The 461,373-nt window shown below is 64.0% G+C and carries 399 protein-coding genes, 7 tRNA genes, 3 rRNA genes, 6 pseudogenes and 4 riboswitches (2 of these 419 cut by a window edge); of the genes and pseudogenes, 228 read left to right on the plus strand and 187 right to left on the minus strand.

All coding sequences use genetic code 11. From position 1 onward, the window contains the following. Nucleotides 1-337 carry the final stretch of an alpha-amylase family glycosyl hydrolase gene (locus M1E17_RS03790; RefSeq protein ID WP_457965559.1) on the plus strand. Its footprint begins 2,483 nt before the window's first position, so 337 of the gene's 2,820 nt are visible here — the last part of the coding sequence; the start codon falls outside the window, past its left edge; it ends in the stop codon at nt 335-337. Between the two features lie 92 nt (nt 338-429). On the opposite strand, the gene tgt is transcribed toward M1E17_RS03790, so the two are convergent. The 5 genes from tgt to M1E17_RS03815 all read right to left on the minus strand — a co-directional run bounded on the left by tgt (nt 430) and on the right by M1E17_RS03815 (nt 5,151). Then, nucleotides 430-1,752: a tRNA guanosine(34) transglycosylase Tgt gene (gene tgt / locus M1E17_RS03795; protein ID WP_457965560.1), complete on the minus strand. Its 1,323-nt coding sequence runs from the start codon at nt 1,750-1,752 to the stop codon at nt 430-432. 32 nt (nt 1,753-1,784) lie between these two features. After that, nucleotides 1,785-2,510, minus strand: a complete 726-nt coding sequence (locus M1E17_RS03800; protein WP_457965562.1) for an SRPBCC family protein — start codon at nt 2,508-2,510, stop codon at nt 1,785-1,787. Nucleotides 2,511-2,591: 81 nt separating this feature from the next. After that, on the minus strand, nt 2,592-3,677 hold the full coding sequence (locus tag M1E17_RS03805) for a DUF6707 family protein (protein ID WP_457965563.1): 1,086 nt from the start codon (nt 3,675-3,677) through the stop codon (nt 2,592-2,594). Nucleotides 3,678-3,763: 86 nt separating this feature from the next. Continuing rightward, nucleotides 3,764-4,303 carry an NUDIX hydrolase family protein gene (locus M1E17_RS03810; protein ID WP_267277715.1) on the minus strand — a complete coding sequence of 180 codons (540 nt, stop codon included), beginning with the start codon at nt 4,301-4,303 and terminating at the stop codon, nt 3,764-3,766. A 107-nt stretch (nt 4,304-4,410) separates the two neighbouring features. After that, nucleotides 4,411-5,151, minus strand: a complete 741-nt coding sequence (locus M1E17_RS03815) for a VOC family protein (protein WP_457965564.1) — start codon at nt 5,149-5,151, stop codon at nt 4,411-4,413. Between the two features lie 83 nt (nt 5,152-5,234). Between M1E17_RS03815 and M1E17_RS03820 the strand changes: the two genes are divergently transcribed. Continuing rightward, nucleotides 5,235-5,843, plus strand: coding sequence for a YdeI/OmpD-associated family protein (locus M1E17_RS03820; protein ID WP_457965565.1), 609 nt, complete (start codon nt 5,235-5,237; stop codon nt 5,841-5,843). 24 nt (nt 5,844-5,867) lie between these two features. Here M1E17_RS03820 and M1E17_RS03825 read toward each other — a convergent pair whose 3' ends face one another. The 4 genes from M1E17_RS03825 to M1E17_RS03840 all read right to left on the minus strand — a co-directional run bounded on the left by M1E17_RS03825 (nt 5,868) and on the right by M1E17_RS03840 (nt 11,114). Next, complete coding sequence (locus M1E17_RS03825; protein WP_457965566.1) at nt 5,868-7,037, minus strand: ABC transporter ATP-binding protein; 1,170 nt, start codon at nt 7,035-7,037, stop codon at nt 5,868-5,870. Beyond that, nucleotides 7,034-8,626: an ABC transporter permease gene (locus tag M1E17_RS03830; protein ID WP_457965567.1), complete on the minus strand. Its 1,593-nt coding sequence runs from the start codon at nt 8,624-8,626 to the stop codon at nt 7,034-7,036. Before M1E17_RS03830 ends, M1E17_RS03825 begins: the two co-directional genes overlap by 4 nt. A gap of 3 nt (nt 8,627-8,629) precedes the next feature. Continuing rightward, the gene (locus tag M1E17_RS03835; protein ID WP_457965569.1) at nt 8,630-9,682 is read right to left on the minus strand and encodes an iron ABC transporter substrate-binding protein; all 1,053 of its coding nucleotides are present in this window, start codon (nt 9,680-9,682) and stop codon (nt 8,630-8,632) included. 163 nt (nt 9,683-9,845) lie between these two features. Beyond that, nucleotides 9,846-11,114, minus strand: a complete 1,269-nt coding sequence (locus M1E17_RS03840; RefSeq protein WP_457965571.1) for a glycoside hydrolase family 76 protein — start codon at nt 11,112-11,114, stop codon at nt 9,846-9,848. A gap of 133 nt (nt 11,115-11,247) precedes the next feature. Here M1E17_RS03840 and M1E17_RS03845 point away from each other — a divergent pair, with 133 nt between their 5' ends. Both M1E17_RS03845 and M1E17_RS03850 read left to right on the plus strand, forming a co-directional pair. Next, the gene (locus M1E17_RS03845; RefSeq protein ID WP_457965572.1) at nt 11,248-12,060 is read left to right on the plus strand and encodes an SDR family NAD(P)-dependent oxidoreductase; all 813 of its coding nucleotides are present in this window, start codon (nt 11,248-11,250) and stop codon (nt 12,058-12,060) included. After that, nucleotides 12,057-13,292 (plus strand): acyl-CoA dehydrogenase family protein, encoded by a 1,236-nt coding sequence (locus tag M1E17_RS03850; RefSeq protein WP_457965573.1) that lies wholly within the window; start codon nt 12,057-12,059, stop codon nt 13,290-13,292. Before M1E17_RS03845 ends, M1E17_RS03850 begins: the two co-directional genes overlap by 4 nt. 74 nt (nt 13,293-13,366) lie before the next feature. Here the strand turns inward: M1E17_RS03850 and M1E17_RS03855 are convergent, their stop codons facing one another. Beyond that, nucleotides 13,367-14,218 carry a DUF1684 domain-containing protein gene (locus tag M1E17_RS03855; RefSeq protein WP_457965575.1) on the minus strand — a complete coding sequence of 284 codons (852 nt, stop codon included), beginning with the start codon at nt 14,216-14,218 and terminating at the stop codon, nt 13,367-13,369. Nucleotides 14,219-14,378: 160 nt separating this feature from the next. Here M1E17_RS03855 and M1E17_RS03860 point away from each other — a divergent pair, with 160 nt between their 5' ends. Both M1E17_RS03860 and M1E17_RS03865 read left to right on the plus strand, forming a co-directional pair. Next, entirely contained in the window at nt 14,379-14,732 is a 354-nt protein-coding gene (locus M1E17_RS03860; protein ID WP_457965577.1) for an NAD(P)-binding domain-containing protein, read from the plus strand. A gap of 62 nt (nt 14,733-14,794) precedes the next feature. Continuing rightward, complete coding sequence (locus M1E17_RS03865; protein ID WP_457965579.1) at nt 14,795-15,058, plus strand: hypothetical protein; 264 nt, start codon at nt 14,795-14,797, stop codon at nt 15,056-15,058. A gap of 518 nt (nt 15,059-15,576) precedes the next feature. Here the strand turns inward: M1E17_RS03865 and M1E17_RS03870 are convergent. Further along, nucleotides 15,577-15,873, minus strand: coding sequence for a hypothetical protein (locus M1E17_RS03870; RefSeq protein ID WP_457965580.1), 297 nt, complete (start codon nt 15,871-15,873; stop codon nt 15,577-15,579). 245 nt (nt 15,874-16,118) lie between these two features. Between M1E17_RS03870 and ppc the strand changes: the two genes are divergently transcribed. Both ppc and M1E17_RS03880 read left to right on the plus strand, forming a co-directional pair. Then, nucleotides 16,119-18,938 carry a phosphoenolpyruvate carboxylase gene (gene ppc, locus M1E17_RS03875; RefSeq protein WP_457965581.1) on the plus strand — a complete coding sequence of 940 codons (2,820 nt, stop codon included), beginning with the start codon at nt 16,119-16,121 and terminating at the stop codon, nt 18,936-18,938. Nucleotides 18,939-19,040: 102 nt separating this feature from the next. Beyond that, nucleotides 19,041-19,346 (plus strand): hypothetical protein, encoded by a 306-nt coding sequence (locus M1E17_RS03880; RefSeq protein ID WP_457965583.1) that lies wholly within the window; start codon nt 19,041-19,043, stop codon nt 19,344-19,346. 20 nt (nt 19,347-19,366) lie between these two features. On the opposite strand, the gene M1E17_RS03885 is transcribed toward M1E17_RS03880, so the two are convergent. Further along, a complete protein-coding gene (locus M1E17_RS03885) occupies nt 19,367-20,011 on the minus strand; it encodes a DedA family protein (protein ID WP_457965584.1) in 645 nt (214 codons plus the stop codon). Between the two features lie 75 nt (nt 20,012-20,086). Between M1E17_RS03885 and M1E17_RS03890 the strand changes: the two genes are divergently transcribed. Continuing rightward, nucleotides 20,087-20,617 carry an O-acetyl-ADP-ribose deacetylase gene (locus tag M1E17_RS03890; RefSeq protein WP_457965585.1) on the plus strand — a complete coding sequence of 177 codons (531 nt, stop codon included), beginning with the start codon at nt 20,087-20,089 and terminating at the stop codon, nt 20,615-20,617. Here the strand turns inward: M1E17_RS03890 and M1E17_RS03895 are convergent. Both M1E17_RS03895 and yczR read right to left on the minus strand, forming a co-directional pair. Continuing rightward, nucleotides 20,589-21,557, minus strand: a complete 969-nt coding sequence (locus M1E17_RS03895; RefSeq protein WP_457967557.1) for an RluA family pseudouridine synthase — start codon at nt 21,555-21,557, stop codon at nt 20,589-20,591. The two genes, M1E17_RS03890 and M1E17_RS03895, sit on opposite strands and share 29 nt — an antisense overlap. A 252-nt stretch (nt 21,558-21,809) precedes the next feature. Further along, nucleotides 21,810-23,330, minus strand: a complete 1,521-nt coding sequence (gene yczR, locus M1E17_RS03900; protein ID WP_457965586.1) for a MocR-like transcription factor YczR — start codon at nt 23,328-23,330, stop codon at nt 21,810-21,812. Nucleotides 23,331-23,390: 60 nt separating this feature from the next. Between yczR and yczE the strand changes: the two genes are divergently transcribed. Both yczE and M1E17_RS03910 read left to right on the plus strand, forming a co-directional pair. Next, entirely contained in the window at nt 23,391-24,104 is a 714-nt protein-coding gene (yczE, locus tag M1E17_RS03905; protein ID WP_457965588.1) for a membrane protein YczE, read from the plus strand. Nucleotides 24,105-24,364: 260 nt separating this feature from the next. Then, nucleotides 24,365-25,921, plus strand: coding sequence for an alanine/glycine:cation symporter family protein (locus M1E17_RS03910; RefSeq protein WP_457965590.1), 1,557 nt, complete (start codon nt 24,365-24,367; stop codon nt 25,919-25,921). 133 nt (nt 25,922-26,054) lie between these two features. Here the strand turns inward: M1E17_RS03910 and M1E17_RS03915 are convergent, their stop codons facing one another. The 3 genes from M1E17_RS03915 to M1E17_RS03925 form a co-directional block, all read right to left on the minus strand. After that, nucleotides 26,055-26,885, minus strand: coding sequence for an Fpg/Nei family DNA glycosylase (locus M1E17_RS03915; RefSeq protein WP_457965591.1), 831 nt, complete (start codon nt 26,883-26,885; stop codon nt 26,055-26,057). Next, a complete protein-coding gene (locus M1E17_RS03920; protein ID WP_457965593.1) occupies nt 26,878-32,013 on the minus strand; it encodes an Lhr family ATP-dependent helicase in 5,136 nt (1,711 codons plus the stop codon). Before M1E17_RS03920 ends, M1E17_RS03915 begins: the two co-directional genes overlap by 8 nt. Nucleotides 32,014-32,109: 96 nt before the next feature. Further along, entirely contained in the window at nt 32,110-33,735 is a 1,626-nt protein-coding gene (locus tag M1E17_RS03925; RefSeq protein WP_457965594.1) for an FAD-dependent oxidoreductase, read from the minus strand. Between the two features lie 190 nt (nt 33,736-33,925). On the opposite strand from M1E17_RS03925, the gene M1E17_RS03930 reads away from it, so the two are divergent. Further along, the gene (locus tag M1E17_RS03930) at nt 33,926-34,396 is read left to right on the plus strand and encodes a DUF4383 domain-containing protein (protein WP_457965595.1); all 471 of its coding nucleotides are present in this window, start codon (nt 33,926-33,928) and stop codon (nt 34,394-34,396) included. 65 nt (nt 34,397-34,461) lie between these two features. Here the strand turns inward: M1E17_RS03930 and M1E17_RS03935 are convergent, their stop codons facing one another. From M1E17_RS03935 to M1E17_RS03950, 4 genes are all read right to left on the minus strand, one after another. Then, entirely contained in the window at nt 34,462-35,085 is a 624-nt protein-coding gene (locus tag M1E17_RS03935) for a DUF4232 domain-containing protein (protein ID WP_457965596.1), read from the minus strand. A gap of 154 nt (nt 35,086-35,239) precedes the next feature. After that, nucleotides 35,240-35,998, minus strand: coding sequence for a YcnI family copper-binding membrane protein (locus M1E17_RS03940; RefSeq protein WP_457965597.1), 759 nt, complete (start codon nt 35,996-35,998; stop codon nt 35,240-35,242). Between the two features lie 85 nt (nt 35,999-36,083). Next, nucleotides 36,084-36,713, minus strand: a complete 630-nt coding sequence (locus tag M1E17_RS03945; RefSeq protein WP_457965598.1) for a hypothetical protein — start codon at nt 36,711-36,713, stop codon at nt 36,084-36,086. A gap of 100 nt (nt 36,714-36,813) precedes the next feature. Then, on the minus strand, nt 36,814-37,890 hold the full coding sequence (locus M1E17_RS03950) for an NAD(P)H-dependent flavin oxidoreductase (RefSeq protein ID WP_457965599.1): 1,077 nt from the start codon (nt 37,888-37,890) through the stop codon (nt 36,814-36,816). Between the two features lie 209 nt (nt 37,891-38,099). On the opposite strand from M1E17_RS03950, the gene M1E17_RS03955 reads away from it, so the two are divergent. The 3 genes from M1E17_RS03955 (at nt 38,100) to M1E17_RS03965 (ending at nt 40,669) form a co-directional block, all read left to right on the plus strand. Next, complete coding sequence (locus M1E17_RS03955) at nt 38,100-38,444, plus strand: hypothetical protein (protein WP_457965601.1); 345 nt, start codon at nt 38,100-38,102, stop codon at nt 38,442-38,444. A gap of 258 nt (nt 38,445-38,702) precedes the next feature. Then, a complete protein-coding gene (locus M1E17_RS03960) occupies nt 38,703-38,918 on the plus strand; it encodes a hypothetical protein (RefSeq protein ID WP_457965602.1) in 216 nt (71 codons plus the stop codon). 221 nt (nt 38,919-39,139) lie between these two features. Then, a complete protein-coding gene (locus tag M1E17_RS03965) occupies nt 39,140-40,669 on the plus strand; it encodes a flotillin family protein (protein WP_457965603.1) in 1,530 nt (509 codons plus the stop codon). A 102-nt stretch (nt 40,670-40,771) separates the two neighbouring features. Here M1E17_RS03965 and M1E17_RS03970 read toward each other — a convergent pair whose 3' ends face one another. The 9 genes from M1E17_RS03970 to M1E17_RS04010 all read right to left on the minus strand — a co-directional run bounded on the left by M1E17_RS03970 (nt 40,772) and on the right by M1E17_RS04010 (nt 54,420). After that, a complete protein-coding gene (locus tag M1E17_RS03970; RefSeq protein ID WP_457965604.1) occupies nt 40,772-45,034 on the minus strand; it encodes a putative Ig domain-containing protein in 4,263 nt (1,420 codons plus the stop codon). Between the two features lie 275 nt (nt 45,035-45,309). After that, nucleotides 45,310-46,662 (minus strand): glycoside hydrolase family 32 protein, encoded by a 1,353-nt coding sequence (locus M1E17_RS03975; RefSeq protein ID WP_457965605.1) that lies wholly within the window; start codon nt 46,660-46,662, stop codon nt 45,310-45,312. A 43-nt stretch (nt 46,663-46,705) separates the two neighbouring features. Next, nucleotides 46,706-48,070, minus strand: a complete 1,365-nt coding sequence (locus M1E17_RS03980; RefSeq protein ID WP_457965606.1) for a glycoside hydrolase family 172 protein — start codon at nt 48,068-48,070, stop codon at nt 46,706-46,708. Between the two features lie 32 nt (nt 48,071-48,102). Further along, nucleotides 48,103-49,008 carry a carbohydrate ABC transporter permease gene (locus M1E17_RS03985; protein WP_457965607.1) on the minus strand — a complete coding sequence of 302 codons (906 nt, stop codon included), beginning with the start codon at nt 49,006-49,008 and terminating at the stop codon, nt 48,103-48,105. Further along, entirely contained in the window at nt 49,001-49,957 is a 957-nt protein-coding gene (locus M1E17_RS03990; protein WP_457965608.1) for a carbohydrate ABC transporter permease, read from the minus strand. Before M1E17_RS03990 ends, M1E17_RS03985 begins: the two co-directional genes overlap by 8 nt. Further along, nucleotides 49,954-51,258, minus strand: coding sequence for an ABC transporter substrate-binding protein (locus M1E17_RS03995; protein WP_457965609.1), 1,305 nt, complete (start codon nt 51,256-51,258; stop codon nt 49,954-49,956). The genes M1E17_RS03990 and M1E17_RS03995 overlap by 4 nt, the downstream gene beginning before the upstream one ends. 124 nt (nt 51,259-51,382) lie before the next feature. Beyond that, on the minus strand, nt 51,383-52,399 hold the full coding sequence (locus tag M1E17_RS04000) for a LacI family DNA-binding transcriptional regulator (protein ID WP_457965610.1): 1,017 nt from the start codon (nt 52,397-52,399) through the stop codon (nt 51,383-51,385). Nucleotides 52,400-52,591: 192 nt separating this feature from the next. Next, nucleotides 52,592-53,590, minus strand: coding sequence for a LacI family DNA-binding transcriptional regulator (locus tag M1E17_RS04005; RefSeq protein ID WP_457965611.1), 999 nt, complete (start codon nt 53,588-53,590; stop codon nt 52,592-52,594). 320 nt (nt 53,591-53,910) lie between these two features. Beyond that, entirely contained in the window at nt 53,911-54,420 is a 510-nt protein-coding gene (locus M1E17_RS04010; protein ID WP_457965613.1) for a MarR family winged helix-turn-helix transcriptional regulator, read from the minus strand. A gap of 118 nt (nt 54,421-54,538) precedes the next feature. Here M1E17_RS04010 and M1E17_RS04015 point away from each other — a divergent pair, with 118 nt between their 5' ends. Both M1E17_RS04015 and M1E17_RS04020 read left to right on the plus strand, forming a co-directional pair. Further along, nucleotides 54,539-55,249, plus strand: a complete 711-nt coding sequence (locus M1E17_RS04015) for a cysteine hydrolase (RefSeq protein ID WP_457965615.1) — start codon at nt 54,539-54,541, stop codon at nt 55,247-55,249. 354 nt (nt 55,250-55,603) lie between these two features. After that, nucleotides 55,604-55,836 (plus strand): annotated as a pseudogene (locus tag M1E17_RS04020) (IS5/IS1182 family transposase); the annotation flags it as partial. Between the two features lie 50 nt (nt 55,837-55,886). Here M1E17_RS04020 and M1E17_RS04025 read toward each other — a convergent pair. From M1E17_RS04025 to M1E17_RS04035, 3 genes are all read right to left on the minus strand, one after another. Beyond that, nucleotides 55,887-56,213 (minus strand): hypothetical protein, encoded by a 327-nt coding sequence (locus M1E17_RS04025; protein ID WP_457965616.1) that lies wholly within the window; start codon nt 56,211-56,213, stop codon nt 55,887-55,889. Between the two features lie 130 nt (nt 56,214-56,343). Beyond that, complete coding sequence (locus tag M1E17_RS04030) at nt 56,344-57,225, minus strand: hypothetical protein (protein WP_457965618.1); 882 nt, start codon at nt 57,223-57,225, stop codon at nt 56,344-56,346. 163 nt (nt 57,226-57,388) lie between these two features. Next, nucleotides 57,389-57,697, minus strand: coding sequence for a hypothetical protein (locus M1E17_RS04035; RefSeq protein ID WP_457965619.1), 309 nt, complete (start codon nt 57,695-57,697; stop codon nt 57,389-57,391). Nucleotides 57,698-57,771: 74 nt separating this feature from the next. Here M1E17_RS04035 and M1E17_RS04040 point away from each other — a divergent pair, with 74 nt between their 5' ends. Beyond that, complete coding sequence (locus M1E17_RS04040; protein ID WP_457965621.1) at nt 57,772-57,987, plus strand: hypothetical protein; 216 nt, start codon at nt 57,772-57,774, stop codon at nt 57,985-57,987. A 33-nt stretch (nt 57,988-58,020) separates the two neighbouring features. After that, nucleotides 58,021-58,287 carry a hypothetical protein gene (locus M1E17_RS04045; RefSeq protein ID WP_457965623.1) on the plus strand — a complete coding sequence of 89 codons (267 nt, stop codon included), beginning with the start codon at nt 58,021-58,023 and terminating at the stop codon, nt 58,285-58,287. 695 nt (nt 58,288-58,982) lie between these two features. On the opposite strand, the gene M1E17_RS04050 is transcribed toward M1E17_RS04045, so the two are convergent. Beyond that, nucleotides 58,983-59,072: transfer RNA gene (locus M1E17_RS04050), tRNA-Ser, on the minus strand. Between the two features lie 160 nt (nt 59,073-59,232). Here M1E17_RS04050 and M1E17_RS04055 point away from each other — a divergent pair. Genes M1E17_RS04055 through M1E17_RS04065 form a run of 3 tightly spaced genes read left to right on the plus strand, consistent with a single transcriptional unit; the run spans nt 59,233 to nt 61,825 of the window. Then, nucleotides 59,233-60,285, plus strand: a complete 1,053-nt coding sequence (locus tag M1E17_RS04055; RefSeq protein ID WP_457965625.1) for a dehydrogenase — start codon at nt 59,233-59,235, stop codon at nt 60,283-60,285. Between the two features lie 3 nt (nt 60,286-60,288). After that, on the plus strand, nt 60,289-60,684 hold the full coding sequence (locus M1E17_RS04060) for a 6-pyruvoyl trahydropterin synthase family protein (RefSeq protein WP_457965626.1): 396 nt from the start codon (nt 60,289-60,291) through the stop codon (nt 60,682-60,684). Nucleotides 60,685-60,688: 4 nt separating this feature from the next. Beyond that, entirely contained in the window at nt 60,689-61,825 is a 1,137-nt protein-coding gene (locus M1E17_RS04065) for a glycosyltransferase family 4 protein (protein ID WP_457965627.1), read from the plus strand. A 6-nt stretch (nt 61,826-61,831) separates the two neighbouring features. Here M1E17_RS04065 and tadA read toward each other — a convergent pair whose 3' ends face one another. Continuing rightward, complete coding sequence (gene tadA / locus M1E17_RS04070) at nt 61,832-62,338, minus strand: tRNA adenosine(34) deaminase TadA (protein WP_457965629.1); 507 nt, start codon at nt 62,336-62,338, stop codon at nt 61,832-61,834. Nucleotides 62,339-62,370: 32 nt separating this feature from the next. Here tadA and M1E17_RS04075 point away from each other — a divergent pair, with 32 nt between their 5' ends. Genes M1E17_RS04075 through M1E17_RS04085 form a run of 3 tightly spaced genes read left to right on the plus strand, consistent with a single transcriptional unit; the run spans nt 62,371 to nt 64,611 of the window. After that, the gene (locus M1E17_RS04075; protein WP_457965631.1) at nt 62,371-63,240 is read left to right on the plus strand and encodes a phosphatase PAP2 family protein; all 870 of its coding nucleotides are present in this window, start codon (nt 62,371-62,373) and stop codon (nt 63,238-63,240) included. A 12-nt stretch (nt 63,241-63,252) separates the two neighbouring features. Further along, complete coding sequence (upp, locus tag M1E17_RS04080) at nt 63,253-63,888, plus strand: uracil phosphoribosyltransferase (RefSeq protein ID WP_457965633.1); 636 nt, start codon at nt 63,253-63,255, stop codon at nt 63,886-63,888. A gap of 42 nt (nt 63,889-63,930) precedes the next feature. After that, nucleotides 63,931-64,611 (plus strand): HAD-IA family hydrolase, encoded by a 681-nt coding sequence (locus M1E17_RS04085; RefSeq protein WP_457965634.1) that lies wholly within the window; start codon nt 63,931-63,933, stop codon nt 64,609-64,611. Here the strand turns inward: M1E17_RS04085 and M1E17_RS04090 are convergent. The 3 genes from M1E17_RS04090 to M1E17_RS04100 all read right to left on the minus strand — a co-directional run bounded on the left by M1E17_RS04090 (nt 64,592) and on the right by M1E17_RS04100 (nt 67,562). After that, nucleotides 64,592-65,035, minus strand: a complete 444-nt coding sequence (locus M1E17_RS04090; RefSeq protein WP_457965636.1) for a YdeI/OmpD-associated family protein — start codon at nt 65,033-65,035, stop codon at nt 64,592-64,594. The genes M1E17_RS04085 and M1E17_RS04090 overlap by 20 nt on opposite strands. An 80-nt stretch (nt 65,036-65,115) precedes the next feature. Then, nucleotides 65,116-65,862 carry an aggregation-promoting factor C-terminal-like domain-containing protein gene (locus M1E17_RS04095; protein WP_457965638.1) on the minus strand — a complete coding sequence of 249 codons (747 nt, stop codon included), beginning with the start codon at nt 65,860-65,862 and terminating at the stop codon, nt 65,116-65,118. 5 nt (nt 65,863-65,867) lie between these two features. Next, nucleotides 65,868-66,025, minus strand: a riboswitch (cyclic di-AMP (ydaO/yuaA leader). A 121-nt stretch (nt 66,026-66,146) separates the two neighbouring features. Then, complete coding sequence (locus M1E17_RS04100) at nt 66,147-67,562, minus strand: sensor histidine kinase (protein ID WP_457965639.1); 1,416 nt, start codon at nt 67,560-67,562, stop codon at nt 66,147-66,149. On the opposite strand from M1E17_RS04100, the gene M1E17_RS04105 reads away from it, so the two are divergent. Beyond that, nucleotides 67,543-67,710: a hypothetical protein gene (locus M1E17_RS04105; RefSeq protein WP_457965640.1), complete on the plus strand. Its 168-nt coding sequence runs from the start codon at nt 67,543-67,545 to the stop codon at nt 67,708-67,710. The genes M1E17_RS04100 and M1E17_RS04105 overlap by 20 nt on opposite strands. Here the strand turns inward: M1E17_RS04105 and M1E17_RS04110 are convergent. Further along, a complete protein-coding gene (locus M1E17_RS04110; RefSeq protein WP_457965641.1) occupies nt 67,707-68,447 on the minus strand; it encodes a response regulator transcription factor in 741 nt (246 codons plus the stop codon). The two genes, M1E17_RS04105 and M1E17_RS04110, sit on opposite strands and share 4 nt — an antisense overlap. 719 nt (nt 68,448-69,166) lie before the next feature. Here M1E17_RS04110 and M1E17_RS04115 point away from each other — a divergent pair. After that, on the plus strand, nt 69,167-70,030 hold the full coding sequence (locus M1E17_RS04115; RefSeq protein ID WP_457965642.1) for a winged helix-turn-helix domain-containing protein: 864 nt from the start codon (nt 69,167-69,169) through the stop codon (nt 70,028-70,030). Between the two features lie 163 nt (nt 70,031-70,193). After that, nucleotides 70,194-70,721 carry a SixA phosphatase family protein gene (locus tag M1E17_RS04120; RefSeq protein WP_457965643.1) on the plus strand — a complete coding sequence of 176 codons (528 nt, stop codon included), beginning with the start codon at nt 70,194-70,196 and terminating at the stop codon, nt 70,719-70,721. A gap of 22 nt (nt 70,722-70,743) precedes the next feature. Here M1E17_RS04120 and M1E17_RS04125 read toward each other — a convergent pair whose 3' ends face one another. Then, complete coding sequence (locus M1E17_RS04125) at nt 70,744-71,652, minus strand: LysR family transcriptional regulator (protein ID WP_457965645.1); 909 nt, start codon at nt 71,650-71,652, stop codon at nt 70,744-70,746. Between the two features lie 73 nt (nt 71,653-71,725). Here M1E17_RS04125 and M1E17_RS04130 point away from each other — a divergent pair, with 73 nt between their 5' ends. Both M1E17_RS04130 and M1E17_RS04135 read left to right on the plus strand, forming a co-directional pair. Continuing rightward, nucleotides 71,726-72,763, plus strand: coding sequence for an EamA family transporter (locus M1E17_RS04130; protein WP_457965646.1), 1,038 nt, complete (start codon nt 71,726-71,728; stop codon nt 72,761-72,763). 266 nt (nt 72,764-73,029) lie between these two features. Next, nucleotides 73,030-73,338, plus strand: coding sequence for a hypothetical protein (locus tag M1E17_RS04135; RefSeq protein ID WP_457965647.1), 309 nt, complete (start codon nt 73,030-73,032; stop codon nt 73,336-73,338). Here the strand turns inward: M1E17_RS04135 and M1E17_RS04140 are convergent. The 5 genes from M1E17_RS04140 to M1E17_RS04160 all read right to left on the minus strand — a co-directional run bounded on the left by M1E17_RS04140 (nt 73,323) and on the right by M1E17_RS04160 (nt 78,808). Continuing rightward, on the minus strand, nt 73,323-74,027 hold the full coding sequence (locus M1E17_RS04140; protein WP_457965648.1) for a TetR/AcrR family transcriptional regulator: 705 nt from the start codon (nt 74,025-74,027) through the stop codon (nt 73,323-73,325). The two genes, M1E17_RS04135 and M1E17_RS04140, sit on opposite strands and share 16 nt — an antisense overlap. Further along, entirely contained in the window at nt 74,024-76,060 is a 2,037-nt protein-coding gene (locus M1E17_RS04145; protein WP_457965649.1) for a YhgE/Pip family protein, read from the minus strand. The genes M1E17_RS04140 and M1E17_RS04145 overlap by 4 nt, the downstream gene beginning before the upstream one ends. Next, nucleotides 76,057-76,749: an ABC transporter ATP-binding protein gene (locus M1E17_RS04150; RefSeq protein WP_457965651.1), complete on the minus strand. Its 693-nt coding sequence runs from the start codon at nt 76,747-76,749 to the stop codon at nt 76,057-76,059. Before M1E17_RS04150 ends, M1E17_RS04145 begins: the two co-directional genes overlap by 4 nt. A gap of 187 nt (nt 76,750-76,936) precedes the next feature. Then, nucleotides 76,937-78,382 carry a dihydrolipoyl dehydrogenase family protein gene (locus M1E17_RS04155; RefSeq protein WP_457965653.1) on the minus strand — a complete coding sequence of 482 codons (1,446 nt, stop codon included), beginning with the start codon at nt 78,380-78,382 and terminating at the stop codon, nt 76,937-76,939. A 352-nt stretch (nt 78,383-78,734) separates the two neighbouring features. Beyond that, nucleotides 78,735-78,808 (minus strand) — tRNA-Arg (locus M1E17_RS04160). Nucleotides 78,809-79,083: 275 nt separating this feature from the next. Here M1E17_RS04160 and M1E17_RS04165 point away from each other — a divergent pair. Then, nucleotides 79,084-80,910 carry a phosphoenolpyruvate carboxykinase (GTP) gene (locus M1E17_RS04165; protein WP_457967559.1) on the plus strand — a complete coding sequence of 609 codons (1,827 nt, stop codon included), beginning with the start codon at nt 79,084-79,086 and terminating at the stop codon, nt 80,908-80,910. Nucleotides 80,911-81,080: 170 nt separating this feature from the next. Here the strand turns inward: M1E17_RS04165 and M1E17_RS04170 are convergent, their stop codons facing one another. Genes M1E17_RS04170 through M1E17_RS04180 form a run of 3 tightly spaced genes read right to left on the minus strand, consistent with a single transcriptional unit; the run spans nt 81,081 to nt 83,456 of the window. Further along, complete coding sequence (locus M1E17_RS04170) at nt 81,081-81,530, minus strand: RrF2 family transcriptional regulator (RefSeq protein ID WP_457965654.1); 450 nt, start codon at nt 81,528-81,530, stop codon at nt 81,081-81,083. 14 nt (nt 81,531-81,544) lie between these two features. Continuing rightward, nucleotides 81,545-82,033 (minus strand): hypothetical protein, encoded by a 489-nt coding sequence (locus M1E17_RS04175; RefSeq protein ID WP_457965656.1) that lies wholly within the window; start codon nt 82,031-82,033, stop codon nt 81,545-81,547. A 4-nt stretch (nt 82,034-82,037) separates the two neighbouring features. Then, nucleotides 82,038-83,456, minus strand: coding sequence for a phosphomannomutase/phosphoglucomutase (locus M1E17_RS04180; RefSeq protein ID WP_457965658.1), 1,419 nt, complete (start codon nt 83,454-83,456; stop codon nt 82,038-82,040). 160 nt (nt 83,457-83,616) lie between these two features. Between M1E17_RS04180 and M1E17_RS04185 the strand changes: the two genes are divergently transcribed. Then, entirely contained in the window at nt 83,617-85,815 is a 2,199-nt protein-coding gene (locus M1E17_RS04185) for a RecQ family ATP-dependent DNA helicase (RefSeq protein ID WP_457965660.1), read from the plus strand. Here the strand turns inward: M1E17_RS04185 and M1E17_RS04190 are convergent. The 3 genes from M1E17_RS04190 to M1E17_RS04200 all read right to left on the minus strand — a co-directional run bounded on the left by M1E17_RS04190 (nt 85,739) and on the right by M1E17_RS04200 (nt 89,874). Next, a complete protein-coding gene (locus M1E17_RS04190; RefSeq protein ID WP_457965662.1) occupies nt 85,739-87,220 on the minus strand; it encodes an MFS transporter in 1,482 nt (493 codons plus the stop codon). The genes M1E17_RS04185 and M1E17_RS04190 overlap by 77 nt on opposite strands. Before the next feature lie 192 nt (nt 87,221-87,412). After that, nucleotides 87,413-87,500: transfer RNA gene (locus M1E17_RS04195), tRNA-Ser, on the minus strand. A 115-nt stretch (nt 87,501-87,615) separates the two neighbouring features. After that, nucleotides 87,616-89,874: a prolyl oligopeptidase family serine peptidase gene (locus M1E17_RS04200; protein ID WP_457965664.1), complete on the minus strand. Its 2,259-nt coding sequence runs from the start codon at nt 89,872-89,874 to the stop codon at nt 87,616-87,618. A 74-nt stretch (nt 89,875-89,948) separates the two neighbouring features. On the opposite strand from M1E17_RS04200, the gene M1E17_RS04205 reads away from it, so the two are divergent. The 5 genes from M1E17_RS04205 (at nt 89,949) to M1E17_RS04225 (ending at nt 96,215) form a co-directional block, all read left to right on the plus strand. After that, entirely contained in the window at nt 89,949-91,877 is a 1,929-nt protein-coding gene (locus M1E17_RS04205; RefSeq protein ID WP_457965666.1) for an FAD/NAD(P)-binding protein, read from the plus strand. A 475-nt stretch (nt 91,878-92,352) separates the two neighbouring features. Further along, nucleotides 92,353-93,429, plus strand: coding sequence for an ABC transporter substrate-binding protein (locus M1E17_RS04210; protein ID WP_457965668.1), 1,077 nt, complete (start codon nt 92,353-92,355; stop codon nt 93,427-93,429). A 2-nt stretch (nt 93,430-93,431) separates the two neighbouring features. Then, nucleotides 93,432-94,310: an ABC transporter ATP-binding protein gene (locus M1E17_RS04215; protein ID WP_457965670.1), complete on the plus strand. Its 879-nt coding sequence runs from the start codon at nt 93,432-93,434 to the stop codon at nt 94,308-94,310. After that, nucleotides 94,310-95,233, plus strand: a complete 924-nt coding sequence (locus M1E17_RS04220) for an ABC transporter permease (protein WP_457965672.1) — start codon at nt 94,310-94,312, stop codon at nt 95,231-95,233. Before M1E17_RS04215 ends, M1E17_RS04220 begins: the two co-directional genes overlap by 1 nt. A gap of 34 nt (nt 95,234-95,267) precedes the next feature. Then, nucleotides 95,268-96,215 carry a TauD/TfdA dioxygenase family protein gene (locus tag M1E17_RS04225; RefSeq protein ID WP_457965674.1) on the plus strand — a complete coding sequence of 316 codons (948 nt, stop codon included), beginning with the start codon at nt 95,268-95,270 and terminating at the stop codon, nt 96,213-96,215. Nucleotides 96,216-96,282: 67 nt separating this feature from the next. Here the strand turns inward: M1E17_RS04225 and M1E17_RS04230 are convergent, their stop codons facing one another. Then, nucleotides 96,283-97,011 carry a VOC family protein gene (locus tag M1E17_RS04230; protein ID WP_457965675.1) on the minus strand — a complete coding sequence of 243 codons (729 nt, stop codon included), beginning with the start codon at nt 97,009-97,011 and terminating at the stop codon, nt 96,283-96,285. Between the two features lie 314 nt (nt 97,012-97,325). Further along, nucleotides 97,326-97,413: transfer RNA gene (locus tag M1E17_RS04235), tRNA-Ser, on the minus strand. Nucleotides 97,414-97,519: 106 nt separating this feature from the next. Here M1E17_RS04235 and M1E17_RS04240 point away from each other — a divergent pair. The 9 genes from M1E17_RS04240 (at nt 97,520) to M1E17_RS04280 (ending at nt 107,564) form a co-directional block, all read left to right on the plus strand. Further along, nucleotides 97,520-98,503, plus strand: coding sequence for an NAD(P)H-quinone oxidoreductase (locus M1E17_RS04240; RefSeq protein WP_457965677.1), 984 nt, complete (start codon nt 97,520-97,522; stop codon nt 98,501-98,503). 116 nt (nt 98,504-98,619) lie between these two features. Continuing rightward, nucleotides 98,620-99,228: a PadR family transcriptional regulator gene (locus tag M1E17_RS04245; protein ID WP_457965679.1), complete on the plus strand. Its 609-nt coding sequence runs from the start codon at nt 98,620-98,622 to the stop codon at nt 99,226-99,228. After that, nucleotides 99,225-99,962, plus strand: a complete 738-nt coding sequence (locus tag M1E17_RS04250; protein ID WP_457965680.1) for an ABC transporter ATP-binding protein — start codon at nt 99,225-99,227, stop codon at nt 99,960-99,962. Before M1E17_RS04245 ends, M1E17_RS04250 begins: the two co-directional genes overlap by 4 nt. Nucleotides 99,963-99,964: 2 nt before the next feature. Further along, complete coding sequence (locus tag M1E17_RS04255; protein WP_457965681.1) at nt 99,965-102,841, plus strand: hypothetical protein; 2,877 nt, start codon at nt 99,965-99,967, stop codon at nt 102,839-102,841. A gap of 148 nt (nt 102,842-102,989) precedes the next feature. Then, the gene (locus M1E17_RS04260; protein WP_457967561.1) at nt 102,990-105,281 is read left to right on the plus strand and encodes a carbon starvation CstA family protein; all 2,292 of its coding nucleotides are present in this window, start codon (nt 102,990-102,992) and stop codon (nt 105,279-105,281) included. Then, on the plus strand, nt 105,281-105,484 hold the full coding sequence (locus tag M1E17_RS04265) for a YbdD/YjiX family protein (protein ID WP_457965683.1): 204 nt from the start codon (nt 105,281-105,283) through the stop codon (nt 105,482-105,484). Before M1E17_RS04260 ends, M1E17_RS04265 begins: the two co-directional genes overlap by 1 nt. A 64-nt stretch (nt 105,485-105,548) precedes the next feature. Beyond that, nucleotides 105,549-106,172 carry a bacterial proteasome activator family protein gene (locus tag M1E17_RS04270; RefSeq protein ID WP_457965685.1) on the plus strand — a complete coding sequence of 208 codons (624 nt, stop codon included), beginning with the start codon at nt 105,549-105,551 and terminating at the stop codon, nt 106,170-106,172. A 6-nt stretch (nt 106,173-106,178) separates the two neighbouring features. Beyond that, nucleotides 106,179-106,655: a hypothetical protein gene (locus tag M1E17_RS04275; protein WP_457965687.1), complete on the plus strand. Its 477-nt coding sequence runs from the start codon at nt 106,179-106,181 to the stop codon at nt 106,653-106,655. Nucleotides 106,656-106,718: 63 nt separating this feature from the next. Continuing rightward, a complete protein-coding gene (locus tag M1E17_RS04280; RefSeq protein WP_457965689.1) occupies nt 106,719-107,564 on the plus strand; it encodes an aldo/keto reductase in 846 nt (281 codons plus the stop codon). A 68-nt stretch (nt 107,565-107,632) separates the two neighbouring features. Here M1E17_RS04280 and M1E17_RS04285 read toward each other — a convergent pair whose 3' ends face one another. From M1E17_RS04285 to tmk, 6 genes are all read right to left on the minus strand, one after another. After that, the gene (locus tag M1E17_RS04285; protein ID WP_457965691.1) at nt 107,633-107,818 is read right to left on the minus strand and encodes a hypothetical protein; all 186 of its coding nucleotides are present in this window, start codon (nt 107,816-107,818) and stop codon (nt 107,633-107,635) included. Nucleotides 107,819-107,957: 139 nt separating this feature from the next. After that, nucleotides 107,958-108,923, minus strand: a complete 966-nt coding sequence (locus M1E17_RS04290) for a hypothetical protein (RefSeq protein ID WP_457965692.1) — start codon at nt 108,921-108,923, stop codon at nt 107,958-107,960. A gap of 104 nt (nt 108,924-109,027) precedes the next feature. Beyond that, nucleotides 109,028-109,100: transfer RNA gene (locus M1E17_RS04295), tRNA-Thr, on the minus strand. 94 nt (nt 109,101-109,194) lie between these two features. Further along, nucleotides 109,195-110,760 (minus strand): alpha/beta hydrolase, encoded by a 1,566-nt coding sequence (locus tag M1E17_RS04300; RefSeq protein WP_457965694.1) that lies wholly within the window; start codon nt 110,758-110,760, stop codon nt 109,195-109,197. 22 nt (nt 110,761-110,782) lie between these two features. Next, on the minus strand, nt 110,783-111,925 hold the full coding sequence (locus tag M1E17_RS04305) for a DNA polymerase III subunit delta' (RefSeq protein WP_457965695.1): 1,143 nt from the start codon (nt 111,923-111,925) through the stop codon (nt 110,783-110,785). Next, nucleotides 111,922-112,578 (minus strand): dTMP kinase, encoded by a 657-nt coding sequence (tmk, locus tag M1E17_RS04310; RefSeq protein ID WP_457965697.1) that lies wholly within the window; start codon nt 112,576-112,578, stop codon nt 111,922-111,924. The genes M1E17_RS04305 and tmk overlap by 4 nt, the downstream gene beginning before the upstream one ends. A 125-nt stretch (nt 112,579-112,703) precedes the next feature. Between tmk and M1E17_RS04315 the strand changes: the two genes are divergently transcribed. Further along, nucleotides 112,704-113,894: a trans-sulfuration enzyme family protein gene (locus tag M1E17_RS04315; RefSeq protein WP_457965698.1), complete on the plus strand. Its 1,191-nt coding sequence runs from the start codon at nt 112,704-112,706 to the stop codon at nt 113,892-113,894. Nucleotides 113,895-113,903: 9 nt separating this feature from the next. Further along, on the plus strand, nt 113,904-114,254 hold the full coding sequence (locus M1E17_RS04320) for a DUF2516 family protein (RefSeq protein WP_457965699.1): 351 nt from the start codon (nt 113,904-113,906) through the stop codon (nt 114,252-114,254). Nucleotides 114,255-114,260: 6 nt separating this feature from the next. Here the strand turns inward: M1E17_RS04320 and M1E17_RS04325 are convergent, their stop codons facing one another. Beyond that, the gene (locus tag M1E17_RS04325; protein WP_457965700.1) at nt 114,261-115,106 is read right to left on the minus strand and encodes a class I SAM-dependent methyltransferase; all 846 of its coding nucleotides are present in this window, start codon (nt 115,104-115,106) and stop codon (nt 114,261-114,263) included. Between the two features lie 156 nt (nt 115,107-115,262). Between M1E17_RS04325 and M1E17_RS04330 the strand changes: the two genes are divergently transcribed. Continuing rightward, the gene (locus tag M1E17_RS04330) at nt 115,263-116,009 is read left to right on the plus strand and encodes a phosphoglyceromutase (protein ID WP_457965701.1); all 747 of its coding nucleotides are present in this window, start codon (nt 115,263-115,265) and stop codon (nt 116,007-116,009) included. A 164-nt stretch (nt 116,010-116,173) separates the two neighbouring features. On the opposite strand, the gene phoU is transcribed toward M1E17_RS04330, so the two are convergent. Then, a complete protein-coding gene (gene phoU / locus M1E17_RS04335) occupies nt 116,174-116,836 on the minus strand; it encodes a phosphate signaling complex protein PhoU (RefSeq protein WP_457965702.1) in 663 nt (220 codons plus the stop codon). 200 nt (nt 116,837-117,036) lie between these two features. On the opposite strand from phoU, the gene M1E17_RS04340 reads away from it, so the two are divergent. Further along, a complete protein-coding gene (locus tag M1E17_RS04340) occupies nt 117,037-118,332 on the plus strand; it encodes a sensor histidine kinase (protein WP_457967563.1) in 1,296 nt (431 codons plus the stop codon). Continuing rightward, nucleotides 118,329-119,009, plus strand: coding sequence for a response regulator transcription factor (locus M1E17_RS04345; protein WP_267277794.1), 681 nt, complete (start codon nt 118,329-118,331; stop codon nt 119,007-119,009). Before M1E17_RS04340 ends, M1E17_RS04345 begins: the two co-directional genes overlap by 4 nt. A 117-nt stretch (nt 119,010-119,126) precedes the next feature. Here the strand turns inward: M1E17_RS04345 and M1E17_RS04350 are convergent, their stop codons facing one another. Then, nucleotides 119,127-119,687 carry a hypothetical protein gene (locus tag M1E17_RS04350; RefSeq protein ID WP_457965704.1) on the minus strand — a complete coding sequence of 187 codons (561 nt, stop codon included), beginning with the start codon at nt 119,685-119,687 and terminating at the stop codon, nt 119,127-119,129. Nucleotides 119,688-119,943: 256 nt separating this feature from the next. Between M1E17_RS04350 and M1E17_RS04355 the strand changes: the two genes are divergently transcribed. The 5 genes from M1E17_RS04355 to rlmB all read left to right on the plus strand — a co-directional run bounded on the left by M1E17_RS04355 (nt 119,944) and on the right by rlmB (nt 124,423). Further along, nucleotides 119,944-120,426, plus strand: coding sequence for a CarD family transcriptional regulator (locus M1E17_RS04355; RefSeq protein ID WP_026266570.1), 483 nt, complete (start codon nt 119,944-119,946; stop codon nt 120,424-120,426). Between the two features lie 112 nt (nt 120,427-120,538). Further along, the gene (ispD, locus tag M1E17_RS04360; protein WP_457965706.1) at nt 120,539-121,321 is read left to right on the plus strand and encodes a 2-C-methyl-D-erythritol 4-phosphate cytidylyltransferase; all 783 of its coding nucleotides are present in this window, start codon (nt 120,539-120,541) and stop codon (nt 121,319-121,321) included. A gap of 17 nt (nt 121,322-121,338) precedes the next feature. Beyond that, on the plus strand, nt 121,339-121,821 hold the full coding sequence (ispF, locus tag M1E17_RS04365; RefSeq protein WP_457967564.1) for a 2-C-methyl-D-erythritol 2,4-cyclodiphosphate synthase: 483 nt from the start codon (nt 121,339-121,341) through the stop codon (nt 121,819-121,821). A gap of 76 nt (nt 121,822-121,897) precedes the next feature. Beyond that, on the plus strand, nt 121,898-123,364 hold the full coding sequence (cysS, locus tag M1E17_RS04370) for a cysteine--tRNA ligase (RefSeq protein WP_457965708.1): 1,467 nt from the start codon (nt 121,898-121,900) through the stop codon (nt 123,362-123,364). A 69-nt stretch (nt 123,365-123,433) separates the two neighbouring features. Beyond that, nucleotides 123,434-124,423, plus strand: a complete 990-nt coding sequence (rlmB, locus tag M1E17_RS04375; RefSeq protein ID WP_267277798.1) for a 23S rRNA (guanosine(2251)-2'-O)-methyltransferase RlmB — start codon at nt 123,434-123,436, stop codon at nt 124,421-124,423. 29 nt (nt 124,424-124,452) lie between these two features. Here the strand turns inward: rlmB and M1E17_RS04380 are convergent, their stop codons facing one another. Continuing rightward, nucleotides 124,453-125,262: a carbon-nitrogen hydrolase family protein gene (locus M1E17_RS04380; protein WP_457965709.1), complete on the minus strand. Its 810-nt coding sequence runs from the start codon at nt 125,260-125,262 to the stop codon at nt 124,453-124,455. A gap of 129 nt (nt 125,263-125,391) precedes the next feature. Here M1E17_RS04380 and glgX point away from each other — a divergent pair, with 129 nt between their 5' ends. After that, nucleotides 125,392-127,506, plus strand: a complete 2,115-nt coding sequence (glgX, locus tag M1E17_RS04385; protein ID WP_457965710.1) for a glycogen debranching protein GlgX — start codon at nt 125,392-125,394, stop codon at nt 127,504-127,506. Nucleotides 127,507-127,530: 24 nt separating this feature from the next. Then, nucleotides 127,531-127,887: a barstar family protein gene (locus M1E17_RS04390; protein ID WP_457965711.1), complete on the plus strand. Its 357-nt coding sequence runs from the start codon at nt 127,531-127,533 to the stop codon at nt 127,885-127,887. 96 nt (nt 127,888-127,983) lie between these two features. Here M1E17_RS04390 and glgP read toward each other — a convergent pair whose 3' ends face one another. Continuing rightward, nucleotides 127,984-130,602, minus strand: a complete 2,619-nt coding sequence (gene glgP, locus M1E17_RS04395; RefSeq protein WP_457965712.1) for an alpha-glucan family phosphorylase — start codon at nt 130,600-130,602, stop codon at nt 127,984-127,986. Nucleotides 130,603-130,754: 152 nt separating this feature from the next. Here glgP and M1E17_RS04400 point away from each other — a divergent pair, with 152 nt between their 5' ends. From M1E17_RS04400 to M1E17_RS04430, 7 genes are all read left to right on the plus strand, one after another. Then, nucleotides 130,755-132,836 carry an alpha-1,4-glucan--maltose-1-phosphate maltosyltransferase gene (locus M1E17_RS04400; RefSeq protein ID WP_457965713.1) on the plus strand — a complete coding sequence of 694 codons (2,082 nt, stop codon included), beginning with the start codon at nt 130,755-130,757 and terminating at the stop codon, nt 132,834-132,836. Continuing rightward, nucleotides 132,833-134,629, plus strand: a complete 1,797-nt coding sequence (treS, locus tag M1E17_RS04405; protein WP_457965714.1) for a maltose alpha-D-glucosyltransferase — start codon at nt 132,833-132,835, stop codon at nt 134,627-134,629. The genes M1E17_RS04400 and treS overlap by 4 nt, the downstream gene beginning before the upstream one ends. A 1-nt stretch (nt 134,630) precedes the next feature. Beyond that, nucleotides 134,631-138,305 (plus strand): 1,4-alpha-glucan branching enzyme, encoded by a 3,675-nt coding sequence (locus M1E17_RS04410; protein ID WP_457965716.1) that lies wholly within the window; start codon nt 134,631-134,633, stop codon nt 138,303-138,305. 480 nt (nt 138,306-138,785) lie between these two features. Beyond that, nucleotides 138,786-140,309, plus strand: a 16S ribosomal RNA gene (locus M1E17_RS04415). A 539-nt stretch (nt 140,310-140,848) separates the two neighbouring features. Next, a 23S ribosomal RNA gene (locus M1E17_RS04420) occupies nt 140,849-143,973 on the plus strand. Between the two features lie 219 nt (nt 143,974-144,192). Further along, a 5S ribosomal RNA gene (rrf, locus tag M1E17_RS04425) occupies nt 144,193-144,309 on the plus strand. The 16S, 23S and 5S rRNA genes sit together here, the layout of an rRNA operon. Before the next feature lie 249 nt (nt 144,310-144,558). After that, a complete protein-coding gene (locus tag M1E17_RS04430) occupies nt 144,559-145,077 on the plus strand; it encodes an SRPBCC domain-containing protein (RefSeq protein WP_457965718.1) in 519 nt (172 codons plus the stop codon). Here M1E17_RS04430 and M1E17_RS04435 read toward each other — a convergent pair. Both M1E17_RS04435 and M1E17_RS04440 read right to left on the minus strand, forming a co-directional pair. Further along, nucleotides 145,074-146,159 (minus strand): LacI family DNA-binding transcriptional regulator, encoded by a 1,086-nt coding sequence (locus M1E17_RS04435; RefSeq protein ID WP_457965719.1) that lies wholly within the window; start codon nt 146,157-146,159, stop codon nt 145,074-145,076. The two genes, M1E17_RS04430 and M1E17_RS04435, sit on opposite strands and share 4 nt — an antisense overlap. Next, nucleotides 146,159-147,889, minus strand: coding sequence for a glycoside hydrolase family 13 protein (locus M1E17_RS04440; protein WP_457965720.1), 1,731 nt, complete (start codon nt 147,887-147,889; stop codon nt 146,159-146,161). The genes M1E17_RS04435 and M1E17_RS04440 overlap by 1 nt, the downstream gene beginning before the upstream one ends. Nucleotides 147,890-148,091: 202 nt before the next feature. Between M1E17_RS04440 and M1E17_RS04445 the strand changes: the two genes are divergently transcribed. Beyond that, entirely contained in the window at nt 148,092-149,462 is a 1,371-nt protein-coding gene (locus M1E17_RS04445; protein WP_457965721.1) for an FAD-binding oxidoreductase, read from the plus strand. Between the two features lie 111 nt (nt 149,463-149,573). On the opposite strand, the gene M1E17_RS04450 is transcribed toward M1E17_RS04445, so the two are convergent. The 4 genes from M1E17_RS04450 to otsA form a co-directional block, all read right to left on the minus strand. Next, nucleotides 149,574-150,992 carry a DUF4032 domain-containing protein gene (locus M1E17_RS04450; RefSeq protein ID WP_457965722.1) on the minus strand — a complete coding sequence of 473 codons (1,419 nt, stop codon included), beginning with the start codon at nt 150,990-150,992 and terminating at the stop codon, nt 149,574-149,576. Between the two features lie 110 nt (nt 150,993-151,102). After that, on the minus strand, nt 151,103-152,185 hold the full coding sequence (locus tag M1E17_RS04455) for an ABC transporter ATP-binding protein (protein ID WP_457965724.1): 1,083 nt from the start codon (nt 152,183-152,185) through the stop codon (nt 151,103-151,105). A 237-nt stretch (nt 152,186-152,422) separates the two neighbouring features. After that, the gene (gene otsB, locus M1E17_RS04460) at nt 152,423-153,259 is read right to left on the minus strand and encodes a trehalose-phosphatase (RefSeq protein ID WP_457965725.1); all 837 of its coding nucleotides are present in this window, start codon (nt 153,257-153,259) and stop codon (nt 152,423-152,425) included. Next, nucleotides 153,249-154,751, minus strand: coding sequence for an alpha,alpha-trehalose-phosphate synthase (UDP-forming) (gene otsA, locus M1E17_RS04465; protein WP_457965727.1), 1,503 nt, complete (start codon nt 154,749-154,751; stop codon nt 153,249-153,251). The genes otsB and otsA overlap by 11 nt, the downstream gene beginning before the upstream one ends. Nucleotides 154,752-154,932: 181 nt before the next feature. Between otsA and M1E17_RS04470 the strand changes: the two genes are divergently transcribed. Together M1E17_RS04470 and M1E17_RS04475 are read left to right on the plus strand one after the other, a co-directional pair. Then, nucleotides 154,933-155,823: a DsbA family protein gene (locus tag M1E17_RS04470; RefSeq protein ID WP_457965728.1), complete on the plus strand. Its 891-nt coding sequence runs from the start codon at nt 154,933-154,935 to the stop codon at nt 155,821-155,823. A 173-nt stretch (nt 155,824-155,996) separates the two neighbouring features. Beyond that, nucleotides 155,997-156,073 (plus strand) — tRNA-Thr (locus M1E17_RS04475). 54 nt (nt 156,074-156,127) lie between these two features. Here the strand turns inward: M1E17_RS04475 and M1E17_RS04480 are convergent. Then, nucleotides 156,128-156,475, minus strand: a complete 348-nt coding sequence (locus M1E17_RS04480; protein ID WP_457965730.1) for a hypothetical protein — start codon at nt 156,473-156,475, stop codon at nt 156,128-156,130. A 194-nt stretch (nt 156,476-156,669) separates the two neighbouring features. Here M1E17_RS04480 and M1E17_RS04485 point away from each other — a divergent pair, with 194 nt between their 5' ends. The 3 genes from M1E17_RS04485 to M1E17_RS04495 all read left to right on the plus strand — a co-directional run bounded on the left by M1E17_RS04485 (nt 156,670) and on the right by M1E17_RS04495 (nt 158,207). Continuing rightward, the gene (locus M1E17_RS04485) at nt 156,670-156,882 is read left to right on the plus strand and encodes a hypothetical protein (RefSeq protein WP_457965731.1); all 213 of its coding nucleotides are present in this window, start codon (nt 156,670-156,672) and stop codon (nt 156,880-156,882) included. A gap of 198 nt (nt 156,883-157,080) precedes the next feature. Then, nucleotides 157,081-157,386, plus strand: coding sequence for a DUF4193 domain-containing protein (locus M1E17_RS04490; RefSeq protein WP_457965733.1), 306 nt, complete (start codon nt 157,081-157,083; stop codon nt 157,384-157,386). 269 nt (nt 157,387-157,655) lie between these two features. Then, the gene (locus tag M1E17_RS04495; RefSeq protein WP_457965734.1) at nt 157,656-158,207 is read left to right on the plus strand and encodes an AMIN-like domain-containing (lipo)protein; all 552 of its coding nucleotides are present in this window, start codon (nt 157,656-157,658) and stop codon (nt 158,205-158,207) included. A gap of 128 nt (nt 158,208-158,335) precedes the next feature. Here M1E17_RS04495 and M1E17_RS04500 read toward each other — a convergent pair whose 3' ends face one another. The 3 genes from M1E17_RS04500 to M1E17_RS04510 are packed head-to-tail and all read right to left on the minus strand — an operon-like array spanning nt 158,336 to nt 161,972. Continuing rightward, nucleotides 158,336-159,904 (minus strand): APC family permease, encoded by a 1,569-nt coding sequence (locus tag M1E17_RS04500; protein WP_457965735.1) that lies wholly within the window; start codon nt 159,902-159,904, stop codon nt 158,336-158,338. Continuing rightward, nucleotides 159,901-160,941, minus strand: a complete 1,041-nt coding sequence (locus M1E17_RS04505; RefSeq protein WP_457965736.1) for an agmatine deiminase family protein — start codon at nt 160,939-160,941, stop codon at nt 159,901-159,903. The genes M1E17_RS04500 and M1E17_RS04505 overlap by 4 nt, the downstream gene beginning before the upstream one ends. Continuing rightward, nucleotides 160,938-161,972, minus strand: coding sequence for a nitrilase-related carbon-nitrogen hydrolase (locus M1E17_RS04510; RefSeq protein WP_457965737.1), 1,035 nt, complete (start codon nt 161,970-161,972; stop codon nt 160,938-160,940). Before M1E17_RS04510 ends, M1E17_RS04505 begins: the two co-directional genes overlap by 4 nt. Nucleotides 161,973-162,186: 214 nt before the next feature. On the opposite strand from M1E17_RS04510, the gene M1E17_RS04515 reads away from it, so the two are divergent. After that, entirely contained in the window at nt 162,187-162,666 is a 480-nt protein-coding gene (locus M1E17_RS04515) for a Dps family protein (protein ID WP_457965738.1), read from the plus strand. Nucleotides 162,667-162,789: 123 nt separating this feature from the next. Here the strand turns inward: M1E17_RS04515 and M1E17_RS04520 are convergent, their stop codons facing one another. Next, on the minus strand, nt 162,790-164,388 hold the full coding sequence (locus M1E17_RS04520) for an MFS transporter (RefSeq protein WP_457965739.1): 1,599 nt from the start codon (nt 164,386-164,388) through the stop codon (nt 162,790-162,792). Between the two features lie 68 nt (nt 164,389-164,456). On the opposite strand from M1E17_RS04520, the gene M1E17_RS04525 reads away from it, so the two are divergent. The 5 genes from M1E17_RS04525 to M1E17_RS04545 all read left to right on the plus strand — a co-directional run bounded on the left by M1E17_RS04525 (nt 164,457) and on the right by M1E17_RS04545 (nt 171,573). Further along, nucleotides 164,457-164,993 (plus strand): TetR/AcrR family transcriptional regulator, encoded by a 537-nt coding sequence (locus M1E17_RS04525; RefSeq protein ID WP_457965740.1) that lies wholly within the window; start codon nt 164,457-164,459, stop codon nt 164,991-164,993. Nucleotides 164,994-165,109: 116 nt separating this feature from the next. Then, a riboswitch (glycine riboswitch) is annotated at nt 165,110-165,206 on the plus strand. Between the two features lie 184 nt (nt 165,207-165,390). Then, a complete protein-coding gene (gene gcvP, locus M1E17_RS04530) occupies nt 165,391-168,318 on the plus strand; it encodes an aminomethyl-transferring glycine dehydrogenase (RefSeq protein ID WP_457965741.1) in 2,928 nt (975 codons plus the stop codon). Nucleotides 168,319-168,328: 10 nt separating this feature from the next. Continuing rightward, nucleotides 168,329-169,477 (plus strand): glycine cleavage system aminomethyltransferase GcvT, encoded by a 1,149-nt coding sequence (gene gcvT, locus M1E17_RS04535; protein ID WP_457965743.1) that lies wholly within the window; start codon nt 168,329-168,331, stop codon nt 169,475-169,477. A gap of 146 nt (nt 169,478-169,623) precedes the next feature. Next, nucleotides 169,624-170,007, plus strand: a complete 384-nt coding sequence (gene gcvH / locus M1E17_RS04540; protein WP_457965745.1) for a glycine cleavage system protein GcvH — start codon at nt 169,624-169,626, stop codon at nt 170,005-170,007. Nucleotides 170,008-170,163: 156 nt separating this feature from the next. Beyond that, on the plus strand, nt 170,164-171,573 hold the full coding sequence (locus M1E17_RS04545) for an L-serine ammonia-lyase (protein WP_457965746.1): 1,410 nt from the start codon (nt 170,164-170,166) through the stop codon (nt 171,571-171,573). A gap of 50 nt (nt 171,574-171,623) precedes the next feature. Here the strand turns inward: M1E17_RS04545 and M1E17_RS04550 are convergent, their stop codons facing one another. Then, nucleotides 171,624-172,184, minus strand: a complete 561-nt coding sequence (locus M1E17_RS04550) for a TspO/MBR family protein (protein ID WP_457965748.1) — start codon at nt 172,182-172,184, stop codon at nt 171,624-171,626. A gap of 151 nt (nt 172,185-172,335) precedes the next feature. Here M1E17_RS04550 and M1E17_RS04555 point away from each other — a divergent pair, with 151 nt between their 5' ends. The 3 genes from M1E17_RS04555 (at nt 172,336) to M1E17_RS04565 (ending at nt 176,363) form a co-directional block, all read left to right on the plus strand. Then, nucleotides 172,336-173,409, plus strand: a complete 1,074-nt coding sequence (locus M1E17_RS04555; RefSeq protein WP_457965750.1) for a lipid II:glycine glycyltransferase FemX — start codon at nt 172,336-172,338, stop codon at nt 173,407-173,409. 80 nt (nt 173,410-173,489) lie between these two features. After that, nucleotides 173,490-174,806 (plus strand): peptidoglycan bridge formation glycyltransferase FemA/FemB family protein, encoded by a 1,317-nt coding sequence (locus tag M1E17_RS04560; protein ID WP_457965752.1) that lies wholly within the window; start codon nt 173,490-173,492, stop codon nt 174,804-174,806. A 69-nt stretch (nt 174,807-174,875) separates the two neighbouring features. After that, nucleotides 174,876-176,363: a threonine/serine ThrE exporter family protein gene (locus M1E17_RS04565; protein ID WP_457965754.1), complete on the plus strand. Its 1,488-nt coding sequence runs from the start codon at nt 174,876-174,878 to the stop codon at nt 176,361-176,363. 122 nt (nt 176,364-176,485) lie between these two features. Here M1E17_RS04565 and M1E17_RS04570 read toward each other — a convergent pair whose 3' ends face one another. Together M1E17_RS04570 and M1E17_RS04575 are read right to left on the minus strand one after the other, a co-directional pair. Next, entirely contained in the window at nt 176,486-177,325 is an 840-nt protein-coding gene (locus M1E17_RS04570) for a siderophore-interacting protein (RefSeq protein ID WP_457965755.1), read from the minus strand. A gap of 14 nt (nt 177,326-177,339) precedes the next feature. Next, nucleotides 177,340-178,110, minus strand: coding sequence for a uracil-DNA glycosylase (locus M1E17_RS04575; RefSeq protein ID WP_457965756.1), 771 nt, complete (start codon nt 178,108-178,110; stop codon nt 177,340-177,342). A 117-nt stretch (nt 178,111-178,227) separates the two neighbouring features. On the opposite strand from M1E17_RS04575, the gene M1E17_RS04580 reads away from it, so the two are divergent. The 5 genes from M1E17_RS04580 (at nt 178,228) to groL (ending at nt 182,791) form a co-directional block, all read left to right on the plus strand. Further along, complete coding sequence (locus tag M1E17_RS04580; RefSeq protein ID WP_457965757.1) at nt 178,228-178,557, plus strand: DUF3263 domain-containing protein; 330 nt, start codon at nt 178,228-178,230, stop codon at nt 178,555-178,557. A 50-nt stretch (nt 178,558-178,607) separates the two neighbouring features. Then, complete coding sequence (locus M1E17_RS04585) at nt 178,608-179,237, plus strand: LytR C-terminal domain-containing protein (RefSeq protein WP_457965759.1); 630 nt, start codon at nt 178,608-178,610, stop codon at nt 179,235-179,237. Nucleotides 179,238-179,395: 158 nt separating this feature from the next. Continuing rightward, nucleotides 179,396-179,602: a cold-shock protein gene (locus M1E17_RS04590; protein WP_108600346.1), complete on the plus strand. Its 207-nt coding sequence runs from the start codon at nt 179,396-179,398 to the stop codon at nt 179,600-179,602. Then, nucleotides 179,599-180,870, plus strand: a complete 1,272-nt coding sequence (locus M1E17_RS04595) for an ABC transporter substrate-binding protein (RefSeq protein WP_457965761.1) — start codon at nt 179,599-179,601, stop codon at nt 180,868-180,870. The genes M1E17_RS04590 and M1E17_RS04595 overlap by 4 nt, the downstream gene beginning before the upstream one ends. A 292-nt stretch (nt 180,871-181,162) precedes the next feature. Beyond that, nucleotides 181,163-182,791: a chaperonin GroEL gene (groL, locus tag M1E17_RS04600; protein ID WP_457965763.1), complete on the plus strand. Its 1,629-nt coding sequence runs from the start codon at nt 181,163-181,165 to the stop codon at nt 182,789-182,791. Between the two features lie 117 nt (nt 182,792-182,908). Here groL and M1E17_RS04605 read toward each other — a convergent pair whose 3' ends face one another. Then, nucleotides 182,909-183,913 (minus strand): hypothetical protein, encoded by a 1,005-nt coding sequence (locus tag M1E17_RS04605; protein ID WP_457965764.1) that lies wholly within the window; start codon nt 183,911-183,913, stop codon nt 182,909-182,911. A gap of 5 nt (nt 183,914-183,918) precedes the next feature. Continuing rightward, nucleotides 183,919-184,428, minus strand: coding sequence for an RNA polymerase sigma factor (locus M1E17_RS04610; RefSeq protein WP_457965765.1), 510 nt, complete (start codon nt 184,426-184,428; stop codon nt 183,919-183,921). A gap of 245 nt (nt 184,429-184,673) precedes the next feature. On the opposite strand from M1E17_RS04610, the gene M1E17_RS04615 reads away from it, so the two are divergent. After that, the gene (locus tag M1E17_RS04615; protein WP_457965766.1) at nt 184,674-185,747 is read left to right on the plus strand and encodes an RNase H family protein; all 1,074 of its coding nucleotides are present in this window, start codon (nt 184,674-184,676) and stop codon (nt 185,745-185,747) included. A 61-nt stretch (nt 185,748-185,808) separates the two neighbouring features. Here M1E17_RS04615 and M1E17_RS04620 read toward each other — a convergent pair whose 3' ends face one another. The 6 genes and pseudogenes from M1E17_RS04620 to M1E17_RS04645 form a co-directional block, all read right to left on the minus strand. Continuing rightward, nucleotides 185,809-186,096: a WXG100 family type VII secretion target gene (locus M1E17_RS04620; RefSeq protein ID WP_457965767.1), complete on the minus strand. Its 288-nt coding sequence runs from the start codon at nt 186,094-186,096 to the stop codon at nt 185,809-185,811. Nucleotides 186,097-186,497: 401 nt separating this feature from the next. Then, nucleotides 186,498-187,925: pseudogene (locus M1E17_RS04625) on the minus strand (sensor histidine kinase); the annotation flags it as partial. 2 nt (nt 187,926-187,927) lie between these two features. Further along, a complete protein-coding gene (locus M1E17_RS04630) occupies nt 187,928-188,638 on the minus strand; it encodes a response regulator transcription factor (RefSeq protein WP_457965768.1) in 711 nt (236 codons plus the stop codon). 112 nt (nt 188,639-188,750) lie between these two features. Then, nucleotides 188,751-190,397 carry a DNA repair helicase XPB gene (locus tag M1E17_RS04635; RefSeq protein ID WP_457965769.1) on the minus strand — a complete coding sequence of 549 codons (1,647 nt, stop codon included), beginning with the start codon at nt 190,395-190,397 and terminating at the stop codon, nt 188,751-188,753. Nucleotides 190,398-190,410: 13 nt separating this feature from the next. Next, nucleotides 190,411-192,930 carry a helicase-associated domain-containing protein gene (locus tag M1E17_RS04640; protein WP_457965771.1) on the minus strand — a complete coding sequence of 840 codons (2,520 nt, stop codon included), beginning with the start codon at nt 192,928-192,930 and terminating at the stop codon, nt 190,411-190,413. A gap of 10 nt (nt 192,931-192,940) precedes the next feature. Further along, entirely contained in the window at nt 192,941-193,174 is a 234-nt protein-coding gene (locus M1E17_RS04645; protein WP_267277847.1) for a hypothetical protein, read from the minus strand. A gap of 189 nt (nt 193,175-193,363) precedes the next feature. Between M1E17_RS04645 and M1E17_RS04650 the strand changes: the two genes are divergently transcribed. Both M1E17_RS04650 and M1E17_RS04655 read left to right on the plus strand, forming a co-directional pair. Beyond that, complete coding sequence (locus M1E17_RS04650; protein WP_457965772.1) at nt 193,364-193,747, plus strand: cold-shock protein; 384 nt, start codon at nt 193,364-193,366, stop codon at nt 193,745-193,747. Between the two features lie 8 nt (nt 193,748-193,755). Further along, nucleotides 193,756-194,523 (plus strand): DUF3027 domain-containing protein, encoded by a 768-nt coding sequence (locus tag M1E17_RS04655; protein ID WP_457965773.1) that lies wholly within the window; start codon nt 193,756-193,758, stop codon nt 194,521-194,523. A gap of 195 nt (nt 194,524-194,718) precedes the next feature. On the opposite strand, the gene serC is transcribed toward M1E17_RS04655, so the two are convergent. After that, the gene (serC, locus tag M1E17_RS04660; protein ID WP_457965775.1) at nt 194,719-195,849 is read right to left on the minus strand and encodes a phosphoserine transaminase; all 1,131 of its coding nucleotides are present in this window, start codon (nt 195,847-195,849) and stop codon (nt 194,719-194,721) included. A 402-nt stretch (nt 195,850-196,251) separates the two neighbouring features. Between serC and M1E17_RS04665 the strand changes: the two genes are divergently transcribed. From M1E17_RS04665 to M1E17_RS04710, 10 genes are all read left to right on the plus strand, one after another. Then, nucleotides 196,252-196,947, plus strand: coding sequence for a metal-dependent transcriptional regulator (locus tag M1E17_RS04665; RefSeq protein ID WP_457965776.1), 696 nt, complete (start codon nt 196,252-196,254; stop codon nt 196,945-196,947). Between the two features lie 177 nt (nt 196,948-197,124). Beyond that, nucleotides 197,125-197,334: riboswitch (cyclic di-AMP (ydaO/yuaA leader) on the plus strand. 10 nt (nt 197,335-197,344) lie between these two features. Continuing rightward, nucleotides 197,345-198,166 carry a M23 family metallopeptidase gene (locus M1E17_RS04670; protein ID WP_457967566.1) on the plus strand — a complete coding sequence of 274 codons (822 nt, stop codon included), beginning with the start codon at nt 197,345-197,347 and terminating at the stop codon, nt 198,164-198,166. A gap of 143 nt (nt 198,167-198,309) precedes the next feature. Then, nucleotides 198,310-198,471: riboswitch (cyclic di-AMP (ydaO/yuaA leader) on the plus strand. Between the two features lie 70 nt (nt 198,472-198,541). After that, on the plus strand, nt 198,542-199,207 hold the full coding sequence (locus tag M1E17_RS04675) for a C40 family peptidase (protein WP_457965778.1): 666 nt from the start codon (nt 198,542-198,544) through the stop codon (nt 199,205-199,207). A 166-nt stretch (nt 199,208-199,373) separates the two neighbouring features. Beyond that, nucleotides 199,374-200,120: an NlpC/P60 family protein gene (locus M1E17_RS04680; protein ID WP_267277852.1), complete on the plus strand. Its 747-nt coding sequence runs from the start codon at nt 199,374-199,376 to the stop codon at nt 200,118-200,120. 235 nt (nt 200,121-200,355) lie between these two features. Continuing rightward, the gene (locus M1E17_RS04685; RefSeq protein ID WP_457965779.1) at nt 200,356-200,856 is read left to right on the plus strand and encodes an HNH endonuclease; all 501 of its coding nucleotides are present in this window, start codon (nt 200,356-200,358) and stop codon (nt 200,854-200,856) included. Nucleotides 200,857-200,901: 45 nt separating this feature from the next. Further along, on the plus strand, nt 200,902-201,507 hold the full coding sequence (gene mobA / locus M1E17_RS04690; protein ID WP_457965780.1) for a molybdenum cofactor guanylyltransferase: 606 nt from the start codon (nt 200,902-200,904) through the stop codon (nt 201,505-201,507). A gap of 45 nt (nt 201,508-201,552) precedes the next feature. After that, the gene (locus tag M1E17_RS04695) at nt 201,553-201,846 is read left to right on the plus strand and encodes a DUF6457 domain-containing protein (protein WP_457965781.1); all 294 of its coding nucleotides are present in this window, start codon (nt 201,553-201,555) and stop codon (nt 201,844-201,846) included. Beyond that, on the plus strand, nt 201,843-203,351 hold the full coding sequence (locus M1E17_RS04700; RefSeq protein WP_457965782.1) for a molybdopterin molybdotransferase MoeA: 1,509 nt from the start codon (nt 201,843-201,845) through the stop codon (nt 203,349-203,351). The genes M1E17_RS04695 and M1E17_RS04700 overlap by 4 nt, the downstream gene beginning before the upstream one ends. Before the next feature lie 152 nt (nt 203,352-203,503). After that, nucleotides 203,504-204,394, plus strand: a complete 891-nt coding sequence (fdhD, locus tag M1E17_RS04705) for a formate dehydrogenase accessory sulfurtransferase FdhD (RefSeq protein ID WP_457965783.1) — start codon at nt 203,504-203,506, stop codon at nt 204,392-204,394. A gap of 132 nt (nt 204,395-204,526) precedes the next feature. Continuing rightward, entirely contained in the window at nt 204,527-207,559 is a 3,033-nt protein-coding gene (locus tag M1E17_RS04710) for an alpha-mannosidase (protein ID WP_457965785.1), read from the plus strand. A 244-nt stretch (nt 207,560-207,803) separates the two neighbouring features. Here M1E17_RS04710 and M1E17_RS04715 read toward each other — a convergent pair whose 3' ends face one another. Next, nucleotides 207,804-208,529 carry a hypothetical protein gene (locus M1E17_RS04715; RefSeq protein ID WP_457965787.1) on the minus strand — a complete coding sequence of 242 codons (726 nt, stop codon included), beginning with the start codon at nt 208,527-208,529 and terminating at the stop codon, nt 207,804-207,806. Further along, the gene (locus M1E17_RS04720) at nt 208,526-209,263 is read right to left on the minus strand and encodes a hypothetical protein (RefSeq protein WP_457965789.1); all 738 of its coding nucleotides are present in this window, start codon (nt 209,261-209,263) and stop codon (nt 208,526-208,528) included. Before M1E17_RS04720 ends, M1E17_RS04715 begins: the two co-directional genes overlap by 4 nt. A gap of 165 nt (nt 209,264-209,428) precedes the next feature. Between M1E17_RS04720 and M1E17_RS04725 the strand changes: the two genes are divergently transcribed. Both M1E17_RS04725 and M1E17_RS04730 read left to right on the plus strand, forming a co-directional pair. Continuing rightward, nucleotides 209,429-211,066: an ABC-F family ATP-binding cassette domain-containing protein gene (locus M1E17_RS04725; protein WP_457965790.1), complete on the plus strand. Its 1,638-nt coding sequence runs from the start codon at nt 209,429-209,431 to the stop codon at nt 211,064-211,066. Between the two features lie 22 nt (nt 211,067-211,088). Further along, nucleotides 211,089-213,002 carry an ABC transporter ATP-binding protein gene (locus tag M1E17_RS04730; protein WP_457965792.1) on the plus strand — a complete coding sequence of 638 codons (1,914 nt, stop codon included), beginning with the start codon at nt 211,089-211,091 and terminating at the stop codon, nt 213,000-213,002. A gap of 78 nt (nt 213,003-213,080) precedes the next feature. Here the strand turns inward: M1E17_RS04730 and M1E17_RS04735 are convergent, their stop codons facing one another. The 3 genes from M1E17_RS04735 to M1E17_RS04745 form a co-directional block, all read right to left on the minus strand. Beyond that, nucleotides 213,081-213,485 carry an NUDIX hydrolase gene (locus M1E17_RS04735; protein WP_457965793.1) on the minus strand — a complete coding sequence of 135 codons (405 nt, stop codon included), beginning with the start codon at nt 213,483-213,485 and terminating at the stop codon, nt 213,081-213,083. Beyond that, a complete protein-coding gene (locus M1E17_RS04740) occupies nt 213,482-213,994 on the minus strand; it encodes a DUF6314 family protein (RefSeq protein ID WP_457965795.1) in 513 nt (170 codons plus the stop codon). The genes M1E17_RS04735 and M1E17_RS04740 overlap by 4 nt, the downstream gene beginning before the upstream one ends. A gap of 1 nt (nt 213,995) precedes the next feature. Further along, nucleotides 213,996-214,068 (minus strand) — tRNA-Arg (locus tag M1E17_RS04745). A gap of 83 nt (nt 214,069-214,151) precedes the next feature. On the opposite strand from M1E17_RS04745, the gene M1E17_RS04750 reads away from it, so the two are divergent. Further along, nucleotides 214,152-214,925 carry a DUF998 domain-containing protein gene (locus M1E17_RS04750; RefSeq protein ID WP_457965796.1) on the plus strand — a complete coding sequence of 258 codons (774 nt, stop codon included), beginning with the start codon at nt 214,152-214,154 and terminating at the stop codon, nt 214,923-214,925. Between the two features lie 30 nt (nt 214,926-214,955). Here the strand turns inward: M1E17_RS04750 and M1E17_RS04755 are convergent, their stop codons facing one another. Beyond that, nucleotides 214,956-215,582 (minus strand): hypothetical protein, encoded by a 627-nt coding sequence (locus M1E17_RS04755; protein ID WP_457965798.1) that lies wholly within the window; start codon nt 215,580-215,582, stop codon nt 214,956-214,958. Between the two features lie 32 nt (nt 215,583-215,614). Here M1E17_RS04755 and M1E17_RS04760 point away from each other — a divergent pair, with 32 nt between their 5' ends. From M1E17_RS04760 to sucD, 6 genes are all read left to right on the plus strand, one after another. Continuing rightward, nucleotides 215,615-216,445: an inositol monophosphatase family protein gene (locus M1E17_RS04760; protein ID WP_457965799.1), complete on the plus strand. Its 831-nt coding sequence runs from the start codon at nt 215,615-215,617 to the stop codon at nt 216,443-216,445. A gap of 167 nt (nt 216,446-216,612) precedes the next feature. Then, complete coding sequence (pcrA, locus tag M1E17_RS04765) at nt 216,613-219,165, plus strand: DNA helicase PcrA (RefSeq protein WP_457965801.1); 2,553 nt, start codon at nt 216,613-216,615, stop codon at nt 219,163-219,165. 234 nt (nt 219,166-219,399) lie between these two features. After that, nucleotides 219,400-220,695, plus strand: a complete 1,296-nt coding sequence (locus M1E17_RS04770; RefSeq protein ID WP_457965803.1) for a glycosyltransferase — start codon at nt 219,400-219,402, stop codon at nt 220,693-220,695. 20 nt (nt 220,696-220,715) lie between these two features. Beyond that, the gene (locus tag M1E17_RS04775) at nt 220,716-221,423 is read left to right on the plus strand and encodes a hypothetical protein (RefSeq protein WP_457965805.1); all 708 of its coding nucleotides are present in this window, start codon (nt 220,716-220,718) and stop codon (nt 221,421-221,423) included. A 220-nt stretch (nt 221,424-221,643) separates the two neighbouring features. After that, the gene (sucC, locus tag M1E17_RS04780) at nt 221,644-222,813 is read left to right on the plus strand and encodes an ADP-forming succinate--CoA ligase subunit beta (RefSeq protein WP_457965806.1); all 1,170 of its coding nucleotides are present in this window, start codon (nt 221,644-221,646) and stop codon (nt 222,811-222,813) included. Between the two features lie 11 nt (nt 222,814-222,824). Further along, nucleotides 222,825-223,727, plus strand: coding sequence for a succinate--CoA ligase subunit alpha (gene sucD / locus M1E17_RS04785; RefSeq protein WP_457965807.1), 903 nt, complete (start codon nt 222,825-222,827; stop codon nt 223,725-223,727). A gap of 226 nt (nt 223,728-223,953) precedes the next feature. On the opposite strand, the gene M1E17_RS04790 is transcribed toward sucD, so the two are convergent. After that, nucleotides 223,954-224,436 carry an SRPBCC family protein gene (locus M1E17_RS04790; RefSeq protein ID WP_457965808.1) on the minus strand — a complete coding sequence of 161 codons (483 nt, stop codon included), beginning with the start codon at nt 224,434-224,436 and terminating at the stop codon, nt 223,954-223,956. Beyond that, nucleotides 224,433-224,792, minus strand: a complete 360-nt coding sequence (locus tag M1E17_RS04795) for an ArsR/SmtB family transcription factor (RefSeq protein ID WP_457967568.1) — start codon at nt 224,790-224,792, stop codon at nt 224,433-224,435. Before M1E17_RS04795 ends, M1E17_RS04790 begins: the two co-directional genes overlap by 4 nt. A 307-nt stretch (nt 224,793-225,099) precedes the next feature. Between M1E17_RS04795 and iolC the strand changes: the two genes are divergently transcribed. The 6 genes from iolC to M1E17_RS04825 are packed head-to-tail and all read left to right on the plus strand — an operon-like array spanning nt 225,100 to nt 232,628. Then, nucleotides 225,100-226,101, plus strand: a complete 1,002-nt coding sequence (gene iolC, locus M1E17_RS04800; protein ID WP_457965809.1) for a 5-dehydro-2-deoxygluconokinase — start codon at nt 225,100-225,102, stop codon at nt 226,099-226,101. Further along, on the plus strand, nt 226,098-227,081 hold the full coding sequence (locus tag M1E17_RS04805) for a Cgl0159 family (beta/alpha)8-fold protein (RefSeq protein WP_457965811.1): 984 nt from the start codon (nt 226,098-226,100) through the stop codon (nt 227,079-227,081). The genes iolC and M1E17_RS04805 overlap by 4 nt, the downstream gene beginning before the upstream one ends. Nucleotides 227,082-227,084: 3 nt before the next feature. Then, complete coding sequence (gene iolD, locus M1E17_RS04810) at nt 227,085-229,034, plus strand: 3D-(3,5/4)-trihydroxycyclohexane-1,2-dione acylhydrolase (decyclizing) (protein ID WP_457965812.1); 1,950 nt, start codon at nt 227,085-227,087, stop codon at nt 229,032-229,034. 53 nt (nt 229,035-229,087) lie between these two features. Continuing rightward, entirely contained in the window at nt 229,088-230,605 is a 1,518-nt protein-coding gene (locus M1E17_RS04815; RefSeq protein WP_457965814.1) for a CoA-acylating methylmalonate-semialdehyde dehydrogenase, read from the plus strand. Nucleotides 230,606-230,642: 37 nt separating this feature from the next. After that, nucleotides 230,643-231,554: a sugar phosphate isomerase/epimerase family protein gene (locus M1E17_RS04820; RefSeq protein WP_457965816.1), complete on the plus strand. Its 912-nt coding sequence runs from the start codon at nt 230,643-230,645 to the stop codon at nt 231,552-231,554. 60 nt (nt 231,555-231,614) lie between these two features. Beyond that, nucleotides 231,615-232,628, plus strand: a complete 1,014-nt coding sequence (locus tag M1E17_RS04825) for a Gfo/Idh/MocA family protein (protein WP_457965818.1) — start codon at nt 231,615-231,617, stop codon at nt 232,626-232,628. Between the two features lie 82 nt (nt 232,629-232,710). Here M1E17_RS04825 and M1E17_RS04830 read toward each other — a convergent pair whose 3' ends face one another. Further along, on the minus strand, nt 232,711-233,166 hold the full coding sequence (locus M1E17_RS04830) for a MarR family winged helix-turn-helix transcriptional regulator (RefSeq protein WP_457965819.1): 456 nt from the start codon (nt 233,164-233,166) through the stop codon (nt 232,711-232,713). A gap of 129 nt (nt 233,167-233,295) precedes the next feature. Between M1E17_RS04830 and M1E17_RS04835 the strand changes: the two genes are divergently transcribed. Further along, nucleotides 233,296-234,516 carry an MFS transporter gene (locus tag M1E17_RS04835; protein WP_457965821.1) on the plus strand — a complete coding sequence of 407 codons (1,221 nt, stop codon included), beginning with the start codon at nt 233,296-233,298 and terminating at the stop codon, nt 234,514-234,516. Between the two features lie 183 nt (nt 234,517-234,699). On the opposite strand, the gene iolB is transcribed toward M1E17_RS04835, so the two are convergent. Both iolB and M1E17_RS04845 read right to left on the minus strand, forming a co-directional pair. Beyond that, nucleotides 234,700-235,596, minus strand: coding sequence for a 5-deoxy-glucuronate isomerase (iolB, locus tag M1E17_RS04840; protein ID WP_457965822.1), 897 nt, complete (start codon nt 235,594-235,596; stop codon nt 234,700-234,702). A gap of 65 nt (nt 235,597-235,661) precedes the next feature. After that, on the minus strand, nt 235,662-236,402 hold the full coding sequence (locus M1E17_RS04845) for a GntR family transcriptional regulator (RefSeq protein ID WP_457965823.1): 741 nt from the start codon (nt 236,400-236,402) through the stop codon (nt 235,662-235,664). Nucleotides 236,403-236,676: 274 nt separating this feature from the next. Here M1E17_RS04845 and M1E17_RS04850 point away from each other — a divergent pair, with 274 nt between their 5' ends. After that, nucleotides 236,677-237,810 (plus strand): LOG family protein, encoded by a 1,134-nt coding sequence (locus M1E17_RS04850; protein WP_457965825.1) that lies wholly within the window; start codon nt 236,677-236,679, stop codon nt 237,808-237,810. Between the two features lie 53 nt (nt 237,811-237,863). On the opposite strand, the gene M1E17_RS04855 is transcribed toward M1E17_RS04850, so the two are convergent. Together M1E17_RS04855 and M1E17_RS04860 are read right to left on the minus strand one after the other, a co-directional pair. After that, a complete protein-coding gene (locus tag M1E17_RS04855) occupies nt 237,864-238,763 on the minus strand; it encodes a matrixin family metalloprotease (RefSeq protein ID WP_457965827.1) in 900 nt (299 codons plus the stop codon). Between the two features lie 16 nt (nt 238,764-238,779). Further along, a complete protein-coding gene (locus M1E17_RS04860; protein ID WP_457965828.1) occupies nt 238,780-240,000 on the minus strand; it encodes a VIT1/CCC1 transporter family protein in 1,221 nt (406 codons plus the stop codon). Nucleotides 240,001-240,251: 251 nt separating this feature from the next. Here M1E17_RS04860 and M1E17_RS04865 point away from each other — a divergent pair, with 251 nt between their 5' ends. After that, on the plus strand, nt 240,252-240,494 hold the full coding sequence (locus M1E17_RS04865; RefSeq protein WP_457965829.1) for a hypothetical protein: 243 nt from the start codon (nt 240,252-240,254) through the stop codon (nt 240,492-240,494). A gap of 99 nt (nt 240,495-240,593) precedes the next feature. On the opposite strand, the gene M1E17_RS04870 is transcribed toward M1E17_RS04865, so the two are convergent. Next, the gene (locus M1E17_RS04870) at nt 240,594-242,117 is read right to left on the minus strand and encodes a sodium:solute symporter (RefSeq protein ID WP_457965831.1); all 1,524 of its coding nucleotides are present in this window, start codon (nt 242,115-242,117) and stop codon (nt 240,594-240,596) included. A 295-nt stretch (nt 242,118-242,412) separates the two neighbouring features. On the opposite strand from M1E17_RS04870, the gene M1E17_RS04875 reads away from it, so the two are divergent. The 11 genes from M1E17_RS04875 to M1E17_RS04925 all read left to right on the plus strand — a co-directional run bounded on the left by M1E17_RS04875 (nt 242,413) and on the right by M1E17_RS04925 (nt 257,074). Continuing rightward, complete coding sequence (locus M1E17_RS04875) at nt 242,413-242,988, plus strand: helix-turn-helix domain-containing protein (RefSeq protein ID WP_267277902.1); 576 nt, start codon at nt 242,413-242,415, stop codon at nt 242,986-242,988. 415 nt (nt 242,989-243,403) lie between these two features. Beyond that, nucleotides 243,404-244,468 carry an agmatinase gene (gene speB / locus M1E17_RS04880; RefSeq protein ID WP_457965832.1) on the plus strand — a complete coding sequence of 355 codons (1,065 nt, stop codon included), beginning with the start codon at nt 243,404-243,406 and terminating at the stop codon, nt 244,466-244,468. Nucleotides 244,469-244,472: 4 nt separating this feature from the next. Further along, entirely contained in the window at nt 244,473-246,227 is a 1,755-nt protein-coding gene (locus tag M1E17_RS04885) for a thiamine pyrophosphate-binding protein (RefSeq protein WP_457965833.1), read from the plus strand. A gap of 174 nt (nt 246,228-246,401) precedes the next feature. Next, complete coding sequence (locus M1E17_RS04890) at nt 246,402-246,878, plus strand: MarR family winged helix-turn-helix transcriptional regulator (protein ID WP_457965834.1); 477 nt, start codon at nt 246,402-246,404, stop codon at nt 246,876-246,878. A gap of 10 nt (nt 246,879-246,888) precedes the next feature. Beyond that, complete coding sequence (locus M1E17_RS04895) at nt 246,889-248,553, plus strand: MFS transporter (protein WP_457965836.1); 1,665 nt, start codon at nt 246,889-246,891, stop codon at nt 248,551-248,553. A 278-nt stretch (nt 248,554-248,831) separates the two neighbouring features. Continuing rightward, nucleotides 248,832-250,565 (plus strand): ABC transporter ATP-binding protein, encoded by a 1,734-nt coding sequence (locus M1E17_RS04900; protein ID WP_457965837.1) that lies wholly within the window; start codon nt 248,832-248,834, stop codon nt 250,563-250,565. Then, on the plus strand, nt 250,562-252,631 hold the full coding sequence (locus M1E17_RS04905; RefSeq protein ID WP_457965838.1) for an ABC transporter ATP-binding protein: 2,070 nt from the start codon (nt 250,562-250,564) through the stop codon (nt 252,629-252,631). The genes M1E17_RS04900 and M1E17_RS04905 overlap by 4 nt, the downstream gene beginning before the upstream one ends. Nucleotides 252,632-252,780: 149 nt before the next feature. After that, nucleotides 252,781-253,197: an acyl-CoA thioesterase gene (locus M1E17_RS04910; RefSeq protein ID WP_457965839.1), complete on the plus strand. Its 417-nt coding sequence runs from the start codon at nt 252,781-252,783 to the stop codon at nt 253,195-253,197. Between the two features lie 79 nt (nt 253,198-253,276). Beyond that, nucleotides 253,277-253,516 (plus strand): PLDc N-terminal domain-containing protein, encoded by a 240-nt coding sequence (locus tag M1E17_RS04915; protein WP_457965840.1) that lies wholly within the window; start codon nt 253,277-253,279, stop codon nt 253,514-253,516. 89 nt (nt 253,517-253,605) lie between these two features. Then, nucleotides 253,606-255,837, plus strand: coding sequence for an McrB family protein (locus M1E17_RS04920; RefSeq protein ID WP_457965841.1), 2,232 nt, complete (start codon nt 253,606-253,608; stop codon nt 255,835-255,837). Nucleotides 255,838-255,880: 43 nt separating this feature from the next. Continuing rightward, complete coding sequence (locus M1E17_RS04925; RefSeq protein WP_457967569.1) at nt 255,881-257,074, plus strand: 5-methylcytosine restriction system specificity protein McrC; 1,194 nt, start codon at nt 255,881-255,883, stop codon at nt 257,072-257,074. A 33-nt stretch (nt 257,075-257,107) separates the two neighbouring features. Here M1E17_RS04925 and M1E17_RS04930 read toward each other — a convergent pair whose 3' ends face one another. After that, nucleotides 257,108-258,763, minus strand: a complete 1,656-nt coding sequence (locus tag M1E17_RS04930) for a sensor histidine kinase (protein ID WP_457965843.1) — start codon at nt 258,761-258,763, stop codon at nt 257,108-257,110. Nucleotides 258,764-258,864: 101 nt separating this feature from the next. On the opposite strand from M1E17_RS04930, the gene M1E17_RS04935 reads away from it, so the two are divergent. Continuing rightward, nucleotides 258,865-259,638 (plus strand): response regulator transcription factor, encoded by a 774-nt coding sequence (locus M1E17_RS04935; protein ID WP_457965844.1) that lies wholly within the window; start codon nt 258,865-258,867, stop codon nt 259,636-259,638. Here M1E17_RS04935 and M1E17_RS04940 read toward each other — a convergent pair. The 3 genes from M1E17_RS04940 to M1E17_RS04950 form a co-directional block, all read right to left on the minus strand. Further along, nucleotides 259,611-260,021, minus strand: a complete 411-nt coding sequence (locus M1E17_RS04940) for an Hpt domain-containing protein (RefSeq protein WP_457965845.1) — start codon at nt 260,019-260,021, stop codon at nt 259,611-259,613. The two genes, M1E17_RS04935 and M1E17_RS04940, sit on opposite strands and share 28 nt — an antisense overlap. A 395-nt stretch (nt 260,022-260,416) precedes the next feature. Continuing rightward, entirely contained in the window at nt 260,417-260,863 is a 447-nt protein-coding gene (locus tag M1E17_RS04945) for a very short patch repair endonuclease (RefSeq protein WP_457965846.1), read from the minus strand. Between the two features lie 35 nt (nt 260,864-260,898). After that, a complete protein-coding gene (locus M1E17_RS04950) occupies nt 260,899-261,333 on the minus strand; it encodes a pyridoxamine 5'-phosphate oxidase family protein (protein ID WP_457965847.1) in 435 nt (144 codons plus the stop codon). 223 nt (nt 261,334-261,556) lie between these two features. On the opposite strand from M1E17_RS04950, the gene M1E17_RS04955 reads away from it, so the two are divergent. The 3 genes from M1E17_RS04955 (at nt 261,557) to M1E17_RS04965 (ending at nt 265,173) form a co-directional block, all read left to right on the plus strand. Then, complete coding sequence (locus tag M1E17_RS04955) at nt 261,557-263,368, plus strand: purine-cytosine permease family protein (RefSeq protein WP_457965848.1); 1,812 nt, start codon at nt 261,557-261,559, stop codon at nt 263,366-263,368. A gap of 459 nt (nt 263,369-263,827) precedes the next feature. Beyond that, nucleotides 263,828-264,244, plus strand: coding sequence for a DUF6318 family protein (locus M1E17_RS04960; protein WP_457965849.1), 417 nt, complete (start codon nt 263,828-263,830; stop codon nt 264,242-264,244). 188 nt (nt 264,245-264,432) lie between these two features. After that, a complete protein-coding gene (locus tag M1E17_RS04965; protein WP_457965850.1) occupies nt 264,433-265,173 on the plus strand; it encodes a hypothetical protein in 741 nt (246 codons plus the stop codon). A 130-nt stretch (nt 265,174-265,303) separates the two neighbouring features. Here the strand turns inward: M1E17_RS04965 and M1E17_RS04970 are convergent, their stop codons facing one another. Beyond that, nucleotides 265,304-266,617, minus strand: coding sequence for an aminotransferase class III-fold pyridoxal phosphate-dependent enzyme (locus tag M1E17_RS04970; protein WP_457965851.1), 1,314 nt, complete (start codon nt 266,615-266,617; stop codon nt 265,304-265,306). A gap of 195 nt (nt 266,618-266,812) precedes the next feature. Between M1E17_RS04970 and M1E17_RS04975 the strand changes: the two genes are divergently transcribed. Further along, a complete protein-coding gene (locus M1E17_RS04975) occupies nt 266,813-267,883 on the plus strand; it encodes an alkene reductase (RefSeq protein WP_457965852.1) in 1,071 nt (356 codons plus the stop codon). 240 nt (nt 267,884-268,123) lie between these two features. On the opposite strand, the gene M1E17_RS04980 is transcribed toward M1E17_RS04975, so the two are convergent. Next, nucleotides 268,124-268,420 carry a hypothetical protein gene (locus M1E17_RS04980; RefSeq protein WP_457965853.1) on the minus strand — a complete coding sequence of 99 codons (297 nt, stop codon included), beginning with the start codon at nt 268,418-268,420 and terminating at the stop codon, nt 268,124-268,126. A 142-nt stretch (nt 268,421-268,562) separates the two neighbouring features. Between M1E17_RS04980 and M1E17_RS04985 the strand changes: the two genes are divergently transcribed. Continuing rightward, nucleotides 268,563-271,088, plus strand: a complete 2,526-nt coding sequence (locus tag M1E17_RS04985; protein ID WP_457965854.1) for a Tex-like N-terminal domain-containing protein — start codon at nt 268,563-268,565, stop codon at nt 271,086-271,088. A 29-nt stretch (nt 271,089-271,117) separates the two neighbouring features. Here the strand turns inward: M1E17_RS04985 and M1E17_RS04990 are convergent, their stop codons facing one another. Then, a complete protein-coding gene (locus tag M1E17_RS04990; RefSeq protein WP_457965855.1) occupies nt 271,118-271,915 on the minus strand; it encodes a ZIP family metal transporter in 798 nt (265 codons plus the stop codon). Between the two features lie 101 nt (nt 271,916-272,016). On the opposite strand from M1E17_RS04990, the gene M1E17_RS04995 reads away from it, so the two are divergent. Further along, nucleotides 272,017-272,337 (plus strand): hypothetical protein, encoded by a 321-nt coding sequence (locus M1E17_RS04995; RefSeq protein ID WP_267277923.1) that lies wholly within the window; start codon nt 272,017-272,019, stop codon nt 272,335-272,337. Nucleotides 272,338-272,410: 73 nt separating this feature from the next. On the opposite strand, the gene M1E17_RS05000 is transcribed toward M1E17_RS04995, so the two are convergent. After that, entirely contained in the window at nt 272,411-273,190 is a 780-nt protein-coding gene (locus M1E17_RS05000) for an isocitrate lyase/PEP mutase family protein (RefSeq protein WP_457965857.1), read from the minus strand. A gap of 429 nt (nt 273,191-273,619) precedes the next feature. Further along, nucleotides 273,620-275,143, minus strand: a complete 1,524-nt coding sequence (locus M1E17_RS05005) for a DUF222 domain-containing protein (RefSeq protein ID WP_457967571.1) — start codon at nt 275,141-275,143, stop codon at nt 273,620-273,622. On the opposite strand from M1E17_RS05005, the gene M1E17_RS05010 reads away from it, so the two are divergent. After that, nucleotides 275,045-276,352, plus strand: a complete 1,308-nt coding sequence (locus tag M1E17_RS05010) for an IS256 family transposase (RefSeq protein ID WP_457965858.1) — start codon at nt 275,045-275,047, stop codon at nt 276,350-276,352. The two genes, M1E17_RS05005 and M1E17_RS05010, sit on opposite strands and share 99 nt — an antisense overlap. A 638-nt stretch (nt 276,353-276,990) precedes the next feature. Here M1E17_RS05010 and M1E17_RS05015 read toward each other — a convergent pair. The 5 genes from M1E17_RS05015 to M1E17_RS05035 form a co-directional block, all read right to left on the minus strand. Next, a complete protein-coding gene (locus M1E17_RS05015; RefSeq protein ID WP_457965859.1) occupies nt 276,991-277,398 on the minus strand; it encodes a DUF1622 domain-containing protein in 408 nt (135 codons plus the stop codon). Between the two features lie 98 nt (nt 277,399-277,496). Continuing rightward, on the minus strand, nt 277,497-278,879 hold the full coding sequence (locus tag M1E17_RS05020) for an NtaA/DmoA family FMN-dependent monooxygenase (RefSeq protein WP_457965860.1): 1,383 nt from the start codon (nt 278,877-278,879) through the stop codon (nt 277,497-277,499). After that, nucleotides 278,876-280,408 (minus strand): amino acid permease, encoded by a 1,533-nt coding sequence (locus tag M1E17_RS05025; RefSeq protein ID WP_457965861.1) that lies wholly within the window; start codon nt 280,406-280,408, stop codon nt 278,876-278,878. The genes M1E17_RS05020 and M1E17_RS05025 overlap by 4 nt, the downstream gene beginning before the upstream one ends. 82 nt (nt 280,409-280,490) lie before the next feature. Then, nucleotides 280,491-281,351, minus strand: a complete 861-nt coding sequence (locus tag M1E17_RS05030; protein WP_457965862.1) for an SDR family oxidoreductase — start codon at nt 281,349-281,351, stop codon at nt 280,491-280,493. A 4-nt stretch (nt 281,352-281,355) separates the two neighbouring features. Further along, nucleotides 281,356-282,276 carry an MSMEG_6728 family protein gene (locus M1E17_RS05035; RefSeq protein WP_457965864.1) on the minus strand — a complete coding sequence of 307 codons (921 nt, stop codon included), beginning with the start codon at nt 282,274-282,276 and terminating at the stop codon, nt 281,356-281,358. Between the two features lie 157 nt (nt 282,277-282,433). Here M1E17_RS05035 and M1E17_RS05040 point away from each other — a divergent pair, with 157 nt between their 5' ends. Then, a complete protein-coding gene (locus M1E17_RS05040) occupies nt 282,434-283,024 on the plus strand; it encodes a hypothetical protein (protein WP_457965865.1) in 591 nt (196 codons plus the stop codon). Between the two features lie 186 nt (nt 283,025-283,210). Here the strand turns inward: M1E17_RS05040 and M1E17_RS05045 are convergent, their stop codons facing one another. After that, nucleotides 283,211-283,846: a transglycosylase family protein gene (locus tag M1E17_RS05045; protein ID WP_457965866.1), complete on the minus strand. Its 636-nt coding sequence runs from the start codon at nt 283,844-283,846 to the stop codon at nt 283,211-283,213. A 317-nt stretch (nt 283,847-284,163) separates the two neighbouring features. Here M1E17_RS05045 and M1E17_RS05050 point away from each other — a divergent pair, with 317 nt between their 5' ends. The 4 genes from M1E17_RS05050 (at nt 284,164) to M1E17_RS05065 (ending at nt 287,624) form a co-directional block, all read left to right on the plus strand. After that, complete coding sequence (locus tag M1E17_RS05050; RefSeq protein WP_457965868.1) at nt 284,164-285,213, plus strand: adenosine deaminase; 1,050 nt, start codon at nt 284,164-284,166, stop codon at nt 285,211-285,213. Between the two features lie 323 nt (nt 285,214-285,536). Then, nucleotides 285,537-286,520 (plus strand): pullulanase X25 domain-containing protein, encoded by a 984-nt coding sequence (locus M1E17_RS05055; RefSeq protein WP_457965869.1) that lies wholly within the window; start codon nt 285,537-285,539, stop codon nt 286,518-286,520. A gap of 239 nt (nt 286,521-286,759) precedes the next feature. After that, nucleotides 286,760-287,305, plus strand: a complete 546-nt coding sequence (locus tag M1E17_RS05060; protein WP_457965870.1) for a YceI family protein — start codon at nt 286,760-286,762, stop codon at nt 287,303-287,305. A 4-nt stretch (nt 287,306-287,309) separates the two neighbouring features. After that, a complete protein-coding gene (locus M1E17_RS05065) occupies nt 287,310-287,624 on the plus strand; it encodes an acylphosphatase (protein ID WP_457965871.1) in 315 nt (104 codons plus the stop codon). A gap of 110 nt (nt 287,625-287,734) precedes the next feature. On the opposite strand, the gene M1E17_RS05070 is transcribed toward M1E17_RS05065, so the two are convergent. Beyond that, the gene (locus M1E17_RS05070) at nt 287,735-291,556 is read right to left on the minus strand and encodes a TM0106 family RecB-like putative nuclease (RefSeq protein WP_457965872.1); all 3,822 of its coding nucleotides are present in this window, start codon (nt 291,554-291,556) and stop codon (nt 287,735-287,737) included. A 143-nt stretch (nt 291,557-291,699) separates the two neighbouring features. Beyond that, entirely contained in the window at nt 291,700-292,896 is a 1,197-nt protein-coding gene (locus M1E17_RS05075) for a TerC family protein (protein ID WP_457965873.1), read from the minus strand. A gap of 163 nt (nt 292,897-293,059) precedes the next feature. Between M1E17_RS05075 and M1E17_RS05080 the strand changes: the two genes are divergently transcribed. The 3 genes from M1E17_RS05080 to M1E17_RS05090 are packed head-to-tail and all read left to right on the plus strand — an operon-like array spanning nt 293,060 to nt 294,887. Next, nucleotides 293,060-293,386, plus strand: a complete 327-nt coding sequence (locus M1E17_RS05080) for an ArsR/SmtB family transcription factor (RefSeq protein WP_457965874.1) — start codon at nt 293,060-293,062, stop codon at nt 293,384-293,386. Further along, the gene (locus M1E17_RS05085) at nt 293,383-294,219 is read left to right on the plus strand and encodes a cation diffusion facilitator family transporter (protein ID WP_457965876.1); all 837 of its coding nucleotides are present in this window, start codon (nt 293,383-293,385) and stop codon (nt 294,217-294,219) included. Before M1E17_RS05080 ends, M1E17_RS05085 begins: the two co-directional genes overlap by 4 nt. Beyond that, nucleotides 294,216-294,887 carry a DsbA family protein gene (locus M1E17_RS05090; RefSeq protein ID WP_457965878.1) on the plus strand — a complete coding sequence of 224 codons (672 nt, stop codon included), beginning with the start codon at nt 294,216-294,218 and terminating at the stop codon, nt 294,885-294,887. The genes M1E17_RS05085 and M1E17_RS05090 overlap by 4 nt, the downstream gene beginning before the upstream one ends. Nucleotides 294,888-294,988: 101 nt before the next feature. Here M1E17_RS05090 and M1E17_RS05095 read toward each other — a convergent pair whose 3' ends face one another. Continuing rightward, on the minus strand, nt 294,989-296,776 hold the full coding sequence (locus tag M1E17_RS05095) for a RecQ family ATP-dependent DNA helicase (RefSeq protein WP_457965880.1): 1,788 nt from the start codon (nt 296,774-296,776) through the stop codon (nt 294,989-294,991). A 209-nt stretch (nt 296,777-296,985) separates the two neighbouring features. Between M1E17_RS05095 and M1E17_RS05100 the strand changes: the two genes are divergently transcribed. The 3 genes from M1E17_RS05100 (at nt 296,986) to M1E17_RS05110 (ending at nt 302,119) form a co-directional block, all read left to right on the plus strand. Beyond that, nucleotides 296,986-299,313, plus strand: a complete 2,328-nt coding sequence (locus M1E17_RS05100) for an FdhF/YdeP family oxidoreductase (RefSeq protein ID WP_457965881.1) — start codon at nt 296,986-296,988, stop codon at nt 299,311-299,313. Between the two features lie 154 nt (nt 299,314-299,467). Then, complete coding sequence (locus M1E17_RS05105; RefSeq protein WP_457965883.1) at nt 299,468-301,666, plus strand: amylo-alpha-1,6-glucosidase; 2,199 nt, start codon at nt 299,468-299,470, stop codon at nt 301,664-301,666. Nucleotides 301,667-301,675: 9 nt separating this feature from the next. After that, on the plus strand, nt 301,676-302,119 hold the full coding sequence (locus M1E17_RS05110) for a GNAT family N-acetyltransferase (protein ID WP_457965884.1): 444 nt from the start codon (nt 301,676-301,678) through the stop codon (nt 302,117-302,119). A 70-nt stretch (nt 302,120-302,189) separates the two neighbouring features. Here M1E17_RS05110 and M1E17_RS05115 read toward each other — a convergent pair whose 3' ends face one another. Continuing rightward, entirely contained in the window at nt 302,190-302,519 is a 330-nt protein-coding gene (locus M1E17_RS05115) for a DUF6457 domain-containing protein (RefSeq protein ID WP_267277942.1), read from the minus strand. 170 nt (nt 302,520-302,689) lie between these two features. Between M1E17_RS05115 and M1E17_RS05120 the strand changes: the two genes are divergently transcribed. The 5 genes from M1E17_RS05120 (at nt 302,690) to M1E17_RS05140 (ending at nt 315,000) form a co-directional block, all read left to right on the plus strand. Beyond that, nucleotides 302,690-303,040, plus strand: coding sequence for a GNAT family N-acetyltransferase (locus M1E17_RS05120; RefSeq protein ID WP_457965886.1), 351 nt, complete (start codon nt 302,690-302,692; stop codon nt 303,038-303,040). 848 nt (nt 303,041-303,888) lie between these two features. Then, nucleotides 303,889-304,974, plus strand: a complete 1,086-nt coding sequence (locus tag M1E17_RS05125) for an AAA family ATPase (protein ID WP_457965888.1) — start codon at nt 303,889-303,891, stop codon at nt 304,972-304,974. A gap of 3 nt (nt 304,975-304,977) precedes the next feature. Then, nucleotides 304,978-305,580, plus strand: a complete 603-nt coding sequence (locus tag M1E17_RS05130; RefSeq protein ID WP_457965889.1) for a hypothetical protein — start codon at nt 304,978-304,980, stop codon at nt 305,578-305,580. A 141-nt stretch (nt 305,581-305,721) separates the two neighbouring features. Continuing rightward, complete coding sequence (locus M1E17_RS05135; RefSeq protein ID WP_457965890.1) at nt 305,722-307,083, plus strand: MFS transporter; 1,362 nt, start codon at nt 305,722-305,724, stop codon at nt 307,081-307,083. 222 nt (nt 307,084-307,305) lie between these two features. Then, nucleotides 307,306-315,000, plus strand: coding sequence for an immunoglobulin-like domain-containing protein (locus tag M1E17_RS05140; RefSeq protein ID WP_457965892.1), 7,695 nt, complete (start codon nt 307,306-307,308; stop codon nt 314,998-315,000). A 143-nt stretch (nt 315,001-315,143) separates the two neighbouring features. Here M1E17_RS05140 and M1E17_RS05145 read toward each other — a convergent pair whose 3' ends face one another. After that, nucleotides 315,144-316,298, minus strand: a complete 1,155-nt coding sequence (locus M1E17_RS05145; protein ID WP_457965893.1) for an epoxide hydrolase family protein — start codon at nt 316,296-316,298, stop codon at nt 315,144-315,146. Between the two features lie 63 nt (nt 316,299-316,361). Here M1E17_RS05145 and M1E17_RS05150 point away from each other — a divergent pair, with 63 nt between their 5' ends. The 9 genes from M1E17_RS05150 to M1E17_RS05190 all read left to right on the plus strand — a co-directional run bounded on the left by M1E17_RS05150 (nt 316,362) and on the right by M1E17_RS05190 (nt 326,052). After that, on the plus strand, nt 316,362-317,315 hold the full coding sequence (locus M1E17_RS05150) for a helix-turn-helix transcriptional regulator (protein WP_457965894.1): 954 nt from the start codon (nt 316,362-316,364) through the stop codon (nt 317,313-317,315). A gap of 373 nt (nt 317,316-317,688) precedes the next feature. After that, the gene (locus M1E17_RS05155) at nt 317,689-319,794 is read left to right on the plus strand and encodes a beta-galactosidase (protein WP_457965896.1); all 2,106 of its coding nucleotides are present in this window, start codon (nt 317,689-317,691) and stop codon (nt 319,792-319,794) included. Nucleotides 319,795-319,806: 12 nt separating this feature from the next. Beyond that, nucleotides 319,807-320,787 (plus strand): ABC transporter permease, encoded by a 981-nt coding sequence (locus M1E17_RS05160; protein ID WP_457965897.1) that lies wholly within the window; start codon nt 319,807-319,809, stop codon nt 320,785-320,787. Then, the gene (locus M1E17_RS05165) at nt 320,784-321,695 is read left to right on the plus strand and encodes a carbohydrate ABC transporter permease (protein WP_457967573.1); all 912 of its coding nucleotides are present in this window, start codon (nt 320,784-320,786) and stop codon (nt 321,693-321,695) included. Before M1E17_RS05160 ends, M1E17_RS05165 begins: the two co-directional genes overlap by 4 nt. Nucleotides 321,696-321,700: 5 nt before the next feature. Then, nucleotides 321,701-323,344 carry an ABC transporter substrate-binding protein gene (locus M1E17_RS05170; protein WP_457965899.1) on the plus strand — a complete coding sequence of 548 codons (1,644 nt, stop codon included), beginning with the start codon at nt 321,701-321,703 and terminating at the stop codon, nt 323,342-323,344. 21 nt (nt 323,345-323,365) lie between these two features. Next, nucleotides 323,366-324,088, plus strand: coding sequence for a DUF624 domain-containing protein (locus tag M1E17_RS05175; RefSeq protein ID WP_457965901.1), 723 nt, complete (start codon nt 323,366-323,368; stop codon nt 324,086-324,088). Nucleotides 324,089-324,145: 57 nt separating this feature from the next. Next, on the plus strand, nt 324,146-324,658 hold the full coding sequence (locus M1E17_RS05180; protein WP_457965902.1) for a DUF3592 domain-containing protein: 513 nt from the start codon (nt 324,146-324,148) through the stop codon (nt 324,656-324,658). Nucleotides 324,659-324,692: 34 nt separating this feature from the next. Further along, nucleotides 324,693-325,190, plus strand: a complete 498-nt coding sequence (locus M1E17_RS05185) for a DUF3592 domain-containing protein (protein ID WP_457967575.1) — start codon at nt 324,693-324,695, stop codon at nt 325,188-325,190. Beyond that, entirely contained in the window at nt 325,183-326,052 is an 870-nt protein-coding gene (locus M1E17_RS05190; RefSeq protein WP_457965904.1) for an alpha/beta hydrolase, read from the plus strand. Before M1E17_RS05185 ends, M1E17_RS05190 begins: the two co-directional genes overlap by 8 nt. A gap of 151 nt (nt 326,053-326,203) precedes the next feature. On the opposite strand, the gene M1E17_RS05195 is transcribed toward M1E17_RS05190, so the two are convergent. Both M1E17_RS05195 and M1E17_RS05200 read right to left on the minus strand, forming a co-directional pair. After that, on the minus strand, nt 326,204-326,527 hold the full coding sequence (locus tag M1E17_RS05195) for a hypothetical protein (protein WP_457965906.1): 324 nt from the start codon (nt 326,525-326,527) through the stop codon (nt 326,204-326,206). A gap of 41 nt (nt 326,528-326,568) precedes the next feature. Further along, nucleotides 326,569-327,087: a DinB family protein gene (locus M1E17_RS05200; RefSeq protein WP_457965908.1), complete on the minus strand. Its 519-nt coding sequence runs from the start codon at nt 327,085-327,087 to the stop codon at nt 326,569-326,571. Nucleotides 327,088-327,205: 118 nt separating this feature from the next. Between M1E17_RS05200 and M1E17_RS05205 the strand changes: the two genes are divergently transcribed. Beyond that, nucleotides 327,206-327,529, plus strand: a complete 324-nt coding sequence (locus M1E17_RS05205) for a hypothetical protein (protein WP_457965909.1) — start codon at nt 327,206-327,208, stop codon at nt 327,527-327,529. Nucleotides 327,530-327,602: 73 nt separating this feature from the next. Then, nucleotides 327,603-327,977, plus strand: a complete 375-nt coding sequence (locus M1E17_RS05210; RefSeq protein ID WP_457965910.1) for a VOC family protein — start codon at nt 327,603-327,605, stop codon at nt 327,975-327,977. Here M1E17_RS05210 and M1E17_RS05215 read toward each other — a convergent pair. Beyond that, entirely contained in the window at nt 327,974-328,933 is a 960-nt protein-coding gene (locus M1E17_RS05215) for an alpha/beta fold hydrolase (protein WP_457965911.1), read from the minus strand. The genes M1E17_RS05210 and M1E17_RS05215 overlap by 4 nt on opposite strands. Before the next feature lie 113 nt (nt 328,934-329,046). Between M1E17_RS05215 and M1E17_RS05220 the strand changes: the two genes are divergently transcribed. The 4 genes from M1E17_RS05220 to M1E17_RS05235 all read left to right on the plus strand — a co-directional run bounded on the left by M1E17_RS05220 (nt 329,047) and on the right by M1E17_RS05235 (nt 332,590). After that, complete coding sequence (locus M1E17_RS05220) at nt 329,047-329,865, plus strand: hypothetical protein (RefSeq protein WP_457965913.1); 819 nt, start codon at nt 329,047-329,049, stop codon at nt 329,863-329,865. After that, entirely contained in the window at nt 329,849-330,532 is a 684-nt protein-coding gene (locus tag M1E17_RS05225) for a DUF4166 domain-containing protein (RefSeq protein WP_457965914.1), read from the plus strand. The genes M1E17_RS05220 and M1E17_RS05225 overlap by 17 nt, the downstream gene beginning before the upstream one ends. A 189-nt stretch (nt 330,533-330,721) precedes the next feature. Continuing rightward, the gene (locus tag M1E17_RS05230; protein ID WP_457965916.1) at nt 330,722-332,215 is read left to right on the plus strand and encodes an APC family permease; all 1,494 of its coding nucleotides are present in this window, start codon (nt 330,722-330,724) and stop codon (nt 332,213-332,215) included. A 78-nt stretch (nt 332,216-332,293) separates the two neighbouring features. After that, nucleotides 332,294-332,590, plus strand: a complete 297-nt coding sequence (locus M1E17_RS05235; RefSeq protein ID WP_457965918.1) for a hypothetical protein — start codon at nt 332,294-332,296, stop codon at nt 332,588-332,590. A gap of 169 nt (nt 332,591-332,759) precedes the next feature. Here M1E17_RS05235 and M1E17_RS05240 read toward each other — a convergent pair whose 3' ends face one another. Continuing rightward, the gene (locus tag M1E17_RS05240) at nt 332,760-335,111 is read right to left on the minus strand and encodes a glycoside hydrolase family 3 N-terminal domain-containing protein (protein WP_457965920.1); all 2,352 of its coding nucleotides are present in this window, start codon (nt 335,109-335,111) and stop codon (nt 332,760-332,762) included. A 227-nt stretch (nt 335,112-335,338) separates the two neighbouring features. On the opposite strand from M1E17_RS05240, the gene M1E17_RS05245 reads away from it, so the two are divergent. The 6 genes from M1E17_RS05245 to M1E17_RS05270 all read left to right on the plus strand — a co-directional run bounded on the left by M1E17_RS05245 (nt 335,339) and on the right by M1E17_RS05270 (nt 340,290). Next, complete coding sequence (locus tag M1E17_RS05245) at nt 335,339-336,463, plus strand: Gfo/Idh/MocA family protein (protein WP_457965922.1); 1,125 nt, start codon at nt 335,339-335,341, stop codon at nt 336,461-336,463. A gap of 37 nt (nt 336,464-336,500) precedes the next feature. Beyond that, nucleotides 336,501-337,475: a DUF6807 domain-containing protein gene (locus M1E17_RS05250; RefSeq protein WP_457965924.1), complete on the plus strand. Its 975-nt coding sequence runs from the start codon at nt 336,501-336,503 to the stop codon at nt 337,473-337,475. 5 nt (nt 337,476-337,480) lie between these two features. Continuing rightward, nucleotides 337,481-338,224 (plus strand): cupin domain-containing protein, encoded by a 744-nt coding sequence (locus M1E17_RS05255; RefSeq protein WP_457965925.1) that lies wholly within the window; start codon nt 337,481-337,483, stop codon nt 338,222-338,224. A gap of 35 nt (nt 338,225-338,259) precedes the next feature. Beyond that, on the plus strand, nt 338,260-339,291 hold the full coding sequence (locus M1E17_RS05260; RefSeq protein ID WP_457965927.1) for a LacI family DNA-binding transcriptional regulator: 1,032 nt from the start codon (nt 338,260-338,262) through the stop codon (nt 339,289-339,291). Between the two features lie 56 nt (nt 339,292-339,347). Continuing rightward, nucleotides 339,348-339,692, plus strand: coding sequence for an iron chaperone (locus tag M1E17_RS05265; RefSeq protein WP_457965928.1), 345 nt, complete (start codon nt 339,348-339,350; stop codon nt 339,690-339,692). An 85-nt stretch (nt 339,693-339,777) separates the two neighbouring features. Further along, the gene (locus tag M1E17_RS05270) at nt 339,778-340,290 is read left to right on the plus strand and encodes a GNAT family N-acetyltransferase (protein WP_457965930.1); all 513 of its coding nucleotides are present in this window, start codon (nt 339,778-339,780) and stop codon (nt 340,288-340,290) included. Nucleotides 340,291-340,323: 33 nt separating this feature from the next. On the opposite strand, the gene M1E17_RS05275 is transcribed toward M1E17_RS05270, so the two are convergent. Beyond that, nucleotides 340,324-340,761 (minus strand): VOC family protein, encoded by a 438-nt coding sequence (locus M1E17_RS05275; protein ID WP_457965931.1) that lies wholly within the window; start codon nt 340,759-340,761, stop codon nt 340,324-340,326. Between the two features lie 180 nt (nt 340,762-340,941). On the opposite strand from M1E17_RS05275, the gene M1E17_RS05280 reads away from it, so the two are divergent. From M1E17_RS05280 to M1E17_RS05305, 6 genes and pseudogenes are all read left to right on the plus strand, one after another. Beyond that, nucleotides 340,942-341,205, plus strand: coding sequence for a putative quinol monooxygenase (locus M1E17_RS05280; protein WP_457965932.1), 264 nt, complete (start codon nt 340,942-340,944; stop codon nt 341,203-341,205). Between the two features lie 91 nt (nt 341,206-341,296). After that, a pseudogene (locus tag M1E17_RS05285) lies at nt 341,297-341,976 on the plus strand (VOC family protein). Between the two features lie 403 nt (nt 341,977-342,379). Further along, nucleotides 342,380-342,568, plus strand: a complete 189-nt coding sequence (locus tag M1E17_RS05290; RefSeq protein ID WP_457965934.1) for a hypothetical protein — start codon at nt 342,380-342,382, stop codon at nt 342,566-342,568. Nucleotides 342,569-342,578: 10 nt separating this feature from the next. After that, nucleotides 342,579-343,553: an ATP-binding cassette domain-containing protein gene (locus tag M1E17_RS05295; RefSeq protein ID WP_457965935.1), complete on the plus strand. Its 975-nt coding sequence runs from the start codon at nt 342,579-342,581 to the stop codon at nt 343,551-343,553. Further along, nucleotides 343,550-344,383 carry an ABC transporter permease gene (locus M1E17_RS05300; RefSeq protein WP_457965936.1) on the plus strand — a complete coding sequence of 278 codons (834 nt, stop codon included), beginning with the start codon at nt 343,550-343,552 and terminating at the stop codon, nt 344,381-344,383. The genes M1E17_RS05295 and M1E17_RS05300 overlap by 4 nt, the downstream gene beginning before the upstream one ends. Before the next feature lie 175 nt (nt 344,384-344,558). Further along, nucleotides 344,559-345,263, plus strand: coding sequence for an SOS response-associated peptidase (locus M1E17_RS05305; protein ID WP_457965938.1), 705 nt, complete (start codon nt 344,559-344,561; stop codon nt 345,261-345,263). Nucleotides 345,264-345,289: 26 nt separating this feature from the next. On the opposite strand, the gene M1E17_RS05310 is transcribed toward M1E17_RS05305, so the two are convergent. Continuing rightward, nucleotides 345,290-345,583: a hypothetical protein gene (locus tag M1E17_RS05310; RefSeq protein WP_457965940.1), complete on the minus strand. Its 294-nt coding sequence runs from the start codon at nt 345,581-345,583 to the stop codon at nt 345,290-345,292. A 77-nt stretch (nt 345,584-345,660) separates the two neighbouring features. Here M1E17_RS05310 and M1E17_RS05315 point away from each other — a divergent pair, with 77 nt between their 5' ends. Next, entirely contained in the window at nt 345,661-346,371 is a 711-nt protein-coding gene (locus M1E17_RS05315; RefSeq protein WP_457965942.1) for a TetR/AcrR family transcriptional regulator, read from the plus strand. A gap of 27 nt (nt 346,372-346,398) precedes the next feature. Here the strand turns inward: M1E17_RS05315 and M1E17_RS05320 are convergent, their stop codons facing one another. From M1E17_RS05320 to M1E17_RS05330, 3 genes are all read right to left on the minus strand, one after another. Then, nucleotides 346,399-349,968 carry a beta strand repeat-containing protein gene (locus M1E17_RS05320; RefSeq protein WP_457965943.1) on the minus strand — a complete coding sequence of 1,190 codons (3,570 nt, stop codon included), beginning with the start codon at nt 349,966-349,968 and terminating at the stop codon, nt 346,399-346,401. Nucleotides 349,969-350,052: 84 nt separating this feature from the next. Further along, nucleotides 350,053-350,514 (minus strand): hypothetical protein, encoded by a 462-nt coding sequence (locus M1E17_RS05325; protein ID WP_457965944.1) that lies wholly within the window; start codon nt 350,512-350,514, stop codon nt 350,053-350,055. 343 nt (nt 350,515-350,857) lie between these two features. After that, the gene (locus tag M1E17_RS05330) at nt 350,858-351,163 is read right to left on the minus strand and encodes a hypothetical protein (protein WP_457965945.1); all 306 of its coding nucleotides are present in this window, start codon (nt 351,161-351,163) and stop codon (nt 350,858-350,860) included. A gap of 157 nt (nt 351,164-351,320) precedes the next feature. Here M1E17_RS05330 and M1E17_RS05335 point away from each other — a divergent pair, with 157 nt between their 5' ends. Then, entirely contained in the window at nt 351,321-351,509 is a 189-nt protein-coding gene (locus M1E17_RS05335; protein WP_457965947.1) for a hypothetical protein, read from the plus strand. Between the two features lie 12 nt (nt 351,510-351,521). Here M1E17_RS05335 and M1E17_RS05340 read toward each other — a convergent pair whose 3' ends face one another. Continuing rightward, entirely contained in the window at nt 351,522-352,463 is a 942-nt protein-coding gene (locus M1E17_RS05340) for an alpha/beta fold hydrolase (protein ID WP_457965948.1), read from the minus strand. A gap of 47 nt (nt 352,464-352,510) precedes the next feature. On the opposite strand from M1E17_RS05340, the gene M1E17_RS05345 reads away from it, so the two are divergent. Next, entirely contained in the window at nt 352,511-353,191 is a 681-nt protein-coding gene (locus M1E17_RS05345) for a TetR/AcrR family transcriptional regulator (RefSeq protein ID WP_457965950.1), read from the plus strand. Between the two features lie 58 nt (nt 353,192-353,249). On the opposite strand, the gene M1E17_RS05350 is transcribed toward M1E17_RS05345, so the two are convergent. From M1E17_RS05350 to M1E17_RS05365, 4 genes are all read right to left on the minus strand, one after another. Then, on the minus strand, nt 353,250-354,800 hold the full coding sequence (locus M1E17_RS05350) for an MFS transporter (protein ID WP_457965951.1): 1,551 nt from the start codon (nt 354,798-354,800) through the stop codon (nt 353,250-353,252). After that, nucleotides 354,797-355,513 carry an LppX_LprAFG lipoprotein gene (locus M1E17_RS05355; protein WP_457965952.1) on the minus strand — a complete coding sequence of 239 codons (717 nt, stop codon included), beginning with the start codon at nt 355,511-355,513 and terminating at the stop codon, nt 354,797-354,799. The genes M1E17_RS05350 and M1E17_RS05355 overlap by 4 nt, the downstream gene beginning before the upstream one ends. 114 nt (nt 355,514-355,627) lie before the next feature. After that, a complete protein-coding gene (locus tag M1E17_RS05360; protein ID WP_457965953.1) occupies nt 355,628-356,281 on the minus strand; it encodes a response regulator in 654 nt (217 codons plus the stop codon). A gap of 5 nt (nt 356,282-356,286) precedes the next feature. Beyond that, entirely contained in the window at nt 356,287-357,315 is a 1,029-nt protein-coding gene (locus M1E17_RS05365) for a sensor histidine kinase (protein ID WP_457965954.1), read from the minus strand. Between the two features lie 170 nt (nt 357,316-357,485). Between M1E17_RS05365 and M1E17_RS05370 the strand changes: the two genes are divergently transcribed. From M1E17_RS05370 to M1E17_RS05400, 7 genes are all read left to right on the plus strand, one after another. Next, complete coding sequence (locus M1E17_RS05370; RefSeq protein WP_457965955.1) at nt 357,486-357,608, plus strand: hypothetical protein; 123 nt, start codon at nt 357,486-357,488, stop codon at nt 357,606-357,608. Nucleotides 357,609-357,677: 69 nt separating this feature from the next. Further along, complete coding sequence (locus M1E17_RS05375) at nt 357,678-359,162, plus strand: DUF1538 domain-containing protein (protein WP_457965956.1); 1,485 nt, start codon at nt 357,678-357,680, stop codon at nt 359,160-359,162. Continuing rightward, nucleotides 359,159-359,509, plus strand: coding sequence for a P-II family nitrogen regulator (locus M1E17_RS05380; protein ID WP_457965957.1), 351 nt, complete (start codon nt 359,159-359,161; stop codon nt 359,507-359,509). The genes M1E17_RS05375 and M1E17_RS05380 overlap by 4 nt, the downstream gene beginning before the upstream one ends. A 31-nt stretch (nt 359,510-359,540) precedes the next feature. Continuing rightward, nucleotides 359,541-359,930: a CBS domain-containing protein gene (locus M1E17_RS05385; protein ID WP_457965959.1), complete on the plus strand. Its 390-nt coding sequence runs from the start codon at nt 359,541-359,543 to the stop codon at nt 359,928-359,930. A 70-nt stretch (nt 359,931-360,000) separates the two neighbouring features. Continuing rightward, entirely contained in the window at nt 360,001-360,780 is a 780-nt protein-coding gene (locus M1E17_RS05390) for a hypothetical protein (RefSeq protein ID WP_457965960.1), read from the plus strand. A gap of 160 nt (nt 360,781-360,940) precedes the next feature. Next, a complete protein-coding gene (locus M1E17_RS05395) occupies nt 360,941-362,302 on the plus strand; it encodes a hemolysin family protein (protein WP_457965961.1) in 1,362 nt (453 codons plus the stop codon). Then, the gene (locus M1E17_RS05400; protein ID WP_457965962.1) at nt 362,295-363,335 is read left to right on the plus strand and encodes a hemolysin family protein; all 1,041 of its coding nucleotides are present in this window, start codon (nt 362,295-362,297) and stop codon (nt 363,333-363,335) included. Before M1E17_RS05395 ends, M1E17_RS05400 begins: the two co-directional genes overlap by 8 nt. A 17-nt stretch (nt 363,336-363,352) precedes the next feature. Here the strand turns inward: M1E17_RS05400 and M1E17_RS05405 are convergent, their stop codons facing one another. The 3 genes from M1E17_RS05405 to M1E17_RS05415 form a co-directional block, all read right to left on the minus strand. Beyond that, nucleotides 363,353-364,309: a phosphotransferase enzyme family protein gene (locus M1E17_RS05405; protein ID WP_457965964.1), complete on the minus strand. Its 957-nt coding sequence runs from the start codon at nt 364,307-364,309 to the stop codon at nt 363,353-363,355. A gap of 26 nt (nt 364,310-364,335) precedes the next feature. Then, nucleotides 364,336-364,590, minus strand: coding sequence for a PLDc N-terminal domain-containing protein (locus tag M1E17_RS05410; protein WP_457965965.1), 255 nt, complete (start codon nt 364,588-364,590; stop codon nt 364,336-364,338). A 66-nt stretch (nt 364,591-364,656) separates the two neighbouring features. Further along, a complete protein-coding gene (locus M1E17_RS05415) occupies nt 364,657-365,556 on the minus strand; it encodes a helix-turn-helix transcriptional regulator (RefSeq protein WP_457965966.1) in 900 nt (299 codons plus the stop codon). A 127-nt stretch (nt 365,557-365,683) separates the two neighbouring features. Here M1E17_RS05415 and M1E17_RS05420 point away from each other — a divergent pair, with 127 nt between their 5' ends. Further along, nucleotides 365,684-365,950, plus strand: coding sequence for a hypothetical protein (locus M1E17_RS05420; protein ID WP_457965967.1), 267 nt, complete (start codon nt 365,684-365,686; stop codon nt 365,948-365,950). After that, entirely contained in the window at nt 365,944-366,912 is a 969-nt protein-coding gene (locus M1E17_RS05425; protein ID WP_457965969.1) for a Bcr/CflA family efflux MFS transporter, read from the plus strand. The genes M1E17_RS05420 and M1E17_RS05425 overlap by 7 nt, the downstream gene beginning before the upstream one ends. Before the next feature lie 32 nt (nt 366,913-366,944). On the opposite strand, the gene M1E17_RS05430 is transcribed toward M1E17_RS05425, so the two are convergent. From M1E17_RS05430 to M1E17_RS05450, 5 genes are all read right to left on the minus strand, one after another. Next, entirely contained in the window at nt 366,945-367,229 is a 285-nt protein-coding gene (locus tag M1E17_RS05430) for a DUF3040 domain-containing protein (protein ID WP_457965971.1), read from the minus strand. A gap of 70 nt (nt 367,230-367,299) precedes the next feature. Continuing rightward, nucleotides 367,300-368,019, minus strand: coding sequence for an SDR family NAD(P)-dependent oxidoreductase (locus M1E17_RS05435; protein WP_457965972.1), 720 nt, complete (start codon nt 368,017-368,019; stop codon nt 367,300-367,302). Between the two features lie 319 nt (nt 368,020-368,338). Further along, nucleotides 368,339-369,238, minus strand: coding sequence for a serine hydrolase domain-containing protein (locus M1E17_RS05440; protein WP_457967577.1), 900 nt, complete (start codon nt 369,236-369,238; stop codon nt 368,339-368,341). Between the two features lie 151 nt (nt 369,239-369,389). Continuing rightward, nucleotides 369,390-370,331, minus strand: a complete 942-nt coding sequence (locus M1E17_RS05445; protein ID WP_457965973.1) for a VOC family protein — start codon at nt 370,329-370,331, stop codon at nt 369,390-369,392. A gap of 204 nt (nt 370,332-370,535) precedes the next feature. Then, nucleotides 370,536-370,928 carry an Hpt domain-containing protein gene (locus M1E17_RS05450; RefSeq protein WP_457965974.1) on the minus strand — a complete coding sequence of 131 codons (393 nt, stop codon included), beginning with the start codon at nt 370,926-370,928 and terminating at the stop codon, nt 370,536-370,538. A gap of 682 nt (nt 370,929-371,610) precedes the next feature. Between M1E17_RS05450 and M1E17_RS05455 the strand changes: the two genes are divergently transcribed. Further along, a complete protein-coding gene (locus M1E17_RS05455; protein ID WP_457967579.1) occupies nt 371,611-372,600 on the plus strand; it encodes a phosphotransferase enzyme family protein in 990 nt (329 codons plus the stop codon). 31 nt (nt 372,601-372,631) lie between these two features. Here the strand turns inward: M1E17_RS05455 and M1E17_RS05460 are convergent, their stop codons facing one another. Beyond that, nucleotides 372,632-373,183, minus strand: a complete 552-nt coding sequence (locus M1E17_RS05460; RefSeq protein WP_457965975.1) for a hypothetical protein — start codon at nt 373,181-373,183, stop codon at nt 372,632-372,634. Between the two features lie 352 nt (nt 373,184-373,535). Between M1E17_RS05460 and M1E17_RS05465 the strand changes: the two genes are divergently transcribed. Next, nucleotides 373,536-373,889: a cupin domain-containing protein gene (locus M1E17_RS05465; RefSeq protein WP_457965977.1), complete on the plus strand. Its 354-nt coding sequence runs from the start codon at nt 373,536-373,538 to the stop codon at nt 373,887-373,889. Between the two features lie 71 nt (nt 373,890-373,960). Here the strand turns inward: M1E17_RS05465 and M1E17_RS05470 are convergent, their stop codons facing one another. Together M1E17_RS05470 and M1E17_RS05475 are read right to left on the minus strand one after the other, a co-directional pair. Further along, nucleotides 373,961-374,764: an alpha/beta fold hydrolase gene (locus M1E17_RS05470; protein WP_457965978.1), complete on the minus strand. Its 804-nt coding sequence runs from the start codon at nt 374,762-374,764 to the stop codon at nt 373,961-373,963. A 4-nt stretch (nt 374,765-374,768) separates the two neighbouring features. Then, a complete protein-coding gene (locus M1E17_RS05475) occupies nt 374,769-376,376 on the minus strand; it encodes a serine hydrolase domain-containing protein (protein ID WP_457965980.1) in 1,608 nt (535 codons plus the stop codon). A 280-nt stretch (nt 376,377-376,656) separates the two neighbouring features. On the opposite strand from M1E17_RS05475, the gene M1E17_RS05480 reads away from it, so the two are divergent. The 3 genes from M1E17_RS05480 (at nt 376,657) to M1E17_RS05490 (ending at nt 379,060) form a co-directional block, all read left to right on the plus strand. Continuing rightward, entirely contained in the window at nt 376,657-376,932 is a 276-nt protein-coding gene (locus M1E17_RS05480) for a BatC protein (protein ID WP_457965982.1), read from the plus strand. A gap of 3 nt (nt 376,933-376,935) precedes the next feature. Then, complete coding sequence (locus M1E17_RS05485) at nt 376,936-378,141, plus strand: cupin domain-containing protein (RefSeq protein ID WP_457965984.1); 1,206 nt, start codon at nt 376,936-376,938, stop codon at nt 378,139-378,141. A 79-nt stretch (nt 378,142-378,220) separates the two neighbouring features. Then, complete coding sequence (locus tag M1E17_RS05490; protein ID WP_457967581.1) at nt 378,221-379,060, plus strand: sucrase ferredoxin; 840 nt, start codon at nt 378,221-378,223, stop codon at nt 379,058-379,060. Between the two features lie 54 nt (nt 379,061-379,114). Here the strand turns inward: M1E17_RS05490 and M1E17_RS05495 are convergent, their stop codons facing one another. The 5 genes from M1E17_RS05495 to M1E17_RS05515 all read right to left on the minus strand — a co-directional run bounded on the left by M1E17_RS05495 (nt 379,115) and on the right by M1E17_RS05515 (nt 382,420). Further along, nucleotides 379,115-380,374: an MFS transporter gene (locus tag M1E17_RS05495; protein ID WP_457965986.1), complete on the minus strand. Its 1,260-nt coding sequence runs from the start codon at nt 380,372-380,374 to the stop codon at nt 379,115-379,117. Next, complete coding sequence (locus tag M1E17_RS05500; protein ID WP_457965987.1) at nt 380,371-380,832, minus strand: MarR family winged helix-turn-helix transcriptional regulator; 462 nt, start codon at nt 380,830-380,832, stop codon at nt 380,371-380,373. Before M1E17_RS05500 ends, M1E17_RS05495 begins: the two co-directional genes overlap by 4 nt. A 133-nt stretch (nt 380,833-380,965) precedes the next feature. Next, nucleotides 380,966-381,580, minus strand: a complete 615-nt coding sequence (locus M1E17_RS05505; protein WP_457965989.1) for a TMEM175 family protein — start codon at nt 381,578-381,580, stop codon at nt 380,966-380,968. Nucleotides 381,581-381,621: 41 nt separating this feature from the next. Then, nucleotides 381,622-382,047: an NAD(+)--rifampin ADP-ribosyltransferase gene (arr, locus tag M1E17_RS05510; RefSeq protein ID WP_457965990.1), complete on the minus strand. Its 426-nt coding sequence runs from the start codon at nt 382,045-382,047 to the stop codon at nt 381,622-381,624. Nucleotides 382,048-382,153: 106 nt separating this feature from the next. Continuing rightward, the gene (locus M1E17_RS05515; protein WP_457965991.1) at nt 382,154-382,420 is read right to left on the minus strand and encodes a VOC family protein; all 267 of its coding nucleotides are present in this window, start codon (nt 382,418-382,420) and stop codon (nt 382,154-382,156) included. Between the two features lie 190 nt (nt 382,421-382,610). Between M1E17_RS05515 and M1E17_RS05520 the strand changes: the two genes are divergently transcribed. Beyond that, a complete protein-coding gene (locus M1E17_RS05520) occupies nt 382,611-383,159 on the plus strand; it encodes a hypothetical protein (RefSeq protein ID WP_457965993.1) in 549 nt (182 codons plus the stop codon). A 102-nt stretch (nt 383,160-383,261) separates the two neighbouring features. Here the strand turns inward: M1E17_RS05520 and M1E17_RS05525 are convergent, their stop codons facing one another. Beyond that, complete coding sequence (locus tag M1E17_RS05525; RefSeq protein WP_457965994.1) at nt 383,262-383,615, minus strand: hypothetical protein; 354 nt, start codon at nt 383,613-383,615, stop codon at nt 383,262-383,264. A gap of 132 nt (nt 383,616-383,747) precedes the next feature. Between M1E17_RS05525 and M1E17_RS05530 the strand changes: the two genes are divergently transcribed. Together M1E17_RS05530 and M1E17_RS05535 are read left to right on the plus strand one after the other, a co-directional pair. After that, entirely contained in the window at nt 383,748-384,671 is a 924-nt protein-coding gene (locus tag M1E17_RS05530) for a 2-hydroxyacid dehydrogenase (protein ID WP_457965996.1), read from the plus strand. A gap of 142 nt (nt 384,672-384,813) precedes the next feature. Continuing rightward, on the plus strand, nt 384,814-386,001 hold the full coding sequence (locus M1E17_RS05535; RefSeq protein WP_457965997.1) for a serine hydrolase domain-containing protein: 1,188 nt from the start codon (nt 384,814-384,816) through the stop codon (nt 385,999-386,001). On the opposite strand, the gene M1E17_RS05540 is transcribed toward M1E17_RS05535, so the two are convergent. The 3 genes from M1E17_RS05540 to M1E17_RS05550 form a co-directional block, all read right to left on the minus strand. Next, nucleotides 385,989-386,441, minus strand: coding sequence for a hypothetical protein (locus M1E17_RS05540; protein WP_457965998.1), 453 nt, complete (start codon nt 386,439-386,441; stop codon nt 385,989-385,991). The genes M1E17_RS05535 and M1E17_RS05540 overlap by 13 nt on opposite strands. Continuing rightward, nucleotides 386,438-387,676 (minus strand): TerC family protein, encoded by a 1,239-nt coding sequence (locus M1E17_RS05545; RefSeq protein ID WP_457966000.1) that lies wholly within the window; start codon nt 387,674-387,676, stop codon nt 386,438-386,440. Before M1E17_RS05545 ends, M1E17_RS05540 begins: the two co-directional genes overlap by 4 nt. Nucleotides 387,677-387,982: 306 nt before the next feature. After that, nucleotides 387,983-389,221 (minus strand): MFS transporter, encoded by a 1,239-nt coding sequence (locus M1E17_RS05550; RefSeq protein WP_457966001.1) that lies wholly within the window; start codon nt 389,219-389,221, stop codon nt 387,983-387,985. A 260-nt stretch (nt 389,222-389,481) separates the two neighbouring features. Between M1E17_RS05550 and M1E17_RS05555 the strand changes: the two genes are divergently transcribed. Further along, nucleotides 389,482-390,156: a DUF6308 family protein gene (locus M1E17_RS05555; protein ID WP_457966002.1), complete on the plus strand. Its 675-nt coding sequence runs from the start codon at nt 389,482-389,484 to the stop codon at nt 390,154-390,156. 51 nt (nt 390,157-390,207) lie between these two features. On the opposite strand, the gene M1E17_RS05560 is transcribed toward M1E17_RS05555, so the two are convergent. Continuing rightward, complete coding sequence (locus M1E17_RS05560) at nt 390,208-390,531, minus strand: hypothetical protein (protein ID WP_457966003.1); 324 nt, start codon at nt 390,529-390,531, stop codon at nt 390,208-390,210. 149 nt (nt 390,532-390,680) lie between these two features. Between M1E17_RS05560 and M1E17_RS05565 the strand changes: the two genes are divergently transcribed. Further along, entirely contained in the window at nt 390,681-391,328 is a 648-nt protein-coding gene (locus M1E17_RS05565) for a hypothetical protein (RefSeq protein WP_457966005.1), read from the plus strand. Between the two features lie 20 nt (nt 391,329-391,348). Here M1E17_RS05565 and M1E17_RS05570 read toward each other — a convergent pair whose 3' ends face one another. Next, nucleotides 391,349-391,882: a methyltransferase family protein gene (locus tag M1E17_RS05570; RefSeq protein ID WP_457966006.1), complete on the minus strand. Its 534-nt coding sequence runs from the start codon at nt 391,880-391,882 to the stop codon at nt 391,349-391,351. Between the two features lie 77 nt (nt 391,883-391,959). Further along, complete coding sequence (locus M1E17_RS05575; RefSeq protein ID WP_457966008.1) at nt 391,960-393,033, minus strand: glycerophosphodiester phosphodiesterase family protein; 1,074 nt, start codon at nt 393,031-393,033, stop codon at nt 391,960-391,962. Nucleotides 393,034-393,224: 191 nt separating this feature from the next. Here M1E17_RS05575 and M1E17_RS05580 point away from each other — a divergent pair, with 191 nt between their 5' ends. Then, on the plus strand, nt 393,225-393,752 hold the full coding sequence (locus M1E17_RS05580; protein ID WP_457966009.1) for a DinB family protein: 528 nt from the start codon (nt 393,225-393,227) through the stop codon (nt 393,750-393,752). A gap of 42 nt (nt 393,753-393,794) precedes the next feature. Here M1E17_RS05580 and M1E17_RS05585 read toward each other — a convergent pair whose 3' ends face one another. Beyond that, the gene (locus M1E17_RS05585) at nt 393,795-395,093 is read right to left on the minus strand and encodes a hemolysin family protein (RefSeq protein ID WP_457966011.1); all 1,299 of its coding nucleotides are present in this window, start codon (nt 395,091-395,093) and stop codon (nt 393,795-393,797) included. Between the two features lie 282 nt (nt 395,094-395,375). Between M1E17_RS05585 and M1E17_RS05590 the strand changes: the two genes are divergently transcribed. Then, a complete protein-coding gene (locus tag M1E17_RS05590) occupies nt 395,376-396,416 on the plus strand; it encodes a serine hydrolase domain-containing protein (RefSeq protein WP_457966012.1) in 1,041 nt (346 codons plus the stop codon). A gap of 70 nt (nt 396,417-396,486) precedes the next feature. On the opposite strand, the gene M1E17_RS05595 is transcribed toward M1E17_RS05590, so the two are convergent. Continuing rightward, a complete protein-coding gene (locus M1E17_RS05595; protein ID WP_457966014.1) occupies nt 396,487-397,491 on the minus strand; it encodes a bile acid:sodium symporter family protein in 1,005 nt (334 codons plus the stop codon). Between the two features lie 216 nt (nt 397,492-397,707). Here M1E17_RS05595 and M1E17_RS05600 point away from each other — a divergent pair, with 216 nt between their 5' ends. Both M1E17_RS05600 and M1E17_RS05605 read left to right on the plus strand, forming a co-directional pair. Then, nucleotides 397,708-399,249, plus strand: a complete 1,542-nt coding sequence (locus tag M1E17_RS05600) for an alanine/glycine:cation symporter family protein (protein WP_457966016.1) — start codon at nt 397,708-397,710, stop codon at nt 399,247-399,249. Nucleotides 399,250-399,647: 398 nt separating this feature from the next. After that, nucleotides 399,648-401,024, plus strand: a complete 1,377-nt coding sequence (locus tag M1E17_RS05605; RefSeq protein ID WP_457966017.1) for an FAD-binding oxidoreductase — start codon at nt 399,648-399,650, stop codon at nt 401,022-401,024. Between the two features lie 54 nt (nt 401,025-401,078). Here the strand turns inward: M1E17_RS05605 and M1E17_RS05610 are convergent, their stop codons facing one another. The 5 genes from M1E17_RS05610 to M1E17_RS05630 form a co-directional block, all read right to left on the minus strand. Next, nucleotides 401,079-402,104 (minus strand): DUF808 domain-containing protein, encoded by a 1,026-nt coding sequence (locus M1E17_RS05610; RefSeq protein ID WP_457966018.1) that lies wholly within the window; start codon nt 402,102-402,104, stop codon nt 401,079-401,081. Nucleotides 402,105-402,476: 372 nt separating this feature from the next. Continuing rightward, complete coding sequence (locus M1E17_RS05615) at nt 402,477-403,220, minus strand: alpha/beta hydrolase (RefSeq protein WP_457967583.1); 744 nt, start codon at nt 403,218-403,220, stop codon at nt 402,477-402,479. Nucleotides 403,221-403,299: 79 nt separating this feature from the next. Next, nucleotides 403,300-404,196, minus strand: coding sequence for a ketopantoate reductase family protein (locus M1E17_RS05620; RefSeq protein ID WP_457966019.1), 897 nt, complete (start codon nt 404,194-404,196; stop codon nt 403,300-403,302). 183 nt (nt 404,197-404,379) lie between these two features. Beyond that, nucleotides 404,380-405,120, minus strand: a complete 741-nt coding sequence (locus tag M1E17_RS05625; protein WP_457966020.1) for a hypothetical protein — start codon at nt 405,118-405,120, stop codon at nt 404,380-404,382. A gap of 907 nt (nt 405,121-406,027) precedes the next feature. After that, a complete protein-coding gene (locus tag M1E17_RS05630) occupies nt 406,028-406,621 on the minus strand; it encodes a hypothetical protein (RefSeq protein ID WP_457966022.1) in 594 nt (197 codons plus the stop codon). A 948-nt stretch (nt 406,622-407,569) separates the two neighbouring features. Here M1E17_RS05630 and M1E17_RS05635 point away from each other — a divergent pair. The 3 genes from M1E17_RS05635 to M1E17_RS05645 all read left to right on the plus strand — a co-directional run bounded on the left by M1E17_RS05635 (nt 407,570) and on the right by M1E17_RS05645 (nt 410,690). After that, nucleotides 407,570-408,442 (plus strand): NAD-dependent epimerase/dehydratase family protein, encoded by an 873-nt coding sequence (locus M1E17_RS05635; protein ID WP_457966023.1) that lies wholly within the window; start codon nt 407,570-407,572, stop codon nt 408,440-408,442. A 1,313-nt stretch (nt 408,443-409,755) separates the two neighbouring features. Next, nucleotides 409,756-409,887, plus strand: a complete 132-nt coding sequence (locus tag M1E17_RS05640) for a hypothetical protein (RefSeq protein ID WP_457966024.1) — start codon at nt 409,756-409,758, stop codon at nt 409,885-409,887. Continuing rightward, nucleotides 409,887-410,690 (plus strand): hypothetical protein, encoded by an 804-nt coding sequence (locus M1E17_RS05645; RefSeq protein WP_457966026.1) that lies wholly within the window; start codon nt 409,887-409,889, stop codon nt 410,688-410,690. The genes M1E17_RS05640 and M1E17_RS05645 overlap by 1 nt, the downstream gene beginning before the upstream one ends. Before the next feature lie 424 nt (nt 410,691-411,114). Here the strand turns inward: M1E17_RS05645 and M1E17_RS05650 are convergent, their stop codons facing one another. Further along, on the minus strand, nt 411,115-411,492 hold the full coding sequence (locus M1E17_RS05650; protein WP_457966027.1) for a hypothetical protein: 378 nt from the start codon (nt 411,490-411,492) through the stop codon (nt 411,115-411,117). 116 nt (nt 411,493-411,608) lie between these two features. After that, on the minus strand, nt 411,609-412,205 hold the full coding sequence (locus tag M1E17_RS05655) for a MarR family winged helix-turn-helix transcriptional regulator (RefSeq protein ID WP_457966029.1): 597 nt from the start codon (nt 412,203-412,205) through the stop codon (nt 411,609-411,611). Here M1E17_RS05655 and M1E17_RS05660 point away from each other — a divergent pair. Together M1E17_RS05660 and M1E17_RS05665 are read left to right on the plus strand one after the other, a co-directional pair. Then, nucleotides 412,204-413,136 (plus strand): NADP-dependent oxidoreductase, encoded by a 933-nt coding sequence (locus M1E17_RS05660; protein WP_457966030.1) that lies wholly within the window; start codon nt 412,204-412,206, stop codon nt 413,134-413,136. The genes M1E17_RS05655 and M1E17_RS05660 overlap by 2 nt on opposite strands. Nucleotides 413,137-413,633: 497 nt before the next feature. Then, nucleotides 413,634-414,197 carry a dihydrofolate reductase family protein gene (locus M1E17_RS05665; protein ID WP_457966031.1) on the plus strand — a complete coding sequence of 188 codons (564 nt, stop codon included), beginning with the start codon at nt 413,634-413,636 and terminating at the stop codon, nt 414,195-414,197. A gap of 521 nt (nt 414,198-414,718) precedes the next feature. On the opposite strand, the gene M1E17_RS05670 is transcribed toward M1E17_RS05665, so the two are convergent. Beyond that, a complete protein-coding gene (locus M1E17_RS05670) occupies nt 414,719-414,871 on the minus strand; it encodes a hypothetical protein (protein WP_457966032.1) in 153 nt (50 codons plus the stop codon). A 461-nt stretch (nt 414,872-415,332) separates the two neighbouring features. Between M1E17_RS05670 and M1E17_RS05675 the strand changes: the two genes are divergently transcribed. After that, the gene (locus M1E17_RS05675; RefSeq protein ID WP_457967585.1) at nt 415,333-415,752 is read left to right on the plus strand and encodes a hypothetical protein; all 420 of its coding nucleotides are present in this window, start codon (nt 415,333-415,335) and stop codon (nt 415,750-415,752) included. 486 nt (nt 415,753-416,238) lie between these two features. Here M1E17_RS05675 and M1E17_RS05680 read toward each other — a convergent pair whose 3' ends face one another. After that, complete coding sequence (locus M1E17_RS05680; protein WP_457966033.1) at nt 416,239-416,817, minus strand: GNAT family N-acetyltransferase; 579 nt, start codon at nt 416,815-416,817, stop codon at nt 416,239-416,241. Between the two features lie 299 nt (nt 416,818-417,116). Continuing rightward, a complete protein-coding gene (locus M1E17_RS05685) occupies nt 417,117-417,668 on the minus strand; it encodes a helix-turn-helix domain-containing protein (protein ID WP_457966034.1) in 552 nt (183 codons plus the stop codon). 65 nt (nt 417,669-417,733) lie between these two features. Between M1E17_RS05685 and M1E17_RS05690 the strand changes: the two genes are divergently transcribed. The 5 genes from M1E17_RS05690 (at nt 417,734) to M1E17_RS05710 (ending at nt 422,281) form a co-directional block, all read left to right on the plus strand. Continuing rightward, nucleotides 417,734-418,405 (plus strand): AzlC family ABC transporter permease, encoded by a 672-nt coding sequence (locus M1E17_RS05690; RefSeq protein ID WP_457966035.1) that lies wholly within the window; start codon nt 417,734-417,736, stop codon nt 418,403-418,405. Beyond that, nucleotides 418,398-418,715: an AzlD domain-containing protein gene (locus tag M1E17_RS05695; RefSeq protein WP_457966036.1), complete on the plus strand. Its 318-nt coding sequence runs from the start codon at nt 418,398-418,400 to the stop codon at nt 418,713-418,715. Before M1E17_RS05690 ends, M1E17_RS05695 begins: the two co-directional genes overlap by 8 nt. Nucleotides 418,716-419,196: 481 nt before the next feature. Continuing rightward, entirely contained in the window at nt 419,197-419,517 is a 321-nt protein-coding gene (locus M1E17_RS05700; protein WP_457966038.1) for a GYD domain-containing protein, read from the plus strand. A gap of 347 nt (nt 419,518-419,864) precedes the next feature. Beyond that, complete coding sequence (locus tag M1E17_RS05705) at nt 419,865-420,941, plus strand: methyltransferase (RefSeq protein WP_457967586.1); 1,077 nt, start codon at nt 419,865-419,867, stop codon at nt 420,939-420,941. Nucleotides 420,942-421,147: 206 nt separating this feature from the next. Continuing rightward, a complete protein-coding gene (locus M1E17_RS05710; protein WP_457966039.1) occupies nt 421,148-422,281 on the plus strand; it encodes a glycosyltransferase family 4 protein in 1,134 nt (377 codons plus the stop codon). A gap of 4 nt (nt 422,282-422,285) precedes the next feature. Here M1E17_RS05710 and M1E17_RS05715 read toward each other — a convergent pair whose 3' ends face one another. Further along, the gene (locus M1E17_RS05715) at nt 422,286-422,438 is read right to left on the minus strand and encodes a hypothetical protein (protein ID WP_457966041.1); all 153 of its coding nucleotides are present in this window, start codon (nt 422,436-422,438) and stop codon (nt 422,286-422,288) included. Nucleotides 422,439-422,644: 206 nt separating this feature from the next. Between M1E17_RS05715 and M1E17_RS05720 the strand changes: the two genes are divergently transcribed. Beyond that, nucleotides 422,645-423,253: a hypothetical protein gene (locus M1E17_RS05720; RefSeq protein ID WP_457966043.1), complete on the plus strand. Its 609-nt coding sequence runs from the start codon at nt 422,645-422,647 to the stop codon at nt 423,251-423,253. A gap of 242 nt (nt 423,254-423,495) precedes the next feature. On the opposite strand, the gene M1E17_RS05725 is transcribed toward M1E17_RS05720, so the two are convergent. The 5 genes and pseudogenes from M1E17_RS05725 to M1E17_RS05745 all read right to left on the minus strand — a co-directional run bounded on the left by M1E17_RS05725 (nt 423,496) and on the right by M1E17_RS05745 (nt 427,340). Continuing rightward, a complete protein-coding gene (locus tag M1E17_RS05725) occupies nt 423,496-424,218 on the minus strand; it encodes a hypothetical protein (protein WP_457966045.1) in 723 nt (240 codons plus the stop codon). Next, nucleotides 424,208-424,645 carry a hypothetical protein gene (locus M1E17_RS05730; protein ID WP_457967975.1) on the minus strand — a complete coding sequence of 146 codons (438 nt, stop codon included), beginning with the start codon at nt 424,643-424,645 and terminating at the stop codon, nt 424,208-424,210. The genes M1E17_RS05725 and M1E17_RS05730 overlap by 11 nt, the downstream gene beginning before the upstream one ends. Nucleotides 424,646-424,816: 171 nt before the next feature. After that, a pseudogene (locus M1E17_RS05735) lies at nt 424,817-424,894 on the minus strand (hypothetical protein); the annotation flags it as partial. Nucleotides 424,895-425,045: 151 nt separating this feature from the next. Then, a complete protein-coding gene (locus M1E17_RS05740) occupies nt 425,046-426,716 on the minus strand; it encodes a thiamine pyrophosphate-binding protein (protein ID WP_457966046.1) in 1,671 nt (556 codons plus the stop codon). A 120-nt stretch (nt 426,717-426,836) separates the two neighbouring features. Then, on the minus strand, nt 426,837-427,340 hold the full coding sequence (locus tag M1E17_RS05745; RefSeq protein WP_457966048.1) for an Lrp/AsnC family transcriptional regulator: 504 nt from the start codon (nt 427,338-427,340) through the stop codon (nt 426,837-426,839). Between the two features lie 93 nt (nt 427,341-427,433). Between M1E17_RS05745 and hisC the strand changes: the two genes are divergently transcribed. Together hisC and M1E17_RS05755 are read left to right on the plus strand one after the other, a co-directional pair. Next, nucleotides 427,434-428,531, plus strand: coding sequence for a histidinol-phosphate transaminase (gene hisC, locus M1E17_RS05750; RefSeq protein ID WP_457966050.1), 1,098 nt, complete (start codon nt 427,434-427,436; stop codon nt 428,529-428,531). Between the two features lie 53 nt (nt 428,532-428,584). Next, nucleotides 428,585-429,997 (plus strand): amino acid permease, encoded by a 1,413-nt coding sequence (locus M1E17_RS05755; protein ID WP_457966052.1) that lies wholly within the window; start codon nt 428,585-428,587, stop codon nt 429,995-429,997. Nucleotides 429,998-430,464: 467 nt separating this feature from the next. Here M1E17_RS05755 and M1E17_RS05760 read toward each other — a convergent pair whose 3' ends face one another. Beyond that, nucleotides 430,465-430,923: a GNAT family N-acetyltransferase gene (locus M1E17_RS05760; RefSeq protein ID WP_457966053.1), complete on the minus strand. Its 459-nt coding sequence runs from the start codon at nt 430,921-430,923 to the stop codon at nt 430,465-430,467. A gap of 259 nt (nt 430,924-431,182) precedes the next feature. Between M1E17_RS05760 and M1E17_RS05765 the strand changes: the two genes are divergently transcribed. Genes M1E17_RS05765 through M1E17_RS05775 form a run of 3 tightly spaced genes read left to right on the plus strand, consistent with a single transcriptional unit; the run spans nt 431,183 to nt 434,003 of the window. Beyond that, entirely contained in the window at nt 431,183-431,386 is a 204-nt protein-coding gene (locus tag M1E17_RS05765) for a helix-turn-helix domain-containing protein (RefSeq protein ID WP_457966054.1), read from the plus strand. Next, nucleotides 431,379-432,566 carry a type II toxin-antitoxin system HipA family toxin gene (locus tag M1E17_RS05770; RefSeq protein WP_457966056.1) on the plus strand — a complete coding sequence of 396 codons (1,188 nt, stop codon included), beginning with the start codon at nt 431,379-431,381 and terminating at the stop codon, nt 432,564-432,566. Before M1E17_RS05765 ends, M1E17_RS05770 begins: the two co-directional genes overlap by 8 nt. A gap of 24 nt (nt 432,567-432,590) precedes the next feature. Then, a complete protein-coding gene (locus M1E17_RS05775) occupies nt 432,591-434,003 on the plus strand; it encodes an amino acid permease (protein ID WP_457966058.1) in 1,413 nt (470 codons plus the stop codon). Between the two features lie 161 nt (nt 434,004-434,164). Here M1E17_RS05775 and M1E17_RS05780 read toward each other — a convergent pair whose 3' ends face one another. The 4 genes from M1E17_RS05780 to M1E17_RS05795 all read right to left on the minus strand — a co-directional run bounded on the left by M1E17_RS05780 (nt 434,165) and on the right by M1E17_RS05795 (nt 437,240). Next, nucleotides 434,165-434,593, minus strand: coding sequence for a hypothetical protein (locus M1E17_RS05780; RefSeq protein WP_457966060.1), 429 nt, complete (start codon nt 434,591-434,593; stop codon nt 434,165-434,167). A 55-nt stretch (nt 434,594-434,648) separates the two neighbouring features. Continuing rightward, nucleotides 434,649-435,215 (minus strand): DUF7255 family protein, encoded by a 567-nt coding sequence (locus M1E17_RS05785; protein ID WP_457966062.1) that lies wholly within the window; start codon nt 435,213-435,215, stop codon nt 434,649-434,651. Nucleotides 435,216-435,647: 432 nt separating this feature from the next. Next, nucleotides 435,648-436,430 carry a hypothetical protein gene (locus M1E17_RS05790; RefSeq protein WP_457966063.1) on the minus strand — a complete coding sequence of 261 codons (783 nt, stop codon included), beginning with the start codon at nt 436,428-436,430 and terminating at the stop codon, nt 435,648-435,650. A gap of 60 nt (nt 436,431-436,490) precedes the next feature. Next, nucleotides 436,491-437,240, minus strand: a complete 750-nt coding sequence (locus M1E17_RS05795) for a FadR/GntR family transcriptional regulator (RefSeq protein WP_457966064.1) — start codon at nt 437,238-437,240, stop codon at nt 436,491-436,493. Nucleotides 437,241-437,336: 96 nt separating this feature from the next. On the opposite strand from M1E17_RS05795, the gene M1E17_RS05800 reads away from it, so the two are divergent. The 7 genes and pseudogenes from M1E17_RS05800 (at nt 437,337) to M1E17_RS05830 (ending at nt 445,149) form a co-directional block, all read left to right on the plus strand. Beyond that, on the plus strand, nt 437,337-438,215 hold the full coding sequence (locus tag M1E17_RS05800; RefSeq protein WP_457966065.1) for a carbon-nitrogen hydrolase family protein: 879 nt from the start codon (nt 437,337-437,339) through the stop codon (nt 438,213-438,215). A 9-nt stretch (nt 438,216-438,224) separates the two neighbouring features. Next, nucleotides 438,225-439,574 carry an APC family permease gene (locus M1E17_RS05805; RefSeq protein ID WP_457966067.1) on the plus strand — a complete coding sequence of 450 codons (1,350 nt, stop codon included), beginning with the start codon at nt 438,225-438,227 and terminating at the stop codon, nt 439,572-439,574. A gap of 47 nt (nt 439,575-439,621) precedes the next feature. Next, nucleotides 439,622-440,404 carry a carbon-nitrogen hydrolase family protein gene (locus tag M1E17_RS05810; protein WP_457966068.1) on the plus strand — a complete coding sequence of 261 codons (783 nt, stop codon included), beginning with the start codon at nt 439,622-439,624 and terminating at the stop codon, nt 440,402-440,404. A 261-nt stretch (nt 440,405-440,665) separates the two neighbouring features. Beyond that, nucleotides 440,666-442,177 (plus strand): RNA-directed DNA polymerase, encoded by a 1,512-nt coding sequence (locus tag M1E17_RS05815; protein WP_457966069.1) that lies wholly within the window; start codon nt 440,666-440,668, stop codon nt 442,175-442,177. 157 nt (nt 442,178-442,334) lie between these two features. Continuing rightward, nucleotides 442,335-442,721 (plus strand): hypothetical protein, encoded by a 387-nt coding sequence (locus M1E17_RS05820; protein ID WP_236821480.1) that lies wholly within the window; start codon nt 442,335-442,337, stop codon nt 442,719-442,721. Between the two features lie 115 nt (nt 442,722-442,836). Beyond that, nucleotides 442,837-443,685, plus strand: a pseudogene (locus tag M1E17_RS05825) (aminotransferase class I/II-fold pyridoxal phosphate-dependent enzyme); the annotation flags it as partial. Nucleotides 443,686-443,738: 53 nt separating this feature from the next. Continuing rightward, nucleotides 443,739-445,149, plus strand: a pseudogene (locus M1E17_RS05830) (amino acid permease). Nucleotides 445,150-445,251: 102 nt separating this feature from the next. On the opposite strand, the gene M1E17_RS05835 reads toward M1E17_RS05830, so the two are convergent. The 6 genes from M1E17_RS05835 to M1E17_RS05860 all read right to left on the minus strand — a co-directional run. Next, the gene (locus tag M1E17_RS05835) at nt 445,252-446,694 is read right to left on the minus strand and encodes an endonuclease VII domain-containing protein (protein WP_457966071.1); all 1,443 of its coding nucleotides are present in this window, start codon (nt 446,692-446,694) and stop codon (nt 445,252-445,254) included. Between the two features lie 2,451 nt (nt 446,695-449,145). After that, a complete protein-coding gene (locus tag M1E17_RS05840; protein WP_457966073.1) occupies nt 449,146-450,258 on the minus strand; it encodes a NaeI family type II restriction endonuclease in 1,113 nt (370 codons plus the stop codon). A gap of 149 nt (nt 450,259-450,407) precedes the next feature. After that, complete coding sequence (gene drmB, locus M1E17_RS05845; protein WP_457966074.1) at nt 450,408-452,240, minus strand: DrmB family protein; 1,833 nt, start codon at nt 452,238-452,240, stop codon at nt 450,408-450,410. Continuing rightward, complete coding sequence (locus M1E17_RS05850; protein ID WP_457967588.1) at nt 452,237-455,386, minus strand: helicase-related protein; 3,150 nt, start codon at nt 455,384-455,386, stop codon at nt 452,237-452,239. The genes drmB and M1E17_RS05850 overlap by 4 nt, the downstream gene beginning before the upstream one ends. After that, nucleotides 455,379-456,989 carry an NERD domain-containing protein gene (locus tag M1E17_RS05855; RefSeq protein WP_457966076.1) on the minus strand — a complete coding sequence of 537 codons (1,611 nt, stop codon included), beginning with the start codon at nt 456,987-456,989 and terminating at the stop codon, nt 455,379-455,381. The genes M1E17_RS05850 and M1E17_RS05855 overlap by 8 nt, the downstream gene beginning before the upstream one ends. Next, nucleotides 456,986-461,373: the 3' portion of a sacsin N-terminal ATP-binding-like domain-containing protein gene (locus M1E17_RS05860; protein ID WP_457966077.1), read on the minus strand. Its footprint extends 298 nt past the window's final position; the window shows 4,388 of its 4,686 coding nt (coding positions 299-4,686); the start codon falls outside the window, past its right edge; its stop codon occupies nt 456,986-456,988. The genes M1E17_RS05855 and M1E17_RS05860 overlap by 4 nt, the downstream gene beginning before the upstream one ends.

The following is a 461,373-nucleotide window of genomic DNA, read 5'->3' on the forward strand; positions in this document are numbered from 1 at the left end:
CGCCACTAACGTGATAAGCGCTGTCACGGCGGTCCAGCAGCCAGGTGCCGTGTCAGTGGCGGGCAGCCTGAACTCCGAGCTCGGCTGCCCGGGCGACTGGATGCCCGATTGCAGCCAGGCCCAGCTAACGCTGGACCCCTCGGACGGCATCTGGAAACTGCCCATACCGGACCTGCCCGCTGGCAGCTACGAATTCAAGGCCGCCATTGATGGTTCATGGAGCGAGAACTACGGCTTGGGCGGCGCCGCCAACGGCAGCAACATCGCGCTGAACCACGACGGCGGGCCGGTCTCCTTCCAGTATGATCACGCCAGCCACCTCATGACGGTGCGCTAACTACAAAAGTGGACCCGCATTCGTGGTCGTTCCGCGCATGGAACGGCCACGAATGCTTTAGCGCAGTACGTTTCCCCGGTGATCCTGCATGCTCAGGAGTAGTACTGACCCAGGGTCTCGGCCTTGAACTCGAAGAAGCTGCCGGATTCGATGGCCAGCCGGGCGTCGTCCACCATCTTCACCACAAAGCGCTCGTTGTGGATGGAAATCAGCGTTGCCGACAGCATTTCCTTGGCCTTGTACAGGTGGTGGATGTAGGCCCGCGAATAATTGGCGCAGGCGTAACAGTCGCAGCCTTCCTGCAGTGGGCCAAAGTCGCGCTTGTACTTCGCTCCGGACAAGTTGTAGCGGCCCGTTGGCGTGTAAAAAGCGGAATTTCGGGCCACACGGGTGGGGGAAACGCAGTCGAAGGTGTCGGCCCCGTTCTCGATGGCGGTGAAGATATCGTCGGGCTCGGAGATGCCCAGGAGGTGCCGCGGCCGGTCCTCCGGGAGTTCCTCGTTGCACCAGCGCACGATGGTGCCCAGGTTCTCCTTTTCCAGGGCGCCGCCGATGCCGTAGCCGTCGAAATCCATGGCGCCCAGGTCGCGGCAGGCCTTCCGGCGCAGGTCCTCGTACTGCGCGCCCTGGATGACGCCGAACAGCGCCTGATAGGGCTTTCCCGCCCGGGACGACGTCAGCCGTACGTGCTCCTCGATGCAACGAAGCGCCCATCGCCGGGTCCGTTCCAGCGACTCCTCCTGGTAGCCGCGCGAGTTTTGCAGCGTGGTCAGCTCATCAAAGGCAAACATGATGTCCGCGCCGATTTGGTGCTGGACCTGCATGGAAATCTCGGGGGAGAAGCGGTGGCGGTCCCCGTTCAGGTGCGACTTGAACCAGACCCCGTCATCATCAACGTGGGCCAGGCGTTCCTTGCCTGGCGCGACGGCGTCATCCGGACCCGAATTATCAACGGACTTCATATCGATGACCTTCTTGAAACCCGAGCCCAGGCTCATCACCTGGAAACCGCCTGAATCCGTGAACGTCGGGCCCGGCCAGTTCATGAAGGCGCCCAGCCCGCCGGCCTCGTCCAGGATCTCCGGGCCGGGCTGAAGGTAGAGATGGTAGGCATTGGCCAGGAGCGCCTGCGCCCCGAGCTCTGCCATGGACTCCGGCAAGACGGATTTCACCGTGGCTTTGGTTCCGACGGCGATGAAGGCCGGCGTCCGGATCTCACCGTGCGGGGTGCTGATGATGCCGGTCCGGCCGAGGAACTCGCCCCCGTTGGCAGAGACCTGGGCAGCTGACGGCTCGCAGGTCTCCCTGAGCCGCGTGCCCACCCGGTATGAGAACCCCGGCCGGGTTACAGACGAGGCAGCGGCGGGGGAGGAAGCGGAAGGACCGGCAGAAGCGGGGGCGGAGTTGGCTGGCACGGTTCAAGTGTGCCAGCTATCGGTCCGATCCCTCAGTGCAGCGGAGCGGATGTGGGGTAGTTCTCAGCCAGCCAGCCTTCCCACAGCGCACGGATGGACTCCAGCCTGGACGCGCCCAGATCATACGTGGAGATGATCACCATGGAGCCGCCCTCAGGCCTGACATCGTCATTAACAGGCTGGTCGGCAACGACCAGCAGACCGTCACCGTGCTCGGCATAGTCATGGACGGTCAGGCCCACCTGGTGGTTGCTGCGGTACCAGACCTTGCCCGCAATCTCCTCACCGGTGCGGAGGGTCTTCTCATAGTTCTCCCCGGGCTTGGGCACATCCGAGAGGCCAAGTTTTTCAATGGCCGAACCGGGTCCGCCGGGAACCTGGAAGAACAGCGTGTGCCGCCTGCCGTGCGGATGGCGTTCCAGGGCGAATCTCAGCTGCTGCAGGAAGGTGAGCCACCCTTGGGTAATGTCCTCGTCCCAGGCCGCCCATTCGGAATTGTGGTCCAAAGCCGCACGCGTCACACTGACCTGGGTCCCGCCGGGTACGGGTTTGAGGTCAAAGACGTCGCCGCCATGGGTTGTCAGGCTCGTGTGGTCCGGTGCTTCCACCACATCGCTTGAGAAGTAGATTTCCTTAATTTCGGCGTCCAGGTCGTCCGCTTCCCAGCCGTGCCACTGGGCTACCTTGGACGGTTCGCGCAGCATGGTCCACACCTGCGGCGCGTCGGCATTAATCACCACGCTCAGATTGTTCGTCATTCCCCGAATGTACAACTCAGCGAGAACGCCCGGTAGGGGTAAGTTCTTCGCCGCAGCAACTTGCCAGTAAGACTGCAGAAATCAGGCGCGGACAGCCTCAAGCTCGTTGCTGATCCGGCGCTGGAGTTCGCCCAGGCCGATGGTCTCGGAGCCGCCGTGCGCCCGCAAAAAGAGCAGGGATTCCAGCCGCAGCAGCCGCCACTCACGCTCGGCCTCGTGGTTGGAGTTGTCGATGGAGCGGAAGATTTCTTTGTCATAGAGGTTCGGCTCGTTCAGGGAACGCTGGCGGACCTTGGCATTCATCCGGGCTTTGAACGGGTCAGTCTCCTGCGTCTCGGGCACGCGCAGCAGCTTTTCGTAGACTTCAGCCCGGGCCTCCTGCCCGTCCTGCCGGCAGATGTAGCTCGACAGCGCCAACGACGCTTCCACTGACGCCCACCTGCCCGGGTTTCCGTCGAACGGCAGGACGTTGAGCAGATCCGCCACAGCCAGCGACCCGTCAGGATCCTTCAGCGTAATGAACAGCTCGTGGGCCAGGTCGCTGAGGTCCTTCAGGCAGCTTCCGGATTTGAAGTTAATCCCCTTGGCAAGTTTGTCGGCCAGCAGCAGGACGCCAACGGCGTCAGGGTGGGCGTCGGCCACGGCGGCAACCACCGCCTCCGGTGTCCCCTGCGGGACGGGGATCAGTTCGAGCTCTTCCGCCGTGGGGCCGCTCAGCGCCGGCGGAATGGCGGGCGGGGGAGGAACGACGACGGCGGGAGCCGGCATTGCAGGTGCCTCACCCGGGGCGTGATCGCCCGCGCCCTGATCACCGAGATTCTGGTCACCCACGTTCCGGTCAACCGGGTTCTGGTCACCCACGTTCGGTTCGCCAGTGCCCTTCGGACCAAGGTCCTGTCCGCGCAGGTGTGCTCCCAGCGGAAGCCGCGAAACGGCGTCGGGCGCTGTGTCCAGAACCCTCACGGAGGAGCCGGCTGCCATGCGCAATGTCCCGCCGCGGGTCAGGCTGGCCAGGACCAGCGCCGGGACCCCATAATCGTCCCGTTCAACGTCCACCTGGTGGATCTCGGCGGTGCGTTCACCGTCTGGAAGGAGGAGCTGATCGCCGGCCTTCAGGGCTCCAGCCTGCTGTTCGCTGTAGTGCCGGGCGGCTGGGGTTTCGGTCATGGGAGTCCTTAAGTTCTCTTGCGGTCCGCCCTACAGTCTACAAAGGCGGGCGCCGGAAGTCGGGGACCCCGGGTCAACCGAGGGCGTCAGAAGCCCACACCGGCAAAGGCCAGTGCTTGCCGGATCAGGGAACCGCGTCCGCCACTGAATTCGAGCTGGACGTCCGGGCTGAGGACTTCCTCAGGCGTCATCCACGTCAGTTCCAGGGCATCCTGGCGGGGCTCGCATTCGCCGGTCACCGGAATGACATACGCCAGCGACACGGCGTGTTGGCGATCATCGGTGAACCCGGTCTGCGACGGCGCCGGAAAGTACTCGGCCACGGTAAACGGCACCGGGCTGATGGGCAGCTGTGGGAAGGCCAGGGGGCCCAGGTCCTTTTCCATGTGGCGCAGGAGCGCGGCACGGATGGTCTCGCGATAGATGACCCGGCCCGACACCAGCGAACGGATCATGGTCCCGTCTTCATCGGCCTGCAGGAGTGTGCCCACCTCGTTCACGAACCCCAGCGGATCCAGCCTGACCGGCACCGCTTCCACGTAAACCATGGGAAGCCTCCCACGCGCCTCAAAGAGGTCTTCTTCGGAAAGCCAGCCGGGATTGGGGTCAGGTGTGCGAACGTTCATGGGTTAAGTTCTACCCCATCGGAGGGCTCCGGGCCTGTTGAGGGGTGAGATACCGGCCCTTAGCGTCGCCCAAAGCACCGGGATCTCACCCCTCGGCGTCAGAAGGGTCAACGCTTCGAAATCCACAGCGTGGCCGGCACATGGGCGGCAGGTGACCCGCCAGCATCGGGGTTGGGGAGGTGAAGCGTGCGGCCGAACGCCTCCTCGGTGATCCGCACCTCATGCCCAGCTGCCGTGAGGCGGTCCGCCAAGGTGTCCAGGTCGCCGTCGTATTCGAAGCCCAGGCCGGCCCGGGACGGTCCGGAAGCGGGACGCACCATCAGCACACCGCCGTTCTTGGCGGTGAAGTCGGCGGTTTCGTCGGCATCGGGGGAGGGCCGGAAGCTCCCGCCGATGTCCCGAAGCATCTGCGCGGCGGCGGCAGCGTCCTCGGTGAACAGGACGGCGACGACGGCGAGGGCCGGGTCAGCGCCGCGGGAAGTGGCCCAGGTGCCGTCCTCCCCCCGGGCGGCGGGGTCGGCCAGGAAGCTGAAGCCGTCCCGCGCTGTCACCCGGCAGGACTCGCCGTGGTCAGCCTGGACGATTTCGGCGGAGCTGGTGCCCGTGTCCTCGGCGGCCAGGTTGGTCCGCCGGGCGAACTCGGCAAGGTCGCCCACCTCCACCCCGAAAACGGTGGTTCCGTCGTCGGCCGTGCCTGCCTCGGCCTGGTGCAGGGCCAGGCGCCCCACGCCGGCGTCGAACTCGCGCCACATGCCATGATCCGCCGTTTTCGCCAGGCCCAGGGCAGTGAGCAGTTGCTCCCACTGGTCCAGCCGGGACGTGAAATGGACAGGGCGGACACGCAGCATGGTTTCTCCTCGACTCCGGGGACGGCGCAGGTAGGGCCATCATGCCACGACTTCCAGCAGCGGGCACGGGGCAGAATAGGCCCATGGCCATTGAACTTGAGGAACTGCTGGTGCCTGACGCCGCCGCTTGGCGGTCCTGGCTGGAAGCCAACCATAAAGACAGTCCCGGGGTGTGGCTGGTGCTGCACAAGAAGGGCGGCGACGTCACCGAACTGGACTACGACGCCGCACTGGATGAAGCCCTCTGTTTTGGCTGGATCGACGGACAGGTCAAGAAGCGCGACGCCGGGAGCTACGTCCAGCGGATGACGCGCCGCGGCCCCAAAAGCCGCTGGTCGCTACGGAACGTCGGGCACGTGGCCCGGCTCGAGGCCGCAGGGAAGATGACCGACGCCGGACGGGTCGCCGTCGAAAGCGCGAAAGCCGACGGGCGCTGGGACGCGGCCTATCCGGGACAGGCTGCGGCGGAAGTCCCGGCCGACCTGGCTGCCGCGATCGCTGCGGTCCCGGAGGCGCAGGCGATGTTCGACGTCCTCACGTCCGTGAACCGTTATGCCCTGATCTACCGGACCACCTCGGTGAAGAACCAGGCGCTCCGGGAGCGGAAGATTGCCGCTTTTGTGGAAATGTTGGCCCGTGGCGAGTCGCCCTTCCCGCAGCAAAAGAAGCCTGCCCACTTTGGCGACCCGTGACAACCGGCCTGGCGGCCGGAAGCGTCAGCCGTCCAGGGGAAAGGCCACCGCTTCGCCCACCACGCGGAGGCACAATTCCATCCCGGGCCGCGCGATGGACGCGTTCCAGTGCCGGATGGTGATGATCTCCCCGCCGCCCGGGTAACGGTGGTCCGCCTTAGCGAGTTCCGGCGGCACCGCAAGCTTGAGCCGAACGGTGGTTTCCGGGCCAAAGTAGTCCGTGTCCACCACCACTCCGCGGATGGGGCCGTCCTCCGCGATGCGGATCTGCTCGGGGCGCAGCATCAGCTGCACGCGGCCCTGTGCGGGCGGCCGGCGGACCGGGATGCCGCCCAGGGAGCAGGTGGCCAGGGACCCTTCCATCCAGGCATCCAGGATGACGGCGTCGCCCAGGAACTCGGCGGTAACTCGGTCTGCAGGGCGGGTGTACACCACAAACGGGTTGCCGATCTGGGCCAGTCTGCCGCCGCGCATGACAGCCACCTGGTCGGCGAAGGACAGCGCCTCGGACTGGTCGTGGGTCACCAGGATGGTGGTGACACCTGCCTTGTTCAGGACCGTGGCCACGGCGCGGCGGGTGGCTACGCGGAGGCCGGCGTCCAGGGCTGAGAATGGTTCATCCAGCAGCATCAGTTCCGGTTCCCGGGCCAGCGCCCGGGCCAGGGCGACCCGCTGCTGCTGGCCGCCTGAAAGCTGGTGCGGACGCCGCTTGGCCATTGCAGGGTCAAGGGACACCATCTCCAGCAGCTCAGTGATCCGGCCGGGAACACCGCGGCGGCCACCCGGAAGCTTGGCTGGGTCCAGGCCGAAGGCAACATTCTGGCCAACCGAGAGGTGCGGGAACAACGCGCCGTCCTGCGCGACATACCCGACCTGGCGTTTGTGCGCAGGCAGCCAGACGCCGTCGCCCGCCACCTTGATGCCGTTGAGGGAGATGCTGCCGGTGGCTGGGTGCTCAAAGCCCGCAATCAGCCGGAGCAGAGTTGTCTTGCCGGAACCGGACGGACCCACGATAGCCGTTGTGCCGCCCTTCGCCACGGACAGGTTGACGCCCTTCAGCACCGCCTGGGACCCGAAGTTCTTGGTGGCGTCCGTAATCTGCAGGTGGCTGTTGGTGCTGGCTTCCACCGAAGCGGCGATCCGTGGTTCCGGAAGCCTGGAGGGGGCACCACGCGAAGTGTAGGAATGGGTCACTGTCCGGCCACTTTCTTGGACTGCTGGAAGAGGAGGTAGGTCATGGGCGCAGAGAGCAGGATCATCAGCAGCGCATAGGGGGCGGCGCCGGAGTAGTCAATCTCGCTGCTCTTGCTCCAGAACTCGGTGGCCAGCGTGCGGGTGCCGTTGGGGGACAGCAGCAGCGTGGCCGTGAGCTCATTGGCGATGGCCAGGAAAACCAGGGCGGCACCACCGGCGGCTGCGGGGGCCGTGAGCCGCAGGGTCACACGGATGAAGGCCAGCAGCGGCGGCTTGCCCAGCGCCTGGGCAGCCTCGTCAAGTTCCTTGGGTGCCTGGGCCAGGCCGGCGCGAAGGTTCACCAGGGCCCGCGGCAGGAACAGCAGGACGTACGCCGCCACCAGCACCCCGGCAGTCTGGTACAGGCCAGGGACCAGCCGGATGCTGACCGTGACAAATGCCAGGCCAACCACAATGCCGGGCAGGGAGCTGGTGACGTAGTTGGAGAGCTCAAGGGACTTGCTGAACCAGCTGGGGTATCGGACGGCAAGGTAGGCCATGGGGAACGCGACGATGGTGGTCACGAGAGCTCCTGCCAGGCCGTATCCGAGGGTCTGCAGGAGGGCCGGGATGAATTCGTCCGCAACCCAGACGGCCGGGCCGCCGGCCAGGGTCCAGCGGAGGACAAGGAACAGCGGGAGCCCGAAGGCCAGCGCGGTCAGCGCAGCCAGCGAGAGCTGGGCCGGAACCTGGTAGGCGTGCAGGGGAAGGCGGATCGCCTTGGCCTGAGCGCCGGAGCCGATCCGGGCGTAGCGGGCAGAGCCTCGGCCCCGGGCTTCCAGCACCAGCAGGATCAGGCAGAAAAAGACGAGCACACTGGCCAGCATGTTGCCGGCGGTGCCGTTGAAGGTGGACTGGAACTGGACCATGATGGCGGTGGTGAACGTGTCAAAGCGGATCATGGCAAAAGCGCCGTATTCGGCCAGCAGGTGAAGGCCCACCAGCAGGGCGCCGCCGGTCATGGCAAGCCGGAGCTGGGGGAGCACCACACGGAAGAAGACCCGCCACGCGCCAAGCCCCAGGGAAGCGGCAGACTGTTCGATGGCCGGATCCAGCCGGCTGAGGGTGGCCGCCGCGGGAATGTAGACGAGCGGAAAATAGGACAGGGTGGCTATCAGTACGCCCGAGCCAAGCCCTTCCAGGGACGGCACGGCCGAGACCCAGGCGTAGCTGTTCACAAAAGCGGGAATGGCCAGGGGGGCCGCAAGGAGCACGGCCCAGATCCTGTGGCCCCGCAGCCTGGTCCGCTCCACCAGCCACGCCCCGCCCACACCCAGGATCAGGCACAGCGGAACGGTGACCACCGTGAGCAGCACGGTGTTGAGCAGCAGTTCGCCGACGCGTGGCCGGAAGATCAGTTCGACGGCGGTGTCCCACCCGGTTGCGACGGTCATGTAGACCACGTAGCCGAGCGGAACCAGGGAAAACAGTGCGATCAGCACTGCCAGGATGGACACCACGGAAACGCCGAAAGGCGGGCGAGGGCTGTTGCCCCGGCCCGCCGTCGTCGTGCTCTCCCTGGTGGGGGGAGCCGATAGATCAGTGGTCACGAATTACAGGAGTCCTGCCTTGGTCATCAGCTCGGTGACCTTTGCGGAGTTCAGCTTGGCCGCATCCACGGTGGGGGCCTGCAGTTCCACCAACGGAACCAGCTTGTCGTTGGCCGGAACGCCAGACGCGACGGAGTACTCGAACGAGGTGCCGTTCTTCAGCACTTCCTGGCCCTTCTTTCCCGTGACGAACTTCAGGAACGCCTGGGCATCCTCTGCCTTCTTGGAAGTCTTCAGGACCCCGCCTCCGGATACCGAGACAAACGCTCCCGGGTCCTGGTTCTTGAAGTAGTACGGCGTGACGTTCTTGGAGTTCTCGCCGGTCTTGGCCTGGTCGCCGTAGTAGTAGTAGTGGTAGATCAGCGCGGCATCAACTTCGCCGGCGTTGACTGCCTTCATGGCAGTGCCGTTGCCCTTGTAGGCCTTGAAGTTTTCCTTCATGCCCTTGAGCCATTCCTCGGTGGCAGCCTCGCCCTTGAGCTCAAGCAGTGCCGAGATGATGGCCTGGAAGTCGGCTCCGGTGGGGGAAGCAGCCCACTTGCCCTTCCACTCCGGGTTGGCCAGGTCCAGCATGGACTTGGGGAGCTTGTCCTCGGTCAGCTTGGCCTTGTCGTAGACCAGGACCGTGGAGCGGGCTGCAATGCCCGTCCATTTTCCGGTGGAGGGGCGATATTCCGCCGGAACTTGGTCGATGGTTGCCTTGTCCACGTCAGCGAACAGCCCGGCGTTCTCCACCTGCGTCATCGCGGGGGAGTTCTCCGTGAGGAAAACGTCGGCCGGCGATGCCGCGCCTTCCTGGATGATCTGGTTGGACAGCTCGCTGTCCGAACCCTGGCGCATGGTCACCTTGATGCCGGTCTCGGCCGTGAAGGCTTCGATCCATTCCTTGGTGAGGCTTTCGTGCTGGGCGTTGTACACGGTGATCCCGCCGGCTTCACTGTCCGACGAGGAGGTGCCGGTGGCTGCCGGAGTGGCACTGCCGCCGCAGGCGGTCAGTCCGAGGGCTGCAGTTGCGGCGAGGGCAATGCCGGCCAGCGCGTTGGTGCGGATCTTCATGGGGGCTACTTTCTGGGGGAAAAGTCAGGTGGACCGTGGTCCTGGTGAGCTGGGATCAGGGGAGGCTCACTCGACAAAACTGTAGGTTAGCCAATCCTAAGCAACCAGCCCTGAAGGCGGTTAAGTGATGAGGATCACATCAATTACGGTAGTGTGGCGTGACTTAATTAGTTTTCCCGCGCTGCTGCACCACTGCCGCCGCCTCCAGCGCCATCCACGCCTGCAGCTGGGTGGACAGCTCGACGGCGGCTCCCGCGGGATAGGTGGCAGTCGCCGGCTCCTGCGGGAGGGATGAAAAGAGCAGCTTCCCGCCGTGCCTGGACAGGGGTTCGGCCGGTGAAACCTCCCGCCTGCCTGACCAGAACGCGTCCGCGGTGCCTATGACGAGTCCTGCCGCAGTGCCCCGGACGCTGTCCGGAAGCCTGGCATCCGCTGCGGCGAGAGCGAGGTAGCGGCAGAGAATCCCGGTGAACAGGCCGCCGTCGCCCGTTCCGTGGCAGTGAAGGATTTGGTTCGCGGCCTTGACCGTCAGGTTGCGCGCGATCGCCTCCACCAGGGTGCCGGCCCGCGCCAGGTTGGCCTCGCCGCCGAGCTCCAGGAGAGCCCCGAGGACAGGGCCCTGGTTGTAGGTGTAGATGGCGTTTTCCAGGAGGAATTCGCCCGTCCCGGTCAGGCGCAGGCCGTCCAGGTAGAGGCCCTGTGAGGGATCAAAGAGCCTGGCACCCAGCCAGTCCAGCAGGGCCCGGGCTTTGGCCGGCTCGCCGGTGCGGGCGTAAAAAAGGGCTACGGGGGCCGTGGCCGGGGTGTTCTTGAAATCCCGCTTCTTGCTCCAAAAGGTGCCGCCGCCCAAGTGGTCCGTGGACGCTGAATCGAACTGCCGGGCCAGGATGGTGCGGAGCCGGGCGTTGCGGCGTCGCCCGGGTTTGCGGGTTTCTTCTGCCAGCCTTTCCAGCCGGAGAGTGGCCAGGGCCAGCCAGGCCATGTCGTCGTAGTAGCTGTTGACGAAAGTGAGGAAATTCCGGAGCCTGATCCCCGTGACCAGGTGTGAGGCGAGGCGTCCGGCGCTGGGGCGGCCGGGGCCCGCGAATCGTGCGGCCGGCGTGGCCCCCCTGCTGAGTTCCCGGTTTCCCGCGTCGACCAGGCAGTCCACGTAATGCGCCTGCCACCAGTAGTGCCACGGGCGGAAGAGGCTCTTCAGTCCGCCGGAGGGCTGTACGACGGCGCCCAGATGCGTGCCCGGCAGGAACAGGAGCCGCTGGCCGAAGAGCGATGTGACAGCACGGGCCGCCTCATCGGCACGGCCAGGCCAATCAACGGGCGGCGTGACGGCAGGGGAATCGTCCGCGTGGGATTCGTCTGTGCGGGATTCGTCGGTGCTGGATTCGTCTGCGTGCGATTCGTCTGTGGGGGGCGGTTCGGCCGGCGGGCTCATGCTTTCCACCCTAGTAGCACCGCCTCGCGGCTCGACGGCGGACTGGGCGGGAGCCGGCATTTCAGTTAACATTCACTAACTAGCGTTCAGCGCCGGAGGTTCCCGGCAGCAGCGCTCACATCAAGGAGGATGTATGGACATCGACGGTACCGTCGCACTGATCACGGGTGGGGCGTCGGGGTTGGGGGCCGCTACAGCAAGGCGCCTGTTCGGCGCCGGAGCCTCAGTGGTACTGATCGATCTGCCATCCTCCGCGGGCGCGGCCTTTGCCGATGAGCTCAATGGACAGGCGCTGAGTGGTGAGCCGTCAGGCTCCCGACGGACGGCCGTTTTTGTCCCCGCGGATGTGACCAGCGAAGCGGAGGTGCAGGCCGCCGTGGACACCGCCGTTGCCTTGGGCCCGCTGCGGATCGTGGTGAACTGCGCAGGCATCGCCACTCCGGGCAAGGTTCTGGGGCGGGACGGCGTACTGCCGCTGGATGCCTTCAGCCGGGTTGTCCAGGTGAATCTCATCGGGACGTTCAATGTGCTGCGCCTCGCGGCGGCGGCCATGGTGGCCACCGAACCTGTTGGCACGGACCTCGGTGGCCAGGAGCGCGGGGTGATCATCAATACGGCCTCCGTGGCCGCGTTTGACGGGCAGATCGGCCAGCCTGCCTATGCCGCCTCCAAGGGGGCCGTGGCGGCAATGACTTTGCCGCTGGCCCGGGAGTTGGCGCGCTCCCTGGTGCGGGTGGTCACCATCGCGCCGGGAATTTTTGAGACACCCATGATGGCCGGGCTCGCGCAGGAAGCCCAGGAATCCCTGGCCAGGCAGGTTCCGCACCCCTCCCGGCTTGGCCGCCCTGCCGAGTATGCCAACCTCCTGGCCCACATCGTGGAGAATGCCATGCTGAACGGGGAGACCATCAGGTTGGACGGCGCCATCCGAATGGGCCCCAAATGAATCCGGCGCAGCCGCCCTCCGCAGAGTTGGCCGCGGCGCATGGTGAGGAGCTGCCCACAGCAGACTTTTTCGCCTTCGAATCGCTCCTGAGTGACGGCGAGCGCAACAAGCTGGCCGAACTGCGGGACTTTCTCGCCACGGAGATCGCACCCTACGCCGGGGAATGGTGGAACAAGGCCGAATTTCCGGCGCACATTCTCCCCAAGCTCGCGGCGCTGGAGCTCAGCACACCTGCCCAGCGCGGCTACAGCCACCTGTTCGCCGGCCTGGTCATCGCCGAAATGACCCGCGTGGACACCTCCATTGCTACGTTCTTCCTGGTCCACCATGACCTGTTTGTGGAATCCCTCTACGCGTTCGGTTCCCCGGGCCAGAGGGAACGGCTTCTCGGTGACGCGTCCAACCTGCGCATCACCGGTGCCTTTGCCCTCACCGAACCAGGGCACGGCTCCGACGTTGCCGGCGGCATGGAAACCAGGGCACGGCGGATCTCATCCCGGACAGGAGAGCCCGACGCCGAAGGCGATAGCTGGGTGCTGAACGGCGCCAAGCGCTGGATCGGGAACGGGACGTTCTGCGACTACCTGCTCGTCTGGGCCCGCGACGAGGCGGACGGGGCCGTCCGGGGATTCATCGTGGACGCTTCCCTGCCCGGGGTGAGCCGGAGCCGGATCGAGAACAAGATGGCACTGCGGACCGTCCAGAACGCGGACATTGTCTTTGCGGACGTGCGCGTGGCCGAGGCAGACAGGTTTTCCGGCATCGCGAGTTTTGACGACACCAATCGGCTCCTGCGCGGCTCTCGGATCATGGTGGCCTGGCAGGGGGTGGGCCAGCAGCTGGCCGCGTTCGACGTGGCCCGGCAGTACGCCGTCGAACGCCACCAGTTCGGCCGCCCGCTGGCGAAGTTCCAACTCATCCAGCAGCAACTGGTGACCATGCTGGGCAATACCGTGGCGAGCATGGGGATGATGGTGCGGCTCGCCCAGCTGCAGGAGGACGGCGCGGCCGACATGCCGCAGGTGGCGCTGGCCAAGTCCTACATCAGCGCCCGTATGCGGGAAACCGTGGCGATGGGCCGGTCCATCCTGGGTGGCAACGGCATTGTGACGGAGTATCGGATGGCCAAGATCTTCGCCGATGCCGAGGCCATTTTTACTTATGAGGGCTCGTTTGAGATCAACTCGCTGATCGTGGGGCGGGCGGTGACAGGGGTTTCCGCCATCGTCTGACCCGCCCTACAGCGCGAACTGGCAGCTGATGACCTCAAAACGCGAGTTTGCGGGGATTAGCTGCCAGTTCGCGCTCAGTCCGCGGGCCCGGGCATCTTCTCGCCGGCCTCGATCCTGGCGTCAAGGCTGTTGTTCTTCACCGGCATGGGGCAGGTTCCATAGGGCGTAAAGGCGCTGGGGTAGTTGATGGCCCGGTTGAAGTCCAGAACCACATACGCGTTTCCGGAGGGATCGACGCGGGGCCGGGGCGTGGATACCTTGCGCCATTCGGCCGTTGCTTGTTCGGGCGGACCGGATCCGTTGGTTTCGTCGTGGAACGTGACCGTCAGGGCGCCGAGTTTTTCCTCCTCGGCCTGCAGATGGAATTCGTGGTCTTTGCCGGGCAGCCGGAACACCAGTTCGCCCACAGACCGGTGGACGCCATCCACCAGCGGGTTTGCGGTACCGATCGGGACGTCCACGGGTTCAGGATAGGGGCGGAAGCTGGCCTCGATCACCAGGTCCGGGTTGTAGTCGAAGGTGGGGACGCCGTCGAACTCCGTCAGCACCGGTGAGCCGGAATCCCGGGTGCGGATGGCGTACCGGCCGGCCCGCATAGCCAGTTCCACCACCACCGGCTGTCCGTCCGCGCCGTCAAACTGCACCCACATCAGGGACTCCTCGTCGGCCAGCCGTGCCGTGACCGTGCCGTCCACCGGTTCGCCGGTTTCCACGAACGTCAGCCCGTCCTGCGGCACGGCGGTGAGTGCCGCCGTCGAGCCGTCCGTTGACCAGAGGCCGGGGGCGGCTTCGGCGGCGGATGGCTCGCTGTCCAGCCACTGGAACGACGTGAGGGTGAGCCAGCCGTGCGGGGTGGCCAGTGCCTTGTCCCGGTTGCTGCGGAAGCGTTGCCATCGCTCCAGCTGGGCTGCTGCGGGTGTGCTCATGGTTCCTCCAGGACTGTTCGGCTGCCCCGGCTACAACCCCGCGGGCGTGCCGTTCATTCCAACTGTGACAGCCACCGGTTACCTTGCCACGCCGCCCCCGCGGAGTAAGGTCGGAACCGACTGGGCCAGCTGAGCCCGACCCGCTGAAAACGGAGGAGCCATGAAGATCGCCATCCTTGGCACGGGAACGGTAGGGCGGACATTGGCCCCTGCATTCTCGGCACTGGGCCACACCGTTGTCCTGGGGACCCGCGACCCGCAGGCGACCTTTGCCCGGACCCGCCCTAACGCCGTCGGTACCCCGCCGTTTAGCGAATGGCACAGCAGGAACCAGCACATCCCGCTGGAGACGTTTGCGGATGCTGCGGCCCAGGCGGAACTGGTGGTTAACGCGACCGACGGCGCGAGGTCACTCAGCGCGCTTGGCTCGGCCCGCTCAGCTAACCTGTCCGGCAAAGTCCTGATGGACGTTTCCAACCCACTGGACTTTCCCAGGGCACGCCGCCGGTCCTGAACCCGGTCAACACGGAGAGCCTCGCCGAACGCATCCAGGGGGCATTCCCGGACGCCCGGGTGGTGAAAACCCTCAACACCATGAACGCGGGGCTCATGGCTGATCCCGGGCGGCTGGCGGGCGGGGACCATTCGGTGTTCGTGTCCGGAGACGACCCCGGGGCCAAACAGACGGTGGCTGAGCTGCTTGCGGCATTGGGGCACCGGGACATCATCGACCTCGGCGATGTCACTAGTGCCCGCGGTGCCGAGATGATGCTGCCCGTCTGGCTGCGGCTGTGGTCAACGCTGGGGACGGCTGATTTCAACTTCAAGATCGTCCGCTGAGGTCCGTTCCTGGTTCCGGGTGGCAGTTCAGGCTGCCTGCCGTTGTGTTAAGGCCTTACGTTGGGAAACGCCCGCTGCTAATTTTGAAAGCAGCGCCTGCTGCCACTGCCCGCCCGCTGGCGGGGTTTGGACCTAAGGAGGCTGGATACGGTGAACGACGTCCCTCAGCATGATGAACTTCCCTTGCCCGACTACGATCACCTTCCGACGGGGACGCTGGCCTCGCGGATCACAGGACTGAACGAAGCGGACCTGACGAAAGTGCTGGCCTACGAACGGGCACACGGGAACAGGCTTCCTGTTGTGCAGATTCTGGAGCACCGGCTTGATGCTGTGCAAAACGGTGCTGAGCCCAGCGGTCCAACCGTCCCACCTACCCCTGAGATGACTCAAAGCCAGCACGGGTCACCGGTATCACCTGCAACGTCAGGGCCGCCCGTCAATCCCCCGTCCCAAGGCGACCCAACAAATCCCTCCCAACCACGCTAGGAGCGCGCTTCAACGGAGCTGTTTGAACGCTAGTCGCTGGGGCTGGTGTCAGTGGTCAGGGAACGGCTGTCCGCCGCCTGGTCGTTGGATTCCTGTGCCGGTCCCGCGGCCTTGTTGAGGCCTTCGACGTCGTCGGGGCTGCCGCTGCTGTTTTCCGTCTCGGCCCGGGAATCGTTCGCGCTGCCGGGTTCGGCACCCGCTTCCGGCCCGACGGCGTCAACGGCTTCACGGGCGAGTGGCTCCACCCTCCCACTGAGACCGTCTTTGACCGGTGCGGTGCCGTCGCCGTCGTTGGTGTCGATGCTCTCCGTCGGTTCTGTAGTCATGCCGTTCCTCCTCGTGTCACTCGTTGTCCTGGTGTTACCCAAGCTATGCCCTGGCGTCGGAGCAGTAAACGCGGCATGGACCGTCTGCCGTGATTGCTACGTTTTAGAAAGCCACATCTCCGACATTATCTGAGACGGATTCCGCTGCGGCGGCCCCCTGCGGGTAGCATCTTTAGCTAGTAACGTGGCTCACAGTATCCAGCGCAGTGTACGAGCCAAGTCCAAACCCTCGAAAGATAGTTTCCATGGCTGACACTGCAATCAATTCCGGAACTGACCTCGCCTCCGAGTTGAGGGCCGATGTCCGGCGCGTCTCCACGCTGCTTGGCGAATCTCTGGTCCGCCAGCACGGGCCCGAGCTCCTGGACCTGGTGGAGCAGGTTCGCCTCCTCACCAAGGAATCCAAGGAAGCCGCCCGTGGTGGTGCGCACGCCACCGGCCCGTGGAGCGCGCACGACGTCGTTGCCCAGGTTCGCGAGCTCCTGGGGTCCCTGCCCATTGAGCAGGCCACCGACCTGGTCCGCGCCTTCGCCTTCTACTTCCACCTCGCCAACGCCGCCGAGCAGGTCCACCGGGTCCGCGGCCTGAGGACCAGGCAGGAGAAGGACGGCTGGCTGGCCAAGGCTGTCACGGACATCGCCGGGCAGGCCGGGCCCGCTGTGCTGCAGGAAGTGGTAAACGGGCTGGATGTCCGCCCCATTTTCACCGCGCACCCCACGGAGGCTTCCCGGCGTTCGGTGCTGGACAAAATCCGCAAGCTCTCCGACGTGCTGGCACAGCCCACACAGGAAGGCACCACCGCCCGCCGCCGGCAGGACCGCCAGCTCTCGGAAATCATCGACCAGATGTGGCAGACCGACGAACTCCGTCAGGTCCGCCCCACGCCTGTGGACGAGGCCCGCAACGCCATTTACTACCTGGGCAGCATCCTCACCGATGCCATGCCGGAGATGCTGACGGAGCTGTCTGAGCTGCTGGGCGAGCACGGCGTAAGCCTGGCGTCAAAGAACGCGCCCATCCGCTTTGGTTCCTGGATTGGCGGGGACCGGGACGGCAACCCCAACGTCACTGCCGCGGTCACCCGGGAAATCCTGCAGATCCAGAACCAGCACGCGGTACGGATCAGCATCGGCATGATCGATGAACTCATCTCCGTCCTGTCCAACTCCACTGCGCTGGCCGGCGCTGACCAGGAACTGCTGGACTCCATCGACGCCGACCTCAAAAAGCTGCCGGGCCTGGACCGCCGCGTGCTGGAGCTCAATGCGCAGGAGCCCTACCGGCTGAAGCTGACGTGCGTCAAGGCCAAGCTGATCAACACCGGCAAGCGCGTGGCAACAGGTTCCTCCCACGAGCACGGCAGGGACTACAGCGGCACCGACGAACTCCTGGCCGACCTGGAACTGGTGGAACTTTCCCTTCGAAACCACTCGGCGTCGCTGGTTGCGGACGGAGCCCTGGCACGCGTCCGCCGGGCGGTAGCCTCGTTCGGCCTGCACCTGGCCACGCTGGACATCCGCGAGCATGCAGACCACCACCATGACGCCGTCGGCCAGCTGATGGACAGGCTGGGCGGCCCCGGCCTCCGCTATGCGGAACTGAGCCGCGGGGAGCGCCTGGAGGTGCTGGGGTCCGAGCTTGCCTCACGCCGGCCGCTGTCCGGGCACCCGATCAAGCTCGACGGCGTTGCTGACGGCACGTACGACGTCTTCCGTGAGATCCGGCGCGCCCTGCGCACCTACGGCCCGGATGTCATCGAGACCTACATCATTTCCATGACGCGCGGAGCGGACGATGTCCTGGCGGCCGCTGTCCTGGCCCGCGAGGCCGGGCTGGTGAACCTCTTCGGGGAAGCTCCTTACGCCAAGATCGGGTTTGCGCCGCTGCTGGAGACGGTGGAGGAGCTCCGGGCGTCAGCCGAGATCGTGGACCAGCTGCTGTCCGATCCTTCCTACCGGGAGCTGGTGCGTCTGCGCGGTGACATCCAGGAAGTCATGCTGGGCTACTCGGACTCCAACAAGGAATCCGGTGTCATGACCAGCCAGTGGGAAATCCACAAGACCCAGCGGAAGCTGCGTGATGTCGCGGCCAAGCACGGCGTCCGGGTGCGCCTCTTCCACGGCCGCGGCGGTTCCGTGGGCCGCGGCGGCGGACCCACCTACGACGCGATCATGGCCCAGCCCAACGGCGTGCTCGAAGGTGAAATCAAATTCACCGAACAGGGCGAAGTCATCTCGGACAAGTATTCGCTGCCGGAGCTTGCCCGCGAGAACCTGGAGCTTTCCCTCGCGGCCGTCCTCCAGGGCTCGGCCCTGCACCGCAGCCCGCGTACCTCCGAGGACCAGCGCGAACGCTACGGCCACGTGATGGAGACCATTTCGGACGGAGCCTTTGACCGGTACCGGAAGCTGATTGACCATCCGGACCTGCCGGCCTATTTCCTGGCATCCACCCCGGTGGAGCAGCTGGGGTCCCTGAACATCGGTTCCCGGCCGTCCAAGCGCCCGGACTCCGGGGCAGGCCTCGGTGGCCTGCGCGCCATACCCTGGGTGTTCGGCTGGACCCAGTCCCGGCAGATCGTCCCGGGTTGGTTCGGTGTGGGATCAGGGCTGAAGGCTGCCCGCGAGGCCGGGCACTCCGCCCAGCTGGTGGAAATGATGGAGAACTGGCACTTCTTCCGCTCGGTGCTCTCCAACGTGGAGATGACGCTGGCCAAGACAGACCTGGACATCGCCGGCTACTACGTTTCCACCCTGGTCCCCGAGGAGCTGCACCACATCTTCCGGACCATCCGCGCAGAGTATGAACTCACGGTGGCGGAAATCCAGAACCTCACCGGCGAGAACCTGCTCCTGGATGCCCAGCCAACGCTTAAGCGCTCGCTGGAGATCCGTGACCAGTATCTTGACCCCATCAGCTACCTGCAGGTGGAACTGCTCCGCCGCGTGCGGGCCGAGGGTGCAGGGGACAGCAGCATCAGCGGGGCGGAGATCAACGAACGGCTCCAGCGCGCCATGCTCATCACCGTCAACGGAGTGGCAGCAGGCCTGCGGAACACCGGGTAACCCCGGCACCCCACTACGGATGCGCTATCACTTTGAGTCCTTCTGAGCGCTGGGAACGACCATAAGTGATAGGGCATCCAGTGGTTTGGATAGGGTTGTTTCATGCCTTCGTTCCAGACCCGCCTGAAGATCACCGGTTTGAAGCCGGGCAACCCGCCGGAAGCGGTGATGGCCGCCGCCGTGGAGGCCCTGGAGACCCGGCACCACGTGGAGGCAAACCAGCTGGAGATCGCCGGCGGCGTTCCCCAGTTGAACCTGCGGTTCCTCGTGGAACCAAGCGAATACAGCGGTGAGAACCGGCAGGCGCAGGAATCGGCAGCGATGGTGCGCGACGCCGTCGAACGCGTTGCGCTGACCGGCTCGCTGACCGTCCTGCGGCGCAGCCGCGGCCGCTGGGCGCCGGTCTAGGCTAACCTGCCAGAAACCGGCTAACCTGTGCCCGGTTCCGGACTTCCCTGTTCAGCGGGGCCGGGTTCATCTACTGGCGAGCGGTTGCCGCGCCGGCGGGTGACAATAATGCCGACGATGATCCCGATCACCAGCCCCAGTGCCACCCCGATCAGAGAGCTTGCCCAGAAAGGCAGCTTTGTGGCGGACCCCGTGAAGTAGCCCAGGCCCACCAGCCAGCTGGCCCACAGCACGGCACCGAGCCCGGCGCACAGGCTGAACCCGCGGACCGAAACATCCGCGATCCCTGCCGCCGCTGACGTCGCCAGCCTCCCGCCCGGGATGAACCTTGCGCCGATGATGGTCCCGTAGGTGGAGGAACGTCCGGCCTTGGCGGTGGCCTGGTGGATCCCGCTGTGCACTTTCCGGCCCCAGCGCCAGCGGTCCAGCACGTGGCTGAGCCGGCGCTTGAACAGCTGGAACACCACCATGTCGCCCAGCCAGGAGGCAAACGCGGATATTGCTCCCACCAGGAACACGTTGGCGCGGCCGTCGGCGGACAGCGCCCCGCCCGTGATTACCGCCATTTCAGAGGGGATTGCCGGGAAGATGGCATCGCCGAGAACAAGGGGGATGATCCAGAAATAGATCGCCGCCCCCCAGCTGTGGGCGTTGCCAAAGTCCATGGCCACAAGGTACCGCACTTTCGGGTACGAGGCTTCTGCCTTTCATCCAGAGTCCGCCGGTGGAAGACTGGCCGCATGCGAATCCGCATTCTCCAGGACGACATCACCGTCCGCGCCGTGGATGCGGTGGTGAACGCTGCGAATTCGTCGCTGCTGGGCGGCGGCGGCGTCGACGGTGCCATCCACCGGGCGGCCGGGCCCGAGCTGCTGGAGGCCTGCCGCGAACTGCGCGCTACGAGCTTGCCGAACGGTCTGCCGGTGGGCGCCGCGGTGGCCACTCCCGGCTTCCTGCTCCCGGCGCGGTGGGTGATCCATACCGTCGGGCCCAACCGCCATGCCGGGCAGACGAACCCGGCGCTGCTAATTTCCTGCTTCAGTGAAAGCCTCCGGGTGGCGGATGCCCTGACAGCCGGTTCCATCGCTTTTCCGGCGGTGGGCGGCGGTGTCTACGGATGGCACGGCCGGCAGGTGGCGGAGGCAGCCTTCGACGCCGTCAACGGCTTTACTGCCTCCCATCCGGACAGCACAGTGGAGTTGGTGGAGTTTGTGTTGTTCGGCCCTGAGATGGAGGAGACGTTCAAGGCTGTGTTTGAGCAGCCTCGCTGAGCTCAAGCTGGCTGCGGTACTCCACCGGCTTGCCCGAGATGGGGTCCACAAAGCGGATGCCGCGGGCCAGGAGCTGTAAAGGCTTGCTGTAGTCGTCCGGAGCTTTGTCCAGCAGGTCTGGGTAGAACGAGTCGTTCACAATGCCCAGGCCGAGCGAGGCCATATGAACCCGAAGCTGATGGGTTTTCCCGGAGTGCGGCTCCAGCCGGTACAGCGCGTGGCGGGCTGCACCGCGGTGCGCCAGGGCAGCCGCGGAAGCGCCGCCGTCGAACGTCCTGATCAGATCGATGCGGGTTTCCGCGTTCGGTTCGCCCTCAATGACCTCGGCGAGCAGGTAGCTGCGGGACTTGGTCATCCGGTTCCGCACCACCACCGGAAAGTCGACGGCGGCGTGACCAGCAGCGGGCTCCGCGGCGGAGACGCACTCGTACTCCTTCTGCACCTGTCGCTTCTCGAAGAGCACCTGGTACTTTCCGCGCGTCTCGGGGTTGGTGGACAGGAGCAGGATGCCTGCGGTCATCCGGTCCAGCCGGTGCATGGGGATCAGGTCCGGCAGCTCCAGCTGGTTCCGCAGCCGCACCAGGGCCGATTCCTGGATGTAGGTGCCGCCCGGGGTGGTGGGCAGGAAATGCGGTTTGTCCACCACCAGGAGGTGCTCGTCCTGGTGGAGAATGGACAGCTCCACCGGAATCCGGGGTTCCGGCGGCAGGCTTCGGTAGTACCAAATGAAGGTGTGGTCCTGCAGCCTGGTGGCGCGGTCCAGCAGCACGCCGCCCTCACCCACGATCTCGCCGGCGTCGAACCTGTCCTCGATGCCCTGCGGATCGATGTGGCCCCAGCGGTGCATCATGTAGTCCATGGCGGTGCTCCACGGCCCCTCGTCCGGCAGGCGCAGGCGGGTGGCATTAACGCCGTCGCGCACGGGGAGGGGGGATTGCATCACCCGTCCATTCTACGTGGCGGCTCCCGAGGCTTCGGCGGGGAATTCGCGGGGAATTCGCGGGAACGCTGCGGGTTCGCTGGATCGTTACAGCGAACTCGGCATCCTTCCAGCGAAGTCAGTAGGCAAACACCCCATCGACACGCTAAACCTCCACCGACACGCTAAACCTACGTCGACGCGCAAGTTACTTGGCGCAGCCCATACTTCGTGCGCGCCAGGGATTTTGCGCGTCGCAGGAGAATCAGCGTGTCATGCGATAGCCACGGCAGGGGCAGTCTTGAGGGTGCGACGGAGCTGCGGGGCGGCGTCGAGCCTGTCCTGGGCCTGCCGCAGGGCCAGGACCGCCGTTTCGAGCTGGTCAGGAGGCAACGTGAAGGGCACGCGGAGGTAGCGTTCGAAGGCCCCTCCGATGCCGAAGCGCGGCCCGGCAGCCAGCCTGATGCCAAAGTCGGGAGCAATTACGGTCAATGCCGTGCTGATGGGGCCAGGCAACTTGCACCAGACGGACAGGCCACCGGCGGGCCGCGCAGTTACCCATTCCGGCAGGTGCCTGCCCAGCAGCTCCCGCAATGCCGAGCGGCCGTCGCGGAGGGAATCAAGCCTGGCCGGCAGCGGCTCGTCCAAGGCGCGGACCAGGTGTGCCGCCGCCAGCTGCTCCATGACGGGACCGCCAAGGTCCAGGGTTGTCCGGGCAGCTGCAAAGCGATGGATGAGGGACTCCGAGGCCCGGATCCAGCCTGTGCGAAGGCCGCCCCAATGGGATTTGCTGAGCGAGCCGATGGTTACCACGGCGGGACTGAAGGCTGCCACCGGAGTGGTGGCGGCGCCGTCGAGATTCAACTCCCGGAGTGTTTCATCCACCACCAGCACCGTTCCGGCAGCTGTTGCCGCTCGGACCAGTTCACGCCGTTGGCTATCAGGCATGAACTGGCCGGTGGGATTGTGGAAATCCGGCACTACATAGGCGATCCTGGGCCGCTGCTGCATCAGGGCCGCCTGGAGTGCCGGCATATCCCAGGCCGGCACCTGGCTTCCCCCGGCGGCCTGGCCCACGAACGCCACAGGGACGGGACGGCAACCGGCCGCGCGGATGGCGTCCAGCGCGTTGGGGTAGCTCGGATGCTCCACCAGGATTTTGTCCTGCCGTTCCGTCAAAGCCCGGATGACGATGTTCAAAGCATGCTGGGCTCCTGATGTCACCATGATTTGTGTTGTATCCGTTGCAACTCCTGCAGCGGTGTAGCGCTCCGCGATGGCCTCCCTGAGCGGCAGCAGGCCCATGGCGTCGTACCCAAATCCCGGCAGCAGGGCCGGCAGTTCGGTCAGGGCCGCTGCGAAGGCGCGGTGAACCACCTCGCCGCTAGCGGGAAGCGCCGCATACGCCAGGTCGATCAGTCCGTCCGGCGCCGTGAGACCAGGCGCTGCCAGACCGGGTCCTGCGTTTCCAAGGCCCGGAAGCTCCCCATACGCCGGCGAGGTGGGCCGCAGGGGCGTCAGCCGGGGGATCCGGGTGCGTCCCCGGCTGCCCTGGCCGCTGCTGAGGAAGCCCTGTTCGCGGAGATGGGCATACGCGGCCGTAACAGTAGTCCGGCTGACGCCGAGCGTGTCGGACAATGACCGTTCGCTGGGGAGGGCGGTGTCCAGTGCAACTCTTCCGTCCAGGATCAGGAGGCGTACGACGTCGGCCAGTTCGCGGTAGGCGGGAGCGGCGCCGAGGTGCCACTTACCCAGGAGACGGGCCAAGGCTGGGGAGTTTAGGGTGCCGGGCATAGAGCCAGTATCTCAAACTGGCTATGTAAATCAATGCCAGTTACCTGCGAGAGTGTTTCCATGATCCCTCGCAGACTCGTCCAGCTCTTTATCGGCCTCGCCATGTACGGCATCTCCCTTGCCATTTTCATTCGAGCGGGCCTCGGACTGGATCCCTGGGACGTATTTCATCAGGGCCTGGCGGAAAAGACAGGGCTCAGCATCGGCGTGGTAGTGATCATCGTGAGCTTCCTGGTGCTGCTGCTTTGGATCCCGCTGCGGCAATGGCCCGGGTTTGGCACGCTCTGCAACGCGGTACTGGTCGGGGTGTTCGCCGACATTGCCCTGGCCCTGATCCCGGAGGTGTCCCACCTGGGCGGCCAGATCGGAATGCTGGCCGGTGCCGTGCTGCTCAACGGAATCGCCTCGGCCTGCTACATCGGCGCCCGCTTCGGTCCCGGCGCCCGCGATGGGCTCATGACAGGCCTGGCCCGCCGCACCGGCTGGTCGGTTCGGATATCACGCACGCTGATCGAAGTGGTGGTGCTGGGTGCAGGATGGCTCCTCGGCGGTTCGGTGGGCGTTGGCACAGTCGTATACGCGCTCGCCATTGGTCCCTTGGTGCAGCTGCTGCTGCCGTACTTTATGGTTCCGGCTGCTGCTCCCGTTGACGTACCTGAGGCTGACGCTCTAGGGGACGGATCCTCTGACACCGAGCCCGGCAGCGAGGCCCTCTCCGCCAGCCGTGCCACCTCTTCAGGTTCTCCCCGCGGCGCAGGCGGATCACCCTCATGAGGGTTGTAAATCGAGGCTGTTCCGGTACAGCAACCGATTGCTGGCGACCCGGCAAAACTGGTGACAACGTGCAGGCGCTGCCCTCTGTCCGGAACGATCACGGGGACCATTCAATAGATCTGATGATTACTGGTCGGAATATTTCACTCAAACTAATGGGATTGATCTTGCATACTAGTCAGACCGAGTTGGCCCCGTCACAGGGTGGAGTGATGGACATCGCATAAACCTAGGAGCACCTGTTGAGCACAGTGAGAACGATGCAAGCGATACCCATGACTGTCACCGACGACGTCGGCTGGCTGGCCTCAGTCGAAGAATCGATTGATGCAGTCTTCCGCCCCATCGCCGACGTTTTTTCGTCCATTGTCTTTTTCCCGATCACGATCGGTGAGGTGAGCTTTCCGGCAGTGGTCGCCTGGCTGATAGCCGCGGGCGTGATCATCAGCATCTATTTCGGCCTCCCCCAGTTCCGTGGGCTCAAAGTCTCCTATGAGGTAATCCGGGGCCGTTACTCGGCAAAGGACGATCCGGGTGAGGTGCCGCATTTCCAGGCCCTCACCTCCGCCCTCTCCGGAACCGTTGGCCTTGGCAACATCGCCGGCGTGGGCGCGGCCATGGCCCTTGGCGGGCCGGGTGCCACTTTCTGGATGATCCTTGCCGGCTTGCTCGGCATGGCAACCAAGTTCGCCGAATGTACTCTCGGGGTCAAGTACCGCCAGATCCACGAAGACGGCACAGTCACCGGCGGACCGTTCAAGTACCTGCCGATCGCCTTTAAGAAATTGGGCAAATGGCCGGCGAAGATCCTCACGGGCATTTTTGCCGTCTCGATTTTGATCTTTGGTATTGCCGGTGGAAATATGTTCCAGGCCAACCAGACCTTCGCGCAGATGCGGAACGTGACGGGCGGCGACGAAGGCTTCCTCGGAAGCGCGGGAGCCGCACTGATCTTCGGCCTCATCCTCGCGGGCCTGGTCGCCGCGGTCATCCTTGGCGGCATGAAGTCCATCGGTGCCACCACCAGCAAGCTGGTCCCCTCTATGGCATTCATCTACGTCCTGGCGTGCCTCTTCGTCATTTTCGTCAATATTGGCCACGTTCCCGCCGCATTCGGGGCCATCATCGGCGGAGCCTTCAACCCCTCAGGCATGGCAGGCGGCCTGGTGGGCGTGATGATCGTGGGCTTCCAGCGAGCAGCGTTTTCCAATGAAGCGGGCCTGGGCTCAGCGGCCATCGCCCACTCGGCCGTCAAGACCCGCCGCCCCGTGAGCGAAGGCTTCGTCGCGATGTTCGAACCGCTTGTGGACACCGTCATCATCTGCACCATGACCGCCCTGGCCATCATCATCGCTGGAGCACCCAGCCTTCAGGCCGGCATCGACCAGGTTCAGGCCGGTGAAGGCGCTCCCGACGGCGTCATCCTCACCTCAGACGCGTTCGCCACCGTGATGCCCTGGTTCCCACTGGTCCTCGCCGTCGCTGTGGCCCTGTTTGCCTTCTCCACGCTCATCACCTGGTCCTACTACGGCCTCAAGTCCTGGGAATACCTTTTCGGACGCGGTAAGGCATCCGAAATCACCTACAAATGCGTTTTCCTGTTCGCCACGGTAGTCGGAACGGTGTTGACGTTCACCCAGGTGCTGAACTTTGCTGATGCCGCGCTGTTCGTCTGTGCGTTCGTGAACCTGCTGGGTGTTTACCTTCTGCTGCCGGTCATCAAGCGCGAGATGAAGGCCTACCTTGCCGACCGTAAGAGCGGAAAACTCCTGGAACTCGGAATCGAACCGGAGGAAGCACGCATCCCCACCGTCTGATCGGCGCTTCCTCCTCCAAGAGGCCCTTCCCGGGCCGGGGCGAATGACCGGAGCAGAAAGAAGGACCGCCCGCTGCTGAACGGGCGGTCCTTCCTTTGCTCAGGTTCCGTCTGCCGAAAGGGGTGGTGTACCGCTAGGGCAGGAGCGGTTGGCACTGCGGGCAGAAATAGATGTTCCGTTCTTCCTCGCCGTCGGGTCTGCCCAGGACGCCGTGGTGAACAGGCGTGCCGCATTTCAGGCAGGGCCGATGCTCGCGGCCGTAGACCCAGTAGCCGGGCCTGCCCGCCTGCCTTCCCACCGGCAACCCGCGCGGATTCAGGATGGTCACCCGGCGGCCGGGCCCCAGGTTCACTTCCAACAGCTGCTTGGCGTCCGTCATCAGGGTCTGGAGATCCTCAACGGCTGAAACGGGGGATGCAGGATGGACGCCGGACAGGAAGCAGGCCTCGCAACGGTAAATGTTGCCGATGCCCGCCAGATTGCGCTGGTCCAGCAGGGCAACACCAATGGGGACATCAGGGGCCGAGCGGATGCGGCGTTCAGCCTCGGCCGGGTCCCAGTCAGGTCCCAGCAGATCGGGGCCGAGGTGGCCCACCACCGAATCTTCGGCGTCTGTGCGGACAACCTCAAGCACGCCCAGGGAAAATCCGACGGCGTCTGCCGCTGCCGTGCGGAGCACGCACCGTGCGGTGAAGCCGGGTTTGCGCCACCGTCCGCCCGGCGGGTACACCTGCCACGAGCCTTCCATCTTGAGGTGCGAGTGGATGGTCAGTTTTTGCCCGTCCGGCCCCTGCACCCTCATGAGCAGGTGCTTTCCGCGGGGGACCACCTCGCTGACAGTCCAGCCGGCAAGGTTGAGGGTAGCGAAGCGGGGCACCCGGAAGTCGGAGGCTGTCAGCTTCTGCCGCGCCAGGGCCTGGTGCAATTGGTTGGCGGCGCGCCAGACTGAATCCCCCTCAGGCACGGATTCTCAGGCCCTTGGGTGTGGAATAGGCCCCGGCTGCAGCCAAGGCACGGGCCACCGCAGTCTCCAGAATATCGTGGCCGTTGACCTTTTCCATCACCAGTTTGTCCACGGCTCCGCGGGTGACAACACCCACCAGCGCTGCTCCGGAGGCCGCCAGAACTGATTCGTCGTCGCTGAAAGCCAGGAGGGTTTTACCGCCCCGCTCCACATACAGCACCAGTGCGCCGTCCACCAGCACAACAAGGGCCCCGGCTTTCCTGCCTGGACGGTGACCGGTGCCTGCGTCCTCTTTGAGGGCCGGCCACGGAAGCGCCGCGCCGTAGGGGTTGGCGGGGTCGGTGGCGGCCAGCGCCAAGGCCACTGGTTCCTTCTTCGCGAGCTGTGCGTCTTCGGAATAGGTGCGGAGCCTGTCCACGGTTGCCGGAACCGCGAACTGGGCCGCCCCGAGGTGTTCAATGAAGTAGCCGCGGCGGCACCGGCCTGCCTCTTCCAGCCGGGCCAGCACCTTGTACATCAAACCGAAACCGCCCAGGATCTGTTCGGCCATGACCGAGCCCCGGGTCACCACTCCGTACCTGTCCAGCAGCAGCTCGGCCGTGGCCCGCGCGTGGATGGTGGGGTCCAGTTCCGGCGATGGCAGGGCCGACCAACGGCCCGCCGCCATGGGGGGAGTGGCTCCGGCCCCGGACGCCGAACCGTACCGCCCAACGCCCGAAGGCCCCAGCCCGGGTGAGCCGAGCAGGCCAGTGCCATGGGAGCGGCCCAAACGGCTCATCCGGGGGGCCCTGGCCCGCGGCGGACGGGCAACCTGACGGTGAGCCGTGTGCCCGCCGGCGATCAGCGCGCGGACCGGTGCGAAAGTGTCCCCGGTAATCCGTCCCGCCCACGCGAGGTCCCACAGCACGGACACCACCTCCTGATCGCTCAACACCCTGTCCATACCGCCTGCAACGTCAGTCAACTGGCGGAAGAAATATCCGCCGCCATTGTTCCGAAGGTGCTCGAGCAGCCGCTGCTGCGCATCGCCGGGTTCATACTCAAGGGCTGGATTCAGCGTCAGCTCGGCGGATTCAGCCAGATGGAGGCTGATCCAGCCGTCGTTCCCGGGCAGGGAACCCGCTCCGGACCACAAGACCTCACCGGCCGCCATCAGCTCATCCAGCATGGCTGGCTGGTAATTGGAGACCCTGCTGGCCAGGACCAGCGGTTCCCACGCAGACGCAGGGACCGGCACACCGGAGAGCTGGTCTATGGCGGTGACGATGCCGTCCAGCCCGCGCAACGCCGGTTGGCCGCGTCCGGAACCGGGCGTCTGGACGTGTTGCCATGCGGGAAGGAACCGGCCGTACGCGGCGCCGTCCACCGGCTCCACTTCAGCCCGGAGCGCGGCCAATGAGCGGCGCCGGAGCTTCCTGAGGACCTCGGCGTCGCACCACTCGCTAGTGGTGGGCTGCGGCAGCCGGACGGCAGGCATGGCCCCTGGCATTTCATCCCGCGTTTCTTCGCGCCCATCGCCCGGGGCAGATTCCGGTCCATCTCCCGGCGCAGGTACCGGCGCAGGTTCCGCGGGCGCGGCGTGCGGGCGGAATTCGCCTTCCACCACACGGCCGTCCGCCGCAAGCCGTTTCAGGGCGGTGGCGACGACGGCGACGCCGAGTCCCAGCCTGGCGGCAGCTTCGTCCGCGGTGAAGGGTCCGTGAGTGCGGGCAAAACGTGAAACCAGGTCGCCGAGCGGATCTTCCACCGGCTCAAGGAAGGCGAGCGGAACCCCCATGGGCAGCGGTACGCCAATGGCATCCCGCAGCCGGGCGGCATCCTCCACGGCGGCGAAGCGCTCCACGCCTGCCAGATTCACCCGGATGGCGCGGTGTGTCCGCTGCAAGGCAGCCAGGTGCCCGGCGGCTACGCCGGTGCCTGCATGGGGGCTGTCCGGCTCGGTCCCGTCATCAGTTCCAGCCGCGCCGGCAAGTTCCGGGACTGGGCCAGGTTTCGTCGCCGCCCCGGCATCCGCCGCGCTGACACCTGCCGCCCCGGCCTCCGTTGCCCCGACGTCGGCCGGCCCGGTTTTCGGGTCATGCTCGAGCCGAGCGGCGACCTCCTCCGGAGCCAACGGCCCCAGAAGCCGAAGGAGGTCCGCCACGCCTTCGATGCCACGGGCCCGCCGGCCGGGGGCAAGGCGCTGGAGTTCGCGCTCGGTGGCTTCGATGACTCTGGCGTCCAGCAGTTCCCGCAGCTCGACGCGGCCAAGGAGTTCGTTCAGGAGGGTTGAGTCCAAGGCAAGTGCCGCTGCCCGGCGCTCTGCCAGCGGTGAGTCGCCCTCATACAGGAACTGTGCAACGTACCCAAACAGCAAGGATTTGGCGAAGGGGGAGGGCTGCTGGGTGGTGGTCTGCACAATCCGCAGCTCGCGGCGCTCCACGGAGGCGGCAATGTCCTTCAGCGCCGGAAGATCGTAAACGTCCTGCAGGCATTCCCGGACGGTTTCCAGGACGATGGGGAACGTGGGGTACTTCCGTGCGACGTCCAGCAGCTGGGCCGACCGCTGCCGCTGTTGCCAGAGGGGCTGGCGCTTGCCCGGCGTCTGGCGGGGGAGCAGCAGGGCGCGGGCGGCGCACTCACGGAAGCGCGAGGCGAACAGGGCACTCCCGCCCACCTCCGCTGTGACGATCTGCTCCAGCTCTTCCGGATCAAAGAGGAACAGCTCTGCCCCGGGCGGCTCGTCCTCCATCATGGGGACGCGAAGCACTATGCCGTCGTCGGCAGCCATCGCGGAGCCGTCCAGGCCGTAGCGCTGGTGCAGGCGTTGTCCGACGGCGAGTGCCCAGGGCGCGTGCACGGGCATGCCGAACGGGCTGTGCAGGATAACGCGCCAGTCGCCCAGTTCGTCATGGAACCGCTCCACCACCAGGGTGGTGTCGCTGGGGACAACCTCGGTGGCGAGCTTCTGTTCCTCCAGGTACTGGATGAGGTTGTTCGCGGCGAACTGGTCCAGGCCGCTCGCCGTGCACCGCTCCGCGGCGGGGCCCGGGTCTGCCGCGGACAGTTCCCGCACAAAGGCGCCCAGCGCCCGGCCCAGGTCTATGGGACGCCCCAGCGAATCGCCCTTCCAGAAGGGAAGCTTGCCCGGCTGCCCAAAGGCCGGAGACACCAGGACCCGGTCATGGGTGATGTCCTCGATCTTCCAGCTGGTGGCGCCGAGGGCGAAGATGTCGCCCACCCTGGACTCGTAGACCATTTCCTCGTCCAGTTCGCCAACCCGCCTGCCGCCTTTCGCGGGGGACGCCGGGGCGGGGGCCTTCCCGTCCTTGCCGTAACCGTTCCTATCGGCCGGGGAGGCGCTGCCCTCAACCTCTGTGCCGATGATGTAGACACCGAAGAGGCCGCGGTCCGGGATGGTTCCGCCGGAGGTCACGGCCAGCCTTTGGGCTCCCGGCCTGCCTTCAATGGTGCCGGCGTTGCGGTCCCAGATAATCCGGGGCCGCAGCTCGGCGAATTCGTCAGACGGGTAGCGGCCAGCCAGCAGGTCCAGTGTTGCTTCATAGGCCGAACGGGGGAGGGACGCGAAGGGGGCGGACCTCCGGACCGTGGAGAACCATTCCTCGACGTCGATGCTGCCCAGAGCCGTAGCGGCCACTGTCTGCTGCGCCAGGATGTCCAGCGGATTGGCGGGGACGCTGAGCCGTTCAATCTTGCCTTCGAGCATCCTTTCCACTGTGATGGCGGTGTGCACGAGGTCCGCCCGGTGCTTGGGGAACAGCACGCCCTGCGATATTTCTCCCACCTGGTGCCCGGCGCGGCCCACACGCTGAAGCCCGCTGGCCACGGACGGCGGGGATTCCACCTGTACCACCAGGTCCACGGCGCCCATGTCGATGCCGAGTTCCAGCGACGACGTTGCCACCACACAGCGCAGCCGGCCGGACTTAAGATCATCCTCAATCAGTGCCCGCTGGTCCTTGGACACTGAGCCATGATGCGCGCGGGCAAGCACAGGATCTGCTCCGGCGGTGCTGCCGGCCTGGGCCATCATATGAGCCGGGGTGGCCGTCGAAGCAGGCACTCCTGGAGCAGCCGGGGCAGGATCGTCCCAGCCTCCACCCACGGCCACCAGCTGCCGTTCAGCGTAAATCTCGTTCAGCCTGGCCGTCAGCCGCTCCGCCAGACGCCTTGAATTGGCAAAGACAATGGTGGATTGGTTGTCCAGCACCAGGTCAACGATTTTTTCCTCGACGTGGGGCCAGATGGAGGCCTGCGGCTGCAGCCCGGAGGCAGGGCCGGAGTCATGGGCGGCGGCAGCGCCCTGGAGATCGGACATGTCCTCCACAGGAACGGAGACTGTCAGGTCCCAGTTCTTACGGGAAGGCGGCGCCACGATCTGCACAGGGGCGGAACCCGCGAGGAACTGAGCCACCAGCTCCCGGGGCTCCACGGTGGCTGACAGCCCGATCCTCTGCGCAGGTTGAGGCAGCAGCGCGTCGAGCCGCTCGAGGGAGACCGCCAGGTGCGCGCCGCGTTTGGTCCCGGCGACGGCGTGGACCTCGTCAACAATGATGGTGTCCACCTCGGAGAGGGTCTCCCGGGCCCGGGACGTGAGCATCAGGAACAGTGATTCAGGCGTGGTGATGAGGATGTCCGGCGGGTTGCTGAGCAATGACCGGCGGTCCGCAGCTGTAGTGTCACCGGACCTGACTCCGACGGTGATCAGCGGAGCCGGAAGCCCCAGCCTTTTGGCGGTCTGGGTGATCCCGATCAAGGGCGAGCGGAGGTTCCGCTCCACGTCCACGCCCAGTGCCTTCAGGGGCGAGATGTACAGCACCCGAGTCTTGCGCTTCGGCGCCCGCGGACGCCTGCCCTTCCCTTGCGCGGCGTCCACTTGCACGGCGTCAAGCCCGGGAAGTTCCTGCACAGGGGCGGGGGCTGATACGAGCAGGCGGTCCAGGGCCCAGAGGAATGCCGCGAGCGTCTTTCCGGAGCCGGTTGGAGCCACCACTAAAGCATGCGAACCGGAAGAGATGGCATCCCACGCGCCGTTCTGGGCAGGGGTGGGCTCGGAGAAGGCACCCAGGAACCACTCACGGGTGGGCTGGCTGAAGCGGCCCATGGGTGCTCCGGAATGCTCCTGCATGTCTCCATCATGCCCTACCCCACCGACAGGATTACCTGCCCCTCGACGGCGGCATGGAGCCGTCAGCTTCCCGGTTCCCTGTTCAAAAACGGCTGCTCAAACGTGCTCGATGGGCGGCAGATCCTTGGTGGCCGGGCCTTCCAGTTGGGTCCCGTCGCTGTTGAACCGGGACCCGTGGAGAGGGCAGTCCCAGGTCATTTCGTTGTCGTTCCAGTGGACGATCCCGCCCAAATGGGTACAGACGGCGGAAAGCCGGCATGTTGTTCCGTTGACCGTGGACGCTGCCACCGGCCGGACACCCTCGCGGTAAACCAGCCCTTCCCCCTCTGCCGGTTGGATAGCCGCCTGCGGGCCGGCGTCACCGGACTCAACGCCAGCGGACTCAACACCCGCACCCGGCACCATGCCGGTGTCCGGCGTCAAGGTGGCGTCCGGCTGGGTGCCTGCTGCCGCCGTCGTCCGCTCCTGATGGCCGTCACCGCCGCCGGCTGCCACGTGTCCCCAATCGGTGGCCAGCTTGGCTGCAACCCCGGCATTGAGTGCCACGGTGGACCAGGCGCCGGAAGCGGTGGGGCCGTGGTGGCGGATCGTGTCAGCCCAGGGGAGCTGGCCGCCCAACATGTCGCCGGAGATGCCCAGGGCCGCTGCCACTGCGTTGGTCATGCCCCACTTGTTGTAGCCCGTACCCACGTAAACATGTCCCCGGCCTCGTGGCAGTTTGCCAAAGAACGGCATGAGGCTGGTGGGCTGGTAATCCTGTGCTGACCACGTATGGGTGGTAACGGCGCCAGGGAACTGCTCCCCGGCCCACTGCAGCAGCCCGGACAGGTGTTCCCGCTCCGACTTTGCCCGCCCCACCGGATGCCCGTGCCCTCCAACGAGCAGGAGCCTGCGGCCGTCAGCCTCGTAGTCGCGCAGGGAATGCGTGGGCTGTTCCACCGATATATACATTCCCGGCGGCGGAACCTGGTCCGCGGGCAGCTGCAGGGCAGCGGCGTAAGAGCGGCCGGGCTTGAGCTTGGCGAAGTACAGGCCGCGGTCAAGAATCGGAGTGCCGGTTGCCAGGACCACCTCTTTGGCGGTCACCGTGCCCAGATCAGTGTGCACGGTTGCCGGGCTGCTGGCGGTAACGTCGCGCACGCGCACCCCTGAAACAATGGTGCCGCCGCGCGCCCGGATATCGGCCAGCAGGGTGTCCAGGACCTGCATCGGGTTGATCTGGGCCTGGGCGGCAAGCCGAACGGCGCCATGCACCGGGAACGGCAGCCCGGCGTCGCGTACGTATTCCACTTCGAGGCCGCCGGCGGTGGCGGCATCCCGTTCGGCACGTACGGAATCCGCGCCGCTGGCCGTGATGGCGTAGGTGTAGGCATCCCGCCGCTGGTACGGCACGTTGTTTTCGTCCAGATAGCGAAGCAGCCAGGCCTGTCCCTCCTTGTTGGCCTCCACGTAGGCGCTGAGCTGCTTCTTGGAGTAGTGCTTGGACAGGCCGGACAGCACGGTGCCCTGAAGCAGGGTCACCTTCGCCGTGGTATTTCCCGTGGTGACAGCGCCGGGGAACCGGGCCTCCAGAACCAGGACTTTCTGCCCGGACCGGGCAAGGAGCAGTGCCGTGACCAGCCCGGTCAGGCCCGCTCCGGCCACTACGGTGTCGTAACTGTCTCCGGCTGGAAATGTGTCAGAAGTAAATGATTCCCCGCGGTCCAACCAAAGTGACGTCATGCAAGCTCAACCTGCCTCCGGTCTACGGCCCTGCAAAGTGGCCATTTGTGATGGGTCCGTTACATCGGCCTAAAGACTCATCGTGGATTTGATAAGTATACTTACGATGTCGGAGTTTAAGTCCATGATGTTGACTCAACCCGGCGACGCATCATGAGCAGTTCAACGACAAATAGATCCAGGAGTGATCATGACATCCATGAGTTCCGGTCGGACCGTCGGCCGAACCAACATTCAAAAGGCCTCCCTGGCCGTGGGCGCTGTTTTCCTCTTGGTGGGCATCCTGGGATTCATTCCCGGCATCACCACCAACTACGAGGCCCTTGGCATGGCAGGCCCCGGCTCTGAAGCGCTGTTGATGGGAATTTTCCAGGTCTCCATTCTCCACAACATCGTTCACCTGCTCTTTGGGGCGGCAGGAATCGCCATGGCCCGCACCGCCACGCAGTCAAGGAATTTCCTGTTGGTGGGTGGCGCAATCTACCTGGTTCTGTGGCTCTACGGCCTGCTGATCGGCCACGAGACGCCTGCGAACTTTATTCCCGTCAACACGGCTGACAACTGGCTGCACCTGGTTCTGGGCCTGGCCATGATTGCGCTGGGCGTGGCGCTCTCCCGCGGTCCGTCAAGGGCCGGGCGGACCACCACCACAGCCCACTAGCGGCTGTCCATTCCAGCCGGCACTTCCAGCCGGCCCGTCCACGCGGCCCTTCCAGCCGGCAGGAATCATGCCGGCTGGAAGGGGCCGATGGTCAGGAGTTCAATGGCCGCGTTGGTGCAGGCCTGGGTGGGCTGCGCAAGGAATAGTGAGGCAGTGTCTTCCGGAGGATAGATCCGGTAGCCTGCCGCATCCGTCCTGGTGCAGTCCGTGTAGTTGCCGGCATTGGTGTAGCGGAGCACCGCAGAACCAGCCTTGCCCGGCGCCAGCAGTACGTCGGCAACAGGTGCCGTTTCATCACGTTTCGCGGGGGCTCCGATAGGGCCACCCTCGGCGTCTGCTGCGAGGGACACCCCAGGGAACCCCCTAAGCAAGCACGGCTCGCTGCCGGTGTTGGTGAGGATGAGGTTCATATAGACGCTTCCCGCCGCTCCGCCGCCGGAGGCATCCGTGGCGGCGGTGAGGCTGCCGGCCTTGCAGAGCGCCGGTCCGGTTGCGGCGGACGTGGTGGCCGACGGCGTCCCTGGGGCGGCGGGCGATGCGGACGTTGTGGCGGGACTGGCACCGCCGGTGCCGGGCTCCGTTGTCCCCTGCGTCTGCGGCTGGTTAGGACCGCAGGCGGTGAGCATCAGTGCCGCTGCGGCGATCGCCGTAGTGAAAACAAACCCGTGTAACCCTCGCTGAGACATCATGCCTAAACCATTGCGGCCAGTGTGGCAGGAGTCAACGATGCCACGGGCAAGAACGATGATTTGATGCCCGGATCGTGATGATCCGGGCATCAAATCTGTTTGCGTGGCTGGCTAATACCAGCCGCCTACTAACAGCTGCGTACTGGGCAGCCGGCTATTCGGCGGCAGGCTGGCTGGGCGCGGCCGGATCATTGTCCCGGGCCGGGCGCCTGAAGCCGCGTGCCGCCGCCACACCGCCCAGTGCCAGTCCGCCAAGACCAGCGGCGAGGCCGGCCCAGCTCCGGGCTTCCACTCCGCTGTCCGTCACCACAGAGGCCTGTTCGGTATGGGACGCATCAGCCGCGCTGCCTCCGTGCCCTGCCGCGGCGGCTTCCGTGATGGTGATGAACGGTGCCGGTGCCTTCAGCGAATGCGGGTCCTGGCCGTCTTTGGCGATCTCGGACCAGTCCGTCTGCCCGGTTTCACATGTCTGCAGGGTAGGGAAGTAGAGGGTAGTCCCGGCAGCGTCGGGCAGCTTCAGGGACAACACCAGCGCGTCCCTGAGCTCGTCGGGAAGGGGAGCCTTGGCCGTATACACGATCTGGCTTGTGCGCTTGGTAATGGAGGTGCCGTCGGCCAGCTTCCGCGGTTCGGCAAGCTGCTCGGTGACTTTCTCCACCGTCCAGTTGGGGTTCACCGTGGGTTGGGCGTCGTTGAGCTCAGCCGGCAGCGTGATTGCCACCTTGGTGGTTCCCGATTCGTCGCAGCCGTGAGGGACGCCGAAGGTGAGGAGGGCGTACGAGTTGGCAGTGGTCTTGTCGGGTGTTACGCCCACGTGCGCGGAGGCGCCGGCCGCTGCGGTGAGCAGAAGTGCTGCGGTGCCGCCTGTGGCTGCAGCGGCGGTGAGGGTACGGCGAAGGAAGGGGGTGGTCATGGAATTGCCTTTCGGTCGCATGCGCCGGTATCAGGACATGCGGAATTACGGTAAAACCCGTCACGCCGTTGCGGTGCGGGCTCGGTCAGGAGAGGGCGACGGCGAAAGGCGGGCCGCGCCGGCTGTCTTGCCTGAGATTCCGCCAGCGGGGTGCGGATGGAACCGCCCCCGGACGGGGCACCGCCGGTGGGGGACCGGCGTCGGGAATTACCGCTTGGGGGAGCTGGATCAGGGGGCCGAGCCAGGCCGCCAGGGCCCAGAGGGCGGTTTCGCCCTTGGCGAGCAGCAGAGCGCAGCCGGCGGTGGCAACGGCGTGGGCCAGCAGCATCGCCAGTCCGGCCGCTGAATCCAGCTGATGGGGATGGCCGTTCATACCCTCGAGGGCAGGTGGGGCGAGACCCGGAGAGTGGCTGCCGTGCAGGCCGGACACTGTGCTGCCGTCCGCCACCGCCGGCCCGCTGAAGGCAGTGAAAACTTCATGCAGTATGACCTGTCCCATTCCCAGGACAGTGATCATGGCCGGAAGGTTCAGGCGGAGCCGTGTTGCGCTGGTTGCGGCCAGCCCGGTCAGGGCAAGCACGGCCAGCAGGATGCCAAGGCCCGGGAGCTGACCGCCGGCTGCCACGTGGGCACCGGCCGCCAGTGTCAGGATTCCAGTGGAAAGGGCGGCTGCGCGAAGGAAATGAAAGGGAGCACGGGCACGGTGGGTGCGCACAGATCCTCCCTTGATTGCTGCTTGTTTTCTGGTGCCACCGGGCTGGGCGACCTTCAGATTCTACCGGTGGTTCGGCGCCCCTGCGCGTCCGGACGGGTCATCAGGCAGAGGGACGGCCCGCGAGCAGTTCTGCCAGTACGGCCTCGGCCGAGTCGTGCCGGATCAGTGCCGCGGACTGTCCGGCCCAGAGCGACATGAGTTCGGTGTTGCCCTGGGCGGCTGCCTCCGGGCGGAACCTGCCGGTCAGCCAGTTCTGGGCCGGGAATGGTGCGATGCGCGCCGGGTCAAGGTCAGTGATGATGCGGTTGGGGATGCCGCGGGCCAGCCGGCCGCTGAGGACGCGCGTGAGCACAGTTTCCCGGGCGGCGGGGCTGTGCAGGATTTCACGGTATGCGGGAACGGCGGCCGATTCCCTGGTGGCCAGGAAGGCTGAACCCACCTGGACAGCGTCCGCGCCAAGGGCCATTGCGGCCGCGTATCCGCGCCTGTCGGCGATGCCGCCGGCAGCGATGACGGGGATTCGGACGGCGTCCGCCACCTGCGGGACCAGCGCGAAGGTCCCCACCAGGGAGTCCTCCGCCGGCTTCAGGAACGAGACCCGGTGGCCGCCGGATTCCATCCCGCTAGCCACCACTGCGTCCACACCGCCGGATTCCAGGGCCACCGCTTCGGCCACAGTGGTGGCGGTGCCCACCACAACGATTCCGCGCCGGTGGGCTGCCTCGATGATCTCGGGGGCGGGGACACCAAAGACAAAACTCACGACGGCGGGTTCCGCTTCCAGCGTGGCCTCCACCTGCTCGCCGTAGTCAGGAAGGTACCGGTCAGGCATTTCCGGCAGCGGGAGGTTAAGTTCGTCGAAGTAGGGGCGGAGGATGCTGACGTACCGGTCAAAGGCAGCGGCGGTGAGTGGTGTGTCCTCCGTGCCGTCCGGTACCCAGAGGTTCAGAGCGAACGGCTTGGCCGTGGCCTCCTTGAGCTGCGCCGCAGTTTTGTGGATGGCTTGGGCGTCGTATCCGTAGAGGCCATATGACCCAAGCCCGCCGCCCTCGCTGACGGCAGCGGTGAGCTGCACGGAGGAGACGCCGCCGAACGGGCCCAGCACCACTGGAACCTCTGTTCGGAACAGTTCCGTGGCCCGGTTGGGGCGGGAGGAGAGGTTCTGTCCTGGCGTCATGGTGTCACTCCGGATCCTTGGGCTGGATATCCGTTCCAGTCTTGCAGGGCTGAGGCCCCCACCCAACTCAGTCCCGCTTAATGGAGGAAGTGACCAGCCGTGGCGGGAGCCTTTGTGCAGCCCTCGAACGAACTCCAACAGGCTTATAGGCGGGGCCGGGGAGCGGCGCTAGACTGCTGGCGTAAGCCGCCACCTACCTCAGGGAGAACATGATGAACTACTCAGGGATGGGCAACGAGAAAGCCACGCCGGCCAGCGAGCTCAACAGGACCCATGTAGGGCACACCATCAGTTTTGAGCCCGACGAATTTACGCTGGTATTCGGAAAAATCGCGGCAATAGCCCGTAAGGAGGGCAGCGTCACCATTGCACTGCAGGGCGTGGACGGCAGCGGAGGCCTGCAGTCCAGCTACAGCCTCTCCGGCAGCCAGCTGGTCTACCTCCAGCCCGACATGCTGACCAACACCGAGTCAACCATCAAGGACATCTTCGGCAAAGTCCAGGAGAACCTCCGTGGCGGCCTGAAGGGTGACGACAAGACAGACAAGCTCTGACCACAGCAATCTTGAGCAAATCCACTGCCATCCATGGGCTAAGGCTGAGCTTGGATGGCTACCGTGAGTGCACCAGCGAGACGAAAGGTGCACTCATATGACAATCATTGAATACTTTTCAGGCCTAGGCATCATGCTCGGAAGCCTGGCTGGGATCTTGGGACTGCTGGCGGGAGTGGTCCGCTACCGGTCTGGCCATCAGGGCTCCTGAGCCCGCTGCAGTTTTGTCTGGGGTTATCTGAAGGAGGCTGAATAGCGATGGCTGAAGACGAGTTCAGGACGCGGCTGGATCGAGTGGAAGAGCTGTACCGCCATCTGGTCGCCTTGCGGGAGGACGCCAAGAGCCGCCACGGGGCCGGCAGCGAGGAGCTTGTCCTGGCTGAACTGCGGCTGGATAACGCCTGGCATGAACTGTACGAATTTATGGACCTTCCCCTTTCACGTGATGTTGGAGCCGCACCGAAGCCGGAGTAGTGGCCCGGACCGTTCTGAATTGCAGGGCCCGGTCATACCTGAAGGACAAAAGCACCCGCCCCACGTCCACGGGCCGTAAGGTTTGATGGACAATGCCTGGCGGGAAATGTGAATCGACACTGTGTTCCCATCAACGGTGCCCCTTTCCATACGGCCGCCGGCGTTCACGGATCGGACCGGCGGCTGTTCTTGGCGGTCTGACACATCACATAGGGGGAACAATGACAGTATTGCTGATCGGCGGGGCCGTACTTGCCGCCCTGCTCATCGCAGGATTCATCTTTTACACTTCGAGCATCCGGTTCGCCAAGCCGAATGAGGCCATGCTCATCACCGGCAAGAGTGACCCGAACACCACCGATGAAACGTCCGATGACCAGTCCCGCGTCATCATCAACAACCGGGCATTCGTTAACCCGATCACAGAACGCGTCAGCCATATCTCGCTGTCCTCGCGCCAGGTCGAAGTCACCATTGAAGCCATCTCCAACAACGGCATCCAGCTCAAACTGGCCGGCGTTGCACAGGTGAAGGTGGGCGGTGACAAGATCTCCGTCCGCAAGGCAGCCCAGCGATTCCTTGACCAGCAGGACGCGATCGATCACTACACGCAGGAAACCCTCTCGGGTTCACTGCGTTCCATCGTGGGCACCCTGAGCGTAGATGCGATCATCAAGGACCGCGCCCAGTTCGCAGCTTCAGTGAAGGAAGAAGCCGAGCACTCCATGACCAACCAGGGTCTGGTCATCGACACGTTCCAGATCAAGTCTGTTGACGATGCAGGCGGCTACCTGAAGAACCTGGGCCGTCCTGAGGCTGCCCTGGTTGCACGGAACGCAAGCATTGCCGAAGCCAACTCCCAGCGTGAAGCTGCGGAAGCGAAAGCCCTCGCGGATCAGAAAACGGCTGAAGCTGAGCAGAAGCTGGCCCTTCGCCGCGCCGAACTGAAGCAGGAAACGGATGCCCGCCAGGCCGAAGCTGACGCCGCCGGTCCGCTTGCCCATGCCGACCAGCAGCAGGCGATCATCCTCAAGAACCAGCAGGTAGTGGCACGCCAGGCGGAACTTCGTGAAAAGGAACTCGACATCGAGGTCCGCAAACCCGCAGACGCTGCCAAGTACAAGGTCGAAACTGAGGCGGCCGCTGACCTTTCCCGCCGTACCCGCATCTCGGAAGCCACCAAGGTTGAAGCTGCTGCGGAACTGGAAACCCGTAAGCTCAAGGCTGCCGGCAACGAGGTGGAAGCTCAGGCCCTGGCTGCAGCCAACACTGCCAAGGGCAACGCCGAGACGGAGATCAACAAGATCCGCGGCCTTGCCGAGGCTGAGGTCACCAAATCCAAGGGCATAGCGGAAGCTGACGTCATTGGGCTTCGTGGCAGGGCCGAAGCTGAAGCCATCGAGGCTCAGGCCAAGGCCTACAGCGAGTTCAATGAGGCGGCCATCCTGAACAAGCTCCTGGAGGTGCTGCCGTCCATCGCCAAGGAAATCGCCGCCCCGATGAGCGCCATCAGCAACATGACGGTCATCTCCAACGATGGCGCAGGGCAGATGAGCAAGAACGTTGCCTCCGGCGTCCAGCAAACCGCCCAGATGCTCAAGGACACCACCGGATTCGATGTGATCGAGATGCTCAAGGGCTTCGGCGCTTCAACCCCGGCAAACACTCCTGTCCCCGGAAACGGTGCCATCAAGGAACCGGCCCGGACCGGTGTGGTCAATGCTGCGTTGAAGGACGAATCCGCGGAGTAGTTCTCAAAACTGACGGACCCCCGGTCTGGCTTCTGTCCGGGGACAAGGCAAGGCCCCCAAGCGCACACATGCGTTTGGGGGCCTTGATTTTTCTGGCCGTCGTTAGGCTGCAGTCAGGCCTTTGATCGCTTGGGCGAGTTTGTCTGCCGCCTGGTCCACCTCCTCTTGGCTGGCTCCCTTGTTCCCGTTGACGGCGGTGGCCGCGTCTCGGGCGGCGGCGAAGGCCGCCCAGGAGTCGGCCGTCCAGCCGCCTTCTGTCAGCGCCTTCGCGTCAACCAGGTAGACAGCCAGTCCCGACTTGTCGATCGTCTCGACGATGAACTGAAGCTCGGCTACGTTGCAGAAACCGTTGCCGCCGTTGATGCGCAAGGCCCCATAGTGAACGGGCTCGGTCAGGGTGATGGTGTTCCAGCCGCGGACCGGGGTCCCCGTGCTCGCGAACTGGGTCCAGGTGGCGCCGCCGTCGTTGGAACCCTGGATGCCCATGCCGGTTGCCCGCAACACCGCGTTGTCCCTTGGGAAGTACTTCACGCCGACCACCTTGAACGCGGAGCCGTCGGCCGGGAGCACGGTGTTGGTGCAGGACTTCGTGGTCGTGTCGGTGTACGTCCCGGTGTTCCCGTCGAACATGCGCCAGCCGTTCGCTGCCGCGCTCGTCGCGCCGTCAGCGGTCGCGGTGCTCGCCGCAACCCAGGACTGTTCGAACGTCGCGGGAGCCACGGCTGCCGAAGGGTCCAGGAGGTCCCAGGCGTCCAGGAGACGGCGTGCAAGTGCCTGCTCGTCGGCGCCCTGCTTGGCGAGTGCCTCGCGGACCGCCGCGACCTCGCGGGGGAAGAGGAGCTTCGAACCGCGAGTGTAGGTGCTGAGGTCAACGGCATCGGCGCGCTGAAGGAGCGGACCGATGTCGTACTTGGCCGCACCGAAGAGCCGGAGCTCCGCGACGTAGATGGGCGCCTTGTTCGCGACCCGCAGGTAGCGGTAGCTGCCGGCGTCGGTCGCGTCGAGGTTCTGCCACGAGAGCGTCTTGTAAGACGCGTCGGCGATGGTTGTCCAGGTGTTGAGGTCGTTCGAGCCCTGGAGCACCTGGTCGTTCATGCGGCGGACGCCTTCGGAGTCCTGGCGTGCAAGGTAGTCGAAGCGATCCACGCTGACCTGCATGCCTGCGCCAAAGTCCCAGATGAGGTAGTACTGGCCGTCGATGGCGGGCACGTCGCTGAACGTAGCGGGTTTGCTGTCGAGCATGTTCGCCGAGTGCGTGGCCTTGGACGAATCTGCCGAACCGTCCGCCTTGACCACTTGGGCGTCGGTGAGATCAATCAGGTTTCGCTCGTCCGAGCCGTACAGGGCGGTGCCGTCAGTCGAACCGTGAATCGTTGCGGCTGCTTGTCCGTTCTGAGTCGTGTTATCTATCACGACGTCGAGGCGGCCGCCGCCCGTCAGGTCGCCGAGCTTGCCGGTGGCAGTCCACGACAGCGAGTCCGCGCTCGCGGCCGTGAGCTTTTGGCCGCCGACGCTCACCGCCACATTGCTGACCGGCTTCGCGCTGGTGAACGTCACGTTGATGTCGCCACCCGCTGTCACCCTGCCTGCCACGGCACCCGGTGAAGCCACGGAGACGTCGGTGATGTCCCCGGGGACTTCCGAGCGGTCGCCGAAGACGTGGAACTCGCCGACGGACCAGATGCCCGGGTACGCCGGGTCGATCGGAGGGGCCGGCTCGTCGATTTGGAGCTTCAGGTAGCGGAACTCCTTGCCGCGGTGCTCGGCTTTGACGGCGATGGTCTCCATGTCGTTGGTGTCACCGGTCGGACGCTCGGTGAGGAGGGTCCAGGTGATGCCGTCGTTCGAGCCGTAAACGTTGGTGCCCTGCGAGCGCATCGGGAAGGAGAAGCGGGCCTGGAGGCCGAACTTCTCGGCTTTGACACGGTACTTGGTCCCGAAGTCGAAGGTGAAGAACCCAACGCGCAGGTCGCCGGAGTGGCTGTGATTGTTCCCATCGGCAAGTGCCCGTGCCGCGTCCGCGCTGATGCCGCCGGGAGTGACCGCGCCGGGATAGTCGATCGATCCGTCCGACAGGCGGGAGTTGAGCAGTTCGAGCGCCTCGATCGCGTCGAGCAGCCCCTGGAACGCGGTCCGGAACTCCGAGTCGGAGCCGTTCTCGGACGCGTACCTCGTGGCGGCCAACGCAGCCTGGTACGGCTCCTTTGAAGCCGTGGTGTAGACCGCGCCCTCGTCGGTGCCGTCGGCGACGGCGGCGTCGATCATCTTGGGCCGGTTCTTGGCCACGACGAGTTCGAAGGTCCGTGCGGTGACGGCAGCGCCGTCGTCGGCCACGATCTGGACTTTGTGTACACCCGGGTCACGGTCGGTTGGCTTCCAAGTGACGGTCCCGGTGGCGGCATCGAGCGTTGCCCCTGCCGGAAGGCCGCCGGCAGCGTATGCAGGGGCCCCGCCGGCATCGGTAGCGCTGAACTGGAAGGTGGAGGTCGCATCCGGCCACAGATAGTACCGGTCGCGGGCCTGCTCGAAGGCGGGCGGGGTGAGCTGGGCCTGGGCGTTGAACATGAGGGTGTCCATGTCCACCTTGGTGCCGCCGCCGGTCACCCGGTAGAACTGGGTGTGCGGGCCGCCCGCGGGATAGGTGATGTACCGCCATTGGCCTTTGGTGTCAGGCAGTTCGATCCTCGCCATGATGCCCGGCTCGGGTTCGATCCCGTTGCGGGGGTCGCGCCGCTCCTTGTCGAGCACCTCGATGACGGCGGGGCCGTCGGTGCGCACGAGGACGCCCATCTTGCTGTTGCCGGGGTACATCACGCGGCTGACAACGCTCATGGTTCCGTCCGCGTCCGCGGTGGCGCGGGCAAAGGTGCGGTCACTTTCGGTGATGATCTCGGTGCCCTCATCGAGCGGGATGCCGTAGTGGCCGAAGGTGAGTGTGGTGTCCTCCACCGGGGTCGGCTTGGTTCCCGCGATTTCCGGCGGGAAGGCCACCCAGTACTCGATGCTCTTGTCACCTGCGCTCCAGAAGTTGTTGACACCGGTGCCGTAGTTGTACAGGGGGCCGTCCATGCGCTCGTTAAGCAGGGCGACGTTCGGGGCCTCGGCCTCCACGTCGACGCCCTCGACGTACTTGTACTGGTAGTACAACTCGTTGAGGGCGTTGAACATCCGGCCGCGGTAAGCCGCGGAGATGGTGCCGCCGGTGCCCCTGTCGTCGATGTATTTCGTGGGCTGGCCCATCATGTAGCCGTCGAAGGCGTCAGCGCCCGCCAGGAGGCGATTGTCGAGGAACTTGTACGCGGTGACGGCGTCGTCGGCGGTGGAGACGGTACCGTCCTCCGGGTCAACTTTGGTGCCCTGGACGTGCAGGAAGCGCGCCATAGCGGCGAAGTTGTCGATGTTGCACTCGGCGTGGGCCTGGTCGCGGCCCATCTCGCGGAGCTGCACGAAGTCCTCGCCGTAGGGGTTGGCGGGGTCGTCCGCGTCGATGAGCGGGATCTGCTGAGCGAGTCCGCCGCTGGTGTAGTTCGTGAACTCCGAGTTCACGGTAAACCATTCGACGCCCTTGGCGTAGGCGGCGGCGTCGTCAGCGTAGATCGCGGTGGCGATGCGGCCGTAGAGCCCGAAGTTGTGCTGGTTCATCCATCGCTCGGGCGAGTAAAGGAAGGTGTTCACGAGCGGGTTGGCGAAGTTGCCGAGCAGACGCTCGTCATCCTGCGCGCTCCACACGACGTTGTAGCCGTCCTGGGTGCCGGGGGTGTCGTCGGCGACCGGTTCGGTGGCGCGGATGATCTCCGCGGCCATGAGGAACTGCGAGAGCGGCTTGCCGGTGTGGATGTGCGAGTCGGCGAAGTACTTGAAGCCGTCGGGGTTCATGCTCGCCCAGGTCCGGAGGGCCTGGATCGCGTTCTTGCGGTGGACCTCGTTGCCGGTCATGACCCACATAAGGGATTGGGTGAGTGCGCCGAAGGAGTCGTTGGTCTCCCTGCCGCGCAATCCGCCGTGGTTAAAGTTCGGGTCGAGCGCGACGTCGGGTTGGGCGGCGGACTTCGAGTTCGACGCCCGGTAGGTCTTGGACGCTGCACCGGTGGCCGTCATCGCCTTAAAGTAGGAGGCCCAGGGCTCCTGCCCGGAGCGGACCATCGCCTGCGCGTTGCGCAGGTCCTCGGCCGACAGTCCCACGCCTGGGTGGACGAATCCGGCGTCGCTGACCGTCTCGTTGATCGTGACCACGTGGTTGGTGAGCAGGGCATCGTACTCGGCGGCCCTCGCTGGGGCCGCCATCACGAACATGCCTGCCACGATCGCCAGTACGGCGGTCAAGGCAGGCAACTGTGATCGTCTGCGTTTGCGGGCTTGCATCATTGCATTTTCCTTCCCGGAACTTGGCGCGGTGGTGACCTTAGGGGAAGTCGCATCTCACGCCGGAAACATCGGGATAACGTTATCCTGATGTTGAAGGTAGCGGTCTATGCGTCGAGAATCAAGGTTTCGGGTGATATCCCTCAAACGTGCACCGGGATAAACTGCGGTACCGGCGCCCAAAGCTCTCCCATCATCGCCTTGAAACTCTTCGGGTGGAATTTCTCCAGTCAGCGAGGCTACTGGGAGGACACGACAGAGCACATGTGCCAGCCCTGTCAGTAGGCCGGTGTCCGTTCCGAGCCCGCCAAGGCCGTAGGCCACGTTACGGCCTGACCCTCGACCGTGTTGAGCAGGGGCGTGGACGCGGTGTTGGCCACTGTCAGCGTCACGGGAGTGTCCATGATGGGCAGGGGCACGGCCATGATGCCCTGGCGGCCGGAGATTTCCAACACCCCGGCATCAATGATGGCCCGCAGTTCGCAGCCCTCGTCAACCGGCAGGAAAGCGTCCGTGAAGTCCGCGTTGCCGGGTACCGTGACTTCGATGCCGTCGCCATCATGCCGGACGGTGGCCAGTGGCCCGTCCACGGTGGCGAGCCTGATGACTGTCCCGGCGGTGACGGTGCACCGAAGGTCGGCACCGCCGTCGAGCACTGTCTCGAAAACCCCGGCGCTGACCGGATTCAGGGATCCCGGCCGGGAGTACGTCGCGAGGTCGGCGTGCGGGGTCGCCACCAGGGTGTCGCCGTCGAGGGTCAGCGTGTGGGGGATGCTCAGGGCGCTGGCCCATTGTGCCTTAGGGCTGATCACGCCGCGGACCCAGAAGATCAGCGATGGTGCGCCGTCTTTGTCTCTGAAGAAGGAGGGGGCGTAATAGCTTTTGCCGTAGCTGAGCTGGCCCCAGGATCGGGCGGTGAACTTACCGCCGGCGTAGGTTCCGACGCCGTAGGCGACGTAGTGCAGCACGTCGTCTTCCCAGATGGAGGTGACCAGGACGTGGGAGCCGTCGATTTCGAACAACTGCGGGCACTCCCACATGGTGCCGGTCCAGACGGGGTCTGATTCGATTCCGCTCCGCTGGGCGGCAATGCCGTCCAGGGTCCACTCGGAAAGGTCGGGTGAGCTGTAGGACACCGCGGCGGCGGTGCCGCCCTCCAGTCCGGCGCCCACAAACATGCGCCACTGTTCGCCATCGCGGAAGACGAATGGGTCCCGGTAGGCCACCACGCCCAGGTCCGGTGCGGTCATCAGTTTTTGACCTTTTGTCCAGGAGTTCCAGGAGGCGTCGTCCGGGGTGGCTGCCCTGACGGTGCCGATGCCGATGTCAGGCTCGGTGACAGAGGTGTAGTACATGGTGGCGGCACCGTCGGCGGCGGTGACGATGGAACCGGACCAGACGCCGTCGTCCCCGTCGCCGGGGGCGACCGCGATGCCCTGCTCGGTCCAGGCGATCATGTCCGGGGAGGTCGCATGGCCCCAGTGGCAGTTAGAGGCCCACGTAGTGCTGCCCGGGACGTACTGGTAGAAGAGGTGGTACTGGCCGTCCTTCCAGGTCACACCGAGGGGATCGTTGATCCATCCTTCGCCGGCGGTGAAGTGGAAGGCGGGCCGTAGTTCTTGCGCGTTCATGTTGGTCCTTTTGTGCTGGCTTGGGCTTTGTGGCTCGGGTGGGTTAACTGACGGGGACGCTGTTGGCGGCCAGGAACCGCTGACGGACCTCCCGGGCCTGCTCGGCGTTGGCCTTCTCCCACTGGTCGATCTCGGCCCTGCGTTCGTTCCGGACCGCATCCCGCGTCTCGGTGAACTGCCGCATCCGTTCGGCGGAGGCGTCGCGGGCGGCCTGTTGGGCAGGCGTCAGCTCCGGCAGCGGGCGCTCCTCCACCTGGTCGCGGGGGCGAAGCGGCAGGCGGTCTTCCACGGCGTCGATGTCCAGGATGGGGGAGGGGAGCGTCTGGTACCAGTAGGCGGTGGAGGACCAGTCGTCGGAGAGGTGGTTGGCGTGGCCGTGCTCGAAGGTGACCTTGATGCGCTTCTGGAATCGGATGGGATCGGTCATGTGGAAGCGGTAGCTGTGGTGGAAGCCGGGCACGTTCTCCTCATGGACCATGGTGCCGTTCATGAGGAAGGCGTTGTGCTGCATGCCCCAGGCGTGCCCGAAGTAGTCCTCCATGCCGGTGCCGTGCAGGCTGGGCGGCCAGGTGTCGTCGTCGATGAAGATCATGTCATCGCCCTCGCCCCACCAGGAGCCCTGGAAGTGCCGGACGGCGAGGTTGCAGCCCACGTAGTGGCCCTGCCCCTCGGTCTCGAGCACCACGTAGTTGTCCTGGCCCGAGAGGTTGGGGATGGCCACCTCGATGCTGTTGGTCTGCAGGTCAGGGCCCCAGCCGGCATTGGGCTTCTGCCGGCGCCAGTGCGCGTGGAAGTACGCGGTGTCTTCCGGGAGGGGCTCGGTGTAGAGCTCGTAGTCGATGTAGAAGTACTGCAGGTAGGGAATGTCGTTCTGGTTTTCGACCGTGATCCGGGCCCGGGAGTTGAAAGGCATTTCGAAGTAGCTGTTGAATGCCGCGCTGCCGCCGAAGGTGTTCAGTTCCGGTTCCTTGGCGGAGACGGAGAGCGGCAGGGAGTCGTATGAGCCGGAGAGGGAGTTCATCAGGCCGAAGAAGTCGCCCAGTGGTGCGATGACGCTGGGGATTTCCTGATCATCCCAGTACATTTTGAGGACGATTTTGCGGTAGTAGTCCGGGTCCACGACCTCCCAGCTGACGCCCAACGCGTTGTGGATCTCGAGCATCGGCACGCCCACCAGTTCGGGAGAGATCTGCCCCGGGCCCGGCTGGATGCGGCAGGACTGGGTCATCCAGATGTGGGTGATGGCGCCGGGCCCTTCGAGGTCCGCCAGGACCCGTTCCTCGCCCGGCATGATGATCCAGTTGTCCCGGTTGCGGCCGGTCTGGTCCCAGCTGGAGGCGCGGGCGGTGCGGGCGGCGGAGAGCTTGGTCAGGCTTGAGAGCAGGCCGGAGCGCGGCGATGAAGACATGAGTGGTTGTACCTTTCGGGAAAGTTGGAGGTTTAGCCTTTGACGGCTGACTGGGTGAGGCTGGCGATGATCCAGCGCTGTGCCACAAGGAAGACGATCAGTGCCGGTGCGATGGCGATGGTGGTTGCTGCCATCACCTGGGCCACGTTGCCTGCGCCGTAGGGGCCGAGCATCAGGACCAGGCCCAGCGGAAGGGTGGCGGTGTCCGTGCTGTTGAGGAAGATGGACGGGGCGAAGTAGGCGTTCCAGCTGCCCAGGAACGTGATGACGCCGAGTGTGCTTACCGCGTTTTTGGCCAGTGGCAGCGCGATCAGCCGGTATGTCTGCCAAGCCGTGGCCCCGTCCATCCTCGCCGCGTCGATGATCTCCTGCGGCAGGCCCAGGAAGAACTGCCGCAGCAGGAACACTCCCAGGGCTCCAGTGATGCCGGGCAGGATCAGGCTGAGCGGGTTGTCCAGCAGGCCGAAGGTCCGCATCAGGAGGAACAACGGGATGATGGTCACCTGTGCCGGCACCATCAGCGAGGACAGCAGGCCCACGAAGATCGAGTTGCGGCCCGGGAAGTTCAACTTGGCGAAGGCGTACCCGGCCATGGGGGCGGTGATGATCATGCCGATGCTGACGGCGATCGCAATCACCGCGCTGTTGAACATGTTCCTCAGGATGGGGACCGGTCCGCTGACCGCGTCCGCGTAATTGGACCAGTCCCACTCGATGGGCAGCCACTGCGGCGGAAGGTCGTACGCCTGGCTGGCGTCCCGGAGCGAGGTGGTGAACATCCACAGGAACGGTGCGATCATCCCGATGGCGCCCAGGACCAGCAGCGCCACCGATACAGTCTTGCCGACGCCGGGGCGGGGCCGCCGCCGTCGTACATCTTTCCCGGAACCTTGGGTTCCGGCACCTGAACGGGACGACAGGATAGTGGCGTTACTCATTGGTCACCCACGACTTCCTAAGGCGGAACTGCACCATGGTCACCAGCATGATGATGACGAACAGCGTGACCGCGATGGCTGAGGCGTAGCCCATGTCGAACTTGTTGAACGCGACTTCGGCGATGTACATCACCACGCTGCGGCTGGCATCGCCCGGGCCGCCCCTGGTGAGCACGATGATCGATTCGTAGATCTGGAACGCGCCGATGATGGTGATGGTGATGTTAAAGAACGTCGCCTGGCTGATCATCGGCAGCACGATACGGCGGAAGACCTGCCACTCGTTCGCGCCGTCCATCCGGGCGGCCTCCACCATGTCCTTGGGGACTTCCTGCAGCGCCGCGACGAAGATCAGCATGGCGAATCCCACGTTCCGCCAGGTGTCCACGATGACCACCGACACCTTGGAGAACTCCGAACTGTTGAGCCAGTCGATCCGTTCCCCGCCCATGGCAGTGAGGTAGTAGTTCAGGATGCCCGTGTCCTTCTGGAACAGCGCCTGCCAGATGATGGACACGTACACCAGCGCCACGAGGTACGGGAAGAAGTACGCGGAGCGGAACACGTAGGTCAGGGCCCGGGGGAGCCGCTGGTTGATCAGCACCGCGAACAGGAGCGCGAACCCGTTGATCAGGACGACGGCGGCGCCCACGTAGAGGACAGTGTTGCCGTACGTCGTGGCCAGGCGCTCGTCCCGGAACATCCGTGCGTAGTTGTCCAACCCGATGAAATTTGGCGCGGTGAGGATGTTGTACTTCGTCAGGCTCAGGTAGAGGGCTGCGACCAGCGGGCCGAGGATAAAAACCAGGAAGCCGATGACCGTGGGGGCCGTGAACAGGTAGCCGGTGAGAGCTTCCCGACGCCGGGCGGTGCTTTGGTGCCCGGGGCGCCCCCCGCGCCCTGAAGGGGGCGCGGGCGGCAACGCGGTTTTGGGGGCAGTCAAGGTCACTGCTGCAACGCCTCCTCAACATCCTTCTGGGCCTTCTCCAGGGAGGAGCCGATGTCCTGGCCGGACATGATCTCGTCCATGGCCCGCATGAACGCCGGATCCAGCACGTTGTAGACGCCCGGGGCCGCTACCGGCTTGGCGTAGGACAGCGAGTTGTAGAACTCTTCGGCGTGCTCGGGCGAGGCCAGGAACTCCGGCGACGAAGCGGCGGTCTTGGTTGACGGAACGGCGGCGCCGGCGTCGGCCCACTTCTTCTGGGTCTGCTGGTCGGTGAGCATCTTGATGAACTCCCAGGACAGCTCCTGGTTCTTGGAGGCCTTGGAGACGGCGAACGCGCCGGCGCCGAAGACGGTGGACTTGGTGGTTCCCTTCGGCCAGGGCAGGATGTCGTAGTCTTCGAATCCGGCCTTTTCGAAGCCGCCGGTGACGAAGTGCCCGGCGCCGGTCATGGCTGCCTTTCCGGCCGGGAACAGCTGGTACGGGTCAGATCCCTTCGGTTGCGGCGAAACCCCGTGCTTGGTGACCAGGTCCCGGACCCAGCCCACTGTTTCCTTGACCTTCCCGTCCCTGAGCTGCGCGGTTTTAAGGTCCTCGCTCATCATCGACGTGCCGTTGGAGTACAGCCACGGGGTGATACCGAAGGAGTAGTACGGCATCACGAACCCGTACACCTTGTCCGCGCCTTCGCCGGTGGTCAGCTTCTTGGAGATCTCCAGGAACTCGTCCCAGGTCCAGTCATCGCCGGGCCGCTCGATGCCGGCAGCCTCGAACATCTTGGTGTTATAGAAGATCACCATGGTGTTGAAGGTGTTGGGCATCAGGTAGGTGGAGCCGTCCTTGCTGAATCCTGCCAGCAGCTTCGGATCGATGTCCTCGCGCAGGGACTTGGCTTCGGGGTCGTTCTTGAGGAAGCCGTCCAGGGGGCTGAAGAGTTCATTGGCGAGGCCTAGTTCCACACCCTCGGTGGCGATGTTTATGACATCCGGGGCCTGCCCGGCCGCAGCCTGGGTGACGAGCTTGTTCACGTACTCGGTCCAAGTGGTGATGGGGGTGAAGTTGTTGTTCACCGTGACGTTCGGATACTTCTCCTTGAACCGTTCGGCCACGCCGTCATACACCGCCTTGTCCCCAGGGTCACCCCAGTTGGAGACGGAGATGGTGGCCGTGACGTCCTTGGCCGGGGCGGTGTAGGGACCGTCTGCCGCTGGTGCTGCCGTTTCGGTGGCACTCCCGCACGCGGTGAGGGCCAGCAGCGCGACGGCTGCCGCCGTGGCGATGGAGGTGCGGACTGTTTTTCTCATGTGATGCTCCTTTGCATGCGGCGCCGGGGAAGGGTGCTCGATGGGATGCGGTGGATTGGTTCGATCTGTTCGGTGTGTCTTGTGGGGTGCGGTTATTCGGTGGGGCGGTCATTCGGTGGTGCGGTCATTCGGTGGAGCGGCGGAACTCGATCTGGGACTCAAGCCGGAGGATTTTGGGAGGAGCGTCAGGGGTTTCGAGGCGCCGCAGGAGCAGGCTCACGGCGCTCTCACCCAGTTGGAAAGCGGGTTGGCGGACGGTGGTGATCTGGGGTTGGAACAGGTCCGAGTAGGTGAAGCCGTCGAACGTGGCGAAGGCCATGGTTCCCGGCACGCGCAACCCTTCGTGCTGCACAGCCCGCAGCGCACCTGCTGCCAGCAGCGTGCTGCAGGCGAGGACCGCCGTCGGACGTTCACCCCGTTCCGCAGCGCGGAGGGCCGCCTGGACGCGGTTAAAAGTGGCAGCCGCGGTGACTGTGCCTTCGCACAGCAGGCCGGCCGGGACCTCCAGCCCCTTTTCGAGCATGGCGGTGTGGAATCCGTCATGGCGCTCGCGGAGGGATGAGACCCGCAGATCGCCGGAAACCAGCAGGATGCGCTGGTGGCCGCGGTCCGTGAGGTGGTCCACCAGGGCTGCCATGGCGGACTGGTTGTTGACGCCCACCTGGTCGATGTGCCCTGCTCCGGCGTCCAGGTCCGCGAGGCGGTCCAGGAGGACCAGGGGCTTCTTCTCCTCGCGGATCCGCTCCAGCAGCACGGGGCTTGAACCCGCTGCCCGCGCGATGATCAGGCCATCCACACGGCGGTCCAGGAGGGCCTCCACGGCTGCGCGTTCCCGGGCGGGATCTTCCGCCGAGTTAGCCAGCAGCAGGGACAGGGAATGCTGTGCCGCGGCTTCCTCCACACCGTGCACCATGTCCGCAAAAGCCGGCTCCCCGGCGTCGGACACCACCAGGCCGATGGAATCGGTCCTGGCCCGGCGCATGGAGCGGGCCAGGACGTCCCGCCGGTAACCGGTGGCCTTCACAGCGCTCATGACGCGCTCTTTGGTCTCCGGTTCAACATGCCTGGTGTCGTTGAGGACGTGGGACACAGTGGACGTCGAAACGCCTGCAAGTGATGCGACATCGACGATGGTTGCCACTGCGACTCCTTCTAGCGAAACGATTGCGCGAACGTTTCGATAGTAGAGACAAACGTTTCGATGTGCAATGGGTCACAAGAGGAAAGTTCTATGGAACCTGCTACTTCGGGGCTCGCGAACAGCGCGAACGTACACTTGGGGCCCCAAAAAGCGGGGTCCCAACTGTTCGTTCGCGCCTGGGGGCGGGGCGGTTTAAATGCGAGGGCCGGTGGAGGAGCGGTATTCGATGGTGGGCGCCAGGCGGACAATCGAGTGTTCGCCCGACTTGTCCGCGATCCTCTTGGTCAGCAGCTCAGCCGCGGTGGCACCCACCTGGAAGGCCGGCTGCCGGACAGTGGTGAGCTGCGGTTCGAACAGGTCCGAAAAGGCAAAGCCGTCAAATGTGGCGAAGGCAATGTCCTGCGGCATCCTCAGGCCCAGCCGCTGGATATGCCGGAGCGACGCGGCGGCCAGCACGGTGCTGCACGCGATGACGGCGGTAGGCGGTTTGGCTGCGGACAGCGCTGCTGCGATCCCGGCGTCGGTCTCTTCAGGTTCGCCCGCGGTGACTGTCAGCAGGTCCGCCTCCGCTATGCCCGCCGTCGTCATAGCCTCCCGGAACGCCTCGTGCCGTTCGTGGAGGGTGGCAACCCTGGTGTCCCCGGCGATGAGCAGGATCCGCCGGTGGCCTTGGGATGCGAGGTGTTCCACCAGTTCCTTGATGGGAGCACGGTTTTCAACACCCACCTGGTCGTATGGGTCATCGGACAGCCGGTCCATCAGCACCAGCGGCGTGTCCTGGTTGGCGAACTCCCTGAGGGCTTCCGGGCCTGAGCCGGCTGCGCGCGCCAGGATGAGTCCGTCCACCCTGCGCTCGAGGAGCGCCTGGACGGCCCGGGCCTCCCGCTGCGGGTCCTCTGCCGAATTGGCGAGCAGCAAGGTGATGCCCTGGCTGGCCGCTGTTTCTTCCACCCCACGGATCATCTCCGCGAAGGCCGGCTCCCCGCCGTCGGACACTATCAGGCCGATGCTGTCTGTGCGGGAGCGGCGCATTGCACGGGCCAGGGCGTCCTGCCGGTAGGAGGTTTCCTCGATGGCTTTCAGGACGCGTTGCCGGGTCTCATCATTTACGTGGCGTGTCCCGTTGAGGACGTGGGAAACGGTGGAAATGGACACGCCCGCAAGCTTGGCCACTTTTACCATCGTCGTCATCGTCGCCGCCCCGGAGAATCGTTTACGCGAACGTTTCGCGCAGCCTCCGCCAGTTTACAGACGCGAGGGGCGCAGAAGGCGCAAGTCCCCGTTCAAAGGCTCGTTGGGTGCCGTTCGGTAGTGTTTGGGGCGTGATGTTCTGTGCTAAAGGGCGCGCTGACAGCCCCAGCTGCAGACGGGCGCGTCGTTTCGCTGCCTGCGGGCCCAGGCAGAGTTTCGCGGGACATGCCGATGACGATGAGCGGGCGCCTTTGAGGATAGTTGGTCTAGGTTCGCGGGTTAGTCCGCATACTTGCGCTGATCACGGCCACCCGGCAAAATCAAACACGCTCAGCGGCCCGCCGCGGGGGGCGCCGGCCGAGGTCGTTGCCGAGCGAGCTCGCTAAAGCCTCGAGGGCCTCGCGCAGCAGCGCCATCCGCTCGTCGCCGATGCGCTCCTCCCACTCGCGTTCTATGTCTGCGATCAGCCGGCGAGCGACACGGATCTGCTCGCGGCCGCGATCCGTGATCACTACAAGCGATGCACGCCGATCGTCGGGGTCGGGCTTGCGCTCGAAGTACCCCCGGGCCTCCAACGCGTCGACCAGGTAGCCCATGGACTGGTTGGTCATGTGGGCGCGTTCGGCCAATACGCCGATGCGTGTGCCGCCGCGCTCGATGTGCTGGAAGACAGGCGAATGCGACGGCGTCAGGTCGTCGAAGCCCTCGTGGGCCAGTCGTTCAAACAGCTCGTCCAGGAACCCGTGCCAGCCGGTTCTCAGCAACACGCCAATGTGGACGCGTCCTTGGCCGGGCTCCATCTTCTGCACCTCGCCCTCGTCATTGTTCATGAGTTCGCTCTTGACGACTGGGAGAGATAGACATACATTCTTTATACCAGAATCTCTGGTATTCAAACTGTCTGGCAAATAGCCTGTCGGCTGGGGCGGCAGCGGAAAGGAACGCACGATGGTCACCATCGACGCCAGGCCTGAACCCACGACCATCGATCCGTCGCGGAGCGCGCTGATCGTCGTCGACATGCAAAACGACTTTGGCTCCGAGGGCGGCATGTTCGACCGTGCCGGCGTCCCCATCGATGGCATTAAAGCTGCCGTGGCGCCGACAGCGCGGGCGATCGCTGCGGCCCGCCGGGCCGGTATCCCGGTCGTCTACCTGAAGATGCAGTTCGAACCGGATCTGTCGGACGCCGGCGGCATCGATGCGCCGAACCTCGTCCTCCACCGTCGCCTCGGGGTAGGCGACACGGTTCCGACGCCGGCCGGCGGCGAGGGCCGTATTTTGGTACGGGACACGTGGGGCACGGACATCGTTGCGGAGCTCGCGCCGCAGGAGGGCGACATCATCGTGCCCAAGCACCGCTTCAGCGGCTTCTTCGAGACCGACCTCGATAAGACGTTGAGGAGCCTCGGGGTAACGTCCTTGGTATTCACGGGGTGCACCACGACGGTCTGCGTCGAGTCGACGCTGCGCGACGCCTTCTTCCGCGACTACCACTGCCTGCTGCTCGAGGACTGCACGGCCGAGCCCATCGGGAGTAACCTGCCGGGCACCAACCGCGACGCGAGCATCCGGGTCATCGAGATCATGTTCGGCTCCGTCTCGGACTCATGGGCGTTTGAGACCGCCCTCCTGCAGCCGGTCTCGGCGTCCGCCTGACCGGACCAAGGGTTCCCGTACGTGCGGACCCGACACGGGAGCTCCTGACGCCCGCACATGACTCCCTCCTTGAGCCTCTTTCCCTCGGGGCGGTGTCCGAGACCGCGCAGGCCATAGAGCCAGACGCGAGCCGTGGGCAGCCGCCAATGAGAGCGATAACTCGGACATCTCGACCGAGACTCGTCGTGACGCCAATGGAACAGGTAGCCGCAGGTCGGCGTGCGCTGAGGCCATCCGGAACTGCCGCAGACAGTGACCTCGAGTTAGCTAGAAAAGATCCTGGCCGAGCTGCCGACCTTGGCTGACTCCAGGGGCGGTGTGGATTGGTCTGTCTTGGTTGACTCGACGGTGAACCGGCCCACCAGCACGGCACCTGACAAGGCGTACTCATCCCGGGCGATCCGACCCACCTGCGGGAACGAGGCATCGCGGCCGTGATCCCGCAACCAGCCGATCAGTTCGGCCACCTGAAACGGCGTCGTTCCGCTGGCGGGAGACTTCCCGTCTTTGACAACTGGGACTAAAGGGCAGAAACGTCGTTTTCCGTTTAACGGAACGTCAACACCTTCAAGCAGTGGCGAGCACTGATCATCCTCACAATCATTGCGATATGCGTTAGGAATGAGGGGCCCATGGCTCAAAGCGCACGATCCTCACAGCCGAATGGAGCAAGATAAGAGAGGCCTGTGGCGCATCGGCCTCCAGGATCTACCTCTGCGGCGGTGAGCTCTTTGCCGGCGTTCCATCGCCGGTAGAAGCTGGGGCAGGGGTTGGTACTGATGCATAGGAACCGCTCGGGCCAGACAGTCTCGACGTCCAGCTGCCAGTCCGAGGGAATCGCGAAACGCTCCACCCGCGAGAGCATGTCGGCAGTGACCCTGTCCTCGGCTGACCGGACCAGAAAATACCCTGTGGCCCCAAGAACCAGGATGACAGCCAGGACCAGCCCGGTTCTGAGCTTCACTGGATCCCCAATCCGCCTCTGTTCGACCAGCCTAGCCCTGGGGCTGCCCCTGGAGTCGTGAGGCTGCGAGCCGCCGAACGGACGGTCAGTCCAGTCTTCCAACCACTGAACTGACCGTCCGCTCACTGGTCTATTTAATGTTGGCTGTCGCCGTAAGGATCGCGTGTCCGTTCGCTACCCGATCAACGTGAAAGGTCCCCCCGGACTTCAGCGGGGTGTGCTTAGCGTCGAAGAACACATAGTCGATCTTCCTATTTTCAACCGTGAAGGCCCCATCGCGAGCCGCTTCTCCGGTCTTGAGCTGGTGCCCCTCCACAAACTTTCCCTGACTGTCGACACCGTACTGGTACATGTTCGACATCGGATCTGTCCCGGGTTGACTATTGAAGTCACCCCCGACGACGACGGCAAAGTTATCGTTAATCCATTTTTTGGTGATCTTCTTGATTTTCTTCGTCTGCTCGGTGCGCACTGGCTCTGAACCAAGCTCCAGGTGCGTCGCGCAGGCCATTACCTTCTTGCCGGCCTTCCGGAAGTCCACGCAGGCCATCCCGAAAGTCTTGCCCTTTTCCTCGTTCACTTTGGCGCCGTAGAAATCAATGTCCTTGGTGTCGCCCTTGCCGGTGTGAACAGCGACAAGGCCCTTCCAGGTCTTCTGCTCTGTGCCGTCCGCCGACTTCGTGCCCTTCTCCGACTCCGGGCAGGTATCCGCTTTTTCATTAGCGGGGGTCAGTGTCTGCCGGTGGAAAGAGAACGTCCATCCGGGGTTGTCCTTCTTGGCTTTTTCGTACCAGGCCTCGCAGACCTCTTCAGCGAGCAGTACATCATTGTCGCCAGCAAGCTTCAGGACATTGTTCCAGCGCTCCTGAATTTGATCGGTGTTGTGCTGGATGACCCGAAGCTTCGTCTCTGCGGCGGCTGCCGGAAGCGCCGTGACGGTTGCTCCGGCACAGAGCACCGCTGTCAGGCCGGCCGCCAAGAGAGCACGCAGGGCCTTAGGTTGATAATTCATCGTTGTCGATCCCTTTCGTTGAATGTGTCCGGGGACGACGAAATTCCCCCAATGAGAGGTGGTAGACACCTCTGACTGAAGATACATCTAACGAATGGAATTATCACGCAGTCGTCGGTGAATCCTGATTGTCCAGAGCCCCGAGTTGTCGGAGCTTCTGCGTTTACTGCTTCGACTGCTTCTGCCTGGGCCGCCGTTTCCGCCGGCGTCGCCGCGAGCCAAGGCCATTGAACGGTGGACGGGGCTGGCCCCGCCGGGGACCAGTCCAGTACCGCCCGCCGATCAGGATGCCGGCGAGAACGCCGTACGCCCACGCATGTGGAAGGGCCATTTGGTTGGTGGCTCCCCCGATGAACGCCAAAGCGAACCAGATGACAGGTATAACGAGGAGGAGTCCGTTTCTGATTTGCAGCGGTGGCGGGAAGCGGAACAGAGCCCAGCCCGCGAAGACAGCACCGACGAGAACAGCCACAGCAGTTACTGTCGGTGACAGCAAAACGAGTTGGGCTGTACCGATTGCGACCAGCACGAGGGAACAGCAGGGGAGTGAGACGGAAGTATGGAGTTTCGACATACGCGTCGAAGGCGAAGGCTGACCGCTTGTGGCAGCTCTGCGGCGGAGTAGCCATTCTCAGTCTCGGCGTCTATCTCACCACCGGGCCGATAAATGACGGTATCGCCGGTTTCGTGGGTGTGCTGTGCTGTGTCTTCGGCCTGGCATCGCTGGCAGGCCTGATTCTCGGAAAACACCGACCAAGTTGAACCCATATCATTTGGTGTAACTAGAGTGGCGAAATGACAGCGCAGATCGAAAATCTACTGGCCTCTTTGAACGAGGAATTGCGATTTGCCAAGGAGGAGCGCGCCACAGGCGCGTCTGATGTGTCACTTCAGTCCGTGGCGAGTTTGCTTCAGCGAGCCGACAAGTTTACAGCTTCGGGTCAGTGGGCAAACGACCAAGAACTTTTGAACGCTGCCGCACATCACATATCGGACTCATGGGGCTTTAGGTCAACGCTGGGTGTGGAGATTCTTGAATTTGTACGAGCGAGCAAGCCGTGAACTGCGAGTCAGAGTCGCTGAAAACCAGTCCGAATGCTTCGTGGCGCAAACGCCAGCCAACTCCGTCGCAGTTCGAGATGCCACACTTTTGCTGTCTTTGAGACGCTGCGGGCGCTGCAGGCCCCCAGGCTGCACACTCTGAAGACAGGCGTGGGCATGAACCGGTCACATGTGACCACGACTTTTGCCGTCGCAGCTTTCCCAACACCCGGCGCAGCGGCGGCAGCGCCGAGGGCTGCGCCGGTGCTGGTGGCGGACGCAAGCAGCTGGTGGTCCAGTTTTTTCAGGATGCCTGCCGGTGTGAGGTTGGGATTTTTGTCGCGCAGCCTCCGGACGTAGGCTGCTGCCGGCGAGGCGTGGGACTTTAGGACAGCGTCCAAGTTTTGACAAGCACTTGGTCGGGCGGCTCGGAGGCGTGCTAGCCGTAATCGGACGCGCCGTTCAGTTCATGATCTTCCACGTGTCTCTCGTCAAACAGCCCAAAGGCTCCCAGCGCGGGCTGGCCCCTGCAAGAAGTATGCCCCACTGATTGGTCGTAGCTACCAGCTATTTTGGTAAAACCCGGAAGGCTCAAGCGGCGTCCTGCGCCGGATCGTGAGAATTGCGTTACCGCTGCGTTACTGCCTGGCGAATTTCGGGACAAAGCAAAGCCCCCACTTCCCTTTGTTTATAAGGGAAGCAGGGGTTTTGCTACTTGGCGGTGACGGTGGGATTTGAACCCACGTTGGCTTTGACACCAAACAACATTTCGAGTGTTGCACCTTCGGCCGCTCGGACACGTCACCAACCCATATAGGCTACCGGAGCATGGCTCGCATCCCCAAAACGGCAGCCTGCCCCGCTGGTGCCTGGCAAGGTTCACAACCGCAAGTACGGGCCACAAGTGTCCGTTCGCGCTGCCTGGCTTTGTCCGTAAAGCCGGGCGGGACTAGATTCATAAGCAAGATGACTAATTCAGGCGAACCAGCGCAGGCAACAGCATATTGGACCACCGGCCCGGAGCATGGCGAACTCCGCACAGAGGAGCTGCCCGCCCCGGGGCCAGGTCAGGCGCTGGTCCGCACCCTCTACTCCGGGATCAGCAAGGGCACCGAGATTGTGGTGCACAAGTGTTCGGTCCCGCCGCGGGTTGCCGAGGAGATGCGCGCCCCGCACCAGGAGGGCTCCTTTCCGTCCCCCGTGAAGTTCGGCTACCTGTCGGTGGGCGTGGTGGAGCAGGGGCCCGGGGACTGGGTGGGCCAGAAGGTGTTCTGCCTGAACCCGCACCAGGACCGGTACGTTATCGCCACCGATGCCCTGACCAGGATCCCCGACGGCGTTCCCGCCCGCCGCGCTGTCCTCACCGGCACTGTGGAAACTGCCGTGAATGCCCTCTGGGAGGCCGGCCCCCGGCTGGGGGACCGGATCGCCGTCGTCGGCGCCGGCCTGGTGGGCGGCATGGTGGCCACCCTCCTTCGCACCTTTCCGCTGTCCCGCCTCCAGCTGGTGGACCTGGATCCTGAGCGGAAACACCTTTCTGACCGGCTCGGGGTGGAGTTCGCCCACCCGGATGACGCCCTGGCCGACTGCGACATCGTGTTCCACTGCTCGGCATCCCAGGAGGGCCTGGAACGCAGCATGCAGCTGGCCGGCGACGAAGGCGACATCATCGAGATGTCCTGGTACGCCAACCGCGAGGTCACCGTGCCCCTCGGCGAGGACTTCCACGCCCGCCGGCTGTCCATCCGCGCCAGCCAGGTGGGGGTAGTGTCCCGCGCCCGGCGCCACCGGCGGACTACCGCCGACCGGCTGGACCTCGCCGTCGGGCTGCTCCAAGACCCGGTGTTCGACGCATTTATTACCGGCACTTCACCTTTCGCGGAACTGCCGGACGTGGTGCAGAGCCTGACCGACGGCAAGCTGGAAGCCCTGTGCCACGTGATCGAATACCCTGGCGCCGGAGACCCCCAGCAGAACACAGACTCCGCACAAGCCACTGACCCCGAAGACAAGAGGTAGCCCATGTTCAGCCTGACCGTCCGTCGCCACTTTATGATTGCCCACAGCCTCCCGCGTGAAGCTTTCGGCCCGGCCCAGGCCCTGCACGGGGCAACTTTCGTGGCCGAGGTGGCCTTCCGCCGTCGGGCCCTGAACCAGGACGCGATCGTGCTGGACATCGGGGCGGCCGGCACCATCATCGAGGGGGTGCTGGCAGGGCTGAACTACCGCAACCTGGACGAGCATCCTCATTTCGACGGCAAACTCACCACCACCGAGGCGCTCGCGGAGTACATCGCCCAGTCCGTCGCTGCACAGCTTAAAGGCGACGACGACGGCCGCGAGCTGGCCGGGATTGACGTCACCCTGCGCGAAAACCCGGATGCCTGGGCAACCTACACCCTGGACATGGCCGGCTGACACCATGCTCAGCCTCCGTCTCCTGGTGCCCGCCAACATCCGTCACCACTCCGGCGGCAACGCCTACAACGCCCGGCTCGTTCAAGGGCTAAGGACGCTGGGTGCCCGGGTTGAGGTGCTGGCGGTGGAGGGCTCCTGGCCGGCCGCCAGTGCAAAGGAACGACGGCGGCTGGGGAGCCTTTTGGGTACCTGGGAGACTTCCGCGGAAACCACTTCTGGAACGGTCACCATGGTGGACGGACTCATCGCCTTGGGCGCACCGGACGAACTCGAGTATGCAGCCGCGGCCCGAAGGCCGGCATGGGTTCTGCTCCACATGCCGTCCGCAGGCCATCCGGAGAGCGAGGCACGCGGCCTGCGTGCAGCGGCCGGGGTGATCAGCACCAGCAGTTCCACCGCTGCCGCCATCAGGTCTCTGCACGGATTGGCGGAAAGCTACGTTGCATTGCCCGGAACGGAACCGGCGCCCGTTGCTAAAGGCTCGGACCCGCCGCACATCATTGTGGTGGCGGCGCTCTTGGCCAACAAGGACCAGCTGTTGACTGTGGAGGCCCTGGCGAGGCTTCAGGATCTGGCCTGGACGGCGTCGTTTGTGGGTTCCGACAGCGCCGACCCGGAGTACGCGGAGCTGGTCCGCGCCGCCATCGCTGCCCGCGGGCTCCAAGACCGGGTACGGATCACAGGCCAGCTGACGGGAGAGGCGCTGGAGGACGAATGGAACCGGGCTGACCTGAGCCTGCTGGTGTCCCGGGCCGAAGCCTTCGGGATGGTGGTCACAGAATCACTTGCCCGCGGCATACCCGTCATTGTTCGGGAGGGAACAGGCGCCATGGAGGCGCTGACGCTCGCCGCCCGCGCTGTAGGGCACACCAATGGCGCGGGCGCCGCACTGCCCGACGGCGCACTGCCCGGTGCCGCCGTCGGCCCGCCCAGCTCCCCGGACCTCCAGACGCTGGAACCCGGTACGCTGACGGCCACGAATCCGGAGCCTCTGGCCGCGGGCCTCCGGGAGTGGCTGGAGGAACCGGGGCTCCGCGCCGCCTGGCGGGCAGCCGCGCTTGCCTCCCGTGAACGGTTGCCAGGGTGGGAAGCCACGGCCCGGACGGTGCTGGAAATCGTAGCGGCACCCCGGGAGGATTGACGCTGCCTACAGCCGGGTGCGGTGTCTGGCGAAGAATTCCCTGAGCAGCGCGCCGCATTCGTCTTCCCGGACACCCGCGTAAACCTCCACCCAATGGTTGAGGCGGCGCTCCCGGAGCACATCAAACACCGAGCCTGCCGCGCCCGCCTTCTCATCCCACGCGCCAAAAACCACCCGGGGGATCCGGGCCAACACCACAGCACCTGCGCACATGGCGCATGGCTCCAGGGTGACCACCAGAGTGCAGTCCGCCAGCCGCCAGCCGTCCCCGGTACCGCCGTCGTGCAGGGCAAGCTCCCGCAGCCGCTCAGCCGCCTGGCGAATAGCGACGATCTCGGCATGTGCGGTGGGGTCTCCCAGGGCCTCCCGCTGGTTCCGTCCCGAACCCAGCACCGCGCCGTCGGGACCTATCACCACCGCACCAATGGGCACATCGTTGGTGGCGAGTGCCCGCCTGGCCTCGGCCAGGGCAAGGCCCATCCACTCGCCGTGTTTCTTTTGTGCGGGGACCATGGCTCAATGATAGTTTCGAAGGATATCCAGCCTTGCAAGCACTTACGTCGGGAGGCACCGTGGACACCCTCAAAGACCGCTTTGCACTATGGGTTTTGCCGTACGCTGCCTTGTGGATCACGCTTCTGGTGGGTGGCGCCCTGGTGGTCACTTTGGCCTTGCTGGGTGCCGAGGTATACGCCAACGTGGTGGACGATGAGGGCCTGGCCTCCCTGGACCTGCCCGCCCTGGAACTGTCCCAGCAACTGCGCACTTCGGATCTGAACGCGGGCGTAACGGCCTTCACCAACGTTGGCGGCGGAATCGGGATGCCCATCGTGGCAAGCGTCCTGACGGCCTGGCTGACCTTCCTGAGCCGGACCTGGCGGCCCATCATCCTGGTGGGCGGCGCTGCAGCAGTGTCCACCCTGGCTACGACGGCGGGCAAGCGGCTGGTGGGGCGGACCCGCCCGGACCATTCGGAGGCTGTCCCACCCTACGAAACCTCACCGTCCTTCCCCAGCGGGCACACGCTGAACACCACAGTGGTCATCGGAGTCCTGGTGTACATCATGTGCCTGCAGTTTGAGGTCCTGTGGGTGCGCATCACGGCCATCACTGCCGGTGCACTGTTCATCATTGCCATGGGCCTCAGCCGGGTCTTCCTGGGCCATCACTGGATGACCGATGTCCTGGCCGCCTGGTTCCTCGGGCTTGCCTGGATGGCGCTGGTGATCCTGGCACACCGGCTGTTCCACCTGACACGGAAACGCGAGCATGCCGGCCCCGCACCCACGTTCGAACACCCCGCCCTCCGTGAGGACCACAGCGAGGACCACCGTGAGGATCAGCCCGCCGTGGAAGGGGCGGAGGAGCGCGGCGCAGGCACCGGTTCTCCCGGTAAAGGCTCTTCTGCCGGGTGATAGTTTTGACCAATGCGCACTCTCGTTGTGGACCACCCGCTGGTCGCCCATAAGCTCACTGTCCTGCGGGACAAGAACACACCGTCCCCTGTTTTCCGGCAGCTGACGGAAGAGCTGGTGACACTCCTCGCGTACGAGGCCACCCGTGAAGTCCGCACCCAGCCCGTGACCATTGAGACGCCGGTCAGCACCGCGGTGGGCACCGCGTTTACCAAGCCGACGCCGCTGGTGGTCCCCATCCTCCGCGCCGGCCTGGGCATGCTGGAGGGCATGACCAAACTGGTTCCCACGGCTGAAGTGGGATTCCTGGGCATGGCCAGGGACGAGGAAACCCTGGACATCATCACTTACGCCGAGCGGCTCCCGGAGAATCTCACGGACCGGCAGATCTTTGTGCTTGATCCCATGCTGGCCACAGGCGGAACCCTGCGCGAGGCCATCAAGTTCCTGTTCAAGCGCGGCGCCTCGGACGTCACCTGCATCTGCCTCCTCGCCGCCCCGGAAGGCCTGGCGAAGCTGGAAGAGGAACTTTCCGACGCCAACGTGACCATTGTCCTGGCTTCCATAGACGAAAAGCTGAACGAGAAGTCCTACATCGTCCCGGGCCTCGGAGACGCGGGGGACCGGCTGTACGGCATCGCCGGCTAGCTTTCGGCTGGCCGCCGCGCGCAGGTAGGGCAGGATTGAGGCATGAGCCTTCCCACGCCTGCCGATACCCGCACCCTCACCTGCCGCGCCGTGCTGTTTGATATGGACGGGACATTGGTGGATTCGACCGCCATTGTGGAACAGGTGTGGAGTGAGTTCGCCGCCCGCTACGGGCTGGACTTTGCCGAGATCCTGCGAACCTCCCACGGCGTCCAGGCAGGCGACACGGTGCGGCGCTTCGCCCCGGCAGGGGCGGACGTCGTGGCCCTCACCGCCGAACTCGGCGCTGCCGAACGTGTCCGCACCGCAGGCATTGTCGCTTTGCCCGGAGCCGCCGAGCTGCTGCGGACCCTCCCGGGCGACGCCGTTGCGCTGGTGACCTCTGCCGACCGTATCCTGGCGGACATCCGCATGGAGGCTGCCGGCCTGGCCATGCCCGCCACCGCCGTTACGGCCGAGCTGGTAACCAGGGGCAAGCCGCATCCTGAGGGCTACCTGCAGGCAGCGGGACTCCTGAGGGTGGAACCGGCGCACGCGCTGGTGTTCGAGGATGCGCCTGCCGGTATTGCTGCCGGGCTGGCTGCCGGTATCCGCACGGTGGCGGTGGGTCCGAATACCGGTTTGCTGCCGGACGGCGTGCTGCACATTTCCGACTACAGCGACGTTTCGGTTGCGGTGGAAACAGATTCAGCGGGCGCGAGGGTCATTTCTTTCCGGCTTTGAGGTCGGACACCACCTTGGCGATCCGGCGGGCCCTGGTTTCCGCGGTCTTCGCTTCGGCCAGCGGCTCAACGTACCGCCGCTGGGTGCTGTAGTTCAGCGTGGCATAGAACGCCTGTGCGTCAGGCTCGGCAGCGAGGGCGGCGGCAAGATCGTCCGGAACCTCAATGACGCGGGGCTGCGTATCCAGCTCAACGTCCACATCAACGGTGTCGCCTGCCGAAACGCCGGTGAGTTCCCGGTTGGCTGTGCTCACCCCAACCATGTTCTGCCCGCCCATGACGGCGATGCTGCTGCGGTAGCTTTGGCCGTTGATGGTCACCACCACCGGCGGCTTCCTGCCGGCTCCCAGCGCGGAGACAACTTCCTCCGGAACCTCAATGCCCGCCTTGTTGCCGCTGCCCAGGATGGTGGTGGTGAATTTCATGGTCCCAGTATCCCGCCCCGGCTTTGCCGGTCAACAGAGGCGCACTTGTCGTGAGCCGCGGGCCAAAACCCGCAGGTTGCCTAGTACCAGTTATTCGACAGGTGGAAGTTCAGGGCACCACACGGTGACTGGTAGCGCTCCTGGATGTAGTTCAGGCCCCAGTTGATCTGCGTGCGGTAGTTGGTGAGGTAGTCCGCACCGGCGGTGGCCATTTTCTCGGCGGGCAGTGACTGGACGATGCCGTACGCGCCGCTGCTCGGGTTCATCGCCGTGGTGGTCCAGTCGGACTCCTTGGTCCAGAGCGTCTTGAGGCACTGCATCTGGTCAGGGGCCCAGCCATAGGATCCCAGCTGGCTGGCAGCGTAGGCCTGGGCTCCCGCGGGATCATTGACGGCGACAACCGGAGCAGGCTCCGGGGCCGGGGCGGGTGCTGGTGCCGGGGCGGGTGCCGGTGCGGGCTCGGGAGCAGGCGCTGGTGCCGGCTCGGGTGCCGGCGGAGCAACCTCGGCCGGAGCGGGAGCGGGCGGCGCCTGGACCTCGGTCTTCTCGACGCTCAAATCGGAGTCGGCGGGGGCTGCGGGGGAGGACTGTGACTCGACGGCCGACACCCGGGTGATGGATTCGGACGCCTGGCCGGCGGCGCCGACTCCCACCAGCAATGCACCGGCGGTGACAAGAACGGCTGTGCGCTTGCCGAGGGAGGGTATTTTTGCCAGCCTGGACATGGTGGCGGCGGGCCAGGCTGCCACCGTCAGGCGGAGCTTGTGACGGCCGTGGGATTCGGACTGCCCGGTTTTAGGGCGTGGTTCTACCTTGAATTCAGACATGATGGATCGCCTCTCACACCTGCGGAGTTAGCTGTCGGGTTCGGATGAGGGCATCCGGCCACACGGAAAATCACGTGCTGGCTTAACCCCAAGGGCATTCACTGCCCGGGACTGTGGGTCCCCCGCCTCTGCCTGGTCAAGAAGAATCCGGGAAGCGGCAGAGCTTGGCGTCATCCGGAATATACGGCCCGAACGGGAACCGCACCCCATCGACGGTACAGGAGACTGCCGCTTAAGTCACATTTAGGTAACAGAGATCACGACGGCGGTGTGTTGGCTTGCGCTTAACGGGCAATGATGGGCAGTCGCAAAGCGAACTCGGTGAAGCCGGGCTGTGACCTTACCGTTACCGTGCCGCCGTGCGCCTCCACGATGGACTGGACTATCGCCAGGCCCAGGCCGCTGGTTCCTTCCGAGGCCCGGGGACCTGATCCAGGTGCCTTGCCCGCCCGGGAAGCGTCTGCGCGGGCGAAGCGGGAGAAAACCTGGTCCAGGAACTCCGGCGGGATGCCGCCGCCGTCGTCCGTTACGGTTACCACCGCGCTGCCCTCCGGCGACGTCGTGACCCCGGTGATAACAGTGGTGCCGGGGGCCGTGTGCTTGCGGGCATTGGAAAGCAGGTTCACCAGCACCTGGCGAAGCTTCGGCGCGTCGCCGTTGACCAGCACCGGCTCGTCGGGGAGTTCCAGGCGCCAGTTGTGGGTGGGGGCGATGACCTTCTCGTCGCTGACGGTCTCGATGACCAGCTGCGTGAGGTCAACTTCGGCGAGCTTCAGGGGCTGGCCTTCGTCCAGCCTGGCGAGCAGGAGCAGGTCCTCCACCAGGGTGGTCATCCGTTCCGACTGGCTCTGGACCCGGGCCAGCGACTTCTGGCCGTCCGGAGTGAAATCCTCGGTCATCCGCATCAGTTCGGTGTAGCCGCGGATGGCAGTCAGCGGGGTGCGGAGTTCATGTGAGGCATCGGCGACGAACTGCCGCACTTTGGTCTCGCTCTGCTGCCTGGCCTCCAGTGCCCGGGCTACGTTGTCCAGCATGAGGTTGAGGGCGTGCCCCACGCTGCCCACTTCAGTCCGGGGATTGGCGTTCGACGGCGGCACCCGCACCGCGAGGGCTACCTCGCCGGCGTCGAGGGGAAGCCGGGAAACGCGGGTGGCAACCTCGGACAGCTGTTCCAGCGGTTGCATCGTGCGCCGGATCAGCACGGTTCCCGCCAGTCCGATCAGGACCAGGCCGCCCAGGGAGACAAAGACAAAGGTCCACACCAGTGAGGACATGGTGCTTTCCTTACTGGCAAGGGGGAGTCCCGTGACCAGCACGTCCCCGTACGAGGTTTCCTCAGCCAACAGCCTGTAGTTGCCGTTGGACAACGTCCGGTCCACCGGATTGCCGTTGCGTGCCAGATCCAGCAGGATCTCTTTGTCTCGGGTGGTGAGTGGTGCGCGCGTGGTGTCTGAGGCGAGGAAGCCGGCACTGTTGACCTGCCCGCCGAGGATGCGGGCATTGAGAGTGCCAACGCTCTGTCCCCGGGCGTCAAGGGGATCACGCCCGCCATTGAACCCGCCCAGCGGCGGCCTGCCGGGAGCGTTGGAGCGTTCCGCCGCCTGGCTGAGCTGGTCATCGAGCTGGCGTGTGAGGAATGAATCCATGGACGCGTAGGTGAACAGCCCCACGGCGCCACAGATGGCAATCAGAAGCGCCATGGCCAGCGCAACCAGCCGCGTGCGCAGGTGCCACGTGCCGGGCCTCAGCCAGTTGCGCTCGTCCTTGGGCGCCGCGGCCGGCAAGGAGGAGGGGGACGAGGGGGAGGAGGGGGACAAGGGCGAGGACGAGGACAAGGCCACCGCCTAGTCCGCCGGCTTGATCACATAGCCGGCCCCGCGCACGGTGTGGATCATGGGCGGGTGCACGGCATCCACCTTCTTGCGGAGGTAGGAGATGTAGAGCTCCACGATGTTGGCCTGCCCGCCGAAGTCGTAGTCCCAAACCCTGTCAAGGATCTGGGCCTTGCTGATGACGCGCTTGGGGTTTTCCATGAGGTAACGCAGAAGCTCGAATTGTGTGGCCGTGAGGTGTAGTTCGTCCCCGGCCCGGGTCACCTCGCGGGTGTCCACGTTCAGGACGAGGTCGCCCACCACTAGTTCGGCAGTGTCCATCGCCGCAACCCCGGAGCGCTGCACCAGCCGGTGCAGCCTGAGCAGGACTTCTTCCATGCTGAAGGGTTTGGTGACGTAGTCATCCCCGCCTGCAGCCAGACCTAGGATCCGGTCCTGGACAGCATCCTTGGCTGTCAGGAAAAGCGCAGGCACCTCCGGCGCGAAGGCGCGGATCCTGCCGAGCAGCTCGACGCCGTCGAAACCCGGCAGCATCACGTCCAGCACCAGCACGTCCGGCCGGAACTCCTTGGCGAGCTTGATGGCCTCAGGGCCGTCCGCGGCGACGGCCACAGACCAGCCCGCCATGCGCAGCCCCATGCTCATGAGCTCGGAGAGGCTGGGTTCGTCGTCCACCACCAAGGCGCGGATGGGTGAGCCGTCCGGGTGGGTGAGCTGGGGAAGATTGTTGGTCATGGAGTGCGAAGTGGCCATGGGACAACTCTCCGGTCTCGGGGTTAGCCCGCGCTTTGGGGTTCCTGTGCGCTGGCTGTGAATCCCAGCCTAGCGAGCCGGATGGCAGGAGGGCCCGGAGCCATGTTTCCAGCGCCTGCCGGCTTCCTCAGGAGGGTGCTGGCCGGCGTTCCGCGGGGGCGGCCAGGGCCGGAAATCACGGCGCGGGCGGGAGGGCGATGGTGTTGGGGCAAACTTTTTTTGTCCAGATTTCGCCACGGCTGGACATGGTGGGGAAAGCGGGGTGGTAATTTCAGCAAATCCTCGGGCAATGAATCGTTTCTGATTTTTCCCGGTGTTTATCGAATAAAATTTCCCAAAGAGGGTTTTTTGACCGTCCGTTCGGGATAACATCTGTTATTTTATTCGCTCTTTAGAATCGTGATGTGGAACACATTGGTGCATTTTGTCTCAGTATGTGGAACATCCCGTCCATTGTTACTTGCAAGTTCGTATTGTTACGTTGCACACTTCTAAATGTGAACAAGTACTCAACAGCACCTGCAGACGCAGATTATTGGCCCGGCACACCCGCTGCTGTCAACATGCGCTGTTGTCGAATGCACGCCTGACCTTCATATCCCCAGAAGTTCTTAGGCATTCGCCCCCCAGCCCAGCGTCGGGCGCCCTCCCCTGATCTCATTGCGGGGATCCCAGCATTCGAGCCGCGATGACGGCCATTCACATTGAGGTAAGCATTCATGTCAGTTGCATCCGGATACGTCCACATCTCCGTCCGTAACGCCAGCAAGGCGGGCCAGCCCGCCGGCCTCCGGCAAGGCTTCGGCGCCCGTCCGGCGCTCGCCCCGGCCACCCCCGGCGCCAGCTTCCCGGCTCCCGGCTACGCACCCCAGGGCTACAACCCCAACTCCTACGGACAGCTCCGCGCAGTACAGCCCGACGCTTCACCCATGACCGCTCCCACGCCCGTGGTGGCAGGGCCCAACACGGTCCGGCCCGTAGCCAACGACAACGTGGCCAGGGGATTTGTCCTGTACATGGGCATCGATGAGGAAACTGCCGCGGCCGCCGGAACGTCCATCGCCAAGCTCGCCCAGGAAATCCGCGCCTACGCCCAGTCCCTGGTATCGGGTGCCGAAAGCTACGCCGCTGTGGCAGTGGCGCCGGCCAGCACACCCGGTTCCGCTCTCGACGTCGTCCGCTCCACCTTCGGTGACCCCACCGTGAACGCACGGCAGCGCACCGAAACGTCCAGGCTCCAGCAGGCCCAGGACCCGCGTCCGTCCGGCGTCCTGATTGACCTCGCCCGCCGCGAAGTCCACCTGGACGGCGAATCCCTGAACCTGACGTTCAAGGAGTTCGAACTCCTGAACTACCTCGTGGAGAACGGCACCCGCACCGTTGGCCGCGACGAGCTGCTCGAAGGCCTGTGGCGCAATGCCGAAGAGGTTCCCAACGAGCGCACCATTGACGTCCACATCCGCCGCCTCCGCTCCAAGCTGGGCCGCCTCGCCAACACGGTGCGCACGGTCCGCGGCCAGGGCTACCGGTTCTACGAGCACCCGGAAGTTGTGGTCTGGGCCGCTCCGGAATACTCGATCTAGCTCCCTAGCCACGCACGAAAGCGGCATTTCGCCGTGCCTTAGACACCTCCTTCGTTCCTCAGTCGGCGATGCGGCACTACGCGAAATGCCGCTTTCGTGCGTTCGGGCTCTCCAAGCATGTGCCTCCGCGGCTTAGTGTTTTTATGGCGGCTAGGCTTGGGGCATGAGCGACCACCACATCAGGCGACTGGTGATCATGCGGCATGCCAAGGCGGACTGGCCTGGCGGTGTGGCGGATCACGACCGGCCGCTGGAAGAGCGCGGCCACCGGGAAGCGCCCCTTGCCGGAAAATGGCTCGTCAAGCATGGGATTGTCCCGGATTTCATCCTCTGCTCCAGTGCACTCCGGACCCGCCAGACCTGCACCTGGGTGTGCTCGGAGCTGGGGGACAAGGCCCCGACGCCGAAACTGGAGGGCGGACTTTACGGAGCCTCCGCGCTGCGCATGCTCACGGTGGTCAACCACGTGCCCGATACCGTCACCACCCTGATGCTGATCTCCCATATGCCCGGGGTCCAGGACCTCGCCATGCACCTGGCTTCGCGTGACTCCAACCACGACGCCTACATGGACGCGGCCACCAGGTTTCCCACCAGCGCGCTCACTGTTCTGGAAACTGAAAAATCCTGGGCGGAACTGGACGGGCAGGACGCGCGGCTGACCAGGTTCAAGGTTCCGCGCGCGCACTAGCTGGTGCGCGGTGCCCAACCTGCTACCTGGTTGGGCCGGCCGCGATCTCCTTCAATAGTGCTGCCACGTGGCGGATGCCCGGGCTGGCTGTCATGGTCCTGCGGTGGACCAGCCCCACCTGGCGGACCTGGACGGGCTTGATGACGGGTACTGACACCACGCCGCCGGGAAGTGCCGGCCTGCCAAGCCGGGGGACCAGCGCCACCACGGCCGCCTGTTCCACCAGGGCAAGGTGGGTCGCAAAGTCCGGATCATAGACCCGGATGTCGGGCACCCGGCCCAGGTCCGCGAAGATCCTGAGCAGTGCCTCGTTGCAGATGGCGCCGTGCGGGGTGCTGATCCAGCGCTCGTCAACCAGGTCCGCCGGTTCCACCGCCTTCCGTCCGGCCAGTGGATGGCTTTGGTGCACCAGGAGATCCGCAATGTCCTCGCACAGCCACTCAAGGCTCATGTGTTCAGGAATGACCAGGGGGACGGAGTTCCAGTTGTGCACCACGCCCAGGTCCGCCTCTCCGTTGGCCACCCGGGCCACGGCCTCCCGCGGGTCCTCCGCCAACACGCTGACGTCCAGTTCACTTCCTGAGGCGGCCAGGTTCCCCAACATTGGTCCCACCAGGCCGCGGCAGGCGGTGGAAAAGGACACCACCCTCAGGTGGCCGGTTGGTTTCGCCGGATCCGCAAGCAGGGTGGACTGGAGTTCTTCCAGTTCCGCAAGGATCCTGCGCCCGTAGGCGGCGAGGGTGAGTCCGCGCTCGGTCAACAGCACACCCCGCCCGCGGCGCTCGAGGACCGCGAATCCTGTCTGTTTCTCCAGCTTCTTAACCTGCTGGGAGACAGCTGAAGGGCTAAAGCCCAGGACTTCTGAGGCGGCAATGACAGACCCATGCTGCTCAATAGCTGTCAGCGCCCGCAAAGTACCGATATCGATCATGAAGTAAAGGTACATGGTCAGCTGAAGAAATCAATGCTGGTGCTTCATCCGGCTTTCTGTGAAGGTAAGAAGCGTGAACCTCCGCCATTCCTTGCTTGCCGCCCTGGTCGCAGTCCTGTGGGGCCTGAATTTTGTCGCCATCGACTTCGGCCTGCACGCCAACGGCCGCGAGGTTCCGCCGCTGTTGTTCGTCGCCATGAGATTCGTGCTGGTGGTTTTCCCGTGGATCTTCTTCATCCGGAAGCCGGAGGTCAGCTGGAAGGCGATTGCCGGCGTCGGGCTCTTTATGAGTGCGGGGCAGTTCGGCCTCCTCTACCTGGCCATGGCGCTGGGCATGCCGGCGGGCCTCGCGTCGTTGGTATTGCAGGCGCAGGTGCTGCTGACGGTCCTCCTGGCCGCGGGGTTCCTCGGTGAACGACCCACCGCCCGCCAGATGGCCGGAGTTGTGCTTGGCGTGGCGGGCCTTGCCGTAGTGGCAGTAGGCCGCAGTGCGATGGCACCGGTGCTTCCGCTGATCATTGTGCTCGCCGCTGCGCTTTCCTGGGCTGCCGGCAACATCATCGCCCGGAAGGCACGGGCTGCGTCAGGGTTGGGGCTGGTGGTCTGGTCCGGGGCGGTAGTGCCGCTTCCCCTTGCGGGTCTTTCGCTGATCATCGACGGACCGGCCGCCGTTGCCGGAACCTTGTTGGACCTGCAGCCAGCCACCCTCCTGAGCGCCCTGTACACGGCAGTCTTCGCATCGCTGGTTGGCTACGGGATCTGGAACAGGCTGCTGGCCACCTACACGTCATCGGCCGTGGTGCCCTTCACCCTCCTGGTTCCGGTGGTGGGAATGAGCGCCGCATGGCTGGCCCTGGCTGAGGTTCCCTCTCCTGCCGAACTGGCCGGCGGCCTGCTCCTGCTGGGTGGCGTCGCGACGGCGGTGCTCACGGGAACGGCCGGCAGGACTCAGCGCCGCGGCGCTGCCCTGGTGCCGGGTTTGGGCGCGGGTTTGGGCTTTGATGCGCCCGCGGGGACCGCCTTGCGCACCGATGATGCTGACGACGACGGCCGCTTGGCCGCCGCCGCTGGAACCCGTGGTGTGGGGGTCCGGGAAGCAGACGCCCCCTGACTTGTGCGCTGTGCTGTGCTCTGACTGGTGCGTTGGCTTGCTGTGCGTTGGCCCGGTGCGCCCTGGGTGCGGGGCCGGGCAGCGGGGCGGCGTGCGGCGGTGGCGGGACGCCTCTGCGACGCAGGTGTCCTGGCTGCCGGCCGCCTTCGGGACGGCCAGGCGGCCCCGGCGAACAGGACCAAAAGGGTGGTCAACGACGAGGCGGCAGAGAGGAAGAAGTAGTTGTCCGGATCCCCGGTGGGAAGGGGGGTGCCAAAGAAAGATGGTTGGCCGGCGAAGGCCAGTTCCCACGTGCTGATGAAGGCCAGGGCAAACGCTATTGTCAGGCTGGTTCCTACGCCAGTGGCTACGGCAACAGCGTAACGACGCCGGGACAGCACCTCAGAAAGAGCGGCGACGTACGCCAGGGCCACCAGCGCGAGGAAGGTGAACATCACCGGCTCTTCCAGCGTGAGTGCTGTCAGGACCAGCATGAGAAGGGCCACCACGGCCGTGATGATGGCGAGCTTTCCACTGTTCCCCATGTGACGCATGTGCTCAATCATCCCCGAGGGGCCGGCTACTTCAGCACGTAGCCGCGCATGATCGCCATTATTGCTGCAACACTTTGGTCACGGGTCCGCTCCGGGTTGTAGGTCTGGCGGTCCAGCCCCACCACAAAACAGGCCCCAAAGATTGCCGTCGCCAGGCTGCCTTGGGAGATCCGCTCATCCACGGGATGGGCGGCGGCAACCTTCCCCACCGCTGCCCCAATGACCTCCAGCAGTTCGCCCCTGAGTACGGCAAAGGTGTCCTGCCATTCACTGGGGGTGCGCCAGTTTTCACTGACCCACAACCGCGCGAAGGAGGGGTAGTCGTCCATAAAATCCATGGCCTGGCCAATCATCGCCTCCATGGACAGCAACGGATCCACGTCTGCGGTGACGGGTTCGCTCACCGGCGTGCTGCCCGGGTCTGCGTTGCCCGCGCGCAGGAGGCGTTCCTTCAGAATATCGACGCCATGCCGCAGCAGCTGGGCGATGAGATGGGACTTGCTGCCGAAGTTGTAGTAGATCGTGCCCTTCGACACCCCGGCGGCGGCGGCGATCTCGTCCACTGTCACTTCCGCAGCACCCCGCTGGCCGATGAGTTCCATCGACGCGTCGAAGAGCCGCTGCCTGGTGGCGCTGGTCCGTTCGGGGCGCAGCTTCTTCGCGGCCGGTTCTGACGGTTCCGCATGCGGTTCCGCCGGTGGCTTCTGTAGTTCCGGTGGCCTGGCACTCATATGGCGATCTCGGGTTTAAGCGTTTTGAGGGTCCAGAACCTGTGTTTCCTGACCGCCAGCGTGGACAGTCCGGCGCCCAATATTGTGTAGCCCAGAAGTCCCAGGACTGTGGGCACGATCATGGACAGATCGGCCCCGTAGATCAGGTGCCGCATGCCCGTCACCACATAGCCCATGGGCAGGACCTCGTGCACCACGTGCAGCGGCTCAGGGGTGGTCTGCCACGGGAAAGTGCCGCCGGAGGAGACCAGCTGCAGGACCAGCAGGATGAGCACCACCAGTTTGCCGGGGGATCCCAGCAGGGCAACTATGCCCTGGATGATGGCACTGAACGCCATGGCCGCTGCCAGCATAAAGAGCCACATCAGGACGGGATGCGCGGGGTTGAGTCCCAGACCCAGGTTCACCACCAGCGTCAGCAGGCTGGCCTGGACCACTGATACGGCAAGGAAGGGCAGCCAGCCTCCGACGGCGATTTTCCACGCCCGTGCGTTTGATGCCAGAGCCCGCTGCGTCATGGGCCGCATGGCCTGGATCAGCATAAAGACTCCGATCCACAGCGCCAGGGTCAGGAAGAACGGGGCAAGCCCTGCGCCGTAGGAGTCGGCCTTCGCCTGCGAAACGTTGCTCACTGCGACGGGATCGGCGATCACTTCGGAGAGGCTGCTTTTCTGCGAATCGTCCGGGTTGGGTACCTGACCGGCGCCCTTGGCGATTTCCTCCGCCAGGGTGCGCGAGCCGTTTGCGGCCGTTCCGGCGCCGGTCTCCAACTGGCCGGCACCGGCGTCGAGCTTGGTTGCCCCGTCCGCCAGCTGGGCGGCGCCGTCCACCGCAGCCTGCTGTCCGGTGGCAAGCGTGGCGGACCCTGTATGGAGCTGGTCCGCGCCGCTGGAGGCCTGCGCTACCGCGTCTTTGAGCGCGGGCGTTGCCGCGGCGAGCTGCGCGGCCCCGACGCTGACTGCCTCGGAACCGTCAGCGAGTTGCTGGACCTGCGCGGCGTCGGCCTGGATTTTGGTTTTGGCGGCAGTCACGGGGCTGGAGGCAGCGGTGGCGTCAAAGTCGGCAAGGATCCTGTCAGCCTGTGCCTGCGTGATGACCTCAGAGGCGACCAGGCGGCTGTTGGATTCGATCACACGGGCGCGGAGGCCCAGATCGGCCGCGTCAAGCTGGGCCGCGATGTCCTGGACCTTGGTGTTCAGCTGGGCGTTGCCTGCAGCCAGTTGGGCCGCGCCGTTGGCCAGTGTCTGTGAGTCACTGGGCAGGGTGGCGGTCTTGTCCTTCAAGACGGACAGTCCGCTGCTTAGCTGCCCGGCGCCGTCGGTGAGCTGGTTGGCGCCGTCGCGCAGTTTGAGTTGCCCTGCGTACAGTTCGCCTGCTCCGCCGTTGAGCGCGGTGCTGCCTTGATGCAGGGTGACCGTCCCGTCGCGCAGGGTGGCCACGCCGTCGGCGAGCTGCCCGGCGCCGTCGGCGGCCTTGAGCATTTGGGCATGGATGGTGCCAAAGCCGGTGAGCAGCTGGTTGGCCGTCTCCTCGCCCACGTCTTTGGCCACCGTGTTGTGCACCGCAGTGGTGAGCTTGTCCACGATGGTGCTGAGGAGGTAGTTGTTGGCATCGTTGGTAGTGACATCCAGCATGGCCTGGCTCGCCGAATCGAAGCTGCCGGGAGACACCAGGTTGGTGGAAAAGTCCTCCGGGATCTTCAAGGCAAAGGCGTACTTGCCGCTGCTCACACCCAGATCGGCCTCGTCGGCGCTGGCAACGGATTTCCAGTTGAAGACGTTGCCTTCCACCAGGCTGTCGGCCACCTTGGCACCCGCCTGAAGTTCGGTGCCGTCACTGGTTAAAGCGCCCGTGTCCTCCACCACCAGGGCGGCATCAATCCGGTCCAGGTTGCCGTAAGGATCCCAGTTGGCGTAGAGGTAAACGGCCCCGTAGAGCAGCGGCACCATCACCAGCGCCAGGATGGTCAGCTTGGGCAGCAGCCCGCCGGTCATCCGCTTGAGTTCGGAGCGGGCCAGCCGCAGCACAGTCACTTTGCGTCCTCGGTTTCGAGTTGGAGTTCATTAACTTTTGCCAGGGCTGGTGTGCCCTGGGGGCGATGGATTGAATTGCCGATGACCGCCGCAGGTCCCCGCCACAACGGCGGCAGGGCAGTGACGGTGGCTACGACGGCGAGTGGGCGGCCGTCGTCGTCAGCCAACTGCTCAAGGCGCGGGAGCCAGTCCGCAGGATCAGCACTGTGCCGGTCCGGGGAGTCCACCACCAGGAGGTCGGTGTGCGGGTTGGCCAGGGCCAGGGCGGTAAGGAGTTCCATCCGGCGGCCGGGCGGCAGCTGCTCGGTCCACAGATCCGCGATATCCTCGAAGCTGTTTACCTTCAGCCAGGGCTTGCTGAGGAGTGCCCCGCGGTAGCGGCGGGGAATCAGCGCCAGGTCCTCCGTGACCAGGTCCCTGACGCTGAGGTGCTGCTCGGGTTCGTTCACACCGGGTGAGTCCACCAAGGCGCTGGCGAGCCGGAGCTGTTTGATGGGCCTGTGGCCGTCCCAGGCGATGCGTCCGCCGCTCGGTTTCATGCGACCACTGAGTGTCAGGGCCAAGGCTGTCCGCTGGTCCTGCCGGTCCCCGGCAACCAGGAGCAATTCACCCCGTTTCGCCTGCAGTGAGGTGGGCGGAAGCAGATCGTTCCGCCGTCCTTTCACGTGGAGCTGCTGTACGGAGAGCAAAAAGTGCCTTTCACAGGGGACGTCTCCTTCCACCCTAATAGAACTGACCGGTCAGTTCAAATAGCTCATGCGCGAACGGACAGTTGCGGCCCCTCGGAGCGCGCGAACGGACAGTTGCGGCCCCTCAGAGAGCGCGAACGGACAGTTGAGGCCCTCGCAGCGAGCGGGCCGGTGATCGTTCGGCGAGTCAGAGGCCGTACTTCTCGAGGAGCTGAAGCCAGACTTCGCTGACAGTGGGATAGGCCGGCACGGCGTGCCAGAGCCGGTCCAGCGGTACCTCGCCCGCCACGGCGATGGTGGCGGCGTGCAGCAGCTCGGCGACGTCCGGCCCCGCGAAGGTGGCCCCCACGAGCACGTTCCGGTCCTCATCCACCACCAGCTGCGCCCAGCCTTCATAGTGCTCCGAATGAAGGGAAGATCCGGCCACCCGGATGGGCAGTTCCACGGTGGAGGCGTTGTGGCCGTCGGTGGCGGCCTGCTCGAGGCTCTGGCCCACTGTGGCCACCTCGGGATCGGTGAAGAGGACCCTGGGTACTGCATTGAAGTTCAACGTCTGGGCCTGGTCCCGGGTCCCCGTGCCCGGGACGGCGCCCTTGGCTTTGGCCAGAATGGCATTACTGGTCACCCGTGCCGCGTACTTGCCTTGATGGGTGTACATGGTGGCGCCGGCGGCATCACCGACGGCGTATAGCCACGCGTCAGGTTCCTTGGTTCCCTGAACCACACCGGAGGCGTCCGTGGTGAGGCTCATCAGGCCCTCCGCCGCCCCAAGTCCCAGAGTTTCCAGGCCGAGTCCTTCGACGGCGGGGCGCCTGCCCATCGCCAGCAGGACCCGGTCCGCGGTGATGCTCGCTCCATCGCTGAGAGCCAAGGCGTAGCTTCCGTCCTTATTTTCCCGGACGTTTTTGGCAGTGGTGCCGAGGTGGATTTCGACGCCATCTGCGCGCAGGCCCGCCGTCACGAGTTTTGCGGCCTCCTCCGGAAAATTTCCCAGCAGCACGCTCCGGGCCACGAGGGTCACGGTGGAGCCCAGCCTGGCGAACGCCTGGGAGAGTTCCGTGCCGGACATCCCGCCACCAAGTACAGCCAGCCGCTCTGGAATCTCCTTTGTGGACGTGGCTTCGCGTGTGCCCCAGACGTTGAGCCCGTCCAGGCCGTCGATCCATGGAACGTTCGGGGTCGAGCCCGTTGCCAGGACGACGGCGTGGCGTGCCGTCAGCTGGTAGGAGTTACCGTCCAGGCCGGCTGCCTCCACCGTGCGAGGACCCGTTAGCCTTGCCTGGCCGCGGATCAGCTCGATCCCGGCGTCGGTTATCCACTTTGCGTGGGTGTGGTCCTGCCAGTTGGAGGTCAGGTGGTTCCGGCGCCTAAGTACTGCCTCCGCGTTGAGTGTACGGGTCACTGCCTCCTCCGCCCCGGGAACCGTCTGTGCACCATGCAGCGCGGTGCCGGAGCGGAGCAGGGCTTTGGACGGCAGGCATGCCCAGTAGGCGGATTCGCCCCCTGCCAGTTGTGCCTCCACCAAGACAGATCTCAGTCCGCCCAGGGCCACCCGCCGGGCGACGGTTTCGCCGGCTGCCCCCGCGCCGATCACCACGACATCACATTCCCTCTTCAGGGATTCAGGCGTCATGGGAATAGCCTACGCCGGGGCCTGCGGGCGATCTGTGTACGGCCACGGCCTTCTCTGCCAGGTGATGGAGAACCTGTCAGGTGATGCAGCCTCTGTCAGATCATGCAGGCGGCGCAGCCCTGCAAAGATTCGTAATCTCTTAGTGCCGTCAGACTCCATAGCGGGAGTAAACCACGGGAAATATTGGGGGATGCCTGCCGAAGTTGCGCCGTCCCTGCCTGCCCGAGCCTTCGGAGGGCAGGTCCGGGTACCTTGGAGAGGTCTTGGGCTTAACTCAAAAGGCCAAGCACTCAAGAGGCAGGAGCTTAAACTCAAAAGGTCCGCACCGGCGAACCGCTGCGGACCTTCTCTGTGCGCCCAGAGGGATTCGAACCCCCGGCCTTCTGTTCCGTAGACAGACGCTCTATCCAGCTGAGCTATGGGCGCATCTTGTGTTTCGCGGAGCATCTCTCTCCCCGAACCTCGAATTACTTTACGCGAGGGTGGCCCGGAGTGCCAAATCGAAAGGCATGTAATGTAGCCGACTAGACCGGTCTAGGTGACCTTCATCACTTAATCGAAGGCATTTGACCACGCTTTTATTGAATCTACGCGGAATTGAGTAGTAAAGGGCCCTGACCTGCACGTTCAGCGCCAAAAATCGCGGCGCCCCGGCCAATAACATTTAGGACACACCGATGACCCCGAGGAAGGGAACCGCAATGGGCGATCTGGCGCAGAAGCCGCTGCTTGAGAAAGCACCCACCACACATGCTGCTTTGCTGGCATGGGTCGAAGAGGTTGCTGAGCTTACGCAGCCGGACCGTATCCACTGGGTTGATGGATCCGAAGAGGAAAATACCCGCCTCACCGATGAGCTCGTTGAAGCGGGAACCCTGACCCGTTTGAACCAGGATCTCTTCCCCAATTCTTTTGCCGCGTTCTCCGATCCCGCAGACGTGGCACGCGTCGAAGAGCAGACCTTCATTTGCTCCGAAAACGAACGCGACGCCGGCTTCACCAACAACTGGATGGCCCCGGCCACCATGAAGGAAAAGCTGCGCTCGCTGTTCGCAGGTTCCATGCGCGGCCGCACCATGTACGTCATTCCTTTTGTCATGGGCCATCTTGATGCCGAGGATCCCAAGTTCGGCGTGGAGATTACGGACAGCGCCTATGTTGTTGCCTCCATGCGGATCATGGCCCGCATCGGCACCGATGTGCTCAACCGCATTACCGAAACGGATGCCTTCTTTGTGCCGGCGCTCCACTCCCTGGGTGCACCGCTCGAAGCCGGGCAGGCTGACGTGCCGTGGCCTTGCAACCCGGACAAGTGGATTGTGCACTTCCCCGAGGAGCGCTCCATCTGGTCCTTCGGCTCAGGCTACGGCGGCAACGCCCTGCTGGGGAAGAAGTGCTACGCCCTGCGGATCGCCTCCGTCATGGCCCGCGATGAGGGCTGGCTGGCTGAGCACATGCTCATCCTGAAGCTCACGTCCCCCGAGCAGAAGACCTACTACGTCTCCGCTGCCTTCCCCTCCGCCTGCGGCAAGACCAACCTGGCCCTGCTGGATCCCACCATCCAGGGCTGGAAGGTGGAGACACTCGGCGACGACATCACCTGGATGCGCTTCGGCAAGGAAGGCGAACTCCGGGCCGTCAACCCCGAAGCCGGCCTCTTCGGCGTGGCACCGGGCACCGGCTGGGGCACCAACCCCAACGCCATGCGCGCCATCGCCAAGGGCAACAGCATCTTCACCAACGTTGCACTGACCGACGACGGCGGCGTCTGGTGGGAGGGCATGACCGAGGAAGTGCCTGCGCACCTCACCGACTGGCAGGGTAACTCCTGGACCGCGGATTCGGACAAGCCGGCCGCACACCCGAACTCCCGCTTCTGCACCCCGATCGACCAGATCGACATGCTGGCCGAGGAATACAACAACCCGGACGGCGTTGAGCTCTCGGCCATCCTGTTCGGCGGCCGCCGGAAGACCACCATCCCGCTGGTTACCGAAGCGCGCAGCTGGTCCAACGGCATTTTCATGGGCTCCACGCTCTCCTCTGAGACCACTGCTGCGGCAGCGGGCGCGGTTGGTGTTGTCCGCCGCGACCCCATGGCGATGCTCCCCTTCATCGGCTACGACGCAGGGGATTACCTGAACCACTGGGTCAACCTGTCCGCCAAGGCCAACCCTGAGCGCCTGCCCAAGATCTTCCTGGTCAACTGGTTCCGCCGGAACTCAGAGGGCGGCTTCGCCTGGCCTGGCTTCGGCGACAACGCACGCGTCCTCAAGTGGGCCATCGAGCGGCTCGAGGGCAAGGCCGACGCCGTGGAGACCCCCATCGGGTTCGTCCCCACCGGCGACTCCATTGACCTCGAGGGCCTGGACATGACTCCCGCGCAGGTTGAGGAAGCTGTCCGCGTTGACCCAACGGAATGGGCAACGGAACTGGCGTCCATCGAGGAATGGTTCGCCAACTTCGGTGACTCGCTTCCCGAAGCGCTGCAGACCGAGCTCGCCGGCCTGAAGTCCCGCTTGGGCTAGTCCACTGGCCCTGTTAGTACGACGGCGGCCCCGCACCTTTTCAACAAAAGGTGCGGGGCCGCCGTCGTACTTCCTCTTCAAGGAGTTTTTGTCCAGATATGGCGACTAAAACGCTGATTTGGACGCCATATCTGGACAAAAACTCGACGACGTCCGTCATCTGCCTGGCGCTACAGCCCGGGGCGCAGCCCGATCATCTCGAATACAGGAGCCATCTGAGAGGAATTGGGGAGCGTCGAGACCACCACGTCATCAAGTTCGCGGTAAAACGCCTCGCCGGCCCGGGCCAGGGCCCTCCTCAGGTTGCATTCATGGATCAGCGGGCAGTCTCCGGATGGAGCTATGCAGTCCGCGGCGTCTGTCCGCGTATTGAGGGCCCGCAGGATCTGGCCTACGGTTGCCAGCCGTCCTGCAGGGCTGAGCCTGGCGCCGCCTGTCCTGCCCCGCTCCACCTCGATCAGTCCCAGGCCGCGGAGCTTGGCCATTGCCTTGCTGACGTGGTTGTAAGGCGTGGCCACAGCGTTGGCGATGTTTTGGGTTGTGAGGAGGCTGCCCTCAGGGGCGGCCGCCAGTACCATCAGCGCCCGGAGGCTCACATCTGCGAAGGCGTTAATTCTCATGGCGGGGCGGCGGTCTAGTCCACCCAGACGGTGGGCTCGTTGGTGTCAGCGGACAGCTGGCCGAATTCCCACTCGCGGGTTGCTGGGTTGGCGGCGTATGGGAGGACGGCCGCAAAGACGGACCCGTCGCGGTGTTCCGCGGCCACGTGGATGGCGTCCGATTCCTCTTCGACCAGGAGGATGTCGCAGACCACTGCCGTGGCCCGGAAATCCGCGCGGTTTTGGCGGAGCAGCTCCGTAATGTCGGCGATCATCGAGTCAGCATCGAAGTCGGCGCCGGAGCCCTCCGCGGCGTCGGCCGGCGAGACGGCCACCAGACGGACCTCGCCGTCGTTCTCCACCACCAGGGCAAACGGCAGAAAACCACCGTTGCGCTGGAGCTGCTCCTGGGCGGCACCTACCCCGGTGCCCAGCAGATTCTCCAGGTCGGAGGCAGTCGCCTCTGGAACGGAGTCCCGCCAGGAGGAACGTGGGGCGGCGCTGCCGCCGGTATGGTCGGCCACCGATCTAGCCCCGGACAAGTGACAGAACGCGATCCCGCACGCGTTCCATGGTTGCCCGGTCAGTTGCTTCGGCGTTCAGGCGCAGGAACGGCTCCGTGTTGGAAGGACGCAGGTTGAACCAGTAGCTGCCGTCGTTGGCAGTGAAGGTGCTGCCGTCCATGGTGTCGATGGTGATGTCTTCGCTGGAAAAATCTGCCCGCACGCGCTCAACTGCCGCGGCCTTGTCCTCGATTTCCGAGTTGATTTCCCCGGACGAGACGTAGGGCTCATACTCGCGGCCGAGCTCCGACAGCGGGCCGTCCTGCTCGCCGAGGGCGGCGAGGACGTGCATGGCCGCCAGCATTCCCGTGTCGGCGTTCCAGAAATCCCGGAAGTAGAAGTGCGCCGAGTGCTCGCCGCCGAAGACTGCCCCTTCCTCCGCCATGACTGCCTTGATGAAGGAGTGGCCAACCCGTGTGCGGACGGCTCGGCCGCCGTCGTGCTCCACCAGTTCCGGCACTGCACGGGAGGTGAGGAGATTGTGGATGATGGTGGGATTCGCCTCGCCCTGCGCCTGGGCGCGGGCGATTTCACGGCGGGCGACCATGCCGGTAATGGCCGACGGCGATACCGGCTCGCCCTTTTCGTCGATGACAAAGCAGCGGTCTGCATCGCCGTCGAACGCCAGGCCGATGTCAGCGCCGTGTTCAATGACAGCGGCCTGCAGGTCGCGGAGGTTCTCCGGTTCCAGCGGGTTGGCCGGGTGGTTGGGGAAGGACCCGTCCAACTCGAAGTACAGCGGGACGATCTCGAACGGCAGCTTGGGCAGCAGGGCGTCGCCAAGGACTGCGGGCGTGGTGAGGCCGGCCATGCCGTTGCCGGCGTCAACCACCACCTTCAGGGGGCGGGAGCCGGAGAGGTCCACCAACTGGCGGAGGTATTCTGCGTAGTCCTTCAGGACGTCGTGGACACCGATCAGTCCCCGGGTGGGAGCGGCAGGAATGGAGCCGGTGTTGAGGTACTGCTCGGCGAGGGCCTGGATCTCCTTGAGCCCGGATTCGGACGAGATGGGCTGGGCGCCGGGTTTGGACATCTTGATGCCGTTGTACTCAGCCGGGTTGTGACTTGCGGTGAACGTTGCCCCGGCCGCATTGAGGGACCCGCAGGCAAAGTAGAGCTCATCGGTGGAGATCAGGTCCAGGAGCTGGACGTTTGCGCCGCGGGTTGCGGCGCCGTCGGCGAATGCCTTGCTGAACTCAGGGGATGACGGGCGCATGTCCCCGCCCACCAGGACGGTCTGGCCCTCAAGCTGAAGGACGTCTACGAACGCGGCGCCAACTGCTTCGACGATTTCTGCCGTGATGGAATCGCCCACGATGCCCCGGACGTCGTACGCCTTAAAGGCAGCCGAGAGGTCAAAAGTCTTTGTCTGTTCGCTAGTCACGGGTCTTATCTTACGTTGAAGCGCGGTGCCGCCTGTTGAGGGATAGTGGTGTCCTTGATCGCGCCAGAGTCTGGCCTTTGGTCTGCTCCACCGGGGCCCGGCTTTCCACATAGCTGCACCGCTGCTTCTGCCTGTCGGTGGTGGCTGGGATACTGAATCAATGGTCGATAACCAGAACGCCGCCCTTCTTTCCGCCGTACCTGCTCCGCTTGCCCCTGCTTCCTCAGCTTCTCCAACCCGGCTCCAGGCCCTTGAGGTCCTGCGTGAACTCGTGGGCCACCCGTCGGCCGAATTCCATGACGGACAGTTTGAGGCGATTGAAGCACTGGTCGACGGCGGGCGGCGGGCATTGGTGGTCCAGCGCACCGGCTGGGGCAAGTCGGCCGTCTACTTTGTGGCGTCCCTGCTCCTCAGGCGCCGGGGTGCTGGCCCAACGCTGATTGTGTCGCCGCTGCTCGCACTGATGCGGGACCAGGTGGCCGCGGCGGCCCGGGCGGGGGTACGGGCAGTTGCCATCAACTCGGCGAACCAGCTGGAGTGGGACACCGTCCGGGAACAGCTCGCCGCCGATGAAGTGGACGTCCTCCTGGTGTCGCCGGAAAGGCTCACCAACCCCTCGTTCCGCGAGAACCAGTTGCCGGAGCTGATCCGGCGCACAGGCCTGCTGGTCATCGACGAAGCACACTGTATCTCCGACTGGGGCCATGATTTCCGGCCGGACTACCGCCGGATTGCAGACCTGATCACGCAGCTTCCGGAGACAGTCCCGGTGCTGGCAACCACTGCCACGGCGAACTCACGGGTCGTCCACGATATCGAGGACCAGCTGGGTGCGGGCGTCCTGACTATCCGCGGCGCCCTGGGCCGGGATTCGTTGAGGCTGGGCGTCCTCGCGCTTCCCAATTCGCGGGAGCGCCTTGCCTGGCTCCTGACCCACCTCGCTGACCTTCCCGGCAGCGGCATCATCTACACGCTGACGGTTTCGGCGGCGGAAGACACCGCCCGGCTGCTTGCGGAAGCGGGACACAAGGTTCTCTCATACACCGGCAGGACTGATCCTGCAGACCGTGAGCGGGCGGAACAGCTGCTCAAGGACAATCAGGTCAAGGCGCTCGTGGCCACCTCGGCCCTGGGGATGGGCTTTGACAAGCCTGACCTGGGCTTTGTGGTCCATCTGGGTGCGCCGTCTTCCCCGGTGGCCTACTACCAGCAGGTTGGCCGCGCAGGCCGTGGCGCGGCCAACGCGGATGTTCTGCTGCTGCCGGGTTCCGAGGACCGCGATATCTGGCAGTACTTCGCTACTGCTTCGATGCCTTCTGAGGAGAAGGCCACTGCTGTCCTGAACGCCCTCGCCGAGGCCGGGGCGGCGGTTTCCACCGTGGCGCTGGAGGCCCGCGTTGACCTTCGGCGCACGCCGCTGGAACTGCTGCTCAAGGTCCTGGCCGTCGATGGCGCCGTGGAACGCGTGGGCGGGGGATGGCGGTCAACTGGCCGGCCCTGGTTCTACGATGCCGAGCGTTACCGCCGGATCGCCGAGGCCCGGGTGGACGAGCAGGATTCGATGGTGATCTACCAGGACACTGCAGGGTGCCGGATGGAGTTCATCACGTCGGTCCTGGACGATGAGACAGCTCATCCCTGCGGCCGGTGCGACAACTGCGCGGGCCGCTGGTTTCAGGCTGAGATAGCCGCAGATGCGACAGCGGCGGCCGGCCAGACCCTCAGCCGTGCGGGCGGGGTCCTGGAGGCGCGGCTGCAGTGGCCCAGCGGCATGGACCGCCTGGGTGTCCTGGTCAAGGGCAAAATCAAGCCCCATGAAAGCCTGGCGGACGGCCGGATCCTTGCCCGGCTGACTGATCTCGGCTGGGGCGGGGCACTCCGCGAAGTGTTCGCGGCGGGAGCACCGGACCGGCCCATTGATCCCGGCATGCTGCAGGCCTGCGTTCAGGTGCTGCGTGAGTGGGGGAGCGGCGACGGGCGCAATCCGGGATGGAGCGGCGCGGGCAGGCCTGCGGCCATCGTCAGCCTTCCCTCACGCAGCAAGCCTGAGCTGGTCAGGACCCTGGCGCAGGGAATTTCGGAGATCGGCCGGATGCCTTACCTCGGTGAACTGCAGCTGGGCCATGGCGGGCCTACAGGAGCCCGCGGCGGCAACAGCGCGTACCGGCTGGCAGGAGTCTGGGACCGGCTGGTGGTGGGCCCGGAACTGGAGTCCGGCCTGGCTTCGCTTCAGGGCCAGAGCGTGATGCTGATCGACGACCTCGTGGACAGCCGCTGGACGGTTACCGTCGCCGGACGCGCTCTGCGGCAGGCGGGGGCGGGGGCTGTCCTTCCGCTGGTGCTTGGCCAGGCCGGCTGACCTCGGCGCCGGCGTGCCGCTGCAGCATAAGGCTGTCTGCCGTGCTGAAAAGCATCAGAACGGCCATGGTCAGGAAGGCGCCGCGGAATGGCCCGGCAGCGTCCTGCGGGAACGCCCCGGCACCTTCGAAAAGTCGGATCAGCAAGGCGGCAACGGCGATGCCTGCGCCTGTGGCCAGCTGCACCAAGGTAGCCGAGACTGCGTTGGCCGAGGTGAGCTGCGCAGGAACGATGTCCGCATATTGCACGGAGGCATACGCCGAGAAACCTATGGAACGGAAAGCGCCGCTGCAGACCAGAAGGGCAAACACCAGCGCTTCGGGAGTGTCCGGGGTGAGCAGGGCGCACAAGGCAAAGGTCACTGCTGAAGCAAAAGAAGCAAAGACCAGCATCACCTTGAAACCGAAGCGCCTGATCAGCGGTGTGGTGGCAGGTTTGATTCCGATGTTGCCCACAAAAACCGCCGCCACCATGATGCCCGCGTGCAACGGCGTCCAGCCGAAGCCTGCCTGGAACATCAGCGGCAGGAGGAAAGGCACCGAACCGATGGTCAGACGGTAAACAAACCCGCCGGTGGCCATGGCCCGGAACGTGCGGGTCCGAAACACGTTGAGGTCAAAAAGCGGGTTGCTGGTGCGCCTCATCCACAGGGCTGCGCCTGCGAGCGCTGCCACTCCGGCCGCTGCGCTGAGCGCAGCCCAGGGACCGTCAGGATGGCCTGCAGCCAACTCCAGGCCAACCACCAGGGCACCTACTCCGGAAGTCGTCAGCAGCAGGCCCAGCCAGTCAAGCCGCCGCCTGCCGTCGCTCGCCCCGGCGGGGACCAGCCTCAAAGCAGCGATAAAGGCCGCGAGCCCCAGCGGCAGGTTGATCAGGAAGATCCAATGCCACGAGAGGTAGGTCGTCAGGGCTCCGCCCACCAAGGGGGCCAGCACCGGCGCAAGGAGACCAGGCCAGACCAGGAAGGCTGTAGCCCGCAGGAGCTCGGACTTGGGGGTGCCGCGCAGCACCACCAGTGTGCCCACAGGAACCATCATCGCCCCGCCTGCCCCCTGCAGGACACGGCTGAGCGTCAGCATGGTCAGGTCCTGGCTCAGGGCACACAGGAGCGATGCAACGGTGAAGATGGCAATAGCCAGGCAAAACACCCGCCGGGCACCGAGCCGTTCCGCGAGCCAGCCACTCAGGGGAATTCCCATGGCAACCGTCATGAGATAGGCCGTCATGGTGATGTTGACGTCGGCGGCCGGCACCGAGAAGTCCCCGGCGATACTTGGAATGGCGGTGGTAAGGACTGTGCCGTCGAGGAACTCCATAAAGAACGTGGCAGCCACCAGCAGCGCCAAACGCGGATTCCACGCCTGGCTGCTGCCTTGAGTCGTCTCCATCGGGTTGCTTCCTGCCATCCATTTATCCTGCCACTGCGGGTACGGCGCGGGCCTGTCGTGTCCGCACCCCGGACGCGCCGTTCCCCCAACTGGGTAGCGCTAACTGCCCTGTTGAGCGCCCATAACGGCAGTTAGCGCGACCCAGTTGGGCGGGAGTATGCAAAGGTCCCGGATACGCAAAAGGCCCCGGTCCAGGACCGGGGCCAAACGCGGAGACGGGGGGATTTGAACCCCCGGTGGAGTTGTGCCCCACACTTCATTAGCAGTGAAGCCCATTCGGCCGCTCTGGCACGTCTCCAATTGCTATTCCTAGCCCACCAAGGATACGCAGAATGAGGCACCCAGTGCAAAACGGCTGGCAGCAAGCCGTTCGGCGTCAGCCGGTACGGAGCGCAGCAACGTAAGTCCCACCCTTATGCCGAACCGCCGGCAAGCGTCCGCCACAGGAAGTGCTGGCTGCGGGCCTGCAGCGCGGCCGCCTGCCGGTTGTCCGAGGCCCCCGCGTGGCCGCCCTCCAGCGCCTCGTGGTACCAGACATTCGGAATACCCATGGCCTGCATTCGGGCGGCCATTTTCCTGGCCTGGACCGGGCCCACCCTGTCGTCCGAGGTTGCCGTCCAGATGAACGTTTCCGGATATTCCACGCCGTCCTTGAGCAGATGGTACGGCGAGAAGGTCCTGATGAATTCCCACTGCTCGGGCACGTCCGGGTCACCGTATTCGGCGATCCACGAGTGCCCCGCCGAGAGCTTGGTGTAGCGGCGCATATCGAGCAGGGGGACGCCGCAGGACACGGCGCCGAACAGTTCCGGGTAGCTGGTGAGCATGTTTCCCACCAGCAAGCCGCCGTTGGACCCGCCCACGCAGCCAAGCCGTTCGCGCGAGGTCACCCCGCGGGAGATGAGGTGCCGCGCCACTGCCGCAAAGTCCTCGTAGGCGCGGTGCCGGTTTTCTTTCAAGGCAGCGCGATGCCAGCCTGGTCCATATTCGCCGCCGCCGCGGATATTTGCCACCACGTAGACGCCGCCACGGGAGTAGGACTGCGCACCATCGGGCCCGGGCGCGTTCGCTGTGCGCCGTTCCAGCCAGGCCCTGCCCACCGAGCCGCTGTAGGCGGGGGTGCGGGAGATCTCGAAGCCACCGTAGCCGGAAAGCTGTGTGGGGTTCTGGCCGTCCAGGACCAGGTCCCGGGACGCCACCTGGAAGTACGGCACCCTGGTGCCGTCGGCCGAGACGGCGAAGTGCTGTTGAACCTCGTACTTTTCGTCGTCAAAGAACGACGGCGACGCCTTCACCACTGCATGGCTGCTCACCACCGATGCGCTACCGGCAGCGCCTGCGGGTACGGCCCGCCGCTCAAGCGTGCCGCGCATCAGTGTGCTGGGGGTGGTGAACCCGGTGGCTACCAGCCAGAAATCGTCGCCGGCACCGCCGTCGGCGTGGCTTTCGTCCTCAGCATCCACCGCGTAGGCGTTCACGTCGTGCAGCGGAGGGCAGGCGTCCAACAGCGAGGAGGCCCAGGCGCCCTCGCCGGCGGTTCCTGGCTGGGACGGGTCAAGCACCCTGATTTCGGACGACACGTCCCGCAGGAGGTTCAGCAGCAGGAAGTCCCGGGTCCAGCTCCAGGACTGCAGGGACGTGTGCGCGTCGGGGGTGAAGAGCACGGACAGCTCCCGGGCTCCGGCGAGGTAGTCCTCAAACCTGGCGGCCAGCAGCGAACCTGCCGGGTAGGTAGTTACGCCAACGGACCAGTCACCTTGGGGCCTGAACAGCAGCCACTCCCGGTGGGCGCTCAGGTTCACGTCGGTCGGGGCGTCGATTTCAACCCAGGATCCGTCCTGCCGGAAGAACGTGCTGCGGTTGAAGAAGTCAATGTAGTCCACGGCGAACGTGCGCTCGAAGCCCGGGGTGGAGTCGTGTGCCACCGCCGCCATCATGTGGTTCTCGGCCACGTCAAAGAGCAGCGCTGCGGTACCGAGGGCTTCGCCCCGCCGCAGCGTCACCGCGGTCCGGGGGTAGGAGGACGCCGTCCGCGGCAGGTCCCCGGCTGTGGAGGCGACCAGCAGGGTATCGGCATCCAGCCACGAGACGTTGCCCTTCGCCGTCGGCAGGTCAAACCCGCCGTCGGCCGGGTCAACAAAGGTGCGCGTCTCGACGTCGAACTCGCGGTAGCGGTTTGCGTCGCCGCCGTCGGGGGAGAGAGCCACGAGCGCCAGCCGGTGCTGCTCCCCGGTGGCCGGGCGCAGGAAAGTGCCTCCGTGGAAGACCCACTCCTCACCCTCGGCGGCGGCCAGCGCATCCACATCCAACAGGACATCCCACTCGGGGGTGTCCGTCTGGTAGCTTTCCCAAGTGGTCCGGCGCCACAGGCCCTTGGGGTTCTGCTGGTCCTTCCAAAAGTTGTAGTACCAGTCGCCGCGCTTGCCCACCATGGCTATCCTGTCGGTGGAGTCCAGCACCTCCAGGATGCTGCCCTCCAGGGCGGCATAGTCGGCGTCTTCCAGCAGGTCCTCCGTGCGGGCGTTCTGCTCCCGGACCCAGTCCAGCTGCTGCTCACCGTAAATTTCCTCAAGCCAGACATTCTCGTCGGTGGGCTCAGGGGCTGTGCCGGAAGGTGCGGAAGGAACAGGGGCACCCGGTGCGGGCGGTGGAACAGCTGCGGTGGTGGTCATGCGCCCATCCAAACAACATCTGAGCGCCGCAGGCAAGTCAAGCCGGCAAGTCACATGCCGATACTCTGGATGCCGTGGGTAAATCGCAGAGCATCCGGACAGCCATCATCGGCGCCGGCCCCCGGGGTACCAGCGTGCTGGAACGCCTGCTCGCCCACCGTGCCGCCCACGGCGGAGCCGCGGCCCTCCACATCGAAATGATCGATCCCTATCCGGCAGGCCCCGGGCACGTCTGGCAGCCCGGCCAGTCACGCCTCTACCTGATGAACACGCAGTCTTTCTATCCCACCGTCATTCCCGAGGACCCCCAGCTGGCCCCCGCCATCAGCGGCACCACCTTTGACCAGTGGCGAAACCGCCAGCAGCACCGTCCGCTGCCCTCCCTCACAGCCGAGGAAAGGGCCGAACTGGCGGCGCTCACATCCCGGGACTTTCCGAGCCGCGCCCTGTATGGGCGCTACCTCCGCAGCACCCTGGAGGAACTGACAGGCCAGTTGCCTGACGGCGTCACCGTCACATTCCACGAAACGTCAGCTTCAACTGTGCGCCGGTCAGGCAAGGAAACGTTCGACGTCGGCCTCGCCAACGGCGCTTCCCTCACCGCGGACTCCGTGGTCCTGGCCCTGGGCCACATCCCCTCCCGGCTTAACGCCGAACAGCGGGAGCTGCTGTCCTCAGCTGGCCAGCTTGGCCTGCGGTACCTGCCGCCCGCCGTACCTGCGGACGTGGACTGGCAGGAGGTCCCGGCAGGCGAGCCCGTCCTGGTCCGCGGGATGGGCCTGAACTTTTTTGACGCCATGGTGCAGCTGACGGAGGCCAGGGGTGGAAAGTTCATCGACTCCGGACCGGTGCTGACCTATGAGCCGTCCGGCCAGGAGCCCCTGATCATCGCCGCGTCCCGCCGGGGCACACCCTACCGGACCAAAGCCGTCCTTCAGGGGTACTATCCGGAGTCCGTCAAGCTCCGGTACCTGACCGATGCGGCCCTGGCACGCTTTGCTGCGGCCGGGATCCGGCCAGGGTTTGATCACGACCTCTGGCCCCTGCTGCACCGGGACACCCTCTGGGCCTACTATTCCACCCTGGTGCGCTCGCAGCCCGGCGCGGTCGCGGATCCAGCCGGTTTCCTGGCCGACCTCGAGGAAGCGCTCCGGCCGCATTCCCACAGCGCGGCCAACTGGGAGGAAGCTGTGGACAGCGTACTGGCCGTCCATATCGGGCCACGGCACCGGCTGGACCTGCTGGGCCTTGCGTCCCCCTTGGCGGGCCAGCGGTTCGCATCCCGGGCCGAGCTTGATGCCGCCGTCGTGGAGTACCTGCTTGATGACGTCCGCCGCTCCGCGCTCGGTGAGCAGGACCCCGTCAAAATGGCGATCGGAGCCCTGCATCACGGCCGCGCCGTCCTAAAGACGGCAGTTGCCGACGGCGGGATCACCGACGAGTCGTGGGTGGGCGGGCTGAGGGGCTGGTTTGAGTCGTTTGTGGAAGGGCTCGCCAGCGGACCTCCCGCGTTGCGGGCCGAACAACTGGCGGCGCTGGCCCGCGCGGGCGTGGTCAGCTTTGTGGGTCCCGACCCCAAGTTCGGCATCGACCGGCGAAACGGGATGTTCACTGCTGCGTCACCTTGGGTGACGGGTCCGCCGGCGGCGGCGAAAACCATGATTGAAGCCCTGGCGCCGGCGAACCGGGTCTCAGCCAGCGCGTCCCCGCTGCTCGAGCAGCTCCTGGCGGACGGGCTGGTCCGGCCACGGCTGATGATGACAGCTGAGGGTGCTCCCGTGGAAGCCACGGGACTGGACGTCAGCCCGCATCCCTACCGCCCGCTGGCGGCAAACGGTTCCGTCACCGCCGGGCTCTACGTCCTGGGGCTGCAGCTCTCGGCTTCCCAGTGGGGCACCGCCATCGCCGCGGAGGCCTTCCAGCCGGGCGGCCCCGCTTACCCGAGCGGTCAGCGTACCCTCCGGGACGCCGACGAAATCGCCCGCGCCATCGTGGGTGCCTGACCGGTTCCACTCCGGACACGTCGCGCCCGCCTGGCGATAAAAAACACTGCCGTCATACCCTCGTGCCGGAAAGAAATTTTCGCCGGCCGGGCACGGCACCGCCGACGCCGGCTGTGTCACCTGCCGTAGCAGGGAGTCCCGTAGCCGTCATAACCGCTCCGGCTGCCGCCGCTGATCACCGCCGCCACGGTACTTTCTTTACCCCTCGTTCCGCCCCGTTGAGGCAGATGTCCCTGTGTTGATTAATGCGTCCTTATTGCCTTCTGCGACGCTGCATGCAGCCCGGTTAACTCCGGTTTCTTCGCATTGCCGGCCCGCTGCAGGCGCCGGTTGATCTCTGCTCTGATGGTGGACACAAGCCGGCCGGAAGGGCCGCGCAGGTCCGGACCCACCTCCTCAAGCGCAGAAAGAATCCGCCATGAAACACCCGCATTTGCCCGTAGGAACCGTTCCCTCCCGTGGAGTAAGGGCTGCCATGACCACAGGCGCAACGACGGCCAGGACGGCTGCCAGGATGGCAGGGGCGGCAGCAGCGATCGCCGTCGCGCTGGTGGTGTCCGGTTGTGGCGGTCCGGCGACAGCCCAGCAAGGCGCGGGTGCTGCCGCGGGAACGGAAGTGAAGACCGTCCGCTATCAGGGTTCGCCCAACACCGTCTCACTGCTGGAGGTGGCCGAGGACCTCGGATACCTGAAGGACGTGAAGCTGGAGTGGGTCAGCAATACCACCAGCGGCCCGCAAAGCATCCAATCGGTGGCAACTGACCAGACTGACATTGGGGGAGCCTTCACCGGCGCCGTGATCAAGCTCATTGAGGCAGGGGCGCCCGTGCAGGCTGTCATCAACTACTACGGGGAGGACAAGGACACCTTCACCGGGTACTACGTGGAAGAGGGAAGTCCCATCAAAACGGCCCGGGACCTGATCGGCAAGAAGGTCGCAGTGAACACCCTGGGCGCCCACCACGAAGCAGTCATCACCACGCAGCTGAAGAACAGCGGCCTGACACCGGAAGAAATCAAGCAGGTCCAGCTGGTGGTGGTCCCGCCGAACGAAACCGAAGTAGCCCTCCGCAAGAAGCAGGTGGACGTTGGGACCCTGGGCGGTGTGCTCCAGGACCGGGCCCTTGCCGAGGGCGGCGTCCGTGCTCTCTTCACTGACGTCGGCGTGATCGGCGGACCTTTCGACGCCGGCCAGTATGTCCTGCGGAAGGACTTCATCGCCAAGAATCCTGAAACCAGCCGCACCCTGGTGACGGGAGTAGCGAAAGCCATCGAGTGGGAGCGGACCACTCCGCGGGAGCAGGTGATCGCCAAGTTCGAGGAAATCATCACCAAGCGGGGCCGCAACGAGAGCACCGAAACACTGAAGTACTGGAAGAGCGTGGGCGTGGCTTCCACCGGCGGCCGCATTCAGGACAGCGACTTCACCCGCTGGAAGGACTACCTCCGTTCCGCCGGGATCGTCAACGGCCCACTGGACACCAACAAGCTCTACACCAACGAGTTCAACGGGCTGGAAACAACGCCGGCCGCGCCAACCTCGAAAGGATAGCCATGACACCCAAAATAAGCCTGCAGAATGTGACCAAGGAGTTTGCAGTCCGCCAGGGCAAAGGCGAAGGCAGGAGCAGCGGGCAGCGTGTCCTGACAGCGCTGGATGACTTGAGTTTGGACGTGGCCGACGGCGAATTCCTCACCCTCGTTGGCCCCAGCGGTTCGGGAAAAACAACCCTCCTGGACCTGCTGGCCGGCCTGTCCCGCCCTACCTCAGGCAAAGTACTGGTGGACGGAAACGAAGTGTCAGGGCCAGGCCAGGACAGGGCGGTGGTGTTCCAGCAGTACGCGCTGTTCCCTTGGCGCACAGCGTCAGCCAACGTCTCCATTGGCCTGGAGAACAAGGGCCTGTCCAGGAAACAGCGGGCCGGGATCGCCAGCGAATTCCTTGACCTTGTAGGCCTGGCCGGCTTTGAGGACCGGTATCCGCATGAACTCTCCGGCGGTATGAAGCAGCGCGTGGCAATTGCCAGAAGCCTCGCCTATGAGCCGGACGTTCTGCTGATGGATGAGCCGTTTGCAGCCTTGGATGCCCAGACCCGTGAACAACTCCAGGACGAGCTCCTGCGGATCTGGAAAGCAACGGGAAAGACGATCGTGTTCATCACCCACGGCATCGACGAGGCCGTCTACCTCGGCCAGCGCGTGGCGGTGCTCAGCGCCCGGCCCGGCAGGCTGAAGGAAATTGTGGACATCAACATTCCAGACCGCGACGGCGACGCGGACATCCGCTCCCATTCCGCGTTTGTGGAGCACCGGCACCAGGTCTGGTCCCTCCTGCATGACGAGGTCCGGCTGGCCCAGGATTCCGGTCACCGGAAAATCCTGCCGGACGGGACCGCCCCCGATGAACTGCCCCTCGAGAGGAGCGTGGCCTGATGAGTTCCGTCATTACCAAACCAGAAGTGCTGGCAGCAGCTGCTGCAGTGACGGCAGCCGGGGAACGTCCCGCCGTCGGACATTCCACCGCAAGCAGAACGCGTACGGCCGGCCGGGACAGAATCCAGGAGGGGCTTTCCGGACTGGCTGGCCGGGCCGCCCGGGCGGGATGGAAGTCCGTCGCAGTCCTGCTGTTCCTGGCGCTGTGGGAAATCGGGCCCCTGTACCTGGCCGGTCCCTCCACCCGGGTGTTCCTGCCTCCGCTGCACGAGGTGCTCGCGGCAGGAGCCAAACTGGTGCAGTCCGGCCAGTTGCAGAGCCACCTGCAGGCCAGCCTCACCCGCTCTGTGTCGGGATTTAGCATTGCCGTCGTGTCGGCCGTAGTGCTGGGGCTCCTCATCGCCTGGTACGGCTGGTTGAATTCATTCCTGAACCCGCTGCTGGAGCTCTTCCGGAACACCGCCACCCTGGCCCTGCTTCCGGTGTTCACGCTGCTGCTGGGCATCGGCGAGGAATCCAAGATCACCATCGTCGCCTACGCTGCGTTCTTCCCGGTGCTGCTGAACACCATCGCGGGCGTCCGGACCGTTGACCCGCTGCTGATCAGGGCCGCCAAGTCCCTGGGACTGAACAGCTTCCGGCTCTTCCAGAAGGTCATCCTGCCCTCGGCCGTCCCCACCATCTTCACCGGCATCAGGATGGCCGGCACCTCATCCATCCTGGTGCTGATCGCCGCCGAAATGGTAGGCGCCAAGGCCGGGCTGGGTTACCTGATCGTCAATTCGCAAATGAGCTTCCTCATCCCCGACATGTACGCAGGAATCCTCACCGTCTCGGTCCTGGGACTCCTGGTGAACGTGCTGCTGGTGGCACTGGAACGCCACTTCTCCCGCTGGCGCACCGCCGTCGGCTCCACATCCTGAACCCAATCCCGTCCGAACTGCAAAGGAAACAACAATGACCGTCATCACCGAAACCAAGCTTCAGTTCACCAAACTGGGTTCCCGGATTGGCGCCGAGATCCGCGGGCTGGATCTCAGCGCGGAGCTCAGCGAAGGCACCATCGGACAGATCCGCGAAGCCCTCAATACCCATAAGGCACTGGTCTTTCGCGAGGCAAACATCCACACCGATGAGGAACAGGTGCGGTTCGCCAGCCGCTTCGGCCCGCTCACCAAGGCGCACCCGACGGTGGCGTCCGTGGACGGCAAGCCCGCCGTACTGCCCGTAGACAGCGAAAACGGCAGCGCCAACAACTGGCACACGGACGTCACCTTTGTGGTGAACCCGCCGCAGGCCTCCACGTTGCGGAGCATCACGTTGCCGGCCTATGGCGGGGAAACCCTTATCGCCTCATCCGCCGGCGCCTACCAGGACCTGCCGGAGGAACTCCGGAACTTCGCTGACACGCTCTGGGCTGTCCATACGAACGACTACGACTATTCGGTGCCCAAGAACCTGGAGCACGCCAACGCAGCGGAACGGCGCAAGGAATTCACGCGTATCCATTTCGAATCCGCCCACCCGGTGGTCCGCGTCCACCCACTGACGGGGGAGCGCGCTCTGTTCATCGGCGGTTTTGCCCAGCGTCTGAGGATCGTGGGGCTCTCCAACACCGAGTCCAGGGACATCCTGCGCCTGCTGCAGGCCTACGTCACCCGCCCAGAAAACGTGGTCCGGGTCAACTGGGAGCCGGACCAGGTGGTGCTCTTTGACAACCGCATCACCCAGCATTACGCACCGGCCAACTACGACGGCCAGGCCCGCCAGCTGAACCGTGTCACCATCGCCGGTGACATTCCCAGGGGCGTGGACGGCCGGAGCAGCACCTCCATCCAGGGCGACTCCTCCGCCTACTCGGAGACGGTAATTGTTCCTGAGGTCCGTCATAAAGTTCCCGCATAAAAGGGAAGGTGCCCCTCCCGGCCTGGGATGCAGGCGGGAAGGGGCACCTCTTGTTTCCGGGGCTGGCTCAGGCCCCCGAGCCAGACGCGTCCGCGGTTCCCCGGGCACTGTCCGCAATAATCTTGAACACAGCACCTGTGGGATCTGCCAGCGTGGCGAGGCGCCCGAAAGGCGAATCGTCGGGCCCATCAATGACAGTGGCGCCCATGGCCACTGCCTTCCCGATCGAAGCATCGGCGTCGTCCACGGCGAAGTAAATCTGCCAGGAGGACGGAACATCGGCGGGGAGGTAGCCGGAGGCGTCCATGATGCCGGCCTTGGCTGAGTCACCGGCCCCCAGTGTGGTGTAGCGGAAGTCCGGCGCATCACTCATGACGGCGGTGTCCCAGCCGAAGACGTCCTGGTAGAACTTCACCGCGGCATCGTAGTCCCTGGCATGCAGTTCGTGCCAGGCGGCCGTCCCCGTTTCTGCCACCAGTTCGTAGCCCTGCATCTCCCGGGGCTGCCAGACGCCCACAGCGGCACCGGTGACATCACCGAAAAAGGCCATGAACCCCTGCTCCGGGACATCCATGGGCTCCATGTAGATCTGACCACCGTTGGCAGTGATTGCAGACGCTGTGGCGGCGGCGTCGTCGGAACGCAGATAGGTGGACCAGGCGTCCGGTACCTCCCCCTGGTCCGCTTCCTTCTGCATGATCCCGGCCACTGACTTGCCGTTCTTGCGGGCGGTGATATAGCCGCCATACTTTTCCTGGTCTCCCGCTTCGAACTCCCACCTAGACAGGAACGACATTATGGTCAGGCACCGACAGTTTCAACGGGCGGGCACACCACCGCGGCCGGGGCCCGGCTGGGACCGGGTTTGCGGCGGACAGCGAAAAACCCCGCAGCACGAGTCAGTTATGCGGGGTTTTTCTTGCAGTCACTACACACATTGGGGGACGTATGAAGGAACTCACACCAGAGTAATAGACAGCATGCTTACTTTCCAAATCGGGTGAGTTAGTGCCCCCAGCGAGCCAGGCCGGGCAAACGCTAAAGGCCGGCTGATCCCATCTTTCGATGTGGCTCAACCGGCCCCCTGACCGCTGAATAACGGCCCTAACGCGGAAGGTAAGAGATTCGAACTCTTGGTACGGGGTTACCGCACACTAGTTTTCAAGACTAGCTCCTTCGGCCGCTCGGACAACCTTCCCTAACGAGTAGTGTTTCATAGGCAGTTGGCTGCAACAAAACAGAGCCTGGAGCGCATCCGGTGCACACTGGTTCTGGAGCACGAATCAGCAAGAAACGGGAGTTCGATGAAAGCCGTCTACATATCAGAACCTGGCGGTCCGGAAGTGCTGGAGGTCCGCGACGTGGACGCCCCGGTTCCCGGGCACGGCGAGGTCCTCATCGACGTCGTTGCTGCGGGGCTGAACCGGGCGGATGTGCAGCAGCGCAGGGGATTCTATCCGCCGCCGCCGGGCGCCTCGGAAGTGCCGGGGCTGGAAGTCTCCGGTAGGATCGCTGGCTTCGGTCCAGGTGTCACCAAGCCGTTCTCCCTGGGTGACAAGGTGGTGGCGCTGCTTGCCGGCGGCGGGTATGCGCAGCAGGTTGCCGTTCCGGCCGAGCAGGTCCTGAGGATTCCTGACGGTGTTGACGTGGTGACTGCAGCTTCCCTGCCGGAGGTGGCCGCCACCGTATATTCGAACCTGATCATGACGGCCCAGCTGCAGGCGGGCGAGACCGTACTGATCCATGGCGCCACCGGCGGCATCGGCACCATGGCCATCCAGCTTGCCAAGGCGCTTGGGGCAACGGTGGCAACCACTGCCGGGACGGACGAGAAAGTCGGCACCGCCAAGGCTTTCCTGGGTGCCGACATTGCCATCAATTACAGGGAAGAAGACTTTCCGGACAGCCTGCGGCGGCAGAATGGCGGCAAGGGGGCTGACGTGATCCTGGATGTTGTGGGGGCCAAATACCTCCAGCAGAACGTGGACGCCCTGGCTGACTATGGGCGGCTGATCGTCATCGGCCTGCAGGGCGGCGCCAAAGGCGAACTGGACCTCGGGCAGTTGCTGAAGAAGCGGGCGGCGGTGGTGGCAACGGCGCTGCGGCCGCGCCCTGTCGCGGAAAAGGGAGCCATCATGAATGCCGTCCGGGAGTCGGTCTGGCCGCTCATTTCGGACGGGCGGATCCGGCCGCTGGTGGCGAAGACCTTCCCCCTGGAGCAGGTCCGAGCAGCCCACGAGTACTTTGACAGCGGGGACCACGTGGGCAAAATACTGTTGCTTCTGTAGCATAAATACTCAGTATTGCTTCCGGACCCAGAGTGGGCTAGTCTCGTTCCATACGCGGTATGCACAGGTTTTGGGGGTCTGTGCATACCGCGGCACACGCTACCGCTAGGAGCATTATGTCCATCCGTCACAGCCTCCTCGCCCTGCTGCAGGACCAGCCGCGTTATGGTTACCAGCTCAGGGTTGAGTTCGAGAACCGCACCGGCGCCACGTGGCCCCTGAACATCGGCCAGGTCTACACCACGCTGGACCGGCTGGAGCGCGACGGCCTGGTAAACAACGACGGCGGCGACGGCGAAGGCCACGTGGTGTACAGCATCACCGACGCGGGCAAGGCCGAGGTGCAGGGCTGGTTTGCCGCCCCCGTGGAGCGCAACAACCCCCCGCGGAACGAACTCGCCATCAAGCTGGCGCTCGCCGTCACGTTACCGGGCGTTGACGTGCAGGCCATTATCCAGGCCCAGAGGGTGGCATCCATCCGGGCGCTGCAGGACTACACCAAGGCCCGCCGGGACACCGCAGCAAACCAGCGTTCCGCCGATACTGCCTGGCTGCTGGTGCTGGACTCGCTGATCTTCCAGACTGAAGCGGAGGTCCGCTGGCTGGACCTGTGTGAGGCACGGATGGTGCAGCAGGCACAGTCCGCGCAGGGAACCTCACGGAAACTGTCCAACGGGGTACCTGCGGACGAGGCCGCCCCGCTCATCGCGACCAACCGCCGGTGAGCGTCCAGGGACCACAACAGGTCCTGGAACTGTCCAAAGTCAGCAGGACCTTCGGTGACGGAGCGACGGCGGTCGCCGCACTCCGCGACGTAGACCTCACCATCAACGCCGGCGAGTTTGTCGCGGTGATGGGGCCATCCGGCTCGGGTAAGTCCTCCCTGCTGGCGCTGGCAGGAGGATTGGACCAGCCGACGTCGGGCGCTGTCTTTGTGGAATCAACGCCACTGGCGCGGCTGGGCCTCAATGAACTCGCGCGGCTGCGCCGCCGCGCCGTCGGCTACGTTTTCCAGGACTTCAACCTGGTCCCCACGCTGACAGCGGCAGAGAACGTGGCGCTGCCCTTGGAGTTGGACGGAACGGCGGCCAGGAAGGCGCACCGGCAGGCGCTGGACGCCCTCCGCCAGGTGGGGATTACGGACCTGGCCGATCGCTTCATGGACGAGATGTCCGGCGGCCAGCAGCAGCGGGTGGCCATTGCGCGCGCCATCGTGGGCGAGCGCCGCCTGATCCTTGCCGACGAACCCACGGGGGCGCTGGACTCCACCACCGGCCAGGGTGTTATGGAGGTCCTGCGTCAAAGGGCGGATGCCGGTGCGGCTGTCATGCTGGTGACCCACGAGGCCAGGCATGCAGCCTGGGCGGACCGCGTGGTCTTCCTGAGGGACGGCCGGATCGTGGACCAGGCGGCCGCCATGCACGATCCCACCATGCTCCTGACCCAGGCCGGGCTCTAAGGGTGGCGCTTGACCTCTCACCGGTGCCTGGCGGGCGCCGGCACTCCTTCCGCGTCGCCCTGCGGATGGCTCGGCGCGATATCAGCCGCCACAAGGGCCGTTCGCTGCTGATTATCCTGCTGATCATGCTGCCCGTGGCGGGCATGACAGGTGCCGCCACGCTGGTCCAGAGCATGCAGGAAACTCCCGCCGAACGGGTCCAGTACCAGCTCGGGAAGACGCAGGCGCGGTTCCAATCGCTGAACTCCGTGAACAGCGCGATGGTCCAGGACCCCCTGATGGACCACATCGTGGCCTCCAGTCCCCGGGACATCGATCCAGACTTCGTCGCCGCGGATCCCCAGGACATCCTGCCCGCTGGATACAACGTCCTGACGGAATCGCAGCTGGACCTCACCACCAGGGTGGGAGACGCTGACGTGTCCCTGATGGGCAGGGCCGTGGATGCCCTGAACCCTGCCTTTGAAGGGAAATTCCAGCTACTGAACGGCAGGGCACCGCAAACCGCCACGGAGGCTCTCGTTTCACCGGGTCTGTTGGAGCGCTTCGGTATGGAGCTGGGGGAGAACCTGACGACGTCGGCGGGTACTTTTACCGCCGTCGGCACCTTGCGTGACTTTGGGATCTCGGACCGCAACGAAATTCTCTTCCTCAAGCCGGGCCAGGGGGAGGAAGCAATCGCGCCTCTGCCTTCCGGGCGCGGTGGCCAGACGAAGTACTACCTCGTGGGCCCGGAGCCTGTGACCTGGGCCCAGGTCAGGGAAGCGAACACCGTTGGAGTGTCAGTACTCTCTCGGTCCGTAGCCTTCAATTTGCCGCCTCTGAATCAGCGGAGTGTGGACGGCACGCCGCCGCAATATGAGCAGGCCACACCTTATTCCGCCTACCTCACGGGCGGCTTCATCGGAGCCCTTGCCCTGCTGGAGGTCGGATTGCTGGCCGGCGCGGCATTCTCCGTCGGAGCCAAACGGCAGATTCGCGAGCTGGCGCTTTTGGCTGCTTCGGGCGCTGAAGCCCCCACCGTCCAGGCGGTGGTCACGGCGGCAGGCGTGTGGCTGGGAACCATTGCCGTCAGTGCCGGGGCGGCGCTGGGCCTCGCGGGTGCTGCGGGTGCCGTGTTCTGGGTACGTTACCTCGGCTCCCAGCGGCTGGCAGGCTTCCACCCGGATATCCTTCTGACCGCCATCGCCATGATCATGGGCCTGGGCGCCTGTATTCTTGCTGCCCTTGCGCCGGCCCGCCAGGTGTCAAGGCAGGCGGTGCTGGGGGCACTGAAGTCCGGGCGGGCGCCGGTACCAACAGGAAAATGGCCGCAGCGTGCCGGTGCGGGGATGCTGCTGCTGTCCGCTGGCCTGCTGTTTTCCGGCAACGCCCTGGCCGATGTCCCGGCTGACCCCGACCTGCTCAACGACAGAATGCCCCTGATTACAGGCCTGGTGATCGCCGGTGCCGTGCTGGCGGTGACCGGGCTGGTGCTTGTCACCGGATTCACGGTGGCGCTGATGACCAGCAGGACCGGCAGGCTGCCGCTTCCGTTGCGGATGGCGGCCCGGGACTCCGCCCGCAACCGCAGCCGTACTGTGCCCGCCGTTGCCGCAGTGCTGGCGGCGGCCACGCTGGCCAGTGCCGCCATGGTTCTCGCAGCCAGCCAGGAGGCCCGGGAGCGGGAAACCCACCAGTGGAATGCTTTGCCAAACCAGGTGCTGTTGCCCTTGAATGAGTCTGGTCCGCCCCTGGCAGATGGCTCCCTCCCGGCACCGGTGGCCGTGGATCCAGCCAAGTTCACCAGCGCTTTGAAGAACGCCGTTAACACGGTGTCCTGGACGCAGGTCCTGGAGTCGCCAAGGGTCACAAACTGTCAAAGGGGCCCTGAGACGGATCTCACCGTTCCGCCCGTTACTCCCACTTCCAACTGCCTCCTCTACTCGCTGAAAGTGCCGGCAGGGAACGAGTGCGCCCTGACCGAGGGCCAAAGGGTCAAGGATCCGCGGGATTGGCGCTGCCAGGGCTCAATGCGCCCCATCGGCTTCACTTCCAGCGGCTCACTGGTAGTAGGCGGGGAGGCCGAGATCCGCGCCATGCTGGGAACGGCGCCTTCCGCAGAGGCACTGGAGGTGCTCAGCAACGGCGGCATGGTGGTGACCAATCCTGTCTTTGTGCAGGACGGACGTGCAGTCGTGGAGGGCGCCGATATGCGCAGTGACAAGGTGTCCACCACCCAGATGCACGCCGGCTATGAGGTGGTCACGTCAACGGAAGTGCCCGCTGTCGTGATGGTTCCCGAGGTTCCTGTTCCATACTTCGGTGTCATCTCACCTGCGGCCGCCAAATCCGCGGGCATCCAGCTCACGGAATCGTCACTGCTGGTCCAGTTCAGTGCCTATCCCAGCCCGGCGGAGCAGGACCTGTTGGCGTCAACCGCTGCCGGTTTCTTCGGAAGTACCCCCATTGGGATTTACGTTGAGCCGGGCGTGGACCGCGATTCTTCCTGGGTCATCTGGTCCATCGTGGGGATCAGTGCGCTGATCACGCTCAGTGCTGCCGGCATTACCACGGGGCTGTCGCTTGCCGACTCGCGCAGTGACCATATGACGCTTGCAGGAGTCGGCGCGGCGCCCCGGCTGCGGAAAGCACTGGCCGGAGCCCAGGCCCTGATGACGGGTGGTCTGGGCTCCTTCCTGGGCTGCCTGGCGGGAGTAGCCCCGGCGGTCATTATTGTCCATGCTTCGGGACGGGCCACAGGACTGGGTGCGGACGCTGTTGTCCCGTGGCTTCAGCTGCTGGCACTGGTGGTCATTGTGCCTCTCACCGGCTCGGCCTTGGCCTGGATTTTCACCCGGGCACGCCTGCCGATGTCGCGCCGCAGCCTGGGAACCTGACCCAACCTGCCGCTCGCCGCCGCCCGCCTGCCGCTCACCGCTGCGGGCGCGCCGCACCAGGTGAATCCGGACGTACAGCGCCTCTGCGTTGGTAGGGTGCCTTCTGAGCAACTGGAGCAGGAACTCTCAAGGAGGAGACATGGCCGGAATGCCTGGTGAAGCTGTAGATTCAACGCGTCGGGGCGGGTCTTTGACCGCCGATCCGGACCTTCCTTCCACCGCCGTGGACGAGGCCGTCCGCGAGGCGGAAGAGAAGAAGTGGACGCCCGCCAAAATCGCACTCTGGTCCGCAATCGCCCTCCTGGGCGGCGTGGCCTGGTTCATGCTGGCCATCATCCGCGGCGAAACAGTCAACGCCATCTGGTTTGTCTTCGCCTCGGTCTGCACCTACCTCATCGGCTACCGGTTCTACTCCAAGGTCATCGAGAAGTTCCTGCTCAAGCCCGATGACCGGCGCGCCACACCGGCGGAGTACAAGGCCGACGGCAAGGACTACGTCCGCACGGACCGCAACGTCCTGTTTGGCCATCACTTCGCAGCCATCGCCGGCGCCGGGCCCCTGGTGGGCCCGGTCATCGCAGCCCAGATGGGCTTCCTCCCGGGCACCATTTGGATCATCATCGGTGTGGTGTTCGCGGGCGCAGTGCAGGACTACCTGGTGATGTTCTTCTCCATGCGCCGAGGCGGCCGTTCCCTGGGCCAGATGGCCCGCGAGGAACTGGGTGTCATCGGCGGCACCGCAGCCCTGGTAGCCACGTTGCTCATCATGGTGATCATCGTCGCGATCCTTGCCCTCGTCGTGGTCAATGCCCTCGGTGAAAGCCCGTGGGGCGTCTTCTCCGTTGGCATGACCATCCCCATCGCCCTGTTCATGGGGGTCTACCTCAGGTTCCTCCGGCCCGGCAAGGTCATGGAGGTTTCCCTCATCGGCTTTGTGCTGCTGATGGCCGCGATCATCGGCGGCGGCGCCGTTGCCGGCACCGAATGGGGAGCGGCGTTCTTCCACTTGGACAAGGTCACCATCGCGTGGGGCCTGATCGTCTACGGCTTCATCGCGGCGATCCTTCCCGTCTGGCTGCTGCTGGCTCCCCGTGATTACCTCTCCACGTTCATGAAGATCGGCGTCATTGTGATGCTGGCACTGGCCATCGTGGTGGTCCGTCCCGAAATCACCGTCCCCGCCTTCAGCGAGTTCGCCGGCCGCGACAATGGGCCGGTTTTCTCCGGGGCACTGTTCCCGTTCCTGTTCGTGACCATCGCCTGCGGTGCGCTGTCCGGTTTCCATGCCCTCATTTCCTCCGGCACCACGCCCAAGCTCATTGAGAAGGAACGCCAGACCCGCTTCATCGGCTACGGCGGCATGCTGATGGAGTCCTTTGTGGCCATCATGGCGCTGGTGGCCGCCATCTCCATTGACCGCGGCCTGTACTTCGCCATGAACTCGCCTGCCGCCCTCACCGGCGGAACCGTGGAGACGGCTGCAGCCTGGGTCAACAGCCTCGGGCTCTCCGGGGTGAACCTCACACCGGATTTCCTGGCACAGACAGCCGCCAACGTGGGCGAAGAAAGCATTGTCTCCCGGACCGGCGGCGCTCCGACACTGGCTGTGGGACTGGCGCACATCATGCAGCAGTTCATCGGTGGCACCGCCATGATGGCTTTCTGGTACCACTTCGCCATCATGTTCGAGGCGCTGTTCATTCTCACAGCGGTCGACGCCGGCACCCGGGTTGCGCGGTTTATGCTTCAGGATTCCATCGGCAACTTTGTCCCCAAGTTCAAGGAAGCCTCCTGGCGGCCCGGGGCATGGCTCTGCACTGCCGTGATGGTGGGCGCCTGGGGTGCTGTACTGCTGATGGGGGTGACAGATCCGCTTGGCGGCATCAATACCCTGTTCCCGCTGTTCGGCATCGCCAACCAGCTGCTGGCCGCCATCGCCCTTGCGGTCTGCATGGCCATTGCGGCCAAACGCGGTGCGTACAAGTACCTCTGGATCGTTGCACTGCCGCTGGCCTTTGCGGCGGTGGTCACCATCACGGCCAGCTTCCACAAGATCTTCTCTCCGGTTCCGGCAGTGGGCTATTTCGCCAACAACGCCGCCTTCTCCAAGGCCCTTGCCGATGGCAAAACCGAGTTCGGCACAGCCAAGACCGTTGCAGCCATGGAGGCCGTGGTGCGCAACACCATGATCCAGGGCTGGCTTTCCGTCATCTTCGTCACGCTGAGCATCATCGTTATCGCCACGGCAGTTTTGGCCACTGTGAAGGCCTACCGCAAGACCGCCGCGGGGACCGCCAACAGCGACCACGAAGATGAGGCGCGTCCCTCCCGGGTCTTCGCGCCGGCGGGACTCATCGCTTCCCCGTCCGAGCGCGAGCTGATGGCCGAATGGAACAAACTGCCGGCTGAGCAGCGGTTCGACAAAGCGGGGCACCACTGATGCGTTCGGGGCTGGCTTCGGTCGCTGCGGCATTCCGCGGATGCGCCAGGTACCTCAGCGCTGTCCTGGGTGCGGACGCCTACGCAAAGTACGTCGAGCACCACCGGAGCGCTGGACACGAGGCGGGCCCAATGGGTGAGCGCGAATTCTGGCGCGACAGGACTGACAGGCAGGACAGCAATCCGCAAGGGAGATGCTGCTGATGGTTTGGTTACGGACTGTCACCGCACTGTCCAGTGAGCCGCCGGCACGTGAGAGTATGAACCCATGAGCGATCCCAAAGACACTCAGCAAGACGACGTCCCGGTGGAGGGCAGGACCCTCGACGGGCAGCAGCCAGCCCCTGTTGGGCCTATTCCGGCGGACGGAAACAGATCCAAAAGCAGTCTGCAGGACCTGGTGGACGAACCTGCCAAGGTTATGCGGATTGGCACCATGATCCGCCAGCTGTTGGAAGAGGTTAAGTCCGCTCCGCTGGACGATGCTGCGCGCGGACGCCTGGCCGAGATCCACGAGCGGTCCATCAAGGAGCTCGAGGACGGGCTGGCGCCGGAACTTGTGGAAGAACTGGACCGTATCAGCCTGCCTTTCCCGGACGATGCCACTCCGTCCGATGCTGAGCTCCGCATCGCGCAGGCGCAGCTGGTCGGTTGGCTGGAGGGACTCTTCCACGGCATTCAGACGGCTCTTGCAGCCCAGCACGCCGCCCGCGAGCATGCCGCCGCTCAGCTGCAGCTCCGCCAGCTCCCGCCGGGCACCATGATTGCTCCGGGTGTGGTCATCGGCGAAAACGGCGAGCCGCAGCGGGCGCCCGCGGGCCAGCCGCGCCCGGCGCCGTCGAAGCCGGGCAGGCCGGAGGATCCGGACCACGGTCCCGGCCAGTACCTGTAGTTCCGCTTGGGATTCTTTACCGCCGCCCGCCAGGGGCGCAAGGACGACGCCGAACTCGGCAAGGGTCTGTGGCGCCGCGCCCATGACCGCTTCCACCGTGGCCTGGACCGGTATCACCAGGTACTGGAAGGCGTCGAGGACGACCAGCTGTATGGCGAACTTGTTGAGGTGGCCAATGAACTGGCCGGGCTCCTGGACCGGGTCAGGGTTATCTGCGTGGAAGCACAGCGACGCTCTCCCAGCGATGGCCTGGACATCCCCGGCCCCCTGGCCGGAGTACACCGGTCCCTGTCCAAGGCAGGCAACTCCCTGGCCACCACTGCCGAGGCAGCGGCCATGCTGCGGCTGGCCGTAGGGCCTGTACCGGTAGGGGCCGCCTCCGTGCGGCGTCGCGCAGAATCTGTGTTTGAGCAGGTGGCGGACGCCGAAAGACGGCTGACCGAGGATGCCGCAGGCCAACCTGGCGGCAGTATTCCCGGTTAAGCGTCTGGCTGATCCGGGACTGTTTCACTTCAGGCTGCGCAGGTCCTTTGGCAGGATGACTGGATGACTCTTTCACCCACACTGACTTTCAATGACGGCAACACCATTCCCCAGCTCGGGTACGGCGTGTGGCAGGTCGAGGACGGCGTTGCGGAAAAGGTGGTCCGCCAGGCATTCGAAGCGGGCTTCCGCCACATCGACACCGCCAGGATCTACGGCAACGAGGCAGGCGTTGGCCGTGCCATCGCAGGTTCGGGCCTGACGCCGGACGAAATCTTCATCACCACCAAGCTCTGGAATTCCGATCAGGGCTACGAACCCACGCTGGCGGCCTTCGAGGAATCACTGGACAGGTTGGGCCTGGAAACACTGGACCTGTATCTGATCCACTGGATGCAGCCTCAGCAGGACAAGTACGTTGACACGTGGCGGGCGCTGATAGAGCTCCAAAAGCGTGGACGTGTTAAGTCCATTGGGGTGTCGAACTTCACGGCCGAGGGGATTCAGCGGCTCATCGATGAAAGCGGCGTGGTTCCGGCCATCCACCAGATCGAACTGCACCCGTACTTCAGCCAGCAGGAACTGCGGGACTTCGGCAGGGAGAAAGGCATCCTGACCCAGGCCTGGTCACCCCTCGGCCAGGGTGGAGCTCTTCTGGAGGACCCCGCCGTGGCTGCCGTTGCAGCAAAGCACCAGGCCACACCGGCCCAGGTGGTTATCGCCTGGCACCTGGCCATCGGCAATGTGGTGATCCCCAAGTCAGTCACAGAGTCCAGGATCCAGGAGAACTACGCGGCCCTGGACATCGTGCTGGACGAAGATGACGTCCAGGCGATTAACCGCCTGGACCGCACTGCAGCTGGCGAGGGCCGGATCGGCCCCGATCCCGCCGTTTCGGACTTCGCCTAGATCCGCTGACAGACCCGCACGTCCTGCAACCGGCAGGGCGTGCGGGTTTGCCTTGGGGCGGCGTCCGCCTAAGCGGCGAGCCGGATCTGCTCGACGGCGACGGCGTCAACAACAGCCCACGAATCTTCGCCTGTGCAGTTGCGGCCGGCGAATCGCTCCGCCTGTTTGAGGGTGTCAAAGGTTTCCGCCCGGATCCGGCCGCAGTCGGCGTCGAAGTACGTGACGTGAAATTCCTGTACGAGTTGTGTTTCCATAAATCCAGTGTGCAACCGGGGTCTGACATTATCGGGGGAAGCAGTTCCGCGTGTCGCTTTGAGGTGCCGGCCTGCCGGTGACCCGCGGTGAAGAAGTCCGGCATTACCGGGGCTTAGATTGCCCGAAGGGACCGCCGCTTCAGTCTCCGGCGAGGCGGAGCACCCGTTCCCGCGCCAGCACGGCCGAGCGCTGCACTTTGTCTGCCGCCCTGGCCAGCTGCTTCGCTTCGGCGGCGGTTGTGTCCAGCCGTTTCCGGGCCTTTTCCAGCTGATCCTCGGACTCCTTGAGTCTCGCGCGGAGCTCCTGTGTCTCCTCCGTCAGCCGGGAAACCTCCGCCCGGGCCTCCTCGGACTCGTTCTGGCGTTCCTGTGCCAGCCTCGCAGCCTCATCCGCAGCAGCGTTTGCCTCGGCAAGAGCTGCTTTGGCCTTTTCCAGGGCCGACGGCGACGCCGGCCGCGGGGTCTGCCGGACCGCCTGCAGCCTTGGCTTCTGTGCCTGGCGGCGGGGGGCGGCTTCCGCCGTCGTTCGTGGCTTTGTTGCCGGGGCTTTGCCCGGCGCAACTGGTGGTCGGGAAGAACGCTGAACGGACACGGCCCGGGGGACGGCCACCACACCGTCAAGCTCAACCGTGTCTACACCGTCGGCGGACAGTGCCTGCACCAGCCGTCCACTCCGGACAGCCGCCGCAGCACCTTCGTCTGCTGTCAGGGCCTGCAGGGTCCGCTCGACGTCGGACGCTATGGTGGCGCTGATGCTGCGCCCCTGCTGTTCAGCCACCGAGCAGGCGGTCTGGACGGCCGCGGCGAGCATTTTGCGTCGCTCCCTTCCCAGCTCCCGGAGGGCAGCCGCATCCAGGGATGACTGGGCTGCTCGCATCCGCTCGCCAAGTTCTGCAAGCTGATCGAGGACCTCGGGCTGGTGCACGGCCAGCATGTTGACGGCCCACGCCGCCACGGAAGGCTTGGGCAGGGCCCGGACGGCGGCCGGAGCTTCCTTCCCCGAATCCGAGGCATCCTTGGCCGCAGCCGTGCGAGCGGCGATGAATTCGTCGACGGGCAAGGCATACAACCTGTTCGCGATCTCCGCCAAGGCCTCGTCATCCATGCACGCCATCATAGGGGCAGAATGCAATTGGAGGAGACAGGCTGGGCGCAGGTTAACCAGCGAAAAACCCCCTAAAAACCTTGGTTTCCAGGGGGTTTATCCCGAGCTTCCTATCAGAATCGAACTGATGACCTTTTCATTACGAGTGAAACGCTCTACCGACTGAGCTAAGGAAGCACCGCGTGATCACCCGGAAGAACCGGGCGCTTCATGCAAGAGTCAACTGTAATAGAGTCCCCGCACCCGGGTCAAAATGAAGGCCGGTGTGTGCTTAGCAGACCGTGTTGTCCGCGGGTACCTTGCCCTCGACGAGGTAGCCATCAACGGCATCCCCAATGCAGCTGTTGGACCTGCCGTAAGCCGTGTGGCCTTCGCCCTCCCACGTCAGCAGCGACGCATTCTCCAGCTGCTTCCGCAGGGAAGCGGCCCATTCCACTGGCGTTGCGGGATCGCCGCTGGTGCCGATAACAACAATGGGGGAATCGCCTGTGTAATCCACCCGCGCGGGGGTCCGGACGCTCCGGTAGGGCCAGTCAACACACGAGGTCCCGCTATAAGCGAAGAAGTAACCAAACGTGGGCGACTCCTCGCGCAACTCCTGCTCGTCCGCGCGCATGCCTGCAGTATCGGTCACCATGGGGTAATCCAGGCAGTTGATCGCGTTGAAAGCGAACGCGGTGTTCGACGCGTAGGTCCCGTTGGGGGAGCGGTCGGCGCCAACGTCAGCCAGGCGGAGCATCAGGCTCAAATCACCCGTCATGGCGGCCTCCAGGGCCTGGGTCAGGGCAGGCCAGCTCTGGTCGTTGTACAGCGGGGTGATAAGTCCGCTGACAAAAATATTAGCCGTGACCAGGCGCCCATCCTTGGCCGTGCGTGGTGTTTGCTGGACAGAACCGATGAGATCGCGGATTTGCTGGACCCCGCTGTCAGGGCTCCCGCTGAAAGGACAGCCGTCTTCCTGCATACAGTCTTCAACGTAGGACCTAATGGCCTTTTCGAAGGCCCGGGCCTGGCCGAGCGTCACGTCCTCATAACTGATGGAGGGGTCAAGTGCTCCATCCAGGACCATGCGGCCCACGTTGTCCGGGAACAGCGAGGCATAGGTTGATCCCAGGAAGGTTCCGTAGGAGTAGCCCAGGTAGTTGAGCTTGCTGTCGTTCAGTACGGCACGAAGGATGTCCATGTCCTTGGCAGAGCTCACTGTGTCGATGTGCGCCATGGAGGAACCGGTCTGTTCCGCACACTCGGCCGCGATCGCCTTGTTCTCCGCGAGGGCTGCCCCCAGGCCGGCATCGGTATCCAGGGCGTAGATCTTCGCCCGTGCAGCATCCCGCTCGGCATCAGTCATGCATTTCACCGGGGCGGAGCGCTCAACACCCCGGGGATCGAAGCCCACCAGATCGTAATTGGCCCGCACGGATTCCGAAAAGCTGGTGGCAGCAGCGTCCTTGACGTAGTCGTAGCCGGAGGCGCCGGGTCCGCCGGGATTCACCAGCAGGCTCCCGGCCTTCTTGCCCGTGCTTGCAACCTTCAGGGCCGCGATCTGGATGGTGTCGCCGTCGGGGTTGTCATAGTCCATCGGCACGGTGACCTTGGCGCACTGGAAGTCGTTCTCGCACGGCTCCCACACCACTTCCTGCGAATAGAAATCAGCCAGCTCATTCGGAGCCGAGGCAACGATCGAGGGATCCGCCTTGGCGGTTGACGGTCCCTTGTCCTGGTTGCCCCCGCCGATCAGGCTGCAGGAGGAAAGCACCAAGGCCAAAACCAGGGCGCCGGCGGTCCGCACTCGCTTCCCCAGGGATCGGGAACGTGCGGGCAGGGGGCGAGCAGTCATCGTGAGGTCTCCTTGGTAAGGGCTAGATCAGGCTGGCTGCCATGGACTCAATAGTCAACAGCGGTGCGACGTTGGTGGTGGTGATGCGTTGGCGGGCCTTGTTGACGGCATCCATGCGGGCGAGGGTGGTTTCGGGCGTGGAGCGTCCGGCGAACTCCTCCAGTTCACCCCTCAGCTCAACGTTTACCAGCTCCACAGCATTCCCGAGCTGGATAATCAGCACATCCCGGTAGAAGGACAGCAGATCTGTCAGGGTCCTGTCCAGGGAATCGGTGATGGAGCGTTTGGCCCGCCGCTTCTGGTCCTCTTCGAGTTGCCTGACCTGGCTCCGCATGGACGGTGGCAGTGTCCCCGATTCCGGTGCACCCAGTGTGGCCAGGAGCGCGGCCTTCTCCGCAGCGTCGCGCTCTTCGTTGGAGCTGTTGGCCTCGGCGGTGGCGATTTTGACCAGCTTGTCCGCCATCATGACTGCCGCCGTGACGCCGCGCAGCCCCAGCGGGAACCGCACTGTTTCGAGCCGGCGCTCCCGTGCCTCGGGATCCCGCGCCAGGCGTCGGGCGATCCCCACGTGGCTCTGGGCAGCCCGGGCTGCCCGTTCGGCAAGGGCTGGGTCCACGCCGTCCCGTTTGACCAGCAAGGCGGCGACGTCGGCGGCCGGCGGCAGGCGAAGGGCCACGGCACGGCAGCGTGACCTGATGGTCACCAGGACATCCGCCGGCGACGGCGCACAAAGCATCCAGATGGTGCGCGGCGTGGGCTCCTCGATGGCCTTGAGCAGAACGTTGGTGGTGCGTTCAGCCATCCGATCCGCATCCTCCACCACGATGATCCGCCACCGTCCGGACGAGGGCCTGTTTCCGGCTGTTGACACCAGATCGCGGGCTTCGTCAATGGTGATGGTGACCTTCTCGGTGCGGACAAAGGTGACGTCCGAATGAGTCTCACCAAGGGTGGTGTGGCAGGCGGAGCACTCACCGCAGCCGCGGAGGCTGACATCGTCCTGGTCGCAGTTCAGGGCAGCCGCGAAGGCTTTGGCGGCGTTGGAACGTCCCGAACCCGGGGGGCCGGTGAACAGCCATGCGTGGGTGAGGCCCTCGCCAAGGGAGGCCTGGCGGAGCTGTTCGACGACGGCCGGCTGGCCTTGGAGATCGTCCCAGACACTCACGCTGCACCACGTCCGGTCGACGCCAGCAGCCCATCAACCCTGGCCAGGATCTGTGCTGCGAGGTCGGCAACAGGCAAATGTGCGGGCAGGACAAGGTAGGCGTCCGGGTGGATGGCCGCCAACTCGAGGAAGGCGTTGCGGATGCGCGTGTGGAATTCGTCGGCCTCGGATTCAAGGCGGTCTTCCGCGGCGTCCCCTGCCGTCCTGCGGCGCCGTCCAACACCAGGATCCACATCCAGCAGCACGGTCAGGTCAGGCTGCAGCCCGCTGGTGGCCCATTCGTTGATCGAGCGCACGGCGTCGGTGCCCAAGTCCCGGCCCGCACCCTGGTAGGCCACCGAAGAGTCGATATAACGGTCCGTGAGGACAATTTCACCGCGCTCCAAGGCAGGCCGGATGACCTGGCTGGCGTGGGCAGCGCGGGAGGCCGCGAAGATGAGGGCCTCTGTGTGGGCATCGATGTGCCCATTTCCATGGTCCAAAACAAGGGAGCGGAGCTTTTCGCCAACGGGTGTTCCCCCCGGCTCGCGCGTCCGCAAGACCTTCAGGCCCCGGGATTCCAGCGCCTCGGCCAGCCGGGCTGCCTGCGTGGACTTGCCGGCGCCGTCGCCGCCTTCAAACGCGATGAAAAGTCCGGGGGTCTGGTTAGTCACTGAACAAGCCTACCGACCCCTTCCGACAATCACTCATTGGGGGCCTTACCGGCGGCTACACGCCGCATGTCACCCGCCCGGTGACTCCTTTCGGATGGCAGCAGGCTCCAAAGTACGCTTTCTGCATGAGCCTTTCACAACAGCAAACAGCGTCCCTCTCGGCCGAGACGGTGGTTGTTGCAGCCGGCAGGCCGCCGCGGGAGCGGGATGAGCCGGTTAACCCTCCCATCGTGCTGTCCTCAACCTACTTCGGCAGCGGCCCCCTGTCTGACGGGGACCGCGGTTACGGCAGGTACTCCAACCCCACCTGGGACCCTTTTGAGGAAGCCTTGGGACAGCTGGAGGGTTCCCAACTGCCGGGGCTCCTGTATGCGTCAGGGCTGGCGGCGGTGAGCTCCGCCCTGTCTCTTATTCCAGCCGGGGGTGTCCTGGTCATGCCCTCGCACAGCTACTCCGGGTCCCTGGTGATGGCTACGGAGCTGGCACAGAAGGGCTTCCTGGAGCTCCGGACCGTGGACATCGCGGATACCGATGCTGTGAAGGAACTGCTGGCACCCCCAGGCCCTGAAGCGCGGCCGGCCAGCATGCTGTGGCTCGAAAGCCCCACCAATCCCATGCTGGGCATTGCCGACATCCGCGGACTCACCCAGGCAGCGCATCAGGCCGGGGCCATCGTTGTCACGGACAACACCTTTTCAACCCCGCTGGTGCAGCAGCCCCTGGGACTGGGTTCCGACGTCGTGCTCCACTCGGTGACCAAATACCTGGCGGGCCACTCCGACGTCGTCCTGGGCGCCCTGGTGACCTCGAATCCGGACATTCGCAATGCGTTGCTGCATCACAGGATCATCCACGGCGGCATTGCCGGGCCCTTCGAAGCATGGCTCGCGTTGCGGGGCCTGAGGACCCTGGCGCTCCGCATTGAACGGTCTCAGGCGTCGGCGGCTGTGCTGGCGGAACGGCTCAGCGCGCATCCGTGGATTGAAACCATCCGCTTCCCGGGGCTGTCCACCGACCCCGGCCATGAACGGGCCAAGACCCAAATGACCGGCTTTGGCTCAATAATCTGCGTCCAGATCGCCCCTGTGGGGAGCGTCAGTGGGCCAGATGCCGCAGACAAGCTGGTCCGCGCCCTGCAGCTGTGGCTGCCGGCCACCTCCCTCGGCGGAGTTGAATCCCTTATTGAACGGCGGCGCCGGCACACTGCCGAACCGCTCAGCGTGCCGGAGAACCTGGTAAGGCTCAGCGTCGGAATTGAGAATGTCGACGACCTCTGGGGTGATCTGAAACAGGCGCTGGACTCGCTGGACGGCTAGGCTTGGATGGTGGACGGTGAAATGATAATTCGGCCTGTTGAGCAGGCAGTGTTTTTTATCCTTGCCCTGGTGGCACTGGGACTTGAGCTGTGGGCTCTGTTTGACTGTGTCCGGCACAAAGCCGGCGCTTTTGAAGCCACCGGCAAAAGGACCAAGACTTTCTGGCTTGCACTCACCGGCGGAGCCACGGCTGTAGGGGCGCTGTCCCTCCTGGGCAGCGGCGGCATTTTTGGAAGCCTTGGCCTCTTTGGGCTGGCAGCGGTAGTTGCAGCGTGCGTGTACCTCGCCGATGTCAGGCCTGCCGTGAAGGATGCCGGGCGCGGCGGAAGCCGCAACACCGGACCCTACGGGCCCTGGTAAGAGACCTCAAACCTCCTGGGCCGGCGGGGCCACGGCTTCCCAGCCCACCGTCAGTTCCCCCAGCCGCCAACGCGCGGGACCGTCCTGAACCGGCCACCCGGCGTCGAGCAGTGCCTTGCACATCCCATGCCACCGCTGGCGGTTCCCGAACGAGGCCAGCGGCGCAGATTCCAGCCACGCCCGGTCCATGGCCTGCATCAGGGCGTGGATCCGCTCGCCCGGGACATTACGGTGGATCAGTGCCTTGGGGAGCCTTTCGGCAATCTCGGACGGCAGCACAAAGCTGCCGAACCGCATCGAGATGCTCAGCGACAGGGGCCCCTGCCCATCAAGGGCAATCCACGCCACCCGGCGCCCGATCTCGTCACAGGTGCCGTCAATGAACAGCCCGCCGGGGGAGAGCCTGCCCTGGACCAGGCGCCAGATAGCTCCAACATCCGCTTCCTCATACTGCCGCAACACGTTGAAGGCACGGACGAGGACGGGATTACCGGGCACCGGCAGTTCGAAGCCGCCCACCATAAAAGCGAGGCCGGGCCTCTCCAAAGTTTTCGCCACCCTGACACGTTCGGGTTCGATCTCGATCCCGCAGACGCGGACGTCCGGACGCACGGCCGCCAGTCGCTGGAAGAGTTCGACGGCGGTGGCCGGCGTGGCGCCGTAGCCCAGGTCCACCACCAGTGGGTCGTCAGCGGTCCTCAGCCGCCAGGCCTGCGGGCCAGTAAGCCAACGGTCCAGGCGCCTCATCCGGTTGGGGCTGGTGGTGCCACGGGTGACATTTCCGACCGGCTTCCCCGGCCTGCTTCTGCCGGAGACGTGCGGGCCTGCCACCCGTTCAGCTTTTTGAACCACCGCCCAACCTTATCCTTTGGGCGCTGCCGTACTTGGATCCCTCGGCCCTGGCGCACCTGGGTGCCCGCGGCGCTGCAGGCCCCTGGTACGGCGGCTACGTGACCCCGAGGTGTAACGCTGGGCGGGCTTCAGTGCGCCTCCGCTAGGATGAAAATCATGACTTACAAGCTGATTCTGCTGCGCCACGGCCACAGCGAATGGAACGCCAAGAACCTGTTCACCGGCTGGGTGGACGTTGACCTCAACGACCAGGGCCGCACCGAGGCCGTCCGCGGCGGTGAGCTTCTGGTGGAGCACGACGTACTCCCGGACATCCTCTACACGTCCCGCCTGAAGCGCGCCATCAACACGGCCAACCTGGCGCTGGACAGGGCTGACCGCGGCTGGATCGATGTAAAGCGCGACTGGCGCCTGAACGAACGCCACTATGGTGCGCTGCAGGGTAAGGACAAGGCCCAGACCCTGGCCGAGTACGGCGAGGATCAGTTTATGGAGTGGCGCCGTTCCTACGACACCCCGCCGCCGCCCCTGGCTGATGACTCCGAGTTTTCCCAGGTGGGCGACCCCCGCTATGCGGACATTGGCGACGCCCTGCCGCGCACCGAATGCCTCAAGGATGTCCTGGTCCGGCTGCTTCCTTACTGGGAGTCGGACATCAAGGAAGACCTCAAGGCCGGTAAGACAGTCCTGGTCACCGCCCACGGCAACTCGCTCCGGGCCCTGGTCAAGCACCTTGACGGCATCAGCGACGACGCCATTGCCAGCCTGAACATCCCCACGGGCATCCCGCTGGTCTACGATCTCGACGAGGACTTCCAGCCGATCAACCGCGGCGGCACCTACCTTGATCCGGAAGCAGCAGCGGACGCCATCCTCGCCGTGGCCAACCAGGGCAAGAGGTAGGGCTGCGCCTGACATCCCCTCATTAGAGGACGATTTAAAGAACGACGACGGACGGTCACCCGGGAATTCCGGGTGACCGTCCGTCGTCGTTCTGGAGTTTTTGTCCAGATCGGGCGACCTAACGGGCGTTTTGGTCGCCGTATCTGGACAAAAATTCCAAGGGGTTAGCTGTATTCGGTGCCGTTCGGCTGCCAAGTACCCGTCACCAGGTATGTGACTTTTTGGGCGACGGAAACACCGTGGTCGGCGAAGCGCTCGAAATAGCGGCTTGCCAGCGCCACGTCAACGGTGGTGGCCGGGGACTCCTGCCAGTCGCTGTGGGCGATCGCCTTGAAGACGCTCAAGTGGAGATCGTTGATGGCACTTTTCGCCTTCAGGATGTCGCGGGCCACTTCAAGGTCCCGGGTCTCCAGGAGAATCGTCAGTTTGTCCGCGATGAGCTGGTCCAGTTCCGCAAAGCTCTTAAAGGTCTCCGTCATGGACTCCGGGATCACATTGGACGGAAAGCGGAGGCGCGCCAGCTGGGCGATGTGCCGGGCGAGGTCACCCATGCGTTCCAGGGAGGCGCTCATGCGCAATGATCCAACGATCATGCGGAGGTCACTGGCAACCGGTCCCTGCAGGGCGAGGATGTCGATGGCGCGTTCATCCAGGCTGTTCTGCAGGAAATCAATCCGGGCGTCCGCGGCAATGACATCCTGGGCAAGGTCCACGTCAGCCACTTGGAAAGACGTTGAGGCCTTGCCGATCGCTTCGCTGACCAGCCGCGAAATCTCCACCAGCTGCTCACCCACCTGGGTCAGCTCTTCCTGAAAAACCTTACGCACGTAGGCGTCCTTTCTTTGGAACCCCTGCCGGCCTGGCAGCAGGACTTCATGTCGCCGTTCGGCACTCCAACGTACAACTCTGCCAGCGCCCGGTAAACGGTTAGGCATTAGAAGATGAACGTTAGCTGAACCGTCGGGACAATGGCGCCGGACGCACGGGACGGACATTTTCCAGAGCATAAGCTGGAGCTGTGGATCCTATGCTCATTGGTGTCATCGCCGGCCTCATCGGCCTGTCGTTCGGCACTTTCGGCGTGCTTGCGTTCAGGGTCAGCGAAAAACAGCGCCAGCTTGTGGACATCAACGTCGATGAACTCGCGTTGCCGGCGGGTGCTGCCGAGGTGCTCGCGGTTGTCGGCAGGGCTTTCGTTGTGGTGGATGCGGTGGACGGCGTGGTCCGTGCCAGTCCAGCAGCGTACGCCTACGGCCTGGTCCGCGGCCACACTGTGGTCCATGAACAGCTGCTGGAGATGACGGCAGGTGTGCGCCGCGACGGCGTCATCCTGGAAAAGAAACTGGAACTTCCCCGTGGGCCGCTCGGTCAGGGCACCATCATCGTGCAGGTGCGCGCTGCCATGCTCGGTGAGGAATACATCGTATTGCTGGCGGATGACCGCACGGAGATCACCCGGACGGAGGAGATCCGCAATGATTTCGTGGCGAACGTTTCCCATGAACTCAAGACACCCGTAGGCGCCATCTCCCTGCTCGCCGAGGCCCTGGAATCCTCCGCAGACGATGAGGAAGCGGTCCGCCGGTTCGCCAAGCGCATGCACAAGGAATCCGGCCGCTTGGCTGCGCTGGTCCAGGACATCATTGAGCTCTCCCGGCTGCAGGGTGCCAGTGTTTCCCAGCAGGGCAGGCCGGTGGACATCAACGCCGTGATCACCGAAGCCGTGGACCGCTCCCAGCTTCCCGCCGAGAGCAAGAATATTGAGATAGTGGTTGGCGGACGGGCCGAAGGCATGGTTTATGGTGACCAGGATTTGCTGGTTACGGCCCTGCGGAACCTCATAGACAATGCCATCCGGTACTCCCCGGAGAACACCCGGGTGGGCATCGGTGTCCGCGCCAAGGACGGGCTGATTGCCATCTCAGTCACCGATCAGGGACTTGGGCTCACGCAGGAGGACCAGGAGCGGGTGTTCGAACGTTTTTACCGTGTGGACGCCGCCCGGTCGCGGCACACCGGCGGTACGGGGCTGGGCCTGAGCATTGTCAAGCACGTTGCCTCAAACCACGGGGGCGAGGTGACGGTGTGGTCCAAGCCCGGCCAGGGCTCCACCTTCACCCTCCGGCTTCCGGAGATGGAGAGCGAAGAACCGCAGGCGCCCCTGCTGGATGACCGTGGTGCAACGGAGCGCGCCAAGGAATCCGCCGCCACGGAAACCGGTGCATTGGGCCGCGGTGCCCGGGAACAAAACGCCAACGAACGCCACGTCACCGAGCAGAACGCCGACGAACGCAATGTCAACGAACAAGGAGCCAGCGCTTGAGCAGGATTTTGATTGTCGAAGACGAGGAGTCCTTCAGCGACCCGTTGTCCTACTTGCTGGGCAAGGAAGGTTTCGAGGTGGAAGTCGTGGACAACGGCTTGGACGCCATCACCGAATTCGACCGCAACGGGGCAGACCTCGTGCTCCTGGACCTGCAGCTTCCGGGCCTGTCAGGCACAGAGGTATGCCGCCAGCTGAGGCAGCGCTCCAGCGTCCCGGTAATAATGCTGACCGCAAAGGACTCGGAGATCGACAAGGTGGTGGGCCTGGAGCTCGGCGCCGATGACTACGTCACCAAGCCGTATTCTTCCCGTGAACTGGTGGCAAGGGTCCGGGCCGTGCTGCGCCGGCAAGGCGAGCCCGAAGAACTGATCTCCTCCACGGTCCAGGCCGGACCAGTCCGGATGGACATCGAGCGGCACGTCGTCAGTGTTGGCGGGGAGCAGGTGCTCCTGCCGCTGAAGGAATTTGAGCTGCTGGAGATGCTTCTTCGCAATTCCGGCCGTGTACTCACGCGGGGCCAGCTGATCGACCGGGTCTGGGGCTCTGATTATGTGGGCGATACCAAGACCTTGGACGTCCATGTCAAAAGGCTGCGAAGCAAGATCGAGCCTGACCCATCCCTGCCCCGGTTCCTGGTGACGGTTCGGGGCCTCGGCTACAAGTTTGAGCCGTAAGCCTTCGCTATCTTGCGGCAATGTCAAAGGAGGGGCTCCATGGAGCCCCTCCTTTGACATTTAGCGGTGCGATACGGCCTGCCTGGCAACGGCTGCCGGGCCTTGCCGGCCTTGCGACTAGTGGGCTGCGGCTGCGGAAGAGGCCGACGGCGACGGTGTCGGCGACGCTGTTCCCGTAGGTTCGCTGCCGGCCGGCAGGTACTCTTTGTACTCCGCAAGCGTGGCGTCCAGGACGGGCACCTTTACCGTTTCATTGACGTTGGTTCCGTCTTCGCTGATTTGGACGTCCACGAGGGAGCCGGGAATGCCGCCGGTGGTGCTCAGGACGGCTTCGTCAGTGGAATTGTTCAGCAGGGTGTAGTCGTTGGCTTTCACGGACACCTGTGTCTGCGAGCCTTCCGCACCCTTGACGGTGAGTTTCACGTCCTTGGAGGAGGAGTTGTAAACGGCCCCGAGAAGACGTCCGGGCTTGTCTTCTCCCGCCGAGATAATCAGCATGTTGCGCAGTTGCAGAGGGCCGAGGTCCGCGGTGATGCCGTCGGAAGCGGCGTACTGCTGAGCGGTCTGCTGGGGGGTGATGTAGCCGCAGCCCGTCACAGTCAGCAGGCCGAGGCCAAGGGCAGCTGCCGCCAGTGCCAGTTTGCCGCGCTGGGCCCGGTTCGTCGCAGTGAAACGCACGTCACGTACTCCTCGAGAGTCTTGGATCATTATTCAGGCCATAGCCTATCGGCAAACGGGCCCAAACGAGGATTCGGGCGGGTCATATTGCCCTTGGCAGCACCCGGCCGATGCACTATTATCTGCATCCGTCAAGGGGTCCCAGGGGGTCGATTCTGCCCATTTTCCGCGTATTCATGCGGTTGCGGGCCCCTTTATGGGCCAGTCATATGCCTGAATCGTGATAAACTGGTCTGCGGGAAAGGGGAATGTCCACATGGTATTTGAGGTCGGCGAGACAGTAGTTTACCCTCACCACGGTGCAGCAAAAATTGAAGAAATCAAGATGCGCACTGTCAAGGGCGAAGAGAAAATGTATCTCAAGCTCAAGGTGGCTCAGGGTGATCTGACCATTGAAGTTCCAGCAGAGAACGTTGACCTTGTTGGGGTTCGTGACGTAGTGGGCAAGGAAGGCCTGGAGCACGTATTTGACGTGCTGCGGGCTGAGTTCACTGAAGAGCCCACCAACTGGTCACGCAGGTATAAGGCAAATCTGGAGAAACTTGCTTCCGGTGACGTCATCAAGGTAGCAGAGGTCGTTCGTGACCTTTGGCGCCGTGATCACGATCGGGGCCTTTCCGCAGGTGAGAAGCGAATGCTGGCCAAGGCCCGGCAGATTCTGATTTCAGAATTGGCGCTGGCTGAAAAGACCGACGAAGAGAAGGCTGCAAGCGTTCTCGACGAGGTCCTGGCTTCCTAAGAATTGATCCCCGGGGGTGCGAAAGCGCCTCCGGGGTTTCTTTTTGCCCAAAACCAGGCGCCGCCGGGCCGGTAGGGGTTCATGGCAGTTCCTGGGACGTAGGCTAGACCGCATGAGTAGCGATCCGCCCCGCCCCCTCACCGCCGTCATCGTCGTGGCCGCCGGTTCCGGCGAAAGGCTGGGTCACGGCATGCCCAAGGCCGCCGTCCCGCTCGGCGACGAACCCATCCTCCTCCACGCCCTGCGCGGTGTGGTGGCCTCTGGGGTGGCAAGCCAGGTGTGCATCGCGCTGCCCGCAGGCCATGACGCGCTGAAGCAGCTCGTGGACGATTTCAGGCTGGAGCTTGTCGACGGCGGCCCAGTCCTGACGGTGGTTGATGGCGGAGCCACCAGGTCAGACTCCGTCCGCTTCGCGCTTGCGGCGGTGGAAACGGGGACAGAGGCGGTACTTGTCCACGATGCAGCCCGGGCACTGACGCCTGAGTATGTATTTCACCGTGTGGTTGACTCATTGGCCGCCGGCGCCCTTGCCGTCATCCCCGCGGTCCCGGTGGTGGACACGGTCAAGACAGTGGCGCCCACCACGGGCGAGAATGGCAGAATCGCGCCGGAGATAGTCACCGGCACGGCTCCGCGGGAGAGTCTGCGGGCGGTCCAGACCCCCCAGGGATTCCACCTCCCCACGCTGGTCAAAGCCCACGAAGCGGCGTTGAATCTTAAGGACCAGCAGGCTGCAGCTGTCACGGATGATGCCATGCTGGTGGAACTTCTTGGCGTTCCCGTCCATGCCGTCCACGGCTCCACCCAGTCGCTCAAGATCACCACACCCCTGGACCTGATCATTGCTGAAGGGCTCCTGGAAGGCCCGCTCGGGGTCCGCTGGGTGGAAGGCTAGTCGTGGCTGCAGACAGAATGATCCTTCCGCGCACCGGCATCGGCCTGGATGTGCACGCGTACTCTTCCGCTGAGGAGCCGCGCCCGCTCTGGCTGGGTGGTCTCTTCTGGGAGGGCGAGCGCGGACTGGCGGGACACTCCGACGGCGATCCGGTGGCCCACGCTGCCGCGGACGCGCTGTTTTCCGCCGCAGGCATCGGAGACCTGGGAACCCACTTCGGCACAGACCGGCCTGAGTTTGCCGGCGCCTCAGGAGTAACGCTTCTCGCGGAGGCGGCGAGGATTGTCCGCGGCGCGGGCTTTGAGATCGGCAATGTTGCGGTTCAGTTCGTAGCCAACCGGCCAAAGTTCGGACCCCGCAGGCAGGAATCGCAGGGCGTACTCAGTGAGGCAGCAGGTGCGCCCGTCAGCGTTACGGCCACCACCAGCGACGGCCTGGGATTCGCAGGCCGGGGGGAGGGCATTTCCGCCGTCGCCACTGCCTTGGTGTACCCGAAGTAGCGGGGGATAGGGGCGTTGGCCCGGTGAATGCTCCCCGGAACGGAGCGCCCTGCTCCCTTTCGGCTAATCTGGAGCGGTGACCCTGCGATTTTACGACACAGCATCCGCCGAAGTCCGTGACTTCGTCCCCCTCGTCCCGGGCAAGGCGAGCCTGTATTACTGCGGAGCCACAGTGCAGGGCATGCCGCACGTGGGGCATATCCGGTCAGCCATTGCCTTTGACCAGCTGACCCGCTGGCTTCAGTTCCGTGGGTACCGTGTCACCGTGGTACGGAACGTCACGGACATTGATGACAAGATCCTTGCCAAGTCGGCTGAGTCCTTCGCCGCTGACTTCCGGCCTGAGCCGGGGGCGGTCCCTGAGGAAGAGTGGTGGGCGCTTGCCTACCGCTACGAGCAGGAATTCCTCAAGGCCTACGACACTCTGGGTGTTTCCCGGCCCACCTACGAGCCCCGCGCCACCGGCCACATCCCCGAGATGCATGCACTCATCCAGCAACTGATCGAAAGAGGCCATGCCTACCCGGCCCTGGATGGCTCGGGAGACGTCTATTTCGACGTGCGGTCCTGGAGCAAATACGGGGCCCTCACCCGGCAGAACATCGACGATATGCAGGGCGCGCCGGATGCTGACCCGCGGGGCAAGAAGGATCCCCGGGACTTCGCGTTATGGAAGGGCCACAAGGAGGGGGAACCGCTCACCGCGAGTTGGGCTTCACCTTGGGGCGCCGGACGCCCCGGCTGGCACCTGGAGTGCTCCGCCATGGTAACCAAGTACCTTGGTACTGAGTTTGATATCCATGGCGGCGGCCTGGACCTGCGCTTCCCGCACCACGAAAATGAGATGGCACAATCCCAGGCAGCGGGCCACGGTTTCGCCAACTTCTGGATGCACAACGGCATGGTCACGTACCAGGGCGAAAAGATGTCCAAGTCGATCGGCAACACCGTCAGCCCTGCTGAAATGCTGGAGCTCGCTCCCTCACGCGTTGTCCGGTACTACCTCGGCCAGGCACACTACCGGTCCGTGCTGGACTACAGGCCAACTTCGCTGCAGGAAGCGGCGGCAGCAGTGGACCGCATCGACGGATTCCTGAACAAGGCCAGGGAACGGTTCGGCCCGGGCTTCGGTTTTGTGGCCGGAGCCTTTGGCGCGTCCAAGGAGACAATGGATGCCTTTACGGCGGCGATGGATGATGACCTGAATGTTCCGCGGGCACTGGGTGCCCTCCATGACACAGTCCGTGCCGGAAACACAGCGCTTGCCGCCGGGGACGATGAGGGCGCACGGAATGCCAGGCACGTGGTCATTCTTATGACCCGGGTCCTGGGGCTGAATGCTGCCACCCAGCCGACCGCAGCGGGCGGAAAGGAACAGGCGGCGCTGCAGGTCCTGGTGGATAGTCAGCTCGCTGCCCGGGCCCAAGCGCGTGCCAACAAGGACTGGGCTGCTTCGGATGCCATCCGCGACGCGCTCAAGGCCGCCGGCGTCGTCGTCGAAGATGGCCCGGACGGTGCCACCTGGAGCCTGCAGCGGGACTGAACCGGCGATTTTACTTGATTCAGTAGACTGGTATGCAGACTCAGTCAAACAATCAAGGGTGGAACTCTCATGGCCAACAACGGTCGCCGGTCGGTCAAAGCAAAGAAGGGGCCTACCATCGGAACCGGTGGCCATGGCCGCAAGTCCCTGGAGGGCAAGGGCCCCACGCCCAAGGCGGAAGATCGCCCGTACCACAAAGCGCACAAGAGCAAGCAGCTGGCTGAGAGGTCAGCAGCCAAGCGCGGAACCGGCGCCCGAAGCGCCGGTGCAGCCCGCTCCGGACCCAAGGGGCGGGCCACCGAGGAAGTTGTCACCGGCCGTAACTCGGTGGTTGAAGCGCTGCGGGCGGGGATCCCGGCGAAGGCTCTGCACATTGCCATCCGGATCGAGATGGATGACCGCGTCAAGGAGTCCCTGAAGATAGCGGCAGAACGCGGCATCCCGCTTCTTGAAACGGGCAAGCCGGAGCTGGACAGGATGACCGACGACGCCGTTCACCAGGGCCTGGTGCTTCAGATTCCGCCGTACGAGTACCAGGATGCCTACGATCTTGCCGTGGAAACCGTGGAACGGTGGAAGAAGGGCCACGTGGCCAACGCCCCGCTGTTCGTTGCCCTGGACGGCATCACCGATCCACGCAACCTGGGTGCCATCATCCGCTCAGTCTCAGCTTTCAGCGGCCACGGCGTTATTGTCCCCGAGCGACGCTCAGTTGGTGTCACGGCTTCTGCCTGGAAGACCAGCGCCGGCGCTGCCGTGCGTGTTCCGGTGGCCCGTGCAGCAAACCTGAACAGCGCCCTGAAGCAGTTCAAGAACATGGGCATCTTTGTCCTGGGACTGGATGGTGACGGCGACGTCTCCCTGCCGGACCTGACCCTCGCCACTGAGCCTGTCTGCATTGTGGTCGGATCCGAGGGCAAGGGCCTGAGCCGTCTGGTCCGCGAAAACTGCGACCAGATCGTTTCGATCCCGATCGATTCGGCCATGGAATCCCTGAACGCATCCATGGCCGTGGGGATCTCGCTCTACGAAGTTTCCAGGCAGCGCGCCACCAAGTAGTCACGCCGCTAGGCACTCCTGCTGTCGCCTCAGAAGTCCCTGCGGTTGGCCAGGACGGGGAGCTTTTGCCGGGCGTCCTTGACCACGGCGGGGTCGAGGTCCGCGAAGAGCAGGTCCGGGGCGCCGTCGATTTCGGCCAGGACCTCTCCAAACGGGGAGATGACGGCAGAGTGTCCTACCCCGGTGGGCGCGGTGCCCTTAGTCTCGATGCCCTGCGCGGCGGGATCGCCCTGCCCGCACGCCAGGACGTAGGTGGTGGAATCCAGTGCACGCGCCCGGGAGAGCAGCCGCCACTGCTCCACCTTGCCTGGACCGGCGCCCCAGGAGGCGCAGAGGATGTTGACTTCGGCACCCCGCTCGGCGTTGGCGGTGAACAATGCCGGAAAGCGGATGTCGTAACAGGTGGCCAGGCCAAAGGTGAGGCCACCGGCATCGAAGGTTACGGGGCCTGTTCCGGGCTCCACGGTGTCCGATTCAAGAAAGCCAAACGCGTCAAAGAGGTGCACTTTGTCGTAGCTGGCGTCCACGCCGGGTCCGGTGGCCAGGAGGGTGTTGCGCACCTTCCCGCGGCCGCCGCCGGAGGCCGAGCCCGGCGTGAACATGCCGGCCACGATCACCAGGCCGAGCGATTGGGCGATGCCGCGCACGTGCGTCGCCCAGGGCCCGTCCACGGGTTCGGCGATATCCAGCAAGGAGTTCCCGAAGGCCCGCATGGTGGCCTCGGGGAACACCACCATTTCCGCTCCGCCGGCCTTGGCCTTGTGGGCGTACTCCTCCACAAGGGCCAGGTTTTTGCCAAGCTCCCGGCCGGTGATGATCTGGGCAAGTGCAACCCGCATAATTACCTCCCATAAGACGCGTCCTTCCAGTATGCAATGCCGCCGGGCGATGCCGTCGGCGGCGTCAGCACAGCTTCACAACCAGCGGGGAAAACTGGCGATTTGCGCGCGGCGGCTAATATTTAGGGGATGGTCATGCCGCTCTTTGATACTGCTTCCACCATGGACGCCTCCGCCGCGCTTCCTTTAGGTGTGACTGTTCCGCGCCCAGCTTCCTCCGGTGCGGAGCATCATTCGCAGTCCCGGGCGAACGTCGCTGTCTACGCCCCGGGTGTAGAAAACCTGGAGATCGCCTACAAGGCGCCCGGCGGCGAGTGGCAGCTGAAAACGCTTCCGAACGTCACCCACGGCGTGCACCATGGGATCGTTGAGGACTTTCCGTACGGATCCCGTTACGGTTTCCGGGCCACTGCCAAAGAGGCATCCCTGCCACTTTCCGTGCCCACCCTGGACCTGGATGACGACGGCGGCCAGCCGCTGCTGCTGGATCCCTATGGGCGCGCTGTGGACGAGCGCGAGGGATTCCTGACCAACGTCAGGATGGCCAACCACTTTGACTGGGGCAACGACCACCGGCCGCGCGTGCACTGGCGCAACACCATCATTTACGAGGCCCATGTCCGCGGCCAGAGCATGCTGCACCCTGACGTCCCCGAGGAACTGCGCGGAACATACGCCGGCATGGCTCATCCGGCGATCATCGAACACCTCACCAGCCTTGGAATCACGTCCGTCCAGCTGCTCCCCGTGCACTTCCACCTGGATGAGCCGCACCTGCAGAACCTCGGCATGACCAACTACTGGGGCTACAACACCGCCGCTTTTTTTGCACCCCATCCCGGCTACGCCACCCGGGCCGCGCAGGAAGCCGGACCACAGGCCATCCAGGATGAATTCAAGGGCATGGTCAAGCTGCTTCATGCGGCCGGCCTGGAAGTGATCCTTGACGTTGTCTACAACCACACCGCGGAGGGCGGCCCCGATGGGAAGACGCTCAGCTTCCGGGGGCTCGGCGAAGACAAGTATTACCGCACTGACGGCCACGGCAGGTACATCGACACCACCGGCTGCGGCAACAGCCTGAACTTCGGGGAACCGCGGGTCGTGCAGCTTGTCCTGGATTCCCTCAGGTACTGGGTGGATGAGTTCCATATTGACGGCTTCCGTTTCGATCTCGCCGTGACCCTGTGCCGTAACGCAGCCAACGAATTCGATCCGCGGCACCCCTTCCTGGTGGCCATCGCCGCCGACCCCGTCCTGTCCGATGTGAAGCTCATTGCCGAGCCCTGGGACGTTGGTTACGGGGGGTGGCAGACCGGACGCTTCCCCGGTGGCTGGGTGGACTGGAACGATCACTTCCGGGATGCTGTGCGCTCATTCTGGCTCGCGGACCGCGCTGCCATTGAGGCCGGAGGCCAGGGCGGGTCGGTGTCCAGGCTGGCGGACGCGCTATCCGGCTCGGCAGGACTCTTTGAAGGATCGGGCCGGTCGCGACTGGCTTCGGTCAACCTCGTCACAGCGCACGACGGTTTCACCCTCAGTGACCTTGTGTCCTATGACCGTAAGCACAATGAAGCAAACGGCGAGCAGAACCGGGACGGCCACGGCGACAACCGCAGCTACAACCATGGCTTCGAAGGCCGGACCGAGGACGAGGCAATCCTGGCGCAGCGCGCCCAGTCCCGCCGGAACCTGATGGTCTGCCTGATGATTTCCCTGGGCATCCCTATGATCACCGCGGGCGATGAACTGGCCCGTACCCAGCAGGGCAACAACAACGCCTACTGCCAGGACAACCCCATCACGTGGCTGGACTGGACCCGGACTCCGGAATCGCACGAAATGCTGCGCAGCACCAAAAGGTTCATCCGGCTCCGGAAGGACTTTATGGCCAACCAGCCACACGATTTCCCGGTCCGCGACGAGCAGTCCTACCTCTACTGGTTCGACGAGTCGGGCGCACCAATGTCCATGGAGCACTGGAACGATCCGCACCGCCGGGTCATGCAGCTCCTGCTCGGGTCCGACGACGGCACCCTCGCCGGTCTCGCGGTGGTTAACGGCGGAAACACCGACGTCAAGATCACCCTGCCGCAACTCACCAACGACGACGGATCACCGCGGCGCATGTTTGAGCTCAGGCTGACCACTTCACCGCTGCATGAGCTCCGCCAGGGCAGCCGGGTGGCCTCCGGGGAATCCGACCTGGTCCAGGCCAACTCCATCAACATCTACCGCACCTAGGATCACAGGCAGAAGGCAACACCGATGAAGATCTACTCCGCAGACACCTGGTCCATCGAAGAGCTGCAGGAGATGGTCGCAGACGCCGGGCGCCGCAGCCTCGTTGTCCCGCCGGCGGACCACAAGAAGGCAGTCCTGGAGGTGTTCGGCGAGGTCCTGGACTTCCCCGAACACTACGGCGTGGATCTGGACGCCCTCAACGATTCCCTGCACGACTTCGCCGACAGCATCAGTGAGAACGGACATGCATCGGTTACGGTCCTCTGGCAGGTCGCCGCACCGTTTCGTGGCGACAGGTCCTTCGGCATCATCTGCGAGATTCTCCAGGACGCCGAGAGCTACGCCGGCGGCCAGCTCGCCGTTACCGCTGTCCTGCTGTAGGCGCTGTCCTGTTTTGAGCGCTGTCGCGCCTTAAGCCCAGAACGCTGAAAGCCCGGTCCTGCTTGAGGCAGGACCGGGCTTCAGGCAGGCACGAAGTTAGGCGTTGACGATCAGCCCGAGCTCGGCCTTCGAGGCGAGGGCCTCGTGCCGGGGCAGCACCCGCACCGTGTAGCCGAAGGAACCCGAACGGTCTATCACCAGGGAACCGGTGAAAAGGTGGCGTCCGTTTCCGAGGTCTTCCTGCGGCTTCAGTTCCATCACGGTGATGTCAGTCAGGGTGTCGCTTTCCTCAGCGCGGCCGTAGGCAACTTCAACCGCGACGTCGTCCGGCGTCAGGCTGTGAAGTGCCACGTAGGCGTTGACCTGCAGCGTGTCACCGATCTGAGGATCCTCGGATACACCGACGGAGTCCACGTGCTCCACGTGGAGCAGGGGCCATGCGGACCGTACCTTCGCGATCCAGGCCGCCAAGGTGCGCGACTGGGCATACGAATCTGCCACCGCCGCGCGGCCTGCCTCCGCCGCCGGACGGTACAGGATGTTGACGTAGTCGTGCAGCATCCGCTCCGCTGAAACCGCCGGGCCCAGGTGCGAGAGGGTGTGCTTGATCATCGAAACCCAGTGCGTGGGAACCTTTTCCATCTCCGACGTGGAGGGCCCAGCGGCCCCCGCCTCTTCGGAAACTGTGCTGCCGTAGAAGCGCGGGGCAACCTCGGATTCCAGCAGCTCGTAGAGGGCTGCTGCCTCGATGTCGTCCCGTTCCTCAGGGGACGCGTCATTGTTGGCCGTAGGGATCGCCCAGCCGTTCTCGCCGTCGTACATCTCGTCCCACCAGCCGTCCAGGACGGACAGGTTCAGCGAACCGTTGATGGCGGCCTTCATCCCTGACGTTCCGCAGGCTTCCAGCGGCCGCAGCGGGTTGTTCAGCCAGACGTCGCAGCCGGGGAACAGGGTCCTGGCCATCGCGATGTCGTAGTTGGGCAGGAAGGCGATCCGGTGCCGCACTTCGGGGTCATCGGCGAAGAGGACCAGGTCCTGGATCATTTTCTTGCCCGCATCATCGGCAGGGTGGGACTTGCCGGCAATCACCAGCTGGATGGGATGTTCCTTGTGCAGCAGGAGTGCCTTGAGCCGTGCGGGCTCGCGCAGCATCAGGGTGAGGCGCTTGTACGTCGGAACTCGGCGGGCAAAGCCGATGGTCAGGACATCCGGGTCCAGCACGCTGTCCGTCCAGCCCAGCTCGGCGTCTGCGGCGCCGCGTTTCTTCCAGGCGGCACGGAGACGGCGGCGTACATCCTCAACGAGGGCTGTCCGCATCTCACGCCGCAAAGCCCACACGTCGGCGTCGCTCACGTTATATGCAAGGTCCCAGCGGCCCATGGCTTCAGCTTCAGTGCCGAACTGCTCCCTGGCGAGCTTGGAAATACGTCCGTCCACCCAGGTGGGAACGTGCACGCCGTTGGTGACCGACGTGATGGGCACCTCGGAGTGGTCAAAGCCCGGCCAGAGGGCCGAGAACATGCCCCGGGATACTTCACCGTGAAGCTTGGCAACGCCGTTGGCCCGCTGGGCCAGCCGGAGCCCCATCACCGCCATGTTAAAGACGGATGGGTTTCCGTCCGCGTAGTTCTCCCGGCCCAGCTCCAGGATCCTGTCCACAGGCACCGCCGGCGCGAGCCCGGCCTGGAAGAAGTGCTGGATCTGGGAAACCTCGAACCGGTCAATGCCCGCCGGCACAGGTGTGTGGGTGGTGAAAACGGTGGAGGCCCTGCCCGCGGCAAGCGCCTCATCGAAGCTGAGCGCCTGCTCCCCGGACATCAGCTCCTGGATACGTTCGATCCCCAGGAAGCCGGCGTGGCCCTCGTTGGTGTGGAACACCTCCGGCGCAGCGCGTCCGGTGAGCCGCTGGTAGAGGCGGAGCGCCTTCACCCCGCCCATTCCCAGGAGCAGCTCCTGCTGCAGCCGGTGGTCCCCGCCGCCACCGTAGAGGCGGTCGGTGATGCCGCGGGCGGCGTCGTCGTTGCCCGGAACGTTGGAGTCCAAAAGCAGCAGCGGAACACGTCCGACGTCGGCACGCCAGATATGCGCCAGCAGCCGGCGCCCGTTGGGCAGCGGCAGCGAAATCTGGAGAGGGCGGCCGTTGCCGTCGGCTGACGGTTCGCGGAGCAGCGTCAGCGGCAGGCCGTCCGGATCCAGCACGGGGTAGGTCTCCTGCTGCCAGGCGTCCCGTGACAGTGACTGCTTGAAGTAACCGGCCTGGTACAGCAGGCCAACGCCCACCAACGGCACGCCGAGGTCGGAAGCAGCTTTCAGGTGGTCACCGGCGAGGATGCCCAGGCCGCCGGAGTACTGCGGAAGCACCTCGGTGATACCGAACTCCGGCGAGAAATATGCAATGGAAGACGGAGCGTCCTCACCCAGCGTCTGATACCAGCGGGGCTCCTCAAGGTACCTGTCAAGGTCCGCCTCGGCAGCCCGGATCCGCTCTACCACAGACTGGTTTGCTGCGAGGCTCTGGAACTCCTCGCGGCTCACCAGCCCGAGGAAGCTCACCGGATCCTGCCCGCTTTCCTCCCAGACCCGGGCGTTCAATCCGGCGAAAAGCTCGCGGGTTGGCCGGTGCCAGGACCAGCGGAGGTTGGTGGCCAACCGGGCCAGCGGCCTGATCGGTTCAGGGAGAACAGTTCGAACGGTAAATCTGCGGATTGCCTTCACCTGCGCCACACTAACCGACAACATGGGCGGCTGGAACCGGTTTGGCTTTCTTTTAGGTAAATGACAGATAACGCCGGGGAAAAGTCGAATCGCCGGTGGGAAAAAGAGACCAGGCTTAGCAATCCGGTTGATTTCTCGCTAACGTCGAGGCTGTGACGACTAACTTTGGAACCACTGCCGCATCAAAGCAAAAGCCGAAAGGCCGGATCGCTGACGGCCTGCGGTTTGGCCGTTTTCCCATCACGGACGTGCAGCCCGTGGTGGAAGGCGGAAAGTTTCCCGCCAAGGCCTTGCCGGGTGAAGGAATCGTGGTGGGCGCCACCGCTTTCCGCGAGGGACATGACCAGCTCGGCGTGAGCGCCGTCCTTCTAGATCCCCGGGGCAAGGAGCGCCAGCGCGTCCGCCTGGCCCCGCCCAGGGGCGGACGAGGGATGGGGACCGACCGCTGGGAAGGCATCCTCACGCCGTCGGGAACGGGAACCTGGTCATTCATCATCGAGGCCTGGCACGACCGCTACGGGACCTGGCACCACAACGCCGAGGTCAAGGTAGGGGCCGGGATCGACGTCGAGCTGATGCTCGCCGAGGGTTCGGCACTCCTCGCAGAAGCCGCCGACGACGCCTCCCGGAGTGCCGCCGACAGGCGCACCCTGCGGGCGGCAGCCGCCACCCTTGCCAACGGCTCACTGACTGATGAGGAACGGCTCGCTGCAGGATTCGGTCCGGACATCACGGACCTTGTTAACCGTCAGCCCATCAGGGAACTGGTCACCGTGTCGGAGCGCTTCCCACTCTTCGTGGAGCGCGACCTCGCCGGCCGCGGTGCCTGGTACGAATTCTTCCCCCGCTCTGAGGGCGCTGTCCGGGACCCTGCCACAGGCACCTGGACCTCAGGCAACTTCCGCACCGCGGCGAAGCGCCTGGAGGCGGTGGCGGCCATGGGCTTTGACGTGCTCTACATGCCTCCCATCCATCCCATCGGTGTTCAGCACCGCAAGGGACCCAACAACACGCTGATTGCAGGCCCCAACGATCCCGGTTCACCCTGGGCCATTGGCGCCAAGGAGGGCGGCCACGACGCCATCCACCCCGATCTGGGAAGCTTTGACGATTTTGACGCCTTTGTGGCCCACGCCAACGAACTCGGGCTCGAAGTTGCGCTGGACCTCGCGCTCCAGGCGGCCCCGGACCACCCCTGGGTGGAATCGCACCCTGAATGGTTTACCACCCGGGTGGATGGAAGCATTGCCTACGCGGAAAATCCGCCGAAGAAATACCAGGATATTTATCCGCTCAATTTCGACAACGACCCCGAAGGCCTGTCCAAGGAAATCCTGAGGGTGGTCCTGCTGTGGGTCAGCCACGGCGTGAAGATTTTCCGGGTGGATAATCCGCACACCAAGCCCGTGTGGTTCTGGGAATGGCTGATCGGGCAGGTCAACAAGAAGGCGCCCGGCGTAGTGTTCCTTGCCGAGGCCTTCACCCGCCCGGCCATGATGCACGCCCTGGGCAGGGCCGGATTCCAGCAGTCCTACACGTACTTCACCTGGCGGAACACCAAGAAGGAGCTGGAGGCGTACTTCACGGAGGTCAGCCACGAATCCGCGGCCTACTTCAGGCCCAACTTCTTTGTGAACACCCCGGACATCCTCACGGAATACCTGCAGTACGGCGGACCACCCGCGTTCAAGATCCGGGCAGCGCTGGCGGCGACGGCCAGCCCGCTGTGGGGTGTGTATGCAGGCTACGAGCTGTATGAGCACGTGGCCCGCCCGGGTGCCGAAGAGTACATCGACAACGAAAAGTTTGAGTACAAGGCCCGCGACTGGGACGCCGCCGAAGCGTCCGGACGCTCCCTGGCGCCCTACATCACCAGGCTCAACGAGATCCGGCACGCGCATCCGGCGCTGCAGGACCTCCAGAACCTCACGGTGCACCAGAGCACGGATGACGCCACCATCGTCTACTCCAAGCACAAGACCCTCGCGGATGGCACCAAGGACACCCTCATCGTGGTAGTCAATGTTGATCCGCACGGGACAAGGGAGAGCACCGTTTCGCTGGACCTTCCCGCGCTCGAACTGGACCCGGCGGACCTTTCGCACAACGGCGGCTTCTGGGTGGACGACCTGATCTCGGGTGAATCCTGGGAATGGGGCGAATACAACTATGTCCGCCTGGACGCACACGTTGAACCCGCACACATCCTGAGAGTGAGGAGAATTCATCAGTGAGTTTTAACCCGCAGGGCTCCAGTCAGCATTTCACCCCCAAGAGCACGTTTGAGCTAAACGCGCCCGGCCTCCAACATGACCCCTTGTGGTATCGGAAGGCAGTGTTCTACGAGGTGCTCGTGAGAGCCTTTGCGGACGCCAACGGTGACGGTTCAGGCGACTTCCACGGACTCATCGACAGGCTGGACTACCTGCAATGGCTGGGGGTGGACTGCCTGTGGCTGCCGCCGTTTTTCCAGTCACCTCTGCGCGACGGCGGATATGACATCTCCGACTACAACTCCGTGCTTGATGAGTTCGGCACCATCACGGACTTCAAGCGCCTCGTGGCCGAAGCCCATGCGCGCGGCGTCCGGGTCATCATCGACCTCCCGCTGAACCACACGTCGGACCAGCACCCCTGGTTCCAGGAATCCCGCAAGGATCCCGATGGCCCGTTCGGTGACTTCTACGTGTGGAGCGACACGGACGAGAAGTACCAGGATGCCCGCATCATCTTTGTGGACACGGAGGAATCAAACTGGAGTTTCGATCCCATCCGTCGCCAGTTCTTCTGGCACCGCTTCTTCAGCCACCAGCCTGATTTGAACTTTGAGAACCCCAAGGTCATTGATGCGCTCTTTGACGTTGTCAGGTTCTGGCTGGACCAGGGCATCGACGGCTTCCGCGCTGATGCCATCCCTTACCTCTTCGAGGAGGAAGGGACCAACTGCGAAAACCTTCCCGCCACCCATGACTTCCTGCGCAAGCTGCGGACCATGGTGGACGAGAGCTACCCGGGCCGCGTCATCATCGCCGAGGCCAACCAGCCTCCCAACGAGGTGGTGGAGTACTTCGGTACAGAGGCCGAGCCTGAATGCCACATGGCCTTCCATTTCCCCATCATGCCGCGCCTCTACTACGCGCTGCGTGACCAGAAGGCCGCCCCGATCATCGAGACGATGCATGACACCCCGGAAATTCCGGAGGGGGCGCAGTGGGGGACCTTCCTGCGGAACCATGATGAACTGACCCTGGAAATGGTAACGGCGGATGAACGTGCCGCGATGCTCGGCTGGTACGCACCGGACCCCCGGATGCGGGCCAACATCGGTATCCGCCGCCGGCTGGCGCCCCTGCTGGACAACTCCAGGGCCGAGATCGAGCTGATCCACGCCCTGCTGCTCTCGCTCCCGGGGAGCCCGTTCCTGTACTACGGGGACGAGATCGGCATGGGGGACAACATCTGGCTTGAAGACCGCGACGCCGTGCGTACTCCCATGCAGTGGAATCCGGACCGTAACGCCGGCTTCTCCGACGCGGATCCCGGCAAGCTGTACCTTCCGGTCATCCAGTCGCTTGTGTACAACTACAGCATGGCCAACGTCGAGGCAGAGGCGGCTCATTCGGGTTCCCTGCTCCGCTGGACCAGGCAAATCCTCAGCGTCCGCAAGAACCACCCGGCCTTCGGACTGGGGAGCTTCAAACACGTCGAGGCAGACCACGACGCCGTCCTGGCGTACATCCGCGAGCTGTCCGATGACAACACGGCGGGAGCGGACGGAGAGTCCATCCTGTGCGCGTTCAATCTTTCCCAGCACCCGGTGGCGGCCAGGCTGCGGGTTCCGCAATTTGCCGGCCGCGGGCTCCGTGACGTGTTCGGCGGGCAGCCTTTCCCCGGCATCGACGACGACGGCACGCTGACGCTGACCCTGGGAAGCCATGATTTCTTCTGGCTTCGCGTCCGGTCGGCGGCATCCAACCCGGCCTCGCCCTACACTCAGGCGATGCCTATCCTGTCCATCGAGAACTGATATGAATCAGCCAACCCTCACCCCTGAACTGGGGGCAGTCCTTCGGGAATGGTTGCCGCGGCAGCGCTGGTTCCCGGTCAAGTCAGCCGATTTTTCGCTGGAACTGGCGGGTGGCCTGAACCTGGAAGATCCCGCCAGGAAGGTCCACCTGGAGGTTTTCCTGCTGGCGGTGACGTCGCGGACGGCCGACGGCGGGAGCCGCACCGACGTTGTCCAGGTCCCTCTGAGCTACCGGAGTGCGCCGCTGGCCGGGAGCGAGCGGGCACTGGTCGGCCAAGCCGAATCCGGCGACGCCGGGCCGGCATGGATCTATGACGGCGTCCACGATCCGGCCTTCGTTTCCGCCTGGCTGGAGCTGATCCGCACCGAAACCGGCTCCGGCACGGTTAAGGGCCACCGCGTACCTTCGGACCATCGTCTGCCCACCGCCCATGGAATGGTCAAGGTCCTGTCCGGAGAACAATCGAACAGCTCCGTCATCGTTGATGACGGCGAGTCCGCCGCGATTGTGAAATTCTTCCGGGTGCTCTCGGAAGGGACGAACCCGGAAGTGGAAGTGGGGGCTGCCCTCACCGCCGCAGGCACGTCCGAAGTTCCGGCCACGCTTGGTTGGGTCAGCAGCGCATGGCAGGTGGCCAGCCTGACCGCGGGCGCCCGTCTGGCCGAGGGCGAACTGGCAGTCGCCCACGAATTTCTGGCCGGCGGCCGGGACGCGTGGCGCCTCGCCGTTGACGCGGCCCGGACCGGCACCGACTTCACGGCTGAAGCGCACGCCCTCGGGGCGGCCACAGCCACCGTCCATCGCAGGCTCGCCGACGCCCTGGGTACCTCCAAGGAATCCGAGCCGGGGGAGATCATCGCTCCCGCAGTAGCCCAGCGGGTGCGGCAGGCATGGGCGGAAGCCGGTGCCGCCGTCGGGCCCTACGACCAGGAGCTCACCGCACTGCTCACCGAGCTCGACGGCGTGCCGGCCGGTCCATTGCAGCGGATCCACGGCGATCTCCACCTTGGCCAGATCCTGCAGGTGCCCGGGCACGGCGACGATCCTGAACGGTGGGCCATCCTGGACTTTGAAGGTGAACCGCTGCGGCCCATCGCCGAACGCAACCTCCCCGACGTTCCGCTCCGCGACGTCGTGGGCATGCTGCGCTCGTTTGACTACGCGGCCGGGGCAGCAGAACGCGAGTACCAGGGTGCACACATCGTGGAGACGTGGGTGGACGATTGCGCCGACGCCTTCATAGCCGGCTATACAGAGGTCACACCCGGCACCATCGACCGCAGCTCGCCGCTCTTTGTGGCATTGTGGCTGGACAAGGCGCTCTACGAAGTTGTTTATGAGTTGCGGAACAGGCCTGACTGGCTGGCGATTCCAGTGAACTCCTCCAGACGGCTCCTCAGCGGTAAAGGCTCCGGCGATCAGGCCGGGGCGGCATCGGAAGGTAACGAAATGACAGGCTCAGCACGTACTGATCGGCCGCATGCGCCGCTTCACGTGAACCCAGATACCCTCGGCCAGGTGGCAAACGGTGAGCATCACGCGCCGCACTCAGTCCTGGGTGCACACCTGGACGACCACGGCCACGTGACCATCCGGACCGTGAAGCACCTCGCTGCGTCCGTGTCCGTCGTCACTGCCGCCGGTTCCGTGCCCATGACGCACGAGGCACACGGCGTCTGGGCTGCAGTGCTTGAACCACTTCAGCCGGGCCATGTTCCCGATTACCGGCTGGAAGTTGCCTACCCGGGTGCAGAGCCAGTGGTGGTGGACGAGCCCTACCGCTACCTTCCCACTGTGGGTGAAGTGGACCTGCACCTGATCGGAGAGGGCAGGCACGAGAAGCTGTGGGAGGTGCTGGGTGCGCATGTCCAGCACTACAAGTCCTCACTTGGCGACGTCGACGGCGTGTCCTTCGCCGTCTGGGCGCCCAACGCACAGGCCGTTCGTGTCAAGGGCGACTTCAACGCCTGGGACGGCCGCGAGCATTCGCTCCGTTCCCTGGGCTCGTCCGGGGTGTGGGAAGTCTTCCTGCCCGGCGTTTTAGCAGGGGCGTGCTACAAGTTCGAGATCAAAACCAAGGGCGGCTACTGGGTCGAAAAGGCCGATCCGCTTGCTTTTGGTACAGAGGTTCCGCCCCTGACTGCGTCCCGGGTGGTGGAACCGTCCTACGTCTTCAAGGACGACGAATGGATGGAGGCGCGGGCCCAGCGGGATCCGCACAACTCGCCCATGAGTGTTTACGAAGTCCACCTAGGCTCGTGGCGGCTGGGCCTCGGCTACCGTGAGCTGGCCAAAGAGCTGGTGGACTACGTCAAGTGGCTGGGATTCACCCACGTTGAGTTCATGCCCGTGGCCGAGCACCCGTTCGGTGGTTCCTGGGGTTACCAGGTCACCTCCTACTTCGCCCCGACGTCGAGGTTCGGCCACCCGGATGAGTTCCGCTTCCTGGTGGACGCGCTGCACCAGGCCGGAATCGGTGTGCTTCTGGACTGGGTTCCGGCGCACTTCCCGAAGGATGCCTGGGCGCTGGCAGAGTTCGACGGCGAGCCGCTGTACGAGCATGCCGATCCGAACTTGGGTGAGCACCCGGACTGGGGCACGCTGATCTTCGACTTCGGCCGGACCGAAGTCCGGAACTTCCTGGTCGCCAACGCGCTCTATTGGCTTGATGAATTCCACATCGACGGGCTCCGCGTGGACGCCGTGGCCTCTATGCTCTACCTGGACTACTCCCGTGAAGACGGCCAATGGTCACCCAACAGGTTTGGCGGCCGTGAAAACCTGGAAGCCATTTCCTTCCTCCAGGAAGTCAACGCCACGGTCTACAAGACCCACCCTGGCGCGGTCATGATCGCTGAGGAATCCACGGCGTTCCCCGGAGTGACGGCACCAACCAGCCACGGCGGCCTGGGCTTTGGCCTGAAGTGGAACATGGGCTGGATGCATGACTCCCTCAAGTACGCCTCCGAGGATCCGGTCAACCGCAAGTGGCACCACGGCACCATCACGTTTTCCATGGTCTACGCCTTCACCGAAAACTTCCTGCTGCCCATCAGCCATGATGAGGTAGTGCACGGCAAGGGCTCCATGCTCCGAAAGATGCCCGGTGACCGCTGGCAGCAGCTCGCCAACCTGCGGGCCTTCCTGGCGTACCAATGGGCACACCCGGGCAAGCAGCTCATCTTTATGGGCACCGAGTTCGGGCAGGAAGCCGAATGGTCAGAGCAGCATGGCCTGGACTGGTGGCTTGCGGACATCCCCGCACACCGCGGAATGCAGCTGCTCACCAAGGATCTGAACGAGCTATACAGCTCGACGCCGGCGCTCTATTCGCGCGACAACGAGCCCGGAGGCTTTCAGTGGATCAACGGCGGCGATGCTGACCGGAACGTCCTGACCTTCGTTCGCTGGGACACTGAAGGTAATCCGCTGGTCTGCGCCGTGAACTTCTCCGGGGGCCCGCACGTCGGTTACCCCTTGGGCGTGCCGGAGGATGGCGCCTGGACGGAAGTTCTGAACACCGATTCATCCGCGTACGGGGGATCTGGTGTGCTGAACGGGGGAAGCCTCACCGCACTCCCGAAGGGACTCGATGGCCAGCCGGCAACCCTGACTGTGACGTTGCCGCCACTGGGCGCAGCGTACTTCAAGCCGGCCGGCCCCGCGGTCAAGTAGGAAAAACCGCCGCTGACAGAAGAAGCCCGGAACCCTTGTGGTTCCGGGCTTTTTCGTGTCCTTCGGGGCTTGGCCAGAACCCTGTTCTGGGGCCGGTTAGCCATCGCAGCCAAGTGGTGGTAGAGTTTATTTCCGCGCTGCTCCCCGGAGTCAGTCGGTGAAGGTGACCCAGATGCCAATGGCAACACAGGGTCAGGAACGCCGATTTGACTAGGGTGAAGCTAGCGGGTAAGTTTGAAAAGTTGCTCCGGAGCGATCCGCGGCCCTTGTGGGGTTGTGGTGGTGCCGGGTGTGTCTGTTGTTTGAGAACTCAATAGTGTGCCAAGTTTGTTGATACCGGTTTATTTTATATGAATTGGTTGAATTTGCCGGACTGACCACCCCGTGGTTGGTTTGGTTTTTACAGCTGGTTTCAAATTTTGTGCAGCCGTTTTATCCCGTTTTCCCGGGGTTGGTGGTTGTGTCTGTTTTTGTTTTACTTCAACGGAGAGTTTGATCCTGGCTCAGGATGAACGCTGGCGGCGTGCTTAACACATGCAAGTCGAACGATGAAGCCCACTTGTGGGTGGATTAGTGGCGAACGGGTGAGTAACACGTGAGTAACCTGCCCTTAACTCTGGGATAAGCCTGGGAAACTGGGTCTAATACCGGATATGACTCCTCATCGCATGGTGGGGGGTGGAAAGCTTTTTGTGGTTTTGGATGGACTCGCGGCCTATCAGCTTGTTGGTGAGGTAATGGCTCACCAAGGCGACGACGGGTAGCCGGCCTGAGAGGGTGACCGGCCACACTGGGACTGAGACACGGCCCAGACTCCTACGGGAGGCAGCAGTGGGGAATATTGCACAATGGGCGAAAGCCTGATGCAGCGACGCCGCGTGAGGGATGACGGCCTTCGGGTTGTAAACCTCTTTCAGTAGGGAAGAAGCGAAAGTGACGGTACCTGCAGAAGAAGCGCCGGCTAACTACGTGCCAGCAGCCGCGGTAATACGTAGGGCGCAAGCGTTATCCGGAATTATTGGGCGTAAAGAGCTCGTAGGCGGTTTGTCGCGTCTGCCGTGAAAGTCCGGGGCTCAACTCCGGATCTGCGGTGGGTACGGGCAGACTAGAGTGATGTAGGGGAGACTGGAATTCCTGGTGTAGCGGTGAAATGCGCAGATATCAGGAGGAACACCGATGGCGAAGGCAGGTCTCTGGGCATTAACTGACGCTGAGGAGCGAAAGCATGGGGAGCGAACAGGATTAGATACCCTGGTAGTCCATGCCGTAAACGTTGGGCACTAGGTGTGGGGGACATTCCACGTTTTCCGCGCCGTAGCTAACGCATTAAGTGCCCCGCCTGGGGAGTACGGCCGCAAGGCTAAAACTCAAAGGAATTGACGGGGGCCCGCACAAGCGGCGGAGCATGCGGATTAATTCGATGCAACGCGAAGAACCTTACCAAGGCTTGACATGGACCGGATCGCCGCAGAAATGTGGTTTCCCCTTTGGGGCCGGTTCACAGGTGGTGCATGGTTGTCGTCAGCTCGTGTCGTGAGATGTTGGGTTAAGTCCCGCAACGAGCGCAACCCTCGTTCTATGTTGCCAGCGCGTGATGGCGGGGACTCATAGGAGACTGCCGGGGTCAACTCGGAGGAAGGTGGGGACGACGTCAAATCATCATGCCCCTTATGTCTTGGGCTTCACGCATGCTACAATGGCCGGTACAAAGGGTTGCGATACTGTGAGGTGGAGCTAATCCCAAAAAGCCGGTCTCAGTTCGGATTGGGGTCTGCAACTCGACCCCATGAAGTCGGAGTCGCTAGTAATCGCAGATCAGCAACGCTGCGGTGAATACGTTCCCGGGCCTTGTACACACCGCCCGTCAAGTCACGAAAGTTGGTAACACCCGAAGCCGGTGGCCTAACCCCTTGTGGGAGGGAGCTGTCGAAGGTGGGACTGGCGATTGGGACTAAGTCGTAACAAGGTAGCCGTACCGGAAGGTGCGGCTGGATCACCTCCTTTCTAAGGAGCACCTACAAACCATTGCCGCGTGTATGCGTGGTGGGGGTTTGTCAGGAGTATATGCCCGTTGCGCAGACGCAAGTTCTGCGGCGGGTGCTCATGGGTGGAATATCAACAAATAGCGGCTGCCTGGTTTATGCCTTATCTAGTACGGATGTCCTGTTCTTCTTTGAAGTGCGGGTGTCCTGGAACGGTGGGGTGTGGTTTGGGTGGTTTAGTGTTTGGCACACTGTTGGGTCCTGAGGCAACAGGGCCGGTGGGAAAAGATCATGGTTTTGGCTGTGGTGTGTTTTTTCCGGGTTTGTTTGTTTCTGGTTTCCTGGCTGCACCGATCACACGGTTGCCCTTTTGGGGGTGTGTGTGGGGTGTGTGGTTTGGGGTTGTTGTTTGAGAACTACATAGTGGACGCGAGCATCTTTTATAAGAAGCAATTTCCAAGAATATGAACCTGGATCTGGCTGCGCTGTTGATGCCCTTTGGGGTGTTGGGGTGTGGTTGGTTTTCATGGTTCTCTCGTAAATTACTGATTGATCTTTTGTGGTCAAGTTTTTAAGAGCACACGGTGGATGCCTTGGCATTAGGAGCCGAAGAAGGACGTAGGAATCTGCGATAAGCCTGGGGGAGTCGATAACCGGACTGTGATCCCAGGGTGTCCGAATGGGGAAACCCCGCCAGACGCGCGAGTGATCTGGTGACCCGCATCTGAACACATAGGGTGCGTGGAGGGAACGCGGGGAAGTGAAACATCTCAGTACCCGCAGGAAGAGAAAACAATAGTGATTCCGTGAGTAGTGGCGAGCGAAAGCGGATCAGGCTAAACCGTTCCATGTGTGATAGCCGGCGGGCGTTGCATGGTCGGGGTTGTGGGACTTTCCGTTCTGTCTCTGCCGGGACAGTGGGGTGTGATGTGCAGGCATAGGTGAACGGTCTTGAAAGGCCGGCCAGAGAGGGTGGGAGCCCCGTAACCGAAATGTTTTGTACCGCCTGGAGAGTATCCCAAGTAGCACGGGGCCCGAGAAATCCCGTGCGAATCTGTCAGGACCACCTGATAAGCCTAAATACTCCCTAATGACCGATAGCGGACCAGTACCGTGAGGGAAAGGTGAAAAGTACCCCGGGAGGGGAGTGAAACAGTACCTGAAACCGTGTGCTTACAATCCGTCGGAGCAGCCTTGTAGCTGTGACGGCGTGCCTTTTGAAGAATGAGCCTGCGAGTTAGTGTTACGTCGCGAGGTTAACCCGTGTGGGGAAGCCGTAGCGAAAGCGAGTCTGAATAGGGCGTTGCAGTGGCGTGATCTAGACCCGAAGCGAAGTGATCTACCCATGGCCAGGTTGAAGCGACGGTAAGACGTCGTGGAGGACCGAACCCACTTCAGTTGAAAATGGAGGGGATGAGCTGTGGGTAGGGGTGAAAGGCCAATCAAACTTCGTGATAGCTGGTTCTCCCCGAAATGCATTTAGGTGCAGCGTTGCGTGTTTCTTACCGGAGGTAGAGCTACTGGATGGCTAATGGGCCCTACAAGGTTACTGACGTCAGCCAAACTCCGAATGCCGGTAAGTGAGAGCGCAGCAGTGAGACTGTGGGGGATAAGCTTCATAGTCGAGAGGGAAACAGCCCAGACCACCAACTAAGGCCCCTAAGCGTGTGCTAAGTGGGAAAGGATGTGGAGTTGCGAAGACAACCAGGAGGTTGGCTTAGAAGCAGCCATCCTTAAAAGAGTGCGTAATAGCTCACTGGTCAAGTGATTCCGCGCCGACAATGTAGCGGGGCTCAAGTACACCGCCGAAGTTGTGGCATTCAGATATTAGCTAAGCCCTTGTGGTTCAGGCGTCTGGATGGGTAGGGGAGCGTCGTGTGGGCAGTGAAGTCGCGGTGTAAACCAGCGGTGGAGCCTACACGAGTGAGAATGCAGGCATGAGTAGCGAAAGACGGGTGAGAAACCCGTCCGCCGAATGATCAAGGGTTCCAGGGTCAAGCTAATCTGCCCTGGGTAAGTCGGGACCTAAGGCGAGGCCGACAGGCGTAGTCGATGGACAACGGGTTGATATTCCCGTACCGGCGAAAAACCGTCCATGCTGAACAGGGGATACTAACTGCCCGAGACCTGCCCGATCACCCTTGTGGTGTGAGGGTTTTGGTGGAGCGCGGGACCTGATCCTGGGAGGTAAGCGTATTAACAGGTGTGACGCAGGAAGGTAGCCAAGCCGGGCGATGGTTGTCCCGGTCTAAGGATGTAGGGCGAACGGTAGGCAAATCCGCTGTTCATGATGCCTGAGATCTGATGGGACCCCCTCACGGGGGGATTTGGTGATCCTATGCTGCCGAGAAAAGCATCGACGCGAGGTTTTAGCCGCCCGTACCCCAAACCGACACAGGTGATCAGGTAGAGAATACTAAGGCGATCGAGAGAATTATGGTTAAGGAACTCGGCAAAATGCCCCCGTAACTTCGGGAGAAGGGGGGCCCCAACCTTGATGGACACACGCTGTCCGGAGGGGATCGGGGCCGCAGAGACCAGGGGGAAGCGACTGTTTACTAAAAACACAGGTCCGTGCGAAGTCGCAAGACGATGTATACGGACTGACTCCTGCCCGGTGCTGGAAGGTTAAGAGGACCGGTTAGCCTCACGGCGAAGCTGAGAATTCAAGCCCCAGTAAACGGCGGTGGTAACTATAACCATCCTAAGGTAGCGAAATTCCTTGTCGGGTAAGTTCCGACCTGCACGAATGGAGTAACGACTTCCCCGCTGTCTCAACCATAAACTCGGCGAAATTGCAGTACGAGTAAAGATGCTCGTTACGCGCAGCAGGACGGAAAGACCCCGAGACCTTTACTATAGTTTGGTATTGGTGTTCGGAGTGGCTTGTGTAGGATAGGTGGGAGACGTTGAAGCCCGGACGCCAGTTCGGGTGGAGTCATCGTTGAAATACCACTCTGGTCACTTTGGACATCTAACTTCGGCCCGTAATCCGGGTCAGGGACAGTGCCTGATGGGTAGTTTAACTGGGGCGGTTGCCTCCTAAAAAGTAACGGAGGCGCCCAAAGGTTCCCTCAGCCTGGTTGGCAATCAGGTGTCGAGTGTAAGTGCACAAGGGAGCTTGACTGTGAGAGAGACATCTCGAGCAGGGACGAAAGTCGGGACTAGTGATCCGGCGGTACATTGTGGAATGGCCGTCGCTCAACGGATAAAAGGTACCTCGGGGATAACAGGCTGATCTTGCCCAAGAGTCCATATCGACGGCATGGTTTGGCACCTCGATGTCGGCTCGTCGCATCCTGGGGCTGGAGTAGGTCCCAAGGGTTGGGCTGTTCGCCCATTAAAGCGGTACGCGAGCTGGGTTTAGAACGTCGTGAGACAGTTCGGTCCCTATCCGCTGCGCGCGCAGGAAATTTGAGAAGGGCTGTCCTTAGTACGAGAGGACCGGGACGGACGAACCTCTGGTGTGTCAGTTGTACTGCCAAGTGCACCGCTGATTAGCTACGTTCGGATGGGATAACCGCTGAAAGCATCTAAGCGGGAAGCTCGCTTCGAGATGAGATTTCCATACACCTTGTGTGTGAGAGGCCCCCAGCCAGACCACTGGGTTGATAGGCCGGATGTGGAAGCGAGGACTAACGACTCGTGAAGCTGACCGGTACTAATAGGCCGATAACTTACACCACACACCAATGCGTGAACGGCATTCAAAAGACGTTCACACCAAGCATCGGTAAAAAGATAACAAGACTGCTTGCGTCCACTATGTGGTTCCCAAACAACAAACCAAACCGGTTACGTTGCTTGAGGAACAAAACTAAATAACAACACCACAACTGCCTTAACCGGCAGAGCATGTTGTAACCAGACTTCCCACCCCCACACAGGGGGACGGGTACAAGGGTTACGGCGGTCATAGCGTGGGGGAAACGCCCGGTCCCATTCCGAACCCGGAAGCTAAGACCCACAGCGCCGATGGTACTGCACCCGGGAGGGTGTGGGAGAGTAGGACACCGCCGGACAAACATTAGGCTCAGGCCCCGACACACACGTCGGGGCCTGACCCATTTAAAACACCCAAAACCCCCAGAACCCCTCAACCTTCCCCCAACTCCCGCAGCGCCGGCACCGCCACACCCCGCAGGACCTGCGAGAGCGTCCCGCCACAGCCCGCAGGACCTGAGAGAGCCTCCGGCCACGGCCCACAGGACCTGCGAGAAGGTTGGGCTTGATTGAACGGCCCGCTGAGCCCGCCGGTAGAGTTGACGTCCATGGACAACCTCTTCAGCCACGCGGATGACTCCCTCCCAGGCACTGCTGAATCCCGGGATTCCCTGGACCCGGTCATCTGTACTGTCACGGTTCCAGGTCCGGTTGCCCAGGCCTTTGCCGGCTTCACCGACCACACGCATCTGTGGTGGCCACTCGAGTCGCACGGCGTCTACGGCGCGGGTTCCTACGTCGAGTTCGAGGAAAACCTCATCCTGGAAACTGCCGATGACGGACGAACCACTATCTGGGGCACCATTGATGACTGGCAGCCGCCGCTGTCCTTCCACGCGTCCTGGCATCCGGGAACCACCGCACTGTGGTCCACAGAGTTGCGTGTGGCCTTCAGGGCCGTTTCGGACGGGACAGAGGTCCGCCTGGTGCACGACGGCTGGGAGGGCGCTGAGGATCCTTCTGCGACGCGTGCCTCGTATGAGGCCGATTGGCCAACGGTACTGGAACGCTTTGTGCGTTTTATGGGTGGAACGGGCCCGGACGGGGACGAAGCCGGGCCGGCCTAAACCGGCGGTACGGCGGTGCTCGTCCTGATCACAAACTCGGTGGGGTATTCATGGTCCACTGTGTCTGGACTTCCCGACGTGCGCTTGGAGCGTTGCTTGAGGCCTTGCCGGGACGCCGGCTGCCTTGTCCCGGTTTGCGCGCCGGCATCAAGGCTTGCCAACAGCATTTTGGCCGCCAGGGCTCCCTGTCCCCGGGCATCCTGGTTGATGGTGGTCAGCCCAAACACTTCGCCGAGTTCGTGGCCGTCCATGCCGATGACTGACAGGTCCTGGGGTACGCGAAGGCCGAAGTCCCGTGCCGCAAGAATCGTGCCGATGGCCATCTCGTCCGATGCCGCGAACACCGCGGTTGGCCGCTCCGACGCCGTACCAAGGAGCCTTCGGGCACTGGCGTAGGCGCCTTGGATGGTGAAGTCCGCATCCACCTGCCATTCGGGCCGCACGGGGAGCCCAGCAGTCTTCATGGCTGTCTCAAAGCCCGTCTGCCGGATCCCCGGCAGCTTGAAGTCCTGGTTGAGCTCGGCATAACCCGTCATGTGGGCGATCCGGGTGTGTCCCAGCCGGAGCAGGTGTTCCATGGCCATCAAGGAAAGGCCGGCATCGTTGATCCTGATGGTGGACGCCCCGGTCAGCGCCCCGCCAATTCCAACGATGGGCCGGTGGATGGCAAGCAGCTGCTGGATTTCGGCGTCGGTGAGCACCAAAGCGACAGCGATGACCGCGTCCAGCCTTTTACGGAGCAGGAAGTCGTTCAGGACGCTGTGGCGCCGCTCCGGCTGGTCTCCCACGTTGTAGAGCGTCAGGTCATACCCTGCGTCCAGCAGGGCCGCAGACACGCCCTCCACCACGGACGAAAAGTACCAGCGGTGGACCGAGGGAACCACCAGGCCGACATTATGGTTGCGCCCTGATGCAAGGCTGGAGGCATGGTAGGACGGAACAAAGCCAAGTTCTTCGGCAGCCGCCTGCGCAAGCTGGCGGCTTTTGGCTGAAACATTGGCCTTGCCGCTGAGCGCCCGCGAAACCGTTGCAATTGACAGCCCTGCCCGGTCGGCGACGTCCTTGATCCCCGCAAGTCCCACTACTCGGCGCCGCGCCCGTCAATGCGCAGCCAGGCGGTTTCGCCGGAAGCCAGGTAGTGACCCAGGTCAGGCTCGGCGCTGCGCAGCAGGACGTCCCCTGCAGGCATCTCCAGGGACTCGTGGTTCAGGTTCATAAGCACCAGCGTAGCGCCGTTCACGTATGCCAGTGATGAGCCCGTGCACCATTCCTCTGCCCAGGCCAAGGATCCGCGGCCCAAGTCGCGTTCGCGCCGGAGCGCCAAAGTCCGCCTGTACAGCGAAAGGTGCGACGACGGCGAGGCAGCCTGCACGTCCCTTGACAGTTCAGTGAAGCTTGCCGGCAAGGGCAGCCACGGGTCCTGCCCGGAACCGAAGCCGGCGTGCCGCTCCGCCGCGCGCCAGGGGAGTGGAACCCGGCAGCCGTCACGGCCCAGCCGTTCGCCACCGGTGCGGGCAAACGTGGGGTCCTGCCGCAGCCCCTCAGGGATGTCTATGCCGTCCGGGAGGCCCAGCTCCTCACCCTGGTAGAGGTAGGCGGCGCCGGGGAGCCCCAGCATAAACGTCGAGGCTGCTGCTGCCCGCCTGCGGCCCAGCGCCATATCGGGCTGCGGATCCGCCGGCCCGATTCCGTCGCCGTCCCGTGGTCCTGAGCCGTTGTAGCCAAACCGCGAGGCGTGCCGTACGACGTCGTGGTTGGACAGCACCCAGGTGCTGGGTGCTCCCACGGCGTCCAATGCCGTCAGTGAATCCGTGATGACGGACCTGAGCCTGTACACGTCCAGCCCGGCGTGCAGGAACGGGAAGTTAAAGGCCTGGTGCATTTGGTCTGGTTTGACCCAGTTCGCCAGGCGCGGCAGCGGATCCACATTGGCCTCGGCACACAGGATGCGGTCGGGCCCGTACTGGTCAAGGATGAGGCGCCAGGCACGGTAGATGTCGTGCAAAGCAGGTTGGCCGAACATTGGAGCCTCGTGGCCCGGGAAGCCGTACGAGCTCCCGCCGTCGGCGCGGCCGCCCCACCCGGGGAGTCCGGGAGCCTTGACCAGGGCATGGGCCACGTCCACCCGGAAGCCGGAAACGCCGCGGTCAAGCCAAAAGCGGAGCACCCGCTCAAATTCCGCGTGGACGGCTGGGTTGTCCCAGTTGAAATCCGGCTGGGACGAATCAAAGAGGTGCAGGTACCACTGGCCGGGCCGGCCGTCGGGCCCGGTGACCCGCGTCCACGCAGGGCCGCCAAAATGGGACTGCCAGTTGTTGGGCGGTTCGTTTCCGTCAGGCCCGGTGCCGTCACGGAAGATGAACATGTCCCGCTCAGGGCTGCCTGCAGGGGCTGAGAGCGCGGCCTGGAAGGCCACGTGCTGGTCAGAGCAGTGATTGGGTACAAGGTCCACAATGACCCGGAGGCCCAGCCGGTTTGCCTCGGCCATCATGACGTCGAAATCACCCAGCGTGCCGAAGATCGGATCAACGTCGCAGTAGTCGCTGACGTCGTAACCGGCGTCCCTCTGCGGGGAGCGGTAAAAGGGTGACAGCCAGACGGCGTCCACATTCAGCTCGGCGAGGTGAGCAAGCTCCTCCGTGATACCCGGGATGTCTCCGATGCCGTCGCCGTTAAGGTCGCGGAAGGACCTGGGGTAGACCTGGTAGATGACGGCGGACCGCCACCAGCCCGGGACTGTATCGGCGTCGTGGATGAGGGTCAGCGGACCTGTCAGGTGCGCTGTGGTGGAGATCACTGTATCTACGGACATGGAGAAGAGTTTAGGCCTGCGTATCTCAAAAATGAAAACGCTTCCAGTGATGTGACCACAAGCCTACTTAGGGTCAAATGACTGGATGAAATGCCGGTGTGGAAACGTTTGCAGGACGGCGGTCTGCCGGAGCCTGCGCCGCCCGGCTCCCATGCGGCGGTCCTAGACTTGGACGACGGACGCGACGAGGACTGGAGGCTGCGTGGGCAGCATTGTTGAGGAGCTTGAAGGCACCCTCGGTCAGGAAAAAGTGAGCACCGACGAGGTCACCTTGGCCCGGTACGCCCTGGATCAGGGGCCAGTCCTGGACTACCAGCTGCCGGCTGCGGTGGTCTTCGCGGAGTCAACAGCCGACGTGCAATCGACGGTCCGGAGTTGTGCGGCCATGGGTGTGGCGCTGATAGCCCGTGGAGCGGGAACAGGGGTTTCCGGCGGTGCGCACGCCAGCAGGAACTGCGTGATCCTGTCCCTTGAACGGATGGACCGCATCCTGGACCTGAACCCGGATGACGAGACCGCCGTCGTCGAACCCGGAGTGGTCAACGCAGTCCTGAATGACGCCGCGGCGGCGCACGGGCTGATGTATGCGCCGGATCCGGCCAGCTTCCGCACCTCCACCATCGGGGGAAATGTGGCCACCAACGCCGGCGGCCTCCGCTGCGCCAAGTATGGCGTCACCAGGGATTCCGTCCTGGCACTGGACGTGGTGCTGGCCGACGGGTCCCTCATCCATACCGGCCACCAGACCTTCAAGGGCGTTGCAGGGTATGACCTCACAGGGCTTTTCGTCGGTTCCGAGGGGACGCTGGGAATCGTGGTGGGCGTAACTGTCCGGCTCAAATACCTGCCCCGGGACATCCACACCATCGCCGCCTTCTACCCGGACTTCCGGCTCGCCGCCGCCGGCGTCCTCGCGGTGGGCAGGGCGCGCGTTCAGCCTGCCATCATGGAACTGCTCGACGGCGGCACGCTGGCCCAGCTGGACAGCATCCACGGCTCGGACCTGAGTTCCCGGGGCCGGTCATTGCTCCTGATCCAGACGGACGGGTTCGGCGCCGCCGCGGAGGCGGACGTTGTCCGAAGGGTCCTGGCCGAGGGAGGAGCCGTAGTCACCATGGAGGCCAGCGCGGAGGCCGAGCACCTCGTGGAGCTGCGCCGGCACAGCAGGGGCGTGGAAGTGGATGACGAGTACAGGGTGGGCGAGGATGTGGCCGTGCCCCGCTCGCGCCTGGTTGATTACGTTGCCGCCCTGGAGGGCATGGCGGCCGCCCACGGAGTGAACCTTAAAGTGGTGGCGCACGCAGGCGACGGCAACCTCCATCCAACGTTCTGGGTGGACCGGCTGGACAATGCGGTGGATGAAGCCGCGATGGAGCGCCTGAACCTGGCATTGGACGCTTCCATTGACGCCGCGCTGGAGATGGGCGGCACCATCACCGGTGAGCACGGCATCGGACAGTACAAACTGCGCTGGCTGGGTCTGGAACAGCCTGAACCGGTCAGGGAGTTGCAGCGCAGGATCAAGCAACTGTTTGATCCGGCCGGAATCCTCAATCCCGGCAAGGCCATCTAGCCAACGCGAGACCCAAGTAAGTAGCAGTAAGTGTCGTTATGACCGCTCAAAACGACACATACTGCTACGTAGTAGTAGTTGGGGACGGGCAATCTGGATCGAGGGCTGTGTTTAGTCGTCCACGTCCGGGTACTCGTCGATGGATTCCTCCGGACCGTACCTGGATTCTTCAGTTTCAACTTCGAGGATCTTGAGAAGCTCAGTGTCCGGGTTCAGCATGATCGCGGCCTCGTCCCGGCGGTGTCGCAGGATGGAATCGATGTAGGACTGGACGGCCTCGGCAAGCGGGATGTGCCGCTCCTGCTTTTCTGACATGTACCAGCGGTGCTCCAGCACCTCGTGGACGGCTTCCGCGGGTTCAAGCTTGCCGGAGAGGTCGCGCGGAATGGAACGCACGATGGGCTCGAAGACCTGGCTGACCCAAAGGTGGGCGCTGTATTCCTCGTCCATGTCCGGATTGTTGTCGGCGCGGAACGTGTCCATGTCGTTGAGCAGCCGGCGGGCCTGGTTTTCCTGGGCGTCCAGCCCGGTCAGCCGCAGGAGGCGCCGCTGGTGGTGCCCTGCATCCACCACCTTGGGCTGCAGTTGGATGGTGGTGCCGTTCTGGGTGGTCTTGATCGCGTATTCTTCGACGTCGAATCCCAGTTCGTTGAGCCGGCGGATGCGCGCGCCCACCCGCCACCGTTCTCCGAGTTCGAAGGATTCCTTTTCCGTCAGTTCTGCCCAGAGCCGCCGGTAGCTGTCCATGATGAGTTCGCTGGTGGCCACAGGGTCCACCTTTTCCTCGATCAGGCCGCCGTCGAGCAGATCCATGAGCTCGCCGGCAATATTCACCCGGGCGATCTCGAGATCGTACTCCCGTTGTCCGGTGGAAAGATCCGGATACAGCTCACCCGTCTCGGCGTCTACAAGATAGGCAGCGAAAGCGCCGGCGTCACGGCGGAACAGCGTGTTGGACAGCGAAACGTCGCCCCAGTAGAAGCCGATGAGGTGCAGCCGCACCATCAGCAGCGCCTGGGCGTCGATGAGGCGGGTCAGCGTGTCTTTGCGCAGCATCTGGGAGAAGAGGGCACGGTACGGCATGGAGAATTTCAGGTGGCGGGTGACCAGCACGGGGTTCAGCGGCCTGCCATCCAGGGTGGTGCGGCCGGTGATGACCGCGACCGGCTCCACGCAGGGGACGTCCAGCCGTGCCAGTTTCCGGAGCATGTGGTACTCGTGGCGGGCGACGTGCTCCGAGGTTTCCTTGATGGCAATGACGGATCCGCCCAGGTGGGCGAAACGCACGATGTGCCGGGAGATGCCGCGGGGGAGGGCAGCGAGGTTTTCTGCAGGCCAGTCCTCAAGGGCGATGTGCCAGGGCAGGTCCAGGAGCTCCGGATCGGCCGCAGCGGCCGTGATGTTCAGTGAACTGGAAACCGCCGAGAGCTTGGAATCATTGGCGCTCGCGGCCTCGAACCGCGGCAGTTTGCCGATCTGCGCGTAGTCGGTGGGTTCGTCGTGCCACTGGGCGCTGTATTCCTCGGTCATGGGTTCAATTCTTCCGTACATAGGGGCGGCCGGCCTAAACATGTGGGTTAACGCCGACGGCGGCCCGTCCAGGAAGGAGGGCCGCCGTCGGTTAGTTAGCGATTGGGGATTCAGTCGCCCAGGCGCAGGCCGGTCTTGGTGTCGAACAGGTGCACGTGGCCCGACTGCGGACGGACGTAGATGGCCTCGCCCTTCATCGGGGGACGGCGGCCGTCGACGCGTGCCACGATGTCGTGGTCCTTGCCGTCCAGCGTGGTGTGGCCGTATACGTAGGCGTCGGCACCCAGCTCTTCAACAACGTCAACTTCAACCTTGAGGCCTTCGCCAGCCGGTGCGGTCTCGAGGTCCTCGGGGCGTGAGCCCAGGGTGACGGTGCTGCCGTGTGCTTCTTCGAGGACGTTGCGCGGCACGGGGTAAACCGTTCCGCCGAACTGGACGCCGCCGTCGACGACGGGGAGTTCGAGCAGGTTCATGGCGGGGGAGCCGATGAAGCCGGCAACGAAGACGTTCTTGGGCTTGTCGTAGAGGTTGCGCGGGGTGTCGACCTGCATCAGCAGGCCGTCCTTCAGCACAGCCACGCGGTCACCCATGGTCATGGCCTCGACCTGGTCGTGCGTCACGTAAACAGTGGTGACACCGAGGCGGCGGGTCAGGGATGCGATCTGCGTACGCGTCTGGACTCGGAGCTTTGCATCCAGGTTGGAAAGCGGCTCATCCATGAGGAAGACCTGCGGGTTACGCACGATGGCACGGCCCATGGCAACACGCTGGCGCTGGCCGCCGGAGAGTGCCTTCGGCTTGCGGTCCAAGTACGGCTCAAGGTCAAGGAGCTTGGCTGCTTCGCGGACACGCTCGGCGCGCTCTTCCTTGCTGACGCCGGCGATCTTCAGTGCGAAGCCCATGTTGTCTGCAACCGTCATGTGCGGGTACAGCGCGTAGTTCTGGAACACCATGGCGATGTCGCGGTCCTTCGGCGGGACGTCGGTGACGTCGCGGTCGCCAATGAGGATACGGCCGGCGTTGACGTCCTCAAGGCCTGCGAGCATGCGCAGCGAGGTGGACTTACCGCAACCGGAGGGTCCAACGAGGACCAGGAATTCGCCATCGGCGATGTCGATGTTGAGCTTATCGACGGCGGGCTTTTCTGTGCCCGGGTACAGACGCGTAGCGTTATCAAAAGTAACTGTAGCCACAGTTATCAATCCCTTCACCGGCAGGTACGTGCCGGACGATCCGTTGTGAATGGTTCATGTAATTCAGTTATTTGTTGCTTAACCGCTCATATTGCTTGAAACTCCCCGGCCGAGGCCGAGGAGCTTCGCGTGACACCGCACGGTTCTTGTGCGCCACATCACAACCAAGAGTATGTCAGATGAATGGTGAAACGGTGCAAATGTTACGGAGGTCACATGTGACCTTGGATATGCCCGCTAACTTCCCAGCTGTCCAGGCGCTTCCTCCGCCACCGCCAGGCTTCGCTCATGCAGCAGCGTTTCCAGCAGTTCCGCGACGTGCACCGGGGCCTCCACCCGGAACTCGGCCTGGGTAAAGTCGAGCCCCACCTTGACGCCCACGTCGCCGGGTTCCAGCCTGGCCAGGGCGTCCTCATCCGTTGTGTCGTCACCGGCAAAAAGGACCGATGTTGCTCCGGTGATCTGGCGCAGGAACGTCACAGCTTCGCCCTTTGAAGCATTCACCACGGACGTCTCCAGGACGCGCTTGCCGGTCTTGAGGAAAACGCCCTTGCGCTCCTGCAGCAGCGACAGGGCTGCGGCCACGGCGTCCTCGGCAACGTCGTCGGCGGCAAGCCTGGTATGCAGGACCACTCCGGCGGGCTTCTCTTCCAGGAGAGTGCCCGGAGCCTCCGCCACGATGCCCTCAAGGATGCTGCGGACCTCGCCAAGCAGCTCCCGCTGGTGCTCATCCAGGGTCAGCTCCGTGGAGCCGGGGCCGAGCCAGGCTTCGGCGCCATGGCTGCCAATCAGCAGCGTGTCCACAGGGGGTGACGCGACGCCACGGAGGCTGCCGAGGGCACGCCCTGAGATGAGCGCCGTCGTCGTCCTGGGTAGGGCGGCAAGGCCCGCAAAAGCGATCGCCGATCGCGGAAGCGGCCGGGCGTCGTCGGCGCGGTTAACGATGGGGGAGATGGTGCCGTCAAAGTCCATGGCAACCAGCAGGTGTTCAGTCTGCGCGACCCTCCGGATCGCCTCACGGAGCTCAGGAGAAAGGGTCAGCGGGCCCTTGGCGGGGCGGGTATCAGGAGTCATCGCGGACCACTTTCTCGTTGAGGGCAGTCAGGAAGTCCGCGGACCAGTGGTCCACGTCGTGTTCAAGGATCTGCTTGCGCATGGCCCGCATGCGCCGTGCGGCGTCCTTGGGGGACATGTTGACGGCCCTCATGATGGTGTCCTTGAGGCCGTCAATGTCATGCGGGTTCATCAGCAGCGCCTGCTTGAGCTGGTCCGCCGCGCCGGCGAACTCGCTGAGTACCAGGGCGCCGTTGTTGTCCCTGCGGGCCGTCACATACTCCTTGGCCACAAGGTTCATGCCGTCACGGAGGGCGGTCACCAGCATGACGTCGGCGGCAAGGTACAGGGCCACCATCTCCTCCACCGGGTAGCTGTGGTGCAGGTAGCGGACGGCGGTGTTCTCGATGGTGTCGTACGTGCCGTTGATGTGGCCCACTGTTCCCTCCACCTCCTCACGCAGCAGCCGGTACTGCTCCACCCGCTCACGGCTGGGGCTGGCCACCTGGATCAGGGTGGCGTCGCCCACCGTGAGCTTGCCTTCGTTCAGGAGTTCCTCGTAGGCCTTGAGCCGGTGCCTGATGCCCTTGGTGTAGTCCAGCCTGTCAACACCGAGCAGGATGGTCTTGGGATTGCCGAGGTCCTGCCGGATCTGGCGGGCCCGTTCAATGATGTCCGGGTTGCTGGCCAGCTCACTGATATGGCCCACGTCGATGGAAATGGGGAAGGCCTGGGCCCGGGCAATGTGCGTAACCTGATCATCCTGGCCCTTGACGTGCACCTGCTGCTGCTTGACGCTGGCACCCAGGAAGCGCCGCGCTGAGCGCATGAAGTTGCCGGCGTCGCTGGCGCGCTGGAAGCCCACCAGGTCAGCGCCCAGCAGCCCGTCAATGATGGCCTGCCGCCAGGGAAGTTGGGCGAAGATCTCGGGAGGCGGGAACGGGATGTGGTTGAAGAACCCGATCCGTAGGTCCGGCCGCGCTTCGCGCAGCATCCTCGGCACCAGCTGCAGCTGGTAATCCTGGATCCACACCGTGGCGCCTTCGTCAGCATGGCGGACGACGGCGTCGGCGAACCTTCTGTTGACCCTGCGGTAGGCATCCCACCAGGTCCGGTGGAACTCCGGCGGGGCGATGACGTCGTGATACAGCGGCCACAGCGTGGCGTTAGAGAACCCTTCGTAATACAGCTCAACGTCCTCGGTGCTGAGCTGAACCGGGACGAGGTCCATCCCGCCGTGGCTGAAAGGCTTAACCGTCTCGTCGGGAGCTCCGTGCCACCCCACCCACGCGCCGTCGGTCTTGGTCATCATGGGAGCGAGCGCGGTCACCAGGCCGCCGGGCGAGCGGCGCCACCCGCTGCCGTCATCGCCGCCCTCTCCCGTGGCGCAGCGGTCCACAGGCAGCCTGTTGGACACCACCATGAAGTCGTACTTCGTCCCGGTGCTGTGGCCATTCGCGGCGGTGCCGGCATCAGGTACAGCTATGGGTTTTTCTTGGACAGGTGTTTGCATTGCGGACCCCTTGGGTTTGCTTGTGCCTCTCTGCCCACCATAACGGGACGGAATCTTCCGTGCTATTCGTCCGTTGGTCATTCTGGAGGAATGCTTGAAGGCGCAAGCTCTCAGCTTTCTCCCCTAAAATGATGGAGTTGCCACTGAGTGGTCCCCCCACGTCGATCGACCCAAGGAACACATGAGCCCCGCAAACGAAGTACGTAAGTCCAAGGCTGAGCGAACCGCGGAGGCACGCGAAAAAGCGCGCCTGATCCGCGAGGCCCAGCTGAAAAAGGACAAGCGCAACAAGCTGCTGATCGGCTGGGGCATCGTGGTGGCAGTGGTTGCAATCCTGGCGGTGGTAGCGCTGGTGGTAACCACCAGCATGCGGCAGAACGCAGAGATTGCCGAGCAGGGTCCCACCCCCGCAAACGGCAACATTTATGGCGGCGTCACATTACTCGCCAATACCGAAGTAGCCCCGACCGAGCCAGCCACCGTGAACGTGGCGGACCTGCCGGGTCCGCCGGAAACTGCCCCGGCCGAAGTGGTGGCCCCCGGGGCCGAAGCCGAAGAGGGCAAGCCCGTGAAGGTGGTTCTTTACATCGACTTCATCTGCCCCGCCTGCAAGAGCTTCGAGGCCCAGAACAACGCGCAGCTGACCACCCTTCGGAACGAGGGCAAGATTTCCGTGGAGTACCGCCCGCTGGGCTTCCTGGACACGCGGTCCACCACCAACTACTCCTCCCGCGCAGCCAACGCTGCCGCCTGTGTTGTCAACGAATCCCCGGAAAAGTACGCGGAGTTCGTGGACGAGCTGTTCGCTCAGCAGCCCAAAGAAGGTGGAGCGGGCCTGTCCGACAATGACCTGAAGAAGATGGCCACGGACATTGGCGCCAAGAATATCGATGCCTGCGTGGACAACAAGACCTACCGCCCCTACGTGGCGTACACCACCAAGCAGGCCGCGTCCATCGGCGTGACCGGCACGCCTACTGTGTTTGTGGACGGCAAGCAGTGGGGCAAGGGCGCCAGCGCCCAGACCCCGTTCCCCGAGTTCCTCCAGGCCGCGATCGACGCTAAGGGCTGATCAACACCAGCCCAAAGAATGGCCCGGCCTGGAATCAATTCCCGGGCCGGGCCGTTCTTTTGCGGAGTGGCTGCAGCTCCCTTTGTGGAACGTGGGGTCCACGCGTTTTTACCAGCGGCCGGAGTTGGGCTAACCTTATCTAGCGCCGTTTAGGCGTTCGCCCGCAGGGGCACGCCTCCTTAGCTCAGTTGGCCAGAGCACCGCTCTTGTAAAGCGGGGGTCGTCGGTTCGAATCCGACAGGAGGCTCCATTTCTCCAGCCGGTCCAGCGTGAACTGACCCAGGCCTGATCCTTATCGATCAGCTCAATCCTTGTCGATCAGCTCAAGCAGTTTTTTGGCGGCGTCCCGGATGTCATCGTGCCCGTACTGGCCGGCCCGGCTTTCCAATGAAATCACGGCGCACCGGTGCACCTTTTTGAAGTCTCCGAAAGGAAAGCTCACGCTGCCTTTGGTGCCATCTGATTCTTCGTCGTCCCGGCCCAGATGCCATTCCGCGAAATCGGCGAAACCGTGCTTGTCGATAAATTTGTTCTCAACTTCAGTCGAAGGCGCGTGTTCGCTCCAGTCATCACGGATATCGCGTTCAACCTTTCCGCTCTCAACAAGTTTCCGGGCGTACGCCAACGCCTTACGGTTAAGTTTGACGGCCATGCTGCCTCCTAAGCCACGGGTTCTGCCGGCGCTTTCAGCCTAGGACTTCCCGGCGGCAGCCACCACGGCCTGGAAGCGAAAATTCGGGGGCACATGTAGTTCCGGACTTCCCCTGGCTGCTAATAGCAGGACCGTTAATACCTGGGAGACGGTGCCGAAACGCGCCCACAACATTCGCCGCCTATTTTCAGTACATGACTTTCCGTCTCTTGGCCCGCCTCCGCTCCCGCCTGGCGGACGTCTTTCTGTGTGAATCCGTTGATCAGGCTGCTGGAGCCATGGCTGACGCCACCCGCTGGGGCTGGTTGCCCGCCCTGAGCGGGGTGGCGGCAGGGGCAGATGAGGCTATGGCGGCACATGCAGGGGCAAGTGTGCCACCGTCCCAAGGCTTCGCCGGCAGACTGTAAAAGGGCGGACCATAAAAGGGCTTGGGCGGTGGAAATGTCCGCCGTGCAATTGACCGGATGGCTCCTTGGAAATGGCGCCCAAATGAATGGGGAGTGTCTGCTGGGGCACACTTTTCTCCAAGGAACGGCATAATGACCTAAACTGCTTCACTGAGGTGCCTGAAATGGTGCTGCGCAGCAACGAAAGTGAACCCCGCTATGGCTACCGATTACGACGCTCCACGCAACAAGACAGACGAAGAGTCTTCCGCCGAATCGCTGGAGGCCCTGCAGGCCTCCCGCAGCGGTAATGCACAGACCGCGGTGATTGACGTTGACGAGAACGACACCGCCGAAGGCATCGACCTGCCCGGCGCTGACCTCTCCGGTGAAGAACTGACGGTCATCGTTGTTCCGGAGCAGTCCGACGAATTTACCTGTTCCTCCTGCTTCTTGGTCCGCCACAGGTCCCAGGTTGCCCGCGAAAAGAACGGCCTGAAGTACTGCCGGGAATGCGAAGGCTGACTCACTCCTGCATGATCGTCAAGCGCCGGCCACCGTGGGGTGGCCGGCGCTTTTGTGTCTCGGTTAGGCAACGTTATAAGGCATAACGGAAGGGTCCAGAAACGGCGTCGATCAGGTTTCTTTAGGCCCAAAAACCCCGCTGGGATTACACCGGCGTGATCGGAATAAGGCGTCATTAACGGTTCCGCGCCGAAGCGGCCACAAGCCTCGTTTGCCGCCCTGTGCGCTCCTACGCTTGAGCTATCCAATCACTCGAAAGGTGACCCACAATGAAAAAGATTCATACGTGGCTGGCAGTCATTCTGATGGCTGTCGGATTGGGTTTCGTGGCTCCGGGGCCCGCCTCGGCAACCACATCCTATTGCGGACTTGTTTGGGGGTCGCAGGCTGAATCAAAGTCAGCGATGAGCGCCGCATCAGTAACCAACGTTCGGACGGGGCAGCACTACTGCTTCGACCGGATGGTGGTTGATCTCAACGGCCCTGTGGCCGGCTACCATGTCCGCTACGTCGATGCCGTAAGACAGGACGGTTCCGGGCATACGGTTCCTCTGCGGGGGAGGGCGTTCCTCCAGGTCACTGTGACTGCGCCGTCCTACGACATCCAGACCGGTGGCGCTACGTACAGCCCGGCTAACCAAGCCGAACTGACCAACGTGGCGGGTTACCAGACCTTCCGTCAGGTAGCTTGGGCAGGCAGCTTTGAAGGCTCCACCGACATCGGCGTGGGTGTCCGCGCGCGGCTCCCGTTCCGGGTACTCACCCTGGACGGGCCGGGCTCCGGCTCCCGTTTGGTAGTGGACGTGGCGCACTTCTGGTGACCTTTGGTTCGACGGTGAACCGGCGTTGAGATAGGCACAGCAAACCCAAAAACGGCACCCTGTTCCGGAAAATCCGGGACAGGGTGCCGTTCTGTGCGCTCATGGCCGAGCGGCTGATGGGGTGGCGGCTACTCCGGCACTACCAGCGCGGGGGTATCGCGGCGGATGGTTTCGCCACGGAAGAATCCCGGCCGCAGGCGGGCCATGATGAGCATAAACACCGCTCCGAGGGCCAGGATTCCGATGCCCAGGACAAAGACCAGGCCAACACCGAACACCTCGGAACCGCTGCCGAACTCCGGGGCCAGGCTGTCTACGGCGGTCTGAATGAACACCACAAAGAGTCCGACTCCGCCCAGCAGCGGGCACAGCAGCCGAAGCGTGAAGTTGCGGACGCTGCTGAACACGCTGTTCCGGAAGTACCAGGCGCAGGCGATGGCGGTGAGTCCGTAGTAGAAGCAGATCATCAGGCCCAGCGCCAGGATGGTGTCATTCAGGACGTTCTCGCTGATGATGTGCATGGCAGCGTAGAACCCTGCGGACAGGACGCCGGCGGCAATGATGGCGGTGCGCGGCGTCGCGAAGCGTTTGCTCAGGCGGCTGAGCGGCTTGGGAAGTGCGCCGTAGTGGGACATGGCCAGCAGGCTGCGGGACGGCGACATGAACGTGGACTGCAGCGAAGCGGCAGAGCTGGACAACACCGCCAGCGACATCAGGATGGCGAACGGTCCCATGATGGGGGAAGCCAGTGCGGTGAAGATGTTTTCCTGGTTATCGGGGTTGCTGAGCCCGTTGCCGGTATCGCCGATGCCGGCGAACATCATGGTGGAGATGCTGATCAGCAGGTAGATGCCCAGGACGATGACCGCGGTCAGGGTCCCGGCCAGTCCAGCCGTCTTCTTGCCGTTGGTGGTTTCCTCGTTCACGGTGAGGCACACATCCCAGCCCCAGTAGACAAAAATGGAGAGCGAGATGCCGGCCGCGATCTGGCCGAACGTCTCGATCTTGGTGACGTCAAACCACTCCCAGCTGAACGGGATGGCCGTTTCGGACGTGGACCAGTTGGCGAAGGCCATGGCCACGAACAGGCCCAGGACCAGCAGCTGGAATCCCACCAGGCCGTACTGCACCAGTTTGGTGGTGTGCATGCCGCGGTAGCTGATCCACACCGCCAGGGCCACGAAGACAAAGCAGGTCAGCACGTTGAGCGGTTTGTTGGCGGCGAGCTCGGCCAGTTCTGGTGAACCGGTGAGCTGGGAGAGGAAAAGGTAGAAGAAGTCCACTGCCACGGCGGCCAGGTTGGACAGCACAATGATGTTGGCGGCAAGGAGCCCCCAGCCGCCCATCCAGCCAACCCACGGGCCGAAGGCCTTGGTGACCCAGGTGAAGGTGGTGCCGCTGTCCGGGGAATCGGCGTTGAGTTCCCGGTAGGCCAGCGAGACCAGGATCATGGGGATGAACCCGATCAGGAAGATGACCGGCAACTGGAGCCCGGCCTCATTGATGGTGGGGCCCAGCGCGCTGGTCAGTGTGTAGGCGGGAGCGATGGTGGAGATGCCAAGGACCACCACGGCCAGGAGGCCCAGCTGGCCGCCCTTCAGTCCTTTGGCGCTGATGCCGTGGGCGGAGCCCGGGGCGTCGGCCCCGGGGCCGGCGGCTACTCCGGTTGCGGTGCTGTTACGGATGGTGTGGGTCATGTCCGTACTTTCTTGAGGGCAGCAGGCTGCTGTTGGGTGATGCAGTGGATACCGCCGCCGCGGGCGAAGAGTTCCCGTGCGTCAATACTGACAATCCGGCGGCCGGGATAGGCCTCGGCCAGGATCTGGAGGGCCTTGTCGTCGTTGGGGTCGCTGAAGCTGCAGGCGATGACCCCTCCGTTGACCGCCACGTGATTGATGTAGCTGTAGTCCACAAAGCCTTCGTCGTCTGTGAGGGCCTCAGGCGCGGGAACCTCCACGATGTCCCATTCTCGGCCTGCAGCGTCGCGCGTGGTGCGCAGGTAGCTGATGATGTCCCGGCAGACGTCGAAGTCAGGGTGTGCCGGATTCTGCTGCGAATGGACCAGCAGTGTGCCGGGGGAGGGGATGGCTGCCACGATGTCCACGTGGCCGCGGGTGCCGAAACGTTCCGAGTCCCGGGTCAGGCCGCGGGGGAGCCAGATGACGTGGGTGGCGCCCAGCGTGCGGGCCAGTTCGGCTTCCACATCGGCCTTGCTGAGGCCAGGGTTGCGTCCGGGGTCCAGCTGAACAGTCTCGGTGACCAGCACCGTTCCCGCACCGTCCACCTGCAACCCGCCGCCCTCGTTCACCAGTGGGGAAACAACGTGGTGGGACCCAGAGCGGGCGGAAATTTCGGCGGCGATCAGGGCGTCCTTGTCCCAGCGCGCCCAATCCTGTGCACCCCAACCGTTGAAGACCCAGTCGACGGCGCCGCGGCACCCGTGCTGGTCAAGGACAAAAGTTGGGCCGATGTCCCGCATCCAGGCATCGTTGAGCGGAGCAACGAGCACCTCGATGTCCTGATGCAGATAGCGGGCGGCGATGTCGACGTCGTCGGGGTTTACCACCATGGTGACGGGTTCGAACTCGACGGCGGCATTCGCGACAGCAGCCCATGTGGACCGGGCGGCGTGGGCGGCTTCCTCGGAATCGCCCAGCGTGTAGCCGCCGGTTGGGAAGGCCATCCAGAGGCGTTCCTGCGGGGCTGTCTCAGCGGGCATGCGCCAGGTGCTCATGCTGTTGCCTCCAGATAGGCCTGCGCTTCTCCGCCCAGGGGCTGGCCGGGGCGGACGGGTTCGGTGAGTCGTCCATACGTGTCCGGACGCCGTGTGGCCAGGAACGGGAAGAGCGTCAGCCAATCCCGCCGCTGGTCAAGGTCAAGGTCTGCCACCAGCACCGCGGACTGGTCGCGCGGCGCCTGGACCAGGATCCGGCCGTACGGATCGGAGATGAAGGAGGAACCGTAAAAGCTCAGTGTTCCTTCATTGCCCCAGCGGTTGGGCGCCACCATAAACAGTCCGTTGGCGATGCCGTTGCCCACGATCACCTGCTGCCACAGCGGCTGCGTGTCCAGGTCCGGGTGGTCAGGTTCAGAGCCAATGGCAGTGGGGTAGACCAGGATTTCGGCCCCGCCGAGGGAGTAAAGGCGGGCCACTTCTGGGAACCATTCGTCCCAGCAGGTGGGCATGCCCAGCCGTGCGCCATTGAGTTCTGCGGGCGAGTGGACCTCATAGGCGTCAGCGGCTGCGGGACCTTTACGGAAGAACTTGTCCTCGTAATAGCCGGCCGTCACGGGAATGTGCAGCTTGTGTGTGCGGGCCAGCAGTTCGCCCTCAGGCGAGACCAGGATGGCCGTGTTGAGGCCCAGTCCGTCATCCGAGCCGTCCGGGTTGTCTGCGCGCTGATAGAGCGAGGCATGGACAGAGACGCCGTGACGGAGTGCTGCAGCGGCAGCGAACTGGAAGGTGGGTCCCGTGAGCAGATCCTCGGCAGCGTCTGAGGGCCTGGGCCGTACCACTCCCGGCCGGGAAGTGTCATTGACCGGCAGGGTGTCTGCCGGGTAGCGCGAGAGCGTCAGCTCAGGCAGGAACACCACTGTGGCTCCGAGCCTGGCGGCCCGTCCGATGCCTTCGTCGAGTTCGGCGCGCAGGACAGCGTCGTCTGCGTTCCAGCGGTGCTGTACCACTCCCACCCGGAGGGCGGGGCGATCGGACGGCGCTGTCCGTGCAGGGGAGGCTGGTGCATCAAGGCAGGAAATTTCAATCATGTGGCTACTCCAGTGAGACGATCGTCACTAAATGAATGACGTTCATTTAGTATGGAGGGTCGGCGGCTTTCGCGCAAGACCCGAAATGAATCACGTTCTTTTATGTCGCTGGGAGGCAAATTAGTAAGCTCACTGAGAAATTCCGTCCAGCCCTCCCGTTTGGCGCGCAGGGGGCTGATAGCGTCGGGACCACTGGACCAATCGAGGAGGATATATGAAGGCTTCACCGACCCTGACCAATAACCTGCAGGCCGTACTCGCTGACCTGATTGAGCTGCACATCCAGGGCAAACAGGCCCACTGGAACATTGTGGGAACCAACTTCCGGGACCTCCATCTGCAGCTGGACGAAATCGTCGAAGCTGGCCGCCAGTTTGCGGACGACCTGGCCGAGCGCATGCGCGCACTGCACGCCCTCCCGGACGGCCGCAGCTCCACTGTGGCCGCGTCCACCAACCTTCCGGCGTTCCCCGAAGGGCTGATCAACACCAAGGATGCGATCGAGCGGACCGTGGCCGCCCTTGAGGCTGCTGTGGGCACTATGCGAAAGGTTCATGACGAAGTGGATGAGGAAGATCCCACTACTGCCGATCTCCTCCATGAGTTCATTGCCAGGCTTGAGCAGTTCACCTGGATGGTTAACGCGGAAACCATGAAGGCCACGGCCAGCGTCACGGCCCCGGACGCCCCATAGGAGGCTTGTGCGCCTGGGTAAAGCGCCCGGCGCCGGAATGATTCCGGCGCCGGGCGCTTTCTTATGCGGGGGTTGACTTCCTGCCTTCGTTCCTCGTGAACCCGGCGTTCGAGGAGGAGGCTCCTAGCGCGCCGTCGGAACTTTTCGGAGCACGACGGCGGCAAGGACCGCCGCTGCTGCCATCAGTACCAGCGCGATGGCTGCCGTGATGTGGACGCCGGAATCGAAAGCCGCCCTGGACGCTTCCCGTACGGCTGTGGCAAGCGGTCCCGGGAGGCTGCCGGCCAGTTCCATGGCACCGGCCAAGGTTTCCCCGGCCCTGTCCGTGGCTGTGTGGGATGCGGCTTCGCTCAGTCCTGCCGGAAGCCTGAGGTTCTGCTGGTAGGACGCCGTCAGAATTGAGCCCAGGATTGCTGTTCCCAGCACTGACCCCACCTCATAGCCTGTTTCGGAGATGGCGGCGGCGGCCCCGGATTTTTCGGCCGGCGCGGAACCCAGGATGAGGTCGTTGGAGATGGTTTCGGCGGTCCCAACGCCCAATGCCAGGATGAACAGCGCGCCCAGCAGGAGGGCCGGTCCGGCACTATGATCGCCGACGGTGACCACAAGGTAGCCGCCGGCACTCAGGGAGAGGCCGCCCGCAACCACGAAGCCCGGCCGTATCCGGCGGACCAGCGGTACTGCCACCAGCCCGGCCGTCACGGTGGCGAGCAGCGCCGGAATCATGGCAATGCCCGCGGCAGACGGTGACATCCCTTCCAAAAGCTGGAGATGCTGGGCCAGGAACAGGATAAAGCCGTTGAAGGAAAACAGTGCCAGCACGTTCGCGGAGATGGCCGTGCTGAAGACCCTGTTGCTGAATAGGGACATGTCCAGCAGCGGGTTGGCCAGCCATTGCTGGCGGCGGACAAAAACGAATCCCATGGCCACACCGAAGGTGACGGCGGCCAGTGGCATGATGCCGAAGCCCTCGGTGGCCACCTCCTTGATGCCATAGACCACAGGGACCATGACCAGCAGGGACAGCAGCATGCTGGGGACGTCCACCCGGCCGGGCCGGGGATCCCGTGATTCGGGGATGAAGGCGGGGCCGAACGCCAGCAGCGGAAGCATGATGGGCACGGCAACCAGGAGCACCGCGCCCCACCAGAACTGTTCCACCAGCCAGCCGCCAAAGATGGGTCCCAGGGCTGCGCCACCGGAGAATCCTGCTGCCCAGATGGCGATCGCCAGCCGGCGGCGGTTGGGATCCGGAAAGATGTTGCGGATCAGCGACAAGGTGGACGGCATCAGCATGGCACCAAAGAATCCCAGCGCTGCCCGGCCGGCAATAAGCCACTCGGCGCTGGGGGCGAAGGCTGTTGCGGCTGACACCAAGGCGAACCCGATACTGCCGACCAGCAGCAGCCGGCGGCGTCCGACCCTGTCACCCAGGCTTCCCATGGCCACCAGCAGGCCGGCGAGCACCAGCGGATAGGCGTCAACGATCCACAGGAGCTGGACCCCCGTGGTTTCCAGGCTGCGCGCAATCGCCGGGAGGGCGAACGTAAGGGCCGTGTTGTCCACCGCGACCAGCAGCACGGGGAACATCAGCAGGCCCAGGGCAAGCCAGTCGCGCCATGGTGCTTTCGGTCCCGGCCGGCGGGGCGTACGGGAGGTCGCGGGGAGCTGGTTTGCCAACGATTCGGGGGCGTTCCGAAGGGAAGTTGCGGACGAGGTCATGGAATAACTGTACCGTCCAGACGGTACAGTTATCAATTTCGGCGGTGCCAGCGTGCATGATTGAAGCCATGGCCAGAAAACCCGTAGCCCGCGAGGCTGTTCTCGATGCTTTTGAATCCCTGCTGATTGAGGTGGGCGAGCGGGCCGCCACCCTTGATGCGGTAGCTAAGCGCGCGGGAGTCTCCAAGGGCGGGTTGCTGTATCACTTTCCGAACAAGGAAGCCCTGATTGAGGTGCTGCTGGACAGGCTGGATGAGCTGGCAGCCGCCGACGCCGACGCCATGGCCACCGCGGAGGAGGGAGCGGCCGCGTACTTCATCAGGTCTTCCGTCTGGGCAGATACACCCCTGGACCGTGCCATTGTTGCTGCCACCAGGCTCGCCGAGGTGGCCCATGAGGAAACTCGTGAGCGCTTCGCGGCAATCCAGCAGCGCTGGCTCCGGGAGATTGCTGCCGACGTTGGCACGGCCATGGCCAAACCGGTGCTGTATATGGGTGACGGCCTGTACTTCAACGCCATGCTTTCCGTGGGGCCGGTTCCTACCCAAGAGACGGCGGCCGACGTCGCCGGCCTGCTGGCAGCGCTGGACCGGCTCCGCAGTTGAGCCCGTATCGTCCATGTCCGCGGCATTTGCCCGAACGCGCACCGCATAGGACAATTGGACCGTGTGTGGGCCCGGTAACGGCCACCATGAACAACAAAATTCAACTGAATAGCCTTTGATCTGCGGCGGGAGAGTCCTGCAGTAGGTACAGCAGGCGCCGTAGGAGCAAATCCTCCCCAGGAATCTCACAGGCCCATGTACCGCCGCGGCGAGGCAACTCTGGAAAGTAGCAGGCAGTCCGCTTGGCGTGTCCCGGAACCATCCGGAATACCAGGACAGCTGTGCTCACCGACGGTGCAAGCGGGTCCTGCGGAAGCAGGCCAGGCGGAAACTCTCAGGTCCAATACAGAGCGGGGAGGAACCCAATCGATGTGGCGTACCCTCGCCGCCTTAGTACATGGAGTTCCTCGTGACTGTTTCTCCGGCCTCCGCCACTCCGGCCCCCACTGCCCAGGCCCCGGCTACCACCGCCCCCGCCCCGACCTTCCCGGCCGCTGCATCCTTTGTTGACCGGCACATCGGCTCACGCCGCCAGGACGACGTCGACGCCATGCTCAAGGCTGTTGGCTATGACTCCGTGGATGCACTCGTGGACACCGCAGTCCCCAAGGACATCCGCCAGGACTCTCCACTGGAGCTCACCCAGGCCCTGAGCGAGGTGGAAGCCCTCGCCGAATTGCGGAGGCTCGCGGCCAAGAACAAGACCGCCGTGCAGATGATCGGCCAGGGGTATTACGACACCGTGACGCCGCCGGTGATCCGCCGCAACATCCTCGAAGGCCCGGCCTGGTACACCGCGTACACGCCATACCAGCCGGAAATTTCCCAGGGCCGGCTCGAGGCGCTGCTGAACTTCCAGACCATGGTGCAGGACCTCGTGGGCCTGCCCATCGCCAACGCGTCCCTGCTGGATGAAGCCACCGCCGTGGCCGAAGCGGTGCTGATGATGCGCCGGGCAAACAAAAATAAGGACGCCCGTGATGGGAAAACCGTCCTGGATGCCGACTGCCTTCCACAGACCATCGCCATTGTGAAAGGCCGGGCCGAGGCGCTGGGATTCGAGGTCCAGGTGGCTGACCTCTCCAAGGGACTTCCCGACGGCGTGATCAACGGCGTGGTGCTCCAGCAGCCCGGCGTCTCCGGCCGGGTTTTCGACCACACCTCCGTCATTGCCGACGCCAAGGAACGCGGCGCGCTGGTAACAGTGGCTGCCGACCTCCTGGCCCTGACACTCATCACCCCTCCCGGTGAGCAGGGGGCCGACATCGCCGTCGGCTCCGCGCAGCGGTTCGGCGTCCCCCTCTTCTACGGCGGACCGCACGCCGCCTACATGGCCGTGCAGAAGGGCCTTGAGCGTTCCATGCCCGGCCGCCTGGTGGGCGTCTCGAAGGACAACGCCGGCGTCCCCGCGTACCGCCTTGCCCTTCAGACCCGCGAGCAGCACATCCGCCGCGAGAAGGCCACCTCCAACATCTGCACAGCCCAGGCGCTGCTGGCCATCGTGGCCTCCATGTACGCCGTTTACCATGGACCGGAAGGGCTCAAGGCGATCGCCCAGGCCGCGCACGCCCACGCCAGGACCCTTGCAGGATCGCTGAACGCAGCCGGGCTTGACGTCCTCCACACAAGCTTCTTCGACACCGTCACGGTTTCCGTGCCCGGCAAGGCAGCTGGAATTGTTGCCGCGGCAGAAGCCAAGGGCATCAACCTTCGCGGCATCGATGCCGACAGAGTGGGCTTCTCCACGGATGAAACCACGACGCCGGAAATCGTCGCCCAGGTGCTGGAGGCTTTCGGTGTTTTGGCCACCGCCGGCGGCAACGCAGCCTTCGCGCTGGACCCCGCCGTCGAACGTTCTTCCGGGTACCTGCAGCACCCGGTGTTCAGCACCCACCGCTCCGAGACGCAGCTGCTTCGCTACATCCGCAAGCTGTCCGACCGGGACCTGGCGCTGGACCGCACCATGATCCCGCTGGGTTCCTGCACCATGAAGCTGAACGCAACGGCCGAGATGGAGGCCATTTCCTGGCCGGAGTTCGCCTCCATCCACCCCTTCGCCCCCGACTCCCAGACCGAGGGCTGGCGCGAACTGATCGCGGACCTGGAAGCCCAGCTGACCGAGATCACCGGCTACGACCAGGTGTCCATCCAGCCGAATGCCGGTTCCCAGGGTGAGCTGGCCGGCCTCCTGGCCATACGCGGCTACCACCTGTCCCGGGGCGATGACCAGCGCAATGTGTGCCTGATTCCCGCGTCGGCGCACGGCACCAACGCAGCCTCAGCCGTTCTGGCGGGTATGAAGGTGGTAGTGGTGGCCACCGCAGCGGACGGCACCATCGACCACACCGATCTTTACGCGAAGATCGACGCCAACAAGGATGCGCTGTCCTGCATCATGATCACCTACCCGTCCACGCACGGTGTGTACGACGCCGACGTCCGCGAGGTGTGCGACGCTGTTCACGCTGCCGGCGGCCAGGTGTACATCGACGGTGCCAACCTGAACGCGCTGGTCGGACTGGCCCAGCCGGGCAAGTTCGGCGGCGACGTTTCGCACCTGAACCTGCACAAGACCTTCTGCATCCCGCATGGCGGCGGCGGACCCGGCGTGGGCCCGGTCGCAGCGAAGGCGCACCTGGCGCCCTTCATGCCGGGCAACGCGGCAACCTGGACCGAAGGCAACGACGTCCCCATTTCGGCGTCCAAGTACGGCTCCGCCGGCGTCCTTCCCATCTCCTGGGCGTACGTCAAGCTGATGGGTGGCCAGGGCCTGACCGAGGCCACGAAGTCGGCGCTCCTTGCTGCCAACTACATCGCTGCCCGCCTCAACGACTTCTTCCCCGTGCTCTACACAGGAGAAGGCGGTCTGGTGGCGCACGAATGCATCCTTGACCTGCGCGACCTGACTGCAAGGACGGGCGTGACAGCGGAGGACGTGGCCAAGCGCCTCATCGACTACGGCTTCCACGCCCCCACCCTGGCATTCCCCGTCGCCGGCACACTCATGGTGGAGCCCACGGAGTCCGAGGACCTCGGCGAGATGGACCGGTTCATCGACGCGATGATCTCGATCCGCGCGGAAATCGACCAGGTGGCCAACGGCGACTTCACCGTCGCGGACAGCCCGCTGCGCAATGCCCCGCACACCGCCGCCGCTGCCATCAGCAGCGACTGGGACCGTGCCTACCCGCGCGAACAGGCAGTCTTCCCGGTCCACACCCTCAAGCAGGACAAGTACTTCCCGCCCGTTGGCCGCATCGACGGCGCCGCCGGGGACCGGAACCTGATCTGCTCCTGCCCGCCGCTTTCCGAGTTTGAAAACTAAGGATTCTTTCGTGACTGAGAACTACACAGCGCTCTACGAAGAGCACAAGAAACTCGGCGCCTCCTTCACCGACTTCGGTGGCTGGCAGATGCCGCTCAAGTACAGCTCGGAGCTGGCGGAGCACCACGCGGTCCGCAAGGCAGCAGGGATCTTTGACCTGTCCCACATGGGCGAAGTCTGGGTCACCGGCCCCGACGCCGCCGCGTTCCTGGACTACGCGCTGGTGGGCAAGATCTCCGCAATGGCCGTGGGTAAAGCCAAGTATTCGCTGATCTGCAATGAAGCCGGCGGCATCATCGATGACCTCATCATCTACCGCCGCCCTGTCGCTGAAGACGGCACCGACGTATTCCTGGTTGTTCCCAACGCCGGCAACGCCAAAACGGTGGCGACAGAACTTGCTGACCGCACAGCGAACTTCAATGTTGTGGTGGAGGACGCCTCCGCGGACACCTCCCTGATCGCCGTCCAGGGCCCCAAAGCGGAGGAGCTCCTGCTCCGCCTCGTCCCCGCCGCCCAGCACAGCCTGGTCACCGGGCTCAAGTACTACGCCGCCGTCGAAGTTCCCTTCCTCGTGGCCGGAGCCGGCCAGGACCTCCTGCTGGCCCGCACCGGCTACACCGGTGAGGACGGATTCGAGATCTTCATCAATAACGACGACGCCGCCGCACTCTGGCAGGCCATCGTCGCCATTGCGGACGAAGGGGAACTGGTACCCGCCGGCCTTGCCTCCCGCGATTCCCTCCGCCTCGAAGCGGGCATGCCCCTCTACGGCAATGAACTGTCCCTCGACGGCGACCCCTTCGCCGCCGGGCTGGGACAGGTGGTCGCGCTCTCCAAGGAAGGCGACTTTGTGGGCAAGGCCGCCCTCGCAGCCATGAAGGAAGCCGGCGCCGGCAGCACCACCGGCCGCCGGCTGGTTGGACTCAAGGGCCTGGGACGCCGCGCCGGCCGGGGACACTACCCGGTCCTCAAAGACGGCGCCGTGGTGGGCGAAGTGACCTCCGGCCAGCCGTCACCCAGCCTTGGCTACCCCGTGGCCATGGCCTACGTGGACATCGAGCACAGCGAAATCGGCACCACCTTGGACATCGACCTCCGCGGCAAGGCAGAGCCGTTCGAAGTCGTGGGACTGCCGTTCTACAAGCGCCAAAAGTAGCTTTTCGGGTCCGGGCTCGGTCCGGCAGACCGGGGCTTTTCACGCGTGCTGCTCCTTCGTCGCTCTGACGCACGCTTTCGAAAAGTCCGGCTCTGCCGGCCCCCCGACACTCTCTCACTTTTCACACACTAATTAAGGAAAAACACATGGCAAAAGTTGCCGCTGAGCTGCAGTACTCCGACGAGCACGAGTGGGTGGCCCGTGAGGGTGGCAACCTTGTGGCGATCGGGATTTCCGCCGTCGCCACTGATGCCCTCGGTGACATCGTGTACGTGGACCTGCCGGAGGTCGGCTCGGCCGTGACGGCGGGGGAAACATGCGGTGAAGTTGAGTCCACCAAGTCCGTCTCGGACCTGTATGCCCCGGTGACCGGGGAAGTTACGGAAATCAATCCCGCCGTCGTCGATGACCCTGCGCTGATCAACAGCGACCCCTACGGCGCCGGCTGGCTCTTCAAAGTCGCCACAGAGTCTGAGGGCCCGCTCCTTTCCGCCCAGGACTACGCTTCCAAAAACGGCGGCGAACTGTGAATCAGTCAGCGGCCGCCGAACCCCTGAACGCCCACCCCGGCGTAGCGAACCTCAGCTGATATCCGGAGTTTTTGTCCAGATAAAGCGAGTTGGATGGCGTTTTAGTCGCCATATCTGGACAAAAACTCCGGACCTGCAACCCAGTAAGGAATCACCATGGCCGTTGGAGTCTTTGACCTTTTTTCCATCGGAATAGGACCCTCAAGTTCCCACACGGTGGGCCCGATGCGCGCCGCTGCGGTTTTCGCCGGCGAGCTCAAATCCTCCGGGGTACTGGACCGCGTGGCCGGCCTCCGCGTGGATCTATATGGTTCGCTGGCCGCCACCGGGCATGGCCACGGCACCATGACAGCCATCCTCCTGGGGCTGGAGGGATTCCATCCCGAGCTGATCCTGCCCGATGAGGTGGAGGAACGGCTGGCGACCATCGCCGAGACCGGGATACTGCAGTTGGCCGGCGCTGATGGACACGGTGTCCCCCTTCCTTATGGGGTGCAGGACATGGTGCTGCGGCCGCTGACCATCCTGCCGAGGCACACCAACGGACTGACATTCACCGTCTCCGAGGCCGGGGGCGACGTCCTGCACACGGCCACGTTCTACTCCGTGGGCGGCGGGTTCATCGTCCGTGAAGGCGAGGAGGACGCTGCACAGCAGGAACTCGAAGAGTCCAAGAAGGAGCTTCCGCTGCCGTTCAGGACAGCCGCTGAGCTGCTGGGGCACTGCCAGTCCAAGGGCCTGTCCATCGGCGAAGTCATGCTCGTCAACGAGCAGGCCTCCCGGTCCGAGGAGGAGATCCGCGAGGGCCTGCTCCATATCTACTCGGTGATGGAAAGCTGCGTCCAGGTCAGCCTTAGGCGCGAGGGCCTGCTGCCGGGCGGGCTAAAGGTCCGCCGCCGCGCGCCGGACTGGCATGAACGCCTTCTGAAGGAAGATAAGGACCGTGATCCCAAATACTGGCAGGAGTGGGTGAACCTGGTCGCCCTTGCGGTCAACGAGGAGAACGCCTCCGGCGGGAGGGTGGTCACCGCGCCAACCAACGGTGCGGCGGGCATCATTCCGGCCGTGCTGTATTACGCCCTGCATTTCGCGCCGGGGATGGAGAACGCCAGCCAGCAGGACCGCGATGACGTTGTGGTGAAGTTCCTGCTCACGGCCGGTGCCATCGGGGTCCTGTACAAGGAGCAGGCGTCCATCTCCGGCGCCGAGGTGGGCTGCCAGGGTGAGGTGGGCTCGGCGTCGTCCATGGCCGCTGCAGGCCTGGCCGAGGTGATGGGCGGGACCCCCGCCCAAGTGGAGAACGCCGCGGAAATCGCCATGGAGCACAACCTGGGCCTGACCTGCGATCCGATCGGTGGGCTGGTCCAGGTGCCCTGCATCGAACGCAACGCCATCGCAGCCGCCAAGGCGATCAACGCCGCCAAGATGGCACTCTGGGGCGACGGTTCGCACCGGGTATCGCTCGACGAGGTCATCATCACCATGCGCGAGACCGGCAAGGACATGAGCTCCAAATACAAGGAAACAGCCATGGGCGGCCTTGCCGTGAATGTTGTGGAGTGCTGACCCGGATCAATTGTGGTGGCTCAGTTGTGGGTGGCTCAGTTGTGGGCGGCTCAGTTATGTGCGGCGGCCCAGGCGTTAAGGGTCCCGGAAAAGATTACCCAGGACAGGTAAGGCAGCAGCAGGAGGCCGGCGGAGGTGCTGATGGGGCCAAAATTCAGAACCGCAAAGGTCAGCGCCACAATCAAGGCCACGATGACCGCCAGCCCAAGCCACAGAGCCAGCGGCCCCAGCACGGGGTAGAGGCCGAAGAAGATCGGTGTCCAGGCCAGGTTCAAGGCGAGCTGCAGCCAGTACAGTTTCAGCGGCCTGCTGGTGAGGCTTTTCCCGCTCCGCCAGACGAGCCACGCCGCCACTGCCATGGCGGCATAGAGGACCGTCCAGACGGTACCGAACATCCACCGCGGCGGAGTCCAGGGAGGCATATTGGCAGCGGCGAACCAGCCGTCGACGTTCGCCGTGACGGCCAGGCTGCCCAGGCCGGCCACGGCAGCTGAAGTGCCTAGGAAGAGCAGGAGCATCAGGAGTTGGGCCGCAGTTCCCCGTTCAGGCGTTTCCTGCTGTGCAGCCGGCGGCTGGCTTGGGGCCGGAGATTTACCGGAAGGGGACTGCATGCTTCAACCCTTGCCAAGGCTGAACCATGAGTCAAGGCGGGGCGACCCTGAAAAGCCTGGGCCAGATCAGGCTTTAGACTTGGGACTATATGTCCGCACGCAGCCACACCCGCAGAACCACGAACGAAACCCTGAGATTGGACACGGCCCCTTGCGAGAATTTACCGCCCGCTTTGCCACAGCCGAGGAAATTGAGAACTGGGACAAGCACGTCACGGCCAACCCGAACGGCGGCAACATGTTGCAGTCGGCGGCCTACGCGTCGGTGAAGAACGGCCAAGGCTGGAAGGTCCGTTTCCTGGTCCTGGAATCCGGGGGAACTGCCAGCTACAACTTGGTTCTGGAGAAGAAGTTTCCCGTCCTGGGCCGCCTCTGGTACCTCATCAAGGGGCCCGATCTGGCCGCGCTTGAGGACCTCAAGCCGGCACTGGACGCCTGCGCTTCGTTGGCCCGGAACCGGAAATTCAACGTCTTCGCGGTCAAGGTCGAGCCGGACATCACCGCCACTGCCGAAACCCAGGCACACTTTGCCGCCGCGGGCTTCATTAAGGCACCGAACATCCAGTCCAACGACTCCACAGCCCTGCTTGACATCGCTGCGCCGGAGAATGAGGTGCTCCGTGCCATCACCTCACGCGCACGCAACGCCATCCGCCGCGCCGAACGCGAAGGCTGCGAAGTGGTGCAGCGCGACCAGGGCGCCGAAACGTACCGCGCCCTCTACGACCTGATGGCGGACACCGTCAAGGCCAAGGGATCGATGCCCTTGCGCAGCTTCGAGTACTACTCCCGGTTCTGGGACGAATTCTGCAACCGCGGCCAGGGGAACTTCTTCTTTGTCTATGAGGACGGGAAGCCGAGCGTGGGCGCCTTTGTGATCAATTACGGCTCCAAGGCGACGTACAAGGACGGCGGGTCCACGCAGAACCGCAAGCAGTACGGTGATTCGCATCTGGTGCAGTGGGCAGCCATCCGCCGGATGAAGGAACTGGGCTGCACGGAGTACGACTTCTGTGGCACGCCGCCGGCAGCCAGGATCAAGGACAAGTCCCACCCGCTGTACGGCATGGGCATGTTCAAGACCAGCTTCACCAAGACAGTCACCGATTTTGTGGGCTGCTACGACTACATCCTTTCGCCCGTCAGGCACGCCATGTGGGTCAAGGGCGCCGAACGCATTTTCCGGCGGCTGGAAACCATGCGCACCGGCGGCCAGTTCTACTGACCGTGAGCCTGCCCGTCCATCCAGTCCACAATGATCCGCGCCCCGAAGCCGGCAGCACATCCATAGGTGAGGTAACTTCTGTGAATCCAATCAAGGCCGGAACGGACCTCGAATTTGCCGTCCTGAGCGACGCCGAATATGAGTCCTTTTCCGTGCAGCACCCGCAAAACAGCTTCATCCAGTCCGCAGGTTTCGCCCGTTTCCAGCGCGCCCGCGGACAAGTCGTGGAGCTCGTCGGCTTCAGGCGCAACGGGGAACTCGTGGCGGCCGGGAAACTGAATTACACCAGAAACCGCTGGGGTTACACGGTCTGCGAGTGCGCAAAAGGCCCCCTCCTGGACTACACGGACGCTGACCTGGTGAGCTCCGTCGTCGAACTCCTTAAAACACGGGCCGCAGACCGTAAGGCCGCGGAGCTGAGGATCTCGCCGAACCTGGTGTACGTTGCCCGGGACGAGGACGGCGCAGAGCACCCGGAAATCCTCGACAACCGCCCCCTGGTGGCGGAACTGGACAGGCTGGGCTTTGAGCACCAGGGCTCGGACATGAACTTCGCGAACGTCAACTGGATGTTCGTCAAAAAGCTCGAGGGCATCAAGGACGCCGAGGAGCTCATCATGAGCACCAGCTACCGGACGCGCAAAGCCATCCGGAAGGCGGAGAAGAACGGAGTCTTCCTGGAGCAGGCAACCCTGGAAACCCTGGATGAGTTCTACGACGCGTTGAGCACGGCGGGGGATGAAAAGGGCTTCATCTACCGTGAACGCGAATACTACGAGCACCTCCTGCGGACCACTTCGTCAGAGTTCACCAAGCTCATGATGGCCAAAATCGACATCCCCGGCTACCGCAAATCCATCACCGAACGGCTGGAAGCCGAGTCGGCAACCGCGGCCGAGCTGCGCCGCGAGGTTGAGGAAACCGGCAGCAAAAAGAAGGCCAACAGGCTCAAGGTGGTCCAGGACCTCGTGGACAGCTACGAGCGCAGCCTTAAGGACATCGAGCGTTTCCCCGACTCCGTTGGCGTGGTAACCGTGGCGGCCATCCATTTTGTCTGCTTTGGCGACGAGGTGGTCTGTGTCATCGGCGGCACCAAACAGGATTACATCTACTTCAACGGTGCCACGTCCCTGTACTGGGGCATGATGCTGCACGCGCTGGAGAAGGGGTACTCCCGTTACAACTTCTACGGAACCTTCGGTATCGAAGGCCAGGACGAGGAGGGCCACGGTGGCTACGCCTTCAAGAAGGGCTTCGGCGGAGAGGTGGTCCAGCTCCTGGGCGACTTTGTGATGCCGGTCCGGCCAGCCATGTTCCAGGCCAACCGCCTGGTCAGGGCCGCAACCTCCGCCGCCCGCCTGGTTCTCGGCAAGCTTCCCCTCAAACGGACTGCTTAGCATAGCCAGCACAGCCGGCAAGGCAGCACCGCCAGCAAAGACGATCCACCACAGGGGAGGAGGACCAGCATGACCCATCGACCTGAAAAGCCCGGGACCAGGCCACACACCGACGGCCTGCCCAAGACCGAGCCGCTTTCGCCTTCACAGCTCCGCCAGAATGCCGCAGCCAAGAGGATGCTGCGCCGCCTGGTCCAGGGGGAGAACCCGCCGACGGCGCCCCTGAGCATTGTGGACAGGCTCACCGGGAGCCCCTACGCCAACCCAATGATCCAGGTGGGAGGCGTGGATACGTCCGCGCGCAAGACCCTGGATTTCGCCCTCCACCTGGCCGAGACCATGTTCCGCTATGGGGCAGGTGCCTTGGAAGTGGAAACCAGCATCATCGCCGTCACCGCCGCGCTGGGGCTGAAGAACATCGAGGTGGACATCACCAACCAGTCGGTGGCCATCAACTACGCTCCCAAGGACCAGACGCCCATAGCGCTGTTGCGCGTGGTCCGGTCCTGGACCAACAACTACGCCGGGCTGGCCAAGGTGCACCAGCTGGTGACCGATATTGTGGCCGGGGGAGTGGGCCGGGACGAGGCGATCCGGCGGCTGGACGAGGCCATCACCAGCCCCAAACCGTTCCCGCGCTGGATGGTCACCATTGCCTTTGGAGTGTTCGCAGCGGTCTTTGTGGGTGTTCTTGGCGGTGGCCCTGTTTCCTCGCTCATCGCTTTCCTCTCCAACATCGGCGTGAGCCTCCTGGCCCGCAAGCTGGGGCGCCTTCGAATGCCTGATTTCTTTATCACCGCAACATGTTCTTTCGTGGTGACGTTCGTGGCGCTTCTGCTCTGGCGGTTCGGGCTGACCAACTCACCGGCGATCGTGGTGGTTGGCGGCATCCTTTTGCTCCTCCCCACCGGTCGACTGGTCTCTTCCGTCCAGGACGCCATCAACGGCTTCCCTGTGACAGCCGCGGGGCGGTTCCTGTCCACGATCCTGACGTTCGGGGCGCTGGTGGCAGGGATCGCCGTCGCGTTTGTGGTGGGGTCTAAGACCGGGATGAAGGAGATCGATGTCACCGAGACCTTCCCGCCGGCCTACGACCTGTGGGTCCTGGTCGTTTTCATCGCCTTGGCGGTGATGGCCATCGGCATCACCGAGCAGACCACGTGGAAGCTGTTGCTCCCAACAGCAGCCGTCGGCGTTGCAGGCTACCTGGTCCTGCTCGGCGGGGGCGCGCTGGGCCTGGGTGACAGGTTCTCGCCTGCGCTCTCCGCCGTGGTGATCGGTTTCCTGGCGCGGGTGGTGGCCTTGAAGATGGGCGCCCCTCAGCTGGTGGTGGCCGTTCCCGCGGCGCTGATCCTGCTGCCTGGCCTCACCATTTTCCGCTCCATGTACGTGCTGACCATCGAGGAATCCGAGATCCTGCTCGGCGCCGGAGGGATGCTGAACGCCGGAGCCATTGTCCTGGGCGCGGCCGGCGGGATTGTGCTGGGAGACACCCTGGCCAGGCCGCTGACCCGGAGCCTGGCCAGCAATGAACGCAGGCGCGCCCGGAGACGGTAACCCTTCCCAACTGAGTCGCGCCAACTGTCGTTATTCGCCCTCAAAAGGACAGTTAGCGCTACCTGGTTCGGGGTGCCTGTGAGCTTTGCCAGTTTAGATTTGCCCGTGTCAGATTTGGCAGTTTAGATTTGCCCTACGGGGAGCTTCTTCTCCGCCTGGAAATCGTCCTCCACCCGGCCGCTGGCCCAGTAACCCGACAGGGACACCTGCTTGCGCTCCAGCCCGCGCTGGGCAAAAAACACGTCCCGCAGCGCCTTCATGTACCCGCGTTCCCCGTGGGCGAAGACATCAACCCGGCCGGCAGGCCAATCGGCGCTGGCGACGGCTGAGGCCAGCAAGTCGCCGGTGCCGGCCGGTGCGCCGTGGCGGAAAACCCAAGTGATGTCCACTCCGGCCGGGGCGGAGATTGGCTGGATGTCGGCGTTGCCGTCGACCTCCAGGAAGGCCAGGCCGCGCGCCTCCGGGGGCAACGCCTCCAGCGAAGCGGCGATGGCAGGCAAGGCGGCCTCATCGCCGGCAAAGAGGTACCAGTCGGCGTCGCGAGCTGGGTTATAGGCGCCGCCCGGGCCGGTGAAGGTCAGGGTATCGCCCGGCTGGGCAGCTGCTGCCCAGGGGCCGGCGAGCCCTTCGTCGCCGTGGATGACAAAATCGATGGCGAGTTCCCTGGCCTCCAGGTCCACCCACCGGACGGTATATGTGCGCGTGAACGGCCACTGCTCACGGGGCATGGTTTCGCGGATGGCCCAAAGGTCCAGTGGCATGGCATAGTCCACGCCGGGCTGCGGGAAGACAATCTTTACGTACCGGTCCACAAAGCCGTTATTGATGTAGCTTGCAAAGCCCTCGCCGCCGGCAACGATCCTGACCATGTGCGGGCTGAGTTCCTCACGGCGGATTACGGTCAGGTCGGTCTGCGGGCGGGTCTGCTTCGAGGCGCTGGTGGCTGCCGGAACGGTGCTCATAAGGCAAGCCTAAGCTAAGGAACCTGGGGGAGTTCCCAGGTTACGCCGGCGCTGCCTTGTTCGCGCAGCAACTCATTTGCCCGGCTGAAAGGGCGGGAACCAAAAAACCCGCGCGATGCCGAAAGCGGACTGGGGTGCGGACTCGACACCACCATTGCCCCGTGGAGAAGCGGCCTGACCGCCTCTGCGTCCTTGCCCCACAGGATGGCTACCAGGGGAGCAACCGCGCCACCTGGGGTCCGCCGGTTGGCTACGGCCGCAACGGCCGCCGTCGTAATTTTCTCCCACCCTTTGCCGCGGTGCGAGCCAGCCTCCCCGGCCCTGACGCTCATCACCCGGTTCAGCAGCAGCACCCCCTGATCAGCCCAGCCGGACAGGTCGCCGTGTCCCCGGGGCGGGATCCCCAAATCGGCTTCCAGTTCACGGTAAATGTTGGCCAGGCTCCGGGGGATGGGCCGCGTCCGCGGATCAACAGAAAAGGACAGCCCGACGGCGTGCCCGGGAGTCGGATAGGGGTCCTGGCCAACAATCAGAACCTTCACGTCGGCCAGGGGCTGACGGAATGCACGCAGAACGTTCGACGGCGACGGCAGGACCTGGTAGCCCGCCGCCACTTCGGCGGCAAGGAAGCCCAGGACGGCCCGAAGTTCCGGTTCCACCCCGCTCAATGCTTCAGCCCAGTCACTAGCCATCAGTTCGGCGAGCGGGAGCCGCGCCATCTCGACGAAGTCAAGAGTATCCACGGGGACCGGGTCCCACTCGAACAGGGCGTCGGGCTCAAACACCCTCCCATTCTTGCAGGGATCCGTTTCCTCCCCTCGACGAGCCGCAAATGACAATGGTGTTATTCGTCCGTAGCATGGGGGCTGGGACTTTTACCGAAACCAGCGAAGGAGTGTGTCGTGGCAGAAGCAGCTCGGGAACACATGCCGGAGCCGGAAGGGCACAGCCCGCTGCTGGCTGATTTCAGTCTTCGTGACTCGCGGTTGAGCGAGCGGGACCAGCAGATGCTTGCCCTGGAGCGGCAGTGGTGGAAGTACGCCGGTGCAAAGGAACAGGCCATCAGGGAGCTCTTTGACCTGTCCGCCACCCACTACTACCAGTTGCTGAATTCGCTCATAGACACCGAGGATGCACTGGCCCACGATCCCATGCTGGTTAAGAGATTGCGTAGACTACGTACGTCACGTCAGCGGGCACGTACTGCACGCCGCCTGGGATCCGACGCGTAAGTAGGCCGCGCTGTCCGAACAGCAGCAATCAACAAGGATGTCTCCCCACCATGACCAAATACGCTCGGGATGAATTCGACAAGATACCGGAGACTGCCTCGCGGCAGGGAGTCCACCGTTCCGCATCTGCTCCTTCCCGGCGCAAGTTGTGGCCCATTCTGGCGGTCGGCATGGTCGCGTTGGCGATCGGGTTGGTCTCCTTCCTGATCCTCCCAAAGCTGGGCATCATGCCCGGGGGTACCCAGGCTTCCAGCAGCCTGGAGTCGGCAGCCCTGCCCCAGTCGGGGGCGGATCCTTCAGCCAGTGCGGACAGCTCCGCCAGCCCGCAGCCTTCCGCCGTGCAGACGTCCGAAAGTGCAAAACCAGAACCAAGCCCGACGCCGAGCGCCACCCCGTCGTCCGCGGTGGACAAGACCCAGGGCGTGGCGGTCTACAACGCTTCCGGAACGGCCGGGCTGGCTGGCCGGGTCAGTTCAACGATCCAGACCGATGGCTGGACGCTGGGACAGGTCGGCAACTGGGGCGGTGCCCCGCAGCAGACGTCCGTAATCTTCTACGCCGGCCCGGCCCAGAAGGCCAACGCAGAGGCCCTTTCCGCGCTTTTGAACATTCCCACCCTGGTGGACAGCGCCGAATTCCAGGTCCCGGTGGTTGTGGTGCTCGGTCCCGGCTTCCCGTAAGCAGGACCGGTTACGCCTGAATAACTATTGAGTGCCGACCCGGCCCTGCGCCTCGGCCAGCCCCGGCGCCATTGGCTAGAGTGATTTCAGCGCTTCGGTTCATCAAAAATGCGGAAATAGGGGCGTGGCCCACGGACGCTACTGAAAGAGTGGACAACATGGCACTGGGAACCGTTAAGTGGTTCAACGCTGAAAAGGGCTACGGCTTCATCACCGTTGACGGCTCAGGCGACGATGTTTTTGTGCACTGGTCGGCCATTGAGGGTGAGGGGTACCGTGCCCTGGACGAGGGGCAACGCGTGGAGCTGGAAATCGGCGAAGGCGAGAAGGGCCCGCAGGCCGAAAGCGTCCGGCCCGCCGAGTGAGGTCTGAGACGTTCAAGGCGGCCATTTTCCGGGGCGCAGCAGGTGCGGCCGTCCTCCTTGCCCTGGCGGGCTGTTCAACGGCCGCCGGGAATGCACGGCTGGATTCCGTTGAAGCGTCCGGTGACGGAACCCTGCGCATCGGCCTGATCCTGGATAACACCGGGGAACAGGCCTTCCTCAACGATTCACAGCGTGCCGCGGCCAAACTCGCCGTGCAGGAAGTAAACGCCGCCGGCGGTCACAAGGGAAAGCCGGTGGAGCTGCTTCCCGAGTCGGCCGGCGATGATACCGAGACCCAGGCCAGGAACCTGGTGGCAGCCAAGGCTGATGTGGTGATTGGGCCCACCGATTCGAGCCACGCGGCCGCTGCCATCGCCGTGCTGTCCCACGCGAAAGTGCCGCTCATTTCACCGGCCAACTCTGCCGCAGGGCTCAGTTCACACCAGAACGGCGGCTATTACTTCCGCACGGCGGCCGCCGACGTCGCCCAGGCATCCGTGCTGGTCAAGCTTGCCAAGGACAGCGGCGCCAAGAGCCTTGCCGTGGTCCATCAGGACAGCGCTTACGGCGGGGAGGTGTCCTCCGCTGTGGCCGCTGCCGCCAAGGACGCGGGCCTGGAAACAGTGTCCACCTCGGACTTCAAACCCGGAGACGCACGCCAGGCAGCCGCTGCTGCGCAAAAGGCTGCGCCGGATGCCGTGGTGCTGGTTGCCCGTGAGGGCGCCCAAGGCGCCATAGCCGAACTGATCAATGCCGGATTGTCCGGAAGCAGGATCATCCTCAGCGATGGCGCCTTTGCCAGGTACGGTTCGGGGCTGGGTTCCAAAGCGCTGGACGGAGCACGGGCCGTAGTTCCCGGTGTGTTCCCCTCGGCGGACTTCCAAGCCCGCCTGGTGGCGGTGGAGCCCCGGCTGAAGGATCTGTCGTTCGCTGCAGAGACCTTCGACGCCGTGAATCTCGCGGTCCTTGCCGCTGCGGAAGCCGATGACGACGCCGGGCGGACCATAGCTGCCAACCTCATCGCCGTCTCCGGCGGGTCCGTTGAAAATCCTGACCGGGGGCCGGGCGGGAAGAAGTGCACTTCCTTCAAGGATTGCCAGGCTCTGGTGAAGTCCGGTGCCGCCGTTGATTATGACGGTGAGTCAGGTCCTGTCGCCTTTGACGCCAACGGTGACATCACCACGGCCAACTTCATGGTCTTCACCTATGGGCCGGACAATAGCGCCCGCGTGACGGGCCGCGAGACGGCAGGCCGTGCCGCCGGCTGACCGGCAGCAACGAATCGGCTCCCCGCAGAGCGAAACCGGTACCCGTTCGCTTGCACTCTCACCTATGGAGTGCTAATTATTGACTTAGCACTCTTACGTGCCGACTGCTAAAGCAACGTCCGGTTCCGGCCGGTTGCGGAGCGAGGCGCCGGCCGTGGAGCGAAAGAAACACCTTGCTGGGGTGAGATCCGGAGCAGGCGGCATACAGAGGCCGGCGGCAAAGGATCGTCCGTCGCGGGCACCGCAGTGGAGGTTCATTCTTAACGACTGTCCCGAAAGGACTACTGCCGTTATGGCCAAGATCATTGCATTTGATGAAGAGGCACGCCGCGGCCTTGAGCGGGGATTGAACATCCTCGCCGACGCCGTTAAGGTCACCCTCGGCCCGCGTGGACGCAACGTTGTCCTCGAAAAGAAGTGGGGCGCCCCCACGATCACCAACGATGGTGTTTCCATCGCCAAGGAGATCGAACTGGACGATCCTTACGAGAAGATCGGCGCCGAGCTGGTCAAGGAAGTTGCCAAGAAGACGGACGACGTGGCCGGCGACGGAACCACCACGGCTACCGTACTGGCACAGGCGCTGGTCAAGGAAGGCCTGCGCAACGTTGCTGCCGGCGCTGACCCGCTGTCACTCAAGCGCGGAATCGAGAAGGCTGTAGAAGCCGTCACGGTGGAGCTGCTTGCATCGGCCAAGGAAATCGAAACCAAGGAAGAGATCGCGGCAACCGCGTCCATCTCCGCCGGTGACGATGAGATCGGCGCCCTCATTGCCGAAGCCCTGGACAAGGTGGGCAAGGAAGGTGTTATCACCGTTGAGGAGTCCAACACCTTCGGCCTGGAGCTTGAGCTCACCGAAGGCATGCGCTTCGACAAGGGCTACATCTCCGCGTACTTCGTCACGGACGCTGAGCGTCAGGAAACGGTCCTTGAGGACCCGTACATCCTGATCGTCAACTCCAAGATCTCCAACGTCAAGGAACTGGTTGCTGTCCTGGAAAAGGTCATGCAGTCCAACAAGCCGCTGCTGATCATTGCCGAGGACATCGAGGGCGAGGCCTTGGCCACGCTGATCGTGAACAAGATTCGTGGCACCTTCAAGTCGGTTGCCGTCAAGGCTCCCGGCTTCGGTGACCGCCGCAAGGCCCAGCTGGCTGACATTGCCGTCCTCACCGGCGGCCAGGTCATCGCCGAGGAAGTCGGGCTCAAGCTGGAGACGGCCGGCCTGGAACTCCTGGGCCGCGCCCGCAAGGTGGTTGTCACCAAGGACGAGACCACCATTGTTGAGGGTGCAGGCGACGCCGACCAGATTGCTGGCCGCGTTTCCCAGATCCGCGCCGAGATCGAAAACTCCGATTCCGACTACGACCGCGAGAAGCTGCAGGAACGACTGGCCAAGCTGGCCGGCGGCGTTGCAGTCATCAAGGCCGGTGCCGCTACCGAAGTTGAGCTCAAGGAACGCAAGCACCGCATTGAGGACGCTGTCCGCAACGCAAAGGCTGCTGTTGAAGAAGGCATCGTCGCCGGTGGTGGCGTTGCACTGATCCAGGCCGGCGCCAAGGCGTTCGCCAACCTGCAGCTCCAGGGCGACGAAGCAACGGGCGCCAACATCGTCCGCGTTGCCATCGACGCTCCGCTGAAGCAGATCGCCTTCAACGCCGGCCTCGAGCCGGGCGTTGTGGTGGACAAGGTCCGCGGCCTGCCTGCAGGCCACGGCCTGAACGCAGCAACCGGTGAATATGTTGACCTGCTGGCTGCCGGCATCAACGACCCGGTCAAGGTGACCCGCTCTGCACTGCAGAACGCGGCCTCCATTGCCGGCCTGTTCCTCACCACCGAGGCCGTAGTGGCCGACAAGCCGGAGAAGAACGCTCCGGCCATGGGTGGCGGCGAAGACATGGGCGGTATGGGCGGCTTCTAGCCCCCAGCCGGTAACCGGCCCAGCGGCCGGACCCGTACATAAGAAATGCGGCCCCCTCATGGAGGGGGCCGCATTTTCTATGCTCGCGTTTTTTCTTGCCCAGCTAAGCGGGTGCGATTACTGGTAGCGCAGGCTCAGCAGCAAAGCCTTCAGCTGGGCGTACTGCACGCTGTTCATCCAGGCCTTTGCCGCCTCGGGGCTGGCAAAGATCGGCTGCTTTTCAAAGTCGAACAGCACGCGGGCGGACATGGCTCCATTGGGCATCATGATCTGATTGGTCCCCGAACTCCTCTCCCCGGCGTCGAATTCCGAGGAAAGACGCACGTCCATGAAGTAGGACGGACGACTGTCCGCCAATTGGGCGGGTGAGGCCGTCCCTTCAGAGGGATCAGCCAAACCTTGATCCGCCGCGAAACCGAACTCCACGGGATTTCCCGACTTGTCCGTGACCCCGGGAACTGCCGCCCTGTCCAGTACGGTCCGCTTCACCCAGCCACCCGTGCCATCACCGTAGAACCCGCTGAACACGTGGGCTACTTCTCCGCCAGCAGCATCCGAGATGATGGCTCCCAGGGAACTGGCCTTCGTGTCCTCCGAAAGATAGGGCCCTTGCTCCGTTCTGACACTCCAGCCAGTGGGGTACTTAAAGGAGACATGGCCGTCCGGGAAAGTGAACGTCTGCAGCGCCGCGGGCTGCGCCGCCGGTTGCGGCGGAGCAGTTGTTGGTGCCGCGGCGGGGGCAGTTTGTGCCGGGGTGGGGGTTGCAGCCGGTACCGTTGCTGACACCGATGGGGTGGCCGACGGAGTCGCGGAGGGCGTGGGTGTTGCCTGGGCGGAGGTAACAGTGGCTGCCGGCGCAGGCTTGGAACTCACCGAACCGAAGTTAGCGCCAACGAGGACCGCTGCCGTCACAGCAGCAGCGGCGAGCAAAAACCCACCGGCGATCTGCGCCTTGCGATGCCTGTGGTTGTCCAGGGAGGTCACACCCGCACCCGGGGGGCTGTGGCGGAAGACTGTGGTCCCTGACAGGATCTTATGCAGGGCATCTTCCCCATTCGGCTCCGCCTCTGGATCGATAGCCAGTGGGTCAACCGCTGATATCTGGTTCTTGACCGGATCCATGTTCTTCAGACCCCCATCTTGTGTGTAGTGGCTTCGGCCCCTGCAGGCACCTGTTTCCGGAAGGCTGCGCGGGCCCGGTGCAGACGGACCCTGGCCGCCGATTCGCTGCATTGCAGCACCCTCGCAATGTCTGCGGTGCCCAAGCCGTCCCAGTAGGCCAGCTGCAAAACGTCGCGGTCCTGTTCGCGCAACCGCATCATGGCATCCTGTACCGCGACGTTTTCGGACGCGTCCCCGAACCGTTGAACCACCGCAGTCCGCAGTTTGTCCAGCAGCGCCTGCCGCCTGTCGCGGCTGCGGTAAGCGTTTCCCACCAAGTTCCGCGCAACCGTCAACAGGTAGGGGAGGTCCTTTTGTGAGCTGTCGGCCCATTTCTGCCACACCACGCGGAAGACGTCAGCTGCGATCTCCTCCGCCAGGTCCGCCGATTCCACGCGTCGGCGGACGAACTTATAGACGGATGGATAGTTGTCTTTATGAATGGCGATAAACGCCAATTCGCGCTCTGAAAGCACGATTGTCCCCCCAATAAATAGAACCCGGAACTGCAGGATAACTGTATAGTTTCCGGCCGGGCCTCTACTGTTACACGCGGTGCCAATTTTTGGTGACGCCCGCGAGGTTTACGAAGTTCCGGATGCATTTGATCCTGTGCGTGGTGACGAGCGCCGGCTGATGGTTGGTCCTTCCCCAGGTCACCCGCATGCTCTGCGGACGCCCGCGCGAACGCATTGTCAGGGTGGTCTGGCAGGATGGAGCAGTGACAATTACTGCAGCAGCCGACGGTTCGGCTTTAGGAAATCCCGGCCCTGCCGGATGGGCCTGGTATGTGAACGACGATTGCTGGCGGGCAGGGGGCTGGCCGCACGGGACCAACAACCAGGGTGAGCTGATGGCTGTCCTGGACCTTTTCCGGGCCACAGCGCACGTTCCTGCGGAAGACCTTCGAATCCTGTGTGACAGCCAGTACGTCATTAACTCCATCACCAAATGGATGCCCGGCTGGAAGCGGAAGGGGTGGCGGAAGGCCGACGGCAAACCGGTCCTGAACGTGGAACTGCTGAAAGAACTTGACCGGGAACTCCTGGGCCGCAAGTACACCTTCGAGTGGGTCAAAGGCCACGCCGGCCACCCTCTCAATGAGGCAGCAGACGAACGGGCCAGGGCCGCCGCCACGGCCTACCAGCAGGGAGTAGCTGCCCGCTCGGGTCCGGGCTTTCCCGGTGCCCATACTCCTGCCGGCACCACCGCAGCTCCCGCCGGTATCACCACAGCTCCTGCCACGTTGAACGGCACAGCTCCCGCCGCGAACGGCACAGCGGCCCGCGGCCGCACGGGAACCGCTGCCGCTTCCGCCGCCCCCGCCGCGGCCCTTGCTCCCCGGGCCACGTCCGGTCCCGCCACGCTCGGCCTCCCGGCCTACGATGAGCCCGACCTGTTCAGTGAGCTGGAGAGTGAATCCTTCCCCGCACCAGGGGCCGCAGGTGCCGAACGTGCCCCGGAAGCCATCGTCGAGGCCCTCGAGCGCGAGCTCTTGGGTCCGGACGTCCGCGGCGACATCGGCAGGACCGGGGTCCTCCTGCACCCGGACTTCATGGAGATTGGGAGCTCGGGGCGGATCTGGACCCGTGACGCCATGATGATGGCCCTGGAAGAAGACCCGGGCGAGCGGACGGAACTGGAGGTGCTCGGGGCCGACCGCATCGGAACCGATGCAGTGCTCTTGACATATCGAAGCTATTCGCGCTCAGGTACCACCCTGCGAAGCTCCCTGTGGGTCCTTGATGGCGGTCGATGGAGGCTCAGGTTCCACCAGGGCACTCCGGAAGCCTGAAGCCTGACGAAGCCTAGAGCAGCAGGCAGTCAGCCCTCCCGGCTGACAAGTGGGGCAGCCCTCAGCTGAACCGCTGGGTGTTGCCCTGCTCGGTCTGGGCATAGCTGGCAGCCGCCGAAGCCAGCGCCAGGTTGATGGATGCCAGCGACGCCTCCACCTTGCCTTGGGTGATGGTCCACTCGGCCACCAGCGCCTGGAAGTTGGTGGCCGCTGAACCACGCCACGTGGCCTGGAGTTCGTCGAGGCCCCGCTTCATGGTCTGAACGTCCGCGCCGATCCGGTCCACGGTTGCTTTCACATTGGCTGATTTGAGCTGGAGCTGTTCGGTATCGACGGAAATGATGCTCATGGCTGCTGCCTTTCGATATGGTGGACAGCCTCCGCTGCCCGGCCCGGCTTCCGGACCGCTGCATCGAGCCTACGAAGGGCACCTGGCGCGGTGCCACAGCCACGTTGCTATATGTGGATAACCCGGCCGTCGCTTTGGTTGCCGCCGTCACCGCTGTCAGGGCCGCCCCTGCCAGGCATGCCAGGCCTGCCGCCCTGGGGCCCATCCGCACCCTGATTGGCGGCCTGCCCGGAACGGGAGCCGGCAGTGACCTGCCCTGCGCCCGGGGCGACTTGTCCTTCAGCCTCTTGTCCGTCAGCGAGTTGTCCCTGAGCACTTGGTCCCTGGGCACCTGGTCCGTCAGCATCAAGAGCCTCAACATCATGTCTGTCAGCATCCAGGCCATCAGCATCCATACCTTCAGCGTCCTGCCTCATGGGCAGGCTGACCACCAAGGTGGCCCCGCCGCCGTCGGTGGCTTCCACCCTGACCGAGCCACCGTGCGACCCGACGATAGCCGCCACAATGGCAAGGCCCAGGCCGCTGCCGCCCGTTTCACGGGTCCGGGAAGTATCCGCGCGGTAGAAGCGCTCAAAGACCTTGGAAGCGTCCTCCTGGGAGATGCCAGGTCCATGATCGCGTACCTCGATCACGGAGTACTTCTGGCCGCCGTCGGAGGTGCGGACTCCAACGGCAACTTCGATCGGACTTCCTTCCGGTGTATAGCGCAGCGCGTTGCCCACCAGGTTGCCCACCACCTGCCGCAATTTCGCTTCGTCCCCCAGGACGGGTGCCGGTACCGCAGCGCCGCCGTCGAGCCCGGTGAGAGTGATCGCACGTGTGCGGTCGCTGGCCTGAGTGTCTACCACGGCGTCATGCGCGATGAGATACAGGTCCACCGGTTTCTGCTGCAGTGGGCGCTGTTCGTCAAGGCGGGCCAGCAGCAGGAGGTCCTCCACCATGGATCCCATCCGTTTGGCTTCGCTTTCGATCCTCCCCATGGCGGTGGCCACGTCCTCCTCAGTGGCGAGCGCGCCGTGGCGGTAGAGCTCGGAGAATCCCCTGATGGTTACAAGCGGGGTGCGCAGCTCGTGCGATGCGTCCGCAGCGAACCGGCGCATCCTGCCTTCAGAGGCTGTGCGGGCGGAAAAGGCTGTTTCGATATGCGCGAGCATGGCATTGAGCGAGCTGCCAAGCCGCCCCAGTTCGGTGCCGGGGTTGTCCACTTCCACTCGACGGGAGAGGTCGCCAGCAGCAATCGCGGCAGCTGTCTTCTCAACCCTGGCAAGCGGCCGGAAGGACCGGGAAACCGTCCAGCTGGCAATCAGGGAGGCCAGCAGAAGAGTCAGCAGACCCACGCCGCACACCACCAGGATGGCGTGCTCCAGGACGTCGTCCACGCTGGTCAGCGGCAGGCCGATGACAACCACGGCACTGGTGCCGTTGTTCAGGACTGTAACAGCCACCACGCGCCAGTTTTCGCCGTCGGTCCCCCGAACCTGATAGGGGCGCCCGCCCTGGTCCCGTGCTTCCTGGACAGAAATCGACTTGATGTCCGGCCGGTCGTCCGGATCACCGCCGAAGGGGATGGGATCCTGGCCCGGAGTGAACAGCGTCAGGGAATAGTCGGTGAGCACCATCGGGTTGGGCGTCTGCAGTTGGGTGAACGAGCGCTGCTGGCTGGCGAGCTTGACGGCGGCGTTGAGTTTGTCGTCAACCTGGCCCTGCAGATAGCTGTGTAGCAGGGTCAGCGTGCCGGCACCGGTCACCGTCAGGGCGACGATCAGCAGCGCCATGATCATGGCCACAAGCTGTGACCTCAGCGAGGCCGACTTCCACCGGTGCAACAATTTCAGCGCTTCTCTGCCGTTCGGAGAACATAGCCCACGCCGCGTTTGGTCTGGATCAGGGCCGGCGCGTCCGGATCCAGGTCCACCTTGCGCCGCAGGTAAGAGATGTAGGACTCGACGATCGAGGCGTCCCCGTTGAAGTTGTACTCCCACACGTGGTCCAGAATCTGTGATTTGGACAGCACCCGGTTCGGGTTCAGCATAAGGTACCGGAGCAGCTTGAACTCGGTGGGGGACAGCTCAATAACGGTGCCGCCGCGGCGCACCTCGTGCGCATCGTCGTCGAGCTCCAGGTCATCCACCCGGATCACGGCATCGTCATCGAGCATGGGCTGGGTTCGGCGGAGGACCGCACGGATCCGGGCCACCACTTCATCCAGGCTGAAGGGTTTGGTGACGTAGTCGTCGCCGCCCACGGTGAGGCCGGTGACCTTGTCCTCCGTGTCGTCTTTGGCCGTGAGGAAGAGGACGGGGAAGTGCTTGCCGGAAGCGCGGAGCTTGCGGGTCACAGTAAAGCCGTCCATGTCCGGGAGCATCACGTCCAGTACCGCCAGGTCCGGGGCATGGAGCTCAGCCGCGGCCAAAGCGTCCCTGCCGTTTGCGGCGGAGACTACCTCGAACCCCGCAAAGCGCAGGGAGGTGGACAGCAGCTCGCGGATGTTGGGTTCATCATCGACAACGAGGAGCTTGGCTTCGGGCCCGTTCTTATTCATTCTCCCATCATGCTCCCAGAGTCTGTGAGTTTTCTGGGTGGACGTTGTGCGTTTCATGGGGGCGCCCGGGCGGTGTCACATTTCCGGACACGCCAGGTGCTGCAAAGTCGCTTTAGCCGGGCAGGCCGACGTCCTTCGCGTCCATGATGCGGTAGGCGTACCCCTGCTCGGCCAGGAACCGCTGGCGTTTCGCGGCGAAGTCCTGATCCAGGGTGTCCCGTGCTACCAGGGAATAGAAGAGTGCGGCACGGCCGTCTTTTTTGGGCCGAAGCAGCCTGCCCAGCCGCTGAGCTTCTTCTTGCCGTGACCCGAAGGACCCGGAAACCTGGATGGCGACAGACGCCTCCGGCAGGTCGATGGAAAAGTTGGCCACCTTGGACACCACCAGGGTGTGCACGTCACCGGCCCGGAAGGCATCAAACAGCTTTTGGCGTTCCTTGACCGAGGTATCGCCCTTGATGACCGGAGCCTGGAGCCGCTCCCCGATCTCGTCCAGCTGGTCGATGTACTGACCGATCACCAGTAGCTGCTCGCCCTGGTGCCGGGCCACGAGCTGCTCCACAATCAGCGTCTTGGACTCCGACGTGGAGCACAGCCGGTACTTGTCCGCGTCCTCAGCCATGGCGTATGCCACCCGTTCATCCCGCGGCAGGTCAATCCTGACTTCAACGCAATCAGCCGGTGCGATGTAGCCCTGCGATTCGATGTCCTTCCACGGGGCGTCATACCTCTTGGGCCCGATGAGGCTGAACACCTCGCCCTCGCGGCCGTCCTCGCGGACCAGGGTGGCGGTGAGGCCCAGGCGGCGGCGGGCCTGAAGGTCGGCAGTCATCCGGAAGATCGGGGCAGGCAGGAGGTGCACTTCGTCGTAAATGATCAGGCCCCAGTCGTGGCCATCCACCAGCTCCAGGTGCGGGTAGAGGCCGCCCCGCTTAGTGGTCAGGACCTGGTAGGTGGCGATGGTTACGGGGCGGACTTCCTTGACCGCACCGGAATACTCGCCGATTTCGTCCTCGGTCAGGGAAGTCCGTTTGAGCAGCTCGTCCTTCCACTGCCGGGCGGCCACGGTGTTGGTTACCAGGATGAGCGTGGTGGTTGAGCTGGTGGCCATGGCGGCGGCACCCACAAGGGTCTTGCCCGCGCCGCAGGGCAGGACCACCACGCCGCTCCCGCCGGCCCAGAAGTTCTCGGTGGCGAGCCGCTGATAGGGCCGCAGTTTCCAGCCGTCCTCGTTCAGGGCGATCAGGTGCGGAGTGCCGTCAACGTAGCCGGCGAGGTCCTCGGCGGGCCAGCCGATCTTCAGCAGCAACTGTTTGAGCTGGCCCCGCTGAGAGGAATGCACCACGATGGTCTCGCCGTTAATCCGGGGGCCCAGCAGGGGCTGGATTTTCTTGGACCGGATGACTTCTTCGAGCACCGGGTAGTCGTCTGTGCGCATCACCAGGCCATGTTGCGGGTCCTTCTCCAGCCGGAGCCTTCCGTACCGGGACATGGTTTCCTCGACGTCGATCAGGAGCGAGTGCGGCACGGGGAACCGGGAGTATTTGAGCAGCGTATCCAGGACCTTCTCCGCGTCCAGCCCGGCGGCGCGGGCATTCCACAGCCCAAGGGGAGTGAGCCGGTAGCTGTGCATGTGTTCCGGTGCGCGTTCCAGCTCGGCAAACGGTGCGATGGCATGCCGGGCTTCGGTGGCCAGTTCGTGGTCCACTTCAAGCAGGATTGTTTTATCGCTCTGGACAATCAGCGGGCCGTCGTTCACTCGGGGGAGTCCTTCACTGGCGCAGTTCCTCTGCAGCCTCTATATCGATGATGCGGTGGATGGAGAGCACGCGTTCGGTGTCCTTCGCCGGATCAAAAACCCTGACCCGGCCGCCGCTTACAGATAGCGGAACAACCGTTTCCAGGTTGGCATTCCCCTGGCTGTCCACCACGTTCATGCTGACCCGCTGCTTGAGGCGGATGGCCCGCTGCAGTGTTTCCAGGCCAAGCTGCGTGGCCGCCTCACCGGATTCCGCCGAGGCTCCGGCGCCGGCGGAGCCGGCGCCGCCGGGCGCAGACGGGCTGCCGGCGCGGACTAACTTGTTATGGCGAAGCAGGGACAGCTGGGCCTCCACGTCCGCCTCGGCCGGGGCTGTCCGGGGAGCGGTATAAACAGGGCGGACGCTGCCAGCGGCACCGGTAGTGCGGCGCAGCCGGACCACCGACGGCTCGGATTCCTCCACCGAAGGCGAGAGACCCAGGCCGCGAAGTACATGCGCGGTCTCCCGGGGAGGCGCGGACGAGATCAGCACCGTAGGCGCGATCCGGGTGAGCCTCAGGCCCGCCGTCTTCGATTCCGCGGCGAGCTCCAGAACTGTCGTTTCGTCGTCGCTCTGGATGAAGCTCGCAGCGGCGCCGACGTGTAGCCGCCCGTGCCGGGCCGCGGTGTCCTCCACCAGGTATTCCAGTGGCTGGGGAACTGAAGTGGCGGAATGTTCACGCAGGAACTCGAGCAGGCTGGAGGCATCGTGCCCGGAGTCCAGTGCCCGCCTGACGGAAGATGCGGAGAAGCGGTAGATGGTGGCTGGACCCTGGCCTTCGGCGTCCGCCATGAGCAGCAGTTTCTCGCTCAGCTCCGGTGAAAGGTAACCGGGTGCCACCGCCGTGAGGTCTGCCTGCAGAAGCACATGGTTCAGCGCTGCGGGCAGGTGCTCGCCCAGGATGCCCAGTGCTTCGTCCGGGCTGTCTTCTGCCATGGCGCTTCCCAGCTGGCTGAGCGCGCCTGACCCAATCAGGCCAAGCATTTCAGCCTCCGCCAGGACGCCCCGGATGAGGGAACTGAAACGGCGGGCCATCCGGGGCTGGGCCCATTCGGCCCGCTGGAGCACGGCGGCGGCATCCAGGACCGGGGCTTTGCCATCCGAGGCTGCTGCCTCACGGGTGAGCTCATTAAGAATTTCCAGGATCCGTTTCCTCACCACCGGCGCGTCGGGCCGCTGTGCTTCGGCGGACAGTGCGTTGATGATGCTTCCGGCAGCTGTGCGGTGGGCGCCGGAACCGCCGGCCGGGCCTCCCACCGGCTGGCCTACAAGCGACGGGACACGTTCGCTCGCAAGCCAGGCGTTGACCAGCCACAGCCACTGTTCCTGCCGTGGAAGAACCAGCCATTCCAGCTGAGGCGGCTGAACCCAGGCCGAAGAATCCACATCCAGCCGGAGCAGCCCCGACAGTCCGCAAAGCTCCAGCAGCAGGCCCATCCGGGACTGGTCTATGCGCAGGGCCTCGGCAAGGCGCCTCATCTCGCGGACGCCCACCCCTCCGCTGCGCAGCGTTGCAAGGGGTTGTTCCCTGACCACATACAGCAGCTCGCCAACCAGCCGCAGCGTCTCGGCGATGGCCCCGAGGGCGGCATTCCTGCGCAGCAGGGCAGTGGTGTTTCCGAGCTCGGGAACAGGGGGCGACAGCGTGAAGTCGTTGATGACAGCACCGCCACGCAGGGAGAGTCCTACGCTGTGCGGCAGTTCCACATGGGCGGCGTCCAGCGGCACCAGCAAGCCCCGGGCAAGCAGCCAGTCAACGGGCCCGACGTCGGCGCCCTCGTTCGCCACGGACGCCTTGCGTTGCGCCTGGGGAACGGCACCCATGGCCCAGTTGCGGAACCGGGCGAGCAGCGCCGTCGTGCGTTCCGGGGCTCCGGCCAGAACCTTTTGCAGGGCCTCCGGCGATGATGTCCAGTGTTGGAGGGACAACGCTGCTTCCATGGGTGTGGTGGCCGGGTGGATGGCCACACCGCTGCGGTGCAGTTCGGAAACCAGCTGGACGGCACGCTGGGCGAAGGCGGGCTGCAGCCGGACCAGTTCTGTATAGCTGCGGCCCAGCCCCGCCGGATAGATGCCCACCACATCCTTGAGGCACCCCACGGGAAGGTAGAACCGCTGGCGGCGGGCAGTGGAAGGGGTTCCGTGTGGCGGCTCCGCCCGGTGGACCAGGGCCAGCTCCTGGAGTGAGGCCAGGATGCGTTCTACGGCGGTGACCGTGGATCCTGAGATCAGTTTCCTGACCACTGTTGCCGAGGCGCTGTGTTCGGTGTCTGTGTTGGTGCAGAGATGGAGGGTTTCCAGGACCTGCATCTGGGGTTTGTTGAGGCGCTCCAGTGCGCGCTGGACGCTGACCCGGGCACTGGCCCTGGCGGCGAGTGCGGAGAAATCGGGAACGGTGGGAGAGATAAGGTCCGGCCGCGCGGCGAACAGGGCACGCAACGATTCGTCGCTGCGTGCCTCCAGTTCCTTGCTGAGCGCGCGAATGAGGGACATCAGTCCAACGTTACCGCCCGCCGGGCTTTCCTGCCCGGCGCCTGCCGGCCACACTGTCCAGGACCAGGAAGAGCATCAGCAGGAAGGCCAGCGGCAGGCCGTACAGGGCTGTGGAGGTGACCCACACGGGCGCTACGGAACCCGCGAACGCGAATGCCATCACCGCGCCTACCGCCACCAGGGACAGGATGGCAACAAACGCTGCGCAGATCATCAGGGGCCGCCGGTAACGCGTGGGAGTCATGCCCGTAACGCTAACAGCCCGCGGCGCCGTGATGAGCCGTTGAAAGCGGGATTCCGCTGTCAGTCAGGATAACCTTGAACAATACAGACCAACACGGTCCGGGCCCTCATACCCTGAACCCGCATATCAGTGCGGATGCGGTGACGGCCGTCCGTGTCTCAAGACGTCAGAACGAAGAGGGTTGATTACGTGCCTACCGGCAAGGTCAAGTGGTATGACAAGGAAAAAGGTTTCGGATTCCTCGCGGGCGAGGACGGCCAGGAAGTCTTCCTGCCCAAATCATCGCTCCCGGAAGGCGTCACGGAGCTGAAGGCCGGGACGCGCGTTGAATTCGGTGTGGCAGACGGCCGGAAAGGCGCGCAGGCGTTGGGTCTGCGGGTCCTGGACAAGACACCTTCCATTGCCAAGGCCAAACGGCCGAGCGCCAAGGATCTGGCCCCCCTGGTTCAGGACCTGGTGACAGTGCTGGACAACCTCTCCGGCACCTTGTCCGCAGGTAAGTACCCGGAAGGCAACAAGGGCAAGGCCATCGCCGCTGCCCTGCGTAAGGTTGCCGACGAGCTGGACGTTTAGGTCTGCTGATGAACCTGGAAGGTGAACAGCAGGAGGCAACAACCAGCGGCCAGCCAGGCGAGACGGCCGGGCAGCCCGAACTGGCCCTGCCTCCAACAGACCCCGCCACAACAGACTCCGCCACAACTGACGCCGCCACGACTGACGCGGCCACAACTAACGCGGCCACAGCGGCAAAGCCGGGGGCCCCGCGGCGGGCCGCTGTGCCCGTATGGCGGACCGGCAAGCCCGACGCATTCCTCGCCGCTGCTGTGGACGTGGCGCGTACGGCCATCGAAGGCATCACTGCCGCCTCAGACATTGGTCAGCACGTTGCAGCCCGAAGTGAGGGCGACCGCCTTGTCACCCACCTGTTCGAATCCAAGCTGCCCGGCTACCTGGGTTGGCAGTGGTACGCGGTCCTGACCCGCAACTCCCGCTCCAAAGTAGTCACCATCAATGAGCTTGGCCTCCTGCCCTCCGAGGACTCCATCCTGGCCCCCGAATGGGTGCCGTGGGCAGAGCGTGTCCGCCCGGAGGATGCCCAGGAAGCGGAAACCGCCGGGCAGGCCGTGCCTGCGGCAGAAGCACCCGTGGATGATCTCGACGACGTCGACCAGGACGGCTCTGATCAGAACGACGTTGACCAGGACGGCGCTGAACAGGACTCTTCCAGTCCAAAGGACCTCGGCCAGGGCCAGGGCCTTGTGGATCAGGACGACGCCGACCAGGACGGCCCTGATCAGGACGACGACCACGACGACGCGGATGACGGCTCTGCCGGAGGGGCTCACTAGGCAGTTGGCACTGCTCCTGGATCTGGGAAACATCCAGTCGGATTCACTTCGTGAGCTTTCGCAGGGCGCCTGGCAACCGCCGCATGCCTGCGGGGCTGCCCTGCGTCACTGTGCCTGCCAACAGCAAACGGCGCCGGCCGGGAGGAAACCCGGGCGACGCCGTCGACCACTGACAGGAAATTCAGGCGGGAAACGCTACTTGCGGAGTTCGCCCACCACGTAGTCGATGCAGGCCAGCAGCGCCGAAACGTCGGCGGGCTCGATCGCGACAAAGGTGGCGATCCTGAGCTGGTTGCGTCCCAGTTTCCGGTACGGCTCCGTGTCCACGACACCGTTCGCGCGCAGCACCTTGGCAACCGCAGTTGCGTCCACGGACTCGTCAAAGTCAATGGTGGCAATAACGTTCGAGCGCTCCTCAGCCTTGGCCACATACGGGGAAGCGAAACCGGAGGCCTCTGCCCACGTGTAGATGCGGCCGGCCGAATCGGCGGTCCGCTTGGAGGCGAAGTCGAGCCCTCCGTTGTCGTTAAGCCAGCGGACCTGCGAGTCCAGGGTCACCAGGGTGGACAGCGACGGGGTGTTGTACGTCTGGTTGAGGCGCGAATTGTCGATAGCTGTCTGCAGGTCCAGGAAGTCCGGGATCCAGCGGCCGCTGGCTTTGATCCGGGCGGCACGTTCCAGCGCTGCGGGGGAGAAGAGCCCCAGCCACAGGCCGCCGTCGGAAGCGAAGTTCTTCTGCGGCGCGAAGTAGTACACGTCCGCCTGGGCGACGTCCACGTCCAGTCCGCCTGCGGCTGATGTTGCATCCACCAGGACCAGGGCGCCGTCATCCACGCCAGCCACCCGCTTCACAGGCGCCGAGACGCCCGTGGACGTCTCGTTCTGCGGCCAGGCGTAGACATCCACGCCGGCCTCGGCCCTAGCCTCCGGGCGCGTGCCGGGCTCTGACGTGATGATCGTGGAGGCCTCAAGGAACGGCGCCTTGTTGGTGGCGGACGCGAACTTGGAGCCGAACTCGCCAAATGAGAGGTGCTGGGCCTTGTTCTCCACCAGGCCAAAGCTGGCAACATCCCAGAAGGCTGTGGAGCCGCCCACGCCCAGGACTACCTCATACCCCTCTGGGGCGCGGAAGAATTGGTTCAGGCCTTCACGGACCGAGCCCACCAGGTTCTTGACCGGGGCCTGGCGGTGTGAGGTGCCAAGAATGGTTGTGGATGCCGCGGAAAGCGCCTCAATTTGTTCCGGCCTGACTTTTGAAGGTCCGGCGCCGAACCGTCCGTCCTTTGGCAGGAGGTCGGCGGGAATAGTGATGCTGGTTTCGCTCACAGGGGCTCCAATTTCGGCGTGGACGCACTTCGCGTCCGGACGGTGGGGTGGCGGGCAGTCAGCAGCGACTGCAAAAATATGGACCTCCCTTATTCTGCCTGACAGCCAGATGCGGCAGGAACCGGACCGTCATAGTGAGGTCATTGAAACCTGCTTTCCTCGGCCGGTCAGGACAGCAGGGGAGCGCAGGGGACATGATGCGGAAAGCTCCAGAGCAGAACTTTCCGGATGCGCCGGGAGAATACGGGCCGAAGAACAGAGGCGAAATTGACCCTGACCGGGGGTGACGAAATTATCCGGACAAACTCAAAATAGGCTAAGCTTTTCAACGGACTACGTCGCTGTGGGTGGGCGATACGGATGGGATTGCCCAAGGTACTGTGCTCGAGGGAGCTGAGCTGGATGACGGATCTGATCGATACTACGGAGATGTATCTTCGGACCATTTTGGAGCTTGAGGAAGAGAATATTGTCGCTCTTCGGGCCCGCATCGCTGAACGGCTGCGCCACTCCGGCCCCACGGTGTCCCAGACCATTGGGCGAATGGAGCGGGACGGCCTGGTAGTGGTCTCCGGAGACCGACACTTGGAACTAACGGCCATCGGCCGCAAACGCGCTATCGAAGTCATGCGCAAGCACCGGCTGGCGGAACGGCTCCTTGCTGACGTGATTGGCCTGGACTGGGCCTATGTCCATGACGAGGCCTGCCGCTGGGAACACGTGATGAGCGAACGGGTAGAGCGGCGCATCTATGAAATGCTGGACCACCCCACCGAATCCCCTTATGGCAACCCCATCCCTGGGCTGGCAGCCCTTGGTGGCGCCGAGCCTACCGGGATCACCGACGGTGTGATTAATCTCCTGGACGCGATGAAGGGCTATGGCCAGGGCTCCCAGGTGACGGTCAGCCGCCTGGCCGAGCCAATCCAGGTGGAGCCGGAGTTGCTGGTTCAACTCGACGAAGGCGGGATTCGCCCAGGTGCATCCGTCTCCCTTGAGCGTGTGGGGGAGTACATTTCAGTCCGTGTTCCTGGGATTGAGGGTGCGTTGGAGTTGCCGCCCGAAGTAGCGGCCCACGTCTTCGTTTCTGTCGACTGATTTAGCCCAATCGAGGGACAAAATCGGGGCCCGCGGCGGGGCCCCGTTGCCTTGTTGTGAGCGGGCACATAAAAGATAACGGAATTGTTACATGGGCTTTAATCGCCTATAGTTGATCCCCAAGCGTTGATACTAAAGCGTTACCTGATCTGGAGCCGAGCTCTGCCAGCGGATCAGGTGCACGAGTCACTTAACTGGCAGAGGCGGAGGAACCACAACCGGCAGTCGAAAGGCTGCCTTGGGGTGAAGTCCGTCAGCGGCAAGCCTCTTCCAGCGAAGGATCCCACGGGATATCTCTGTGCCGAAGCTTGCTTACGGCGGACCGGGTCTTTGAACTCTCTGACCCGAATCCGACAGCTAACTTCGCAGGCTACCCAGAGAGGAACCGTTCTTGACCATGCAAAATTCCAGGGGCCGCCGTCGCGCCGCCGGCCCGCCTTCGGCGCCCCGGGTTGCCGAGGTTCTTGCCGCGAACCGACCACGCGACCCCCAACGCGACGCGCGCCGCCGACGCGGTCCGTTCCAGCAAATCAGCGATTTTGCCGCCGCCAGCGGGGTAGGGCAGAAAGCCGGTATTGCCCTCGCCGCCACCGGCCTGGTCCTCACGGTCACGGTTCCCGCAACGGGTCCCGTCATGGCAACTCCTGCTGTCGGCCAGACTGCAACTTCAGCCGCGTCTGTCTCACCGCAGCCCGAAATTTCTGCAGAAGCCGGCGCGCAGATCGACTTCAGCCGCTCCTCCGTGGTGACGCAGGGCGATCCCGATGGCAAGCTCAAGCAGCTGCTGAGCGCCCAGTCTGCCGGCTCGATCACCCGCGCCGCATCCGCCGGCAGCCTGGGTGCACCGCTGGCTTCGCTGTCGACTGCCTCTCCGTTCGGTTACCGCGTCAGTCCCATCACCGGCGGTTCCGGTGACTTCCACCGCGGCCAGGATTACGTGGCCCAGTGTGGGACGTCCGTCCTGGCCGCCGCGAGCGGCACAGTGACCTTTGCCGGCTGGCATCCCTACGGCGGCGGCAACCGTGTTGTGGTGGACCATGGCAACGGCCTTGAGACCACGTACAACCACCTGTCATCCTTCAACGTCAAGGTTGGCCAAACGGTCAGCAGGGGCGAGGTGGTGGCGCTCAGCGGCACCACTGGGGCTTCCACTGGATGCCACCTTCACTTTGAGGTGCAGGTCAATGGAGAAGTCGTAGATCCCACAGGCTGGCTCTAAGTGATGGAAAACTCTCAAATCGCTGTGACATGCCGTGACCTGAATGTGACATTCGCTCTAAACTGTTGTAACGTCTAAAGCGCGTCAACTTTTCCGAAGTTGACGCTCTTGAGTGGATTGCCTAGCTCTGCCACCGCTCAAGGTCCGTTCGCATGACATCGTCTGGCAGGGGCGGGGGAACCAATTTTGGTCTTCGATTTATGAAGGCCTTGGGGTTAAGTCGCAAAGCTTCCCAGGAAGCAGCGCGGCCGGGTGACTCCCATCCGAATCCGACAGCTCACCTCGCAGGCATTGGGAGAGGCTACCTTCGTGTCTTCACGCCATAATTCTGCGCGCCACCGTGCGCAAACGGTTCGTACCAACCCATTGGACTCCGTGTCCAAGGCTGTTAGTGCAAATGCCGGGACCGTAGGTCGCCAGGCTGCTGTCATCGCAGCCGCTTCAGGCCTGATCCTGAGCATTGGACTTCCGGCCAACGCCGCGGACACCACCGCCGGCATCTCCGCCTCCACCGAGTCGGGTTCCGCACAAGCTGCACTTGCAGTTACGGCTGCACCCACCGCCACGGTGTCCTTCGAGCGTCCCGTGGTCAAGACCACGGCTGCTCCGAAGGTCGAAACCGTGCGGCCGCAGTCCACCGAGACTGCCACCCGGGCATCCGGAGCCACGGCGACCACCGCCTCAAAGCTGACGGACACCGTCTCCTCTGCTGCGGCGTCGGGTCTGGCGGCCATTGCCTACACCGGAATCGGCAGCCCCTACGTCTGGGGCGGCACAACTCCCAACGGCTGGGACTGCTCCGGCTTCACCCAGTGGGTTTACGCCCAGGCAGGCATCAGCATTCCGCGAGTCAACGCGTGGACCGCAATGAAGCCCACCTCCACACCGTCTCCCGGTGACCTTGTCATGCAGAATGGCGGCGCCCACGTAGGCATCTACGTTGGCAACGGCATGATGATCAGCGCCTTGAACCCCTCACAGGGAACGCTGCTGCACTCTGTCGCCTCCACGGGTGGCGGATCCTTCTACACCCTGAGCTAGTTCCGCCTCCGGAACCGTCCCATGGGTTCCGGAAGAACGCTTCCTCCCCGGAAACACTTTTCGCTAAATCCCCGTTCGGGGCGTGCCGGCGTACCCCCAAGATGCCGGCGCGTCCAAAGCCCTTCGGTTGCCCATGTGGTCCTGAGGAAAACGAAAGAGAGAAATAATGACTACACGTGCAACTGTTGCACGGCACCGCGCCGAGGTTGTCAAGACCAACTCGCTGGCTGTCATTGCCAAGGCTGTCGGCGACAACGCCGGCGGCGTGGGCCGACAGGCCGCAGTCATCGCTGCTGCCTCCGGCCTTGTCCTGACCAGTGGTATCGCGGCCAACGCTGCTGACACCAACGTTCAGCGTGAATCTGCTTCCACTTCCGCTCTCGGTGTAGAAGCTGCAGCTCCGGCAACTATTTCGGCTGCTTCCACCATCTCCATCTCCTACGAAAAGCCCGCGGTTACCACCACACCGGCTCCCGTCGTCGAGGCACCTGAGCCCGTGGTTGAGGTTCAGGAAGCTCCCGCCGCCAAGCCCGTGGCTTCTGTCAAGGTTGCCGCTGCCGTTCCGGCCGGTCCCGTAGCCGCAAGCAGCAAGGGCCAGGCCATCCTGTCTGCCGCTTATGCGCAGCTGGGCGTCAACCAGGACTGCACCATGCTGGTGACCAACTCGCTTGCAGCGGTAGGCATCAACTTCCACGACTGGCCCGCCGGTTACCTCTCCCTGGGCCGCACCGTCAGTGCTGCCGAGGCCCAGCCCGGCGACCTGATCTACTACGCCGACGGCGGCGCGGGCGTTGCCCACGTGGCTGTTTACGCCGGCAACGGCCAGGCCGTGCACGGTGGCTACAACGGCAACCAGACCGTTGTGTTCAGCGCCAACGTTGGTTCCGGCCCCGTCTTCATCCGCATCCCCTAAGACGGAGCCCCAGCTCTTCGAAGGACCCCTGCCTGGTGGCAGGGGTCCTTTGCGTTGTTGGCGCGGACGCTCCATTCAGGACCCGGGGCCACCCCGACACAAACCACGATCATCCCGGGATTAGCTGATCAGGGGGTTCTTTGTTTACTCTTGTGGTGTCGATCCATAGCCCGGATATGCCGGGGGCAGCCGGCCCTCGTGCCCCTGACGGGTGCGGCCGTGAAGAGGTAAGTGCATGCGCACTCTCGTTCTGAATGCTGGATATGAACCGCTGGCGGTGATCACCTTCCGCCGGGCACTGGTGCTTGTGCTCACGGGTAAGGCAAGCGTGGTAGCGGAAGGCGAGGATCCCGTGGTGGGGCCGCAGGAGATATTGGGCCGCCCGTCCGTGATCCTCCTGAACCGCTACATCCGCCCCCGATACAACCAGAACACCGCGGTCAGCCGCCGCGGTGTCTTGCGCCGTGACGGACACCGCTGCGCCTACTGCGGCAAGGCAGCCCACACCATTGACCATGTTCACCCCAAATCGCGCGGAGGCGCCGATTCTTGGGAAAACCTGGTAGCTGCCTGCCTTCGCTGCAACAACCTCAAAGGGGACCACACCCCGGCGGAAATGGGCTGGAAGCTGAGGTTTACGCCGGAGCCCCCACACGGCACCATCTGGCAGATCAAGGAGCTGGAGAAGCCTACCCCGGCCTGGGACCCTTTCCTGCTGCCGGAACGCGCGGCCTGATATCACGTTGCGTGATGCCTGTTGTTAGAGCGCTAGGCTTGCGTTGTGGATCCAGACTTGGAATTTGACGCCGTGATTCTTGCCGGCGGACGCTCCTCCCGGCTGGGCGGCCGGCCTAAACAATGGATGACGTACCACGGCACCACACTCCTTCAGCGGTCCCTTGACGCTGCCCGGGGCGCTGCCGGCGTAGTGGTGGTGGGTCCCCAGGACGGAGCCTTGCCGGGCGGAGTGCTGGCGTGCAGGGAGGACCCGCCGTTCGCGGGGCCCGCCGCTGCTGTGGCAGCCGGGCTGGCCGCGCTGGCCGACGTTCGGCCGCCTAAGCCTTTCACGCTCGTGCTGGCCTGCGACATGCCCAAGGCAGGGACCGCCGTGCAAGCCCTCCGAGGGGCTGTCCATGGCGGGTCCGAGGGAGTGATGGCAGTTGACCAGGATGGCCGCCGGCAGCCGCTGGTGGGGTTTTATAGCACAGCCGCGCTACAACGCTCGGTCCAGGACCTGACCTCCCGCGGTGCCTTAATCAACGCTTCAGTGGGGGCACTACTTGCTAGTCTGGACGTGCAGCTTGTCACCGTCCCGGCCGGGTCCACAGATGATGTGGACACCTGGGACGATGCCGCCGCACTTGGAGTGGCCGGCCAGGAACCGTGACCAGGTTCCGGACCAGCGCGGCCGCAATCGATTTGGAGGCAGACAGTGAAGAGCCAGGATGAAACGCTGGAGGAATGGTGCAGGTCACTGCTCCAGGCCTATGAGCTCGAGGACGTCCAGCTGGACATCAATGCGATCCTTTCGCTCGCCGGCGTGGCTGCCCACTCAGTAGTCCGGCCCGCCGCACCCCTGACAACGTTCATTGCCGGCTTCGCCGCCGGACTCGCCTCCGGCTCAGGGCAGGCCACCGATTCGGCCTCCATGGCGGCAGCGATGGATGTAGCACGTTCCCTGGCCAAGGACTACGACGCTGAAGCCGCCGGGACGCCGGCCGAATGACTGCCGGACCCGGCGAAGAACCAGGGGATCCGGAAAAGCCCCGGGTCCCCGAACCCCAGGAAACGCGGCAGTTCGCCGAAAACCACGAATCCCTGCAGGCCCCTGAAACGCCGCAGGAAGAAGCCGGCCATCTTGCCCACACCTGGCAGGAAGCCCGGACGGCTGCTTTTGAATGTGCCACACCCATTCCTGCCGGACGCGTGCCGCTGGAGCACGCGCTGGGCAGGGTCCTGGCAGGGGATATCACGGCCCTGCACGACATGCCGCACTATGCCTCCTCCGCCATGGATGGCTGGGCGGTTAATGGCAGCGGACCCTGGATAATTGCCGAACCCGGCCAGCGGCTGGCCCCGCACCAGGCTAGTCCGATCGTGACCGGCGGCCTGATCCCGGCTGGCGCCAAGGCGGTGCTGCGCAGCGAAAGTGCCGTCCTGGGGACGGACGACGACGGCCTGCCAATCCTCATGACCGGGGGCACGGCCCGGCCAGGTGAACCGCGGAACGGCCAGCACATCCGTAAGGCAGGCGAGGAAGCAGCGGCTGGGGAAGTACTGGTCCGCGCCGGCGAGGCCCTTAACCCCGCCCATCTGGCCCTTGCCGCACTGGCCGGCCACGATGCGCTGCTGGTCCAGGGAAAACCCGTGGTCAAACTCCTGCTGACAGGCTCCGAAGTGGTCTCGCATGGCGTACCTGAGCCCGGCAAGGTCCGGGACACTTTCGGTCCACAGCTCGCGGCCGTGGTGGGAATGCTCGGCGGGATCTTCGGCGGCCAGGAAAAGATCGGCGATACCTATGCCGAGTGGCTTGAAGGGCTGGAAGACGTCGCCTTGCCACCGGAACCTCCGTCGTCTCCGGAGGGCGGCCAGGACATGCCGGCCCCCGCTGTCCTGCCCGCCGACGTCGTGATCACCACCGGCGGAACGGGCCGCTCCGGGACGGACCATCTGCGCCAGGCGGTGGCCGAACTCGGCGGGCGGCTGATCATTGACGGCATTGCGATGCGCCCGGGTCATCCCGCCGTCCTGGCCGAGCTCCCGGACGGACGCTTTGTGCTGGGCCTGCCGGGCAATCCCTTGGCCGCGATGATGGCGTTATCCACGGTGGGCGAACCGCTGCTGGCGGCGCTTGGCCACGGAACGATGCCGCCGGTCCAGGAGGTCCCCTGCGGGACAACCATCGAGCCGGATTCGGACCGCACCCGGCTGATGCCCTTCCGCCTGCTCTACGGCATGGCGTCTCCGGCCCAGCACACGGGACCCGGCATGATGCGCGGCCTGGCGTCAGCCCACGGCGTGATGGTGGTGCCGCCGCACGGGGTGCAGTTGGGTGAACCTGTACCAGCATTCGCCCTCCCCTGGGGACCTCCGATTCCGGTCCCCGAGCCGGCCGGAGCGAAGTCCAAAGCCAAAACGGGCTCCAGGACAGCGGGACGGACGGCCGGCAAAGCTGCGGCAAAACCTGCTGCGCCGGCCGGACCTGTCGACTGGAGCGCGCTGCTGGGCTGATGCCTGGCTGGCCTGCATCTGTTCCTGATGGGACTGTATCGGCTGGCATCGCCGCGCAGGGCTTGCAATGATGGAACTATGAACAGCCATCACGGCCAATCCGGCGCGTCCCGGAGTCATCCAATCCTCACGGCCAGGACGGCGGCAGGCGCATGGGACGAGTGACCCAGCGCCGGAAGGTGCACAAATATGTCCTGGACGGCTCGCCCAACGCTCTCGAGTTTCCCGTCCGGCACCGCGAGGACGTGCTTGCCGTTGAAGAACCGCTGGAGATCCGAATCGGGACCCTTTCCTTCTCCGTAACCATGCGCACCCCCGGTGACGACTTTGACCTGGTGGCCGGATTCCTGGTGTCCGAAGGCGTTATCTGGGAACCAGAGCAGCTGGTGTCCCTCCGGTTCTGCGCCGGTGAGGACGAAAACGGCGTCCAGACCTTCAATGTGGTGGAGGCCCAGCTCCGGCCTGACGTCCGGATACCGGAAACCGGCCGGAACGTCTACACCTCCAGCTCCTGCGGCATCTGCGGCACGGATTCGATCGACGCTGTCCACAAGTCTTCCCACTACAGCCCTGCCACGGACATGATGACCCTTCCCGCGGAAACCCTGGCCTCCCTGCCCGGCCGGCTTCGGGAAGCCCAGGCAGTTTTCGACGTCACCGGCGGAGTCCATGCCGCCGGCCTGTTTAGCGTCAAGGACGACGGCGACGTGGAGCTTTTGTGCCTCAGGGAGGACGTGGGCCGCCACAACGCCGTGGACAAGGTGGTGGGCTGGGCCCTCCGGGAACGCCTCCTTCCGCTGTCCGGACTGGTTCTGCAGGTATCGGGACGCGCATCGTTCGAACTTGTCCAAAAGGCGGCCCTCGCCGGAATCCCCGTACTGGCGGCCGTCAGCGCGCCCTCCAGCCTTGCCGTGGAGTTGGCGGAAGCCAGCGGCATCACCCTGGCAGGATTCAGCCGCGGCACCAGCCTGAACGTGTATGCCGGACATCAGCGGATCACTCTCCCCGCGCCCGCACGGCTACCTGCTGAGCTGCAAGGATAAGGGCGGAATGTAGGCTGTTGCATGGGCAAGGGAGCTTGGTTATTGGGCGACGGCCCGGTAGATTTTGTCCATCGAATGGACAGCTCTGCCAGGTCCAAGTTCTCCCGTTTCAAGCATTAAAGAGGACAAACATTGCATGACGATCGCCGGATCACGGAAGTGCGCCTGGACCGCTTTGTGCGTGAGCGGGTCATCCCCGCTGTATACACGCGCATGGTTCCGCTGACGCTGACCAGCTGGGATGTACCGGACGAACCAGTGACTGTGATGGAGGCACTGCGGCAGGATTTCGTGCCGCAGGAGCACGGCGCTGCCTGGGGCAAGCCCTGGGGGACCAAATGGCTGAGATTGCAGGGTGATGTCCCTGAGTCCTGGGGTACGGAACCGGACACCACCGTCGAAATGGTGGTCGACCTGGGCTTCACCACAGAAATCCCGGGCTTCCAGTGTGAGGGGATAGCCTGGCGTCCTGACGGCACGATCATCAAGGCGATCTCGCCACGGAACCAGTACATTCCGCTCAAGCTTTTGGGCAGCGGCATGGCCGTGGATTTTTATGTTGAAGCCGCAGCCAATCCGGACGTCGCGCAGGGCTGGACTTTTGCGGCCATGCCCTACGGCGATAAGGCAACGGCCGGAACGGCGCCGCAGTACAGGCTCGGCACCATCGCCATTGCGGAACTGAGCCAGTCGGTGTGGGAGCTCCAGCAGGACATCTGGACGCTGGCGGGGCTGATGCACGAGCTCCCCATGGAGCAGCCTCGCCGCCATGAAATTCTCCGGGCACTGGAACGCATGATGGACCTGATGGACCCGGACGACATTGCCGGAACGGCAGCTGCGGGGCGCGAAGCCCTCGCCGAAGTGCTGTCCAGGCCTGCCTACGCCTCCGCCCACCAGCTCGTTGCCACGGGCCATGCCCACATCGATTCGGCCTGGCTGTGGCCGGTACGGGAAACCATCCGCAAGTGCGCCAGGACCTTCTCCAACGTGGTGTCGCTGATGGACGAAAACCCGGGCTTTGTCTTCTCCTGCTCCTCGGCCCAGCAGTTCGCCTGGATGAAGGAGTTTTATCCGGAACTTTTTGGCCGCATCCGGGAGAAGGTCAAGGCTGGCCAGTTTGTTCCGGTGGGCGGCATGTGGGTCGAGTCGGACACCAATATGCCCGGCAGCGAAGCGATGGCCCGCCAGTTTGTGGAGGGCAAGAGCTTCTTCCTGGAGGAGTTTGGCATCGATTGCCGCGAAGCCTGGCTCCCGGACTCGTTCGGCTACTCCGGCGCCCTGCCGCAGATCGTCAAGTCGGCCGGCAGCCGCTGGTTCCTTACGCAGAAGATCTCCTGGAACCAGCTGAACCGGATGCCCCACCACACTTTCAGCTGGGAAGGCATTGACGGCACCAGGCTGTTCACGCACTTCCCTCCCATTGACACCTATAACTCCGAGTTGAGCGGGCGCGAACTGGCGCACGCCGAGCGCAACTACCGGGACCACGGCCGCGGCAATACGTCGCTTGTCCCGTTCGGATACGGCGACGGCGGCGGCGGCCCCACCCGTGAAATGCTGGCAGCCGCAAGCCGGACGGCTGACCTGGAGGGTTCTCCCAAGGTGCGCATCGGTTCCGCTGAGAGTTTCTTTACCCAGGCAGAGGAGGAATACAAGGCGCTGCCGGTCTGGGTGGGGGAGATGTACCTCGAGCTGCACCGCGGCACCTATACCAGCCAGGCCCGGACCAAACGCGGCAACCGCCGCAGCGAACACCTGCTCAGGGAAGCTGAACTTTGGTGCGCCACCGCCGCTGTCCGGAGCGGGGGATCCTTCCCGTATCCCGCGGCCGAGCTCAAGCGGCTCTGGCGGCTGGTTCTGATGCACCAGTTCCATGACATCCTGCCGGGCAGCTCCATTGCCTGGGTGCACCAGGACGCCGAGCGGAATTACTCGGCCATCGCCTCCGGTTTGGAGGCTCTCATTGCCAGGGCCGCTGCGTCGATGCTCGGTTCCGGATCCCGGGAGTTCCTCCTGAACGCTGCGCCCCACCCCCGCCACGGGGTTCCGGCCCTGGGCGCCGCAGAACCAGTCGCCCCACGCCTGCCCGTGCGGGTGTCCCCGGCGGAGGGTGGCTATGTCCTGGACAACGGGATTGTCAGGGCAGTGCTGGATGCCAACGGACTGATCGTATCCCTGACGGACTACGCCTCGGGACGCGAAGCAATCGCACCCGGCCAGCGTGGCAACCTGTTGGAACTGCACCGCGATACGCCCAATGAATGGGATGCCTGGGACATCGACGAGTTCTACCGCCGCAACGTCACAGCCCTGGCTGACGCCACGGCTGTCAGGCTGGAACAGGACGGCCAGACTCCCGTCGTCGTTGTGGAGCGCCTGGCAGGATCTTCCCCGGTCAGGCAGCGGATCATGCTTGAGGCGGGCAGCGACTCCCTGGCCATCACCACCGCCGTCGATTGGCAGGAGCGTGAGAAGCTCCTCAAGCTGGGCTTTGCCCTGGATGTCCGGGCGGACCGTTCAGCTTCCGAGACGCAGTTTGGCCACGTGTTCCGTCCCACCCATGTCAACACCTCATGGGAGGCCGCGAAGTTCGAAATCTGCGCGCACCGCTGGATTCATGTTGCAGAGCCCGGCTACGGCGTCGCAATTTCGAACTCTTCCAGCTATGGGCACGACGTCACCAGGAGTATCAGGGAGGACGACGGCGGGACCACCACTGCCGTGCGGCTCTCACTGTTGCGTGCGCCCAAGTTCCCGGACCCTGCGGCGGACCGCGGACGGCACGAACTGACGGTAACGATCCGTCCCGGCGCCGGCATCGCGGAGGCAGTTGAGGAGGGATACCGCACCAACCTCACACCACGGGAGATACGTGGCGGCCAGGCAGTGGAACCTCTATTTAGTGTGGGCAATCCCGCCCTGGTCATTGAGGCTGTCAAGCTTGCCGAGGATGGCTCGGGTGATGTGATTGTCCGGCTCTACGAATCCCTGGGGCAGAGGTCTGCGGGGCTGCTCACAGCCAACTTCCCGGTCAGGAGTGTCCACCCCACGGATCTGCTGGAACGGCAGGTGGATGCACCCGGAATTTCGGTGACAGGGCCGGACTCCGTGGATCTGAGCCTGCGCCCCTTCCAGCTGGTGACCTTGAGGTTCGTCCGCTAGCCCCAGCACGCTGGCCCCAGCACCATCGTCCGTTATCCAGCCAAATTCCCGGTTAAACAGGCTGAGTGGGGGCGGTCCCCAACGGCCGCCACCACTCATCCCCCCAAGATGTGCAAAGGACCGTTGAGGCGCAAAACGTCCACGAATTTATCCCCGTTCGAAAACCCTGCGGCCCCGCCTTCACACATTCATGATTGTTTCACATTCTAATGATTTTGTGAACTGATGAAGCGTGCCGGGTGGTTTAAGTCTTTGAGCGCACCACATTGCGTCCGTACCGGATCCTCGCCGCCCAGATCAGCCCGAGCCCCACCACAAAGCACAGGACAGCTGTGTAATTGATGATGAACTCGGCGGTGCCCCACTGCGGCGGCACCAGAGGGAACAACAGCGTCAGGGCGATGGTCAGCGCTCCCGCTGCCAGCAGGAAGGCCGCGAACCGCACCATTGCCGGCAGTCTGCTCCGGACCGCCCTTACCATGGCAGGCAGCAAGGCGAGCGAGGCATAGGCGGGGTAGGCGCGGCCGGCGGCACCATAGAGCTCAGCCAACAGGCCGTTGCGGGCATCCTTGCCGGATACGGCCGCCATGCCTGCCGAGGAGCCGGCGGTATCCATCATCAGGAACAGCACCAGCACTGCGACGGAGATCAGCGCCAGGACACTGATTCCGATCCGCCCCGTAATGAAGCGGTGCCCTTCGACCGCCCCGAAACCCCTGGTCACGCGGATGCCCACGAAAAAGATGGCAGCAAAGATGACAAAACGGAGGATGAGGTTGGCAACGTTGATGCCGCCCAGAGCCTGATCGATGGCAACGTACGGTGCCTCGATGCTGAGCAGGATGGCTACTGTCAAGAGCGCGAAGATGTAGAAAACAGCCCGGTTCTGCCCGCGGAGGGCGCTGGGAATCCGGGCCGCGGCGGTGACGGCGCACAAGGCCAGTGTTGACCACTGAAGGATTTCGATCATCCCAGGTTCTCCCAGATCTTGTTGGTTTGTTCCTGATCGTGTTCCTGGCGGCGAAGCGTCCTGCCCAATGCCTGCAGGCGTTCTCCGGCGAGCGTCGTCAGCTCCCCGTCCGTCAGGGCGTCCAAGGCTGCCTGCCTGGCCCTCGCCGGCCACCCTGCCTCCTCCTCGGTGATCAGGCCGGTGGCCACGAGGCCGCCGGCAGGGCCAACGCCGGCAGCCAGGGACGTGGCCAGGGCCAGCTCCGGGGAAAGCCTGTTTGCGGTCAGCTGTGCCGAGTAATTCTGCGGCGCGATGCCCGTGGCAACCGACACACGGTGCCGCAGTTCGCCGTCGTCGATGGCTTCCACCCAGTTCTTGACGGAGGTGGAATGCGGCGCCGGGCTGAGGTCCGGCCTTTCGGTGGTGGGCTGCGCCGCCGGATCCACCGACTCGCGGGCGAGCACCGCCCGCAGGAGATCGGGAGTCGAAACCTGGCTAACCAGTTCGGACCTGGTGGGAGGAGGTTGTGGGTCGGCGAGTTCCCGGAACACATCGAAGCTGGCCAACGCCGTCACTGGATTGATGTTGAAGGCCCGGCTGATGCTCACCACGGTGGTTTCCGCGACCTTGCCGCGGACCAACTGCTGGGCCAGGGTTGTCCGTTTGATCCCGGAAATCCGGCAGACGTCAGCCGTGCTGGTGTCCGGCGCGATGCCTTGCAGCCAGCGCTGGAACGCCTTGGCGGGGAGGGGCATGGAATGCTCTCTGCAGAACGGATGTCTGCGCTAATTTTAGCCTGCCGGGTTGCCTGGGATTTTACCCCCGGCCGTGCTTCGACTATGCTTGATGGTCGAGCCCGTTGGTCCGTACACCCCCCAAGTCCGGACCGGCGGGTTCTTTCATGCGCCGAGGACGGACCAATGACTGCAACCCTTGTTGCCAAAGAACTTTCCGGTGGTCACGACCACCGCACGCTCTTCTCAAAGCTTTCCCTGACGGTGGCGCCCGGTGACGTGGTGGGGGTGGTTGGTGCCAACGGCGCCGGCAAGTCCACCCTGCTGCGACTGCTGGCCGGGGTTGACCAACCGCAGGATGGAACCGTCAGCCTTGCCCCAGCCGACGCCTTTGTAGGCTGGCTTCCGCAGGAGCATGAACGGGTAGCCGGCGAAACCGTTGCGGGCTATATTGCACGCCGGACCGGCTGCGCCCAGGCCACCGCCGAGATGGAGTCCACCGCGGAGGCCCTGGGATCTTGTGCTCCGGGTGCTGATGATGCCTATTCGCTGGCTTTTGACCGCTGGATGGCGTCGGGCGCGGCGGACCTGGATGAGCGGCTTCCGGCTGTTCTTGCGGACCTGGGCCTGGAAACCGGGCCGGATGCCCCCATGACCGGGCTCTCCGGCGGCCAGGCCGCCCGGGTGGCCCTGGCGGCCCTGCTGCTGAGCCGCTTCGACATTGTGCTGCTGGATGAACCAACCAATGATCTGGACCTGGCTGGACTGGCCAAACTGGAGGCCTTCGTCCAGGGGCTTCGCGGCGGGGTGGTCCTGGTGTCCCATGACCGGGAATTCCTGGCCCGCTGCGTCACCACCATTGTAGAACTGGACCTGGCCCAGAACTCCGTGGCTGTGTACGACGGCGGCTACGAGGCTTTCCTGGAGGAACGGGCCGTGGCACGCCGCCATGCAAGGGAAAGATTCGAGGAGTTTGCCTCCACCAAGGCGGATCTGGTCTCCCGCGCGCGTACCCAGCGTGAATGGAGCTCCCAGGGAGTTCGAAACGCCATGAAGAAGAGCCCGGACAACGACAAGATCAGGCGCGCGGCCAGTACTGAATCCTCGGAGAAGCAGGCGCAAAAAGTTCGGCAGATGGAATCGCGGATTGCACGGCTGGACGTGGTGGAAGAGCCCCGGAAGGAATGGCAACTGCAGTTCACCATTGGGCAGGCAGCGCGGTCCAGTGCCGTGGTGGCCACGTTGCGGGATGCTGTTGTGCACCAGGGAAGCTTCACCCTGGGCCCGGTCAACCTCCAGCTCAACGCCGGCGAGCGGATCGGTATTACGGGCCCGAACGGCGCAGGCAAGTCCACCCTTCTGCGGCTGCTGCTGGGCGTGCAGGCTCCGGACTCCGGGAACGCTGCCCTGGGTGCTTCGGTGGCCATCGGCGAGATCGATCAGGCGCGCGGCCTCCTGGCGGGGCACCTCAGCCTGGCGGACGCCGTCGAGGCCGTGCTCACGGACCAGACTCCTGCGGAAGTCAGGACGCTGCTGGCGAAGTTCGGGCTGAAAGCTGACCACACGGCACGCTCCGTGGATTCGCTCTCGCCGGGTGAACGGACCCGGGCAGCCCTGGCCCTGCTCCAGGCCCGCGGCGTGAACCTGTTGGTCCTCGATGAGCCCACCAACCACCTCGATCTGCCAGCCATTGAGCAACTGGAAGAGGCGCTGGGAAGTTATGAGGGCGCTTTGCTGTTAGTTACCCATGACCGCAGGCTGCTGGAAAACGTCCAGCTGGACGTGCGGTGGAATGTGGAAAACGGGACGGTAACTGAACTATGACAGACACCAAGGAGCGCCACCGATGAGCATGGAAGGGGTGGCCTGGAACTCCCTGTACAAGATCACCAGGGCCAAGAGCGGCTCCAAGCCGTTCTCCAAAGCCACCCTGAAGCGGGTCCTCGGCTTCGCCCGCCCGCACCGCGGGAAACTCATTGCCTTCGTGGCACTGTCCATCGTGATGGCGTTCCTCGCAGTGGCCACGCCGGTCCTGGCCGGCCAGGTGGTGGATGCCATTGTCGCCAAAGCAGGGGCTGACGAAGTGGTCCGGCTGGCGGTGCTTATTGCACTCGTGGCGCTTGCCGAGGCCGGCCTGGGACTGGTGAGCCGCTGGCTCTCGTCCACCATCGGCGAAGGCGTGATCGTGGGCCTTCGCACCAGGGTCTTTGACCACGTGCAGAAGATGCCGATCGCCTTTTTCACCCGCACGCGCACGGGCGCCCTGGTCAGCCGTCTGAACAATGACGTCATCGGTGCCCAGTCGGCCTTCGCCGGCACGCTATCCGGCGTGGTCAGCAACGTGGTGGCGCTGATCCTGACATTGATCGTGATGCTCGGTACCTCCTGGCAGGTAACCGTCCTGGCGATGATCCTGCTGCCGGTCTTCCTCATCCCCGCCCGCCGCATGGGTTCCAAGCTGGCAGACCTCCGGCGTGAGGCCGCAGAACACAACGCCGCCATGGGCACCCAAATGACCGAGCGGTTTTCCGCCCCGGGTGCCACGCTGGTCAAGCTCTTCGGCCGGCCGGAGGAGGAATCACGGGAATTCGCGGTGCGCGCCGGCCGGGTCCGGGACATCGGCATCCGCACGGCCATGCTGCAGTTCACCTTCGTCACCGCGCTGACCCTGGTGTCGGCGCTGGCCCTGGCGCTGGTCTATGGGCTGGGCGGCTGGATGGCCATCACCGGGCAACTCGCAGCGGGCGACGTCGTGGTGCTGGCCCTGCTGCTCACCCGCCTATACGCCCCGCTCACCGCGCTCTCCAACGCCCGGGTGGAAATCATGAGCGCCCTGGTCAGCTTTGAGCGCGTCTTTGAAATCCTGGACCTCAAGCCCCTGATCCAGCAAAAGCCGGACGCCGTGGCCGTGCCGCCGGGGCCCGTGTCCGTTGAGTTCGACGACGTCCGTTTCGCCTATCCGTCCGCTGACAAGGTGTCCCTTGCCTCGTTGGAGGAAGTGTCCACGCTGGACACCCGCGGCGGCGATGAAGTGCTGCACGGCATCAGCTTCCGGGTGGAGCCCGGCCAGACTGTTGCGCTGGTTGGCTCCTCCGGCGCGGGCAAGTCCACTATCGCGCAGCTGCTGTCCAGGCTCTACGACGTTGACTCCGGCGCCGTCCGCCTGGGCGGAACCGTGCCGGGGACTGGCCTGGACGTCCGCGACGTGACCTTTGACTCCCTGCGCGACACCCTGGGCATGGTCACCCAGGACGGCCACCTGTTCCACGAAACAATCGCCTCCAACCTGCGCCTGGCGCGGCCGGAAGCCACCGAGGACGACATGTGGGACGTCATCCGGCAGGCCCGGCTGGAAACAATGATCCGTTCCCTGCCCGACGGCCTGGAGACCGTCGTGGGGGAGCGTGGCTACCGGCTCTCCGGAGGCGAACGGCAACGGCTCACCATCGCCCGGCTCCTGATCGCGCAGCCCAGGGTAGTGATCCTGGACGAGGCAACAGCCGCTCTGGATTCCACCAACGAAGCCGCCGTGCAGGCTGCACTGGGCGCAGCGCTCGAGGGGCGCACCGCCGTCGTGATTGCCCACCGGCTGTCCACCATCCGGGCCGCGGACGTCATCCTGGTGGTGGAGGATGGAAGGATCGTGGAACGGGGCACGCACAATGAGCTCCTTGCGGCCGACGGCCGGTATGCCGAGCTGTACCGGACGCAGTTCGCCGAGGCCACGGCCGTGGCGGAGGAAGCCGTTCCGGAGTTCTAGCGCAGGCACAGGCCGCCGGTTCATCGAAGCGTGAGATCCCACCGCTTAGCCACGGCTGAAGCGGCGGGATCTCACCCCTCAGCGTCCGGAGGCGGCGAGCTCCGGGAGGATGTGGTCCGTGAGCAGGGGAGCGAGGTCCTGCGGCAGTTTAGCGGCCAGGTCCAGCCAGCGGATCTCCGCGATCTCGGCCGATGGATGTGCCGTCCAGGTTCCCGGGGCTTTGAACACGGTGGCTTCGATGTCGGTGCCGGCCTCATTGGCGGCGTCGGCGATCCAGATGCCCATCAGCTCCAGCTCGCGGGGATCCAGGACAATGCCCACCTCCTCTGCGAGCTCCCGGGCTGCCGCCTGCACTGCGGTTTCGCCGGGTTCGGGCTTTCCACCGGGGTGCATAAACATGCCGGTGCCGCGTTTGCGGACGGTCAGCAGGCGTCCGGCGTCGTCGAAAACACACACGGCGGAGACAACGATTCTGGGCTTCACGCTTCCGAGCCTAACGGTGCTTGGGCGCCGGGCGTCCCGGCCAGGCGTTTCAGGGTGGAGGCCAGCAGGAGGTCCTTGTTGGGGCCTTTGACGTCCCAGGTGTAGCTGAACCGGTCCGGACCCTCCATGGCATAGGCCACGCGGTAAGTGTCCGGATCGCACCAATGCCGGTCCAGGTTGGCTTCCGGGCTGAAACTCATCCGGTGGAAGGGACGTCCGTCGGCGAAGAGGACGTCCAGCGCGTCTGGCCCGCCGGCGGGTTTCAGGAGGTATTCGCGCGTGGCCGGTCCGGTGAAGGAGGGCCAGCGCATGGTGCCTTCCTCCTGGTAGGCCAGGCCGCCGTCGTCCGTCACGGAGAACCGGACGACGCCGGAAAAGGTTCCGTGGGTGCCTGTGGCGCGGTCCAGCAACTGCCGTTCAATGGTCCAGCGGCCGGCCATCAAAGGAGCGGACTCAGTGGCGCCGAGCAGGTAGGCGCGAAGGTCGAATTCCTTCTCGGAAACGTTCAAGTGCCCTCGATTGGAATCGAACCAACGACACCGGCTTTAGGAGAGCCGTGCTCTATCCACTGAGCTACGAGGGCGTATGTCCGCTGTCCCGGCAGGGCCGGTCCGTCCGGACACGGTTACAAGCATACAAGGTGGGAGGCCGTACTACGCTCTTGGCATGAGTTCAGCCCCGATGTCCGCTCCAGCCCTGGCCTACATTCCCGACACAGCTTCCACCAGGCAGTACATCGGGGCATGGTCAGTCCTAAGCGTGCTGCAGTATTTTGCCGCGGAAGCTGCGGTGATCGGCGGCTGGGCCGGACCGCAGCCCTACGACCGGCGGACGGGCTACATCAGCGATCTGGGGGCGGTCCACTGCGGCGTCTTCGACGGCCGGGACGTCTGTTCGCCGCTGAACTGGCTCATGAACGCCTCGTTTGTTGTTCAAGGCCTGGGAATGCTGCTCGGGGCGCTGCTCCTCAGTTCAGGGCTGCTCTGCATCGCGGCGAGGGCCGGTGCCCGTGTCCAGCCCGGACCCCGCAGGAAGCCCTGGCTGGCGGCGATCTGGGTTCGGATATTTGTCGGAACCGCCGGCGCGGGCACCGTCATCGTGGGTCTGGTTCCCGAGGATGTGGGTTCGGGCTGGCATTTTGCCGGTGCTGTTATGTACTTCATCGCAGGGGCCTTGGGACTGTTGGTTTTGGGGGTCCTCTGGCTGGACCAGTCGCCGCTGGGATGGTTCATCCTGGTGTGCGGAGTGGTGTCTGCTGCCGCTCTCGCTACTGGCGCACTCACGCGGATGGACGTTCCGGAGCCCGGGACGCTGGAACGCCTGATGGGCTATCCGGTCACGCTGGGAGTGGCAACTGCCGGCCTGGTGATAGCTCAGCGGGTGCACCGGCACCGGAAGGTCCGCAAAGCCACCCGGGCCCAGGCGGTTGCACCGCACTGAGGCATAAGACGAACTGATTTGCCGGCAATCTCAGTTGTTTTGACGGCGCGCGCGGCGCAAAAAGACCGCCGCCGCCCCGGCCAGGAGGCTGAGGACCAGCAGGACCCAACCGGCGACGGTGAGCGCGGACGCCAGGGCAACCTGCCCGGCGTCGGGCGCTTCAGAAGCCAGCACGGAATCAACTGCTACGTTTCCCCAGAGCCTGGCCACCACAAACAGCAGAGGGGCCGCCCACAGGGCCCAGCGCAGCCCCTTGCGTGCAACGTTGGTGCCGATCAGCAGCACCCAGGTAAAGCCGAAGATCAGCGGGAAAAGGGTTCCGGCCGTCTTGTGGATGTAGTTCAGCTGGCCGCGGGCGTCGTCGTCCATGGCACCGCGCAGCCGTTCGATGTAGCCGGCGTCGAAGCCGCCCAGCAGGGAATCTGGCATGGCCAGGCCGCCCGAGAGCTGCGTCAGCTGGTTCAGGGTCAGCAGGTGGACGTACCAGAACAGGAAGAGGCTGGCCACCACTCCCGCAACGACGATGAGGTTGCTGTTGCTTTGGGCCTTTTGCGGCGAGCGGGCTGTGGTGGGGTTGATCACCGGCGGAAGGTGGTGCTGCGGAACAGCAGCCTTGGTGCCGTGCTTTTTGATCCGCTGTGCAGGGGTTTTGGCCATGGCACCATTATCCCGCCCCATAAACTGAAGCCATGACCATTGGCCGGCACAGCGCTGTTGAACTTGACCCCTCTCTGGACGACTACCAGTTGGCATCCGCCCTGGTCCGGGAGGCCGGCCAACTGGCGCTCCTCATGCGCATGGCGGGCCTGCAGTCCCAACAGAAAACGTCCATCTCGGACGTGGTGACGGCGGCGGATCACGCCGCGGAGGCCTACGTGCTGGAGCAGCTGCAGCGCTGCCGGCCGGAGGATGGAATCCTGGGTGAGGAGGGTGCCTCTGTCCAGGGCCGCAGTGGCCGAACGTGGGTCATCGACCCCGTGGACGGCACCTACAACTTCCTGCACGGCTCCACCTACTGGTGCTCAGCCATCGCCCTGAAAGACTCCTCCGACGTGCTCCTGGGTGCCATCTTCCAGCCCGAGGAAGACAAACTCTGGCTGGGCGGCAGCGGGCGGCCGGCCACGCTGAATGGCGAGGCACTCACCGTCTTCCATGACAACAGCGGAGCACGCAATGGCACTGCTGTGGCGGAATTTGGTGCGGCCACCTACATCCACCCCAGCTGGCTTATGGACCCACTCTGCGCCATGCCATGGCATGCGGCCGCAACGTCCGCCGCGGCTTTACGAATGCTTGGCTCCGGATCCTGCGACCTTGGCAGGGTGGCGGACGGCCAGCTGGGCTGCTGGTTCCAGCACAGCTGCCCGGAGTGGGACTGGCTGCCAGGCAAGGCAATCGTCCGCGCCGCCGGCGGCGCCACGGACACCGTCCGGGTCAACGGGCTGGAATGGTTTATGGCCGGAGGCACGACGGCGGTGCGCGAGTTGCGTGCGGCCCTGCAGTCCGCCTCGGTGGGCTAAGCCGCGGCGCTGGAGTTTTTGTCCAGATACGGCGACTTTCACCCCCGGCAAGTCGCCACAAATGGACAAAAACTCTCTCGCGGGGAGGGGGTTGTGGGGGAGTGGTGCGGCAGTAATCCACAGGCTGCGAAGTGAGTGTCGGCCCCACCGCCTAGACTTGTAGCACCATGGATATGTTGTTTGACCCGTACTCTGACGGACCGTTCAAGGCCGCTTCCAAAGCTGCCACCTTCACCAAGTCGCGCCCGGAAGTCCTTGCGGCGGGGGCGGAAGTCAGCGGCGGCGGTGCCGACTCCCACCCCGCCCGCTGGAAGAAGCCGGCACCCCAGGAGCACGGAGACCAGCCTGAGGGCAGCCGCATGGCGCGCCACCGGCCGGACGCCGCCCAGCTGCTGCAGGGCCTGAACCCGCAGCAGGAGGAGGCCGTCAAACACTCCGGCAGTGCCCTGCTTATTGTCGCCGGTGCCGGGTCAGGCAAAACCAGGGTGCTCAGCAACCGGATCGCCTACCTCATCGCCACCGGGCGTGCCCATCACGGCGAAATCCTGGCCATCACCTTCACCAACAAGGCCGCCGCGGAAATGCGTGAGCGCATTGAAGCATTGGTGGGCGGCCGGGCGAAAATCATGTGGATCTCCACCTTCCACTCGTCCTGCGTACGGATCCTGCGCCAGGAAGCCGCCAACGTCGGCCTAAAATCCAACTTTTCGATCTACGATTCCGCCGACTCCCTGCGGCTCGTGACCCAGGTGTCCAAGAGCCTGGACCTGGACCCCAAGAAGTTCGCGCCCAAAGCCATCCAGCACAAGATCTCGGCGCTGAAGAACGAACTCATTGACGCTGACTCCTTCGCCTCAGCCGCCAATTTCAACGACCCCTTCGAAAGCGCCGTTGCGGACGTCTTCAAGGGCTACACCCAGCGGCTGCGGCAGGCCAACGCTATGGACTTTGATGACCTCATCGCCGAGACCGTCTACATGTTCCGGGCCTTTCCGGCGCTCGCCGACTCTTACCGCCGGCGTTTCCGCCACGTCCTGGTGGACGAGTACCAGGACACCAACCACGCGCAGTACGCGCTGGTTCGGGAAATTGTGGGCGAGGGGCCCGGAGCCTCCGAACTCACCGTGGTGGGCGACTCCGATCAGTCCATCTACGCCTTCCGCGGAGCCGACATCCGCAACATCGTCGAGTTTGAGAATGACTACCCCGAGGCGCGCACCATCAAGCTGGAGCAGAACTACCGCTCCACGCAGAACATCCTGACCGCAGCCAACTCGGTCATTTCCCGCAACCCCAACCGCCCCGAAAAAAGGCTGTGGACGGCTGAGGGCGAAGGCCACAAGATCGTCGGCTACGTGGGCGAAAACGAACACGACGAAGCCCAGTTCATCGCCAAGGAGATTGACCGGCTCCAGGATGAGGACAATCTTCGCCCCGGGGACGTGGCCATTTTCTACCGCACCAACGCCCAGTCCCGCTCCATCGAGGACGTCCTGGTCCGCGTGGGCCTGCCATACAAGGTGGTGGGCGGCACGCGCTTCTACGAGCGCAAGGAGATTAAGGACGCCCTCGCGTATCTGCGGGTCCTGGTCAACCCGGACGACGACGTCAACCTGCGCCGGGTGCTCAACGAACCGAAGCGAGGGATCGGTGACCGCGCCGAGGGCGCCGTGGCTGCCCTGGCGCAGCAGGAGCGGATGTCCTTTATGGCTGCGGCGCGGCGTGCCGAGGAAGCTCCCGGCATGGCCACGCGTTCGGTCAACGCAGTCCTGGGTTTTGTGAAACTCCTGGATGACCTCGCCGAAGTAGCTTCAGGGTCCGGCGCCGCCGCGGCACTGGAGGCCGTACTGGAACAGACCGGGTACCTGGCCGGGCTGCGTTCCAGTACGGATCCACAGGATGAGTCCCGCGTGGAAAACCTGGCAGAACTCGTCGCCGTCGTGCGCGAATACGAACAGGAAAACCCCGAAGGTTCACTGGGCGCTTTCCTGGAGCAGGTATCCCTGGTGGCGGATGCCGACCAAATCCCTGACGCCCCCGGCTCCAACCCCGAAGAGACCGCCGCTGCCGTCGCCGAAGCCAGGCGCCTCGGTGTGGTCACCCTGATGACGCTGCACACGGCCAAGGGGCTGGAATTCCCTGTGGTGTTCCTGACCGGAATGGAGCACGGGCTGTTCCCGCATCAGCGGTCCGCCACCGATCCCAAGGAACTGGCCGAGGAACGCCGGCTTGCCTACGTGGGCCTCACCCGGGCCCGGAAGCGGCTCTACGTGACCCGTTCGGAAGTCCGCAGCATGTGGGGGCAGAGCCAGTACAACCCCGCCAGCCAGTTCCTGGAGGAGATTCCCTCCGAGCTGGTGGAATGGAAACGCGAAGGTTCCAGCAGGCAGACCGGAGGCTGGGGGAGCGGGCCGTCCATCGGCTCCAGCCGCTACGGCGGGTCCTTCTGGGGTGCCGGCACGGCCCGCGGGGCTGCCGCGGATGCCAGCGCCGGCTTCAACTCCGATGTTCCGGCCGCCATCGCCAAGAGCCGTGTGCAGCCGCAGAAGGAAATTGTCGCCGTCACCGTGGGGGACAAAGTCAACCACACCAGCTTCGGCAACGGCACTGTCCTTGCTTTGGAGGGTGCCGGGGACAAGACCGTCGCCAAGGTGAAGTTCGACGTCGGCGAGAAGCGCCTTCTGCTGCGTTACGCTCCGCTGACCAAACTCGACGCCTAAGCCCGGGTGCCCGGGCCGGGCTGAAAGCGGGCCGGGGGTACGCGGGCCGGGGGTATGCGGGCCGGGGGTACGCGGCCCGGGGCCCGGGGCCCGCGGGTCCGGTCCCTTGCCGGTGCTTTCCTTGAGGACTACAGTTCAGGAATCCTTTCCAGGCAGCTGCGCGCATCATGCGCGGACAGCTTCGAAGGGAAAACCGAAGCAGGGCAGCGCGCAACGGACACATGGGGATGGACAATGAATATCCTTTTCGCCAGCCAGGCCGTTGACGGCCACTTCAATCCGATGACAGGCGTGGCCGTCCGCCTCAAGGAGCGGGGCCACAACGTTGCGTGGTACACCGGCCCCGTGTTCGCGGAGAAGCTCGGCCAGCTCGGCATTGCGCATTTCCCCTTCCGCCGCGCCATTGAGCACCGGGCGGACAACCTCAATGAGCTGTACCCGGAACGGGCCAAACTGAAGGGGCCCCGGGCGATCGGCTTCGACGGCGAAAAGATCTTCGCCAGCAACATCACCAATTTCTTCGAGGACATCAAGGAACTGCAGCAGGACTTCCCGTTTGACGTTGTGGTCGCGGACAGCTCCATGTTTATCCAGCGGCTTGCTTCACGTCTGCTGGGAAAGCCGGTGGTGAGCTTCGTGGCGGTTCCAAACATGGAAAGTGATCCGTTGGTGCCGCCGCTCTTTTTCGGGTTCAAACCGCCGCGGAACCCGGGAGAAAAGGTGCTGCAGACCGCAGCCGGGCTGCTCTCCGACAAGGTCATTCTCAGGCCTGCCAGTCTCAGCTACCGCCGCCAGCACGCCGCGTACGGGCAGGAAGTGCCCCGGCATGGCAGGTTGACTGATGAGCCGTACCGCTGCTCGGCGGCCATCATCCAGACTGGACCGGAGTCCCTGGATTTCCCCCGCCGGAACGTGAATGCCAAAGTCCATTACGTCGGAGCGCTGCCGCCCTACCGCGCCCCTGCCACTGACCGTTCCGAAGGCCGTGACAATGGCTGGGCGACTTACCCCAACACTTTCCTGGTTACCCAGGGAACCGTGGACAACCTGGACCACAACAAGCTCATCGTTCCGGCCCTGGAAGCCGTAAAGGACATGGACGCGCTGGTGATTGTTGCCACGGGGGGCCGCGGCACGGAGGCGCTCAAGGCACGGTACCCGCAACCCAACATCATCGTGCGGGACTACGTGGATTTTGCCCAGGTCTTCGAGTTCGCCGATGTCTTCATCAGCAACGGCGGGTTTGGTGGGGTACAGCTAAGCCTGTCAAAGGGCGTTCCACTGGTGGTCGCGGGCATTAACGAGGGCAAAAGCGACGTCAACGCCAGGGTGGAATACGCAGGGGTGGGCATTAGCCTCAGAACAGAGTCGCCAAAACCCGGCGACATTGCCAAGGCAGTCACCCAGGTCCTCACAGAACCAGGCTGGAAAAATAGGGCCCGGCACATGAGCGAACAGTTCAAGGCGCAGGATCCGGCCGAAGCCGCTGCCGACGTCGTGGAGGGCGTTGTGGGTCCCGCCGGGGGCTGAGCTTTGATCAATGCCGCATAATGGAGCCCATGCGACCGACTGTATGGGGGATTCTGGCCGCCCTCTTTTTGCTGACCGCCACGGCGTGCACCATCACCACGGAGGACCCCGGGTACGTTCCGCCCCCGCCGCTGCCCGCCCTGGAACAGCTGGAACAGGCACCCCTGGCAGACTCGGGCGATTTTTCCCAGGGACAGGACGTCATCTCCTTTATCACCGAGGACCGGAACGTTGTCTGCTCGCTGACATCGGCGCGCGGGGAGCACATCGACCTCCCGTATGAGCAGAACAGCTTCAGCGACAGCGCCAACAACAAGCTGGCCACCGTGCCAGTTGCCCACTGCGAGCTGGCCGTCTACGTGAAGCCTGCAGCAAAGGACGTGAAGGACGACTGCGCGGGCACCGGACTGGGCTACCTGGGCGGAACGGCGCTGCTGACGCCGGAGACCGCCAGTTATGGGGAATGCCGCTCCGGCGTCACACAAATGGAGGCTGCGTACGGACCGAAGGGGAGCCAGAGCGGACCATTGACTCAGCTTCCGGTGCTGGCAGAGGGGCAGAACATCGAACGGAACGGGCTCCGCTGTTCTGCCTACAACGGCGGCGTGGCATGCGGAAATGTGTCCGCGGGCGTGGCATTTTTTGTTTCCCGGGGAAGCTACGAACTTATTTCGAAGGCCCCGGAAACCGGGGTTGGGGCACCGGCAGGGCCCTCAAAATCCGCGTAATTCCGGGGTTTTTCTACGCTCCATAGAATAGTGTCGTTACTCACATAAGCGGTACTCTGGGACGGGCCCGTCCCCAGAAAGGACTAGAGTTCGAGAGGAGCATTGCGCCGCGTGGCTCGTTTCCAACCAGTCTCAGGCGCTTGCAATCCGCAGCCCGGTCATCGTCTTCGATGGTGTCCGACTGTACAGAAACTACTTCGACGTAGAAGGACACTAAACCGTGGACCTGTTTGAATACCAGGCGCGCGATATGTTCGAGGCGCACGGTGTACCCGTGCTTGCTGGCATCGTGGCGTACACCCCAGAAGAAGCAAAGGCAGCAGCCGAGAAGATCGGCGGCGTAACTGTCGTCAAGGCCCAGGTCAAGGCCGGTGGCCGCGGTAAGGCCGGCGGCGTCAAGGTTGCCAAGACCGCCGATGAGGCACTTGAGCACTCCACCAACATCCTGGGCATGGACATCAAGGGCCACACCGTCAACAAGGTGATGATTGCCCAGGGTGCCGACATCGCCGAGGAGTACTACTTCTCCGTCCTGCTGGACCGAGCCAACCGCAACTACCTGGCCATGTGCTCGGTTGAAGGCGGCATGGACATCGAGCAGCTCGCCGTCGAACGCCCGGAAGCGCTGGCCAAGATTGCCATCGATCCTGCCATTGGCATCGACCAGGCAAAGGCTGACGAAATCGTTGCGGCCGCAGGGTTCGCTGAGGAACTTCGCGGCAAGGTGGCCGCTGTGATCCTCAAGCTCTGGGACGTCTTCAAGAAGGAAGACGCCACCCTGGTTGAGGTCAACCCGCTGGTGAAGACCGGCGAAGGCGAGATCGTGGCACTGGACGGCAAGGTCTCGCTGGACGAGAACGCCGAATTCCGCCACGCCAAGCACGCCCTCCTTGAAGACAAGGAAGACACTGACCCCCTTGAGGCCAAGGCCAAGGCCCAGGACCTCAACTACGTCAAGCTGGACGGCGAAGTGGGCATCATCGGTAACGGTGCAGGCCTGGTCATGTCCACTCTGGACGTTGTTGCCTACGCCGGTGAGAACCACGGCAACGTCAAGCCCGCAAACTTCCTGGACATCGGCGGTGGAGCTTCCGCCGAGGTCATGGCTGCAGGCCTCGACGTGATCCTCGGCGACGAGCAGGTCAAGTCCGTGTTCGTGAACGTCTTCGGTGGCATCACCGCGTGTGACGCCGTCGCCAAGGGCATTGTTGGTGCGCTGGCTGAGCTGGGCCACTCCGCGAACAAGCCGCTGGTAGTCCGCCTCGACGGCAACAACGTCGAGGAAGGCCGCCGCATCCTGGCCGAGGCCAACCACCCGCTGGTTACCCTGGCCGCCACCATGGACGAGGGCGCCGACAAGGCCGCCGAGCTCGCCAACGCAGCTAAGTAAAGGGACGCACCATGTCTATCTATCTGAACAAGGACTCCAAGGTCATCGTCCAGGGCATCACCGGCGGCGAAGGCACCAAGCACACCGCCCTGATGCTGAAGGCCGGCACCAACATTGTTGGCGGCGTCAACGCCCGCAAGGCCGGCACCACCGTGCTGCATGGTGAGAACGAAATCACCGTTTTCGGCACCGTCAAGGAAGCCATGGCCGAGACCGGCGCTGACGTTTCCATCGTCTTCGTGCCGCCGGCGTTCACCAAGAACGCCGTTGTGGAAGCCATCGAGGCCGGCATCGGCCTGGTGGTTGTCATCACCGAAGGCGTTCCGGTCCAGGATTCCGCCGAGTTCTGGGCACTGGCCCAGTCCAAGGTTGACGCCGACGGCAACCAGGTCACCCGCATCATTGGCCCGAACTGCCCCGGCATCATCACCCCGGGTGAGGCCCTGGTGGGCATCACCCCGGCCAACATCACGGGCAAGGGCCCCATCGGCCTGGTTTCCAAGTCCGGAACCCTGACCTACCAGATGATGTACGAACTGCGTGACCTTGGCTTCTCCACCGCCATCGGCATCGGCGGCGACCCCATCATCGGCACCACGCACATCGACGCCCTGGCCGCGTTCGAGGCCGACCCCGAAACCAAGGCGATCGTCATGATCGGCGAAATCGGTGGCGACGCTGAAGAGCGTGCAGCCGACTTCATCAAGGCCAACGTCACCAAGCCGGTTGTTGGCTACGTGGCCGGCTTCACCGCACCCGAAGGCAAGACCATGGGCCACGCCGGCGCCATCGTTTCCGGTTCCGCCGGAACCGCCCAGGCCAAGAAGGAAGCCCTCGAGGCCGCTGGTGTGAAGGTCGGCAAGACGCCGTCCGAGACCGCCACGCTGCTGCGCGAAGTTTACGCAGCCCTCTAAGTTCCAAAAGTCGCACAGCACGAAAAGCGCGGGGTCACCTGCCGTCCGTCAGGACGGAGGTGGCCCCGCGCTTTTCCGTATGCCCGCGCTTTTCCGTATCCCCGCGCTTTTCTGTAAGCCCGCGCTTTCTGTAGAGCCTTTCGATAGAGTACGACGACGGCCGGTTCGGTTCGCCGGTAAGGTGAGCCACCGCCGTCGTACTCCATAGGTTCTGACTCTGTCGGTCCTAGACTTTCGCGCTGCTCAGGAGTTCGTCGAGCCGTTCGTAGCCTTCGGTCATGCCGCCCTCCATGCCGGACTGCGCCATGCCGTCGCGGGCCTCCATAGTGGGGTAGACGGAGTGGCCCCGGACCCGGCAGCGCCCTCCACCCAGATCCTCGAAAGTGAGGAATTCGATGCTGACCACGTCAGGGTAGCCGCCGAATTCGAAGGTCTGTATGGCGAATTCGTTCTCCCGGACGGTATGGAAGACGCCGCTGAATTCGTAGCCAACGCCGTCCGGCCCGGTGTGGAGATACCGGTAGCTGCCGCCGGTCCGGAAATCGTAGTGGTCAACGTCCATTTTGTAGCCGCGCGGACCCAGCCACTGAGCGATGAGCTCGGGCTCTTTGTGGGCGCGGAACACGTCATCCACCGGGTAATCGAACTCCCGCTCGAAGTCGATGAAGGGGAGGCCGTCCGGGATGTTGAGTTTCAGGGAATTGCTCATGATGAGTCCTTTGCCTGCTTGCCGCTCGCTGCGGCCTTTGATTGGAGCACGGCGTCGAGGCTGCGGAACTGCCCTTCACGAACCAACCTGTATTGGTCGATCCATGCTGTGAGCGCCTCCAACCGTGCGGGATTCAGGTGGACGGGCCGGCGCTGCGCATCCCGTGTACGGGTCACTAGCTGCGCCTGCTCGAGGACCTGGATGTGCTTTGAGACCGCCTGTTTGGTGATCGCAAAGGGTTCCGCCAGTTCATTCACAGTGGCCGGACCCCGGCTGAGCCGGGCGATGATGCTGCGGCGCACCGGATCGGCCAAGGCCATAAAGGCCGAGTCCAGGGATCCAGCGTCCGCGTTCATCGAGGTCAGGCCTTTCATGCTTATATCAACCGATTCATTTACCAATTAATACGTTGATCAACCTTTTGGTTGTTAACCACAATAGGACGCCTCCCGAAACCGGTCAAGAACCTTCCTGAAAATTCCCCTGGAGCCGATTCGCGGGCATGATGTCAGTATGTCAGTACAAACTTTGACAGGGCCGAGGTTCTAGGGCAGAGTGGTGATGTGGCCCGCTCACTGGGATGCCTGACACTCCGGCCAGGGCTGCAGGCGCTGCCGGGGCGCCCCGGAGGCACCGTTGACACCAGAAAGGTCCACCCTCACCGTGAACCACGAACTGCTCACCATCGGGCGAATCAGCGTTGATATCTACCCGAATGACATCGGCGTGGACCTGGAGGATGTCACGTCCTTCGGTAAGTACCTCGGTGGCTCCCCGTCCAATGTTGCGGTGGCGGCTGCCCGCCATGGCCGGCGGACCGGTGTGATCACCCGGACCGGCGACGACGCCTTCGGAAACTACCTTCGCCGGGAACTGCGGAAGTTCAACGTGGATAACACCTTCGTCTCCGCCGTGAAGGAGTGGCCCACGGCTGTGACGTTCTGCGCCATCAAGCCGCCGGAGGATTTTCCGCTGTACTTCTATGGGCGCCTTCCCACCGCGCCGGACCTCCAAATTGCCGCCGAAGAACTGGACCTGGACGCCATCAGGGACGCCGGAATCTTCTGGTCCACGGTGACCGGCCTGTGCCAGGAACCCAGCCGCACCGCCCATCTGAAGGCCCATGAGGCGCGGCCACGCACCGGGCTCAAGGATGGCCAGTTCACCATCCTGGACCTCGACTACCGACCCATGTTCTGGACCTCCCAAGAGGAAGCCCGGGCCGAAGTCGCCAAAATCCTGCCACACGTGACCGTCGCGATCGGTAACGACAGGGAATGCGCGGTGGCCGTGGGTGAGGGGACCCCCGATGAACAGGCTGACAGGCTGCTGGCGGCCGGCGTCGAAATCGCCGTGGTCAAGCTTGGAGCCGAGGGGGTGATGGCTAAAACCCGCAGCCAGCGTGTGGTGTCGGCTCCGGTTCCGGTGGAAACCGTCAACGGACTGGGGGCCGGAGACTCGTTCGGTGGGGCCTTCTGCCACGGGCTGCTGTCCGGCTGGCCACTGGGCCAGGTCCTGGACTACGCCAACGCGGCAGGTGCAATCGTCGCGTCCCGTTTGTCCTGCGCTGACGCCATGCCGACGCCGGCCGAGGTCACCTCGCTGCTGGCGGACCGTGGACGGCTCCCGCGGGGTCACGTTGCCACGGAAAGGGCAGTGCTGTGAGTCCGAACCCCGTTCCCTCCGTCGCCGAGATTAGTGACGATCCGCGCCGCTACCAGCACCTCAGCATCATCCGGCTGGAGGATCCCGAAGCTGTTGCCCGCGCAGCCCGCGACCGCCGTCGGCATCCGGGCCCCAAGTTCGGCAAACAGAACTTCATTGTTGCGGCCGATCATCCCGCCCGCGGAGCCCTGGGGGTTGGCGAGGATCCTGTGGCCATGGCTGACCGCCGCCAGCTCCTGGACCGCTTGAGGGTTGCTTTGGCCAACCCTGACGTGGACGGGGTGCTCGCCTCGCCCGACATCCTGGACGACCTGCTGTTGCTTGGCGCCCTTGAAGGCAAGCTGGTCTTCGGTTCGATGAACCGCGGCGGCCTGGCCGGTCTGGTCAACGAGTTTGATGACCGCTTCACCGGGCACACGGCCGAAGCGTTGGAAGCGCTCGGCGCCGACGGCGGCAAGATGCTCACCCGCATCTGCCTGGGCGATCCGGACACGGTATCCATGCTGGAGGCCACCGCCAAGGTCATCGATTCCCTCGCGGAGCGCAAGCTTATCGCGATGGTGGAACCGTTCCTCTCCGTGCGCGAAGAAGGCAAGGCCCGCAACGACCTTTCCCCTGACGCCGTGATCAAGTCGGTGGCCATCGCCCAGGGGCTCGGCTCCACCAGTGCCTACACCTGGCTTAAACTCCCGGTGGTGGCGGAGATGGAACGCGTGATGGCAGCCACCACGCTGCCAACCGTGCTCCTCGGTGGAGACCCGGAGGGAACCCAGGATGAGGTGTTTGCCAGCTGGCAGGCGGCACTGGCGCTGCCGAACGTGCAGGGGCTGACAGTAGGACGGACCCTGTTGTATCCGCAGGACGGCGATGTGGGCGGTGCCGTGGCTACCGCGGCCAGCCTGCTCCGGCACGCGAACCGGGTAGAGCAGCCAGAGCATCAGAACACTGCGGGCAGAGTCCCTGCACAAGTATCGGAGTAGCCCATGCAAACAGGAACCCGCAGGATGACGGTGGCGCAGGCCGTCGTCGAGTATCTCTCCAACCAGTACACCGTTGATTCAGTGGGCGGAGCCGAGTACCGTGAGCGCCTGATTCCGGGGATGTTCGGGATCTTTGGGCACGGCAATGTGGCCGGTGTGGGCCAGGCTTTGAAGCAGTACCAGCAGTTTGATCCTGCTGTGATGCCGTATTACCAGGGCCGGAATGAGCAGGCGCAGGTCCACCAAGCGGTGGGGTACGCCCGGCACACCCGCCGCCGGCAGACGTTCGCGGTCAGCAGCTCGATCGGGCCCGGCTCCTCGAACATGCTCACCGGCGCGGCTTTGGCCACCACCAACAGGCTTCCCGTGCTGCTGCTGCCGTCCGACACGTTCGCCACGCGCGTGGCAGATCCTGTGTTGCAGCAGCTTGAACGTCCGGAGGCCTACGACATCACTGTCAATGACGCGTTCCGGCCGCTGTCGAAATTCTTTGACCGGGTGTCCCGGCCGGAACAGCTGTTCTCAGCCTTCCATCACGGCCTGCGGGTCCTGACAGACCCGGCGGAAACCGGGGCGGTGACCATCTCGCTGCCCCAGGATGTCCAGGCCGAGGCCTTTGATGTGCCGGAGGATTTCCTGGCTGAGCGGGAGTGGCGGATCCGCCGCCCGGACGCCGACGACGACGACATCGCCCGTGCTGCAGCGGTGATCCGGGCGGCGAAGCGCCCGCTGATCATCGCCGGCGGCGGTGTCCTCTACGCCTACGCGAACGAGGAACTGGCGAAGCTTGCCGACCTGACCGGCATTCCGGTGGCCAACACCCAGGCCGGCGTCGGCGTCCTGCCCTGGGATCACCGGTTCTCCCTCGGCGCTGTTGGTTCCACGGGCACGACGGCGGCCAACGCCATCGCTGCCGAGGCGGACCTGATTATCGGAATCGGGACGCGGTATGAGGACTTCACCACCGCGTCCCGGACGGCGTTCCAGAACCCGGACGTTAGGTTCGTCAACATCAACGTCGCTCCGATTGATGCCTACAAGCACGGGACCTCCCTGCCCATCGTTGCCGATGCGCGCAAGGCACTGGTCAAGCTCAACCGGGCGCTGGGCGGCTACCGCGTGGGTGCGGACCTGGAGCAGGCCGTTGCCGCCGGAAAGCAGCGTTGGGATTCCACGGTCGACGAGGCGTCCGATACGCGGTTTACCCCTTTGCCGTCGCAGAACGAGATCATCGGCGCCACCCGCCGCGCCATGGACGATCCAGATGTGGTGGTCTGCGCTGCCGGTTCGCTGCCCGGGGACCTGCACAAGATGTGGCGGGTCCGGGATCCGTTCGGCTACCACGTCGAGTATGCCTACTCCTGCATGGGTTACGAAATCCCCGGCGGGCTGGGCGTCAAGCGCGCGGTGCTGGCTGAGGCCGCAGCCGGCGGAACCCAGCGCGACGTCGTGGTGATGGTCGGGGACGGCTCGTACCTGATGATGCACACCGAACTGGTCACCGCCGTCGCCGAACGGATCAAGCTGATCGTGGTCCTGATCCAGAACCACGGGTACGCCTCCATCGGCTCCCTGTCCGAGTCCCTTGGATCCCAACGGTTCGGCACCAAGTACCGGAAGCTTGACGCGGAACGGCACAGCTTCGACGACGGCGACAGGCTCCCCGTTGATCTGGCCCTCAACGCTCAAAGCCTGGGCGTGAAGGTCACCCGGATCGAGCCGGGCGAGAAGGTCATCGCCGAGCTCGAGCAGGCGATCCGCGATGCGAAGGCCGCGCCCGAGGGCGGAGGGCCAATCCTGATCCACGTTGAATCCGATCCGCTGCTGGACGCCCCGAGCTCCGAGTCCTGGTGGGACGTACCCGTTTCCCAGGCCGCCGAACTTGATTCCACCCGCCAGGCCTTCGAAACCTACACCCAACACAAGGCCCGTCAGCGCAAACTGCTGGGCTGAACCCCTCTGCAAACCCTGAACTGCACCGTTTAGCTGCCTCAAGGAAGAGTCCCATGACTGCCATCACTGATCAGAGCACCACCACCATCAACCACTTCATCAACGGCGCCGAGACCGCCGGCCAGGGCACCCGCACCCAGCCCGTGTTCAACCCGGCGACGGGTGCGGTGTCGGGGGAGCTGCGGCTGGCGAGCCGGGCGGATCTTGATGCCACGGTGGCCGCCGCCCGGGCCGCTGCTGATTCGTGGGGCGATATTTCGCTGGCCAAGCGCACCAATGTGCTGTTCAAGTTCCGTGAACTGGTTGCCTCCCATGTGGATGAGCTCGCGGCGCTGATCACGGCGGAACATGGGAAGGTCCTCTCCGACGCGAAGGGCGAGATCGGCAGGGGCCTGGAGGTGGTGGAGTTCGCCTGCGGCATCCCCACGCTGCTCAAGGGTGACTACTCGGACCAGGTCTCTACCGGCATCGATGTGTTCTCCTTCCGCGAGCCGCTCGGTGTGGTCGCCGGGATCACGCCGTTCAACTTCCCGGTGATGGTGCCGCTGTGGATGGCGCCGATGGCGATCGCCACCGGCAACGCGTTCATCCTCAAGCCCTCCGAACGCGATCCGTCCGCGTCCATGCTGCTGGCGAAGCTGTGGAAGGACGCAGGTCTGCCGGATGGGGTGTTCCAGGTCCTGCACGGCGGCAAGGAAACCGTCGACGGGCTCCTGACCCACCCGGACGTGGACGGGATCTCCTTCGTCGGGTCCACCCCGATCGCCCAGTACGTCCAGGAGACCGCCACCAAGCACGGCAAACGCGTCCAGGCCCTGGGTGGGGCGAAGAACCACGCCATCGTCATGCCCGACGCCGACCTGGACAACGCCGCCGACCACCTCGCCGCAGCGGCGTTCGGCTCGGCCGGGGAACGCTGCATGGCGATCTCGGTCGCCGTCGCTGTCGGGGACGCCGCCGACCTGATTGTGAAGAAGGTCGAAGAGCGTGCCCTGGGCGTGAAGGTGGACAACGGCACCGCGCCCGACGCCGAAATGGGCCCGGTCATCACGCCCGAGTCCCGGGACCGGATCGTGCGGATCGTCACCGAAGCCGAAGCCGCGGGCGCGGCGATGGTGGTGGACGGCCGGGACCTCGTCGTCGAAGGCCACGAGGAAGGCTTCTGGGTCGGACCCACCGTGATCGACCACGTCAAAACCGAAATGACCGCGTACACCGAGGAAATCTTCGGACCCGTGCTGGTTGTTGTCCGCGTTCAGGACCTGGAGGAGGGGATCAGGCTGATCAACGCCAACCCCTACGGCAACGGCACCGCGATCTTCACCTCCTCCGGCGCGCACGCCAGGAAGTTCCAGCGCTCAGTGGACGTCGGAATGATCGGCATCAACGTGCCGCTGCCCGTCCCCGTCGCGCACCACTCGTTCGGCGGCTGGAAAGCCTCGCTCTTTGGTGACAAGCACATCTACGGCCCCGAAGGCGTGTCCTTCTACACCCGCGGCAAAGTGGTCACCTCCCGCTGGCCCGAACCCACCCACGCCTCCGGCGCCTCCTACAACTTCCCCTCCAACTGACGCCCCAGCGCCCACCACTAAGAAAGACAACGCTGTTATGACTGAGAACAAGCTGATCATCGGCACTGCACCTGACTCGTGGGGCGTGTGGTTCGCTGACGATCCCCGGCAGACCCCGTGGGAACGCTTCCTGGACGAGGTGGCCGAATCCGGGTACAAGTGGATCGAGCTGGGCCCGTACGGCTATCTCCCCACCGACCCCACCCGCCTGGCAGAGGAACTGAAGCAGCGGGACCTGAAAGTCACCGCGGGCACGGTATTCACGGCCTTCCACCGTGGCCTGGACCAGTGGAAAACAGCGTGGGAGCCAGCCCGCAAGGTGGCAGAGCTGACAGCAGCCATGGGAGGCGAGCACATGGTGGTCATCCCGGCGATGTGGCGCGATGACGTCACCGGCGAGGCCGTGGAAAGCGGCAAGCTCACCGAGACGGCCTGGAACGATCTCTTCGAAGGCCACAACCGGCTGGGCAAGACCCTGTTGGAGGACTTCGGCCTGAAACAGCAGTTCCACTCCCATGCCGACTCCCATGTGGGCGCCCAGGAGGATATTGAGACCCTCCTGGCGTCAACCGACAGCAAGTACGTCAACCTGTGCCTGGACACCGGGCACGCGGAATATTGCGGCGCCTCCAGCCTGGAGCTGATCAAGAATTATCCGGACCGTATTGGTTACCTCCACCTGAAACAGATCAACCCGGAGATCCTCAGGAAGGTCAATGAGGAGAATATGACCTGGGCTGCGGCCAACCTGGCTGGTGTGATGACAGAGCCGCCGGGCGGGCTGCCAGACCTGCGCGCTGTGATTGAGGCAGTCGAAGCGCTGGAGAAGCCCATCTTCGGGATCGTGGAGCAGGACATGTACCCGGTGGACTTCGACGTGCCCATGCCCATCGCCAAGCGCACGCGCAATTATCTGCTCTCCTGCGGCTCGCGTACCGCCGTCAGCTAGCATCGCAAAGTCATAGTGAAACCAGAAGCTGTGCCCATTCCTGATCGTAAGGACAAAATCATGACCGATACCCTTCGCGTAGCTGTGATCGGCGCTGGCCGCATGGGCGCGGACCATATCCAGCGGCTCGACACCCGCATCAACGGCGCTGAAGTGGCCGCCGTCGTCGACGTTGACCTGGCACGCGCACAGTCCGCCATTGAGGGCATTCCCGGTGCAGTGGCTCTGACGGACGCCGATGAGGCGCTCAATAACGGCGACGTCAACGCTGTCCTGATCGCCACGCCGGGCTTCCTGCACGAGGAGATCCTGCTCAAGGCATTGGCTTTGGGACTGCCCATTCTGTGCGAGAAGCCGATGACTCCGGATGCTGCCTCGGCCTGGCGCGTGGTCCAGGCCGAGCAGGAACTGGGCCGCAAGTGCATCCAGGTGGGCTTTATGCGCCGCTTTGACGCCGAGTACGCAGCCTTGGGCAAGATCATTCGGGACCGGGACCTTGGCGAGCTGCTGATGCTCCACCACCAGCACCGGAATCCCGACACCCCGCCGGGTTTCACCAACGAGATGCTGATCAACGACTCGGTAGTGCATGAGTTTGACGCCATCCGCTTCTTCACCGGTGAGGAAATCACCAGCGTCCAGGTCCGGATGGGTAAGCCGACCCGGAACGCCCCAGCCGGCCAGCACGATCCGCAGCATGTCCTGATCGAGACTGAGTCCGGCGTGCTGGCGGACGTGGAAATTTTCGTCAACGCCCGGTTTGGGTACGAAGTTGCCGCGCAGGCCACATTCGAAGAGGGCATCGTCAACATCGGCGGCGACAGGGGACTCTACACCCGCACCGCCGGCCGCTGGGGCGGACAGGTCACGCCGGGCTTTGTGGAGCGTTTTGTGGAAGCATACGACGTCGAGATCCAGGCCTGGGTGGATGCAACCCGCCGCGGCGAACTCGGCGGTCCTTCCGCCTGGGACGGTTACGCCACAGCGGCCTGCTGCGAGGCAGGCGTGGAAGCCCAGAAGAACGGCGAGAAGGTGGCCGTCAGGCTGCACCCCAAACCGGCGCTCTATAAATAACCCACCCCCGGCCGGAGTTTTCGTCCAGATACGGCGGGTTGGAAGGGCTCAAAGTCGCCACAAATGGACAAAAACTCCGGGGTTAGGGGTGCGCGTTTGCGTGCAGCCGGGGGAGCGCATCGACCAGGGGCGCCAGTTCCGGGATGCCCATCGCTTCGGCCAGGGCCCTTTCCAGGGTGGCGTCGTGGACCGGCCGTGCTTGCTCCAGCAACGTGATGCCGCTGGGGGTGAGTTCGGTATAGATCCCGCGGCGGTCGTCGGCGCAGAGGATCCGGGTCAGCAGTCCCCGGTCCTCAAGCCGGTTAACCAGCCGGGTGGTGGCGCTGGGGCTGAGCGCCGTGGCGCGGGCCAGCTGTTGCATCCTCATATGCCAGCCGTCCTGCCGGCTGAGCGCGTCCAGCACGGTGTATTCCACCACTGACAGCTTTGACTCTGCCTGAAGCGACCTTTCCAGCTCGCCTTCAATCAGCCCGTGCAGTGCCGCGAGTGTGCGCCATCCCTGCGCCCGGACCTCTACGGCGTCGTCCTTGATACCCATCTCTTGTCCTCCTTCGCCCGCGATTAGTTGCTTGCGCGTGATATCTGCTTGTGCAACAATAAATACCGCGTCTGCAACTACTAGCTTACGCTCACCATCTCTTTTCCTTACACTTCTGGAGGAGCCACCATGCCCGCAGGCCTGATAGCCCTGGCCCTTGGCGGATTCGGCATCGGACTCACTGAGTTCGTCATCATGGGCCTGCTGCCCGAAGTGGCAGCCGATTTCCAGGTCACTGAAGCCTCGGCCGGCTGGCTGATCTCTGGCTACGCACTCGCCGTGGTGGTAGGCGCCCTATTGCTGACCGCTGCCGTGACCCGGTTGGAACGCAAACCTGTGCTTGCCGTGCTGCTGGTGCTCTTCATTGCCGGCAACCTGATCTCCGCCACGGCACCGGACTACTGGATGATGATGGCGGGACGGATCGTCGCCGCCCTTGCCCACGGCGCCTTCTTCGGCATCGGGGCGGTAGTGGCCGCTGACATGGTTGCCCCCACCAAAAAGGCCGGCGCGATCGCCATCATGTTCACAGGCCTCACCGCCGCCAACGTCCTGGGCGTGCCGTTGGGCACCATGCTTGGCCAGGCAGCAGGCTGGCGCTCCACCTTCTGGGCCATCACCGTCATTGGTGTCATAGCCCTGGCGGGCATCCTGGCCCTGGTGCCGAAGACCGGACACGGGGACACCTCTCCCGGAAGCCTGCGCAGTGAACTGGGTGCCTTCCGCTCCGGCCAGGTCTGGCTGTCCATTCTGGTCACCATTCTTGGGTTCGGCGGCATGTTTGGCGCCTTCACGTACATCGCCTTCACCCTGACCGAAGTGTCCGGATTTACCGCCTCCACCGTGCCATGGCTGCTTATCCTCTTCGGTGTGGGGCTTTTCATCGGCAACACCCTGGGCGGCAAGGCGGCCGACCGAAACGTGGACCGCACCCTGACAGTTGTCCTCGCCGTTCTCGTGGTGGTTCTCGTGTCCTTTGCCCTGACGGCCGGCAACCAGATCCTCACCGTGGCCTCAATCGTCCTGATGGGCGTCTTCGGATTCGCCGCCGTCCCCGGCCTGCAGATGCGGGTCATGAAATACGCCAGCAGTGCCCCCACCCTTGCCTCGGGTGCGAACATCGGCGCCTTCAACGTAGGGAACGCCCTCGGGGCCTGGCTCGGCGGGGTGACCATCACGGCCGGCCTCGGCTACACGTCGCCCATCTGGGCCGGGGCCGGCATTACGCTTGCAGGCCTGGCCGTTATGGCGGTGGCTGCCAGGGCGGCCAAGCTGGCCCCTGCCGCCGCCATGGCGGACGCGTCCCCGAAGGCCCCTGCCGCCGTCGAACCTGCTGCCGCATCCCGCTGATCCAGCTACACACTGAACAAGCCGCCTACTGAGCCAGCAGCCTACTGATTCAGCCGCCTACTGAGCCAGCAGCCTACTGATCAAGCCGCCTACTGAAGCAACTGCCTGCTGATGCAGCCGCCTGCTGATCCAGCCGCCTGCTGATCCAGCAGCCTGCTGATGCAACTGCCTGGCTGATGCAGGCTAGGCGCGGAAGGGCAGCCGCGGATCAATGACCTGGCCCGACCAGGTCTGCCGGATCCAGCCGTGGTGGGGGTCGTCGCTGATGAGCCAGTCGCGCACCCGGCCGGGCCCGGCCATAACGTTGAGGTAGTAGAGGTCATACCCGGGTGCCGCCATTGCCGGCCCGTGCCAACCATAGGGAACGAGCACAACGTCGCCGGTGCGTACCTCTGCGGCGACGTCAATGGGCCGCTCGTCCGAGGCGTAGACACGCTGGTAGCCGATGGGATCCTGTTTCCTGCGGGGCCCGCCCAGATTCGGTGCGACACGGGTTTCGAAGTAGTAGATCTCCTCGAGCCGGGTCTCGCCGTCCTTTTCCTCATCGTGTTTGTGGGGCGGGTAGGAGGACCAGTTCCCCGCCGGGGTGAGGACCTCGCAAACAATAAAACGGTCTGCCTCCAGCGCCGCCGGCGTGCCGAAGTTGTGCACTTGCCGGGAGCAGTTGCCGGCGCCACGCAGCTCAACGGGGGTTTCCGCGGCGGTGATCAGCCTGGTGGGGTACCGGACCTGTGCGGGGGCGGTGGCGATGGCCACCCGGCCGCCCTCTGGCGAGGTGATGGTGACCGCTCTGTCCGTTCCGGAATACAGCACGTCCGTGGGGCCGCTGAACACACTGGGGCGTCCGGCCAGCAAATACTTCTCACCGTCCACCGTGACCATAAAGGATCCGCTGAGCGGCACCACGATGCGCTCTTCTCCCGCCGCGGGAAGTTCGACGCCGGCGCCCGCCGCCAAGGTGGCCACCTTTAGTCCTGTGTGTGCCCACCCCTTGACCGCCAGGGGAGAGTCCGAAGTCCCCAGCGAGATGTCCCAGCTCCCGTCAGCAGCGGAGCCCAGCGGATATACCCAGTCAGCCATTTGTCTGTCCTTCGAAGGTTCGTGTGTGACGCCGCCCTGGCCGCATGGTCCGGGAGGCTGGCTGGTCAACGCTGGACCAGCGTCATTTCAAAGCTGTAGGAATCTGCGCGGTACACGTGATGGCCGGTCTCCACATTGCGGCCGGTGTCGTCTACAGCGGTGCGTTCCATGGTTACCAGGGCCGATCCCGGAGCTGTTTCCAGAAGCTTGGCCTGGTACTCGTTGGCAATCACGGCACCCATCCTTTGGGTGGCCAGCCGGAAGTTTACGCCGCCATTGCGCAGGATTCCGTAGAGGCCCTGGCTGGCCAGGAGTTCCTCGCTGATCTCCGTAATGTCGTCGCGGACCCAGTTTTCCATCAGCGCCAGTGGTTTGCCGCCCACCTTCCGCAGCCGGGTGAAATGAAAGACTGTTGCCCCCGCCGGGAGGTGCAGGGCTTCGCGGGTGGCGTCGTCGGCCTCGATGTGACTGAAGGACAGCACGTCCGTGGTGGGTTTACTGCCGCTGTTGCTGAGATCGTCAAAGAGGCTGGACAGCTCAAGGGGGCGTCGGACCTGGCTGGACACCACCTGCGTGCCTACTCCGCGCTTCCGTACCAGGAGGCCGGAGCGGACCAGTTCGTCCATGGCCTTGCGCATGGTGGGCCGGGACAGGTTCAGCCTGGCTGCAAGGTCGATCTCGTTGTCCAGCCGGCTCCCTGGCTCCAGAATGCCTGTGTTGATAGCAGCCTCGATGCCTTGGACCACCTGATGATAGAGCGGCACAGGAGACGAACGGTCGATGCTGAGATTGAGTTGATTCGCCATGCTTGCTCCCTTTGCGCCCCACGAGCGAGCGTGCAGGCACCCTCGTCTGTTTGGCAGTGTGTCCGCTGTATATGCGCTCATATGTTTTAGGTATGTCCGCTTGATAGGACATACTGCCTTATTTCGATGATAACAGTGACCGTCCCGCGGTCAAGGAACCCACGCCCCAACCTCTGTACGTCCTGACTAGGCTGGGTGCATGAACAGGCACATCATTCCCGGCCAGCCTGACCAGCGTGGAGCTGGCACTGGCGGAGCAGCGGAGTAGGTCCGCGTGAACCTCTCGGGCAACCTGGGTCCCAGCCCCCGGAGCATTGAAGTCGAAAGCCTGGACAGCTTTGACCGCCTGGTTAGCGCGGGGGCCGTGGAAATGCAGGGCTGGCATGCCCAGGCCCTTGACCTCCGTGGCAGGTCGGCAGCACTGGACAGGCTGGATGTGGAGGGCGCCATCTTCCTGGGATGCACGTTTGACCCTGGGGTCGAGGACAAACTGCGCCGGCGCGGTGCACTGATTTTCCCGCGGCTCCACGGCGTCCCCTTCGATCCCTACCGGGCCACACTCTACGCACCGCAGGAGCTGTATGCCGGCTTGGCGGGCGCACCCTATGAGGAGCTCCCCGATGCACTCGTCTACCAGTGGAGCATCCAGCCTGATCAACGCCACCGGCTGGATTCCACTTTGGCGTCGGCGCTGCACGACCATGCGATCGGCGATGCGCTGGAAGAGTTCACCCGCTCGGACGTGTGCGTCGGAAGGACCATGGTGGGCGTCATGGGGGGCCATGCTGCCCAGCGCGGAACCCCGGAATATGCGCAGGCGGCCGCATTGGGCAGGCTGCTGGCGCAGAGCGGCAAGGTGGTGGCCACAGGCGGAGGGCCGGGCGCGATGGAGGCAGCCAACCTGGGAGCGTACCTCAGCGGTGTCACAGAACCTGAGTTCAGGGAGGCTTTGGATTCCCTGGGTTCGGTTCCGGGTTTCCGCCCCTCGGTGTCAGCGTGGGCGCGGGCGGCGGCCGCCGTCGTCGAGCGTTTTCCGGACGGTGCGCCGTCGCTGGGAATCCCCACGTGGTTCTACGGACATGAGCCGCCCAACTACTTCGCCACGCACATTGCCAAGTACTTTGCCAACGCCATCCGGGAGGCCATCCTGCTGGAACTGTGCAACGGCGGCATCGTTTTCCTGCCCGGGGCGGCGGGCACAGTCCAGGAAATTTTCCAGGATGCCTGCGAGAACTACTACAGCCCGCGCGAGGCTGTTACCCCCATGGTGCTGGTGGGGCGGCAGCACTGGCAGCACGAGTACCCGGCGTGGCCCATGCTCCGCAGCCTGGCTGCCGGCCGGCCCATGGCAGAGAGCATCTTCCTGGTGGACAGCGTTGAAGAAGCGCTGGCCGTCCTTGGCGCCTAGTCCGGCCCGCCTGGTCCGGCCCGTTACAGGTCGGCCCATGACAGGTCCTCCCGTTACAGGTCCTTGCGGCACATGGCTTTGCCCAGTTCATGCAGGCCGTTCAGGTCCCCGTCGGACAGGCCCTCCGGCGTGCCGATCTCCGGAAACATCAGTTGCCGGGGATCGTCCACGTGTTCCAGGCCCATCACGTGGCCAAGTTCGTGCAGGATGACGGCTGTGGCGTAGAGCTGACCGTCAGGGTACAGAAGTTCGTCCGCAATTTGGGGCGCGTCCAGCTCGAGGCTGCCCGTAACGAAGCTCTTGGGCCCGTCGTCGTAACTGTAATGCGTGCTTCCGCCGGTTCCGATGACCTTGCCTTTGAGCTGGGGTGCCACCTCCGGGGTGGTCCAGGAAATCAGCAGGGGAGCCCACCGGTCCCCGTAGGAATCCGGCTGGTAGGGCGGCCTCTGGCTTGACGGCACCTCCGTGGTGGCGCCGTCGTAAACGAAGCGGATTCCGGTGGCCGCGGAAATCTTGTCGATGGCATCAGGAACGAGGTGCTGGGCGCCGGCTGGAACAAGCTGGTCGTTAACCACATAATGCAGTGGCCGGCAGGGCGAGTAGCCCACCGGAGTGCCGTCGTCGTTAACGGCCAGGAACTCATAGGAATCACTGGCGACAGGGGGCGGTTCCGGGGTTCCCAGCGGGGAGCCGCCTTCTTCCAGTCCTGGCGGCGGTGCGTCCGGGCGTCCTTCAGCCGGTGGCTGGACGCCGCCGGTGGCTCCGGGGGGCCGGGCGCCAGGGCCGATGCGGACATCGAGCAGGCCGGCGAAGCGGGGATCACTGTACAACAGGCCGGTCGCCAGGAAAGCCGTTGCGCTGAAAGCCACGACAAGCAGGAGGTTGCGGATGACCCGCGCGGTACTTCGCTTCCGGTAGTCCTGGTGCGAGTGGCGGGGAGGGCGGCCCTCCACTAACCCACGCTCGCCATTAGCCCACCACGGTGCCGAAGGCCAGGCCCAGCACGTAGGTCACAGCGGCCGCGCCCAGGCCTATGGCCAGCTGACGCAATCCGCGGGTCAGGGGTGAGGTGCCGGAAAGGAGGCCCACAATTCCGCCGGTCACCAGCAGCGCCATCCCCACCAGCACAGCGGCCACCACGAGGGCAGCCACTCCGGTCAGGCCGACGAGGAACGGCAGGATGGGAACGATGGCGCCGGACGCGAAGAAGCAAAAGCTGGAAAGTGCGGCTCCCCAGGCCGTGCCCACGGCTTCGTGCCGGTCGGTGGTGTCCGGCAGTTCAGGCTGGAGGGACAGGCTGGGATCACAATCGCAGGCGAGCAGCCCCATGCGCTCCGCGACCCGGTGCTCCGCTGCTTCATGGGACATTCCCCGGGCCAGGTACACCAGCAGCAGTTCGTTGTGTTCGATGTCCAGCTTGGGGGCCGCTGCCAGGGTGATCTGGGTGGGGCGCGTGGCTGCCAGGAGTTCGCGCTGGGACCGGACGGAGACGAACTCGCCGGCTCCCATGGACAGGGCGCCGGCCAGCAGGCCCGCCACGCCGCTCAACAGCACCACACTGCTCGCGACGCCGGATGCTGCCATGCCCATAACCAAGGAGAGGTTGCTGACCAGGCCGTCATTCGCGCCGAAGACGGCCGCGCGGAACGTGCCGGCCAGCCGGTTGCGGCCACGCGTTGCCAAGCCTCGCACCACTTCCTCGTGGATCTGCTCGTCCGCTGCCATGGCAGGAGTGGCAGAGGGGTCGTTGGCATAGGGGGAGCGGCCTTCGGCGCGCTGGGCGAGGGCCAGGACAAAGACTGAGCCAAAATGGCGCGCCAGGAATCCGAGGAGCTGGCTGCGCAGCGACGCCGGACGGGACTTGCCCACGTGCGGCCCCAACAGCCGCAGCCAGTGGGCTTCATGGCGTCCCTCGGCCTCCGCCAGGGCCAGGAGGATGTCCCGCTCTTCGCCCTGCCTGTTCTGCGCCAGGTCGCGGTACACGGCTGCTTCGGCCCGTTCATCTGCCAAGTACTGGCGCCACCGTCGGATGTCGGAGGGGGTGGGCTGGCGTGCAGGGATGGTTTCCGCGGGGACGCTGAATCCAGGTTTGTGGTTTTGGTTGCCACCTGCTGCGGGGCCCGGTGTGGGGACTTCTGGCTGATGCTCCGCGGCGGGGTTCTCTTGATTGGATTTGGCGTGCTGAAACACGAAGGCTCCTGGACTTGATGGGGCATGGATCGGCCCCATTGCTAAGCAAGCTTACCGCGGAAATTCGGCGATTTTTGGCTGGTATTCCTCACTCCAGCGTTTCGGGTTCCCTCAATTTCGGGCCGCGGGGCCGGCCCGTGCGCCTTGTCCGCGCTCTTGACCCGGGCTACCCCCGGTGCTGTGATGAAAGTGTGGCGCCCACCAGCGCGCAGCCGTAAGGGCACGTCAGGCGAACAAACGGAGGTTGAATCATGAACACCACCGGACAGCACCCGGACATGCCGCACCTCGATGCTGTGGAATCCGATCCGGCTTATGACTACGCCGAGGATGCGCCGGTTGTTGATGACGACTGGGACGCAGAGGACGAGTTTCTGGATACCGAAGAAGTGGTCATTCCGGCGCCTCCGGCCGTCGTTGACGCCGAAGAGCGGGTCGTCCCGCTGGATCCGGACGAGTACCGCGAGACGGGCGAGATTGACGACCTTGAATAAGGACTGACGACGGCGGCGCCCGGGTTCTCTGGGAGCGAAACCCGGGCGCCGCCGTCGTTCTCAAGAAGCGTAGTTCTCAAGAAACCGCCCGCCCGGCGGTCAGGGCGCCGTGACGGGGACCGGCACTTCCTCGTTTTCCTGGCCAGCCACCCGTCGTCGCCAGTTCCGCATTACCAGCGCATCCGTGGGCCTGGTGAACAGGGACACTGCAACGTAGACCACTGCCGAGGCGATCAGGCCGAAGTAGATGGGTTCGTTGGCGAAGACGCCGTCCAGCGGGGCCTTGGCGTTGATTTCCAGGACGATCATGGTTCCCAGGGTCACCACGGAACCGACTGCCATGGAGGCGGCCGCAGCCAGGCCGGTGCCGCGCTTCCACACCAGTCCGCCGAGGATGGCCACCAGCAGGCCGCCCACCAGGATGTCGTACGCGATGGTCAGGGCTGCCACCACGTCCTTGGTGATGATGGCGATAACGATGGCCACAATGCCAAGCGCCAGGACCCAGATGCGGTTGGCCTTGACGTCGTGCTCCGGGTTCTCCGTGTCTTCGGTATTGATGTCCTTGCCGAACCAGCTGGCAACAAACGGCAGGACGTCGGCCCGTGCCACCGTTGCGGCGGCGATGAGGGCGCCGGACGCGGTGGACATCATGGCTGCCACGGCTGCGGCAAGCACCAGTCCGCCGATCCCGATGGGCAGCAGGTTCTGCGCCACTTCGGCGTAGACCACATCCTTGCCTTCGGCGGCAACGTCAATGTCCGGCAGGGCCACCTTGGCGCCCAGGCCGATGAGGGCACCTGCCACACCGTAGAGGATGCAGTAGATGCCGGCGGTGGCGCCACCCCAGCGGGCCACCTTGGGGGTTTTGGCCGTGAAGACGCGCTGCCAGATGTCCTGGCCGATCAGCAGGCCCAGGGTGTACACCACGAAGTACGTGATGATGGTCTGGACACCGATGCCGTCCATCTGGAAGAAGCTTTCATCAACCCGGCTGCGGATGCCGTCCAGGCCGCCGGCCGCGTTGAGGGTGAACGGCAGCATCAGCAGGAAGATGCCTACGGTCTTGATAACAAACTGCACCTGGTCCGCCAACGTAATGGACCACATACCGCCGATGGTGGAGTACACCAGGACGATGGCGCCGCCGATGGCGATGGCAAGGGCGCGGTCCCAGCCAAACAGCACTACGAAGATGGTGGCGTAAGCTCCGGTGGAGGTAGCGCAGAGCATCAGGGTGTAGGCCAGCATGACGATGCCGGAGGTCTGGGTGGCCTTGCTGCCGTAGCGCAGAGTCAGCATCTGGGAGACCGTGTAGATCTTGAGCTTTTGAATGGTTCCGGCAAATAGCAGGCTCAGGAGCAGAACGCCGGCGCCGATGGCCACCACCAGCCACATGCCCGAGATGCCGAACTTGTAGCCGAGTCCCACACCGCCAACGGTTGAGGCGCCGCCGAGGACAACGGCGGCCATGGTGCCTGTGTAGAGGAATGGACCCAGGCGGCGGCCGGCCACCAGGAAATCACTGTTGTTTTTGGTGCGGGACTTGCCCCACCAGCCAAAGGCCAGCATGGCAATGAGGTACACCACCACAATGGCGATGTTGACGAAGTTAGCGTCCATTTTGAGGCTCCTTGGAGCTGAGGTGGCAGCATCTGCTGGAAACCGGAGATGCAGTTGGGGGGCCGGTTTTCCGCTGCGCTGGGGGGCTTGGGGGTTGAGGGAATTCCTCGTATCGCCTGACGCATATTGCCTCAGAGACAACATCTGTTGTCTGAGAGTATGCTGTGACGACGGTAACAGTCAAGACTGGGACCCACTTTTTCCGGCACCGCGGTCTGGCCGCGTCACATGGGTTCGTGGCCATTAGGATTGCTCCAGAGATGGGGCCGGGCTGCCGGCCATGAAAGGTCCGCACATGAAGGCACTGCCAGTTGAGCCAAGCAACGTTCCCGTTGCCATTGGTTCCCGAATCCGTGCCGCGCGGCAGTCCCAGCGGCTGACCATTGAGCAGGTTGCCGACGCCACCGGCCTGACCAAGGGGTTCCTGAGCCGGGTGGAACGGGATCTGACCTCGCCGTCGGTTGCCTCCCTGGTGACCCTGTGCCAGGTGTTGTCCATTTCTATTGGGGACCTTTTTGCCGCCCCCGAAACGCACCTCACCAAGCGGAATGACGGGCCGCGGATCTCCTTGGGCGGCCATGGGATTGTGGAACGGCTCCTGACGGCACGCTCGGAACGCCGGATCCAGATCATCCAGGCCGTGATTGAGCCGCATGGCCGCGGCGAGACGGAGCTGTATGCCGTGGACTGCGATGTTGATGTGCTGCACGTGATTAAGGGCAGCATCCGGCTGATCCTCACCAACGAGGAATATGAGCTCAACACTGGCGACACTGTCACATTCCCCGGACGTGAACCCCACACCTGGGTAAACCCCACCGACAAGCCCGTAGAGGTGCTCTGGGTCCTGGTTCCGGCGGCCAGCCGCTAGGTCCCGTTTTCCCTGCAGGCACTGCCTAATCTTTCTGGACGAATTACTCCAGGCGATGTAATAAACGTGGCCTGAGTGGACATTAACAGGGTTACAGGGCATCAACGCCCTGCCTTTCCATAGGACCCTGTTCATGATTGGGGAAAATAATGCACTCTGCACATTGTGGGAAAGCTGCCGCCGTGGCCGCCCTCGCGCTTGCTTTCACCGCTGCCACTGCCGCCTGCCCGCCCGCCACGTCAGGGCCGACGGCGGACCGGGGCTCCGGTTCGACGCTCTCCCTGACGTCACTTGCCCAGCGCCGTCGCGTTCTCCCCTTCGGGAGTGTCGTGTAAACAATTGATGCACATAGGACAACCCAGGTGTATGATGGCAGTCACAACCGCTGATCAATCCTCGAAGGAGAGGCCTCCCTTTGGAAGAGCTGCGCATCGAAGCCAACGGCAATCTTGGCCCCATCGATTCATCCCGTATTCCGCGCTACGCCGGCGCCGCGACGTATGCCCGCCTTCCCCGCCTTGACCAGGTGGCCAAAGCCGACGTCACAGTGGTGGGTGTTCCCTTCGACTCAGGCGTCTCCTACCGCCCGGGCGCACGCTTCGGCTCCAACCACATCCGGGAAGCCAGCCGCCTGCTGCGCCCCTACAACCCGGCCTGGGATGTTAGCCCCTTCGAAAACATCCAGGTGGCGGACGCCGGTGACATGGCGGTCAACCCCTTCAATATCAACGAGGCCATCGAAACTGTTCAGCAGAATGCCCTGGACCTGACCTCAGGCGGGAGCAAGCTGGTGACCCTGGGCGGTGATCACACCATCGCGCTGCCCCTGCTGCGCGCCGCGGCTGAACGTGCCGGCGGCCCCCTCGCCATGCTCCACTTTGACGCGCACCTGGACACCTGGGACACCTACTTCGGCGCAGAATACACCCACGGAACCCCGTTCCGCCGTGCTGTGGAGGAGGGCATCCTGGACACGGAAGCCATCAGCCACATCGGCACCCGCGGCCCGCTGTACGGCAAAAAGGACCTCGACGACGACCACCGGTTCGGGTTCGGCATCGTTACCTCCGCGGACGTCTACTACCAGGGCGTCCTGGAAACTGTGGCCAAGGTCCGGGACCGGATCGGCAGCCGCCCGCTCTACATTTCGGTGGACATCGATGTCCTGGACCCTGCACACGCCCCTGGCACCGGCACCCCCGAAGCCGGCGGCATCACCAGCCGCGAACTGCTGGAAATCATCCGCGGCTTCCGCGGCATGAACCTGGTGGGCGCGGACATCGTCGAGGTTGCCCCTGCGTACGACCACGCCGAGATCACCGGCGTCGCCGCCAGCCATGTGGCGTTCGAGCTGGTGACCCTGATGGCGGACAATGCCGTGGCGGGCGACCGTTTCGGTGCAGCCAACGGCTATGCCGCGCAGGCGCTTGGCCAGGAAGCCCGCCAGCCGGCCGGGTTCGCGGCAGCCGGCAAGGAGTAGTCCCATGATCGATGACGGCGCCGGAACGGCCGCGGCCGGGGCAGTGGATAAAACCGGAGCAGGGGACAAAGCCGGAGCAGGAGAAAATAAGGGAACCGATGAGCGCAACGGCGGGGACCTCGTCGTCGAGACCCTTGAAGCATTGGGCGCCAAAACGGTCTTTGGCATTCCCGGCCAACACGCGTTGGGCCTGTTTGATGCAATGGGCCGCGGCAATCTGCACTTCGTCTCCTCCCGGGTGGAAAACAACTCGGCTTTTGCCGCCGACGGCTATTCCCGCGCCACCGGCGAAGTGGGGGTGCTGTTCCTGTCCACCGGGCCGGGTGCGCTGACGTCACTGGCCGGACTGCAGGAGGCCTACGCAACGGGTGTGCCCATGGTTGTTGTGGCAAGCCAGATTCCCCTGGAGGGCCTGGGTGCCCGGCGCAAGGGCATGCTCCACCAGCTCGATGACCAAAAGGCCTCGGCGGCAAACGTCACCAAGAGCCAGCGCCTGATCCAGCACGCCTCCGGCATTCCGTCCGCCATCCAGGACGCCTGGACCGAAGCCATTTCGTCACCGCAGGGCCCGGTCTGGCTGGAAATCCCGCAGAACGTCCTGCTGGATCCCATCATGGTTCCGCCGGTGGAGGACGCCCTCGCCGAAGCGGCGGACAACCCGCCGCGCGTCGAGCTGGTCCGTGAAGCAGTGAAATGGCTCTCGACGGCGGAGCGCCCGGCCATCATTGCCGGCGGCGGCACCCGCCGAGGCCGGGCGGAGAAGTCCCTGCTGTCCATCGCAGAGAAGCTCAGGGCTCCCGTCATCTGTACTCCCGGCGGCAACGGCGCGTTTCCCTGGAACCACGAGCTGTCCCTGCAGTCCTGGATCGAGGACCGCTACATGACCGACGTCCTGGAGGATGGAGACGTCCTGGTTGTGATCGGTTCCTCCCTGGGTGAAGTGACGTCCAACTACTTCACCTTCGAGCCGCGTGGCCGGATCATCCAGATCGACGCCGAGCCGCGTGTGCTGGAGTCCAACCGTCCGGGCCTGGGAATCCGCGCAGACGCCGGTCAGGCGCTCGCAGCCCTGGATGAGGCCCTGGACACGGCCTTGGAGCGGGATCGGAAAGCATCGCCCACGTGGCACGGGGTTACCCCGGAGGATCTGGTCAGGGAGTCGCTGGCAAAGGTCAAGGCCCGGCTCGAGTCCCAGGACCTGGCCAAGGAACTGAAGTTCATGGCGGACATCCGCGAGGCTGTCCCCCCTGACATGCAGACCTTTTGGGACATGACCATTTCGTCCTATTGGGCCTGGAGCTGCTGGGATGCGCGCCAGGGCCAGTTCCATTCAGCCCAGGGCGCGGGCGGCCTGGGCTTTGGCTATCCGGCGGCCATCGGTGGCGCAGTGGGGCTGGAAACGGTGGGAAAACCGGGACGTGTGCTGGCTGTATCCGGTGACGGCTCGGCCATGTACTCCATCTCGGAACTCGCCACGGCCAAACAGCACAACATCCCGGTCACCTGGCTGATTGTGGACGACGGCGGCTACGGCATCCTGCGCGAATACATGGTGGGCGCCTTCGGCAAAGCCACGGCCACCGAGCTCGCACGCCCTGACTTCGTCAAGCTCGCCGAAGCCTTCGGTGTGCCGGCCACCCGGGTGGCCCCCGAAGAAGTCGGGGACGCGCTGAAAGCCGGATTCGCCGCGGACGGACCCAACGTCGTCGTCGTCGAAACCCTGCTCAAGATGTTCGCCCCCACCCACACGGAGGACTGACCTCCCGCCTCCCAACAGCGCGAACGAACACTTGAGGCCCCATTTCCGCGAGGATTTGGGGCCTCAAGTGTCCGTTCGCGCTTGTGTTTAAGGCACCCTTCACCAGATTAGTTTCCTAAAGCAACCTTTTAGCTATATAGTTGCCTTAGGCAAACAAGGAGGGAACGTCCAGTCATGGCAGTTGCGCCGAATACCGCGGCAGAGCTCGTCTACCAGATCTTTGATCTACAGGGGGCGGTACGCTGCGTGGCAGCAGCGAGCCTTCGCGGGCAGGAAACAGGGGTCGCGCTGCAGGGCGTTCTCAGGTTCGTGGGGGAGGGGGAGACCCGCGCCACACGGCTCGCTGAGCGGCTGGGCGTCAGTGCCCCGGTCCTCAGCCGCCATATCGCGGATCTGGAGGAGCAGGGGTACGTCATCCGCCGGCAGGATCCCGACGACGGCCGTGCCCAGCTGGTTGCGCTGACCTCCAAGGGCTCTGAGAAGCTGCGCCACATCGAGGAGCAGCGTACTTCGGCCCTGCAGGACTACCTCCGGGAATGGAGCCAGGAGGATGCCGAGGAAGCAGCAAAGACCCTGCGGAAACTCACCGATTCCCTCAAAACTTCAGCCCGGGCAAAGGCGGCCGGACGTTCGTCAGTTACCACGTCTTAGGAGTATCCACATGTCGAGCCAAACGGCTGCAGCACCACCCGTGGCGATGACCCACCGCCAGATCATGGAAGCCCTGACCGGGCTCCTCGCCGCCTTCTTCACGGCCATCCTCAGCAGCACCATTGTGGCGAATGCGCTGCCCACCATCATGTCCGAGCTCAAAGGCACCCAGACGGATTTTGCCTGGGTCATCACGGCTGCGCTGCTTGCCAACGCAGCCACCACGCCCATCTGGGGAAAACTGGCCGACCTCTACGACAAGAAGCTGCTGGTCCAGCTCAGCATTGTCGTCTTCGTGGCCGGCTCCGTCATGGCGGGACTGTCCCAAACCATCCCGTTGCTTTTGGCGGCACGGGTGATCCAGGGCGTGGCCATGGGCGGGCTCACCGCCATGGCCCAGGCCATTATCGGCACCATGATCCCGCCCAGGGACCGCGGAAAATACTCCGGCTACATGGGCGCCGTGATGGCAGTGGGCACCGCCGGCGGCCCGCTCCTGGGCGGGTTCATTGTGGACAGCCCGCTGGGCTGGCGCTGGACGTTCTTTGTCTGCGTCCCGCTCGCCATCGTGGCCCTGATCCTGTTGCAGATCACCCTGAAGATCCAGCACGTCCGGCGCCCCGCAAAGATCGACTGGCTGGGTTCCATCCTGCTCACCTCCGGCGTCAGCCTGCTCCTGATCTGGGTCTCCTTCGCCGGCAACCCCGCCTACTACGGCTGGATCTCCTGGCAGTCCGCCCTGATGGTGGGCGGCGGCGTGGTGCTCCTAGGCCTGCTGGTCCTGGTGGAGTCCAGGGTGGAACAGCCCATCATTCCGCTCAAGATTATCTCCGAGCGGACCACCGCCCTGGCCATCCTTGCCTCGGTGGCAGTAGGCGTGGCCATGTTCGGTTCCTCCACCTTCCTGGGCCAGTACTTCCAGGTGGCACGCGGCGCCAGCCCCACCGAAGCGGGGCTGCTGACATTGCCCATGATCGCCGGCAACCTGGTGGGCTCTGTCGCGTCCGGCCTCCTGATCAGCCGTACCGGCAGGTGGAAGGGCTACCTGGTGGCCGGCTCAATCCTGCTCATCGGCGGGCTCGGCCTTGCCGGCACCATGGACCACACCATCGAGCTGTGGCACGCAGGCGTTTTCACGGCGGTCCTGGGATTGGGACTTGGCATGCTGATGCAGAACCTTGTCCTGGCCGTGCAGAACACCGTCCGGGCCGCTGACATCGGTACGGCCAGCGCGTCGGTGGCGTTCTTTCGGTCCGTGGGCGGTGCCATTGGTGTTTCGGTTCTTGGTGCCGTTCTGGCCAGCCGGGTCAGCGAACTTGCCGGCCAGGGACTCAGCGCGGCGGGCATTGCCGTGGAGGGCGGCCCGGCAGGGACCAGCATGGACCTGACCCACATGCCCGAGCCGGTGCGCGAGATCATGCGGGCGGCCTATGGCGATGCCACCGCTGAAGTCTTCCTCGTCTCGGCAGCTGTGGGCCTCGTGGCGCTGATCTCTGTCCTGTTCATCAAGGAACGCCCGTTGCGGCGCACCGTTGACGTGCAGGAGGCGGAAGCCGCACGCAGGGCGGAGCCAGGATCGGGGTCAGGGACAGGACGTCAACCAGCGTCCCGGTCAGGAGCCGCTGAGGCAAAACTGGAAAGCCCGACGGCGGAACTCGCCTCAGTCCACAGCTGACCGGCGGTGCTGGCTGGGCGCCCGTCAGGTGGTGTGCTCCGGCACGTCCGCCGTCCCAGGTGGCGCGAACGGACACTTGAGGCCCTGGACGTCCAGGGCCTCAAGTGCCCGTTCGCGCAGGGATGCCTGCAGTGCATACTCCGATTGGATGATCTTTCCGCGCGGCTGTTTCGCCGGGGCAGGGGATTTCGTACAGTTGGAAGGCTAATTATTGTCAGCCCCGGCTGCTACTTCTTATTCGTACCAATTCGCGCTCTCTTCTTTAAGGATCCGTGGGCATGCTCCTCACCCTCATACGGCGCTATTCGAAACCGTATATGCCATACATCGTGGCCGTCATTGTCCTGCAACTGGCGTCCACGATTGCCGCGCTCTACCTTCCCAGCCTCAATGCCCAAATTATCGATGAGGGTGTTTCCCGCGGTGACACCGATTTCATCTGGCGTACCGGCGTTCTGATGCTCCTGGTCGCCTTTGTCCAGGTTGGTACCGCCATCGCAGGTGTTTACTACGGATCCAAGGCAGCCATGGCGGTGGGCCGGGACCTGCGCCGCGGTGTGTTCCGCAAGGTCACCAGCTTCTCGGCCAAGGACGTAAACGCTTTTGGCGCGCCCACCCTGATCACCCGCGGCACCAACGACGTCCAGCAGGTCCAGATGCTCGTGCTGATGGGCCTGAACTTCATGGTGGCCACGCCCATCATGTGCATCGGCGGCATCATCATGGCGCTCCGTGAGGACCTCAACCTCTCCTGGCTGGTGTGGGTCTCTGTACCCGTGCTGATTGTGGTGGTGGGCTACCTGGTGGTCCGCCTGATGCCGCTTTTCCGTTCCATGCAGAAAAAGATCGACGGCATCAACGCCGTCCTGCGCGAGCAGATCATCGGCATCAGGGTGGTCCGCGCCTTTGTCCGCGAACCCTATGAAACCGAGCGCTTCGGGGAAGCAAACAGGGAACTGACAGACGTTTCATTGAAGATCGGCGCTCTCTTTGTCCTGATGTTCCCGGCCATCGGCATGATCCTCCATCTCTCAACGGCAGCCGTCCTGTGGTTCGGCGGCCAGCGCGTTGACTCCGGCGACATGCAAGTGGGTGCCCTGACCGCCTTCCTCCAATACCTCCTGCAGATCCTCATCGCAGTCATGATGGGCACATTCATGGCCATGATGATTCCGCGGGCCTCGGTCTGCGCGGACCGCATTGGTGAAGTGCTCGACGTCGAACCCTCGATCCACGATCCTGAGCAGCCGGAGAGTCCGGCCACCCTCGCCGGTGTCGTCGAATACCGGAACGTCACGTTTGCGTACCCCGGTGCCGAGTCACCGGTCCTGAGCAACATCAGTTTCACCGCCAGGCCGGGGGAGACGCTGGCCATCATCGGTTCCACGGGCGCCGGCAAAACCTCCTTGCTGTCGCTTCTGCCACGCCTCTATGACGTGGCCGAGGGTGAGGTCCTCCTTGACGGCGTGTCCGTCAGCAAGCTGGACCGGTGCGAAATTACCAAACGGGTGGCGCTGGTTCCCCAGCGGCCGTATCTGTTCTCCGGGACCATCGAGCACAACCTGCGCTTCGGGAAAACCGAGGCAACGGACCAGGAGCTCTGGGAGGCACTGGAGGTATCGCAGGGCGAGGACTTTGTCCGGGAAAAGAAGAACGGCCTGAACGCGCGCATCGCCCAGGGAGGAACCAACGTCTCAGGCGGCCAGCGGCAGCGGCTTTGCATCGCCCGTGCCCTGGTGACCAAGCCCAAGGTGTACCTCTTTGACGATTCCTTCTCTGCCTTGGATGTTGCCACCGATGCACGGCTCCGCGCTGCACTGAAAGGCACCACTGCTGATGCAACGGTGATTATCGTTGCCCAACGGATCTCCACCATCACCGAGGCCGATCAGATCCTGGTGCTGGACAACGGCCGGATCGTGGACCGCGGCACCCATGAAGAACTGCTGGAAACGTCACCCACCTACCAGGAAATTGTGGAATCCCAGCTGAGCGTGGAGGAAATGGCATGAGCGGCCGCAAGAAGGATTCAACAAAGGCCGGGGACATGGCAGCAACACCACCGGCTGTACCAGATTCCATCGACGTTCTCGAGGACGACGAGTTCTTCGAGGAGGAATACAAGCCCTCCGAGGCCGACGGCGATATGTTCGGCGGCATGCCGGCGAAAAAGGCGGAACACTTCTGGCCTTCGGCCAAGCGGCTGATGGGCCTGCTCAAGCCGGAGTCGCTGGGCATCTATGCTGTCGTGGCCCTGGTACTGGTGGCGGTGGTCCTGAACGTCATTGCGCCCAAGATCCTGGGCCAGGCCATGGACGTGATTTTCGGCGGCGTGGTGGGAAAACAGCTTCCCGCCGGTGCCAGCAAGGAAGAGTTCGTCGAGGGGCTGCGCCAGCAGGGACAGGACAACTTTGCGGACATGATCTCGAAGATGGAAGTGGTTCCCGGAAGCGGCATCGACTTCCAGAAACTATCCGTCCTGATTGCCATTGTGCTGCTGATGTACTTCGTTGCCAACATTTTCCTCTGGCTCCAGGGCTACGTCCTGAACCGCATTGTCATGAAGGTCATCCGCCGGCTCCGCGACGATACTGAAAAGAAGCTGAACCGCCTGCCGCTGAACTACTTTGACACCCGCCAGCGGGGCGATGTCCTCTCACGGGTGACCAACGACGTCGACAACATCCAGCAGGCACTCCAGCAGGCCTTTGCCCAGCTGATCAACTCGCTGCTGACCGTCATCGGCATTGTCATCATGATGTTCATCGTGTCCTGGCAACTGGCAGTCATTGCGCTGATCGCACTTCCGCTCTCCGGTGTTGCCGCCGGAATCATCGGGTCCCGCAGCCAGAAGCTCTTCGCCGCGCAGTGGAAGAACACCGGGGCACTCAACGGCCAAATCGAGGAATCCTTCTCAGGCCATGACCTGGTGCGGGTTTTCGGCCGCGACGCAGACATGCTGGAACGCTTCGAGGAGCGCAACGAGGCACTGTACAAGGCCAGTTTCGGGGCACAGTTCGTCTCCGGCATCATTTTCCCGGTGATGCAGTTTGTCTCCTACCTCAGCTACGTGGGCATAGCCGTTGTGGGCGGCCTCCGGGTCGCCTCAGGTTCCATGTCCCTGGGGGATGCCACCGCGTTCATCCAGTACTCACGGGAATTCACGCAGCCGCTGGGCCAGATGGCCGGCATGGCCAACATGCTCCAGTCAGGCGTGGCGTCCTCGGAACGAGTATTCGAATTCCTGGACGCCGATGAGCAGGATCCGGAGACTGCCACCGACCACTTGCCCGCCAAGACGGACGGCCACGTGGAGTTCAGGGATGTCACATTCAGCTACACCGAGGACAAGAAGCTGATCGAGAACCTGTCCTTCACCGCGCAGCCGGGGCACACCGTCGCCATTGTCGGCCCCACCGGAGCAGGTAAAACCACTTTGGTGAACCTGGTGATGCGCTTCTACGAGATCAATGCAGGCTCCATTACCCTGGACGGCGTGGACATCACCAGGCTGACCCGTGCCGAACTCCGGTCCAAGGTTGGAATGGTGCTCCAGGACGCCTGGCTGTTCGGCGGCTCCATCTACGACAACATCCGCTACGGCAACCTGGACGCCACGGAAGAGCAGGTGATGGCTGCGGCAAAGGCCACCTTCGTGGACCGTTTTGTGCGCGCCCTGCCGGAAGGCTACAACACCGTGATTGATGAGGAAGGCAATAACGTCAGCGCCGGTGAGAAGCAGCTGATCACCATCGCCCGCGCGTTTGTGGCCAACCCGTCGCTGCTCATCCTGGATGAGGCCACCAGCTCGGTGGACACCCGCACGGAACTGCTGGTGCAAAAAGCCATGGCAGCCCTCAGGACCGACCGCACCAGCTTTGTCATCGCGCACCGTCTTTCCACCATCCGCGATGCCGACACCATCCTGGTGATGGAGAACGGCCAGATCGTCGAACAGGGTAACCACAGGGTCCTTTTAGCGGCTGAGGGGGCGTACTACCGGCTCTACATGTCCCAGTTCGCCGGGTCCGACGCTGAAGAAACACCTGTGGACGACTCGACGGCGGTGCACAGCTGAGCGGGCAGGGCGCCGGGGTCGAGGCATCTGCCCAACCGGCATCTTCCCAGCAGGCACCCGCCTCAGAGGCAACTGCCGCGGGGCGGGGACCCGCCTCAGAGGCGCCTGCCCCAGAGCAGGCACCACGGCGCATTGAGGTCTTGGTACCGATGCGATGGGGCGACATGGATGCCTATGGGCATATCAACAACGTCCAGATCGTCCGGATGCTCGAGGAGGCGAGAATCGCCGCCTTCGGGCCACCCCGAGGTGCGGGATTGCCGGGGATCGAACCACACGTTTCCCTCTTCAATGATGTTCCGGAAGGCACCATGGCGTTGGTGGTGGACCACAAGATCCGGTACGTCAGGACCTTGGAATACCGGAATATTCCTGCAGTGGTCCAGGTATGGATTGGCGCGGTGAAGGGAGCCAGCTTCGACATCCACTATGTGGTGCAGGATCCGGTCAGCAGGGAAGAGTGCGTCAGAGCCAGCAGTCATTTGGCGTTTGTGGATGAAGCAACAGGCCGGGTGCTGCGTCTGACCCCGGAGCAAAAGGAGCGCCTCCGGCCCTTTGTTATCTAGCCCAAAGATGCTTCCTGCCACCGTTGCGGTGGCAGGGTGGTACGACTGAAACTTAATACCCGGACTAAGGAGTTTGATCATGGCCAAGATGAAAAAGAAGACCTGGAAAGAAATGTCGCCCGCCGCACGGACGGGGACAATTGTTGTGGGAATTGCGCAGGTGGCGCTGATGCTTGCCGCCCAGCGGGACATCTCGCGGCGCCCGGCGGAACTGATTAACGGGCCGAAGGCAGCATGGCGGATGGGGGCCCTGATCAACTTCGTCGGACCCATGGGCTACTTCGTGTTCGGCCGCAAGCGGCCTGGGGCGGCTAAATAGAGGGCGGCCGGACCCTGCTCAGCTAGTCCCCAGCCGGGGAGCTGGTCCCATGCAGCGGACACCCAGCTTAAGGCTGTAAATTTGACGGCATGATCCCTGCCCCAAAAACTGCCATCACCCGTGCCCTCGGTATCTCGCAGGAGATAGAGGACGCGGCTTGGTTTGTGCTCGGGCCGGGCCTGCAAGGCAAGCCGTCCGCCTTGGACGGGCGTACTCTCACGTGGACAGCTGAGGCCGCGGCTGAGCTGCTGGAGCGTCTGGAACGCGGTGTTCCGGACGCCAAGGCACCCATGATGACCAACCTGCGCGAGAACCTTCAGGACGCATCCCGCGGCGCCAAGCAGCTGGCGGTGGAGCTGCTCTTCCTGCAGTCGTTGCCACTGGCGCATGAGGTCAAGTCCCTTAAGGTCAAGCGGGCCCGCGTGGCCGAGGCAGCCTCCTGGCTGGAACCTCCGCTGGAGCTGCCCGAAGAGCTCTACAAGGGCATGACAGACCATGGCGTGATCAGGGACCGCACCGCAGAATTCAACTGGACCATTTGGGACCATCTGAAGTGGCTGTGCCGGTTTGTCCAGCACGTGGACCAGCAGGTCCCGGAGGCCATCACCGCAGCGCTCAGGGATCCGCTGAAGTTCCATGCGTTGGCCTCGTCAACGCCGGGTGACCAGCCGGCCATCCGGCGCAGCATCGAGTACCTGGCGTGGCCCAGCTACTTTGAGCCCGTGGTGGCCGACGTGGAGCGCCAGGAGATCCGCGACGCCTTTGCCTCGCTGGTGGGCGGGGCCAAGGGTGACAGCGACGAGGACATCACCGCAGACATACACCGGATCCGGCTCCACCTTGATGAACAGGCCGGGCAGCGCATCGACTGGTACGCGCGCCAGCTGGTGAGCCAGTGGCGCAAGGTGGGCGACCCCGGCAGGCGGGCATGGCTGCTGCGCACGCACAGCGACAATACCGAACTGCTTAGCGCCTGGCAGGGCGAAGAAAAGGTGACGCTCGACGTCGAACACCTCCGGCTGCTCGATCCCGGCGTGACCGCCGGGCTGGTGCAGCACGCCGTCGATGAGGACTACAAGCATCTGGGCTATGTTGAGCGCGAGGACACCAAGACCGCCGTCTTTGCCTTCCTCACGGTGATGAAGCCCGGCGATCTGGTGCTGTACCAGCACTCCGGCTCAGTCCGGCTTGGTGTGGTCCTGGGTGAGCCCGAACATAACGAGGACAACCGCCGGATGCGCCGCAAGGTTCGCTGGTTCGACGAAGGCCATACCACTACCTCCCTGCCGCGGCACGTCCAGCGCCAGCTTGCCACTCCAGGGATCATCGTGGACGTCACCAAGGTGGCGCAGGCGCTCCAGGCGCTCCTCCCGGCCGAGGCCGAACCGGAAGACGACGACGCCGGCGACGCGTCCGCCGTCGTCGAGCCTGCCCAGGAAGGCTTCCGGCCGCTTACTGCCGAATTCGCGGAATCGCTGCACATGGACCTGGAGCCGTTGCAGGAGATCGCGGAACTGCTGGAAGAAAACCGACAGCTGGTTCTCTACGGTCCGCCTGGAACCGGCAAAACCTACCTGGCCAAACACCTCGCCGCCGAACTGGCCGATGACAGCACGGACGAACGCGTCAAACTGGTGCAGTTCCACCCGTCGTATGCCTACGAGGACTTCTTTGAGGGCTACCGGCCGGACAAAACAGACGAAGGCCAGGTGTCCTTCAAACTTGTGGCCGGGCCGCTGCGACGGTTGGCCGAGGAAGCTGCGAAGCCGGGCAACGAAAAGAAGCCCTACTTCCTGATCATCGATGAGATGAACCGGGCCAACCTGGCCAAGGTGTTCGGCGAGCTCTACTTCCTGCTCGAATACCGCGACGACAGGATCTACCTGCAGTACAGCCCGAACGAGCCGTTTACGCTGCCGGACAACCTGTACATCATCGGCACCATGAACACGGCTGACCGCTCCATCGCGATGATGGATGCGGCCATCCGCCGCCGGTTTGCCTTCATTGAGCTGCATCCGCAGACGGAGCCCGTGAAGGGTTCGCTGCTGCGCTTCCTGCAGGCCAGGCAGCTGGACACCACTCCGGCGCTGCTCCTGGATGCGCTGAACACGGCCATCGATGAGTGGGACCGGGACCTGATGATCGGTCCGTCCTACTTCATGAAGCCTGCAGCCCAGACGCCCGCAGGCCTTCGCCGCATCTGGAAGTACGAGCTGATGCCCCTGCTGGAGGAGCACTACCACGGCCAGTTGACCCGGGCGCAGCTTGAGGAGCGCTTCGGACTGGACCAGCTGCTGGGACGCCTTGCTGCCGGGTAGGGCTGTGAGGACCGGCGCCGTGCAGACAGTCCGGCACCTGACCTTGGATGAGCTGTCTGCAGGGATCGTGGACCGGCTGGACCCGGCCAGTGCGGCCTTCCTGAACTCCAGCGGCCTGGCCAAGGCGTCGCCGATGGGGATGGGACTGTACCGGATTGAGCCTGTGGGCAAGGTGGGCTCCGTTCGGACCAGCACGGTGCAGCTGGACGTGCGGCCCAAGGACAGGCTGGGGCTCAGCCGGCTGCTGTTCCTTCTCAGCTACGCCGGCAATCAGGGATTCCGTTCCGATTCCGTGGCCGCCGTCGAAGAGCGTGAGCTGTGGAGCGCGCTGGCCGAATCCCTGGCCCAGCTCGCCGAACGTGCGCTGGGCCGTGGCGTCCTGCAGGGCTATCTGACAGTGGATGAGTCCCTCCGGACGGTCAAGGGCAGGATCCGCATCTCCGACCAGATCTCCCGCCGCCCCGGAATGCTGGTTCCGCTGGAAGTGTCCTACGACGAGTTCACTGAGGACATCGCCGAAAACCGCATCCTGCGTGCCGCGCTGGACAGGATGGGCCAGGTCCCGCGCGTCCGCCCGGAAGTCCTGAGCCGCCTCCGCCAGCTGAAGGGAAAGCTCGACGCCGTCACCCGGCTGGCGTCGGGCGCGCCGCTGCCGCCGTGGAAACCCAGCAGGATGAACGTCCGCTACCAGCCGGTCCTGCGCCTGGCCGAGCTGATCCTGCGCAATGCCTCTGCCGAGGCCGGTGACGGCAAGCAGCAGACCGCATCATTCGTGGTGGACATGGCGCAGGTCTTTGAGGACTTTGTGGGGACCGCCCTCCGGGAAGCAATGGCCGCATACCCGGGGGAGCTGCGGCTGCGGTACAACGCCCTCCTGAGCGAGGCGGTCAGGGACTCGGACCGGCTGTCCGTGCAGCCTGATGCGGTGCATCTGCTGGGCGGCCGGCCGGTTGTGGTCTACAACTCCAAGTACAAGGCCGCCTCGGACCTAGGGGCATCCCTCACAGTTGACCACTACCAAATGCTGGCTCACTGCACCGCGCTCAGGGTACCCACCGCCTGGCTGGTTTATGCCGGACCGGGTGAGGTGAAGCTCCGGCGGATCCTCAACACTGACATCGACATTGTGGAGTTTCCCCTGGATCTGTCCCGGCCGCCGTCGGACATCCTTGCCGCCATTAAGGACCTCGCAGAGCAGTCCTGGGGCGAAGTGGTGCGCCAGGCCAGGGTCGGCTAGGAAACGGCTGCCAGCCCCTCCTGCCTCAATCGCCTAGACGGGCACCCGGAACGTAAAGGTGGTGCCCTCGCCCAGGTTGCTCTCGACGTCGATGGTGCCGCCGTGGGCTTCCACAATCGCCTTGCTGATCGGCAGGCCAAGGCCTACCCCGGGGATGGTTGTCCGGCGCACGTTGCTGGTGCGGAAGAATTTGGTAAAGACGTTCGCCTGGTCCTCGGAACTCATACCCATGCCCGTATCGGTGACCCGGCACGCCAGCAGGCTCTCGTGCTGTTCCAGCGCGACCAGCACGCTGCCCCCATCCGGCGAGTACTTGATGGCATTGGAGACCAGGTTATCGAGGACCTGGGAGATGCGGGCGGCGTCGACGTGCGCATCCAGCCGCTCCGGGGTTGCGGCCTGAAGGGCCACCCGCGAGGCAGCTGCTTTGGGCAGGGCGGCGGACACACTGGCACGGACCAGTTCCGCGACGTCCACCGCCTGGGGCGTCACAATCAGCTGGCCATGCCGGACGGCCAAAAGATCGGACACCAAAGTGAGCAGCCGCTCCGAGTTGCGCCGGATGATCTGTAGCGGATTCTTTTGGTGCTCTTCCGGATCGTCGTCCTGCAGGATTTCGACATAGCCCAGGATTGAGGTCAGGGGTGTCCTGAACTCGTGCGAGACGTTGGAGACAAAATCGTCCTTGGCCGCGAGGGCGTTCACGAGGTCCGTGACGTCACTGAACACAATCACCGAACCGGCAAACTGGCCATCCTGGTCTTTCATCGCCCTGGCAGTGGTGGTGATGGCGCGCTGTTCCTTGCCTGAACCGAGCCAGACAAGGTAGTCCGTGAAGGTCTCGCCGGCGATGGCGCGCCGGACGGGGCGTTCCGCCACCGGGACCGGGGTGGTGCGGTCGGGCTCAAAGACCAACAGCTGCGATTCGTTGGGATCGGCAATGTCCTTGGGTGTGGCCAGTTTGTGGTTGGCGCGCTGCTTGCGGTTCATGAGGATGTCGTTGCCGTCCGCATCCACGGCAAGGACGCCGAGATGGACGGTGTCCAGGATGGTATTCAACAGGGACTCGTGCCGCTTGCTGGTCCGCAGGCTGTCTTGGAGCTGTGCGTCCTTTTCCTCCAGGTCCTGTTGCTGGCGGGTCATGCTCAGGGTCAGGACACTGATGGAGACGCCAATGCCAAGCGTCATGACGGGCAGGAGCAAGGATCGTGCCAGATTGGGGCCGGTGACATTGTCATTAACAAAGAGGGGCACCCAAATAATGGCCAGGGGTGCAAGGAAGGACAGCCAGAGGGCTGTCCGCGGATAGTAGCCGGAGGCGCACAGCCAGATCACGGGGAATACAGCCAGCAGGCTGATGCCAATCAGGCTTTCTTGCCCACCTTCACGCCCCAGCCCAATCGAGACGAAATCCAGCAGCGGAAGCAGCAGGAAGCTGGTGTAAGGCAGCCGCTCCCAGGGCACTACGTAGCAAAGCACCATGATGGCCAGCTGGGACACGAGGAACGCAGCAAAAAGGGGGTTGCCCAGGGTGTCCCGGAAAAAGGCCCAGACCAGGATGGCCGTCAGCACCGTTGTGACGAAAAGCGGCATCTGGCTCAAGGCCACCCGCTCCCGCAGGGAGTACTCGTGGAACGGCTGGCGGAAGAACCGCACCCGGCCTGACGCCCACTTGACCGGCTCAGTCATGGACGGGAGCCTGGGGAGCCGGGTTGTTGAGACGCATACCAGAAAGGATAACGTCAGCCAGCTATACTTCTCACGGTGTTAACCTGGCTGAGGGGGCTGCAATGAGTGATGCACGTGTGGGTCTAGTGATTGAAGATGACCAGGACATCCGGGAATTAGTGCGCACTGTGCTGAGCCAGGCAGGGTTTGAGGTCACGGTTGCCTCCAGCGGCGCCGAGGGTGTCCTCGCGGCCAAAACGCTGAAGCCGGATGTGATCACCCTTGACCTGGGATTGCCGGACATTGACGGTTTTGAGGTTTCGCGGCAGATCCGGGAGTTTTCGGACGCCTACATCGTGATGCTGACCGCCCGGACCGAGGAACTCGACACCCTGATCGGGCTGGAATCCGGCGCGGACGACTACCTCACCAAGCCCTTCCGTCCGCGGGAGCTGCGCGCCCGTGTTGCAGCCATGATGCGGCGTCCGCGTGCTGCCCCGGAGCCCGCAGAAACCACTGCAGAGGCAGCCGGAGCTACGAATGGCGCCCCCGCAGCCAATGGCCGAGGGACGTACAACCACAATGGCCTCAACCTCAATTACGCATCCCGCTCTGTTGCCGTGGACGGTCAGGAACTGAGTTTGACCCGCACCGAATTCGAACTCCTGTACGCCCTCCTGGAAGCCGGCCGGACGGTCCGGACCAAGTCCGATCTGGTACGGCGCCTGCGGGATGAGGATTACGACGTCGGGGGTTACATCAGCGAAGCCGACGAACGGTCCGTGGAAGTCCACATGGGAAATTTGCGTAAGAAACTGGGAGATTCAGCCCAGAGCCCACGGTGGCTCCAGACAGTTCGAGGCGTTGGCTACCGGCTGGCTCCTGAGGAGCGCTGAGCCTGCAGGCGATGCAGGGTTTGCTTTGCGCATTGGTCGATCGGTTTAAGGAAGCCGGCAGCCAGCCGGGGTAGGGCAACGGCCACGTCGGCCTGGCGTGCCTCGCTCCGGATTTCCGCCTCAAGATCCATGGCCAGGCCGGCCAGCCGCTCCGCCCCCACCATTTGGCTGGACGTTTTGAGGCTGAGGATCGCATCCATTGCCCCGTCAAGGTCCCCTGTTGTCAGCGCGAGCCGCAGCTTGGCGATCCTGTGCGGGAGGTAGTCCATGAAGTTGGCTACGAACACCGTGCAGTAACCCTCGTCCTCGTCCAGTTCCGCCCGCAGCCTGTCCAAAACGGACTGGTCAACCAGTGGCCGGTCAGGCTCCTCAGACTGCGTCATAGCGGTCCTTTCCCCGGGGCTCCTCCGCTTCGGAGGCGAGGCGGTGTGATGAAGCATGTGTCCTTCTTCAGGTTAGGTCCGTCTACGATTGCCCGTGAACGGGTGGCGAGAAGGTGTGCGGCTTTCTTGGGGAGACTGCGGATTTTACCCCTGCCCGGGCCAGTAGGGCACGGGCTTGGGTTTGTGGACCCCGCGGCCCGTTCCGTAAGCAGCAATCGTGGTGCGCGACGCAGGCCGAGGTCAGCCCAGGAAGCCATAACAACCAGCTTTTCAGCGGGTGCCGGCTTGATGGTCACGTGTTCCTCCTGCGCATGGGATCCACAGCCCTTGAGGCTGTGGGTCCAATTCTCTGGGGAGCGGATCAATAAGGAGTGGCACAAAGGATAAAGATTGGCTCAACTTCTGCCGGTAGTCGGCGTCCGCGCCCCGAGGAAGGCCACCAGTTGTGTCTCCAGCGCCGAGCCGTCCTTCAGCTCGCATTCCCACAGGGTGAGGACCTCCCACCCTGAGTCGCGGAGCCGGCGGCGCTGATCGGCGTCGCGGGTTTTGGTCCTGGTGCGTTTGGTCTCCCAGAAGTCGGCGTTTGCCTTGGGAGCGTGCAGGCCGACCCGGCAGTCATGGAAATGCCAGAAGCAGCCGTTGACGAAAATGACCTTCCGGCGTCCCGCAAACACAAGATCGGGGTTGCCGGGCAGGCGGTCATTGCCGGCCCGGCCATGCAGGCGGTACCGGTATCCCTTCGCATGGAGGAGCCGGCGCACCAGCAATTCAGGCTTGGTGTTCTTGCCCCGGATCCGTGACATGTTCCAGCTGCGCTGCTCGGGAGTCAGCCTGTCTGCCATGATTCCAGTCTAGGGAGCTCCTAGAAGTACCGCGCCTAGAAGTACCTCTCCGGCTGTTCACCGAACTGGAAGTGGCGGCCGGAGACAGAGGAGGGCTCAATTGCCACGTAGAAATCCTTGAGGGTGGGCACCCATGACTTCAGCCCCAGTTCCTCGGCGGCCGCAATATCAGCGGAGGTGTTGAGGACGCGGGCGGTTCCCCTGAGCACCACGGACCAGGCTTCGTCGGACAGCACGCCGTCTGTTTCAAAAAGTACTGTTTCATTGATTGTCAGCTGGGCCAGCTTGTTTCCCGGCGCCGTCCGGAGATAGATCTTCCGGTCATTGGCCTTGTAGTTCACGGGAAAAATGTCGGGTTCGCCGGCGACGGAGACTACCAGCCGTCCGTGCTCGGTGTTCGCCAGGAGCTTCCAGCACTGCTCGTCGTCGAGTTCCAGGACAGGGTTTCCATCTGGGTGATTGAACATCATGCCTCCATTCTTCTACGTCATGTAGAAAAAGGCCACAGGGTTTGGGTACTTCTTTGTGTTGATGGATGACGGAAGCGGTGGCCTGCGAGTGTTGACAGCACCGGTCAACGCTTCACAAGTCTGTCAACTCTTTACGCGGCAGAAACAGGGCCGTGACAAGGCCGTCGCTCGCGCTGGCTAGCCTCGCAAAGGGAAACCAAACCAACCGAAAGCGACGGCCCTCATGAGCAATGACGTTGAGAATACCCGGTTACTGGAGCCGTCGGCGGTAAGTACCCCCGCCGTCGTCAGCTCTTCCGGGACTGCTTTAGAAACGGCAGCGCCGGAAACTGCTGTGCATGAAACCGCAGTACCTGAAACTGCACCGCCGGAAACCGCGACGGCGGGGATCACGACGGCGGGCAGCTCCGCGGCGCTGAGTGCCACCAAGGAGAGCCTGGAGGACTATGCGCTGAGGTTCGCGCCGCGGTCGTACCGGAAATGGAGCGCCGGAGTGGTGGCCACCAGCGCGCTGGGTGGCATTGCGTACCTGGCGGACTTTTCCATTGGTGCGAACATCGGCATCGCGTACGGGACGGTGAATGCCGTTTTCGGAATTCTGGTGGCCGCGGTCATCATCTTTGCCACTGGCTTCCCGCTGGCTTATTACGCTGCGCGGTACAACATCGACCTGGACCTGATTACCCGGGGCTCCGGCTTTGGCTACTACGGATCGGTGGTTACGAACGTCATCTTCGCAACGTTCACTTTCATCTTTTTTGCACTGGAGGGGTCGATCATGGCCCAGGGGCTGGAGGTGGGCCTGGGCATCCCGCAATGGCTCGGGTACGCCGCGTCCACGGTGATCATCATTCCGTTGGTGATTTACGGTATGAACACGCTGGCCAAACTGCAGGTATGGACCACGCCGCTGTGGCTGCTCCTGATGGTGGTGCCCGTGGGATACCTGCTCGTTTCACACCCGGAAAGCATTGACGGCTTTTTCGCCTATACGGGTGAATCAGGTTCCGGCGGGCCAAGCCTGGCCTCGGTGATGCTCGCGGCGGGCGTTTGCCTGTCCCTGATGGCGCAGATTGCAGAGCAGATCGACTACCTGCGGTTTATGCCGCCGAAGACCGCTGAGAACAGGGGCGCCTGGTGGAGGGCCGTGATCCTGGCCGGGCCCGGTTGGGTGATTTTTGGGGCCGTCAAGCAGATTGTTGGCATGTTTATCGCCATCTACCTGATTGCCACGTTGGATCCTGCCGCCTCCGTCCACGCCAACGAGCCCGTTCACCAGTTCCTGGGCGTGTACCAGGAAATGATGCCCGCATGGCTGGCGATGAGCCTAGCCGTGGTGCTCGTGGTCATTTCACAGATCAAGATCAACGTCACCAACGCGTACTCCGGTTCCCTGGCATGGACCAACAGCTTCACCCGCGTCACCAAGACCTACCCCGGCAGGATGGTGTTCGTGGTGGTGAACCTGGTGATTGCGCTGATCCTGATGGAAGCGAACATGTTCGACTTCCTCAACACCATCCTCGGCTTCTACGCCAACTGCGCCATGGCCTGGGTGGTCACCGTCGCGTCCGATATCGCCATCAACAAGTACCTGCTGAAGATCTCGCCCAAGGTTCCCGAGTTCCGCCGCGGGATGCTGTATGCGGTGAATCCGGTGGGTTTTGTATCCATGATGGCTTCGGCGGGGATCTCCATTGCGGTGTTCTTCGGGGCATTCGGAGCTGCCATCCAGCCGTTCTCACCGATCTTCGCGGTGGGGCTGGCGCTGGTCCTGCCGCCCGTCCTGGCGGTTTCCACCCAGGGCCGGTACTACATGCGCCGCACGGACGACGGCATTGACCTGCCAATGTTCGACGCCGACGGAAACCCCAGTGACGCCAAGCTTCTCTGCCACGTGACGGGCATGGAGTTTGAGCGTCCCGATATGATCCGATCGGCCCAGGATGCGCCCGACGGCGGGATCCAGTATGTCTCGTCCCTCGCCCTTTCGACAGATAAGACGGGCGAGTTGGTGTTGCCGGCGCAGAAGTAGGTTTTTGGTATTCAGGGGTCTTTTGGTATTCAGAGGTCAGGGAAGGCCGGTGCATTGTGCACCGGCTTTCCTTTTGACTTTTTATTAGTCGGCTGTGGTGGTAGAACCAATGGCGGGTGGCTGTGGATAACTTTGATCGCTGAAATGTAGCCTGGGCTACCCTTAAGGCACTGTCCGGAGCAAGCCGTCTTGAAACTACTGGGGGAACAGCGGCCCATGGCATCACTCAAAGTCTTCATGTCCGGTCGCTTGAGGTCCGGCGCAATCATCTTTTGTATTGTTGCTTCAGTTGCCCTGGCCGGATGCACGGGGGGAGCACCTGCAGATCCCGGTACGTCGGCCCCGGCAGCTACGGAGTCAACGTCGCCCAGTGCTTCACCCAGCCCGACCCCGACACCCAGCGCCGCTTACAAACCAGCCGATGCATCCGGCCCCGCCCAAAACGTTCCCGTCCCAGTCATGCCCGATTCGGCGAAGGCGGAGACGAAGGAAGGATTGGAGGCATTCACAAAATATTGGTTTGATCGACTCGACTATGCCTACCAAACGGGTGATGTTGCCGCTTTTCAGGACATGAGTTCGCCAAATTGCGACTACTGCTCGAAACTCGCTGCCTCGCTCACTGCAAATTACGAGGAAGGTCACTGGCTGGCAGGCGGGAAGATTACGATTCCCGCGGCCACAACGTCGTTTGAACCCGCTGCAGACGGAAACTACCAAGTCATTCTCCAAGTGCAGCAAAGTCCGATCAGCTATCACGCATCAAACGGCGAGGAAGTCAGGGCACCGAGCAAGGCCTCGAACACGGGTAACGTGCTATTGGCTGACTTCATAGATTCCGCCTGGCGTGTCAACGGCCTCCATCCAATGCGCTAATGAAAAAACGATGGGGGATAAGGGTCTGTTGCGTCTTGGGCTTATTAGTTGCTTTTGTATTGACACCATCGGTTTCAGGATTTGCCGCTGAGGGTCCGGAAGCCAACTTCGGCGAAATAGGTGTTGACGTTGGTGGGTTGATACTGGACCCCGTAACGGGCGAAATGGTTCCTCCGGTTCCTGGCTCTGTGAACATTGACCCCAACGACTACAAATATGAGCTCCAGTGCCACCTCGGCGGGGGAGACTTTGATACTCCATGCCTAGCCGGGCAGGTTGAGTGCAACAACGGCCCGGATGGTGAGGAAGGTATTCCCGTCATTTGGTATTCGAAACCACGGGGTGTCCCGGGAGCCGTCTGGGCGATCCACTCCGGCCCAACGTGTCTCTATGACGCGAAGCCCGAGGACTTGCTGCCGCGGATTGCCGCCGAGATCCAGCGGGAGTTCCAGAGCCTGCCGATCAATGCCGGTGCCGTGGTGGCGCAGCCAAGTCCCCACACACTTCGCGGAGCCGAGACAAACTTCTATGCCGAGGCGGTCGAGCAGCAGTTCGACATCACGATGTTCGGCCAAAAGGTGCACGTCGTCGCCACCCCGGCGCAGTACACGTGGAACTACGGCGACGGTACTGTGTTCGGGCCGCAACCCTCGATGGGCGGACCACTGCCACACGAGCGCTGGGGTGAGAAGACGCGGACCAGTCACGCCTACACTGCCACAGGCGATTTCCAGGTAGTTCTGACCACGTCCTTCCAAGGTACGTATTCGGTAAACAACGGCCCGCCCCTGCCCATCCCCGGTCAAGGGCAGTTCAGTGCGCCGTCGCAGACCATCAGCGTTTGGCGGTCCATCACACGCAATTACGCCGACGACTGCAAGAAGAATCCCCTGGGGCAAGGATGCCCAGGGGTCGCACCCCGTCCGTAGGCAAACCGCATCATGAGGCAAACCGGGTCCTTAGCCAGATCGCGTCCTGTAGCCGGCCCTCCCTAGTGGAGGGCAGCACGAAAAACCTGACGACGGCCCCAATAGGCCCATGACGCCAGTGCATCCTGGTTCAGGTCAGAAACTCGTCGGCGGCACTCAGCGCCTCATCGAGGATAGCCAGGCCCGCGGCGGCATCGGGCTGGCTGACGTTGAGCGGGGGAGCGACGTGGATCCGGTTGCCCAGGATCAGCGGCAGCAAGCCTCGCTCCAGGCACGCCTTGGCGAATGAGGCCATGGGCGCGTTGTCCGCACCAGTGGCTCCTATCGGCACCAGCGGCTCCTTCGTTTGCCGGTTGCGGACCAGTTCCACAGTCCACAGCCCGCCGATGCCCCGAACATCCCCGACTGCCTGGTGTTTGTCGGCAAGTCCCCTGAGAGCAGGCCCAAGGACATTGGTGCCGAGGCTGGCTGCTGCAGCGATGGTGTCCTCGTCGTGCATGGCGTTGATGGCGCCCACGGCTGCTGCGCAGGCGAGCGGGTGGCCGCTGTACGTCATGCCCGCCGGGTAGGGGCGCTTGGTGAACACCTCGTAAATCGCGTCGTTGACCAGAACGCCGCCCAGCGGCACGTATCCCGAGTTCACGCCTTTCGCGAAGACCAACAGATCAGGTGCCACACCATCGTGGTCCACTCCGAACCAGGCTCCCGTACGGCCAAAGCCGACCAGCACCTCGTCGGCAATGTACACGATGCCGTGGCGGTCGCACAGTTCGCGGACCCCACGCAAGTAGCCCGCCGGCGGCACAATGACGCCGGCACTGCCAACGACCGATTCGAGGACCAGGCCGGCGATCGTCGTCGGACCTTCCAGGAGGACCACCTGCTCGAGATGAGCAAGCGCCCGCTCACACTCTTCCTCAGAGGTTCTCGACCCGAAGGCCGAGCGGTACAGGAACGGGCCGAAGAAGTGGACGGCGCCGGCGGCACCAGTGTCTGAGGCCCAGCGGCGAGGATCGCCGGTCAGGTGGATGGATGTGGTTGTTGAGCCGTGGTAGGAGCGGTAGGCGGCGAGGACTTTCGGCCGACCGGTGTAAAGGCGCGCCATTCGAACCGCATGCTCAATGGCCTCCGTTCCGCCGGTGGTGAAGAGTACGTGCCCAAGGTTCCCTGGCGCGACATCCACAATCAGCCGTGCCGCTTCGCCCCGAACGTCGGATGCAAAGCCAGGTGCCAGTGTGCACAGGCGGTCTGCTTGCTCCTTGATGGCAGCGACGATGCGCGGGTGCTGATGCCCCAGATTGGTGAACACCAGTTGCGAACTGAAGTCCAGGTATCGCCGGCCGCTGACGTCAACGACGTAGCTCCCGGCGCCGCCGACCAGCGTCGGAACGTCACGCCGTCCTTGGACAATCCAGGGGTGGAAGACCAGTTCGTCGAGATCCATGACAACCTCCGATGCGTGGTGCCCGGCTGTTCACCCTTACTGCTTCACCATGGCACCATCATGCGGCAGCGTCCATAACCCTCCTCAAAGGTGTATCCGCCACAAGCCACCGTGTTCCCCCTCACATCCGGAATAGTTGCATACGCCGGGCAGTTGGGCTGGGCAGAACCAAACTCATTTCGAAAGGAACTGCGCATGCTGTTTTCCCCTCTGACCCTCGGTGAGCTCGAACTGCCCAATCGCCTGGTAATGGCTCCCTTGACCCGGGTCCGCTCGGGCGGCGAGGGCGTGCCCGGTCCGCTGGTAGTGGAGCACTACCGCCAGCGCGCCTCGTTGGGACTGATCGTCAGCGAAGGCGCCTACCCGAGCCCTGCAGGCCGTTCCTATGCCGGCCAGCCGGGACTGGTTACGGAAGCGCAGGTTGCCGGCTGGAAAAAGGTCACCGACGCTGTTCACGCCGAGGGTGGGAGGATGTTCGCGCAGGTCATGCACGGCGGGCGGGTATCGCATGAGGACATCACCGGCGGACACCGGCTTGTGGCTCCCAGCGCCGTCGCGATTGAGGGTGAAGTCCACACGCCAGGCGGCAAGAAGCCCTATCCGGTGCCGCATGCACTCACCACCGATGAGCTTCCTGTTGTGATGCAGGAGATCGTAACGGCTTCGCTCAATGCGATCGCTGCCGGGTTCGACGGAGTGGAGCTGCACTCGGCCAACGGGTACCTGTTGCACGAATTTCTGTCCTCGAATGCCAATATCCGCACGGACAGTTATGGCGGTTCGCCGGAAAACCGCGCCCGCTTCGTGATTGAGACGGTCAACGCCGTAGTGGCGGCAATCGGCGCCAACCGGGTGGGCATCCGCATCTCACCGGCCCACAACATCCAGGGGATCGCCGAAACCGACCCCGCAGACGTCCGTGCCACCTATGAAGTGCTGGTGGACAGCATCGCGCCTTTGAACCTCGCGTACCTGAGCATCCTGCACCATGACCCGGCAGGGGAGCTCATGCAGGATCTTAGGGCCCGCTTCGACGGAACGTTCCTCGTCAACAGCGGCTTTGGAGTGATCACCACGCGTGAAGAGGCAGTGGCACTGATTGCCGACGGCCATGCTGATGCAGTGGTGGTTGGGCGCCCTGCTATCGCCAACCCTGACCTGGCCCGCCGCTGGAAGGAAAGCCTTCCGCTGAACGAGGCCGACCCGGCTACCTTCTACGGTGACGGAGCCAAGGGCTACACGGACTATCCCGCGTACTCGGCCTAAAGAGGCTTGTGAACGACGACGGCGGCACCTGTTTGGGTGCCGCCGTCGTTGGCCGCTCGGTGTGCTGTCCCGGCAGCGCGCGCCAATAAGCCATCCGACGGCTTTTTTGGCTCATTTATAAAGTGGACCGCGCAGTCCCAGGAGGACCGGCGGTAGCAAAAATGATACTCCAGCGAATGGACTATCGCTAGTGCTTAGGTGCCATCGCTTGTGAAGCAGTGCGGCCGTGGGTGGTGCCTGCTAGAGGAACGCCTCGCGTCCCGTCCCTTCCCGCATCACCAGCTTGCCGTCCTCAATGGAGACCAGCAGGCTCTTGGGTTTGCCGCTGACTTTGGTGATGGCCTTCAGCCCCCGGTTAGTGACTTCCACCCCCACATGCGCACCTTTCGCCGGCAGCTCCACCGAAACTTCTGTGGCCATTCCCAGAAGGGGATTGGTGGATACTCCCAGATCGCGCCGGGCCTGCTTGCCGTTGACCGTTACCGTGATGTTGGCCTCGTCAAACCCCTCTTGAAAGACGATGAGCAAGTCCCGCATGGTGGCCTCTTCCTCGAGAATGGTGCCGGTGGCGGCATCTCAACAACTACAGCATTTCACGTCGCGGAGCGGAATACCCTCCGATGACACAGCTGGTCCAGTGCCGCTGGAGACCTCAGACGCGGTAGGGCAAAATGTTCTGGTGACCCAACTCCCGCAAGGCCCCTCCACGACGTCCTCAACGTCAGCGCCGGACAGCGCCATCTTCCACCAAATCGCCGCGGAGCTCGGCGTCAAAACCTGGCAGGTGAAGGCCGCTGTGGAACTGCTCGACGGCGGGTCCACCGTGCCGTTCATCGCCCGGTACCGCAAGGAAGCCACCGGAACGCTGGACGATACGCAGCTCCGCGAGCTCGACGAACGCCTGCGCTACCTCCGCGAACTTGAGGACCGCCGTCGTACTGTCCTTGAAGTCATTGCCGCCCAAGGGCAGCTGACTCCAGAGCTGCAGGCTGCCATCGTTGCCGCGGACACCAAATCACGGCTTGAGGACATCTACCTTCCCTTCAAATCCAAGCGGCGCACCAAGGCGCAGATCGCCCGCGAGGCAGGGCTGGAACCGTTGGCCGAGGTGCTGCTGAAACGGCCGGACCTTGATCCTGAGCGGGAGGCTGCGAAGTATCTGAATCCAGAGCATGCCATCGGGGACGCCGCTGCCGCGCTGGCCGGGGCCCGCTCCATCCTGGTGGAACGTGTGGCACAGGACCCCGACCTCGCCGCAACCCTGCGGGAGCGCCTCTGGACACAGGGCCGGATGGTGTCGCGCGTGAAGAAGGGCAAGGAGGCGGACGGCCAGAAGTTCTCGGACTACTTCGATTTTGCACAGGCGCCGGCCGGCATGCCGTCACACCGCGTGCTGGCGTTGCTGCGGGGCGAGAAGGACGGCGTCCTGGAGCTCGACCTCGCCGAAGCGGACCCGAACGACGACGACGCCCTGGCCGCCGCGCGCTCCCGCTACGAATCGGCTGTGGCCAAGTGCCTTGGGGTCGCCGACCGCGGCCGTCCCGCCGATGCCTGGCTGATGCAGACCGCCCAGTTGGCGTGGCGCTCGCGGGTGCTGGCGCGGCTGACGGCGGACCTGCGCGGGCGGATGTTTACCGCCGCGGAGGACGAGGCCGTTCGAGTCTTCGCAGCCAATCTGCGCGATGTCCTGCTAGCAGCACCCGCGGGAAACCGCGCAACCCTTGGCCTGGACCCGGGGCTACGTACCGGGGTGAAGGTGGCAGTGGTGGACGGAACCGGGAAGGTGGTGGCCACCGATACCGTGTACCCACACGCTCCGGCGCGGAAGTGGGACGAGGCACTGGCCACCCTGGTACGGTTGGCGCGGCAGCACGCCGTCGAACTTGTGGCAATCGGGAACGGCACGGCGTCCCGCGAGACCGACAAGCTGGCTGCGGAACTGATCAAGCTGCTGCCGGACGCGGACAGGAAGCCACAAAAGCTTGTGGTGTCAGAGGCTGGCGCATCTGTCTACTCGGCATCCGCCCTGGCCTCCGCCGAATTGCCCGGCATGGATGTGTCCCTGCGCGGAGCTGTGTCGATTGCCCGCCGGCTCCAGGACCCGCTGGCCGAGCTGGTAAAAATCGATCCCAAATCCATCGGAGTGGGGCAGTATCAGCATGATGTGACGGCAGCGAAGCTGGACCGCAGCCTGGACGCTGTGGTGGAGGACTGCGTCAACGCCGTAGGGGTGGATGTGAACACAGCGTCACCTGCGCTGCTGAGCCGCGTTGCCGGCGTCGGGCCCCTGCTGAGTGAGAACATCGTGGCGTACCGGAACGAACACGGGCCGTTCGCCAAACGAAGCGAACTGAAGAAGGTTCCGCGGCTGGGAGCCAAAGCGTTTGAACAATGCGCCGGCTTTCTTCGGATCACCGGGGGAGCGGAACCGCTGGACGCGTCAAGCGTGCATCCGGAGGCTTACTCGGTGGCCCGGAAAATCCTGGTTGCTGCGGGTTCGGCGCCCGCCTCGTCACTTGACCCCCGCAACTTTGTGGACGGAATGTTCGGCCTGCCCACAGTCCAGGACATCCTGGCGGAGCTGGACAAGCCGGGCCGCGACCCCCGGCCGGCCTTCGCCGCGGCCACGTTCTCGGAAGGGATCGAGAAGATCTCCGATTTGAAGCCCGGCATGGTGCTGGAAGGAACGGTCACCAACGTCGCCGCTTTTGGTGCGTTTGTGGACGTTGGTGTCCACCAGGACGGCCTCGTCCACGTCTCTGCCCTTGCCAATCGGTTTGTCTCGGATCCCCGCGAGGTGGTCAAGTCCGGTCAGGTGGTGCGCGTGAAAGTGCTGGAGGCGGATCCGGACCGGAAGCGGATCTCCCTGACATTAAGGCTCGACGACGACCCGGCAGCTTCTGGCGGCCGGGGTTCCGGCGGGCGGGCCTCGGGTGGACATGTCTCGGGAGACCGGGAGCCGGGGGCGCGGGACGCTGGTGCGAGGCCTTCTGGCGGGCGGGCGGCCTCGCTCGACCGGGAGTCCGGGGGCCGGGATGCCGGGGCGAGGCCTTTGGGCGGCGACGGGAAGACTCAGCGTAACCAGAATGCGCAAGCAGGCCGCGGCTCGGGCAAGCCCTCCGGCAACAGGGCCGCTGCGCCCCAAGCGGCGCCCGTGAACACTGCGATGGCGGAGGCGCTGCGCAAGGCCGGCCTCGGCAAGTAGTTCCGCCGGAGCGAATAACACGGAGCGAATCAGGCGAGGGACAACACAAACGCCAGGACGAAGCCTGCGGCGGTACTGAGCGCTACAGCGGGACCGCCGTGTTCGTAGGCTTCCGGCATGAGCGTGTCAGCGAGGGAGGCAATAACGGCGCCGGCCGCGAAAGCCAGGGGGAGTGAGATCGCCTGCGGATCTGTGCCGGAAAGTGGGCCGGCCCCGATCACTACCGCTGCCACCAGCAGGACGGCGCAGGCAACCCATAGCCCAATGATGCTTGCAGTCGAGCGGCCCTGGCTGCGCATGGACGCGGCTCCCACCAGCGCTTCCGGCAGGTTGGATACGAAAATTGCGGCGAGCAGGGCAAGGCCACCTGTTCCCTCACCCAGGGCAACACCGAGGGCGATGTTTTCGGGCACTCCATCCAGGGTGACAGCGGCCAGAAGCGCCATCCCCGCTGCCCCTCTCGTGGATGCTCCGGTGGCAGGAAGCTCAGTGGCTGCCGCATCCGTGTCCAGCTTGGCGCTGCCTTGGAATTCGTCCGCCGGTGTGGCAGCGGCCTCCGGCCCCGGCTGGGCCCAACGGTCCAGGAGGGAGCTGAGAACAGTGAATACGATGGCACCGACCATCAGACCGATCGCGGCCCGGACGATACCGCCTTGTTCATAGGCATCCTCGAAGAGTTCGAAGGCCAGGGCTGTGATCAGGGAGCCCGCTGCGAAGGAGAGCAGTATGGCGAGGAGCCGTTTGGGCAGTTCAAATCGAACACCAATGAAGGCACCCACGAGCAGAGCACTGGATGCTATGACGCCGAACAGCAGCGACATCATCATGCCGTCAGTATAGGAGCGGCGGACTGGTCAAGGAACAGGTAATTGTCCCGTCGATCTGCGGGTAGCTTTCCGGACGTGGGCGTTTCTGTAAGGCTGGGATCATGACTTACTTCTTGGAGTACACCATCCCGGCCCCTTCTGACGCTGCCGAGTTCGAGTTCCCGCACGACGAGATCAATGCCGGCACAACTATTCCACTCGCCGAGACTAACGCCGAGATTGTGCACACGCCGGAATTGCCCGCACGCACCGGCATAGTTGGCGCAACAGTTCCCGAAGCCAAGCTCGAGGCCGAACAACTCATCACGCACAGCCGCGCCACAGAAGGCAGCCTGTACTTCGACCCCTCAGACTCGCTCCAAGCCGGTGTAGGGACCCTCGTGGCAACTTTCGTGGAAGGCCGAGGCTGGCAGGACGCCTAGCTCAAAGAAAAGTGTCCCTGTAGGGATTGGCCACAGGCGCCTCAGACAGATGCTGCCTGTGGCCATTCCCTGCCTAGTTCAGGATCCGCGTTCCTTCCGGCAAGGCGCCTCCGGCGAGCAGGCTGGCTGCGGCATCTGCAAAGGCAGTCAACGCCACACGCTGAGTCCAGGGGCCATAGGAGATACGGCAGATACCCAGTTCCTGGAGCCTGGCAGGGGCGAGTGATCCGGGGACATTAATGACTGACACTTTGTTCCAGCCGATGCCTTCAACCAAGGCGCTGACCGTCGGCTCGTCCAAAAGACCGGGAACAAACACGGTGGCTGCACCCACATCCAAGTAGGCGCGGCCGCGTTCGATTGCGTCAGCCAGCACTTCGCGCGGATCGCGTTCCTTGCCCCTGAGGAATGCATCGGTGCGGGCGTTGAGGACAAAGTCGATTCCCTCCGTCTGGGCGGCCTTCACTACACCGGCCATCTGCTCCGCTGCCTCGTCCAGTGGGCGCATCTGGTCCTCAATATTTGCGCCAACGATCCCGACGCCGATTGCCTTGCGAACGGTTTCAGCAGCATTTCCGTAACCAGCCTCAAGGTCTGCGCTGACAGGCAGTGGAGTGGAAGCGGCGATACGCCCCGCGGCCTCGATCATCAGGTCCACCGGGATTTTTTCGCCGTCCGGATATCCCTGCGAAGCAGCGATCGAGTGGCTCGCGGTGGCCAGCGCAGCCGCACCGGGAACGTCCGTGGCGATCTTTGCAGTGATGGCATCCCAGACGTTAATGACCTGGAGAATATCGGCCGCTTGGTGCAGACGGAGGAGTTCGGTGGCTTTGGCAGCGGTGTTTTGAGTCATGGTGCGAGCCTAACGGAGCCGCAGACAACCGCGGAACCGAGCTCGAAACGGCACCCGTCTAATGCTTTGGTACCCCAGGCACAGTGTCAGCGCATGGTGTTGCATCTGTCCAGGACACTTGGCGCCGAGGCACGGCACCACGGTGTGGGGTGGCGCGTGCCAGACTCGAGGCATCCAACCCCTTGTGTTCCAGAAGTTCCAATGTTTGGCAATGAACGTAGGGCAACGAAGGTTGGGCGACGAAAGGCACTGGGTGAAAGTATCGGGTGAGACGAGTCGCACTGCTGGGCGACGAAGGCGTGGCGGTGCCGCGTCTTGTGCGCCCATCCAGCATGGCGTTCCATTCGGGTTTGGCTTATTGATGAGCCGTTATCCCATAGGCCTGGGCAGACTCCTGCGCTCTCCCGTCCAACCCGTCAAGTCCACGGCCTAGGAGGAATCCATACCCTGTGGCCACTGGGGTGGTTCCCAGTCTTGGTGTTCGCTTTTGTAGTGTCGGCCGGTGGGTGAGGTCCAGCCTGGTGGTTCGTTTTTGCTGGCTGGGGTTGGTTGCCAGGTGGTGTTGTGTTTGAGGTGGTGGTGTTTGCGGCAGGGTTGGCCGAAGTTGCTGATGCCGGTGGTGCCGCCGTCTGCCCAGGCGAGGAGGTGGTCTGCTTCGTTGTCGAGGGAGTGGTTGTTGCAGCCGGGGAAGGGGCATTTGGCGTCGCGGAGTCTGAGCCAGCGGCGCATTGCTGTGGTGAGGCGGTAGCTGGTTCGGCCGATTTCCAGTGGTGCGCCGTCGCGGGGGTCGGTGAGGACGCGGTGGAAGGAGTGGGCTCCGTTGGCGACCAGGTTCCGGGCCATGGAGGCCGGGATGGGGCCGTGGCCATCAAGGGTGGCTGGTTCGTCGGTCAGGCCCAGGAGCGAGAACACGGGCACTGTGACCAGTACCTGGGCCCGCGGCGGCCGGACCTGCCCGGCAGCGCGCTCTCCCCCGCAATTGCCAAGGCTATTTGCGCCGCTGGTACTTCCGTCACCGAGGAGAGCGCCGCTGCCGCTTTCCCCGCCGCTTATCCCGCAGTTGTCGCTTCCCTCGCCGTTGGTCCCTCCGCTGCCACTTCCCTCGCCGTTGATCCTGCCGTTTGCGCTTCCGCCGCCGTCGCTACGCCAACTGCTGGTTCCCCTGCTGGCGCTTCCGCCACTGGTCTTGCCGGGGTTGGTGGTTCCTCCGCCCAGAAGCGCGGTGGCGAGGGTGTCGGCGCGGAGCTGGGTGAGGGTGCGGGATTCGGTGGGGCCTTGGAGTGCCCGGGCTGTGGTGGTGGTGTGTTCCCAGATGCCGGCGGCCTGATCTGCGGGGAGGTAGGCGGAGAGCCAGGCCATCCCGTCGCGCTCCGGCGTGTATTCGACCCGGCGGTCCAGGACGCACTTGGTGTGGCGGGTTTCAATCGAGACGGGGTGGTGGCGTTCGCGCCAGGTCCGGGCCCTGGCGCGGAACCGGGAGGGTGTAAGGTCCCCGGCCAGGCAGGCGCGGGAAGCCTTGGCGGCGTCGGGGTCCAGGAAGTGTGTTTCCAGGGCTGCCGCCCCGTCGTGGCCCAGGCCGGTGGTTTCATCGCAGAGGATCCGGGCGTGCTGCCAGGACAGGGTCCCGGCCTGCAGGGCCGCGAGGGTGCGGGGCAGTTCGGTGTTCAGCTGGCGGGACTGGACCAGGAACGCTGATGCGGCGCCTTCGCTGATGGTCAGGGCACAGGGGGGTGTCAGATTGTTTGTGTAGGAGGGCTGTAGTCGCTGGGTGATTGGAGAATCATTGTGGCTATGACTAGACCCCGTGAGGTGTCCCCGGAGGAGTTGGCCCGCAGGGCTGCGGCGGCCGGCAGCATGGAGGCGTTGAAGGCTTCGGGCGCGTTCGATGAGCTGATGAACCAGATCGATTCCGGACAGCTGGAACTCGACGGCAAGGACGGTTTCATCCAGCAGCTGATCAAGGCCTCGCTGGAACGCGGGCTCCAGGCCGAGCTGTCGGGGCATCTGGGCTATGACAAGGGCGATCCGATCGGGCGTTTCCTGCCTAACGCCCGCAATGGGTCTTATCCGAAGACGCTCGGGACCTCCGCGGGGGACGTGGATCTGGCCGTGCCTCGTGACCGTGCTGGGTCATTCACCCCGCATCTGGTCCCGAAGGGTGCGCGCCGGACAGGTGGCCTGGATGACATGATTATCAGCCTTTACGCCGGCGGGATGACGGTCCGGGACATCGCCCACCATCTGGAATCCACGCTGGGCACGGAGCTGTCCCACGAGACGATTTCCAAGATCACCGATGAGGTCCTGGACGAGGTGATGGAGTGGCAGAAACGCCCACTGGAGCCGCTGTATCCGATCCTGTATCTGGATGCGATCATCATCAAGGTCCGTGACGGGCACCAAGTGCAGAACCGTGCCGCGCACATTGCCGTGGGCGTGGACATGGACGGGATCAAGCACGTTCTGGGGATCTGGGTCGAAGCTACCGAGGGTGCGAAGTTCTGGGCAGGGGTCTGCGCCGAGCTCGCCAACCGCGGCGTGAAGGACGTTCTGATCGTCTGTTGCGACGGGCTCACCGGCTTCCCTGAGGCGATCGCCGCGACCTGGCCGGCCGCGACCGTCCAGACCTGTGTCGTGCACCTGATCCGTGCCTCGATGCGCTTCATCGGCTACCAGGACCGGAAGAAGGTCGCGTCCGCTCTGAGGCCGGTTTACACCGCCCCGACGGCCGACGCCGCGCAGGAGGCACTCGATGCATTCGAGGCCTCCGATCTGGGACGGAAGTATCCCGCAACTGTACGAACCTGGCGCAACGGTTGGGAGAGATTCATCCCCTTCCTGGCGTTCCCACCGCCGGTCAGACGGATTATTTACACCACGAACGCGATCGAGTCGCTGAATTACCAGCTGCGCAAGATCATCAAGAACCGCGGGCATTTCCCCAACGACCAGGCGGCCGTGAAGCTACTCTGGCTGGCGATCTGCAACATCGAGGACAAACGCACCAGTGCCCGGACCAAGCTTGAAGGCAGAGCCCGGGAAAACCGTGCCAAGACGGTGAACAAACTCATCGAGGGAACCTTCACACCTGGATGGAGCGAAGCCCTTGGCGTCCTCCTCCTGAACTATCCCGACAGACTCGGACCTTACCTAAACCGATGAGACTGCACCCGACTTACACAAATAACTTGACAGGCTCGGGCACAGGCGACCTCGGCGACCATGCCTATCTCCGCCACGGACTGTTCGTGCAGCGACGTCGACGGTGGAAGCAGGCGCCGGCAGGTGTCCGCGTAGGTGGCGGCCGCCCTGGCCTTCCGGGCAGCGGCCCGGGCTTCGTCACGGGCAGCCTCCGCCATGTCGGCCAGGCATTCCTCCGCCAGATCCCGCAACGGATCAGAACCAGCATCAAAACCTGTGCCAGAGCCAGCCCGGAAAACGGCGCCAGAGTCCCCGGCTGCGCGGGAAACGGCGCCAGAAGTATCATCAGATCCTGTGCCAGAAGCATTAGAACGAGCATCAAACCCTGCACCAGAGCCAGCGCGGGAAACGGGGCCAGAAGCGCCATCAGAACCTGCGCCAGAGCCAGCATTAGTTCCGGCACCAGCTACAGCAGAGCAGGTGGTCGAATCAGGTCCGTCAAAGCCAGCATCAAGCGTGGCTGCATCCAAAGCAAGCCTGCTTTCACCGCCAACAACTACCGTGCTGTCCATACCCTAAGTCTGCCAAGGGGGTACGACAGTAATGCCCAAGGAAGACCTCTATGTGGATAGCGTCCGGGTGGAAAGCTGAAGGGAATCTCAGCGAGAGGCTGGGGATGAAGCGCCGGCAGGCTCGGACGACCCGTCAGATGACTCTTTCTGCCAAGGCCAGCGGCCAGTGATTTCCAGTTCCAAGGAGAAGCTCAGGAACGTACGGATCAGCACGATGATCGCCAGGACGCCCACACTTTCATACGTGGGCGTCACCGCGACCGTGCGAATGATGTCCGCTGCAACCAGAAGCTCCAGTCCCAGCAGAATGGACCTGCCGAGCAATTGCCGATAGGCGCGGTAGACAGTTAGCTTCTCGGCTCCGGCAGGGAGCTTTCGCGGCTGATAACCCCGGAAGGCCATGGGAACGGACACCAGAGCACCGATCACCATCACGGCAACGCCGGCAAAATCCATGAACTTGCCCACGGTCTCAATAATGTGCTGAAAGTCCATGTTCCCCTGTCCGAATTGAAACCCGCTTACTTTACTCGTCGAGCAGTCACGGCCCAATAGTCCGCAAGCGACATCCTAGACAGCCAGCAGCCCCCAGCCTAGACGGTCACCTGCTGCCGGAACGATGCTCCATATGCTGACGGCGGCAGCAGGTCCGAGGAATCCGACCGCAGCCGCGACCGTAGTGTGCCGGACTTGGGCTCCGTGTCGTACAGCCCACGCTCGGCCAGCCGCGGCACCACCAGCTCGGCAAAGTCGTTCAGGGATCCCGGGCTAATCAGCGGATTCAGCATGTAGCCGTCCAGCCCCGAAACAGCAGCGTGATCCTGGATCTGCCGGGCTACGTCGTCCGGTGTGCCGATGAACAGAAGGTCCGTGCCGCGGGTGACCTCGGAGAATTTGCGGCGTACATCGCCGGCAGTGAGCGGTTTGTCCTGCGAAGCTCCCTTGACCACGTAGGAGGTCAGGCCGTTGGTGGAGGTCGTGAGCGGCTCGTCGTCGGCGTATTTGCTGAGATCAATTCCGGTGTCCCCGGCGTAGCTGACCAGCTGCGCCTCCACGTGGTAATTGCGCTGCAGCTCGTCGTACTTCTCCTGGGCTTCGATGGCAGTGGGAGCCGTGATGATCCGGGCCAGCGCCATGGAGCGCACCTCGCCGGCGGGCCGTCCAACAGCTAATGCCCGCTGATTGATGTCAGCCAGTCCCGCCGCGATCTCCTGCGGATCCTTCTTGGGCAGCAGGATCACCTCAGCGTGCTTAGCCGCGAATTCGCGGCCCCGCGGCGACCAGCCGGCCTGAAACAGTGTGGGCGTCCGCTGTGGTGATGGAGATGTCAGCGACGGTCCGTCCACACGGAAGTGTTCGCCGTCGTGATTAATGGGATGGACGGAACCGGCGCGGGCGTACAGGCGGTCCGCCTTGCTGCCCACAACGGCGTCGGCCGCCCAGCTGCCTTCCAGCAGCTTGTAGAAGACGTCCATGAACTCATCGGCACGCGCATAACGGTCTGCGTGCTTGAGCATCTCGACCATGCCGAAGTTGCGGGCCGCGCTGGACAGGTAGGAGGTGACGATATTCCACCCGATCCGCCCTGTGCTGAGGTGGTCCAAAGTGCCGAAGCGACGGGCGAGGGCAAAGGGGTGCTCATAGGTGGTGGACGCCGTGATCACAAAGGAAAGCCGCTCGGTGAGGGCAGCCAAGGCGGGAACGTACATAAACGGATCGTTGGCCGGGGCCTCCACCGCCCAGCCCAAGGCAGCATCGGCGGAGCCGCCATACACGTCATACAGTCCCAGGACGTCGGCAAAAAAGAGTGCGTCCAGGTTTGCTTCTTCAGCAGTGACGGCGACGTTGCGCCACCGGTCCAGGGAATTGACCTGCAGGCGGTCATCCAACGGGTGGGTCCAGAGGCTGGGCGCGCCGCCGCAGCCTACGCTGGCCTGCTCGTAGAGGGCAAAAAGCAGGGGAGACGGTGAACTCATCGGATCATTTCGCTTTCGTCAGGGGAAAGTTCGACGGCGGCGCGGCGCCCGCTTTTGCGGGAACCGTGCCGGAAGTGGAAGTAGAGATAGCAGGCGGCCACAAACGGGATACCGAAGTAGAGGGCGGCCACCTGGTTGGGGTCAAAGGCGAGCCCAACCACGGACGCCAGGCACAACGCAAAGGCCAGCAGGGGAACTACGGGATAGAGCGGCGCACGGTAGGCCAGTGTGGACACGTCGCCGCCATTTCGGAGGAAAGCCCGGCGATGGAGGAAGTGCGAGGCCGTGATGGACATCCACACTCCGACCACAGCAAACCCGGCGATGGAGACCAGCACCAGGTAGACGGATTCGGCGGCCACCACGCTGCAGAGGAGCGAGGCGACACCACCGATCATGCTGATGCTGAGGGCAATGAGCGGGATGCCCTTCTTGGTGAGGCGGCGGAAGGCCTTAGGGGCGTGGCCTTCATCCGAGAGGGAGAAAAGCATGCGCGCGCAGGAATACAGGCCACTGTTGCCAGCGGAAAGCAGGGCGGTGATGATCACAAAGTTCATGATGTCTGCGGCATACGGGATCCCCAGTGAACTGAACACCGTGACGAACGGGCTTTCATCAAGCCCCACCTCTCCATAGGGAACGGTGGCGGCGATGACGGTGATGGCACCAACAAAGAAGATCAAGAGGCGCAGGACGGTGGCGCGGAGGGCCTTGGGAATGGCGTGCTCCGGATTTTTGGTTTCGCCGGCTGCTACGCCGATCAGTTCCGAGCCGGAGAAGGCATAGAAGACAGCCAGCACGGTGATCAGCACCCCGGCAAAGCCATTGGGAAAGAGCCCACCCTCCGTGACGAAGTTGTTCAGGAGCAGGGGAGGGCCGGACTCAGCTGCCAGGGGCTTGAAACCCAGCAGGGCGGCGCCGCCGAACACGATGAGCGCCACGATGGTTGCCACCTTGATCAGTGAGAGCCAGAATTCAGACTCTCCGAAGACCCGTGCCGAGAAGGCATTGAGGCTGAAGATCAGAGCGGCGAAGACCAGGCACCAGACCCAGACGTCCACTCCCGGAAACCACCGCTGCATGAGCAGCCCACAGGCCGTGAACTCCGAGCCCAAGGCCACCACCCAGCAAAGCCAGTACAGCCACGCGGTGGTAAAGCCGGTGGCGGGGCCAATGGATCGTGCCGCATAGATGTGGAAAGCACCTGCCACCGGGTAGGCGATGGCGAGTTCACCGAGGCACGCCATCACCAGGTAAACAACGAAGGCGCCAACCAGGTACGCCAGGACGGCACCGAGCGGGCCGGCCTGTTCAATGGTGTATCCGGAACTCAGGAAAAGGCCGGAACCGATGACGCCGCCCATGGCGATCATGATCAGGTGGCGGGGCCCCATGGTCCGGCGCAGGTCAGTCCGGTGCAGGTCAGTCCGGCGCAGGTCGCGGTGGGAGGCGTCCAAAGAATCCAGGGCAGGGGCGCCAGGCGTCTCTTGGCGGGCAGGCAGCACGGGGCTGTAACTGTTTTGCGGCATGGGGCCACGCTAGGTCCCGGCAGCAGGCAGCGTGGCATTCGTTACAGTTTGTTGCACCATAAGCACAAGGAATTGCCGATAACTATCGGTGCCGAACCCCTGTTCCCGTCAATACTTCCCGATAGCCCTCGCGGAAGGACGGGTAAGCGGGCTCAAAGCCGGTGCTTCGCAGAAGTGCATTGCTGCAGCGCTTGTTCCCGTTGCGGGCATCGGCCGCCGGACCGGTGGGTGGCTCGGGAAACCCCAGTTCGGAAGCCAGGAAAAGCAGCACCTCGCCCAGTTCTGCGGGCTCGTTATCCACGCCGAGATATACCTGGACAGGCATGGCTTCCATACTGGCAAGATGTACCAGTGCTGCAGCGGCATCGTCCCTGTGGATCCGGTTGGTATAGCGGGGGGCGTCGGGAATCACCGCAGCGCCTTTCCGGACCTGGTCAATCAGCCGCGTACGGCCAGGGCCGTAGATGCCTCCGAGCCGCACGACAACACCGGCTGTTTCGGTGCCGTGTAGGCGGTGGTGCAGCAGTTCCTCTGCCTCCCGCATGATGCGGCCGGAAAATCCGCCGGGTTCCGCCGTCGTGCTTTCATCAACCCAGCCGCCGTTGGCGTCCCCATAAACAGCAGTGGAGGAGACAAAAAGAACCCGGCGGGGCGTCACGGCATCCCGCTCGAGGGCGTCCAGGACGTGCGAGACGCCGTCCACGTACGCAGCCCGGTAGGCAGTTTCCGTGGGGGAGTCCGCAGCGACGGCAATAACGACGGCGGTGGTATCGGCCGGGACGGGCGGAAGGCCCGGTGTGCCCAGGTCCGCCGCAACCCCTTCAATGATCGCCGGCAGTTTTTCAGGCGACCGGCGCCAGCCCACCACGCGGTGCCCCGCCGCGGCAAAACGCAGGCCCGCTTCAGTGCCCAGGTCGCCGCATCCGGCCAGCAGGATCGTCACGGGATCAGGGAGCCGGGACGGGGAAGAAGACCCGGGGGTCCTGCAAAAGGGCCGGGTAGTCGAATGCGGACCTGTCGATCACTTCGGTGACGCTGAAGTTGCGGCCGAACCTGCCATCCTCCAGGGTGATGGGGCGGCCCAGGACCTGTCCCACCGCGAACTTGCTGCCGTCCTCGAAGGCCACCGCTACCACTGTCTTGCCGGGGAGGGTGGCGAAAGCCTCCTCCTGGGCTTTGCGCTTTCGGGTTGGCTTCTTCACCAACTGCTTGGGTGGAAGCTTGCGCGGCTGCTTGGAGGGCCGGCGTGAACCGTCGTCCACGTAGACAGGGGAATAGTCATCCTGATCGGCGCCCAAACCGGCAGTGGGAGTGCCGCCGCGGCGAACCGGGGGAAGGGCAACGGTTCCCAGTGTTTCCGGGTCAATCTCCCGATGCGGGGCGCGGAGGATCCACAGGATGTCACCGTCGGGGTCCTCGGGGAGGAATTCGTGTTTCGGCTCAGGCCAGATGTAGTCCAGATCCACCTCGGCGTCAGGAAAGACGTCTTTGTAAAACTTCGGCTCTTTGCGGAGGAGCTTGGAGCGGTGGCTCAAGTGGAAGTCCGGATCGCCTAGCCAATGCGGCATCGGAATCTTGGCTGCGTAATCGGGGTGCGCTGCCTGGGGTGCAAACTCTGTGATGTTGGCGCGGGTGTTGTCGGCGTGGCCGCGGGCGGTCCACTCGTCCACCATGGCAAGGCCATACAGGGTCAGTGCGGGGACGTGCCCCATCCACATCCGGACGGCCGGGTGGGACTGCCAGCCGTATTCCGGGATCACCAGCGCCCGGAGGATCTGCAGCGCCTCGACTCGTTGCTTGCCAAGCCTGGCGGGGTCGAGCGCGGCCGCGCTCGACCTAAAATCGGGGTGCGGAAGGAAGGTTTGCATCTCTTCAGTCTGACGCCCCGTACGGGATGTGCCAATTGCAGTGCTTACCGCCACATGGGGACCAGCCAGAGTGTTCACATAGTGGACCCATGCATACGCTATGGGGGAGCAACCACTAAGATAACCGGAACCCGTCCCGCGTCCTGGAAGCCCTCCCATGAAAACTACACCTCAAAAGACCCCCGGAAGCACCCAGATTTTCACGCCCAAGTTCGGGCAGATGCTTAGTCCGGAGGCCAATGGCATCCTGGTCCTTGACGAATTTACGCTTGATCCGGCAGCGGCGCGCAAAGAGCAGCACGGCTTCCGCGCAGCGATTGCATCCGTAGCTGTCACGCTCCGCCGAATTGCTGCCCTGCGTGTGGTGATTGCGCTCGTGGCCATCGGAAACCTGCCACTGTTCCTGCTTTCCAGCGGCTGGTGGATCTACGCGGTTTCCCTGACTCTGGTGGTGGCAGTGCACGCTGCGGTCTCCTGGCTCAACCGGCACGAGCCCAAAGTCCGCCAGCGCCAGGACCTGGAATTGCACCTGCATCGCGAACAGAGCGCCAACTACCGCAAAGTCCGTGACGCCGTGAAGTACATGATTGACACACCCAGCCGCATGAACGAACACCTCTACCTGGAGTTGCTGGCGGTCAAGCGGGTGGCCCTCAACCTCGCACACGGCACTGTTGCCCTGCTGGACACCAGCGACGAGACCTCCTGGAAAGTGCGGATCGTCCGCGAAATCCCTGCAGCAGCCTAAGCAGCAGTGCCCTAAAAAGGCAGCAGCCTAAGCCCGGAGCAGCCTTCGCCCGCAAGCAGCTAAAGCGCGCAGCCGCCCAGGCACACGCTAAGACGTTAAATACGACGCCGGAGCTCCCCGCAGTGGGGACGCTCCGGCGTCGTTGTTAACGGTGCCTATTTCAAGGCGCCGGCGGCGCCCCGAAGGCTAAGCGGGAAGCTGCAGGACCTGTCCCTCGAACACGAGGTCCGGGTTGGAGATGGTGTCCTGGTTGGCGTCCGCAAGGCTTGCCCAGCCGCCGGCGATACCCAGCTTGTCCGCCACGATGCTCAGCGTGTCGCCCGCCTCCAGCGTGTAGGTCTCGCCGCTGAGCGCTACCGGCGCAGCATGGACGGGAGCTGACGCCACAGGCTGGGTGACAGGCGCCTGGGCGGCCGGAACCTGGGTCACGGGCACGCTCTGGACTGGAACAGTCTGGGGCGCAACTGCTGTTGCGCCACCGCTCAGCCCCAGCTGGGCCGAGCAGGAAGGCCAGGCCTCCCAGCCCTGGGCAGCCTGGACTTGTTCGGCGACGGCGATCTGCTGCTCACGGCTGGCATCTGCAGCGGAGCCGGTGCCGCCGTAGGCGGCCCACGTGGTGGGGCTGAACTGCAGGCCGCCCGTGTAGCCGTTTCCGGTGTTGGTTGCCCAGTTTCCACCACTCTCACACTGCGCCAGCGAGTCCCAGGTGGACGTGCCGGTGGTGGCGTTAGCGGCGGTTGCTGAGAGCGCCAGGCCGGCGAGGGAAACGGCGGTAACGGTGATTCCGCGGCGCGCGGCAGTACGGAAAGTAGTTGTTTTCATGATGGTGATGCTCCTGAAGGCCACCTGCGCTCGGTCCGTCCCCGGAGGTCGTCGCGCCACTGCCCGCCCCTGACGTATAGAGGTCAACTGCGGCGTCCGCCGGCCGGGCAGTTCTGGTGGAGGCGGCGCCGGGCATTCATTGGCCCGCGTTCGCGGGCATGCATTTCACGCTAGGGCATCCCCCTGCCGTTATCAAATCGAGATACTCTCCCTGACAGAGGTTGGCCTGGGTGATGTGGATTGGCAGAAGAAGCCGCCTTGGAGGAACATCCGCTGGAGCGGAACGTTTCCGCCGCTCCGGGCATTATCCTGACCGGATGGACAATTACCAGGACAGCGCCGCTGAGACGCTTCCAGAGACTGATTTGCTGGATACGGAACCGCTTGCCCGCCTGCTTCCGCTGGCCGAACTGCACCTTCACATCGAAGGGACCCTTCAGCCCGAACTGATTTTTGAACTGGCGGAGCGCAACGGCATCACCTTGCCCTACTCGGGGCTGGACGAGCTGCGCGGCCTTTATGAATTCAGTGACCTTCAGTCCTTCCTGGATCTGTACTACGCCAACATGGCTGTCCTGCGGACGGAGCAGGACTTCGCAGACATGACCCGCGCCTACCTTGCCCGTGCCCAGGAAGCGGGAGTGCGGCACGCCGAGATCATGATGGACCCGCAGGCGCACCTTGCCCGCGGGGTCTCCCTGGAAACCTGTGTGAATGGTGTTGCGTCCGCTTTGGCAACCTCAGTTGAGGACTTCGGCATCTCCACACTGCTGATTGCCGCTTTCCTGCGCGACCTGCCGGAGGAGTCGGCGCTGGAAGTCCTGGACGCCCTGCTCGCCATGAACGCCCCCATCGCGGCCATCGGCCTGGACTCGGCAGAGGTGGGCAACCCGCCGGCCAAATTCGAACGGCTTTTTGCCCGGGCGCGGGAAGCAGGCCTGCGATTGACGGCGCATGCAGGGGAGGAGGGCCCGGCGTCGTACATTATTGATTCGCTGGACATCCTGGGCGTGGAGCGGATCGATCACGGCATCCGGTGCATGGACGATCCGGAGCTGGTGGAACGGCTGGTGGATGATCGGATTCCGCTCACGGTCTGTCCCTTGTCCAACGTTCGGCTCCGGACGGTGGACACCCTGGCGGACCACCCGCTGCCGGCAATGCTGGCCGCTGGATTGAACGTGTCCGTCAACTCCGATGACCCGGCCTATTTCGGCGGATACGTTGACGATAACTTTGCGCAGCTGACAGCGGTGTTTGAGTTGTCCGAATTCGACCGCGCCCGCCTCGCGGCCAACTCCATCCATTCGTCGTTCGCCTCCGAGAACCGGAAAGCCGAGCTCCTGGACGAGCTGAACGGCGGCTAGGGTACGGGTAGAACGGCGGTTGGTGCAGGGGCCTTGAACGTTGGTCTGGTTGCGCCTGCGTCACCTGACAGTGAGGAACATCAGCCCTGATGGTGCGTGCCGCTACACTGGTGCCGCAAGCGTGTCTGGGAAAAGTCCGGCGGCACCCACATTAGCGCTGCTGGGTTGAGCAAACAGCCCCCTACCCGAGACTCCCGCCTCACTTCGGTCCGAATCCGCTTCATAGTCGGTCACGACACGCAAAGTTAACCAATTCAAGTCGCGAGATGTAACAGGCTGTTGGCAAAATGCCTAGAGTCTAATCGCAATACAAAAGGGGAATCATGGCCAAGTCCATCGCAGAAAACACCTACCTTCGTCTCAAGACCGTGCTGGATGTCCTGACCGAAGGCGTGTGGTCCGGCGATGCGCTGAATGCCGGCGAGGTACTGGCTGAAGCCACAGCCCGCGTCCCGTTCAGCCCGCATGAGGGAGAATTGCTCAGCGGCGGCATCCCCCGCGGTCATAAGACACTGACCTCCGCCACGGCAAAGCTGGTGAAGGCCGGCTGGCTGGTCAAGAGCCGTGCCGGCTGGATCATCACCGAGGACGGCATGCGCGCCACAGTCGCGTTCCCGGATGTGGACTCCTTTACGGCAGCGGTCGACGCCGGCACGCCCGTTCCGGCGGACACCCCGGTTCCGGCTGCCCCCGCCAATTTTGTTTCACCGAAGGCAGCCCGTGCAGAAGCCGCCGCAAAGACGGAAACAGTGAAGAAGGCTCCGGCCAAGAAGGCCCCCGCTACCAAGGCAACGGCCACTAAAGCAACCGCCACCAAGGCAACCGCCACCAAGGCGCCAGCGAAGAAGGCGGCCGAAGCTGTGGGCAAGGCAGCCAAACTGATCGAGGACGCCGTGGAGCCCGTGGTCAAGGCCGTCCGTTCCCGCAAGGCCTCGCCGAAGGCAAAGGCTGAAACCCCCACCGCGGACGCTTCGGCGGGAGCTGTTGCCACCGCAGTCGAGACGTTCCCGCAGCCTGAGGCCGTAGCTGTGGCCGGTGACTTCAACACGTTCCTGGGAGCACCGGAGAACTGGGCACCGCAGTACGACGAAGCCCAGATGGAACTCGACGTCCTGGACCAGCTGTGGAAGATCAGCGCCGAACTGCCGGCCGGTTACTACACATTCAAGATCGCACTGAACCGCTCGTGGCAGGAGAACTATGGCGCGTTCGGTGCATTCGACGGTCCCAACCACGAACTGCACCACGACGGCGGCACTGTCACCATCCGCTACGACCACCGCACACGGGACATCACCGTCAACTGACCCTGAGGCAGAACCCCGCGGACCCTACTGTCCGCGGGGTTCTGTCGTTGGTTCCGGGGGGGAGGCGGGGCGCATGCGGCGCGGGGGGAATTATGGGCCGCGCCGGAGTCCTTGACCGCGTTCGGATCTCAGACAGCGCGGAATCCTTCAACGCGCCTGAATCCTTGACTTGGGCTTGCTGCTGAAGCACTGTGGATTTGGTCGCTGTGGCCGGTTTCCACCGATTCAGGAGATGCAAAATGACTCTTCCCTCAGGCCTTACCCCGGGCGTTTGGACGCTGGATATGTCTCACAGCGAGATCGGTTTTACGGTCCGGCACGCCGGCATCAGCAAAGTGCGTGGACGTTTCACTGAGGCGAGTGCAGAGGCCCATATCGGCCAATCCTTGGCAGAATCATCGCTCCATGCCACCGTCAAGACGTCCAGCTTCGATTCTGGTGACGCCAACCGGGACGCCCACGTCCGTGGCGCGGACTTCTTCGACGTGGAGAACCACCCCGAGATGACTTTCCGAGCCACATCCGTGGAGGGCGACGGCGAGGACTACACCCTCACGGGCGACCTCACCATCCGGGGAATCACCAAGCCGGTTGAACTGGAGGTGGAATTCACCGGGGTGGCCGTGGACCCCTTCGGTGCCACCCGTGCCGGATTCTCCGCCGAGGCCGAGATCAGCCGCAAGGAGTTTGGCCTCACGTGGAATGCGGCCTTGGAAACCGGAGGATTCCTGGTCAGCGACAAAGTGAAAATCAACGTCGAGGCTGCCTTGGTGAAGCAGTCATGAAGCCATGAACGCTGGTGTTCCAGCAAACCCGGAAGTGCCGGCCACCGACGGCGTCCGGCTCTCCGCGCGCGTTTTCGGGATAGTGCAGGGCGTCGGGTTCCGCTATTGGACCATGGGCAAGGCAGACGAACTGGGCCTGACCGGGTTGGTGCGGAACCTTGCCGACGGATCCGTGGACGTGGTGGCCGAAGGTCCTGAAGAGCGCATCAAGGACTTCCTGGACTGGCTGAAGTCGGACAAAACCCCCGGCCGCGTGGAGCGGGTGGAGGACTCCATCTCTGCGGCCGAAGGAACGTTCCGGGACTTCCGGGCGCGCTGACACCCAACCCAAACCCGGGTTCGTGAGCCGGGCTCACCGATAAGCGGACACAGCCCAAGTAGGTCGCGCTAACTGTCGTTCTGAGCGCTCCAAACGACACTTCGCGCGACTTACTTGGGTGGCCGGGGTGCTGACCGTGGGCTGAGGCCGATGAAGGCGCCCAGCTCCTCCAGGGCCCGGGGCCGCGCCGGCATGTAGTTGGTGAGCTCAGGGGAGCGGACAATCACGGCGCGCCACTGGGCCCTGGATATGGCGACGTTAATGCGGTTCCTGTTCAGCAGGAACTCAGCCCCGCGCGGAGCTTCAGCCACGGCCGAGCATGCCATGGACACCAGCACCACCGGCGCCTGCTGTCCCTGGAACTTGTCCACGGTGCCAACCCGAACGCCGCCCAGGCCTGCCTGCTCCAACGTATGCCGGATCAGCTGGACCTGGGCGTTGTAGGCAGCCACCACCAGGACGTCTTCCGGGCTGAGCGGCCGGGCGGGCTGGTCTCCGCCGGGAAGCCATTTCAGCCCAATGTGCCGCTGCGCCTGCCGGACAACCTCGGCTGCCTCTTCAGGGGAGCACGTGGTGTTTCCGGTGTGATCCACGAAGACGGTCTCCACTCCGGGAGGCAATTCGGCAAGGCTGCGGGAGGATGCGGCCGGAGCATATTCAAGTTTGCCGTCGTAACTCAGGAGCGACACGGAGCGGCACAGCTCCGGGTGCATCCGCCAGCTGTCCGCCAGGAAGTACCCCAGCTCCCCGGGCAGCGTGGCGTTTCCCGCAGCGAGCCAGCCCAGGGCCGACTCATCCACCGGCTCCGGGTGAGAACCCTGGGTGACCTGTGGAAGCTGCTGCGGATCCCCCAGGAGGAGGAGTCGCTTGGCAGACCTGGCCACCGCAAGGGTATTGGCAAGCGAGAACTGACCGGCCTCATCGATCACCAGCAGATCCAGGGAGCCGGCAGGGACACATTTTCCGGTCATGGTCCACGCCGTGCCGCCCACCAGGCAGCCGCCCGGAGAGTCCAGCAGCGCGGCAACGTCGTCGTCGGATGTGCGGTGCCACAGGACGTCGTGCGGCGTGGACAGCTTCTTGGCCACGCGGGCTGGGTTGACTCCCGCGGTTTCGATCGCGGTGCAGAGCATGTTCTCCACCACGGCGTGGGACTGGCCTACCACTCCGATCTTCCAGCCGGCATCCACCAGCCGGGCAATGACGTGCGAGCCGACATACGTTTTGCCTGTGCCCGGTGGGCCCTGCACGGCCAAATATGAGTGGTCCAGGTCCCTCAGCGAGGTGGTGATGGCTGCGACGTAATCTGCAGCACCCGCACTGTCCGGTCCGACGGCGGCGGGCCCTGGGAGCGAACGGAACCTGGGCGGGAGCTTCCGCAGGATGTCCAGGCCCGGATGGTCCGGCAACGCAGGCCCCAACGCCCCCACGGCTTCGGCAAGCTCCGCCAGGGCGGCCTCAATGCTGGCGGTAGGGACTGGCCGATCCTCGGTCAGGGCAACCGGGATATGAGGGTACGCGGGGACCTTGCCCGTCTCCTTCTCCTCGATGGTGATGATGGTCCGGCCAGGAATGTCCGGATGGTCCTGCACGTCGGTGACCAGGGTGCCGAAAGTGTATCCCCGGGCCGTGGGGCTGCCTTGGGATTCGTCCATTCCGTCAGGAAGGGGGGCCTCGTACAACCGGCACCACGTGCTTCCGGGCCTGAAATCCGAACCTTCACTCATGGTCCCGGTCAGTTTCAGGGTGCGGGTCTGCATCCGAACCTTCGGCCCGGACAACGCCCAGTCCCTGAGGACCTCGGCTGTATCCACCACAAACACGTTGCGGTGATCGGACCAGTGATCGATCTCTGACTCCGTACGGTCGAAGTGTTCCCACCAGAACTGCTTCCGCTCCCGCCGGTGATACCCGGTGGCCGCGGCTACCATGGCGATGGCCTGCTCATCCGGGGTCCAGGGCCTGTTGTCCGGCAGCAAGGCCAGGTAGTCCCGGAGGCGGATCTCCTCGGGAGTTGGTTCCGCTTCGGCGATCGATACCGCCTCGGAAAGGGCAGGCGGCAGCGCCACCGTTGGGCCGCCGTCGGGCTTTCCGGCAGTGCCTGTTGAAGTGCTTGACGGGGCAGCGTGTGACCCGGCAGTGCCTGTTGCCGCGTTTGAAGCGGCAGTGCCCGGCCCGGCAGCGGGAGCGGTGGAGTGACCGTTCTGGGAGGAACGCAGGCCCAGGAGCCAGTCGCGGAGCCTCAGGGTGGAAAGGCAGTCGTATTCGTTGTAGTCGGAGATGGAGGCAAGGATCTCGGCTGCCTTGGCGGAGTCGCCATCTTCCCTGGCTGCGCAATAGCCGGCGTATGCCACCACGGAGGCGCCGGCGTCCTTGACGTCACCGGACCGCAGATGGTCCCCCATGTAGAGGGGCTCGAGTTTCTTGATGGAATAGGACCGCTCCGAGATGCGCAGCGAATGCCGGACCGTGGCGTACAGGTCCACCAGGAGACCTTCCCGGAGCCAGTTGTCCACGGTGTCCTCACCCGCCAGATGGGTGACCGACAGGTTCCGGAGCGCTGACTTCTCATAGGCGGCGTAGTGGTAGACGTGCATGTCCGGGTACCTGCGCCGGCGCTCTTCCACGTAATCCAGGAAGTCCAGGAAGGCGTGCCGTTCCCCGGAGCGGGAGTGCGCCCAGAACGGACGGAACACCAGCTTGCGGGTTTCACCGGCAGAGCCAGACGGGTCAGCGGCGGAATCGGGCGCCTCGATTACCCCGAACAGGTACTCCAGCCCCCATTTTCCGGTGGCGGGATCCTGCCAGAGCGGATCGCCCTCGAAGTCGAAGAAGATGTCACCGGGGCTGGGCGCAGGGATGGAGGCCAGGGCGTTCGCCGGAAGTACCTTGAACGTGACGGAGTGTTCCTCGCCGTCCTTCACGAACGTCCGCGAGCCGTCTGGAGTGTCGCGGCCGAGCTGCATCCGGGCCTGGTCCCGCAACCGGACCACAGAACCTGTGGCCTGGGCGGAAGGAAGGTCGGCCAGTTGGTCGATGGTGGTGATGCCGTCGGCGATGAGTTTCTTGCGCCGGGAGGAGCCCATGCCGCCTACCATCAGGAGGTCGCGGTGGGACTGGACCTGCTCCGCGCAGTAGTTGCAGCGCCCGCAGCAGGTGATGTCCTTCTGCAGCCACTGGACCGGCGAATCCCCAGAGCGGTGCGAGCCGGTGAGGGTGCGAAAGCGGTCGCGGCGCTCGCGGAAGACAGGCAGGAGGTCGGTGAGCGAATGCACGCTGCGGACGTAATCGCCGTCCACCACCGCGCCCAGCACCAGGGTGACCTTGGGTGAGGGTTCAAGCCCCATCCGGATGAGTTGGTCGCCATATGCCGCAAGCTGGAGGAGCGCGCCCACCTTGGCGTGCCTGGCCAGCTTGGTATCCCAGACTTCGTAGCGCCCCGGGTTTCCGGTTCCTGCGGCCTCATTGACGATGAAGTCCGCGTAACCCAGGAACTCGCCATCGAAGAAGGTGGCCTGGAAGACGACGTCCGCCCCAGCCCGGAGAGCAAGTTCAGTTTCCGCCTGCTTGGCCAGGAGGTCCGCGCGCACATTCTCGCCGCGGTGGATGGAATAAACCCCGGAACCGCGGTTGGCGTCCCATTCGCCGTACTGGTCGATGAGGCCCGCCAGGACCTTGGCCTCGTGTTTATCGCCAAGGGCACCGGCACGCCGCTGCATTTCGTCGTCGGGAAATACGGCCTTGGGAGAACGTCCCAGTTTCTCGTCCAGGATACGGAGTGTGCGGTACTCGCACTCGCTGGCGGCAACGAGGTCGCTCGCCGAGAACACCAGGTCCGCAGGTCCGCCCGTGCCGGGATCAGTGCTGCCAGAATCAGCGCTGGCAGGATCGAGGCTTGCAGAAGCCGCGCTGGCAGGATCGAGCAGGAACAAGGGGGCCTCCCCGTTGACGGCTGGCCGGGGGAGGGTTTCCCCTGGCCTTGTCTTGAATCTAGCAAGAGGGACTGACAATAACGGCTGCCGGCTTGTGCCGCCGGTGCCCTCTGCTGCCGGCCCGTGCAGGCCGGCATGACGCGCTAGCTCTGCCCGGCCCTCACCTGGGCCTTGTCATGCGCCGCATGGGCACTCCGGAGCAGGTTCATGAACTCGGTCTCGTTGCGGATGAGCCGCTTGTACTTCTCGGGGAGCTTGCGGATCTGGTCCTCTTCCCAGCACATCCTGGCGAAGATCTTGTCCCTCTCGGCCATATTCGTTTCGTAGTTGAGGTCCAGGTATTCGTTGGCGTGACGCTTCGCCCCGGATACGGCGTTCTTGGCCTTGCCCTTGGGGCTGAAGACGGACGCCAGGATGGTGACAACCAGGACGCCAAGGATCACCATCAGCGAGGCCTCCGTGCTCACCTCCACCACGTTGACATGCTCGCCGTCGTTGATGAAGGGCAGGTTGTTCTCGTGCAGCGCGTGCAGGATGAGCTTCACCCCAATAAAGCCCAGAATGGTGGCGAGGCCGTACGAGAGGAAGATGAGGCGGTCCAGGAGGCCGTCGATCAGGAAGAACAGTTGGCGCAGGCCCAGCAGAGAAAACACCGTGGCGGTGAAGACGATATACACGTTCTGGGTCAGGCCAAAGATGGCCGGGATGGAGTCCAGCGCGAACAGGATGTCGGTCCCGCCAATGGCAACCATCACCAGGAGCATGGGCGTGAGGACGCGTTTGCCGTTTTCCACGGTGAACAGCTTGTCGCCGTCGTAATGCTCCGACGCCGGCAGGAAGCGCCTGGCGAGCCGGACCACCAGGCCCTCGGACTCTTCGTCGTGGCCGTCAGGCTTCAGCAGGTTGCCGGCGGTGATCAGCAGAATCAGGCCGAAAATGTAGAACACCCAGGCGAAGCTGTTGATCAGCGCCGCGCCCAGCAGGATGAAAGCGGTGCGGGCAATGAGGGAGAAGACGATGCCGAACAGCAGCACCTTTTGCTGGTCAGCCCGCGGCACCCGGAAGCTGGCCATGATGATCAGGAAGACAAAGAGGTTGTCCACCGACAGGGCCTTCTCCGTGATGTAGCCCGCGAAATACTCCGTGCCCAGGGTGGGGCCGCCGAGCCACAGCACTCCCAGGCCGAAAAGCAGTGCGATCCCCACATAGATGCCGGACCAGACGGCCGATTCCTGCAAAGAGGGTGTGTGGGCCTTCCGCACATGAAAGAAGAAGTCGAAGGCGAGCAGCCCGATGATGCCCACAACTGTCAGGGTCCAAACGAACGAAGATACTTCCATGGGCGGGCCTTTCGAAGCGACTGGCTTGGCAAGGCCGTCCCAGAATGGTCCTTGGGGGGCCTTCGGTGCTTAATCCAAGCCTACCCGCGGCCCACCACGGGTCGGCGAAGCAAGCGTGAATACAGAGTTGCGTGAATACATCAACAACTGTACTTTTTCGTGTATGGAAACGCTCACCCAAGCACCCGTGCTGGCCAGGTTCGGCTATGCCGTGTCAGACCCCACCCGCGCCCGGATCCTCCTGGCCCTTTCAGAAGCTCCGTCCTATCCTTCGGATCTGGCTGATTCTCTTGGGGTGTCGCGGCAGAGTATGTCCAACCATCTGACGTGCCTGCGCGGCTGCGGCCTGGTTGTTGCGGTTCCGGATGGGCGGCGGAGTCTGTATGAGCTGGCAGATGCCCGGCTGGGCCACGCCATCAAAGACCTGATCGGCGTCGTCCTTGCAGTGGATCCTGCATGTTGCGCCCCGGACGGGACATGCTTGGCATGACCACGTTGCTTTACACAACAAATCCGGATCGCCGCGCGGTGCTGAGCCGGAGGATCAGGTTATTCGCGGCCGCAACCATCACGTACAACGTCATCGAAGCTGTTGTAGCTCTGTGGGCGGGCGGCGTTGCAGACTCTTCGGCGCTGATCGGCTTCGGCTTGGACTCGATTGTCGAGGTGGCTTCGGCTGTGGCGTTGTCGTGGCAGTTCTCAGCCAAGGACCCGGAACGTCGCGAGCACCTGACCTTGCGTATCATCGCCATTTCCTTCTTTGCGTTGGCTGCATTCGTAACAGTCGACGCCGTCCGGTCACTTATGGGCGCAGGAGCGGCGCAGCATTCAACGCCGGGCATAGTAATCGCGGCTTTGAGCTTGGCGATCATGCCTGTCCTGTCATGGGCGCAGCGCCGCGCCGGGCGGGAGCTTGGGTCCAGCACGGCAGTGGCCGATTCCAAGCAGACACTGCTCTGCACATACCTTTCCGCAGTCCTGTTGATCGGTCTGGTTCTGAACAGCACCTTGGATTGGTGGTGGGCCGACGCCGGCGCGGCACTGGTGATCGCAGGCATCGCCGTCCGGGAAGGGCTCGAAGCATGGAAGGGGCAATCCTGCTGCACTATCCCGCACGCCATGAATGGCCACACAGAAGATGATGACTGCTGTGCGCCCATTGAGAACATCTCATCCGCATCCGCTCTTAAAGGAGCGGAAGGAGCGGAAGAGGCAAAGGAGGCAGGCGAACAGTCTGCGGATTCCTGCTGTGCAGGGTGTGGATCAGAGGCCTTGGCTGAGCCTGTCACCGTTGACCTCGGAACCAGGCCGGCCGATCGATGAGCGCGGCCGTTACTGCCCGCAGGGTCCGCATCACGATCTGGATTCTGCTCGTTGCCATCGTTGGCGCCGGGGTGATCTGGTACGGCGTGCGGACCGCTAATGGGCCCGCTCCTGCCGCACCCCTGGCGGCTGACGCCCACGTCATGAGGGAAGACAGCCACCGGGTCACGAGACCGGCCACAGAGAAGGCCCAGCTTGTCGAGTTCCTGGACTTCGAGTGCGAATCGTGCCGCGCTGCCGAGCCCTTGATAGAGGAACTGAAAAAGGAATACGGGGACCGGATTACTTTCGTCCACCGCTACTTCCCCCTCCCTGGCCACCGGAACTCCGGCACCGCAGCCTTGGCCGCGGAGGCTGCCGCCCAGCAGGGCAGCTATGAGGCGATGACTGCCAAGCTGTTCGAGACCCAGCCACAGTGGGGCGAGAAGCAGGACCCCCAGGCAGCACTGTTCAGGACCTTCGCCCAGGAACTCGGGCTGGACATGGCCGCGTATGATGCCGCAGTGGCGGATCAGGCCACCAAGGACCGCATCAGCCAGGACGTTGCGGACGGAAAAGCCCTCGGAGTCACCGGCACTCCCACCTTCTTCCTTGACGGAAAGAAGCTCACCCTTAACACCGAAGCCCAGTTCCGTCAGCTGCTCGACAACGCCGCTGGCCCGAAGTAGCAAGAACTGCAGCAGTTGGCGCGTCGAACTGCGTTTGAATCAACACCACTTTTCAATTGGTGGTGCGACGTTTGGGAGGAACTGCGGTCCCCGCAATGCAGTCAGTTCTGCCGCAGGAGCTTCTTCTTCGCCACGGCCTTGAGTGACAACGTTTTATAGCCCTCCTGCTCGAACAGCACGGTAATCACGTCGGCCTCGGAACGCATCACCAGCCCCGGCCCCCATTTCTTGTGGGTCACAGACGACTGCACCGGAAACGGCGCAGGATCGGCACCGGCATCGGAGGCGCCAGAATCAGAGGCCGCGGCAGCCGCGCCAGGAGCCGCCCCGCCGTCGTCGATCCTTTCCCGCTCCCCGTCCCAGCCCCTTTCCCTGCCCCTTTCCCAGCCCTGGTCCAGGTCCCGGACCGAGTCCGCGGGCGAGGCCTGGCAGTTGTCGCAGTTGCCACACGCCCCGGGGAGATCTTCGCCGAAGTAGCCCAGCAGGAACTGCCGCCGGCAGCCACTGGTCTCGGCGTAGCCGCGCATCATGTTGATCCGTGACTGGTCAACGCGCTGCCGTGCTTCGGCCAGTTCGACGGCGTCCCGCACCACTGCGGGCAGCTTGGCCTTGGACGTGAGCCGGACACCGCGCTTGCCGGTCTTGAGGGCGCCTGCCTCCTGGAGCTGGTTCAGCAGTGCTGTGACCCGCCGGGCCGGGAATCCCGTGATCTCGGCAAGGGACGTCCTGGGCACCGGCCCGTCAGCAGCGCGCAGGATTTTGAGCAGGGCCAGCAGTGACTCCTCGTCCGGCACCTGGGCGGCAAAGAATTTCCGCAGGCCCAAGTCCTCTGCGCGGTAGTGCAGGACCGCGGAGGCCGGCTGGCCGTCCCGGCCGCAGCGGCCAATCTCCTGGTAGTAGGCATCCAGCGACTCCGGGATGTCCGCATGGAGGACAAAGCGGACATTGGGCTTGTCGATCCCCATCCCGAAGGCCGTGGTGGCCACCACCAGGTCCAGTTCATCGTTCATGAACTGTTGGTGGATGGCCTCGCGGTCTGCCGCGGTGCGGCCCGAATGATAGGCCTGCGCCCGCACCCCGTTCTTGGCCAGCTTCGCGGCGTACTTCTCGGTGTCCTTGCGGGTTGCGGCATACAGGAGCCCGTGCTGCCCGCCTTCTTCCCTGACCAGTTCGCTTGCCTGTTCCACTACCGCGCGGCGCTTGTCCTTGTCCTCATGGTGCCGGAGCACGGCCAGGCTGATGTTGGGCCGGTCGAAGCCGTGGACCAGGACAAGCGGATCCGTCATGCCCAGCCGCCGGATGATCTCCTCCCGCACCGGGGGAGAGGCGGTGGCGGTGAGTGCGGCCACCGGGGGATTGCCCAGGCGCTCGCGGACGCTACCAAGGCCAAGGTAGTCGGGCCGGAAATCGTGTCCCCAGGCGGAGACGCAATGCGCCTCGTCCACCACAAAAAGCGCTATGTCCAGGGATGCGAGCCGTTCTACGGTTTCCTGCTTGGCCAGCTGCTCCGGAGCCAGGAACACCATCGCGGCCGTGCCCGCCTCCACTGCCTGCCACGCTTCCTCCACCTCCGAATCGGTGCGGGAGGAGTTGATAACGACGGCGGCATCCGGGCCCAGGGATTCCTCTAGGCCGTCCCGCTGGTCCTCCTGCAGGGCAATAAGCGGTGAAACCACGACGGCGGGACGTCCCGCCTGCCGGTGCAGGTGCACCGCGGCCACTTGATAGATGGCGGACTTCCCGTAGCCGGTGGGCATCACCGCCAGAACGTCCCGCCCACGGGCCAGCGCTTCCATCCCGGCCAGTTGGCCGTGTTGGAGGTGCCCGAGGGAAAAAGCGGAAGCGGCGAGTGTACTCAGTGCGGCGGACAGGGCAGGGTTCTCGGACATCTGGACAAGCTCCGGAAAATGGTTCCTGCGGCCGCTTGCTTCAGCCGTGGTGACAAGCCTAGCGCGGACCGCCACCCGCCGTCGCTCTTTGGCATCCCTGCATCCTCCTTGACTTCCACCGCCGGCTGAACAACTGTGGAAAGTGAGCGTTCCTGGCAGCGAAACCGGGTGTTCTGCGGGAACAGTCAGTGAGGCAAGGAGAGTGCATCGTGGCGCGCAAGAACCCGCGGGTTGAAGAGGCTGACGAGTCAAAGCTGGAAGTCAAAGGCCACCCGAAGACGTGGGCTGCCGGGATCCCCGGCGTTTATCACTCCATGAAACCCGCCCTGGAACATATGGGGCCGGACCGGACCCGGAAAACCCTCCTGGCGCTGAACCAGAAGGACGGCTTCGACTGCATGAGTTGCGCCTGGCCTGATCCGGGGCACCGCAAGACGTTCGAATTTTGCGAGAACGGCGCCAAGGCAGTCACCTGGGAAGCCACGCCGGTGGTGATCGGCTCTGAATTCTGGGCCGAACATCCTGTCAGCGAGCTGCGGGAGAGGTCGGAGTACTGGCTGGGGATGCAGGGCCGCCTCACGGAACCGGTGTACAAGGCGGCGGGGGAGGACCACTACCGTCCCGTCAGCTGGGACCAGGCGTTCACCATCGTCGCGGATAAGCTGAACGGACTGGCCAGCCCCGATGAGGCCACGTTCTATACAAGCGGCAGGACCTCCAACGAGGCCGCGTTCCTGTACCAGCTGTTCGTCCGGGGATACGGAACCAACAACCTGCCGGACTGTTCCAACATGTGCCACGAATCCTCAGGCTGGGCGATGGGCCAGACCATCGGCATCGGCAAGGCCACCATCTCCTATGACGATTTCGCCATGGCGGACCTGATCATCATCATGGGCCAGAACCCCGGCACCAACCACCCGCGGATGCTGACCGCACTGGAAGAGGCCAAGGAGGCCGGGGCCAGCATTGTGGCGGTGAATCCGCTGCCGGAGGCCGGGCTGATGCGGTACAAGAACCCGCAGAAGGTCAAGGGCATCGTGGGCCGGGGAACCGACCTGGCCGACCAATTTATGCAGGTCCGGATCGGCGGGGACATGGCGCTGCTGCAGGCGGTCTCCAAGCGCGTGCTCGAGGCCGAGGCCAGGAACCCCGGAACCGTGCTGGACCATCAATTCCTGGCCGAACACTGCCAGGGGCTGGCCGAGCTGCAGGCCCACCTTGCGGACCTGGATGAGGCCGCCGTCCTGGAGGCCACCGGGCTGCGGGTGGAAGAGATCGACGAGCTGGCGGACCGCTACCTCAAGGCAGAGAAGGTGATCATCACCTGGGCCATGGGCATCACGCAGCAGAAAAAGGGCGTGGCCACCATCAAGGAGATCATCAACCTGCTGCTGCTCCGCGGAAACATGGGCAAGCCCGGGGCCGGCGCCTCGCCCATTCGCGGGCACAGCAATGTCCAGGGCGACCGCACCATGGGCATCTGGGAGCAGATGCCGCCGGCGTTCCTGGACGCGCTGAGCAGGGAGTTCAGCTTTGACGCGCCCCGCACGCACGGCGCCGATTCTGTGGAAACCATCCGGAAAATGCGCGACGGCGGGATCAAGGTTTTCGTCGGACTGGGCGGCAACCTGGTGGGAGCCATTTCAGACACGCAGGCCGCCTGGGCGGCCATGCAAAACACCGACCTGTCCGTCCAGATCTCCACCAAGCTCAACCGGTCCCATACCGTCACCGGAGCAGAGGCCCTGATCCTGCCCACCCTGGGCCGGACGGAAATCGACCTGCAGGAATCGGGACCGCAGTTTGTGTCCGTCGAGGACACCGTCTGCGCGGTCCACCCCTCGCACGGAACGGTCAAGCCGGTGGCGCCAGGGCTGCTGTCCGAGGTGGCTATCGTCAGCAGGCTGGCCCAGAGGGTGCTGGGTGATTCCATCCAGGCTGACTGGGCCGGCTTCGAAAAGAACTACGACCTCATCCGTGACCACATTTCCCACGTGGTGAACGGCTGCGAGGACTATAACCGGAAGATCCGCCAGGAGGGCGGCTTTGTCCTGCCCAACGGGCCCAGGGACTCCCGCACGTTCAACACCCCCACGGGAAAGGCCATGCTCACGGTCAACCAGCTCGAGCATGTGGAGCGGCCGGCGGGCACCCTGATCCTGCAGAGCATGCGCTCCCATGACCAGTTCAACACCACCATCTACGGTCACAACGACCGGTACCGCGGCATCAAAAAGGGCCGCGAGGTGGTGTTTGTCAGCCCGAAGGACCTCGCTGAACTGGGGCTCCACGACGGCCAGTACGTGGACATCCACGGGGTGCACCACGACAACGTGGAACGGGTGCTGAGGAACTTCCGGGTGGTGTCGTACCCCACAGCCGTAGGCTGCGCGGCCGCCTACTATCCGGAGGCCAACGTACTGGTCCCGCTGGACAGTTTTGCCGAGGGAAGCCAGACGCCGGTGTCCAAGGCGGTGATCGTGCGGCTGGAGCCGGCGAGGGAACATGCTGGGGAGCCGGCGGCGGCAGGCTAAGCGTCAGCACCAGCGCCCGCAGATAGTGGATTAGACCCTCTGGCGCGTGCAGGAAGACCGGCGTAGCGTCGGTTCGGGGACGATGCATGCTGTGGCCGGCGAGCAGCACAATGAAGGCCACGGCACCCAGTAAATTCTTGTTGGAGGAGCCGGGATGGCTGGATGGAATGCTGACACTTCTGCGGGGCCCTTGGGGGGCGGGACGGTTACTTTGGTGGAGGGATCGTCCTTTTGTATCTCCTTGCCAAACGGGGATATCGAATCCGAGCACCCGCATGGTGTTTTTGTGCGGGACAGCCGGATCCTTTCCGGCTGGCGCCTCACCATCAACGGGCACGAGATTGAGCCCCTGGTGGCGGAGGCCAAAGAACCGTTCCGTGCCCTGTTGGTAGGCCGGGCCATCCGTACCGACGGCTATGCGGACAGCCCGCTGATTGTCGAGCGGCTGCGGGAGGTGGGCGCGGGCATCCAGGAACAGCTCACCGTCCGCAACTATTCGCCCGCCCCTGCAGAATGCCTGATCTCGCTGACGGTTGAGGCGGATTTCGCTGATCTCTTTGAGGTGAAGGAGGCGCGGATCCATCGCCAGTGGGAAGAAACCCGGGAGGTGGACGGGGACACGTTGATCCTCCGGTCGGTTTGGCAGGGTGTCCGGAAAGGCATCCGCGTCCAGGCTCCGGGGGCACACTTCACGGAGGAGGCGTTGACCTACCGCGTGACCATCGCCGCCCACGCGCAGTGGAGCACCATCGTCACCGTAGTCCCCACTGATGACACCCCAAGTCCGCCGCCGCCGTCGTTCGTTCATCCGGACGAGGAAGGATTGTCCCCCCGCGACGTGCGCCGGCAGGAATGGGTGGCCAAGATTCCCGTACTGCACATGGGCAACCGGTCCATCGAACGGACGCTGCGGCGCAGTTACGACGATCTGGGTGCGCTCCGGATCGAGGATCCCAATCATCCGGAGCGTGTGGTGGTGGCCGCCGGCGCACCCTGGTTCATGACGCTCTTTGGCCGAGACTCGCTGTTGGCAGCGGAAATGGCATTGCCGGTGGATCCCTCCCTTGCCCTGGGCACGCTGCAGACGCTCGCGGACCGGCAAGGCAGGGTGGTGGATCCGATGAGCGAGGAGGAACCGGGCAAAATCCTGCACGAGGTCAGGCTCGACGTCTCCAGCGGGCTGTCGCTGGGCGGAAAGTCCGTCTACTACGGCAGCGTGGACGCCACCCCGCTGTTTGTGGTGGTGCTCGGCTCTGCCAGCCGCTACGGATTCTTCGCAGAAACCATCGCCGCCCTGATGCCCCATGCCGACCGGGCGCTGGACTGGATCAGCGAGTACGGGGACAAGGACGGGGACGGGTTCGTGGAGTACGAACGGCTCAATCCGGAGGGGCTCATTAACCAGGGCTGGAAGGATTCCTGGGACGGCATCAACTTCGCCGACGGCACCATGGCCGAGGGCCCGATCGCTCTCTGCGAGGTGCAGGGCTACGTTCACGCGGCCTACACCGCGCGCGCCTGGATGGCCTACGACGCCGGCGACACAGCCACGGCCACCCACTACGCCGACAAGGCGGCGCAGCTCAAGAAGCAGTTCAACGAGCAGTTCTGGATGCCGGACCGCGGATACTACGCAATCGCCCTGGACGGCCGGAAGCGCCAGGTGGACGCCTGCGCTTCCAATATGGGCCACTGCCTGGTGTATGGCCTTGTCGACGAGGACAAAGCACCGCAAGTGGTGGAACGCCTGATGTCTCCGGAGATGTTCAGCGGATGGGGGATACGCACGCTGGCAAGCGACATGGGCGCCTACAACCCGGCCAGCTACCACAACGGGTCGGTCTGGCCGCATGACAATGCGCTGATCGCCAGCGGCCTGCTGCGGTACGGGTTCATCGCCGAAGCGCAGCGCATTTCCACTGCCCTGCTGGAGGCCGCCGAGTATTCCGGCGGCCGGCTGCCGGAGCTGTTCTGCGGCTTCAGCCGGGACCAGATCGCCGAACCGGTGCCGTATCCCACCGCCTGCTCGCCCCAGGCCTGGGCAGCCACCACACCCATCAGGCTGGTGACCAGCCTGATGCGGTACGACACCCATGTTTCCCTGGGCGGCGTATGGGTGGATCCTGTCCTGCCGGAGTCCTACGGCGACCTGCACATCAGCAACGCACCCCTGGCGGGTGGCCGGATCACCATCGACATCTCCAACTCAAAGCCGTCCGTCCAGGGCCTTCCCGAAGGGTTGGAACTGCGCCAGGGACGACGCCCATATTTGACGCAGCTGGTGGAGGAAGCGGGGCTTGACCGTGAGGCGAACCGCAGCTGGATGGCATCCGGACGGAGCGGCTCGCCCTAGAGTAAACCCATGCCAATTGTTCGAGAGGGACTTCCAGAAGACGTGCCCGGCCTGGCCGGACTGCGGGCAACGTGGGCCGCCGAGCAGGACCCGGGTTCCGCGGAGGATCCGGATTTCGAGGCCGCCTTCCGTGATTGGGCGGACGCCAACCCGCGCAAGGTGTTTGTGGCCGAGCAGGATGGCGAGCTGATCGGCATGCTGAACCTGATGATCTTCCAGCGGATGCCCAAGCCGAGGAAGGAAGCCTCGTGCTGGGTCTACCTGGGCAACGTCTACGTCCTGCCGCAGCACCGGAACGCCGGCATCGGACGCCGCCTGGTGGAAGCGTCCGTCGACTTTGCACAAAGCATCGGAGCGGCACGGATGGTCCTGTCACCTTCCGCCGACTCCCGCAGCTTTTACTCGCGTTTGGGCTTCCAGCCGGCCGAAGAACTGGACATTCGAAAGTTCTGACCGTCCAACGGGGCACGCCAACGGAGCCGGCCACGGCGCCAGCCCGTTAACCGCCCGCTGAAACTGTGATTTACTGCGCGGTGTCCGCCCAGCCCTTGCTGGCCGGACCGCCGTCGGCCCCGTCCCCGCAAAGCTGGAACGCGACGTCGGCTGCCTTGGAGACTGCAGCAGCGGAAGAGGCTGTGGACCCGGCACTGCCCGTTCCTGCCTCGAGGCCGGCCGCGTAGCCAACCATAAACGTGGTCACCGGAGCGGCCGCGTGAATCACGGAGGCTGCGGATTTCCGGGCGAGTTCCAGGAGCAGATCCTGGTCCACTTCAAGGTCCAGGATCTGCAGCGCCTGGGCCAGCCTCTGGCTCCACTCGTCCAGGATGCGCAGTTCGTCGTTGTCGGCTGCCATGTTCCCTCCTCGCTAGCCCGGTCCGGTCTGACCGGTGCCCAAGACACTACAAGCCTTTGCGGACTAAGTCACCCGGGTGGCCGTGGGCACGCCGGGAAAATGCGGCGAGGAAATAAGGGCAGCCGCGGTGAGGTTAGGCTGTAGAAGACGCAGATTCCGAGGAGATCCAGATGAGTGATATCACTATCCGCCACAACCCGGACCGGGAGCGCTTTGAAGTGCTGGACTCCGGCAATGTGATTGGCAAGGCCGCGTACAAAGAGTACGACGGCGGCGCCTCACCCCAGCGGATCTTCTATCACACCGTGATCAACGAGGAATACGGTGGCCAGGGCCTGGCAGGCAAGCTCGCCACCGTGGCCCTGGATGAAACCGTCGAGGCAGGCATCGCCATTGTCCCCGTGTGCCCGTTCATCAAGAAGTTCCTCACCAAGCATCCTGAGTACTCCGCCAGCACCGTTGCCACCACGCCGGCGCACCTTGAGTTCCTGAACGATCCTTCTCCGCGCGCGCGGGCATAACGTCCCGGCCAGCCGGGGTTCAGCGAATCGGTATCACTAGCGTGACCTCTTTCGGCCTGCTTGGCCGCGATGATGCCGTCTCGTGTCGCCGCCCGAATTACTCCGTAGAGAACGTAAAAGAAGATGGCCGCGAAAACGACCGGCACGACGATATCCATGATTCTTCCCCCAAAGATTTTGGTTGCCCAGAAGGACCCTGCCAGCCTACTTCAAGTGCAAAACCCCTGGCCTGGTTAGCACCGAGGGAACCATGAGCGGACGCCTTACCTGGATGATCGTCTAGTGGATTCTTCCAAACCCTGCTTTCGTGGAGCTATACAGCTGCAGCTCGGAGTCACATGAAACGCCGTCCCGATCCGGAGAACGTTCGTCAGATAATTGCGGTCTTGCTCGCAGCAGCCACGTCCGTGGCCCTCTTGCTGGTCCCTATAGTCACGCATGCAAAATTGACGACTGGCGGGGTTGAACACATTAGATACTTGACCCTGCTGGAGAGAGAAGGGCCCTCAGTTTTCGTGCCATTGCTCATTCCGGTGATCCTGACAGCGGTACCTCTCCTGCTAAGGCCGCGCGCACGGTTGTACGTGTCCCTCGCGACCACTGTTGCTCTTACTGTGTTCATATTCATCGGCTCCGCAAGCATCGGTTACTTCTACCTGCCAGCACTGACCGCTGCCATAGCCGCCCTTGTTGCCCATCCCAGCAGCCGCGGAAGGTTCCAGGCTCACCATTCGTAACAAGCAACGGTCCCAAACCATCTCCCGGCTAACCGCAACCTCTCAGTCTGCACAGCCAACAGTCTGAGTTGGGCCGGGCGGGTCTCCATTCGACCCGATAGTCTCTATTGCATGATTCCAATGGTGTGGTTAGTCGGTACGTCTGGGGTGGGCAAGTCAACCATCGGCTGGCATCTTCAGCAGGCGCTGGAGCATAAGAACGTTCCTGCGGCCTTCGTGGATGCCGACCAACTGAGGAACGCCGCAGGAGTCGAGTCGAGTGAGGACGATTTCATCGCCGATGGGCTTGCGGTGGTTGGGCCGATCTTCCAACGCGCTGGAGCGACCGTCTTAATCGTGGCAGGCATGGTCGACGACGCAGATCACCTCGCGCGCTTGCTGCCAGTCGGCGGGCGTCCGCATGTTCTCGTTGTTCATCTGCGCGCCTCCGACGAGACGATTGTGGACCGCGTCGAGCGGCGTAGGTGGAACGTGGAGCTCGCAGCCGATTCTGTCGACTATGCCCACCGCTTCGACGCGAGCTGGGTGGACGTATCGGTCGACACAACCGATACGTCGCCTTCCGAGGTCATCGAGAGCTTGCTCGAACACGTGGAGCGTCTGGCCCGCCGAGAGCGCCTCGACACGCCGCCGGCTGTCCCATCCGTTATCGATGCCGAGCCCGCGGTGACTCTTATAACGGGCGCTGGAGGTATCGGGCTGTCGACAACGGGTTTCCTCGCCTTCCTGCAGCGCATGTGGTCCGGCGAACGGATCGGGTACATCGACAGCCACCAACTCGGCTTCGTGGGGGCGGACCCCCACGCGCCAGAGGCCGCGCCGCTACGCGCTGCCAACTCGGCTGCCCTCGCGGCTGTGATGGCCCGTCGCGGGATCGGGCACGTAATAATAACCGCGGATCCACAGACGGCGCGTGCGGTCACCGCTATCGCGCAGCCTGCGCACCTATACTGGCTCGATGCATCAGACGAAGTGATCGAATCCCGTCATCGCGTCCGGGCGGAGGGAGGGGGACCCCCTCTCGCCGGCGATCACCGCCTGGGACTCGACGACCTGAGCATCCGAGCGGCGGTGGCTGCGGCAATCATTGAGGCCCGCGATGAAGCACTCCGGCCCAACGGTGCCACAATCATCAATACCGACGGACTCTCGGCGGAAGAAGTCGCTCAGCAGATCAATTCGGCGGAGTTTGTGTAGTCTGTGACCGCAAAGAAGGACTCACATCACGTCCACGATGAACCTCGCGAAGGCGATTGGCGGGCAGCGCGAGCATTGCTGCTCAACGGCTCGTCCGGCGTCGGCAAGTCCAGTGCGCTTCAGGCACTCGGTGCCGCACTGGGAGAGCGAAGTGTCTCCCACGCTCTCGTCGATCTCGACGAGCTCGCGCTCTTCTGGCCGCGCCCGAGAGATGATCCCTGGGGCGGCCGTGCAGCTCGGGCGAACCTCGCCGCGGTCAGCAGCACATACTGGGCGGCGGGTGTTAAGCACATCGCCGTGGCGCACGTGTTCACTGACCGTGAGCACTTGGACGGATGTCGCGCCGCGCTATCGCAAGGTGTGGGTGCCCTGGATGCCGAAGCAGCACCGCTTGTGCGCTTACGTGCGTCCCGCACCACGGTTGAGGAACGGCTCCGTCGACGCCATGCGGTCGCAACGCCTTGGGAGCTCGAGAGGTTTCTTGCCGGCTATGAGAGTCTCACGCAAGCGCTCGATGAAGCGGCACTGGATGACGTCGTTGTCAACGTCGACGACCTGACACCCAGGGACGTCGCCGAGCGCATCGCTGATGTCGCCGGCTGGTGATGTTGCTGGAAAGGAGCATCTTCCGGTCTTGCAGCAATAGGGAGGCAGGGCGTTAGCGTTTTCCTTTCGGTCCGTGACGGGAAAGGCTGCCGGGGCTTCATGAAGTGGTGAATCCGGAACCACGTGCACCAGACTGTTTCCGTGAGCAACAAACCCCGGACCGGTCTGGCGGTGGCAGGCCTCAGCCTGGGCACAGCGCTGAACCCGCTGAACTCGTCCATGATTGCCGTGGCGCTGGTGGTGCTGCGCGCCGATTTCGGCCTCGACGTCGCCACCGTCACCTGGGTGATCACGTCCTTCTACCTCAGCTCGGCAGCAGGGCAGCCGCTGATGGGCAGGCTGGCGGACAGGTTCGGGCCGCGCCGGATGTTCATGTTTGGCATGGCCCTGGTGGCGGTGACCTGTGCGGTTGCCCCCTTCTCACCCAACTTCGCCCTGTTGTGCGTGGCCCGCGCGGTGATGGCCCTCGGCACAGCCGCGGCCTACCCCAGCGCAATGGCGATGGTCGGTGCCATCGCCCAGCGGGCCAAGGTTGAGTCAGCCCGGCCACTGGGCCGGATCCAGATGGCCAACACGTCCGCGGCCGCCGTGGGCCCGGTGATCGGTGGGCTCCTGGTGGGCTTTGTGGGATGGGAAGCGTTGTTCATCATCAACGTCCCGCTGGCGCTCGCCGGCCTCCTGATCGTCCGGCAGGTGGCACCCGCAGATGGCGAGCGTGAACGCGGAAGCGTTGCCGAACTGGTGCGCGATTCGGACATCCCGGGCATCCTGGGCTTTGTTACGTCGCTGCTGCTGGCGATGATGGCCCTGCTGGATGCGGTGCCCGGCTACCGCTGGTGGATGCTGGGCGCCGGGACGGTGATTGCTGCACTGTTTGTCTGGCGCGAGTTCAGGTTCAGCACGCCCTTCCTGGACCTGCGGCTCCTTGGCCGGAACCGGCCCCTGGTGCTGGTGTACCTTGGCTTCGCAGTGTTCAACGGCGTCTACTACTTCGTGTTCTTCGGCCTTCCCCAGCTCCTGCAGGAAGCAGGCGGGTACGATCCCGGCCTGGTGGGACTGCTGATGCTGCCGCTGGCCACCATGTCCATCCTTTCCACGCCCTGGGCAGTGTGGGCCATGACAAAGTTCAGCGTGCGGCGGGTGCTGATTACCGGCGTCGTTCTTCTGATGGCAGTGGCTGCCCTGATGGGGCTTTTCACCGGCTCACTGGCCATCCCACTGGTGGCGGCGCTGACAGCGCTGATGGGTGTTCCGTACGCCATGGTCAGTATTGCCTTTAACCAGGGCATGTTTGTCTCCACCCGCCCCCAGGAGCGGGGCATTGCCGCAGGGATATTCCAGACCTGCCGCTACGTCGGGGCCATCGCCGCCACGGTGTTGATTGGCGTCTTCGCGGCCGGCGGCGTGGACGCTGCAAGCTGGGGCCAGATGGTGCTTGCCATGCTGGTGCTCTGCGTGCCGGTGTTCGTGGTGACGCTGCTGTGGCGGGAGCGGACCGGCTAGCTGCCTGTCAAGGCCCGCCTGCTCCGGCCGCCTTTTCGGCGTAATGATGTTGCGGTTACCGGCTTTCACGTATCACTTCTCGGCAAACCCTTGCCTAAAGCGCGGGGGCGCTCTACTGTTCAAGGCATTGTGAGCGCTAACATCGCTCGACCTGCCAAGACGAGGATAGTGGGACATCCCGCTAGGGCCCCTCGGGCAGGAGTCAAACACAGAGGAGTGTTCATGACACCGAGCGGTACCTGGCTACGGATGGCGTCAACCATCGCGGCCTTCTGCATCGCCTCCACACTGGTGATCGCGCCCGCGCAACCGGCGCTCGCTGTCACCCCCGAGGACGAAGCGGCCGTGCAGGCAGCCGCCGGCTCCCTCGCGGTCACCAACATCGGCGACGTCCGGGGAAACCTGACCTTGCCCACCTCCGGCCCGCAGGCGACAACCATCGCCTGGGCTTCCGAGGACACTGCGGTGGTGGACCCAAGCGGCATCGTTCACCGCCCCGCCACTGGCCAGCCGACTGACCAGGTCACGCTGACGGCGCTGATCACCAAGAACGACGCCGTGACCACCAAGGCGTTCACCGCCGTCGTCCCAGCCCTCCCGGAGACGCCGAAGTTCGAGGCGTACATGTTCCCCTACTTCACCGGCGACTCCATCGCGGGGGAGAAGATCTATTTCGGTGCCAGCAACGGCAATGACGCACGCAACTGGCTGACCCTCAACGGCGGCCAGCCCGTGAAGGCTTCCACGATGGGCACCAAGGGCCTGCGCGATCCGTTCATCGTCCGCTCGCCGGAGGGTGACAAGTTCTACATGATCGCCACAGACCTCTCGATCGGCAGCGGCACCACCTGGGATGCCTCGCAGCGCCAGGGCAGCCAGTACATGGAAATCTGGGAGTCCACCGACCTGGTCAACTGGTCCGAGCAGCGCCACGTGAAGGTGTCCCCGGACAACGCCGGCAACACCTGGGCTCCCGAGGCCTACTACGACCCCTCGCTGGGCGAATATGTGGTGTTCTGGGCGTCCAAGCTCTACAACACCGCGGACCACAGCGAGGGCCAGCCCAACCAGATGCTGTACGCCACCACGCGTGACTTCGTCACGTTCAGCCCAGCCAAGGTGTGGCAGAACACCGGTAAGTCCAGGATCGACAGCACGGTGATCGCCGAGAACGGCGTTTACCACCGGTTCACGAAGGACGAAGCCCAGTCCACCGGCTGCCTGGACATCATGCAGGAACACTCCACCAGCCTGACCGCCGTCACCACCGTTACGTCGGCCACCTCCGACACCTGGAAGCTTGACGCAACCTGCATCGGCAAGGGCGCCGGAACCGCTGCCGTCGAAGGCCCCACCGTGTTCAAGGCCAACGACGGCGACGTCAATGGCCCCGGCTACTACCTCTTTGTTGACGAGTTCGGCGGCCGCAAGTACATTCCGCTGTTCTCCAAGACCCTGCAGAACGCCAGCTGGTCCGTTCCCACCGGCTACTCGCTGCCGTCCCCGGCCCCGCGCCACGGCACCATCATGCCCATCACCGCGACAGAGCAGCGCGCCCTGATGGGTGCCTACCTGCCCGCCGCTACCAGCGTCGCACCCGTCAAAATCTCCACCGTGGTGGGCGCTCCTGCCGCGCTGCCCCGGACAGCAACGGTGACCTTCGCCGACAACAGCACCAGGGACCTCGCGGTGGCCTGGAACGCTGCGGCCCCCGCGGACTACTACACCCGCGAAGGCACCATCACGGTGACCGGTTCCGTCACCGGAACCGACCTGACGGCCACCGCCACGGTTTCGGTCATCCCGGCCGGCAGCGACACCCTGCTGCACTACGACTTCTCCAAGGTCACCGGCACGGTGGTGCCCGACTCCTCGCCCTGGGGCCGCGACGGCGCCATCAAGGGCACCGGCGCAACGGTCAACGGCAACGTCCTCACCCTGCCGGGCGGCGCAGCCGGCAGCAGCGCCGGCTATGTCCAGCTGCCCATCGGAACCTTCGACGGCCAGAACACGCTGACTGTTTCGGCTTGGCTCAAGAACGAGACTGGCTCAGGGAACTACGCCGCCATGTTCTTCGGCGGACCCAACAACCCGCCCAGCCAGTACTGGCTGCTGAACCCGCGCAACTCCCAGGGCAGGTTCAAATCCGTGATCACCAACGGGAACAGCACCTCCGCGCCGTGGGGAACGGAGGCCGGCATCTCTCCGACCAACTCAGCCCAGGGCATTGCAGGTCCTGTGACTGACAATTCCTGGGGCCTCTACACCACCGTGATCGAGCCGAACCAGATCACCGGCTACTATAACGGCACCAAAATAGGCACCGTCGCCACCACCCGGAAGGTGAGTGACTTTGGCACCAGCCTGGTCTCCTACATCGGCCGGTCCTCCTATCCCGACCCGTTCTACAAGGGCGGCGTCAAGGACGTACTCGTCCACAGCACTGCCAAAACAGCAGACCAGATCAAGGACTATTACTTCAAAACGGTGGACCCCGCCGTCGTCGACGCCGCCCTCCAGGCCGACGCCAACGCCATCAACCTCGGACCCACCCAGGTGACGGGCAACCTCACCCTTCCCACCAGCGGCGCCAAGGGATCCGCCATCAGCTGGGCATCGTCAAACCCGGCAGTGATCTCCACCACGGGCGAGGTCAACCGTCCCAGCGGCGCCGACGTTCCAGTGACCCTCACGGCAACCCTGACCCTAGGCAACAGCACCATCACCCGGCAGTACCAGCTGACAGTGGTTGCCCAGAACGCGCAGGCGGTTGCCCCGGCAGCGCCGGCCGCCCCGTCGCTGACAGCCGACGGCGCCTCGCTGACCGCCTCCTGGGTCACTCCGGGCGACGGCGGCTCTGCCATCACCGGTTACACCGTGACCCTTTACACCTCTGCCGGCGCCGTCCACCGGACCGCCCAGGTGGACGGCTCCGCAACGTCCCACCGCTTCGCGGACCTGCCGGCCGGCAGCTACCAGGCTGCGGTGGTGGCCACCAACGCCGTGGGTGACTCCGCGGCGTCACCGAAGTCGTCAATGGCCGTGGTGGGGACGCAACTGCTGGCGCGGTATGACTTCTCCTCGGTGGTGGGCACCTCGGTGGCTGACGCATCGGGCAACGGCAAAACCGCCACCATCGTTGGCAGCGGGGCTACGATTTCCGGCAAGGAGCTGACGCTGCCTGGCGGTGCTGCCGGCAGCGCGGCTGCGCACGTGAAGCTGCCCACCGGAATGTTTGACGGCCAGAACACGCTGAGCATCTCCGCATGGCTGAAAAACGAGACAGGCTCGGGAAACTACGCCGCCATGTTCTTCGGCTCCGCCGCTTCGCCGCCGGGCCAGTACTGGCTGCTCAACCCCCGCAATCAGCAGGGCCTGTTCAAGTCAGTAATCACTGACGGCAACGAACCCTCAGCGCCGTGGGGGACCGAGGCCGGCATCTCGCCAACCACCGCATCCAAGGGCATCCCCGGCCCGGCCACAGGTTCCGAGTGGGGCCTGTACACCACTGTGATCAAGCCCGGTTCCATCACGGGGTACTTCAACGGCACCAAGATCGGGACAGTACCCACCACCCGGACTGTCACCGACTTCGGCACCAACCTGGTGGCCTATATCGGACGGTCCACCTACCCCGACAACTTCTACAAGGGCGGCGTGCGGGATGTGTCGGTGTTCAGCACTGCACTCTCGGACGCCGACGTGGCGAACGCCTACTACACCGGCGCAGGGGATCCGGCGGTGGCCAAGGCCGCGCTGGACGCGGACGCCGCAGCGCTGAACCTGGGCCCGGCCACCATCAACGCGGACCTCAACCTGCCGGCGGCCGGAGCGAAGGGCTCCAGGATCACGTGGACCAGTTCGGATCCGGCGCACCTGGACGGAACCGGCAAGGTCACTCGTCCGGCCACCGACGACGTGACGGTTACCCTGACCGCCACGCTCGAACTGGCCGGCCAGACAACCACCCGCTCCTTCACCTTCACCGTCCTGGCCAACACCCCGCAGAAGGACCTGTTGCTGGTGGCGGACACCTTCAACCCGGCCTTCCCGGTGGTCACGGAGGACGTGGCCCTGGCTGCCGCCGTCGGAACCGCCACCGTCTCCTGGCAGTCCTCGGACCCTGCCGTGCTCTCCACCACTGGCAAGGTCACCAGGCCCGCCGCCGAAACGTCGCTCACGCTGACGGCGACCTTCGCCGCCGACGGGCTGACGGAGGTCCGCACGTATCCGGTGAAGGTCTTGGCCGCGGACGCGGGGCGGATTGGATCCTACATCCAGTCAGGCAATACCGACCGCACCGATGCCTTGCACCTCGCGTCCTCGCCGGATACGGCCTCGCAAGACGCAGGCTCGCAAAATGCCGGGAACTACGCGGGCCTGAACAACGGCCGCCCCATCCTCTACCCCACCATTGGTGCGGTCAAGTTTGGATCGCCCGTGGTGTTCCGGAAGGCGGACGGCTCCTTCGGTCTGGTGGCCACCGTGGACAGCAACTCGTCCTCGATCTACGTCTACGACTCCGCTGACCTGGTGACCTTCACGGGGGAACGGCTGGTGGCGTTCAACTCCAGGAACCTGTCGGCGGCGTCGGTGACGGTGAGGTACGACAACAGCATCGCTGCCTACCGCCTGACCTTTGTGTCCAAGACGGACGGCAGAACCTACCAGGTCAGTACCAAGGACTTCGCAGCCTTTACTGATCCGGTCGAGGTGCCGGCTGTCCCCCTGGTTGCCCAGGGGACGTTCCCCGCAGGTGCCCTGGAGCCATCATCCGTCGGCGTCACCAAGGCCGAGTACGGCAGGGTCGTTGCCAAGTACAGCCGTCCCTTCAGCACCGGTGTTGCCCCGTTCAGTGATGTCACGCCCGACGCCGACGGGCAGCTCACGCTGCCCACGACGTCGGAAGTGCAGTACAACAATGGGTCCACCACCACAATGGGTGTCCAGTGGAACCCGGCCGATAAGGCCGCCGTCGAATCCGCCGTTGAATCCGGAAAGGCGGGGACCTACACCGTCAACGGAACGGTGCAGCGGCCCACCTACCCGGAGAAGCTGGTTGCCCAGCGGGCCGATCCCGACGTGATCAAGGGCGATGACGGGTACTACTACTTCACCGCTTCCTACCCGATGGTGGGCAGCGGAGACCTGGAGGGCTACGACCGCGTAACCCTGCGGCGTGCGACGACGATCGAAGGCCTGGGTACTGCACCCGAGGTCACCATCTGGGACGAGGACACCTCGGCGCTCAACCGGTATGTCTGGGCGCCCGAGCTGCACAAGGTGGGCGACAGCTGGTACGTGTTCTTTACCGCCAGCGTTGACGGCAGCGTGTGGAGCATCCGCCCGGTGGTGCTGAAGCTGGACGGCACGGACCTGATGGACCGGACCAAATGGCGTGAACTGGGCCGGATGAAGCCCGCCACCGGCGACACGGAGGCCTTCCGCGGCTTCTCGCTGGACATGACGTACTTCGAGAACGCCGGCAAGCACTACGTTGTCTGGGCCGAAAAGCCCGGCGCCTCCACGCTGCGGATGGCGACCATCGACCCCGCCGACCCCTCCCAGCTGACCAGCAAATCCATCCTGCTCTCCACACCCACCATGGCGTGGGAGAAGAACGCCGGACAGTCCGTGGACGAGGGCCCGGCCGTCATCAAGAAGGACGGGAAGGTGTTCATCACGTTCTCGGCGGCCACCGTGGACGCGGCCTACTGCGTCGGGCTGCTGTCCGCCGCCGAGGGCGCCGACCTGATGAACCCGTCAGTTTGGACCAAGAACCCGTACCCGATCCTGCAGACAGCCGACGTTCCCGGCCAGGCAGGCCCGGGCCACAACTCCTTCACCGTGGACGAGTACGGCAACCCGGTGATCGTGTTCCATTCGCGGACCATCGGGGAAGTTTCCGGGCCTGGCGACCAGGGCGACGGCGGACTGTTCGATCCGGGCCGGCATGCGCGGGCGGCAACTGTTCACTTCGCGGCTGACGGCCAGCCGATCCTGAACATGACTCCGGCCGAAGAGCTCGCGGACCAGTTCAAGAATGTGCAGGTAAAGGTGGTTGTGCCGGATTCCGCGGCGCCCGTGCTGACCGCAGGACTGAACCCTGCTGATCCCACCGGCAGCAACGGCTGGTACACCGGGGACGTAACCCTGGTGGCTTCCGCCACCGACGATTCGGCCGTGACCATTGAGTACAGGGTCGACGGCGGTGCCTGGCTGCCGTACTCGGCCGCCGTGGGCTTCGGCGAAGGCACGTCCACTGTCGAGGTCCGGGCCACAGACGCGGCCGGATATCAGTCGGCGGTTACCACCCTGGACGTCCGGCGTGACGGAACGGCGCCGCAGGTTTCGGCGTCGTTCGACGATCAGGGCGGCAGCTCGCTTGGCCCCGTGGTGGTAACGCTGTCCGGCAGCGACGCCGCCGGAGGTTCAGGGCTGGCTGCCATGGAATACTCGCTCGACGGCGGTCCCTGGACCACGTACACAGCGCCATTCCCGGTTTCCGGGGCGGGCAGCCACGCCGTGGCCTACCGGGCCTCTGACAGTGCCGGCAACACCTCGGCGGAGAAGATAGCAACGGTCACCATCGCAGCCCCCGACACCACTGCGCCGGTGCTCACCGTGACCGTCTCTCCTGACGCTCCGGACGGCTCCAACGGGTGGTGGAAGTCAACGGTGGGCGTGACGGCCACTGCAACAGATGACAGCGGCACAGCGCCCCTGATCGAGGCCAGCCGCGACGGTGGCCTCGCGTGGGACGTGTTTGCTCCCGTGCAGCTGAACGATTCAAGCCCGGCACTGAAGATCCGCGCTGTGGATGCGGCCGGCAATACGTCCGCAATCGTGGACCGGGAGATCAGGATCGATACCGTGGTTCCGTCGTCGTCAGCGGTGGTGGACAGCCCGGCCCGCACTGTCAGCATCACCGGTGCAGACGCGGATCCAGGTTCCGGCGTGGCCAGCCTCGAGTACCGGGTCAACAACGCTGAGCTGTGGACGTCGTCGGCCGGTGCAAGCACAACGGTGACGGTGGGTGACGGTGCCGCCACGGTGGAGTACCGCGCGGTGGACACTGCGGGCAATGTGAGCCCTGCCCAGTCCGCACTGGTGCCGGCGAAGGCAGCGCCCAAGGCGGCAGTGACCCTGACCTCCAGTGGCCAGCCTTCCGCCGAGGGGTGGTATGCCAAGGACGTCACCGTGGCAATCACCGCGCCTGCCGGCACGGCAGCCGAGTACCGCCTTGATGGCGGTGCCTGGAATGCGGCGGCCCAGCCATTCACCATTTCAGCGAGCGGACCGCATACCCTTGACCACCGGCTGTTGACGGGCAGCGTGGTGATAGACGGCTCGGCCGGCAGCGTGGCGGTGAAGATTGACAAGATGCTTCCGACGACGGCGGCTGTCACCTCGCCGGAATCAGGCACCGGCACTCCGCGGAACCCGGTGACGGTGATGTTCTCGGCCCAGGATTCGCTGTCAGGGGTCGCCAGGATCGAATACCGGCTCAACCTCGGGGCATGGACCACCATAGCTGCGGGCTCGCCGCTGACCATCGTCACGCGCGGCGACTACGTGGTCAGCTACCGGTCCTTCGACGAGGCCGGCAACGCTGACAGGATCCGTAGCACCAGCGTCAAGATCACGGCGGATGTGGCCCCGTCGCTGAAGGCCAGCGCCGGCACGGTCAAGCCCGGCGGCTCGCTGACGTTCACGGTGGCCGGCTTCGACCGATGGGACCAGGTTGTCCTTTCGGCCGGGGCCGCCACCCTTGGCACAGTGTTTACCGACGTGAAGGGAACCGGAAAAGTCACCCTCCAGATCCCCGCGACCACACCGTTGGGACCGTTGACCATCAAGGCAACCGGCAGCGACGGGGAGCCGGTGGCAACGGTCAGCGTCACCGTTAAGAGGTGAGTGTAGGAGTGACCTGACGCCAACCGGGGGTCTGACCCTCATAATTCATGAGGGGAGAGGGCCATGCGGCAGCGCCGCATGGCCCTCTCTGTGCTTGTTGAGAAGATCCTGGCTGTCGAGCCGGAGCAGGATCCGCGGTGGTTTCAGCGCAGTTTGCTGAAAAACTCCCGGACGTCACCCACGAACAGGTCGGGCGCCTCCATGGCGGCAAAGTGGCCACCGCGGTCGAATTCGGACCAGTGCACCACCGTGTGTTCGAGCTCGACAGTGCGCCGGATCGACACATCCATGGGGAACACCGCAACCCCGGTCGGCACCGCCGAACGCTCACTCGCTCCCCAGGCGCCGGAATGGGCGGTCTCATAGTAGCTGTTGGCCGAGGACCCGGCTGTGCCGGTCAGCCAGTACAGCATCACGTTCGTGAGCAAAAGATCCCGGTCGACCGCGTCCTCGGGCAGTTCGGCCGCCGGATCGGTCCACTCCTTGAACTTCTCCACGATCCAGGCCAACTGCCCCACCGGGGAGTCGTGCAGCCCATGCGCCAGGGTCTGGGGCCGGGTGATCTGGATCATTGCATAGCCGGACTGCTCTGTGCTGAGGTACTGGAGGTGGTCCAGCCGTGCCCGCTCGGCCTCGCTCAGTTCCCCCACCTCGTCGGGGTTAACCTCCGTGAACCCGGAGAGCCCGTTCGCATGCACACCGACCACCTTGTCGGGGTTGAGCCGGCCGAGCCCCGGGGAGATGACCGCGCCGGTGTCGCCGCCCTGCGCGCCGTAGCGGTCATAGCCCAGCCGTTTCATCAGCTCAGCGAACGCCCTGGTCACCCGGTTGGTGTCCCAGCCGGCGTCGACCGTAGGCCCGGAGAAGCCGCTGCCGGGGATCGACGGGATCACCAGATGGAACGCGTCCGCCGGGTTCCCGCCGTGCGCCGCAGGATCGGTCAACGGCCCGATGACGTTGAGGAACTCCACGATTGAACCCGGCCAGCCGTGGGTCAGGATCATGGGCAGCGCCTCCTGCTCGGGGGAGCGTACGTGCAGGAAGTGGATGTTCTGTCCGTCGATCTCGGTGGTGAACTGTGGGTACTTGTTCATCTCCCGCTCGTAGACGCGCCAGTCGTAGCCATCGCGCCAGTACTCGGCCAGCCCCTTGAGGTAGCTCACCGGAACCCCGCGGCTCCAGCCGACGTCGGGCAGGTCAGAGGCCCACCGGGTTCTCGCGAGTCGGTCCCGAAGGTCGTCCAGATCAGCTTGGGGAATGTCGATGGTGAAGGGCCGGATTTCGCTGTTGTTCTCCATACCGTCAACTCTAGGAAGCAGCTAGGACAGCTTCGGTCCTAAGGGAATGGCAGAATTCACATCATGTGGGAAACCTCTGCGCGGCTGCTGCGACTGCTCTCCCTCCTCCAGGCCCGGCGCGACTGGTCCGGCAACGAACTGGCGGAGCGGCTGGAAGTCACGCCCCGCACCGTACGGCGCGATATCGATCGGCTGCGCAGCCTCGGATACCCGGTGCTGGCCACCGCCGGCACCGCCGGGTACCGGCTTGGTGCAGGCGCGGACCTTCCGCCGCTCCTGCTTGACGACGACGAAGCCGTTGCGGTCGCAGTGGGGCTGCGTACTGCCGCTGGTGGTTCCATCACCGGCATCGAGGAGGTTTCAGTGCGGGCACTGGCCAAGCTCGAACGGGTGCTGCCGTCCCGGCTGCGCCACCGGATCAACACCCTGCAGTCGGTGGTGGTGCCGATGGCCGGCACCGGCCCCACAGTGGACCCGGGCATCCTCACTGCTGTCGCCGCCGCCTGCCGCGATTCGCTGCGCCTGCGCTTCGACTACCGCAGCCACAACGGAACCAGCAGCCTCCGCACCACTGAGCCGCAGCGGCTGGTGCACGCCGGCTGGCGCTGGTACCTCATCGGTTGGGACGTGGACCGCCAGGATTGGCGCACTTATCGTGTTGATCGCCTGGATCCACGCATTCCCACCGGGCCCAGGTTCACCCCCCGCACCCCGCCGGCCCCCGATATCAGCGGCTACACCTCGCGGGCCGTCTCCACGTCGGCCTACCGCTACCAGGGCCGCTTCACCCTGCACGTCAGCGCCGAGACCGCCGGGGAACAGATCGCCCCCACCACGGGTGAGTTGGAGCCAATCGATGAACACCACTGCACCCTGCGGGCCGGGGCCAACTCGCTGGACGAGTTGGCGATTTACGTAACAACCAAAGGGTTCGACTTCCAGGTGCACGAGCCCCCAGAACTTGTCGAGCACGTCAGGACGCTGGCGGCCAGGCTTGCTAAGGCGACCAAACCATAGCGTGGCTGGATCCCGGACAGCGCGAACGGACACTTAAGGCCCCGCGCCGGCAGGGGCCAAGTGTTCGTTCGCGCCTGGCCCTATCTTGCCGGACGGGCAGCCGTCTTAGATCACTGTAACTTCGCACTCCGATAGTTTCTAAAACATTTCATAAACAACTCGCCTGCAGCAGCCTTCCACTGTGCCGAAAGAAGCGCAATTTCAGGCCTTTTGCCTTGGATGGCACCATTCAAGCTGGCGGCCACAGCGCAGTTCGCCAGCGAATCGCTAAACAAATTCCTTGTGCTTGCGTAAACTTTACGATAGTTTCTTCCATGTGATGCAGGTCGCACGGGAGGAACCGTGCGGCGGAGGTGCGAACAAAAGGACAACGATGACCAGCAGCCCAGACGCCAGTGCCGCGGAGGCCCGGCTCCGGAACATGCACCAAGGCCTGGGCGGAATTGCCTACGGCGGGGACTACAACCCTGAGCAGTGGCCCCGCGAAGTCTGGCACGAGGATGCCCGCCTGATGCAGGAGGCCGGCGTCAACCTGGTTACCCTGGCCGTATTCTCCTGGAGCCGCCTGGAAACCGCTGATGGTGTCTATGACTTCGGCTGGCTGGATGACGTGATGGACCTGGTGCACCGGCACGGCATCGGCGTGGACCTGGCAACCCCGGACGCCGTTCCGCCTGCCTGGCTCACGCAGCAGCACCCGGACATCCATCCTGTCCTGGCAGACGGAACCACGTTCGGCTTCGGCTCCCGGCAGCATTTTGACGTTTCCCATCCCGTGTACCGCCGGAAGGCCCTGGCCCTGGCGGAACGGATGGGCGAGCGCTACGCCAAGCACCCCGCGCTGCGGATGTGGCACGTGGGCAACGAATACGGGCCGGTATCCTACGGCCCCTGGGCAGACAAAGCGTTCCGCACATGGCTGCAGCAGAAGTACTCCTCGCTGGAGGACCTGAACCGGGCGTGGAGCACGGACGTTTGGGGCCAGGTCTACTCGGACTGGAGCCAGGTGGGTGTCCCGGCCCAGCCCCGGACCTGGTCCAACCCGTCGCGCCGGCTGGACTTCCACCGGTTCACCTCTGCCAGCATGCTGGAGCATTACACGACTGTTCGGGATATCCTGCGCCGCCACACTCCTGACCTGCCCATCGTCACCAACTTCATGCGCTTTTACAAAACCAACGACTACTGGGCCTGGGCGGCGGAAGAGGACGCGGCCGCCCTGGACATCTACCCGGACCCGCGGGAAGCCGACTCGCATGTGGCGGCTGCACTGAACTTCGACCTCATGCGGTCCCTGCGCAACGGCCAGCCCTGGATGGTCATGGAGCAGGCCACGGGAGCGGTGAGCCAGTGGCCCATCAACGTCTCCAAGCTTCCCGGCAAGATGCGTCTGGGCTCGTACCAGGCCATCGCCCAGGGTTCGGATGGCATCCTGTTCTTCCAGTGGCGGCAGGCAAAGGGCGGAACCGAGCGCTACCACTCCGCCATGGTGGGCCACGCGGGCCCTAATACGCGGATCTTCCAGGAGGTCTGCGAGCTCGGCAACGAGCTGAAGTCCCTGGCCGGCCTCACCGGCACCAGGTCCAGTGCCAAAGTGGCAATCGTCTTTGACTGGGACTGCTGGTGGGCGCTGGAGCTCGGCAATTCGCCCCGGTCCGACCTGGACTACCCCCAGGAGGTCCTCCGGCTCTACCGGCCCCTGTTCGACGCGAACATCACCGTGGACTTTGTGGACACCAAGCGGGACCTCAGCCAGTACAGCCTGGTCCTGATGCCGGCCGCGTACCTCCTCACCGATGAGTCCGCCCGACGGTTTGAGGACTACGTATCCGACGGCGGACGCCTGGTGGTCTCCTACCTTTCCGGCATCGTTGATGAGTCCAATACCATCCGCCTGGGCGGCTATCCCGGCGCACTCCGGAACGTCCTGGGGGCCTGGAGCGAGGAGATGCACCCGCTCGCGGGCGACGGCGAGGAAATCAAGCTAAGACTGTCCGACGGCGGGACAGCCTCCGCGGGCTACTGGACTGAGCACCTGCACACCGAAGGGGCGGATGTCCTTGCCAGCTACGCGTCCGGCCGGCTCGCCGAAGCACCCGCGGTCACGCGGAACGCCTTCGGGCGGGGAAGTGCCGTCTACCTCTCCGCCCGGGTGGACGCCATATTCCTGAACGCGCTGCTGGACGCCGAATGCAAGGCAGCCGGAGTGCAGCCCGAACTGGACGCGCCCCGCGGAGTCCAGGTCCGCCGTCGTGCGGGCAACGGCACAAGGTTCATGTTCATGCTCAACCACAACGACGCCCCGGCAAGCGTCAACGTGGGCGGCGGCGGAAGGGACCTCCTGACCGGACACCCAGTCCAAGGCGTGGTGGAGCTCCCGCCCAGCGGCGTGCTGGTGCTGGAAGAAAACAGTGCCGAAGACGCACGGCTCGAAGACACAGCGACAGCCGACGCCGCCACCGATGACACCACACGATAGGCAGGGGACGCCATGGCAATGAGACTGGAGATTCCACCGGAGGCGGTCACCGCTGACCCGCCGCGCACCGCAGAACCGCCGCGGAACAAGCCCGGCGGCTGGAAGCTGGCCATCAAACGGGACTGGCGGCTGTACACCCTGCTGGTGATCCCGCTGTTGTACTTTGCGGTGTTCCGGTACCTGCCCATGGCCGGAAACGTGATCGCCTTCCGGCAGTTCCAGCCCGGTGGCAGCATCTTCGGTGAGAAGTGGGTGGGCCTGAAGTACGTGGTCCTGTTCATCAACGATCCCAGCTTCTGGCAGGCGTTCCAGAACACCATCATGCTGGGCGTGCTGACCCTGCTGTTCTGCTTCCCGATGCCCATCATCTTCGCGCTGATGCTCAATGAGTTGCGCTCGCAGAAGTTCAAGAAGTTCGTCCAGACCGTGGCCTACCTGCCGCACTTTATGTCCGTGGTGATCATCGCCGGCATGATCCTGCAGAACTTCTCCATGACCGGCACAGTGAACCAGATCGCCAACACGCTTTTCGGCACCACGGTGAACTTCACCCAGGACGCATCCTGGTTCCGGCCCATGTACATCAGCTCGGAGGTGTGGCAGACCATGGGCTGGGGAGCCATTCTCTACCTGGCGGCGCTGACCCGGGTGGATGAATCGCTGTATGAGGCAGCCAGGATCGACGGCGCCAACCGGTGGCAGCAGACCTGGCACGTGACCCTGCCCGCCATTAGGCCCACCATCATCACGCTGCTGATCCTGAACATCGGCACGTTCATGGCCGTGGGCTTCGAGAAGATCCTGCTGATCTACAACCCGCTCAACTACGAAACCTCGGATGTCATCTCCACCTACCTGTACCGGGTGGGCTTGGAATCAAGCAACTTCAGCTACGCGGCCGCCATCGGAATGTTTGAATCCGTCATCGGCCTCACGCTGATCCTCTCCGCGAACGCGATCTCAAAGCGGCTCGCAGGAACGAGCCTGTGGTGAACAAAATAACGTCGGACAGCGGAGTGCGGGTTGCTGACCTGAAGGAATCCCGCGGTGTCAAAGCCTTCCGGATCTTCAACCTGGTGTTCCTGCTGGCAGTGGTCTTCCTGACCCTCTACCCGTTCCTGAACATCATCGCCCAGTCCTTCTCCAGCGAAGGCTTCATCAACGCAGGCCAGGTGAACCTGTTTCCCCGCGGCTTCAACGTGGAGACGTACAAACTGATCCTGGCTGACAGCACGTTCTGGAACAACTACGGCAACACGGTCCTGTACACGGTGGTGGCCACCGCCATTTCCATGGTCCTGACCACCTCGTTCGCCTACGCCATTGCCAAGAAGGACCTCAAAGGCCGCAGCCTCTTTATCGGCATCGCGGTATTCACCATGTTCTTCAACGGCGGGCTGATTCCCAATTACGTCCTGATCAGTTCGCTGGGCATGCGGGACTCCATCTGGGCCGTGGTGTTGCCCAACGCCATCAGCGTCTTCAACCTGCTGATCATGAAGTCCTTCTTCGAGAACATGCCGCGGGAACTGGAGGAAGCCGCGGCCATCGACGGCCTCACCCAGTACGGCGTGCTGTTCAGGGTGGTGCTGCCGCTCAGCAAGGCAATCGTGGCCACCATGGTCCTGTTTTACGCCGTGGCCAACTGGAACTCGTGGTTCCAGGCTTTCCTCTACCTGGATAAGCCGGAGCTCTTCCCGGTCACCATTTACCTGCGCAACATGATCGCCGGCGTCACCACGGCAGGATCCGCCGGTGGGACCGTGGAGAACGTGGGCCAGATCGCCGCCAACATCCAGTCGGTCACCATCGTCCTGACCGTCATCCCCATTCTCTGTGTCTACCCGTTCGTCCAGAAGTACTTCTTTTCGGGCGTCATGCTCGGTTCCGTCAAGGAATAACCCTTATGAAAGGACATCCAATGATCCCCAAACGAGAGCTCCGCAGACGAGACTTCCTCGGCCTGGCCTCCGTTGTCACCATCGGCCTGATGCTGACCAGCTGCGACTCCGATTCGGCGGAGGTGGACACCTCCAAGTCCCGCAACGGAGCGATGGACAGCTTTGGAGTGGGGGACACGTTCAAGGCGACGACGCCGCTGACGTTCAGCTTCCTCTTCAGCGACCAGCCCACCTACCCCTACAAGAAGGACTGGCTGCTGTTCACGCGGATGGCATCCGAGAACAACGTCACGCTGGAAACCACCATTGTGCCCAGCAGCGACTATGAGCAGAAACGCAGCCTCCTGATCAGCTCGGGCAACGCTCCGGAGATCATCGCCAAGACCTACCCCGGCCAGGAGGCCGCGTACGTCTCCTCCGGCGCGGTCCTGCCGGTCAGCGACTACGTGAACCTCATGCCGCACTTCCAGGACAAGGTCAAAAAGTGGAAGCTCGAGCCGGAGATCGCCGGGCTGACCCAGGAGGACGGCAAGTACTACGTCCTGCCGGGCCTGCACGAGGAACTCTGGCCGGACTACTCGCTGGCGTTCCGCATGGACATACTCGAGAAGGAGAATATCGCCGAGCCGAAGAGCTGGGACGAGTTCCGCGAAGTGCTGCGCAAGCTCAAAAAGGCGCATCCCGACGTCGTGCCTTTCTCTGACCGCTTCAACGGCAACAGCGTCCTGAACATCGCCGGCACGGCGTTCGGCACCGTAGCTGGATGGGGGCTGGTGGACGGGCTCAGCTTTGACGAGTCGAAGAAGGAGTTTGCGTTCGGTGCCGGTTCGCAGCAGTTCAAGGAACTGGTGACGTACTTCAACTCGCTCGTGTCCGAGGGCCTGATGGATCCGGAGAGCTTCACGCAGACCGACGATTCGGCCACCCAGAAGTTCGTCTCCGGCAAGTCGTTTGTGATCAGCGCGAACTCGCAGAACATCATCAGCTACCGGACATCCATGGAGCAGTCGCTGGGCAAGGGCAACTTTGCGGTTGCCAAAATCACGGTGCCGGGCGGTCCGGCGGGCGACATCATCGGCGGATCCCGCCTGGAAAACGGCATCATGCTCAACTCCTCCGTCAAGGAGAAGGACAGCTTTGTGGCGCTGATCCAGTACATCGACTGGCTGTTCTACAGCGATGAGGGCCAGGAGTTCACCAAATGGGGCGTTGAAGGAACCACCTTCACGAAGGAGGGCGGCAAGCGGGTCCTGGCCAAGGACATCAACTTCCAGGGCCTGAACCCGGCCGGCACCAAAGACCTCCGCGTGGAGTACGGCTTCTCCGGCGGCAACTTTGCCTACGGCGGCACCACGGAGCTGCTGCACTCCACGTTCAACGAGGAGGAGCTGGCATTCCAGAAGGCCATGAAGTCCAAGAAACCCAAGACTGTGGCCCCGCCGGTGCCGTTCAGCGATGTGGACCGGGAGCAGGCAACCCTGGTGCTGACCCCGCTGAAGGACCACGTCAAGCAGAACACCCTGAAGTTCATCACCGGCCAGCGGGATCTGAGCGAGTTCGATGCCTACGTGAAGGAACTCGATGCTAAGGGCCAGTCCAAGTACGTAGAGTTGGCCAACAAGGCGTACAAGGCCTATGCCAGCAGATAACAGCAAGAAGTAGGGCATTTCGTGGCACAGAAGAAGGCGGAGTATGGCTCCGGTCCGCTGTTCAGGGCGGCCGGGGTGGTGTACGGGGTCATGATGGCGGGCGTGCTGCTGGTGCTGGCCAACGTGCTCCTGGTACTGGCCCCGCTGCTGATCAGCCTGGCCGGTGGCTCCACCGTGCTGGCCGCCGGCGTTGTTGCTGCTGCGTTGGTGCCCGTGGGCCCGTCGCTGGTGGCCGCCGCCTACGCTTTCAACCGTCTGCTCGCGGGGGAGGAGACAGGAGTCTTCCGGGATTTCCTCCGCGGCTACCGCCGCAATGTCCGGCAGGCGCTCGCGGTCTGGCTGCCGTACCTGGCGGTGATGGCCGTCGTCGTCCTTAACCTGCTGCTCCTGCCCGGAACATTCGACGCCGGGAATCCCGGCCTGGCGGCCGCCCGGGCAGGGCTGCTGGTGCTGGGGCTCCTGGTGGCGACAGCCGGCGTGACGGCAATGCTGCTGGTGTCCCGGTTTGCGTTCCGGGTCCGGGACATCCACCGGCTGTCGCTGTACTGCCTGGGCGCGCAGAAGCGGGTGTCGCTGGGCAACGCCGGGATCCTGTTCATCTCGGCCTTCCTGCTTACGGCCAGCACCGCGGGCCTGCTGATCTTCATCGCCGGGCCCGTGATGTTCCTGATCTGCCTGAACTCGCGGCCGCTGCTGGCATTCATCGAAGCGAAGTTCACCCTTCGGGAACCGGCCCTGAACTGACGGCGGCCCGGGCACTACTGTTCGGGCGGCCCGGAAGCCTGCGGCAGAATAGGGGAGGTGACCCTGCCCAATCATGCCCCAGCCCGCAAGCCTGAAACCTTTCTGACGAGACTCAGGAACGTTGCGTTGATGGTGCTGTTCCTCGGCATCGGACCGGCACTCATCGTGGCCGGCACCCTCGAGGTCCACGCCGACGACGAACTCGCCAGGACCGGAGAACAGGTCAGCGGCACGATCGTCCAGTTTGACGACACCAACAAAGCGTCCGACCGCGACATCCGGGTGAAATACCAGGCAGCCGACGGGGAGTTTCGCTACGTCTCGGCGGACGTAGACCACGACCAGGAGCCCGTGGTGGGCGATGAGGTGACCGTGGTGTATCAGGCCGACCAGCCGGGCCGGGCCACGGTGCTCGGTTTCGAAAGCGGCGGCGTTTTCTTGCGGGGAATAGGGGTTCTCCTGACGCTGATTTTTGGTGGCATGGCCCTGTCTGTCTCCATCGGCGGGATGTTCCGCAGGAGGAGCCGAAAACGCAAGGCCGCCGTCTACAGCCGGATAAACGCGCTCTGACGGTTGACCGGCTGTGCGGCAGAATGGGGGCGTGATGCCACGACGAGCTGCTGTGAACCCCAAGTCGAAAATGTCGTGGGGAATGCGGGCGAACCTCGCGATTTCTGTGCTGGTTCTGTGCCTCGGACCCGTGTCTATAGGCGTGGGCACACAGATGATTCACGCCGACGCCGAGCTGGAGCGCAGCGGGGAACGCGCCACCGGGACAATTACGGCCTTTCACGATGAATGGCAGGCCTCCGATCGCAAGATGAAGGTGGAGTTTCCATCAAGGGATGGGTCGGTCCACTACAAGTGGGTCAGTGTGGACTACCAGCAGCACCCACTGATCGGCGGGGAAGTCATTGTGGCCTACCGAGCCGATGATCCGGGCCAGGCAACAGCCCTGGGTTATGAAAGCGACGGCGTCTGGTGGAGGGGAGTGGGAACCGTGATCACCTGCCTCTTCGGGGGGATTGGCGTTCTCCTGGCATTCTTCTTCTGGCTGGGTCTGCGCAAGGACCGAAAAAGGGAACGGATCCACCATGACTGACTTTGTTGAGGCTGTCCTCCATGACGGTTCGGTCATTCCTGTCACCCTTCAGGGGGATGGGCCGGCGCTGCTGCTGCCCGTCAGGCTGGAGCCGTATGCGCCTGCCGAGGCCGAGACCATGCGGAAATGGGGAGGGGACCCGGAGCTCGGGCCGGTTCTGGTGGCGGGGCTGTCGGCATCGAACCGGGTGATCGCGGCGGACTACGAAGGACACCGGATGGCCCACCCGGCTCCGGACAGCCTGACCCCGGACCATCTTGCCGCTGACCTTCTTGCCATCGCGGATGCCGCCGGCGCCGAATCGTTCGGCTACTACGGCTACTACGGCTACTCCTGGCTGGCGCTTAGCGGCCTGCAGCTGGCGCTTCGCACGGACCGGCTCGGGGCGCTGGTGATGGGCGGGTTTCCTCCCCTGGAGGGACCGTACCAGAGCATGCTGACGGTCACCCGCGCGGCGCACGTGATGTCCACCCAGGCACCTCATCCATCGTCGGTTTCGGTGGCGGAAGCCGAGCCCGGCGACTGGGATTCTGCCGCTGTTCAGACCACGCCGATGCAAACCGGCCAGTTCGTCACGCTCTACGAAGCGCTCCAGGACTTCGACGACTCAGCCGCCCGCTTGCCCCGGGGCCTGCCCAGACTCGCCTTCGCCGGGGCCGAAGACACCATCGATTACAGCCCTCAGTGGGGCGGAGTCCGGGTGAACATAGGTGAGCCGTTGGCCAGGCATGAGAGCGAACTGAGGGAGACCGGCTGGGATGTGCGGGTCCTTCCTGGCCTGGACCACCTGGGTGCGATGCACAGCTCCGTGGTGTTGCCCATTCTGAAGGACTGGCTGCCGAAGGTGGGCTGGGCGAAGTAGGTGGGCTGCCTATCGGCAGCACGCGTACAGGAATGCGTCACTTTTGCGGGTTTGGAACTGCGCGCCCCCCGCAGATCCGGGATCGAAGCCATTACTCGCACCCAAAAGTTACGCATTCCCGTCGGCGATGGTCAGGGGCGGCTGATCGGGGCTATTGGTTTTGCTCCCAGTGGATGCGGATTGCCTCGGCAACGGGTCCGTGGGCGGCGTCCACCCGGAACGCAACCGGGGCTGTCCCTGTCTCCTCAATCACGGCGTCACGGTATACCCGGCCGCAGGACGGACAGAGCGTGTAGATGTCCTCATCCTCCGGCCACTCGGCCAGCCCGGCGGGTACGGGGGTGCTGCTGTCCCCGTGGACCGGGATGCCTTGACGGTTGGCCTGGATCAGTCCCTCGCCGCTGACGGTGTTCCCGCAGACACAGACAATCGTGGTGACGTCGTGACCGGTGACATCGGCGTATTCAGTCTCCATGAGGTCCTCCCGGGCGATGGAAGAGACATGTCACTCTCAGTTTATGCCTGCGCGCTGGTGGCGTTATTGGCCAGCAGCTGCTCGCGCAGGATGTCAGCGTGGCCGCAGTGCTGGGCGAGCTCCCGGAGCATGTGCAGGTACACCCAGCGCAGCGGGAGCGGGCCACGCCGGTTTCCGTGAAGAAGGTCGTCGAGCCCCAGCGGCGCCGTCGCGGCCCGCGAGGCCCCGCACGCCTGCCGGTAGGCCTCCCGGACGGTGGCGATGCTGTCGCCGTCGCCGAGGATAAATGAATTGTCCACAATGGCAGCGATGCCGATCTCGGTGCGGGACCGGCACGTGATGGCTTCATCGAACCAGACCTTTTCGACGAAGGTGGCGTGCTTCACCAAGCCAAGCAGCGTGGTCCGGGAGGGTACCAGGGACCGACGCACCTGCTCCTCGGTGAGCCCGTCCAGGCAGTCACCGAGGGCGAGCCGATGCTCGTTAAGGAACGCCTCCAACTGGATTCGGATTGGCTGGTTCAAGACATCTTCGGAGAGGGTAACGGGGAGGGAGGCCATGCGTGAAGTATTCCAGACTTCCTTGGGGACAAATTGGCCCGTAGCAATTCAGGATCGACGCCGGGAAGTGGGACTCCGCCTCATGGTGCTGGACGCTGTCAGTGCCTATCGTGGAGCCATGTCTGATACTTTCTCCTCCCTCATGGACACGTTCAAAAACATCGGTGTTTCGAAGGCATACGGCCCACCGATCCAGGTGGGCGGGGAAGAAATCATCCCCGTTGCTGTGGTCTCCTTCGGATTTGGTGGCGGCGGGGAAGCAGGGAACGGTGCTTCCGGCGGAGGGGGAGGGGGCATGGTGGTGCCGCTGGGTGTTTACCGGAACGACGGCGGGCGCTCAACGTTCCGGCCCAATACCGTGGTCACGCTGGTCTGCCTGGTTCCCGCCATCCTGGCCGCCGGCGCCGCCATCAGCAGCGTTGTTCGCGCGGCGAGATCATAAAAAATTGGTCATTGTCCGGCCGGTTCTGCGGGTCTAGGGTGGGCCAATAGTCACTCCCTGTCCAGGAGGAATCATGTCCGGTGAGCCAGTGTATTTCGAAATCGGCGTTCAGGATGCCGGCCGCGGCAAGGCCTTTTACGGGTCGCTCTTCGGGTGGAAGTTTGCCCCCGGACCCTCAGGAGGGGAAGGGTTTGTGATCGGCACCCCGGGGATCAGCGGCGGGATGCACGGAGGCGACCCCGGCGCGGCGCCGTATCTGTTCTTTCGAGTCGATGACCTCGACTCCGCCCTGGCCCGGGTGCGCGAGCTGGGCGGTTCGATCGACGAGACCGACCTTGGCGATGAAAGCAAGGCCGCAGAGTATGGCCGCTTCAAGCTGTGCCGGGACGACCAAGGCTCCGTCTTTGGGCTCCACGAACCTCCGCCGGGCCCGGACTTCACGCTCTAGCTATCCTCAATCAGGTGGGCGGCAACCTCTTCCACCGCCTGGGCGAGTGCTTTGGCTGATTCCGGGCCGCCGTGCCCCTCGCTTTCAATGACGGTGAGCTTGCTGCCTTTCCATCCTTGGTGAAGCTTCCACGGCGTTATCACGGGGCCGCTGATGTCGCGGCGGCCGTGGATGAGGTGGCCGGGGATCCCTTCCAGTTCGTGGATCCGCGGAATGATCTCGTGCCATTTGGTTAGAAATCCGTCCCGCGACCAATAGTGCGTAACCAGCAGGGCGAAGGTCATGCGCTCGCGTTCGTCGTCGAACATCGGGCCTGGCTGCCAGCGCGGGTCCAGGGCAATGTGCGTCGATTCCCAGCGGTCCCAGTCCTCTGCCGCCAGCCGGGCGTCGTCGCGGTCTTCTCCCGCCAGGCGGCGGGCGTAAGCCTCCACCAAGCGTTCTCCCGGGTGTGCGTCGGCGTTGGCTGCGAACTCGGCCCATGCTTCCGGGAACACAGTCCCGACGCCTTCAGTGATCCACTGGACCTCGGCGCGGCTGGTGGTTGTCACCGCCACGAGGGCAAGGCCGAGTACCCGGCCGGGGTGCTGCAACGCGTAGGCGAGCGCGAGGGTTGAGCCCCAGGAGCCGCCGGTGACAATCCACTTGTCTATGCCGAGGTGCTCGCGAACGGCCTCGATGTCCTCCACAAGCATTTGCGTGGTATTCAGGTGCAGGTGGCCCAGGTCATCCTGCGCCCGGGGCGTGCTTTTGCCGCAGCCGCGCTGGTCCAGCCCAATGGTCCGGAACCGGCTGGGATCGTGCTGTTTACGGTAGCCCCCGCCGCCCAGCGAGCTGCCGGGGCCGCCGTGAAGGTAGAGCACCGGCACCCCTGAAGGATGTCCTGTCGATTCCCAGTAGATCCTTGCGTGGGGCACGTCCACCCAGCCGCTGTCCGTCTCCCCGCTCTGTTCAGTCACGGCTCCACGATAGGGGAATATCCGACGTCGTGCCTTTCAGCCCGACGTCGGAAAATTCGGGCTGGATAAATCCGGCTGGATCAATCCCCCGGCCCGCCGCCTATGATGCTGACATGGGGGAACATCCGAGCTGGAGCTCATCCGGGGCTGGTCAGCAGATCTACGTAGAAATTGGCATCCGCACGTCTATGGAGCGGCTGTGGACGCTCAGCCAGGAACCGGACCTGCATCCGCGCTGGGACCTTCGGTTTTCCCGCATCGTCCCTACGGGCCAGGACGATGAAGGCAACGTCAGCTTCCGCTACGAGTTTCGGCTGCCGTTCCACACCATCAGGGGAACCGGAACGTCACTGGGCCACCGGCGTCGTGCCGACGGCCAGGCAACGTCGGTACTCAAATTCACCACAGCAGACGTGCTCTCGCCCATCGGGCCCGGTGCAGGATATTGGCGCTACATCCCCACCGACCACGGCGTGCGCTTCATCACCGGGTACAGCTACCGGCCGGGAATGGGCCTCCTCGGCGGGATCCTTGACGGCCGGGTGATCCGCCCTGCCCTGGGCTGGGCGACGGCCATCTCCTTTGATCGCCTACGCCTGTGGGCGGAATCCGGCCTCCGGCCCGAGGTTTCCCGCAACCGCTGGGCTATGGATGCAGCGGCCAGAAGTGCTGCTCTTCTAACTGCGCTGTTCCTGTTCCGCCGTGCCCTGTCCGGCCGGGACGCGGGAATGGCAGCCACTTTGGGTTCGACGGCGGCGCTGGCCTCCTGGTTCATCCCGCCACACCGGACGGTCCCGCGGGCGGGGCGGTGCCTGAGGAAGGCGCCTGATCCGCGCTCCGGACGCGCCCCCTCGGCTCTCCTGACTCTTCCGTCACCTTCCACCTCCGCCCCCGGCCCTGACAGAAGGAGCAGCAGTGGCATCAATCTTTGAACTCGCGATGGGCCAGGACTTCCACCGGCTGCATCCCATGTTGCAGAAGCGCTTTGGAGTGGACGCCGAAGCTGGTTACGCATGCGTGGGACGCGGTGTCTTTACGGAAGTGCGCCGCGGGGCGTGGTGGACGCTGCCCTTTCTTCGCCTGGGGGCGTACCGCAACATTCTCTTCCCGGACCGCGGCGAAAACATTCCCTTCACCATCGAGAACTATCCCTATGTTGACGGCTTCGGCCGCCCCACCGTCACTTTCGTCAGGACGCTGGAGCTCCCCGGGTCCAGGACCCGCCGGTTCGACGCCACTATGGTTTTCAGTCCGGACAGCGGCGGGATAGTGGACTACCTCGGCACGCACCAGCACCTGGCCACCGACCTCATCCTGGAGGTGATGCCGGATGGATCGCTCCACCTCCAATCAGGAGCCCAGCGGTTCTACGAAGGCTTGCTGGGATTCACCTTTCCCGCTGCGTTTACGGGTACCGCCGATCTCTATGAGGGCTTTGATGACGCCCGCGGTGTTTTCACCATCCAGATGCAGGTGCGCAATCCTCTCGTGGGCTTCCTTTTCGGGTACCGCGGAGAGTTCGAATGCACCTTTCCTGACATCGACGCTGACGGAGCCCCTCAGCGGCTTAGGCCGGTGAGGGAGGAACGCCGGCTGTAGTGGCCCGTGCCCCTTTGAACCAGGGTAGAGCCGCAGCCAAGGACGCGTCGTGGCTGGTCAAGACGCCCCGGGGTGTTTTTGGGTGTTGCCAAAACCAGCCGGAAAGGTTCACAGTGAAATAGATCGCATCGAGGCCGGAAGTCCTGCCGAGATCCTTCAGGTAGCACGGTATCCGCTGTGGAGGTCGTCATGAGCACAACGTCAGACAGAGTCTTTGATGTAACTCCTGAAAGAGACGAACCCAAGCTCAAACGGGTGCTCGGACCCAAGCTCCTGCTCCTCTTCATCGTTGGTGACATCCTGGGCGCCGGCGTGTACGCGGTGACCGGGACGATGGCCGGCCAGGTCGGCGGCATTGTATGGCTGCCGTTCCTGCTCGCCTTCATCGTCGCCACACTGACCGCCTTCTCCTATCTGGAGCTGGTCACCCAATACCCACAGGCGGCGGGCGCTGCGCTCTACACCCACAAGGCATTCGGGATTCACTTTGTCACCTTCCTTGTGGCGTTCGCCGTTGTCTGCTCCGGAATCACCAGCGCCTCCACCTCCGCGAACGTCCTGGCACAAAACTTCTTCGGCGGGATGGAGATCAACGGCTGGATGGGAGTGCCCGGACGGGAAGTCATCACCCTGGTGGCGATGGGCTTTATGCTCCTGCTGGCGATCATCAACCTGCGCGGCGTGGGCGAGAGCGTGAAGTTCAACGTGGTGCTGACGCTGGTGGAGATGATCGCGCTGTGCATCGTGATCGGCGTCGGCTTTTATGTGATGACGCAGGGCACCGGGAACGCAGGCGAAATATTCGTCTTCAATGACTACCAGGACAAGGGGCTGTTCCTGGCGGTCACGGCGGCAACCTCCATTGCCTTCTTTGCGATGGTGGGGTTCGAAGACTCGGTGAACATGGTGGAGGAGACCAAAGAACCCGAGAAGATCTTCCCGCGCACCATGCTAACGGGCTTGGGCATAGCGGTGCTCCTGTACATGCTGGTGGCCGTTTCCGTGGTCAGTGTGCTTTCGCCTACCGAGCTTGAGGACATCAGGGAGGCCGAGGGTGCCGCGCTCCTCGAGGTGGTGCACAAGGGTTCCCCGGACTTCCCGATCGACAGGATCTTCCCGTTCCTTGCGGTATTCGCTGTGGCCAACACCGCGCTGATCAACATGCTGATGGCCAGCCGCCTCATTTACGGCATGGCCCGCCAGGATGTCCTGCCGCGGGCGCTGGGCAAGGTGCTTCCGGTGCGCCGGACGCCGTGGGCCGGCATCCTGTTCTCCACCGTTCTTGCACTGGGTCTGATCTGGTACGTCAGCAGCGATCCGGAAAGCAACATTGTTGCCAACCTTTCGGGCACGACGGCGTTCCTGCTGCTTTGCGTCTTTACGGTGGTCAACGTGGCCTGCCTGGTGCTCCGGCGCAAGCGGGACCCCAACCGCAAGGTCTGGTTCACCTCACCCGGCCAACTTCCCCTGCTGGCTGCGTTGCTGTGCGCCTTCCTTGCCGGCCCGTGGGTGGGACGGAACCCCATCCAATACCAGGTGGCCGGAGGGCTGATGGCCATCGGCATCGTGCTGTGGCTTATCACCTGGCTGATCACCCGGCGGACGAACCGGGGCCCTGGCGAACCGGTGGGGACGCAGAATATCGGCAAGGACGAAGGCGTCCCTCCGCCGCCCATTCACTGAGCAGGGTTTGACCATGCTTCCTGAAAGCAATGAGTCCCGCTAGGAAAACTAGCCTGAGATGGTCACAGGAGGAAGACGATGAACATCCGGCCAGAGCAAGAAACATCCGGAGACATACCGGAAGCTGATGCCCTTGAACAGCAAACACCTGTCCTGCCGGACGGGTCCGAGAACGTCATGGACCCCCTGCCCATGGATGCCCCGGAGGCAGACGTCATAGAGCAGCACGCGGACGTGAGGCCAGGCGGTGCGGCTGCCGGGATTGCGGCCGTTGCAGAAGCGGACGCAGCCGAGGCAGACCTGGTGGAACAGGCGATGGCGCTCTCCATTGACGACGAAGAGGATTACCCCGAAGGCAGCGACGAGGATGGCTAGAACGGGTTTATGCTAGGGGCCTTTCTGACGAATCGGGCGCGGAGCTCGGATGGACGGCGCTGGCCCGCACCGACGGCGCGGGCCCACACCGCTAGAGCGGGGCAGGGCCGTTCTTGGACGGTTAGCGCTAGGTAGTTGGGCAGCGGGGGACCCGACGCGAGACCGGCGCCTACACCAGCGGCCGGACCCGCACCGGGGTCAGCATCTCCCGCTCAAACCCCACCACCCGCCGCTCGCCGTGCAGGATTAGTTCGTGCGTGTGGGCATCGTTAATGCTCGACGTCGCCACGTGCAGCTTCGCGAGGCCCGGCGCCACAATGCGCTCCAGCCCCAGTCCGGTGAAGGACGTGCGGTCCGCGTGGACTGTGAACTCCACCCTTGCCGAGGCCCCGGCGGCGAGTTCCACCCGGGCGTAACCGATCAGCTCACGGACCGGGCGGACCACCTCGGCCACGGGATCCTCCAGGTACAGCTGGACCACTTCGGCGCCGCCGCGGGAACCAGTGTTGGTGACGGTGCAGGAGACTACTGCGCTCGCCGATGTGGACATGGTGGGAGCACTGCAGGAATGGTCTGACAATTCGAATGATGTGTAGGACAGGCCGTGACCAAAGCTGAACAAAGGCGACGGATCCAGGGCGCTCACCTCGGTCTTCCCGGCCAGCCTGCTCTGCAGGTAAGTGCCCGGCTGGCCGCCCGGGGACCGTGGGACGGACACCGGAAGCTTGCCGGAGAAATTGGACGTTCCCAGCAGGACGTCCCAGAGGGCCTCGGCGCCTTCCTCGCCGGGGAAGAAGCCTTGGACGATGGCGTCGGCGCGGTCAACAAAGTCACCCAGTGCATAGGGGCGTCCGCTCAGCACCACCACAATGACGCGGGTGCCCGCCTGGGCCGCGGCGGCCATGACGCGGTCCAGCAACCGGTGCTGGTCGCCCGGAAGCCTGAGGTCCGCGGCGTCGTTGCCTTCGCCTGAGGTTCCGCGGCCGAACAGGCCCGCGTTGTCGCCCACCACAATCACACAGGTCTCCACTGAGCGGGCTATGGCGCAGGCCCGGTCGATCTCCTCGTCCGTGGAGGCCTCGCATGTTCCCGTCACGGCGCTCTGCATGTTGGTAAACCGCTCGGCTGCCACGCCGGCAACTGTGGGGATGCTGATGCCCAGGGGAGTGTCGGGATGCGAGGCCCCCACATGGGCATCGAACGAATAGCAGCCCAACATGGCAAACGGGTCCGAGGACAACGGGCCCACCACGCCGAGACGTGAAGCGCCGGCCAGGGGCAACGCCGGACCGGCGCCCCGGTCATGATTGGCCAGGAGCACCAGCGACTGCACGGCCAGGTCCCTGGCAAGCCGGCGGTTTTCAGTCGGGTCCAGGTCGATGGGGCCTGCAGCAGCCAGGAACGGCGGTTCCGGATCGAACCCGGCGTCCAGCAGGCCTGCCTCGAGCTTCTGGTTCAGCACGCGCCGCAAGGCCCGGTCGATCAGTTCTTCGGGCACTTTGCCTTCCCGGACCCGGGCGAGCAGCGGCCCGCCGAAGCAGTTCACGGTGGGAAGTTCGACGTCGACCCCCGCCTCGAGCGCCAGCGCCGCGGCGTGTCCGCCGTCCTCTGCCACGCCGTGCATCAGCTGCAGGAAGGAGACGCCGAAGTAGTCGGCCACCACGGTGCCGTCAAAGCCCCAGGTGTCGCGAAGCAGGGTGGTGAGGAGGGGGCCGTTGGCGGCCCCCGGCACGCCGTCGACGTCCGTGTACGCGTGCATGACCGAACGGGCACCGCCGTGTTTGATGGCCATTTCAAAGGGTGGAAGCATTACGTCCGCGAGTTCGCGCGGACCCATGGAGACGGGCGCGTGGTTGCGGCCTGCACGGGAGGCGGAGTAGCCCACAAAGTGCTTGAGGGTGGCCACGACGCCGGCTTCCTCCAGGCCCTGCACATAGGCCGTGGCCACTGTGCCCACCAGGTAAGGGTCCTCGCCGATGGTCTCCTCCACGCGTCCCCAGCGGAGGTCGCGGACCACGTCCAGCACCGGCGCCAGGCCTTGGTGGACGCCGAGTCCGCGCATGCTTTCGCCGATCCGGCCGGCCATTGCGCGCACCAGTGCAGGGTTGAATGTGGCGCCCCAGGCGAGCGGTACGGGGAAGGCCGTGGCTTTCCAGGCGGCCAGGCCGGCGAGGCATTCCTCGTGGACCTGGGCAGGAATGCCAAACCGTGAGGCGGCCATGATGTCCCGCTGCGCCGCGGCCAGGGAGCGTGCCCCCGCCGCCGGGTCCAGGGGAGTGGTGCCGTACATGCGCGTGATCTGCCCCAGCCCGTCCGCGATGACCTCGCCCCACGAGCGGATGTCCCCGGCCAGCTGGCTCTGCAGCGGCGCAACGGAGTCTCCCTCGATCGAGGCATTGACCCAGACCCCAACCAGCTGGGCGAGCTTCTCCTCGATGGTCATGTCCTGGATCAGGCGTTCGACGCCGGTGTGCCCGGCGGGGCGCTGAACTGCTTGCGTTTCGGCTGCACCGCTGTTCACGGGTTGCTCCTTGGGTTGGAATGATTTCTCTGAAACTATCAGAAACTTACAGTTAGTTTCTAGATCGAAAAATCCTTGACTTCCGGCCACCGGTCTTTCTACGGTTGAGGAGGAAGGCTGCTGACCCCTTCCGGTGTAACGAGAAAATTCAATGGTTTCTTAGAAAGTTTCGGACCGGGCAATGTCCGGGGCCGATGTTCCACTGCGAAGACGGAGAGAGCGAATACATGCGGAGCTATAAAGTGGCGATCGTTGGCACGGGCGGAATAGCAGCTGTCCATGCTGACAACGTGGGACGCGCCGGAGGCCGGGCCCAGCTGGTGGCGGCATGCGATGTGGACGCGGCGCGGCTGGAATCCTTCAGCAACCAGCACAACATCCCGGGCCGCTTCCAAAACCTCACTGAGTTGCTGGCTGAGAGCACGCCGGACATCGTGCACCTGTGCACCCCGCCCATGATGCACATCGACCAGGCCATTGAATGCCTTGAGGCCGGCGTCCATGTCCTGTCGGAGAAGCCGCCGGCCCTGAGCCTGGCGGATTTCGACAGGTTGGAGGCAGCCAGGATCAAGGGTGGCGCGCAGTTCTCCTGCGTGTTCCAGCACAGGTTCGGCGATGCGGCGGCGGCAGCCAAGGGCCTGATCGGGGAGGCTGCTTTTGGCCGGCCGCTAGTGGCCAGGTGCGATACCCTCTGGTACCGGCCGGACAGCTACTGGGACCTGCCGTGGCGGGGTTCATGGAATGCCGAGGGCGGCGGACCCACCATGGGCCACGGCATCCACCAGTTCGATCTGCTGCTCCACCTCCTGGGCCCGTGGCAGGAGGTCACCGCTCTCGCTTCGCGTCAGGCCCGCAGGACCTCCACCGAGGACCTGTCCGCAGCCCTTGTCCGTTTTGAGAACGGGGCGGTGGCCACTGTTTTAAACTCCCTGCTGTCCCCGCGGGAAACCTCAGAGATCCGCATTGACACCGAGTTCGCCACCATCGAGCTCTCCCACCTCTACGGCTACTCCACCGGCAACTGGACCATCACCGGTGCGCCCGGACACGAGGAGACAGTCCTCGCAGCCTGGGAGGGCCAGCCGCTGGAGCAGGGGAGCGGCCATTCAGCCCAGTTCCTGGCCATGTATGACGCGCTCGACGCCGGCCAACCGCTTCCGGCGGGCGCGGACTCGGTGCGCCAGACCCTGGAACTCGCTGCCGCGATTTACGCGTCAGCGTTCACCGGCAAGGCAGTGCAGCGTGGGGAGATCGTGCCAGGGCATCCCTTCTACAACGGCATGGACGGCGACGGCCTGGGTACCCGGATCCTGGATTCAACAGCCCTTGCATCCGCCACCGCTTCCTCCTGAACCTGACCCTTCTTCCTTCCCACGTCTTGGAGATCCAGTGACCACCACCGCAGCACCCACCAGCACCGTAACGAACAAAGAGCTCACCTATTCCGACGATGGCACCACCCTTGCCTTCAGTGCCGGCGGGCAGGAGCTGGCGAGATACACCTACCGCCCCGGGGATGACCAGTACGAAAGCCCGCGCCCGTACTTCCACCCGCTCAGGACCCTCGGCGGGGACGAGGTCACCATTGCCCGGCCCTGGGACCACGTGTGGCACAAAGGCCTGTCGTGGGCGCTGCCGAACGTCGGGAAGGACAACTTCTGGGGCGGCGCCACGTACACCCGGGAAACGGAATACGCCAACCTGGACAACAACGGCGCCATGAACCATGAGGCCTTCACCGGGATCACTGACTCCGACGGCGGCATTACGGCGGCGGAAGCCCTCACCTGGACCTCGCAGGACGGCAAGCCCGTCATCGCCGAAAAACGCCGCTTCAACATCCGGCTCCTGGAGGTTCCGCCGGCGGGCGAAGAAGGCCGCGCTGCCTGGGCCATCCTCTTCGAAACCGAAATGACCAACGTCTCGCCTGACACCATCGAGATCGGAAGCCCCACCACCGAAGGCCGGAACAACGCCGGCTACGGCGGGCTGTTCTGGCGCGGGCCGCGGTCCTTCACCGGGGGAGAGTTCCGGTCACCCGACGGGACCGGCGCGGACGAGTTCATGGGCACCCGCTCCCCGTGGATCGCCTTCACCGGCCAGCACGATGTCACCTGCCGCTTCTCCTCCATCATGTTTGTTGAGGACAGCGCCAACCCCGGTGCGCCCAACCAGTGGTTCGCCCGCTCGTCCATGTTCGCGTGCCTGGGTTCCGCGCCGTTCTTCAGCGAAGTAGTCCCGCTGAAGGAAGGCCAGCCGCTGACCTACCGCTACGCCGTCGTGATTTCAGACGGAAAAGCGGACGGGGACACGGCGGACCGGCTGGCGGAAGCTGCCAAAGCCGCCCTGGAAAGCTGGAAGTGACGGCCATGGCCAGCAGCACGTTCCCGGGCGCCACCGCAGTCTCCGCGGTGAGCATCTACAACTGGCCGGCCAGGGACGGTGCCGCCGGCGGCACGCCGCACATGCACACGGCGTCCACGGAGGCGTACATCGTGCTCGAGGGGACGGGCCGCCTCGAGACCCTGGACTCGAGGGGATTTACGTCCACGGACCTGGCTCCCGGGGTGGTGCTCTGGTTTACGCCGGGTACGGTGCACCGGGCCATCAACACCTCGGGCGATCTCAAGGTGCTGGTCCTGATGCAGAACGCCGGGCTGCCTGAGAACGGGGACGCTGTGATGACGTTCCCGGCGGAGCACCTTGTGGACGTGGAGTCGTACCGGGCCGCCGCTTCCCTCCCGTCCAGGGAGGCCGACGGCGGTGATCCGGCTGCGGAGGAAGCTGTCCGCCGTCGTCGGGATCTGGCGCTCGAGGGATACCTTCAGCTCAAGGAGGCGGTCCTGCGATCCGGAGTTGCCGGATTGGCGGATTTCCATGCGGCTGCGGCGAACCTGGTGAGCGGAAACACCCCAACCTGGACAGGCTTCCTGGAGCAGGGGGCGGCCGCGCAGGCAGCGCTGACAAAGGATCATTTACTCTCTCTGGAATCCAAAGAAAGTTTCTTCCTGCAGGAGTCCGCTACTAGGATGGGAATACGGAAACCCCGCAGAATCTACGGCATGTGTGGACGAATCGAGACCTGGGAACTTTCCGATAACAGTCAGCGCTGAGGGTGATTCCCAGCTCGAAGAGGGCGGTTTGACGAATGACGAAGCCGGACGTGGGACGAGCCACCATCAGCGAGATTGCCCGGGAAGCCGGCGTCTCCGTTCCCACGGTCTCCAAGGTCCTGAACGGGCATGCCCATGTGGCAGCGGCAACGCGCGCCCGGGTGGAGGAAATCATTGCCCGCCGCGACTACGCCCGGCGTCCGGCGAAGCGAAGCAAAAAGGCCGGACTGATCGACCTGGTGTTCCCCGGGCTGGGCTCGGAGTGGGCGCTGGAAATCATCGAAGGCGTGGAGCGCGTGGCGCAGGATGCCGGGTACGGCACGGTGGTGAGCAGCCTTTCCATGGACGGTTCGCGGATCCGGCCATGGCTGGCGAACCTGGCCGAGCGGAAGTCGGACGGGCTGCTGATGGCGGTCTATGAGCTGGACGCCAAGCAGATCCAGCGCATCAAGTCGCTGGGGATCCCGGTGGTGCTGATCGATCCCGTCGGCCAGCCCGGGCCCGACCTCATGACGGTGGGGGCGGCAAACTGGGAGGGCGCGCACTCGGCCACGGAGTACCTGCTGGGGCTGGGGCACCGGCGGATTGGCATGATCGGCGGCCGCGAGGACCTGCAGTGCAGCAGTGCGCGCGAAGACGGGTACATCTCAGCGCTCCGGCGGGCCGGCGTCGGCATAGACCAGGCACTCATGGTTCCCGGTGACTTCTCCATTGAGGCCGGCGAGGCCGGAACCCGCAAGCTCCTTGAGCTGGCGGACCGGCCCACCGCCATCTTCACCGGCAACGACGACCAGGCGCTGGGCGCCTACCGGGCCGCGCGGACGGCGGGCCTTCGGATTCCGCAGGATCTGTCCATCGTTGGCTTTGATGACATCCCGGCCGCCGAATGGATCGAACCGGGGCTCACCACCATCCGCCAGCCCGTGGTCCAGATGGCCGAGACGGCCATGCGCGCGCTGCTCCGGCACCTGGACGGGGACGAGGAGTTGCCGCAGCGGATCGAGCTCGGGACGGAGCTGGTGGTGCGGGGTTCAACGGCGCCGCCGGCGAAGGCCGCGGGTTCCTGAACTGCCGGCTGCTTAGCCCCCTGCCCTGGCTCCAGTCGCGGGACTAAGCTGTCCGCATGGGTTCCGTTGACGATTCCTTAGCCGATTTACCGCCGTCGGAGCGTGCCTGTCTTCAGCATGTGATAGACGTTGCGCGGGCCGTAGCGCCCGAGGCCATTGATGGCGTGAGCTACGGGATGCCCGCCCTGAAGCTGGACGGGAAGCCGCTCCTTGGCGTCGTTGCAGCTGCAAAGCACCTGTCCGTTTTTCCGTTTTCCCCGGAGGTTGTTGACGCGGTTGCCTCACGACTCGAGGGCTTCTCCCTGTCAAAAGGCACCATCCGTTTCACCCCCGACCATCCCCTGCCGGACGACGTTGTTGAGGAGCTCGTCCGGCTGCGCCGCGCGGAGATCCAGAAGTAGCCCGCCGGTGAGCCCAGTCAGAATGGGGACGACGGCTACCCATGCCTGCTGATATTCATCCTCATTGTCGTGACAGGATCGAGAGATGAAGTCATCGACACGTCCGGACGTTCGTGCGGAGCAGGGCAGTGCGGCGGCGCGGGATGCGGCCGGAATCTGGGCTCGTGCTACCGCTCTGCGGGATCAACTGCCCGTCATTGCAGCGCTGGATGACAAACTGCCAGGTATTGAATCAGCGCTTGCCAGAGACGGAGCCCTGCTACTGATGATCCGTATCGATGATCGCGCACTGGCTTTCTCGATCGTCGTCCCTCATATGAATGTCTTTGAAGTGCTCTACCTTGCAGTGGACCCGGAAGCTTGGGGCAAGGGTCTTGCGCGCCAACTCCTTGACCATCTCCGACGCCATTCACTGAAGGCACAGACTCCTATGGAGCTTTGGGTCATCGCCGACAACAAGAGGGCAATCGCATCCTACGAAAAAGCCGGTTGGATTCCGACGTCGGAACTTGAGGTCCGCAATGAGACGGGGCGGCCGGAACGCCGCTACATCCTGTCCGGTAAAGGATGCTTTACCAGAGAGTCTTTCGGCCCTTAGCCCATGCAATTGAGCCCAAAGCCGATTTGGGCGTCAGTCTTTCTTCAGTTCTTGGGCGAGCATCACGAGGATTCCGCTGGGTCCGCGGAGGTACGTGAGTTTGTAGACGTCGCCGTAGGTTGCCACACCGCGCAGCGGATGGCATCCGTGCTTGGCAGCTACCTCGAGGGCCTTATCGATGTCGTCTACTGAGAAAGCCACGCGGTGCATGCCAATGTCGTTGGGACGCGTCGGGTCCGACTCGATCGCCTCAGGATGGATGTATTCGAAGAGCTCCAGCCGACCAAGACCGTCTGGGGTCTGAAGCATCGCGATCTTGGCATGGTTTCCATCAAGTCCGACGGCGGTGTCGGCCCACTCCCCGCTGACCGTGTCACGGCCCGCGACAGTAAGACCGAGATCGGTGAAAAAGGCGATTGCTGCTTCGATATCGCGAACAGCGATACCTACATTCTCAAATTTGATGGCCATGCGTTGAAAGCTACCAAGGCTGAGCAATTAGCTCCAGTGGCGAGGCGACACTGTCTGTGCGTTGGCCGATCGATGGGCTGGCACGAGACTAAGTGTTTATACCTTGACCAGCCCTGGTCCCGGATCTAGCTTGACGCTACGAACCAACCAGATCTCGGGACCAGTTGAAGGAGTTTTCCCATGGCACTCGTCACCCTCCTCCACCGCTTCGCCGACTACGACACCTTCCGCAGCGTCTACGACTCGGCGGAAGGGCTGCGGCAGTCCGGCGGGGTGACCGATCATTCAGTGCACCGCATGGCCGACGATCCCAATAACATCCTGGTGCTCCACTACTTCGATTCAGTCGAGGCAGCCCGCGCATACCTGAGCAATCCCGGATTGAAAGTCGCCATGCTGCAAGCCGGCATGCAAGGCGAGCCGCGGATCGAGTTCTACGAGTAAGGACCCGTCCTGCCCGTTCCGCTTCGATAGCTCCGCCACCCTCAAGCAACTGCCTGGCGCTGTCGCGCGTCCCGAGCGGTACGGTTAGGGTGTGAATGCCAGAATCGATCACCTGGTCATCGCCGCCGATTCGCTGGAACAGGGCGCTGCCTGGTGCGAGGCGACATTCGGCATTCAGCCCTCCGGCGGCGGTAAGCACCGTTGATGGGTACTCATAATCGAGTGATTGCCATCAGCAGTGAGAGTTTTCCCGATTGCTACCTCGAGGTCATCGCGATCGATCCCGACGCGCCGGCGCCGGGGAGGCGGCGGTGGTTCGGGCTCGACGACCCCGAGGTGCGCGAGGCTGTCCGCGAATCCCCTCGGCTGGTGCATGCAGTGGCACGCACGCGCAAGATCGAAATGCTGTGCCGGGACCTCACCAACTTCGGCCTCAATCCTGGCGTGCTGCTTGCGGCCCAGCGCGACACGCCTCATGGACTGTTGAAATGGCGGATCACAGTCCGCGACGACGGCGCCACTGAATGCGCCGGCGCGCTGCCCAGCTTGATCGAATGGGAAGGGCAACATCCGTGTGCCCACATGCCCCCAACAGATGTCACCCTGCAGGGCCTGGTGCTGCGCGGTGTTCCGGTGCAGGCGGCCGACGTGCTGAAGCTTCCGGCAGTTCACACGAGTCCCATCGACGATGAACAGAAAACACCGCTTACCGCGACGCTGGAATCGCCGCGCGGGGGCGTTGTGCTCGATGCGTGGCACTCCGAACGCTGAAGCCGGCGGAGGGCGGGCCGCACGAGCATTCTTAGGGGTCCGGCTACTGGGGGTATGGCCGGGTTTCCTGCTCCCTGTCGGGAGTGCCACGGGAGTCGCCGCATCCTGAAAGGGCCGGCAGGACCACCCGAGCGAAAACTCTGATCGATTTGAATCTCCCCATGCGGACCACCTACCCAGGCATCCTTCCGGCTTCATTCTCTCCTGAGCTCCGTGAGGTCGCGGGAGCGTTGCCGGGTTCGCTGTAACGCAACAGCGACTTCGAGACTGGTCCCGCGAATTCGGCCAAGCCATGGAATCAACTCTTGCCCGTGACGTCAGTATGGTGTCATACTGACGTCGTGAACATTTCCCCGAGACGTACAGGGCATATTGCCGCGCATCCCGATGGAGGTGAAGTCGGGTGGAGAGCCTGTGGGCGGAGCGCGGTTCGGTGGTGTCACTAACGATGTCATCTGACACCACACTGAAACCTGGGGCGGCGCCCGAGGCCCACCCTCAAACCGACGACGGCGCCTACCACCGCCTCAAAGTCACTGCCCGCCCCACCAAATACGGCAGCTTCCGCGCCTTCCGCGCGGCGGTGCTCTGAAGAAGGAGACATGATGACCCGCACAGTTATCGCCACGGACCTAGCCTTCGATGTCCGCGGCCTGCGTAAGAGTTTCGGCGAGCACACCGTGCTGGACGGCATCGACCTGCAGATCGAACGCGGCAGGGTGTTTGCCCTCCTCGGCCCCAACGGTGCCGGTAAAACCACCACCGTCCAGATCCTTGCCACGCTGATCAAGGCTGACGGGGGCACCGCCCTGGTGGGCGGCCATTCCGTGACCCACGAACCGGGCCGGGTCCGCCGGGCCATTGGCGTGACCGGACAGTTCTCCGCCGTCGACGAACTCCTCACCGGCGCCGAGAACCTCCGGCTGATGGCGCGGCTGCGCCATGTGCCCAAGGGTGAGCGGGAGGCATTGATCGAGCGTCTGCTGCGCCAGTTCGATCTTACGGAGGCCGCCACGAAGCCCGTGTCCACCTACTCGGGAGGCATGCGGCGGCGCCTTGACCTGGCCATGACGCTGGTGGGGGACCCGAGGATCATTTTCCTCGACGAGCCCACCACTGGCCTGGACCCGCGCAGCCGGCGGGCCATGTGGGACGTGGTGCGCACGCTGGTGGCCGGCGGCGTCACCCTTTTCCTGACCACCCAATACCTCGAAGAGGCGGACCAGCTGGCGGACCGGGTGGCCGTGCTCGACGGCGGCAGGATCGTCGCCGAAGGCACCCCTGCCGAGCTCAAGGCAGCCGTGGGCGAGGAGCAGCTGCGGCTTCGCTTCATCACCGAAGACCAGGCGGGCAGGGCGCGGACGGCGCTGGCCGCCGTCGTCCAGGACGTTTTGCCGGCCTCCGACGCCGGACTGGAGCTCCGCGTGCCAACACCCGCCAACGGCGCGGCCGTGCGCGGCGTGCTGAACATTTTGGCGGCAGCCGGGGTGGAACCGGCCGAAGTCACCACCGCCGCCCCCGACCTTGACGATGTCTTTTTCGCGCTCACCGGGGCACCTACCAAGGAGGAAGCATGACAACCATGAAAGCACCGGCAGCGGCATATGAGCCCAGCGCCGTGCAGCACGCCCTCGCGGACACCGTGACCCTGACCGGCCGGGGACTGAAGCGGCTGGTCCGTTACCCGTCAATGATCATCATGATGGTCGGCTTGCCCGTCATCTTCCTGCTGATGTTCGTGTACGTGTTCGGCGGCATGATGGGCGCGGGGCTGGGGGCGGAGTCCGACAGCGGGGTGGCAGCCTACCTCCAGTACGTGGTTCCCGGGATTGTACTGATGGCAGTGGGTACCGGGGGAGCGGGCACAGCGATCTACATTGCAATGGATATGCGGCAGGGTGTGGCGGCCCGGCTGGCAACGACGGACGTCTCCCGCATCGCGATCCTGTCTGCACACGCCGTGGTCAGCGTGGTGCAGGCGCTCCTGGCCACGCTCGCTGTAGGGGCCGCGGCGATGCTGCTGGGCTTCCGGCCCGCCGGCGGGGTGTGGGGAGTCCTGGCCGCGCTGGGCGTCGTTGCCCTGATCGGCTTCGCCATCACCTGGCTGTGCCTGGCGCTGGGAATCGTCGCTGACACCGTTGAAACGGCCAGCAACTCGCCCATGCCGCTGTCCTTCCTGCCGTTCCTGAGCAGCGGGTTCGTCCCCACTGATTCCATGCCCGCATGGTTGGGTGTGGTGGCGGAGTACCAGCCGTTCACTCCGTTCATTGAGACGGTGCGCGGGCTGCTGATGGGTACGGGCGTTGGAAACTACGGGTGGCAGGCCCTGGCGTGGTGCGTGCTGCTGACCGGTCTGGGCATGGCGTGGTCGCTGACCAAGTATGAGGCCAGCCAGACCCGCTCATAACCGACTATTGGCCCTGGCCAGCTACCCCCTCACGCTGCTAATGAAATGCGAGGGCCTGGATGCCGGGCAATTGGCCGCCGCTCAGTCCGCCGTCCACCCATGTCGCTGCTCGGCCTGCTGCGGCGGCGGCCCGCACCACCATCGCGGAGGACGTTTTTTACGGCACAATGAACTCATGTGCGGCAGATACGTGATGTCGAAAGCCACGGGCGATCTCCTGGCTCACTTCGAGGCCAGAGACGTTGAGGGCAGCCCGCCTCCGCCGAGCTGGAATGTTGCGCCCACCCAGGATGTCCCCATCATCACGGAGAAGCTGGACGAGGACTCTGTGGAGCGGCGGCTGCTGATCGCGCGCTGGGGTTTGGTTCCGTCCTGGGCCAAGGACGTCAAGATCGGCTGCAAGCTGATCAACGCCCGCAGCGAATCGATCCTGGACAAGCCGGCCTTCCGGAAGGCGGCCATCACGCGCCGGGCCCTGATCCCGGCGGACGGGTACTACGAGTGGGAGAAGACTGAGGACGGGAAGAAGATCCCGCACTACCTCTACTCCGACAAGGATGAGGTGTTGGCCTTCGCCGGCCTGTACGAGTTCTGGCCGGATCCGGCCCTGCCCAAGGACGATCCTCACCGCTGGCTGCTCAGCTGCACTGTCCTCACGACGACGGCCCACGACTCACTTGGCCACGTCCACGACAGGGCCCCGGTCATCGTCCCCCCTGGCCTGTACGCAGACTGGCTCAACCCGGAAATCAGGGAGAAGGAGGACGTGCAGGAATTGCTGGACGCCATCCCGGAAGCAATCCTGACGCCGAGGGTGGTGACTGATCGCGTGAACAGTGTGGGCAACAACGGCCCTGAGCTGATTGAGCCGGCACAGTAGCCGTCACGCAGCCAGACCATTGCTGTTCAGTACTCCCGGGCGTCAACCATTTCCAGGATATGGGTGGTGGCTTCGCCCATCTTGGCGGGCGACTTCTCCGGGGATGGCCAAACCTTGGTGCGAAGTATGTCCAGGAACGTGCCGGCGTTCTGGACCGAGTCGAAGTCGATGTCCAGCATGACGCGGTGCTCGTTGTCCACCGGACGGAAGATCCGGTAGCTGCGCGCGCCGGAACGCTGCCGCCCGCCGGCATCCTTTTCGAAAGCATTCCTCCAGAGGTCATAGTCACGAACCTCAAGATCGATCCGCAGGGTAGCCATTGACTTTCTCCTCTCGATGCAGCATCCGGGTATTGATTACTCGAACCGTGTAATGATTACGCTGATATTCTACTCGTATGGAAACAGTGGTCAATAGCAGCCGAAGGTATGATTCGCCGCGCCGCCGGGCCCAGGCGCAGGCCACCCGACAGGTGATCCTGGACGCCGCGCAGCGTCTCTTCGAACGCCAGGGCTATCCCGCGACGTCAATGCCGTCCATCGCGGAGGAGGCCGGGGTTGCCCTGAAGACCATCTATGTCTATTTCGAAACCAAGGCCGCCCTGGTCCGCGCGCTGTGGGACGCGCGCCTGGGCGGGGAGGAAGCAGAGGTCCCCGTCCTGGAGCGCGACTGGTACCGCGCAGTGGTCAACGAACACGACGCCGAGCGGAAGCTCCGCCTCGTGGCGGCGCAGGCACGCCGGGTGAAGACGGGCTCGGGGGCTTTATTGGAGGTTATCCGGACTGCAGCCTCAGCCGACCCGGAGATCGCTGCCCTCTGGACCGGTATCGAGGCAAAACTTCTGGATGTGCAGCGTGCCATCGTGGAGCAGCTCCATGTCAGCGGATCACTTGCGAAGTCCCTCGACGTCGTGCGGGGAACAGACATCCTGTGGACTCTCAATCACCCCACGGTGTGGCAGCTGCTGGTCCCGGGGCGGGGCTGGACCGGCGAGGAATATGAGCGCTGGCTGGGGGACGCCTTCTGCTCCCAGCTGCTTAGTGCACACCAGGCTGAGCCACCCCAAGCTGATCCACCCAAACCGAGGGCATCCAAAGCGAAGGGGTAGGTCAGCGACTTCTGGAACTCCGCCGGCTCATTGGACCATAAAGGGATCACTGATTGCTGCCGTGAGCCCGTTGGAGGTTGCGGTCAGCGTGCGGGTCCCCGTCCTGCTGATTCGGCAGCCGCTGAAAGTACTCAAACCGGCGACGGCGTTCTGGGGGTTTGCCGTGCAGGTCAGGGTAGGGTTGCCCTGCTTTTCCGTGATGGCCAGCGTGACCGCTGCCGTGCTGGAGGTGACGGTGTTGCCGCCGGCGTCCTGGACTGTCACCACGGGCTGGGTGGTGAAGGCGGTGTTGACGGACGCGCCCGCTGGCTGTGTGGTGAAGACCAGACGGGTGGCGGGGCCCACCGAGACGGTGAAGCTTGAGCTGACGGCCGTGGTGAGCGTTCCCGAGGTGGCGGTGAGGGTGTACGTCCCGGCCTTATTCACCGCGCAGCCGGTGAAAGCGGCCACGCCGGCTACTGCTGCCTTGGGGTTGCCCGTACATGCCAGGACGGCTCCGCCGGGCGTGGTGATGCTCAGCGTGACGGAAGCTGTGCTGGTGGTGGTGTTGCCGGCGTCGTCCTGGATGCTCACTGCCGGCTGCGTGGGGAAGGCGGTCCCGCCGGTGGAGTTTGCCGGGTTGGTGGTGAAGGCGAGTTTAGTGGGAGCCCCTCCGGCGATGGTGAAGGTGGCGCTTGTGGCCGGGGCGAGCGCGCTGGAGGCCGCCGTCAGGGTGTAGGTGCCCGCCTTGTCAATGCTGCAGCCCGTGAATGCGGCGATGCCTGAGGCTGCGTTCACCGGGTTCTGGGTGCAGACCAGGACCGCGCCTGCCGGTGTGGTGATGCTGAGCATGACTGGTGCGGCGCTGCCGGTGATGGTGTTGCCGCCGGCGTCCTGCACGGCCACTGCCGGCTGGGTGGCGAAGACCGTGTTGTAGACGGAGTTCGACGGGGTGCTGGTGAAGCCCAGCTTGGCCGCCGGGCCCGTCGTGACGGTGAAGGAGGAGCTGACAGCTGCGGTCAGGGTTCCCGACGTCGCGGTCAGGGTGTAGGTGCCGGGCTTGTTGATGCTGCAGCCGGTAAACGCGGCCACGCCTGATATGGCGGCTTTAGGATTGGCCGTGCAGCTCAGGGCGGCTCCACCGGCGGGTGCGGTGATGCCCAGGGTGACGGCTGCCGTGCTTGCCGTTGGGTTGCCGTCGGCATCCAGGATGGTGATGACGGGCTGGGTGGGGAAGGCAACCCCGCCGGTGGAACCGCTGGGGCTGGTGGTCACGGAGAGTTTGGTGGCCGTGCCGCCGGTGATGTTGAAGCTGGCGCTGGTGCCTGCGGTGAGCGTGCCGGAGGTGGCTGTCAGGGTGCGGGTTCCCGTTTTGCTGATCCTGCAGCCTGCGAAAGTGGCAACACCGGACACGGCGTTTTTAGGGTTGCTGGTGCACGTGAGGCTGGCCCCGCCGCTGGGGGACGAGATCTTCAGCGTGACGGGGCCGGTGCTGCCGGTGATGGCGTTGCCGCCGGCGTCCTGGACTGCCACAGCTGGCTGGGTGGCGAAAACGGTGTTGACCGGGCTGCTGGAAGGGGACGTGATGAAGGCCAGTTTGGCCGCCGGACCGGTGGTGATGGTGATGCTGGTGCTGACTGACGATGTGAGGCTTCCGGACGTGGCGGTGAGGGTGTAGGTGCCCGGCCTGTTGATGCTGCAGCCAACAAATGCGCTGACGCCCGAAACGGCAGCGACGGGGTTCGCAGCACAGGCCAGGGTGGCACCGGCAGGTGTGGTGATGGTCAGGGTCACCGCGGCGGTGCTGTCGGTCATGGTGTTGCCGCCTGCGTCCTGGATGGCCACCACCGGCTGGGCCGGAAAGGGGACGCCGCCGGTGGAGTTGGTCGGATTGGTGGTGAAGCCGAGTTTCGTGGGCGTTCCCAGGGCAACGGTGAAGTTGACGCTGGTGGTGGTGAAGCCGGCTCCTGTCGCTGTCAGGGTGTAGGTGCCTGCCTTGTTGACACTGCAACCGGAGAAGGAGGCCAGACCCCCGTTTGTGGTCACGGTGTTTGCCGCGCAGCTGAGGATGGTTTCGCCGGGTGCGCCCGTGATGCTCAGTGTGATGGCAACGGTGCCGCCGGCGGTGTTTCCGCCGGCGTCCTGCAGGGCCACTGTCGGTTGGGTGGCGAAAGCGCTGCCGGCCGTGGCCTGGGACGGCTGGACGGTGAAGCCCAGTTTTGCCGGCGCACCGGCAGCGACGGCAACAGTATCGCTGAGCGCGAAGATGAGCCCGGCGGAAGTGGCAGTCAGTGTGTATGTGCCGGCCCTGTTGATGCTGCAGCCTGAGAAAGTTGCCACGCCTGCGGCAGCTGCCACCTGCGTGGCGGTGCAATTCAGGGTTGCCCCGGTTGTTCCGGTGAGCGTCAGGTCCACGGTGGCCGCCGACGTCGTGACTGTATTGCCGCCGTCGTCCTGGATGCTGACGGCGGGCTGTGTCCCGAAAGACACGGAGCCGGTGGAGCCGGAGGGCTGGGTGGTGAAGGCCAGCCTGCTGGCCGCCCCGATGGTGACAGTGAAGCTGGCGCTGACAGTGGTGAAGCCGGCACCGCTGGCTGTCAGGGTGTAGGTCCCGGTTTTGTCGATCCTGCAGCCTGAGAACGAGGCCGCGCCGGCGGCGGCGCTCTTGGGGTTGGAGTCGCAGCTGAGGTTGGCCCCGGCGGGTGAACTGCTGATGCTCAGCGTGATGGGGGCCGTGCTGGTGGTGACGGTCCGGCTGGAACTGTCCTGGACAGAGACGGCTGGCTGGGCGGCGAAGACTGCGCCGCCGGTGGCTCCGGAGGGCGACGTGGTGAAACCAAGTTTGGCCGCCGTGCCGGCGACTGTGAAAGCCGTGCTGACCGCGCTGGTCAGCGGGAACGAGGCAGCGGTCAGCGTGTAGGTGCCCGGGCCGGTGACGGTGCAGCCCGAGAACGTTGCCGTGCCGTTCACCGTGGTGGCCGGAAAACAGCCCGTGAGCAGGCCGCCTGAAGCGGTGATGGAAACAAGGGTGGGGGCCTGGGTGGTGACGATGCTGCCGTTCAGGTCCGTGACGACGACGACGGGCTGGGTGGGAAGGGCCACACCGCTGGAGGAGTTGGCTGGCTGGGTGAGGAACAGAAGCTTTGCGGCTGAGCCCGGCGGGGTGACCCCGACGCTCCCGCTCGATGCGCTGGAAGCGGTCCATGTCCTGTACACGGACGTGACCGTATAGCTGTAGTCCCCAACGGGGACTTTAATGTCATCACAGGCGGTTCCGGTGGTGGTGGCGGATGCGCTGGTGCCGCAGGCCGCCGTCGTGGAACCGTCACTGGCCCTCGTTCTGGTGACGAAGTAGCCGGTGGGTGCGGGGGTTCCGACGGCGGCCGTCCAGCTCACGCGGACGGTGCCTGTGCTGCTCGACGGGACTGAGACGTTGGTGGGCGGCTGCAGGCTGCCCAGGGTGGCGGAGCTGATGCCGGAGACGGGGCCGGTGGAATATGCAAGGGCCGGGTCGATGCCAGGTGCCAGCAGGGCGGCGACGGCAAGGACAATGACCACCACGGCATGCTGCGCGCGGCGGAATCCTCCCATCGCTCCATCTGGGCGCTGGAAAACCATCTGACCCTCCATCGAACTGCCGGCCCGGTACTCCGGCGTGTGTCCACGGGGACGGGCCCTCACGGGCCCGTCCGCGCCGTCGAGCTAGTTGGCGGTGAGTGTCAGCGTGACGATGGCGCTTTTGCAGGCGTCCTGGTTTACTGAGGTGTCGGCGAAGGAGAGTGTTCCCGCCCCGGCAATGGCAAAGTCATCGCTGCCGGCCGGCACCGTGGTGTTTGATGCCACGTTGGCGATGGTGAAGTCTGCCGGCAGGCACAGCGGGTTGCTGGTGGTGACCACGTGGCTGATGGTTCCCACCTGCAGGCTGGAGGTCCCTGGATTGTCTGCTGTGTAGGTGACGGCGGTGCTGGCGCCGGGGGTGAGGCCCGAGGCGAATGATGCCGTGAGGACGATGCTGCCGTTGGAGGCGGCGTTGGGAGCGGCCCCTGTTCCCTGGCTTGTGGTGGTCCAGTACGCGTAGGCGCCGCCACCGATGATGAGGAAGGCCGCTGTGAGGGCGGCGACAGTTTTCCGGCCGAATTTGAACGTGAGCTTTTTCGTTGACATGGTGCATCCTGAGGTTTGAGACCGAGAGTCCACAAGGCAGCCAAAGAACGATCAGGCCGGCCGCCGCCCCAGAGGCAAAAAAATAGTGGCCTGATCTTTTGTTTTCCCGCGCCTCACCCAGAATTTGGGGGACTGCTGAGAATTTAGCAGTTCAGTGGCCCGAAAATGCAAAAGTGGCACTATGTTGAGCGAAGCTTGCGCATAACCCGTGGAACTTGAGCTTTGCGTCCCTCTTTAGTGCCGGAATATGACTTCTTATGTGTCTCGGCCCCGGCTTAACGCGTTGAATACTGGGCGATGATCACCCCGGTGGTGGTGGTGATTGACCGCTGCAAAGTCAGGTTTAGGCGCTGGCCGTCGCCGAACAGGACACCACATACTTGCGCGAGTTGAGGAGAACGTCGGTAAAGGGGTTGGGATCCGGCGTCGTGCTCCAAATACCGAGCAGGTCTTCATAGGTGCGGCGGCCGAACAAAAGAGAACCCCCGGAGGACATTCCTTCGCCGGCAAACTGCATGGACACTTCATCCTGATAACCGTTGGCCCACCCGCCGTGATTGAATCCCCCGCGGGTGTCCTCATCAGGCCTTCCGGGTCCCTGCATAACCCCGTCAAGAGTGACGCTCTGGAAAACGCTGATGTTTGTCATAATCCCTCTCCATCCTCGAATTGGCCCGCTTTCGGACTTTATCCAATATTGCCCGTACCTTGAGCGGATGAGGCGTGTCTGCCGGAGGTCCAGAGACTAGGGTTTTGGGTAGTGGTTCAGGCAGGCGGACCCTTACCATCAATGGTCGGAGTACCAAATGGCTGACAGCAAGAGCAGGGGGCGTGGACGTCGGGAAGCCCGGGAGCAGGCGGACACCGATCCCACTGAATCGGCAGACAGCGTTGAGAAGGACCAGGAGCCTCCGGCTGACAAAGAGCCGGATATCCGCCGGGTGCCTGGGCTTCACGGCTACGACCCGAGCCAATGGCCGGATACAGCTACATAAGCTCCATCTGCCCTAGGCGAGTACGGAAGACGGCACCTTATCCCGGCTCGGCTGCCTTTCCTGGGCCGGCTGCCGTTCCGCCCCTTGGGGCTGGCGTTGAGAGGCGGGAGACAGGAAGCTGCTGATCCGGTCCAGCACGCTGTCGTCACGGAGCGGCCGGTTGTGGCCCAGTCCATGCGTGACCACCAGGATGGTGGATGCATGGTGGGCATCGAGGAGGGCGTGGGCCTGGTCCAGCCCGATCATGGTGTCTGAGTCGTCGTGGATAACGAGCCAGGGAACGGCGACGGGAAGCGGGGCGGTGGCCGAAAGGCTTGTCCAAATATCTGCGACTCCAGGGAAGACGCGGCGCTCTGTGAGGCGCCGCACCGCAAGCACGGTTGAATCGCGCAGCCCGAGCTTGCGTGCGAAGCCCGCCAGCAGATACTCGAAGTCAGCGGCGCCGTTTACCGTGACCAGCCGTCCAGCCCGTACTCCGTTCCGGATGGCGAGAGCGGCCCCCGGCGTCCCGAACGAATGTGCCACGATCGCCTCAAACCCGTCATGTTCACGCGCAAGCTCCTCGATGATGGCGGCGTAGTCGCGGACGTTGGTCTGGTGTCCACTGGATTCGCCGTGCCCGGGGGCGTCGAAGGCAACGATCGTGCGGCCCGCGGCCCGCAGTTCGCGTACGAGGGGGGCCAAAACAGCGGCACGGCTCTGCCAGCCGTGGACCAGCAGGACCGCACGCGGGCCCGTTCCCCAGCGGTAGACGGCCACGCGCTGCCCGCGCACGCTGATCATGGATCGGGCGGCCTGGTCCATCACCGGCCTTTCCGTGTCATGCACGGGCTTGCGCTTACCGGGACGGACCCAAAGCCTGTAGGCGGCCTCGGCTGCCAAGGGTGGAGCGACGCGCTCGAGAAGGTGAAGTGCACGAACCGCTGGGGGGAGAGCGGGGGTTTTTGTCGTCATAGTGCTAATATATACATACGATCGTTCGTATTGTCTAGGGGTGGAACATGCAAAACACGGCAACATCCGATGGCCGCCGGCTCCGCGGCGATGAATCGCGGCGCGCCGTTCTGCGGCTCGCCGTCGACCAGGCGTCGTTGACCGGATTGGACGGGCTAACCATCGGCGGGCTGGCAAGTGAGCTGGGCGTCAGCAAGAGCAATGTGGCAACCCTGTTTGGCTCCAAGCTGGACCTGCAACTCGCGACGATCGATGCCGCGCGCACCGTATTCATTGACACGGTCATCACTCCGGCTCTCGCCAGGCCACGCGGCCTCCAGCGACTCATCGCGCTTATTGAGCTGTGGCTCGACTACTCCGAGGGCCGTGTATTTGCCGGTGGATGCTTTTTCCGCGCTGTCGGGGCTGACGCCTCGGCGAAGGACGACGCCGCCCGTGACCTTCTCGCCCAGATCGATGCGGAGTGGCTGGCCTTCGTTACGCGCGCCGTCCGCGAAGCCGAGCCGGAATTGCCTGGGCTTGCCGGCCGAACCGATGCCGCTGAGGTCCTGGCGTTCGAGATCGGTTCCATGCTGGAAGCCGCCAACAGCATGTCACTGCTTCACCGCACCTCGCGCGGATACGCACTGGCACGCAGCGCCGTCCGTGATCGGCTGGTCGCGCTCGGAGCCCCGCCGGACATCACGCTCTCGCCCGGTCCAAGGGCGCCATTGTCAGAAGGCCATTAGGGGGAACCCGCCCCATGGCCGCCCGGACGGGTTTCTCCCTTTGCTGTGAGGGTTGGGGTTAGGAGTCTCCCACAGCGTCTGGCTCCGGCTCCTCGGCGTACTCGTCGCGCGCGCTGATCAGCAGACCCAGCACTGCGCCCACCACACACACAATTGCGGTGATCGAGAAGATCTCGCCGTACTGCAGGGCGTACGCCTCGCGGACCCGGGCGGCCTCGAGCGATATCCGTTCCTCGAGTGTCTCGCCGGTACTGGCGGGCAGACTGGCCAGATGCTGGTTGAACCGGTAGAGGCCCCATGCGCTCAGTGCCGCAATGCCGAGCAGCATGCCGATCATGCGGGCGACCACGATGGCTGCCGACGCTATCCCGTGCTGGGCGCCGGGGACCACCCGAAGCGTCGCCGACGTCAGCGGCCCGATCACCAGGCCGAGACCGAGGCCAGCGATCGCCAGGTCGGTGTCCAGTGTCGGCAGGGTGAACAGTCCGAGATCGTGTTGTGCTGTCAGCGCATCGACGGGCCATTTCGAGATCAGCAGATAGCCCGCGGCGGCGACAAGCAGGCCGGTGAACGCGACGATGCGGTCGCCGATCCGGGTGGCCAGCCATCCGCCGAGTAGCGCCCCAACCGGCAGCGTGGCGAGGAAGCGCAGCAGCAGGAGGGCGGCCTGGTTCTGGTCCTGACCCAGGACACCCTGACCGAACAGCTCGACGTTGACCAGCGTCACCATGAGCGCTGCGCCGGCGGCCAACGACGCCCCAAGTGCCGCCAGGAACGGTCTGAGGTGCACTCCCGCCGGTTCCAGCAGCCGGGTGCGGGCGAACCTCTCCCAGACGAAGAACGCGACGGTTGCCATGGCGGCGGCGATCAGCACCGGCATTCCCCAGCCGGGCAGCACCAGCTTGCCGTCGGGCTTGGGGTTGTAAAGCCCGATCACGGCCAGGCCCAGGGCGATGGCCAGCAGCATACCGCCGAGCACGTCGACTTTCTGGGGATCATCGGTTCTCTGTCGGCCGGGCAGGCTGAAGTGGACCATCACCATCGCGATCACCGCAAGCGGCACGTTGACCCAGAACACGGCTTGCCAATGCTGGAACAGCCCGACCAGGGCGATGCCGTAAACCGGCCCGAGCACGCTGCCCAGTTCCTGTGCCGCACTAACACCGCCGAGTACAGCTGCGCGATTGCGCGCAACCCACAGTTCGGCGGCCAAGGCCATCGTTACCGGCAGCAAGGCGCCACTGGCAGCGCCCTGGAGAGTGCGGCCGATGACCAACACGGTGAGATCGGTCGACAGTGCCGTGACCACCGATCCGAACGCGAAGCCGGTCAAACTGACCTGGATGAGCATCTTCCGGCCGAACCGGTCCGACGCCCGGCCCAGTAGCGGCATCGCCGCGATGTAACCGAGCAGGTAACCGGTGATGATCGGAGTTACCCGTTGGAGCTGATTCACTCCGATGCCGACGTCGCGCATGATGTCGGTCATGATCGTGACGACGACGTAGGTGTCGAGCGCGCCCAGCGTCACAGCGAGACTGCCCGCGCTGATCGCGATGCGGCGGTTGGCCGACACCCGCCCGCTGGCCGGGGGCGGGCTCTGGATCACACCGCCGGTTTCTCGACGGTGACCGGTTCGCCCCACTTGGACAGGGTCATCGTGACGCTGTTACCAGGGCTGGGCTCCAGCCGGGCCTGCGTCAGCTCGCGGTCGTCGTCCTCAGAGATCCAGACGGTGCCAGGCACGGGGCCCGTCGCCCGAATCTGCGGCGCGATCTTGTTCACCGCGTCCGCGCTGACGTTGCCCGTGATGCGTACAGAGTCCACGCCCTCGACGGTCTCACGGCCGTCCTCCTTAGCATCGGAGAAGTTGGCGAGCACGTTGGCCAGCCCCGCGTCGGGGTCCAGGATCGCCGCGACGTCGTAGATGTTGGCTGCCGGCCCGAAGTTCGTCGGACTGCCCCCAGGCATGATCGCGGCCCAGAGCTGGCCGTCGGAGACCACGAACTCGACCCCCTTGAGCTGCTGGCCAAGGTACGTCATGTCGAGTGTGCCCTTGGCGGCGACTGCGGGAGTCTGTGTGAGATCGGCATCGATGAGCTCGACCGGCAGTCCGGCGATCTGGCCCTCAACCGCTAGCTTGAGATGCGCGCTGGTATGCCCTTTGGTGGTCTCACTCGACTGCTTTAACAGGGTGGCGGGGTCGAGGGTCTCCTCCGACGATGGCGACGGTGGGCTGGTGCACCCTGCAACGAGGGCGACGACGGCGATGAGGGGCGCGAAGATCGCCACAAGGCGGGTCTGCAGGGGTGCATTATACATGGCCGAATCTTACATCCTGCATAGACGCTGCTCAAGGTGGTTTGACACTTTGCCTGTGAGGATTTGATCTCGCCGAAACCGGACAATGAACCCTACGTGGTGTCCGGCTCCGGGCTACGGCTCGATGAGCCCGGTGCGGATGGCAAACCGTGTGAGGTCCAGCCGGTCGCGCAACCCTAGTTTCTGCAGGACGTTCGCCCGGTGCCGGTCCACGGTCTTCACGCTGATTCTGAGGATTTCCGCGATCTCCTTGGCCGAGTTTCCTTCTGCGATGAGCTTCGTAACCTGCTCCTCGCGCGGCGTGAGGATGCTGTCCGGCATCCGGCCGCCCCGGCGGTCGCGCTCCAGGTAGTCGCGGATAAGCGCGGTGACCGCGCCGGGGTAGAGGAAGGACTCTCCGCGCATCGCTGCACGGCAGGCCTCGATAAGGTCGCGGTCGGCGACGGACTTGAGCACATAACCCGAGGCACCGGCGCGCAGCGCCTCGAAGAAGTATTGTTCGTTGTCGTACATGGACAGGATGAGGATCCGGACGTCGGGTGCACTCCGCGATATCTCCCGCGCCGCCTGGATGCCGGTCATCCGGGGCATGGCGATGTCGAGAACGGCCAGGTCCACTCCGCCGGTGATCGCGGCTGCGACTGCCTCTGAGCCGTCGGCGGCTTCGGCGACGACGGTCAGGTCGGGTTCCGTGTCGAGGATCAGGCGAAGGCCGCGGCGGACCAGGGCATGGTCATCGGCGAGCAGGATGCGCGTGGGTTCGGCCATTCTGCTTAGCTCCCTGCCCCGGCGCCGGGACCGGGAACGACGAGGCAAACGTCGGTCCCCCCGCCCGGCCCCGTGCCAACCGTCAGCTCGGCACCGATGAGCAGCGCCCGTTCCCGCATTCCTCGGATGCCGGCGCCCTCGCGGAAGTCGCCGCCCTTGCCGTCGTCGAGAATTCGCAGCGTCAGCCCCCTCGTCGACGGGGTGAGCGAGAGATCGACCCGTGTTGCGTGCGCGTGGCGGGCGACGTTGGTGAGTGCCTCCTGCGCGATGCGGTAAAGCACCAGCTCGACGTCCCCGCTGAGCTCCGGAAGCTCGTCGTCGAGCTCCCAGGTCACAGGAATCCCGCTCGAGCGGGAGAACTCCGACCCAAGTGCATTCAACGCGCTCCGCAGGCCGAGGTCCGCGAGCACGCCGGGGCGCAGGCGCTGCGCAACCTGGCGCACGTCCTCCAGGCTCGCCCGTACCGCCTCCTGGGCGACCAGGGTCTCCTCGCGGATACCGTCGGGAGATCGGTCGACAACCCGCTTGAGGCTGAGCAGGGCGACGGTCAGGCTCTGGCCGATCTGGTCGTGCAGTTCCCGCGATATTCGCTGACGTTCCCCTTCCTGTGCGGCCAGTGCCAGGGCGCTGCTGGCGGTATTCTCCGCCTCCAGCCGGTCGAGCATGTCGTTGAAGGTGCGGATGAGGTGCTCGAAGTCTCCGTTGCCGGCCTCGGTGGTCGCCCGGTCTCCACCGCGCCGCAGCAGGCCCACGCGCCGCATCACACCCGTCAACGCGTCCAACGGTGCCAGGCTGGCCCGCACCAGGGCGGCATTCGCGGCGAGGATGAGAGCCAGCCCGATGACCAGGACCGGCACCTCCGTGAGCAAGACAGGCGAGGACACAGTCGCCGGGGAGAGTGCCAACACCAGCGTGCCCATCGCGAAGAGCAATCCATTGATGATGAACAGTCGCCAAAAGAGCGACTGTGCCGGTCCTTTCGGAGGCAAGCCGCGCGTGGTGCCGGCGGCCCTGGTTTCGGGCGGGGTCCGCATCCGACTAGCCTGACGCGGCTTGCGTCCTTTGTCCATGAGGGCTCGCACCCACACGCGGCAGGGAATCTCGGCAGGCAGCTCTTCGCAAATGGGCGTCATCCCCGATGGCACCCCTCTGAGCGCTGAGTGAGACTGAATTTACACCCAGAACCGACGGAACGGAGGGCCCAATGGAGACCACCCATTCCACCCTGGCCGGCGCCGGCGTGCTGCACGACTGCCTGACCCGCGACGGCCAGCAATTCCGGATTCACGTCTCACGCTCCGGTCTGCGCTGGAACCCCGGTTGGTAGACACGATTGGGCTGGACCGGCAAACTGAAAAGCCAGGTACTCACAGGATCATTTCCGCGAGAGGGCCCGATGGAGCACCTCAGCCGATTCGCCCGCGAATTCCTTAAGGCGTTCAAGAACCTTCTGCCCATCATTGTCGTCGTTGTTCTGTTTCAAGTTCTGGTGTTCCGCTCCATGCCCGATGACCCCCTGGAACTGGTGGCGGGGCTCCTGATCGTGGCTGTGGGCATTGCCCTGTTCCTGCATGGCCTGGATCTGAGCATCTTCCCGGTGGGCAAGAACCTGGCTAACCAGTTCGTCCGGAGCGGGGCCCTGGGGTTGTTGCTGCCTTTTGGGTTTGCCATTGGCTTCGCCGCCTCCATCGCGGAGCCGGCGGTGATCGCTGTCGCGGAGCAGGCCCAATTGGTCAGTGACGGCCGGATCAATGCATTGGTGCTGCGCTTCGTCATCGCTGTGTCGGTGGGGCTGGTCCTGATCCTGGGCATCATGCGTGTCCTGCGGGGCTGGGCGGTCCACAAACTGCTGATAGCGGGCTACGCGATGGCGCTGGGACTCACCTACATCGCCCCCCCGGAGATTATTGCTCTTGCCTATGATTCTGGCGGGGTCACCACCAACATCGTCAGCGTCCCGCTTATCGCGGCGATCGGTCTTGGCCTGGCCAATTCCATCAGGGGACGCAGCCTGCTCGCCGACGGCTTTGGCCTGGTGGCGCTGTGCGTGATGGTGCCCATGATCGGGGTCCAGCTCTACGGCATCTTGGTCTACACGTTCGGTGATGCCGGTCTGGCGCTGCCAGCGACGGAGGCCGGGCAGGACTCCACGGATTGGGTGGTCGGCATGATCCTTGGCCTCGCCTCAATGGTTCGCGAGGTCCTGCCTATTGTGGCCGTTGTCCTCTTCTTCCAGTGGGTCGCCCTGCGGCGAAGGCTGCCACACCCCTTGCGGGTGGTCACAGGCTTCATCATGGTCATGGTGGGACTGTATGCCTTCGTCGTGGGACTAAAACTTGGGCTGTTCCCGCTGGGCACCCTGATGGCGGAGCAGCTGATCGAGCAGGGGGTTCCGGCCCTCATCCTGTTGTTCGCGCTGCTCATCGGCTTTGCGGTCACCATGGCCGAACCTGCCCTGGTGGCCATCGGGGAACAGGCGCAGGACGCATCTCCTGGCAAAATCAGCGCATTCGCCGTCAGGGTCATTGTGGCCGTTGGTGTAGCCCTCGGGATCGGCTTCGGCGTCTACCGCATTCTGGTGGGAGGGCCGTTCCACTACTTCATCATGACCGCGTACGCCGTCGCTATCGTGCTGGTGTTCTTCGCCCCGAAGTACATCATCGCGCTGGCCTTCGATCTCGGCGGAGTGACGACGTCGGAGGTCACCGTGCCGCTGGTAACCGCCCTCGGGATCGGTCTTGCCGCCGCCGTGGAGGGCCGGAACGTGTTGATCGACGGGTTTGGCCTGATCGCCTACGCGTCGATCTTCCCTGTCATCTCCGTCTTGGTGTATGCCATGGTGATGGAGAGATTTCCACGGCGGAGAAGGGAACCCGCATGAAATTCACTGCAGTCATCGTGATCGCCCCGGACGAGCTGGAAGACAGGGTGATTGAACACGCCCAGCGGGCCGGTGCCACGGGTGTGACAATTTTGCCGGGCAAGGGCATCGGGGGCGAGGCCAGAAAGACGTTTTTCGGGCTCACTTTCGAAGGGACGCAGTCGGTGCTCTTGATGGTCGTAGGGACACACCTGACAGCTCCGATCCTGAAGGAACTGCACTCGATACTGGTTCAGGGAACGGAATCCCGCGGCCTGGCCTTCGCGATCCCGATCGAGCACCTGACCGGGATCGATATGCGGCAGGTGGTCAGGTTTGAGGAGCATCTGCGCCGCGAAGGCGCTTGAGCCGGTCCAGCACTTCACGAGGAGGAAACAGATGCTCACTGTCAAAGATGTCATGGTCCCCGAGGTCGTCACGATCTCCCCGTACAGCACCCTGCGGGAGGCGCTGTCAATGATGAAGGAACGCCAGGTTAAGAGCCTGGTAGTGGAGCAGCAGCACGCCCACGACGCCTACGGGATGCTGAGCTACAGAGAACTCCTGGACACCGTCGTTGCGCAGGAGGGTGACGTGGACCTCCTGAACGTCTATGACGCCGCCACGATCCCTGCGATCACTGTCAACGAGGACCTGTCCGTCCGCCAGGCAGCGGCCCTGATGAGCCGCTACCACCTCAGCCGGTTGGTGGTGGTGGAGGGCAACCAGCTCGTCGGGCTGCTCGCTATGAATGACATTCTCGCCCGGCTCATGGAGGAACTAACGTGACAGGCCATTAGACTCGGATGACGTCGGCTTATGGGGGATACAGATGCGAGACGGAAGAGTTCTATCGATTATGGCCATGCTCGCCATCTCGCTGGCGGGCTGTGAGTATGGCGGCCCGGCCGAGGGGGCCGTCAGCCCGCCGTCCCAGAGCGAGACCAGCGAACAGCGGTCGTTCCAGGAAAACGTTGAGGAAGTGGCGGGTTTGCTCAAGGCTTCGCCAACAGACCCGGGGATGCCGTCGGAAGCAGAGCCTACCGGTGAGCTTTCGATTGAGCTTGCTCCCGGAGACTATATGGTCAAGAGTGCATGTGCCGGTGGCCACGGCGCCAATCTCGCCATCGTCCAAGGCGAGAGCGCGCCCCTGACAATGCTCTATACGTGCGACTCCGTCGCGGAACGGTTCGTCCGGCACGCCGGTGGCCCTATAGCCATCAGTGCCACCGCGCCCAGTGGCAAGCCGGCCGCGGCTGGCGTTACTGTCCAGCCCAACACGGACACACGCGCTTCGGAGCTGGAAGACCTGAAGGAGTGGTCAGCACAGCAGCTGCAACCCGAAATACCCGGCCAACGTGCTGGTTCCACCCTTTCGGACACAGTCATCAGCTATGGAATGACTTCGCTCGACCCTGGCAGGTACGAACTGCACTTTGTCTGCGAGGGACCGCCCCAGGTTCAGTTTTCGATGTCCCGTCCACTAGGCGCCGAAGTCCTGGCTCCGGTGCGGGTTCCTTGCAACGGAGACGTCTTCAAAACTTCCGTGGAGTTGGTCAGCCAGGACGCAGATTTCCGGATCGACTCAGGTGACCGTACAGTAGGCCGCTACGCGTTCAGGCTGGTTCCATCCGCGTAGCTTGCTGGCCGCAAGGCTTTCTGCTCACGGCGCACACCGGACTGTCACCTTCAGGATGCCCGTAGACTGGTCCCCATCATGGATGACCCTCCTTCACATATGCCCTTGCCCCTCCACCTTCTGACCGGTTCGCCGGCCACCGCAGGAGAGGGGCGCCCGAATGTATGAATGGATCATGCTCGGTATCGGCCTGTTCCTGACCGTCGGTACCGGATTCTTTGTCGCTTCCGAGTTCGCGCTGGTCAATCTGGACCGCAACGACCTTGAGACACGCCAAGCCCGTGGCGAAAAGCGGCTGGGGCCCACCATCAAAGCCCTGAAGATCACCTCGACGCATCTGTCCGGAGCCCAGCTGGGCATCACCATCACCACACTGCTCACCGGCTACACCTTCGAACCGGCCATCAGCAAAATGCTCAGCGGCCCCCTGCTGGCAGTAGGGCTGCCCGAGGCCGTGGTACCAGGCCTGGGCGCTGTCGCCGGTATCTTCCTGGCCACTGTTTTCTCCATGGTGATCGGCGAACTGGTGCCAAAGAACTTCGCCCTGGCCCTGCCGCTGGCCACCGCCAAGGTGGTGGTGCCATTCCAGGCCGTGTTCACTGCCGTGTTCAAGCCGGTGATCCTGCTTTTCAACAACACAGCCAACGCCATCATCCGCTCCTTCGGCATCGAGCCGAAGGAAGAACTTTCAGGCGCCCGCAGTGCCGAAGAACTCAGCTCACTGGTCCGCCGCTCCGCGCTGGAAGGCTCGTTGGACCTTGATCACGCAGTCCTGCTGCACCGTACGCTGCGCTTCTCCGAACATTCGGCGGCGGACGTCATGACGCCAAGGGTCAGGATGGCTGCCGTGAACACCACGGACACCGCAGAGGACATCGTCACGCTGGCGACATCGACAGGTTACTCGAGGTTCCCGGTGATAGGCCGGGACAGGGACGACGTCCTGGGCGTCCTGCACGTCAAGCAGGCCTTCGCCGTGGCCTTGGATGAGCGGGACAGGATCACGGCTGCGGATCTGATGATCGAACCCTTGAGGGTGCCTGAGTCCATGGGGGTTGATTCGCTGCTGGTTCTGCTGCGCAGGCAGGGACTGCAGGTGGCGATCGTCTCTGATGAGCACGGTGGAACCGCCGGCATCGTCACCCTCGAGGACCTGGTCGAAGAGATCGTGGGCGAGCTCGAGGACGAACACGACCGTGCCCGGGCGGGCGTGGTCCGGACGGGACGCTCCATCACCTTCGACGCGTCACTGCGGCCGGATGAACTGCTGGACAGGACGGGCATCGCCGTCCCGGATGGTGACGAATACGACACCATCGCCGGTTTCGTCACGGATGAACTGGACCGCATCCCCGAACTGGGAGACGTAGTGGCTCTTGACGGCGGGACGTTGCGGGTTGAGCGGGTAGTGGGGACCCACGTGGAGCGGATTCGCTTCACGCCGGACGAATCGCACGAACCGCCGCAGAGCGCCCACGACCGCATCATCGACAACCTGACGCAGGAGCTGGCCCATGAGTGAATATCTTCCCGGCATCATTTGGCTGGTGGTGCTTCTGGCGGTGAACGCGTTTTTCGTCGGTGCCGAGTTTGCCGTCATTTCCGCGCGGCGTTCCCAGATCGAACCGAAAGCCGAAGCCGGCAGCAAGGCGGCCAAGACCACGCTGTGGGCCATGGAACACGCCACTCTTATGCTCGCCACCAGCCAGCTGGGCATTACCGTTTGCTCCCTGGTAATCCTGAACGTGTCCGAACCTGCCATCCACCATTTGTTGGAGATTCCGCTCGGACTGACGTCCCTTTCCGGCGAGGCGATTGGCATCATCGCGTTCGTCACCGCATTGCTGCTGGTGACATTCCTGCACGTAGTTCTCGGCGAGATGGTCCCAAAGAACATCTCGTTCTCCGTGCCTACCCGTGCGGCGTTGATCCTGGCCCCGCCGCTGGTCATGGTGGCGCGGTTCTTTAAGCCGGTTATCTGGACGCTGAACGGGATCGCCAACTCCATCCTGCGCCTTTTCCGGGTGGAGCCGAAGGATGAGGCAACCAGCGCGTACACGCTGGATGAAGTGGCCAATATCGTGGAGCAGTCCACGCGGGACGGGATGCTGACAGACACCAGCGGCACGCTGACTGCTGCGTTTGAGTTCACGGCCAAGACCGTGTCGGATGTGGAAGTCCCGATCAGCGAGATGGTTCTCCTCCCCGCGTCGTCCACACCGGCGGACATCCAGCGCGCGGTCGCCGAACACGGCTACTCCCGCTACATCCTCACAGACGACGACGGCGTACCCGCCGGATACCTGCACCTCAAGGACGTCATGGATCTGACAGCCCCCGAGACTTTCGCCCGGCCGATACCGTCCAAGAGGATCCGCCGCCTCGCCTCCGCTTTCAGCGGTAGCGAACTCGAGGATGCGCTGGCCACCATGCGCCGCACGGGGGCTCACGTGGCCCGTGTCTTCGACGCACAGGGCAACACCACCGGCGTGCTGTTCCTGGAGGACATCATCGAAGAACTCGTAGGAGAAGTGCAGGACGCTACCAGCGCCTGACTAAGAACCATGGCAGGCTACACAGCGCGGGCCCATCCGGCCGGATCATCGCCGGGCGGGATGGACTGGATCCCCCGCAGCAACACAAGTGCGTGCAGCCATTGGCGTTCAAGCCGGCTGAGTGGCTGCACGGACTCGTATCCATCAAGAAGCGCGACCCGGGCCTTGTCAGGTGTCGGTTGCCATAAGGTGAACCGGGTGCCGAGCAAAACGCATGCGTTCGCGAGATCGCTGACGGGATAGTCCAGAGCCACCTCGTCGAAGTCCAGAACGGCGATGACCTCCGAACCGGCGGTCAGTATGTTGGAGGCCCGGTAATCGTTGTGGATCAGCTGTGGCTCACTGTCGATCGGCGGCAGTGACTCTATCTGGCGGCGTAATCCTGCGGACGCGTCCGGCGCCCTCCCGGTGTCCTCGCGCTGCAGCCATGTCTCTACCCGCCGTCGCAAATCCAAGGACCCGCCTGTAAAGCGTCCCAGCTCGGTGAGCCGAATGTCCCTTTGCATTGCCAACGCGCCATGCAGCCGCGCCAGGCACGCGCCGGCGTTTCGAATCGCTGTGTCAGCAGTAATGTCGAGCAGTTCGCCGTCGATGCGCGGCTGCACGGATACGGACACGGAACCAATGACTACCCGGTGCTGACCGTCAACTGAGGCCAGTGGGGGAGCCACGGGCACGCCCTGCTGGTGCAGCTCCTGGATCAGGTCCGCGGCCGCGGCAAACCTGGCGAACTGGTCCCGGGCCCGGGACCACTTTGCGACCAACGCCCCGCGGTTCGTGCGAACCCAGGCGATGGCGTTGTCGCCACTGATGATAATCCGCTCGCACGCGTGTACCTCGGTACCCCAGGTTTCAGCCAGGACTTCAGTAAGCCAGCCGGCAGCTTCATCAAAGCCGTCATGGCCGAATCTTTCCTGCAAGGCGCTGCGCGGCTCGGCCGATTCCCAAAGCATCGATAATCCGGTTGGAAACATCTTCGAGAGTTTACCCGCATGCCGCACTACTTCCGCAGCGCTGACGCTCTTCCTCCGGGCGAGGGACGGCGCCCCGTCAGAAACCACAGCACTGGCCCAAGCACCGGCAGCGCAAGCACGATCAAAGCCCAGACCAGCATGCCCCCGGAGGTGTATGTCCTGTTCCGGGCGATGCTGATCAGGGCACCGATGATCAGGACTGCGTATGCGATCAGCATGAATCCCAGGATGCCAAAGGGCGGTGTCAGGGGGCCTGCGAGCTCGTTGGCAGCTGATGTCATGATGGTTCCCCCAAAGCAGTGCGGCTTGCGGATGCAGTAAACCCTACTGCCCGCTGCCTACAAGCCTCAGGGCCTGGGCACGTCCTGTGGCTGGGTTGCGGCGGCAACCTCCTGGATCCGTTCGGTGGCGGCCCAGCTGGCAAGCAGGCGGAGGCGTTCGTCCGAGGGGGAGCCGGGCACCGCGGGGTAGATGGTGAGGGAAAAGCCGGGGTCTTCGGGTAGCTCCATGGCTTCGTAGGCAAGCTCGAGTTCTCCCACTACCGGGTGGCGGAAAATCTTGGTCCCGGCGTAGTGGTGGCGGACATTGTGGGCAGCCCAGCGGGTCCGGAACTCATCGCTGCGCATGGACAGTTCTCCGATCAGGTCGGACAGCCGCTTGTCAAAGGGGTTCCGTCCGCTCTGCGTCCGCAGGATGGCGACGTTGGTATTGGCCGCCAGATCCCAGTTGGGGTAAAAGTCCCGGGAGTTGGGGTCCAGGAAGATGAAGCGGGAGTGGTTGGCTGGCCGCGCGGGGCCGCGGTACATCTCCGAGTAGAGGGCGTATCCGAGCTGGTTGGCCGCCACGATGTCCATGTGGTGGTTGCCGATGAATGCCGGGGAACCGGTGATGGAGTCAAGCATGAACTGCAGCGTGGGGCGGACGGCCTTGCGCTGAAGAGGACGACGGCGGGCCCTGCCTGACGGTCCGGCCGCCTTGGCGAGGTTGTAAAGGTGGTCCCGCTCGGCCTCATCGAGCCTGAGGGCACCGGCGATGGCGTCCAGGACGCTTTCGGACGTGCCAGACAGGTTCCCGCGCTCCAGCTTGGTGTAGTAGTCGACGCTCACGCCCGCGAGCATTGCCACCTCTTCACGACGCAGGCCGGGGACCCGCCGTCGTCCGCCATAGAGCGTCAGCCCCGCCATTTCGGGACTGATCTTCGCCCGTCTCGACGCGAGGAACTCGCGCACTTCCATCCTGTTATCCACCCGTCCACGCTACCGCGCAGCAGGATGGCCAGGGAGGTTCTGCGAGAACCCGGATAAGGAGAGCCCTCGCTGGGAAGGGCGTTGCCCTGTTTGATGGAATCTGCCCCCCAAACCCGGAAGGACACTCATGCCCGCAGTTGCCATCGACACCCCGATGCCCGCACGTGAGCAGACCGTCGGCCGCCCCCTGGCGGTTGTGCTCGCCTTGCTGACAGTATTCGGTCCCATTTCCATGGACCTCTACCTGCCTGTCCTTCCGGCCCTCACAACGGAGCTTCAAAGCACGACGTCGGTGGCCCAGCTGACCATCACCGCCTGCCTTTTGGGGCTGGCCGTGGGCCAGTTGATCGCCGGGCCGCTCTCGGACCGGTTGGCCGCAGGACGCCGTTGCTGATCGGCGTTATCGCGTACACCGTCACGTCGGTCCTCTGTGCGGTGAGCCCCACCGTCGAGACGCTCATCCTGGCCCGGTTCGTGCAGGGCCTCGCCGGCGCCGTGGGAATAGTGATTGCCCAGGCTGCGGGACGGGACGTGTACTCGGGCGGCAAGCTGCTCCGCTACTACGGTCGCCTGACGGTGCTCGGCGGCCTGGCCGCCATCGTCGGCCCGGTCATCGGCGGGCAGCTCGCAACCTTCACGGACTGGCGCGGGGTCTTCCTGTTCCTTGCAGGCATTGGCGTCCTGATCCTGGTGGCGTCCCTGGTGGTCTTCCGGGAGACCCTGCCGGCAGACCTCAGGGTTACCGGCGGGCTCTCCCACACCCTGAACGATTTCCGGCAGCTCCTGGCCGACCGGGTGTTCGTCGGCGCGGTACTGATCACCGGGTTCACGTACTCCGCACTTTTCGCCTACCTCAGCGGCGCAACCTACATCCTCCAGGGCATGTACGGGCTCTCACCCCAGGGCTACGCGCTGGCGTTTGGCCTGAATTCGCTGGGCTTTATGGTCTTCGGCTTCCTCGGCGGCCGGCTGTCAGAGCGCTGGTCCGAGCATGGAACGCTCACCCTGGGCCTGATCATGGCGGGAGCCGGGGCGCTCGGGCTGTTGGCCACCGCGCTCCTGCAGCTGCCCCTGATCGCGATCATCCTGTCCCTGTTCACCATGGTCAGCGGTGTGGCTGTCACCAGCCCGCCGGCAACATCGCTTGCACTCAAGGACTACCCGGCCATCGCCGGGACCGCCTCCTCGCTGCTGGGGCTTGCCCGGTTCGCCTTCGGCGGACTGGCCGCCCCGCTCGTGGGGATCGCCGGCGCCGACAATCCGGTTCCTTTCGGCATCGTGGCGGCAGCTTCTCTCGCCGCCGCCGTACTCTGCCTGGGACTGGTCACGCGGCAGCGCAGCATCCCGGCTGGTTAGCGCCAGACCCTCTCGCCGGGCAGTCCGGGGCCTTATTGCCGGGATTGGTGTTCGGGCCACCGTTTCTGGACGAAGCTGTAGGCCCCGGCGCCCATGGCCAGGAAACCGATGACGCCAACAGCGATGAACTTTGTTGCGATGCCGACGACGAGCAACAGGAGGCCGGCCAGCACGATGAGGATGGGGGCGGCAGCGTCAGCCGTCAGCGGCTGCCCGTCCCCTCCGAGGCGCAGCGTGCGCGCTAGTTCGGGGTCTTCGATGCTGAGTTGCCTTTCCAGCTCGTCGAGCTGGTCCCGCTCCTGGGGGGATAACAACATGAGGAACTCCTTGGTGTGCTTGTAGGACACCCTTGGACGCAGGGGCATGTTCGGGTGCTGCCGGTTCGGGTTAGACGGCCGTATAGCCACCGTCGATCGGAATGGTCGCGCCGGTGATGAACTTTGCCTTGTCGCTGGCGAGGAAGGCGATGAGGTCTGCAACTTCCTGGGCCTCGCCGACGCGGCCGGCCGGGTGCAGTTTTGCATACTGCTCAAGGGTCGGTTCGTCGATAAGTGGCGTACGGATGACGCCGGGGGCTACCGCGTTTACACGGATGCCCTCCTTGGCGTACATCGTCCCGGCGGCGCGGGTCATGTTGACGACGCCGCCCTTCGAGGCCGAGTAGGCGATGTTGTTCGAGACGGCTACGAGGCCGAACATTGAAGCGAGGTTGATTACGACGCCACCCGTGCCTTGTTTGAGGAGCTGTTCGATGGCGTACTTATTGGTGTAGAACACGCCCGAGTAGTCGATGCCGTTGGTGCGTTCCCAGTTTTCGACGGTGGACGTGACGACGTCGCCCTCGCCCCCCACGCCTGCCGATGCGACGGTAATGTCAAGCCTCCCGAATTCCGCAACGGTCTTTGCGACGGCCGACTGTACGCTCTCGGCCTTCGAGACGTCGCCCTGGACGAACTTCGCACCGATTTCGTCGGCGACTTCCTGCGACTTGGGGTTGTAGTCGAAGATCATGACCTGCGCGCCTTCTGCGATGAAGGTCTTCGCTGTTGCGAGACCGAGCCCCGATCCGCCGCCGGTGATGAATGCCACCTTATTGTCGAATACCATGAGTCAGTCCAATCTGTAGGTCAGGCACGGAAACGTTGGTTCCGCGACAGGTTTTATATGCTTATGCATACAGTTTAGCAGCATTACTTGAAAGCTCAAGTAATGTGTGGCCTGTCACCACTACAGCTTCAGAGGCGGAAACGGGCGCAGGAACACCACAACTTCTAAACGCCTGGCAGTGACGTCCACGTGCAGGCCCTTCGTCATGCTCCACGCCGTTCAAACAACCGGCGCGACACCACGGGCTGAGAACTCGAAAGCGCATGTTGGTCGTGGGATACCCATGAATGTCGAGGTGCAGAAGGTTTGTGGCGGGCGCTTAGGTTGGCCTGCCGTTCACAGCGGGTGACGGTGGCACCTTTTCGGCTGGGGCTAATTCGGTGAGGAGCCGGAACCCCTGTCTATCAACAGAACGATGAATTGCCGCGAGCACAACAACTCCCGTGCCGGCGCCTAGGTCAAATCCAATCCAGCTGCTGAATCCGCCGGTGCCGCCGTTGTGCCATGTGACCTGGCGGCCACGGTGCTCAAGCGTGATCCACCCCGCGCCGATACCGACCCGGGGAGTGAATTCCGCTACCGGCTCGAGCGCGGAGAGACCCTTGGCTGTTCCGTCGAGAACCGAACGAAGGAAGCCCCGCATAGTGCTTATGTTCGCGCGAACGCCTCCCGCAGGCGCGACGGCTTCCCCTACCCATGCACTCTGTGTGCGTCCGAATCGACTGACTCCCAGGAGATCAGCGGGCCCAAGGTCTTCTGCGCGTGCGGGAGCCGAGAACCCGGCGCCCAAGACGTCTCCCAGGAGTTGCTCGTAGCTACGTCCGGCTGCTTTGGCCACGGCGTGTCCGAGTAACTGAAAGCCCAGGTTCGAATACCTAGGCCGCGGATTGCCAAGGCGCACCTTGCGCGTCTGGTTTAGGAGGTCGGCTAACGAATCGCCGTAAGGGTTTTCACCTCTGATCAAGAACCTCAGGTTTCGGCGAAGCGGATGCATCCCTGGCGGTAGGCCTGGAAGACCGGAGTGGTGAATGGCCAGGGAACTCAGGCTCACGGAGCCAACCTCTCCGTGATCCTCGAGCGGAAGCAAATCGCGAAGGACTGTTGTCTGCGAGACGAGGCCGCGCTCTGTCACGTCCCGGTACAACATGCCGGTGAGCGCCTTTGAGATTGACCCGATCTCGAAGGAGGAATGGGGGTCAGCGTTTACCGTCGCGGTCATTTCACGTTCAGGAGTAACCACAGCCACGGCTGCCGCTGCCGTTGTTGATCGGAACGTGCGGTCCACAGCGCGCACAAGTTCAGCGTCCCCGATCCATTTAGTCTTCACTGCGATCTTCCCCTCACTCAGATCCGCCGTTTGACGTAATTCTCTAACCCTCGGGCGCGAAAAAGTCTGTGCTGGTCACGTACAGCATGGCCTTCACAAACTTCGGATCGCCCGCCCTCGCGTAGGCCTCTTCCTCGCTGAGCTCAGCCACCCGGCAGTGGATCCACCAGAGGTTGCCGAACGGATCCCGGACCCTTCCCACCTGGTCACCCCAGAACATTTCGGTCATGTTCGTTACTGCCGTGGCACCGGCTGCTAGGGCAGCGGCGAACGTGGCATCGCCGTCGTCGACGTACACGCGGAGGAAAGCGGGAGCAGGCGGCCAGTCCGGGCGTGAATCGAACGCGAGGATGTTCGAGTCACCGATCCGCGCTTCAGCGTGGCCGATTGAGCCGTCCTCCATCGGGACGCGGAAGGCTTCCTGCGCATGGAACGCCGCGGTAATGAAGTCGAGCAAACCCGGCGTGCTGCGCGTGATGATCCACGGTTCCACTGACCTGTAGCCTGCAGGGATGGCGCTCACTCCTTCCGCGCGCTTCAGCTGGGCCATCTTGCGGACGGCCTCTGGGACAGGGTTTTGCGGCTGACCTGTCATGTGCCTGTGGAGTGAGTCGATGGCGTACTCCATGCCGGCAGCATATTCGGGCATTTGCCAGCGGCGGCCGGCTTCGTCGTCGGGCACGTCCTCCATATGCGACATGATCCACCAGACATTGCCGAGCGGATCCTGGATGCGGGCACCGCGGTCACCCCAGGCGCTGTTGTCCAGGACCGAAACTACGGTGGCACCCGCGGCGAGGGCGGCGTGGAAGGTGGCATCGGCGTCGTCGGTGTAAAGGCGAAGGTACGACGGCGTGGCTGGCCAGTGCGGGCGGGCGTCGAAGGCAAGGACTACTGAATCGCCGATCCGCGTCTCGGCGTGCCCGATGCTGCCATCTTCGCCGACGACGCGGTCGATCTCCTGTGCATCGAACGCCGCCGTCATGAATTCGAAGAGGGCATTGGTGTCCCGGGTGATGAGCCAAGGGGCTGACGCTGGAATAGCCGGTGGGGACGGTCCTGATGCTCGGGTCTGCGGCGGTCATGGCTGCCTTCCGTCGGGGTTCCTGGCTCACAGGCTAGCGCGTTGGGCCAGGATTGGCTCCCTAAATTTATTGCCCCTTGTATCCTGTCGCTGCGTCCGGCGTAGCTAGGCGTAATCCCGCAGCAAAGAGCTCGTCTGCTTGGCGCATTGGCTGATCCTCGCAAGATGGGCCACCGCCAGCATCGGCAGGCGACGGTCAGGGTCAGCATAGGTATCCTCGTCGCGGAGGGACCTCTCCAGGTCCAACGCAAGACCCGCGAGACGTTCGGCACCCACCATCTGGCTGGAGGTTTTAAGGCTGAGGACCGCATCGAGTGCACCGTCCAGGTCCCCGGTGGTCAGTGTAAGGCGCAGCCTTTCAATCCTGTTGGGCAGGTGCGCGATGTAGTTCCTTATGAACGCACGCCAGACTCCCTCATCCTCATCCAGCTCCGCGCGCAGCAAATCCAACACCGACCGGTCAACGAGCGGCCGAATGGGGCCGCCGGCCTCGGTCATGACGTGGCCACATCCGAGCCGTGCGGTTTAGCCTTTTGACGTGTGGACGGAACTTTGTACGGTCCTGAAGGCGCCCTGATAAGGGTTTCCCCAAGAATCGTGTGGGCCAACCCTGGCTCACACGCGCATGCACATCTGGACCGAACGTTCATGACCCCTCCTGAAGCTTGAACGCCGAACGGTCCCCCAGAACTCCTATGGACGATATACACCGCGGGGAAGGGAAGCACGAGTAGTCGGTACTCTATTTTTCAGTTTGGCCAAAATTCTCACGGGCACTCTCCAGATAGCCTGCTGAGGGTTTGCCGATTGGGTCAGGACCCCCTGTCCTTCTCCCGAGGTGAAGGGTACTCTGGGCGGAATCGCTGGACCCGGTTGGGGTCTCAGGGGGACATGGGGGAAGGGCGGCAAGAGGTAGATGACACTCAAAGACGAGTGGGACCGGCTCGACGCGGAGACTCGCCAGTGGCTCTTGGAGAATCCCGGATGTGTGATGTTGCCCCGCACCGTCACCGCCCGCATCAGACAGCATTCCGTTGGGCACTTCGAAACGGACGGCCACGGCCAATTGATGCTTTCCCGGGAGGATCTCGATTTCATCCGGGAAAAAGCACGGACGTGAATTCCAAGGCAACAAGCAAGATCCTTCGAGCAGTTGGTTGTATGTAAGCATGTACCGGTGATGATGCCCCTAAGTGAGATCAGACGCATTAAGGAATCGGTCGATGCGGAGTGGCGTTCGACTGTTGCCGACGACGTAGCCAGCGCGTGGGGCATTGATCCTGGCAGCGCCAGGTGGTGGAGGTCGAGTGCCAGTCACGTCTTTGTGGTCCCCGGCGCTCCGCGTCGCTTTCTTCGGTTCGTGCCCGCTGATACAGAAACCGCCCGGCGGTTCCGGCAAGGGGCGGTACTTGCCACGGATTTTCCGGACGTCGACGGCCTTTGGGTGGCACGTCCTCTGCCCTCAAGTTCCGGCGACCGCGTGCCAACCGTGGTCACGTCGTTCGGTCCGATGTCAGCGATGCTCGTTGAGGAAGCCCCGGGCCTTGCCCTCGACGCAGAGTCCCTCACGCCGGAACGGGCCCGACAGTGGGGTCAGGCGCTGGCGCGGTTTCACGCTGCTGCTCCTCGAATTGATTCCGCTGAGCCTCACATTTTCTCTCATGAAGGCCTGCTGACTGGACCACTTGCACACCTTCGCGGGCTCCTCCGAGCGGTTGAAACACCCGGGTACCGACGCGTGGCAATGCACGGTGACTTCGAGCTGGACAACCTTCGGTTCACAGACTACGGCGTGGCGATCTTCGATTTCGACGAGTCAGGCTGCGGCCCCGCTGCATGCGATGTCGCTCTTGCGACTCGTGCCCTGCACGGTGAGGAGGGGGCTGAGCCCGAACCCGGGCTCTACGCAGAGTTCCTCATTGGATACCGCAGTAAGAACGAGTTCACCGCAGAAGAGGAAGCAGCGGTAAAAACATACTCACTGCACCACTCCGCTCGGCGCTCCCAGGATCGCTCGATCCTTGACGAGGGTTTTCGTCCCTCAGATCCGCTGTGGCAGCAGGAACTTCACGACGAAATCCAGGCGGCGAACGCCTGGCACCGCAGAAAGGCAATGTCCGCTGTCCGCGAGCTAGGACATGACGTGGACTTGTTTGAGCAGGAACACTGAATAGGCCGCTGAGCCTGGGGTAGACGCACCCCTACTTGCCCTTTCCGTTGCCGCGGGGGCCATTGTCGTTGCCCTTCCCCGGTTTGTCGCCGGGCTTGGACTTCGGCTCCTCCCCATCTGGCGCAGGTTGAGGCGCCGGAACCGGTGCCGGAGCAGGAGCTGGCAAGGGCGCTGCAGGTGCGGGATCAACTTGGGTCTGGCCGGCAGTGTTGTCAGCGCTGGCCTGGACCGCTGCTGCAGCCTCATCGGCTTGACGGATCAGGCCCTCCAGGTCGGCGCGGACCAGCTCCAGAGCCCCCAGGATCCGCTGTTGCCTCGCCACTGAGATCCCGCCGGCCGCAGCATGGGCGGCAACTTCACTGGCCACGCCATTAAGGTTTTCCAGGGCCCGGGCATAGTCTCCGGCGGCTGCCGACTCGTGGACCGGCATCAAAAGGGACTGAAGCGCTGCGGCAGTGCCCGCGGGCAGCTCCTCACTCCGTGGAGACGCCGGCAGGAAGCCGAGCAGGATTGCCAGCAGGATGACGATTGGAAAGGCGGCCACGCTGGAACGGCGGGGCAAGGGGGCCAGTGCCTGAGCCATACGCTCAACTCCTCGCATCGGCCGTCGAAAGGCGGGCACAACTGGAATTCATCAACTGCTGCCTTTCGAGAGAAGCCCTTGATCGGCGACATCCATGATTTAATCAGCATGCTTAGTATATGCGACTGCTGGGGCCGCTGACTGCTACTTCCTTGGATTGTTGTGACAGGAGAACGTATGCCCCTGGATTCGCCGCTGCCCCCGGCCGGGCGCCATTACCGGCCGCCGCTGCACCGTCGAAGGAGGCTGGCCGCCCGCGCCGCCGGGCCCGTAGGGGGTGGGCATAGTGACCCAGCGCCGGGACACGCCGCGCCAGCGGGTTACGGCATGCAAACGTGGGTACGTTGCCCACATGCAGAAAATATCGATTGACGCCCTGGCCCGTCAGCAGATCGACGCCGCCGTGGCGGCGCCCAGCGGCCGGGCTGCCGACACCGCATTCGGCGGGCATGAAAAGACGCTGCGGCAGACCGTGATGGCGTTCCGCGCGGGCACCCAGCTCAGCGAACACCAGAACCCCGGCGAAGCCACTGTTTTTGTGCTGAAGGGAAACGTGTGGCTGAAGTCGGGCGGGAACTCCTGGCAGGGCAAAGCCGGGGACCTGCTGATCGTGCCGGACGGGCGCCACAGCCTCGAGGCTGAGGAGGACTCGGCGGTGCTCTTCACCGTGGTCAAGACGGACCGTTTAGTCCAGCTGCCGGTTTAGGGAGTACGACGGCGGCGCCTGGCCCGGGTGCCGCCCCTGCCCGGACAGGGCCGTCGGTTTTTGACGGGCGGTCAGAATGGTGCCGGTTGGGAGCGGAAGAACGCAGACGCATCCGCCGCCACCTGGTCAGGACACTCCCATAGGACGATGTGCCCTGTGTCGGGATATACCTTCAGCATTGCTCCCGGGATCCGGGCCGCCAGTTCTTCCTGGCTGCTGCGCGGCAGCAGGGCATCCCCGGCGCCCCACAAGATTAGCGTGGGCGCGCGGACGTTCCCGGATTCGGTCGGCGGCGTGGCCTCGGACAGGCCCGTCAGGATACTTTTCCACACGTGGGCGGGCAACCTGAGCCCGTCGCGCACGCGGTCCTCGATGTACCAGTGCGGGACATCGTGCAGCAGGGTGAACCAGGACAGCGAATCGCGGACCCAGCCCTCGTCGAGGGGGTCGGCCAAGCTGTCCACTTCGTCAGCGAAGGACGGCCGTCCCTGGAGGCTCAAGGGGGAACCGACCAGCACCAGGGCGGTGACACGCTCCGGATACGCCGCCGCCAACTGCTGGGCAACGTAGCCGCCGCTGGACGAGCCAAGGACAAATGCCCTGGGTAGGTTGAGTGCGTCCAGGATCGCGGCGGCGTCCTCGGCCTGTTCTGCGAGGGAGTAGCCGCTATCGGGTTTCTCGGCGTCGCCCTGCCCGCGGAGGTCGGGAGCGTAGACCCGGAAGCCGGGCAGTTGGGGGATCAGGCGGTCAAAACAGCGCCGGGATTCGCCCCAGGCATGCAGCAGCAGCACCGGTTCGCCGCCGTCGTCGCCCTGGACGGAGCACGGCACCGTGATGCCGGTGCGGAGCCTGAGATCCAGGACGTCGGATTCCATAGCCTCAGGGTACGCCGGTGAACCGGTAGCCGGGCCTGCCAGCATCGGCAGGGGGACCCGCCCGCATCCGGAGGAGCAGCCAGACCGTTCGGGGCAGCGGCAACACAATGGCCAGGGCGAGCACCGGCACCAGGGAGATGCCGACGTCGGGAAACTGGCGGATGATCACCGCCAGGTCCGTCTCGAAGCGGGCGGGCGCGTAGACGAAGCACAGCCACAGCGCGAACGCATCAAGTGCCAGGGCGCCAACAGCCACCACGGCCGGCAGCCACCGCTTCCCGGCGCCGGCACGTCGCCGGAACACGACTGACAACGCCAGCCACAGGCTCAGCAGTTCCGCCACCAGGAGCGCCAGCGCCACGGCCCAGCTGTAGCGCTGCAGCCAGTCCTCCTGAACAACAGTGGGCACCGGCGGCTCGCCGTGGAGAATCCGGAGGATATTCGTGTCGATGGACTTGAGCCGGGAGGGGGCGGAGGCGTCGTTCCCGTTGATCACAAGGGCCACCCCCAGCCGGGAGTCCGGAACCATGGCCAGGTAGGTGTGTGTGTTGCCCCATTCGCCCTGGTGCTCCAGCAGCAGTGGCAGATCGCCGTCGTCATAGGGCTCCGACGGGCCAACCGACTCCACCAGCGGGCGGGTGAACCAGCCCATGGCGTACCCCTTGGAGGCGTCCACCTGCACCCGCGGCTGGAACATAGCCGTCACGCTTTCAGGCTGGAGGAGGCGGTGATCACCATACCGCCCCTCGTTCATCAGGGCCATCAGCTCATGGCCCAGATCCTCTGCGGAGGAGTACATGGTGGTGGACGGCATTCCCGTGGCGGGTGCGGGCACGTCGGTCTGGAGCCAGAACGAGCCGAACCAGAGGGAATAGCCGGCGGCCACCTTGTCTGCGCGGGCAGCGGCCCGCGTGGGATGGCTGTGCGGCATGTCCAGGGGTCCGAAGATGTGCTGCTCCATGTAGTCCGCGAACGGCTGGCCGGAGACCGTCTGCACCAGAAGCCCGAGGATGTTGTAGTTGGCATTGGCATATCCGAACTCCGCTCCGGGGGTGCCGGCCAGGGGAGCGTTTGCCAGGGCCCGCACCCCTTGTTCGAGCGCCTCCGGGTCCTGTGCGTTGGAGCCTTCGAATGCCGTGTCTCCGGAGGACATGCCGCTGGTCTGGTGCAGCAAATGCCGGACCGTGATGGCGGAGGCGCGGCTGTCCTTCAGGGTGAACCAGGGCAGGTAGGTCTGCACCGGCTCGTCCAGCGCCAGCCGGCCGGCCTCAACCTGCTGCATCACGGCGATGGCTGTGAGTGACTTGCTGGTGGAAGCCAGCAGCACCGGCGTCTGGGCGGTCATGGGCCTCGCTGAATCGTCGGCCATCCCGAACGCCGCAGAGTGCACCTGCAGGCCGTGCTGGACAACAACCACGGCGGCGCCCGGAATGTCCAGTGTGTCCAGCTGGTCCTGGAGGAAGAGATCCAGCGCGTCGTAGGCCTGGTCCGGATGCGGCCCCTGGATCGGGGCACTTTCGGGGATGGCGGCGGCCGGAATGCTCAGGCCCAGGGCGCCGGCGGCCACGATGCACGACAGGAAGCAGCGCGCTGACCAGGAAATCTGTCGCATGCCCGCACCTGCACTTCGGCTGTCCGTCTCTTCACGGTATGGCCTGGCCTGGCGGAAAACAATGCACCGGGTGCCTGCAACAGGGGAGTACGACGGCGGCGCTCGCCGCCCCAGGCGCGGCCCCCTAAGATTCTGGCTCTGGAGTTGCAAAAGGACTGTTCCGCAGCTGGCCCGTGACGTTAGGGTGATCACGGGCGGTGTCGCTGAAGGAATCGCCCGGTTGGGTGATCAGGTGCCGGCAACGGAGCTGATCCTAGCGATTCGATTCTCGGGAGGAAGCATGACCAGTCCAGAGCAGGATCCAAGCCAGCAGGAAGGCCCCGCGGACGGTGGCGCGGCCGGCGTCCCCGGCATGCATGATGGGGGTGCCGACGGAGGAGCTGACAGCGGTGCCGATGGGGGAGCTGACAGTGGAGCCGACGGGGGTGCTGACAGCGGTGCGGACGGCGGTGCCGACGGAGGAGCTGACAGCGGCGCCGACGGGGGTGCCGATGGCGGAGCTGACAGCGGTGCCGATGGCGGAGCCGACGGGGGAGCCGCAGGGCGGGGCATCTAGATTTTGAGCACAACCCGCACGGACTTTCAGGACCCCGGCGCACTGAAAAGCGGCGGGGTCCTGGAGACACGCCTGATTACCATTGGCCGTGAGAGGTTCGCCGCCGACATCTGGGGACGCACGGCGCTGCTCACGCGTGGGGCCAGCGACTTCTCCGATTTGTTCTCTGCCGGGGCCGTCGACGAACTGGTCTCGCGCCGGGGACTGCGCACACCCTTTCTCCGCGTCGCCAAGGGCGGCTCAACGTTTCCCGACTCGTCATTCACCTCTCCCGCCGGCGTCGGCGCCACCATCTCTGACCAGCTCGACGACACAGCACTTTGGCGCAAATTCGCGGACGGTGCCACCCTGGTGCTGCAGGCTCTGCACCGCACCTGGGAGCCGGTCTCGGACTTCAGCAGCCGGCTGAGCACCGAGCTGGGACATCCGGTGCAGGCCAACGCCTACATCACGCCGCCCCAGAACCGCGGGTTCGACGATCACTACGACGTCCACGACGTCTTCGTCCTGCAGATCGAGGGCACCAAACGCTGGATCATCCATGAGCCGGTCCACCCGGACCCGCTGCGTGATCAACCCTGGACTGACCGCCGCTCCACCGTCGCCGAGGCCGCGAAAGGCGAGGCCTACATCGACACCGTGCTCGAGCCAGGGGACGTCCTCTACCTGCCACGTGGCTGGCTGCATGCCGCCCAGGCGCAGGGCGAGGTCTCCATCCACCTCACGCTCGGAATCCACAGCTGGACCCGCTATGCGTTGGCCGAACAGCTCGCCCATGCCGCGCTCGCAGCGCTGTGCGATGATCCAGAGATGCGCCGTACGTTGCCGTTGGGCGTCGACGGGCCAGGTGCGGAGCTCGACGTCGTCCGTGAGCGCCTCGCCGCTGCTGTCGTTAAGGCTGAAACCACTTCTTTGTTCCACCGCACCCGGCGAGGACAAGGCCGGCCGGCACCGCTGGGACCATTGGCCCAGCTCGCGGCCGTCGACGGCCTAAGCCCCGGGTCTGTGGTCCGGCTCCGCGATGCCCTGGAAGCACGTCTGGAGGGATCGCGCCTAACCACGCGCGTGGGGTGGCTCGACTTCCCAGAGGCCGATCTGCCTTCCGTAACGCGCCTGCTCGACGGGGAGATTCACACCGCGGGTGACCTCGGCGTTGAACTCGTTGAAAGACTGTTGCGCGCGGGGGTCCTCGTTCCCGTTGAACAGTGATCTAACCAGTGACTTCGCCCCAGTGGCGGCCAGGGAGCGCTTCTTCTGCTCTGAAGACGCCCGGTTGCGCGGCGACCCGATTGCGGGCACGGCGTCGCACGGCGTCGTCTGGGTCCTCATCGAGTACCGGGGCGGGTGGCCTCTCAATGGCTTTGAAGGGCTTGATCTAGAGCCTGAGACCAAGGCACTGGTATTATCTGCCGCGAAGGCGGCGCGGGCACGGGTGCTGCTGGTGCGGCGGCCCGGCCTTCGCCGCCGTGAGGGTCAGAGCCATTGGGCCGTGCTGCGCCATGAAGAGTCAGGCGCCTATCGTCAGCAATGGGGAACGTGGAGCAAGGATGAGGATCTGGCGGAGATTGCCACAGCCCTCAGCACCCCGGGCAGGCTCGGCTATCCGCCAGTCATCCTGGTCTGCACTCACGGTCAACGTGACCAGTGCTGTGCCGTGCGCGGACGTCCCGTGGGACGTGCACTAAGTGAGCGCTGGCAGGAGCTGGTGTGGGAATGCACGCACATAGGCGGTGACAGGTTCGCCGCCAACGTCGTGGTTGCGCCCGACGGCGTCTACTACGGAAATCTGGACGCGGAGTCGTCCGTCGCCACGATCAAAGAACACCTCGCCGGCCGTATCCATGCGGAGTATCTGCGCGGATACACGGATCTCTTCCCAGCGCAGCAGGCCGCTGTCGCTGCCATGCTCAGACGTTTCGGCCCGGCCGGCCGGAATGACTATGTGGTTGCGGCGACCTCCCGCGACGGCGATCACTGGCGGATCCGCATCACCGGCCGCCCGCCTCACCCGGAACGTGTTGACGTCGAGCTGGAGGCGCGCCGCGCGCCGCCCTGCCAACTGACCTGCCGCGGGCCGGCGATGAGTTCCGCCCTGGTCTACGAGCTCACGTCGATCTCCGCAGTCTGAAGCACCCGTTCACCGAAACCACAGCGGCGGTCCGCGTCCGCCGTCGTCGATCTTCTAAGCGGCCTGCTCCCGATTCCTGCGGAACGCGACCCGAAGGGCGCCCCGGAAGGTCAGCCGGCTCCTCCGGCTGACAACGATCATGGCGGCCAGGCCGGCCAGCAGGACCACAATGCCGCCGGCGGCCACGGACCAGCGCGCGCCGAATTCGCCGCCGATCCAGCCCATCAGGGGTGCGCCCAGGGCCGTCCCGCCCTGAAGCACGGCCAGGTACAGGGCCAGTACGCGCCCACGGAACTGCGGCTCCACCGACAGTTGGATGCTCGTGTTGCAGCTGTTCAGGAACGTGATGGACGCCAGGCCAACAGGGATCAGGACGGCCGCATACAGCCAGAACGACGGCGACACGCTGCCAACCAGCGTGAAGAACCCCAGCCCCAGCGCACCGCCCAGGAGGAAGCGCAGCCGCGGTCCGGCCCGGCGCGCCGCGAGCAGTGCCCCGGCGAGCGTGCCCACGGCCATGATGGAGCCGAGGAGCCCGAACTCGCCGGCCCCGACGCCGAATTCCGTCGTGGCCATCAGCGCGTTGGTGATGGGAAAGTTCATGCCGAAGGCGCCCAGGATGCCCACCAGGACCATGATCAGCACCAGATCCGGGCGGCGCCGCACATAGTTCACGCCCTCGGCTACCTGGTGTTTGCCGCCGCCTGATTGGGCGGCCGGCACCAGTTCGGAGGTGCGGATGAGGAACAGGGAGATGATGACGGCGGCGTAGCTGGCCGCGTTGAGCAGGAAGACCGGGCCGGTGCCCACCCAGGCGATGAGTACACCGGCGACGGCGGGGCCGGTAAGCCTGGCCGTGTTGAAGGACGCCGAGTTCAGGGCCACAGCGTTGAAAATGTTGTCCTGTCCCACGAGTTCGGAGACGAACGCCTGGCGCGCCGGGGCATCTATGGCGCTGGCGATGCCGAGGCAAAGGGCAGCCAGGTAGGCGTGCCACAGCTGGGCGGTGCCGGTGACCACCAGGAGTCCGATGGCCAGCCCCGTCAGGCCCATGGCCAGCTGGGTCCAGAGCAGGATGATGCGTTTGCGGTAGCGGTCTGCCAGCACCCCGCCGTAGGGACCCAGCAGCAACATGGGCAGGAACTGCAGTGCCGTGGTGATCCCGACGGCGGCACCTGAGTAGTTGGTGAGGACGGTCAGGACCAGCCAGTCCTGGGCGATACGCTGCATCCAGGTGCCCACGTTGGACACCAGCGCACCGCCGGCCCAGATCCGGTAGTTGCGGTTCTCGAGGGCACGGAACATAGCACTCATCGGCCGCTCATCTCCTGCATGATTCGGGCGGCGTGGCTGAGGATCACCCGGTCCTCCTCGCTGAGCCCGGCCAAACGCTGGGCGAGCCACGCGGTCCGTTCGTTGCGGGCTTCGGCCAGGACTTCCTTGCCGGCGTCGGTGATGTCCACCCTGACCTGCCGGCCGTCGTCGGGGTGGGCGGATCTGGAAACGAAGCCCTGGTCCGCGAGGGCGTTGACAATCCGGGTCATGGACGGGGCCTGCACATGCTCGCTTTCGGCGAGTGCGCGGAGGGTGCTGGGGCCATTGCCGTTCAGGAGGGCCAGCACCGTGTACTGCCCGGGGGTGATGACTTCGCCGGTTGCTTCGACGCGGAGCCGGCGGGACGTGCGCATTACTGCCGTCCGCAGGTCTATGGCCAAGATGTCCGGCCTGGTGGGGCCTGAAGTTTCCTGGTCCGCCGCTTCGATGGTGCTCATGATGCCGCTGCTCCTCCTGGCCGCGCTGTTCCGGCCATTCTTCTTCGAGATACTTAGCAATGCTAATTAGCTACGCTAACCATTATGCTCCTGATGTGGCAGGGGCGCAATCGAGGGCTCAGCGTCGGGCGGCTTACCGAGCGCCAGCCTGTTGCCGGGACACCCTGCGTGAGATGAAGGCGGCGGGCAGGATCAGGAACCAGAGGTACGGAGTGTTGCTGGTCAGGATGAATGCGGCCGGGATGCTGAGGAGGAACACGGCCGGCGCTGTCATCCTGCCCCGGAACACCCGCCAGTGCTCCTGGGCATCCACCGTCTTATCTGTCAGGCCTCTGCGCCAGGCATAGGTCCACATTCCGGCAAGGGTGAGGTAAACCCCGGAGATGGCGGCTGCAGAAAGGACGCTGGGCCAGGGGCTCGCGTTTCCGCCGTAATCGCTGAGTATCGAGGTGGTGGCGGGCACCATCACGATGAAGAACAGCAGCAGCATGTTCAGCCACGCCAGTTGCGGGTTGAATTTGCGGATACGGAAGAAGTCCGTGTGGTGGGACATCCAGACCCGGGCGATGATCACGAAGGACAGCGCAAAGGCGATCAGCTCAGGAATTCCGTCGATGAGTTCGGCAGTCAGCCGTTCCGGTGGAATTCCTGCCGGAACCTTCAGGTCCAGTGCCAGGAGCGTCAGGGCGATGGCGAACACCGCGTCGCTGAAGAACACCATGCGTTCAAGCGGAACCGATTTGTCCAAAACCGCAATTCCTTCCCGGCGAGCAGGCCGTTGCGCGATGGTTAGTCGATGGCCTCGATGCCTTGCCGCTTGAGTTCTTCAAGGCGGTCCCGCATGTGTTGTAGCACCTCAGGGGAGTGTGGCTGCCAGTCCAGGACCTCGTCAAGCACCCGCAGCGGATCCGTGGTGCGGTAGGACCTCGTCGGATTGCCGGGAAACCTCTTGTCGGTCAGGTTGGGGTCATCCTCAATCCGGCCGGTGGGCTCCACCCGGTAGATCCTGCCCGGCCCTTCGCCCACTCCAAGTTCGGCTCCCCAGGTGGCTGCGTCGAGGGTTGCCGTCAGGTAGACATAGTTTGCCGTCTTCCGTTGCCCGAAATTCGAGCTATGGCCAGGGTTTAGCAGGTCTCCCGGCTTCAGGTCAGCCTTGGTGCCGTGGTAGAACGGCCCGGGATCGGTGGCGCCGGCGGGCCTTTCTTCGTTGTCCATGAACCCCTCCTCGACGTTGGGCTCCTACTCTAGTTCGCCCACGGCTAGCGGCATACGACGGCGGCGCATCAGTTTGCGCCGACGCCCGCCAAAGGACTTGCCGAGCCTAGTTCTGGCAGATCATCAGAAGATTTCCGTCGGGGTCCTTGAAGTTGAACCACTTATCAAACTGGATGTCCGCCACCTCAGGACTCTTTAGCTTCATGTGCTGGTGCGCGGTCCGGATATCGCCTGTGTTCAGAACGACGGCGGCAATTTGGAAGACAGCTTCCGGGGAGTAGATCTTGCTGTCGAGGATGAGCCCGGCGCCTTCCACGGGAAGGACGTAGAGGTGGTCGTGCAGGATCTCCCCATCGGCAGGAACCGCCAGCACGTCGCAGTACCTATTCTTTGTTCTGCCTAACGTCACCCAGTACGTCTGATGACCGGAGGGACTGACCGGCCGGTCCAGGTCTGGATCAGGTGTACCCTTCAGGAAGATCAATCAGCCTGAGGGGGCAGCGCATGAATCATCCACCCACTTCTCACACCAGTACAGCCGTCGTGGAAACCGTGACACTCACTTGCTGTACCGCGTGACGGGCGCCTGGAAACTCATCATCGCCCTCGCTGCTGTGCTGGGTGTTGGCACCTGCGTAGCCTTGGGTTTCCTCGGGGTGGCGTTGTTCGCCACGCAGCCGGGGACCCTTCAGGTGCTGGACAGGGCGGCGTCCGAGCGGGACGTCCTGACCGGTGACTTTGGATCTATGGACTCTGACGTGCAGATGGAGAACGCCCGCTTCCTGGGAATGTACGAGAACACCAAGTACTTTGCGGCCCCCAGCGCCTACAACGAGGACAGTTTCTGCCTGATTGCTGTTGCCGTTATGGAGGACGGCGGCTGGGAAGCCGGTTGCGGAGAGCTCATCGACGGCAGGGAGGTTCTGACGTATGTGTGGGACGCGGACGGCAGGGAGGCAGTGCTTGTTCCGGATCAGTTCGACAACGGGATGCTGGAAGCTGACGGCTGGGTTTCGATTCATCAGAACCTGATGGTCCAGGTGGATCCCGAAGCCCCCCGCGAGTTCAGCGACGAAAGAGACGACGTCGAGCCCTACCCGCTCAAGGCCTGACGCAGCGTCTGAACCGGGGAAGCGGCCGGGCAAGCACCTTCAAAATACGAAAGAACCCCGCGGTGCTGGACACCGCGGGGTTCTTCACTAACCAAAGTACGGCTACTCGGAACCGGTTTTCTGCTCCCGGTCCATCAGGTTTTTCTTGATCTCGTCGAACTTCTCCTTGATCACCCGTTCCGCCTCCGAAAGGGTCTTCCCGGCGCTGCTGATGGGATCCAGCTGAAGGTAGACCTCCTGGGTAACGGGAAGGTCGTACTCGTCCTTCAGGTGGGTGCCGCCGCCCACTCCCTGGAGGGACAGATACACCTGGGCGTCCGTCCGGGCAACCCCGGCGAGTGTTCCGAAGACCACCGTGAAATCGTTGGGCTGGAAGCTGACAGTCTGGCCGATGTGGCTGCGGTCAAGGTCACCGGCTGCCAGTGGCTTCTCGGACGGACTTCCGCTGTAGTTCATGAACTTCTCCTAAATAGGTCGAGGGACACGTACTCCAGCAGTCTATAAGCGGAGCCGAGGCGGAGCCTGCAGGGCGCCAGTCGGTAGATTAGGTGGAGCACCAACGCCCGCCTCTGATGAAGGGAACGCCCTGTGTCCACCCGCCTGCGCGTAAGCCTGCCCGACCAAGACCTGATGGATGCCATGGAGCCGCGTGCCGGCGTCGAGTTCCTGCTGTGGGACTTTTCCTGCCCCGCCCCGGCGGCGCAGCTGGACATCGTGGTGCCGCCGTACATGCGCGGGCCCAGGGTCCTGGCCGCGCTTGAGTCCGTGGAGGCACGCCTGGTCCAGAGCCAGTCCATAGGGTACGACGGCGTGGAGGCAGTTCTGCCCACGGGTTGCCTTTTCGCCAACGCGGCAAGCGTCCATGAAACCTCGACGGCGGAACTCGCCCTGGGCATGATCATCGCCAGCCAACGGGGAATCCCGGACTTCGTCCGGAACCAGGTGTCGGGCACCTGGGCGAACAGCCAGCGGCCCAGCCTGGCGGACCGCCGGGTGCTCCTGGTGGGTTATGGCGGCGTGGGGAAGGCCATCGAGGCGCGGCTGCTGCCCTTCGAAACCCAGGTCACACGAATGGCCAGCCGCGGCCGCGAGGATGGGCAAGGCAGGATCTACGGGATCGATGAGCTGTACGAACAGCTGCCGCTGCACGAGATTGTGGTGGTCAGTGTTCCCTTGAGCGAGCAGACCCGCCACCTGGTGGACCGGAAGTTCCTGGCCGCAATGCCTGATGGCGCGCTCCTGGTCAACGTGGCGCGCGGGCCGGTGGCTGACACCGATGCACTGCTCGCCGAGACGTCGTCCGGCCGGCTCCGGGCGGCCCTGGACGTGACGGATCCGGAACCGCTGCCGCAGGACCACCCCCTCTGGGCCGTGCCGGGTGTCCTCATCACTCCGCACGTGGGCGGGGCGAGTTCGGCCATGCTGCCGCGGGTGGCACGGCTGATCGGCAGGCAGGTTGACCTGATGCTCGCCGGGCAGGAGCCGGTGAACGTGGTGCTCGGCGCGCGGTAGCAAGCTGGTTTCGGCGGGAAGGTCCTGAGGGCTTCGGGGCGACCTTGACATCCTGCCGCACCCTGAGGAACATCGAAATGCCGGTGCAACTGGCGGTCCCCCGGAAGTTCAGCTGCGGAACGGCGTCTCGAAAGGACCTGGGATGCACGCAGCAGATTTCCGCTTCCCCGTTGTCCGCCGTGCCGCCGCTGCTGTGCCGGCAGCGGCACTGGTTGCGGCGCTCGCAGGCTGCACCGGCGCGCCGGATCAGCAATCCCCGACGCCGGCGGCCACCTCCGTAACCGCCACGGCAACTGCGTCTGCTGCCCCGGCGTTCGCCGCTGGGCTGGACAAATACAGCCGGGACATGCGCGCCGGAGGAGCCACCGCCGTCGTGATCCAGATGAAGTCCCGGGTGGGGGAATGGGCCTCGGCTGAGGGAGTCCGGAACCTCGAAACCAATGATCCGGTGCAGCTGACCGACCAGACGCATGTCGGCGACATCACCATGACCATGGTGGCGGTTTCCGTGATGAAGCTGGTTGAGGAGGGCGACATCCAACTGGATGATCCCGTTCAGGAGTACCTGCCGGAGTTCGAGAGCATCATCAAGCCGCCCGGGCCTGTCACCATCCGCAGCCTGCTCAGCCACAGGTCCGGGATGCCGCACTACTGGGAAACACCGAACGAAATTGAAAACAGGCGCTTGACCCATCAGGAGCGTCTGTCCTTCGCGGCCGCCGTCCGGTGGGGCCGGGGAGCGGGCAGCCTGTTCAACTACTCCAACACCAACTACTCGGCCCTGGCCCTGCTGGTCGAAAAGCTGCGGGGCCAGGACATCGGGTCCGTCATCCTTGCCGACAACGTGAAGCCGTTGGGGCTGCAGGGCACCATGATGACGGGCTCCGAGCCGGGGCCGCAGAACCTGATCCACGGATACACTCGCACCGAGAGCGGGGAACTGGTGGACAACGCGCTGGCTCCGCTCCACAGCGGATCACCTGATACAGGGCTGATCTCCACCGTCCCCGAACTCAACGCCTATTTCGCCGCACTGCAGAAGGCGACGCTGCTGACCCCTCAAAGTTTGGCGGAGATGCATCACCCCAAGTATGAGCAGTTCGGCCTGGGCCTGGTCCGGCACTACGATTCCTGCTCCAACAACGACTATTACGGTCACGTCGGGGTGGTCCGGGGCTACGCTGCGCTGGCGCTGATCAGCGCAGACGGCTCCCGGCAGGTTGCCATGGCTGTGGCCAGGGCCCCCAAGCCGGACCTGATTGGCTTCGACGATCCGCAGGCGCTGGAGATGTCCCGGGTGGCGGTCGACGCGCTCAATCAGGCCTGTTGATCTGGTCCGGCCGTGGGACGCGCGGTCGCGACGAGGTGTCGGGCCGGGTCAAACGTCTCGTACGAGGACGCGCCGATCAGGAAGATGCCGCGCTGCGGGATCCAGAAATCGCCCAGCCGGGTCTGGACGCGCAGCGGCTCCGGGCTGCCAAAGCCCTCAGCTGCAAGGGACGCAGAACTATCGGAGACAAACCACATGCGGCGGGGTTTTGCACGGAAGCCCTGGCCATTGGGTACGTTCCCCGTCAAGCCGAGCTTGCCGGAACCCAGGACAGGGCCAGAGGCGGCACTCATAACGTTCAGGAAGGCTTTTCGCTCCAGAAGGGACTCGGGCAGGACACTGAGCAATGCCGTCATGGCACTGCTGATGGGAGTAGAAGCCAGGTCAAGCTCCCAGATGAGGCCTGAAACAGTGCTCGCGAAACGGGGTGCATGCCTCAACGATTGTCATCCTTCTGACCGTTTAGGCCGCCGTCGTTGACGGGGTCGCCTCGCAGGTTTTGTTCCTTATATTTTTTTTGTGCCCTTGCGATCAGATCCATCAGTTCCTGCTCGTCTCTTGCCGGTTGGCGGTGTCTGGGTCCAAGGCTGCGGAGGCGCTGTTCATCCTCGCGCAACTGCGCGAAGATACGGTTCCTTTCCCCGATGTGCGCGGTGTCATCAAGTTCCAGGAAGTTCTCGGCATGGCGTCGGGCGGCGGAAATGACCGTTTGGGCTTTTCCGCGGGGATTGAGCAAGGACGCGAGAACCGTGATGGTGAGGACTGAGACGATGACGGTCAGGGACGCGCCTGTGCCGATTTCGATGACGGGGACGGGTTCCCCGTCATTGATAAAGGGCAGATTGTTTTCGTGCAGGGCGTGCAGCATGAGTTTGACGCCGATGAATCCCAGGATCAGCGCCAGGCCGTAGGAAAGGAAGATCAAGCGGTTCAGGAGGCCGTCGATAAGGAAATACAGCTGGCGGAGGCCAAGGAGCGCGAACGCGTTCGCCGTGAACACGATAAAGACGTCCTGGGTCAGGCCGAAGATCGCCGGGATTGAGTCCACCGCAAAGAGAATGTCGGTGCCGGCGATGGCGACCATCACGAGCAGCATCGGAGTGAGCGCCCACTTTCCGTCATGCAGGGTGAAGATTTTGTCACCGTCGTAGTAGTCCGTTGTATGGAACAGGCGCCTGGCTATCCGGATCATGAAGTTATCGGCAGACCTTTCCTCCCTGTCTTCGGGCTTGAGCATGCTGCCGGCGGTGATGAGCAGGATGAGCCCAAACAGGTAGAAAACCCATGCAAAGGTGTTGATCAGTGCCGCACCGAGGAAGATGAAGACCGTGCGGGCGATCAGCGCGAACACTATGCCGAACAGCAGCACCTTTTGCTGGTCTTCCCTGGGCACCTTGAAGCTGCTCATGATGACCAGGAAGACGAACAGGTTGTCCACCGACAGTGCCTTCTCGGTGATGAAGCCGGCGAAGTACTCCCCACCGGCCGGTGGCCCTCCAAAGGAGAGAATGCCAAGCCCGAAGAGGATCGCAATTCCTACATAGAACGATGACCAGATAGCAGCTTCCGCCAGCGTCGGAACGTGCGCGCGGCGGACGTGGAACACGAAGTCAAAGACCAGCAGCGCAATGATCCCTGCGTTGGTCAACACCCATGCCATTGAAGGAACGTCCATCAGTCCCTCTTCCAGTAGCCGATAAAGGCATGGCAGGCCAGGGCATCGCTCAGGGGGCTGCTGCGCCCGCTTCCTGCCTTGCGGTCAGGCTACGCCCGAAGCACCGGGGAAGACTATATGGCTAAGTCCCGGGTCCGCTTCATGCACCGTTCACACCGTGTCCAGCAGTGACACATAGCTCTGACCCCCGCTATTTGTTCCTGCCGTTCAGTAACGCTCACAGGAAGAGTGCAGAGCCCCCGGCACATTGCGGGGGCTCTGCCGCGCCACTGAGCCAGGGCCGTTCAGTTCGGGTAGCGCCCGGGCCTAGCGGATCCCTTCAGTTTCCTTGATGGGCCGCGGGCTCTTCCACACTGATTCCCGCGGGCCCGGCGGGTACGCAGCCTGCTTGCCGGCGATGGTGACCAGCAGCGCCGCGATGACCGGGAGCGCGGCTGCGGCAGGAACCAGCAGCGGTCCGGCCACCACCAGGGCGGCGGAACCGTAGAGCGCGCCGATGGTGATGCCCAGCTGGATGGTCAGGACCGTGAGGCCGTTGGCGGCGTCCTTGTTTTCGCGGCCGGCCCGGAGGATGGCTGACTGGTTGTAGATGCCGATCGCTCCCAGCCCGGCGCCCCAGACGGTGACCAGCACCAGGGCAAGGGCGAGGCTGCCGCCCACGAACGGCAACAGGAGCATCGAGACGGCGATTGCCGCCGTCGTAATCAGGAGCGAACGCCGGGGATGCGAATCCACGGTGAGGCCCGCGATCCAGATGCCTAGCAGGCCCGAGACGCCCAGGACCGTCAGGGAGAGGCTGACGGCGTAGTCCGGGAGGCCGGCGCCGCGGGTGTACGGGGCGATGTACGTGAACAGCGCGAAGTGGGCCAGGACCATCAGCGGCCAGGCGATGGCCACGGACTTCACGCCGGGCTGGGCGATTGCCTTGCGGAGTGAGGGGCGGGCCTCGCCCGCGGCGCGCCGGGCGGACGGCAGCAGCCAGAAGGCCAGGGCGGCGAGCAGCAGGCCGAAGCCGGCCAGGAACAGGAACGACGCTCGCCACCCGAGGAAGCCGCCCAGGGCGGTGCCGATGGGGGCGCCGATGGCCAGGCCCAGGCTGTTGCCGCTGAAGACCAGCGCCAGTGCTTTGCCTACTTTGTCGGCCGGGACCACGCGGGCGATGTACGGGGCCATGGTGGTCCAAAGCAGTCCGTGGGCCAGGCCGCCCACCAGCCTGGCGATCATCGCCGCGGTGAAGTTGGGGGCGAGTCCCACCAGGGCGTTGCTGAGCGCGAACGTCAGGACGAGCGCCACGAGCAGCGGCCGCCGCGGCACTTTGCCCAGCAGGCGCGCGGCAGGAACCACCGTGACGACGATGACGGCGGCGTAGGCGGCGGCGAGGTAGCCTGCCACCGGCTCGGACACGTTCAGGCCGGTGCTGATCTGGGGGAGCAGGCCGGAGGGGAGGAGTTCAGTGGTGATGGCGGTGAAGGCGATGGTGGCCAAAACCATCATGGCGGCCAGCGGGAATCGCTGGGTTGCCGGCGCGGAAATCGCGGAGGACATGCGGGAGTGTTCCATTCAAGGGGGAGGGGCGGAACCGGGCTCAGCGGCCGAACAATTCCTCCACCAATTTTACCGGATTAACGAGGTGTTCTTCCGCCACATTGGCCGTGAGCAGCGACACTTGGAATCGACCCGGGCCCCAACAACTGCTAGTTGTCCAGGCCCTCCCTTGACGGGGCTTTGGGGAGTAGATTGTCCCCGAGATCACTCCTGCACGGCATAATCAGCAGCATCGGAAACCATTCAAACGGGGGACAGGCATGACAATCTCTAGTGCTTTTGAAGAAATTCCTGACGACGAAGCGCGCATGTACCTGGAACGTTACTACGGGCTCGGGGAGTGGGAAGATAAGGAGTTCACCGGCGCCCATTTCGATACCTTCGGCAGCAATGAGCCCAACGCTATGACCGCAGATGATCTGCTCGCCGTAGCGTGTCTGTCTAAACATGTACCAGCACGGGCTGCATTAGGGATACTTGGCGATCACTCAATCAAGATCGCAACTCTCCTTGCCTATATTCCGCCCAACCTGTCCATTGAAGACATTCCTTTCGACGAACATGACCACTACTTTGGTGACGGAACTCCGCTGCTGCGCCTCTGGCGGCTCCTTCGGAGGGATGAGCGCACTCGCTGGGGCATTGGAGCCACCACGGCCAGCAAGCTCATGGCCCGCAAGCGTCCCGGGCTGATCCCCATTTACGATTCTGTTGTTGCCGGAGTAACAGGTTTCAACAATTCCGACGGGACCTGGAGGGCATGGCATCACGCAATTGCGACCGACGGTGACCTCATCAGGCGGCTGGAGTCCTTGCGTTCGACAACCGGGCTGCACGGGATCTCACTCCTTCGAATCCTGGACGTGGTGCTATGGATGCACGGTAGTCAAGGGACGCTGGGGCCTGAGACCGTCGACCAGGTGGAGGAAGGCTGACGGTGGGCGGTCCTGTGGCGCCCTCACGTGAGCTCTCCTGCAGAGTTGTGGCTATCCAGCGGAGCGCCGGTTGCGGGCCTGCTTCACCAGCCGGATGAAGCCGATGACGAAGACGGCCTCGATCAGCACCATCAGTCCCAGCAGCAGCCACTGGCCCTGGCTGATGAAGACCACCGCGCCGGTAAGGACCAGGGCGGTTCCGAGGACCAGCGCATAGACGGCGAACCCGAAGGCCACCCTTGCGCTGCGCACACCGGTGCGGAAGCCGAAGCCCAAAGGCTCTCCGCCGGGGTATCCACCGATAAGGTCCGGCGGGGCGGGCTTCAGCCTGTGGAACTCGTCCCAAGGGTCCCAGTCCTGATCGTGATAGGCCATGCGTCCATTATCCCGCCTATCCTGCCGTAGTTAGGAGGCTAGGGGACTTGGGCAGTGCCGTGCACCTCTTGTTCAAGCCAAATACCAGGGCCTACCTTTGTTGCATGAGTCGGCGGATCCACGGAGGCACCAGACTGGCGGGGGCTGTCATGGCTGCAGGGTCCGTGTCCTTTCTGACGGGGGCCGTTATGCCTGTCTCCCGCATCTACGTGGAACAGGACCCGCAGCGCAAATTGGAGATTCTGCTGGCGGACCCCGTGCAATGGAAGGCGGAGCAGGTGTTCTTCGCCGCAGGAACAATTGTGCTGCCTGTCGGTGTCGCCATGCTTGCCCGGCAATGGGGCGAGGGCAGAGGGATTCACCAGCGGGAGTTCCTGCACGGGCGGCGGCTTGCCGTGGCCGCCGCAGCTCTCCTGGCCACTGGAGCCGGCGTCTTTCTGACCGACCTGGCAGCCCGATTCAACGATCCAGAGGGCTTCGCCCTGGGGCGCCAGCCTGTGTGGCCATTCCACGGTTATATGTGGTTGAGCCTGGCCGGCATGTCCGCGCTTGGCGGCGCTCTGCTCAAGCAGACACGCACGGAGTCCGGTTCGGGCTTCCCGCGTTGGCCGGGCGGGCTGAATCTTGGTGGTGCGGCAACGTTTGCCGGGGTGTTGGTTGCCACCGGCGATATTCCACCCCTGGTGATGTATGGAGTTGAACTGGCCACCGGGGTTGCGCTGATCCGAAAGGGTCGCCATGAGAGCATGGATCCCTCCAACCCGGACTTCAGGGTAGAAATGGCCGCCCCTGAATAGTGGCCGGCAGGGAGCGCTGCCTACACCCGTGGGTTACCGAGGTAGCGCGGAACCCTTTCCGCGTACTGAGCATAGGACTGCCCGAAGAGCTCGGCCAGCGTGGCCTCTTCATCGAGGATATAGCGGTGTTCCACCAGCAGCTCGGCAGGCAGCGTCATGAGGACCCAGGACGACCCGACCATGGTTCCCGCGCCCAGTTGGATGAGCCACCAGCCCACGTACATGGGATGCCGGCTGATGGCGTAAGGGCCGCTGGTGACCAGTTCCTCCGGCGCCTCCAGTGCGAAAGGGCTCGCGGACCGGCGTCGGCGTTCAGCCAGGGCCCAAAGATTCAGGCCGACTCCGGCGAGCAGCAGCCCGGCCCCCGCCGTCCGGTGGAGGGAACGGGGGCCGGGAAGCGGCAGGGCGCGGAGCCGGTGAAGGAGGAAGTCCAGGACGATCGCGGCCACCGTGGGAGCCGGCAGCGGAAGGTTGTCGTAGACCTCCTTTAGCCGCCTGGCCACGGAGCCGGTGGTGCCTATGGGGAGCCGGAGATCCCGGATTTCAGGTTCCATGACTTCAGCGTACGCGCCTGCCGGATACGCTGCCCCTTTTCTTTCAGGGCAGTGAGCTGCAGACCTGATCCGTGCCCCTACACGCCGTACGGCTTGGGCAGCTTCAGGCCTCGTTCCTCCATGAGGGTGCGGAGCCGGGTGGGGCAGTCGGTGATGATGCCGTCCACGCCAAGGTCCATCAGGCGCTCCATGTCGGCGGGGATGTTCACGGTCCACGGGATGACGGGCAGGCCCAGCGTGTGGGCTTCGGCGATCATCGCGGGGGTGACTGAACGGAACGTGGGGGAGACGACGTCGTACCCCTGCGCGGCTGCCGCCCTGGGAAGGGAACCGTCGTAGTCGTCAATGTCGATCCCGCCCAGGTTGGGGCTGGCGCCGGGCTGGCCCACGCCCATCCAGGCGTCGCCGCTGGAGAGCGCCACCAGCGGCAGCTCCGGCGCGAGTTGCTTGGTGAGGTTCAGCGAGGACCAGTCGAACGACTGCAGTGTGGTCCGGTCCGCCATGCCGGAGGCCTGGATCTCGCCCACCACAGCGCCGGTGAGGGACTCCATGCCGCCCCCGCCGATCTGGCTGCTTTCCACCTTGGTCTCCACGTTGAAACGGACCTTGTCGGCCTTGGTGTCGCGGACCAGCCGGTAAACGTCCTTGAGCTCGGCGATCCTGTTGCCTTCGATGACATCCTGCTCCGGGTAGCCGGGCAGCTGCACAAAGCCGCAGTTGAGCGTCTTGATCTGAGCGAGGGAGAGCTCGGCCACCCGGTCGCCGACGTAGGGGAATTCGGGGTCGCCGGCGGTGGCAGGTACTGTGTCCGCGCACTTGGTGGCCTGGATGGTGTCATCGTGCCACACGATCACCTTGCCGTCCTCGGTCAGGTGGGTGTCCAGCTCCAGGGTGGTCACGCCCAGCGCCAGGGAGTTCGCGAACGCGGCCAGGGACTCCTCGGTCCATTCGCCGCGCCCGCCGCGGTGGGACTGCAGGTCGAAGGAGCCGTTGCGCTCGTTCGCCTTGAGTGCCGCTGTTGTTGCCGTTGGGGCGGTGCCGGCAGCGTTCGACGGCGGCGCGCCGGCCCCGTTCTCCGGGCTCGCGACGGCGGGGCTCGCCATGGCGGCGATCAGGGCGGCGGCTGCCGCTGCGGTCAGGACTGGGCGCATGGGTGGTTCCTCCTGGGTGACGGGGCCGGCTGTTGGCCGGTTACCCGTCCACGCTAGGGAGGCGAGGTTGCGCGCTCGGTCCCTTGAGTTGGAGCGGAGGTTAACGGATGCCTCCGCCCTCTCAATATTGGTGGTTATCCTTCTGAAGCTCCGAGCCTACAGTCGGTCCGCGGCGTGAATAGACTGCTCCAATGACGATTGTTCCGGACGAAAAAGACTGGACCTCGGTGTTGTCCAGGCCGTGCCCCGAATGCGGCTTTGATGCGGCCACAGCTGACCCTTCCACGGTTGCAGGAACTGTACGGCGGATGCTGCCGCGGTGGCAGGCCGTGCTGGAGCAGGAAGACGCGGCAGTGCGGCCGAATGAGCGCACCTGGTCGCCGCTTGAGTACGCCTGCCACGTGCGGGACGTTTTCGGACTCTTTGACGAGCGGCTGGCCCTGATGCTGCTTGAAGATGATGCCCGCTTCGCTGACTGGGACCAGGATCAGGCAGCCATCGACGGGGACTACGCGCATGAGGACCCGGCACAGGTCGTGCGGGAACTGGCCAGCCGAGGGGAGCGGATCGCCGGCGCTTTCGCCGCCGTGGACAAGTCCCAATGGCACCGCACCGGCACTCGGAGTAACGGGGCAGCATTCACCATGGTCACCTTCGCCCAGTACTTCCTGCACGACGGCGTTCACCACCTGCACGACGTCGAAAGTAAGAGGCCTTGAGCCTGTCCAACTCCTCCCAGGGGTTCATCCCCGGAGCGGGGCTCAGTCCTGCGGCTGACCGTTCGCGGGAGTCACCCTGATGCGGGCGATGCGCAGCCGGTCCATCGCGAGCACGGTGAGAACGTGGCCTGAGACCTCCACCTGGTCGCCTGTCCGGGGCAGGCGGCCCAACCGGTCGATGACGAACCCGGCCACTGTCTCGTAGTGGCCCTCGGGCAATTCGATGCCGGACGCTGATTCGAACTCCTGCAGGATCAGGCCACCGTCGACGTCAACTGATCCGTTCGCCCGGATGATGCGGTCCTCGGGGTCCGCCCCGTTGTCGTACTCGTCGTAGATCTCGCCCACGAGTTCCTCCACCAGGTCTTCGAGGGTGACGATGCCGTCCGTGCCGCCGTATTCGTCCACCACCAGCGCGATGTGCTGGCCCAGCCTGCGCATCCGGGACAGTGACGGCAGCACCCTGTTGGTTCCCGGCAGCGGAAGGATCTCCCGGGCAATGTCCTTCACCAGCCCCTGGTCGTACTCGTCGTCGCGGGGCATCAGGTCGCGGATGTGGATAAAACCAAGGACGTCGTCCGGGGTCCTGTCGATCACCGGATAACGCGAAAACGGTCCGTCCCTGAGCTTGCTGCGTGCAGCCTCAATGGTCAGGGAGCCATCGATGAAGGTCACCTCGGTGCGGGGGCGCATGACCTCCTGCAATGATCGGTCCCCGGCCCCAAACACGTCGGTGAGGATGCTGCGGCTGTGTTCTTCCAGGTCCTCGCTTTGGGACACCATGTCCCAGAGTTCCTCAGAGCTGACGGCCTCCTGCCGGGCATTGGGGTCGCCGCCGAACAGCCTGACGACGGCGTCGGTGGACACGGACAACAGCCAGACAGCGGGCCGCATGAGTTCGGAGAGGACGCTCAGGGGCGGGCCCAGGACCTTCGTGAAGCCGACGGCGCTCTGCATCGTCAGCCGCTTGGGCACCAGCTCGCCCAGCACCAGGGAAAGGTAGGCCACCAGCAGCGTCATGCCGATAAAGGCGACGGGTTCCGCCGCGGAGCCAAGGCCCAGACCTTCCAGGAGGGGTTCGACGTCGGGGGCGATGGTGGAGGCGCCGTAGGCGGCGGAGAAGAAGCCGGACAGCGTGACGCCGATCTGGACGGTGGAGAGGAACCGGTTGGGGTTCCCTGCCAAGGCTGCGATCCGGGCGCCGCGTTTGCCGGCCTTTTCCATCCGGCGCACCTGGCTCTCGCGGAGGGAAACCAGGGCCATTTCCGTGCCGGCGAAGACCCCGCCCAACAGCACAAAAAAGAGGACCAACAGGAAATTGACCAGTGTGTCGCTGTCCATGAACTGACACTACCGAATCAGTCGATTGGCTCGCCCCCTGCGGGCTGAGAACTACAACTCTTGACGAGCGCTGCCGGCGTGGGGAGCATCTGAATATGGGCGCGCGGGATACGGGCAAGCGCCTGTTGTCCCACGCGGGAGAGGCTGTTCGGGATGTTGGTGAGCCGGAGTCATAAGGCCCTTGGACGTAAAACCGCGTTCGGCCTCGCCGTCCTTTTGCTTGCACTCGCTGGTTGCTCCGCCGGTCCTGATCCGGCTCCGGCGCCGTCGCCGCCGTCGTCAATGGAAGAATTGAAAGCCGAGCTGGAACAGTTCAGCACCGAGCGGTTGGGGGCGGGAGCTTCAGCAGTCCTCATACAGGCGGGGCTGGGAGGGGATGTCTGGTCCACTGCCGAAGGTGTCCGGGACCTTGAGACGAAGGTTCCTGCCCAGCCCGGCGATTCGTTCCACGTGGCCAGCCTGACCAAGTCCATGGTGGCCACCTCCGTCCTGAAGCTGGTTGAACAGGGAAAAATCCAGCTGGATGGCGTGGTCAGCGACTACTTGCCGGAGTTCGATTCGGTCCTGCACCCGCCCAAACCAATTACCGTCAGGATGCTGCTGGACCATACGTCGGGGATGCCCACCTTCGAGGAACCGCTCATCAGATCGGGTCCCCTGAAACCGGTCCTGACCACCCCACTTACCGCCGAGCAGAGGCTTGACCTGACAGGCACCGTGCCCTGGGACGCCGGCAATGTTGGCGTCTACGAGTACTCAAGCTCCAATTACGTGGCGCTGGGACTTCTCGTCGAGCGCGTGACGGGCCGCAGCCTGGGGGATGTGCTGCAGACTGACATTGTGGAGCCCCTCGAGTTGGCCGGAACGCTGCTCGCCGGAACCGCAAAGGCCCCCGCCACCATGGTGCACGGCTACGTCATGATCGACGGCGAACGCGTGGACGCTGCCGACGCCGGTGTCCAGAGCGAATCCGCCTCGGGCGGCATGATCTCCACAGTCCAGGACGTGAACGTGTTCTACTCTGCCCTGCTGGCGGGCAGGCTGGTGAGTCCCGCACTGGTGGAGGAGATGCAAAGTGAAAACTCTTCGGAGTACGGGCTTGGCCTGGCCAAATGGTGGGACAGCTGTACGAGCGGTTTCTACTATGGCCATCTGGGCGGAGCGCCGGGCTATGCTTCCATCGCGATGACCAGCGCCGACGGCTCCAGACAGCTGGCCGTGTTCATGGCACACAGTGCAGAACCGCTGAGCGTCGAGGCTCCGCCAGGCGATTACGGGCTGGAGGAGTTTGCCCAGAAGGCTCTCGAGAGCACCTGTGATTAGGGCTGCACTGAGGCAGGAGAGTACGACGGCGGTCTGCGCCCGGGACGCTGCCAGGCGCGGACCGCCCCGGCTACTCCGTGACAGCCGCCGGAACCGGCTCGGCGCCGCGCTGGGCAGGAGTGGTGCGGCGGCGCCAGTAGGCCGCCAGAACCGCACCGGAAACGTTGTGCCACACCGAGAAAATTGCTCCGGGCAGGGCCGCTTCGGGAGTCAGATATTGCCGCGCCAGTCCCGCCGCCAAGCCGGAATTCTGCATGCCGACCTCAATGGCAGTGGTGCGCCGGGAAGGAATCGGTAGCCGGAAAAGACGGGCGGCAGTGTAGCCCAGGGCGTATCCCAGGCCGTTGTGCAGGACAACGGCCGCGAGAACCAGCAGGCCCGCGGCGAAGATTGCCTTGGCGCTTCCGGCGACAACCGCTACCACCACAACGGTGATGGCGAGCACCGAGATCCACGGGAGCGCAGGCAGTGCCCTGGTGACGAGGCGCGGCAGGAAGAGCCGGATGACAAGTCCCAGCAGTACAGGGAGCAGCACAATCTGGACGATGGACCATGCCATCGAACCGGCGTCCACCGGCATGTACTGACCGGCCAGCCATAAGGCCAGCACCGGTGTCAGCAGGGGAGCAATCAGCGTAGAAACAGTTGTCATGGCGACGGATAAGGCAACGTCACCCCTGGCCAGGTAGGACACCACGTTGGAGGCCGTTCCGCCAGGGCAGCAGCCCACCAGGATGACGCCAGCGGCCAGCGCAGGCGGCAGCCCCAGCGCAGCTGCGATCAGCCATCCCAAGAGCGGCATGACGGCGTACTGCGCCACCACTCCGATCACCACCGGGACGGGGCGTTTGGCTATGACGGCGAAGTCAGGGGGCGTGAGTGTCAGCCCCATGCCGAACATGATGATTCCCAGGAGAGGGGTGATCCAGGGGGCCAGTCCGGTGAAGGCTGCTGGAGCGGCAAGCGCCACGGCTCCTCCGGCCAGGATAAGCACCGGAAAAAGAGTGACGGCGATGCGGGCGCTGCGTTCTTCGGCGCCGGACGCCGTCGTGGAAGTTTCGGATAAAGAAGACATGCCTACCGGATTATCACAGTCAGGGTTGGGTCCCGGAATCAGCGGGCATTGATGACGCATACCGGCCCTAGCGGGCCAAATGGACGAACCACAAGGATATGTGAGAAGCTTCACAGGTTTTGTGTGGTGCGCGCCACTGGTCTACCGGCCATGCGCATCACCAAAACCATCCCCAACTGCATCACCCGCGCTCTTCCATGGAGGGAACCCACACTTATGAGCGATGTCCTATCAGCCATCAACGGCGTGATCTGGAGCGACTGGCTTGTCTATCTCTGCCTCGCCACCGGCGTCTACTTCTCCATCCGCACACGTTTCCTGCAGGTACGGCACGTCAAAGGAATGGTCCAGCAGCTGCTTCGGGGCGAGAAGTCCGCCTCCGGCGTCTCCTCGTTCCAGGCCCTGGCCATGTCCCTGTCCGGCCGCGTCGGTACCGGCAACATCGCCGGCGTCGCCACCGCCGTCGCCTTCGGCGGACCGGGCGCCCTGTTCTGGATGTGGGTAGTCGCCTTCCTTGGCGCTTCGACGTCGTTCATCGAGTCCACCCTCGGCCAGATCTATAAAGCCCGCGACCCGCTGACCGGCGAGTACCGCGGCGGCCCGGCCTACTACTTCTCCCGCGCGTTCGCCCACACCAAGGGCGCCGGGTTCTTCAAGGTCTACGGCTACGTCTTCGCCGCCGTGACCGTTCTGGCCTGTGGCGTTCTGATGCCGGGTGTCCAGGCCAACTCGATGGCCACCGCCATCGGCGGCGCCTGGACCCTCGAGCCGTGGATGGTTGCCGTCGGCTCCGTCATCCTCCTGGCGTTCGTCATCATCGGCGGCGTGAAGCGCATCGCCAGCGTGGCGGCGTTCGTCGTGCCGTTTATGGCTGTCGGCTACATCATCCTTGCCCTGATCGTCGTCATCATCAATGCCGGTCAGCTGCCGGAAATCATCGCACTGGTGTTCAGCAGCGCCCTTGGCATGGATTCGGCCCTCGGCGCCGTCATCGGACTGGCCGTGATGTGGGGCGTCAAGCGCGGCGTCTACTCCAACGAGGCCGGCCAGGGAACGGGTCCGCACGCAGCGGCCGCCGCAGAGGTTTCGCACCCGGCGAAGCAGGGTCTGGTCCAGGCCTTCGCGGTTTACATCGACACCCTGTTTGTCTGCTCGGCCACCGGCTTCCTGATCCTCTCCACCGGCGCCTACCGCGTCTTCTCCGGAGGCAGCGAAGACGGCGAGGTCCTGGTCGAGGGCGGCCTGCTTTCGGCCACGGCCAGTGTGGGGCCCCAGTTCGTGCAGACCGGATTCGACTCCGTCTTCCCGGGTTTCGGCGCATCGTTCATCGCCATCACGCTGATCTTCTTCTGCCTGACCACGGTCATCGCCTACTACTACATGGCAGAAACTAACCTGCGCTTCCTCGTGGGCAACTCCTCGAACAAGATGATTCCCGGTATCCGGGCAAGCCTTGGCCGGGTGACCACCATGGCCCTGCAGGTGTTGATCCTCATCGCCGTCGCCTACGGCTGCGTGAACACCGCCGCCGATGCGTGGACGATGGGTGACATCGGCGTGGGCCTCATGGCCTGGCTGAACATCATTGGCATCCTGATCCTGCAGGAGCCCGCCTTCAAGGCGCTCAAGGACTTCGAGCGGCAGCAGAAGCTCGGCCTGGACCCGGTCTTCGACCCGAAGCCCCTCGGCATCATCGGAGCCACCTTCTGGGAGTCCTACAAGACGGCCGACCGCGAGAAGGAATCCGCGCGGATCTAGCGGACAGGTCACCGTGCGCCGCGCCGTCCACGCGGCGCACGGTCACACCCCATCCCGGCAACTGGATGGGAGGACCAGCCCCTTCCAACCGCTTCTTGACCTTGCATACGGGCAGGAGTACTTTACGGTTAGTCGTCGTTCCATGGGGTTGCTCACCAGCTTCGCCCGGCAGGTTCGACGGCAGGCACATGTTCGCGAATCACGTCGGTAACTGCATGCCAAAAAACATCCAGCACCGGCGCATCTGGTCTCCGCCGCTGCATCAGGCCTGATGGTCTGGTCCCGGGTTCTTCCCCGGGCCTGCAGTGGCTGCATTATGAATATCCCGCGCGGCCGGGGGACGGCTGTGCCAAAGTCCCTGAGCGCGAAGGCGTGTCCGGGGGCGAATGGGAGTCACCATGGACAACAACGGATTTCAGGCCCTGCAGGAACAAGTACGAGGCCAGGTCATCACTTCCGACCATCCCCACTATGAAGCCTCGCGAACCGTCTACAACGGCATGATTGACAAACATCCCGCCGCGATACTTCGTGTTTCCCAAGTCGCGGACGTCATCGCAGGAGTGAACTTTGCCCGTGACCAGGGTCTGGATCTCGCGCTTCGCGGCGGGGGCCACAGTGCCCCCGGATTCGGGACCTGCGACGGAGGCCTGGTGCTGGACTTCGCCGGCCGAACGGGCGTCCGGGTAGACCCTGCTACTGCAACGGCCCGGGCCGAGGCAGGCACCACCTGGGCCGACTTCAACCACGCAACCAACGCGTTTGGGCTGGCAACAACTGGCGGCATTATCGGATCCACAGGTGTTGCTGGACTGACGCTGGGCGGGGGCATCGGCTACCTCGCCCGTAAGCACGGCCTGTCCTGCGACAACCTCATCTCCGCGGATGTGGTGACCGCAGACGGCAAGTTCCGCACAGCCAGCGCAACTGAGAATGACGATCTCTTCTGGGCATTACGTGGCGGCACGGGAAACTTCGGCGTGGTCACTTCCCTGGAATTCAACCTGCATCCCGTCGGCGTCGTGTACGGCGGTGTAGTGATCTATCTGGTGGAGCACGCTGAGGCTGTTGGGCAGCTGTTCCGGGACTATATTGCCACGGCACCCGAAGACATGGGAATCTTCCTCGGGTTCCACCAAGGCCCCCCGGTCCCCTTCCTGCCGGAGGAGCACCACGGCAAGCCTGTGGTGGTTGTGGTGGGCGCCTGGACCGGCCCACACGATGAAGGCGAGCGGCAATGGCAGCAGTTCATGGATGTCGCCCCAGTTGCCGGGTCGTTTGTGGGTCCGCTCCCGTACCCGGTGCTCAACACCTTGTTCGACCCGCTACTCCCGAAAGGCCTGCAAGCATATTGGAAGGCGGAGTTCCTTCCGGAGTTGAGTGACGATGTGATCGGGGTTGCCAGGAAGTTCGGAGCCGGCGTGCCGAGTCCCCAGACCGCGAATCACTACTACCCCATCAATGGTGCGGCCCAACGGGTCGGACGGGATGAGACTGCCTTTCCTTACCGGGATGCCAACTTCTCAGTGGCCATCGCCGGAATGTGGGAGTCCCCGCAGGACAACGACGCCAACACCAGGTGGGTCAGGGAGTACCACCAAGCCCTGCATCCTTATGGATCCGGTGCCGGCTATGTCAATTTCCTTGACGCCGACGACCAGTCCAGCATCGAGGACAACTACGGCGGCAACTACGCCCGGTTGGCCAAGATCAAGGCGAAGTACGATCCCGGCAACCTGTTCCATATCAACCAGAACATCAAACCGGTGGCGTGAAACGCGGAAAGCCCCAACCTAAAGAGGTCGGGGCTTACCGGGTGAGATGACGGGCTAAGAGGAGGGATCGCCGTCGTGTTTCGTCGGCCGGTAGCCGGCAAGTTCGGCGCGGATGTCGCCCTCCTCGTGCCCGCCCTTCTTCTTGCCAAACGGCAGTGCTTTGAGCAGCGGATGCACGATAGCCATGACCACGATGCCCCAGGCGAGCCCGATGATGGCTGAGCACAAGGTGTTCACGAGCCAGGCCAGGAAGCCTCCAACGACTGCGATCCCCTCGAAGGGGTGCTCGAGGACATGGACTATGTCATACGGACCGTGCCAGCCGAGGTCGTAGGCCCCCTGCAGCATGATGTGGCCACCAACCCAAAGCATGGCGATGGTCCCGATGAAGGTGATCGCTGCCAGCACGGCGGGCATCCCCTTGACCAGCAACTCGCCGACGCGCTGGGAACCCGCGGACTTCCTGGCGGCCATATGCAGGCCGATGTCGTCCATCTTCACGATCAGTCCCACGGCACCGTAAACGGCCACCGTGATCACCAAGGCCACGACCACCAGGATAATCGCCCGGGACAACAAGGAATCTGCGGCCACCTCGTTCATCGAGATAACCATGATCTCGCAGGACAGGATGAAGTCGGTGGTGATGGCGCCCTTGATGACCTTCGCCTCGGCCTCCGGACCGCGTTCAACCGCCGGCGCTTTTTCGTCCGCGGTGTGGTGGCCGCGGAGCTTGTGCCAGACCTTTTCGGCGCCCTCGTAGCAGAGGTAGGTACCGCCCAGCATGAGGATGAACGGGATGGCCCATGGGGCGAACGCGCTGACGAGCAGCAGGGCCGGCAGGATGATCAACAGCTTGTTCCGGAGCGATCCCCAGAAGATCTTTTTGATCATCGGCAGTTCGCGGGACGGGTCTGCCCCGGACACGTACTGCGGGGTGACGGCTGCGTCGTCGATCACCACGCCGGCGGCCTTGACCCCTGCTCTGCTGGCTCCGGCAGCGATGTCGTCTACCGAGGCGGCCGCTATGCGGGCCAGGGCTGCGACGTCGTCAAGCAGGGCGACCAGACCGCCGCTCACAGATCGCTCCCGGACTGCTCGACGGCGGACGGCTGGGCGTGGATGCATTGCTCGAGACGCGTGATTGGCATGTTTGGAGTATATCGAGGGCGGGCAGCCCCTTCGACGGGACTGTGGACTTCAGTTGCGGTTATTCAGGCGCTTGAGGCCAGCCCACGGCTGCGCGTAGACATCAGCGCGGCGTCGCTTCGGTACTGGAAACCGCGTCAGCTGCCACCTCTTCGAGACAGTTCAAGAGATCCTGCAAGCCGGGCTCTTCCAGGGGGAAATGGCCGCAACCACGCAGGGGACGACTGGTGGTGGGGCCAGGCAGGGTTCGCAGAGTGCTCTCGCTGACCCCAACCGGGGTCCACTCGTCGAGCTCTGGGTGCATTAGGTGGACTGGGAGGAGTGCGGTGCGCGCCTCGGAGTGTGGATACTGCATGTAGCTGGCGAGGAACCCCAGCGGAACCCACGCGCCGCCTCCGCGCGCATCTTTCGCGCAGAGCCGCCCCAGACCGCGGTCGCGCCCCATGCGCCTGAGCTCCGCGACCCAGGAGATTCTGACTGAATTCTGGCCAATGGCCCCCAGACCAGCCTGAGCATTGGCATGAAAAGCAGGGCGACAGGGCCGAACCGCGTCATCGCCGAACGAGCGTCTCTCTCTCGTGGGTCGAGTAGGCAGGTAGCCACCACGGCCGCCACGTTACCTGAACGAGCCGCTGCCTCCACGGCGAGCAAACCACCAATGCTGGCTCCGAAGAGGATGACAGGACGGCCATCATCTTCAGCCGAGATGAGGTCGACTAACAGGGCGACCCAGTCCTGGTAGGTCACTGTTCCGGGGGATACTGTCACCGTTCGGCCGTAGAGCGGCAAGTCGACCACACTCACATCAACCCCGCGGCCTGCGAGGAGGGACGCAACAGGCCAGAGCGCCGCTCCGTGGGCGCCCGCGCCGTGAACGACAAGCATCCGAACCGGGGCGCTGGCGTCCCGCAACCGGAGGAGGTGGACCTGATGGTTCGTCCAGGGCCACCAATCCGAGACCGGGGGAACAAGTGGCTTCCTTCGATCAGGCGGCAGGAAACGTGCGTAGTCCTCCATGTTGATCTCGGCCGGTCGATGAGGCAGCATCGGGTTCACCTTTCAACGGTCAACAGCAGCTCGAGTCTTTCACACCGCCGCATAACTTGGGCGTCCCGGAACGCTGCATTCAGAGGGGGAGGCCGGCCCTGATCTGGATGAGGGTGAGGTCCAGCAGCGGCGTCGGGACTTCCAGACTGCGGGAACGGCGGGCGAGGTCACCGAGGATGTGCTCAGCTTCCGAGGGGAGCCCGGCGCTGAGGTCCCGGTATAGAGAGGAAGTGAAGGCCGATCCCGGCTCGGTGAGAATGCCGAGTGCTTGTGCATGAGCGGCATCGGAAACGGGATGTCCTGCCGCGGCTGCCACCGCTTCGGTTTCGCTGATGGCCTCCAGGATCCTGGACTCCCCGCCGGCGTCGAGTATCCGTCCCACCGGGGCCCGAAACAGGCAATTGACGATTCCGGCGGCAGCGATGAAGGCCCATTTATCCCACAGTGCCCCCAATATGTCGTCGGCTACCGAGAAGTCGACGCCGGGCACGTCCAGAGCTTCGGAAACGGCCGGCGGGACAGGGGTGCCGTTCAGCCCGCCCACCATGAGGGAGGTGAGGGGCACCTGCTGGCGGACCACATCGCCGTCGAGAGTTGCAACGATCCGGGCCAGGCCGCCCAGCGCCTGGCCCGGGTACAGCTGTTCCAGCCGGTCCACATGGGCCATGCCGTTGAGGATGGGAATGATGGTGGTTCCAGGCCCGACGAAAGGGCCAATCTCGGCAAGGACGCCGTCGAACGCGGTGGCTTTGACCGTGACGAGGATCAGGTCGAAGGCCTCTGGCCCGTCCGGGGCAGTGATGGTTTGCACTTGGTGTGTCCGGTCGGCGGTGGGGGAGACGAAGCGCAGCCCGTCGCGGCGAAGGACCTCCTGCCTGCGCGGCCGCACCAGATACGTGACGTCCCGTCCGGCTTCCTGCAGGAGTGTGCCGAACGCCCCGCCTGTGGCTCCGGCTCCGACGACGAGTATCCGCATGGGTGTTGCCTTTCCGGGGTGGTCTTCAAGATCGCTGACCGGGCACAGGAGTCAGGACCAGCTGAGGCCTTGTATCCGATGTTCCAAGGCTAGGCGGTTTCAGCCGGGCCTCCCACCCGCGGCACCAAGGCAAGAACCGCCGTCGTGAATTACGACGGCGGTATCCGGCTTGGGAGCGTTGCTCTACGGCCTGGCTGGCTGCCGGCCAGGCCGTATCAGCAACACGACGCTCGTGGCCAGCACCCAGACCATGAAAAGCAGGAAGCCGACGAAACCGGCGATGCCCACCACGCCTCCGTCGTCGGCGGTCTCGAATACGCCTGCGACAGTAGTGAGCAGCAGCACGGCCGTGGCGATAGCCAGCCAGGCAAGCCACAGAGGTAGCGCGCGGGTGGTCAGGATGGCCATCGCCGCCCCGAGGAACATCGCGACACCGGCTGGAACAATGGCACCACCTACCCACTCGGTGAGGACGGTGAGGGCAGAAAGCGCCGCCGGATCGGGCTGGTCGGCGGAGGCATACTGGAGGAGAGCCGTGTACAGGCCAGCCGAAACCAGCATGAGCGTCACCAAGGCAGTGCCGGCGGTGAGGACCAGCGCGGCGAACATCCCGGCCTGACCCTCCCATCGGCGCAGCCTGCTCCAGAGGCCGGCCAGGAATATCAGGAATGCGATGTTGGCGATCAATCCCAGCAGCAGGGAAATCTGGTGGGCGGTGCGGTCCCCGGTGAGCTGGGCCGCGATGTCCTCCGCCGGGCTGTCGGAACTGGGCGTGTCGGGTGTGAAGAAGCTGGCCACCACCAGGGCGGTGAACACCAGGCCCGCAACTGCTGTCCAGAGGTCCGGCCTGCCGGTCGCACCACCCGGTCTAACCGTGCCGGCTGTTTGGCCATCCGACGGTTCGTAATTCGCTCTGGCATCCATGGCGTTCCCTCCCTTGCGCTGCCCCCACGGGCGTACTGCAAGCACGAAGAATGCAAAAACTTACGATCAGTGTAGACCGTTCGTGGATGGCAGTCAGCAGGCTAAATGCTCAGTGAACCAGGGTTTCCGTGCCGGTCCGAATGGCTGCCCTTTCTTCCGAGAGCTGGGCTTCCCATTTACCCCGTTCGCGTTGTCCGGAAGGGACCTGCGATGCCCGACATCTGCTCTATGAAGCCCTAGAGGGCTTGCCGCTCGGCGCCGATGACGCGCGGATTATCGAATGGCCTGATGAGCGCCGAGGACACTAATGGTAGCGGCGGCACGTGCATCAAAGACGTCCGTTTGCGGCTAGCTGGATTTTCGTGTTGTGCCTCTGGCTGTAGCCAGATATGTGGCGACGCTGAGGATGAATGATGTGGAGATGGCGGCGGGTAGTGGGACGTTTCCGTTCACCCATAGCGCCGCAAAAAGCGAGAACGCCGCCACGATCAGTCCCGCCAGTACAGAAACGTCTTCGTCCTGCTCTTTGTCCCCATATCAATATCGTAGGGGCCCCGGTGATTCTTGTGACATGCGAAGCGGCACAGTTCAAAAACGACCGACAGGGGCAATGTCTAGGCCATCGCCAGAGATTGGCAACCAGCGGGAAGAAGCACTTGCACAGTGACTAAAACGGACGGGTCAGTCCGCGGGGGCCGGCGCAGCGCAGCCATAAAAGAGCTCCCGTCGACCGGCGGATTACGACTCACAGGCCTCAACATGGCCGGTAGCAGTAGTGGCCCGACATCCAGCCATGTATCCGGTGCCTCGGCCCACCTGAAGCAACACGAAATCCCCGCGTCGAAAGACGACATAGCTGGCAGGGACTACCTGGAACCCGCCAACCAACACTAAACCTGGTCCAATCTCAACCGTCCGGCAGACGCTCAGTTAGCTCGGTGAGAAAACTTAGAGCTTCATCTTGCGCCGGATCGTCAGCAGGGGCGCGATTGATCGCACCCCGAAGGATCTTAGCTGCCTGTGCTACGTCGCCTTTGCTGTCAGCGAGCACGACCGCGTCCTGGACGGCCTCGCCTAATCGGCTGAGATCGGCAGTCGAGATCTCTGTGCTGCTGTCGCGGAAGAAGCGGATCCAGTTCCCTGCCGGGTCTACGAGACTAAAGCCGCTCATCCCGCCGGCGTTCTTTCGGGAGCGGGGCCGGGTGATTCGCGGGAATCCCTTGACTGGCAGTCGGCCGTAGGCCTCGCGCAGTCCTGATGCGAACTCTTCCCAGATCGGTCCGGTGTCTTCGACGATGACGATGCAGGAGCTGTGCGAGGACTCTGGTGTGTGACCGTTCAAGCCGTAGTACTGCAGATCGAACCCGTGACCGTTGACGCCGATGCACGAGTACGGTCGGACTTGGCGGTAGGTGGTGCGGAATCCCAGGGCCGCGAAGAACGGCTCAATCTCCTCGATGTCGGCGCATGGCAGCAGAGGGATCGTGCGGGGAAGATACATGGAATCACTCTACGCTCGGGTCAAGCCCGGATTCAGAATGAGGATCATGCCCGTAGTGTGAATCGCAGCGATAAATGGCGGCATTTTCGCGGCGTTAATGTCGCCTCTTGTGCCCGTAAGCCGAACCCTGAACGGGCGATTTTGGGAGCGAACCGTGGTCAGCTATCCGTCTGCCATGTCTGCATTGGCCTGCTGCTCCTTCAGTATCGAAGTGGCCTCCGCCGGTCCCCAGTAAGTGACCCCCCGAGCGTCATTCTCAATAAAGCCGACCACACCGAGGCCTGGACCAAGGTTCGCGACCGATATTGTGTCCAGGTCTTCGGCCCCAACTACGGTTGAAGAGCCCCCGCTGGCCACTTCCCCGGCTACAGGCGTTGGGATCGTCCTGCCGTCTTCAAACAGGATGCGGACGTCCCTTAGATCGCAATCCACAAGCTCGTCATACTGGAGATCCCGCACCGGAATCTCTTCACGTACAGGACAGGACGGCCCGGCTTTCGTGGCGGTCGCTCCGGCTGACGTTGTCGAGGAGGGTAGAGGTGTCTCTTGAAACCCTGAGTCGGGTCCGTTGGTTGTTGTGCCACAAGAAACCGCACCGAAGCTTAGTAAGCACACGGCTATCAACAACTCGGGGGTTCCACGACGGGCATGAGGAGTTCTTCTTATCGCCGCGCCCGGTGCCTTCGGTGTCGCACCTAGGGCTCCCGTCCCGGAAAGAGTTATTTTGAGCCCTTTGCGCATGTCTACGGTCCCTCAACGTCCTGCTGATGGTCTGAGCGTAGCGACGCGATCCTGGGAGGACAACAAGACAGTGAAAGCATTCAAGGCCACCACCTGGTTCTAAACCTCGGGGACGTTTTTGGATGCGACGGGATTAGCGGTTTCGCTATCGCGTTTGGGGAACGCCTTACGGACGTTTTCGTGTGGTGTTCATGCGAGCATCGAAGCATGAGGATTCTAGTTACGGGACATATGGGGATGGTCGGGCAGGCCGTCACGTCGTGCTTGACGAGTGCAGGCCATGAAGTGGTCGGTTTTGATTTGGCGGCCGGGCAGGATGTCCTTGACGCGGACTCGTTAACTCAGGCGGTGAGCGGCTGCGACGCTGTGGTGCATTTGGCAGCGTTGGATGAGGCCCAAGATGAAGACTCGCCTTTTGCGGAACTCGGTCCTGCGTCTGCGGCTGGAGATTCGACCATTATCCAAAACAATGTGATTGGAACCTACAACGTACTTCGCTCTTCAGAACGTGCAGGTGTTCAACGTGTCGTGTTCATGAGCAGCGTGGATGTGTATGGGTGCTTTATGGGCCAGGGGTCACCCGAGTACTTCCCCATTGACGAGGTTCATCCGTTGGATCCGAAGGGGGCTTACGCGTGGTCGAAAGTTGCTGGTGAAGAGCTATGCCAAACGTTCACTGTAAACTCCGGGACACCAACCATTTGTCTTCGAGCTCCTGGCGTCTTCGCCCCATCGACATATGAATTCATCCAAACGGCGCGGAGGGATACCCCCAGCGTTGAATGGGAGCCCTATTGGGAATATGGTGCTTTCATCGACGTGCGCGACCTTGCAACTGCCGTTCTGAATGCCCTCATTGCCCCTCTTGAAGGACACCACAGGCTCCTTGTCAATGCCAACGACATCAGCTCGGCTATGGACGGATCATTGGCACTTGCTGACAGGCTCATGCCCGGAGTTCCCGTCCGAAACCGCGACACTTACCACGAATCGCCGTTCAAGGCGCTCATAGATGCCACGAAGACTTACGAGTTGTTGGGGTGGCGGCCGCTCCATGATTGGGACAGTACTCGGAACTGAACTGGGACACACTTGGCCATTTTCCTCTAATGCAGTCGATGTCATATGCCTACAGCATTGCGATTGTTTGTCCGCAAGCAGAGCCCTAACCGTTCGTCCGCAAGGGGTCCTTCGCCGACCAGAAGCAGGGTAACCTGCCACCGTCCTCGAGGGGCGCCCGAATCTGTGACTTTCGGCGATAAGGCGGCTTTTTCACGGCGCTATTTGGCGCTTGTACAGTGGTGGAGCGTCGAAATACGTGAATACATCGCGGCCCTTGTCATCGCGACCGAGGTATCCTGGCGCGAACGGAATACCCAAGCGCTCCAATTCAGCAAGCAAGGTCGCTGCGAAGTCGGAATTGGGGCTCCGCGATCGGTGAACAGTGCCCCCCCACTCTTACGACCTCATCCGTCCAGTTCCCGCCGGCCAGCGCTTCTTCCTCGTACATCCGATCATCCTCGCACGGCTGTACTTGAGTAGCTGCAGTCAAAAACGACCATTTTCGGACGGGCCGGTCCAATCTTAGGATGAGGGCATATAACGCGAGAATCCATGCATCTTTCTCCTGGTCACTAGGATCCCAGTACCGTTTTTGACACGCTTCCTTGGTCCCTGTCGGAGCGTTGGGATCGCCAGAATGGCTTCTCTTCATTCATATTGCATGTCCTGGCTTCTCCAGACACCCACTACCTGGACCATGACTGCGGGACCGACCGTCCGGGCAAATGTGTGAGCGTATAGACCCGTTCCGCCGGGCGGGTGTACTTTGAGCTGTGGAAGGCTTCAGGCACTCTTCGGACGCCGACCGTGAGTTTTATGAGCTCCGCAGGCGGGCATATGGTCCAGATCCTGACATCAGTGTCGACCCTCCGGGCCTAGCGAGGTTGCGCGAACTTGAGGTGGCGGACCGCGCTGAAGTCAATTCTCTGCCGGTTGCCCCCGCGAGCGAGAATGCGGCTGATTCGGAGGCCCCCGCGGACGCTGCCTCGATAGACCATCCGGTGCCAAGGTGGAGTCGCCTGTACTGGGCCGGTGCCGCACTGGTCCTCGCGGGAGGGATCGTTACGACGACCCTGCTGTTATCCGCGCCGCGTCCTGATGCCACTCTTCATCCGAGCGGGGCCGCGGTCGATAACCGGCTCCCTGGACTGCTGATTAGGGGAGCACCCCTGTTGAGGATCGAAGCTTCAACCCTCCGCGGATACGGGTCGTATCTCGGTCTCGAGATCTATTCTGCCGTGAACGCGTTCGATTCGCCGTGTCTGGTGGCATTGCACCGGGCGAGCGGTAATCTCTCAGACGTTCGCTGTGCTCCGGCTCCAGCAGATCTCATGATGGACGTCGCCTCATCCCGGGACGGGTTTGAAGGATTCGAAGGACGCGCCGGGGACGGCATCGTCCGATTCGTACTTCGTTACGACACGGTGGACGCTTACGTTTACCTCATCCCGGAGGAGGGCTGATGGAGCCATCCTCACCCCGGTCTGATGCTGAGCGCGAGCTGGACGAGCTCCGCAGGAGGGCATACGGTCCGCATCCGGATATCCAGTCCGACCCCGCAGCACAGGTAAGACTGGCGGAACTGGAGGGGGCGCACACCGCGAGTCCCCGCGCCCTCACCGACACCGACGTCAGAACAGCCGCTGCAGCCCAGGATTCCGGTTCAGTCGCTCACCCCACCAGGACCACATTCATTGACGAAGTGCCGGACCCGGCAACCAGCATCGCGCCCGTGGCGGAGTCCAGGATTGGATCGACGTCGTTGACCTGGCGTCGTCTCACGGCGACACGTGCCCGACGTTACTCATTTGTGGCCGGCGCGCTGGCAGTCTTTCTTGCCGGTGTGTTCGCCGTGACATGGATTGCAACACCGCATCCCGATGCCACATTGCATCCGATCGCAGACGAGGCTGACAGCGACGTTCTCACAATGCTGGAATTCCTCTCAACGCTGGAATTCCCTTGGGGGGAAGCTGCCGGCCAATCCAGTTTCCGCGGCTATCAACAGTATCGGGGATTCGAACCCTGGTTCTTCGTGGACGGGCGGGGCTACCGGTGCTTCATGGTCATCGATCGTTCCGGTCCTTTTGTAGACGGCGCCAATTGTGTGCCGCCCGGGGTCGATCTTTTTGCAGACGTCGGCGGGCAAACCCATTCGGGTGATGGTGCCACGATGGGCCTCCCGAAGGGGAGCGTCGTCCGGTTCCAGTACCGCGGCGACTCCGTAGACGTCTTCCTCTACCCCGCATCGTCGGAGGCAGAATGAGGCGCGGGCCCGGAGAGACGGCCGCCAGCTCAAAATGCCTTGAACAGAAGAGCGCCAAAAATCTCCGAAGATCAGACCGGTTATCGCACCGTTTCCGCGACACGGTGTGACCGAGCGCGCGGTTTCGAAGGTTCCGGATCCCCACTAGATCGCCCGAAATATTGCCCGCTGACGGTGCCATAAACGGTGCGGCAGATTGTATGCAAAAACGACCGTTTTTGAGGCCACGCCGGAATGAGCCCTTAACGATGTGGAGTTGGTCGCTCTGTGGCGGCGTTTTTTGGTCGCTCCGTGTCGCAACAGTGCCCGTAAGGCGAGCATCTATTCCCAATACAGCGCAGCCGCACGTGAGCAGAGGCGCATCTCATGACCGCCTACACGAAACGCCGAGGCTAGTCGACGCACCGGATCGCGTCGCATACGTTCACGGCTGGGCGTGACGCTCCAACGCGTCCAGAGTCGTCTCGGGCGATGTGTTGAAGCAGAAGGTGATTCCGGGCGATTCCGCATTGCACAGGTTGATGATCCGTTCGAAGAGCTCGGTGTACTCCGGGATGATCCTGATGCCGCCCCCGATCATCACGAGGCCGAAACGATCACGACCGAAGGCCGAGCGGATCACTGCTTCGGCATCGTCCGGGGAGGTGCCGATCAGGCAGTTGACGGCGTCGAAGCCTGCGGCCCTAGTGGCCCCGAACCCCGCTTCGATCCGTTCGGTCATCGTGACCTCGTCGAGGCCAGGAGGCAACTTGCTATAGTCGAGGGCTCGCGCGTGGATGCCGATCATGAGGATTCGAGTCATGGGCCTCATTGTGGCATGGCACCCTAAACACTTGGCTAGCCACATATCCGTGGTGGTCTCGAGCTGTCGAGCCAAGGAGCCGACCGCCGAGGAGATGAGCAGCATGCGTTCCGTTTTTACGATGTCTTGTTCCGCCGGCGGGGCGTAGCTGAGCGAGGCGGAGCGGCGCGGAGATGGGCCGCTGCCTGACCAAGGATGCGCGCGAGATCGTCGACGTCACCGTCGGAAAGAGCCGCGAACAGCAAGCTGTGAACGGCGTTGATATGGCCGGGGAACACTGTCGCGAGCACCGTGCGGCCAGCCTCGGTGAGTGCCAGGACGCTGCTGCGTTCGTCATTGGGCGAGGGCGAGCGGGCAACCAGCCCACGGTGTTCCAACAATTGCGCCTGGTACGTCAGTCCGCTGCGGCTGTAGACCACGCCGTCGGCGAGATCCGTCATGCGCAGTTGCCCATCCGGAGCATCGCCCAGGCGAGCGAGGAGCTGGAACTGGACGTAGCTGAGGTCACCGGCATCACGGAGCTGTTTTTCAACTGCGTGGCGCAACAAGCTACTCACCTCGGTGAAAGCGAAGTACGCCCCGAGCTGCGCGGGCGTCAGGGACGTTGGCGTTTCGTTCATGCTCTCATCATAGATGGTTGATTCGAGTTCGAAGTAGTGGTACCTTGGCATTATTGCTTCGAATTCGAAGCACACGATGAAGGGAAAGATCATGAAGGCAGTGCAGTTTCACGAGGTGGGCGGACCCGAAGTGCTCCAGTATGTGGAGACCGAGCAGCCGGAGCCGGTGGCTGGGCAGGTTCGGCTGCGTGTTGCGGCGTCCGCGTTCAACGCGGCTGACAACGGAATGCGGGCAGGGTTCTTGCCGATCCCGGTGGTGCTGCCGCATGTGCCCGGCTACGACGTCTCCGGCACCATCGACGCGGTCGGCGAGGGAGTCGAGGGCGTTGCGGTCGGTGATAGGGTGATCGGCTTCCTGCCCATGGAGCGGGACGGCGGCGCGGCGGAGTATGTGATCGCCCCTGCGGATGCTGTTGTGGGGGCCCCGACGAACATCTCGCTGGCCGACGCCGCGGCGCTGCCCTCGGTGGCGTTGACCGCCTGGCAGGCGCTTTTCGATGAGGGCCGGCTAGAGGCCGGGCAGCGCCTGCTCATCGTCGGTGCGGGCGGTGTCGTGGGCAAGTACGCCATCCAGCTCGCGAAACGCGCCGGCGTGCACGTCGTGGCGACCGCGAGCCCGCGCAGCATCGACGCTGTCCGCGCGGCAGGTGCGGACGAGATCATCGACCACATTGACGCCGACCTGCTGAGCGCCGTAGATGGGCAGGTCGACGTGCTGCTCAACCTCGCTCCTATCGATCCGGAGCAGTTCGTCGCGCTTGTTGCACTCGTGCGCGATGGCGGCATAGCGGTCAGCACCACTGCATTCATGGCGACTCCGGGTGACGAGAGGCGTGGCGTGCGCGCCGCCACCGTATTTGTCCGCCCAAACCGTGAACGCCTCGCCGAACTGGCGTCCCTCGTCGACGACGGAAAATTAACCGTCGAAGTCACCCGCCGCATCCCTCTCGCCGAGCTGCCTGCCCTCCACGCCGAGGCCAGCGCGGCCCGCGTGCCCGGAAAGGTCATCATCCTTCCCGCCTGATCCGTGAAGCAGGAACCGGGTGACCCCCGAATGATGCCAAACGCGTCAGCGGGGGTCACTCTGTGTCAGAACCTTCACTTGGACGTCGCCAGGGCCGGGACTCCCGTCCCACGCCCACCAATAGTGCCCACCGGTGCCCGCAAGCCGGTCCCCCACCGGGGCACGGGACACACCGAAAATTTCTGGACGGTTCGCCGGGTTTCCGCGGCCGCCAGATTCCGTATGACCCGCCCGCAACGTCAATCTGATGAGGTGTGAATCGCAGCGATATATGGTGGCGTTTTAGCAGGGATAAATGTCACCCCGGTCGCCCTTGGTGGAGCCTCCACCGGGCTGGGCGCGCTCTTGTTCGACGGGGCGTCGCGGCGGGCGGCGGTCGAGTGCGCCACGCTGAGCCTCGAGCACGACGCTACCTGCGAGTCAGATCGCGCACGGATGAGTTTCCCGCGCGGCGCCCGATCTATACGCTGGAGACCGACTGACGGAAGGCTGGCGCCATGCGGAAACTGATCTATGGCATGAACCTGACCCTGGACGGCTACATCGCCGCGGCCGGCGACGACATTGGCTGGAGCGGGCCTGGCGACGAACTGTTCCAGTGGTGGCTCGACCAGGAGCGGGCGATCAGCCTGATGCTGTACGGGCGCAAGCTCTGGGAGACAATGAGCTCCTACTGGCCCACTGGCGACCAGCAGCCAGGCGCTACCCCGGCGCAGATAGAGTTCGCGCGGAACTGGCGGGACACGCCGAAGGTGGTGTTCTCCTCGACGGTCGACAAGGTCGATTGGAACACCCGCCTGGTCAAAGGAGACGCGGTCGCGGAGATCACCCGGCTCAAGGCCGAGGACGGCGGCCCCATGAGGGTCGGCGGCGCAACGCTCGCCGGTGCGGCCATGCGGGCCGGGCTGATCGACGAGTATGCGATCGTTACCCATCCGGTCCTGGTGGGCGGCGGCACGCCGTTCTTCACCGCGCTGGACGGCTGGGTGAACCTGAACCTGGTGGAGACGCTGACGTTTTCCGGCGGCGTGGTCCTAACCAGGTACGAGACGAGGCGCTGAGCGCGATTCCTCCGGGCGGTGGGGAAATGGATCCACCACCCGCGGCCCCACGTCGGTAACCCAGATGACCACATTCGCCGAGAGCTACGATTGCGCCGGGAAAACCATCCATCCGGTCACGACCTACGCCATGAGCGGCCTGGGCAGCATTGAATAGGACGGCGCAGTATCCTGCCGGTCAGCGGTTATCGGTGAAGGACTTGCTGTCCGCGGAGAGGAAGTCAGAGACGCAAGGCCCGCCGCCGAATCTTGCTGCGCCGGATAGGACTCCTCGAAAACTATGCCTCGTAAATCAAAAGCTTTTCAGGATACCGACCAGGAGGACGACAAGCCCGATGGTCGTCGGCGCAACGCCGCATGTGAGTATCTCGGAAATCCGTCTCACCACGTGTGACGCGGGTGAGGTCAAAAACGACCGTTTTTGGAGGCGGTGTTGGCTCTGTGGGGGAGTGTGACTTTCGGCGGTAAATGGCGGCTTTTGCGGCGCTCTTGTCGCTTGGAGCAGCCCGCAAGGGGATCCCTCAACGGGCGGTAGGCGCTAGCTTTTCGGGGCTTGCGCCAGCCTGTGCCATTGCCGTGGGGATGGCGTTGTCTACGAGGACGGCTGCGATAGCGGCAGCGATGGCGAAGGTGTCAGTGTTGAGCACTCGGCTGCGGGCAGAGGCGCCGTCCATGTATACCGGGGAGGACTGGCGCGGTCCTTGTAGCGGCGCGGGGCCGCGATTAGTACCAGTGCCGTCTTCCGGCAAGAGGGCGTCCGATTGCACCGAGCACGATAAGCACGAGGCCGATAACAGCCAGAATCCACCCAATAGTTATCAGGATTCCAATGTTGAAAATATAACCAAGGATTAGTAGAACAACTCCGAGTATAAGCACCTTAATCTTTACCTTCCCAAATATCGGACCAACCCTAAGCTGCAAGACTGTTGCTTGCGCTCGTCCCATTCGTACCACACCGGGTTGTCGAGTGGAACAGTAACCTTGTACAGATGGCAGTGGCGGAATATCGATCGTGCGAAATTCTTCACGAGTTTCCAACCATTCCACGCAAATGGGCGTGGAAGAACACACTTGTGGCAGGATGGGTGCGCCAGAACAGACAACAACGCGACCCATGCAGTGATTGGTGCTGATGCTGATGGAACGATCCCTGATCATCTTTTCCATCATCCTGGTCTCCGCTTCCATCTGCATCGCTGGTCGCTATCGCTTCCCCATTCAAGAGGGATCAAAGGTAGACCTTTTCTACGAACAACTCCAGCTATATGTGAACGTCGTTGCCGTAGGGGTCGAACTGCTCTTTCCGTTCGTCACAGGCTTCGTCGGTGTGCCCGTTCTAGCGTTCACAGCTGCCCTTTTCCAGGCATCGGCAGTGGCAATTTTCCGAATCAAGGTACGGGCGATCAGAATTGTTCGCCCCCAAACCTCCACTTCACACTCAGTGGCTGCGGAGGAACTCCGCCGCACTCGGTGGCCGTACCAGGCATCCTTTGCCCTAGGCTACGTCTCGTTGTTGGCTTATCTGGCGACGATTTTCAGATACTTCTTCTGACGTTGGGTGGTGCAGACGTGTAGTGATGTCAGAACGGATTGATGGGCATCTATTGGCCGGTTCGTTGTTCCCTTTTGGGAAACCCTCTGCGGCGGGAAGCGATACTCGTTTCAAATAGGGACGCAGGAGAATATGCTCCGTACAACAATGCACGCCGCCGGCTGTGCTGCTCCGGAGGGCTAATGACAAAACGAGAAATTTTTGGATCTATCTTGGGCCTAATAGTCACCATCGGTGTGATGGTACTGGTCATGTCCTTCATGTTTCCTCCTTATGTGGATCCTTTACCGGGCACGTCCCCACGTGGACCAAGACCTTCACCGAGCTTGTCCGTTTGAGGAACCCTGAACGGGCAATTCTGGAGCGGAGTTATCCGAGGCCTTCGGTTGGCGCAGCGTGCGGTTCTGCTTCAGGAAACGCAGGGCGCATGACGGGGTTGGAGTTGAAAGCGCTGCGTTGGAAGTGTCTTGGCACCCCGGCACGCCCCTAAAGTGACAAGCGCGTTTTCAGCCTGCTTTGCACCTCAGGCCAGTCCAGGTCGGTGATGGAATAGAGGACACTGTCTCGCACATGGCCAGTCCAGGTGATGCGATCGCGACGAAGCACGCCTTCGCGCACGGCCCCCAGTTTGGCAATCGCAGCTTGGCTGCGGGTGTTGCGCAGGTCAGTCAGCAATTCCACCCTGCGCGCCCCGGACTGGAAGGCATGTTGCAGCATGAGCAGCTTGGACTCGGCGTTGGCATAGCCGGAACGTGCGTCTGGATGCAAGAACGTCCCGCCGATCTCCACGCACTGGCGCTCGGGCCTGATGTTCAGAAAACTGGTGGTGCCGACGATGCGGTGGTCCGAGCGGTTGCGGATCGCGTACGCGATCCACTGGCCGGAGGCGATCTGGCGATTGAGGGTGCTCCACCAGCTGGCAAAATGCGCCCCCTGCCCGCTCATGGCAAATAGGTCCCAGGCTGCGGCGTCACAATCAAGCGCGCGGGCCACCGCCCGCTCCGAGGCATCCTCGTATGGCTCCAGGCAGACCCGGCTCCCCTGCAGCGCAATATTCTCCAACATGAAACCATTTACCGACATCGCGCTTCCCTTTCAACTAAAGCTGCGCCGGATCCGGCTACAAGCTCGAACGCCGCCGACGTCAAGAACGATCATTCCAGGACCTGTTTAGTTCAGAACGAGGATTACGCCAAAGCGCGCGTGGATCCGGGGATCTTTTCTTGGTCAGTTGGATTCAAGCATCGTTTCTGACCAAGTGGGCGGAAGTCCGTTTTGGGACCCTGGCCGGGCAATCCGATTGCCCGAGAAGGATTCCTCAGGGGTGTGGGGACGTAGTGCACGTCAACGCATTCGCTCGCGCGCTACCTGAGTTCTGAAATGAGCACCGCGGTGGTGCCATTGTCCTGGGCGTCGAAGACGTGGGGAGCGTCGCCCGGATAACACAGGTAGTCGCCGGGCGACAGGGCGACGGGCGACGACGCCGGACCGACGAGTGCCGCGCCCGATATCAGCACCACGTGCTCCACGGTGCCATAGGCATGGGGAGCGGACACCTTGGGGCTGCTGGGGTCGGCCTGTACCAAGTAGACGTCGCGGCGCGCATTGGGGGGACTGGCGGAGAGGAGTGCGGCCACATAGTCGCTGTCTGCAGAACGGATGCGCGGCGCATCGGCGGCGCGAATCAGCGTGACAGGCTCAGCTGTCTTGTCTACGAGCCGGGCAAATGGCACGCCGAGCGCGTCTCCCAGTGCCCATAAGGTCTCAACGCTGGGGTTACCCCCGCCCGATTCAAGTTGGGAAACTGTCGCCTTGGACAATCCCGCGCGACGGGCGAGCTCGGAAACCGACAGGCCTCCGGCGATGCGCTCCCGTCGAATTCCCGCACCGATTCGTGCGCCGAGCTGTTCCACCATACGTTCACCATATCGAACAATCGATCGGTTTGACAGACGGGTTGGTGGTGTTCACAATAATGACCATGCGTTCATTCCATCGAACATCTTCGCCTTTTGCGCCTGCGATATCGATCGCCTCAGCTGTGTTCATGGTCGGGGTGGCTTATGGCTCAACGGCGCTTGCTGCGGGCTTTCCGCCGTGGCTCGTCGTGCTTGCCGCCGTTCTTGTGCTCAGCGCATCCTCGGAACTGCTGTTCGTTGGCGTCATCGCGGCGGGCGGGCTGCCTTGGGTGGCGGTAGCTGCAGCACTGCTGGTGAATCTTCGGAACGTCGTCTATGGGTTCTCGGCTTCCGCGTTTCTGCCGCAGCCGCGCCTACTCCGGTACTTGTCGACTCACCTGATCAACGACGAAAGTGTCGCCTTCGCCCTAGCCCAACCGCAACCAGCCCGACGCCTCAGCGCATTCAGCGTCGTCGGGGTCGCAATTCTGGTCGCGTGGCCGCTCGGCGCAACGGTTGGCGTGCTTGTCGGGTACGTTGTGCCCGACCCTAGTCGCCTTGGCCTTGATGCGGCTTTCCCTGCCATCTTTGTCGCGATCCTCCTCGGGACCATCACGCGCAGCACCGTTGGTCCTGCGCTTGCCGGCGCGACGATCGCCGCGGCTGCCACGCCCGTCGTGGCCGCTGGAGTCGCCCCTGTCCTGGGTTTAGCCGGCTTGCTCACACTTGTGCGAAAGCGGGGGCACCGTGGCTGACATAAATCTCGTTCTCGCGATTCTCGTTCTCGCCGTCGGTACTTATCTCATCAGACTCGGCGGGGTCAGCTTCGGCGGGTCCCGCTTCGCCCTCCGGCTCCAACAATGGAGTGAGCCCGCGGTGATCGTACTTCTCGCAAGCGTCGCCGCCGCCGCAACTATCTATGACGGACAGGGTTTCGCCGGGTGGGCTCGCATCGCTGGGGTGGCTGCGGCTACCGGCCTAACCGCGATGCACGCACCCCTTGTCATTGTTGTCGTCGCCGCTGCCGGAGTATCCGCCTGTCTGAGGGTTCTTGGGCTTTACTGACCCCGGCGCACCGAGGGTGAGAGCTTGAGTGGAAGTCGCCCGTTAGCCGGTCCTCCAGGGACGACAACAGGGCAACAAGTTGGACTCTTTCAAATCGCTGGCTTCCGGACAGGCGGGTTCCCGTAAGACCTGCCACCGCAAAACGGCCATGGGTCAAAACGACCGGTTCTGAATCTGCCAGTGTCCGCGCCGGGCCGCCGGCACTGCCGCCTCTGTCGAATGCTACTCGGTACCGCTGGCATGGAGGGCCAGTAACGCCCACCGGGAAGGTATCCCGCATATTGACTGCCTGTAGCCCGAGGAATAACGTCTGCCTTAGCGGGGTCATCCACCCCGTTTTCCACGGGATAAGGGGCCGGATCTGGGCCGCTCCTGCATGGCGATGGAGCCAGGTGAGGAGGAGTCTGTGTGGACATCATCCTGCACCGCAGTTCCATGGCGTGAGCGGCCGATGGGATAGGAATCCAGGAAAGGAATGACCATGCCGAAGTATCTGTTTGAAGCGACGTACGTGGGCCAGGGGATCAAGGGCCTCATGCAGGAAGGTGGCACCAAGCGGCGTGACGCCCTGGTGGAGGCCCTCAAGTCGATAGGCGGATCGCTGGAGAGCTACTACTACGCTTTTGGTTACTACGACGTCCTTGGCGTCTTTGAGGCGCCGGACGATGCAAGTGCTGCAGCACTGTCACTCCTGGTTAATTCGACGGGGAGTGTCAACGTCCGCCTCAAGCCGCTCCTGACAGTGGAAGACATCGACGAAGCCGCCAAGAAGACACCGTCCTACAGGCCCCCGGGACAGTAGGGGAGCCCGGCACCAAGGCCCAGAGGGCCGGCGTCGTAATCTACGACGGCGGCCGCCGGCCACGGCACACCTGTATCCTGACAAAGCAGGTTGCATGGCTAGCAGCCATCAACCAAGCTCGGTTCACGGCCGGATGACGGTCCGGAATCCTGGGCCGCCGCCTTCCACGTCGTGGACCACCGCCGCAATCGTCAGTCGCCGATCGGCCCCCGGACTCTTGGAATGGACCCTTTATCACTAGCGACACGCCAGCTCCCCTGGGAATCCCGACGTCGGACCCCAACCCCTCGCGCACAGCTGCGGCAGATGAGCCCGCCCTCGTGACCTGGACTGAGGCTGGTGAGAGCATGACCGCACGGTGGCGTTCGGCGAACGGCAGGCCGGCGCCGACGCGCGTCGAAGTGGTCTCCGACTCTCTCACGGCCGATGACGCGAACCGGATGGCGTCACAGGGGATCGCGATGCTCTGGCAGGGTGACTTCCACAACGCACGGCAGATCCTCAACGCCATGGACCGGCGGATAGGCGCCGGAAAGAAAGAGACCGCAGCAACTCCGGCCGAGAAGTTCTATCGGCACCGCCAGTCCCGCTCGCATCGTGCACGCATTCTGGGCCTGCTGCTGATTCCGCTGGATCCGGGCCCAGTGGTGCCGCTGCGCCGCGCACCGGACATCCGGGAAGCCGCCGCTGAAGCGTACGGAGAGATCGGCGAAGCTTCCGTTGTGTCCCTGCATGAGCTTGTCGGGGCGATTGGCGCGCACGAGTGGCGGCGGAAGGGCGTCTACGTCGAGGCCCTGCACGGCCGCATCCACCCGCACTACGGGACGTTCTTCCCCACCCGCAGTGAGTATGTGGATCTCGTGGCCGCCGCTCCGCTGCCCTCTGACACGCTGGCGTTCGACGTCGGAACCGGCACCGGGGTGCTCGCTGCCGTCCTCGCGCGCCGTGGCGTCCAGCGTGTGGTGGCGACGGACAATGAACCGCGTGCAATCGCCTGCGCCGCCGAGAATTTCCGGAACCTCGGCGTCCAGGACCGTGCTGAGGCCGTCCTGACCGACATGTTTCCGCCCGGGCGGGCACCGCTCATCGTGTGCAACCCGCCGTGGATTCCGGCCACGCCGCATTCCACCCTGGACAACGCCGTCTACGACCCCGGGAGCAGGATGCTGTTCCGCTTCCTGAACGGACTCTCCGACCATCTGGAGCCGGCCGGTGAGGCCTGGCTTGTCCTCTCCGACCTGGCTGAACACCTTGGACTGCGGACACGTGACGATCTGCTGGCCGCCATCACGGCGGCCGGGCTGAAGGTGGTGGACCGGCTGGACACCAAGCCAACACATCCGAAGGCATCGGACCGCGACGATCCTCTGTTCGCGGCGCGCGCGGCCGAGGTCACGTCGCTGTGGCGGCTTGTTCGCCGATAGCCGCCTGCAGGAATTACGACGGCGGCGCATGGGCCCCGATGACCCTGACACTCCAATGATCCTGACACTCCAATGACCCGTTACCGGCGAACGCCACCCGGATACGATTAGCACCAGGGAGAAGTTGCTGGAACTGTCTACTCTCCAATAGCCGAAGGCGGGTCAGAGAGCGAAGGGTTAGTCCGTTCAGGGAGGAGACCCAGGGAATGGACCAGGCAATTGTCCACTGGCGGGGACGACTTGAAGGAACCAGCGGGTTCGCGGTTGAGGGCAGAAGCTTCGTCAAGGCTCTCCGGCAAGCCGGTTACTACGTCGAGGAAATGTCGGTGCCCTCCCGTCCGGACGTAGGTGCAGGAAAAGGAACCTACCCGCTGCGCCGATGCGGCACAGGGCTGTCCATCGTGCACTTGCCGTGGCATGACTACGGTTGGGAGAACTTATCCGGACAAGTGGTGTGGCGGGCCATGTTCGAAACAGCCTCAGTCCCTCCTGAATGGCTTCAACGCCTGGCAGAAGTCGATGAAGTATGGGTGCCGTCCCGCTTCAACGCCAAGACCTTCGCTGATGCCGGCGTAGATCCGCACAAGATTAGAGTCGTACCCGAGTTCGTAGATAAGGATTGGTCCCAGGCGGCTGACCGCTCCTATGGGGGCAATCAGACATTCACATTCCTTTCAGTCTTCCGATGGCAAAAACGCAAAGGATGGGATGTCCTTTTGCAGGCTTACTTAAAAGAGTTCAGGGCCACCGACGACGTAGAACTCGTACTGCGGGTAGACCCCTTTGGTCCCGGGAGCACCGATGTCCGTTCAGATATCACCGCCGTGATCCAGAAAATCAGGCCGCATCACCCTCCTCTGGTGCGGCTGCTGCCTCATCCGCTCTCACAACCTGAAATGCAGAGGCTTTATGCCTCTGCCCACGCCTTCGTGTTGCCCACACGGGGGGAGTCCTGGGGGCGGCCCTTCATGGAAGCCATGGCCTCTGGCCTGATTACCATCGGTACCGCCTGGGGCGGCCATCTTGACTTCATGAACGTCAACAACTCGCTCCTGATCGACTGTGAGCTCGTCCCAGTGCCTGATGCCGCAGCGTTGGAATGGCCGTTCTTCCGTGGCCAAACGTGGGCTGAACCTTCCGTGGACAGCATCGGCAACTGCTTACGGCGGGCGTACGAGGGAGGCCCGGTCATTGAACGGCTCCGTCAGAACGCGGCGGCCGCTATCAGGGCTCATTATGTTCAGGGTCATGCTCATGAAGCTTTGATAAAGGAGGTGGGGAGGCTGGTAACGGACCGCCCTGAGGACGGCCAGGTGGCCGCCATTGACGACGGCGGTTAGGGGCTTAAGGGGCTGGCGCGTCGAGGGAGTCGAGGGCGCGGAGGCTGGCGACGTAGGCCTCGGCCTCAGCGACAGTGACCAAGAAGAGGGCGAAGACGCCGTCGACGAGGACAGAGGCTGAGTTGCCTCGGCTACTGATGACGATTCCCTTCGGCAATTTGGCTACTTCCTTCCCTGCGGGTGGGTCTTCGTTGTTAAACAGAGTTCGTTGTGACCCCTCTGTTGGATTGCTCAATTCGGGCTCCAGAAAGGACTACCAGCGCGAGCTGCACGTCCTTCCCGGCCGCCGCCGTTCCCAGTGGTGGCGCCAAAAATCTATAGTGGGACATGGCCATGTTGAGGGTTTCGCTTCGCTTATCAGCTGTGTCGTTTGCGGTAACCGGTGTGTTGGTCATCGCCGTGACGTTCCTGCACCCGAGTATTTTCGATCGGCCGATCGGTGACGTGGTCCTGGAATCCGCAGCGTGGTGGGTTCCCGTGCACCTGGTTGGCTTGGTTGTCTTTGTTCTGACAGTTTTCGGAGCCACCGGCCTTGTTGCCGCCCATGGAGATCAAATGGGCAGGCTGGGACATGCAGGCTTAGCAGTCACTCTGGTGGGTGCAGGCTGTACCGGCGGTCTTGCCGCCGTCGAAGCGGCAGTATTTCCGGTGCTTGCGGAGCGGGCTCCTGACCTGCTTCGGCTTGACGGGCCGCTGCTGGCTTCCTGGCCCATGATCGCCGTCGGCGTTGCAGCCCTCGGATGGTTTGTGGGTCTGGGGATGATTGGTGCCGCGGCGGCCCGCTGCTCCGTTTTCCCCCGCGCAGCCGGGGTGCTGCTGGCAGTCAGCAGTGTTCTGTTCCTTGCCCTTGAGGGTCCGTTCGTTCCGGTGTTTGGCCTGCTCGCGGGCGTGCTTTTCGGCGCCGTCCTGATCTGGTGGGGCTGGCTTTTGGGGAAAGCCGCTGCTGGATCTCGCCAGATGCCACAGCACTGACGCAAGGACTGCCGCCGAGGTGCCAGCCGGCCGCCGTCGTAAGTTTCGACGGCGGCCCGCCGGGTGTGCGCCGGGACCAGCTAATGGACGACGTCCCGTTACCGGCCGCATTGCATATTTATAGTGTTTCCGCTACGAATATGATACCGGGGGGATGCGGTTGTTCCTGTGCTAGCGGGGCCTTGACGGAGCGGAACCAGCGCGGCACTGGTGAAGTAGCATGCGTTGAGTGCATGCCAGGATCAGCCCAGGGACATCCGGAGGCGCTCCACGCCGTCTGCACCTTCGGGCACAAGGTCCATATGCTCGGGGGTGTTTTTCAGGTGGCCGAGCATATGTGCAAGGTGATCGCGTTCTGCAGTCTGATAGGTGACGCCCCGCAGGTCACCCGCACCCACCACGGCGGCCAGGGTTAGGAAATCGGTGATGTGCCGCTCTCGGAATTCATCATTCACAATCTTCAGGGCGGCGGCTTTTCCGATCAGGCTGCCGAGTAGTGATGGGCGGTTCACCTGACCCGTGGTTGTCCCTGCGATGACATCAACCGTTTCCGCCCTGTCCAGGGCCTGCTGGGTGGCAGGAGCCGCGATCGTAGTCCCGCCTGTTACGCCAAGGCGCCCGGCTGCCCGTTCACCCAGATGACGTGGGATGAGGACATCCACAACGGCTTTTCCCCGAAGCCATCGGTGCTGGTGGCCTTCCAGCGACTCGCCCGCCGATTCGAAGTCAAGCTTCTTTAATAGTGAGGTGAAATCGTGGAGCATCCTAGGGTACGCCCGGATGTCGAGGGCAAAATCGGCGTCAGTTGTTGCCCTGACAATGGGGGCACTTCGTTCAATTGCGTGCAGGTAGACGGCCTGTCCCCCGACTAGGACCCAGCCTTGTGACATACCCGAATGGATCTCAAACACCGCCTGCCAGGCTTCCTGCTGCTCGACAGGCATTGCTGGAAGTTCAATCGGCACGGAGGCTCCTGATAAGTTCTCGAGCGGCTTCCTGTTCCCGGGCGCCTGGGCGTTCGGCCAGATCCGCAGCTACGACCAGTAGCGGAAGCTCGTCGGGGACGTCGTTGGCTACACGCAGAACAACGTTGGCCCGCTGCCCAGGCTTGGTCTCCACCAGGAACCAATCCCTTAGCAGGGCATCGACGTCACCCCGGCTTACATAGGCCTCGAGTTCGGAATTAGCGAGCAGACCCGATTCTGGGTGGGATACCCCGGACGGCCGGAGCCGAGGATCCTTCTTCAGCTCCGGGATATCGCCCCGGCCGGCGGAAAACTCAAGTCTGTCGGCGCGGTTGGCGAGCAACGCTAGCAGAAGGGGGGCGGAGAAGGCTGCGTCCTTCCACCGTTGCAGTCGCTGGTTGAGGCGGTACCTCTCAACGGGAGACACGCGCACGAGAAGATCGGGCTCCGCGTTTTCCCAGGCATTGCACGCGGCCAAGGCGAACAGCCATGCGTTACGCTCCGAAAGGGGCCGGCCAGCGGGTGCCCCGGGCCGATATTGGGATGCATCCGCTTCGTCAACCAGCCATCTTCCGCCCACTCTCTGCCCCCGGATGCGACCGGATTGGACAAGGTGCCGGGCACGGCTTTCGTTCACATTTAGGCGCTTCGCCAATTCGGGGATACTCAGCGGCATGTCAAAATTATATCGGTATCGCTATGAATGTGAAATGCAACTCGGCGTCGTGGGGCTGGGATGCAATTTCCCCCTGTTTTTCCCGCACCCCTCCTGTTCAGCTGCTCTGGATGGTGAACCGCGAGCGGAGCCTCAAAGGTCCTAAGGCGCCCTACCCCGCCACAGCCGCCTTCGCCTCCTGCTTGGCTTTCATCCACTCGCTCATCCACGGGGCCCGGACGCTGGAGGTGATCCGGCAGTCGGCCACGAAGGTTCCCTTGGCGCCGGCGTGGATCCACTCCTGAAGCGCGCCAAGGTCCGCCAGCGAGCGGATGACCGCCGAGTCGGCACCGAGCGCGCGGGCGACGCCGCTGAAGTCCACCTCGGGGATCAGCATGGGCTTTTCGGTGAGGCCCTGGGAGCCGTACTGGTGGATTTCGGCTCCGTAGGCGGCATCGTTGTAGATCACGACGACGGCGCTGCTTGCCGCCGCGATGAGCGATTCGAGGTCGGACAAGCCCATCAGGAAACCGCCGTCGCCGGAGGCCAGCACCAGGGTGCGGCCGTCCTCCACCGCGCGGGCCGCCCCGACGGCGCTGGCAAGGCCCAGCCCGATGGTCTGGTAGGCGGTGCCCACCATAACCAGGTCCTGGGGCCGCGGGATGCGCCAGTACATGGGTGCCCAGCCCATGAAGTGCCCGCCGTCCTGGACCACCGTGCGGCGCTCCGGCAGCATCGCATCCAGTGCCGAGGCAAGGGACCGCGGGTCCAGCCGGCCGTCGGGGGTCTCCACTGAGCCTGCCTCGTGGCCTGGCCCTTCGGCCAGGCGTTTGCGGGCTTCCGCGCGCCAGGCTTCTGAGTGGGGATCCGCTGGAGCGCCGTCATCCAGCAGCCGGAGGAGGCGGCCCGCAGCGGACTTCACGTCCGCGCTGACGAAGGTATCCACCCGGGGGTGCGTCGGCTGCAGGGCGGTGTCGATCTGGATGACCGTGCTGTCCGGGCCGAGCAGGTGCCCGAAGCGCATGGTGAAGGGGGTCAGGCTGGCCCCGGCCACCAGGACCACATCGGCCTCAGCCATCAGCCCGGCAGCAGTATCTGTGCCGAAGCCGCCGGCGACGCCCAGGTACCCGTCGCCCTGGAGGAGGTTGAGCGCCAGTGCTGTTCCGGCGGTCAGCGCGCCCAGGCGGTCGGCGAGCTCCCGGAGCTCGGGGCCGGCTCCGGCGAGATGCGCACCCCGGCCGGCCAGGATCAGCGGCCGCTTCGCCCCGCCGAGCAGGCGGGCTACCTGCCCAAGGCCGCCGTCGACGTCGTCCGTCACGGTAGGTGCCGACGGCTTCAGGAGGTCTTCTTCCGCAGCCTCAAGTGCCGCGAGGTCGTAGGGAATGGCAATCACGACGGCGGTCCGCTTGGTGAGCGCGTACTCCACCGCCTGCCGGGTGATGGAGCCCGCGGCGTCGCGGCTGACGGTGAAGGTGGCCGCCCCGAGGCCCGCGGCGATGGCCGTCTGGTCCACGTCCCAGGGCCGCACGCCGCTGCTCGGAGCGTCCCCGGTGACCAGCACCACGGGGATCTGCGCCTGGACCGCCTCGGCGAGGGCGGTGAGTGCGTTGGTGTAGCCGGGGCCGTAGGTGGTGGTGCCCGCTGCGAGACGTCCCGAGGCCCGGTAGTAGGCGTCGGCCGCGGCGAGGGCGGCGCCTTCATGCCGGACGGGGGAGAAGCGGAGGCCCAGCTTTTCCGCGGCATCCAGGAAGTGGACGTTTCCGTTGCCCATGACGCCGAAAACATCGCTGAGGTAGCTGCTGAGGACCTGCGCCACGCGGCCGGAGACGGTAAGTGAAGTCATGCAGGAATCTTCTGGCTTGCTCCCCGGATAGGCAATAGAGCCTGCTTGAGTTGGGATAATTGGCAGAAGATCGGCATGCCAAGTGAAAATTTGCCCACCTGTGGGGTGCGTCATCCGCGGCTAGTCCGAAGGGCGCGATTCCTGCTTCGACAGCCGGCTCAGGAGACCGTCGTAGCGGGGCGGCATGAGTTCCAGCACGGAAATGGCCGTGCTGGTCCGCTGGATTCCCTCGATTTCCAGGATCTGGTTGGTGATGCGGTAGAGATCGGCCGTACCGCGTGCCACCACCTTGGCCATGAGGTCCGCGTCGCCGGTGGTGGCGTGCACCTCGATGACCTCCGGAATCGCGGCGAGGCCGTCTTCCACTGCACCTGTCCGCGTCTGGCTGATGGACAGCGAGAGGAAGGCCATCAGGTCATATCCAAGCGCGGCGGGGTCCAGCCTGCGGCTGAAGGAGCGGAGGGCGCCGCTGCGCTCGAGCCGTGCCAAGCGGGCATGGACTGTGTTGCGTGCGACGCCGAGAGTCCGGGAGAGTGCCAGGGCGCTGGCTTCGGGGTCCTTGTCCAGGGCCAGGATGATCCTGCCGTCGAGGGAATCCAGGGTGCGAGGGTTCGGGATGGTCATATTTTCACCACAATCAGTTGAAGTTGAGCAGAAGTCCCAATGGGTTGAGGGTATCTTGCATTGTGCGCCGGGTCACATCCATGATCGGTGCTCATGACCCCTGATCAACTCGTGACCGCACCGGAGACGGCCCTCCCCACCCTTCGCGGCGCGGTGGCCGGCCTCCCTCCCTACGTCCCGGGCCGGCGCAGTGCCGGCACGGACATCGCAGCCCTCGCCAGCAACGAAAGCCACTACGAACCGCTTCCCGCGGCAGCCGCTGCGGTGGCCGCGGCGGCGGGTACGATGAACCGCTACCCGGACAGTGCCGCCGTCGAGCTCCGCGAACGGCTTGCCCGCCAGCTTGGCGTCACGGCCGAAGAGGTGGCGGTGGGACCAGGCAGCGTGGGCGTCCTCCAGCAGATCATCACCGGCCTGTGCGACGCCGGGGATGAAGTGATCTTCGCGTGGCGCTCCTTCGAGGCGTACCCCATCCTGGTTGAGCTTGCCGGCGCCCGGCCGGTCCGCATTCCGCTGGACAGCGCTGAGGGCCATGACGTCGATGCCATGGCTGCGGCCGTTACTGCCCGCACGCAGGTCATCCTGCTCTGCACCCCCAACAATCCCACCGGGGTGCCGATCAGCCATGAACGCATCGAGGCTTTTCTGCAATCCGTCCGCTCCGACATCCTTGTGGTGATCGACGAGGCCTATGTGGAATATGCCGAAGCGGGCAGCGGCCCCGATTCGCTGGCGCTCTACCGCCGGTACCCGAACGTCTGCATCCTGCGCACCTTCTCGAAGGCCTACGGGCTCGCCGGCCTGCGCGTGGGATACGCCGTGGCGGCGCCGACAATCGCCGAGGGGCTGCGCCGGACCGCCCTTCCCTTCTCGGTGAGCTCGCTGGCCCAGAAGGCGGCCATCGCGTCGCTGGACGCGGGGGAGGAGATGGAAGCGCGCGTCGCTGCCGTCAAGCAGGAACGCGCCCGGATGGCAGCGCAGCTGGAAGCCCAGGGCTGGAAACTGCAGGCGAGCCAGGGCAACTTCCTGTGGATCCGCGCCGATGACCGCCTCCAGGCCATGCTGGTGGACGCCTTTGACCGCGCAGGCATCCTGGTCCGCGCGTACCAGGGCGACGGCGTGCGGATCACCGTTGCCGATCCCGCCTCCAACGATCGTGTGCTCCGGCTCCTGGAAACCCACGCGGCCTGACAATCAACTGACCTAAACCCCAACCCGTTCCACCTACAACCAGAGGAATCCCCATGGAACAACAGACAAAGACGTCTGGCCGCGCCCTCGGCGCGGCACTCAAACCGCGCCAGCTCACCATGATGGGGCTCGGAAGCGCCATCGGCGCGGGCCTGTTCATCGGTTCCGGCGCCGGCATCCAGGCTGCCGGCCCGGCCGTGCTGATCTCCTACCTCGTGGCCGGCACGCTCATCATCCTAGTGATGTGGGCCCTGGGCGAGATGGCCGCCGCCAATCCGGACAGCGGCGCCTTCTCCGTCTATACCGCCAAGGCCTACGGGCCGGTGGCCGGTGCCACAGTGGGCTGGCTCTGGTGGCTGCAGCTCGTGGTGGTCATCGCGGCCGAAGCGCTCGGTGCGGCTGGCCTGCTGTCCACCATCTTCCCGGACCTGCCGGTGTGGCTGATGGCCTTCCTGTTCATCGTGGTGCTCACCGCTGTGAACCTGACCAGTGTGAAGAACTTCGGCGAGTTCGAGTTCTGGTTTGCGCTGCTGAAGGTGGCGGCGATCGTCGGGTTCCTCCTGGTGGGCGCCGCCCTGTTGTTCGGCTGGCTGCCGGGCGTGCAGTCGCCGGGCCTTGCCAGCTTCACCGGTGACGGTTTCGCGCCCGACGGTTTCGCCGGGATTGCCACGGCACTGTTCGTGGTGGCTTTCGCGTTCGGCGGCACCGAGATTGTGTCCGTGGCGGCAGCCGAGACCGCTGAGCCGGCCCGCAGCGTGAAGAAGGCAGTCCGCACGGTGCTGTGGCGCATCCTGGTGTTCTACATTGGTGCGATCTTCATTATCGCGGCTGTGGTTCCCGTCGGTTCTGAAGGGCTGAAGAGCCCGTTCGCTGCGGTGTTGGAGGCAGCCGGCATGCCCGGCGCGGCCACCGCCATCACCCTGGTTGCCGTCGCCGCACTGCTCTCCGCCCTCAACGCCAACCTCTACGGCGCCTCACGTATGGCGTACTCCCTCGCCGAGCGGGGCGAAGCACCACGCTTGCTTGCTTCCGTGTCCAAGGCCCGGGTTCCGGTTGTTGCCGTCCTGGCCAGCGTTGCCTTCGGCGTTGTCACGGTGGTGCTGGAGCTGGCATTCCCCGAGATGGTCCTTGGCGTCCTGCTGAACATCGTGGGCTCGACGTGCCTGCTGGTGTGGACATCCGCGCTCCTGGCCCAGCTCGCGCTGCGCCTCCGCGCCGACCGCGAGGGGACGGAGCTTCCCCTGCGGATGCCCGGCTTCCCGTGGCTCACGGTGGTTGGTCTGCTCATCCTGGTCGCGATCTTCACGGTAGGCTTCATCGGCGAGGACTCCCGTCCCCAGCTCCTGAGCACGTTCGGGCTCGTGGCGCTTCTGGCGGTGGCTAACTGGGTGAATCACCGGAACCGCAAGGTTGCGCCCGTTATTGAGTCTTCGGATGAAGCCAAGCAGCCGGTTCTTATCGACTAAATCAGGAGCTTTTGAGCCTGCCCCGCGGGTTCCGTCCGTACGAGGGCGCGTCCGGCTTAGGAAGGGCGCGCCCTCGGTTTTTTCAGTGGCGCCGACCAGTGTCCAAGGACATGGGGCGGTGTCGCAATTCACGACGGCGGGCCCGCTGGCTTTGTGCACTGGGGCGCCTATATGACGGACCTGCTCACCGAGGTCAATTCAAAGTCGAACACTCTTGGATTTGAACCCCGGAAAATATCGGTGGCTTGTCCTCAAATGCGCTGAGGGATGCTGGGCGCTAACGGCAGTGGTGAACCAGTTCCCCACCTCCTGTTGCCCCGGTCGGGCGGTGTCGCACCTTATCTGCACCTGCGTGCCCGCATCATGTGCAAACCTAGTCAGCCAGGTCCTCCGCCTAACGACGCCCCGGGAGTTTTCCTGATTAGGTAAGTCCTGAACTCTCACGGTGCACGTCGAGGGCCTGGGGCTCAGGTGCCGCTAGGAAAGCGGAGTTCCAGGATTTCTTCCGAACCGAAGGTCTGGCCGGTGGAGATGAAGCCTGCAGACTTGTAGAGGGCGGTGGCTGCGATGTTGTCAGCGCGTACGCCCAACCGAAGGAGCGGTGCATCGAGCTCGTCTCGGGCATGCCTGATGATCTCCTGAAGCGCTGCCCTGCCGAGGCCCTTGCCCTGGTGGGTCTTATGGATCATCAGGCGGTACAGCCACAGGTGCCCGTTGTCGTCAGAGTCGGGGCCGTACATCGCAAAGCCCACAGCCTCTTCGCCGTGCAACACCGCGCGGGTCATGAAGCCGGGCAGGAAGCGGCTCTCGGCAATAGAGAAGACGTTCGGGGCGACGAAATCACGCTGATCCTCGGTGACGGTTAGCCCGACCACGCCCTCCCAAGTGTCCCGGCGTAGATCAGTGAGGCGCACACGATTCTGCATAGGCTCCATTCTTACCCAGCCTCGTGCGGGCAGTCATCCGGGAGGCTCTTTTTCAAGGCCGTCCAGACGGCCTTCTCCGCCTTGAGTCTACGGTGGCGGGGACCGTAAATCGGAAATATCCTTCTGCTTAGCTCTTTATCGGCCCTCTGGACGCGGCACGCCAAGGCTATTCGGAAATATATTGCAGAATGTGATGAACTGGGGCACAGTTAGCGATGGTACTGGACGTATCAGCAATATATTTCAGAAAGGTGACCGGATGGAGGACGTGGCGGCCATTGGTGCCAGGATCCGGCGCGCCCGCAGGGAAGCCGGTATCACCCAAGGCGTCCTGGCGGGCCTGATTGGTACGTCCTCACGGACTATTCACGCCATCGAAACGGGGACCGGCAATCCTTCACTGGTTACGGTGGTCGCAGCTGCCAACGCGGTGGGACTGCACCTGAGGGCTACCGATGACTGATGACCTGGGGCGCCTGAAATTTGTCCGTAGCGCGGACGTGTACAAGGCGGGCGTCCTGGCCGGACATCTGAACCGCACCGGCCGCGGCAGTGTCGTTTTTTCCTACAGGCCAGGCTACCTGGCCTCAGGCGGCCGCCCTGTCGCTACCACTCTGCCTATTACGGCGGAGCCGGTGGAAGCCCCGAGCGGTGCACTACCGTCCTTCTTCTCTGGCCTCCTGCCCGAAGGCCACCGTCTCACCGTGCTCCGGGAGGCCGTCAAGACGAGTATGGGCGACGAACTGAGCCTGCTTCTTGCTGTCGGCGCCGACGTTCCCGGTGACGTTCAGGTGGTGCCGGCCGGGGAAGTGCCTGTTGAGCCTCCGCCGTTGGCGGACACGTCGCACCCGGAGGATCTCGACTTTGCCTCTCTGTCGGACGCAGTCGATCCGCACGGGCTGCCGGGCGTCCAATCCAAAGCCAGCGCCTCGATGTTGACCACGCCGCTGGCTCTGGCTAACCGCCGGTACCTGCTCAAACTGGATCCACCCCGGCACCGGCACCTGGTCCTCAACGAAGCAGCCCATCTCAGTGGGGCAAAGGCCCTGAAAATTCCGGTTGCCAAGCACAATGTTGTCCTGGACCGGAACGGCCTGCCCGGCCTGCTTGTTGAGCGGTTCGACCGCACCCAGGGCGACGGGCTGCTGCGTCTGGCCCTGGAGGACGCCGCGCAGGTCCTCAACCTCCCGCCGGCGTCAAAATACGCCGTCAGCTCTGAGGAAGTGGTGCTGGCGCTGGCCGGGCTGTGCAAAGCCAAAGTCATCGCCGTAAGAAACCTCTACCTGCAGTTCGTTTTTGCATGGCTTACCGGCAACGGTGACCTGCACGCCAAGAACGCATCGGTATTGGAAGGCCAATACGGCTGGGCGGTGGCCCCGGTCTACGACATCCCCTGCACGCTCCTGTACGGCGACGACACCATGGCTCTGACCGTCGCCGGCAGGGTGAAGAGCCTCAAGGTCCGGCATTGGCAGGATTTCGCCGCCAGCATCGGGCTGCCGGAAAGAGCTGCTACAGCAGCGAACAAGGTAGCACTGACGGCAGCCGCCGCCATCGATCTGGAAGCCTTGCCTTTTACCGGATCGCCCCTGAACGGGGCGCTGCGAGAACTGCGCTTCCGCCGCGCCGAGCTCACGGGCTGATCCGGATCGTGAAGTGGCGGGGAGATGGAACAACAGACAAAGACGTCTGGCCGCGCCCTCGGCGCCGCACTCAAACCCCGCCAGCTCACCATGATGGGGCTCGGAAGCGCCATCGGCGCGGGCCTGTTCATCGGCTCCGGCGCCGGCATCCAGGCTGCCGGCCCGGCCGTGCTGATCTCCTACCTCGTGGCCGGCACCCTCATCATCCTAGTGATGTGGGCCCTCGGCGAGATGGCCGCCGCCAACCCGGACAGCGGCGCCTTCTCCGTCTATACCGCCAAGGCCTACGGGCCGGTGGCCGGCGCCACAGTGGGCTGGCTCTGGTGGCTGCAGCTCGTGGTGGTCATCGCCGCCGAAGCACTCGGTGCGGCAGGACTGCTGTCCACCATCTTCCCGGACCTGCCGGTGTGGCTGATGGCCTTCCTGTTCATCGTGGTGCTCACCGCTGTGAACCTCACCAGTGTGAAGAACTTCGGCGAGTTCGAGTTCTGGTTCGCCCTGCTCAAGGTGGCGGCAATCGTCGGGTTCCTCCTGGTGGGCGCCGCCCTGCTCTTCGGCTGGCTGCCGGGCGTGCAGTCGCCGGGCCTGGCCAACTTCACCGGAGACGGTTTCGCGCCTGATGGCTTCGCTGGGATTGCCACGGCACTGTTCGTGGTGGCTTTCGCGTTCGGCGGCACCGAGATCGTGTCCGTGGCGGCAGCCGAGACCGCTGAGCCGGCCCGCAGCGTGAAGAAAGCCGTCCGGACAGTACTGTGGCGGATCCTGGTCTTCTACATCGGTGCGATCTTCATTATCGCGGCCGTGGTTCCCGTGGGTTCGGCGGGGCTGAAGAGCCCGTTCGCCGCCGTGTTGGAGGCCGCCGGCATGCCGGGCGCGGCCACCGCCATCACCCTGGTGGCCGTCGCTGCACTGCTCTCCGCCCTCAACGCCAACCTCTACGGTGCCTCACGGATGGCGTACTCCCTCGCCGAGCGGGGCGAAGCACCACGCTGGCTTGCCTCGGTGTCCAAGGCCCGGGTCCCGGTTGTTGCCGTCCTGGCCAGCGTCGCGTTCGGCGTTGTCACGGTGGTGCTGGAGCTGGCATTCCCCGAGATGGTCCTTGGCGTCCTGCTGAACATCGTGGGTTCCACCTGCCTGCTGGTGTGGACCTCCGCGCTCCTCGCCCAGCTCGCGCTGCGCCTCCGCGCCGACCGCGACGGGACGGAGCTTCCCCTCCGTATGCCCGGCTTCCCGTGGCTCACGGTGCTTGGTCTGGTCATCCTCGCGGCGATCTTCACCGTGGGCTTCATCGGCGAGGATTCCCGTCCCCAACTCCTGAGCACTTTTGGACTCGTGGTGCTGCTGGCGGTGGCGAATTGGCTCCACCACCGGAGTGGGAAGACTCCGGCTGCTGTTGAATCGTCGGACGGAGAAAAGCAGCCGGTGCTCGTCGACTGATTTGGGCGTTTTACCGATTCGATGGTTTAGGACACACGAAGGGCGCGTCCGGTTCTAGCCGAGCGCGCCCTCTCGGCTGTCCATTTTAGCCAACTCGATGAAGACAAACAGCGAAAAATGGCTTGGCAGGTGGGGCAGGAAGGACCGACCTCGGGAGATTCCTAATCGGCTTCAAACGTTCGGACCGATGTGGGATGCTCACTTGCCATAAAGGGGCTTTCCCATGCGGATCTCACGCCGTTCACTCCCTTGTCCGTGAATACCATGTACGGAGCTCCTGCATATATTGCTAGAACTGTCGCCCCGTCGGACAACTTCTCTGTCCGCTCTCGAAGCGATGACCCCCGTCCGGTTGTGATCGTCCTCTTTCCCGATAGGCGATCTCCAACGGTCGCAGTCCATGTCTCGACTGTCGACTTCGAAAACGTAATTGATTGAATCCTCTCACCATCTGGCAAAGCTTCTGCATGGCAGACAGCGGCCAGAGCCTCGTACACGCTGTCCTGCTCCTCGGGAGATATCCCGGGTATAAAGAACTTCATCGCTTCCTCTCTGAAGAACCGCTCGTCTTCGCTGCTGATCCCATTCAACCAGCAGGCGGAGGTCTTTCCGCCCTAAAGGATGCGGGAACGAAGCCTAACGGCCTCAGATGGAGAGGGCTCGAGCGATCTTGTCTCGATGCCTCCGATATGCGTGTCCGCCATCGTCGTCGACGGCCGGCACCCGAATGACCGGCGGCAGGCCCATCGCCGTGGCGGCCAAGTCACGCAGAGAGTCGTAGTAGGCGCGCTGCCTCGTCCTCGAACCCGGGTTAGGGAAGCCCTTGGCGATCTTGGAGGCTCGATAATTGTCGGCTCGGCGGGAATTGAGACGGCACAGGTTAATGTATTCGTCGCGGTCGAATCCCATGGCTGCGTCCGGAGGGTAAGCATCTAGGGTGATTAGCCTCCAGCTTGAGAAGTGCTGAAATTCATCAACTTCAATGATGGTCCCGGTCGGCTTGTAGAGTAGGTCGCCTCGAAGTACGTTAGTACGCCCGGCGGCATACGGGGCAGGGTCACCCTCAAGCGCCAGGAAGATATCGTGGAGGGACCTAACCGCGCCAGCCGCCTCTGGTGGGAGACCGAAGTGCCCCTGCTCCGTCATCCATTGAAACGAGTAATTCTGAATGAGTTCGATGCCATCAGCTGCGGCTGCTGCCTTGAAGGTCAACTCGGTGTCTCCTCGTGCCATGTCCTTACCCTAGCCGGGCCACCCAGTGACGTTAAGCCTTCGCGAGGAAGCCGGATCCGCCGTCGATTACCCCATTCTGGATCGAGTCGGCGAACAGACATTTCCTTCTAAGCCCGATCGTGTGGCACGAATTTCGCAGGTCGTATGCTGCGGATATGTTGGGCCGGACGTGGACCACTCCTTCATGAAGCAACGGTATGCGACTGGCCATCCGCCTTGGGATGCTTCCGTCCACTCCTATCTTCGCTTTCATTCGAAACGTAGTCGCTTGGCACGACAGATTTGTCCTAAGCAAGTCGTGAAGAGCGCGTGGCTCCGGTTTGCGGAGGCCTTCTCTTATTAAGACGGTATCGATTGCGGCCGCCAAATGCGCCTGGTTGGCCGTACCTCGCTACCGCCAGGATCATGCGCTCAATACGCCTGGTCGGCCGTCTTGCCCTTTTCCAGTGTTCTCACCAAGGCGTCAAGGTTCTCCTCCAGCTCTTTCAACCGGCGGTTTTCAGCGATCGTAGGGACTTGGAGGTCCTGAGCGAAGCGGCCCAACCAGAGGGCGAGGTCTTCGGGTGTCTCTCTACGAAGGTCTTCGCGATACCTCTTCCTGAACGTGGCGAATCCCGCGACCGTTGGCACGGGGTCGGCGCTGCCTAAGTCGACCATAAGCTCGGCGACGGCACGCTGTTCCTCTCGCCAGAAGATAAGGTTCAGTCCAGCAGAGCTGTCTGAAGCGAAGGTGCGTGCCAAGCCTTCGACATCTTCCACAACTTCGCGGCTATTCACGTCGGACTCGAAACGTAGCAAGTTGGTGCGGTTGTACAGGCATTCCTGAACCGCCCAGTACGTAGCGAACCTGTGCAGAGTCCCAAGGAGGGCTACATCACGGCGGTGGTCGTCTTCGCTGTTGAGGTAGAAGAAGAAGTTCTTCCTGCGAATATTGTCGATTCTGCTCTGCAAATCCTTGGCAGCGAGCAACAGCGGTTCCCGAAGGTTATTAAGTTCAGCCCTCGAGCTCAGATGCCGTTCGTGATGTGCCTTCTCCGCGTCAAGGCGGTCTTTCAGGCGTATTAGCTGTTCGTTGTTTTCTGCTTGACCGCGCTGCGTCCTCAGACTCGCTACCGCGGCAATTAGTGACGCCACAACAGTAGCGGCTAGAGCGAAAGAGGCCGTGACGACGGCGGCAAGAAGGGCAGAATCCATGCCTCATGGTAATCCTGCAGCTTAACAGAATCTGTTCGGGCTGGTTTCAGAGAAAGAGTCCTAGGCTCCGCCCTGCGCCAGCCCCATAAACATCGTCCGGTGCAGGATGTCCACGTGCTTTCGCGAAACCTCCACGGCTTCTTCAACATGACCGGCGCGGAGGGCGGCCACGAGCGCGATGTGGTCGTGGTTGGACTTGTGCAGCTTCTCGATGGGGTAGGGGATGAAGTAGTCGTAGAGCTCGGCGAGCGTCTCGTGATAAACATCGACGGCGGTGCCCATCCCTGATGACGTTCCCACCAGTTGATGGAACCGCTCGTCTACTTGGTGGTAGACGGACCAGTCAGTTGCCTCGGCCATGTCCCGGGTCAGCCGCTCCAGCTCGTCGAGCTGCTGAGCCGAGGCATTAACCGCCGCATAGTGCGTGACAGCGCATTCGAACAGCAGCCGCCGGTCCACCAGCCGGTTCACGGCCTGGGACTCTGCCGGCGACGCCGAAAGTGACGCCAAAACATCCGAAGGCGGCGAATCCGCCACAAAGGTCCCGCCGGCACGGCCGCGGCGCCGGACCACCACGCCCTGCTCCGCCAGGCTCGCCAGCGCGCGTCGGGCCGTAATCGGGCTGACCGACAGGCCCAGGGCCACGTCCTCCTGGTCCGGCAGCCGCTCGCCCGGCTTCAACAGCCCCAACGAAATTGCCATCCCGATCCGGAGGCGGACCGCATCTATCGCGCTGCGCCGGTCCGTCCCGGGCATCCTGTCAGCGCCGATGGGTGAGGGCTCGGCGGTGTCCTCCAACTGACGGGTCATATCCGCTACTTTACGGCCCACATCAGCCCCCTTCCCTTTATTTGATCATTCTGATCTAATATAACCCGGATCACACCCCAACGCGGAGAAAAAACCATGCAACGCATCCTTCCCCTCATCGCCGCCCAGGCAAGGCCTCGGCTCATCGGTGAACCCGTTTCGGCCTTCGCGGAGGAGGTCAGGAAAGCCCTCGAATCCCAGCCGCACAGCAAGCTGGTCGTCTTCCCCGAGCTGCACCTCTTCGGGGACGAAACCCCGGACCGGCAGCGCAGCGAAATGCTCCAAGCAAGTGCTGAACCGCTGCGCGGACCACGGGTCAAAGAGCTCAAAGAGCTCGCGAAAGACCTCAACATCTGGCTGGTCCCCGGCAGCGTCTGCGAACGCGGCCCCGAAGGCCAGCTGTTCAACACCCAGCTGGTCCTCTCTCCCGAAGGGGAGCTCGCCGGCTACTACCGGAAAATCTTCCCCTGGCGCCCGTTCGAGCCCTACGACCCCGGCGACAAGTTCACCACCGTGGACCTGCCCGGCACCGGCAGGGTGGGCCTGAACATCTGCTACGACGCCTGGTACCCGGAAGTGTCCCGCCAGCTTGCCTGGATGGGCGCCGACGTAATCCTCAACGTCGTCAAAACCACCACCCCGGACCGCAAACAGGAACTGATCCTCGCCAAGGCCAACGCCATCGTCAACCAGGTCTTTATGGTCAGCGTCAACTGCGCCGGCCCCACCGGCCAAGGCAAGAGCATCATCGTGGACCCGGAAGGCAACACCGTCGCCGAGGCCGCCGACGATCAACCGCAACTGCTCACCGCGGAACTGGACCTCGCCGCCGTCGAGCGCGTCCGCACGCACGGCACGGAGAACCTCAACCGCCCCTGGTCGCAGTTCCGCGAGGGGGAGCCCGCCGTCGAACTTTCCGTTTACCAAGGCCGGATCAACCCGGCCACCTGGACACCGCCGTCCTACAAGCCCTAAGGAAACACCGTGACAACAACCCTGACCCGCACGCTGAAGCTGCCTTCGCTGGTCCTGTTCGGGCTGGCGTACCTGACCCCGATCATCGTCCTGGGGATCTTCGGCATCATCGCCGAAACCACCGGCGGCGCCGCGCCCGCCGCGTACCTCGTGGCGCTCGTGGCCATGCTGTTCACGGCGCACAGTTACGGCCGGATGGCCGTCGCCTACCCTGTGGCCGGCTCCGCCTACACCTACGTCCGCCGCTCCATCGATTCCCGGGTGGGGTTCCTGGTGGGCTGGGCCGTGCTGCTCGACTACCTCTTCCTGCCCATGGTTATCTGGCTCATCGGCGGCTCCTACCTGAGCGCCCAGTTCCCCGGCATCCCCATCGGCGTCTGGATCGTGGGCTTCATCGTGATCACCACGCTGCTGAACATCCTGGGCATCAAGGTGGCGGACAAGGCCAACTACATACTGATGGCGTTCCAGCTGCTGGTCCTGGTGTTCTTCGTGGCGCTGGGCATCGGCAGCGTGGTGTCCGCCAACGGCGCCGGGGGACTGGCCAGCGGGCAGCCGTTCTTCAACGACACCGCCAGCTTCGCCACCATCTCCGCCGGCGCGGCCATCGCCGCGTACTCGTTCCTGGGGTTCGACGCCGTCACCACGCTCACCGAGGAAACCATCAACCCGCGCCGGACCGTGCCGCGCGCCATCATGCTCGTGGCCCTGATCGGCGGCGGCATCTTCGTGGCGGTGTCCTACGTGACCCAGCTGGTCCACCCCGGCGGCGTGTTCGAGGACTCGGCCTCCGCGGCCAGCTCCATCGCCCTGCAGATCGGCGGGCAGCTGTTCGGCGCCGTGTTCCTGGCCGGCCTGGTGGTGGCGCAGTTCGCCTCCGGCCTCGCCGCGCAGGCCAGCGCCTCCCGCCTGCTGTACGCGATGGGCCGCGACTCCGTCCTGCCCAAGGCGGTCTTCGGCCGGCTGAGCGAGAGGTTCCACACCCCGGTGGCGAACCTGGTGGTCACGGGCATCGTGGGCCTGATCGCGATCTTCCTGGACGTGGCCACCTCGACGTCGTTCATCAACTTTGGTGCCTTCACCGCCTTCACGCTTGTGAACGCCGCGGTGGTGTTCCACTATGTGCGCCAGCGCCGGGCTGGGCAGCAGCTGAATCCGGTGTCCTACGTGGTGGTCCCGGTGGTCGGCGCGATCATCTGCGCCTACCTGCTCTCCCGGCTGGACAGCAATGCCATTACGCTGGGGGTGTCCTGGCTGGTGCTGGGCGTGCTGGTCCTGGCCCTGATCACCCGCGGGTTCAAGGCCTCGCCGCCGGAGATGACGGCCACGGAGAAGGCGACGGTCGAGGCCACGGTCTGAGCCTGCCAGTTTGTAGTGTGGCCGCCGAGCCGAGGGAAGGAACGGTTGTGAGGATAGCGCTGGGGCAGCTGGAGTCGGGTGCCGACGTCCGGGCCAACCTGGCCGTCATCGACCGGTTCGCCGCCGAGGCAGCGCGCGACGGCGCTGCGCTGGTCGCGTTCCCGGAGTACGCCACTTACGAGAAGAAGAAGGTGGACGCGACCTTCCCCGCGGTCGCCGAGCCGCTGGACGGACCGGTTTGCAAGGAGTTGGCGGGCATTGCCCGCCGTCACCGCATTGCGCTGGTGGCGGGCGTGGTGGAGACCTCGGACGAGCCAGGGGGCAGGGCGTACAACACACTGGTGGCGTTCGGGCCCGACGGCGGCCAACTGGCTTCCTACCGGAAGATCCACCTTTTCGACGCGCAGGGGTTCGGGGAGTCCGAGTTCATCAAGCCGGGCGAGTCCCTCGAACCGGTGGTGTTCGAGCACGGGGGAGTGCGGTTCGGGCTGATGACCTGCTACGACCTGCGGTTCCCGGAGCTGGCCAGGTCGCTGGCCGACGCCGGCGCGCAGGTCCTGCTGGTCTGCTCGTCCTGGGTGCCGGGCGAGCACAAGACGGAGCAGTGGCTGGCCTTGAACGCGGCGCGGGCGATCGAGAACAGCGTGTACGTGGCGGGGGTGTGCCAGGCTCCGCCGGTGTCGGTGGGGCGGAGTGTGCTCGTGAATCCGATGGGGGTTGTTGAAGCGGACCTTGGTCTTGCTGCCGGTGTCCGAGCGGTGGAGGTTTCGCTGGAGACGGTGGACCGGGTGCGGGAGTCGTTCCCGATGTTCCGGCAGCGGCGGCTGTAGCTGGCGCGCCGAGGCGAGTCGATCAAATCGTTCGGGTCCTGCCTCAACCGCTCGGGCGAGTTTACGAAATCTTTGTGGCAGGACCGGTACCGAGCCTTGGAGCGGGCGAGAGGGCGTTGTCTCCCTCGAATGACTTCTTTACCTTCCACGAGGCAACAAGGCTGGCAGCTGCAGTAGATTGTTCCGTTCCCCTTTCGACGGTTGCCACCGTCAAGCGGCTAGGCTTGGCGCGAGAACCAATCAGCAGGAAAGGCTTCAAGCGTGAAATTGCAGGGCCAGTTAGTCGACAAGCTGCCGCTAAAAGAAGCGGCAAAGAGGTCAATAAATCCGCCAGGCTCATTGATGCCTCTGCTCATTTCGCAACGTTGCCTGAGTAACGCCACTGAAGAACTTGCCGCGCAGACGGGTGCTCTGGTCAAGTCTCATTACTCGCCAGTAGTGGAAACGATCACAATGCCTAAGAGGGTGCATGGGCCAAGACCGATAACTATCCTCCCGCCTGAGGCGAGGGTGCTCTACGAAGCCTTGGTGCAGGAACTTGAACCACACCTCCCTGCTTCGTCACGAGACATTGACATTGATGAACACCGCAAGTTTGGTACAGACGATTCTGTGGATCCGACAGTGTACATCGTTGACTTCGATATAGCCGCATTTTACGAATATGTTGACCACAGGATACTAGCCGAAGAGTTACTGATGCAGACTATGAACGCTTCCGCAGTATCTGCGCTCAACGACCTTTTACATGAAATGTTCCCGCGCAAAATTGGCATTCCTCAAGCAATGCAACCCAGTCATCGCATTTCCGATGCATACATTCAAAAGTTAGAGCGACAGCTCGTGCGCAAGGGATTTTCTGTCCACAGGTACGTCGATGACTTTCGGCTTATTGCCGCAGATCAAAGCGCAGCACATGATGCCATAGAGTTTGCCGTCGATATGGCTAGAGAGATTGGCCTAGTGCTGGCGGATGGGAAGACTAAGCTGTCGCCAAAGCGGCGAGTTAGAGAAGACATAGATGAAATCAATCGTGCATTCGATGAGTTTCGAAGCCAAGCTGAGGACGAACTCTGGGCTGTAGAAACCGAGAGAATGGGTTATGACGACGAGCCATTCTTTGACGATGACGATGACGATGACGACTTGGCGGAGCCGGACGAGGACGAGATCGACTTCGTATCTCTGAGCAGAGTCATTGAAGACTGGAGCCGCGGGGAAGAGTCCATGCGCGGTGTCCATGCTCATTTCGGCCCCGGTACCCTGAAGCGTCTCCAGTCGGCAACAAGCCGGCTAGAAGACGACTGGCTTGTAAAGATCACCGAGCGTGAGCCCATCAGACTCTATGAGGTGATTTCCTACTTACGCCGACGGCCAGAAATGGATCAAAATTGGGCTGCCTTGAGGCGCTTGACCCAACTGCCGCGTCAAAGCTCATGGGCGAAGTTGTGGATGGTCGGGCTGGCGAGCCAATTAACTGCAGGCGCCTCTGAACATGAACAGCAAATCTTAGATTGGGTCAAACAGCTGTTGCAAGACAGGCACGAGACGGTTAGGGCCGAAGCGGCTTGGTACCTGTCAAGACGCAGGTCCATTTCAACGGAGGAGTTGTCGGAGATCTACATGCAAGCGTCTGATGTTACTAGAGTTGGTGTCGCCGCTTGTGTCGGATCCCTGGATGGAAATACTGCGAGCCAGGTCGGAAAGGCCATCCAAGGAGACTCAAAGCTGTGCAAGGCTGCCTATAACTGGGGCTCCAAATATGTTGATTAGTGCTTCTGCACATTTGCTCACAGAAGACACCGTTAGGGCACTGAACCGCGTTAGTTCCCGATGGGAGAATGACGTAAGTGGACAGATCGTAGCAGTGTCGTCCAGAGTTGAGGCGCTAGCAGATCGGTTTATCGATCTGCTGATACGAGAATCGGGTGTGGACTCCACTCAATTGGGAAAGAATTTGCTCCAGGAATATGGCGATTCGTTTCATCAGTCTTGGCTGGCAAGGAATAGAGTTCTTAAAAGCGGATTTGGAATCCAAGCGGGAAGTATGCCCGCATGGCAAGATATGGAATTGGTTATTGAAGTTCGAAATGCCATTGTCCACGGTGATGGCAGTCTGACTAGTAGGCAAGCAAAAGACCCTGCCTCGCTGATAATTATGCGGAAGAGAATGGCCAAGCTCTTGCGCTCGGATATCCAAGGCCGACTAGTGCGACTGAACGATGAAGCGGGTGTCCTCAGCGCGGAGATCGCCATAAGATATGCGACTTCTTTGGATGAATTAGTATCTGCGGTCCGCCCTGCCTTCGTTGAATGACGGTGCGCGGAAAGTGAAGACATGTAGTGGCAATGCTACTGCGCCATAAGCCCTAGCTGGTTCTGAAACTGATAAAAGTTGAGGCCTTCGGGCGAGAGCCAGTTCTTGCATATGGCTGGGCGTCACCCCGGAGGAAGTAGCGGTAGATCCGGGCAGCGTGGGCGTCCTTCAGCAGATCATCACCGGACTGTGCGACGCCGGGGATGTGGTGATCTTCGCGTGGCGCTCCTTCGAGGCATACCCCATCCTGGTTGAGCTGGCAGGCGCCCGGCCGGTCCGCATCCCGCTGGACCATCTTGAGGGCCACGACCTCGATGCCATGGCCGCCGCCGTCACCGAACGCACGAAGGTCATCCTGCTGTGCACCCCCAACAACCCCACCGGCGTACCGATCAGCCACGAACGCATCGAGGCGTTCCTGGGCAGCGTTCGCTCGGATATCCTCGTGGTGATCGACGAGGCCTACGCGGAATACGCCGAAGCGGGCAGCGGACCCGATTCCCTGGCGCTCTACCGCGAATACCCGAACGTCTGCATCCTGCGCACCTTCTCGAAGGCCTATGGACTTGCCGGCCTTCGCGTGGGGTACGCCGTAGCTGCGCCGGACATCGCTGAGGGACTGCGCCGGACCGCCCTTCCCTTCTCCGTGAGCGCGCTGGCCCAGAAAGCGGCCATCGCGTCGCTGGACGCGGGGGAGGAGATGGAAGTTCGCGTTGCCGCAGTGAAGCAGGAGCGTGCACGGATGGCCACTCACCTGGAAGCCCGGGGCTGGAAACTGCAGCCGAGCCAGGGCAATTTCCTGTGGATCCGTGCCGGCGACGAGCTCCGGACGAGGCTGGTGGATGCGTTCGATGGTGCCGGCATCCTGGTCCGGGCGTACCAAGGCGACGGCGTGCTAATCACCGTTGCCGACCCGGCATCCAACGACCGCGTGCTCCGGATCCTGGAAGCCCACGCGGCCTAAAACTCTTTGCTCCCAACCCCAACCCGTTCCACCTACTAACCAGAGGAATCCCCATGGAACAACAGACAAAGACGTCTGCGCGCCCACTCGGCGCCGCCCTCAAACCCCGCCAGCTGACCATGATGGGCCTCGGAAGCGCCATCGCGCGGGCCTCTTCATCGGCTCCGGCGCCGGCATCCAGGCCGCTGGCCCTGCAGTGCTGATCTCCTACCTCGTGGCCGGTACCCTCATCATCCTGGTGATGTGGGCCCTCGGCGAGATGGCCGCCGCCAACCCGGACAGCGGCGCGTTCTCCGTCTACACCGCCAAGGCCTACGGGCCGGTGGCCGGTGCCACCGTGGGCTGGTTGTGGTGGCTGCAGCTCGTGGTGGTCATCGCGGCCGAAGCGCTCGGGGCGGCAGGCCTGCTGGCCTCCATCTTCCCGGCCCTGCCCGTGTGGCTGATGGCCTTCGTGTTCATCGTGGTGCTCACCGCCGTGAACCTGACCAGCGTGAAGAACTTCGGCGAGTTCGAGTTCTGGTTCGCCCTGCTTAAGGTCGCGGCAATCGTCGCATTCCTGGCTGTGGGCGCCGCCCTGCTCTTCGGCTGGCTGCCGGGCGTCCAGTCGCCGGGCCTGTCCAACTTCACGGGCGACGGCTTCGCGCCCAGCGGTTTCGCCGGGATTGCCACGGCACTGTTTGTGGTGGCCTTCGCGTTCGGCGGCACCGAGATCGTGTCCGTGGCTGCAGCCGAGACCGCCGAGCCCGCCCGCAGCGTGAAGAAAGCGGTCCGCACGGTGCTGTGGCGGATCCTGGTGTTCTATATCGGTGCAATCTTCGTGATCGCCGCGGTGGTTCCCGTGGGTTCGGAGGGGCTGAAGAGCCCCTTCGCCGCCGTGCTGGAGGCCGCCGGCATGTCCGGGGCAGCCACCGCCATCACCCTGGTAGCCGTCGCAGCTCTGCTTTCCGCGCTCAACGCCAACCTCTACGGTGCCTCCCGGATGGCGTACTCCCTTGCGGAGCGGGGCGAAGCGCCGCGGCTGCTCGCTTCGGTGTCCAAGGCGCGCGTTCCGGTTGTCGCAGTCCTGGCCAGCGTCGCTTTCGGCGTTGTCACGGTGGTGCTGGAGCTGGCGTTCCCCGAGATGGTCCTTGGCGTTCTGCTGAACATCGTGGGTTCCACCTGCCTGCTGGTGTGGACGTCCGCGCTCCTGGCCCAGCTTGCGCTGCGCCTCCGTGCCGACCGCGAGGGTACGGACCTTCCCCTGCGGATGCCTGGCTTCCCGTGGCTCACGTGCTTCGGCCTGCTCATCCTCGCGGCGATCTTTACGGTGGGCTTCATCGGTGAGGATTCCCGTCCCCAGCTCCTGAGCACTTTCGGACTCGTGGCGCTCCTGGCGGTGGCGAACTGGCTGAACCACCGTTCCCGGCAGGTTACGCCCAGGTCGAAGCTTCGGACGATGCCAAGCAGCCGGTGCTCATCGACTGAAACAGATGCCGTGAACCCTTCATTGGGGTGCGGTTCTTGTGAACCCCAGGGGCGCGCTCGGTCTGAAGGGCGCGCCCCCGATGAACTCCAGGTGCCCAGCCCTTAGGCAACAGCCATTGCACCGGAGAGTCCGTCGTCGTCATCATCGTCAGTGCTGGATGATCCAGGCTCGCCATTGCGAGTGCCGGACTCGTGTGGTTGGCGGCCAGCCTGGTGAGTGTTGACGTCGAGGGTGGGAACACGATGTGGGATTACCCCACCTCGCAGGTACTCCACAGCCCTCAGAAGTGAGCTGATGTTGTCTCGAAATAGGCCGAGACCGCGATTGCAGTCGGGGCAAAGGATTCCTCGAATGCATCTTCCGCAAGAAAGGGTTCCAGGGCAACAAGTGTGGTCATGATCTATGGATAGACGAAAACCGTCCACCCGTGCAGTTGCTGGACAAATTGCACATTTCCCTCCCTGGGCATCTAGTATCGATTCAAACTCGTCTATGTCGATGCCGTATTTCGACTTCTTTTGAGCGGACGCGTGGCAACGCCTGCATCGGTGATTCAGTCCGTCACTGGAGTTGGAGTTCCTGCTGAAGTCGTCCTCGGGCTTCCACTCTCCGCACGAGGGACACAACTTGTTGCCAGACACATCGCGTACGAGGACTAGACGACCGCGATTCGAATTCCCCTTTAGTGGAACTAGCTCCTGCCCCAAGTACTGCTGGCGCCAGTGGTGGCGGCAGTATCCATTTCCATCTGGGGCATCAAGGTACCTGCATCCAGGAAATTTGCAGGGAGTAGACAGCCCTCTCTTCCTGCTTTTCTTGAGCGGCGTCAGGACATCCCCCCGACGTTGTTGGGCGTAATGGCCGCCACATAGTTTCAGTGACTTGTGTGTCATTAGCCTCCCGCATGAGGCCGCTCCGTCACCTGGACCTATGCAGGGGCCGTCTGGAGTGTTGGTACGGCGTATTGGCTTGAGATTCCCGGTTTTGTGGTACTGCCGGTCGTGCGGGGCGCAGTAGCCGGAGCCGTATTCGGCCTTCCGGTCACAAGTCGGGGAGCCGTCCTGCCCGGGCCCCTTGCAGACGGAGTCAGGGACCGGGGCAGGCTTTGGCGCTATAGCGCTTAACCACCCCCTGCGCTTTAGCTGGTCGTAGTGTGATTTGCAGACACCATCATCCTGTCCTGGCTCACGGTAGTAGACGCGACGGCCACAGGCCTCATCGTCAGGGCCGGGGCCCACGCAAGGGGCCTTGCTTTTCCGCGTCCGCAGGGGTAATAACTCGCCCTTTAGGCGTTGCTGACGGCCGTGGGAAGCACACAGCTTGACAGCCTGGCTCACCGTTGGGTTACCGCAGTTCACCTCCCCATTTCGACCCGGTCCAGTGCAGGTTGGCCATGCGGTCCGCGGATTCGTGCCTTTCCCGCTGGATTTAGCCAGAGCTGACGGCGGGGTAGCTGCAGCCGCCGAGGAGGAGGAAATTTGGGCATGCAGCTCGCCATTCTGGGCATGTTTATCATTTCCCACATTATCTGGTTCAGGATTCATCAGAGAATCCGTCCTTTCTTCGTAGCCGGAAAAATGTCCGTCGCGACTGGATGAGCATCAACGTAGCAGTATCTTCGGAAATTGAAAACCCGACCTTCGTTATGGCCTGCGATGCAGAAGCGGTTTGAAGGTACGGCCTTATGCGTAAGTACTTACAATCCTTTAGTGCCCTCTGAAAGTCGCGTGTATATATGTAACTCAACCCTGTCGTGGGAAGTGCGGGTTGGTTGTGTGTATATATGTAACTCAACCTTGTTGTGGGAAGTGCGGGTTGGTTGTGTGTATATATGTAACTCAACCTTGTTGTGGGAAGTGCGGGTTGGTTGTGTGTATATATGTAACTCAACCTTGTTGTGGGAAGTGCGGGTTGGTTGTGTGTATATATGTAACTCAACCTTGTTGTGCGAAGTGCGGGTTGGTTGTGTGTATATATGTAACTCAACCTTGATGTGGGAAGTGCCGGATGGTCGTGTGTATATGTGTAACTCAACCTTGCTTTGAGAACGGCAGAAAGTGTGAGTTGATATAAAACTGCCCTTTCTGGTGTATGTCTCACAGTCAAGAGCGCAAGTGCTTGCGGTGTCAGACGATCACCGGGTGCGCTCTTGGGCTTCATCGATCTCCACGTTGCTGAACCTACTGAGCGTCAGGGTGGCGAGCTTGGCTAACGCTTTCTTGATGAAGTTTCAGCTGCTAGTCCTCATGTCCTTTGTAGCGGACATCAGCAGCAGCTGTTCGACATCGAGTTCCTGGCTGGCCTAGATATTAGGCGGTGAAAGCACCCGGCGATAAAACGGCAGCACGCCTAGCCAATTCGAGCGCTACCGCGTTGCTGTTCGGCTGGGAGTGCAGATAGGCGAAGGTCAACCCGCTGATTTGTTGGGGCCCTGCCTGTTCGGGCTCGGCCCATTTTGGTGGGGCACGGTGTGCTGGTGTCAATTGGCTGAGGGAAGCCGTCCGCAAAAAGCAATTCCTCAGGGACTCCCTTGCAAAACCTGCAATCGCCCATATCTGAACATGAGAATCCGAAATCCAAAGCTTTAAGTTTGGTCGATCTTGGAAGGTGACGCCTCAACAATTTCCTGAAGATGTTCGGAATATCGCAGACTCTGGTACCCGTATCAAGCTCGCCGCGGTGAAAGACAAGCTTTGCTATCCATCGGATGCCTAATGGCAACGATCTTGGAATAGGTACGTATTATCCAACCAGCAGCTATTGTATCTGTTCATTTAATGCGATCCGAGCAGTATAAAGAATACAGTCCCATGGGAAGTTAGTGTCTCTTGATTGTATTTTTGCTGCGCGTCAAAGGAATCCGAAAAAAGAAGAGTATAAGCGGGATCCTGCACTGGCATAGTACAGCTGCCTCTCGCAGCAGGGGATGCTTGCTGCGCTCCAATAGAATGGAGATTCTAACGCTTTGCTTCCTGCAGGCTAATCAGGACGTCACATTCAATGGTCCCTGCCGTATGCATTCAACGTGGGAGGGCGCTGGGTCAATTGGCGGTGATCAGGAAAATTAGTGCGAGAAATGCCAAACGGCTCTTTTTACATTTGAACAGCTGCGCGGAGATCATGTTGTCTTGCACCAAAGAGGTTCGCCAGCTTTGCGTCACGGGCGATCGAGCTGCTTTTAGGGATGTCGCATAATCTTAGTTGGTGTGAGTATTAGTGCTGACCGTAGACGGTAAGATCCTCTGTGAGAACCCGCGCAATTCACTTAAACTGCAAGGATTGCCTTCCCCAGTTGTTGATTACCTGGCTAGTGACGCTCCGGCCTGGCACCCGTGTTGAACTACCGGCTGGGTAAGGTACCAACCAGTGTTGAATCTACGGTTGATGTCAAACTCCTCTGAACCGCATTGATGAACGTGACGCAGGGGGATGCTTCACCGATTCAGACCAACGGATCGCACATGGCATCGCCGGGAACCTGCGTGAGAAATTCTCGTCCTGCGTGCGGAGCGACTTAAAGAATGAGGAATGGAACGTCACCGACTCATGCTCGACAGTAAACGTGCGGCGCTACCTCCTCAGCGACACTGTGGTACGTCGCAGGCTGACTGGACGCGGCTCATGCCTGAGGCATACACGGAAGCGGTGGAAGTGCATCAGGCGATCCCACTGGACGTGTATATAAAGTGGTGCACGCGATTTGTGGCTCCCCGCCTTACGCGAAGGCCGTGACTGGATGATCACCAGGCCAGCTCCGGAAGGGGCGCTATGGCTGAGAAGGACAGCAACTCATAGACGTTCACACCGGCATAATTACTCGTCCGCTAGGGCGGAGTCCCATTCGTCTTGACATCCCTGCTTGTCTATGTGCTTTACACTCTACTCATTGATGCCGTAACTCCCGGCGCCTGCTGCTATTTAGGCAACTGGCCAGCGACCTTTCCGCCACCAACCACACAACATGGGACGATGGGACCTGTGAGCAGCTTGGGCTGTCAGGTTCTTTGTTTGCCGAGGACGGGAAGTGCAGGCGCCACAGTAATTGGATCACCTGGGACGGCAAGACGCCACCTACCACCGTCGATCTCCGCGCCAGCTCCGACCTCACCGGCTTCCATAGCGGCTAAGCGGTGACTCACGAAGCTTCCCATTCTTGGGGACGGCAGCCCGAGCGCCGCCGCAATTTCGGGTTGAGGATGATAAGGCCCGAGAATGACGATCCCCTCGTTCCTCAGCTGTTCTCGAGCCTCACGGACCCGCTTCGAGGAGTCGATCTGCTGGGCCACCGTCTCGACGGCGGAATGTTGCACTAGCTCACCTTGTAAGTGTCGGAACAACATGTTGACGGCTTTCTGGCCGGAGGATTGACTTACGGCCGCCATGGCCGTTTCGGGATGTTTAGCAAGTACGTTGGCCGGAAGGGCACAACCGTCGAATACCCATAGAATCTGGTCGAGCCCAACCTGCGACAAACGGGGGCGTCCGCGGTCCATCGATGCCACCCCTCGAGAGTCAGGGCCGGGGCGAAGGATCCCGAGGCTGAACCGTGAGGTCTCCTCGTTGGCCCATATCACTAAGTATGGCACTTCTCGTTGTTCGGGAACGGGACGGTCGAGTGTCCAGCCGTCGAGCCTCTCACTCCATGTACAGGCGACGTCGGATCCGGCGATCTCGAGCGAGGTAGTGATGCCGTCGTCGAGATTGAGTACCCGTTGAAGCCAGATCTCGATGAGTGGTCCAATATGGGCTGATTCTGCTTTCGTTAGCTGAGTCAAATCCCAGCGCCCTGTCCGCCGACCGTCGTAGGCCTGGTCGAGAGCATTTCGTATGGCACGCCCGCACCGGCCCCCATCTGGGTCGGCTGCTTGAATCGAGCCCTTTATCTGGTGGATTTCCGGGTCCTGGGCTGGATTAGGTGGAACAGCTGTAGTCCGGCGGGGACGCGACTTCAGCGCCTGTTCAGGGCGTCTGCCCGGGTCCGGAGAAGAGGGACGGGCCCGCCGTGGCCTCCGGGATCCAGCAGTGTCTTTCGCACTCTCTTGTTCTTCTGGGGCCCATTGCGGATCGCTGAACAGAGCGAACGGATCATTAAAGACGTTAGCAGTCATCGTCAATTACCTTACATGGATCGGAGATGCTCAGTCCCGAATGGGATAGAGTCCTCCAGGCGCTTGGGGCCCGATGACGGTGCCCTTTCCCGGGCCCTTGGATTAGCGTCGTTGGAGACACTGGCCTCCAATACGAAGCCCTCCGCAGTTCACCCCGGGATGCTCGCCCGAGCATCCATCAGAACGGTGCGGAAGAAACCCGGCACGGACTCATCGCCCACAAGGAGCTTACGATCCAAATATATGTTGTTGCGCTCGCAGGAGGTCTCGGAGGTGAGGCTGCATGCGTGGCAGGCGGCTAGGTTGAGGCTGTTCATACCTTGTCCCCGGCTCTCGGCGCACACCGGGTTATTGGAGCACCGGTCTGCGTCTTCGACCGCGCCCAGGAGCAGCCGGGAGAAGTACCGTGCCTCGCCCAGACGGACAAGACCGCCGAGTGTGCCCTGGGCATCCCCGCTGCTGGTGTAGATCAAGAGACCGCCTTGGGGGTCCGGGCCGTCGTTCGAGGCGTATATACGTTCGGACAGGGACGACGCGGAGTACCCGCTCTGGAACTCCAATCGGCGCATCAACAGGTGCGCCAAGGTGTGCAGGAGCACGTACCGGGGGTGGAGATCGGAGATTACAACTCTCCGGTTCGCAAGCTTCGCCCCTCGATCGATCCAGTGCCGAATCCGCTGCTGAACAGAGGGCTCGGCCTCCCAGGCGCGCAGGGCCTCTTCGTCGAAGCGTAGGAAGATTCCCTCTCCGAACTGTTCAATGGCCGGGTACCACTTGAGGCCGTCGATACTTCCGAGGTCCACACGGGTGAAGTCCTCCTGCTCGTAGCGGCGGAAACCTCGCAGGGCTCGTACCTCCCGCAGTCGACGGACCAGCCCGACGTCCGAGACCAATCCGGCCAGGGCCGGCAGTACGCCTGGTTCTCGGGGGTAGTCGGAAGGTTGCACGTCGAAGTCGGGATTCGTCACATCCGCGTCCCCGGCGAGGGCCCTGTCGAACGCCGCCCATTCTCCTGAGTGGAGGGTGCTCTGTAGGTGTGAGGTGTCTGACGCGGGGTCGGTCGTCAGTAGTCGGCGGACCATGTGCTCCGGGGCTCCGGTCTGGGTTGCGATGAGCGGAACCGCAAGATCGATCAGCGGGCCCTGCTGCTGCCCGAAAACGCCTTTGAACATGTCGTTCTGGAGAACGCTGTTACGCACGGCTTGTGTAGCCGATTCCACCTCCGGGATGTCGATCGCCGACGCTGTTTCTGCCTGGTAGACGCTTGTGGACCCTCGTTGAACGACCCGTAGTTCACTGGTGCACTCCTTGGTGGTGTCGTGCGGCTCCCACGGCTGCAGGCCCCAGCACTTGTACCCTTCCTCGGCTAAAGACGTTTCCCGACCCAGCGACCCGAGGTTCCTCTCCGAGTCACAGGAGCGACATATGACTCGCAGCGAGCGCAGTCCTTCGCCGGCTCCCGGGGTGGTCCGCAGTTCCAGGTGCTCGAAGTCCCTGCAGTTGTGTTGCTCGTCGTTGGAGAACTGGAAATGGGACCACCGCCGCCAATCGACGTCCTGAATGTGGCCTCCGGCTTTGCAGACGGCGATGAAACGCATCGGGACCATTGGTCCTGAGCAGCGGGAGCAGTTGTTTGTACTGGCGCCGTTCTTGTGATGGACCCGGTCGGACATCAGGGTACAGTCCTGGCAGAAACGCCATTTCGGGAAGCGCCGGTAGGGCAGGGCGAAGCTCGGGTTGCGGCTGAACTCTCCGGCGGTCGGGGGGCGACGCAGCTGCAGGACCCCCAATGCCCGTTCCAGCGGCGGGCAGGACAAGGGCTCGCAAGTCTTCTCGTTCCATGTGGCTGTATCCATGCCGATGAACGATTCGCTCTTGATGTCGACGATGGCGCCGACCCCGAACGGGTAGATGGTCTCCTGCAATCTGAGCTGACGCATCTGCGGTGTGTTGTCCTGCCCTGCCGTGTCTTTAGGACTCATGCCTTTTCCCCGATGATCTTCATGTTGATGTTCAAATCGACGCTACGCATCGAGTTCATGACCGCCCATCCTTCTCGGTCCTCGTCGAAGGCGCGCATCAGAGCTGGCTCGTCGTGTTGTGCCCGTAAGGGCTGGTATCGCAGCATTGATACTCCGGTATCGGGATCCGGTGAGGTGCGGATGCGCCATTGGTCGATTAACCGGTCGAGATGCTCTTCTGTGGCCTGGTACTCGTCGGGGTCCGAACGTTCAACGACCTCCAGAATCGTCTCCCGGACGTTACGCACCACGTTGGAATCGGCTCGGAAGAGCACTGCCTGGGAGTCCTCACGCCAAGGGCTCAGGTGCCTGACCATGGTCACCAAGACCGCTGCCAAGGATCGGTGCCTGGACGCGGCGGACCATGGGGTCACACTGGTCGGTTCCACGCTCCGGTAGAGCGCTTGGTGGTAGCCGAGAAACGATTCGTAGTGGGAGCGATCGCGGGGGCGGGTCGCACGGTACAGCGTGACGATGACACCCGGGACTTCGCCGCGTCCGACGCGACTGGTGGCCTGGATGTACTCCGAGGTGGTCTTGGGTTGACCGTTCATGAGCATAAGGGCCAGCCGTGGGACGTCGATACCGACCGAGAGCATGTTCGTGCAGGCGACAACGTCCACAGCGTCACCGTCGTCGAGACTGCGTCCGAGTCGTTGCAGGGCCTTGGGAAGGTCCTCGGCATCTACGCGGCTAGTCAGCTCCACCATCCCGTCACCACGGATTTGACGTGTACGGCCTTCGGGTCCCCGTCGGGTGGCGAGCAGACTGTTAACGTCGTCGCGGATGAGGGTGACGGTCCGCCCGAGTTCGCGCAGGCTGTTGTGGTAGGCCACGGCCGTCCAGTAGGCGTCGGCGCCCCTCACATCTTGGGGTCTTTGTGCGGCCCGGGCGGGTGCTTCGAGCATGGCGGCCATCGCACGCACCACGGAGGTAGATTGAGTAAAGGCCTGAGGCATGAGCCCGATGTAAATCCTGCCCGGGGCGTTGGGGTCCTCTGTGGGGCGGGCGAAGTAGCTGTCTTCCTCGTTGAGCCCTGAGGGCGGGAACAGCTGGACCTTCCGCGCCATGAGGCCCTTGACCTGGTCATCGGCGGAACGGATTGTCGCGGTGGAGGCGACGATTTTCGGGCGCCCGCCGACTTCCCCGATGATGCCCAGGACGGCAGCGTCATAAATCGCGACCGTGGTGCCCAGGGGGCCGGAGAGCAGATGCATCTCGTCCTGGAGGATAAGCGACGGCGGTTCGTTCGCCTTGGCGCCAGCGCCGAGGAGGACCCCCGCCTCTTGCTTGAAGGGCAGTCGCGCGAACTTGTCGACGGTCGCCAACAAGATGGTGGGCGGGTACTTGTAGATCCTCTCGTCGACGACCTCGACGGGAAGCCGGTCATGGAAGCGGCAGGTTCGGTCCGGGCAGCGGAGCCAGATGTCTCCGGCCGAGTGGGCAGCCCCGTAGGCCTCGGCGTTCTCGGATCTGGTCGCAGGCATCATGCGGTGCCCACACCAGGGGCATTCGGTCAGCTGGAAGGGGTTGTCGGGGATTTCCCGTCGCCTGGTGGCCTCCAAGCGGTTGATCGCCTCTTTCTGCGTGCCGGGGGTGGTGGCGTTACCGACCCAGAGGCCGATGGTGAACGGTGCCATGCCACGGGCAAGTGGATCGGTTACCCGGAGGCGTTCCATGGCGCACACGAGGGTCGCGGCGCGTTGGAATTGTTGAGTTGTGAGCAGGCGCAGGGTGTAGCGGGTGATGACGGCTGTACCGCCCCCTCTGATCCCGTGCTCGATGCGGCGCCGGAAGATCTCGAAGGCCGCCAACCCGAGGTAGGCCTCGGTCTTGCCTCCACCGGTGGGGAACCAGATCAGGTCCACGAGGTCCCGGTCCCGGTGGTCCGCAACCGCCGTGCTGGTGAGGGCGACGAGGATGAAGCCCAACTGGAACGGACGCCACGTCGGTTCGCGCCGCGGTGTGTCCTCCTCAGCCCCGGTGGCTTTCGACCGATTCGATTGAAGCATCTGCTCGTTCATAGCGGCCATGGCCAGACGGAAGGCATCCCTGGCGCTTGAGGATTCCTCGAGCAGGGTGATGCCTTCGTGCATGCGCTCAACGGCGTCGCTCTGTCGGTCGGTGATCCGACCGGCCGCCGGACGGTGGTGGTCGGGGAGCCCTTGTGCCTGGTCCTGTTGTTCCTGGGTCCAGTGTCGGTAGTCGTCGACGAAGGTCCGAAGTTCGCTTAGGACGTTCGCGGTGTCGTCCTGGATCCAGGTAAGGCGGCCCAGCCGTAAGATGTCGGCGGTACTCTTTTTGGCCTCGACGGTCGGGACGGTGTAGCGCGGTAATGGGTCCAAGGACACGGAGGCGCACCCGCCAGTGTCGTCGTGGTCCCAGCGCACCGAGGTGCCGTGGCCGACTGCAAAGACCTGTCGGTGTCGGTAACGTACCGCCAGTTCTTCTTGTTCTGGATCGAGTCGGAGGTCTTCGACCGACCGGTAGGGCAGAATACGGCCCCCGACGGAGCGCACGGTCATACCGACCTGGTAAAGGGCGTCCTCTGTGTGGAGCTGTCCTACTCCTTCGTCGTTCTTCGGGGCTACGCGGGTGTTGCTGATGGCCACAGTGACCAGTGAACTGTTCTGGCCGAAGGGTCGGCATCGTACGTCCACGGCAACGCGCCCGTCCCCTGGGACCCCCGAGACGATTCCTTGCTTCCAGTGGATGCCCGTGAGGTGGTGGCCGTGGCGCCGCCAGGCGGTGTGGGTGTCGGTCTTCTCCTCCGTGTAGGTTGCATATCGCAGGTCGATGTCGACGGAGTCTCCATCGTGGATGAACGACAGGGCGCTGGAGGAGGGCTGGTAGGCGTTCGCCATGTCGATGGAAAGTTCCTCGGTGCCGTCCGTGCCGTCCTCGGCCGTGGTCGCCTCCACAGCAAGTTGTACCCTCTCCTCCTCGTCCTCGGGTCCGGCGCCGATGCCGGCTGGGTAGAGGACTCCGACGAGGTAGGTGGCATTTGGTTTGTTCCTGAGCAATTCCTCCGATCCGCCGAGCGGGCCGAGGTAGTGCTGTTCGAGGTGCTCGACGACGCATTTTTGGCGTGCGAGGGCTTCATGCATTGTGGGCACCGCCCTTTCCTATTTGTTGCTGGAGGTACTGGAGCGCGTTCCGCCCCATGATCTGGTAGGCGCCGGGGGAGCTGATGACGTAAAGGGAGTACCTGGGGCGGGTCATCGCGACGTAGGAACCGGCCCTACCCCTGGTTGTGTCTAGGTCCTCGACGTCCACGACGATGACGTGTTCGCGTTCGAGGCCTTTGATGTCGGCTGCAGTGACCACCTCGTAGGACTGGTTACCAGCGGTGTAGGTGGTCGGCATACGGCCCTCAACGGTAAGGATCGACGTTGAGGGGTCGGTGGCGGCGCTGATGATGCTGATCTTCCTCCGGGCGACACCTTTGTCCCGGAGGGTGGTCAGGCGCCCGTCCAGGAGAAGGTGGGCCTCGTCAGGGGTGCGGGCCTGCACGATCGACGCATCCGGTCCTTCTCCGATGCGTGGGCTTCCCAGGTCCACGCCGAGATGGGACTGTACCGAGGTGACGACGGTGCGGGCGTTCCTGACGTTCCTGGTCAGGTCGACGATGATCGCACCGGCCTGGATCTCCTGGTACACGCTTTCGTCAAAGACCCCGCTGAGGTGGGTCTGGTTGTTGGGGTCCAGGAAAATCCACCACCGGCCCTCCTGCAACCCGCCGCGCAGGGATTCGGAGAGCCGGCTCATGTCCTCCAGATTCAGTAGGTCCTGGGCTTCGTCGACGACGACGACGTCGAAGATAGGGGTCTCGGGGATTGCATCGAAGGCGACCACCTGGACAGGACTGTCGTCCAGCAGCTCCGAGGCGAACTTGATGATGCCGGGTGAGCCGCAGATGAAGGCCACCGAGCTGCCGTCTGCCACTGCCCGTCGTGCCGCTTCGATCGCGACGACGGTTTTGCCCGTCCCGGCCCCGCCCAGGACCAGGACCCGTCGGTTGCGCTCGAAGGCCCGCATGGCGTCGACCTGTTCGTCGGTCATGGTGACGATGTTCTGGTCGATGAGCATCTCGGTGTCCGGGACGGTGCGCATGGCGTCGACCTCTCGGCGCAGGTGGGTGATGACCCTTGAGAGATTCCCCATTGGTCGCAGAGCCTGCCGTCTGGGGTGCTCCGGGTCATCCGGTGGTGTGCGGGCCAAGCGGGCCAGCGCGTCTAGGCTGCGTTCCAGTCCCGCCGGGGTCATCCTGTCCAATCCGATGTGTTGTTGCGGGACCCATTCCGTGTCCGGGGGCAGGTTCTGGTCGGGAGTCACCACGGCGTAGGCGAACGGCCACCCGCCCTCGTCCGTGTGCTTGGTGAGGATGTCCAGGAGGGCGAACGCGGCGTCCTTGGCCTGCACCCAGGGGCTGCGTCGTAGGGGATGGGGGGTGCCTTGGCGGTCCATGGAGTACCAGACGCCATCCTCGGTCCGCCCAATTCGCCCTCCTTTGACCTCCAGGACGAGGATCGCCCCCTTCCACAGGACCACGAAGTCCGCCTCGCCCATCACCTGTTTGCGGTGCGTTGGGAGGTGGACCGAGTGGTAGGCCACGCCGTCATCGGAGCGGATAGCCGTAAGGTGTTCGGCGACCTTGCGTTCGGCGCGGCTTTGGGCGTCGATGTACTCGGTCGGTGGGATCAACCTCATGAGACCTCAACTCCCCAGTACTGAGTGAATCCTCGGTATGCCAAGTCCACGTCGACGTTCTCGATGGTGTCCTCGAGGTTCACCACCAGGCATCGTTCGGATCCACGGTTTTTGGGCCCGCGCAGTCCACGACCGACCATCTGCACGTACTGGCTCTCGCTCAACGTCGGTCGGGCGACGTAGAGGGCTCGGATCTGCGGTGCGTCAAAGCCTTGCGTCAACAGGTCACAGTTGACCAGGACCTGGAGGGACCCGCGCTTGAAATCGGAGATTACCTTCGAGCGTTCACCACGTGAGCTCCGGCCGCTCACCGACGCGGCCTGGACGCCCTCTCTCTTCAAGATCGTTGCCAGGACTTGGGCCGAGAGCACCGAGGGCATGAACACCAGGACCTGCCAGTCCTCGGGTAATGCCAGGATGTGCTTGACGATGCCCTTGGTCCGCTCCCGGTCCGCACCCACCTTGTCCAACGTGTCCTGGGAAAGGTTGTTGCGATTCCTCTCCGAATCATCAAGGGTCAGCCGGGCACCCGGAAGGACCTGATGATCGATTCGTGCCAAAACCTCGCGATCCTGGAGTTCCTTGATCGGATCGGGGCCCAACGTCTGCACGAGGTTGTTGCCGAACCGTCTGGCCAGCAAAGCAGTCGCCTCGGCGTTCCTTCCTCGGTAAGGAGTGGCCGACAGGCCGATCAGAGGGCGCTCGCGGTTCCCGAGATCCACCCCCAGACGTTGGAAGAGCCTCCTGTACGTTTTGTTGTCCGCCGCCCGATGTGCCTCGTCGACGATCACGGCGACAGGAGCATAGATCCAGTCGTAAGAATCATCGTCGATGTGCTCGTAAAGCATCGCGTCGGTCGCCACGACCACGCTCAACTCCAACTCGGGTGCCTGAGGCCGGTGCGTCCCGAAGAACCGGTTAATGCTCAACGACCTCTCGTCGGAGAGTTCCCGCCACACCTCGCTCCACGTCGTGATCGCCTGCTCACACAGCTCCTCGGACTGAGCGATCCACAACACAGGACCGACAGCCGCAAAATCGTTGTTCAAGAACGCCATGACCAACGACTCCACAGCCACCCGGGTCTTCCCCGCACCTGTCGGCAACTCTAACAAAGCCTTATCGGCGTGGCCGGGATTCGATCGCAGACAGAACCGAAGCTGCTGCAAAGCTTCTTTCTGATAATCGTGCAACGCACCTAGGCCCGGCTTACCCATTACGGTCTCCGTCGCTGGTCGGGATGGTTTGGACGTCCCCGCGAAATCCGGGGTGAACCCCAAGTCCGTGACGAACCGACGCGCTGGCCCCAACCCACCCCACTTCTCAGGAGGCGTCAACCCCAAGGCCCTCAACTCATCGGCGATATAGCTCAAACTGTCGGTACCGTACGAATCGAGGAACAGCCGCGCCATGTCCTGTGCTCGCACGTCGGTCCCCATCGCAACGAGGGTCCCCGTCAGACCATCCGGGAGCTTCGCATCCAGCTGCTGCGGCGACGCCAACACCCTCAACCGGTCCTCGTTCGACACCGCGGCACGACACCGTTCTCGCACCTCATTCGCATCAGCAGCAGCGAGCGCTTGCACCACACCGTCGATATCCGCGGCACTGAGCCCCAAACCGACTTCCTGATTGATCCAGGTCAACAGGTCATGTACACCCCTCCGGTCGGAAGGATCACCTGTCACGTAAATCGTCCCGTCATGAAACACCCGCCCCAGGAGCTGCTCCTGCGCACCGGTCGGCGTCATTTGACGCGCCACGATCCCAGCGCACTCCGTGATCGTGAGCCGCCGATCCTTCCGGTCCAACAAACCCTGCAACGTCGGCACACAGTCCGTGAGCAACACCGCCTCGGCCGGCTGCTGCGCGATTACCTCGAGCCGGATGGCACTTGCGGCATCCTGAAAGTCCGCGTGCTCGAAGAGGACGTCGCGGAGGGCCTCGTCTTCAACGAAGAGGTAGGGGTTCTTCGATCGCCGCAGGACGTTGACCTGCTCTTGATCGGATGCAATGAAGATCTGCCGTGCCGGGACCAAATCGATCACTTGGCCCCGTACGGCCGGGACTTCACCTGTCCACTGCTGTTCTCCGCGGATCCTCGGTAGGACCGCGGACAGGAAGGTCAAAAGAGAAGTGGTCAGTGCACCAGTCGCCTGCATGCCCCGGCCTGCTCTCATACCGTCCACGAGGATGTCGATGTCGACGTCCTCAATGGATTCGGGCAACGGCAGGATCCCGAAGTGTGAGTTCTTGGGTAGAGGAACCCAGGGGAACAACGTTTGCAGGACAGGTGACACCACGCGTGCTGCGGGTACGACGGCCCCGAGCAAGGTTTCCGCCACTCCCCACCCCCGCACAGCCCACAGGTGCGGGGCTGTCACTGAGAAGGTCTCTGACCCATCAGGGCTGTGCAGGGTCCACTCTCGGGTCGCATTCACCCGGAGCAGGGCTTCGGTGAGCTTCACGAGGTCATCGGTCAGGCCGGAGCCAAGGTCGGACAGGTTATGAAGCAGACCTATGGGCCCTGCGCCTCGTTCCTCCGCGAAATACCACTCCTGCGGCGCTGAATCCCTGTCCTCGACATGCGCCTTCCGAACCTCGTCCACCGCCCAGGCACGATACTGCTCGAACTCGGGTTCCTCGATCACCGGGTACCGGGGCGAGAAACCCGTCACAATCCCCAGGACCTTGATGACGTCCTCGGTGGCGAAATTAGTCGACAGTACACGATCCGGCCAGGGAAGGTTTACGGCAGGGCTTTGAAGCGCGAAGACTTCCTCACTATCACGCCAGGTCGAAGCCTTCGTCCTGACCTTGACGATGTTGCCCTCACGCCGCCACTGCTCCAACTGCAGCACCAACCGGCGCGGCTCCAGATTCAGCGATAGGTCCCACAAGTCCTCCCACTGACTATCCGTCGACTCAAGCCCCATAGTTGAGAGCGTCGACGCGAAAACGAGCTCCGCATCCAACGTCTTGAACCCGAACTGCCCTAGGACCCTACGACAGACCGCACTCGCGACGATGTCATCCACCACCAGTTCATACCCCGACACCTCGGCGCCGCCTTCAGGAGGTAGATGAACCTGTCCATGCTCCTTGAGAGCAACCCGCCGACCTCTGTCCGTGGGCACGATCCGAGCGGAGGCCACGATTCCACGAATGGTGTCCGAGCCAATACCCGAAACGATCTCCAGCGCCGTCCCCGAATACCTCACATCGTCGACGTCGCCGAGCATGCTCAACCACTTTGACGCGTCGAGCTCATTGCTGGACGCGGGAAGATCTCTTTGCAGAAGGGCCCGGGCATCAGCGAACGCTCTACGATGAATGTCCCGCAGGCGTACACGGATAGCCCCGCTTCTCTCATCTTGATAACACGACACGTGCGGCACATTCTCAGGAGTATGAGGAGCAGCAGCCCACTCGGCCATTGCCCTCGCTGGGAGAACGACAGCATAGTCCAAGGCGATGATTTCGGATCCGTGGCGTAGCCGGCCCATGGAGTCGGGGATAAGAGCCGCTCCCGAAGCCTTGCGGTGGATGTGTGAGATCAGGGCTTTATCCGCTGGGGAGTAGGATTCCTGAGGTCGACTGGGGAGGTAGCGAAGATGCCCCGCGGGTTGTTCCTGTGTCCGGAGGTTCGGCAGGGAATCGACGAACAGTTGAGCCAGCGTCTCGAAAATCTCGGCGTTGTACTTCTTCTCGGTCAGAATGTGACTGCGATCCTCACTGAGCGCCCAAGGGGCGTTGAAGATCCCTACGGCGGAGGTCCGTTCGGAGAGTGGGAAGTTGGCCCAGAACTCGCCTTCTTTGCCCTGCGCGTCCAGGGGCATAGCGCAGGTGACGAGAATCGATTTCCGTGCGATTGCATCGTCGACTTCTCGTCGTGCCGCCAATGACGGTTGGTGCTCTCTCTTGAAAATAGCCCATTTCTGGGTACCGAGTCGGGGCCCCGTCAGTTCATAAACCGATTGCCCTGATGATCGGCACAAGTGCTGGACATCCTGGTCGGCACCATCACGTCTTATGCTGATAGACAATTCCTCGACGTGGGGTGTGAAAATCAGAAACTGAGTCTGGAAACCGAGGAGTTGTTCCTCCAGCTCCACGTGCTGCTGTATCGGAAGACGCACAACCGTGCTCGCCCATTCCGTCAGCTCCTGCAAAATGACGTCGTCGTCGATCGCCTCCACCGCATTCAGGGCAGTGGGCAGGCGAAGTATCGGCAGGTTCTTCTCGGGCGCGCCAACCCCAGCCAAGATCGCCCGAGCCTCCGGTGCCCCGAATTGAAAGCTGACCGAACGACTGAAGACCTGCGGGTTGTCCGTCACGGCGAGGACCGACTTGAAGCCAAGGCCGTAGCGACCGATTTCTTCGC

The sequence above is a fragment of the Arthrobacter sp. D1-29 genome (assembly GCF_054130585.1).

Bases quoted from the DNA above. Each gene is read 5' to 3' on its own strand.
- M1E17_RS03800 (WP_457965562.1), bottom strand. From the start codon at position 2,510: ATGACGAACAATCTGAGCGTGGTGATTAATGCCGACGCGCCGCAGGTG.
- M1E17_RS03805 (WP_457965563.1), bottom strand. From the start codon at position 3,677: ATGACCGAAACCCCAGCCGCCCGGCACTACAGCGAACAGCAGGCTGGA.
- M1E17_RS03810 (WP_267277715.1), bottom strand. From the start codon at position 4,303: ATGAACGTTCGCACACCTGACCCCAATCCCGGCTGGCTTTCCGAAGAA.
- M1E17_RS03815 (WP_457965564.1), bottom strand. From the start codon at position 5,151: ATGCTGCGTGTCCGCCCTGTCCATTTCACGTCCCGGCTGGACCAGTGG.
- M1E17_RS03820 (WP_457965565.1), top strand. From the start codon at position 5,235: ATGGCCATTGAACTTGAGGAACTGCTGGTGCCTGACGCCGCCGCTTGG.
- M1E17_RS03835 (WP_457965569.1), bottom strand. From the start codon at position 9,682: ATGAAGATCCGCACCAACGCGCTGGCCGGCATTGCCCTCGCCGCAACT.
- M1E17_RS03840 (WP_457965571.1), bottom strand. From the start codon at position 11,114: ATGAGCCCGCCGGCCGAACCGCCCCCCACAGACGAATCGCACGCAGAC.
- M1E17_RS03845 (WP_457965572.1), top strand. From the start codon at position 11,248: ATGGACATCGACGGTACCGTCGCACTGATCACGGGTGGGGCGTCGGGG.
- M1E17_RS03850 (WP_457965573.1), top strand. From the start codon at position 12,057: ATGAATCCGGCGCAGCCGCCCTCCGCAGAGTTGGCCGCGGCGCATGGT.
- M1E17_RS03855 (WP_457965575.1), bottom strand. From the start codon at position 14,218: ATGAGCACACCCGCAGCAGCCCAGCTGGAGCGATGGCAACGCTTCCGC.
- M1E17_RS03860 (WP_457965577.1), top strand. From the start codon at position 14,379: ATGAAGATCGCCATCCTTGGCACGGGAACGGTAGGGCGGACATTGGCC.
- M1E17_RS03870 (WP_457965580.1), bottom strand. From the start codon at position 15,873: ATGACTACAGAACCGACGGAGAGCATCGACACCAACGACGGCGACGGC.
- ppc (WP_457965581.1), top strand. From the start codon at position 16,119: ATGGCTGACACTGCAATCAATTCCGGAACTGACCTCGCCTCCGAGTTG.
- M1E17_RS03880 (WP_457965583.1), top strand. From the start codon at position 19,041: ATGCCTTCGTTCCAGACCCGCCTGAAGATCACCGGTTTGAAGCCGGGC.
- M1E17_RS03885 (WP_457965584.1), bottom strand. From the start codon at position 20,011: ATGGACTTTGGCAACGCCCACAGCTGGGGGGCGGCGATCTATTTCTGG.
- M1E17_RS03890 (WP_457965585.1), top strand. From the start codon at position 20,087: ATGCGAATCCGCATTCTCCAGGACGACATCACCGTCCGCGCCGTGGAT.
- M1E17_RS03895 (WP_457967557.1), bottom strand. From the start codon at position 21,557: ATGCAATCCCCCCTCCCCGTGCGCGACGGCGTTAATGCCACCCGCCTG.
- yczR (WP_457965586.1), bottom strand. From the start codon at position 23,330: ATGCCCGGCACCCTAAACTCCCCAGCCTTGGCCCGTCTCCTGGGTAAG.
- yczE (WP_457965588.1), top strand. From the start codon at position 23,391: ATGATCCCTCGCAGACTCGTCCAGCTCTTTATCGGCCTCGCCATGTAC.
- M1E17_RS03910 (WP_457965590.1), top strand. From the start codon at position 24,365: ATGCAAGCGATACCCATGACTGTCACCGACGACGTCGGCTGGCTGGCC.
- M1E17_RS03920 (WP_457965593.1), bottom strand. From the start codon at position 32,013: ATGCAGGAGCATTCCGGAGCACCCATGGGCCGCTTCAGCCAGCCCACC.
- M1E17_RS03925 (WP_457965594.1), bottom strand. From the start codon at position 33,735: ATGACGTCACTTTGGTTGGACCGCGGGGAATCATTTACTTCTGACACA.
- M1E17_RS03930 (WP_457965595.1), top strand. From the start codon at position 33,926: ATGACATCCATGAGTTCCGGTCGGACCGTCGGCCGAACCAACATTCAA.
- M1E17_RS03935 (WP_457965596.1), bottom strand. From the start codon at position 35,085: ATGATGTCTCAGCGAGGGTTACACGGGTTTGTTTTCACTACGGCGATC.
- M1E17_RS03940 (WP_457965597.1), bottom strand. From the start codon at position 35,998: ATGACCACCCCCTTCCTTCGCCGTACCCTCACCGCCGCTGCAGCCACA.
- M1E17_RS03950 (WP_457965599.1), bottom strand. From the start codon at position 37,890: ATGACGCCAGGACAGAACCTCTCCTCCCGCCCCAACCGGGCCACGGAA.
- M1E17_RS03955 (WP_457965601.1), top strand. From the start codon at position 38,100: ATGATGAACTACTCAGGGATGGGCAACGAGAAAGCCACGCCGGCCAGC.
- M1E17_RS03960 (WP_457965602.1), top strand. From the start codon at position 38,703: ATGGCTGAAGACGAGTTCAGGACGCGGCTGGATCGAGTGGAAGAGCTG.
- M1E17_RS03965 (WP_457965603.1), top strand. From the start codon at position 39,140: ATGACAGTATTGCTGATCGGCGGGGCCGTACTTGCCGCCCTGCTCATC.
- M1E17_RS03970 (WP_457965604.1), bottom strand. From the start codon at position 45,034: ATGATGCAAGCCCGCAAACGCAGACGATCACAGTTGCCTGCCTTGACC.
- M1E17_RS03975 (WP_457965605.1), bottom strand. From the start codon at position 46,662: ATGAACGCGCAAGAACTACGGCCCGCCTTCCACTTCACCGCCGGCGAA.
- M1E17_RS03980 (WP_457965606.1), bottom strand. From the start codon at position 48,070: ATGTCTTCATCGCCGCGCTCCGGCCTGCTCTCAAGCCTGACCAAGCTC.
- M1E17_RS03985 (WP_457965607.1), bottom strand. From the start codon at position 49,008: ATGAGTAACGCCACTATCCTGTCGTCCCGTTCAGGTGCCGGAACCCAA.
- M1E17_RS03995 (WP_457965609.1), bottom strand. From the start codon at position 51,258: ATGAGAAAAACAGTCCGCACCTCCATCGCCACGGCGGCAGCCGTCGCG.
- M1E17_RS04005 (WP_457965611.1), bottom strand. From the start codon at position 53,590: ATGACGACGATGGTAAAAGTGGCCAAGCTTGCGGGCGTGTCCATTTCC.
- M1E17_RS04010 (WP_457965613.1), bottom strand. From the start codon at position 54,420: ATGAACAATGACGAGGGCGAGGTGCAGAAGATGGAGCCCGGCCAAGGA.
- M1E17_RS04015 (WP_457965615.1), top strand. From the start codon at position 54,539: ATGGTCACCATCGACGCCAGGCCTGAACCCACGACCATCGATCCGTCG.
- M1E17_RS04030 (WP_457965618.1), bottom strand. From the start codon at position 57,225: ATGAATTATCAACCTAAGGCCCTGCGTGCTCTCTTGGCGGCCGGCCTG.
- M1E17_RS04045 (WP_457965623.1), top strand. From the start codon at position 58,021: ATGACAGCGCAGATCGAAAATCTACTGGCCTCTTTGAACGAGGAATTG.
- M1E17_RS04055 (WP_457965625.1), top strand. From the start codon at position 59,233: ATGACTAATTCAGGCGAACCAGCGCAGGCAACAGCATATTGGACCACC.
- M1E17_RS04060 (WP_457965626.1), top strand. From the start codon at position 60,289: ATGTTCAGCCTGACCGTCCGTCGCCACTTTATGATTGCCCACAGCCTC.
- M1E17_RS04065 (WP_457965627.1), top strand. From the start codon at position 60,689: ATGCTCAGCCTCCGTCTCCTGGTGCCCGCCAACATCCGTCACCACTCC.
- tadA (WP_457965629.1), bottom strand. From the start codon at position 62,338: ATGGTCCCCGCACAAAAGAAACACGGCGAGTGGATGGGCCTTGCCCTG.
- upp (WP_457965633.1), top strand. From the start codon at position 63,253: ATGCGCACTCTCGTTGTGGACCACCCGCTGGTCGCCCATAAGCTCACT.
- M1E17_RS04085 (WP_457965634.1), top strand. From the start codon at position 63,931: ATGAGCCTTCCCACGCCTGCCGATACCCGCACCCTCACCTGCCGCGCC.
- M1E17_RS04090 (WP_457965636.1), bottom strand. From the start codon at position 65,035: ATGAAATTCACCACCACCATCCTGGGCAGCGGCAACAAGGCGGGCATT.
- M1E17_RS04095 (WP_457965638.1), bottom strand. From the start codon at position 65,862: ATGTCTGAATTCAAGGTAGAACCACGCCCTAAAACCGGGCAGTCCGAA.
- M1E17_RS04105 (WP_457965640.1), top strand. From the start codon at position 67,543: ATGGCAATCAGAAGCGCCATGGCCAGCGCAACCAGCCGCGTGCGCAGG.
- M1E17_RS04100 (WP_457965639.1), bottom strand. From the start codon at position 67,562: ATGGCGCTTCTGATTGCCATCTGTGGCGCCGTGGGGCTGTTCACCTAC.
- M1E17_RS04110 (WP_457965641.1), bottom strand. From the start codon at position 68,447: ATGGCCACTTCGCACTCCATGACCAACAATCTTCCCCAGCTCACCCAC.
- M1E17_RS04115 (WP_457965642.1), top strand. From the start codon at position 69,167: ATGTCAGTTGCATCCGGATACGTCCACATCTCCGTCCGTAACGCCAGC.
- M1E17_RS04120 (WP_457965643.1), top strand. From the start codon at position 70,194: ATGAGCGACCACCACATCAGGCGACTGGTGATCATGCGGCATGCCAAG.
- M1E17_RS04125 (WP_457965645.1), bottom strand. From the start codon at position 71,652: ATGATCGATATCGGTACTTTGCGGGCGCTGACAGCTATTGAGCAGCAT.
- M1E17_RS04140 (WP_457965648.1), bottom strand. From the start codon at position 74,027: ATGAGTGCCAGGCCACCGGAACTACAGAAGCCACCGGCGGAACCGCAT.
- M1E17_RS04155 (WP_457965653.1), bottom strand. From the start codon at position 78,382: ATGACGCCTGAATCCCTGAAGAGGGAATGTGATGTCGTGGTGATCGGC.
- M1E17_RS04165 (WP_457967559.1), top strand. From the start codon at position 79,084: ATGGGCGATCTGGCGCAGAAGCCGCTGCTTGAGAAAGCACCCACCACA.
- M1E17_RS04170 (WP_457965654.1), bottom strand. From the start codon at position 81,530: ATGAGAATTAACGCCTTCGCAGATGTGAGCCTCCGGGCGCTGATGGTA.
- M1E17_RS04185 (WP_457965660.1), top strand. From the start codon at position 83,617: ATGGTCGATAACCAGAACGCCGCCCTTCTTTCCGCCGTACCTGCTCCG.
- M1E17_RS04190 (WP_457965662.1), bottom strand. From the start codon at position 87,220: ATGGCAGGAAGCAACCCGATGGAGACGACTCAAGGCAGCAGCCAGGCG.
- M1E17_RS04200 (WP_457965664.1), bottom strand. From the start codon at position 89,874: ATGACCACCACCGCAGCTGTTCCACCGCCCGCACCGGGTGCCCCTGTT.
- M1E17_RS04210 (WP_457965668.1), top strand. From the start codon at position 92,353: ATGACCACAGGCGCAACGACGGCCAGGACGGCTGCCAGGATGGCAGGG.
- M1E17_RS04215 (WP_457965670.1), top strand. From the start codon at position 93,432: ATGACACCCAAAATAAGCCTGCAGAATGTGACCAAGGAGTTTGCAGTC.
- M1E17_RS04220 (WP_457965672.1), top strand. From the start codon at position 94,310: ATGAGTTCCGTCATTACCAAACCAGAAGTGCTGGCAGCAGCTGCTGCA.
- M1E17_RS04225 (WP_457965674.1), top strand. From the start codon at position 95,268: ATGACCGTCATCACCGAAACCAAGCTTCAGTTCACCAAACTGGGTTCC.
- M1E17_RS04230 (WP_457965675.1), bottom strand. From the start codon at position 97,011: ATGTCGTTCCTGTCTAGGTGGGAGTTCGAAGCGGGAGACCAGGAAAAG.
- M1E17_RS04240 (WP_457965677.1), top strand. From the start codon at position 97,520: ATGAAAGCCGTCTACATATCAGAACCTGGCGGTCCGGAAGTGCTGGAG.
- M1E17_RS04245 (WP_457965679.1), top strand. From the start codon at position 98,620: ATGTCCATCCGTCACAGCCTCCTCGCCCTGCTGCAGGACCAGCCGCGT.
- M1E17_RS04260 (WP_457967561.1), top strand. From the start codon at position 102,990: ATGCCTGGTGAAGCTGTAGATTCAACGCGTCGGGGCGGGTCTTTGACC.
- M1E17_RS04265 (WP_457965683.1), top strand. From the start codon at position 105,281: ATGCGTTCGGGGCTGGCTTCGGTCGCTGCGGCATTCCGCGGATGCGCC.
- M1E17_RS04270 (WP_457965685.1), top strand. From the start codon at position 105,549: ATGAGCGATCCCAAAGACACTCAGCAAGACGACGTCCCGGTGGAGGGC.
- M1E17_RS04280 (WP_457965689.1), top strand. From the start codon at position 106,719: ATGACTCTTTCACCCACACTGACTTTCAATGACGGCAACACCATTCCC.
- M1E17_RS04285 (WP_457965691.1), bottom strand. From the start codon at position 107,818: ATGGAAACACAACTCGTACAGGAATTTCACGTCACGTACTTCGACGCC.
- M1E17_RS04290 (WP_457965692.1), bottom strand. From the start codon at position 108,923: ATGGATGACGAGGCCTTGGCGGAGATCGCGAACAGGTTGTATGCCTTG.
- M1E17_RS04300 (WP_457965694.1), bottom strand. From the start codon at position 110,760: ATGACTGCTCGCCCCCTGCCCGCACGTTCCCGATCCCTGGGGAAGCGA.
- M1E17_RS04315 (WP_457965698.1), top strand. From the start codon at position 112,704: ATGAGCCTTTCACAACAGCAAACAGCGTCCCTCTCGGCCGAGACGGTG.
- M1E17_RS04330 (WP_457965701.1), top strand. From the start codon at position 115,263: ATGACTTACAAGCTGATTCTGCTGCGCCACGGCCACAGCGAATGGAAC.
- M1E17_RS04340 (WP_457967563.1), top strand. From the start codon at position 117,037: ATGCTCATTGGTGTCATCGCCGGCCTCATCGGCCTGTCGTTCGGCACT.
- M1E17_RS04355 (WP_026266570.1), top strand. From the start codon at position 119,944: ATGGTATTTGAGGTCGGCGAGACAGTAGTTTACCCTCACCACGGTGCA.
- ispD (WP_457965706.1), top strand. From the start codon at position 120,539: ATGAGTAGCGATCCGCCCCGCCCCCTCACCGCCGTCATCGTCGTGGCC.
- ispF (WP_457967564.1), top strand. From the start codon at position 121,339: ATGATCCTTCCGCGCACCGGCATCGGCCTGGATGTGCACGCGTACTCT.
- rlmB (WP_267277798.1), top strand. From the start codon at position 123,434: ATGGCCAACAACGGTCGCCGGTCGGTCAAAGCAAAGAAGGGGCCTACC.
- M1E17_RS04380 (WP_457965709.1), bottom strand. From the start codon at position 125,262: ATGCGGGTTGCACTTGCCCAGATCATCACCGGCCGGGAGCTTGGCAAA.
- glgX (WP_457965710.1), top strand. From the start codon at position 125,392: ATGGTCATGCCGCTCTTTGATACTGCTTCCACCATGGACGCCTCCGCC.
- M1E17_RS04390 (WP_457965711.1), top strand. From the start codon at position 127,531: ATGAAGATCTACTCCGCAGACACCTGGTCCATCGAAGAGCTGCAGGAG.
- M1E17_RS04410 (WP_457965716.1), top strand. From the start codon at position 134,631: ATGAATCAGCCAACCCTCACCCCTGAACTGGGGGCAGTCCTTCGGGAA.
- M1E17_RS04430 (WP_457965718.1), top strand. From the start codon at position 144,559: ATGGACAACCTCTTCAGCCACGCGGATGACTCCCTCCCAGGCACTGCT.
- M1E17_RS04440 (WP_457965720.1), bottom strand. From the start codon at position 147,889: ATGTCCGTAGATACAGTGATCTCCACCACAGCGCACCTGACAGGTCCG.
- M1E17_RS04450 (WP_457965722.1), bottom strand. From the start codon at position 150,992: ATGACCGAGGAATACAGCGCCCAGTGGCACGACGAACCCACCGACTAC.
- otsB (WP_457965725.1), bottom strand. From the start codon at position 153,259: ATGACTCCTGATACCCGCCCCGCCAAGGGCCCGCTGACCCTTTCTCCT.
- otsA (WP_457965727.1), bottom strand. From the start codon at position 154,751: ATGCAAACACCTGTCCAAGAAAAACCCATAGCTGTACCTGATGCCGGC.
- M1E17_RS04470 (WP_457965728.1), top strand. From the start codon at position 154,933: ATGAGCCCCGCAAACGAAGTACGTAAGTCCAAGGCTGAGCGAACCGCG.
- M1E17_RS04480 (WP_457965730.1), bottom strand. From the start codon at position 156,475: ATGGCCGTCAAACTTAACCGTAAGGCGTTGGCGTACGCCCGGAAACTT.
- M1E17_RS04485 (WP_457965731.1), top strand. From the start codon at position 156,670: ATGACTTTCCGTCTCTTGGCCCGCCTCCGCTCCCGCCTGGCGGACGTC.
- M1E17_RS04490 (WP_457965733.1), top strand. From the start codon at position 157,081: ATGGCTACCGATTACGACGCTCCACGCAACAAGACAGACGAAGAGTCT.
- M1E17_RS04495 (WP_457965734.1), top strand. From the start codon at position 157,656: ATGAAAAAGATTCATACGTGGCTGGCAGTCATTCTGATGGCTGTCGGA.
- M1E17_RS04500 (WP_457965735.1), bottom strand. From the start codon at position 159,904: ATGACCCACACCATCCGTAACAGCACCGCAACCGGAGTAGCCGCCGGC.
- M1E17_RS04505 (WP_457965736.1), bottom strand. From the start codon at position 160,941: ATGAGCACCTGGCGCATGCCCGCTGAGACAGCCCCGCAGGAACGCCTC.
- M1E17_RS04510 (WP_457965737.1), bottom strand. From the start codon at position 161,972: ATGATTGAAATTTCCTGCCTTGATGCACCAGCCTCCCCTGCACGGACA.
- M1E17_RS04515 (WP_457965738.1), top strand. From the start codon at position 162,187: ATGAAGGCTTCACCGACCCTGACCAATAACCTGCAGGCCGTACTCGCT.
- M1E17_RS04520 (WP_457965739.1), bottom strand. From the start codon at position 164,388: ATGACCTCGTCCGCAACTTCCCTTCGGAACGCCCCCGAATCGTTGGCA.
- M1E17_RS04525 (WP_457965740.1), top strand. From the start codon at position 164,457: ATGGCCAGAAAACCCGTAGCCCGCGAGGCTGTTCTCGATGCTTTTGAA.
- gcvP (WP_457965741.1), top strand. From the start codon at position 165,391: ATGGAGTTCCTCGTGACTGTTTCTCCGGCCTCCGCCACTCCGGCCCCC.
- gcvH (WP_457965745.1), top strand. From the start codon at position 169,624: ATGGCAAAAGTTGCCGCTGAGCTGCAGTACTCCGACGAGCACGAGTGG.
- M1E17_RS04545 (WP_457965746.1), top strand. From the start codon at position 170,164: ATGGCCGTTGGAGTCTTTGACCTTTTTTCCATCGGAATAGGACCCTCA.
- M1E17_RS04550 (WP_457965748.1), bottom strand. From the start codon at position 172,184: ATGCAGTCCCCTTCCGGTAAATCTCCGGCCCCAAGCCAGCCGCCGGCT.
- M1E17_RS04565 (WP_457965754.1), top strand. From the start codon at position 174,876: ATGACCCATCGACCTGAAAAGCCCGGGACCAGGCCACACACCGACGGC.
- M1E17_RS04570 (WP_457965755.1), bottom strand. From the start codon at position 177,325: ATGAGCACCGTTCCGGCAGCCACCAGCGCCTCGAAGCAGACCCGCCCG.
- M1E17_RS04585 (WP_457965759.1), top strand. From the start codon at position 178,608: ATGACCAAATACGCTCGGGATGAATTCGACAAGATACCGGAGACTGCC.
- M1E17_RS04590 (WP_108600346.1), top strand. From the start codon at position 179,396: ATGGCACTGGGAACCGTTAAGTGGTTCAACGCTGAAAAGGGCTACGGC.
- groL (WP_457965763.1), top strand. From the start codon at position 181,163: ATGGCCAAGATCATTGCATTTGATGAAGAGGCACGCCGCGGCCTTGAG.
- M1E17_RS04605 (WP_457965764.1), bottom strand. From the start codon at position 183,913: ATGGATCCGGTCAAGAACCAGATATCAGCGGTTGACCCACTGGCTATC.
- M1E17_RS04620 (WP_457965767.1), bottom strand. From the start codon at position 186,096: ATGAGCATCATTTCCGTCGATACCGAACAGCTCCAGCTCAAATCAGCC.
- M1E17_RS04630 (WP_457965768.1), bottom strand. From the start codon at position 188,638: ATGAATAAGAACGGGCCCGAAGCCAAGCTCCTCGTTGTCGATGATGAA.
- M1E17_RS04640 (WP_457965771.1), bottom strand. From the start codon at position 192,930: ATGTCCCTCATTCGCGCGCTCAGCAAGGAACTGGAGGCACGCAGCGAC.
- M1E17_RS04645 (WP_267277847.1), bottom strand. From the start codon at position 193,174: ATGACTCCCACGCGTTACCGGCGGCCCCTGATGATCTGCGCAGCGTTT.
- M1E17_RS04655 (WP_457965773.1), top strand. From the start codon at position 193,756: ATGAACCTGGAAGGTGAACAGCAGGAGGCAACAACCAGCGGCCAGCCA.
- M1E17_RS04665 (WP_457965776.1), top strand. From the start codon at position 196,252: ATGACGGATCTGATCGATACTACGGAGATGTATCTTCGGACCATTTTG.
- M1E17_RS04670 (WP_457967566.1), top strand. From the start codon at position 197,345: ATGCAAAATTCCAGGGGCCGCCGTCGCGCCGCCGGCCCGCCTTCGGCG.
- M1E17_RS04680 (WP_267277852.1), top strand. From the start codon at position 199,374: ATGACTACACGTGCAACTGTTGCACGGCACCGCGCCGAGGTTGTCAAG.
- M1E17_RS04685 (WP_457965779.1), top strand. From the start codon at position 200,356: ATGCGCACTCTCGTTCTGAATGCTGGATATGAACCGCTGGCGGTGATC.
- M1E17_RS04700 (WP_457965782.1), top strand. From the start codon at position 201,843: ATGACTGCCGGACCCGGCGAAGAACCAGGGGATCCGGAAAAGCCCCGG.
- fdhD (WP_457965783.1), top strand. From the start codon at position 203,504: ATGGGACGAGTGACCCAGCGCCGGAAGGTGCACAAATATGTCCTGGAC.
- M1E17_RS04715 (WP_457965787.1), bottom strand. From the start codon at position 208,529: ATGATCGAAATCCTTCAGTGGTCAACACTGGCCTTGTGCGCCGTCACC.
- M1E17_RS04720 (WP_457965789.1), bottom strand. From the start codon at position 209,263: ATGCCCCTCCCCGCCAAGGCGTTCCAGCGCTGGCTGCAAGGCATCGCG.
- M1E17_RS04725 (WP_457965790.1), top strand. From the start codon at position 209,429: ATGACTGCAACCCTTGTTGCCAAAGAACTTTCCGGTGGTCACGACCAC.
- M1E17_RS04730 (WP_457965792.1), top strand. From the start codon at position 211,089: ATGAGCATGGAAGGGGTGGCCTGGAACTCCCTGTACAAGATCACCAGG.
- M1E17_RS04750 (WP_457965796.1), top strand. From the start codon at position 214,152: ATGAGTTCAGCCCCGATGTCCGCTCCAGCCCTGGCCTACATTCCCGAC.
- M1E17_RS04755 (WP_457965798.1), bottom strand. From the start codon at position 215,582: ATGGCCAAAACCCCTGCACAGCGGATCAAAAAGCACGGCACCAAGGCT.
- M1E17_RS04760 (WP_457965799.1), top strand. From the start codon at position 215,615: ATGACCATTGGCCGGCACAGCGCTGTTGAACTTGACCCCTCTCTGGAC.
- pcrA (WP_457965801.1), top strand. From the start codon at position 216,613: ATGGATATGTTGTTTGACCCGTACTCTGACGGACCGTTCAAGGCCGCT.
- M1E17_RS04770 (WP_457965803.1), top strand. From the start codon at position 219,400: ATGAATATCCTTTTCGCCAGCCAGGCCGTTGACGGCCACTTCAATCCG.
- M1E17_RS04775 (WP_457965805.1), top strand. From the start codon at position 220,716: ATGGAGCCCATGCGACCGACTGTATGGGGGATTCTGGCCGCCCTCTTT.
- sucD (WP_457965807.1), top strand. From the start codon at position 222,825: ATGTCTATCTATCTGAACAAGGACTCCAAGGTCATCGTCCAGGGCATC.
- M1E17_RS04790 (WP_457965808.1), bottom strand. From the start codon at position 224,436: ATGAGCAATTCCCTGAAACTCAACATCCCGGACGGCCTCCCCTTCATC.
- M1E17_RS04795 (WP_457967568.1), bottom strand. From the start codon at position 224,792: ATGAACGCGGACGCTGGATCCCTGGACTCGGCCTTTATGGCCTTGGCC.
- iolD (WP_457965812.1), top strand. From the start codon at position 227,085: ATGCAAACAGGAACCCGCAGGATGACGGTGGCGCAGGCCGTCGTCGAG.
- M1E17_RS04815 (WP_457965814.1), top strand. From the start codon at position 229,088: ATGACTGCCATCACTGATCAGAGCACCACCACCATCAACCACTTCATC.
- M1E17_RS04820 (WP_457965816.1), top strand. From the start codon at position 230,643: ATGACTGAGAACAAGCTGATCATCGGCACTGCACCTGACTCGTGGGGC.
- M1E17_RS04825 (WP_457965818.1), top strand. From the start codon at position 231,615: ATGACCGATACCCTTCGCGTAGCTGTGATCGGCGCTGGCCGCATGGGC.
- M1E17_RS04830 (WP_457965819.1), bottom strand. From the start codon at position 233,166: ATGGGTATCAAGGACGACGCCGTAGAGGTCCGGGCGCAGGGATGGCGC.
- M1E17_RS04835 (WP_457965821.1), top strand. From the start codon at position 233,296: ATGCCCGCAGGCCTGATAGCCCTGGCCCTTGGCGGATTCGGCATCGGA.
- iolB (WP_457965822.1), bottom strand. From the start codon at position 235,596: ATGGCTGACTGGGTATATCCGCTGGGCTCCGCTGCTGACGGGAGCTGG.
- M1E17_RS04845 (WP_457965823.1), bottom strand. From the start codon at position 236,402: ATGGCGAATCAACTCAATCTCAGCATCGACCGTTCGTCTCCTGTGCCG.
- M1E17_RS04865 (WP_457965829.1), top strand. From the start codon at position 240,252: ATGAACACCACCGGACAGCACCCGGACATGCCGCACCTCGATGCTGTG.
- M1E17_RS04870 (WP_457965831.1), bottom strand. From the start codon at position 242,117: ATGGACGCTAACTTCGTCAACATCGCCATTGTGGTGGTGTACCTCATT.
- M1E17_RS04875 (WP_267277902.1), top strand. From the start codon at position 242,413: ATGAAGGCACTGCCAGTTGAGCCAAGCAACGTTCCCGTTGCCATTGGT.
- M1E17_RS04885 (WP_457965833.1), top strand. From the start codon at position 244,473: ATGATCGATGACGGCGCCGGAACGGCCGCGGCCGGGGCAGTGGATAAA.
- M1E17_RS04890 (WP_457965834.1), top strand. From the start codon at position 246,402: ATGGCAGTTGCGCCGAATACCGCGGCAGAGCTCGTCTACCAGATCTTT.
- M1E17_RS04895 (WP_457965836.1), top strand. From the start codon at position 246,889: ATGTCGAGCCAAACGGCTGCAGCACCACCCGTGGCGATGACCCACCGC.
- M1E17_RS04900 (WP_457965837.1), top strand. From the start codon at position 248,832: ATGCTCCTCACCCTCATACGGCGCTATTCGAAACCGTATATGCCATAC.
- M1E17_RS04905 (WP_457965838.1), top strand. From the start codon at position 250,562: ATGAGCGGCCGCAAGAAGGATTCAACAAAGGCCGGGGACATGGCAGCA.
- M1E17_RS04910 (WP_457965839.1), top strand. From the start codon at position 252,781: ATGCGATGGGGCGACATGGATGCCTATGGGCATATCAACAACGTCCAG.
- M1E17_RS04915 (WP_457965840.1), top strand. From the start codon at position 253,277: ATGGCCAAGATGAAAAAGAAGACCTGGAAAGAAATGTCGCCCGCCGCA.
- M1E17_RS04920 (WP_457965841.1), top strand. From the start codon at position 253,606: ATGATCCCTGCCCCAAAAACTGCCATCACCCGTGCCCTCGGTATCTCG.
- M1E17_RS04930 (WP_457965843.1), bottom strand. From the start codon at position 258,763: ATGACTGAGCCGGTCAAGTGGGCGTCAGGCCGGGTGCGGTTCTTCCGC.
- M1E17_RS04935 (WP_457965844.1), top strand. From the start codon at position 258,865: ATGAGTGATGCACGTGTGGGTCTAGTGATTGAAGATGACCAGGACATC.
- M1E17_RS04940 (WP_457965845.1), bottom strand. From the start codon at position 260,021: ATGACGCAGTCTGAGGAGCCTGACCGGCCACTGGTTGACCAGTCCGTT.
- M1E17_RS04945 (WP_457965846.1), bottom strand. From the start codon at position 260,863: ATGGCAGACAGGCTGACTCCCGAGCAGCGCAGCTGGAACATGTCACGG.
- M1E17_RS04950 (WP_457965847.1), bottom strand. From the start codon at position 261,333: ATGATGTTCAATCACCCAGATGGAAACCCTGTCCTGGAACTCGACGAC.
- M1E17_RS04955 (WP_457965848.1), top strand. From the start codon at position 261,557: ATGAGCAATGACGTTGAGAATACCCGGTTACTGGAGCCGTCGGCGGTA.
- M1E17_RS04960 (WP_457965849.1), top strand. From the start codon at position 263,828: ATGCCCGATTCGGCGAAGGCGGAGACGAAGGAAGGATTGGAGGCATTC.
- M1E17_RS04970 (WP_457965851.1), bottom strand. From the start codon at position 266,617: ATGGATCTCGACGAACTGGTCTTCCACCCCTGGATTGTCCAAGGACGG.
- M1E17_RS04975 (WP_457965852.1), top strand. From the start codon at position 266,813: ATGCTGTTTTCCCCTCTGACCCTCGGTGAGCTCGAACTGCCCAATCGC.
- M1E17_RS04980 (WP_457965853.1), bottom strand. From the start codon at position 268,420: ATGCGGGACTTGCTCATCGTCTTTCAAGAGGGGTTTGACGAGGCCAAC.
- M1E17_RS04990 (WP_457965855.1), bottom strand. From the start codon at position 271,915: ATGATGATGTCGCTGCTGTTCGGCGTCATAGCATCCAGTGCTCTGCTC.
- M1E17_RS04995 (WP_267277923.1), top strand. From the start codon at position 272,017: ATGACTTACTTCTTGGAGTACACCATCCCGGCCCCTTCTGACGCTGCC.
- M1E17_RS05000 (WP_457965857.1), bottom strand. From the start codon at position 273,190: ATGACTCAAAACACCGCTGCCAAAGCCACCGAACTCCTCCGTCTGCAC.
- M1E17_RS05010 (WP_457965858.1), top strand. From the start codon at position 275,045: ATGGAGGCGTTGAAGGCTTCGGGCGCGTTCGATGAGCTGATGAACCAG.
- M1E17_RS05015 (WP_457965859.1), bottom strand. From the start codon at position 277,398: ATGGACTTTCAGCACATTATTGAGACCGTGGGCAAGTTCATGGATTTT.
- M1E17_RS05020 (WP_457965860.1), bottom strand. From the start codon at position 278,879: ATGAGTTCACCGTCTCCCCTGCTTTTTGCCCTCTACGAGCAGGCCAGC.
- M1E17_RS05025 (WP_457965861.1), bottom strand. From the start codon at position 280,408: ATGCCGCAAAACAGTTACAGCCCCGTGCTGCCTGCCCGCCAAGAGACG.
- M1E17_RS05035 (WP_457965864.1), bottom strand. From the start codon at position 282,276: ATGCAAACCTTCCTTCCGCACCCCGATTTTAGGTCGAGCGCGGCCGCG.
- M1E17_RS05040 (WP_457965865.1), top strand. From the start codon at position 282,434: ATGAAAACTACACCTCAAAAGACCCCCGGAAGCACCCAGATTTTCACG.
- M1E17_RS05045 (WP_457965866.1), bottom strand. From the start codon at position 283,846: ATGAAAACAACTACTTTCCGTACTGCCGCGCGCCGCGGAATCACCGTT.
- M1E17_RS05050 (WP_457965868.1), top strand. From the start codon at position 284,164: ATGGACAATTACCAGGACAGCGCCGCTGAGACGCTTCCAGAGACTGAT.
- M1E17_RS05055 (WP_457965869.1), top strand. From the start codon at position 285,537: ATGGCCAAGTCCATCGCAGAAAACACCTACCTTCGTCTCAAGACCGTG.
- M1E17_RS05060 (WP_457965870.1), top strand. From the start codon at position 286,760: ATGACTCTTCCCTCAGGCCTTACCCCGGGCGTTTGGACGCTGGATATG.
- M1E17_RS05065 (WP_457965871.1), top strand. From the start codon at position 287,310: ATGAACGCTGGTGTTCCAGCAAACCCGGAAGTGCCGGCCACCGACGGC.
- M1E17_RS05075 (WP_457965873.1), bottom strand. From the start codon at position 292,896: ATGGAAGTATCTTCGTTCGTTTGGACCCTGACAGTTGTGGGCATCATC.
- M1E17_RS05080 (WP_457965874.1), top strand. From the start codon at position 293,060: ATGGAAACGCTCACCCAAGCACCCGTGCTGGCCAGGTTCGGCTATGCC.
- M1E17_RS05085 (WP_457965876.1), top strand. From the start codon at position 293,383: ATGACCACGTTGCTTTACACAACAAATCCGGATCGCCGCGCGGTGCTG.
- M1E17_RS05090 (WP_457965878.1), top strand. From the start codon at position 294,216: ATGAGCGCGGCCGTTACTGCCCGCAGGGTCCGCATCACGATCTGGATT.
- M1E17_RS05095 (WP_457965880.1), bottom strand. From the start codon at position 296,776: ATGTCCGAGAACCCTGCCCTGTCCGCCGCACTGAGTACACTCGCCGCT.
- M1E17_RS05105 (WP_457965883.1), top strand. From the start codon at position 299,468: ATGGCTGGATGGAATGCTGACACTTCTGCGGGGCCCTTGGGGGGCGGG.
- M1E17_RS05110 (WP_457965884.1), top strand. From the start codon at position 301,676: ATGCCAATTGTTCGAGAGGGACTTCCAGAAGACGTGCCCGGCCTGGCC.
- M1E17_RS05115 (WP_267277942.1), bottom strand. From the start codon at position 302,519: ATGGCAGCCGACAACGACGAACTGCGCATCCTGGACGAGTGGAGCCAG.
- M1E17_RS05120 (WP_457965886.1), top strand. From the start codon at position 302,690: ATGAGTGATATCACTATCCGCCACAACCCGGACCGGGAGCGCTTTGAA.
- M1E17_RS05125 (WP_457965888.1), top strand. From the start codon at position 303,889: ATGATTCCAATGGTGTGGTTAGTCGGTACGTCTGGGGTGGGCAAGTCA.
- M1E17_RS05140 (WP_457965892.1), top strand. From the start codon at position 307,306: ATGACACCGAGCGGTACCTGGCTACGGATGGCGTCAACCATCGCGGCC.
- M1E17_RS05145 (WP_457965893.1), bottom strand. From the start codon at position 316,298: ATGGAGAACAACAGCGAAATCCGGCCCTTCACCATCGACATTCCCCAA.
- M1E17_RS05150 (WP_457965894.1), top strand. From the start codon at position 316,362: ATGTGGGAAACCTCTGCGCGGCTGCTGCGACTGCTCTCCCTCCTCCAG.
- M1E17_RS05155 (WP_457965896.1), top strand. From the start codon at position 317,689: ATGACCAGCAGCCCAGACGCCAGTGCCGCGGAGGCCCGGCTCCGGAAC.
- M1E17_RS05160 (WP_457965897.1), top strand. From the start codon at position 319,807: ATGGCAATGAGACTGGAGATTCCACCGGAGGCGGTCACCGCTGACCCG.
- M1E17_RS05170 (WP_457965899.1), top strand. From the start codon at position 321,701: ATGAAAGGACATCCAATGATCCCCAAACGAGAGCTCCGCAGACGAGAC.
- M1E17_RS05185 (WP_457967575.1), top strand. From the start codon at position 324,693: ATGCCACGACGAGCTGCTGTGAACCCCAAGTCGAAAATGTCGTGGGGA.
- M1E17_RS05190 (WP_457965904.1), top strand. From the start codon at position 325,183: ATGACTGACTTTGTTGAGGCTGTCCTCCATGACGGTTCGGTCATTCCT.
- M1E17_RS05195 (WP_457965906.1), bottom strand. From the start codon at position 326,527: ATGGAGACTGAATACGCCGATGTCACCGGTCACGACGTCACCACGATT.
- M1E17_RS05200 (WP_457965908.1), bottom strand. From the start codon at position 327,087: ATGGCCTCCCTCCCCGTTACCCTCTCCGAAGATGTCTTGAACCAGCCA.
- M1E17_RS05205 (WP_457965909.1), top strand. From the start codon at position 327,206: ATGTCTGATACTTTCTCCTCCCTCATGGACACGTTCAAAAACATCGGT.
- M1E17_RS05210 (WP_457965910.1), top strand. From the start codon at position 327,603: ATGTCCGGTGAGCCAGTGTATTTCGAAATCGGCGTTCAGGATGCCGGC.
- M1E17_RS05220 (WP_457965913.1), top strand. From the start codon at position 329,047: ATGGGGGAACATCCGAGCTGGAGCTCATCCGGGGCTGGTCAGCAGATC.
- M1E17_RS05230 (WP_457965916.1), top strand. From the start codon at position 330,722: ATGAGCACAACGTCAGACAGAGTCTTTGATGTAACTCCTGAAAGAGAC.
- M1E17_RS05235 (WP_457965918.1), top strand. From the start codon at position 332,294: ATGAACATCCGGCCAGAGCAAGAAACATCCGGAGACATACCGGAAGCT.
- M1E17_RS05245 (WP_457965922.1), top strand. From the start codon at position 335,339: ATGCGGAGCTATAAAGTGGCGATCGTTGGCACGGGCGGAATAGCAGCT.
- M1E17_RS05255 (WP_457965925.1), top strand. From the start codon at position 337,481: ATGGCCAGCAGCACGTTCCCGGGCGCCACCGCAGTCTCCGCGGTGAGC.
- M1E17_RS05260 (WP_457965927.1), top strand. From the start codon at position 338,260: ATGACGAAGCCGGACGTGGGACGAGCCACCATCAGCGAGATTGCCCGG.
- M1E17_RS05265 (WP_457965928.1), top strand. From the start codon at position 339,348: ATGGGTTCCGTTGACGATTCCTTAGCCGATTTACCGCCGTCGGAGCGT.
- M1E17_RS05270 (WP_457965930.1), top strand. From the start codon at position 339,778: ATGAAGTCATCGACACGTCCGGACGTTCGTGCGGAGCAGGGCAGTGCG.
- M1E17_RS05275 (WP_457965931.1), bottom strand. From the start codon at position 340,761: ATGGCCATCAAATTTGAGAATGTAGGTATCGCTGTTCGCGATATCGAA.
- M1E17_RS05280 (WP_457965932.1), top strand. From the start codon at position 340,942: ATGGCACTCGTCACCCTCCTCCACCGCTTCGCCGACTACGACACCTTC.
- M1E17_RS05295 (WP_457965935.1), top strand. From the start codon at position 342,579: ATGATGACCCGCACAGTTATCGCCACGGACCTAGCCTTCGATGTCCGC.
- M1E17_RS05300 (WP_457965936.1), top strand. From the start codon at position 343,550: ATGACAACCATGAAAGCACCGGCAGCGGCATATGAGCCCAGCGCCGTG.
- M1E17_RS05305 (WP_457965938.1), top strand. From the start codon at position 344,559: ATGTGCGGCAGATACGTGATGTCGAAAGCCACGGGCGATCTCCTGGCT.
- M1E17_RS05310 (WP_457965940.1), bottom strand. From the start codon at position 345,583: ATGGCTACCCTGCGGATCGATCTTGAGGTTCGTGACTATGACCTCTGG.
- M1E17_RS05315 (WP_457965942.1), top strand. From the start codon at position 345,661: ATGGAAACAGTGGTCAATAGCAGCCGAAGGTATGATTCGCCGCGCCGC.
- M1E17_RS05320 (WP_457965943.1), bottom strand. From the start codon at position 349,968: ATGGTTTTCCAGCGCCCAGATGGAGCGATGGGAGGATTCCGCCGCGCG.
- M1E17_RS05325 (WP_457965944.1), bottom strand. From the start codon at position 350,514: ATGTCAACGAAAAAGCTCACGTTCAAATTCGGCCGGAAAACTGTCGCC.
- M1E17_RS05330 (WP_457965945.1), bottom strand. From the start codon at position 351,163: ATGACAAACATCAGCGTTTTCCAGAGCGTCACTCTTGACGGGGTTATG.
- M1E17_RS05335 (WP_457965947.1), top strand. From the start codon at position 351,321: ATGGCTGACAGCAAGAGCAGGGGGCGTGGACGTCGGGAAGCCCGGGAG.
- M1E17_RS05340 (WP_457965948.1), bottom strand. From the start codon at position 352,463: ATGACGACAAAAACCCCCGCTCTCCCCCCAGCGGTTCGTGCACTTCAC.
- M1E17_RS05345 (WP_457965950.1), top strand. From the start codon at position 352,511: ATGCAAAACACGGCAACATCCGATGGCCGCCGGCTCCGCGGCGATGAA.
- M1E17_RS05355 (WP_457965952.1), bottom strand. From the start codon at position 355,513: ATGTATAATGCACCCCTGCAGACCCGCCTTGTGGCGATCTTCGCGCCC.
- M1E17_RS05360 (WP_457965953.1), bottom strand. From the start codon at position 356,281: ATGGCCGAACCCACGCGCATCCTGCTCGCCGATGACCATGCCCTGGTC.
- M1E17_RS05365 (WP_457965954.1), bottom strand. From the start codon at position 357,315: ATGCGGACCCCGCCCGAAACCAGGGCCGCCGGCACCACGCGCGGCTTG.
- M1E17_RS05370 (WP_457965955.1), top strand. From the start codon at position 357,486: ATGGAGACCACCCATTCCACCCTGGCCGGCGCCGGCGTGCTGCACGAC.
- M1E17_RS05375 (WP_457965956.1), top strand. From the start codon at position 357,678: ATGGAGCACCTCAGCCGATTCGCCCGCGAATTCCTTAAGGCGTTCAAG.
- M1E17_RS05380 (WP_457965957.1), top strand. From the start codon at position 359,159: ATGAAATTCACTGCAGTCATCGTGATCGCCCCGGACGAGCTGGAAGAC.
- M1E17_RS05385 (WP_457965959.1), top strand. From the start codon at position 359,541: ATGCTCACTGTCAAAGATGTCATGGTCCCCGAGGTCGTCACGATCTCC.
- M1E17_RS05390 (WP_457965960.1), top strand. From the start codon at position 360,001: ATGGCCATGCTCGCCATCTCGCTGGCGGGCTGTGAGTATGGCGGCCCG.
- M1E17_RS05395 (WP_457965961.1), top strand. From the start codon at position 360,941: ATGTATGAATGGATCATGCTCGGTATCGGCCTGTTCCTGACCGTCGGT.
- M1E17_RS05400 (WP_457965962.1), top strand. From the start codon at position 362,295: ATGAGTGAATATCTTCCCGGCATCATTTGGCTGGTGGTGCTTCTGGCG.
- M1E17_RS05405 (WP_457965964.1), bottom strand. From the start codon at position 364,309: ATGTTTCCAACCGGATTATCGATGCTTTGGGAATCGGCCGAGCCGCGC.
- M1E17_RS05410 (WP_457965965.1), bottom strand. From the start codon at position 364,590: ATGACATCAGCTGCCAACGAGCTCGCAGGCCCCCTGACACCGCCCTTT.
- M1E17_RS05420 (WP_457965967.1), top strand. From the start codon at position 365,684: ATGCCCGCAGTTGCCATCGACACCCCGATGCCCGCACGTGAGCAGACC.
- M1E17_RS05430 (WP_457965971.1), bottom strand. From the start codon at position 367,229: ATGTTGTTATCCCCCCAGGAGCGGGACCAGCTCGACGAGCTGGAAAGG.
- M1E17_RS05435 (WP_457965972.1), bottom strand. From the start codon at position 368,019: ATGGTATTCGACAATAAGGTGGCATTCATCACCGGCGGCGGATCGGGG.
- M1E17_RS05440 (WP_457967577.1), bottom strand. From the start codon at position 369,238: ATGACCGCGACGGTAAACGCTGACCCCCATTCCTCCTTCGAGATCGGG.
- M1E17_RS05445 (WP_457965973.1), bottom strand. From the start codon at position 370,331: ATGACGGCGGCGTTCGATGCACAGGAGATCGACCGCGTCGTCGGCGAA.
- M1E17_RS05450 (WP_457965974.1), bottom strand. From the start codon at position 370,928: ATGACCGAGGCCGGCGGCCCCATTCGGCCGCTCGTTGACCGGTCGGTG.
- M1E17_RS05455 (WP_457967579.1), top strand. From the start codon at position 371,611: ATGATGCCCCTAAGTGAGATCAGACGCATTAAGGAATCGGTCGATGCG.
- M1E17_RS05460 (WP_457965975.1), bottom strand. From the start codon at position 373,183: ATGGCTCAGGCACTGGCCCCCTTGCCCCGCCGTTCCAGCGTGGCCGCC.
- M1E17_RS05465 (WP_457965977.1), top strand. From the start codon at position 373,536: ATGCAGAAAATATCGATTGACGCCCTGGCCCGTCAGCAGATCGACGCC.
- M1E17_RS05470 (WP_457965978.1), bottom strand. From the start codon at position 374,764: ATGGAATCCGACGTCCTGGATCTCAGGCTCCGCACCGGCATCACGGTG.
- M1E17_RS05475 (WP_457965980.1), bottom strand. From the start codon at position 376,376: ATGCGACAGATTTCCTGGTCAGCGCGCTGCTTCCTGTCGTGCATCGTG.
- M1E17_RS05480 (WP_457965982.1), top strand. From the start codon at position 376,657: ATGACCAGTCCAGAGCAGGATCCAAGCCAGCAGGAAGGCCCCGCGGAC.
- M1E17_RS05495 (WP_457965986.1), bottom strand. From the start codon at position 380,374: ATGAGTGCTATGTTCCGTGCCCTCGAGAACCGCAACTACCGGATCTGG.
- M1E17_RS05500 (WP_457965987.1), bottom strand. From the start codon at position 380,832: ATGAGCACCATCGAAGCGGCGGACCAGGAAACTTCAGGCCCCACCAGG.
- arr (WP_457965990.1), bottom strand. From the start codon at position 382,047: ATGGACAACGAAGAAAGGCCCGCCGGCGCCACCGATCCCGGGCCGTTC.
- M1E17_RS05525 (WP_457965994.1), bottom strand. From the start codon at position 383,615: ATGAACTACAGCGGAAGTCCGTCCGAGAAGCCACTGGCAGCCGGTGAC.
- M1E17_RS05535 (WP_457965997.1), top strand. From the start codon at position 384,814: ATGCACGCAGCAGATTTCCGCTTCCCCGTTGTCCGCCGTGCCGCCGCT.
- M1E17_RS05545 (WP_457966000.1), bottom strand. From the start codon at position 387,676: ATGGACGTTCCTTCAATGGCATGGGTGTTGACCAACGCAGGGATCATT.
- M1E17_RS05550 (WP_457966001.1), bottom strand. From the start codon at position 389,221: ATGTCCTCCGCGATTTCCGCGCCGGCAACCCAGCGATTCCCGCTGGCC.
- M1E17_RS05555 (WP_457966002.1), top strand. From the start codon at position 389,482: ATGACAATCTCTAGTGCTTTTGAAGAAATTCCTGACGACGAAGCGCGC.
- M1E17_RS05560 (WP_457966003.1), bottom strand. From the start codon at position 390,531: ATGGCCTATCACGATCAGGACTGGGACCCTTGGGACGAGTTCCACAGG.
- M1E17_RS05565 (WP_457966005.1), top strand. From the start codon at position 390,681: ATGGCTGCAGGGTCCGTGTCCTTTCTGACGGGGGCCGTTATGCCTGTC.
- M1E17_RS05570 (WP_457966006.1), bottom strand. From the start codon at position 391,882: ATGGAACCTGAAATCCGGGATCTCCGGCTCCCCATAGGCACCACCGGC.
- M1E17_RS05575 (WP_457966008.1), bottom strand. From the start codon at position 393,033: ATGCGCCCAGTCCTGACCGCAGCGGCAGCCGCCGCCCTGATCGCCGCC.
- M1E17_RS05580 (WP_457966009.1), top strand. From the start codon at position 393,225: ATGACGATTGTTCCGGACGAAAAAGACTGGACCTCGGTGTTGTCCAGG.
- M1E17_RS05585 (WP_457966011.1), bottom strand. From the start codon at position 395,093: ATGGACAGCGACACACTGGTCAATTTCCTGTTGGTCCTCTTTTTTGTG.
- M1E17_RS05590 (WP_457966012.1), top strand. From the start codon at position 395,376: ATGGAAGAATTGAAAGCCGAGCTGGAACAGTTCAGCACCGAGCGGTTG.
- M1E17_RS05595 (WP_457966014.1), bottom strand. From the start codon at position 397,491: ATGTCTTCTTTATCCGAAACTTCCACGACGGCGTCCGGCGCCGAAGAA.
- M1E17_RS05600 (WP_457966016.1), top strand. From the start codon at position 397,708: ATGAGCGATGTCCTATCAGCCATCAACGGCGTGATCTGGAGCGACTGG.
- M1E17_RS05605 (WP_457966017.1), top strand. From the start codon at position 399,648: ATGGACAACAACGGATTTCAGGCCCTGCAGGAACAAGTACGAGGCCAG.
- M1E17_RS05615 (WP_457967583.1), bottom strand. From the start codon at position 403,220: ATGCTGCCTCATCGACCGGCCGAGATCAACATGGAGGACTACGCACGT.
- M1E17_RS05620 (WP_457966019.1), bottom strand. From the start codon at position 404,196: ATGCGGATACTCGTCGTCGGAGCCGGAGCCACAGGCGGGGCGTTCGGC.
- M1E17_RS05625 (WP_457966020.1), bottom strand. From the start codon at position 405,120: ATGGATGCCAGAGCGAATTACGAACCGTCGGATGGCCAAACAGCCGGC.
- M1E17_RS05630 (WP_457966022.1), bottom strand. From the start codon at position 406,621: ATGTATCTTCCCCGCACGATCCCTCTGCTGCCATGCGCCGACATCGAG.
- M1E17_RS05635 (WP_457966023.1), top strand. From the start codon at position 407,570: ATGAGGATTCTAGTTACGGGACATATGGGGATGGTCGGGCAGGCCGTC.
- M1E17_RS05640 (WP_457966024.1), top strand. From the start codon at position 409,756: ATGATGGACGTCGCCTCATCCCGGGACGGGTTTGAAGGATTCGAAGGA.
- M1E17_RS05645 (WP_457966026.1), top strand. From the start codon at position 409,887: ATGGAGCCATCCTCACCCCGGTCTGATGCTGAGCGCGAGCTGGACGAG.
- M1E17_RS05650 (WP_457966027.1), bottom strand. From the start codon at position 411,492: ATGACTCGAATCCTCATGATCGGCATCCACGCGCGAGCCCTCGACTAT.
- M1E17_RS05660 (WP_457966030.1), top strand. From the start codon at position 412,204: ATGAAGGCAGTGCAGTTTCACGAGGTGGGCGGACCCGAAGTGCTCCAG.
- M1E17_RS05655 (WP_457966029.1), bottom strand. From the start codon at position 412,205: ATGATCTTTCCCTTCATCGTGTGCTTCGAATTCGAAGCAATAATGCCA.
- M1E17_RS05665 (WP_457966031.1), top strand. From the start codon at position 413,634: ATGCGGAAACTGATCTATGGCATGAACCTGACCCTGGACGGCTACATC.
- M1E17_RS05670 (WP_457966032.1), bottom strand. From the start codon at position 414,871: ATGGACGGCGCCTCTGCCCGCAGCCGAGTGCTCAACACTGACACCTTC.
- M1E17_RS05675 (WP_457967585.1), top strand. From the start codon at position 415,333: ATGCTGATGGAACGATCCCTGATCATCTTTTCCATCATCCTGGTCTCC.
- M1E17_RS05680 (WP_457966033.1), bottom strand. From the start codon at position 416,817: ATGTTGGAGAATATTGCGCTGCAGGGGAGCCGGGTCTGCCTGGAGCCA.
- M1E17_RS05685 (WP_457966034.1), bottom strand. From the start codon at position 417,668: ATGGTGGAACAGCTCGGCGCACGAATCGGTGCGGGAATTCGACGGGAG.
- M1E17_RS05690 (WP_457966035.1), top strand. From the start codon at position 417,734: ATGCGTTCATTCCATCGAACATCTTCGCCTTTTGCGCCTGCGATATCG.
- M1E17_RS05700 (WP_457966038.1), top strand. From the start codon at position 419,197: ATGCCGAAGTATCTGTTTGAAGCGACGTACGTGGGCCAGGGGATCAAG.
- M1E17_RS05705 (WP_457967586.1), top strand. From the start codon at position 419,865: ATGACCGCACGGTGGCGTTCGGCGAACGGCAGGCCGGCGCCGACGCGC.
- M1E17_RS05710 (WP_457966039.1), top strand. From the start codon at position 421,148: ATGGACCAGGCAATTGTCCACTGGCGGGGACGACTTGAAGGAACCAGC.
- M1E17_RS05740 (WP_457966046.1), bottom strand. From the start codon at position 426,716: ATGACTTCACTTACCGTCTCCGGCCGCGTGGCGCAGGTCCTCAGCAGC.
- M1E17_RS05745 (WP_457966048.1), bottom strand. From the start codon at position 427,340: ATGACCATCCCGAACCCTCGCACCCTGGATTCCCTCGACGGCAGGATC.
- hisC (WP_457966050.1), top strand. From the start codon at position 427,434: ATGACCCCTGATCAACTCGTGACCGCACCGGAGACGGCCCTCCCCACC.
- M1E17_RS05755 (WP_457966052.1), top strand. From the start codon at position 428,585: ATGGAACAACAGACAAAGACGTCTGGCCGCGCCCTCGGCGCGGCACTC.
- M1E17_RS05760 (WP_457966053.1), bottom strand. From the start codon at position 430,923: ATGCAGAATCGTGTGCGCCTCACTGATCTACGCCGGGACACTTGGGAG.
- M1E17_RS05765 (WP_457966054.1), top strand. From the start codon at position 431,183: ATGGAGGACGTGGCGGCCATTGGTGCCAGGATCCGGCGCGCCCGCAGG.
- M1E17_RS05770 (WP_457966056.1), top strand. From the start codon at position 431,379: ATGACTGATGACCTGGGGCGCCTGAAATTTGTCCGTAGCGCGGACGTG.
- M1E17_RS05775 (WP_457966058.1), top strand. From the start codon at position 432,591: ATGGAACAACAGACAAAGACGTCTGGCCGCGCCCTCGGCGCCGCACTC.
- M1E17_RS05790 (WP_457966063.1), bottom strand. From the start codon at position 436,430: ATGGATTCTGCCCTTCTTGCCGCCGTCGTCACGGCCTCTTTCGCTCTA.
- M1E17_RS05795 (WP_457966064.1), bottom strand. From the start codon at position 437,240: ATGACCCGTCAGTTGGAGGACACCGCCGAGCCCTCACCCATCGGCGCT.
- M1E17_RS05800 (WP_457966065.1), top strand. From the start codon at position 437,337: ATGCAACGCATCCTTCCCCTCATCGCCGCCCAGGCAAGGCCTCGGCTC.
- M1E17_RS05835 (WP_457966071.1), bottom strand. From the start codon at position 446,694: ATGAATCCTGAACCAGATAATGTGGGAAATGATAAACATGCCCAGAAT.
- M1E17_RS05840 (WP_457966073.1), bottom strand. From the start codon at position 450,258: ATGACTGCTAACGTCTTTAATGATCCGTTCGCTCTGTTCAGCGATCCG.
- drmB (WP_457966074.1), bottom strand. From the start codon at position 452,240: ATGAGTCCTAAAGACACGGCAGGGCAGGACAACACACCGCAGATGCGT.
- M1E17_RS05850 (WP_457967588.1), bottom strand. From the start codon at position 455,386: ATGCATGAAGCCCTCGCACGCCAAAAATGCGTCGTCGAGCACCTCGAA.
- M1E17_RS05855 (WP_457966076.1), bottom strand. From the start codon at position 456,989: ATGAGGTTGATCCCACCGACCGAGTACATCGACGCCCAAAGCCGCGCC.